General features: G+C 28.0%; 409 protein-coding genes, 8 pseudogenes, 2 riboswitches and 4 other annotated features (2 of these 423 running past the window's edge). Of the genes and pseudogenes, 86 read left to right on the top strand and 331 right to left on the bottom strand.

The window, feature by feature from the left end:
• The 14 genes from CLSA_RS08960 to yqeC form a co-directional block, all read right to left on the bottom strand.
• Window positions 1–144 carry the start of an MBL fold metallo-hydrolase gene (locus CLSA_RS08960; protein ID WP_022745612.1) on the bottom strand. 663 nt of this gene lie to the left of the window's left edge, so only the first 144 of its 807 coding nucleotides appear in the window; its start codon is at window positions 142–144; the stop codon falls past the left edge of the window.
• A 165-nt stretch (window positions 145–309) separates the two neighbouring features.
• The gene (locus CLSA_RS08955; RefSeq protein ID WP_022745609.1) at window positions 310–942 is read right to left on the bottom strand and encodes a CatB-related O-acetyltransferase; all 633 of its coding nucleotides are present in this window, start codon (window positions 940–942) and stop codon (window positions 310–312) included.
• A 179-nt stretch (window positions 943–1,121) separates the two neighbouring features.
• A complete protein-coding gene (locus CLSA_RS08950) occupies window positions 1,122–1,730 on the bottom strand; it encodes a hypothetical protein (RefSeq protein ID WP_041716216.1) in 609 nt (202 codons plus the stop codon).
• Window positions 1,731–2,331: 601 nt separating this feature from the next.
• On the bottom strand, window positions 2,332–3,375 hold the full coding sequence (locus CLSA_RS08945) for an XdhC family protein (RefSeq protein WP_022745604.1): 1,044 nt from the start codon (window positions 3,373–3,375) through the stop codon (window positions 2,332–2,334).
• Window positions 3,376–4,548: 1,173 nt separating this feature from the next.
• Window positions 4,549–6,825, bottom strand: a complete 2,277-nt coding sequence (locus CLSA_RS08940) for a xanthine dehydrogenase family protein molybdopterin-binding subunit (RefSeq protein ID WP_022745600.1) — start codon at window positions 6,823–6,825, stop codon at window positions 4,549–4,551.
• A gap of 3 nt (window positions 6,826–6,828) precedes the next feature.
• Window positions 6,829–7,287, bottom strand: a complete 459-nt coding sequence (locus CLSA_RS08935) for a (2Fe-2S)-binding protein (protein WP_022745597.1) — start codon at window positions 7,285–7,287, stop codon at window positions 6,829–6,831.
• Window positions 7,277–8,077, bottom strand: coding sequence for an FAD binding domain-containing protein (locus CLSA_RS08930; protein ID WP_022745594.1), 801 nt, complete (start codon window positions 8,075–8,077; stop codon window positions 7,277–7,279). The genes CLSA_RS08935 and CLSA_RS08930 overlap by 11 nt, the downstream gene beginning before the upstream one ends.
• A 446-nt stretch (window positions 8,078–8,523) precedes the next feature.
• Window positions 8,524–9,096, bottom strand: a complete 573-nt coding sequence (locus CLSA_RS08925) for a nucleotidyltransferase family protein (RefSeq protein ID WP_041716530.1) — start codon at window positions 9,094–9,096, stop codon at window positions 8,524–8,526.
• Between the two features lie 156 nt (window positions 9,097–9,252).
• Window positions 9,253–10,017 (bottom strand): acyl-CoA dehydratase activase, encoded by a 765-nt coding sequence (locus CLSA_RS08920; RefSeq protein ID WP_022745588.1) that lies wholly within the window; start codon window positions 10,015–10,017, stop codon window positions 9,253–9,255.
• A 125-nt stretch (window positions 10,018–10,142) separates the two neighbouring features.
• Window positions 10,143–11,294 carry a double-cubane-cluster-containing anaerobic reductase gene (locus CLSA_RS08915; RefSeq protein ID WP_022745585.1) on the bottom strand — a complete coding sequence of 384 codons (1,152 nt, stop codon included), beginning with the start codon at window positions 11,292–11,294 and terminating at the stop codon, window positions 10,143–10,145.
• A 290-nt stretch (window positions 11,295–11,584) separates the two neighbouring features.
• Window positions 11,585–12,622: a selenide, water dikinase SelD gene (selD, locus tag CLSA_RS08910; protein WP_022745582.1), complete on the bottom strand. Its 1,038-nt coding sequence runs from the start codon at window positions 12,620–12,622 to the stop codon at window positions 11,585–11,587.
• A 16-nt stretch (window positions 12,623–12,638) separates the two neighbouring features.
• Window positions 12,639–13,256 carry a sulfurtransferase-like selenium metabolism protein YedF gene (gene yedF / locus CLSA_RS08905; RefSeq protein ID WP_022745579.1) on the bottom strand — a complete coding sequence of 206 codons (618 nt, stop codon included), beginning with the start codon at window positions 13,254–13,256 and terminating at the stop codon, window positions 12,639–12,641.
• An 84-nt stretch (window positions 13,257–13,340) separates the two neighbouring features.
• The gene (gene yqeB / locus CLSA_RS08900; protein ID WP_022745576.1) at window positions 13,341–14,129 is read right to left on the bottom strand and encodes a selenium-dependent molybdenum cofactor biosynthesis protein YqeB; all 789 of its coding nucleotides are present in this window, start codon (window positions 14,127–14,129) and stop codon (window positions 13,341–13,343) included.
• Between the two features lie 30 nt (window positions 14,130–14,159).
• Window positions 14,160–14,987: a selenium cofactor biosynthesis protein YqeC gene (gene yqeC, locus CLSA_RS08895; protein WP_022745572.1), complete on the bottom strand. Its 828-nt coding sequence runs from the start codon at window positions 14,985–14,987 to the stop codon at window positions 14,160–14,162.
• Window positions 14,988–15,279: 292 nt separating this feature from the next.
• Between yqeC and CLSA_RS22000 the strand changes: the two genes are divergently transcribed.
• Window positions 15,280–16,023 carry a 4'-phosphopantetheinyl transferase family protein gene (locus tag CLSA_RS22000; protein ID WP_022745569.1) on the top strand — a complete coding sequence of 248 codons (744 nt, stop codon included), beginning with the start codon at window positions 15,280–15,282 and terminating at the stop codon, window positions 16,021–16,023.
• Window positions 16,024–16,320: 297 nt separating this feature from the next.
• Here the strand turns inward: CLSA_RS22000 and CLSA_RS08885 are convergent, their stop codons facing one another.
• From CLSA_RS08885 to CLSA_RS08870, 4 genes are all read right to left on the bottom strand, one after another.
• Window positions 16,321–18,090 (bottom strand): ABC transporter ATP-binding protein, encoded by a 1,770-nt coding sequence (locus CLSA_RS08885; protein ID WP_022745566.1) that lies wholly within the window; start codon window positions 18,088–18,090, stop codon window positions 16,321–16,323.
• Window position 18,091: 1 nt separating this feature from the next.
• Window positions 18,092–19,867 (bottom strand): ABC transporter ATP-binding protein, encoded by a 1,776-nt coding sequence (locus CLSA_RS08880; RefSeq protein ID WP_052334795.1) that lies wholly within the window; start codon window positions 19,865–19,867, stop codon window positions 18,092–18,094.
• A gap of 81 nt (window positions 19,868–19,948) precedes the next feature.
• The gene (locus tag CLSA_RS08875) at window positions 19,949–20,620 is read right to left on the bottom strand and encodes a condensation domain-containing protein (RefSeq protein ID WP_022745563.1); all 672 of its coding nucleotides are present in this window, start codon (window positions 20,618–20,620) and stop codon (window positions 19,949–19,951) included.
• A gap of 71 nt (window positions 20,621–20,691) precedes the next feature.
• The gene (locus tag CLSA_RS08870) at window positions 20,692–21,306 is read right to left on the bottom strand and encodes a CurL C-terminal domain-containing protein (protein ID WP_418235965.1); all 615 of its coding nucleotides are present in this window, start codon (window positions 21,304–21,306) and stop codon (window positions 20,692–20,694) included.
• Between the two features lie 444 nt (window positions 21,307–21,750).
• Between CLSA_RS08870 and CLSA_RS08865 the strand changes: the two genes are divergently transcribed.
• Entirely contained in the window at window positions 21,751–22,638 is an 888-nt protein-coding gene (locus tag CLSA_RS08865) for a helix-turn-helix domain-containing protein (RefSeq protein ID WP_022745559.1), read from the top strand.
• A gap of 107 nt (window positions 22,639–22,745) precedes the next feature.
• Window positions 22,746–23,084, top strand: coding sequence for a pyridoxamine 5'-phosphate oxidase family protein (locus CLSA_RS08860; protein ID WP_236903322.1), 339 nt, complete (start codon window positions 22,746–22,748; stop codon window positions 23,082–23,084).
• Between the two features lie 609 nt (window positions 23,085–23,693).
• Here CLSA_RS08860 and CLSA_RS08855 read toward each other — a convergent pair.
• Window positions 23,694–25,409: a methyl-accepting chemotaxis protein gene (locus CLSA_RS08855; RefSeq protein WP_022745554.1), complete on the bottom strand. Its 1,716-nt coding sequence runs from the start codon at window positions 25,407–25,409 to the stop codon at window positions 23,694–23,696.
• A 722-nt stretch (window positions 25,410–26,131) separates the two neighbouring features.
• On the opposite strand from CLSA_RS08855, the gene CLSA_RS08850 reads away from it, so the two are divergent.
• Together CLSA_RS08850 and CLSA_RS08845 are read left to right on the top strand one after the other, a co-directional pair.
• Window positions 26,132–26,881: an NADPH-dependent oxidoreductase gene (locus CLSA_RS08850; RefSeq protein WP_022745552.1), complete on the top strand. Its 750-nt coding sequence runs from the start codon at window positions 26,132–26,134 to the stop codon at window positions 26,879–26,881.
• Between the two features lie 492 nt (window positions 26,882–27,373).
• Window positions 27,374–29,101 (top strand): methyl-accepting chemotaxis protein, encoded by a 1,728-nt coding sequence (locus tag CLSA_RS08845; RefSeq protein ID WP_022745551.1) that lies wholly within the window; start codon window positions 27,374–27,376, stop codon window positions 29,099–29,101.
• Between the two features lie 152 nt (window positions 29,102–29,253).
• Here the strand turns inward: CLSA_RS08845 and CLSA_RS08840 are convergent, their stop codons facing one another.
• The 4 genes from CLSA_RS08840 to CLSA_RS08825 form a co-directional block, all read right to left on the bottom strand.
• Window positions 29,254–29,502 (bottom strand): CPF_0552 family protein, encoded by a 249-nt coding sequence (locus CLSA_RS08840; protein WP_022745550.1) that lies wholly within the window; start codon window positions 29,500–29,502, stop codon window positions 29,254–29,256.
• 236 nt (window positions 29,503–29,738) lie between these two features.
• Window positions 29,739–31,235: a glutamate/gamma-aminobutyrate family transporter YjeM gene (gene yjeM / locus CLSA_RS08835; RefSeq protein WP_022745549.1), complete on the bottom strand. Its 1,497-nt coding sequence runs from the start codon at window positions 31,233–31,235 to the stop codon at window positions 29,739–29,741.
• Between the two features lie 676 nt (window positions 31,236–31,911).
• On the bottom strand, window positions 31,912–32,889 hold the full coding sequence (locus CLSA_RS08830; RefSeq protein ID WP_022745548.1) for a sugar ABC transporter substrate-binding protein: 978 nt from the start codon (window positions 32,887–32,889) through the stop codon (window positions 31,912–31,914).
• Between the two features lie 21 nt (window positions 32,890–32,910).
• Window positions 32,911–34,902: a methyl-accepting chemotaxis protein gene (locus CLSA_RS08825; RefSeq protein WP_022745547.1), complete on the bottom strand. Its 1,992-nt coding sequence runs from the start codon at window positions 34,900–34,902 to the stop codon at window positions 32,911–32,913.
• Between the two features lie 556 nt (window positions 34,903–35,458).
• Between CLSA_RS08825 and CLSA_RS08820 the strand changes: the two genes are divergently transcribed.
• The gene (locus CLSA_RS08820; RefSeq protein WP_022745545.1) at window positions 35,459–36,091 is read left to right on the top strand and encodes a DUF975 family protein; all 633 of its coding nucleotides are present in this window, start codon (window positions 35,459–35,461) and stop codon (window positions 36,089–36,091) included.
• A gap of 288 nt (window positions 36,092–36,379) precedes the next feature.
• Here the strand turns inward: CLSA_RS08820 and CLSA_RS08815 are convergent, their stop codons facing one another.
• From CLSA_RS08815 to CLSA_RS22465, 14 genes are all read right to left on the bottom strand, one after another.
• Complete coding sequence (locus CLSA_RS08815; protein WP_022745541.1) at window positions 36,380–37,843, bottom strand: MDR family MFS transporter; 1,464 nt, start codon at window positions 37,841–37,843, stop codon at window positions 36,380–36,382.
• A gap of 341 nt (window positions 37,844–38,184) precedes the next feature.
• Window positions 38,185–39,228: a glycerol-3-phosphate dehydrogenase gene (locus CLSA_RS08810; protein WP_022745540.1), complete on the bottom strand. Its 1,044-nt coding sequence runs from the start codon at window positions 39,226–39,228 to the stop codon at window positions 38,185–38,187.
• Between the two features lie 140 nt (window positions 39,229–39,368).
• Complete coding sequence (locus tag CLSA_RS08805; protein WP_022745537.1) at window positions 39,369–40,169, bottom strand: HAD-IIA family hydrolase; 801 nt, start codon at window positions 40,167–40,169, stop codon at window positions 39,369–39,371.
• A 30-nt stretch (window positions 40,170–40,199) separates the two neighbouring features.
• Window positions 40,200–41,567 carry a sn-glycerol-1-phosphate dehydrogenase gene (locus CLSA_RS08800; RefSeq protein ID WP_022745536.1) on the bottom strand — a complete coding sequence of 456 codons (1,368 nt, stop codon included), beginning with the start codon at window positions 41,565–41,567 and terminating at the stop codon, window positions 40,200–40,202.
• Window positions 41,568–41,797: 230 nt separating this feature from the next.
• A complete protein-coding gene (locus CLSA_RS08795) occupies window positions 41,798–43,072 on the bottom strand; it encodes a PTS galactitol transporter subunit IIC (RefSeq protein ID WP_022745530.1) in 1,275 nt (424 codons plus the stop codon).
• A gap of 148 nt (window positions 43,073–43,220) precedes the next feature.
• Entirely contained in the window at window positions 43,221–43,505 is a 285-nt protein-coding gene (locus CLSA_RS08790) for a PTS sugar transporter subunit IIB (protein WP_022745525.1), read from the bottom strand.
• A gap of 117 nt (window positions 43,506–43,622) precedes the next feature.
• A complete protein-coding gene (locus CLSA_RS08785; protein WP_022745523.1) occupies window positions 43,623–44,099 on the bottom strand; it encodes a PTS sugar transporter subunit IIA in 477 nt (158 codons plus the stop codon).
• Between the two features lie 510 nt (window positions 44,100–44,609).
• A complete protein-coding gene (locus CLSA_RS08780) occupies window positions 44,610–47,576 on the bottom strand; it encodes a sigma 54-interacting transcriptional regulator (RefSeq protein WP_022745522.1) in 2,967 nt (988 codons plus the stop codon).
• 423 nt (window positions 47,577–47,999) lie between these two features.
• Window positions 48,000–49,163, bottom strand: a complete 1,164-nt coding sequence (locus CLSA_RS08775) for a class I SAM-dependent methyltransferase (protein ID WP_022745519.1) — start codon at window positions 49,161–49,163, stop codon at window positions 48,000–48,002.
• A 168-nt stretch (window positions 49,164–49,331) separates the two neighbouring features.
• Window positions 49,332–49,982, bottom strand: a complete 651-nt coding sequence (gene aat / locus CLSA_RS08770) for a leucyl/phenylalanyl-tRNA--protein transferase (protein ID WP_041716527.1) — start codon at window positions 49,980–49,982, stop codon at window positions 49,332–49,334.
• A 400-nt stretch (window positions 49,983–50,382) separates the two neighbouring features.
• Window positions 50,383–51,951 (bottom strand): coiled-coil domain-containing protein, encoded by a 1,569-nt coding sequence (locus tag CLSA_RS08765; protein ID WP_022745515.1) that lies wholly within the window; start codon window positions 51,949–51,951, stop codon window positions 50,383–50,385.
• Window positions 51,952–52,063: 112 nt separating this feature from the next.
• The gene (locus CLSA_RS08760) at window positions 52,064–52,717 is read right to left on the bottom strand and encodes an SGNH/GDSL hydrolase family protein (protein WP_022745513.1); all 654 of its coding nucleotides are present in this window, start codon (window positions 52,715–52,717) and stop codon (window positions 52,064–52,066) included.
• 364 nt (window positions 52,718–53,081) lie between these two features.
• Complete coding sequence (locus CLSA_RS08755) at window positions 53,082–53,522, bottom strand: ferric reductase-like transmembrane domain-containing protein (protein ID WP_335618170.1); 441 nt, start codon at window positions 53,520–53,522, stop codon at window positions 53,082–53,084.
• On the bottom strand, window positions 53,516–53,797 hold the full coding sequence (locus CLSA_RS22465; RefSeq protein ID WP_077393770.1) for a hypothetical protein: 282 nt from the start codon (window positions 53,795–53,797) through the stop codon (window positions 53,516–53,518). The genes CLSA_RS08755 and CLSA_RS22465 overlap by 7 nt, the downstream gene beginning before the upstream one ends.
• A 234-nt stretch (window positions 53,798–54,031) precedes the next feature.
• Here CLSA_RS22465 and CLSA_RS08750 point away from each other — a divergent pair, with 234 nt between their 5' ends.
• Both CLSA_RS08750 and CLSA_RS08745 read left to right on the top strand, forming a co-directional pair.
• The gene (locus tag CLSA_RS08750; RefSeq protein WP_022745511.1) at window positions 54,032–55,771 is read left to right on the top strand and encodes a 1-deoxy-D-xylulose-5-phosphate synthase; all 1,740 of its coding nucleotides are present in this window, start codon (window positions 54,032–54,034) and stop codon (window positions 55,769–55,771) included.
• A gap of 59 nt (window positions 55,772–55,830) precedes the next feature.
• The gene (locus tag CLSA_RS08745; RefSeq protein ID WP_022745510.1) at window positions 55,831–56,232 is read left to right on the top strand and encodes a MerR family transcriptional regulator; all 402 of its coding nucleotides are present in this window, start codon (window positions 55,831–55,833) and stop codon (window positions 56,230–56,232) included.
• A gap of 460 nt (window positions 56,233–56,692) precedes the next feature.
• Here the strand turns inward: CLSA_RS08745 and CLSA_RS23415 are convergent, their stop codons facing one another.
• From CLSA_RS23415 to CLSA_RS08715, 7 genes are all read right to left on the bottom strand, one after another.
• Complete coding sequence (locus CLSA_RS23415; protein ID WP_169729026.1) at window positions 56,693–56,854, bottom strand: hypothetical protein; 162 nt, start codon at window positions 56,852–56,854, stop codon at window positions 56,693–56,695.
• A gap of 167 nt (window positions 56,855–57,021) precedes the next feature.
• Window positions 57,022–57,228, bottom strand: coding sequence for an alpha/beta-type small acid-soluble spore protein (locus tag CLSA_RS08740; RefSeq protein WP_022745508.1), 207 nt, complete (start codon window positions 57,226–57,228; stop codon window positions 57,022–57,024).
• Window positions 57,229–57,481: 253 nt separating this feature from the next.
• Window positions 57,482–58,270, bottom strand: a complete 789-nt coding sequence (gene lgt, locus CLSA_RS08735; RefSeq protein WP_022745507.1) for a prolipoprotein diacylglyceryl transferase — start codon at window positions 58,268–58,270, stop codon at window positions 57,482–57,484.
• Window positions 58,271–58,274: 4 nt separating this feature from the next.
• On the bottom strand, window positions 58,275–59,423 hold the full coding sequence (locus tag CLSA_RS08730; protein WP_022745506.1) for an ROK family protein: 1,149 nt from the start codon (window positions 59,421–59,423) through the stop codon (window positions 58,275–58,277).
• A 396-nt stretch (window positions 59,424–59,819) separates the two neighbouring features.
• Window positions 59,820–61,841 (bottom strand): methyl-accepting chemotaxis protein, encoded by a 2,022-nt coding sequence (locus tag CLSA_RS08725; protein ID WP_022745503.1) that lies wholly within the window; start codon window positions 61,839–61,841, stop codon window positions 59,820–59,822.
• Between the two features lie 400 nt (window positions 61,842–62,241).
• Window positions 62,242–62,470 (bottom strand) — a binding site (T-box leader).
• A gap of 219 nt (window positions 62,471–62,689) precedes the next feature.
• Window positions 62,690–63,628, bottom strand: coding sequence for a TIGR03943 family putative permease subunit (locus tag CLSA_RS08720; RefSeq protein WP_022745500.1), 939 nt, complete (start codon window positions 63,626–63,628; stop codon window positions 62,690–62,692).
• A gap of 18 nt (window positions 63,629–63,646) precedes the next feature.
• Entirely contained in the window at window positions 63,647–64,750 is a 1,104-nt protein-coding gene (locus CLSA_RS08715) for a CobW family GTP-binding protein (protein WP_022745498.1), read from the bottom strand.
• Window positions 64,751–65,015: 265 nt separating this feature from the next.
• Here CLSA_RS08715 and CLSA_RS08710 point away from each other — a divergent pair, with 265 nt between their 5' ends.
• Window positions 65,016–65,696: a GntR family transcriptional regulator gene (locus CLSA_RS08710; RefSeq protein ID WP_022745495.1), complete on the top strand. Its 681-nt coding sequence runs from the start codon at window positions 65,016–65,018 to the stop codon at window positions 65,694–65,696.
• A 50-nt stretch (window positions 65,697–65,746) separates the two neighbouring features.
• Window positions 65,747–66,685 carry an AEC family transporter gene (locus tag CLSA_RS08705; RefSeq protein WP_022745493.1) on the top strand — a complete coding sequence of 313 codons (939 nt, stop codon included), beginning with the start codon at window positions 65,747–65,749 and terminating at the stop codon, window positions 66,683–66,685.
• A 197-nt stretch (window positions 66,686–66,882) separates the two neighbouring features.
• Here CLSA_RS08705 and CLSA_RS08700 read toward each other — a convergent pair whose 3' ends face one another.
• The 5 genes from CLSA_RS08700 to CLSA_RS08680 form a co-directional block, all read right to left on the bottom strand.
• Window positions 66,883–68,787 (bottom strand): beta-glucoside-specific PTS transporter subunit IIABC, encoded by a 1,905-nt coding sequence (locus tag CLSA_RS08700; RefSeq protein WP_022745490.1) that lies wholly within the window; start codon window positions 68,785–68,787, stop codon window positions 66,883–66,885.
• 215 nt (window positions 68,788–69,002) lie between these two features.
• Window positions 69,003–69,842, bottom strand: coding sequence for a BglG family transcription antiterminator LicT (gene licT, locus CLSA_RS08695; RefSeq protein ID WP_022745487.1), 840 nt, complete (start codon window positions 69,840–69,842; stop codon window positions 69,003–69,005).
• A 528-nt stretch (window positions 69,843–70,370) separates the two neighbouring features.
• On the bottom strand, window positions 70,371–71,312 hold the full coding sequence (locus tag CLSA_RS08690) for a 2-keto-3-deoxygluconate permease (protein WP_022745483.1): 942 nt from the start codon (window positions 71,310–71,312) through the stop codon (window positions 70,371–70,373).
• 14 nt (window positions 71,313–71,326) lie between these two features.
• The gene (locus CLSA_RS08685; RefSeq protein ID WP_022745480.1) at window positions 71,327–72,517 is read right to left on the bottom strand and encodes a pyridoxal phosphate-dependent aminotransferase; all 1,191 of its coding nucleotides are present in this window, start codon (window positions 72,515–72,517) and stop codon (window positions 71,327–71,329) included.
• 120 nt (window positions 72,518–72,637) lie between these two features.
• Entirely contained in the window at window positions 72,638–73,618 is a 981-nt protein-coding gene (locus CLSA_RS08680) for a D-isomer specific 2-hydroxyacid dehydrogenase family protein (RefSeq protein WP_022745478.1), read from the bottom strand.
• Between the two features lie 135 nt (window positions 73,619–73,753).
• Here CLSA_RS08680 and CLSA_RS08675 point away from each other — a divergent pair, with 135 nt between their 5' ends.
• The 3 genes from CLSA_RS08675 to CLSA_RS08665 all read left to right on the top strand — a co-directional run bounded on the left by CLSA_RS08675 (window position 73,754) and on the right by CLSA_RS08665 (window position 76,027).
• Window positions 73,754–74,362, top strand: coding sequence for a LysR family transcriptional regulator (locus CLSA_RS08675; RefSeq protein WP_022745474.1), 609 nt, complete (start codon window positions 73,754–73,756; stop codon window positions 74,360–74,362).
• A gap of 144 nt (window positions 74,363–74,506) precedes the next feature.
• A complete protein-coding gene (locus CLSA_RS08670) occupies window positions 74,507–75,319 on the top strand; it encodes an alpha/beta fold hydrolase (RefSeq protein ID WP_022745471.1) in 813 nt (270 codons plus the stop codon).
• A 153-nt stretch (window positions 75,320–75,472) separates the two neighbouring features.
• The gene (locus CLSA_RS08665) at window positions 75,473–76,027 is read left to right on the top strand and encodes a hypothetical protein (protein WP_022745467.1); all 555 of its coding nucleotides are present in this window, start codon (window positions 75,473–75,475) and stop codon (window positions 76,025–76,027) included.
• Window positions 76,028–76,221: 194 nt separating this feature from the next.
• Here CLSA_RS08665 and CLSA_RS08660 read toward each other — a convergent pair whose 3' ends face one another.
• Window positions 76,222–77,685: an MDR family MFS transporter gene (locus tag CLSA_RS08660; protein WP_022745464.1), complete on the bottom strand. Its 1,464-nt coding sequence runs from the start codon at window positions 77,683–77,685 to the stop codon at window positions 76,222–76,224.
• Between the two features lie 288 nt (window positions 77,686–77,973).
• Between CLSA_RS08660 and CLSA_RS08655 the strand changes: the two genes are divergently transcribed.
• The gene (locus tag CLSA_RS08655; RefSeq protein WP_022745460.1) at window positions 77,974–78,549 is read left to right on the top strand and encodes a PadR family transcriptional regulator; all 576 of its coding nucleotides are present in this window, start codon (window positions 77,974–77,976) and stop codon (window positions 78,547–78,549) included.
• Window positions 78,550–78,996: 447 nt separating this feature from the next.
• On the opposite strand, the gene CLSA_RS08650 is transcribed toward CLSA_RS08655, so the two are convergent.
• Both CLSA_RS08650 and CLSA_RS08645 read right to left on the bottom strand, forming a co-directional pair.
• Window positions 78,997–81,417: a heavy metal translocating P-type ATPase gene (locus CLSA_RS08650; protein WP_022745456.1), complete on the bottom strand. Its 2,421-nt coding sequence runs from the start codon at window positions 81,415–81,417 to the stop codon at window positions 78,997–78,999.
• A gap of 22 nt (window positions 81,418–81,439) precedes the next feature.
• Window positions 81,440–81,805 (bottom strand): ArsR/SmtB family transcription factor, encoded by a 366-nt coding sequence (locus CLSA_RS08645; protein ID WP_022745453.1) that lies wholly within the window; start codon window positions 81,803–81,805, stop codon window positions 81,440–81,442.
• Window positions 81,806–81,970: 165 nt separating this feature from the next.
• Between CLSA_RS08645 and CLSA_RS08640 the strand changes: the two genes are divergently transcribed.
• Window positions 81,971–82,177: an alpha/beta-type small acid-soluble spore protein gene (locus CLSA_RS08640; protein WP_022745450.1), complete on the top strand. Its 207-nt coding sequence runs from the start codon at window positions 81,971–81,973 to the stop codon at window positions 82,175–82,177.
• Window positions 82,178–82,369: 192 nt separating this feature from the next.
• On the opposite strand, the gene CLSA_RS08635 is transcribed toward CLSA_RS08640, so the two are convergent.
• The 11 genes from CLSA_RS08635 to CLSA_RS08590 form a co-directional block, all read right to left on the bottom strand.
• Window positions 82,370–83,779 (bottom strand): amino acid permease, encoded by a 1,410-nt coding sequence (locus tag CLSA_RS08635; protein WP_022745446.1) that lies wholly within the window; start codon window positions 83,777–83,779, stop codon window positions 82,370–82,372.
• A gap of 568 nt (window positions 83,780–84,347) precedes the next feature.
• The gene (locus CLSA_RS08630) at window positions 84,348–85,607 is read right to left on the bottom strand and encodes an NAD(P)-dependent oxidoreductase (protein ID WP_257788113.1); all 1,260 of its coding nucleotides are present in this window, start codon (window positions 85,605–85,607) and stop codon (window positions 84,348–84,350) included.
• Between the two features lie 199 nt (window positions 85,608–85,806).
• Complete coding sequence (locus CLSA_RS08625; RefSeq protein ID WP_022745437.1) at window positions 85,807–87,588, bottom strand: bifunctional homocysteine S-methyltransferase/methylenetetrahydrofolate reductase; 1,782 nt, start codon at window positions 87,586–87,588, stop codon at window positions 85,807–85,809.
• 232 nt (window positions 87,589–87,820) lie between these two features.
• Entirely contained in the window at window positions 87,821–89,035 is a 1,215-nt protein-coding gene (locus tag CLSA_RS08620; protein WP_022745434.1) for an anti-sigma-I factor RsgI family protein, read from the bottom strand.
• Window positions 89,036–89,044: 9 nt separating this feature from the next.
• On the bottom strand, window positions 89,045–89,710 hold the full coding sequence (gene sigI / locus CLSA_RS08615; RefSeq protein ID WP_022745430.1) for an RNA polymerase sigma factor SigI: 666 nt from the start codon (window positions 89,708–89,710) through the stop codon (window positions 89,045–89,047).
• A gap of 463 nt (window positions 89,711–90,173) precedes the next feature.
• Window positions 90,174–93,392 carry a DEAD/DEAH box helicase gene (locus tag CLSA_RS08610; protein ID WP_022745427.1) on the bottom strand — a complete coding sequence of 1,073 codons (3,219 nt, stop codon included), beginning with the start codon at window positions 93,390–93,392 and terminating at the stop codon, window positions 90,174–90,176.
• A 210-nt stretch (window positions 93,393–93,602) separates the two neighbouring features.
• Window positions 93,603–94,109 carry a J domain-containing protein gene (locus CLSA_RS08605; protein WP_022745424.1) on the bottom strand — a complete coding sequence of 169 codons (507 nt, stop codon included), beginning with the start codon at window positions 94,107–94,109 and terminating at the stop codon, window positions 93,603–93,605.
• 128 nt (window positions 94,110–94,237) lie between these two features.
• The gene (locus tag CLSA_RS23085) at window positions 94,238–94,417 is read right to left on the bottom strand and encodes a hypothetical protein (protein ID WP_022745421.1); all 180 of its coding nucleotides are present in this window, start codon (window positions 94,415–94,417) and stop codon (window positions 94,238–94,240) included.
• Between the two features lie 117 nt (window positions 94,418–94,534).
• Window positions 94,535–96,988, bottom strand: a complete 2,454-nt coding sequence (gene recQ / locus CLSA_RS08600; protein WP_022745418.1) for a DNA helicase RecQ — start codon at window positions 96,986–96,988, stop codon at window positions 94,535–94,537.
• Between the two features lie 726 nt (window positions 96,989–97,714).
• Window positions 97,715–98,584 carry a methionyl aminopeptidase gene (locus tag CLSA_RS08595; protein ID WP_022745415.1) on the bottom strand — a complete coding sequence of 290 codons (870 nt, stop codon included), beginning with the start codon at window positions 98,582–98,584 and terminating at the stop codon, window positions 97,715–97,717.
• 352 nt (window positions 98,585–98,936) lie between these two features.
• Complete coding sequence (locus tag CLSA_RS08590; protein ID WP_022745412.1) at window positions 98,937–100,379, bottom strand: DEAD/DEAH box helicase; 1,443 nt, start codon at window positions 100,377–100,379, stop codon at window positions 98,937–98,939.
• Between the two features lie 369 nt (window positions 100,380–100,748).
• On the opposite strand from CLSA_RS08590, the gene CLSA_RS08585 reads away from it, so the two are divergent.
• On the top strand, window positions 100,749–101,972 hold the full coding sequence (locus CLSA_RS08585) for a DEAD/DEAH box helicase (RefSeq protein ID WP_022745410.1): 1,224 nt from the start codon (window positions 100,749–100,751) through the stop codon (window positions 101,970–101,972).
• 149 nt (window positions 101,973–102,121) lie between these two features.
• Here the strand turns inward: CLSA_RS08585 and larB are convergent, their stop codons facing one another.
• The 9 genes and pseudogenes from larB to CLSA_RS08550 form a co-directional block, all read right to left on the bottom strand.
• Window positions 102,122–102,868, bottom strand: coding sequence for a nickel pincer cofactor biosynthesis protein LarB (larB, locus tag CLSA_RS08580; protein ID WP_022745408.1), 747 nt, complete (start codon window positions 102,866–102,868; stop codon window positions 102,122–102,124).
• A gap of 378 nt (window positions 102,869–103,246) precedes the next feature.
• Window positions 103,247–104,062 carry an ATP-dependent sacrificial sulfur transferase LarE gene (gene larE, locus CLSA_RS08575; RefSeq protein ID WP_022745407.1) on the bottom strand — a complete coding sequence of 272 codons (816 nt, stop codon included), beginning with the start codon at window positions 104,060–104,062 and terminating at the stop codon, window positions 103,247–103,249.
• Between the two features lie 44 nt (window positions 104,063–104,106).
• Window positions 104,107–105,426 carry a nickel pincer cofactor biosynthesis protein LarC gene (gene larC / locus CLSA_RS08570; RefSeq protein WP_022745406.1) on the bottom strand — a complete coding sequence of 440 codons (1,320 nt, stop codon included), beginning with the start codon at window positions 105,424–105,426 and terminating at the stop codon, window positions 104,107–104,109.
• Between the two features lie 137 nt (window positions 105,427–105,563).
• On the bottom strand, window positions 105,564–106,289 hold the full coding sequence (locus CLSA_RS08565) for an energy-coupling factor ABC transporter ATP-binding protein (protein WP_022745405.1): 726 nt from the start codon (window positions 106,287–106,289) through the stop codon (window positions 105,564–105,566).
• A gap of 143 nt (window positions 106,290–106,432) precedes the next feature.
• Window positions 106,433–107,221 carry an energy-coupling factor transporter transmembrane component T gene (locus tag CLSA_RS08560; RefSeq protein WP_022745402.1) on the bottom strand — a complete coding sequence of 263 codons (789 nt, stop codon included), beginning with the start codon at window positions 107,219–107,221 and terminating at the stop codon, window positions 106,433–106,435.
• Complete coding sequence (gene cbiM, locus CLSA_RS08555) at window positions 107,222–108,202, bottom strand: cobalt transporter CbiM (RefSeq protein ID WP_022745398.1); 981 nt, start codon at window positions 108,200–108,202, stop codon at window positions 107,222–107,224.
• Window positions 108,203–108,243: 41 nt separating this feature from the next.
• Window positions 108,244–108,373: pseudogene (locus CLSA_RS23620) on the bottom strand (aldo/keto reductase); the annotation flags it as partial.
• A 710-nt stretch (window positions 108,374–109,083) separates the two neighbouring features.
• Window positions 109,084–109,254: a hypothetical protein gene (locus CLSA_RS23080; RefSeq protein ID WP_022745392.1), complete on the bottom strand. Its 171-nt coding sequence runs from the start codon at window positions 109,252–109,254 to the stop codon at window positions 109,084–109,086.
• Window positions 109,255–109,395: 141 nt separating this feature from the next.
• Complete coding sequence (locus CLSA_RS08550; protein ID WP_041716210.1) at window positions 109,396–110,205, bottom strand: Cof-type HAD-IIB family hydrolase; 810 nt, start codon at window positions 110,203–110,205, stop codon at window positions 109,396–109,398.
• A gap of 375 nt (window positions 110,206–110,580) precedes the next feature.
• Between CLSA_RS08550 and CLSA_RS08545 the strand changes: the two genes are divergently transcribed.
• Window positions 110,581–111,510, top strand: coding sequence for a DMT family transporter (locus CLSA_RS08545; RefSeq protein WP_022745390.1), 930 nt, complete (start codon window positions 110,581–110,583; stop codon window positions 111,508–111,510).
• 392 nt (window positions 111,511–111,902) lie between these two features.
• Here CLSA_RS08545 and CLSA_RS08540 read toward each other — a convergent pair whose 3' ends face one another.
• The 6 genes from CLSA_RS08540 to CLSA_RS08515 all read right to left on the bottom strand — a co-directional run bounded on the left by CLSA_RS08540 (window position 111,903) and on the right by CLSA_RS08515 (window position 116,456).
• Window positions 111,903–112,322 (bottom strand): hypothetical protein, encoded by a 420-nt coding sequence (locus tag CLSA_RS08540; RefSeq protein WP_022745386.1) that lies wholly within the window; start codon window positions 112,320–112,322, stop codon window positions 111,903–111,905.
• A 416-nt stretch (window positions 112,323–112,738) separates the two neighbouring features.
• Window positions 112,739–113,152 (bottom strand): hypothetical protein, encoded by a 414-nt coding sequence (locus CLSA_RS08535; protein WP_022745382.1) that lies wholly within the window; start codon window positions 113,150–113,152, stop codon window positions 112,739–112,741.
• A 354-nt stretch (window positions 113,153–113,506) separates the two neighbouring features.
• The gene (locus CLSA_RS08530; protein ID WP_022745379.1) at window positions 113,507–113,995 is read right to left on the bottom strand and encodes a GDSL-type esterase/lipase family protein; all 489 of its coding nucleotides are present in this window, start codon (window positions 113,993–113,995) and stop codon (window positions 113,507–113,509) included.
• A gap of 18 nt (window positions 113,996–114,013) precedes the next feature.
• Entirely contained in the window at window positions 114,014–114,799 is a 786-nt protein-coding gene (locus CLSA_RS08525) for an amidohydrolase family protein (protein WP_022745375.1), read from the bottom strand.
• Window positions 114,800–114,856: 57 nt separating this feature from the next.
• A complete protein-coding gene (locus CLSA_RS08520) occupies window positions 114,857–115,288 on the bottom strand; it encodes a MarR family winged helix-turn-helix transcriptional regulator (RefSeq protein ID WP_022745371.1) in 432 nt (143 codons plus the stop codon).
• Between the two features lie 301 nt (window positions 115,289–115,589).
• The gene (locus CLSA_RS08515; protein ID WP_022745369.1) at window positions 115,590–116,456 is read right to left on the bottom strand and encodes an SDR family oxidoreductase; all 867 of its coding nucleotides are present in this window, start codon (window positions 116,454–116,456) and stop codon (window positions 115,590–115,592) included.
• 323 nt (window positions 116,457–116,779) lie between these two features.
• Here CLSA_RS08515 and CLSA_RS08510 point away from each other — a divergent pair, with 323 nt between their 5' ends.
• Window positions 116,780–117,409, top strand: coding sequence for a hypothetical protein (locus CLSA_RS08510; RefSeq protein ID WP_022745365.1), 630 nt, complete (start codon window positions 116,780–116,782; stop codon window positions 117,407–117,409).
• Between the two features lie 200 nt (window positions 117,410–117,609).
• Here the strand turns inward: CLSA_RS08510 and CLSA_RS08505 are convergent, their stop codons facing one another.
• From CLSA_RS08505 to CLSA_RS08490, 4 genes are all read right to left on the bottom strand, one after another.
• Entirely contained in the window at window positions 117,610–118,365 is a 756-nt protein-coding gene (locus tag CLSA_RS08505; protein WP_041716208.1) for a TIGR03943 family putative permease subunit, read from the bottom strand.
• A 40-nt stretch (window positions 118,366–118,405) separates the two neighbouring features.
• Window positions 118,406–119,407 (bottom strand): permease, encoded by a 1,002-nt coding sequence (locus tag CLSA_RS08500; protein ID WP_022745358.1) that lies wholly within the window; start codon window positions 119,405–119,407, stop codon window positions 118,406–118,408.
• Window positions 119,408–119,444: 37 nt separating this feature from the next.
• Window positions 119,445–120,074 carry a GTP-binding protein gene (locus tag CLSA_RS08495; RefSeq protein WP_022745355.1) on the bottom strand — a complete coding sequence of 210 codons (630 nt, stop codon included), beginning with the start codon at window positions 120,072–120,074 and terminating at the stop codon, window positions 119,445–119,447.
• Between the two features lie 166 nt (window positions 120,075–120,240).
• A complete protein-coding gene (locus CLSA_RS08490; protein WP_022745353.1) occupies window positions 120,241–121,182 on the bottom strand; it encodes a GTP-binding protein in 942 nt (313 codons plus the stop codon).
• Between the two features lie 454 nt (window positions 121,183–121,636).
• Between CLSA_RS08490 and CLSA_RS08485 the strand changes: the two genes are divergently transcribed.
• Window positions 121,637–122,026: a recombinase family protein gene (locus CLSA_RS08485; protein ID WP_041716206.1), complete on the top strand. Its 390-nt coding sequence runs from the start codon at window positions 121,637–121,639 to the stop codon at window positions 122,024–122,026.
• 129 nt (window positions 122,027–122,155) lie between these two features.
• On the opposite strand, the gene CLSA_RS08480 is transcribed toward CLSA_RS08485, so the two are convergent.
• Window positions 122,156–123,760: a leucine-rich repeat domain-containing protein gene (locus CLSA_RS08480; protein ID WP_022745352.1), complete on the bottom strand. Its 1,605-nt coding sequence runs from the start codon at window positions 123,758–123,760 to the stop codon at window positions 122,156–122,158.
• Between the two features lie 308 nt (window positions 123,761–124,068).
• Complete coding sequence (gene hisC, locus CLSA_RS08475) at window positions 124,069–125,133, bottom strand: histidinol-phosphate transaminase (protein ID WP_022745349.1); 1,065 nt, start codon at window positions 125,131–125,133, stop codon at window positions 124,069–124,071.
• A 293-nt stretch (window positions 125,134–125,426) separates the two neighbouring features.
• Here hisC and bglS point away from each other — a divergent pair, with 293 nt between their 5' ends.
• Window positions 125,427–126,167 carry a beta-glucanase gene (gene bglS, locus CLSA_RS08470; RefSeq protein ID WP_022745346.1) on the top strand — a complete coding sequence of 247 codons (741 nt, stop codon included), beginning with the start codon at window positions 125,427–125,429 and terminating at the stop codon, window positions 126,165–126,167.
• 257 nt (window positions 126,168–126,424) lie between these two features.
• On the opposite strand, the gene CLSA_RS08465 is transcribed toward bglS, so the two are convergent.
• A complete protein-coding gene (locus tag CLSA_RS08465) occupies window positions 126,425–128,155 on the bottom strand; it encodes a sensor histidine kinase (RefSeq protein ID WP_022745342.1) in 1,731 nt (576 codons plus the stop codon).
• A gap of 242 nt (window positions 128,156–128,397) precedes the next feature.
• The gene (gene leuA / locus CLSA_RS08460) at window positions 128,398–130,068 is read right to left on the bottom strand and encodes a 2-isopropylmalate synthase (RefSeq protein WP_022745339.1); all 1,671 of its coding nucleotides are present in this window, start codon (window positions 130,066–130,068) and stop codon (window positions 128,398–128,400) included.
• A 507-nt stretch (window positions 130,069–130,575) separates the two neighbouring features.
• Here leuA and CLSA_RS08455 point away from each other — a divergent pair.
• Window positions 130,576–131,199: a manganese efflux pump gene (locus tag CLSA_RS08455; RefSeq protein WP_022745336.1), complete on the top strand. Its 624-nt coding sequence runs from the start codon at window positions 130,576–130,578 to the stop codon at window positions 131,197–131,199.
• A 103-nt stretch (window positions 131,200–131,302) separates the two neighbouring features.
• Here CLSA_RS08455 and CLSA_RS08450 read toward each other — a convergent pair whose 3' ends face one another.
• The 4 genes from CLSA_RS08450 to CLSA_RS08435 all read right to left on the bottom strand — a co-directional run bounded on the left by CLSA_RS08450 (window position 131,303) and on the right by CLSA_RS08435 (window position 134,032).
• A complete protein-coding gene (locus CLSA_RS08450) occupies window positions 131,303–131,488 on the bottom strand; it encodes a hypothetical protein (RefSeq protein WP_041716204.1) in 186 nt (61 codons plus the stop codon).
• Window positions 131,489–131,580: 92 nt separating this feature from the next.
• A complete protein-coding gene (locus CLSA_RS08445; protein WP_022745330.1) occupies window positions 131,581–132,399 on the bottom strand; it encodes an SH3 domain-containing C40 family peptidase in 819 nt (272 codons plus the stop codon).
• Window positions 132,400–132,439: 40 nt separating this feature from the next.
• Complete coding sequence (locus tag CLSA_RS08440) at window positions 132,440–133,354, bottom strand: S66 peptidase family protein (RefSeq protein ID WP_022745328.1); 915 nt, start codon at window positions 133,352–133,354, stop codon at window positions 132,440–132,442.
• A 186-nt stretch (window positions 133,355–133,540) separates the two neighbouring features.
• Window positions 133,541–134,032, bottom strand: a complete 492-nt coding sequence (locus CLSA_RS08435) for a CarD family transcriptional regulator (protein WP_022745327.1) — start codon at window positions 134,030–134,032, stop codon at window positions 133,541–133,543.
• Between the two features lie 583 nt (window positions 134,033–134,615).
• Here CLSA_RS08435 and CLSA_RS08430 point away from each other — a divergent pair.
• A complete protein-coding gene (locus CLSA_RS08430) occupies window positions 134,616–134,849 on the top strand; it encodes a hypothetical protein (protein WP_041716201.1) in 234 nt (77 codons plus the stop codon).
• A gap of 589 nt (window positions 134,850–135,438) precedes the next feature.
• Here CLSA_RS08430 and CLSA_RS08425 read toward each other — a convergent pair.
• Window positions 135,439–135,843: a YmaF family protein gene (locus CLSA_RS08425; RefSeq protein WP_022745326.1), complete on the bottom strand. Its 405-nt coding sequence runs from the start codon at window positions 135,841–135,843 to the stop codon at window positions 135,439–135,441.
• A gap of 341 nt (window positions 135,844–136,184) precedes the next feature.
• Here CLSA_RS08425 and CLSA_RS08420 point away from each other — a divergent pair, with 341 nt between their 5' ends.
• The 3 genes from CLSA_RS08420 to CLSA_RS08410 all read left to right on the top strand — a co-directional run bounded on the left by CLSA_RS08420 (window position 136,185) and on the right by CLSA_RS08410 (window position 139,370).
• Entirely contained in the window at window positions 136,185–136,763 is a 579-nt protein-coding gene (locus CLSA_RS08420) for a serine/threonine protein kinase (RefSeq protein WP_022745323.1), read from the top strand.
• Window positions 136,764–136,984: 221 nt separating this feature from the next.
• Window positions 136,985–137,240: a binding site (T-box leader), on the top strand.
• A gap of 122 nt (window positions 137,241–137,362) precedes the next feature.
• Window positions 137,363–139,084: a biosynthetic-type acetolactate synthase large subunit gene (gene ilvB, locus CLSA_RS08415; protein WP_022745320.1), complete on the top strand. Its 1,722-nt coding sequence runs from the start codon at window positions 137,363–137,365 to the stop codon at window positions 139,082–139,084.
• On the top strand, window positions 139,077–139,370 hold the full coding sequence (locus CLSA_RS08410) for an ACT domain-containing protein (RefSeq protein WP_022745317.1): 294 nt from the start codon (window positions 139,077–139,079) through the stop codon (window positions 139,368–139,370). The genes ilvB and CLSA_RS08410 overlap by 8 nt, the downstream gene beginning before the upstream one ends.
• A gap of 150 nt (window positions 139,371–139,520) precedes the next feature.
• Here CLSA_RS08410 and CLSA_RS08405 read toward each other — a convergent pair whose 3' ends face one another.
• The 4 genes and pseudogenes from CLSA_RS08405 to CLSA_RS24545 form a co-directional block, all read right to left on the bottom strand.
• Window positions 139,521–139,709: a hypothetical protein gene (locus CLSA_RS08405; RefSeq protein ID WP_022745314.1), complete on the bottom strand. Its 189-nt coding sequence runs from the start codon at window positions 139,707–139,709 to the stop codon at window positions 139,521–139,523.
• Window positions 139,710–140,622: 913 nt separating this feature from the next.
• Window positions 140,623–141,183, bottom strand: coding sequence for a GNAT family N-acetyltransferase (locus CLSA_RS08400; protein WP_022745311.1), 561 nt, complete (start codon window positions 141,181–141,183; stop codon window positions 140,623–140,625).
• Window positions 141,184–141,381: 198 nt separating this feature from the next.
• Window positions 141,382–141,678, bottom strand: a complete 297-nt coding sequence (locus CLSA_RS08395) for a hypothetical protein (protein ID WP_022745308.1) — start codon at window positions 141,676–141,678, stop codon at window positions 141,382–141,384.
• A gap of 196 nt (window positions 141,679–141,874) precedes the next feature.
• A pseudogene (locus CLSA_RS24545) lies at window positions 141,875–141,964 on the bottom strand (N-acetylmuramoyl-L-alanine amidase); the annotation flags it as partial.
• 264 nt (window positions 141,965–142,228) lie between these two features.
• Between CLSA_RS24545 and CLSA_RS08390 the strand changes: the two are divergent.
• Together CLSA_RS08390 and CLSA_RS08385 are read left to right on the top strand one after the other, a co-directional pair.
• Window positions 142,229–142,816, top strand: a pseudogene (locus tag CLSA_RS08390) (sigma-70 family RNA polymerase sigma factor).
• A gap of 571 nt (window positions 142,817–143,387) precedes the next feature.
• Window positions 143,388–143,585 carry a YvrJ family protein gene (locus CLSA_RS08385; protein WP_022745297.1) on the top strand — a complete coding sequence of 66 codons (198 nt, stop codon included), beginning with the start codon at window positions 143,388–143,390 and terminating at the stop codon, window positions 143,583–143,585.
• Window positions 143,586–143,771: 186 nt separating this feature from the next.
• On the opposite strand, the gene CLSA_RS08380 is transcribed toward CLSA_RS08385, so the two are convergent.
• Entirely contained in the window at window positions 143,772–144,503 is a 732-nt protein-coding gene (locus tag CLSA_RS08380) for a ferritin-like domain-containing protein (RefSeq protein ID WP_022745293.1), read from the bottom strand.
• A gap of 155 nt (window positions 144,504–144,658) precedes the next feature.
• Between CLSA_RS08380 and CLSA_RS08375 the strand changes: the two genes are divergently transcribed.
• Window positions 144,659–144,979 (top strand): hypothetical protein, encoded by a 321-nt coding sequence (locus CLSA_RS08375; protein WP_022745291.1) that lies wholly within the window; start codon window positions 144,659–144,661, stop codon window positions 144,977–144,979.
• A gap of 316 nt (window positions 144,980–145,295) precedes the next feature.
• Here the strand turns inward: CLSA_RS08375 and CLSA_RS24440 are convergent, their stop codons facing one another.
• Entirely contained in the window at window positions 145,296–145,511 is a 216-nt protein-coding gene (locus tag CLSA_RS24440; RefSeq protein WP_052334793.1) for a hypothetical protein, read from the bottom strand.
• Between the two features lie 19 nt (window positions 145,512–145,530).
• Window positions 145,531–145,749 (bottom strand): protein kinase domain-containing protein, encoded by a 219-nt coding sequence (locus CLSA_RS24435; RefSeq protein WP_052334792.1) that lies wholly within the window; start codon window positions 145,747–145,749, stop codon window positions 145,531–145,533.
• A gap of 58 nt (window positions 145,750–145,807) precedes the next feature.
• Here CLSA_RS24435 and CLSA_RS08365 point away from each other — a divergent pair, with 58 nt between their 5' ends.
• Together CLSA_RS08365 and CLSA_RS08360 are read left to right on the top strand one after the other, a co-directional pair.
• Window positions 145,808–146,089, top strand: coding sequence for a hypothetical protein (locus tag CLSA_RS08365; RefSeq protein WP_022745290.1), 282 nt, complete (start codon window positions 145,808–145,810; stop codon window positions 146,087–146,089).
• Window positions 146,090–146,585: 496 nt separating this feature from the next.
• Window positions 146,586–146,945, top strand: coding sequence for a NifB/NifX family molybdenum-iron cluster-binding protein (locus tag CLSA_RS08360; RefSeq protein WP_022745289.1), 360 nt, complete (start codon window positions 146,586–146,588; stop codon window positions 146,943–146,945).
• A gap of 103 nt (window positions 146,946–147,048) precedes the next feature.
• Here CLSA_RS08360 and CLSA_RS08355 read toward each other — a convergent pair whose 3' ends face one another.
• Window positions 147,049–147,504 (bottom strand): DUF134 domain-containing protein, encoded by a 456-nt coding sequence (locus CLSA_RS08355; RefSeq protein WP_022745288.1) that lies wholly within the window; start codon window positions 147,502–147,504, stop codon window positions 147,049–147,051.
• Window positions 147,505–147,718: 214 nt separating this feature from the next.
• On the opposite strand from CLSA_RS08355, the gene CLSA_RS08350 reads away from it, so the two are divergent.
• A complete protein-coding gene (locus CLSA_RS08350) occupies window positions 147,719–148,612 on the top strand; it encodes a multicopper oxidase family protein (protein ID WP_041716199.1) in 894 nt (297 codons plus the stop codon).
• A 327-nt stretch (window positions 148,613–148,939) separates the two neighbouring features.
• Here CLSA_RS08350 and CLSA_RS08345 read toward each other — a convergent pair whose 3' ends face one another.
• The 7 genes from CLSA_RS08345 to CLSA_RS08315 form a co-directional block, all read right to left on the bottom strand.
• The gene (locus CLSA_RS08345) at window positions 148,940–150,670 is read right to left on the bottom strand and encodes an ABC transporter ATP-binding protein (protein WP_196774166.1); all 1,731 of its coding nucleotides are present in this window, start codon (window positions 150,668–150,670) and stop codon (window positions 148,940–148,942) included.
• A 7-nt stretch (window positions 150,671–150,677) separates the two neighbouring features.
• A complete protein-coding gene (locus tag CLSA_RS08340) occupies window positions 150,678–152,444 on the bottom strand; it encodes an ABC transporter ATP-binding protein (protein ID WP_022745280.1) in 1,767 nt (588 codons plus the stop codon).
• A 180-nt stretch (window positions 152,445–152,624) separates the two neighbouring features.
• Entirely contained in the window at window positions 152,625–153,584 is a 960-nt protein-coding gene (locus tag CLSA_RS08335; protein ID WP_022745276.1) for a helix-turn-helix domain-containing protein, read from the bottom strand.
• A 26-nt stretch (window positions 153,585–153,610) separates the two neighbouring features.
• The gene (locus tag CLSA_RS08330; RefSeq protein ID WP_022745272.1) at window positions 153,611–154,573 is read right to left on the bottom strand and encodes a ketopantoate reductase family protein; all 963 of its coding nucleotides are present in this window, start codon (window positions 154,571–154,573) and stop codon (window positions 153,611–153,613) included.
• 103 nt (window positions 154,574–154,676) lie between these two features.
• Entirely contained in the window at window positions 154,677–155,450 is a 774-nt protein-coding gene (locus CLSA_RS08325) for an alpha/beta fold hydrolase (RefSeq protein ID WP_022745268.1), read from the bottom strand.
• A gap of 124 nt (window positions 155,451–155,574) precedes the next feature.
• The gene (locus CLSA_RS08320; protein ID WP_022745264.1) at window positions 155,575–156,816 is read right to left on the bottom strand and encodes an Nramp family divalent metal transporter; all 1,242 of its coding nucleotides are present in this window, start codon (window positions 156,814–156,816) and stop codon (window positions 155,575–155,577) included.
• 258 nt (window positions 156,817–157,074) lie between these two features.
• On the bottom strand, window positions 157,075–157,365 hold the full coding sequence (locus CLSA_RS08315; protein ID WP_022745260.1) for a DUF2325 domain-containing protein: 291 nt from the start codon (window positions 157,363–157,365) through the stop codon (window positions 157,075–157,077).
• A gap of 572 nt (window positions 157,366–157,937) precedes the next feature.
• Here CLSA_RS08315 and CLSA_RS08310 point away from each other — a divergent pair.
• Complete coding sequence (locus CLSA_RS08310; protein WP_022745256.1) at window positions 157,938–158,321, top strand: metal-dependent transcriptional regulator; 384 nt, start codon at window positions 157,938–157,940, stop codon at window positions 158,319–158,321.
• A 325-nt stretch (window positions 158,322–158,646) separates the two neighbouring features.
• Here CLSA_RS08310 and CLSA_RS22455 read toward each other — a convergent pair.
• From CLSA_RS22455 to CLSA_RS08275, 8 genes and pseudogenes are all read right to left on the bottom strand, one after another.
• Window positions 158,647–158,816 (bottom strand): annotated as a pseudogene (locus CLSA_RS22455) (iron chelate uptake ABC transporter family permease subunit); the annotation flags it as partial.
• Window positions 158,817–159,012: 196 nt separating this feature from the next.
• Window positions 159,013–160,278 carry a methyl-accepting chemotaxis protein gene (locus CLSA_RS08305; RefSeq protein ID WP_022745254.1) on the bottom strand — a complete coding sequence of 422 codons (1,266 nt, stop codon included), beginning with the start codon at window positions 160,276–160,278 and terminating at the stop codon, window positions 159,013–159,015.
• A 287-nt stretch (window positions 160,279–160,565) separates the two neighbouring features.
• The gene (locus CLSA_RS08300) at window positions 160,566–161,021 is read right to left on the bottom strand and encodes a Fur family transcriptional regulator (RefSeq protein WP_041716522.1); all 456 of its coding nucleotides are present in this window, start codon (window positions 161,019–161,021) and stop codon (window positions 160,566–160,568) included.
• Between the two features lie 463 nt (window positions 161,022–161,484).
• On the bottom strand, window positions 161,485–163,233 hold the full coding sequence (locus CLSA_RS08295) for an ABC transporter ATP-binding protein (RefSeq protein WP_022745252.1): 1,749 nt from the start codon (window positions 163,231–163,233) through the stop codon (window positions 161,485–161,487).
• A gap of 12 nt (window positions 163,234–163,245) precedes the next feature.
• Window positions 163,246–164,991: an ABC transporter ATP-binding protein gene (locus CLSA_RS08290; protein ID WP_022745251.1), complete on the bottom strand. Its 1,746-nt coding sequence runs from the start codon at window positions 164,989–164,991 to the stop codon at window positions 163,246–163,248.
• A complete protein-coding gene (locus tag CLSA_RS08285; RefSeq protein WP_022745249.1) occupies window positions 164,988–166,454 on the bottom strand; it encodes an ABC transporter ATP-binding protein in 1,467 nt (488 codons plus the stop codon). The genes CLSA_RS08290 and CLSA_RS08285 overlap by 4 nt, the downstream gene beginning before the upstream one ends.
• Window positions 166,455–166,552: 98 nt before the next feature.
• Window positions 166,553–167,278, bottom strand: a complete 726-nt coding sequence (locus CLSA_RS08280) for an energy-coupling factor transporter transmembrane component T (RefSeq protein ID WP_022745246.1) — start codon at window positions 167,276–167,278, stop codon at window positions 166,553–166,555.
• Entirely contained in the window at window positions 167,279–167,863 is a 585-nt protein-coding gene (locus CLSA_RS08275; RefSeq protein ID WP_022745243.1) for an MptD family putative ECF transporter S component, read from the bottom strand.
• 369 nt (window positions 167,864–168,232) lie between these two features.
• Between CLSA_RS08275 and CLSA_RS08270 the strand changes: the two genes are divergently transcribed.
• Window positions 168,233–169,225, top strand: coding sequence for a helix-turn-helix domain-containing protein (locus tag CLSA_RS08270; protein ID WP_022745240.1), 993 nt, complete (start codon window positions 168,233–168,235; stop codon window positions 169,223–169,225).
• Window positions 169,226–169,312: 87 nt separating this feature from the next.
• Here the strand turns inward: CLSA_RS08270 and CLSA_RS08265 are convergent, their stop codons facing one another.
• The 9 genes from CLSA_RS08265 to CLSA_RS08225 form a co-directional block, all read right to left on the bottom strand.
• Window positions 169,313–170,773, bottom strand: coding sequence for a thioester reductase domain-containing protein (locus CLSA_RS08265; protein WP_022745237.1), 1,461 nt, complete (start codon window positions 170,771–170,773; stop codon window positions 169,313–169,315).
• Between the two features lie 2 nt (window positions 170,774–170,775).
• Window positions 170,776–171,855 carry a Gfo/Idh/MocA family oxidoreductase gene (locus CLSA_RS08260; RefSeq protein ID WP_022745233.1) on the bottom strand — a complete coding sequence of 360 codons (1,080 nt, stop codon included), beginning with the start codon at window positions 171,853–171,855 and terminating at the stop codon, window positions 170,776–170,778.
• Window positions 171,856–171,911: 56 nt separating this feature from the next.
• Window positions 171,912–177,347, bottom strand: coding sequence for a non-ribosomal peptide synthetase (locus CLSA_RS08255; RefSeq protein WP_022745230.1), 5,436 nt, complete (start codon window positions 177,345–177,347; stop codon window positions 171,912–171,914).
• Between the two features lie 25 nt (window positions 177,348–177,372).
• The gene (locus tag CLSA_RS08250; protein WP_022745227.1) at window positions 177,373–185,037 is read right to left on the bottom strand and encodes a non-ribosomal peptide synthetase; all 7,665 of its coding nucleotides are present in this window, start codon (window positions 185,035–185,037) and stop codon (window positions 177,373–177,375) included.
• Window positions 185,038–185,050: 13 nt separating this feature from the next.
• Window positions 185,051–186,649: a (2,3-dihydroxybenzoyl)adenylate synthase gene (locus tag CLSA_RS08245; RefSeq protein WP_022745225.1), complete on the bottom strand. Its 1,599-nt coding sequence runs from the start codon at window positions 186,647–186,649 to the stop codon at window positions 185,051–185,053.
• Between the two features lie 11 nt (window positions 186,650–186,660).
• Window positions 186,661–187,341 (bottom strand): 4'-phosphopantetheinyl transferase family protein, encoded by a 681-nt coding sequence (locus CLSA_RS08240; protein WP_022745222.1) that lies wholly within the window; start codon window positions 187,339–187,341, stop codon window positions 186,661–186,663.
• Window positions 187,342–187,357: 16 nt separating this feature from the next.
• Window positions 187,358–188,098, bottom strand: a complete 741-nt coding sequence (locus CLSA_RS08235; protein WP_022745218.1) for a thioesterase II family protein — start codon at window positions 188,096–188,098, stop codon at window positions 187,358–187,360.
• Between the two features lie 148 nt (window positions 188,099–188,246).
• Window positions 188,247–188,486, bottom strand: a complete 240-nt coding sequence (locus tag CLSA_RS08230) for a GHKL domain-containing protein (RefSeq protein ID WP_022745215.1) — start codon at window positions 188,484–188,486, stop codon at window positions 188,247–188,249.
• Between the two features lie 95 nt (window positions 188,487–188,581).
• Window positions 188,582–189,928 carry a salicylate synthase gene (locus CLSA_RS08225; protein WP_022745211.1) on the bottom strand — a complete coding sequence of 449 codons (1,347 nt, stop codon included), beginning with the start codon at window positions 189,926–189,928 and terminating at the stop codon, window positions 188,582–188,584.
• Window positions 189,929–190,217: 289 nt separating this feature from the next.
• On the opposite strand from CLSA_RS08225, the gene CLSA_RS08220 reads away from it, so the two are divergent.
• From CLSA_RS08220 to CLSA_RS08205, 4 genes are all read left to right on the top strand, one after another.
• Window positions 190,218–191,222, top strand: coding sequence for a helix-turn-helix domain-containing protein (locus tag CLSA_RS08220; protein WP_022745210.1), 1,005 nt, complete (start codon window positions 190,218–190,220; stop codon window positions 191,220–191,222).
• A 362-nt stretch (window positions 191,223–191,584) separates the two neighbouring features.
• Window positions 191,585–192,184, top strand: a complete 600-nt coding sequence (rpsD, locus tag CLSA_RS08215) for a 30S ribosomal protein S4 (protein ID WP_022745209.1) — start codon at window positions 191,585–191,587, stop codon at window positions 192,182–192,184.
• A 151-nt stretch (window positions 192,185–192,335) separates the two neighbouring features.
• Window positions 192,336–193,043 (top strand): hypothetical protein, encoded by a 708-nt coding sequence (locus tag CLSA_RS08210; protein ID WP_041716193.1) that lies wholly within the window; start codon window positions 192,336–192,338, stop codon window positions 193,041–193,043.
• 29 nt (window positions 193,044–193,072) lie between these two features.
• Window positions 193,073–193,660 (top strand): HD-GYP domain-containing protein, encoded by a 588-nt coding sequence (locus CLSA_RS08205; RefSeq protein ID WP_022745205.1) that lies wholly within the window; start codon window positions 193,073–193,075, stop codon window positions 193,658–193,660.
• Window positions 193,661–193,769: 109 nt separating this feature from the next.
• Here the strand turns inward: CLSA_RS08205 and CLSA_RS08200 are convergent, their stop codons facing one another.
• Entirely contained in the window at window positions 193,770–194,471 is a 702-nt protein-coding gene (locus CLSA_RS08200) for a GNAT family N-acetyltransferase (RefSeq protein ID WP_022745202.1), read from the bottom strand.
• 44 nt (window positions 194,472–194,515) lie between these two features.
• Window positions 194,516–194,875 (bottom strand): 4Fe-4S dicluster domain-containing protein, encoded by a 360-nt coding sequence (locus tag CLSA_RS08195; RefSeq protein WP_077393768.1) that lies wholly within the window; start codon window positions 194,873–194,875, stop codon window positions 194,516–194,518.
• A gap of 231 nt (window positions 194,876–195,106) precedes the next feature.
• Between CLSA_RS08195 and CLSA_RS08190 the strand changes: the two genes are divergently transcribed.
• Window positions 195,107–195,436 carry a class I SAM-dependent methyltransferase gene (locus tag CLSA_RS08190; RefSeq protein ID WP_022745195.1) on the top strand — a complete coding sequence of 110 codons (330 nt, stop codon included), beginning with the start codon at window positions 195,107–195,109 and terminating at the stop codon, window positions 195,434–195,436.
• Between the two features lie 128 nt (window positions 195,437–195,564).
• Here the strand turns inward: CLSA_RS08190 and CLSA_RS08185 are convergent, their stop codons facing one another.
• Window positions 195,565–197,028 (bottom strand): SulP family inorganic anion transporter, encoded by a 1,464-nt coding sequence (locus tag CLSA_RS08185; protein WP_022745191.1) that lies wholly within the window; start codon window positions 197,026–197,028, stop codon window positions 195,565–195,567.
• 167 nt (window positions 197,029–197,195) lie between these two features.
• Window positions 197,196–198,467 (bottom strand): Na+/H+ antiporter NhaA, encoded by a 1,272-nt coding sequence (gene nhaA / locus CLSA_RS08180; protein ID WP_022745188.1) that lies wholly within the window; start codon window positions 198,465–198,467, stop codon window positions 197,196–197,198.
• A gap of 186 nt (window positions 198,468–198,653) precedes the next feature.
• Window positions 198,654–198,709 (bottom strand) — a sequence feature (sodium ion sensor (DUF1646 type); this cis-regulatory element may regulate processes involved in with the transportation of sodium ions).
• Between the two features lie 285 nt (window positions 198,710–198,994).
• On the opposite strand from nhaA, the gene CLSA_RS08175 reads away from it, so the two are divergent.
• Genes CLSA_RS08175 through CLSA_RS08165 form a run of 4 tightly spaced genes read left to right on the top strand, consistent with a single transcriptional unit; the run spans window position 198,995 to window position 200,698 of the window.
• Window positions 198,995–199,489 carry a MarR family winged helix-turn-helix transcriptional regulator gene (locus CLSA_RS08175; RefSeq protein ID WP_022745184.1) on the top strand — a complete coding sequence of 165 codons (495 nt, stop codon included), beginning with the start codon at window positions 198,995–198,997 and terminating at the stop codon, window positions 199,487–199,489.
• Between the two features lie 23 nt (window positions 199,490–199,512).
• On the top strand, window positions 199,513–199,845 hold the full coding sequence (locus CLSA_RS23855; protein ID WP_236903317.1) for a class I SAM-dependent methyltransferase: 333 nt from the start codon (window positions 199,513–199,515) through the stop codon (window positions 199,843–199,845).
• The gene (locus CLSA_RS23850) at window positions 199,829–200,146 is read left to right on the top strand and encodes a class I SAM-dependent methyltransferase (protein WP_236903316.1); all 318 of its coding nucleotides are present in this window, start codon (window positions 199,829–199,831) and stop codon (window positions 200,144–200,146) included. Before CLSA_RS23855 ends, CLSA_RS23850 begins: the two co-directional genes overlap by 17 nt.
• Window positions 200,147–200,197: 51 nt before the next feature.
• The gene (locus CLSA_RS08165; protein ID WP_022745181.1) at window positions 200,198–200,698 is read left to right on the top strand and encodes a GNAT family N-acetyltransferase; all 501 of its coding nucleotides are present in this window, start codon (window positions 200,198–200,200) and stop codon (window positions 200,696–200,698) included.
• A gap of 182 nt (window positions 200,699–200,880) precedes the next feature.
• Here CLSA_RS08165 and arsB read toward each other — a convergent pair whose 3' ends face one another.
• From arsB to CLSA_RS08130, 7 genes are all read right to left on the bottom strand, one after another.
• Window positions 200,881–201,933: an ACR3 family arsenite efflux transporter gene (gene arsB / locus CLSA_RS08160; protein WP_022745177.1), complete on the bottom strand. Its 1,053-nt coding sequence runs from the start codon at window positions 201,931–201,933 to the stop codon at window positions 200,881–200,883.
• A gap of 25 nt (window positions 201,934–201,958) precedes the next feature.
• Window positions 201,959–202,372 (bottom strand): arsenate reductase ArsC, encoded by a 414-nt coding sequence (locus tag CLSA_RS08155; protein WP_022745174.1) that lies wholly within the window; start codon window positions 202,370–202,372, stop codon window positions 201,959–201,961.
• Between the two features lie 15 nt (window positions 202,373–202,387).
• Window positions 202,388–204,133 (bottom strand): arsenical pump-driving ATPase, encoded by a 1,746-nt coding sequence (gene arsA / locus CLSA_RS08150; RefSeq protein WP_022745170.1) that lies wholly within the window; start codon window positions 204,131–204,133, stop codon window positions 202,388–202,390.
• Window positions 204,134–204,193: 60 nt separating this feature from the next.
• Window positions 204,194–204,580, bottom strand: a complete 387-nt coding sequence (gene arsD, locus CLSA_RS08145) for an arsenite efflux transporter metallochaperone ArsD (RefSeq protein ID WP_022745167.1) — start codon at window positions 204,578–204,580, stop codon at window positions 204,194–204,196.
• Between the two features lie 46 nt (window positions 204,581–204,626).
• Window positions 204,627–204,950, bottom strand: a complete 324-nt coding sequence (locus CLSA_RS08140) for an ArsR/SmtB family transcription factor (RefSeq protein ID WP_022745165.1) — start codon at window positions 204,948–204,950, stop codon at window positions 204,627–204,629.
• Window positions 204,951–205,368: 418 nt separating this feature from the next.
• Entirely contained in the window at window positions 205,369–206,445 is a 1,077-nt protein-coding gene (locus CLSA_RS08135; protein WP_022745163.1) for a galactose ABC transporter substrate-binding protein, read from the bottom strand.
• A gap of 95 nt (window positions 206,446–206,540) precedes the next feature.
• Window positions 206,541–207,581, bottom strand: coding sequence for a galactose ABC transporter substrate-binding protein (locus tag CLSA_RS08130; protein WP_022745161.1), 1,041 nt, complete (start codon window positions 207,579–207,581; stop codon window positions 206,541–206,543).
• Between the two features lie 296 nt (window positions 207,582–207,877).
• On the opposite strand from CLSA_RS08130, the gene CLSA_RS08125 reads away from it, so the two are divergent.
• Both CLSA_RS08125 and CLSA_RS08120 read left to right on the top strand, forming a co-directional pair.
• On the top strand, window positions 207,878–208,102 hold the full coding sequence (locus CLSA_RS08125) for a DUF1659 domain-containing protein (RefSeq protein WP_022745159.1): 225 nt from the start codon (window positions 207,878–207,880) through the stop codon (window positions 208,100–208,102).
• Window positions 208,103–208,303: 201 nt separating this feature from the next.
• On the top strand, window positions 208,304–208,522 hold the full coding sequence (locus tag CLSA_RS08120) for a DUF2922 domain-containing protein (protein ID WP_022745158.1): 219 nt from the start codon (window positions 208,304–208,306) through the stop codon (window positions 208,520–208,522).
• A 132-nt stretch (window positions 208,523–208,654) separates the two neighbouring features.
• Here the strand turns inward: CLSA_RS08120 and CLSA_RS08115 are convergent, their stop codons facing one another.
• The 4 genes and pseudogenes from CLSA_RS08115 to CLSA_RS24255 all read right to left on the bottom strand — a co-directional run bounded on the left by CLSA_RS08115 (window position 208,655) and on the right by CLSA_RS24255 (window position 212,508).
• On the bottom strand, window positions 208,655–209,344 hold the full coding sequence (locus CLSA_RS08115; RefSeq protein WP_022745156.1) for a hypothetical protein: 690 nt from the start codon (window positions 209,342–209,344) through the stop codon (window positions 208,655–208,657).
• 481 nt (window positions 209,345–209,825) lie between these two features.
• A complete protein-coding gene (locus tag CLSA_RS08110; protein WP_022745154.1) occupies window positions 209,826–210,419 on the bottom strand; it encodes an FtsX-like permease family protein in 594 nt (197 codons plus the stop codon).
• A gap of 107 nt (window positions 210,420–210,526) precedes the next feature.
• On the bottom strand, window positions 210,527–211,369 hold the full coding sequence (locus CLSA_RS08105; protein WP_022745148.1) for an ABC transporter substrate-binding protein: 843 nt from the start codon (window positions 211,367–211,369) through the stop codon (window positions 210,527–210,529).
• Between the two features lie 387 nt (window positions 211,370–211,756).
• Window positions 211,757–212,508: pseudogene (locus CLSA_RS24255) on the bottom strand (phage antirepressor KilAC domain-containing protein).
• Window positions 212,509–212,715: 207 nt separating this feature from the next.
• Here CLSA_RS24255 and CLSA_RS08095 point away from each other — a divergent pair.
• The gene (locus CLSA_RS08095; protein ID WP_022745145.1) at window positions 212,716–213,042 is read left to right on the top strand and encodes a hypothetical protein; all 327 of its coding nucleotides are present in this window, start codon (window positions 212,716–212,718) and stop codon (window positions 213,040–213,042) included.
• 359 nt (window positions 213,043–213,401) lie between these two features.
• Here CLSA_RS08095 and CLSA_RS08090 read toward each other — a convergent pair whose 3' ends face one another.
• The 11 genes and pseudogenes from CLSA_RS08090 to CLSA_RS08045 all read right to left on the bottom strand — a co-directional run bounded on the left by CLSA_RS08090 (window position 213,402) and on the right by CLSA_RS08045 (window position 223,451).
• Window positions 213,402–213,656, bottom strand: coding sequence for a hypothetical protein (locus CLSA_RS08090; protein ID WP_022745142.1), 255 nt, complete (start codon window positions 213,654–213,656; stop codon window positions 213,402–213,404).
• A 742-nt stretch (window positions 213,657–214,398) separates the two neighbouring features.
• Window positions 214,399–215,981: pseudogene (locus tag CLSA_RS08085) on the bottom strand (P-loop NTPase family protein).
• Between the two features lie 388 nt (window positions 215,982–216,369).
• A complete protein-coding gene (locus CLSA_RS22450; protein ID WP_022745139.1) occupies window positions 216,370–216,516 on the bottom strand; it encodes a hypothetical protein in 147 nt (48 codons plus the stop codon).
• Between the two features lie 294 nt (window positions 216,517–216,810).
• On the bottom strand, window positions 216,811–217,053 hold the full coding sequence (locus CLSA_RS08080; protein WP_041716517.1) for a hypothetical protein: 243 nt from the start codon (window positions 217,051–217,053) through the stop codon (window positions 216,811–216,813).
• Between the two features lie 219 nt (window positions 217,054–217,272).
• Entirely contained in the window at window positions 217,273–218,940 is a 1,668-nt protein-coding gene (locus tag CLSA_RS08075; RefSeq protein WP_022745136.1) for a tannase/feruloyl esterase family alpha/beta hydrolase, read from the bottom strand.
• 595 nt (window positions 218,941–219,535) lie between these two features.
• Window positions 219,536–219,991, bottom strand: a complete 456-nt coding sequence (locus CLSA_RS08070) for an AraC family transcriptional regulator (protein ID WP_022745134.1) — start codon at window positions 219,989–219,991, stop codon at window positions 219,536–219,538.
• A 188-nt stretch (window positions 219,992–220,179) separates the two neighbouring features.
• A complete protein-coding gene (locus tag CLSA_RS08065) occupies window positions 220,180–220,824 on the bottom strand; it encodes a flavodoxin family protein (protein ID WP_041716187.1) in 645 nt (214 codons plus the stop codon).
• A gap of 85 nt (window positions 220,825–220,909) precedes the next feature.
• A complete protein-coding gene (locus tag CLSA_RS08060; protein ID WP_022745132.1) occupies window positions 220,910–221,305 on the bottom strand; it encodes a MerR family transcriptional regulator in 396 nt (131 codons plus the stop codon).
• A 149-nt stretch (window positions 221,306–221,454) separates the two neighbouring features.
• A complete protein-coding gene (locus CLSA_RS08055; RefSeq protein ID WP_022745130.1) occupies window positions 221,455–222,075 on the bottom strand; it encodes an HAD family hydrolase in 621 nt (206 codons plus the stop codon).
• A 33-nt stretch (window positions 222,076–222,108) separates the two neighbouring features.
• Complete coding sequence (locus tag CLSA_RS23075) at window positions 222,109–222,282, bottom strand: hypothetical protein (protein ID WP_022745128.1); 174 nt, start codon at window positions 222,280–222,282, stop codon at window positions 222,109–222,111.
• A gap of 338 nt (window positions 222,283–222,620) precedes the next feature.
• Window positions 222,621–223,451: an ABC transporter substrate-binding protein gene (locus CLSA_RS08045; RefSeq protein ID WP_022745125.1), complete on the bottom strand. Its 831-nt coding sequence runs from the start codon at window positions 223,449–223,451 to the stop codon at window positions 222,621–222,623.
• A gap of 324 nt (window positions 223,452–223,775) precedes the next feature.
• On the opposite strand from CLSA_RS08045, the gene CLSA_RS08040 reads away from it, so the two are divergent.
• Window positions 223,776–224,075 carry a hypothetical protein gene (locus CLSA_RS08040; protein WP_041716185.1) on the top strand — a complete coding sequence of 100 codons (300 nt, stop codon included), beginning with the start codon at window positions 223,776–223,778 and terminating at the stop codon, window positions 224,073–224,075.
• Window positions 224,076–224,258: 183 nt separating this feature from the next.
• Here CLSA_RS08040 and CLSA_RS08035 read toward each other — a convergent pair whose 3' ends face one another.
• The 3 genes from CLSA_RS08035 to CLSA_RS08025 all read right to left on the bottom strand — a co-directional run bounded on the left by CLSA_RS08035 (window position 224,259) and on the right by CLSA_RS08025 (window position 226,153).
• Window positions 224,259–224,870 carry a hypothetical protein gene (locus CLSA_RS08035; protein ID WP_022745122.1) on the bottom strand — a complete coding sequence of 204 codons (612 nt, stop codon included), beginning with the start codon at window positions 224,868–224,870 and terminating at the stop codon, window positions 224,259–224,261.
• 166 nt (window positions 224,871–225,036) lie between these two features.
• Window positions 225,037–225,414, bottom strand: a complete 378-nt coding sequence (locus CLSA_RS08030; RefSeq protein ID WP_022745119.1) for a DUF488 domain-containing protein — start codon at window positions 225,412–225,414, stop codon at window positions 225,037–225,039.
• A gap of 37 nt (window positions 225,415–225,451) precedes the next feature.
• On the bottom strand, window positions 225,452–226,153 hold the full coding sequence (locus tag CLSA_RS08025; protein ID WP_022745117.1) for an FprA family A-type flavoprotein: 702 nt from the start codon (window positions 226,151–226,153) through the stop codon (window positions 225,452–225,454).
• A gap of 127 nt (window positions 226,154–226,280) precedes the next feature.
• On the opposite strand from CLSA_RS08025, the gene CLSA_RS08020 reads away from it, so the two are divergent.
• The gene (locus CLSA_RS08020) at window positions 226,281–226,808 is read left to right on the top strand and encodes a flavodoxin family protein (protein ID WP_022745114.1); all 528 of its coding nucleotides are present in this window, start codon (window positions 226,281–226,283) and stop codon (window positions 226,806–226,808) included.
• A 120-nt stretch (window positions 226,809–226,928) separates the two neighbouring features.
• Here the strand turns inward: CLSA_RS08020 and CLSA_RS08015 are convergent, their stop codons facing one another.
• Window positions 226,929–227,612: a Crp/Fnr family transcriptional regulator gene (locus CLSA_RS08015; RefSeq protein WP_022745110.1), complete on the bottom strand. Its 684-nt coding sequence runs from the start codon at window positions 227,610–227,612 to the stop codon at window positions 226,929–226,931.
• Window positions 227,613–227,704: 92 nt separating this feature from the next.
• On the opposite strand from CLSA_RS08015, the gene CLSA_RS08010 reads away from it, so the two are divergent.
• From CLSA_RS08010 to pflA, 3 genes are all read left to right on the top strand, one after another.
• A complete protein-coding gene (locus tag CLSA_RS08010) occupies window positions 227,705–228,004 on the top strand; it encodes a TIGR04076 family protein (protein WP_335618191.1) in 300 nt (99 codons plus the stop codon).
• Window positions 228,005–228,347: 343 nt separating this feature from the next.
• Window positions 228,348–230,600 (top strand): formate C-acetyltransferase, encoded by a 2,253-nt coding sequence (gene pflB, locus CLSA_RS08005; protein WP_041716184.1) that lies wholly within the window; start codon window positions 228,348–228,350, stop codon window positions 230,598–230,600.
• Window positions 230,566–231,360, top strand: a complete 795-nt coding sequence (gene pflA / locus CLSA_RS08000; protein WP_022745099.1) for a pyruvate formate-lyase-activating protein — start codon at window positions 230,566–230,568, stop codon at window positions 231,358–231,360. Before pflB ends, pflA begins: the two co-directional genes overlap by 35 nt.
• Window positions 231,361–231,682: 322 nt before the next feature.
• Here pflA and CLSA_RS07995 read toward each other — a convergent pair whose 3' ends face one another.
• From CLSA_RS07995 to CLSA_RS07955, 9 genes are all read right to left on the bottom strand, one after another.
• Window positions 231,683–234,787, bottom strand: coding sequence for an efflux RND transporter permease subunit (locus CLSA_RS07995; protein ID WP_022745097.1), 3,105 nt, complete (start codon window positions 234,785–234,787; stop codon window positions 231,683–231,685).
• 13 nt (window positions 234,788–234,800) lie between these two features.
• Window positions 234,801–236,012 carry an efflux RND transporter periplasmic adaptor subunit gene (locus tag CLSA_RS07990; protein ID WP_022745094.1) on the bottom strand — a complete coding sequence of 404 codons (1,212 nt, stop codon included), beginning with the start codon at window positions 236,010–236,012 and terminating at the stop codon, window positions 234,801–234,803.
• Between the two features lie 635 nt (window positions 236,013–236,647).
• A complete protein-coding gene (locus CLSA_RS07985) occupies window positions 236,648–237,232 on the bottom strand; it encodes a TetR/AcrR family transcriptional regulator (RefSeq protein WP_022745091.1) in 585 nt (194 codons plus the stop codon).
• Window positions 237,233–237,667: 435 nt separating this feature from the next.
• Window positions 237,668–238,756, bottom strand: coding sequence for a HAMP domain-containing sensor histidine kinase (locus CLSA_RS07980; RefSeq protein WP_041716181.1), 1,089 nt, complete (start codon window positions 238,754–238,756; stop codon window positions 237,668–237,670).
• A 184-nt stretch (window positions 238,757–238,940) separates the two neighbouring features.
• Window positions 238,941–239,591, bottom strand: coding sequence for a TVP38/TMEM64 family protein (locus CLSA_RS07975; RefSeq protein ID WP_022745085.1), 651 nt, complete (start codon window positions 239,589–239,591; stop codon window positions 238,941–238,943).
• A gap of 274 nt (window positions 239,592–239,865) precedes the next feature.
• Window positions 239,866–240,936, bottom strand: coding sequence for a sensor histidine kinase (locus CLSA_RS07970; RefSeq protein WP_022745082.1), 1,071 nt, complete (start codon window positions 240,934–240,936; stop codon window positions 239,866–239,868).
• Entirely contained in the window at window positions 240,933–241,616 is a 684-nt protein-coding gene (locus tag CLSA_RS07965) for a response regulator transcription factor (protein ID WP_022745079.1), read from the bottom strand. The genes CLSA_RS07970 and CLSA_RS07965 overlap by 4 nt, the downstream gene beginning before the upstream one ends.
• Window positions 241,617–241,973: 357 nt before the next feature.
• The gene (locus tag CLSA_RS07960) at window positions 241,974–242,540 is read right to left on the bottom strand and encodes a phosphatase PAP2 family protein (protein WP_022745076.1); all 567 of its coding nucleotides are present in this window, start codon (window positions 242,538–242,540) and stop codon (window positions 241,974–241,976) included.
• Window positions 242,541–242,628: 88 nt separating this feature from the next.
• A complete protein-coding gene (locus CLSA_RS07955; RefSeq protein ID WP_022745073.1) occupies window positions 242,629–243,204 on the bottom strand; it encodes a class I SAM-dependent methyltransferase in 576 nt (191 codons plus the stop codon).
• A 279-nt stretch (window positions 243,205–243,483) separates the two neighbouring features.
• On the opposite strand from CLSA_RS07955, the gene CLSA_RS24250 reads away from it, so the two are divergent.
• Window positions 243,484–243,636 (top strand): YvrJ family protein, encoded by a 153-nt coding sequence (locus CLSA_RS24250; protein ID WP_430733269.1) that lies wholly within the window; start codon window positions 243,484–243,486, stop codon window positions 243,634–243,636.
• Window positions 243,637–243,811: 175 nt separating this feature from the next.
• Here CLSA_RS24250 and CLSA_RS07950 read toward each other — a convergent pair whose 3' ends face one another.
• The 5 genes from CLSA_RS07950 to CLSA_RS07930 all read right to left on the bottom strand — a co-directional run bounded on the left by CLSA_RS07950 (window position 243,812) and on the right by CLSA_RS07930 (window position 247,098).
• Window positions 243,812–244,276 (bottom strand): hypothetical protein, encoded by a 465-nt coding sequence (locus CLSA_RS07950; RefSeq protein ID WP_022745067.1) that lies wholly within the window; start codon window positions 244,274–244,276, stop codon window positions 243,812–243,814.
• A 132-nt stretch (window positions 244,277–244,408) separates the two neighbouring features.
• Window positions 244,409–244,609: a hypothetical protein gene (locus CLSA_RS07945; RefSeq protein WP_052334791.1), complete on the bottom strand. Its 201-nt coding sequence runs from the start codon at window positions 244,607–244,609 to the stop codon at window positions 244,409–244,411.
• 71 nt (window positions 244,610–244,680) lie between these two features.
• The gene (locus CLSA_RS07940) at window positions 244,681–245,241 is read right to left on the bottom strand and encodes a GNAT family N-acetyltransferase (protein WP_022745064.1); all 561 of its coding nucleotides are present in this window, start codon (window positions 245,239–245,241) and stop codon (window positions 244,681–244,683) included.
• Window positions 245,242–245,487: 246 nt separating this feature from the next.
• Window positions 245,488–246,603, bottom strand: coding sequence for an alpha/beta fold hydrolase (locus tag CLSA_RS07935; protein ID WP_022745062.1), 1,116 nt, complete (start codon window positions 246,601–246,603; stop codon window positions 245,488–245,490).
• A 150-nt stretch (window positions 246,604–246,753) separates the two neighbouring features.
• Window positions 246,754–247,098, bottom strand: a complete 345-nt coding sequence (locus CLSA_RS07930; protein WP_022745059.1) for a hypothetical protein — start codon at window positions 247,096–247,098, stop codon at window positions 246,754–246,756.
• A 172-nt stretch (window positions 247,099–247,270) separates the two neighbouring features.
• On the opposite strand from CLSA_RS07930, the gene CLSA_RS07925 reads away from it, so the two are divergent.
• On the top strand, window positions 247,271–247,909 hold the full coding sequence (locus CLSA_RS07925) for a hypothetical protein (protein WP_022745058.1): 639 nt from the start codon (window positions 247,271–247,273) through the stop codon (window positions 247,907–247,909).
• Between the two features lie 337 nt (window positions 247,910–248,246).
• Here the strand turns inward: CLSA_RS07925 and CLSA_RS07920 are convergent, their stop codons facing one another.
• The 15 genes from CLSA_RS07920 to fliB form a co-directional block, all read right to left on the bottom strand.
• On the bottom strand, window positions 248,247–248,426 hold the full coding sequence (locus CLSA_RS07920) for a hypothetical protein (protein WP_022745057.1): 180 nt from the start codon (window positions 248,424–248,426) through the stop codon (window positions 248,247–248,249).
• Window positions 248,427–248,526: 100 nt separating this feature from the next.
• The gene (locus CLSA_RS07915; protein ID WP_022745056.1) at window positions 248,527–249,222 is read right to left on the bottom strand and encodes a hypothetical protein; all 696 of its coding nucleotides are present in this window, start codon (window positions 249,220–249,222) and stop codon (window positions 248,527–248,529) included.
• A 437-nt stretch (window positions 249,223–249,659) separates the two neighbouring features.
• A complete protein-coding gene (locus CLSA_RS21985; RefSeq protein WP_022745055.1) occupies window positions 249,660–250,133 on the bottom strand; it encodes a transglutaminase domain-containing protein in 474 nt (157 codons plus the stop codon).
• A 203-nt stretch (window positions 250,134–250,336) separates the two neighbouring features.
• Window positions 250,337–251,104: a potassium channel family protein gene (locus CLSA_RS07905; RefSeq protein ID WP_022745054.1), complete on the bottom strand. Its 768-nt coding sequence runs from the start codon at window positions 251,102–251,104 to the stop codon at window positions 250,337–250,339.
• Window positions 251,105–251,508: 404 nt separating this feature from the next.
• Window positions 251,509–251,679 (bottom strand): hypothetical protein, encoded by a 171-nt coding sequence (locus CLSA_RS23410; protein WP_022745053.1) that lies wholly within the window; start codon window positions 251,677–251,679, stop codon window positions 251,509–251,511.
• A gap of 447 nt (window positions 251,680–252,126) precedes the next feature.
• Window positions 252,127–253,488 (bottom strand): adenosylmethionine--8-amino-7-oxononanoate transaminase, encoded by a 1,362-nt coding sequence (gene bioA, locus CLSA_RS07900; RefSeq protein WP_022745050.1) that lies wholly within the window; start codon window positions 253,486–253,488, stop codon window positions 252,127–252,129.
• Between the two features lie 23 nt (window positions 253,489–253,511).
• Window positions 253,512–254,264, bottom strand: coding sequence for a dethiobiotin synthase (bioD, locus tag CLSA_RS07895; RefSeq protein WP_022745047.1), 753 nt, complete (start codon window positions 254,262–254,264; stop codon window positions 253,512–253,514).
• Window positions 254,265–254,296: 32 nt separating this feature from the next.
• Window positions 254,297–254,851, bottom strand: coding sequence for a biotin transporter BioY (locus CLSA_RS07890; RefSeq protein WP_022745044.1), 555 nt, complete (start codon window positions 254,849–254,851; stop codon window positions 254,297–254,299).
• A gap of 344 nt (window positions 254,852–255,195) precedes the next feature.
• Window positions 255,196–256,587, bottom strand: coding sequence for an NADPH-dependent glutamate synthase (gene gltA / locus CLSA_RS07885; protein WP_022745041.1), 1,392 nt, complete (start codon window positions 256,585–256,587; stop codon window positions 255,196–255,198).
• Between the two features lie 2 nt (window positions 256,588–256,589).
• Window positions 256,590–257,480, bottom strand: a complete 891-nt coding sequence (locus CLSA_RS07880; protein ID WP_022745038.1) for a sulfide/dihydroorotate dehydrogenase-like FAD/NAD-binding protein — start codon at window positions 257,478–257,480, stop codon at window positions 256,590–256,592.
• Window positions 257,481–257,659: 179 nt separating this feature from the next.
• A complete protein-coding gene (locus CLSA_RS07875) occupies window positions 257,660–258,826 on the bottom strand; it encodes an iron-containing alcohol dehydrogenase (protein WP_022745035.1) in 1,167 nt (388 codons plus the stop codon).
• Window positions 258,827–259,037: 211 nt separating this feature from the next.
• Window positions 259,038–260,948 carry a sigma-54-dependent Fis family transcriptional regulator gene (locus CLSA_RS07870; protein WP_041716510.1) on the bottom strand — a complete coding sequence of 637 codons (1,911 nt, stop codon included), beginning with the start codon at window positions 260,946–260,948 and terminating at the stop codon, window positions 259,038–259,040.
• A gap of 682 nt (window positions 260,949–261,630) precedes the next feature.
• Window positions 261,631–261,786, bottom strand: coding sequence for a zinc-ribbon domain-containing protein (locus CLSA_RS07865; protein ID WP_022745029.1), 156 nt, complete (start codon window positions 261,784–261,786; stop codon window positions 261,631–261,633).
• A gap of 732 nt (window positions 261,787–262,518) precedes the next feature.
• Entirely contained in the window at window positions 262,519–264,147 is a 1,629-nt protein-coding gene (gene aspD, locus CLSA_RS07860; RefSeq protein WP_041716509.1) for an aspartate 4-decarboxylase, read from the bottom strand.
• Between the two features lie 607 nt (window positions 264,148–264,754).
• Entirely contained in the window at window positions 264,755–265,894 is a 1,140-nt protein-coding gene (gene fliB, locus CLSA_RS07855; RefSeq protein ID WP_022745023.1) for a flagellin lysine-N-methylase, read from the bottom strand.
• A gap of 1,036 nt (window positions 265,895–266,930) precedes the next feature.
• Here fliB and CLSA_RS23070 point away from each other — a divergent pair.
• Window positions 266,931–267,104: a hypothetical protein gene (locus CLSA_RS23070; protein WP_155738370.1), complete on the top strand. Its 174-nt coding sequence runs from the start codon at window positions 266,931–266,933 to the stop codon at window positions 267,102–267,104.
• A gap of 786 nt (window positions 267,105–267,890) precedes the next feature.
• Here CLSA_RS23070 and CLSA_RS23835 read toward each other — a convergent pair.
• The 25 genes and pseudogenes from CLSA_RS23835 to CLSA_RS24245 form a co-directional block, all read right to left on the bottom strand.
• Entirely contained in the window at window positions 267,891–268,139 is a 249-nt protein-coding gene (locus tag CLSA_RS23835; protein WP_236903309.1) for a Rossmann-fold NAD(P)-binding domain-containing protein, read from the bottom strand.
• Window positions 268,140–268,232: 93 nt separating this feature from the next.
• Window positions 268,233–268,694, bottom strand: a complete 462-nt coding sequence (locus tag CLSA_RS23830; protein WP_236903307.1) for an SDR family NAD(P)-dependent oxidoreductase — start codon at window positions 268,692–268,694, stop codon at window positions 268,233–268,235.
• Between the two features lie 65 nt (window positions 268,695–268,759).
• On the bottom strand, window positions 268,760–269,200 hold the full coding sequence (locus CLSA_RS07845) for a Crp/Fnr family transcriptional regulator (protein ID WP_236903368.1): 441 nt from the start codon (window positions 269,198–269,200) through the stop codon (window positions 268,760–268,762).
• Complete coding sequence (locus CLSA_RS23825; protein ID WP_236903305.1) at window positions 269,197–269,358, bottom strand: hypothetical protein; 162 nt, start codon at window positions 269,356–269,358, stop codon at window positions 269,197–269,199. The genes CLSA_RS07845 and CLSA_RS23825 overlap by 4 nt, the downstream gene beginning before the upstream one ends.
• Window positions 269,359–269,494: 136 nt before the next feature.
• Entirely contained in the window at window positions 269,495–269,977 is a 483-nt protein-coding gene (locus CLSA_RS07840; protein ID WP_041716176.1) for a GNAT family N-acetyltransferase, read from the bottom strand.
• 45 nt (window positions 269,978–270,022) lie between these two features.
• Window positions 270,023–270,433: a peptide deformylase gene (locus CLSA_RS07835; protein WP_022745009.1), complete on the bottom strand. Its 411-nt coding sequence runs from the start codon at window positions 270,431–270,433 to the stop codon at window positions 270,023–270,025.
• Between the two features lie 385 nt (window positions 270,434–270,818).
• Window positions 270,819–271,247, bottom strand: coding sequence for a GNAT family N-acetyltransferase (locus CLSA_RS07830; protein ID WP_022745006.1), 429 nt, complete (start codon window positions 271,245–271,247; stop codon window positions 270,819–270,821).
• Window positions 271,248–271,458: 211 nt separating this feature from the next.
• A complete protein-coding gene (locus CLSA_RS07825) occupies window positions 271,459–271,614 on the bottom strand; it encodes a zinc-ribbon domain-containing protein (protein ID WP_009169078.1) in 156 nt (51 codons plus the stop codon).
• A gap of 155 nt (window positions 271,615–271,769) precedes the next feature.
• Window positions 271,770–271,913 (bottom strand): annotated as a pseudogene (locus CLSA_RS23820) (VOC family protein); the annotation flags it as partial.
• Between the two features lie 255 nt (window positions 271,914–272,168).
• Window positions 272,169–273,332: an alpha/beta fold hydrolase gene (locus tag CLSA_RS07820; protein ID WP_022745001.1), complete on the bottom strand. Its 1,164-nt coding sequence runs from the start codon at window positions 273,330–273,332 to the stop codon at window positions 272,169–272,171.
• A 385-nt stretch (window positions 273,333–273,717) separates the two neighbouring features.
• Window positions 273,718–274,485, bottom strand: coding sequence for a helix-turn-helix domain-containing protein (locus CLSA_RS07815; RefSeq protein WP_022744998.1), 768 nt, complete (start codon window positions 274,483–274,485; stop codon window positions 273,718–273,720).
• A gap of 331 nt (window positions 274,486–274,816) precedes the next feature.
• A complete protein-coding gene (locus CLSA_RS07810) occupies window positions 274,817–275,812 on the bottom strand; it encodes a hypothetical protein (protein ID WP_022744994.1) in 996 nt (331 codons plus the stop codon).
• A 459-nt stretch (window positions 275,813–276,271) separates the two neighbouring features.
• The gene (locus CLSA_RS07805) at window positions 276,272–276,718 is read right to left on the bottom strand and encodes a hypothetical protein (RefSeq protein ID WP_022744991.1); all 447 of its coding nucleotides are present in this window, start codon (window positions 276,716–276,718) and stop codon (window positions 276,272–276,274) included.
• Between the two features lie 96 nt (window positions 276,719–276,814).
• Entirely contained in the window at window positions 276,815–277,195 is a 381-nt protein-coding gene (locus CLSA_RS07800) for a hypothetical protein (protein ID WP_022744987.1), read from the bottom strand.
• 48 nt (window positions 277,196–277,243) lie between these two features.
• Window positions 277,244–277,912 carry a hypothetical protein gene (locus CLSA_RS07795; protein WP_022744984.1) on the bottom strand — a complete coding sequence of 223 codons (669 nt, stop codon included), beginning with the start codon at window positions 277,910–277,912 and terminating at the stop codon, window positions 277,244–277,246.
• A 69-nt stretch (window positions 277,913–277,981) separates the two neighbouring features.
• On the bottom strand, window positions 277,982–279,760 hold the full coding sequence (locus tag CLSA_RS07790) for a hypothetical protein (RefSeq protein WP_022744983.1): 1,779 nt from the start codon (window positions 279,758–279,760) through the stop codon (window positions 277,982–277,984).
• 83 nt (window positions 279,761–279,843) lie between these two features.
• Window positions 279,844–281,013, bottom strand: coding sequence for a protein kinase domain-containing protein (locus CLSA_RS07785; protein ID WP_022744982.1), 1,170 nt, complete (start codon window positions 281,011–281,013; stop codon window positions 279,844–279,846).
• A 335-nt stretch (window positions 281,014–281,348) separates the two neighbouring features.
• Entirely contained in the window at window positions 281,349–281,744 is a 396-nt protein-coding gene (locus CLSA_RS07780; RefSeq protein ID WP_022744981.1) for a YmaF family protein, read from the bottom strand.
• Between the two features lie 800 nt (window positions 281,745–282,544).
• A complete protein-coding gene (locus CLSA_RS07775) occupies window positions 282,545–283,555 on the bottom strand; it encodes a LacI family DNA-binding transcriptional regulator (protein ID WP_022744979.1) in 1,011 nt (336 codons plus the stop codon).
• A 241-nt stretch (window positions 283,556–283,796) separates the two neighbouring features.
• Window positions 283,797–284,723, bottom strand: a complete 927-nt coding sequence (gene rbsB / locus CLSA_RS07770) for a ribose ABC transporter substrate-binding protein RbsB (protein ID WP_022744976.1) — start codon at window positions 284,721–284,723, stop codon at window positions 283,797–283,799.
• A gap of 18 nt (window positions 284,724–284,741) precedes the next feature.
• Window positions 284,742–285,677 carry an ABC transporter permease gene (locus CLSA_RS07765; protein WP_022744973.1) on the bottom strand — a complete coding sequence of 312 codons (936 nt, stop codon included), beginning with the start codon at window positions 285,675–285,677 and terminating at the stop codon, window positions 284,742–284,744.
• A 78-nt stretch (window positions 285,678–285,755) separates the two neighbouring features.
• Window positions 285,756–287,255: a sugar ABC transporter ATP-binding protein gene (locus tag CLSA_RS07760; protein WP_022744969.1), complete on the bottom strand. Its 1,500-nt coding sequence runs from the start codon at window positions 287,253–287,255 to the stop codon at window positions 285,756–285,758.
• 442 nt (window positions 287,256–287,697) lie between these two features.
• On the bottom strand, window positions 287,698–288,093 hold the full coding sequence (rbsD, locus tag CLSA_RS07755) for a D-ribose pyranase (RefSeq protein ID WP_022744966.1): 396 nt from the start codon (window positions 288,091–288,093) through the stop codon (window positions 287,698–287,700).
• Window positions 288,090–289,031 carry a ribokinase gene (rbsK, locus tag CLSA_RS07750; RefSeq protein ID WP_022744963.1) on the bottom strand — a complete coding sequence of 314 codons (942 nt, stop codon included), beginning with the start codon at window positions 289,029–289,031 and terminating at the stop codon, window positions 288,090–288,092. Before rbsK ends, rbsD begins: the two co-directional genes overlap by 4 nt.
• A gap of 321 nt (window positions 289,032–289,352) precedes the next feature.
• The gene (locus CLSA_RS24245; RefSeq protein WP_022744960.1) at window positions 289,353–289,481 is read right to left on the bottom strand and encodes a hypothetical protein; all 129 of its coding nucleotides are present in this window, start codon (window positions 289,479–289,481) and stop codon (window positions 289,353–289,355) included.
• Window positions 289,482–289,699: 218 nt separating this feature from the next.
• Here CLSA_RS24245 and CLSA_RS07745 point away from each other — a divergent pair, with 218 nt between their 5' ends.
• The gene (locus CLSA_RS07745) at window positions 289,700–290,128 is read left to right on the top strand and encodes a CBS domain-containing protein (RefSeq protein ID WP_022744957.1); all 429 of its coding nucleotides are present in this window, start codon (window positions 289,700–289,702) and stop codon (window positions 290,126–290,128) included.
• 72 nt (window positions 290,129–290,200) lie between these two features.
• Here the strand turns inward: CLSA_RS07745 and CLSA_RS07740 are convergent, their stop codons facing one another.
• The 8 genes from CLSA_RS07740 to CLSA_RS07705 form a co-directional block, all read right to left on the bottom strand.
• Window positions 290,201–291,454 carry an HD domain-containing phosphohydrolase gene (locus tag CLSA_RS07740; RefSeq protein ID WP_022744955.1) on the bottom strand — a complete coding sequence of 418 codons (1,254 nt, stop codon included), beginning with the start codon at window positions 291,452–291,454 and terminating at the stop codon, window positions 290,201–290,203.
• Between the two features lie 217 nt (window positions 291,455–291,671).
• Complete coding sequence (locus CLSA_RS07735; protein WP_022744952.1) at window positions 291,672–292,283, bottom strand: YdcF family protein; 612 nt, start codon at window positions 292,281–292,283, stop codon at window positions 291,672–291,674.
• Between the two features lie 49 nt (window positions 292,284–292,332).
• Window positions 292,333–293,133, bottom strand: a complete 801-nt coding sequence (gene hisJ, locus CLSA_RS07730) for a histidinol-phosphatase HisJ (protein ID WP_022744950.1) — start codon at window positions 293,131–293,133, stop codon at window positions 292,333–292,335.
• 170 nt (window positions 293,134–293,303) lie between these two features.
• Window positions 293,304–293,792: a GNAT family N-acetyltransferase gene (locus CLSA_RS07725; RefSeq protein WP_022744947.1), complete on the bottom strand. Its 489-nt coding sequence runs from the start codon at window positions 293,790–293,792 to the stop codon at window positions 293,304–293,306.
• Between the two features lie 326 nt (window positions 293,793–294,118).
• On the bottom strand, window positions 294,119–295,588 hold the full coding sequence (locus CLSA_RS07720; protein ID WP_022744946.1) for a nicotinate phosphoribosyltransferase: 1,470 nt from the start codon (window positions 295,586–295,588) through the stop codon (window positions 294,119–294,121).
• Window positions 295,589–295,663: 75 nt separating this feature from the next.
• Complete coding sequence (locus CLSA_RS07715; protein WP_022744943.1) at window positions 295,664–296,203, bottom strand: cysteine hydrolase family protein; 540 nt, start codon at window positions 296,201–296,203, stop codon at window positions 295,664–295,666.
• 160 nt (window positions 296,204–296,363) lie between these two features.
• The gene (locus CLSA_RS07710) at window positions 296,364–297,173 is read right to left on the bottom strand and encodes a ribose-phosphate diphosphokinase (RefSeq protein WP_022744941.1); all 810 of its coding nucleotides are present in this window, start codon (window positions 297,171–297,173) and stop codon (window positions 296,364–296,366) included.
• A 64-nt stretch (window positions 297,174–297,237) separates the two neighbouring features.
• Window positions 297,238–298,131, bottom strand: a complete 894-nt coding sequence (locus CLSA_RS07705) for an NUDIX hydrolase (protein WP_022744938.1) — start codon at window positions 298,129–298,131, stop codon at window positions 297,238–297,240.
• 331 nt (window positions 298,132–298,462) lie between these two features.
• On the opposite strand from CLSA_RS07705, the gene CLSA_RS07700 reads away from it, so the two are divergent.
• The 3 genes from CLSA_RS07700 to CLSA_RS07690 are packed head-to-tail and all read left to right on the top strand — an operon-like array spanning window position 298,463 to window position 299,560.
• Window positions 298,463–298,714: a spore coat associated protein CotJA gene (locus tag CLSA_RS07700; protein WP_022744934.1), complete on the top strand. Its 252-nt coding sequence runs from the start codon at window positions 298,463–298,465 to the stop codon at window positions 298,712–298,714.
• 12 nt (window positions 298,715–298,726) lie between these two features.
• Window positions 298,727–298,978, top strand: a complete 252-nt coding sequence (locus CLSA_RS07695) for a spore coat protein CotJB (protein WP_022744931.1) — start codon at window positions 298,727–298,729, stop codon at window positions 298,976–298,978.
• 15 nt (window positions 298,979–298,993) lie between these two features.
• Window positions 298,994–299,560, top strand: a complete 567-nt coding sequence (locus CLSA_RS07690; RefSeq protein ID WP_022744929.1) for a manganese catalase family protein — start codon at window positions 298,994–298,996, stop codon at window positions 299,558–299,560.
• A 158-nt stretch (window positions 299,561–299,718) separates the two neighbouring features.
• Here the strand turns inward: CLSA_RS07690 and CLSA_RS07685 are convergent, their stop codons facing one another.
• The 4 genes from CLSA_RS07685 to CLSA_RS07670 form a co-directional block, all read right to left on the bottom strand.
• Window positions 299,719–300,258, bottom strand: coding sequence for an NUDIX hydrolase (locus CLSA_RS07685; RefSeq protein WP_022744926.1), 540 nt, complete (start codon window positions 300,256–300,258; stop codon window positions 299,719–299,721).
• Between the two features lie 587 nt (window positions 300,259–300,845).
• Complete coding sequence (locus CLSA_RS07680) at window positions 300,846–301,466, bottom strand: DUF3793 family protein (RefSeq protein WP_022744923.1); 621 nt, start codon at window positions 301,464–301,466, stop codon at window positions 300,846–300,848.
• Between the two features lie 20 nt (window positions 301,467–301,486).
• A complete protein-coding gene (locus tag CLSA_RS07675) occupies window positions 301,487–301,897 on the bottom strand; it encodes a flavodoxin (protein WP_022744922.1) in 411 nt (136 codons plus the stop codon).
• A gap of 268 nt (window positions 301,898–302,165) precedes the next feature.
• Window positions 302,166–303,068: a DMT family transporter gene (locus CLSA_RS07670; protein WP_022744921.1), complete on the bottom strand. Its 903-nt coding sequence runs from the start codon at window positions 303,066–303,068 to the stop codon at window positions 302,166–302,168.
• 340 nt (window positions 303,069–303,408) lie between these two features.
• Between CLSA_RS07670 and CLSA_RS07665 the strand changes: the two genes are divergently transcribed.
• Entirely contained in the window at window positions 303,409–303,828 is a 420-nt protein-coding gene (locus CLSA_RS07665; RefSeq protein WP_022744920.1) for a hypothetical protein, read from the top strand.
• Between the two features lie 358 nt (window positions 303,829–304,186).
• On the opposite strand, the gene lexA is transcribed toward CLSA_RS07665, so the two are convergent.
• The 4 genes from lexA to CLSA_RS23615 all read right to left on the bottom strand — a co-directional run bounded on the left by lexA (window position 304,187) and on the right by CLSA_RS23615 (window position 307,090).
• Window positions 304,187–304,792, bottom strand: a complete 606-nt coding sequence (gene lexA, locus CLSA_RS07660) for a transcriptional repressor LexA (protein WP_022744919.1) — start codon at window positions 304,790–304,792, stop codon at window positions 304,187–304,189.
• Window positions 304,793–305,183: 391 nt separating this feature from the next.
• Window positions 305,184–305,708: a hypothetical protein gene (locus CLSA_RS07655; protein WP_052334790.1), complete on the bottom strand. Its 525-nt coding sequence runs from the start codon at window positions 305,706–305,708 to the stop codon at window positions 305,184–305,186.
• 180 nt (window positions 305,709–305,888) lie between these two features.
• Window positions 305,889–306,422 (bottom strand): hypothetical protein, encoded by a 534-nt coding sequence (locus CLSA_RS07650; protein ID WP_022744917.1) that lies wholly within the window; start codon window positions 306,420–306,422, stop codon window positions 305,889–305,891.
• 35 nt (window positions 306,423–306,457) lie between these two features.
• On the bottom strand, window positions 306,458–307,090 hold the full coding sequence (locus tag CLSA_RS23615) for a hypothetical protein (protein WP_022744916.1): 633 nt from the start codon (window positions 307,088–307,090) through the stop codon (window positions 306,458–306,460).
• A gap of 283 nt (window positions 307,091–307,373) precedes the next feature.
• On the opposite strand from CLSA_RS23615, the gene CLSA_RS07640 reads away from it, so the two are divergent.
• Window positions 307,374–307,829, top strand: a complete 456-nt coding sequence (locus tag CLSA_RS07640) for a cell wall-binding repeat protein (RefSeq protein WP_022744915.1) — start codon at window positions 307,374–307,376, stop codon at window positions 307,827–307,829.
• A gap of 234 nt (window positions 307,830–308,063) precedes the next feature.
• Here CLSA_RS07640 and queF read toward each other — a convergent pair whose 3' ends face one another.
• The 5 genes from queF to CLSA_RS07615 form a co-directional block, all read right to left on the bottom strand.
• Window positions 308,064–308,567, bottom strand: a complete 504-nt coding sequence (gene queF / locus CLSA_RS07635) for a preQ(1) synthase (RefSeq protein WP_022744914.1) — start codon at window positions 308,565–308,567, stop codon at window positions 308,064–308,066.
• 63 nt (window positions 308,568–308,630) lie between these two features.
• On the bottom strand, window positions 308,631–309,287 hold the full coding sequence (gene queC / locus CLSA_RS07630) for a 7-cyano-7-deazaguanine synthase QueC (protein ID WP_022744912.1): 657 nt from the start codon (window positions 309,285–309,287) through the stop codon (window positions 308,631–308,633).
• 84 nt (window positions 309,288–309,371) lie between these two features.
• Window positions 309,372–309,965: a GTP cyclohydrolase I FolE gene (folE, locus tag CLSA_RS07625; RefSeq protein ID WP_022744909.1), complete on the bottom strand. Its 594-nt coding sequence runs from the start codon at window positions 309,963–309,965 to the stop codon at window positions 309,372–309,374.
• Window positions 309,966–309,968: 3 nt separating this feature from the next.
• Entirely contained in the window at window positions 309,969–310,637 is a 669-nt protein-coding gene (gene queE / locus CLSA_RS07620; protein ID WP_022744907.1) for a putative 7-carboxy-7-deazaguanine synthase QueE, read from the bottom strand.
• Window positions 310,638–310,885: 248 nt separating this feature from the next.
• Window positions 310,886–311,314, bottom strand: a complete 429-nt coding sequence (locus CLSA_RS07615; RefSeq protein ID WP_022744899.1) for a 6-pyruvoyl trahydropterin synthase family protein — start codon at window positions 311,312–311,314, stop codon at window positions 310,886–310,888.
• A gap of 448 nt (window positions 311,315–311,762) precedes the next feature.
• Between CLSA_RS07615 and CLSA_RS07610 the strand changes: the two genes are divergently transcribed.
• A complete protein-coding gene (locus tag CLSA_RS07610) occupies window positions 311,763–312,560 on the top strand; it encodes a DUF1189 domain-containing protein (protein WP_022744897.1) in 798 nt (265 codons plus the stop codon).
• Between the two features lie 486 nt (window positions 312,561–313,046).
• Here the strand turns inward: CLSA_RS07610 and CLSA_RS07605 are convergent, their stop codons facing one another.
• The 5 genes and pseudogenes from CLSA_RS07605 to CLSA_RS07585 all read right to left on the bottom strand — a co-directional run bounded on the left by CLSA_RS07605 (window position 313,047) and on the right by CLSA_RS07585 (window position 317,882).
• Window positions 313,047–313,877, bottom strand: a complete 831-nt coding sequence (locus tag CLSA_RS07605; RefSeq protein ID WP_022744895.1) for a M48 family metallopeptidase — start codon at window positions 313,875–313,877, stop codon at window positions 313,047–313,049.
• 1,146 nt (window positions 313,878–315,023) lie between these two features.
• On the bottom strand, window positions 315,024–315,410 hold the full coding sequence (gene dhaM, locus CLSA_RS07600; protein WP_022744894.1) for a dihydroxyacetone kinase phosphoryl donor subunit DhaM: 387 nt from the start codon (window positions 315,408–315,410) through the stop codon (window positions 315,024–315,026).
• Between the two features lie 11 nt (window positions 315,411–315,421).
• Window positions 315,422–316,051 (bottom strand): dihydroxyacetone kinase subunit DhaL, encoded by a 630-nt coding sequence (dhaL, locus tag CLSA_RS07595; RefSeq protein WP_022744893.1) that lies wholly within the window; start codon window positions 316,049–316,051, stop codon window positions 315,422–315,424.
• Between the two features lie 26 nt (window positions 316,052–316,077).
• Window positions 316,078–317,073: pseudogene (gene dhaK, locus CLSA_RS07590) on the bottom strand (dihydroxyacetone kinase subunit DhaK).
• A gap of 104 nt (window positions 317,074–317,177) precedes the next feature.
• Window positions 317,178–317,882, bottom strand: a complete 705-nt coding sequence (locus CLSA_RS07585) for an MIP/aquaporin family protein (RefSeq protein WP_022744892.1) — start codon at window positions 317,880–317,882, stop codon at window positions 317,178–317,180.
• Window positions 317,883–318,700: 818 nt separating this feature from the next.
• Here CLSA_RS07585 and CLSA_RS07580 point away from each other — a divergent pair.
• Complete coding sequence (locus CLSA_RS07580; protein ID WP_022744891.1) at window positions 318,701–319,276, top strand: DNRLRE domain-containing protein; 576 nt, start codon at window positions 318,701–318,703, stop codon at window positions 319,274–319,276.
• Window positions 319,277–319,436: 160 nt separating this feature from the next.
• Here the strand turns inward: CLSA_RS07580 and CLSA_RS07575 are convergent, their stop codons facing one another.
• Window positions 319,437–321,611, bottom strand: a complete 2,175-nt coding sequence (locus CLSA_RS07575; protein ID WP_022744890.1) for an elongation factor G — start codon at window positions 321,609–321,611, stop codon at window positions 319,437–319,439.
• 319 nt (window positions 321,612–321,930) lie between these two features.
• Between CLSA_RS07575 and CLSA_RS07570 the strand changes: the two genes are divergently transcribed.
• A complete protein-coding gene (locus CLSA_RS07570) occupies window positions 321,931–323,199 on the top strand; it encodes an IS4 family transposase (RefSeq protein ID WP_022744888.1) in 1,269 nt (422 codons plus the stop codon).
• Window positions 323,200–323,402: 203 nt separating this feature from the next.
• Here the strand turns inward: CLSA_RS07570 and CLSA_RS07565 are convergent, their stop codons facing one another.
• From CLSA_RS07565 to CLSA_RS07555, 3 genes are all read right to left on the bottom strand, one after another.
• On the bottom strand, window positions 323,403–323,807 hold the full coding sequence (locus CLSA_RS07565) for a YmaF family protein (RefSeq protein WP_022744884.1): 405 nt from the start codon (window positions 323,805–323,807) through the stop codon (window positions 323,403–323,405).
• Window positions 323,808–323,993: 186 nt separating this feature from the next.
• Complete coding sequence (locus tag CLSA_RS07560) at window positions 323,994–324,443, bottom strand: DUF5673 domain-containing protein (protein WP_022744881.1); 450 nt, start codon at window positions 324,441–324,443, stop codon at window positions 323,994–323,996.
• A 343-nt stretch (window positions 324,444–324,786) separates the two neighbouring features.
• Complete coding sequence (locus tag CLSA_RS07555) at window positions 324,787–325,728, bottom strand: ribonuclease Z (protein WP_022744879.1); 942 nt, start codon at window positions 325,726–325,728, stop codon at window positions 324,787–324,789.
• Window positions 325,729–326,033: 305 nt separating this feature from the next.
• Here CLSA_RS07555 and CLSA_RS23405 point away from each other — a divergent pair, with 305 nt between their 5' ends.
• The gene (locus CLSA_RS23405) at window positions 326,034–326,189 is read left to right on the top strand and encodes a hypothetical protein (protein ID WP_022744877.1); all 156 of its coding nucleotides are present in this window, start codon (window positions 326,034–326,036) and stop codon (window positions 326,187–326,189) included.
• A gap of 333 nt (window positions 326,190–326,522) precedes the next feature.
• Here the strand turns inward: CLSA_RS23405 and CLSA_RS07550 are convergent, their stop codons facing one another.
• Window positions 326,523–326,756 carry a hypothetical protein gene (locus tag CLSA_RS07550; protein ID WP_022744874.1) on the bottom strand — a complete coding sequence of 78 codons (234 nt, stop codon included), beginning with the start codon at window positions 326,754–326,756 and terminating at the stop codon, window positions 326,523–326,525.
• Between the two features lie 181 nt (window positions 326,757–326,937).
• The gene (locus CLSA_RS07545) at window positions 326,938–327,453 is read right to left on the bottom strand and encodes a cysteine hydrolase family protein (protein ID WP_022744871.1); all 516 of its coding nucleotides are present in this window, start codon (window positions 327,451–327,453) and stop codon (window positions 326,938–326,940) included.
• A gap of 499 nt (window positions 327,454–327,952) precedes the next feature.
• Here CLSA_RS07545 and CLSA_RS07540 point away from each other — a divergent pair, with 499 nt between their 5' ends.
• Complete coding sequence (locus CLSA_RS07540; RefSeq protein ID WP_022744867.1) at window positions 327,953–328,441, top strand: DUF6803 family protein; 489 nt, start codon at window positions 327,953–327,955, stop codon at window positions 328,439–328,441.
• A 142-nt stretch (window positions 328,442–328,583) separates the two neighbouring features.
• Here the strand turns inward: CLSA_RS07540 and CLSA_RS07535 are convergent, their stop codons facing one another.
• The 4 genes from CLSA_RS07535 to CLSA_RS07520 all read right to left on the bottom strand — a co-directional run bounded on the left by CLSA_RS07535 (window position 328,584) and on the right by CLSA_RS07520 (window position 333,882).
• Window positions 328,584–329,342 (bottom strand): exodeoxyribonuclease III, encoded by a 759-nt coding sequence (locus tag CLSA_RS07535; protein ID WP_022744864.1) that lies wholly within the window; start codon window positions 329,340–329,342, stop codon window positions 328,584–328,586.
• Between the two features lie 156 nt (window positions 329,343–329,498).
• Window positions 329,499–330,590: an ATP-binding protein gene (locus CLSA_RS07530; RefSeq protein ID WP_022744861.1), complete on the bottom strand. Its 1,092-nt coding sequence runs from the start codon at window positions 330,588–330,590 to the stop codon at window positions 329,499–329,501.
• A 111-nt stretch (window positions 330,591–330,701) separates the two neighbouring features.
• A complete protein-coding gene (locus CLSA_RS07525; RefSeq protein ID WP_022744857.1) occupies window positions 330,702–331,619 on the bottom strand; it encodes an AEC family transporter in 918 nt (305 codons plus the stop codon).
• Between the two features lie 262 nt (window positions 331,620–331,881).
• On the bottom strand, window positions 331,882–333,882 hold the full coding sequence (locus tag CLSA_RS07520) for a YgiQ family radical SAM protein (protein ID WP_022744854.1): 2,001 nt from the start codon (window positions 333,880–333,882) through the stop codon (window positions 331,882–331,884).
• 916 nt (window positions 333,883–334,798) lie between these two features.
• Here CLSA_RS07520 and CLSA_RS07515 point away from each other — a divergent pair.
• Together CLSA_RS07515 and CLSA_RS07510 are read left to right on the top strand one after the other, a co-directional pair.
• Window positions 334,799–335,335: a sigma-70 family RNA polymerase sigma factor gene (locus CLSA_RS07515; RefSeq protein WP_022744850.1), complete on the top strand. Its 537-nt coding sequence runs from the start codon at window positions 334,799–334,801 to the stop codon at window positions 335,333–335,335.
• A 4-nt stretch (window positions 335,336–335,339) separates the two neighbouring features.
• On the top strand, window positions 335,340–336,656 hold the full coding sequence (locus CLSA_RS07510) for a DUF4179 domain-containing protein (RefSeq protein WP_022744847.1): 1,317 nt from the start codon (window positions 335,340–335,342) through the stop codon (window positions 336,654–336,656).
• A gap of 142 nt (window positions 336,657–336,798) precedes the next feature.
• Here the strand turns inward: CLSA_RS07510 and CLSA_RS07505 are convergent, their stop codons facing one another.
• Both CLSA_RS07505 and CLSA_RS07500 read right to left on the bottom strand, forming a co-directional pair.
• A complete protein-coding gene (locus CLSA_RS07505) occupies window positions 336,799–338,154 on the bottom strand; it encodes a PFL family protein (RefSeq protein ID WP_022744844.1) in 1,356 nt (451 codons plus the stop codon).
• Between the two features lie 14 nt (window positions 338,155–338,168).
• Window positions 338,169–338,438: an ACT domain-containing protein gene (locus CLSA_RS07500; protein WP_022744842.1), complete on the bottom strand. Its 270-nt coding sequence runs from the start codon at window positions 338,436–338,438 to the stop codon at window positions 338,169–338,171.
• Window positions 338,439–338,767: 329 nt separating this feature from the next.
• Between CLSA_RS07500 and CLSA_RS07495 the strand changes: the two genes are divergently transcribed.
• Window positions 338,768–339,235 (top strand): hypothetical protein, encoded by a 468-nt coding sequence (locus CLSA_RS07495; RefSeq protein WP_022744839.1) that lies wholly within the window; start codon window positions 338,768–338,770, stop codon window positions 339,233–339,235.
• A gap of 270 nt (window positions 339,236–339,505) precedes the next feature.
• On the opposite strand, the gene CLSA_RS07490 is transcribed toward CLSA_RS07495, so the two are convergent.
• The 3 genes from CLSA_RS07490 to CLSA_RS07480 form a co-directional block, all read right to left on the bottom strand.
• Window positions 339,506–340,390 carry a polysaccharide deacetylase family protein gene (locus tag CLSA_RS07490; protein ID WP_022744836.1) on the bottom strand — a complete coding sequence of 295 codons (885 nt, stop codon included), beginning with the start codon at window positions 340,388–340,390 and terminating at the stop codon, window positions 339,506–339,508.
• Window positions 340,391–340,651: 261 nt separating this feature from the next.
• Window positions 340,652–340,951 carry a hypothetical protein gene (locus CLSA_RS07485; RefSeq protein ID WP_022744834.1) on the bottom strand — a complete coding sequence of 100 codons (300 nt, stop codon included), beginning with the start codon at window positions 340,949–340,951 and terminating at the stop codon, window positions 340,652–340,654.
• A gap of 491 nt (window positions 340,952–341,442) precedes the next feature.
• Window positions 341,443–341,673 carry a hypothetical protein gene (locus CLSA_RS07480; protein ID WP_022744831.1) on the bottom strand — a complete coding sequence of 77 codons (231 nt, stop codon included), beginning with the start codon at window positions 341,671–341,673 and terminating at the stop codon, window positions 341,443–341,445.
• A 471-nt stretch (window positions 341,674–342,144) separates the two neighbouring features.
• On the opposite strand from CLSA_RS07480, the gene CLSA_RS07475 reads away from it, so the two are divergent.
• The gene (locus tag CLSA_RS07475) at window positions 342,145–342,870 is read left to right on the top strand and encodes a class I SAM-dependent methyltransferase (RefSeq protein WP_022744828.1); all 726 of its coding nucleotides are present in this window, start codon (window positions 342,145–342,147) and stop codon (window positions 342,868–342,870) included.
• Window positions 342,871–342,950: 80 nt separating this feature from the next.
• On the opposite strand, the gene CLSA_RS07470 is transcribed toward CLSA_RS07475, so the two are convergent.
• Window positions 342,951–343,403 carry an Lrp/AsnC family transcriptional regulator gene (locus tag CLSA_RS07470; protein ID WP_022744826.1) on the bottom strand — a complete coding sequence of 151 codons (453 nt, stop codon included), beginning with the start codon at window positions 343,401–343,403 and terminating at the stop codon, window positions 342,951–342,953.
• Between the two features lie 663 nt (window positions 343,404–344,066).
• Between CLSA_RS07470 and CLSA_RS07465 the strand changes: the two genes are divergently transcribed.
• The gene (locus tag CLSA_RS07465; RefSeq protein WP_022744823.1) at window positions 344,067–345,497 is read left to right on the top strand and encodes an aspartate ammonia-lyase; all 1,431 of its coding nucleotides are present in this window, start codon (window positions 344,067–344,069) and stop codon (window positions 345,495–345,497) included.
• A gap of 59 nt (window positions 345,498–345,556) precedes the next feature.
• Here CLSA_RS07465 and CLSA_RS07460 read toward each other — a convergent pair whose 3' ends face one another.
• The 4 genes from CLSA_RS07460 to CLSA_RS07445 form a co-directional block, all read right to left on the bottom strand.
• Window positions 345,557–346,033, bottom strand: coding sequence for a hypothetical protein (locus CLSA_RS07460; RefSeq protein ID WP_022744820.1), 477 nt, complete (start codon window positions 346,031–346,033; stop codon window positions 345,557–345,559).
• A gap of 317 nt (window positions 346,034–346,350) precedes the next feature.
• On the bottom strand, window positions 346,351–346,842 hold the full coding sequence (locus tag CLSA_RS07455; protein WP_022744817.1) for a DUF6304 family protein: 492 nt from the start codon (window positions 346,840–346,842) through the stop codon (window positions 346,351–346,353).
• A 410-nt stretch (window positions 346,843–347,252) separates the two neighbouring features.
• A complete protein-coding gene (locus CLSA_RS07450) occupies window positions 347,253–347,798 on the bottom strand; it encodes a phosphatase PAP2 family protein (protein ID WP_022744816.1) in 546 nt (181 codons plus the stop codon).
• Between the two features lie 38 nt (window positions 347,799–347,836).
• On the bottom strand, window positions 347,837–349,621 hold the full coding sequence (locus tag CLSA_RS07445) for a M3 family oligoendopeptidase (protein WP_022744813.1): 1,785 nt from the start codon (window positions 349,619–349,621) through the stop codon (window positions 347,837–347,839).
• 274 nt (window positions 349,622–349,895) lie between these two features.
• Between CLSA_RS07445 and CLSA_RS07440 the strand changes: the two genes are divergently transcribed.
• Entirely contained in the window at window positions 349,896–350,291 is a 396-nt protein-coding gene (locus CLSA_RS07440) for a bacteriohemerythrin (protein WP_022744810.1), read from the top strand.
• Window positions 350,292–350,485: 194 nt separating this feature from the next.
• Here CLSA_RS07440 and CLSA_RS07435 read toward each other — a convergent pair whose 3' ends face one another.
• The 8 genes from CLSA_RS07435 to CLSA_RS07400 form a co-directional block, all read right to left on the bottom strand.
• Complete coding sequence (locus CLSA_RS07435) at window positions 350,486–350,689, bottom strand: heavy-metal-associated domain-containing protein (RefSeq protein ID WP_022744808.1); 204 nt, start codon at window positions 350,687–350,689, stop codon at window positions 350,486–350,488.
• A 137-nt stretch (window positions 350,690–350,826) separates the two neighbouring features.
• Complete coding sequence (locus CLSA_RS07430) at window positions 350,827–352,227, bottom strand: aldehyde dehydrogenase (protein WP_022744805.1); 1,401 nt, start codon at window positions 352,225–352,227, stop codon at window positions 350,827–350,829.
• 148 nt (window positions 352,228–352,375) lie between these two features.
• Window positions 352,376–353,695, bottom strand: coding sequence for a peptidase U32 family protein (locus CLSA_RS07425; protein WP_022744804.1), 1,320 nt, complete (start codon window positions 353,693–353,695; stop codon window positions 352,376–352,378).
• 328 nt (window positions 353,696–354,023) lie between these two features.
• The gene (locus tag CLSA_RS07420; protein ID WP_022744801.1) at window positions 354,024–354,590 is read right to left on the bottom strand and encodes a nitroreductase family protein; all 567 of its coding nucleotides are present in this window, start codon (window positions 354,588–354,590) and stop codon (window positions 354,024–354,026) included.
• 171 nt (window positions 354,591–354,761) lie between these two features.
• Entirely contained in the window at window positions 354,762–355,358 is a 597-nt protein-coding gene (locus tag CLSA_RS07415; RefSeq protein ID WP_022744798.1) for a 3D domain-containing protein, read from the bottom strand.
• A 337-nt stretch (window positions 355,359–355,695) separates the two neighbouring features.
• Complete coding sequence (locus CLSA_RS07410; RefSeq protein WP_022744796.1) at window positions 355,696–356,433, bottom strand: SH3 domain-containing protein; 738 nt, start codon at window positions 356,431–356,433, stop codon at window positions 355,696–355,698.
• A 113-nt stretch (window positions 356,434–356,546) separates the two neighbouring features.
• Window positions 356,547–357,329, bottom strand: a complete 783-nt coding sequence (locus tag CLSA_RS07405) for an endonuclease/exonuclease/phosphatase family protein (RefSeq protein WP_022744795.1) — start codon at window positions 357,327–357,329, stop codon at window positions 356,547–356,549.
• 241 nt (window positions 357,330–357,570) lie between these two features.
• Complete coding sequence (locus tag CLSA_RS07400; protein WP_022744794.1) at window positions 357,571–359,565, bottom strand: oxidoreductase; 1,995 nt, start codon at window positions 359,563–359,565, stop codon at window positions 357,571–357,573.
• 157 nt (window positions 359,566–359,722) lie between these two features.
• Here CLSA_RS07400 and CLSA_RS07395 point away from each other — a divergent pair, with 157 nt between their 5' ends.
• The gene (locus CLSA_RS07395) at window positions 359,723–360,277 is read left to right on the top strand and encodes a PadR family transcriptional regulator (protein ID WP_022744793.1); all 555 of its coding nucleotides are present in this window, start codon (window positions 359,723–359,725) and stop codon (window positions 360,275–360,277) included.
• 530 nt (window positions 360,278–360,807) lie between these two features.
• Here the strand turns inward: CLSA_RS07395 and CLSA_RS07390 are convergent.
• Both CLSA_RS07390 and CLSA_RS07385 read right to left on the bottom strand, forming a co-directional pair.
• Window positions 360,808–361,998 carry a DegT/DnrJ/EryC1/StrS family aminotransferase gene (locus tag CLSA_RS07390; RefSeq protein WP_022744792.1) on the bottom strand — a complete coding sequence of 397 codons (1,191 nt, stop codon included), beginning with the start codon at window positions 361,996–361,998 and terminating at the stop codon, window positions 360,808–360,810.
• Between the two features lie 180 nt (window positions 361,999–362,178).
• Window positions 362,179–363,345 carry a MerR family transcriptional regulator gene (locus CLSA_RS07385; protein WP_022744791.1) on the bottom strand — a complete coding sequence of 389 codons (1,167 nt, stop codon included), beginning with the start codon at window positions 363,343–363,345 and terminating at the stop codon, window positions 362,179–362,181.
• Between the two features lie 288 nt (window positions 363,346–363,633).
• Here CLSA_RS07385 and CLSA_RS07380 point away from each other — a divergent pair, with 288 nt between their 5' ends.
• The 3 genes from CLSA_RS07380 to CLSA_RS07370 all read left to right on the top strand — a co-directional run bounded on the left by CLSA_RS07380 (window position 363,634) and on the right by CLSA_RS07370 (window position 366,043).
• Entirely contained in the window at window positions 363,634–364,581 is a 948-nt protein-coding gene (locus CLSA_RS07380; RefSeq protein WP_022744790.1) for a helix-turn-helix transcriptional regulator, read from the top strand.
• Window positions 364,556–365,206: a type 1 glutamine amidotransferase family protein gene (locus CLSA_RS07375; protein WP_022744789.1), complete on the top strand. Its 651-nt coding sequence runs from the start codon at window positions 364,556–364,558 to the stop codon at window positions 365,204–365,206. The genes CLSA_RS07380 and CLSA_RS07375 overlap by 26 nt, the downstream gene beginning before the upstream one ends.
• A gap of 213 nt (window positions 365,207–365,419) precedes the next feature.
• Window positions 365,420–366,043, top strand: a complete 624-nt coding sequence (locus tag CLSA_RS07370) for a GyrI-like domain-containing protein (protein ID WP_022744788.1) — start codon at window positions 365,420–365,422, stop codon at window positions 366,041–366,043.
• A 470-nt stretch (window positions 366,044–366,513) separates the two neighbouring features.
• Here the strand turns inward: CLSA_RS07370 and CLSA_RS07365 are convergent, their stop codons facing one another.
• A complete protein-coding gene (locus tag CLSA_RS07365) occupies window positions 366,514–367,689 on the bottom strand; it encodes a DegT/DnrJ/EryC1/StrS family aminotransferase (protein WP_041716503.1) in 1,176 nt (391 codons plus the stop codon).
• Between the two features lie 502 nt (window positions 367,690–368,191).
• On the opposite strand from CLSA_RS07365, the gene CLSA_RS07360 reads away from it, so the two are divergent.
• Complete coding sequence (locus CLSA_RS07360; RefSeq protein WP_022744786.1) at window positions 368,192–369,376, top strand: AI-2E family transporter; 1,185 nt, start codon at window positions 368,192–368,194, stop codon at window positions 369,374–369,376.
• A 158-nt stretch (window positions 369,377–369,534) separates the two neighbouring features.
• On the opposite strand, the gene CLSA_RS07355 is transcribed toward CLSA_RS07360, so the two are convergent.
• Both CLSA_RS07355 and tyrS read right to left on the bottom strand, forming a co-directional pair.
• Window positions 369,535–370,950, bottom strand: coding sequence for a glycoside hydrolase family 1 protein (locus CLSA_RS07355; RefSeq protein WP_022744785.1), 1,416 nt, complete (start codon window positions 370,948–370,950; stop codon window positions 369,535–369,537).
• 201 nt (window positions 370,951–371,151) lie between these two features.
• Complete coding sequence (gene tyrS / locus CLSA_RS07350; protein ID WP_022744784.1) at window positions 371,152–372,363, bottom strand: tyrosine--tRNA ligase; 1,212 nt, start codon at window positions 372,361–372,363, stop codon at window positions 371,152–371,154.
• 120 nt (window positions 372,364–372,483) lie between these two features.
• Window positions 372,484–372,788: a binding site (T-box leader), on the bottom strand.
• A 424-nt stretch (window positions 372,789–373,212) separates the two neighbouring features.
• On the opposite strand from tyrS, the gene CLSA_RS07345 reads away from it, so the two are divergent.
• Window positions 373,213–374,868, top strand: coding sequence for a rhamnogalacturonan lyase B N-terminal domain-containing protein (locus CLSA_RS07345; protein WP_022744783.1), 1,656 nt, complete (start codon window positions 373,213–373,215; stop codon window positions 374,866–374,868).
• A 279-nt stretch (window positions 374,869–375,147) separates the two neighbouring features.
• On the opposite strand, the gene CLSA_RS07340 is transcribed toward CLSA_RS07345, so the two are convergent.
• The 10 genes from CLSA_RS07340 to aroD all read right to left on the bottom strand — a co-directional run bounded on the left by CLSA_RS07340 (window position 375,148) and on the right by aroD (window position 390,764).
• The gene (locus tag CLSA_RS07340) at window positions 375,148–375,480 is read right to left on the bottom strand and encodes a winged helix-turn-helix transcriptional regulator (RefSeq protein WP_022744782.1); all 333 of its coding nucleotides are present in this window, start codon (window positions 375,478–375,480) and stop codon (window positions 375,148–375,150) included.
• Window positions 375,481–375,870: 390 nt separating this feature from the next.
• The gene (locus tag CLSA_RS07335) at window positions 375,871–376,158 is read right to left on the bottom strand and encodes a DUF503 domain-containing protein (protein ID WP_022744781.1); all 288 of its coding nucleotides are present in this window, start codon (window positions 376,156–376,158) and stop codon (window positions 375,871–375,873) included.
• Between the two features lie 97 nt (window positions 376,159–376,255).
• A complete protein-coding gene (locus tag CLSA_RS07330) occupies window positions 376,256–378,736 on the bottom strand; it encodes a CoA-disulfide reductase (protein ID WP_022744780.1) in 2,481 nt (826 codons plus the stop codon).
• A 559-nt stretch (window positions 378,737–379,295) separates the two neighbouring features.
• Window positions 379,296–379,847: an ATP-binding protein gene (locus tag CLSA_RS07325; protein WP_022744779.1), complete on the bottom strand. Its 552-nt coding sequence runs from the start codon at window positions 379,845–379,847 to the stop codon at window positions 379,296–379,298.
• 264 nt (window positions 379,848–380,111) lie between these two features.
• Entirely contained in the window at window positions 380,112–381,401 is a 1,290-nt protein-coding gene (locus CLSA_RS07320; protein ID WP_022744778.1) for a glycoside hydrolase family 16 protein, read from the bottom strand.
• Between the two features lie 500 nt (window positions 381,402–381,901).
• Window positions 381,902–382,750: a DegV family protein gene (locus CLSA_RS07315; RefSeq protein ID WP_022744777.1), complete on the bottom strand. Its 849-nt coding sequence runs from the start codon at window positions 382,748–382,750 to the stop codon at window positions 381,902–381,904.
• 189 nt (window positions 382,751–382,939) lie between these two features.
• Window positions 382,940–387,154 (bottom strand): acyl-CoA dehydratase activase-related protein, encoded by a 4,215-nt coding sequence (locus CLSA_RS07310; protein ID WP_022744776.1) that lies wholly within the window; start codon window positions 387,152–387,154, stop codon window positions 382,940–382,942.
• Window positions 387,155–387,668: 514 nt separating this feature from the next.
• On the bottom strand, window positions 387,669–388,571 hold the full coding sequence (locus CLSA_RS07305) for a 3'-5' exoribonuclease YhaM family protein (RefSeq protein ID WP_022744775.1): 903 nt from the start codon (window positions 388,569–388,571) through the stop codon (window positions 387,669–387,671).
• A gap of 314 nt (window positions 388,572–388,885) precedes the next feature.
• Window positions 388,886–389,788, bottom strand: a complete 903-nt coding sequence (locus CLSA_RS07300; protein ID WP_022744774.1) for a chemotaxis protein — start codon at window positions 389,786–389,788, stop codon at window positions 388,886–388,888.
• Window positions 389,789–390,002: 214 nt separating this feature from the next.
• Window positions 390,003–390,764, bottom strand: a complete 762-nt coding sequence (aroD, locus tag CLSA_RS07295) for a type I 3-dehydroquinate dehydratase (RefSeq protein WP_022744773.1) — start codon at window positions 390,762–390,764, stop codon at window positions 390,003–390,005.
• 319 nt (window positions 390,765–391,083) lie between these two features.
• Here aroD and CLSA_RS07290 point away from each other — a divergent pair, with 319 nt between their 5' ends.
• Window positions 391,084–391,965, top strand: a complete 882-nt coding sequence (locus CLSA_RS07290; protein WP_022744772.1) for a LysR family transcriptional regulator — start codon at window positions 391,084–391,086, stop codon at window positions 391,963–391,965.
• Between the two features lie 86 nt (window positions 391,966–392,051).
• Here CLSA_RS07290 and CLSA_RS23065 read toward each other — a convergent pair whose 3' ends face one another.
• From CLSA_RS23065 to CLSA_RS07275, 4 genes are all read right to left on the bottom strand, one after another.
• A complete protein-coding gene (locus CLSA_RS23065) occupies window positions 392,052–392,225 on the bottom strand; it encodes a hypothetical protein (RefSeq protein WP_022744771.1) in 174 nt (57 codons plus the stop codon).
• A 202-nt stretch (window positions 392,226–392,427) separates the two neighbouring features.
• On the bottom strand, window positions 392,428–393,264 hold the full coding sequence (locus CLSA_RS07285) for a deoxyribonuclease IV (protein ID WP_022744770.1): 837 nt from the start codon (window positions 393,262–393,264) through the stop codon (window positions 392,428–392,430).
• 583 nt (window positions 393,265–393,847) lie between these two features.
• Window positions 393,848–395,233, bottom strand: a complete 1,386-nt coding sequence (locus tag CLSA_RS07280) for a L,D-transpeptidase family protein (RefSeq protein WP_022744769.1) — start codon at window positions 395,231–395,233, stop codon at window positions 393,848–393,850.
• 400 nt (window positions 395,234–395,633) lie between these two features.
• Window positions 395,634–397,037, bottom strand: coding sequence for a L,D-transpeptidase family protein (locus CLSA_RS07275; RefSeq protein WP_022744768.1), 1,404 nt, complete (start codon window positions 397,035–397,037; stop codon window positions 395,634–395,636).
• 791 nt (window positions 397,038–397,828) lie between these two features.
• Here CLSA_RS07275 and CLSA_RS23400 point away from each other — a divergent pair.
• Window positions 397,829–397,978 carry a hypothetical protein gene (locus tag CLSA_RS23400; protein WP_022744767.1) on the top strand — a complete coding sequence of 50 codons (150 nt, stop codon included), beginning with the start codon at window positions 397,829–397,831 and terminating at the stop codon, window positions 397,976–397,978.
• A 59-nt stretch (window positions 397,979–398,037) separates the two neighbouring features.
• Here the strand turns inward: CLSA_RS23400 and CLSA_RS07270 are convergent, their stop codons facing one another.
• A complete protein-coding gene (locus CLSA_RS07270; RefSeq protein ID WP_022744766.1) occupies window positions 398,038–398,568 on the bottom strand; it encodes a PadR family transcriptional regulator in 531 nt (176 codons plus the stop codon).
• A gap of 279 nt (window positions 398,569–398,847) precedes the next feature.
• Here CLSA_RS07270 and CLSA_RS07265 point away from each other — a divergent pair, with 279 nt between their 5' ends.
• Window positions 398,848–399,603 carry a 3'-5' exonuclease gene (locus CLSA_RS07265; RefSeq protein ID WP_022744765.1) on the top strand — a complete coding sequence of 252 codons (756 nt, stop codon included), beginning with the start codon at window positions 398,848–398,850 and terminating at the stop codon, window positions 399,601–399,603.
• Between the two features lie 99 nt (window positions 399,604–399,702).
• On the opposite strand, the gene CLSA_RS23395 is transcribed toward CLSA_RS07265, so the two are convergent.
• Window positions 399,703–399,843, bottom strand: coding sequence for a hypothetical protein (locus CLSA_RS23395; RefSeq protein ID WP_022744764.1), 141 nt, complete (start codon window positions 399,841–399,843; stop codon window positions 399,703–399,705).
• 221 nt (window positions 399,844–400,064) lie between these two features.
• Between CLSA_RS23395 and CLSA_RS07260 the strand changes: the two genes are divergently transcribed.
• Entirely contained in the window at window positions 400,065–400,478 is a 414-nt protein-coding gene (locus tag CLSA_RS07260) for an RrF2 family transcriptional regulator (protein WP_022744763.1), read from the top strand.
• Window positions 400,479–400,594: 116 nt separating this feature from the next.
• A complete protein-coding gene (gene cooS, locus CLSA_RS07255) occupies window positions 400,595–402,469 on the top strand; it encodes an anaerobic carbon-monoxide dehydrogenase catalytic subunit (RefSeq protein ID WP_022744762.1) in 1,875 nt (624 codons plus the stop codon).
• A gap of 202 nt (window positions 402,470–402,671) precedes the next feature.
• Here cooS and CLSA_RS07250 read toward each other — a convergent pair whose 3' ends face one another.
• From CLSA_RS07250 to CLSA_RS07230, 5 genes are all read right to left on the bottom strand, one after another.
• Window positions 402,672–403,910: an IS256 family transposase gene (locus CLSA_RS07250; protein ID WP_022743471.1), complete on the bottom strand. Its 1,239-nt coding sequence runs from the start codon at window positions 403,908–403,910 to the stop codon at window positions 402,672–402,674.
• A gap of 164 nt (window positions 403,911–404,074) precedes the next feature.
• The gene (locus CLSA_RS07245; RefSeq protein ID WP_041716167.1) at window positions 404,075–405,136 is read right to left on the bottom strand and encodes an iron-containing alcohol dehydrogenase family protein; all 1,062 of its coding nucleotides are present in this window, start codon (window positions 405,134–405,136) and stop codon (window positions 404,075–404,077) included.
• A 138-nt stretch (window positions 405,137–405,274) separates the two neighbouring features.
• Window positions 405,275–405,586 carry a hypothetical protein gene (locus CLSA_RS07240; protein WP_022744760.1) on the bottom strand — a complete coding sequence of 104 codons (312 nt, stop codon included), beginning with the start codon at window positions 405,584–405,586 and terminating at the stop codon, window positions 405,275–405,277.
• Between the two features lie 265 nt (window positions 405,587–405,851).
• Window positions 405,852–406,475, bottom strand: coding sequence for an N-acetylmuramoyl-L-alanine amidase family protein (locus CLSA_RS07235; RefSeq protein ID WP_022744759.1), 624 nt, complete (start codon window positions 406,473–406,475; stop codon window positions 405,852–405,854).
• 351 nt (window positions 406,476–406,826) lie between these two features.
• Complete coding sequence (locus tag CLSA_RS07230) at window positions 406,827–407,960, bottom strand: hypothetical protein (RefSeq protein ID WP_022744758.1); 1,134 nt, start codon at window positions 407,958–407,960, stop codon at window positions 406,827–406,829.
• 332 nt (window positions 407,961–408,292) lie between these two features.
• Between CLSA_RS07230 and CLSA_RS07225 the strand changes: the two genes are divergently transcribed.
• Window positions 408,293–409,468: a glycosyl hydrolase family 8 gene (locus tag CLSA_RS07225; RefSeq protein WP_022744757.1), complete on the top strand. Its 1,176-nt coding sequence runs from the start codon at window positions 408,293–408,295 to the stop codon at window positions 409,466–409,468.
• A 257-nt stretch (window positions 409,469–409,725) separates the two neighbouring features.
• On the opposite strand, the gene CLSA_RS07220 is transcribed toward CLSA_RS07225, so the two are convergent.
• From CLSA_RS07220 to CLSA_RS07200, 5 genes are all read right to left on the bottom strand, one after another.
• Window positions 409,726–410,523: a tetratricopeptide repeat protein gene (locus tag CLSA_RS07220; protein WP_041716163.1), complete on the bottom strand. Its 798-nt coding sequence runs from the start codon at window positions 410,521–410,523 to the stop codon at window positions 409,726–409,728.
• Between the two features lie 535 nt (window positions 410,524–411,058).
• Window positions 411,059–413,407 (bottom strand): bifunctional glutamate--cysteine ligase GshA/glutathione synthetase GshB, encoded by a 2,349-nt coding sequence (gshAB, locus tag CLSA_RS07215; protein ID WP_022744755.1) that lies wholly within the window; start codon window positions 413,405–413,407, stop codon window positions 411,059–411,061.
• Window positions 413,408–413,835: 428 nt separating this feature from the next.
• Complete coding sequence (locus CLSA_RS07210) at window positions 413,836–414,909, bottom strand: transglutaminase domain-containing protein (RefSeq protein ID WP_022744754.1); 1,074 nt, start codon at window positions 414,907–414,909, stop codon at window positions 413,836–413,838.
• Between the two features lie 217 nt (window positions 414,910–415,126).
• Window positions 415,127–415,780 carry an HAD-IA family hydrolase gene (locus tag CLSA_RS07205; RefSeq protein WP_140395263.1) on the bottom strand — a complete coding sequence of 218 codons (654 nt, stop codon included), beginning with the start codon at window positions 415,778–415,780 and terminating at the stop codon, window positions 415,127–415,129.
• Between the two features lie 168 nt (window positions 415,781–415,948).
• Complete coding sequence (locus CLSA_RS07200; RefSeq protein WP_022744752.1) at window positions 415,949–416,488, bottom strand: nitroreductase family protein; 540 nt, start codon at window positions 416,486–416,488, stop codon at window positions 415,949–415,951.
• A gap of 269 nt (window positions 416,489–416,757) precedes the next feature.
• Here CLSA_RS07200 and CLSA_RS07195 point away from each other — a divergent pair, with 269 nt between their 5' ends.
• A complete protein-coding gene (locus CLSA_RS07195) occupies window positions 416,758–417,300 on the top strand; it encodes an NADH peroxidase (RefSeq protein ID WP_022744751.1) in 543 nt (180 codons plus the stop codon).
• Between the two features lie 36 nt (window positions 417,301–417,336).
• Window positions 417,337–417,663 (top strand): DUF1540 domain-containing protein, encoded by a 327-nt coding sequence (locus CLSA_RS07190; RefSeq protein ID WP_022744750.1) that lies wholly within the window; start codon window positions 417,337–417,339, stop codon window positions 417,661–417,663.
• 331 nt (window positions 417,664–417,994) lie between these two features.
• On the opposite strand, the gene CLSA_RS07185 is transcribed toward CLSA_RS07190, so the two are convergent.
• From CLSA_RS07185 to CLSA_RS07145, 9 genes are all read right to left on the bottom strand, one after another.
• On the bottom strand, window positions 417,995–419,569 hold the full coding sequence (locus CLSA_RS07185) for an ABC transporter permease/substrate-binding protein (RefSeq protein WP_022744749.1): 1,575 nt from the start codon (window positions 419,567–419,569) through the stop codon (window positions 417,995–417,997).
• 1 nt (window position 419,570) lies between these two features.
• Complete coding sequence (locus CLSA_RS07180; RefSeq protein ID WP_022744748.1) at window positions 419,571–420,698, bottom strand: ABC transporter ATP-binding protein; 1,128 nt, start codon at window positions 420,696–420,698, stop codon at window positions 419,571–419,573.
• 395 nt (window positions 420,699–421,093) lie between these two features.
• The gene (locus tag CLSA_RS07175) at window positions 421,094–421,720 is read right to left on the bottom strand and encodes a GntR family transcriptional regulator (protein WP_022744747.1); all 627 of its coding nucleotides are present in this window, start codon (window positions 421,718–421,720) and stop codon (window positions 421,094–421,096) included.
• Between the two features lie 177 nt (window positions 421,721–421,897).
• A complete protein-coding gene (locus CLSA_RS07170; protein ID WP_022744746.1) occupies window positions 421,898–422,101 on the bottom strand; it encodes a hypothetical protein in 204 nt (67 codons plus the stop codon).
• A 124-nt stretch (window positions 422,102–422,225) separates the two neighbouring features.
• Window positions 422,226–422,309: riboswitch (cyclic di-GMP riboswitch) on the bottom strand.
• A gap of 239 nt (window positions 422,310–422,548) precedes the next feature.
• The gene (gene ribH, locus CLSA_RS07165) at window positions 422,549–423,013 is read right to left on the bottom strand and encodes a 6,7-dimethyl-8-ribityllumazine synthase (protein ID WP_022744745.1); all 465 of its coding nucleotides are present in this window, start codon (window positions 423,011–423,013) and stop codon (window positions 422,549–422,551) included.
• 171 nt (window positions 423,014–423,184) lie between these two features.
• Entirely contained in the window at window positions 423,185–424,378 is a 1,194-nt protein-coding gene (locus CLSA_RS07160; protein ID WP_022744744.1) for a bifunctional 3,4-dihydroxy-2-butanone-4-phosphate synthase/GTP cyclohydrolase II, read from the bottom strand.
• Between the two features lie 137 nt (window positions 424,379–424,515).
• Complete coding sequence (locus CLSA_RS07155) at window positions 424,516–425,169, bottom strand: riboflavin synthase (RefSeq protein ID WP_041716160.1); 654 nt, start codon at window positions 425,167–425,169, stop codon at window positions 424,516–424,518.
• 87 nt (window positions 425,170–425,256) lie between these two features.
• Window positions 425,257–426,342 carry a bifunctional diaminohydroxyphosphoribosylaminopyrimidine deaminase/5-amino-6-(5-phosphoribosylamino)uracil reductase RibD gene (gene ribD, locus CLSA_RS07150; RefSeq protein WP_022744742.1) on the bottom strand — a complete coding sequence of 362 codons (1,086 nt, stop codon included), beginning with the start codon at window positions 426,340–426,342 and terminating at the stop codon, window positions 425,257–425,259.
• 482 nt (window positions 426,343–426,824) lie between these two features.
• A riboswitch (FMN riboswitch) is annotated at window positions 426,825–426,943 on the bottom strand.
• Between the two features lie 50 nt (window positions 426,944–426,993).
• Window positions 426,994–428,199, bottom strand: a complete 1,206-nt coding sequence (locus CLSA_RS07145; RefSeq protein WP_022744741.1) for a DUF6398 domain-containing protein — start codon at window positions 428,197–428,199, stop codon at window positions 426,994–426,996.
• A 655-nt stretch (window positions 428,200–428,854) separates the two neighbouring features.
• Between CLSA_RS07145 and CLSA_RS07140 the strand changes: the two genes are divergently transcribed.
• A complete protein-coding gene (locus CLSA_RS07140; protein ID WP_241393541.1) occupies window positions 428,855–429,691 on the top strand; it encodes an amidase domain-containing protein in 837 nt (278 codons plus the stop codon).
• A gap of 308 nt (window positions 429,692–429,999) precedes the next feature.
• Here CLSA_RS07140 and purB read toward each other — a convergent pair whose 3' ends face one another.
• Window positions 430,000–431,430 carry an adenylosuccinate lyase gene (gene purB / locus CLSA_RS07135; RefSeq protein ID WP_022744739.1) on the bottom strand — a complete coding sequence of 477 codons (1,431 nt, stop codon included), beginning with the start codon at window positions 431,428–431,430 and terminating at the stop codon, window positions 430,000–430,002.
• A 499-nt stretch (window positions 431,431–431,929) separates the two neighbouring features.
• Here purB and CLSA_RS07130 point away from each other — a divergent pair, with 499 nt between their 5' ends.
• Complete coding sequence (locus CLSA_RS07130; protein WP_041716158.1) at window positions 431,930–432,148, top strand: DUF378 domain-containing protein; 219 nt, start codon at window positions 431,930–431,932, stop codon at window positions 432,146–432,148.
• A gap of 183 nt (window positions 432,149–432,331) precedes the next feature.
• On the opposite strand, the gene CLSA_RS07125 is transcribed toward CLSA_RS07130, so the two are convergent.
• The 29 genes from CLSA_RS07125 to CLSA_RS21970 all read right to left on the bottom strand — a co-directional run.
• Window positions 432,332–432,592, bottom strand: a complete 261-nt coding sequence (locus CLSA_RS07125; protein WP_022744738.1) for an HPr family phosphocarrier protein — start codon at window positions 432,590–432,592, stop codon at window positions 432,332–432,334.
• A 123-nt stretch (window positions 432,593–432,715) separates the two neighbouring features.
• The gene (locus CLSA_RS07120) at window positions 432,716–432,976 is read right to left on the bottom strand and encodes a stage V sporulation protein S (RefSeq protein ID WP_022744737.1); all 261 of its coding nucleotides are present in this window, start codon (window positions 432,974–432,976) and stop codon (window positions 432,716–432,718) included.
• Between the two features lie 170 nt (window positions 432,977–433,146).
• A complete protein-coding gene (rny, locus tag CLSA_RS07115; RefSeq protein WP_022744736.1) occupies window positions 433,147–434,688 on the bottom strand; it encodes a ribonuclease Y in 1,542 nt (513 codons plus the stop codon).
• A gap of 254 nt (window positions 434,689–434,942) precedes the next feature.
• Complete coding sequence (gene recA, locus CLSA_RS07110) at window positions 434,943–436,019, bottom strand: recombinase RecA (RefSeq protein ID WP_022744735.1); 1,077 nt, start codon at window positions 436,017–436,019, stop codon at window positions 434,943–434,945.
• A 199-nt stretch (window positions 436,020–436,218) separates the two neighbouring features.
• The gene (gene pgsA, locus CLSA_RS07105) at window positions 436,219–436,809 is read right to left on the bottom strand and encodes a CDP-diacylglycerol--glycerol-3-phosphate 3-phosphatidyltransferase (RefSeq protein WP_022744734.1); all 591 of its coding nucleotides are present in this window, start codon (window positions 436,807–436,809) and stop codon (window positions 436,219–436,221) included.
• Entirely contained in the window at window positions 436,793–438,112 is a 1,320-nt protein-coding gene (gene rimO / locus CLSA_RS07100) for a 30S ribosomal protein S12 methylthiotransferase RimO (protein WP_171770629.1), read from the bottom strand. The genes pgsA and rimO overlap by 17 nt, the downstream gene beginning before the upstream one ends.
• A gap of 205 nt (window positions 438,113–438,317) precedes the next feature.
• Window positions 438,318–440,705, bottom strand: a complete 2,388-nt coding sequence (locus tag CLSA_RS07095) for a DNA translocase FtsK (protein ID WP_022744732.1) — start codon at window positions 440,703–440,705, stop codon at window positions 438,318–438,320.
• Between the two features lie 113 nt (window positions 440,706–440,818).
• On the bottom strand, window positions 440,819–441,526 hold the full coding sequence (locus CLSA_RS07090; RefSeq protein ID WP_022744731.1) for a ClpP family protease: 708 nt from the start codon (window positions 441,524–441,526) through the stop codon (window positions 440,819–440,821).
• A gap of 264 nt (window positions 441,527–441,790) precedes the next feature.
• Window positions 441,791–442,990: an aspartate kinase gene (gene dapG / locus CLSA_RS07085; RefSeq protein ID WP_022744730.1), complete on the bottom strand. Its 1,200-nt coding sequence runs from the start codon at window positions 442,988–442,990 to the stop codon at window positions 441,791–441,793.
• 15 nt (window positions 442,991–443,005) lie between these two features.
• On the bottom strand, window positions 443,006–443,287 hold the full coding sequence (locus tag CLSA_RS07080; RefSeq protein ID WP_022744729.1) for a YlmC/YmxH family sporulation protein: 282 nt from the start codon (window positions 443,285–443,287) through the stop codon (window positions 443,006–443,008).
• A 66-nt stretch (window positions 443,288–443,353) separates the two neighbouring features.
• Window positions 443,354–444,658: a M16 family metallopeptidase gene (locus CLSA_RS07075; RefSeq protein ID WP_022744728.1), complete on the bottom strand. Its 1,305-nt coding sequence runs from the start codon at window positions 444,656–444,658 to the stop codon at window positions 443,354–443,356.
• A 47-nt stretch (window positions 444,659–444,705) separates the two neighbouring features.
• Window positions 444,706–446,811, bottom strand: coding sequence for a polyribonucleotide nucleotidyltransferase (locus CLSA_RS07070; protein WP_022744727.1), 2,106 nt, complete (start codon window positions 446,809–446,811; stop codon window positions 444,706–444,708).
• 108 nt (window positions 446,812–446,919) lie between these two features.
• Window positions 446,920–447,183, bottom strand: coding sequence for a 30S ribosomal protein S15 (gene rpsO, locus CLSA_RS07065; RefSeq protein ID WP_041716156.1), 264 nt, complete (start codon window positions 447,181–447,183; stop codon window positions 446,920–446,922).
• A gap of 118 nt (window positions 447,184–447,301) precedes the next feature.
• The gene (locus CLSA_RS07060) at window positions 447,302–448,237 is read right to left on the bottom strand and encodes a bifunctional riboflavin kinase/FAD synthetase (RefSeq protein ID WP_022744725.1); all 936 of its coding nucleotides are present in this window, start codon (window positions 448,235–448,237) and stop codon (window positions 447,302–447,304) included.
• 15 nt (window positions 448,238–448,252) lie between these two features.
• Entirely contained in the window at window positions 448,253–449,128 is an 876-nt protein-coding gene (truB, locus tag CLSA_RS07055; protein WP_041716497.1) for a tRNA pseudouridine(55) synthase TruB, read from the bottom strand.
• Between the two features lie 50 nt (window positions 449,129–449,178).
• A complete protein-coding gene (locus tag CLSA_RS07050) occupies window positions 449,179–450,159 on the bottom strand; it encodes a DHH family phosphoesterase (protein ID WP_022744723.1) in 981 nt (326 codons plus the stop codon).
• On the bottom strand, window positions 450,160–450,510 hold the full coding sequence (gene rbfA, locus CLSA_RS07045) for a 30S ribosome-binding factor RbfA (RefSeq protein WP_022744722.1): 351 nt from the start codon (window positions 450,508–450,510) through the stop codon (window positions 450,160–450,162).
• A 14-nt stretch (window positions 450,511–450,524) separates the two neighbouring features.
• Window positions 450,525–452,609 (bottom strand): translation initiation factor IF-2, encoded by a 2,085-nt coding sequence (gene infB / locus CLSA_RS07040; protein ID WP_022744721.1) that lies wholly within the window; start codon window positions 452,607–452,609, stop codon window positions 450,525–450,527.
• Between the two features lie 22 nt (window positions 452,610–452,631).
• On the bottom strand, window positions 452,632–452,946 hold the full coding sequence (locus CLSA_RS07035) for a ribosomal L7Ae/L30e/S12e/Gadd45 family protein (protein ID WP_022744720.1): 315 nt from the start codon (window positions 452,944–452,946) through the stop codon (window positions 452,632–452,634).
• A complete protein-coding gene (gene rnpM / locus CLSA_RS07030; RefSeq protein WP_022744719.1) occupies window positions 452,939–453,205 on the bottom strand; it encodes an RNase P modulator RnpM in 267 nt (88 codons plus the stop codon). Before rnpM ends, CLSA_RS07035 begins: the two co-directional genes overlap by 8 nt.
• A 13-nt stretch (window positions 453,206–453,218) precedes the next feature.
• The gene (gene nusA / locus CLSA_RS07025) at window positions 453,219–454,373 is read right to left on the bottom strand and encodes a transcription termination factor NusA (RefSeq protein WP_022744718.1); all 1,155 of its coding nucleotides are present in this window, start codon (window positions 454,371–454,373) and stop codon (window positions 453,219–453,221) included.
• 17 nt (window positions 454,374–454,390) lie between these two features.
• A complete protein-coding gene (rimP, locus tag CLSA_RS07020; RefSeq protein ID WP_022744717.1) occupies window positions 454,391–454,852 on the bottom strand; it encodes a ribosome maturation factor RimP in 462 nt (153 codons plus the stop codon).
• Between the two features lie 270 nt (window positions 454,853–455,122).
• Window positions 455,123–456,172: a flavodoxin-dependent (E)-4-hydroxy-3-methylbut-2-enyl-diphosphate synthase gene (ispG, locus tag CLSA_RS07015; RefSeq protein ID WP_022744716.1), complete on the bottom strand. Its 1,050-nt coding sequence runs from the start codon at window positions 456,170–456,172 to the stop codon at window positions 455,123–455,125.
• 241 nt (window positions 456,173–456,413) lie between these two features.
• Window positions 456,414–457,427, bottom strand: coding sequence for a M50 family metallopeptidase (locus CLSA_RS07010; protein WP_022744715.1), 1,014 nt, complete (start codon window positions 457,425–457,427; stop codon window positions 456,414–456,416).
• Window positions 457,428–458,914: 1,487 nt separating this feature from the next.
• Window positions 458,915–459,097: a hypothetical protein gene (locus CLSA_RS07005; protein WP_022744713.1), complete on the bottom strand. Its 183-nt coding sequence runs from the start codon at window positions 459,095–459,097 to the stop codon at window positions 458,915–458,917.
• A 265-nt stretch (window positions 459,098–459,362) separates the two neighbouring features.
• Complete coding sequence (locus tag CLSA_RS24240; protein WP_022744712.1) at window positions 459,363–459,497, bottom strand: hypothetical protein; 135 nt, start codon at window positions 459,495–459,497, stop codon at window positions 459,363–459,365.
• A gap of 191 nt (window positions 459,498–459,688) precedes the next feature.
• Window positions 459,689–459,823, bottom strand: coding sequence for a hypothetical protein (locus tag CLSA_RS24235; protein WP_022744711.1), 135 nt, complete (start codon window positions 459,821–459,823; stop codon window positions 459,689–459,691).
• Between the two features lie 467 nt (window positions 459,824–460,290).
• On the bottom strand, window positions 460,291–460,704 hold the full coding sequence (locus CLSA_RS21975) for a hypothetical protein (protein ID WP_022744710.1): 414 nt from the start codon (window positions 460,702–460,704) through the stop codon (window positions 460,291–460,293).
• Window positions 460,705–461,131: 427 nt separating this feature from the next.
• Window positions 461,132–461,373, bottom strand: partial view of a reverse transcriptase family protein gene (locus tag CLSA_RS21970; RefSeq protein WP_022744709.1) — the 3' end only. Its footprint extends 397 nt past the window's final position; the window shows 242 of its 639 coding nt (coding positions 398–639); its start codon lies beyond the right edge, outside the window — the gene reads right to left on this strand; its stop codon occupies window positions 461,132–461,134.

The raw sequence follows: 461,373 nt of genomic DNA, 5'->3' as shown, positions 1-461,373 counted from the left end.
TGCATTTTTAATAAATAAATCTGAATATCCAACATCCAACAACAATTTGATATCTTCATCTTCGATATAATATGAAACAGCAGGTTCACCAAAATAATATTGATCAATGTATGTATTATTATCTACTAGAACTTTTAACTTCATAATTTATGTTTAGTGAAAGAATCTATAATAAAGCAATCTCCCACTAAAATTCACCTCTTTTCTTTTTGCAAATATCTATTCTAATAATATCCTTTATCGGATATCAATGCTTCCTTTAATCCAAGTCCATTAGTAGCAAATCTAATTTTTTTTACCTTATAGAAATCAAACTAATTTATCAATATTTCCTGATTGAATGTATTTAATATTTGCTTGGATTTTTTCATATGGCCAATTCCACCACTTAACTTTCAACAATTTTAAAATTATATCATCATGAAATCTTTTCTTTATAACTTTAGCGGGTATGCCTCCAACAATAGTGTAAGGTGGAACATCATTAGTAACTATTGCTCTAGTCCCGATAATTGCACCATCACCTATTTTCACCCCTGACATAATTACAGCATCATAGCCTATCCACACATCATTTCCAATTACAATATCGCCCTTATTGTCCCAAGCATCTGTTATATGGCTGATATCTAAACCCCATTCCTCATAAAATATTGGAAATGTATAATTAGATAATGATTTCATTGCGTGATTTCCACTCGTCATGAGAAACTTTGCTTTACATGCAATTGAGCAAAACCTTCCAATTATTAATCTATCATTATTTATCGGATATTGATATAGTACATTATTTTTTTCAAAATCCCTCGGATCATTATAAAAATCATTGTATATTGTATAATCTCCAACTTTTATATTATCTCTTGTAATTACATTCTTGAGATATATAGTTTGGTAATCATTATTTCTTGGATATATTTTATTTGAATTTGGAATAGTCATGTTTAAATCTCTCCTCTAATACTACGTTATTTTTTTGACTATCCCATTATTACAATGCATTTCTTCATAGAATCACTCCTTAAGCATTCTTCAATTTTTTAATTCATGGTTTACCCTTATATTTTCATTTAATAAGACACATTCAAAAAAATAACTAGTCCATCTACCAAGCCTATTTTTCACTTGTTATTTTCTTTAATGTGCCTAACATCATCAAGTTTTCTATGTTTTTTCAAAACATCAATATAATTTGCTACCAAATAATAGTTCTTTAGTTCATCATAATCAAGTCCTTGTATCATAGTAATTTCTTCTGAAAGTCGCTGACTTCCTTCTACAAAAATATATCCACTTTTTCTTTCCGCCCCAATAATAATAGGTATTGGTTCAAAGGAATATGATCTAAAATCCTTAATAGTTTTTTTCATTTTATCTATGAATTCAACATGTTCACTCACTTGATTTTCATACAATTGAACTGCATTATCTTGATTTTTCACTCTAAGAACAACTATACTTAACGTTTTATCAGTCTTTGGCAACCTTTTTCCATAATAATTATATAGTACGTTTTTTTCAACTATTGTTTTTGACTCAACCGATGTATCTTCTTCAACTGGATATTTTGATTTTATATATTCTAGAATTTCATCAACAGATTTACGATTAGGTTCAAGTAATGGTCTGTATTCATTATAAGTACTTTTCCACTCATTAATTATATCTTCATTAATAACTACTCTTTCTATACAAGATTTTTCATCAATTATTTCTTCTCTATTTTTCATATATATCCTCCTCATATCATATAAGCGCCCTTATTTATACAATTTTTACAATTACTTATTTCATTATACTTCTATAAGTATAAATTTCCAAATATTTAACACAACTATATGTTGAGAAATAAGTTAGGATTATACTCAAACAATAAATTTATGTAATAAGTATACATTCATATAAAAGTAATCTAAAATTATTGATAACATAGAAATAAAAGATAATATTTTCAAATTAATAATTTAATATTGATAATTCCAGTTCTAAATTTTAAGTACAAAATCATAATTAACCTTAGGCTATTTATTAAAGTTAAAAGGCTATGTTTCAATTTTAATATTCAAATGCAGCTTTAAATATTAAAATGTTGGTTGTTCATTTAATGCTTAATATAACGATAAGACAAAAAAAGCTGAAATAATATATAATTCTAAAATATTGAATTATATATTATTTCAGCTTTTTTTATGACTCTCTTTTGACCACGTATTTTCTATCATCCTAAGTTAGCAAATTAACCTAATATTCCTGCTATTAGGTCAATTCGCCCCCTTGCCTGATGCAAATATCCATGATAACTCTTCAACTTGTTGCTTATTTTCATGTGTTTTATTCTCCAATAAATTCAAAAAGCACTTTTACATTTCCACCACAAGCCATGCCAAGTTTTGCTGAGCTTGAATTTGATAGATTATATTCCTCTATAATTGTCCTTTTATCTTTAATAACCTCCAATGCTTTTTCATAGGTTGCATTTTCTACACTTCCACCTCCAACAGTTCCTATAAGCTTTTTATTTTCATAAACAAGCATTCTAGCTCCAATCCCCCTAGGAGATGAACCTTTTTTTTCTATTATAGTGGCTAAAGCCATTAAATCATTTTCTTCCTCTATTGATTTCAAAATATCTGTCTCTATGTTACTGCTATTTTTTTTATTTTTAACTTGAATAATTTCTCCAAAAATACTTACAGCTATTTCTTCTGGAGTTTGAGCTCCTATATTAAGTCCAATAGGTGCATGCACCTTTTCAATATCTTCTTTTTTATATCCATTATTAAGCATATTATTTATTACAAAATTTATCTTTCCTCTACTGCCAATCATTCCAACATAAGAAAAATCCTTTTTTAATATTATTTCTAAACATTTTCTATCATCTTTATGCCCTCTAGTTACTATGACATAATAAGTATTTTGACCATATCTTACTTCATTAAGTGCTTCATCAAAATCCTTGCATAAAATTAAATCAGCGTCTGGAAACCTTTCTTTATTGGCAAATTCGATTCTATCATCAATTATAGTTACATCTAAATCCAAAATTTTTGCAATCTTATATAAAGATAATGATATGTGTCCACCTCCACATATAATTAATCTAGGTTTATCTAAAATATATTCTACAAATACTTCTGTATTATCTTCTAAAATTGATGTATGTGTTCCTTTATTCAAATCAATTTTGTTTAAGATTTCATCCCAAAAATCTGAAATACTTTCATCTTCAATAAAAATAGTTTCTTTGCTTTTTATTAATTTTTCTCCTGTAACATTTTTTTCATTGTATTCGCCATTTATTATTGTGACAACATAAGCTTCTCCATTACATTTCAATAACTTTAACAACTTCTTATAAAAAATTCTTTTCATCTTTTTACCCCCTTTTATAATAACTTACTATAAATATCCAAACTATAATCTAGACTTATGTGATGACTAACCGAAATTACATACATTTTTGTTCCACAGGGCTATGAAATTTTCACTGAAAGTTTCTAAGTACAAGGTTGTGCCCATTTTTGCATGCTCCTAATATAAAATTAGGACAAGCAAGAAAATGGTACAACCTTGTACTAAGAACCTTCACAGTTCAATTTCAATGCCTGTTTCACAAAAATGTATGCAATTTCTAGTATAGAAATACATTCTAATTATAAGTCTGATTCTTAAATTGAATATCTATATAGAACGGTGTGATAAAGTCTATTTTATAGAATAAATTATGAAAAAACTGATTGCTTAATATGTTCTTCTATAGCGATTTGTCCTCTATAAAATTCTGTTTAATTACATCTTCCTATAAAACAACTTAAGTTTTAAACTTATGTAGTACTCTCAGAAAATAAGTGAATTTTTTCTAGCTTTGAATATATTTCAAAGTTTAAATCTAGTTTATGGTTCGTTTATCTATAGGAGATTGTAACTAAACAAATGAATCATTATAAATCCATATGTTAAGTAGTTATTTCTTATATAATTTGTTGCATAAAATAGACTTTTTCACACCATCTATATAAACAAATTTCAAACTTGATATATAGATGGAATAGACTTACATAGTTGATTAAGTTTTTTGTGTTTCTATACTAGAAATCATATACATATTTGTGAAAGGATTATTTGAAATTGGGCTGCTGAAGATTGTTAATGGGAGCTTGTTCAATTTACTTCTTGTCAAAATCAATATTTGGAACATACAGAAATGGGCACAAACTCATATTTAGAATCTTCCAGCGAAAATTTCATAAGTCAGATGGAACAAATATGCATATGATTTCGGTTAGCCAAACTACTAACTATCACTTATGCTTTTAAATGCATTCTAAACTAGAAAGAAATGGTGCTATTTTGTTGAGTGTTACATTGAGAAAAGGGCTGTAGGGTTTCTTCAGCAGAAGTTGTTCCATTCTTGCTTGTCATTAACTTGTTTAAGGAACATGCAAAAATGGATGCAACTTCTGCTGATTAGAAATCAACAGTCCTTTTCTCTAATAACTGAAACAACAGAGCATCATTTCTTTCTGCTAACCACACCACATAAGCCTATTTTTCAAGCATTCCCATTACTATTTTTTCTGCTGTTATTGGTAATGTTCTTATATTTACTTTTGTAGCATTATACACTGCATTAGCTAATGCTGGTGATGAAGTATTGATTACAATTTCGCCTATTGATTTAGCTCCAAATGGTCCTGTTGGCTCAAAACTGCTTTCAAATTCCACTCTTATATTTCCTACATCAAGACGTGTTGGAATCTTATATTGCAAGAACGAATCATTTCTCATTCTGCCATTCTTATCATAGCTAATGTCTTCATATAAAGCCATTCCTATACCTTGAGCAATTCCGCCTTCCACTTGAATTCGTGCAAGTTTTGGATTTATTACAGTTCCACAGTCAACTACTGCAACATAGTCAATAATATCAACTTTACCAGTTAACTTATCTATTTCAGTTTCAACAAGCCCAACCATAAATGGTGGTGGTGAAACTTTTGAGTAATGTGATTCAGTAGCACTTAACATTTGGCTTCCACCAACATAAGTAGCATTAGCTAAATCTCTTAAACTCATTTCTTTATCATCTTTAAACGAGAACACCTTTTGACCATCAAATTCCACATTTTCAACTGGACAGCCAAGTAACTTAGCTCCTTCTTCTACTATCTTCTTTCTTAGAGTTGCGCAAGTCTTTACTACAGCTCCTCCTGTTACATAAGTTGTACTTGATGCATAAGAACCTGTATCATATGGAGATTGATCGGTATCAACACCATGAACAACAATATTGTCTACATCACACTCTAAACAATCTGCTGCCATTTGAGCTAATATTGTATCACAGCCTGTTCCCATATCAGATGCTCCTATCATTAATGTATAGAATCCATCCTCATTTAATTTTATTTCAACTGCTGCAGTATCAACATTAGATATCCCTGAACCTTGCATTGCCATAGAAACTCCAACCGATCTAACCTTACCGTTACCCATATCTCTGCATGGATATTTTTTATCCCAATCTATCATTTCTTTAGCTCTGGCTAAACATTTGTCTAATGTACAACTATTAGCTGTTTCATTATAATAAGCCGGCATCACTTGTCCCTCTGCCACCATATTCATTTCTCTTATTTTAACAGGGTCCATATTTATTTTTGCTGCTAACTCATTTACTGCAGATTCTAAAGCAAATATTCCTTGAGTAGCTCCATATCCCCTATAAGCTCCTCCGCCCATAGTATTTGAATAAACAACATCATATTCAAATTTATAAGCATTTGCTCCGCTATATAGTGGCATTGATTTATGTCCTGATAGCCCTACTGTTGTTGGTCCATGTTCACCATAAGCTCCAGCATTAGATAATGTATACATATATATTGCTTTTATAATACCATTTTCATCAGCGCCTAAACGTACTTTAATTTCCATTTCATGTCTTGGACTTCCTGACGTCATGCTTTCCTTGCGAGTATAAATCATCTTAGCTGGCTTTCCAGTTTTTATTGTTACAATAGACGGGAAAACTTCAGCTACAACACTTTGCTTAGCTCCAAATCCTCCCCCTATTCGTGGTTTGATTACCCTGATCTTTGACTTAGGTATTTCAAGTGCATTGGATAAAATACGTCTTACATGGAATGGAACCTGAGTTGAACTTGTGACATTTAATCTTCCGTAAATATCAAGTTCAGTAAAAGTTCTGAATGTTTCCATCATAGCTTGACTATTTGCCTTAGTGTGATATGTACTATCTATTACATGTGCACATTTACTTAATTCCTCTTCAACATCACCAAATACAAATTCTCCCTTTGAGCAAAGATTTCTCTTAGCATCTGTTCCAACTTTGCATAATGTTTTAAAATTTTCTTCTGGATGAACTACAACTTTGTTATCCTTAGATTCCCTAAAATCTAGTATAGCTTCTAAAACTTCATATTTTACTTTTATTAACTTTAAAGCTTTATTAACACATTTTTCATCAATTCCTGCAACTATTGCAACCGGATCACCTACACATCTAAGCCTTTTATCTAAAATTAATCTATCGTAAGGACTTGGTTCTGGATAAGATTGTCCAGCCATAGTAAATCTAGATGTTGGAACATCCTTATATGTCAAAATACATTCAATACCTGGAACTTTGCTAGCAATATCTACATTAATATCTTCTATTAAGGCATGTGCATGAGGGCTTCTAAGTACTTTTACTATTAAACAATTGCTTGGTGCTATGTCATCTGTATATACTGGTTTACCTGTTAAAAGTGACATGGCATCTTTTTTTCTTATTCCTTGGTTAACTGATTTCATTACTTAGTCCTCCTTCTTGTATTGTAAATATTTCTCAATTGCTCTAAGCTGTCCCATATATCCTGTACAACGACATAAGTTTCCACTTAAATACTGCTTAATTTCAAGCTCTGTTGGATTAACCAATTCTTTCTTCATAGCTAATACATTCATAATAAATCCTGGACTGCAGAAACCACATTGTTCTGCACCTTCATCTGCCATAAATGCTCCAAATTCTTCAACTTCTTCTTTCATTCCTTCAAGCGTTGTTACATGAAATCCGTTTGCTTTCATTACAAGAGTACTACATGATAATATTGGCTTTCCCTCTAAGTGCACAGTACACAAACCGCAATTTGCAGTTTCACAACCTCTTTTTACACTATAGAATCCTTTACTTCTTAAATAATCAATTAACAATGTATCAACTTCTACGTCATCTTCAAATACTTTATTATTTATCCATAGCTTAATTTTCATGAGTACCTCCAATAACTTCTTCTATTCCTCTATTTATAAATACTCCGGCAAGAATTTGTCTATATTTTTTGCTTCCTCTCATATTGCTTCCGAATTTCACTTCTTGCATTATATGTTTCACTAAAAAATCGATTTCTTCTTTAGTTGGATTTTGACTTAAGATTTCTTCACATTTATTTACTAAAACTGCTCTTTGAGGTCTGGCTCCTAATACAATCTCCCATTTATCCTCTAATCTTGAAACTGCTACTGCAAGAGTTGGAATATCAGTAGCACTCATTCTATGTGTTAAATAAGATACTTTTCTATTATCCTTCTTGATTATTATTCTTACTAAAATATCATTATCATATGGCATGTCCTTAAAAATTGATAAAGGAATAATTCCACCATTATATAACTCTACATATGTATCTAGAGATAATAAACATGTTAAAATATCCGAAAAACCAAATCGAGAATAAATACTTCCTCCGATAGTTGCACAATTTCTAAATTGCACTCCAACTATATGTATCAATGATTTTGATATAGCTCCATCAAAATAAGAATTTAGCGACTCATTAACTTCCATATCTCGTAATGTACACATGCAACCTATTTTAAAAGAATCCTCATCTTCTTCAATCTTATCTAATCCTAATTTAGATAAATCAATAGCTGTTTGAATATTACGTTCTCCCATTTTAAGCCAAGCAATTCCACCTAAAATAACATTGTTCTTCTTTTGATTCAACTCATATGCTTGTGCTAAATCTTCTGCTACTACATAATTTTTAATTGTAAACAAGCTCTCTTACCTCCATTTTATTTCAATACATTAAAGCAAAATTTTAAAAATAATAAGCCCATCTGCCAGCCTATTTTCCATCATTCTGCGTTAGTAAAGTGCCATAATAGACCCACTATGATGGCACTTTACTTCCTTGACTGATGAAAAATAGCCATGGCAGCTTTGGACTTATTATTTATTTTCATGTGCCTAAAATATCCACTAAATCTTTAAATAAATCTTATGTAACTTAAATTTAGTGGATACATTTTTTATTTTTAATTAAATATCTATTTCATCTTATGATAAAAAAGAACATTAAAGTATATTTTCCTGCAAACATACGTCTTTTTCAAATTTAATTTTACCATATTTTATAATTATATTCTAGTTATTTTCTATTCTTCACTATAAGCAAAAAAGAGGCAGTTCAATTTCAATTATACTACCTGTCTTTTATTCAATTATATCATCAAATCATAAAATTCTTTTTTTGTATCAATATCTACTATTTCTAATTTATCATAAACTTTAATCGTCTCTAGATCATGTAAATTTCTATTTATTATGCATTTACCGCCTATATCTCCTTTTAAGTTCATCAAATCATTTACATATTTCTTAGAAAATATTGCTGGATTTCCAGTTAATCCATTATATTCTACACATACAATTTCCTTATTGCTGCTTATAAATTTATTAACCAATCTTTTAATTGTATCCGCTTTTATAAAAGGCTGATCACATACCATAAACATATAACCATCAGCATTAGTATCATTTTGTATACCAATAACTATAGAATGTGATATTCCCAAGTCACTATTTTTATTCATAACTACTTCTATGTTTTTTTCGGATAGCATTTCTTTGATTTTCTCATATTGTGTGACTAATATTATTTTATTAAAATCTAATTTTAATACTTCTTCCACTACATTCATAAACATTGGTTTATTATTTATAATAGACAATAACTTATTATCCTTAAACCTTCTGCTATTTCCTGATGCTAGTAAAATTAAATTTATTTTCATTGCTTTAACTCTATAAGTATACATTCAAGTATAAGTTCTATCTATCCTGTATAATTCCTTCCATCATTTTTTATTTAGGCACATTCAAAAAACTAACAAGTCCATCTGTCAAGCCTAATGCAAAATAATCATGACATTTTGGACTTGTTATTTTCTTTAGCGTGCCTTAATTTTTCTATATGCTATAGTGGCTGCACCAATTGCACCTGCAAACTGACATAAATCATTAGTTATTACTTTTCTATTAAGGTATACTTCAAGATTTGCTCTGAAAACTTCAGATAAAGCAAGTCCACCACTAAAAAATATATCTCCTTGTAAACTTAACCTTTGTGCAAAATTGGCTGTCCTTTTACATATTGAATGAATTATTCCAAGAGCAATATCACCTCTATGAACATCTTTTGCAAGAAGACTAATAATTTCACTTTCAGCAAAAACAGTACACATACTAGATATGGTTACTGGATTTCTGTCTTTCACAAAATCATCTATATTGCTCATATCTTCTTCTAAAGTTCTCATCATAACATCAACAAATCTTCCAGTTCCAGCTGCACATTTATCATTCATCAGAAAATCAATAACATTTAATGAATTGTCTAACAAAATAACTTTCGAATCTTGTCCACCTATATCTATAACTCCTCTAATAGTTGGATTAAGAAAAGCTGCACCTTGTGCATGACAGGTTATTTCAGTAACAGTTTTATTAGCTTCTTTTAATAAATTTCTGCCATAACCTGTAGCTATAGTATATCCTACATCATCTGAATAAAGTTCGTTATATATTTTATAAATACTTTCCTTTGGTTTTGCAGAAGTTTTTACAATCATCGTTTTAACAATATTTTTACCATCAAATAATACACCTTTTGTAGTTGTTGATCCTGAATCTATTCCCAAAGTATATTTATTCATAATTTACCACCTTATAATCTAAAAATTAAGTGACATGAAAATAAATAACAAATCCAATTTGCCATGTATATTTTTCATAAGGCAAGCAAGCTAACAGATGTATTTGTTATCTTTTTGGAATATGCCTAAAGCATTTCTATAAATGCAGCCATTCTTGTATTTAATTGCCCTATATCATTAGTGGAAAAATCAGTTTCTACACTCATATATGGTTTATTTTTTTCATTATTTACAAATCTTTTAATCGATAAGGTTTCAACGTTATATGTATGGCAAGCTGTTAATACTACATCAACTACAGCATCTACTTTATATTCATCAATCATTTTATTAAGTAGCTTAATTCTATTAAGATTAGGGGTCATGCAAGAACATCCAATTGATAAGTATTTACGAGAAAGAGCATCATAAACATCAGGATTTTCTTCATCCACTAATTCATCAACCGCCTTTGCAACACTGCAATTTTCAAAAGCAACTACATAAGCGCCATTATCTTCAATTGCCTTAATAACTTTTTCAGCTGCTCCCCCAATAGGACATCCAGTTATTAATATACGAGGCTTTAATTCATATTTCTTTTCTGATTCATATTCACAATCAATTTTTTCAATCAACTCATCCATTTGCTTCGGAATTGCTTCCTTATCAAAACTAAATGTTGTTCCATTTATAACCTTAAATATATCTTGCCCTAACATTGCAACTGGTTCTCTTTTACCTAATTCATAAAATTTCTTTAATGCTTTACGTTCGTTATTTTTTATTTTAATAGCTTTTCTTATATCATCTTCACTTATTTTTACATCAAACATTTCTTCTAAAGTTGATTTTAACTTAATTATTTCATTTTTCCATAACTTAAGTCCATCTTCACTTTGAGAATTTGGAAGTTCCATGACATGTACTGGTTTAAAATCTGAAAGATATTCATACATTTTCTTTTTACCATCACAAGTTGTTTCTCCAACAATTAAATCTGAAAAGAAAAAGAAAGGGCATTTGTCAGTTTTAGCAAAACCATAACTTGATTTAATTAATGGACATAAATTACGTGGAAGATCTTGTTCTGCATCTGCAATAGTTTCATCAGATGTTGCACAAAGTGAAACTGTAGCTGCCCCCATTGATAATGCTATTTCTTGTGGAAAGTAAGTACAAAACACGCCTATTAAAGGTATATCCTTATCTTTAAGTTCCTTAGCTTTAATAAAAGCATTTCTTCTTCCTTCTCCAAATTCCTCAAATATTTCTGGTAAATTCTTTTGTAATTTCATGATTATTTCCCCCAATTTGTATTATATTTTTAGGTTTTATTTTTCTAGATTTCACTTGATTTTCAAAATCAATTAACAGTTATTAATTACATATTTTTGTTTACATTATGTACAAATCAATAATTATCAATCATACATTTTTATCTAAGGCACATATCAAGTAATTTTTCTTAATATAAATTATTATCCTAATCAAAAATATTTGTTGGCTATTTTTAACCATGCTTTGATACTAAAACATATCTTGATGATATATTTACCAACTTTCGATTTTTATCTAGATTAATATATTATTTAATAATTATATGCTTATCACCTTTATCAAAAACCTGTCCAACAACTCTTGCATATGAAGTAAATGTTTCACTTCTTGATAAAAACTCTTTAACATTTCTTTCTGGAAGTGAAATAAGCAGTCCACCTGATGTTTGTGGATCTAATAGCACATCTTGTAGCTCCTGCTTAATATCTGAAGCTAAAGTAAACTTATCTTTTAAATAATCAAAATTATTATACATACCTTCAGGTATAATGCCCATTTTAGCATAATCTAGTGCTCCATCTATAATAGGTATACAATCACTAAAAATCTCTATTGTTTTACTGCTCCCACTTGCCATTTCATAGCTATGACCAATCAAGCTAAAGCCTGTTATATCAGTGCATGCATGTACATCAAGTCCTGACATACATTCTTTTGCATATTTATTTAACATAGACATTATGGCTGCAATTTCTTTAACTTTACTTTCAGTAAGTAACTCTGCTTTAGCTGCAGTATTCATTACTCCAATCCCCAATGGTTTTGTTAGTATAATTACATCTCCAGTTTTTGCATTACTATTTGAAAGAATTTCACTTGGATGTGCAAATCCACTTACACAAAGACCATATTTAGGCGTAGGATCTGCTATAGTATGTCCACCAGCAATTACTGCACCTGATTCCTTGACCTTATCATATCCTCCTGCAAGTATATCATGCATAATTGACATATCTAAGCAAGACGGAAAGCAAAGTAAGTTCATAGCTGTTGCAGGATTTCCGCCCATTGCATATATATCACTAAGAGCATTGGCAGCTGCAATTTGTCCAAAAGTATATGGATCATCAACCATTGGTGGAAAAAAATCCACAGTTTGAATTGCTACTGTATTATCATTAATTTTATATACACAGGCATCATCACTAGTATCAAATCCAACAAGCAAATTTGCATCTTCAAATTTAGGTAAACTACTCAAAACATTATGAAGAATACTAGGTCCTATCTTAGCAGCACACCCTGAAGTTTTAGTTAAATTCGTAAGTTTTATATTTCGTGACATATAGAACGTGTCCTCCTTAAAGCGTAATAACTTTTGATGATTCCTTCATAGAATTTGTTATATCATACATATTGCTTATTTTTCCTACTGTTAGCTTTTCTTGAAGTCCATAAAAATTAAGACATGTACCACAAACTAAAATTTCAACGCCTTTTTCTTCAAGGTCTTTTAAATGTTCTATAGCTTGTTCATTTAATGTAATCACCTTTACTCCATCATTCATAAATAAAATTGATTTTGGTAAATCATTTCCTTCTGATATTGTATAAAAATACATCTTCATTAATGACTTTCCAAGTTCTTCATTTCCATCTCCAATAATTTCTTTTCCTATAAATACAGACCAAGTACTTATTTGATTTTTATTATCTTCTATTTCAGATAATATTTCATTACATTCTATACATTCATCAGTTTGATTGTTATCATTTAAAAATATAACTTTAAATACCTCATTTTCTTCTTTTACACTTGATGATAATCCTTGACTATTAGCTAATCTTTGAAGATTTTGAACAGCAATTTTATTATCAACCTCAATTATAAAATTTTCATTTCCATTATCAATTTCTTTTTTTGCCATTATTACTGGAATAGGACAATTTTTCCCTTTAGCATCGATTAATTTATTCATATTATATTTGTGCTCCTTTATACTTTAATATTTTTATCTTTTTATAAGGCACATTCAAAAAAATAACAATCTCATCTACCAAGCCTACTTTTGATTATGCCTTAGGTATAAAATTGCTTCTAAAACGCCACCTGAAATCGATCTAGCTTTATCCGATATTGTAAAACAATGATCTTTTTCACACCTTGGATCTATATCTCCACTCTTCATTGTATTATATACATAGACTCCATCTTGAAGCATTCCACGTACTATTCCATTTAGCTCTGCAAAAATCGGAGTATCATTTACATAAGCAACAATATCACCTTTTTCTACATAATCTCCTATTTTAGATACAGGTTTTATTTTACCATCATCTGTTGCTCTTATTATTCTTTCATTAGTATACCCACCTATGTTTCCTGGAACCCCTGTATCAGGTATAGCATTTCCATTATATATTGATTTTCCCAAATAATGTCCCCTTTTTGTTTCAACAACACAATTGCAATCAACTCCAGCTGTAAATCCTGGTCCAAGTGCAATTACAATTTGTGCATCATCAATATGTGTTCCTAAATTTTTCTTTGCAATTATAGCATCAATTATTACATCTGGTTTAATTTCATCTACAATTTTAGCTTCTTCATCAACTAAGACTGCAATGTTTCCATTTGAAATTATATTATCAATATCGTCATTTTTAAGTGCCAATATTGCTTTTATGCCCTCAACTTCTACTTCTTTATCATATACTGCTTGTGAAAAAGCCACAGTTCTTCTTACTGTAGTAGGCTGTGCAATTTCTGTCATTACAATATCAAAACCACACTTTTTCAATCTATGAGCAACTCCTGTAGCTAAATCTCCAGCACCTTTTATTAATATCATGTTAAAGTTGTTCTCCTCTCTTATATGTAATCAATAATTATGTTTTTGAATGTGCCTAAATGCAGTTAATATTAAGTGATTATATCCTAATTTACAAAATTCACTTGAAATCCTCTTAGCATTTTCTAATCTTTCCTTATTATCAACTTTATTTATGATAACTTTATAATCACATTTTACATCTTTTTTTTGTCCTCTGTTACTTAATAATATCTTAGCAATATCGCTTTCATTAATAATATGATTTTCATGAACATTTAAAAAATCTGCGACTAAATTAGATCTATGACATGTTTCATTTATTGGTTTTCCAATTGAATCAATTCCACACACACCAATAACTAAATTGCTTCCATCTAATATTACTGGTTCGTGTTGTGCTGGTACTTTAAGTGGCATCCTTTTTGCCCCATCAGCTTCAACTAAAACAAAATGTGCCAATTCTATAAGACTTACAGATATATTTCTTGGTAATCCTTTTATTTTTTTTAATTTTCCTTGTTCAATCGTATCAAATGTTTTCCTGTTTTTCAATTGATTATGATTAAATTTTACATTTTTTTCATCACATAACATTCCAACTGTAATCATATTTTCACTACATAGTAATTTAACTATATCATCTTTTTTCCCAGAAAGTACAACATTGCTTTTTGGCATAAACATATGGGTAGTTGTAGTTACAATAACCTTTTTATCTAATTTACTTAATTCATTTGCCAATTCATATATAAGACTTGTTTTACCTCCACCACCAACAAATGAAATTATATTCTTTTTATTAATATCTATTTTTAATGTTTCTACTAATGACTTTTTTTCATTTATTTCTCCATTACTAAATTCGAAAACTTTCATACTGCCACCTTTATAAATTTAGGCACATGAAAATAAATAACAAGTCCAATTTGCCATAGATATTTTTCATCAGTCAATGATGTGGATTGTCTTCACAGGTTGACCTATCAGGTCAACCTGCTCATAATCAAAAATAATCTGACAAATGAACGTGTTATTTTTTGAATGTGCCTTATTCCATATTTTCTCTGCTTTCCTTATTAAAAATATATACTATAAAAGAATAATAAACAACTTTGCATGAATTAAAAGAAGAAAATCTTATATAATAAAGGAATATTTATGAATACTAATGTATAATAAAAAAGAAATAGTTATTTATAAAAGAAAGGATAATCTTATGAGCATAAATAATCCAACAGTCTTATACTTCGAAAATATTCAATCTATAACAGAAAAACAATTTGATACTTTTTTTAATTATCTTCCTAATTATAGAAAAGAAAAGATATTAAAATATAAATTCCAAAAAGATAAAAATACTTCTTTAATAGCGTTCCTTTTATTGCTTTATGGATTAAATATAACATGTCCAGAAAATATTCCTAATATGTGTTATAACTTTGGTAAACCATTTTTTAAAAACATTCCTGATCTTCATTTTAATTTTTCTCATAGTGATAATGAAGCTGCATGTATTATTTCTAAATATCCATGTGGTATAGATATACAAGCTATTTCTAATATAGATTACAATCTTCTTTCTTATGTATGTACACCTAAAGAAAAAGAATTGATCGAACATTCTTTATGTGATTTCAATGCTACTTTTACAAAACTATGGTCAATAAAAGAAAGCTATTTTAAATTTACTTCCACTGGATTAAATAATGACATTAACAAATTAGACTTTTCTTATATTCTTGATAAATCAGATTGCAGTATAGACACTTTATTAGACTTCAATAATTCATGTAAATTAAGTACAATCAGGTTATCTTCTTCTTATCTATCTATATGTTTACATAAAAATGATTTATCTAACATAAATATAAAAAATCTATATTTACATGATTTCACAACAAAATTTCAATAATATATATGTTTTAGATAACAGTATAAAATTGACAATAAAGGATTAAACCTTTGTAAAGTTTCTTTAATTTTAGTGTAGTATATTATTAGAGCACATTTGCCTAATTAATTTAGAAACTAACAAAAAAATAACAAATCCAAATTGGTAAAAAATGTTTTATAATTTCTTATACATAAAAAAGAAAATCTAGAAACTAATATTCATATGTTTCCAGATTTTCTCATTTTTAATTAGTTCTTAATATATAGGATTAATTAGTTTGCCTGAGTAATATAAATCTTATTTCTAATTGGCATTTTAAGAATTCTTAACTTGCCATACATTAGCATTTTGTCTTATATTCCAGAATACTTCGTAAATACCGCCTCTCTTAAGCAATTCTTCATGAGTTCCAATATCACTTATTTGTCCTTCATTCATTACTACTATTTGATCAGCATCTTTTATTGTATTAAGTCTATGAGCTATTACTATAAGTGTTTTATTTTCTACAAGCTGACTTATAGCTTCTTGAATATATACCTCATTTTCTGGATCAATATTAGCAGTTGCTTCATCAAGGAGAACTATTGGAGCATTTTTTAATATTGCTCTAGCAATAGATATTCTTTGTTTTTCACCACCTGATAAAGCAGCTCCACCTTCTCCAACTACAGTATTATATCCATCAGGAAGATTTTCAATAAATACATCACATCTAGCTTTTCTAACTGCTTCTTTCACTTCCTCTTCAGTTGCATTAGGGTTACCAAATTTAATATTATTCATAATTGTATCATTAAATAAGTATACATTTTGGAATACCATGCTTACATTTTCTAACAAACTATCACAAGTAAGTTTCTTAACATCTACTCCTCCAACTTTTACTTCTCCTTTAAGTACATCATAAAATCTTGCAATAAGTCTTGTCATAGTTGTTTTTCCACATCCTGAAGGACCTACAATTGCTGTCATGCTATTTTCTTTAACTTTAAATGAAACATTATTTATTGTTATATTCTTTTCATCACTATTATCTTGATTTTCATATGCAAAAGATGCATTATTAATTTCTATATCAAATTTATGAAGTTTTATATCTTTTCCATCAGCATCAATTCTTTCAAAATTCTTAATCGCTTTTACTCTATCTATTACTGTTTCCATTTGTCTTATCATTCCTGATGCTTTGCTTATGCTTTCAATTGGAGTAAATATGCTAAATGAAGCAACTATCATCATTGCAGCTATTGATAAAGACAATTCACCATTTAAAGCCATTAATGAAGCTGCTAATATTACAACAGCACGTGCAGCTTTTAATATAGCATAAAGTAATCCACCTAATGGTATTAGCTTATACTCACTCTTCTCACAGGCATCACTATATTCATCATATTCTTTCTTTAACTTAGCTGTATTTTGTCCCATCATTCTATACATTTTATATATAGTAATTCCTCTTATATATTCTATAGTTGAATTAGTCGCTATGGACTGAGCTTTCTTTTGATTTGCAATTTCAAAATCACCTTTATTTTCAATTACCCTAATAAGTAATAAAGCAATAATAAATACAATTAAAAATATAATTCCTATTTTAATATTAAAAATCATAAGAAAAATTGTTGATATTATTGATGATACTAATCCATTAATGATTAAATCTAAAAGTGTTGGCGCATTAGTTTCTATATGTTGAAGATCAGATGTAATTGACACAGCTATGTCACCCAAACTATTTTCTTTAAAGAAACTCATAGGTACACGGCGAAGATGATCTCCTATTGATATTCTCTCTTTAGCTGCCATGTAACATCCACAATAACCTTCATAATGATATGATAAATATTTAGTTATAATTCCACCGATAACTCCAACTAAAAATATTAAAATACTATTCCACACAGTACTCATGTCTAAGCTCTTAAAATCATTTTTTTCAAAAGCACAAAAGAAATAATAAACTGATAAAAGAGGTACACTTGAAAAAATCCCGTTAATAAAACTTACTATGATTCCCTTCTTTATATATTTTTTATATTCTCCTGAAAGCTCCATTATATCTTTTACAACTTTTATCATTTTATCTTACACCTTCTTTTACTCTATTAACATATTTGTGCATACTCCAATCTTTAGCTCCAACATGAGCTTCCCACATACTCTTATATTGTTTTGATTTTTCTAACAGTTCTTCATGAGTTCCTTGTGCATTAATTTCACCTTTATTCATTAATATAATGTTATCTGCATTTATTATTGTTGATAAACGGTGGGCAATTACTATAAGTGTTTTTCCTTTTGAAAGTTTATCAAGAGCATTTTGAATCTTACTTTCATTTTCTGGGTCAATTGATGCAGTAGCTTCATCAAGAATTACTATTGGTGCATTTTTAATTATAGCTCTTGCAATGGATACTCTTTGTCTTTCTCCACCAGATAACTTATCTCCAGCATCACCAACCATAGTATCATATCCTCGTTCAAATTTTTTAATAAATTCATTACATCCAGCTGCTTCTACCGCTCTTTCAAATTCAGTCTCAGTAGCATTTGGTTTTCCCATTAAAACATTATCTCTTAGTGAAAGGTTAGGTAAATAATTATCTTGTGATACATAAGATATTAAGTTAGAATAATCACCAAAAGGCATTTTCTTTATGTCTGTATCACCTATTTTAATTGAACCTTCTTGCACTTCATAGAATCTTGCAATAAGTTTTGCTATAGTAGATTTACCTGAACCAGATACCCCTACTAATGCTGTCATCTTTCCTTGTTTAGCTTCAAATGAAACACTATGAATTATTTCATTATTAGAATATCCAAACTTAATGTTTTCAACTTTAATTCCTGTATTATTAACATCTATTTTTTTATTTCCTACACTAAGTTCTGGCATACTTAGTATTTGTTTAAGCTTACTATAAACCATATTTATTTCATTAAAATGATCTGTAAATTTTACAAGTTTTTGTATAGGTTCTGATACTCCAAGGCAAACTACTATTGATAAAATCATACTTTCCATAGTCATTGCACCTGAAATATATGATATTGCAGTCACAGGAAGTACAAACGCAACACTTAAAGGTGCAATTACATTATTAATAGCTAAAAATGGATAACAGTGATTATACCATGCATTCATAACATCTCTGTAATTAGTTACTGAGCCTTCATATTTTTTCATAGAAGAAGCAGTTTGGTTAAATACCTTTATTACTTCCATACCATTTACATACTCTATAACAGTTGAATTCATTTTTGCACTGCCTTCTGTAAATACTTTAAAAATCTTTTGAGCACCACCAGCCATCATTATTGCCACAACAAATATTCCAATTATTGTTGAAATAAGTCCTGCTACTGCACTTCTCCAACTTATTGTAAACATATAAATAATAAGTAAAATTGGTGCAATACTATTTGATATCATTTCTGGTATTGCATGCGCTAATACAAATTCAAGGCTGTCTACATCATCAATTATTGTCTTTTTAAATTCTCCCAAGGATTGTCCATTTATATAACCTAAGGAAACTCTTTCAATCTTATCTATTATAGTTACTCTTATATTCCTTAAAGTTCTAAATGCAACTCCATGTGAAATATAAGTTGAAATTGAGCCAAAAAATTCTTTTAATAGAAATGCGACAAGGCATATTAATCCAAGTTTAATAGCATAATCTCTTGTTAGATTTCCATCTAATAATTGTTCTAATATCTTTGCGCCAAGCGAAAATGGAATTAAACCAAGTATAACGCTTATTACAGCAAAGATAGCTGATAAAATCAGCCTTTGTTTCCCATCTCTTGCATATGCAAAAATTTCAGAAACTGGATTTTCTTTTTTCATGTAAATCATCTCTTTCTTAATCATATATTTAAAATTAAATATATTCTTTTAATATTTGATCTGAATTGTCAACTATGTAGTTTAAAACCTGCATATATTCTCCGCCCAATTCATCCATAAATATACATAACTTATTAATGTTCTCTTAGCTATTAATAAGTTAAATGCATACAATGAAGGTGCACACATACTTACTTTTTCCTTTCTTATAAACTTGCATAGGTTTTTATAGAAATCTTCTTCAATAGTAAATCTAGTTTGTTCTCCAACATAATCTTCTTCTCTAATTTCTCTGTCTCCTGGAAAATCTATTTCTAATTGAATATCTTTTAATTGATTTTTCCAATGTTCATTTTGTTTTTTACTTTCTTCAGATTTCGCAAGTTTTTCTTTCCATAAATTGTGATCTATTTGTTGAAGCACTTCATTTTTATCTTCTTCTCCGTTATAATTATTTACTAATTCTTTAACGAATAAAACAAGCGAACTGCCATCACTTATTATGTGGCTTATGCTTATAAATAAAATACAATTTTCTTCTGCCACATAATATACTTCTACTTCAAATGGTAGTTTATCAACTGTTAATGTAGTATTGGCATGATTATTTAACATCTTCATACTAGCTTCATATCTTTCTTTTTCGGTTTCACCTCCAAGAGAATATTCTTTTATTTTATAATTATACTTATCTAAATTTTTTTGAATTAAAACATTATTTTCTTCATAAAATACACTTCTAAATAAATCCAAAATTTATTTTTATCAAATGCATAAGTAGGAGCACTTATTTTTCTAATTTCACATTCTTCATATACCCCCCTTCAATTAAATTGAATATCATTCTCATATAAGTCGCATATTCGATGTAAATAATAATCATTTTCAATATATATTGTCATTATACCACTTTTTTCATAATGCGAATAACTTCCAATGTGAATTATTACTAATTTATTATCCTTACTTAATTTATTAACAGCATTTAAGTATCCTTCATTATTCTGGTTGAATTTTAATGCTCTTATATCTTTCTCAGCCTTAATTTCATCAATATCTCGATTACAATATGAAATTATTATTTTACCAAATTCATCTGCTAAAATATAATCAAATTTTATATTTAAATCCTTTATATTTTTACAAATAGCTTCCTTTTCTACAAATTCAGCTTCAATGTCTTCTGTTTGATTTCTTAATACTAATACAACTTTTTTATCGTCTTTTTGTATTTTTTCATATTTGCAAGTTTCTAGTTTTCTTATTAATTCATCTTTATCTTTAAATACAAATCCTTGTCTATATCCATAATCATCTCTTTCGCAATTTAATGTATAGCATAAACTTTCAAAACTTCCATCATACCCCTTCAAGAAATCAAGAATATTAATCACATTATTATTAAATGCACTTTCTGTTTTAGCAGATACTTTTAATATGTGTTTCTTCTGAATATCTTCTTTAGATTTATGCTCTAAATAATTTTCAAGAACTATATGGACATTAGTTCCAGAATACCCAATAAAACTATCTATTCAAGATGTTTTCTGCCACAGTTTCAAGTGTAGACTTTTTATATTAATTTAACGCTTAAACTATAAATTTGCAAAACTAAACATTATTTTTCAAAAGAAAGTCCTTCTGAATTTGTTACTAACCAAGGATCCTTTAGATATTTTTTCTTATAATAGACATATCTAAATTTAAATAATACCCGATATCCAATTCTTAAAATCATTATTGTTTAAACGGGTACAGCAACTTTGTGCATTAAAAACTAGCACAACAAGTTAAATTACAATTATATAATAGCTAAATTTATGATAATATTTCAATTACAAGTAAAATATGTTTATTCTGTATTTAAGAAAGGAGGAAAATTCATGTTTATAACTGAAAAAGACATGAAAAACATAAGAAATCTTGTTGGAAATGATATAACAGCAGATAATTTAAAATATGTTGATGTATATGTATCCGATAAATTAGGCATTTTTATTCCTAGTATTGGATTTTGCGAATATGCCATTAAGCCTAATCATAGTCATCCTAGTTATTCTTTTGTAATATTTTTTTCCAATGAGCAAAAAATGTTAGATATTAAATTTCAAGTACCAGATAGTTATTATATAACAACAGCTATGTCTCCTAAAATATCTCATGAAGAAAAAAAAGATGATACTTTCAATCGCTATATCGCAATTTTCATAAATGCTGATTTTTTTAATGAACAATATATTTTATATGATTTTAATAAACCAAAAAACTATTTCTGGGATCAGTTTATTGTAAAAAAAGATATCATAAATTTTATAAAAAAATTTATTAGTGAATATGAAGGAAATACTTTAGGAAAAGATAAACTCTTAGATAGTTTATCACTGATAATTACACATGAGTTAATCCGAAGCATGTTAAAACTGGATAACATTAAAGATATAACATTAAAAAAGAATGAAATACAAATATCCATAGATTATATGAATCAACATTTTGAAGAAAAAATCACTCTAGATTCGTTATCTAACTTAACTAATATATCTAAATCTAACTTTAATAGAGTCTTTAAAAAAGAAACGGGAATTTCTCCTATTGAATACTTAATTAATATACGACTAGTAAAAGCAAAAAAATTTCTTAGGGAAAAAAATATTAATATTACAGAAATATCTGCAAAATGTGGATTTTATAGTTGCTCTCATTTTTCTGCATGCTTTACGAAACAGTTAGGTCTATCTCCTTCTGATTATCATAGTTATTTTAATAAGTAGTAATATTATATAAAAATGTGATAATATTTTGAAAGAATTCTTTTTATTCATTGAGTATACTTAATTATAATAAATAACTATTATTTATGCATTTGGAGGGATTAAAAATGAATAAAGAAGAAATTTATAAACTAATAAATAGTAATCCTGTCTTTTTCTTAGGTACTATAGATGAAGGACAGCCCAGCGTAAGAGGTATGTTACTATATAAAGCAGATGATAACGCTATTATCTTTCACACAGCTTCCTGCAAGGAATTGTACAAGCAAATATTAAAAAATTCAAAAGTTGAATTATGTTTTAATTGTAATGGAACTCAAATTAGAATAAATGGAAATCTAAATATTGTAGATGACAATAATTTAAAAAATGAAATTTATAATCATCCTACTCGTAAGTTTTTACATGTATGGAAAGAAAGTGGACAATTTAATGATTTTTTTTAAAGAGTTTATTGTATTTTCATTAAAGCATGGAACTGCTACTGAATGGACCATGACGGATAACTTTTCAAAAAAATCATATATTAATTTATAATTCTGTAAAAAAAGATTATGATGAAAAATTATTTCTGAAAATATTAATAATTTTTCTGAGATATTTGATTTTATAACAATTTCTATTGATTGGTCTGACTAGATGATTATATACAAGAAATTTATATAAGTTTGGATAACCTCCTATTCACAATCCACTAACAAAACCTTTGTTGAATAAAAAATTTATTTATATATTAAATTCAAATATTCCTATATTGTTTCAAAAAAAAATTGTAATTAATGACAAAAAAACAGAACTTGCTTTATCATAGCAAGTCCTATTTTCTATATGATTTTAATACCTAAATATATCTTTAGTAATAACTATCAATGATATATGTTAAAAATTGAATTATACATTAAAACTAAGTACCGTATCACTGGAGAATGAATAAATCATATTGCAACATATATGCAATTAATTAATTTATTTATATATAAAAGCGATCTCCTCCTATATTAACAAATATAAATTAAAACAATTTCTTAATATCAGGGTATAAAATATTTTCACTCTTATATCTTGAATTTTTGCACTATTTCATTTAATTTTTGAGCAAGTTCCGCCTGACTTTCAGCTGTTACTGCTATTTGCTCTATAGCTTGTGTAGTTTCATCCATACTTTCCTTTATTATTTCTGCTTCTTCACTAGATTTTAGTGATGACTCTGCCATACTTTGAACTGCTTCACTTACTTGTCCAACCGTAGCAGTGATTTCCTCAGACATAGCAGCAATTTCTTCAGACATTTTGCTTACAAAATCTGAATCATTAAAATATTGCTTACCTGTTTCACTATAATCATCAAATTGTTTATATACGTCTCTATTTATAAATTCTAAAATCTCATTTGCTGTATCAGTACTACTTTTAAATGCTTGTTGAACTTTAATAATAGTCTCTTGAATATTCACTACTGCTTGCTCTGATTGCTCTGAAAGTTTTCTCACCTCTTCTGCTACAACTGCAAATCCTTTTCCATATTCTCCTGCTCTAGCTGCCTCTATTGCAGCATTTAATGCTAATAAATCTGTTTGTTCTGCTATGTTTCCAATAGTATCTGCCATAACTTTTATACTATTAACTATTTTTCCATCTTCAATAGCTTTTTTCATTTTTATTTGCTTTTCAGAATATATTCTTAAGGTTTCATTCAAAGCTCTTTGACTATTATTTTTAACTGCTGTAGCTCTCTCTTTTCCCTCATTGGAATTATTAGTTCCTTCAACAGCTTTAGAAGAAAGTTCAATTATACTTGAATTTACTTCTTGAACAGATGAACTTATTTCTTCAGATGCTGAGCTTGACTCTTGCATATCATTAACAATAGAATTAACTGCTCTATCTACAATCAACGCTTTATGTGATACCGCTTGCATAGTTGCCGAAAGTTCTTCTGAAGCCGCACTTATGTCTTGAGAGTTTTCCATAATAACTTTAACTAATCTAGTTATATTTTCTTGTGCTATATTTAAAGCAATCCCTGTTTGTCCAAATTCATCCTTTCTTGTTATCTCAATTGAATTTGAAAAGTCGTATTCAGACAAGTTTTGTGCAAATTTTTTTATTTTATTTAATGGATTAATAATATTCTTACCTAATATATAACCAATAAAAACTATAATTAAAAATACTATAGATGTACAAAGTATAATATTTCTTACAATGCTATTGTATTGAATAGTACTATCTAAATTTGCTTTTTCAGCAGCTTGCTTATTTATCTCAATACACTTATCCAATTTTTCAAGCATAGATATTCTTAGTGGACTAACATCCGAATTATAAATGGTTACTGCCGCATCATAATCATTAGATTTCGCACGTTCAACTACCTTAGCTCTATAATCCCTATATTTTACCAAATCGTCTTTAAACTCATTATAATTTTTTTGTTCTTCTTCTATAGTAGCCAAATTATCGTATTCTTTCATTAATTCATTATCTTTATCACTATAGTTTTGCATAGTATTTATTTCTTCATCCAATTGTGATCTATCTCTTTCAAAAACAATTTTAAGCATATTAGCTTTAATATCATTTATATTCCCCTTAATTTCTTCTAAATTCCTAATTGATATTAAATTATTATTGTATATCTCTTGTGATGCGTCATTTATCTTAGCCGAACCTAATATCCCCTGAACTCCTATTAAAACTATAAAAATAGAAATAATAGAGAATGTCGAGACTAGCTTTTTGCTAACACTTAAATTGATAAAAAATTTCATTTTATTATTTCCCCCTATTTGCCATATGTTTTATTTTTTATTAAATTATTATTGTTCTAAAAAGTACGGTGATTCTTTCTTAAACTTTACTTATATTCCACATAAATTACTCAATATACACGTATCATTTAATTTACACAATTATTATCAATGTTTACTCTTTGGTTTATCCTTCATATCAACATTTGTCTTATCCCCCACTCATTTCACACACTTTTGATATCGTATTCACTTTTTGCAAAATATCATGAATTGTTCAATTATACAAATGTTATTAACGTAATATATGCATATAACAATTTATTAAATATATAGTTGCATTCTTCACGATAATTGTTTTATCGACAAAATAATTATACATTTTATCAATATTTCTGTCAATAAATTAACATTATTGCTATTATTTAAATTGTATTAAATTGAAATAATATCATTTTCCATATATGTTAAAAAAATAAACTATCTCAAAATAAAAATTAAAATTGTTATAAATTTAATTATTCTAGTTATAACCATAATAGAGTGACTAAAAAAGGAAATAACATATTATAATTTTAACCTGTACATTTCCTTAATAGATAAATAATATAATACAATAATTGCGAAAATTTATGTAAATACCTATTATGAGAAAATAGCATCCATCACATTATGAAATCATAATAATAATTTCAGGTATAATTACAAAATAAATATTAAGAATAATTATGAGGTGATGAATTATGAATAATACAATAGATACAATAAAAAATCATAGATCAATAAGACAATATTTAGATAAAGAGGTTTCAGATGAATTAATTAATGAAATTGTAAGAAGTGCTCAAGATATGCCTAATTCAATAAATGGGCAGCAAGTAACTGTTATAGTTATAAGAGATAAAGCCAAAAAAGAAAAATTAGCAGAACTTGCAGGTAATCAGGATTATATTGCAAAAGCTCCAGTATTTCTAGTTTTTGTAATGGATTTTTATAGAACTTATCTTGCTGGTGAAAAAACTGGTTTTAAACAAGTAATTCACGAAGATATAGAAGGTATTCTCGTAGGATCTGTAGATGCTGGAATAGCTTTAGGTGCTTCAGTAATTGCTGCTGAATCTCTTGGTCTTGGTACAGTGCCTATTGGTGGAGTCAGAAAAAATCCAGAAGAAGTTATAGAACTTCTAGGTTTACCTAAATATACTTTTCCAATGGTTGGATTAGTAGTTGGTTATCCAGCTAATAAGTCACATAAAAAACCGAGAGTTCCTTTTAATAGCTTTAAGCATGATGAATGCTACAATACAACATCTATCGAAAGATCTATAGATACTTATGATGAACAGATGAGCAAATACTTAAATGATATTGGAAGATCTGAACAAGAAACAAATTGGAGTACTTTCACTTCAAAAATTTATCAATCAGTTTATTATCCTAAAGTTAATGAAGTTATAAATAAACAAGGATTTAATGTGCATTCAAATAAATAATATCATACATAATTATAATTTGGAGTAAGATGCTCACTCAGCTCTAGTTCTATATATAAATTGTTCTACTTTAATATTTCATGCTAAATAAATCATATCATACTAAAGTATATACAATCATCTGTTTAAAATCTTCAGCAAAATTTATATATTCCTACATAGTAAAACATTATATGTTTGATTTATTTCTTAGTGGAAAATTTAATTAATCGTAAATAAAAAGCATTTTTTAATTTAAAAAATGCTTTTTATTTACAATTATTTTAAAAACAATTATTTTAGACAATTATTTTATTGAAAAACTTATGGAAAATGTATATATTTATTATAATTTTATAGTTTTACCACAAAGTTATAAATAATGGTAATCGAATATAAAATTATATATCACTTTTTATTAATAATATTATAATTGGATATATAGAACTTATAATCATTCAGTTTAATTTTTATAATTAATAAATATATACAAATGAGGGGAGCAATATACAAATGTTAAAAAATATAAAAATATTTCACAAAGTAACACTCTTATCAACTATACTATTAATTTTTACCTGCATTATAGGATTTATAGGTTACTCTTTTATTAGAAACTCAAATGATAATTTATCAGCAATGTATGATAATAATATAAAAGCTATAAATTTACTAGATGATATACGAATTCAATCAAGAACCTGCCAATATGACTTAGTAAACTTAGCTTTAAATAATGGAAATGAATCAAATCAACAAGATTATATTAAAGAAATGAATTCCAAAATAGAGGGTATTACTAATGATATTTCTCAATACAAACAATTAAAGTTAGATGATAATGAAAGAGATGAAATTAATAAACTAGAAAGCAACTTACCAAAATACAAAAATGTGTGCAACAAAATAAAAGATATGTCTTCTTCTGAAAACTTTAAAACTGAAGATATAAACGAATATTTAATTAGTAATAAAGATTTTATAGATGGTTTTCGTAGTATTTCAAATGCATTACTAAAATCTCATATAAAAAAAACTGATGATATATATTCACAAACACAAGTTGCTAATACTAAATCAATTACAATACTTTTAATACTTATTGCACTAGCAATATTCATTGGCATACTAGTTACATTTTTAATAGTAAAACCTATTACATCTGCACTATGTTCTGCTACAAATTGGTTTGAAGTACTTGCCACAGGTGATTTTACTAAAGAAATACCACCTCATTTACTAAATTCTAAGGATGAAATTGGTGTAATGCTTAAGACAACTGATAAAATGCAAAAATCTATTAAAAATCTTTTAGCATCAGTAATAAACGAATCTTCAAATATTAAAAATATGATTAGAAATACAAATGATAATATGTCAAAATTATCAAATGAAATGCAAGATGTCTTTGCAACTACTGAACAGCTTTCAGCTGGAATGCAAGAAACTGCCGCCTCTACAGAAAAAATGAATGCTATATCAACTGAAATACAAAATACAATTGAAACTATTGCTTTCAAATCAAAGGAAAGCGAAACAGTATCAGATAATATAAGCAATCGAGCAAATAAAATAAAATCTGATGCAATTTCTTCACAAAAAAATGCAGATGAAATTTATTCTTGTACTAATAAAAATTTAAGGGATGCCATAGAACAATCTAAGGCAGTTGAACAAATTAGAACACTATCAAATTCTATATTAGAAATCACTTCTCAAACAAATCTTCTTGCTTTAAATGCATCAATAGAAGCAGCTAGGGCTGGTGATGCCGGTAAAGGATTTGCTGTAGTAGCATCTGAAATAGGAAAACTTGCTGAAGATTCTGAAAGTACTGTAAATGAAATACAAAATGTAACACAAACAGTATTAAATTCAGTTGAAAATCTTGCTACAAGTTCTAATGAAATATTGGAATTTGTGGATAAACGTGTTAAGCAAGACTATAGTTCTATGGTAGCAACAGGTGAAACATATAACAACGATGCTCAAAATATTTATAAATTATCAAATGATTTTAGTGATGCAACTACACAAATACGTATCCTTATGCAAAATATTATCTCTTCACTAAAAGGAATAAATATATCAACAAATGAAGGTGCTGAAGGTACTTCTAATATAGCATCTAAAACTTCCAATGTAGTAGAAAATATTTCAGATATAAAAAATCAAACCAATTCAATTAAAGATAGCATAGACAACTTATCAAAATTTGTTTCTAAATTTAAGATATCATAATATATTCTATTATATTGTGTTTATTTGATAGTAGATAGTTTTGTGTAAAAAGCAAAACATCTACTATTTATATTATTTTTTATTAAATACATTTTATATAATCATATTTAATATTTGCAGTTGCATTTTTCCACGCAGAGAAAATATTTTAATTATAAAGTCATATATTTTACTTTAACACCTTCAACATCAAGCAACTCATTTTCAAATTCTTTTACTTCATCTATGTTAGAATGGATATGTAAAATTATCAATCCCTTCTCCGAACAAGAGTTTTTATTAGCTTCGTGAAGACCAAGTCTAGTTGTTATAATACATCCATACTTAGTTAAAATAGTTTGAACTTGTGGTGCATGTGCACTCCTGGGATCAATAGTTAATGCCATTATTATAGTTTCCATAAATTATGCCTCCTTATTTATATGGTTTAAATCAAATCATTTATTTATTATATCCAAATATGGTTAAATGAATACAATTAAGCCTGTAAAAGTTATGATTACTTGCTTAACAAGTAGTTTTCTTTTAACTCTAAAGAATAATAAAAAACCATAATAATCTAAACTTAATAAATTATTATGGCTTTATTGATAATCTTAATAATATAACTAAAATTTATATTATAATACTAAGCACATCACTTAATTTTCTTTTCATAGCTATTATACATTAACCATGCAATTACTGAAAAAATTATTGGTCCAGCTATACTCCAGATTGTTGTTTGCATATCACCTTCTATTGCTGGCTGTATTATGCTAAATAAATTGGCAAGTCCTACAGTTAGAATAACTATCCAAGTCCAAAAAATTGCACTTCCATGAGATTTAAAAACTATAAATGGCTTCTTGATTTCTGTTTTCTTCTTAAAATATGGAAATGCAAGAGTTATAAACAAATATGGTAATGTCATAGCCACATTAGTCATTGAAACAAGTATATTAAAAAATGTAGCCATTGAGCTTCCACCGAAAGCTACCAATGCTATCATTACACAAACTATAGTAGCTTGAATCCACATCGCATTTATAGGCAACCCATTTTTGGTTTCTCCAACTTTTCCAGGCCATAATTTAGTTGGTGTACCTTCAATAATCTGCTTTAATGGTGAATACATCAGTGTAAAGAATGCACCTGATAATGCAAGAAACATTGAAAGTCCAACAAATCTTGCAACTCCATGCCCTAAAGCTGTAGCTGTGGCCTCGCTTGCTCCAAATGCCGTACCAAGGGAATAACCCAAATTTGACATAACTATATAACTGGCATTTCCTAAATTAACATCCTTAATCCCCATTACATCTGCCCAGTTAGTGAATATTCCAATAAGTAATATTCCTAATGAATATCCTACTGATATTATAGCTGCTGAAATAAGAATTCCCTTTGGAAAAGTTTTTTCTGGATTTTCAGTTTCATCAACTAATCCACCCACAGCTTCTATACCGCCATAAGCAAATAAAGCATATACTACAAATGCTAAAGATGCAATTATATTTCCAGCATATTTAGGGTTTGGTGTTTGAGTAAATGATTTTATCCCTACAATCGGCTCTGCTAAACTCCCACTATTCCCCAAAAACACTGCTATAGCGCCAATCCAAAGGAATACATTCAACAATAAAACTGCTGTTCCTCCTAATGAAGTTACTTTTTTTATCTTATCCAAGCCTTTAGTTGACGTATAAGTTACTAGTAATATCCACAAAATCCCGAAAATCCCCAATACCTGTGGTCCTTGAAATCCAAATAAAGTCCAAGTTTGCGTAGTATCTTTTCCGAATATAGCATTTGACACCGGAACCCACATACCTGATGCAACATTAACCATCCATGTTATATAAGAAAAATACCACATGAATGTTCCTATAAATGCAAATCTTGGTCCAATTGATTTCTCCATCCATGAATAGATTCCACCTTTCTCCTCTTTGAATGCTGAACCAAATTCAGCTACCATCAATGCAAATGGAACAAAGAAGGTTATACCTGATAATATATACCAAGGAATAGCAGCATATCCCATCTTATAAAATGATCTTGGAATATTGTTAAAACCATAAACTGAAGTGAAAATCATTAATACTAAAGGTATCAACGTTAATTTTTTTGTTGTCTTTGAGGTTGTTGACATTTTTATTCCCCCTTTATCTTTATGTTTGTTTTTATTTGCTTAAATTGACTTAAAATATAAGGTTCTACTTTTAAGTATTACCTATATAGCTTTTTTCATAGAGTAATCATGTATGTATTCATATTTACTATGAAAATTATAACTTCTAATTATAAATGTATTTTCTGCATACTACATTGTTTTTATGTATAAACTCTACTCTAATCATTTTCCATGCTTAATATTCTTAAAAAGTCCTTCATCCATGATGTTTACTATAAATATTTATATATTTTCACATATTTAACGTATAAAATTTTTTGCATAACACTTATTCCCATATCGTATAAAACTATGCTTGCTAATAATTTGCTAAGCCTATATTGAAATACTGTAATTATTTGTAATGTAGATATATTAATGCGTTATATATAGATATATATGCTTACCGAACTTAAATGCATATATATCCTAGAAATCAAATACCTTTGTGTAAAGCAATCATCAGAAAATGAGCTGTTTACAGTTCTTAATGTAAGGTTGTTCTATTAACTGCTTGTCACAATGAATATTGTGAACATGCTTGAATAGACACAACTTACATTTAAAACCTTACAGTGAAATTTTCATAAGTCCTGTAGAACACAAAGGTATTTGACTTCCATTAACTATCGCATAATCCTAATTTACACCTTACTCAACTATATTTACTTACATTATTCTTATCTACTTTTTCAAATGGTACCCATATATGCTTACCATCTTGTGTTACATTTTCTACATTAGATAAAGTTCCTCCTGAACCTAATTGAATAGCTGCATCAACTGCACTCTTGCTTTGACCTTGTGCTGATTGAAAAACAGTAAATTTCATACTACCCTCACTAATAGCCTTGCACCCTTCCGCTGTTGCATCAATTCCCACAATGGGAACTGTTGATGGATCTATTTTATTTTCCTTTAATGCATCTATTACCCCTAAAGCCATTTCATCATTATTGCAAATTACACAATCAAATTTTCTATTTGTAGATAAAAATACATTAAACATGTCTTTTGTGCCTTGTCTACTCCAATCAGCATAATCTTCAAAAACATAATTTGCATTTATTCCTTTTTCTTTAAAAGCATCCTTTACTGATTTTGTACGCTCTTTTGTGGCTGAATTATTACTTTCTCCTTTAAATAAAACCACTTTAAGATCATTTTTATTTTTCAAATAATCTGTAATATATTCAGCTTGATACTTTCCAGATAATGATTCATCTGAAGCCACATAAATATATTTATCTTTTTCTAATAACTCCTCACTTGGCTTGCTATTCATAAAAATTATTGGAATTCCTTTGGCAGCCTTCTTAAGTTGAAGGGTTGTATCTGGATTTACCGGAGCACAGATTATCGCACTATATCCGCCTGAAGCTGCTTCTTTCATATGAGACACCTGCTCTTCTATAGAACCTGCTGCATCCATAACCTTTAATTCCACATTTTTGCCTTTAGCATAATCTTCTGCACTTTTCACAAGCATACCACGGTAACTATCTGCACTATTAGACATTGAGAATAAAATTTTTACATTTTTACTTGATGCCGTACCACTCTTTGAAGCACATCCTGAAATAGCAGCAAACATCATAATTATAGTTAATAGTATAACTATTTTCTTCTTCATAAATATAATCCCCCTTAAAGCTTATATCTTAAACATTTGAATCTGCTTACTAAGTTCTTCAGATGTATTTGATAATTCCTTTGCATCATTAGCTACTTTTTCACTGTTTTTAGTAATATTACTTGATTGAGTAACCATAACTTCTGAAGTTGCTAAAATTTCTTGTGAACTTGCAGCTTGTTCTTCTGATATAGCTGCTACTGTTGCTGCAACCTCATCTAAATGTCCAACTTTTTTAATCATATCTTGAATTAAATTATTTGTCCCATTAATCTTATTAAAAATATCATCAAACGTATCTACAGTGCCACTTATCAAATAACTGCTTTCATTTATATAATCTGCGCTTTCATGGGATTGCTTTACGGTATCAGAAACAAGTTTTTTTATTTGATTTACAAGCGCTGAAATATTTTTAACTGACTCAGAACTTGTATTAGCTAATTTGCCAATTTCATTTGCTACAACTGCAAAACCTCTCCCTGCTTCCCCTGCTCTTGCAGCTTCTATTGATGCATTTAATGATAATAAATTAGTCTGCTCTGAAATTTCTCCTATAACATTAACGATATTAGTAATTTCAGCTGAAGATTTTCCTACATTATTTATAGCCTCTTCAAGAGAACTTATTGAATTTCTTATATTCTCCATAGCTATATTTACTTTTTCCATGTCTTGTCGTCCTTTTTCTGAAATACTAATAGTTTCTTTCATCTTTTGATTTACATTACTTCCATCATCTTTTGTAGTACTAACAACAGTTGCTAAAGTTGTTGTACTTTCTGCTATTTCACTTACTGAACATGATAATTGATCTACTGTAACATTTAAATTTTTCATAGATTCAGATTCAAGTTTTGATGAATCATATAATTCTTTTGAAATCACAATACTTCCATCTGCCTGATCATTCATTTTACCTGATACTGCATTAATCTTATTTATCATATTGCGCATAACCGCTATAAATTCTTTTACACTTTTTAGCATAACAGAGATTTCATCATTTCCCTTTACTTCTACATCAACTGTGAAATCACCAGTTGTCATTGCCATAATTGTCTTAGTAAGTTCTTTAATTGGTTTTATAACTACATGTACCACTCTTTCTACTAAAACAGTTAAAAGAATTATTGATATAATAGCTATTGCAATCATAAAAGTACGAAGTTTAGTAAGTTCTGAGAAAATAGATTTTGTTGGAACATATGATACAAGAATCCAATTAGTTCCTTCTATTTCTTTAAAAACAACCATATTGTTTTCTAATTCGCAGGAATCATATTTTCCATTTTCAAGTTTCACTGCAACTTCCTTAAGAAATTTATCTTTATTGTTTGAATCCAATTTAGTTGAAATTAATGAGCTATCTCCATGTGATAATATTGTTTTATCACTATTATCAACTAAGAATGCTTCTGCATTATCCATTTCAATCATTGAATTCACTATTATTGATATTTTATCTAAATAAATATCTGTAGATAAAACCTTTGTTTTACCTGACTTATCATTTAATATAGCTGAAGCACTGATAGTATTTTTACCTTCTTCATTTTTATATGCTGAACCATATTCCATATTAAGTCTAGTTAATCCCTCTTTATACCATACTGAATCAATTACATTTTTATCAGATTTCTTAGAGCCATTAGCTTTTAACATATTTCCATCTTCATCACCTATATAAAAACCTTCTGGATAATTATCACTGTAATTATAATATTTATTTAAAAAATTTTGTAATTGATCGTTATTTAATTGTGTATTTTCTAAAGACGTTTTTACGGCCTTAAATGATGCTAAATTTTCATTTAACCATGCTTCAATTTGGTCAACTTGCTTTTTGCTTGAAGTTTCTAATAAATCATTAGCCGATTTAGTTATGATGCCTTTAGATTTATTATAAGAAACAGTAATGAGTAATGATATTATTACAATCATCATTGGAATAATAATTCCTATAAGCTTTGCTTTAATTGACCCCCTACCTTTTAGTTCTCTTATTTTCATAAGAATCCCCCTTTTATCTTACTTTATTTTTTAATTTTACTATATTACTCTACTTAATATATGATATATACAAAAAAGTAAGTAATTCTGTAATATATATTTTTACATCGTTTTTCAAATAAATATTATAAAAGTTAATACTACATATTCATCACGATATATCCAATTATACCAAACAAGATAACTTTTGTAATTGTTTTCCTTACTAATATTGTATTTTTTTTATCATTTTGAAAACATTTTTGTAATATTTTATTTATTATGACTGTTTTTTGCTTTAAATTATAGCTATAATTTTTTAATTCGTTAAACTAAAAAATTGTCTTTGATTAATGCAACCGCTACGATTAAAAATCCTGAGCCTAATTATTTATCAATGAAGGTAAATGACTCCCTTTTTTCAATTACTTACATAATAAATCTAATTACTAACCATACAATCTGTAACATATTTCTTAATTTCTTATGAAATATGATAATTAAAAATGGAAATATGGAATAATATTTAAAATTATTACATAAATATCAATGGTATTTTAATTTAAGGGGGATTTTTATGAATACTAGAGCAGAACTAAAAAGTCATGCTAAAAATCAATTGAAAGGAAAATGGGGACTAGCTGTTGGTGGATTTTTTGTTGCAGGTATTTTGATTCCATTTATTATAAACCTGATTTCAAGGTTAGTTAGTCATAGTGTAATATTAAGCATTATTATGTGTTTAATATCAATAATAATTGATGTAACAATAGGCGTTGGATTGTGTAGATTTTCATTAAATTATGCAGATGAAAATAAAGAACCAGAATTTGCTGATATATTTTCAGGATTTCAAATTGTTCTTAAAGCAGTAGGATTATACATTTTAATGATGATAATTGTTATGATAGGATTAATTGTGTTCATAGTTCCAGGTATTATATTAATATATATGTTTTCACAATCATTTTTTATTTTAGCTGATGATAATAGTAAATCAATTATTGAATGCTTAAAAGAAAGTGCGAACATGATGAAAGGACATAAGATTGAATATTTTATTCTATTATTAAGTTTTTTAGGTTGGATTATACTAGGAATTATTCCACTATGCATTGGATTATTATGGGTTATTCCTTACATGAATGTAACAATAGCTAACTATTATTTAGATGTCAAGGAAAAGTACAATCAATCTAAAGTTAGTTAGAATCAATAATATTTAAATATATGTAATAGTTAACCGAAATAGAGATCCAAACCTAGAAAGAAGCTGTATTCTTTTTCGGAGTGTTGCATTTATAAATTAGCTGTAGGTATTTCTTCAGCAGAAGTTATTCCGTTCTTGCTTGTCCTCAACTTGTTTGAGGAGCATGCAGGAATTGGGCAACTTCTGCTGATAGAAATCCACAGCTAATTTATATAGCAACCGAGAAAAAGAATATAGCTTCTTTCGGTTTGCCACCACATAAGTCTAAGTTAGTTAAAAGTTGTTTATCTATACTTCTGATGCTTTAGCATTACTTGCTATTTTAGGCATCACTATTGATAAAATTAAGGATATAATTGATATAGCTATAAGTATTATAAACAAAACATGCAAAGAACTGCTTAAAGAAAGCTTTATCTGCTCACTGGTAACCGCTGCATTATGTGTAGAAACGTTATATAAGTTACTTGGATCTACTCCGTTTATTCCAAGCTGAACAAAATATTTAACTATATATATATTAAATATACTTCCAAACGCACTTACACCTATTGTTTGACCTAATGTTCTAAGCAATGAATTAGCAGCCATTGCCGAACCTCTATTTTTATATTCTACAGATTCTTGAACAATTATAGTTAAAATAGTAAATGCTCCACCAAATCCTAAGCCCATTATGAAAACATAAATTAAAACTAACATTATCGAAGAATTTATTCCTAATGTAATCAATAATATTGCGCTAATAAGTACAACAATATTAGATATAACTATTATTGTTTTTCCACCAAGCTTTACCATAACTTTTCCTAAAAGTACAGAAGCTATAAGCCAAGCTACTGACATTGGAGCTAAAGCTAAGCCTGATACCTTAGCACTAAATCCAAGTACATTTTGTATATATATAGGCAGATAAACATCTGCACCTATCAATATAGCTGAAGCTAAAAAACTGATTAAATTTACAAGTGTACTTGTTTTAGTAAATATATCAAAAGGAAAAATTGGCTCTTTTGCTTTTCTTTCTATTTTATAGAATGCTCCAAGTAATACAATAGTTATAATTACTGATATTCCAATAAATATATTATGATTAAAACTTACATTTTCAGTTGATAAAAATATATTTAGAAATACACTCATTGCTATTGATAAAGTAATAATTCCAGCAAAATCTATATTGTGTTTTTTCTTCTCAAAGTTCTCATTTAAGTTTCTTTGGATAAGTATAACTGACAATATACCAAAAGGAATGTTTATGAAAAATATCCAATGCCAAGATAAAGTATCAATTAAAATTCCTCCCAAAAATGGACCTATAAGACTTGCAACGCCCCACACTGTACTTATGCTTCCTTGAACTTTTGGTCTTTCCTGTAATGTAAACACATCTCCAACAATTGTATATGTAACTGTAAATATTGCACCTGCTCCTACCCCTTGAATTGCACGTGATCCGATTAACATACACATATTCTGTGATAATCCACATAAAAAACTTCCAACTAAAAATATTATTATTCCTATTGAAAGCACATTTTTTCTCCCGTATAAATCTGATAATTTACCACATATAGGTGTAGAAATTGCACATGTTAATAAATATACTGAAAAAACTGAACTAATAATTTCAAATCCCTGCAAATCCTTTACTATAGTTGGAATAGCAGTAGTAACAACAGTTCCTTCAACTGCTCCTAAAAACATTGCCACCATTAATGCTACTAATATGTTTCTCTTTCTTGAATCCATTTTTAATCACTTCCTCATTAAATTCATTGGTTACATTATGTTAAGCAGACTTTTTAATTATATATATAGTATACAATTTACACAACCTAATAATTAACTTAGTTATCATTTTATTAATACAAAAATCTTTGTTTAAATAAAGAAACTGCTGATAAATCATATTTACCAACAGTTTCAGTACAATAAATACTTTTATAAATTAATTTCCAAAAGTATTTATTTTTTTGTGAAATATTTTATAAAACCCCATTTATATTCCCTAATTTAACAATGCAAAATCTCAAATTAAAAATCTAATTAATTTCTTTTGTAAGTCCATTAAATCAAATAAGATTTTATATTTATATTTTTTCTGACTCAAATGCTTTCCATGGAATATCAACTGAAGCACCTGAATTTATAATATCATCAATATGAATTATCATAGGGAAATCACTAAGTTTAACAATGCCTTTATATGCTAAGGAGCGTATATGCTTTGCAGCACGACTAGCAATAATTATTGATTCTAGAGTTACTCCCTTTAATTGTTCCATAGCTTCATCAAATGAAAATCCTTGACCTAATAAAGTTCCTATTCGACGAGTACGTCCACCAAAAACAGTTACGTATAAGTCGCCACCAAAATATATGATATTTTCTTCACCAGCACCAACTAATTTAAGAATGTGTTTTGCTTCCTTTATACTTTGTCCAAAAAGTGCAGCCTGAGAATTATAATGCTCTTTTCCAGAACCATCAGGTCCAATAGCTAATCCAATAGCTAATGACACACCTAAAGCATAAGCATTCTTTAATGCAACTGCACATTCAACACCTACAATATCTGTAGATAAGCTAATATGATAGTATGATGTTTCAAATAAACTCTTAAGATTCCTAAGTATGTTTATATCCTCTCCACAAAATACAACTTCAGAATTATCCTTATCAGCAAGTTCATAACTTGTACATGGTCCACCAACAGCATTGATAGAAAGTTTTTTATTACAAGGAAGTTTGCTTAAAAAGTATTGTGGATAATTAATCATTTCACCATCTTCTTTAGTAATCATTCCTTTTGTTATTGAAAGTAGAGGAATATCTTCAGGTATGATAGGTAATATGTTATCTGCGAACCAATCAACACCAAAACTGCTCACTCCACAAATTGCAACATCAGCTCCGTCTAATGCTTTATTTACATCTTCAATTTGATAGTACTCGATTCCTGTTTTAGGCAATTGACGTTTTAATGTAGAATGAAAACCTGTATCCTTTGCTGTATCAATAATGTTTCTATCTAGAGGAGTACCAACAAGTCTTACTTTATTGTTATTTCCTGTTGCTGGAAAAGATAATGCAGATGCCATCTGCCCTGCTCCGATAATTGTTATAATGCTCATAGTATTACCTCCCAATTTAAATATTAAATAATTTATATATATTAAAATTTAGACTGATTTTAATTTTTATTACACCTCATTAATTTTTAATAAATTTTTCCTACTTTTTTAATAAATATAAAGATTAAAACACGTTTCTTCTATAATTGTTTCAATACTTCACCAATATATTTTATTGATGAAAATACATAATCTGCATGTATATCAGATTTTTTATACATCTCTTCTGATGTCTCACCACTTAATACAAGAATGCTAGTTATTCCTCCATTTACTCCTGCTTTTATATCTGTATAAAGTCTATCTCCTACAATTGCTACTTCTTCTTTTTTAAGATCATACTTTTCCATAATAGCCTCAACTATATATCCATTTGGCTTACCAATAACCACAGGAGAAACACCAGTGGATGCTTCAAACATTTTTATCATAGATCCAGTATCCGGCATATATTTGTTATCTTCAATAGGACAATTAAAATCTGGATGAGTAGCTATAAATGGAACTCCATCCCTTATATAATCACATCCTGTCAATATTTTTTCATATGTTAAAGTAGTATCAAATCCAAGAACTACATAATCTGGCTTGTCATTCTTGTCCTTAACAAGGATAAATCCTGCATTTTCGAATTCTTTCATAAGTAGTTCTGTACCCATTAGATATATCCTATTACCTATGCAGTTTTTCTTGATATACCATATAGTAGCTTCACCAGATGTATAAACTTGTTCTTCATCAATGTTGCAGCCAAGTGATGAAAGTTTTTGCTTATAAGTTGATTTATTTTTAGAAGAGTTATTTGTCAAAAATATAAACTTCTTTTTCTGACTTTTTAAGATATCTAAAAATTCTAAAGCTCCATCAATAAGTCTATTTCCAAGATAAAAAGTCCCATCCATATCTAATAGAAAACATTTAATATCTTTTAACTGATTCATTTTTACCTCCACATAAAAACATATAACTGCTTACTCATCAGTGACTTTATATAATTTGTCAGCAATTAAATTAGCAGTTTTCTCTGTTAATCCAAGATCATCAATTAAATGCACAACACCATACCTTGTTCTTATATCCTTTGCAGCAATGAATGTTTTAATAAATAGATTTTTGTTAATTCCAAGTTCTGCAGGATGATATACACATCCACTATCTTTTAAGATTTTTTTAATATGCTCAGAACTTGGCACTGTAGTATTTGCAATATTAAGAATATCATTCCAGATTCTTGCTATTTTTTCTGCATTTTGCTGTCTCTTATCTGGATTTAACTCAATTGCATCCATCTTATAATTAATTACATTATTAGCAACCCTTCCAAACACACTTTCAATATTTTTTGCCCATTTATTCATATCATAATACCTAAATTTTCTCTCAGATATCACACTTTCAATATCTATATCTTTTAATGTTTCAAATACCATAGCCATAACCACTGTACCCACTCCAACAAAGTTTCCATGTACCCATTTTTCTCCACTATTCATTGTATGAAACATTATCTCCCATCCATGGGCAATATGATGTTCAGAACCCGATGCTGGTCGCGATGCTCCTGCCATCCCTATAGTTATTCCCGATAAAACTAATGCATCTGTTATATTTTTTACAACTTCAGAATTTCTTTCAGGAATCCTTGGCGCAGCTGCAACACATCTATCCACAGCAGCTTGAACCATTTCAGTAATTGTATTACAATAATATTCTCCTGTTAAAAGATTTGAAATTGACCAATCTGCCAATGCAATATATTTACCTAATACATCGCCAAGTCCTGAACAAAGTAAATACATTGGAGCATTCTTCATAATCTCAATATCTGCGTATATTCCATAAGGATATATAGCTTTATGAGATTCTTTAAATCCATCTGTGATTAAAGGAGATACTACCGATGCATAACCATCCATTGATGGTGCAGTACATACTATGGCATAAGGTATATGTACCTTATAAGCCACATATCTACAAATGTCATTTATAACCCCTGAACCTATGGCAAGTATAAGTGCTGTATCCTCTTCTGTCTCCATAAGCACTCTTCCAAGAGCATATACATCTGGCAACAAGTGTTCCTGTGGAAACACATATTTCTTTAAAGAAAATTCATTACTTAATATCCCTTCTACCTTTTTTCCAGCCACAACATATGTGTGAACATCTTCAACAATTAATATTTTTTTATTTTTAAATTCATTAAGTAACTCTGGAAGTTGCTCTATTATGTTGCTTCCTATCTTTATAGAATTAATTTCTACATTATGTGTTTTTCCGCATTCACAATCAAAATTCATTCCAACTAGTTCTTCCGCTTTTAAATTTGTCACATTCATTAACAAACATCATCCTTTCCTTATAGTATTTAACAATATGTCAGCTGAAAGTTCCTAATCCAAATACTCTACAAACATATATAAACAAGAGGTTCAATTTAAATTTACATCCTGTCTGTAATTACATAATTGCCTCTAAACTTTTTAACTAGCTTCCGCAATCTATATAAATATCTAATTAGGTTAAAGAGTACAATTAAGTACTCTCTAGCAATTCAAACTAATTAATTTTAAAAATTTCCTGTTAATACTTGGAATATCTTTATTACTATCCAATTTAAGAAATTACCACCCATATCCAAACTTGAAATAGTTGATGCTCCATCTGGCATTGTAAACTTAGCCATTGTCGCTATTTGAGTATGGAAACTAGCAATATTAGTTGCCATTAATAGTGCTAATGCCATAACCACTGTACCTGCTATAACTGAGTGAACTATATTACCTTTTGCTGCACCAACTATAAATGCAACATAAAAACATATTGTAGCTAAATCACCAAATGGTAAAACTTGATTTCCTGGTAATATTACTGCTAAAAATAATGTAATAGGAACTAATACAAGTGCAGTTGCAATAACTGCCGGATGTCCAACTGCAACTGCTGCATCTAATCCAATTGTAAGATTTCTATCCTTACCAAAGTTCTTCTTCTGCAAAAATTCTCTAACTGATTCTGAAACAGGAATTAAGCCTTCCATAAGTATTCTAACCATTCTAGGCATTAAGAACATAACACCAGCCATTGACACACCTATCTGTAAAATTTTATCTACACCATAACCAGCAAGAATTCCAAGTATAATACCAAGAACAAGTCCCATCATCATAGGCTCTCCAAAAACACCAAATCTTTTTTGAATTGTTTCAGGATCAGCCTTTAAACTTTTAATTCCAGGGATTTTTCTTACAACTTTAACAATAGGAATACCTATAAGACCGCAAGCTGCAGTTGAACCAGTTGGTAAAGCTACTCCCTCAAGCCCAAAAAAATCTTGAACCATAGGAGCTGTTTTATCAGCAATTTTAAGAACAGCAACTTCGTACAAAATACCAGCTAAAATAGCAAGTAACCAATTACCACTAGTTAATACATAAACAGTTGCACCAGCTGCAGTAAAGTGCCAATAATTCCATATATCAATATCAACTACATTTGTTGCCTTTAAGACTAACATTACTAAATTTACGAACATAGCTATTGGAATCATTATTGCTGCTATAGGAGACGCCCAGCTGATTGCAGCAGCCGCTGGCCAACCCACATCTATTATATTCAGATGTAATCCATATCTAGTAACCATTTGTTGTGCAGCTCCACCAAGGTTCGTTGTAAGTAATCCAATGACCAAATTTATACCAACAAATCCGATACCGATTGTAATACCTGACCTAAATGCTTTTTTAAATCCTTGTCCAAATATCATACCAATAATAGTAATTGTTAATGGCAGCATAACTGTAGGTCCTAAGTTTAAAATGTACTGTACTACATCTAATAACATTGTATTTCCCCCTCATAATATAAATTTTTATATACTTTCACAAATCTTAATTAACCTGTTGCCATCATAAGCTTAAAATATATATTTTTATAATAATTAATAGTCCAATTAACTTTTTATATAGGCCCTTTAAATAGGCCTATATTTTTCACTTCAAAGCTTCGATAATTGCTTGGTCAACTTTATCTGTATTAATGTTAGTTAAATAATTCACTGCTTTAATCACAGGAATTTTATAATTTCTAGATGAAATTGTAGTAGTCACTAACAGATCAGCTTGATCTTCATAACCTACTACCTCTGCAATCTTACATTGTATAATTCGAGCATTAATACCATGATCTGCAACTAACTTCTCCACCCTTTTACACACAACTGTTGATGTTGCTATTCCTGTTCCACAAGCTACTAATATTACTTTTTGTTTGTCCATTTTTTACCTCCTAACTAAAATTCTATAATCTTGTCATAATTCATAATCTTTTATTTAAAGACTTGCAAAAGCCTAAAAATCATTATCAATCAAACACTCCTGATAATTGCTCTATATTTATTCGCAATCATAGTTAAAATTCGAAACGATATCATACACTTCATCACTATCTTTTGCTTTAATCATATTTTCTAAGATTGATTCATTCTGAATTAAACACATTAATTGCTGCAACATCAATATCTGGCTGTGAGGTTCATTTAAGGCCATAGTAAATACTATATTAACATCCACATCACCATTTCCATCCATACAATTAAATTTCACTGGATTTTTTAGTGTTGTAATAGCTATAGCTGGTTTTTTAACATGAATAGCATCAGTATGAGGTATTGCAACATTATATTTTCCTAGTAATAAACCTGTAGGAAATTTATTTTCTCTCTTTACTAACCCATTTAAAAAGGAATCTTCTACAAAACCTGCCTCTAATAATATTGGAGATATTTTCTTAAATACATCTACAGCTGATTTAGCTTCAAGGTTATTTACTACTAAATCTCTTCTTAAAAATTCTTTAATACTTCTAATCATAAAACTTCCTCCTTTTTTGTAAATCTTTTATAAGTCTTAATCTATAATTACATCTTCATCATATTTTCAAAGCAATTTTCATGCCAAAACCATGTTGAAAAAGTAACAATATGCTTTCTAAAAATATATTCAGCTCATTTAGTCTCAATAGTAATTCATTGCTAAAATCTCTTCTAAAAATTATTTAAATTTTTAATTATAAAACTTCTATACATTTCCATCTGCCAATTACACTCTCGTAATATTAACATAGCAATTGTCATGCCAAAGCTATGTTGAAAAAGTATTAAGACACAATCAAAATAAAAAGGTAGAATCTTATTTTCTACCTTTTTAGGCACATGAAAGAAAATAACAAGTCCAAAATGCCATGATTATTTTTCATAAGGCAAGGAAGCAGATTTGTCTCATAGTGGACTATTAGAGGAATCTGCTAACGAAGCATGATGAAAAATAGGCTTGGCAGATGGATTTGTTATTTTTTTGAATGTGCCTTATTAATAATAGTAATTACATTTTTAACAATATATCTGAAATCTCTTTAGATGAATCTGCATGTTTTAATCTATCAATTACTTCTGCCCTTGATATAGTATCAAATAATTTTTCAACTATTTTTACATCACTCTCTTTTAATGCTAACATAATTACAACATCAACCTTACAATCATAGTCCCATAAAATAGGATTATTTAATTTAAAAATAGCTAATGATGGTTGCTCTACAAACTCTGACAAACCATGTGGTATACCAAAAATCCCCTCCAAAAGAGTTCCCCCCATCATTTCTCTCTTATATACACTCATTGTATAGCCTTCCTTAACTTTCCCTTTTGTAATCAACAATTTACACATTTCATCTATTAAATCACTTTTAACAAATATATCATCTCTAATCTGTATAAGTTCCTCATCAATTACACTTATCAAAGGATTTACACTTTCTACGCCCAGTAAATCTTTTAATCTTAATTTACCTGATTCTTTCAAAATATCTTGAAAAGATATAAAAGGAATAGTTTCTAATTCAGGATCAATTGTCCCAACAATTGCAGCTATATTATTTTCTTTACTTATATTAATTATTTCATTTTGAGCACTCTTTCTATTCATAATTCCAATTGGTATGATATTTAAACTCATATTTGAATTACTAAAAATATCTTCAAGATATTTTTTTATCTTTAAAGCAGTTCCTTCACCAGTTATGCATATTGTAATTATAGTTTTAATATATTTCTTTACACCTTGTACTTTTCCAACATAGACTTTATCACCATCAAGTGCTTTAGCAATTTCATAAAGATTACTATTTGCAATTAATGCCCTTCTCACAGCCTCAAGTACCATTACTGTGTCAACTCTGCCAATAACTCTTGTTGGAACTCCTGTTTCTTTAGTAATTATTTCTCCAAATGTAACTAAAGAACCCATGTCTACTAATAACAAGCATCCCTTACCTTCATGCACTTTCTTTACAACCTCTATGGTTCTTTTAAGTAGACTTCTAGGACTTTCATCAAGTGACATCTCTATCCCAACGGCAAGATTTGTACCTAACAGCGTATTAGCAACATCAGCCATACCACAGGCAACATGTCCATGACTTAATACAATAACAGCCACTCTTCTTACATTTTGATCCGTGCTTGAAAAAGTTTTTAAATACATAGCAATAAATCCTATTTCATCTTCGGGAAGTTCAATATTTAAACTTTTGTTTATTTCCTTAGTTAATAGTTTTGCGATTCTATACTCATTATAATATTGCTTTTTAATATAGTCTGATTCAGGATTCTTTATTATCCTTCCCTGTTTTAATCTTTCATAGGTTGAATTTAAGTGCATTGCTATACAATAATAAAAATTTTCTTGAATATTTTCTATATATTGTTTAGCAATATTAGTTACATTTTCAACCACATTTAATATTTTTTCATCTATTATATTTTTCAATTCTTCTTTAGGGAAAAATACGTTTGTTTCTATATTCTTTGCAAATTTATTTAAGTTAAACTCCATTTTGCTCCATATTATTTTATTAATTTGATCTTTACTTAGTCCTTGCTTTTCAAGTTTATAGTATTTTTCTTCTATATTATTATATATCCTATCAGGCAGCATATATCTGTCATCTTTTAATTCCTCAGTAACAGCATCATTAGGATTAATAACTAAATCTTCATTAATAATATCTTCTGAGACTCCCCCTCTATCCTCAACACTCAATATTCCTAATGGCACATGATCAGGTAAATCTTTAATATCAATAACAACATCACTTGAATTATGACTTAATGAATTAAAAAAGCCTCTTGCACACGCAACTTGTATATCACTTCTTAATTGTCCTATATTTCCTGGGCAATTGTATAATAATAATGATCTAATAACCTCATAACGCACAGTAATTTCTTTTCCAACTCTATATGATTCTTGTGAAAAGAAGTTTTTAATTAGTATATATCTTTCATTAATTGACCTATTATTAATAGATGGAAGTTCAATTATCATTGGTATTCTTCTTCTAAATGTTAACAATAAAGCCGATTTTGGATCTTCTGTAGTTGCTGCAATTATCATTACATTAGCTATTCTGCTATTTTCAGTTTCACCAAGTCTTCTGTACTTTCCCTTATCTAACAAGTAAAACAGTATTTCTTGTCCTTCACTTGGCAATCTATGGACTTCATCCAAAAATAATACTCCATTATTTGCTTTCTCCACCAAACCAACTTTGTCCGTATTAGCTCCAGTAAAAGCACCTTTACTATAGCCGAATAGTTGAGAAAGAAGTAATTGTGGATTTTCTGAGTAATCAGCACAGTTAAATATTATAAATGGTGCATTTTTTCCAAAATGTGAAGAACTAATTGCGAACTTGTACATAGATTCAGCAAAAAAACTTTTCCCAACACCTGATGGCCCGAGTAAAAGCGTATGAAGTCCATGTGGAGGATATAGCACTGCTGCCTCAGCTTGACTAATAGCATTTTTTAATGAGCCATGATATCCTATAATTTTTCTTAAGTAATTCTTCTTTTCATTATTTTCTTTATTAACTGGACTCACGATTTCTTTGTTTTTTATTTCTTTTACATTCTTATTTATCAAAGGTTTAACTTCTGTTAAATTTTCAGATGCACTTTCAACTGTCTCTACATTCATTGGGAACATTTTTTTAATTATATTTTTTTTAATCTGTGATGCAGAATATCGAGAAATATCATATCCAAGAAGAGATAATTTTTTACATAAATACCTATCTGAAATATTTTTATCCCCAATAATTAATTTCTTTATATCCTCATATAAAATTTTTTCTTTTCTTTGGCGAGAATTGTTTATATTCTTCTCTGTTCTAAATTGAGTAATATATTCTCTAGTTGTATTTACTAATTTAGCAATCTCACTATCAGTTAATGGATTTCTTTTGTCCTCATTTTCAATTAGTTTCAATATTTTATCTTCAAGCAAAATTCTTCCCCCTCATAATAATTGATTAATTCCATTTTTCTGCAGCCATCTAATTTACATGTATAATGATAAGCAATTTTATATTTTGCTATATATAAAAATAAATTAATCGTTTACTTAATTGTAATTTTTATTAATGAAACTACAATTATATTATAAAGCTTTTCCCTAAATTTTACATAACGTTAAATGATTTATTTTTCTAATATTTTCTTCATGTGTATAACATATCTCATTTATAAATAAACATATTTTTTCACTACCTTTCTTATAAATATAAATGTCAACAAAATAAAATAACCTACAACAATTTAAAATTTTGATTGTTGTAGGTTTAAAAATTAATTTCAGAAAAATTTGTACTTTTTTAGCTTAACTTTAAGCTATAATATAAACAGATAAACAGTAGTTAAACTGTATCCTTTATATTAATTTATCTTCTTTTAATAAATTATATAATGTTGGACTAAAATTAAATTGCTTCATTAAATCTTCAACTTCACATAAAGATTTCTCCCTTTTTTCCTTAGAGACCTTGAATTTTGATGCTCTGATCAATATATTTTTAGGCGAATGTGCTATATCTATAAATTCTAAAAGTTGAGTTTTATATCCTACGCTTTCTAAAAGATTTGCACGAACTGAATCTGTCATAAGAGCTGCGACTCTTTCTTGAATTATTCCATATCTTGTTAATATTGATAATGACTCTGCTTTCATTTGATGATTAAATTCATGTTGACAGCAAGGCACAGAGAAAATCATTTTAGTATTCCATTTTATTGCATTATATAAAGCATAATCTGTAGCAGTATCACATGCATGTAATGTTATTACCATATCAACTTTGTTATTATACTTAAATCCATTTATATCCCCAAGTTCAAATGATAAATTTTCATAATTATAGCGTTTAGCTATATCATTACATTTTTTTATAACATCAGCTTTAAGATCTAAGCCTATCATTTTTACATTGATTTTTTTAATTTCTACAAAATAATAATATAAAACAAATGTTAAATAAGATTTTCCACATCCAAAATCTAAAATCGTAAGTTCCTTGTAATCATTTTTCTTAATTTCATCATCAATAATTTCCACAAATCTATTTATCTGCTTATATTTATCATATTTTGAATTAACCACTTTACCTTCTTTTGTAAAAACTCCAAGGTCAATAAGAGGCTGAATAATCATACCTTCCTTTAAAATATAATTCTTTTCTTTATTGTGACTTTTATTAACAAGTTTTACATTATCACTTTTCTTCTTACTTAATAAAACCTTACCTTTTTTAGATATTTTCACATCAAAATTAGTTGCATTTGACCAAGCTGAAATCTGTTTATAGCTTGATGATACATACTCTAAAACTTTCTCTTCTAAAAGATTAACATCTATATTTTCATGAAACACTTGCTTATCTGTGTATTTTTCTATTTGATAATATTTTTTATTATTATTTTCTTTATATATAAATGTAATTTTATTATATTCAACATCTTTATTAATCTTATTGCTAATTACTAATTTTATAATATCTTCTTTTATTATTTCATCAATTGCTTTTCTTAAATCTTCCATCGTTCAACACACCTTACTAGTTATTTAAAAATTAATTGGGCATATACAATAATATCATTATATATACTAAATTAACAAGAATAAAACCATTTTCTTCAATAGTACAATTTATGTAATTTAAATTTATACATAAACAAATATAACATATTAAAGTTAAAATCTTACTTACTATTCTAGTCCTTTATTAAGTAAATTCTTAAAAACGTCCCATTCTACAAATTTTCCCCCCATACTTTCTAAATGATTTGTATGCATTTGGCAATCTATAAATATGAAACCTTCATCATTCAATTTTTGTGCTAATTTAATTAATGCTATTTTAGATGCATTACTTTCTTTAGAAAACATACTTTCTCCAAAAAAACTTTTTCCTATTTTAACTCCATATAATCCTCCAACTAGCTTTTCATCTAAATAGGTTTCAACACTCATCGCATATCCATTATTAAAGAGATTTATATATGCATCTTTCATGTCCTCATTGATCCAAGTTCCTTCATTATTAATTTCTCTTAGTAATTTACAATTACCTATTACACCTTCAAAATCATTATTAAAAGTCACTTTAAATTTTTCTTTTCTAATAATTTTTTTCATCGATTTAGAAATCTTAACTTCATTTGGTATCATAATAAATCTAGGTTTTGGACACCACCAAAGAATTGGATCTCCTTCACTATACCATGGAAATATACCATTACAATAAGCCAAAATAAGTCTTTCTAAAGACAAATCTCCACCAACAGCTAAAAGTCCATCTTCTTCCGAAAGTTCTGGATTTGGAAATATAATTTCTTTTGTTAACCTATATATTGCCAATATATTCACTTCCTTACCATAACTGTACTTAATCACTATAATAACACCAAATCGCATTAAAGAAAATGCTGAAATATTTGATTTCAATATTTCAGCAAAAGATTTGGATTCTATACGACACATTTTATTCTGTGGTCACCTTGGCTTAAATCCTGACAATATTAATTTTTAATTATGTAATTAAAGATGTCCTGTTAAATATTTATTCATGTGATAGGATATTCTCTATATAAGGGCACATTCAAATAAATAACGAGTCCCATCTGCCAGCCCATTTTCATTCATGCTACGTCGGCAAATTTTGCTAATACTCCCACTATGAAGGTAATTTACCTCCTTGTCTAATAAAAAATATCCATTACAAATTCGACTTGTTATTTATTTGCACGTGCCTAAATTTTTAAAAATCTTTTGTGATTTCTAATATATTAACTGTTTTTTCTTCATTATCTAGTACTTTATATTGTATTTCAATTTCAAAATCATCCGAAAAAGCTATATCAATATACTGACATTCATTCTTTTGTTCCTTATTTCCCTTATCCTCTATTACTCCCATACTCATAGCCATTGGATCTTTTATCAAATGTAATTCATATAAACATTCCTCAATATGAAGTAATTCTCTTACAGAAAAATTAATTATATTACTTAAATTATCAAATTCAAAAATAAACTTATTAAAAATCTTACTCCATCTTTCAAAAATATCAGTTATTTTTTGTTTTTCTTTATTATCTACCTCTTCTTTCTTTTTATTATAATTTTCTATTAAATTCTGAGCATCTGTTTTAACTTGTTGAAATTCAATACTAATTTCCTTTATATTTCTTTCTTTATTTGATATTAACTTAGTGTACTTTTTTATTAATTCATTTTTATATGAAATTTCTATATGAATATCCGAAAGCTTATTATTAATATCTGCTATATTAAATTTTACTTCTTTAAATTGTTCCATTAATAGATCTAATTTTTTTAATCCTGCATATCCCATGGCATCTTTAATTTCTTTTAATTTATTCTCCTCGGATTTCTTTAATTTTTCTAAATTGGAGTTGAATTTTTTTAGAATTATTATATCCTCATTTGATTCTTTTCTATCCTGAACTGCATTATTTAGCAAAGCATTTTGATCTTTTAACTTTTTCTCTATAGGATTTATTTTTTCTTTACATGATTCCATCTTATCTTTAGCTTCTAATAATTCTTCTTTTGATTTTTCTAGATTTTCTTGTAGTTTTATTATTCTATTCTCTTTTTCATCTTTTATAAAACTTGGAAGCATTTCTTCCATTGGTGTAAACCTACCTCCATAAGCTTTCACACTTAACCATACAAGTCTTGCAAAATGCTGTCTATTAACTTTTCTAAGCATATTTGTTAGTACTGGTTTTTCATCATCTACTGATTGTTCAAAATTTTTCTTTTCTTCATCATTCATGTTATAAAAAATTTCCTTTATATGCTTAGCTGTTTCTTGCAAATCAATCAAGCTGTGCTTATTTTCATAATCTTTATTTTTTTCACTAAGTATTTCTGAATATTTCATATAAATATTATCAGCTTTTTGACATGGTGTTGAATATATATCAAGTTTATATAACTTAGCAGCTTCTTCTATTACATCTATCGATATTTCGTCTTCTGTTAAATCTTCTATATCATTTTTAGATTTCCCAATAATAATATTTAATAGTCTTTCATCTAATTGATCCCTTGAAATTTTTTTTAGTTCAGCTTTCTTTTCATCTACCAAAGCCCATATTTCTTTTACTTCTGGCTCTTCAATTATACGATTCTTTCCAACTTTACTTCCTAAAAAATTAATTAAACTTATAGTTTTTTTCTTAGCTTTTTGTATAATTGGCTTTGATATATTAGCTATATTCATAGTCTCAATCAATGCAATTTGTTCTATTATATCGTCATCTGACATTTTTCTAAATCCATCAAAAATATTAGGCATATTTATCTCCTTAGTATATATTATCCATAAGTTGCTTTTAAAACCATACTCATTTAACAGTTTTAATATTTTTTGTATAAAATTACTTCTTTTTTTATATTATATCTCATATTTATTCATCAGCCAACATTTCAATACAACGTTTTGCAAAAGCTTCACCAAGAGCCTTGTGACCTTGTGCTGAAAGATGTAAAGCATCAATTTCTGATGGCTCAGTAATTAAAGCTGAATCCATAAATTCAATCCCTAGACTTTTTGCAACTTCCTCATATTTAGGAGCTAATTGTCGTGATAGTTCATATGATCTCATATAACCAAACTCTTCACCACAATTAGAATTTGTTATAGTTTTTCCAATATATAAAGGAGATACTAATAAAACTTTTGCTGAAGTATTTGTTGAACTTTTCTCTGCTGTGATATCAAGAACCATCTTTGCAAGAATACCAGCACCTTTTGCTATATCACATGCTGGTACATGATATCTTTCCTTCATATCATTAGAACCAAGCATTATAATAACCAAATCTAATGGATAATGAGATTTAATACATGGAGTTAAATATGTTTTTCCATTTTTTAAAATATCATAAGGATCATCCAATACTGTTGTTCTACTATTTAATCCTTCCTCAATAATACGATATTCTTCTCCAAGCAAGTTTTGCAAAATTCCTGTCCAACGTTCATTATAATCGTATCTTCCCCGATTTTCTGGATTAAATCCATGTGTATTAGAATCACCATAACAAAGTATATGTTTCATAAATTTTTCCTCCCTATTCATCATTTATTTCTTATTTTTACATAAAACATTTGCATTTTTATATCATACTTATTTTCCATTACATATATTAATTACAATTGACATATGTTTTTATTATTTATACAATCATCTTCTAAATTATTCTTAATTTTTGCGTTAATATTTATTATTATAAGTATATATTAACATAATTATATGGAATTATAATGCATTTCTAACTCCACACATACCTCTTATATTAAAATTCACCTTTACAATCCATTTATCTAATACCTTTATTATTAATGTGTATTTTATCAAAATAAAAAATGCCACAAATTCGTTTCTGAATAATGCGGCATTGATAACTTACCTCTAACTAATTTTAATTATTAGTATTACATATTACACGTAATCCTATTTTTTGCTTATTTTTATATTTAAATATTCTTAAAATCATATATCCAACAAAAATCATTGTATAAGTACTTAATCTCAACCAGTCTATCTTACTTTCATTTAATAGTATTAGTAAAATATGAACGTATGCTAATAAATAAAATAAATATGCCCATCTTTGCAGTCTTTTCCAGCTTCTCCCTTGCATCTTTCGTCTAACTTTCTTTATTGATGTTATAAATAATGGTATCATTACAATAAACCCTATAATACCTATGCCAATATAGCTAAAATATAATATTGGAAATTTGCCTTCAGTCATAATTTTAGGAAGTTTGAGTATTAAAAAACGAATAAAATATATAAACCCATGAGGCAACATCATAATGCATCCAATGATTGCTAATTCTGCTCTAATACTTAGCATTTTTTTGTGATTGTCCACTTTGAATTCAAAGCTCCGGCATACATTACCAATATAAAAAATGATATTGATATTAATCCCCTTATAGAAGTCTTTTCTAATGTAAGAATAACTCCCTCAAGCTTCATATTAGATGTTATTCTTAAGATTTCATATATAGATGTTAGTATTGCAATGACTCCTGATATAGAGTAATAAATATAATACTGTTTTTTGATAGATGATGTAAAAACTAATGACAATAATGTTACTAAAATTAATGTATAAATAAAAATCATGTTTGTTCTCCTCAAAATATAATACTGATGATAATGAATATCATTAACATTATATTTTATTATTTTTATTAAGTCAATATTTAATATGTTTGTATTTTTACTTGACCTAAAGTGCACTTTAGGTGCTATCATAAATACATCAAACATTTATAAATCACATTCAAAAAAATAAAAATTCTGTTTCTAAATTTTAAGCACATGAAACAGTTCTATTAGAGAAAGAAGGTAAAAATAATGAATAATATCTTAGATAAGATTTCAAATGCATCTGATATTAAAAATCTTAATTCAGATGAACTAAATTCTTTATGCTCTGAAATAAGAAATTGTATATTAACTAAAGTTAGTAAAGTTGGTGGACATCTTGGTCCTAATTTAGGAATTGTTGAACTAACTGTAGCTCTTCACTACGTTTTTAATTCTCCTAAAGATAAATTCGTATGGGATGTAAGTCACCAATCTTATGCTCATAAAATATTAACTGGAAGAAAAGAAGCATTTCAAATTGAAGAAAAATATAAAACTGTAACTGGTTTTACCTCTCCAACTGAAAGTGAACATGACTTTTTCACTATAGGCCATACTTCAACATCAGTCAGCTTAGCAAGTGGTTTAGCAAAAGCAAGAGATATTAAAGGCACTAAAGAAAACATAGTTGCAATAATTGGCGATGGTTCTTTAAGTGGTGGAGAAGCTTTTGAAGGATTGGATAATGTTGCTGAATTTAAATCTAATTTTATAACAATAGTCAATGATAATGAAATGTCTATAGCAGAAAATCATGGAGGAATTTATGGCAATCTTGCACTTCTTAGAAAAACAAATGGAACTGCTGAAATGAATATCTTTAAAGCTTTAGGTTTTAAGTATGTTTATATCGAAGAAGGAAATAATGTTAATGTATTAATAGAAGAATTAAAAAAAATAAAGGATATTGATGAGCCTATTGTTGTACATATACATACTTTAAAGGGTAATGGATATTCTTACGCATCAACTTATAAGGAAAATTTCCATTGGACACCACCATTTGACATTGAAACTGGAAAGCTTATTGGTGTTAATTCTAAGGAAACTTATAAGAAAACTGTTATAAATCACATAACTAAAAAAATTGATAATGACAATAGAATTGTTGTAATTAATGCAGCTGTTCCAGGTGCTTTAGATTTATGTGAATTTAGAGAAAGTCATCCTGAAAAATATTTTGATGTAGGAATTGCAGAAGAACACGCTATTGCCTTTTCTTCTGGATTAGCTTCTCAAGGAATGAAGCCTATTGCTTTCTTCCCTAGTACTTTTATTCAAAGAACTTATGACCAAATATCTCAAGATTTATGTATAAACAATAATCCTGCAGTAATTATTGTTGAAGGTGCTGGACTTTCAGGTAGTGATGTTACTCATTTAGGAATTTTTGATATACCAATGATGAGTAACATACCTAACCTAGTATATTTAGCACCAACTAATAAAGAAGAAGTGACAGCAATGATAGATTGGGCACTTGAACAAACTGATTTTCCTGTTGCTATTAGAATATCATCTTCTCAAATTAAAGAATTAAATCATAAACTTTCTTTAAAATATGAATTAAACAAATTTGAAAAAGTTGTTGAAGGTGAAAAAATTGCTATTATAGGACTTGGAAACTTCTTTAGCTTAGGTGAAGAAGTTGCAGAAGAATTAAAAAAGAAAGGAATAAATCCTACACTAATCAATCCAAGATTTATTACAGGTATTGATGAAGAAATGTTAACTTCATTGTTAGATAGCCATAATACTGTAATTACTCTTGAAGACGGTCTTTTAAATGGTGGATTTGGTGAAAAAATAGCTAGATTCTTTGGCCCTACAAATATGAAAGTTTTTAATTATGGTGCTAATAAGGAGTTTACTGATAGTGTACCTTTAAATGAATTATATAAAAGATATCACTTAACTGTTGATCAAATTATTAATGATATTTTATAGATAAATAATTGGAACTTTAGGTTTGTGCAGTAACTAAGCTAAGGAAACGAGGAATTTGTATGGTTTATACTATAAAGGAAGTTTCAGAAAAATTTCATTTAAATATTCCAACACTTCATTATTATGAAAAGGAAGGACTTTTACCGCCTATCAAACGTTTGCCTAATGGAAATAGAGAATATACAGACAAGGATTTAGAATGGTTAGCTTTAATATGCTGTTTTAGAAATACTGGAATGTCTATTTCAAATATAAAGCATTATTTTGAATTGTGTAAGCTTGGAAAAGAATCTGTTAATGAAAGACATAAAATGCTTTTAGATCAAAAAGAACATATTCAAAATGAAATTGAAGTTTTAAATGCATCTTTAATAACAATAAATAAAAAAATAAACTATTACGAAAAACAGCAAAAAGAAGACTCTGATGCTATAAATCCAATAAAAGGCATATTCAAATAAATAACAAGTCCATTTGCCTGATAAAAAATATCCATGGCAAATTGGACTTATTATTTATTTTCACGTGCCTAATAACCTGCCGAAATATTATATCGTATTTTCAATATAGAATCTATTTCGTAAATAGTATATTTTTTCTTTATTTGGATATAACATAATTATAGTAGATGTTTAATATCTATGGAGCAATATGTTCTAATTTAAAAATAAGGCATTGAAAAAGTATTTTGTTTCTTAAGAAATTAAGTTTAATTTTACTTTTTAGTGTCTTATTTCATTATTTCTTTATACATCAATTTTCTTGATTATAATCTGTGATTAAACTGTATCTTATTTTGAATCTTTGCTAATATCACAAATTTTAAAATAAAATAATTAAAATTCATCTATATTTTAAAATACAAAATGTAGCACTGCACTAAATAGTGTATGCTGCATTTTATTACTTCTACTAAATTGTTTAATAATCTTTTTTATAAGTTATATTTCTAATTTTTATTTTTTCAATATTCTTAGTATATTTTATTATTTCTATAATATAACATACTGCTGATAACGTAGTTACTATACATACTCCTAACAGAAATAAAGACAAATTATATAAAATACTAATATAAAACATTTCATTTCTCCTTTACTATAATTCATTATATATTAATATTTGCCTTATATTCTATTATTTAATCACTATATTCTTTATTTAAATTTATATTTCAAACAATTTAATTATCCAAAATATAAATGATAAATGCACTAAGCAAGCTTAGTGCATTTATCATTTCCTATTTTTTATAATTGTTGTTCATAGCTTTCTATCATATGTTTAACCATATAACCGCCAACGCTTCCGTTTTGTCTTGAAGTAAGGTTTCCCTTATCTTGGTTTTCATAATCGTTTAATCCAACTTCTGATGCAACCTCAGTTTTTAATCTGTTTAAACCTTGTTTTGCTTCTGGTACTAAAGTTCTGTTTCTTCCACTATTATTTGATGACATATATATCATCCTCCTTTAGTTATTAATTTATTGGACACTATTATATTAACCATTATATTAAAATATAATCTATTTAAATGTTTACAAAGGTACCATTAAAAAGTTTCATTAGATAACTTTAAATACTTTACCTTTTCAACTCAATTTTAATAAAAATTATATAAATAAGAACTTCTACTATAATTTTTTTATAGTAGAAGTCATTAATTTACAAAAATATTCTTAAAATAACATTCAATTTAATATAAAAATACTATGGTCTTTTCTTGGTTGAACCTCCTTTTAATTTACTCTTATAATAATTTAAAAATATAAATATTATCCAAATAACTACTCCACTTAAACTTACTAATTGGGCAATCCTAATGTTTCCAAGCATTAAGCTATCTGTTCTCATTCCCTCAATCACGAATCTTCCCATAGAGTATAAACCAATGTATGTAAAAAATACTATCCCATTTCTTTTACTTTTCCTTAATATAATCATTAATATTACAAAAACAGTTATATTCCAAATAGACTCATATAAAAAAGTTGGATTATAATATACTCCATTTATATTCATACCTTTTTGAATAAACATAGGAAAGTGCTTAATAAATTCATAACTCACGGCATCACCATGTGCTTCTTGATTGAAAAAATTTCCCCATCTTCCTAATGCTTGTGCAAAAATTATAGAAGGTGCTGCTACATCTGCAAATTTAATAAAATTAAGTTTTTTAACTTTGGTATATATTAATGCTGTTGTTATTGCAAAAATAAGTCCTCCATGTATAGCAAGTCCTCCATGCCTTATATTAAATGCTTCCATAATATTATTCTTATAGTTTTCAAATTCAAATGCTACATAATATAATCTAGCACCTATAATACCAATTGGAATAGAAAGAAGTACAATATTTAGCAAATTATCATAATCAACTTCTCTCCATTTACAATTATAGCTTGCCATTAACATTCCTATTACCATTCCAGTAGCAATTAATATACCATACCATCTTACATCAAGTCCTCCAATTGAAAATGCTGTTGGATTCATAATTTCATCTCCTTATTTTTTTATTTTGTAGTTCTTGTATAACCATAGCACAAGCTCCTACAGCTATAGATTTATCTTTATAATATCCTCCATTACTAAATTGAATATCATTATTCTTTATATGACATTTTTCATAAGCTATTTCTTTAGATGTATCATAAAATAACTTTGAATGTTGTATTAAAGGGCCACTTAATATTATTAATTCTGGATTAAATAATTTCATATAATTTGAAAGTCCTATTCCAAAATATAACGCTGAATTTTTTATTATATCCATTGCCACTTCATTTTTTGTTTCTGCTAAACTGCAAATATCCTTATAATCAATGCATTCTATTTTCTTGTTTATAGCAAATGTACTATCTTTTTTTATTTGATTAATAAACTTTTTTGTTATATTTGATATTGATGCATAACTTTCTATACATCCATAATTACCACATGAACATAATTCACCATCTGCATCAACAATCATATGTCCAAATACATCTTCTAAATTATTTATTGTACGAATTAAAATCCCTGATGATACAATTCCAGTTCTTATCCCTATTCCACAATTCACATAAGCAATATTCTTCTTACCTTTACCAATTCCAAAATTATACTCTCCTATAACTGCTGCATTAGCACCATTATCTATATGCATTGGTACACTTAATTCTTGCCTTAACGTATATTTCAAATATTCAACATTAAAACCACTAACTATCCCTATTCCTATCCCTATAATTGATGATTTTTGTATTTTTAAATTTCTACATAAACCCTTTATATAATTAGGTATACTTTTCTCTACAGTTTCAATCCTATATTCATCACTTAGCAACTTTTCTCCAAGTATTGTTAGTTTCAAATTGGTTATTATTATTCTAGTATATGTTCGTGAAATATCAATGCCAATTATATAAAAATCATTTGGATTTACATTATATAAACTTGGCTTTCTTCCACCTGTTGATTCACCTATATCTGTTTCTATAATTATTTTTTTATCAATCAAAATTTGAAGGTCTCTATTTAATGTTGTTAATTTTATTTTAGTAATATTAATTATCTCACTTTTAGATAAAGGACCATTTTTTTGTATAATATCAAATATGTATTTGCATCTATCATTCAATAAATAAAAACTTTCATATGACTCCAAAATTTCACTTCCCTTCTTAACATTAATAATATCACCTTTTAACCATTTTAGAAATAAGTTTTGTATTTATACTAGACACTTTTCATATATAATGCCTAAGAAGATCACCCTTTCAAAAAGAGCTTTAGTATTTGTAAAGATAAAAAAATATATAAACAAAAATTAGGACTAATTTAACCAAAATCCCCTCTTATTACTTACAAGCATATTACTCCAAATTAACCATTAAACAATAAAAAAAGAATGTAGTAGATTTGTTTTACACAAATCTAGCTACATCCACTTTACTTGTCATATTTCATTTAGACATAAAGTTTTATAAATTTCCTATTAAAAAATTAGTTTAATTTTCTAACAATCTCATAAAATTTTACGTGATATAATTTCTTCTCTAATTTAATATTTAAATTTGCTAGTTTCTTTACTTATTTCTTCAGCGACATCACTTAATTTTGAAGCAAATTTTGAAACTTCCTCAGAACTTGCTAGCAATTCTTCTGAAGATGCTGAAATTTCTTCTGATTCTGCTGTTGTTTCTTCTGATACAGCAGTAATGTTGTCTACCTTATCTGATACTGTATTTTTCACTCTTATTGTCTTTTCAATAGATGCATAAGTGTCTTCCACAAGTGGCGATATTTTAGCTACTGCATCTAACATATCATTGAATGAGTTCATAGTCTCCTTAACAATTCCAACTTGATTCATTATATAAGCTTTAACTTGATCAGATGTATCTATTACATTGATTGTCTCACCACTTATTGATTGAATTAACTTTTGTATTTGCTCAGTAGATTGCTTTGATTGTTCTGCAAGTGTTCTTACTTCTTCTGCAACTACAGCAAAACCTCTTCCTGCTTCTCCTGCTCTTGACGCCTCAATAGCTGCATTAAGTGCAAGTAAATTTGTTTGTTCTGATATTTCATTTATAACATAAGTTATTTGACCAACTTGTGATACACTTAAATTCAAATTATTAGTATGATTATCAACTACTTCAAATGCTTTCTTAATATCTTCAATGGATTTTAAAAGAACTTCCATCTGCTCCTTACCTATCTTTACTTTATCTTCTGTAAAGGCAGAACTTTCTTTTACATTTGAAATTTTATTTTCAATATTATTTACTTCATCAGCTAAATTTGAAATATGATCTGCAATTTCTAACAAGTCATTTGATTGCTTTGAAGCTCCTACACTTATTTCTTGTATAGAATTTGTAACTTCGCCAGTTGCAGCTGTCATTTGTTCAGCATTTGAGCTAAGACTTGAAGCCATATTATTTACAGTAGATATTTCATCTTTTATTTTTCTTATAGTACTTCTTAAGCTATCGCTCATGTAATTAAAACTTGATTGTAAAATACCTATTTCTCCAGTACTATTTATTGATACTTCATTATCAAATTCACCTTTAGATATTTTTTGTGAAATATTAACTAATTCAGATAATGGTTTAGTAATACCATTAGCTATTTTAAACATAATAACTGATATTACAATTATTGATGCTATAGCTATAACTAAAATTAATGCTATTATTCCATTAATAGTCTTATTTATACCTTCTGTTGAAATTCCCAGTTCAACTACTCCAACCTGTTCACCATTATTATCAACTGGAACCATTATATTATGTACTTGTATTTTCCCTTTATAATAATCCATTTTAGAATATACTTTTCCATTTAAAGCTGTCTTAATCCCTTCATTATCTTCGTTATTACCTATATTGTCTTTTTCACTATGAGCTACTATTTTTGAATTTTTATCTATAAATGCTACATAGACTACATTTTGACCATCAGTTAATTTTTCTATCAAAGTTTGCATTTCCAAGCTTGTACTTAAACTTTGTACTTTATTTGCCAAGATTCCCACTTGAACCATTCCACCATCATTTTTTCTTACATATCCATATTTATAATAGTTATTTGTTTCTCTGCTCTTTCTAATATTCTCCATAAATTCATTTTTATCACCTTTTAAAACAGGATAAGATATATGATCACTTCCAAATACAGAACCTATACTTGGCTGTAAATTTGAATAAATTATTTTACCTGTAGAATCTGTAAAATTTATTTCATCTACATTAAATTGTTTAGCTAATTGACTTAAATAATCATTATTGACTTTATCAGAGTTATTAGCAACAAAATTTGCAAGTGTTCTTATTCTTTCTTCAATGGATTCATTTAAAGAAGACATAGCAGCATTATTATTATCAGCTTGATTTGCTATTTGATTTGCTAACTCAATACCATCACTTTTCATTTTCTCCATAACCTTAGTTTTAACTACCCCTATAGTAATTATAGAAATTATTAGTATAGCAGTAAACATAACAGCTAAAGGTATGGTGAGAATTTTAAATTTTATACTCTCCCTCTTTTTTAATACTTTTTCATCCATAATACAACCCCTTCTCTCTAGTAATTTATAGATATCCAATTTAAGAATTAGACTTATAATTGGAATATGTTTCTATACTAGAAATTACATACATTTTTGTGAAACAGGCATTGAAATTGAACTGTGAAGGTTCTTAGTACAAGGCTGTACCATTTTCTTGCTTGCCTTAATTTTATATTAGGGCATGCAGAAATTGGTGCAACCTTGCACTTAGAACCTTCCAGTGAAAATTTCGTAGTCCTGTGGTGTGGAACAAAACTGTATGGAATTTCGGTAAATTATCGAATAAGTATGATTTATAATTTGGATATCTATAAAGTTTTATATTTATAATGTTTTTTTGTTTATCTTTTTCAAAATGTATACTTTTTCTTTCAATAAAAAACTGCCTCTGTTAAAAAACAGAGGCAGAAAATTTCCACGGTCCCACTCTGATTATTATGTTTAAAATTATAAACATAACATCTCTTTGTGCTATATCAGGCACACCTGCTAAGCCTAATAATATATTTCAGCTTAGTGCTCTAGGATGCATTCTATTAAATTCAATTTAGAATTCCTCTCAGCTATTTTAAGAACTCCTCTCTGAAAACTTCCATTAATATACTTGTTCCCTTCATCGCATTAACATAATATTAATCCATATATCACAAACTATACTAGTATTCATACTAATTTACTATAGTTTCTACAATATAATTATATTGTAGATGGCATAATTAGTCAATAATACTTTATATTTCACAATAAAAATATTATTTTGTTACATTTAAAAGCAGCAGTGAGTATCTGTTTCTCTAATTATTACCTAATATTTGAATTTTAAATTATTTATCTATTGTATAAAATTAAAAGTAAACTAATTCATCTTCAATTTTATCTATTGATCTATAATCGGTAACAACTAAAAATGGAATATCTCGTTGCTCATAATCTATAAACTTTTTATGAAGTACGCCCTCCACTTCAATCCATTCTTTATCCTTAAATTTAAATGGTTTATTAGTTTGGCATAAAATACCCAAGAATGAAATATCATCTTCACAGCAAGTCATAGCATTTCTTCCAAAAGCAAAAATATTTTTTGGATAATTAGGATTAATAGATGCAATTCCCTTCATTTTTATGCTCTTGCCTTCATATTTTGCTGGTGACTCTAGTGAATCTAAATACCATGCTCCAAAATCATAATCTTTAAACTCTATCACTTTAGAATTTATATCAAAAGGTAACTCTAATGGTCTGTCATCTATTTCACCGTTTTCTAATTCAAAAATCATGTTTGCTCTTGCATTAATAGCCTTTACACTATTTCTAAATTTCAATTTATTTGTATCATCTTTGCAACGATTAAATATGATTAAGTCTGAATCTTTAAATTGCTCTATTAATAAAGACTTCATGTTGTTCATGTAACTCTCAAAAGTAGAAGCATCAATAGGTGTTATAACTTGAGCTATTTCCCATCCTTTAGGCATATGTAAATTTTCTATAACATCATATTGCCACATACCATTGTATTCTAATACAACTTTACTTGGCTTGTGCTCTTCATTGTATTGATTTAAAAATGAATATGTTAAACCTTCCTTTTTATTAATATATACTATATCAATATTGTTCTTATTTAGAAAATCCTGTTCATATTCTTCTATACCACTTTCACAAACAATTAAAGTGATATTTTCTCCTTCTACAAATTCTGGATCATTAAATATCTCTTTAACAAAAGTAGTTTTGCCACCTTCTAAAAATCCGGTAACAAGAAAAACTGGTATATCCCTCATGATTTTATCCCTTCTTTCTTATATATGAAATAATTCTTGTATTTTATTTTTATTAATATTTGTGCCTATGACACATAATCTTCCTGTATAATCAGATACGCCTTCACGTACTTCATATTCACCTGGAACTAAATCAAAATTAATCCAACCACCTTCAGTACATGGTATTATTCCTTTTGCACGTAAAATGATACCACATTCTGAGGATTCTGATAAAATTCTTAATATATCATTTATTTCTGATTTAGAATATTTTTTAGGTGTTTCTACTCCCCAACTTGTGAATATTTCATCTGCATGATGATGATCGTGATTATGATCATTGCAACCACATCCTTCATGATGATGGTGGTGCTCATGGTCATGACAACCGCAGTTTTCATCATGACTATGATGATGCTCATGATCATGACATCCACAATTTTCATCATGATGATGTTCATGGTTATGGCAGCCACATTCTTCATCATGGTGGTGATGTTCATGGTGTTCTTTTACTTCTGTTAAAAGTTCTTTTTCAAGTGAATTTTCCCTTTCCATAGCTTCAAGGATTTGTTTTCCATTAATTTCATCCCAATTTGTAGTTATTATTGTTGCATTACTATTATGTTTTCTTATTTGCGATACACATGATTCTAATTTTTCTTCAGAAAGTTTTTGAGAACGGCTTAAAACAATAGTATTAGCATTTTCAATTTGATTATTAAAGAATTCTCCAAAGTTATCCATATACATTTTACACTTCATTGCATCAACAACTGCAACAAAACTGTTAAGTTTAATATTAACTTCATCTTTTATATTTTCAACTGCTTTAATTACATCTGATAATTTTCCTACTCCAGATGGTTCTATTATTATACGTTCTGGTGAATATTTAGCTAATGCTTCTTTAAGAGCAACTCCAAAGTCACCAACCAAAGAGCAACAAATACAACCAGAATTCATTTCGGTAATTTCAATTCCTGAATTATTTAAAAAACCTCCATCAATTCCTATTTCACCAAATTCATTTTCAATTAACATAAGCTTTTCACCTTCAAAAACTTCTGTTATTAATTTTTTAATTAGAGTAGTCTTCCCTGCTCCAAGAAATCCTGAAATAATATCTATTTTTGTCATATTAAAAATCCTTTCTATATGTAATTTATATTATTATCAATACAATTAGCTTTAATATTATTAATGGTATTATATTTAATAATATTTCTAACATCTATAATGTTACCACTTCTGCTTAATTTTTCAATAATAATCTGATAGCATATATTTGCAAAGTGAGATTATAGATATCCCATCAACTAATATATTGATTACATGGAATATAAAGGTTATAATAAAATTATAGTGTCGACAGTATACATTTTATTGATACAAGGAGATAGAAATGGATAATTACAAAATTGAAAAAGCGCCTTCTTACTATAGCCAAGCTTATAATTCAATAAAAGAAATGATTTTTAATGGAGTCTTAAAACCTGGTGATCGAATTTATGAATCAAAGCTTGCTAGTGAATTCCAAATAAGTAGAAGCCCAGTAAGAGAAGCTATACGTTCATTAGAAAAAGATGGATTACTTTTGATTGATAATAAGTCTAAAATTACAGTATATAAACCAACGCTAAAGGATATTGAGGATATTTACGAATGTCGCCAAGCTTTAGAGTCTCAAGCAGCAAGATTAACTACACGTAAAGCTTCTAATAAAGATTTAGAAAAAATTGAAAATATATTATTAGAAACTAACGAAAAAATAGAACATTTTGATGACACACTGATTCAAAACATTATTTCATTAAATACTCAATTTCATAATTTAATTTTAAGTTTCAGTCAAAATAGTCGCCTTCAAAATCAGAGCAGCCATTTAAATTTGCTTACTCATTTTTATAGAAGTATAGATATCTATGAGCACAACCGAAATATGGATATTTTCAACTATCATCTTAAAATATTTCATTTTATAAAAAAACGTGATGAAGAAAAAGCTGCCCAAACAATGTATAACCATATAAATAATGATTTACAACATTTAAAAGATATTATCTCTATGAATTATACAATTTAAAAATTAATTATTATTTTTTGAAATAGATTTAATAAAGGAGAGGATGTAAAATGGTTATTTTTAATGCTTTAGGAAGTGTATTCAGCATTGTTCTTATGATTTCTGCTGGATATTTCTTATCTCATAAAGGATGGTTTGATGAAAAGACTTCTAAACTTTTTTCAAAATTAGTATGTAATCTAGCAATTCCCTGTCTTATGATTTCTCAGTTTACTGAAAGCTTTGATAGAGATAAATTAACTAATTTAAGTGCAGGACTATTCGCTCCATTTACTTCTATGGCTATTGGTTATTTAATTGCTGTAGTAATTTCGAAAGTTATAAGAGTTAGAAAAGGACGAATTGGTACTTTTAGATCAATGTTTTTTGTATCTAATTCTATATTTATTGGACTTCCAGTAAATATGGCTCTATTTGGAGAAAAAAGTATTCCTAGTGTTCTATTATATTACATAGCTAATACAACTTTTTTTTGGACTCTTGGTGCATATGAAATAAGCAGAGATGGAGAATCTAAAAATGCTAATATCTTCTCTTTGGATACACTAAAAAGAATTATATCACCACCACTTATAGGTTTTGTGCTAGGAGTTATACTTGTAGTACTTAATATTCATCTACCAAAATTTATTTTAGACACATGCAAATACTTTGGTAATTTAACTACACCTCTAGCAATGTTATTTATAGGAATAACAATTCATTCTGTTGACTTAAAGCAATTTAAGTTCAGTATTGATATGCTGGCAATACTTTTAGGAAGATTTGTTGTTTCACCAATGCTAATTTTTATGTTATGTAATTTTTCAAACACACCATTACTTACCAAAGAAGTATTTGTTATTCAAGCTGCTATGCCTGTTATGACTAACACTTCAATTGTTTCAAAATGCTATAATGCTGACTACGAATATGCTACAGTTAATACAATTATAACAACAATTCTCAGCTTACTAGTTATTCCTATTTATATGTTAATATTGAGTTAATCAATGTTTCCACTAGTATCTTTTCTTTAACTCTAGAAACTCATCTTGTATAAAAATTTATAACTTTTAATATAGAACATTACACTAAAAAACTTATAGAAAAAGTAAGGAACTGGAATAATTTTTTTATCTTCTTTCAGTCCCTTACCTTTTATACAATTGCTTTAATATAATTTTCTATATTTATTAATTCTATTTTATCTTATTACTTTTATTAATTCGTCTTTTTCTTTTATATCTTTATCGATTAATGATAATATATCTCTATAGTCATTTACATTAGTAACAAGAACTGGAGTTATTACTTCATATCCTTCTTTTTTAATAGCCTCAATATCAAATTCAACTAATAAATCTCCTGCCTTTACTTTATCGCCACTCTTAACATGAGCTGTAAAGTGTTTTCCTCCTAATTTTACTGTATCTAAGCCTATGTGTATCAAAATTTCTACTCCATCATCAGATGTGATTCCTATAGCATGTTTTGTTTCAAACAATGCTGAAATTACTCCATTGACTGGCGATACTGCTTTACCTACACTTGGTATTATAGCTGCACCTTTTCCCATTATTTCTTCTGAGAATGTTATATCATTTACTTGACTTAATGATACTGATTTCCCTTGAATTGGAGCTAAAATTACTGCTTCACTTTTAGATTCCATTTTATCTAAAGCAGTTTCTTTAATTTCCATTATGTCTTCATTTAAAATCTCTTCGTTATCTTCATCTTCTTCATTAGCTGGATCATCAAATCCAATTATCCATGTTAATACAAACGAACCTACAATTGCAATAGCTGCTGTTATTAAAGCGTTAGTAAAGTTTGAGCTTCCATTTGGATCAATAAATTGAACTATAGCTATAAGTGATGGTGTTGCAAAAACATATACTTTTAAAGCTACAATTCCTGCATAAAGACCAGCTATACCACTTGCTATCATACTTGCTATTAAAGGCTTTTTATATTTTATTGTTACGCCATACATTGCTGGTTCTGTTACTCCTGCAAGTAAAGCTGAAATACTTGATGCACTTGCAACTTGTTTTAACTCTTTATTTCTAGACTTAAGTGATACTGCTAGTGATGACGCTCCTTGTGCTAAATTAGATGGAAGCATTGCAACTAATAATAATGTTTCATATCCTCCTGGATTTGCTAAAGCTGCTAATGCCATAGGTACAAATGCCCAATGCATTCCTGTCATAACTATAAGTGGCATAAACGCCGCCATTAATGGTAATGCTATCCAATTTGCTTTATCTTGAATTGTATACATTGCTGTTGATAAACCTTTACCTACTAAAAATCCAATTGGTCCAATAACTATTATTGCAATTGGCATAGCTATAAGTAATATTAACATTGGTTTTAAAAAGTTCTTTGTAACTGCTGGAGTTATTTTCTCTACAATTTCTTCTATATATTTCATTACCCATGCCATCAATATTACTGGAATAACTGAATATCCATAACTTGCTGGTGTAACTGGTACTCCTAAAAATGATACAGCATCCCCTGTCCCAAGCAACTTTACAAAATCCGGATATACCATAACACCTATTACTGCTGCAAATGTGTATGGATTAATATTAAACTTTTTAGAAGTTGACATTACAAGTATCATTGGCAAGAAATAAAATGTTGCATCTCCAAGTGCTGATAATATAGCACATGTTTGACTATCCTTTGATAAAACTCCTAGTGTTGTAAGTAATACAACTAAAACTTTTATCATACCAGCACCAATAATTGCTGGCATTGTAGCTGACATACTTCCTGATATCACATCTAATACTCTTGTAATTATACCTTGTTTTTCGCCTGAGCCTTCAGTTTTATTAGAACTGTCACTAAAATTACCAAGCTTCAATATCTCTTTATAACATTTAGAAACTTCATTTCCTATAATTATTTGATATTGACCACCCTTTTTCATGATACCCATGACACCTTTTATTTTTTTAACTTCTTCATCATTTACAATACTTTCATCTTTTAATACAAATCTAAGTCTTGTCATACAGTGCATAACACTATTTACATTACTTTCTCCACCTATTTTTTCTAATATTTTTTTCGCTACTATTGAATAATCCATAATACGAATCCTCCATTTAAAATAAATTTTTTAATAATTAATTTTAATGAAGTAAAGCCCATAATGCATTTTTTTGCATACGGTAACATTCTTGCATTTTAACATTTCTCATTTATTGTATATACTTTTTTATAAAAAATACCCAAGGAATGTAAAAGAGTGCTCATTCTACATTTCTTAGGTATAGCCTGCATTATCAGTAACAATCCCGCCTATTATTCAGTTTGTTTTGTAACTCTGTTTATATGTACCGCTAAATACATCATTTCTTCATCAGTAAGTTCAGCATTGAATTCACTTTTAATATATTTTTTAATTTTTTCAACACACTCATATTCTGACTTAAATTTCATTTTCATTATTTCAGAAAGACTTGCATCTTCATCTTTAATTTCCTTACCACTAAATATTCTTTGAGAGAAAAATTTTAAATGAGTAATAAATCTTTCATAATGAAGTGAATATTCATCTAATTCTAGTTTATAATGAAACTTTACTATATTTAAAATACTTTGAATCATATTAGTCATGCTCATAGTATCATCCATATTATTAGAATTCAATTGAGCATTAACAATATGTAACGCAATATTTGCCGCTTCATCTTCTGGTAAATCAACATTTAATTTTTTCTTGATTATTTCAAGAGCTTCTTTACCAATTAAAAACTCATGGTTATAAAATCTTTTTATCTCCCATAATAACGCATTTTTAAATTGTAAACCTTTTTCAACTCTTTCCATTGCAAAATTTATATGATCTGTTAATAGAATATAAATATTATCATTAAGTTTCTTTCCTAGAGAATACCTTGCATAAGATACTATCTCATTAGTTGTTTGGATAACTTCTAAAGGAATATCTGATAATAACTCTATTAACTTATTAGAATAATTTTTATTTTCAAGAGAATAAATCTTTTCTATCTTACTTTGATCAATAAGTTCTCCGACTTTTTTTCCAAATCCAAGCCCACATCCCATAATAAGAACTTCCTTGTTATTTTTATCAAAAGATTGAATTAAATTATTGTTTATTATCTTCTTTATTTTCATGATTGTTCCCCTCTAAGTATGTAATAAATAAACTAAACAAATATACTAATAAAGATATAGATATAGTATTTATTTCCAATACAAACCCTAAATTTTCATTTTAAAAATAAAATGTATATATCATATTATTGTGGTACAAAAAAAGACCATACCACAAATAATATTTTTAAATATCATTTATAAAGTGGTAAAGCCTGCATAACCAGTAACAACCCTTTTTCTTTATATGTAAATGATATCACAATCTTTTTTATATGTCAAATACTTTGTCCTTATATGTAATTCATCTCAACTAGAAAGAAGCTATATTCTTTTTCAAAGTGTTGCATTTATAATTAGGCTGTAGGTATTTCTTTAGTAGAAGTTGTTCCATTTCTGCTTGTCCAGATTGTTTGAGAATCATGCATGAATAGGTTCAATTTCTGCTGATAGAAATCCACAGTCCGATTATTTAGCAATCGCGAAAAAGAATACAGCTTCTTTCGGTGAGTTTCATCATAAGTCTAAGTTACAAGTTGATTGTCTATATTACGCTGTTTCTGTTTTGTTTATCATATTAACTAGAACAGGTGTAATTATTGCAGATATAAAAACTACAAATGATAATTGGGCAACTGCCATAGCAGTATTTGCTGAATAAGCTCCTGATACCCCTTCCATCAGTGCTGGCACTGTTAAAGACAATCCCGCTACACAGCAAATTGCAGTAGAACTATGTCCTCTCTGCTTCAAAATTTTTCTGTCAACCCAAAGTAATATTGGCCAGTTTAGTAACATATATGCTAAATACAAAAACATTCCATGATACCATGAGTGAACAACTGTTTTTAAATCAATACCACCACCTAGACAAAAACCTAGGAATGGTAACAAAAATTTAACTCCATCTTTTGTAAACTCCTTAATTTCCGAATCCAAGTATCCAATAAGCATTCCAAGAATAAAAGGTATGCATGTCGCCAAAAGGCTATTTATATCTAAACCGCCTCCTGATGCAAAACTTAAAATACATACTGGTATGAAAGGAAGTCCTACTATATTCATTAAAATAAATGTAGATTTATCAATCTTATCTCCACAATCCTGCATTAAAGCTATGTAAAGTCCAGGATTACAACTGGTAATACATGCTATCCAGGCTGTAGCAGATATACCTAAAAAGCCATCAATACCAAAGTATCTAATTATTGCAACACCAACAAAAACATTTAACACAAGTTTTAGTCCAAGTATCACGCCACCACGTTTCATCATGTTCTTTATTTGTGATAAATCAATTTGAATACCCATGCAGAATAACATAATGCCTATAATTGTCATGGTTCCTTTACTTGTAAACATAGCTGTCAAAGGGTTACCTATGTTTAAAACTTGTGGAAATATTGTATTTATTAATGCTGTAATAAACATAGGTATTAGCATCATGCCGCCTGGCACTTTCTGCATATTTTTTAAAATCTTAAATTTCATTTAAACACCTGCTGTTATTTATATAATTCTTTTAATTTTTGAAATGCATCAAAAGATCTGTTTATCATTTCCGGATCTACACAGTATGAAATTCTAACATATCCTGGGCAACCAAAATCATCTGATGGGACAATAAGAAGATTAAATTTCTTTGCATTTTCACAAAAGCTTACCGCATCTTCTTCTAATGCTTTCACAAATAAATAGAAAGCACCGTCTGGTTTTACACAGTCATATCCTATTTCAGTAAGCTTATCATATAACATCTTTCTATTTACATCATATAAATCTACATCTGAAGTTTTTCCCAAGCACTTTAAAACTACTTTTTGGAATAAGCTTGGAGCACAAACATAACCAAGTGAACGCCCTGCTCCACAAACTGCAATATAAACATCTTTAGAACTTTCTACTTCATCAGGAACCAGGATATAACCTATTCTTTCTCCTGGAAGAGAAAGTGATTTACTATATGAATAACATATAATTGTATTCTCATATAAAGCTGGAACATAAGGTGCCTTTATTCCATCATAAACTATTTCTCTGTATGGTTCATCAGATATAAGATACAAAGTTTTGTTATATTCTTTAGATTTTTTTCTTAATAAGTCTGATAGACATTTTAACGTTTCTTCAGAATAAACAACACCAGAAGGATTATTAGGAGAATTTATAATAATTCCTTTTGTATTTGAATTAATAGCTTTTTCTAATAAATCCATTTGAATTTGAAAATTATCTGTATCTGCTGATATTATTACATCTTTTGCACCTACACTTTTTATAAAAACACTATATTCTGGGAAAAAAGGTGCAATAATAATAAATTCATCACTTGAACTTGCAGTAAGTGCTTTAAGTGTAATACATAATGAAGCCGCTGCACCACATGTCATGTAAAAATTATCTGCTTTAAGCTGACAATTATATTCATTGTTCATATAATCAGCCAGGCCTTTTCTCACTTCAAAATCTCCTTGAGCTGAAGTATAACCATGAATTACATCTGATTTTTCATTTTCCAGCAATTCAATCATAGATTCTTTAACACACGCAGGTGCTGGAACAGTTGGATTTCCAATGCTAAAATCAAATACATTTTCCTTTCCAACAATTGCAGCTTGTTGTTTTCCATACTCGAATAATTCTCTGATAGTAGAACGTTTTGCTCCTAATTCATACATTTCTTTTGATATTGTCATTTTAATCACTCCTTATTGCTTATTGCTGTACAAATTAATACTTATAAATATCCTATAATCTCTTAGGTACATGAAAATAATTATAGTTTTTATATCTACGAGTATTATTTTTATTATAAACTATATACTTGTCTCACAAGTGCCCTTTTTTATAAAATCATGAACAGCTTCTACTGAACATTTTACCATACTTTCAACTGCAATATCAGTATAAAATGCCATATGCTGTGTCATTATAACATTTGGGAACTGACGAAGGTATGCCATTTTTTGATTGCTAATGATATCACTTCTCTTGTCTTCATGGTAAATACCATCCTCTCCTTCAATAACATCCAATGCTAATGCACCTATTTTTTTTAATTCAATTCCCTCAATCAATGAATCAATATCCATAAGTTCACCACGAGCACAATTTACTAATATTACTCCATCCTTCATATTAGTAATCTTCTCTTTATCAATAAGGTGATATGTACTTTCCAACAAAGGTGTATGAAGTGAAATAACATCGCAAGAACTTATAATTGTATCTAAATCTGTATATTCTGCATATTTTTTAACAATATCATTTTGATACATATCATAAGCAAGAATTTTGCAGCCAAAACCAGAAAGATTTTTAATAACACATTGACCTATCTTTCCTGTTCCAATTACTCCCACAGTCAATTCATGAAGTTCACGCCCCTGCAAACCATTTAGAGAATAATCATTCACATTTCCACGCCACATTGCCTGCTTATAATGTCTTAAAGACATTAATATTAACATTACTGTATAATCAGCTACACCTGTAGGTGGATAATTGGAATTTGCAATCTTTAAATCAATTTCATGAGCATGATTTACATCAATATGATTGTACCCTACTGTTCTTGTTACGCAACATTTAACTCCTAACTCTTTCAAACGATCTTCCACATCAGCTGTTATACAACATCTTCCTAAAATAGAAACTCCGTCATACCCATTTACTATTGATAGATTATCTTGAGTTAAAGCATATGGAACACAAGTTATCTCACATTGGTATTGTGACTCATATTTTTTAAAATACTCTTTTTCATCATCACGAACTTCAAACGCAATAATTTTCATAATAGCCCCCCCTAAATTTCAAATTAATAAAAAGTATAGCAAATAATATGAGTAATTGCTAATATCATTTCTTTCAGTTATAATAACTTAAAGTTATTACAACTATTAAGATAGTGACTCATATGGAGGAAAATCATGAATACTAGGCAATTGGAGTATTTCGTATCCTTAGCTGAAACACTAAGTTTTACTAAAACAGCTCAAAAGTTTTATATATCTCAGACTGCAGTAACAAAGCAAATTAAAACATTAGAACATAATTTAGATACTAAATTGTTTAATAGAAATAATCACCGTGTAGAATTGACACCAGAAGGTAATGTATTTTTATCACAAGCAAAAATTATTCTTCATAAAATTGAAGAAGCTACTGAAAGAGTTCGTTTAACCACTGTTGGTTTTGTTGGCTTATTGCGGATTGGATTTGTGCAAGGATATGAAAAGACATCTTTTTCTAATTTAATTTTTAAATTATATGATCAATATCCTAACATTTCAATCACATTTTTTAGGGGCACTGAAAAAGAATTATATGATAAAATCTTGAACTCAGAATTAGATATAATATTTAATACTTTGAACGAAAAAGAAATAACTTCATTTATGGACAAATGTTTAATTAAGAGATATTCATTGAATGTTGTTGTGCACCCAACACATACATTAGCAACACAAAAATCAATACTTCTTAAACAATTAACTGGAGAAAAGATTTTTAATTATAATGAATTTGAAGATATCTAATGATTAATCTCAAATATAATTCATGTAAAAAATGAATATGGAACACTTTATTTCATTTTTTATATGAATAAACTTTAATTATTCACGGATTTAACTTCAATGAATAACCTATTTAATAATAGTTATTTTTATTGGAGGTTATAGATGGAATATTATATTAAAGTAAAACCAAATGTAAAAATTTATGTAGAAGATCTTAATGAAGAATGTGAAAAAGTTATTTTATTTTTACACGGCTGGCCTGGAAGCCACAAGTTATTCGAATATCAATTTGATCAACTTCCTAAGATGGGATATAGATGTATTGGAATAGATATCAGAGGATTTGGAGATTCAGATAAACCTTATAGTGGCTATGATTATGATACATTATCAGACGATGTTAGGTATGTGATTGACACACTTAATTTATCAAATATTGTCTTAGCAGGTCATTCAACCGGAGGTTCAATAGCAATCAGATACATGGCTCGTCATAATGGCCATGGTGTATCAAAGTTAGCTCTCTTTGCCGCAGCAGCACCAAGTCTTATTAAGCGTCCTAATTTCCCATACGGTCTAGACAAAGAAACAGTTCTAGAAATTATTAATGGCACATATATAGATCGTCCAAATATGCTTCAAGGATTCGGCAATATATTTTTTCATAGATATATAACTAAAGCTTTTTCAGATTGGTTTTTCCAATTAGGATTGCAAGCTGCTGGATGGGCAACTGCAGCTATTGCGAATACTTGGATAAATGAAGTATTATTTTCAGATCTGCAAACAATAAAAGTTCCAACTTTAATTATTCATGGTATTCATGATAAAGTTGTACCATTTGAATTAGGTCAAATTCAAGAACAAAGCATTATAAATTCAAAACTTATACCATTTAAATATAGTGGTCACGCAACTTTTTATGATGAATGTGAAAAATTTAATCATGAATTAGTAAAATTTATTGAAGAATAAGTTAATCTTATTCCTAATAATACTAAAATAATTGAATAATAAATGGAATTTTAGGTTTTATTTTAATTTATTATTAGTTGTTTACTAAAAAAGTAACAGTTACAAAAAGAAAATTATATAATAAATGAGAGCACTTATAATTGAGGGGAAACTTTGGAATTCAACGGATGGAATAGCTTTGAGGATTTAGCTAAAGCTTGTGGATATACTACTTGTGATAATAATGATACAAATGAAAAAAGTAATGATAATGAAACAAATAAATCTTATAATATTGGATGCAATGATATACCTAATGGATTTCAATCTTTAAATCCTGAACTATTCATTATAATAGGCGAAATACTTGGAAATATAGTCGCTGGAAGCATTCCTTTTAATGTTCAAAATGCAATAGGCAATTGGCTTCAGCTAGTTGGACAAGCAATTTTAACATATAATGCTCAGCAACAATACTTTCAAGGAGGACCGGGAAGATATTTTAACCCCATATATTATAATGTAAATAATCCATTCTGTAGCACCGCATCCACAAATACTTCTCAAAATGCTAACTCAAATAATAATAATAATAATGAAAAAGATTCAAATTCTGATTCAAATATAAATTATACTCAAAATGAGGTTGATAAAATAAAATCTTTAGAATTTAGTATTAGTCAATTAAAAGCTGAAATTGAAGAAATAAAAAATACACTAAAAAAATAAAATATAAATTATAATAAAGTTTATATATGTTAAACTTTATTCTCTCCGTTATTTTTACGTAGGAATTCTATTTATATTTTCAATAGACTTTTAACTTTGTAGTAAATTAAGTAATAAAAAGAGCCCTATTTCTAGAGTTCTTTTTTCACTATTTGGAATTTATAATCAAACTATACTAGAATAGAATCATATAACTAGTTTGCCATTGATGTAATATCATTAGCCTGCGTTTCCTTAAAACCTACATGTTTCTTTAGCATAAAACTAAGTGGCAATCCAATTAAAACAATAATTGTAGATAAAAGATATATATCATTTATTCCCATTGTATATGATTTTTGCTGAATCAAATTATATGAAATGTTACTACTATCAAATAGGTTAGCATGATATTCTGTACGCGTTACTAATAATGAACTAAATATCCCTATAGCTAATGAACTTGATACTTGACGGAGCCAGTTGTTAATAGAAGAAGCATGTCCCGATAATTCTTTAGGTATAATAACCATTCCTGAATTTGTTATTGGCATAGTTGAAAATGAAATACCAATATATCTTATAGTCATCCAAAAAATTATGTAAGAATGAGATGTCATCAATGTTAAATTTGACATTTTGTATGATCCAAGTGCTATAAAGCAAATTCCTGTAATTATTAAAATTCTAGGATCAATACGATTGTATAAAGTTCCTACCATTGGCATCATAAGTGCCATTGCTAATGATGGTGGAAGTAAAATAATTCCTGTCTCTAAAGTTGATAACTGCTGTGAGTTTTGAAGAAACAATGGTGTTAATAATGTTCCGGCATATAGCGCAATTGTAACTATACTTACTGCAACTATACTTATACTATATTTCGTAAACTTAAATACTCTTATATTAAGCGCTGGTGAGTTGACTTTTAATTCTCTTTTTATAAAGATTCCTAAAGAAGCAATTGAAATTATAATAAGAGAAATTGTTTTAAAAGAACTCCATCCCCATACAGAACCTTCACTAAAAGCTACAAGTGTTGATAAACTTAAGATAATAACAGCTGCAAAACCAATAAAATCAAATGATTTAACTTTTGATAAATTATATTGAGGTATAAAACGAATTACTAAAACAATTCCTATAAGTCCTATAGGTATATTTACTACAAAAATTGATTTCCAACTATAATATTGAAGCAACCATCCACTTAATGTTGGACCAAGTGCAGGTGCAAGCATTGACGCCATACTCCACAAACTTATCGCAAAAGCATGTCTTTTTCTTGAAATAACTTGATATATAATAGTCATAGTTGATGGTATTATTAATCCACTAAATATACCTTGAATAACACGAAATGTTACAAGCATAGCTATATTTAATGAAAAAGCACATAACGCTGATGCTATAGTAAACCCACTAAGCGCAAACAAATATAATTTTTTATAGCTGAATTTTTCTCCTAGATAACCAGCTAATGGGCATGCTGTTCCTGTTGCCAGCATGAATCCTGTTAATATCCACTTTACAGAATCCAAATTCGTATTAAAACTTTTCATAAACATAGGTAACGCAATATTTACAGCGCTCATATTAAAAGTTCCCAAAAAAACTCCTAAAAATATTGCAAACATCACTGACCAAAAAGGTTCATTTTCTTCTTGTGTATTTTTCATTTATCTCATCCTCAATTCTTATTTATAATTTTAGGCACATGAAAATAAATAACAAGTCCATTTGCTAACCTATTTTCTATAATCCTGTATCCGCAAATTGACCTAATAGACACACTACGAGGGCAATTTTCCTCTTTGCCTGATAAAAAATATCCATGGCAACTTTGAACATGTTATTTATTTTCATGTGATTTAAAAAATTGATTATATGACAAAATAGACATATAATATCTATATGTTACTACTATAAAATTAATATGTCAATTTGTACATATAAGGAGCGATATTATGAATACATTATCTTATGGTCTTTTAGGATTCCTATCAAACGAATCCATGTCTGGTTATGATCTAATGTTAAAAATGAATTTATTTTGGCATACTAGACATAGCCATATATATCCTTTGCTAGCCAAATTAGAAGAAGATGGATATGTAGAATTTACATTAGTAAAACAAAATGGTAAACCTGATAAAAAAGTATACACACCAACAAAACTTGGAATCCAAGCTGTAAAGGAATGGCTTGAAAAAGTTACTCCTGAACCAGTTAATAAAGATGAGATGATGCTTAAAACATATTGTTTACATATACTAGGTAAAGACCAAGCAAAAAAATCGATTAAAGAAAGAGAAGAAATGTATCACAATAAATTTATTAGTCTTCAAAAGAGAATGGAAGATCTTAAAAAACAAGCTGATGGAATTCTTAATACTACTAATTCAAGTTATTTTGGTAGATTTATTATATTAAATAAACTTTTATCTGATGCAAAATCTGGTATAGAATGGTGTCAATGGGTTTATGGTCTTTATGATACTGACAATATAATCAATATTTTTGAACAAAGTCCCTTTCATTAAATTCTTAATTAAATTAGACTTTTAGCATCTGTAGTTTTTCTATATGTATGCGGTATAATTCTAATTTTTTAGCAAAATTAAACTTCTGTTATTCATATATGATATAAGGCACATTCAAAAAAATAGTAAGTCCATGTGCCTAACTTGTCTTTGCAACATAATATAGATATCCAATTTGTAAATAACACTTATGCTTTGAATATATATCCAAAAGTAGAAATAGAGGTCATGCATTTGTGTAGTGTTACCTTAAAAAATTTTGATAGCTATGCTTCTTAGACTGTAAGTTGTTCCACATGTGCTTGTTCACAGCGTGTCTGTGAAGCAAGCATTGTGGGTACAACTTGCAGTCTTAGAAGCATCTATCAAAATTTTCAGTAACCGAAACAAATGCATGACCTCTATTTCGGTTAGCTATTGCATAAGTCTAAGTCTTGATTTAGATATCTACAAATTTTCTACTTTCATAGCTCTCATTGCATTTAAAACAGCAAGTAATGCTACTCCAACATCGCCAAAAACAGCTTCCCACATAGTTCCAAGACCAAAAGCTACAAGAACTAATATAATAAGTTTAATTGTCAAAGCAAAAATTATATTTTGCATTACTATAGTTCTTGTCTTTTTTGCAATTTTTATAGCTGATGCTATTTTTGAAGGTTCATCTGTCATTATAACTACATCTGCTGCTTCAATTGCAGCATCTGAGCCAACACCGCCCATTGCTATCCCTATATCAGCTCTTGCTAAAACTGGAGCATCGTTTATTCCATCACCTACAAATATAATCTTCCCCTTAGGAGACTTTTCATTATATAATGCCTCTAACTTATCAACTTTTTGATCTGGTAATAATTCAGCATAGACTTCATCTACACCTAATTCTTTTGAGATTTTGCTTCCCACTGCTTTATTATCACCTGTAAGCATAACTGTCCTTTTAACACCAATTTCTTTTAAAGCTCTAATTGCACTTTTTGAATCACTTTTTACTTCATCAGATATAATAATATATCCTGCATATCTTTTATTTATAGAAACATGGACTACGGTCCCTATAGTTTCTACTGCATTATAAGATATATTTTCTTTATCCATCAATTTATAGTTACCAGCAAGAACCTCTTTTCCTTCAAGAAGAACTTTAACACCATAACCTGATATTTCTTCATAGCCTTTTATTTTATCTTTAATTATTTCTTCACCATAGGCTTTTAATATAGATGTTGCTATTGGATGATTAGAATAATTTTCTGCATAAGCAGCACAAGCTATGAGTTCATCTTTTGAAATATTGTTTTCTGGTTTTATTTCTGTTACCTTAAATACCCCTTTTGTAAGTGTCCCAGTTTTATCAAATACAACCATTTCAACATCATTTAATGCTTCAAGATAATTTCCACCCTTAACTAATATTCCATTCTTTGATGCCCCGCCTATTCCTCCAAAAAATCCAAGAGGTATAGATACAACTAAAGCACATGGACAAGATACAACTAAAAACGCTAAGGCTCTATAAATCCATGAAGAGAATGTTGCCCCATCTATAACAAGAGGTGGAATTATAGCTAATGCTAACGCTGCAAAAACAACGGCTGGTGTATAATATCTAGCAAATTTAGTTATAAAATTTTCTGTTGGCGACTTTTTACTACTTGCATTTTGAACTAAATCCAATATCTTTGCAATAGTAGAATCTCCAAATTCTTTTTCTACTTTTATTGTTAAAAGTCCATTCTTGTTAATAACTCCACCTAAAATGCTATCTCCAACTCCTACTTCTCTAGGAACTGATTCTCCAGTTAAAGCAGCAGTATCAACCATTGAATTTCCTTCAATTACTTTTCCATCTAGTGGAACTTTCTCTCCTGGTTTTACTATTATTACATCACCTATTCCTACTTCTTCTGGTGATACCTTTTTAATATCACCATTTATCTTCAAGCTTGCAAAATCAGGTCTAATATCCATAAGAGCCGAAATAGATTTTCTTGAACGATCAACAGCCATATCTTGGAATATCTCTCCTATTTGATAGAAAAGCATAACTGCTACACCTTCAGGATATTCACCTATTGCAAATGCTCCAATAGTAGCTATACCCATAAGAAAATTTTCATCAAACACTTGACCTCTGCTTATATTTTTTAAGGCTCTTAGAATAACTTCTCCTCCTACAAGTAAATAACTTACCAAATACATTATTAATTCTATTAAGTTAGAAAACTTCATAACAGTTGCTATTCCAAAAATTATTGCACCAATGCAAAGTCTAATTATTTCACTCTTATTATTTTCATTTTCTTCTTTATTTTGAACTTGATTATTTGAATTTTCGATTACTATAACATTAACATCTGGTTCAATTTTTTTTACTATTTTTTTAACATTTTCAATAATATCATTTTGTTTTGATGGATTATTTATCTCAATAATAAGCTTTGCTTTTATAAAATCTACTACTGCACATTTTACATCCTCTATTTTATTACATTCTCTTTCAATTTTTGCTGCACAATTGGCACAACATAATCCCTCAAGTAAAATCTCTTTCTTTAAAACTTTTTTTAATTCTTTTTCTTTAACTTTAACATGAGATTCAATATTAGTGACTATATTAGTTACAGATTTTATTAATTCTTCTACCTTATTAGTTTCTTTTATTTCTAATATTAAAGTTTTAGTAATAAAATTTACGTTAGCAGAATGAATTCCTTCCAATTCATTAATTTGCTGTTCCATTTTATTGGCACAATTTGCGCATCCAAGTCCTTCTAAAATAAATTCTTTCTTTATATTTTTAATATCATTTTTATTTGATAATTTTGCTTTTGTTGGACCCTTAACTATTTTTATATTGCTTGTCATAATATCACCCCCTATTTAAAACTCACTTTTTTTCTGATATATGAATTAACCCTTGATCAAAGATTCTTTTAACATGATCATCATCTAGTGAATAATAAACTACTTTACCTTCTCTTTTATACTTTACTAATCTTGCTTGTTTCAAAACTCTTAACTGATGAGAAATTGCTGATTGAGTCATTCCAAGTAATGCTGCTATATCGCAAACACACATTTCTGCTTGAAATAATGCACATAATACTTTAATTCTGGTTGAATCTCCAAGTACCTTAAACAAATCAGCTAAATCATAAAGAGTCTCCTCCTGTGGTATACATTCTCTAACTTTACTAATTATATCTTCATGAATCATTGTACAATTACAAGTATCGATATTATTATTTTCCAAATTCGCCACCCTCTTTTCTTGAACATATGAACATTTATTCATATGTTCATTATATACAATGCGACTTTATTTTGTCAATACAATTTGAGAATTATTTTCACTAATTTACCAGACATATTTTATTTAAAAATCATAAAACTAATATTGATATGGAGGTGTTTAATTATGACTAGAAGACCTTTGGTTCCAGAAGCAAAAAAGGGATTGGATAAATTAAAAAATGAATTTGAAAACGAATTTGGTATAGAAATTAATGATAGTTATAAGCGGAATAAAACATCAAGATTAAATGGACATATTGGAGGTTCAATTGGCGGGCTAATGACTAAGAAAATGATAGAATCTTATGAAAAGAGTCTAATTGATAAATAACTAAAAATCATAATGACACACAATATATAAATTTTATATTATTCTAAATATTAGAAAGGTACTATCCATAAGATGATTTTTAATCATCTTAGTGATAGTACCTTTTTACTAATCATATTGTCTAAATAAGTTTATTTAAACACATATTATAAAGTTAATTTATATAAAAAATCTATATTACATTAAACTAATTTATACAACTTCATCTTCTGGTTTATCTGGTGATTCTCCTTTTTGAAGTGTACTGTGCTTTCTTCCATAAAATGCGTACATTAAAAGTCCTATTGCAAGCCAAACTAAGAATCCCATCCAAGTTTTTGCATGCAATCTGCTTAATAAAATTACGCAGCATATTATAGATAATGCAGGAGTAACTGGAACTCCAGGAGCTCTAAATATTCTTTTGAAGTTTGGCATAGTTTTTCTAAGTACTATAACTGCAACAGATACTGAAATAAAGCTTAATAATGTTCCTATACTTAAAAATTGAACAATAATATCTAATGGTAAAAATCCAGCTATTATTGCTGCTATAGTACCAGTTATTAAAGTTGAGAAGTATGGTGTTTTGTGTTTAGGATGTACTTTTGAAAATATCTTTGGTAAAAGTCCATCTCTTGACATAACCATGAATATTCTAACTTGACCATAAAGTACTACCATAATAGTAGAAATCATTCCAAGTACTGCTCCTGTTCCTACTAAAGCTGCACCCCAATTTATACCTACTCTTGCTAACGCACCTGGTACTGCATTTTCAGAAATTATTTCTTGGAAAGGAACCATTCCTGTAAGTACAACTGCAACTGCAACATAAAGTACTGTAACTGCTATTAAACAAATTATAATTCCTAATGGAATATCTCTTTTAGGATTTTCAGCTTCTTCTGCAGCTGTTGATATTGCATCAAAACCTATAAATGAGAAGAATATAGCAGCTGTTGCCGCAAAAATTCCATTAAATCCAAATGGAGCGAAAGGTTTATAATTAGCTGGACTTATATGTGTTACTCCAAGTATTACAAATATAACGATTATAGAAATTTTTATACCTACAATTATGTTATTAACTTTTGCACTTTCCTTCATTCCATAATATAGAATATATGTTATTACCGCTATTATTAATATAGCTGGTAAATCTACTATTCCACCTTTAGCTGGTGATGTAATAAAAGCTGATGGCAATGTTATTCCAAATGAGTTTAATATTCCAACAAAAGTACCTGACCATCCTGATGCAACAGCACTACATGCAACTAAGTATTCCGCTGTAAGACACCATCCAATTATCATTGCAATTATTTCACCAAATACTATATATGAATAAGAATATGTACTTCCTGCTACTGGGAACATAGTTGAAAGTTCACAATAACATAATGCACAAAGACATGCTATTATACCTGCGATAATAAATGAAACTATTACTGCTGGTCCAGCTGCATGTGCCCCTTCTCCTGTTGCGACAAAGATACCAACACCTACAACTGCTCCAATACCAAATGCTGCTATATCTTTAGCTTTAAGATTTTTCTTTAAATCTGTCTTTTGTGCACCTTGCAACATCTGTTCTAATGATTTTTTCTTAAAAATGTTCATAAAAATCCTCCCTATTTGATTATTTAATCCATTCGTTAAAAATTCCGTTTTAATGTGCTAATGACATAGCATACTATTATATTTACCGAAAAATTTTAAAAACACAATAAACTCATTAATATATTATCATATTTTAATAATAATTAGCAAGATGTTAACAGTCTGATAAAGTAAAGAAATTATATTTAAAAGTATTTTAAGCCAAAAATTTGACTTTATTTATCTTTTTAGTATTTAATTGGTCCCTTATATAAAAATATTATCTAACGTTCTACATATTGCTTGTTATTTTTACATTTTTATAGTATATATTATGCCCAATGCTAATTAAATATAATAAAAATATTTTCTACACAATCATTTATAATAATCAATTTAATAGAAGTACAATATATAATAATGTAGTATATAAATAAAACCTAGAAGAATACACTTCTAGGTTTTATTATGAATACATTAATGCAAATATATTCATAATTTATCAAAAATTCAACACTTTTCTCGTAAAATATTTCTCTAACTAAAACTTTAATTTCGAACTTTTAGTTTATTCAATTTACGCAAATTCTTAATTATTTTTACAATATTCTTCTATAGTATTTGCTACAGTTTTAGCTTGAACTACTGCTTCAACAACTGTTTTGGCTCCTGTGACTACATCTCCAGATGCGAATGTACCTTTTCTAGTTGTATTTCCTTTTTCATCTGTAATAATTAATCCCCATTTATTAGTGTTAAGTTCTTTTGTATTAGATACTATATTTGTTTTAGGAGTTTGGCTTACAGCAATTATTATTGAATCACATTCAAAAAATTCCTCTTTTCCTTCAATAACCTTAGTTACTATCTTACCATTTTCATCTGTTACATTTTCTGTAGATGATAATCTAATACCTTTTTCTGTTATTTCAATAGGTGATTTGAATAAATTGAATATAACTCCATCTTCCTTAGCTTCCATTATTTCTTGTTTGGTCGCACTCATTTCATCAAAGCCTTTTCTATAAAGTACAGTTACTTCTTTAGCACCATTTCTCTTTGCACTTCTTGCTGCATCCATTGCAACATTTCCAGCTCCTATAACTGCAACTTTTTCTCCTAATCTATACGCTTCTGGAGACTTTAAATAATCTATAGCAAAATGTGCATTTCCTCTAGTTTCTCCCTTTATATTCAAAGTCTTAGGATTCCATACTCCAGTCCCAATAAATATAGCCTTATATCCATCCTCATACAATCTATCAAGAGTTATTACTGGCCCAATAAGAGTATTAGGTCTAATTTTAATTCCTAATTCAACAAGTCTATCTTCAATTGTATCTAGTATTTTTTTAGGCAATCTGTATTCTGGTATACCATATCTAAGTACTCCACCTATTTTCACGTGTGCATCAAAAATAGTAACATCATAACCTTTATTAGCTAATATGAATGCAATTGTTATTCCTGCCGGACCTCCACCAATTATTGCTATTCTATCTTTATCTTTTGGTAAATTTTCAAATCTCACCTCTTCTAAATACTTCATTGATATCTCATATTCTATATCATGAAATCTTATTGGTTCCCCTTTAATTCCCTTTATACAGTTACCTTTACATTGATCTTCATGAATACATACTAGTGAACAAACTGCTGAAAGTGGATTGTTATTAAATAAAATTTCTCCTGCTTCTCTTAATCTATTTTCTTTATAAAGAGATATAATCTCTGGAATAGATGTTTGTATTGGACAATTTTCCTTACATCTTGGTTTCTTGCACAATAAACATCTATCTGCTTCATCTAATAATTGTATGTCGTTACATGTCATCTTAAAATTCCTCATTTCTTTATATATATATAGTATACTAACTTAGTTCTTATTATTTTTCAATATTATCCTAAAAAAACAAATTGTCTTTTTTTTAACATATTTTTACCACATATATACACATACTCCTTATTTTTATATCAAAATAAAAATGTGGTTGATATGTTTAAAATCAACCACATTTTATGCACTTCTTTTAAATATAAAGAATATCTTATCCCTTTATCTTATTTATAATTTCTATAAGCATATTAACTCTATTAAATGGCGTTACAAAATACAATCCATCGCAAAGCCCCTTTAATTTTCTTCCTATTTCCACTGATATATCTATTCCAACTTGCTGTCCCTCTTCTTTAGTCATATCCTCTGAAAACATATTTATATATTTTTCCGGTATAGTAACACCAGGTAATTCGTTATTTAAAAACATTGCATTTCTATAACTCACAATTGGAAGCAATCCAGCAAGTATCTTCACGTTAGTTCTTTCTTTTATCTTTTTTAAGAATTCTATAGCATCATCATCATATATAGGTTGAGTTAAAAAGAAATTTGCTCCCTTTTCTATCTTTTTCATCATACGATTAAATTCTACTTCTTTATTTAATACATTTAAATTCAATGCTCCACCAATTAAAATATTATCATTATTAAAAACTTCACTATTCATATCATCTATAAGCTCTATTAATTTAAAAGAGTTTAAATTAAACACACTCTTTGTTTCAACTTTACTAGCATCTGATATAGGATCTCCTGTAATTGCAAGCACATTTCTTATATTTTCAATATGAGCACCTATCAAACCTGATCTTATAGCATTAATATTTTTATCTCTGCAACAAATATGAGGCATAGCTTCAATCCCTATTTCTCTTTTAATTTTTGCGGATATAATTGTAGATTCAGCTTTTACCCTTGACATCGGCGAATCTGGAATTGTAACCAAATCTATATTATTTTCTTTGCATAATTTAGCACCTTGCATAAGCTTTGATATATCAGTATTTGTTGGTGATGACAACTCAATTGCAATTACAAACTCATTATTATCCAACTTATTTTTAAAACTATTCTCTTGCTTGTTTTCAAATTTATTAGTTTCTTCCTCATTCTTCGTTAATGTATTAACAACATTAACATTCTTATTAACTAAATTAGCTAATTCTTTTATATAAACAGGATTTGTACCACAACATCCACCAATAATTGATGTTCCTAAAGATTTTATTTTGTTAACTTTTTGAGCAAAGTATACTGGATTATTAGGATATACAGTTCTTTCATGAATTATTTCTGGATATCCAGCATTAGGAAGAGCTGAAACTATATCACCATCTATATTAATTTTTTTAATTATATCATATATATGAGTTGGTCCAGATCCACAATTAAATCCATATGCATCAATTTGATTTATTCCCTTAACATTATTAATTATTTTAGTTACACTCAATCCATCTCTTGTAAAACCATCTGGTTTCACTGCGAACTGAGTTAATATGAAACTATTAGGATTTTTCAATTTAATATAGCCACATATTTCTTCTAAATAGTTGTAATTACTCAATGTTTCAAAAATAAAGATATCTATGTTGTTTTCTATAAAACAATCAACAATAAACTTATATTCATCTAAAATATCATTATCACATTCATCTATGCTTTCTTCTCTTATAGGGCCAATACTTGCTCCAATGAATACAGCTGTATTTTCTGTTACTTCTTTAGCAATATTTATACCTAAAGTTATTATGTCTTTAAGTTTATCAAATGAAATTCCTAAATCATATCTATTCGCTGAAAAAGTATTAGTCCTTATTAACTTAGCCCCTGCATTAATATATTCTTCATGAATTCTTTTGATAATATCTTTATTATTTATATTCCCAAATTCACAATAAGTTATATCATTACCTGTTAATTCTGAATAATATGTTCCCATTGCACCATCACATATTAATACATTATTTTTTAAATATTCTCTTATCATCTTGTATCTCCCCAATTTTAATAATTTAACTTCATTATAATTATTTTTAAATATACTTGATAGTAATTATACTATAACTTTTCAATATAGTCGTTACTTTTTTATTCATAATATAATGCTCCCTTTATAAAAACAGTTTTATTACTTTAACCGTTTCTATAAAGGGAGCATATAATTACACATAACTCTAGTTTTTATCTTGATCCTCTATATAGATATGAGTAAAACAAAATTATTTATTTGTTTTACTGCTATCTTTTGGTGTTGTATCTTGTTGGACTGAACTCTTATTCTGATCTTCGCCCTTGTTTTGATCTTCTACTTTACTTGAAGTAGTGTTATTCTCAATCACTCCATTGTTAGGAGCTATTGTAACAGTATTGTCAGCATCACTATTGTTAGATTTTTCAGTTTGCTTATTTTGTACTTTAGGTTCTGGTTGAACTTCAAGTACACCATTATCTGCATTGTTAGCAGTATTATTATTCTTATCTTGATCTGGTGTTGTAACTGTACCACTGTTTCCATTGTCAGAAGACTCTGTGGTTTTTGGTTTTTCTTGTATATTTTTATCGTTTGTTGATTTATCACTTTTTGATTTATTATTACTTGGTTGTTCTAAAGACTTATTCTTATCATTGTTATCACTATTTGTTACTGCTGAATTATCATTTTGAGCAGAATTATTATCCATTTTAGACTCTTCATCTTGAGCTTGCCACTGAATAACATTTTGTTTATCCTTTATTATTGAAGTAATATCTTTAACTGGTGCTTTATCTATTTTACTCTTTGTTTCTTCATCAGCATTAATAGCTACTTCATATCTACCTAAACTTATGCCCTCAGTCTTAGCTTGATCAACAGCATTTTTATCTGCTTTTACATATGTTATTTTCTCTGACTTAAATGTTGATTGAATAGCATCTTTTACTTCTTCTTCATAATTACTATTCCCATCATTTTGAACAAATGCAAAAGCAACCAATACTTCTTTATTATTGTCTAAATATTTTTTTTCAACTAGCTTCTCTTTTATTTTCTCAATTCCATCATCTATATTTTCACCTTTAACATCACTAAAATCTATACTTTTTCCATCAGCATTAATTCCATCAACTTTAATAATCTTTTGATTACTATCTGCTTCAATTTGAATACTTGGATTAATATCTAAGCTAACAACTGCATACACTTTATTGTTTGTCGCAGTGTTAAAGAAGAAGGTGAATACAATTAAAAACAATGCGGCAATTGATCCAAATATTTTCATAAAACTGCTATGACTATGAAGTTTTATAGTTGATTTGACAATATCATCTTCAAAGTAAAATATTTTTTGTCCAATTTTCATGTTTTCTTTGGATTGTATTTTTTCCATTACCCCTTGTTGATTTAGCACTACGGCATAATTTTTATTAATCTCCATTATTATTCCCTTATTCATTATTATCACCTACTTCCTGATCCAATTTTTCAAAGCAATAAGATTTTTATCAAGTATTATTACAACAGAAATTATGAATTTTTTACTTCTTTTAATTACCTTTTCCGTAACAGAGAATTTTAAAACAATTCTCTTAATAGGTAATCTTTTTTTCAAATACATAAAAGAAGTAAATTCTTCTTCGTTGCTTATTTTTTCTGATAAATTTATTGCATTTTGTCTCGTTGCCTGTTGTTTAGGAGCTTCATTCACTAAATCCTCTAATGTAAAACCAAAGGAGCTTATTTCAGATTTTAATCTATTTATCTCTTCCACCAGCAAGCTATTATCTTCTTTTTGCTCTAAATATTCATCTTTAATTTCTAAACCCTTGTCCAACAACTCTTCAAGTGATGAATGTTGATGTCTATTTTCTGCTTTTAGATAATTCTTAATTCTACTTCCTATAACAAGCTTAGCAAAGGACAAAAAGTGACCTTTTTCATTATCATATCTCTCAATAGCTTCACTAAATCCAAGCATTCCAACGCTTAATTCTTCATCATTTTCACAAGATACATACCTACCTGTGACGTCAGAAATACTTTTAATTATAAATGGCATATGATTTTCAATTAGTTCATTAACACTTGTGTGTTCATTAATATTTAAATCTACTAAAACACATTCGAGCATATCTGCGCTCCCTTCCGCGGTCATTATTATATACAAAAAAACTTATAATTTTTGGTACTGTTTTTAATAAATACATAATTAATTTATAGAAAAATTTTCTTAAACTTAACTTATGTATTCCACACATACATATATATTATCATAATTTGCTTAATAAAGTAACAAGACTTGGTGTAAAAAGAAGCATTGCTCCAATTTTATTCGATAATTATTGTTGTCCTGTTATATTATACTATAAGTAGCTATTATATATTCTTATAGTAATTTATCGTATTTAAAAATTAAAATATGGAGTATAGAATTTCTTTAATTTATAAAAAATTTTATACTCCATATTTTAATTATTATGTTTTATTTTTTATAATCTAACTTAACATAAATTTGATATTAGCCACATTCACAAAAATGACAAGTCCATCTGCCAAGATTATTTTGGACTAGCTGTTTTCTTTCATGTGCCTTATTAATTTAAAAGTAAATCTAACAATTCTTCACTTTTTAATGCACTTGTAATATTAATATCTTCAAGCTCTTCAGTTATTATATTATTTATAAGTATTTTTTTATCTTCCTGAAGAAGCATTATTTTTTCTTCAATTGTATCTTTAGCTATTAGCTTAATTACTTCAACTATATGCTTTTGTCCTATTCTATGTGCCCTATCAGTAGCTTGCTCTTCCACTGATGGATTCCACCAAGGATCAAAATGAATTACCATATCTGCGCTTGTTAAATTAAGTCCAGTCCCTCCAGCTTTTAGTGATATTAAAAACACTCTTTTTTGTTCATTTGTATTAAACTCATCTACAAATTTAATTCTATTTTTAGAGGAAGTACTTCCATCTATATAACAATAATCTATTTTTTCTTGTTTCAACTCTTTTTCCATTCTTTTTAATACTGTAGTAAATTGTGAGAATAATAAAATTTTGTGTCTAAATATATTTTTTATTATTAAGTCCTTTGCTACATTTAATTTCGCACTTTCCCCTAAGTAATCATCAATTATTATAGATGGATCTAAACAAATTTGACGAAGTCTTGTCAAATAAGAAAATATAGTCATATTATTTCCTCGTGTTTCTGGATTTTGTAATTTGCTTTGAACATCTTTTATAAAACTTCTATATAATTTCTTTTGTTCTAAGGATAATTCAACTAAAAATTTCTTCTCTATTTTATCTGGCAATTCTTTTATTACATCTTTTTTAAGTCTTCTTAATATATATGGTCTAATCAGAATTTTAAGATCATCTAAATTTTCCTTATCCTTTTTTATAAATTTATTTGAAAATTCTTCTTTACTATAAAGATATCCTGGCATTATAAAATCAAATAATGACCATAATTCTAATAAATTATTTTCTATAGGAGTTCCTGTTAATATAAATCTACTCTTTGAATTTATATTTTTTACTATCTTTGTAGTTTCAGCTTTAGGATTATTTATATTTTGACCTTCATCTAAAATACAGTAATCAAATTTAATATTCTCATATTCTAAACAATCATTTCTTAATGTTCCATAAGTGGTTAACAAACCATCATATTCCTCAATATTATCCAATACTTTTTTTCTTTCATTTTTATTTCCATGTACAATACCTACGCTTAAACTTGGAGCAAACTTATTGAACTCTTCTTTCCAATTATATATAAGAGAGGTTGGCGTTATAATTAGAGAATGTTTTCCTTGCTTAGATGCTAAAAATACAATAGTTTGAATTGTTTTTCCAAGCCCCATTTCATCGCCCAAGATTCCTCCAAGGCCTAAATAGCTTAAATTTTCAAACCAATTATACCCTTTTATCTGATATTCCCTTAGCCTACCATTAAATTTTTTAGGAATCTCACTATTGTTTTCATCAATTTCATTCAACTTTTCTAATGCATTTGATATTGTTTCTTTTGAATTTGCAATTTTCTTAATATCACCATTTAATTTTTCATTTAAATAATATATCTTTCCCAACTCTAATTCATATGTATCTTTTTTATCACTTACATCGATATTTAAAGATTCAATCATTCTTATAGTATCTATTATTGAAGCATCTCCAAGATTAATAAATGTATTATCATTAAGCTTAATATATGACTTTTTATTTTTATACGAATCAACTACATTATATAATTCTTCTTTACTTATACCTTCTAAGTTAAATGAAAAATTATATTTACCATCTTCATTTTCCTGTAAAAAAAACTCTGATATATTTCCATTTCTAAAACTAAAATATTTTTCATTGTCATTTATCTTTATGCTTCCAATCTTCTGTATTGATTCTTTTCCATGTTTTAAAAAATCATAATAATCATCATCATTTCCTAAAAAAACAAAAGTGTCATCTCTGTAAAAAAAACTATATTTATTTAGTTCACTTTCAATGATCCTAATTTTATTCCAATTACTTATAATATCATTATGTGACTTCAAAGCATCACAATATGATATTATTTCTTTATCATTAATAAAACTAACATCACAAATATATTTATCTGCTTGCTTTTTGAATTTAAAATCAATTTTGAAATTTTCTCTTAATTTTTCAATCACTGAAATATCTAATATCAAATTATCAGATATTAATTTTAATGACGAAATTATTTTATTAAGTTCTTCTACAGTTGTATCATTATAAAATGTAATCTTACCACTTTCTTTTAAGTGCTTATAAAATATTTTATATATTTCAATTTGACTTTTATTAGGAATAAAAAGTTTTCTATCAAAAAAGAAAACATTCATCTTTTCGTTTAATGGAATAGGAAATATTTTTTTTGTAGTTAAAATATAATTGTCATTAATTTGTTTCAATGTAAAAGACAAAGGTACATTTTCATCTTTGACCTCTGTAATGTATGTTTGATAATTATAATTTAATTTTATCTTCTTTTTTAAAAGTTTTTCTAAAAACCTTCTTAAAATTTCATTCGGTATTCTTATGATTCTTTCGTTGTTCTCATTATCCGAAAACAATGTATATTCGTATATATATTCTAAAAGTTCTTCATCTGCTTTAGAAAAGTAATACTTTTTAGGAGTATACACAAGTCCCTTTCCAATATAATACTCCTTTGAATTAATTATACTTTCAGCCCATTCCTTAATATTAGTAATAGAGTACATATTATTTGTTCCTACAAAAAAGCTAACATCAAAGCACTTACTATTATTTTCTTTAACTTCGCTTATTGAAACATTTATCTCTAACTTTTTTCTTTTATATTTCAAGCCACACTCTTCTTTTTCCGCTAAATTATTTGAATCTTTACATCTAAAAAAATCCAGTTCGTTTAATATATTTTTATCAATTCTAAATTTATCTTTATTGGTTGTTCTATTATTTAGTTTTTTCTTTACCTCTTCAACAAACCTTAATCCTGTTGAAATTAAATGTTCACATAAATATGTCTTATTTTGATAATTTATTTCTGAAAACATGCTACAATTGCATTTTGCAAAAATTATTTTTTCTTCTACAAAGTCTATTTTTAAGTGAGTATTACAAGTTTGTAGCTTGTTTTCACTTTTAAAATTTCCATATATATTATAAACATTGTCTATTTTACTAATATTAAACTTCAATAACTCCTTATTGTTTAATATATGCTTTGCTCTATTTAAATTAACTTTAGATGAATTATGTAATATTATTTGTTCCAATTTTGATATCTTCACTTGTTCCTCACCATCTTTCTTAATGTTCTAAGTCACACAAAAAAAATAATAGACTAAAATACTGGTCTATTATTTTTTTGATTGCGTCTAAATTATGAACAAAAAAGGAGCTTAGAGACCGGCGAAGGACACTCTAAGCTCCGTATAGCACTTTTGTGCCAACTGCTTATATAGAATAACACACTTTGTGTATAAGTTCAACTAAAATTTTTAACACATCCCTCCATTACCACTATTATTTCCACCACCACAAGCATTCATGTTATTAGAATTAGGATTAGAGCTTTGCTTAACATTTTGATATTTTGTTATATAATCTATGATTCTAGACTGTAACTTATTTAAGCTACTTAAATATTCAGTATTATCAGGTTCTAAATCTACAGCTGTTTTTATATAATTAAGCCCTGCTTCAAACCAACCTTTTTGAAGTGATACAAATCCTTGTAGATAATTCCATTCTGCACTATTCCTATCATTAACTATGTTTAATTTTGCTTCAGCACCTGTAAAATTCCTTTTATCAATTAAACTTCTAATTTCTTTATATACACGTCCATTAATAAGTTTATTGTAAGCTGTATTAAGAACTTGAATCTTAACTGGTGTAGTATCATCTTGATTTTTTGTATATTCAGCAAGTAAATTTATATATTTATTTTTTATTTCTTCTTCAGATGCACTTGTATCAATTCCTAAAACTTCATATGGATCCAATTTGATTACACCTCTCTATTATTTGTTTCGTATGTTTAGGCACATTTAAAAGTGTTATTTTCTTTCATGAGCCTTAATTCTTATTACTAAATATATTTATAATATTTTATAATATTCCTAAAGACCAATTATGATTTAAATTTATGTGGTAACTTACCAAAAGAAGCTGTATTCTTTTTCTTAATTGCTAGATAATTTGACTGTGGATTTCTAACAGCAGAAGCTGTGCTCATTCCTACATACTCCTTAAGTAAATTAAGGACAAGCAAGAATGGAACAACTTCTACTGAAGAAATAACTACAGACAACTTATCAATGCAACACTCAAAAAAGAATACAGCTTCTTTCTAGTTATGATATATTTCAAAGTTTAATTCTAGCTCAAAATTTGTTTATATTGTAAAACAAAAACTTTTATTTAAAATCTAGCTAACATATTTTTTTAATATTACTGCTCTTATACTTTCGTACTTGATATATGAAGGAAGTTCCTTTTTTAACACACTTATTTTATCATCGCCTAATTTTTCGCAAACATTTTGTATTAATTCTTCCTCTTCATCATTATAGAATTCATGTAAATTAATATCAAATACATTATCGCCAACTTCCTTAATATAGTCTGTTACATATCCCAAAATAGTAGATATTGAAAGTTCTATTTTTTCTGATACTTCATGAATATTTATACCTTCTTTAAGCATATCTATAGAAATTTGATTGCTTTCACGTGTTTCTCCATCAATAATTACTTTCTTTCTCTTTTTTTCACACCAATTAACTTGGATATTATTTTGAATTACATAATCATTTACTATTTCTATTATCTTTTCCCCATAAGAACTTATCTTTTTAGGTCCCATGCCACTAATATCTTTTAGCTGCTCTAAATTTATTGGATACCTTCCACTTATTTCTTTTAAAGTATTCATAGACATAATCATTTGAGGGAACATGCTTTTTTCTTTCTTTGCAAATTCACTTCTTGCTTTATATAACTTATCATATAATTCGCTGTCTGTTGTTACTTCTAATTTTAAATCATTATCTTTCTTATCATTCTCTTCATTTTTAGATTCAATTTCAATATCATTATTAATTACAATATTATGTTCCTCCACAAACTCTTTTATGGCATCTTCAAATGCTTCACCATATTTACTATACTTGACTTCTCCTACCCCTGTAATGTTAAGCATAGTTTCTTTATTAGTTGGATATTTTATAGCCATTTCTTTTAGGGTAACATCACCGAATATTATGTATGGAGGAACATTATTTTCTTTTGCTAACTCTTGTCTTATACCTCTAAGGATTTCATACAATTCATTATCTTCTCTAACTTTCTTTTCAACCTTAAATTCTTTCAATTGTACCTTTTCTTTAGAAACTAAGACATTTCTAGATCGTTCATTTAAAGTTAGAACTGGATAAGTACCTTCAATTACACTTATATAACCTTGAGAAATGAGCGTATTAATAAAATTTTTAAGATCTTCTGCTGAATAATCTTTCATTAATCCATAAGTCGAAAGCTCATTAAATTTGAATTGAAGAACTTTTTTATTCTTAGAACCTCTAAGAACATCTACAAGCATTCCAGTTCCAAATTTATGTTTCATTCTATATATACACGAAAGAACTTTTTGTGCTTCTATAGTCTTATCTACTACATCACCTTCACTTAGACAATTACTACAGTTATTACACTCTTTATCATATTCTTCTCCAAAGTAAGCTAAAATGTATTTTCTATAACACTCATTGCTATATACAAAATCCATCATTTGTTGAAGTTTTCTATATTGATTGATTTTTCTCTCTTCATTTTCTATAGAATGCTCTATTAAATATTTTTGAACTTGAACATCCTGTGGAGCAAATAATAATGTACATTCACTCTTTTCCCCATCTCTACCTGCTCTACCAATCTCTTGATAATAACTTTCTATGTTTCTAGGCATATTATAATGAATTACATATCTTATATTAGGTTTATCGATTCCCATACCAAAAGCATTGGTTGCTATCATTATAGTTGCTCTATCATATATAAATCCTTCTTGATTAGTTCTTCTTGCTTCTTCAGACAATCCTGCATGATAATGAGTTACATTATATCCTCTAGATGATAAATCTTCATATATATTATCAACTTCTTTTCTTGTTGCTGCATAAATTATCCCTGAAACATCTTTGTTATTTTCAATATAGTTATATAAATAGCTTTTCTTGCTTCCGCCTTTAATTACATTTATGGCCAAATTCTCTCTATCAAATCCTGTTACAAAAACCTTTGGATCCTTTAATCTAAGGAGATTTATTATATCTTCCCTTACTTCTTCTGATGCTGTTGCTGTAAATGCTGTTATTATTGGTCTATCTTTAAGTAAATCAATAAAATAAGATATCCTTTTGTAACTTGATCTAAAATCATGTCCCCATTGAGATATACAATGTGCTTCATCTACTGCAATTTGAGAAATATTGCATCTTGAAATAACATCTAAGAACCCCATTGATTCAAGTCTTTCTGGAGCTATATACAAAATTTTAATATTTCCATTTTCAATATTATTTATTACTTCATTTTCTTCCGATGCACTTAAAGTACTATTTATTAGTTCTCCTTTAATACCCATATCTTTCAAAGTATCAACTTGATCTTTCATAAGAGATATAAGAGGTGAAATTACTATAGTCATGCCTTCAAGCATTAAAGCAGGTATCTGGTAACAAATAGATTTACCTCCACCTGTTGGCATAATAGCTAGTACATCTTTTCCATCTATTATGCTATTAATTATACTCTCCTGCCCTCTTCTAAAAGACTTATATCCATAGTATTTTTCTAAAAAATCTATTGCTGAGTTACTCATCAATTATTACTCCTTAAATTAATATAATACAAACAATGGTATAGATATCCAAACTATAAATCATACTTATGTGGTGAATAACCGAAATTCCATACATTTTTGTTCCACAGGGCCATGAAATTTTCACTGAAAGGTTCTAAGTACAATGCCTGTTTCACAAAAATGTATGCAATTTCTAGTATGGAAGCATATTCTAATTATAAGTTTAAGTCTTGATTTGGATATCTATAATTTATTGGTTTACGATTTTCTTACTATAATATTATCATAAAAATATGTTAATGAATAATAGGCATTAAAATTTGAACTTTAATTTATCGAATAAAATCAAAATTCTATAGTATGCTGAATCAATTATTTTTATTATTGACATAATTTATTGAATTCTAATCACTTACTTATAATTATTTTTCTTTAAGCTAGTAATTGCATGAATCTAGATACATTGAAACATATTTCAAGCCAGAAAAAAATGGTACTTTTTTGTTGAGTGTTACATTGAGAAACCTGCTATAAAAGTATTGACTTTTATTAGCAGGTTTCTCTAGTAACCAAAACAAGCAGAGCACCATTTCTTTCGGTTAATTATATAACAACTCTGAGTTTAAAGTTGCTTAGGCACATTCAAAAAAGTAACAAGTCCATTTGCCAGCCTATTTACCTTCTTGCATGATGAAAAATATCCACGACAATTTGGACTGTTATTTATTTTCATGTGCCTTATCATTATTTAGCTAAAATTTCAACTCCAGTTTCAGTGATTAAAACTGTGTGTTCCCATTGAGCTGATAATTTATCATCAGCAGTATATATAGTCCATTCATTTACTTCATCAACAAATACATCGTATGTGCCTTCATTAACCATAGGCTCTACAGTTAACACCATTCCTGGAACTAACAACATTCCTGTTCCCTTCTTGCCTATATGAGCTACAAATGGATCTTCATGGAACTCATTTCCAACTCCATGACCACCTAATGCCCTAACAACGCTATATCCATTTTTATGAGCATGTTCTCCACAAGCTGCTCCTATATCCCCTAAGAATCCCCATGGTTTTATAGCTTCTATTCCTTTTATCATACATTCTCTAGCTACTGTTACTAATTTTTTAGCATCTTCACTAACTTCACCAATCATGAACATTCTTGATGCATCTGAATAATAGCCATCAAGGATTGTAGATACATCAACATTCACTATATCTCCATCTTGTAAGATAATACTTTCATCAGGTATTCCATGACATACTTCATTATTAATTGATGTACATACACTCTTTGGGAATCCTTCATAATTAAGTGGAGCTGGAATTGCACCATGTTCTGTAGTGTAATCATACACAAGCTTATCTATATCCGCAGTACTCATTCCTGCTTTTATTTTACTTGCAACTAAATCTAAAACTCCATTATTAATTTCTCCACTTTTTCTTATTCCTTCAATATCCTGTGGGCTTTTTATAAGATCTCTACTTGGAACTTCATGTCCTTTTAATCTATAACTTTCTATCTTTTCATCAAATTCTAAGTGGCATTTTTTATATTTTAAACCACTTCCACACCAACATTTTTCGTTTCTATTTGAAAACATCTTAATGATACACCTCTTTAAATTTTATTATTTATATTTTTAGAATTTAATTTTTATTTATATTTCCTTAAAAATCCCAAAAATTCTTATATATTAATATATGTTGTAAAAAATTTATTATATAATTTACTCTACCATTTTAATGATAAAAATAATCTCATTTCATAAATCATAAATATATTAGTTACAACTTATATATTTTGTTATTTTATTCCTTAGCGTATTAATTATAGCTTAAAATGCAATTAATAATCAAATTTTTTAAATAAAATATTCTTCTTCAATACATAATTATTTTCTAAAATTAGTTTTTCTAAATTGATTTTAAGATTTTATTCTTTTACTTATGTCACTATTTTCTTGCCTTCTCTACATTAAGTTTCTTCCCTTTTATAGTCATATTTTTTAATGCATCTATTACTCTTTTTCCTTTTCCATTTAATATATCTACATAAGATACATTATCTTCTACATTAATTATTCCAATATCATCACCGCTTACACCGTCAATTTTAGTGATAGCTCCTACTATATCCCCTGCACGAATTTTCTTTTTCTTTCCACCATTTATATATATTTTAGTTATGTTTTGATTTATAATCTTAGCCTTATCGCTCTTTCTCTTTGGCTTTGATTTAAGAAACTCGACTCCTTGTTTAATTTCTTTTTGAACTTCTTCTCTATTTGGGAGCTTGTGAACAGGTATTTCAAAACCTATAAGTTCTTGTATGTCCTCCAAAAATTTATCTCCCTCTTTAACACAAAAACTTATTGCCTTTCCTTTTGCTCCAGCACGTCCGCTTCTTCCTATTCTATGTACATACGCTTCCTTTTCAACTGGTAAATCAAAGTTTATTACATGAGTAATTCCTTCAATATCAATCCCTCTTGAAGCTAAATCTGTAGCTACGAGAATTCTAAAATCGCCTTTTCTAAAGTTCTCCATAACACTAAGTCTTTCTTTTTGAAGCATTCCTCCATGAATTTTATTAGTTGAATACCCTTTCGATTTTAAATATTCATATACTTTATCAACATTTTCCTTTGTTCTACAAAAGATAACTCCTGTTTCAGGTTTTTCACATATTAATAAATCATTTAAATTTTCTAATTTCCTTTCATATTCTACATAGTATAAATTATGCTCTATATTTTCAGTTATTAGTTTTTGCTTTTTTATTGAAATATCAAGTGGTCTATCCATGTGCTTTTCACATAATTCTCTTATTTCTTCTGGTATAGTAGCTGAAAATAGCATAGTAACCTTTTTCTTAGGAAGTCTTCGAATCACGCCTTCAACCTGACCTATAAAACCCATATTAAGCATTTCATCCGCTTCATCTATTACAAAATATTTAACCTTTGATACATTTAAACTTCCCCTATCAATGTGATCTAAAATTCTTCCTGGCGTTCCTACAACAACATGAGTTTTTTGCTTTAAAGTTCTCACTTGTTCAGTTATAGGCTGTTTACCAAAGACTGCTGCACATTTTATCCTTTTAAATCTTCCTATATTAGAGATATCTTCACTAACTTGAACTGCAAGCTCTCTAGTTGGACTTAAAACCAAAACTTGTGGACTGTTTTCCTCCCAATCTATTCTTTCACATAATGGTATACCAAAAGCTGCAGTCTTACCACTTCCTGTTTGTGATTTAACTATTACATCTTTATTTAACAATATTTCTGGAATTACCTTTTCTTGAACTTCTGATGGCTTTTTATATCCTAGACCTTCAATAGATTTTAAAATTTCTTCACTTATTTTAAATTTACTAAATTCACTATTCATATTTTAATTTCTCCTCACCTTTGTTAATTGAGAATTTACAATGTGTTATTCAACAAATTACTTTGTTATTTCTAAAATTATATTTTCTCACAAATTTCTCATGTGAAATTTGGACTTATATTCTACATTTTAAATCCTACATTTTAATTGTTAAACCTATATTATTAAATTTTCCTTATAAAATATTGATTATGCCTTAACTTTACCAATAAAATTTAATATATATTTGTTAGTTCTAAATGATTATATACCATAAATGTAAGTTTAACTAGAAAAATGAACATAATAAGGATATAATTAATTGACTATGAACAATTTATAGTAGCAAAGTAATTGTTCATTTTAAATAACATTGTAAGGGAGATATTAATGAACAAAACTTTTAATGACTTAAACTTAAATTTAAATATAATAGAGGGCCTAAAAAAACAAGGGATAACTGACCCAACTTTAATACAAGCAGAATCTATTATTCCTGCCCTTGAAAACAAAGATATTATTGGAGAAGCATTTACTGGTAGTGGTAAAACATTAGCTTATTTACTTCCTATATTTCACAAAATTGATACTTCAAAAAGAGAAATGCAAGCAATAGTATTAGCTCCAACACATGAACTTGCACTTCAAATAGAAGCACAAATTAAACTTCTTGCTAATAATTCTAGCGTTCCTGTAACTTCTTTATGTATTATTGGCGATGTTAATATAAATAATCAAATAAAAAAACTTAAAGAAGTTAAACCTCATATAATTGTTGGTTCTACTGGAAGAATACTTGATCTTATCAGAAAGAAAAAAGTAACTGCTCATACAATAAAGACAATAGTTATAGATGAAGCTGATAATTTATTAGATCCTAAAAGAGCTGCAATAACTAAAGACATAATTAAAACAACAATGAGAGATAGACAGCTTATGGTATTCTCTGCTTCTATAAAACTTGAAACTTTAGAAACTGCTAAAGAATTAATGAAAGATCCCGTTATAATAAAATCTGAAGATAAGCCAGCTATGAACCCAAATATTGAACATATGCTATTTGTTTGCGATAGACGAGATAAATTTGAAACTTTAAGAAAAATACTTGTTGCTGTTAAACCTGAAAAAGCTATAATTTTTGTTAATGATCATGAAGATATTGAATTAACAACAGTTAAGCTTAACTACCATAGTAAAGATTGTTTTGCCATGACTGGTAAAATATCTAAAGAAGATAGAAAGCTTGCTATTGAAAGTTTTAGAAATGGTAAAATTAAAATTTTAGTTTCATCTGATGTTACTGCAAGAGGACTTGATGTTGAAGGTGTAACTCATATATTCCATTTAGATTTACCATTAAAAATAAATGAATACTTACATAGAGCTGGTAGAACTGCAAGAGGTAATGCTCATGGTACTTCTATCTGCATAGCTACTGTTAAACAACTAAACATAATCAAAAAGTATGAAAAAGATTTTAATATTAAATTCCATGAAAAGAAGGTATTTGGCGGAGCTATAGAAGATTCTAATTATCATTCTGAACAAAAGCAAGAAAAAGCTAAAAGTAAATCCTACAATAATAAATTTGATAAATCTAAATTTCATAATTAATAATAAGGAGTATATAGTTTTGTATAAAATACAAAACTATATACTGTCCCTATAAATCAGATGATTTTTTTTGTTTAAATCTTATCCATTAATGTACTATCTAACTCAATTAAAGTAACATATCAATCAATTTCTTAATTATATTTAAATTATAACTTGTTAATTATGCTAGCATTATAAGCAGCACCAAATCCATTATCGATGTTTACTACACTAACCCCACTAGCACAACTGTTTAACATTGAAAGCAGTGCTGAAATTCCTCCAAAATTTGCTCCATATCCTACACTAGTTGGTACTGCTATTACAGGCTTATCTACTAAACCTCCTATAACACTAGCCAAAGCCCCTTCCATTCCTGCAATCACTATAACAACTTTTGCTCCTCTAATATCATCTAATCTTGAAAAAAGTCTGTGAATGCCAGCAACACCAACATCAATTATTCTTTCAACTCTGTTTCCAAGTATTTTAGCTGTTTCATATGCCTCTTCAACAACTGGTAAATCAGAAGTTCCTGCTGCAACAATAGCTATATAGCTATCTGTAAGAAGCTGTTCCTTTTTCTTAATTGTTATTGTTCGTCCAAGTTTGTTGTACTCTGCTTCTTCACATATTTCCTTCACAGCATTATACATTTCCTCAGTAGCTCTAGTACCTAGTATATTATTATTTTTTGTAATCATAAATTTAACAATATCTCTAACTTGATCTACTGTCTTTCCTTCACAATATATTACTTCAGGATAACCAACTCTAATTTCCCTATGATTATCTATTTTGGCAAAACCCAAATCTTTAAAAGGTAAATCTTCTAGTTTCTCAAGAGCTTCTTCTATATTTACCTTATTATTTTTAACACATTCTAATAAATTTTTAATTTCATCTTTATTCATTAAATTTCTCCTACCTTTATCAGGTTAATATTGATTAACTTTTATATTTCATTATTTACTAGATAGATACCTACTTCTTAAATGAGGTCGCTGAAAAAGTTCCAGTATTTTTTACATAAGTCGTTATGAAATATCTATAAACACTTACTAAACTTTAAGATGGTGATTATACTAGAAATCAGAAATATTTTTATGAAGAAAGCATTTGAAAATGAGCTGTTAAAGGTTCTTAGCTATAGGTTGTTCCAATTTAGCTTGTCATACTGAAAGTGGGAACATGCTAAATTGGGCACAACCTATGGCTTAGAACCTTAAGCGACATTTTCATAGCCTTTCGGAATAAAAATATTTCTAATTTCGGTTGATCAACACATAATTCTAAATCCCTGGTTGTATATCTATAGTTTCATTGAAGCTTCCTACTCTATAACCTTGAAGATCTAAAGATACATATTTAAATCCACATTCTTTTATGTTTTTAGCAATTGTGTCTAAAAGTTCTTCATTAAATAACTTACTTCTATCATCTCTATTTACTTCAATTCTAGCTAAATCTCCATGACATCTAACTCTAATGGCTCTAAATCCTATGCTCATCATATATTTTTCTGCATTTTCTATCTTTACAAAATCTTCTTCCTTTAATTCATTGCCATATGGTATTCTTGTTAATAGACAAGCATATGGTGGCTTGTCCCAAGTATTAAGTCCTAATTCTTTAGAAAAAGCTCTTATTTCAGCTTTAGTTATTTTACATTCTAAAAGTGGACTTTTTACTGATAGTTCTTTCAATGCCTTTAAACCTGGTCTATAATCACTTATATCATCGAAGTTTGTGCCATCAATAACGCAATCATAACCTTGCTTTTTAGCTAAATCCAATATCATATTAAATACTGCTGTTTTGCAAAGATAACATCTATCTTCTGGATTGTACCTAATTGAATCAATGATTGGAGCTTTTATAATTTCATGTTCCACTCCTAGTTCTTTGACAAGTTCCTCTGCTTCTGCAATTTCCCATTTTGGAATATATGGCGACATTATTGTTACCGCTTTTAAATTATCTCCAAGAGCTTCCTTACCTACTTTAAGTAAAAAAGTACTATCTACTCCACCTGAAAATGCTAAAACTACTTTTCCTAAACCTTTAAGATATTTTATTAATTCAGTATACTTTTCATTTTTTATCATCTATGTCTCCACCTCTCACACATAACTTTATTTTTGATTGTGCCTTAATTTATATCTTGTCTATAAACTGATTTATATACTGTATCTATAGATATATTTTTTTCTTTTGCTATAGATTTACATTCTTCATATTCTGGTTTATATTTCACCAATTTTCCTTTATGATAAGATTTCTTTATTGTAATATCTCCGTACTCTGTTTCTACTTTTGAAAATTCTCTATCTAGCATTATTTTTTCAATCATATATTTTCTAACACCTATTGAAGTAGTTTCTTCAAAAATAACCTTTAAAACTTCCTGTTCAATTTTTTCATTAATTAACATACTTAATTTTATCGCTGGTCTTCCCTTTTTCATAATTATAGGTGTTTTAAATACATCTAAAGCTCCTGCTTCAAAGAGCTTTTCTTCTATATATCCATAAATCTCAGGATTCATATCATCTATATTAGTTTCAAGTATATACTGGTTTTCTAATTTTTCTGTTTTTTCACTTTCACCTAAATATACTCTTAATACATTTGGAATTTCTAAATCTCTATGGCCTATCCCATATGCTATTTTCTTAATTGAAAAATCAATCTTTGAAGTGAATTCTTTGACGTTGGATGCAAGTATTGCTGCACCAGTAGGAGTGGTTGTTTCAAATTGTACAATTCCAGTATTCATAGGAATATTCTTTAAAATTTCTACTGTTGCAGGTGCTGGTACTGGCATAATCCCATGAGCACATTTAACAAATCCTCCTCCAACTTGAACTGGAGATGCAATAATTTTATCAACTTTTAAATAATCTAAACAAATAGCTGCCCCTACCATATCTACAATTGAATCAATAGCTCCTACCTCATGAAAATGCACTTCATATATAGTTTTTCCATGAACTTTTGCTTCTGCTTCTGCAACTCTCATAAACATATCTAAACTAATTTTTTTAACTTTATCACTTAAATCACTTGAATTTATTATTTCCTCTATGTCCCTTAAGTTCCTGTGATGATGTTCATGATTGTGAGTATGTTCTTCATGACTATGACCATGCTCATGGTTATTTTCGTCATGATGAAGTTCACTATCACAATGAGAATGATTATGAACATGTTCCTCATAATTATGTTCATGTAAATCTTTATCTTGGATATGTGCATTATTACTTAATTCATTATTTAATATAACATCTACCCTTGTTCCTGTTATTCCAAGTTTCGCAGACTTTTCAATTTTTATTTCATATTCAGAATTTAAATTAAGTTTTGAAAGTTCCTTAATTAAATATTCTTTAGGAACTCCTAAATCTATAAGTGCTGCTAAATTCATATCACCACTTATTCCACAGAAACAATCATAATATAAAATCTTCATGTTTATCACTCCTCTTAACTTTTGAAATTTTAATATAGAGTTCCGCAATGAGAATTTAATATATCTAATTTCGGCTAGGATTCACCTACGCTCTATTCTCATTGCGGGACTTTGTAATAGCTTGTCTAATATTAAATTTATATAATATTATATTTTCTTAAAAAATCTTTATCCTCTAGTACATTTTCATATTTATCATCTCTTATTATTTTATGGTCTTCTGAAAAGACTATAGCCCTATTAAAAACACCTTCTATATATTCAAAATCATGAGTTGCACAAATTATGGTTTTGCCGCTTTTATTTAGACCTATTAATAATTCTTTCAAAAATCTTTTTCCCTTTGGATCTATACCATTCATAGGTTCATCTAAAGTCATTACTTCTGGATTCATAGCTAAAACACTAGCAATTGCAACTCTCTTCTTTTCTCCTCCACTTAAATTATATGGATGTTCATCTTTTAATTTTTCTATGCTTAGAAGATTAAGGCAATCATCCACTCTTTTATTTACTTCTTCATGTGGCAGCTCCATTTGCATAAGTCCAAATGCTACTTCTTCAAAGACAGTAGAACAAAAAAGCTGAGCATCAGAATTTTGAAATACGAATCCTAATCTTTTATGAAATAGTTTTAAGTACTTAGTATCCTTTAATCTATGTTCATTTATTTCGGTATTATCAAATATATACTTGCCATTGCTTGAAAAAACAATTGCATTTAAAACTTTTAAAAATGTAGACTTTCCACTTCCATTTGGACCTATAATAGCTATAGCTTCCCCTTCTTCTATTTGGACATTTACATTATCAAGAGCTGTTTTATTCTTGTATGTAAATGAAATGTTTTGCAGTTTTATCATCTTGAATAATTCTCCTTAATTTTTAGTAAGACTGATTTATTGTCTTTATGCTTAGGAATATTAAAGAAAATAACAAGTCCAAAATGCCATGATGAAAAATAGGCTTGGCAGATGGGCTTGTTATTTTTTTGAATATGCCTTAATTATAAGTACACAAATAAAATAATTAACATTATGTTTATTGCGCAATATATATAATCAATTTTATTAAGTTTAAAATTAATTTTTGCGGTATATTCTCCTATAAAGCCTCTACATTCCATAGCATTGAACATCTCTTCACTCATTTTATAAGATTTTATGAATAAATTTCCCATTATTCCTGTTAGAGAATTATATTTATTAGACGTTATACCAATTGACCTAAGTTTTAGTGCATATAGCAAGTTAATAGAATATTCTCCTAATAGAACAATGTATTTTATGGTTATATCCATAATCCATATAAATATATCTGGTATTTTTAATAATTTAAGTGATTTACTAATTTCGCTCCATTTAGTATTATGAGATAACAAATTCATAATTAATATAGTTATAATTAATTTTTGAAAAAGCATTAAACTATTATATATATTTCCATACAGTATAGATGGTATTAATGCTATTAAAGTCATAACTGGAAATATCAAACTTCTTAAAAATATTCTTTTTCTAGATTTCTTTTCCATGAGAAAAAGATTAAGCAAAACATATATATCAATTAATAATAAGTAAATAAAACTTCTTGAAATAGATACACATAATACCATTATTATACTACTTATAACCTTTAAGGTTGGGTTTATTAGATAAATTAATTTATTTTCATTTTTATTTTGTCTTATTATAGAAATTATCCTAATGAAAGAAAAAATACTCTTTTCTATATATAAACTTTTTTCTTCCTTTGGAATGTAATCATCTTTTTCTGAAAGCCATTCTGGAATCATTTAATCTCCTTTTATCTTTCTCTTCAAATTTATTTTTCCTAAAATCTTGAAAATAATTAGAATTATTATTACACCAACTAAAGCAGATACAATATAACCAAGATACTCATTTGAAATTCCTCCACTATAATCTGGCATTGGAGAATTAAATTGAAATCCATTTTCTATTCCTTTAGGTACAAATCCTATAAGATTCTTTATTTCTTCTGCTCCCCATTCTCCCCATGCAGTTCCACTTGCTAAAAGTCCTAACGGAGTAGCTAATATAAGAATTCCTATTACAATGTAGAAAATTTTTAATTTATTTGTTTTTCCTTTGTATATTACATCTGGTGATGATTTTTTTATATAGCTGTACGCTCCAACAGTTATTACTCCTTCTAAAATTCCAACTACTAATAAATGAGGTATCATCATAGCTGGAATAGATATACCTAAACCATAAGGACTATATAATGGTAATCCTGAAGCATCCTTGAAAAGCAATGGTTGAATGCCAAACTCAACTGATGCACATAAAGCTGCTACATTAACAGAAATATAACCACCTAAAAAAGCTGCAATATATTCCCCATTTTTATTTTTAAATATTTTTTTTATGATTTTGAATAAATAAAATGCTGTAAATGGCATTACAAAAGCCATATTAAAACAATTTACTCCTAATGCTAAAATTCCTCCATCACCAAAAAACAATGCTTGAATTACAAGCGCTATAGTAACTGAAAAAACAGCAGAATACGGTCCAAGCAAAATAGCAACAAGAGCACCTCCAATAGCATGTCCTGTAGTTCCTCCTGGAAGAGGTAAATTAAACATCATAATTAGAAATGAAAATGCGGCTGATACACCAAGAAGAGGCATTTTCTGCCTTGTTATTTCTTTCTTTACCTTTAAACTTGCTCTTCTCCATATTGGCAGCATAACAGCTCCAAAAGTCGCACAAGTTGAGGGACTTAAATAATTGTCAGGTATATGCATAAAATTATTCCTCCTTATTTTTTAAAATTCTCCTAAACACCTTTATTTAAAGCATGTAGTAAATAAAATCTATTTTATCTGTTTGCAGACGTTCTAATTGCTCATTTAAACACTTGTCCATATCTTTTCTTTTCTAGTCTTAATTAACCAGCTAGGAAGCTTTGTAGCTAAATTTGAAACCTTTTCATTTGTCTTTCCTAATGTTCTGTATAACATATTAATCCTCCTTTAAAAACCTTCAAATTTTTACCACCCTATATTTAGTATTATAATCCCTGGAGATAACTCCAAGTCAAGTATTTCTTGTAAAAATATTTCAATTGTTATTTTATAACTATAATAGTTCATTTTCACTTAAATAATTTTACTGTTGAATAAAAAATAGATTGTTAGGCTATTTTTAATAACTCAAAATTTCCTTCTATCAACATACCGCTTGCGGCAACTTCATAAATATATTACTTTAGATTTCTCTAAATCTCTCTTAGCAGCTTTATATTCAGTATTAAAGTGATTAGAATCATTAAAGTATATTTTGCAATAAGTATAATTTAAAAATTCTATAATTTCGTATACATAAAAAAAAGAGCTCATATCTCTATAAGCTCTAAAATTTTATTTTGGATATTCTGTTTTACAAACACTACATCTAACTCTTAAACAACTTCCACCAGATATTACTGTGCTTGTTTTTGTACTTCCACAGTTTGGACATGATTTCTTATCTGCCATAGTAACCTTCCCCTCTCCTTTTATTATCCTTAGTAAATTTTTTTACCATATCAAGTATATAATATTGTTGAAATATCGTAAATATTTTCTTGAAAAATTAATATAATGAAAGAGCCTACATTGTCTACAGAGCCTTATCTAAATAAACATTATTTCTTGGACTCTAAATTTCTAAGTTCAGATAAACATTCTGAATATAGAATTTGTAAAAGTTCGAAATTAATTCCATTATAAAAATAACCTCTTACTATTATACTAAAATAATATTGTGTAGGAACTGCTACCATATCTGTATATTCATTAGGTATAATATAAACCATAGCTGTTTTAACTTCATCATTTACTGTAACTTCAACTCATTTCTTTATATAAAAATTAGGACAGTAGGTAGTTTATGCATTATATAAAACTATCTACTGTCCCAATTTAAATTTTATTCATATATAGGGATTACCTGCTCATCATACATTCCCATTTTCTTCTATCCATTTTACTATGTGGTATACTACATGATTTTCGTTATCTACTGTTATGTAATCTGCATATTCTTTTACTTCCTTTGATGCATTTTCTGGACAAAATGCAATTGTAGCTGCCTCCAAAAGTTCTGCATCATTCATGTTATCACCAACAGCTATTACCTTATGTTTATCTAAATTATAAATTTCAATCAAATCCCTAAGCGCCTGCCCCTTAGAAGTATTTACAGGTAGTATTTCACAACAAAAATTTGCACTTCTAATTGCTTCAATACCGTATTGACTTCTAAAGTTCTTCTCTAGATCATTTATTTCTTCTATTTTTCCTATAAGTATTACTTTGTTCCAATTTATTTGTAATAAATCACTTGGCATATCATAAATTACATCAAGCATACTTGTCGCGGGTCTATTTGACATTCCTGAATCATTGTATACATAAACTTTTCTTCCACAATATATCTCTATACCTATATTAGGATAATCACGTTTTATTGCACTTAATAATTGTTTCTGCTTATCATTTATTAAATTTTCTCTTATTACCTTTTTCTCATTATAGTCATAAATCATTCCGCCATTATATACAATTGTTGGCAAGTCGAGCTTAACATCTTTGATATATTGCTCACTAGCTTCAATTGCTCTCCCTGTAGCTATAGAAAATTTGCCTCCATTTTCTATAAAATATTCTATAGCTCTTTTATTTTCATCTGAAACATTTTTATTTTTATCCAATAATGTACCATCTAAATCACTTAAAATAACATATCCATCAAATTTCTTACTCACTGTACTTGTCCCTCCACTATATTGAGTTTCTGAGTCCACTTATTAAAATAGTATATAAACATTATACATTATAAATTTCCAACATAATACTATAAATGCAATTTTCAATTGTTCACATAATATTTTAATATTCTAATCATTATTATGTGGTATATACATAAAGTATAATTTTTAATATTAAGATATACTTTTTATTTACAATGTTTTCTTTCTTATTTTCCTTTTAAAATATTCTCCAATTTGAATCATTAACTAAAAATTTTATAATTAAAATTAATTTCTTTCTTTTAAACAACTCATTTAATTTATATATTTTTATAACAAACTATTGTATACTATAAAATAGAAAAAAAATATACAAAGGGGCATAAATCAATGAAACACAACAATTTATTTTTAAACATCGCAGCTTTTGTAACTGTAGCAATTTGGGCAACTACTTTTATATCAAGCAAAATTTTACTAAATACATTTACTCCTCTTGAAGTTATGTTTTTTAGATTTGTAATAGCGTATTTTATTTTATTACTTATTCATCCTAAATTTCATAGAGCAGATTCAATTAAGGAAGAAATTTTATTTGCAACTTGTGGCATTACAGGTGGTTCACTTTATTTTCTAACAGAAAATAATGCAGTAAAGATTTCGCTTGTATCAAATGTTAGTCTAATTCTTGCAACTGCTCCAATACTAACTGCTTTTTTAGCTCATTTTTTCACTAAAACTGAAAAACTTAATAAAAATCTTATTCTTGGATTTTTCATTGCAATTTTGGGAGTTTTTCTAGTTATATTTAATGGAAACTTTATATTAAAACTAAATCCTACTGGAGATATCTTAGCGTTAGGTGCATCATTATGCTGGGCTATATATTCAGTATCAACTAAAAAATTTGGTAAAAAATATAATACACTCTACTTAACAAGGAAAATATTTTTCTACGCAATAATAACAATGATACCTTTTTTATTTACATCTGAATTTAATTTTTCACTTTCAAGATTAATGAATTTTAATGTTATGCTTAATTTATTATTCTTAGGAATCATTGCTTCTAGTACTTGCTATGTAGTTTGGAACTTTACTGTTGAGAATCTTGGTGTTATAAAAACTAACAACTATCTATATTTTCTTCCAGTAATTACTTTAGTATTATCTATTGTAATTCTTCATGAAAAAATGACAGCCTTCTCAATAACAGGTGCAATACTTATTTTATTTGGAGTTTATGTTTCTGAAAAAGGCTTTAATTTAAATTTACTTTCAAATAATAAAAATAAGATAGATAAACAACTTGAACTTTAAATGTATGCTATATTTTACCCAAAGTAAGGGGATTCTTTTGCTCGATTGCTATAGAATATAACTATGGATTTCTAACAGTAAAAGTCGTTCTATTTCTGCATGCTCCTCAGATAAAACTGAGGACAAGCAAAAATAGAACAACTTTTACTTAAGAAATACCTATAGCCATATTCTAAATGCAATTCTCCGCAAAAGAGTCCCCTTACTTTCTAGTTTTGAATATATTTCAGAATTTAAATCTAGTTCAATAGTTTGCTTATCTATATGAAATTGCTAACTTCCTGCATGCTCCTTAAACAAGTTAAGGACAAGCAATAATGTAACAATCTCTTGTTAATAAACTTCACAACTCATTATAAAATATTATGATTATATATATTTTGTTATCTTTATTAAATTTCACCTAATTCCTTCTTCAAATCTGAAATATACATACACTGCATTTTCTTCAAATCCATAAATACATAAGACAAAACTCGAATAATCGGATTTTTAATATATATATTTTCTTTAAAAATTATTTTTGTACCACCCTTGTGAGTTTCTAAAAAATTTCCTGTCCAATATCCTTTAAACATCTTATTTTGCATCTTAAATTCATATTGGCTATATTTTTTCTTTTTAGTTATTATAAATTTCGTAGCATTTCCATTATGACTATATTCAATAAATTCTCTTCCATCTTTAATAATTTCAATTTTATCAATATCACTACGCCATTTATAATTACTATTATCAGTAACCACATCCCAAACAGATTTTATATTAGAATTAAAATATACAGCTACCTCTGATACTCTTACTTTCCCCAAAACATTCACCTCACAAAATCGCTAAAACTAATTAGAATATATATATATATACGTTATTTATTTGATTGTGCCTTAATAAATCCTAATATACACTCAAACATACATTATTACATTTAATATTTTAGCAGACACTTAATTTATATTTTTATTATACATTTATTGTACCATAATTTACAATATACTGATTTAATTGCATAAGCTACATAAATAAAATGTAATGCGATTTTAATGATATATAAGTTCTAATTAATAAAAATCCATAAATAATAAATATTGTTATGCACTTCTTTTGCTGAGACTTAAAATTTATGAATAAAATTTTTTAGAACTTATATATCTGGTAACATTTATTTAGAGACAAAAAAATACTTGTCTTAATTTAAACTTTAAAGACAAGTATTTTAATTATGTTTTAATTAAACTTTTTTAACATCTTGTTCAGTAACTGTTTGATCAATGGCTTGTGCATTTTCTCCAGCAACAACATCATTTTTAGAAGTCTTTTCTTCAATATTATCATTATCAACATCATCTTTAGTTAATAATGTTAAACATTTTGAAACTTTTTTATTAACAATACCTATTCCTACTAAAATAAATGCTATTCCTCCATACATAGCTATTATTTCACATATTTGTGGAAGGAATTGCGCTGGAATTAATTTTTTAAGAACAGTATCAGCAGGATATCCCTTAGCTGTATATTGAGTAACAACATCTTTAAATGACAGACTACTATTAATTAATAATATAATTCCTAGAATTGCTATAATTGCAGCAACAACATACAAAACAATTGAAATAGTTGACTTTTTTGATTTAAGTTTCATAATAATTTTTCTCCCTTTCTGCCATTAAAGGCTATATCATAAAATTTAAGCTAATATATAGCAATATATTAAAACTTATTTTTTATTACTTGTGTAGCAAAATATTCCGTTATTGATTTATGCTACCAATCTATATTAATTGATAATTGTTACATTTGTGTGTCAATATTAACATTTGCGCTTATTTCTAATCCCAATAATTAATCTCTGTTACATTAGGGAAACCACTAAATTCTCTTTTTCATTTGCTTTATTACAATAAAATTTATAGCTTCACTAAAATATTAAATTATAGATTATTTCAGCAATTTCACTATGAATATCTTTTGACACATGTATTCCATCTTCTAAAAACTAATCGATTATTTTTCCTTCTTCTAATAAAAGAGCTCCTAAATCTATACATTTAATATTTTTTTCTTCTCCATAATTAATTAGAAAACTGCTTAATTCAGCTAAGCTCTTATTAACTTTCTTATAATCCATATCTTCAAACCATGTCTTTACTTGGATATTATCTTTAACTGGTAGTGGTGTTAAAATTATAGGAATGATATTGTTTATTTCACACATTTGAACCATTGTATTTATATTATTTAAAATATCATCTATTCTAAAATTTAAAAATACATCATTTGTTCCACCCATAATTAGAACTTTACATGGCTTATGGTTGACAACATCTTCTATAAATCTTTCTTTCATTTCAGTTGTTGTATTACCTGGTATACCTTTATTAATTAGATTTTCTTTTATTTTTGTAGATAATATACTACCCCAGTTATCTGATTCTTTAACTCCATAGCCAAACGTTAAGCTATCTCCAATGCATACAATACTCATTTTTCTCACCTTTCTATATCAAAGATTCAAAAGCTTTTCTACATTTCCACCCATGACTTGCTCTAATACTGCCTTGTCTTTACAAACACGCTCTATTGAAAACTTAGATACCATTAAATCTCCATATGGGATATCTGCACTAAACAAACATTTTTCAGGTAGTTCTTTAATTGTCATCCCTAAAGCTACTGTAGTATAAAAAGCTGATAAATCAATATATATATTTTTAGTTTCCTTTGCCATCTTAATTACTTCAAGCCAGTTAACTCCGCCTAAATGTCCTATTATTACAGGGACATCAGGATATTTTTTTGCTAAATTAAATATTTCTTTTATATCATTCAAGTCTAAAGGCCAAAATGCATGAATCCAAACTGGTAAATTTGAAAAATCATGTGACACCTTAAATACAGTTTCTAAGCTTTTCACTTGACCTGTAGATACTGAAAATTCTCCAAGTCCAATAAATTTATTTTTGACAATATACTCCTCTATCCATGAAGCAGTTTTCTCATAATCTAATCCTACTGGTACACTGCCAAATCCACAAAATCTTGAAGGATATTTATTTATAATCTCACTTTGTTCCTTAATTGATGCGATTCTTGTTTCTATAGGATTTCTTTTACCAGAAATGATTTCATATAGCTTATTCAGTTCCTTTTCAAATTCATCTAAAGTTTTTGTAATCTCTGGATGCATTGAAGTAGAAAACAATATTGTTTTCTCAATTCCTGCTTCATCCATTAATTCAATATGTTTTTCTACTGGTAATATAACATGTGCATGACTATCTATTATCATTTAATATCACTCCTTAAATTTATTTCATATATGAAGTATTTTATTAAAAGAAAAACCTTATTTTACATTAAGGCTTTCTTCTATCTTTGCAAGTAAACAAAATAATGTTTTCTGCTCTTCTTCTTCCAAAACGCCATACATATCAACTAAAAACTTTTGATATGCAACCTCCATAGTCCCTCTAACATCAATTCCTTTTTGAGTTACAGACACCAGCGTCTGTCTTTTATCTTCTGGATTCTTAAATGTGCTTACAAGCTCTTGTTTTTCCATTCTTCTTATTATTGTTGTCATATTACTCGCAACGCATTTTACTTTATCAGTTAATTCAGACATAGTAATACTGCTCTCAGTTGGAATATTCCTTAGAACACCAAACTGCACCCCCGTAGCACTATATCCAGAAGTTGAACCAACAAAGTTTTCAACTGAAACATCATTAATATGACGGATTTTCATGTAAATATCACGTAATAATTCTTTTGACATCTTATACCTCTATTTTACTTCATATATGAATTAATTTTATAATAGTCCTTTTTCTATATTTTGTCAAGAATAATTTTCCCCCTCTTTTGCTCTTGCTAAATCCACTAATAGTCTTGATTTATTACTATTTCTTTTCAGCTTTGTCTCTTTCCTTTAATCTGATTTTTGGATAGAAAAAAAGAGCTGGGAGTTAAATCCCAACTCTGAGTTTATTGATTTAGTTTTTTGTTTAATTGAATTCTGATTCGAATGGCGGTTTTACAAGGGCTTAGTAGGAATTTGCACGGATTAGTGAGTTTATTCAACCATTTACAATATGTCCTCCATTTACATGTATTGTCTGGCCTGTAATATAGGAAGCATTTTCTGAAGCCAAAAATACATATGCTCCAGCACATTCAACTGGCTGTCCCGCTCTTCCCATTGGAGTATCTGATCCAAATTGTGATATCTTTTGCCCCTTAAAGCTTGCAGGAATAAGTGGTGTCCAAATTGGCCCTGGTGCTACCGCATTAACTCGTATGCCTGTTTTTCCCTTTGAAAGTGCCATAGATAATGATCTTGTAAATGCTACTATAGCTCCTTTAGTCATTGAATAATCTATTAAAGTTTCATTACCTTTGTAAGCTACTATAGATGCTGTATTTATTATACAGCTTCCAGGTTTTAAGTGTTTCATTGCTGCTTTTGTCATATAAAATGTCCCATAAACATTAATCTTAAATGTCTTATCAAATTGCTCATCTGGCAATTGTTTTATATCTGTACATTCATATTGAACTGCTGCATTATTAACTAATATATCTAATCTTCCATACTCACTCATAGTTTTTTCTACAACACTATTACAAAAACTAGCTATGCTTATGTCACCTGCTATAAGAGTACACTTTCTTCCAATTCCATCTATTAACTTTTTAGTTTCTTCTGCATCTTTATTTTCATTATTATATACAATTACAATATCAGCTCCCTGATTTGCATATGCTATCGCAACTGCTCTTCCTATTCCACTATCACCACCCGTAATTATAGCTACTTTATTATTTAATGCATCACCCTTTTTATTATATTTAGGATCATCAAAAATTGGTGATGGTTTCATTTCATATTCAAGCCCTGGCTGCTCATCTTGATGTTGGCTAGGAAAAGATGTTGGAAAATCCATTTTAATTCCTCCTCGTATACTTTATTATGTTTATATTAATTAGCTTTTCCTAGATGTATAATAAATATTTATCTATGTTAAAATTACACTTCTCTCTTTACTTTAAATTATAATTTTAATCTTAATATTCATTTCTTAATTTTTATTAAAATTAAAAATTTCTTAAAAATTTATGAAATAAATCTACATTTCAACTAAATGATGATATAATATTTAAATGTTGGAGCATTGAAATTAATAAGTAAATTTAAAATGAATATTAAATTTCAAGTTTATTTCATATGTGCTCTATTATGTTTTCATAAAATTGGAGGAAATTATTTATGAATAAAAAAATTCTTAGTTTAATATTAGTTGCAATGGTTAGTTCAACTGCTTTGATATCTTGTGGTACAAAGGCTAATAAAGATACATCTTCAACTGAATCTACAGCCTCAACTGAATCTACAGAATCAAATCAGCAAACACCTTCTGGAGATCCAGCTGCTTCACCTGCTGGAGGAAATTCAGCAAGTTCAGAAAATAAATCTAACAATTCTAGTGTATTAGGGGAAAATAGTGCCCCAACAGTTGAAGTTACACAAGTAGCAACTGTTGCTGATTTTAAAGATAAAGATGCAACTGCTATACAAGCTTTACTTGGAGATCCTACTTCACAAAACGGAAATACTTCAACTTACGAAAAAGATAACTATACATTTGATGTTACTTACTATGATTCAATATGTGGACAAGTTAAGATAACTCCTAAAACAGAAATGAAATATCCAGCTGATGCTAATAATGTTCTTAAAGTTCTAGGCATTAATGCAGTTGATTCTGATTCAGTATCTCCTAGTGAGTTTTCATGGAATAATAAATTTGACACTTATAAAATAAGTGTTGTTCCTAACGCTTCTGCTGGAGATAAACTTGGATATGTTCAAGTTATTTTAGCTGAACAATATAAATAAAAAATTAATACATTATAACAAAACTTTATATAAATCAATGGCAGCTACAAAACTTTAATTTTGTAGCTGCTAATTTTTTACAAAAATAAAATAAGAGTTCACTTTTACACAAACTTTTATTTATAAAAACATTATTTCATTAGATATTATGCAACACCAATAATTGCTCTAAAAATCATCATATTGTTTTTTTATATATTTTAATCTTCAGTTTCTAATTTATATATTTTTATGATTGGAACTTTATGTTCTACTCCATCATTATCATTTATAGTTGAATAATTAATTTTTCCTTTTACACTAACTAATTGATTTTCTCTTAAATCAATGCTATTTTCATATTCACCTATTATACCAACAACTTCAGAATCAGCAGCACAGCAATTCATTATAACTCTTCCTATAACAAACTGATTTTTATTTAAGTAACTTTCTTTACATACAAATCCATGAATCTCTAAATTTCTTCCTATATATTTTTGTGAATTTGCAACTATATCCTTGAGAATTAGTGGATTTTGTTCATTTATTATTAAAAAACCATCTTTAGTGTTTTTATTTAAATCGCTCTCACTTATATAAGAGTTTGTATTTTTTAGATTATCATCATGATTATGTTTAAGATTAATTTGTGAATCACTTTCTTTAACTTCTTTATCCAGTTCAATATGTTTAAATGTACCTTGTCCGCAAACTGATATAACACCAATTATTAGTGTTAATATTATAGGCAACATTTTTATTTTGAAATCGCCACTGCTCTTAGGAGTAAATATATTACTTATTTGAAAAATTGAAATAATACTTATTACAGCTATAGTAACGTAAATATATATAATCATTTTTTTTCCTATATAAAATTCTATTTTTCCTGTAACAACCAAATAAATTAGACATATATCTAATAATGTTATTATTATAAACCACAAAAATTCATCAAAATTAAATCTTTTCAAATTTCTTATTTTTCTCCCCTTATTATTTATTTTTATGTGTCTAAATTCCACAAATCATAAAAATGTAAGCTATTATAAACACTATACTTAATGTTGATAATATCAATTTAAAAATAAATGTCTTTCTAAATCCTCCAGCAAGCATAATTAGATTCTTTAAATCCAACATTGGTCCTAAAATTAAGAAAGCAGCTACTCCACTAAATGAATATTGAGTTAAAAAACTTCTTGCTACAAAGGCATCAGCCTCTGAACAAAGAGATAATGCAAAAGCAAGAAACATCATGAATATAATTACTAAAGTTTTATTTTCTGATATAAATGTAAATCCTCCATGAGATACTACTACTTGAAATATACTTGATATAAATGCTCCAAATATTAAATATCTGGCTATATCTAAAAATTCTCTGTTTGTATGTTCTATAATTGCTCTAAATTTATTTTTATCTCCTATATAAGCATTACATCCACAATTACAGTAGTTATCACTTTCCAATGAATCTAAAAGTAAGCAGTCTTTATCACCTTGAAGCACACTTACAATAATCCCTATTAATATAGCTCCTACGAATCCACCTGCAGTTCTTAAAATTACCATAGTTTGTTTATCATAAAATGCATAGTATGTAGACATTATTACAACTGGATTAATTATTGGTACTGAAAGCATAAAAGTTACTCCAAATCCCACTGGTAATCCTTTTTTTATAAGTCTTCTTGTTATAGGAATAATTGCACATTCACATATTGGAAATATAATTCCTATAAGAGCTGCTTCAAAATATCCAAGTATACTTCCTTCCTTTGGTATAAACTTTGCTATAGTTTCTTCTGAAACATATATTTGAATTATTGCAGATATAAATGATCCTAAAATAATAAAAGGGATTGCATCAAGAATTATACTTGTAAAAATTGTTGCAAAGTCTTCTATTTCTTCTCTATTTAAATTTGCTCCATATTTTTTATAGATTATATATCCTAATAAAATTATTAAACTTATTAAAGCAAAAGATCCTATTGTTCCTTTTCTCTTCATAAGTTCCCCCCATTCCCACTTTAGATATTATCTTTTCCTATCTTTTATAGTTTTCTAATTTAACTTTTAATTTTTTGAAATATCCATTATCTAAAACTTTAGTTTCTCTTAGAGCTGATTTTAAAACATATTTATTATTCACTTTTAAAATATAAGCTTTTGGATTAAGTTGCTTTAACCTTTTAACCCCTGCTTCTAAAATGTCTTTGTTGCAATTTTCTATATTATTAACGACAATCATATTAGAAGATTTTATAAATGGAACTATAAGATTTCCTATATTTTCTACATGTTGTTTAATTTTTTTACCATTAGTCACAAAAAATATTGTTGAGATTTTACTACATTTTTTATAAACTTTTTTATTTAATATATCAATTAATTCCTTTAGATTGGCGGTTCCATTATATTCAATTATTATTCTATTAGGATTGTATTTTCTTATTGAATAAATCATTGCTTCATTTAATTCGCTGACTTCATTTATTGGAACTAATTTTATTGGATAATTTACATCACTAGAATGTGTAATTCTGCTTGTTCCACACTCTAATTGAAAAATCAAAACCTTTTCGCCTTCAACTTGACTTTCACTTAAAAGGGAATTTATAAATGATGTTTTTCCAGAGCCTAAAAAGCCAGTTACAATTTCAATATCTATCTTCATTTTTCTCTATTCCTCCACTTACAGTAATAACTTTAAAACTGAACCACTTAAGTTCACTACTTTTTTAGCTCTCTGTTTACTTAAAACACCTGAAAATAAGGTACATGAAAAAATAACAATTTTAAAGTTGTCATGTATATTTTTCATCAGATAAAGAGTTTAATTATTATCTAAATAATTGTTTGAGCTCTTTTTTATTTAATTTACTTCCTATTATTGAAACTACATTTTTATTAGACCATTTAATTTTTCTAGCTTTAAATTCATTTGGAACATAATCAAATTGATAATATCCTCCATCTATACTTTCAATAACACCTTTTGCCCTTATTATTTCACCAAACTTATTGCTATTAGCTATAAATTGAAACTTCTTTTTAAGTTCTTCCGTACTTGTACTATTAATTAAATCTATAGGATAACTTTCAAAAACATCATTAGCTTTATGATTTATTTCTTTCCTAAAAGTTTTAATAGCACTAGATTTAATCATAGATATCTCTTTTTTCTGCTCTATGTTGTTGTTCTTCATAAATTCTTTTCCATCTAGCATACTCCAAGGCTTATATATTATTTCCGCTTTAGCATTTAATTTTTTTAAAGATGATACTGTACTTTCAATTTTTTCATCATTTACAAATTGAGTTCTACTTAATACAATCTTATTAGCTTTTCTTATTTGATTTTCATAAAACTCCTTAAAATTCTTTATATACATATCAAAATTTTGAATATCTATCAACGTAAATATATTTCTGACTTCAATTTTATGTTGAAACTTTATTCCTTCTAATATGCTTAATACTTCAGTTAACTTTGCAACACCTGAAGGCTCAATTATTATATTTTCCGGATTATATTTTCTACTAACCTCAAGTATCGCATCACCAAAACTTCCTGATACTTGGCAACATATACATCCTGAATTTATTTCCCTTACTGTTATATTACTTTGTTTTAATATCTCACCATCTATTCCAACTTCGCCAAACTCATTTTCTATAATAACTGTGCTTTTTCCATAAACATTATCATTTAAAAGCTTTTTTATAAGCATTGTTTTACCAGCACCTAAAAAACCTGAAAATATATCAACAGTAGTCTTCATAACAACTGTTCCTCCTCATATAATAATTTTCATATTTATATGTATACTATATTTGTATCCTATATATGCAAAATATTGTTACTCATATAATTTTTATATTTATTCATATATTCCAAAGAATAATTTATATAAAACTATGTCCAAATAACTTAATCTATTTAAGCATAAAAATTATAATATATATTTTTTATAAAACTGCAAAGTATTTGGAAATATTTTTATATTTTAAAAATATTTCCAAATACTATTTCATAAATATATATTAAGGTTTAAAATATATTTATAAATATCAATTTTTTGTGTAATGAATTTTAAACTATATTAATTAAAATAAAAAAATCTTATCTATTAAATTAATATTTGCACAAAGTAATTTAACAGATATGCTTAAATGTAATATAATTGTGAAATTATCCTTATAAAATCAAATAAATTATTATAGAGAGGTGTTAATATGAAAGTTGCAATATACGCAAATAATTCTTTAACAATGAATTGTGATGAACAATTAAAATTATGTAAGGAATATATTAATTCTTACTACAATGAAAACTACATTGATAAGGTTTTCATTTATGAAGAGAAGTCTACTCCTACTAACAACAACTTTGTTTTTAGTAAATTAATGGCCGATGCTGCCTCAAAAAACTTTGATATTTTAATATGTTATAATCTTAAATCTCTTTTTAAAAACCTTAAGAATTTTCAAAATACCTATACTCTTCTAAATCACTATGGTATTGATCTTATTAGCGTTTCTGAAAAGCTTAATACCAATACGAATCCATATGAGAAACCTCTAATAAGCTTAATCTTAAACGCTTTTTTGAACTTAGAGTGTTGAATTTGAAATATTAATTAGTATTGTGCATCTAATATCAAAATCAATAATCTTCTCATGAAAAAGAGGTTCTTCCCTCTTGGGTGAACCTCTTTAATTCTATAATTAAAATAACTTGTCAATATTTTTTTATTAATTTGGATAATAGAAGAAATGTGTTGCTCTATCTGTCATTTCTGTATCTTCTACTATTTTTCTTCTGTGAAGCGTACCACCATATAAAGATCCTTGATTATCCACAATGTATGCATAACCATCAGTATCCCAACACATGAATATGTAAACATGAGTATATCCATTTGTAAATACTACATCACCTGGTTTTATTTGTGAAAAATCATAAGATGCTACAAATCCAATACTTTGTAATTGACTCTCAAGTTGATAAGTATTGGCAGTGCTTCTTGGAACTCCAACACCAATTCTTCTTAACGCTTCTGATGTGAAATAAACACAGTTATTACTAGTTATTCCTCCATGTAATAATACTGCTGTACTATCAACACTTGCTTCATTATTTTCATCAGTCATATATTTAAACAGTTGATAATTTGTATTTGAATGAGAGTAATTTGAATAAGTATTTACTACATCTCCATTTGGTTGAACATATGTATAAGTGTCTAACCAAACATTTTTTATTATTGAACCATCATTATCGAATCTATATGATTTACCATCAATAGTTTTTGTTTCATTAGCCGCCATAGCTCCTGTTGTTGCATCTAAATAATAACTTTTTCCGTTTGATGTTATCCAGCCATATTGCATGCCACCTGAATTAGAAAAAGAATACCATTTTCCCCATATTAACTTCCAACCTGTTACCATTGTTCCATTATCATCTAAAAAGTATTTTACACCTTTAATGTTTTGTAATCCTTTTTGCATTACACCTTCTTCATTAAAGTAATACCATTTACCATCAATTAATTTCCAATCACTTTTAGCCATGCCACTTGCTTTATCATAATAATAACGCTTACCATCTACAGTTTCCCAACCAAATTTTATAGTCCCATCATCAGAAAACTCATATTTCTTACCATCTATTGTTTGAGATCCAGTAAGTTTGTCACCTTTGCTATCAATATAGCACCACTTTCCTTTTAAGAAATACCAACCTTCATCAAGTGAAAAATCATTCATTTCAATATCACAATAGCTATAACTTCCACTAGCAATTTTTTGTTTAATCTTATCTGGTATTCCTTTAATTTTATTGTTACCTAAATCTAAATAAGTTAATTTAGATAAACTTCCCATAGCTTCTGGAACTTCATCATATAGTCTACAATCATTTAAATTTAAATACTCTAAATTAGTTAATAATCCAATTTCTTCTGGTATACTTCCATCTATTCTTGTATCATGTAAATCAAGTTTTTTAATGCTTAACAAATCCTGTTGTGTAAGATCATCTACATCTTTATTTAATTCATTAGCTATTTCTTTAGTCAACCAATTTGATTTAAGATCAAGCTTAGCGTCTCCCTTAGTTTCAGCTTGTCCTTTTAAATCATTTTCTTTAATAGTTTGTACACTTTCGTAATTAGCAGCTTGGTAACTGTTTTCCTGTGAAGCTTGATAGTTACTTGGCTGTGCAAGTTGCTTACTTGTTACCTGTGCAGTTTGAACTTTTGCACTATTATCATCTGCATGAGCAATTACAGGTATACTATTAATACATAAAATTGTAGCTATTATAGCTAGTCCTTTTATTTTATTATATCCCATCTTCTAAGAATCCCCCTTAATTTCAATACATAAAATTGTAGCAATTATTAATAATATTTTTATTTTGCTATATCTTATTTTAATGCTTTCCCTTAACTTCAATACATTATATTATACCATTTTTCCATATTAATATCAATTTATTATTATTTTAACTTATAAAAACAAAAATTCCGATAAATGATTATACTGTAAATACGACAAAAAGCAAAAACTAAAATAAACGTCAGATTAGTCGATGGTCATAATTGACTAACCTAGCGTTCATTTTAAATCTTATAATCACACTCTAAATTATAATTTTGATATTATAAATTTTCTAATATAGTTTTAATTTTCTCAATTAAAACATCCATTTCATTATCAGTTCCTATTGTTATTCTTAAATAGTTATCAATCCTATCCTTATTAAAGTATCTTACTAATATACCATTATCTTTTAAAGATTCATAAAGGAATTTTCCATTTGCTTTTTCATGAGTTACAAATATAAAATTCGCTTTTGATTCTAAAACCTTAAAACCTAATTCTCTTAATTGATTAGTTGAATTCTCTCTTGTATTAATTATCTTTTTCGTTATTTCATTAAAATATTCATTATCATTTATAGCAGCTTTAGCACCAGCTAGTGCAACCCTATCTATTGTATAAGAATTCATACTATTTTTTATTCTATTTAATCCTTCAATTAAATCTCTATGTCCTAAAGCAAATCCAACTCTCATGCCGGCTAATGAACGTGACTTAGATAAAGTTTGCACGACAAGAAGGTTCTGGTAGTCCTTAATAAATTTAACCATGGATTCGCCTCCAAAGTCTACATAAGCTTCATCTATAATAACTACACTTTCTTTATTTACTTCTATTAAATTTCTTAAATTTTCAGTATCTATATATTTTCCTGTAGGTGCATTAGGATTAGGTATTATTATTCCACCATTAGACTTCTTAAACTCATCTAGTGGTATATTAAAATCATCATCTAATTTGACTAATTCATAATTTAATTTAAATAATTCAGAGTACACTTTATAAAAAGTGTAACTTATGTCTGGAAATAAAATTCTCTTTTCTCTAGAAAAAAAAGTCATAAATGAAAATGCTAAAACCTCATCAGATCCATTTCCTACAAATACTTCATCTTCATCCACACCATATTTCACTGCTATTTCACTTATTAGTTCACTGCAAGTTGGATCTGGATAAAGCTTTAAATCATCATTAATCACATTTTCCATTGCCTCTATAGCTTTTTTAGATGGCGGATATGGATTTTCGTTAGTATTTAGTTTTATGTATTTCTTATCTTTAGGTTGTTCCCCTGGAATATACGGTTCTATATTATTTACAGTTTCATTCCAATATTTACTCATTTTCTTGCCCCCATTTTTGCTTTTGCTTTTTTTATTTATAATACTATTATACAATAAAACTATATAATAAATTAATTTTACTAAAAATTTAAAGCGATAAAATAAAGCTGTTGCATTAACGGATTAAAATCCGTTATCAATAACATTTTTTTATTTTTTATAAAATATTTTCCAAATAAGATATTGGATAATTATTAATTTTTCAAAAATAAGACACTTTAATAAAGCTCTTTACAAAATGGAAACATATACATATAATAAAATTGTAAACATTTTTATTAGGAGGTAAATATATGAACATAAAGAAAATTAAAACTGCAATATTAGGAACACTAGTAAGTACTTTCTTGGTAGGAGCTTTAATACCAACACAAGCTTTTGCATTGACTACAAAACACTTTAGTGACGGATTTAATTATTTTAATACAAGTGCTTGGTCAAAATCAAATGGATGGTCTAACGGGAACATGTTTAACTGTACTTGGAGAGATAGTAATGTTAAGTTTAACAATGGAGCTATGAATCTTAATATCAGTAAAGATACTCAAGGTGGAGCTTTACCATATGCGGGTGGAGAATATCGCACAAATGATACTTACAGATATGGACTCTACCAAGTAAATATGAAACCAGCAAAAAATACTGGTATAGTTTCTTCATTTTTTACTTATACAGGACCATCAGATAATACTCCTTGGGATGAAATAGATATAGAGTTTTTAGGCAAAGATACTACAAAGGTACAATTCAATTATTATACAAACGGTGTAGGTAATCATGAGTATCTTTATAATTTAGGATTTGATGCTTCAAAAAGTTACCATACTTATGCCTTTAATTGGCAACCAACTTATATTGCATGGTTGGTAGATGGAGTGGAAGTGCATAGAGCATACAATAATATTCCATCACATGCTGGTAAAATTATTATGAATTTATGGCCTGGAACAGGTGTAGATTCATGGTTAAATGCTTATGATGGTAAAACTCCACTTAACGCATCTTACGATTGGATGTCTTATGATCCACAGTAATGAATGTACACTAATTCACATGTAAGACTTGAAAAACAATCAAATAAATATATCATTTATTTGGGTCTAACATTATAATAAAAAAGTAAAGATTATTGAAAATATAAATTATTCAAAAATAATAAAGCAAAATATTTTTATAATATGCAATTTAGGACAAGTTGTTAGTATAAAAAATAAATCTCAGATTAGTAGAATCTGAGATTTATTTTTATGCTAAAAGAGCTGTGCACTAAAATTAGTGCACAGCCCTATAACTATATTGAATATATCTCTGAAAACTCAATAGTGCATTTTTCTATTTTCGAGCTTATATTTTTGGATTGTATATTATCTTCGCACTCATTTCCTACTGTTTTTATTGGAATTAAGAATATAAATTCAGCACCTTTTGCAAGTTCTGTATTAACCCATATACATCCCCCATGTAGCTCTATAAGTGACTTGACAAGTGCTAATCCTATACCACTGCCTTCACATCTTCTCTCTAAAAGTTTCTCAGACTGCTTAAATCTATAAAATATCTTATCACAATCTTCCTTTGGTATTAGCTCTCCATCATTTTTTACATGCACAATTACATTTTTCTTCTCTTCATCTGTTTCTATATTTATTTCAATAACTCCATTTTCATTTGTATATTTTAAAGCATTTGATAATAGATTAAGTATTATTCTCTCTATTTTTTCCGGATCACAAGCAACTAAAATTTCTTCTTCAGTTGTATCAAAAATAATTTTTCTCTTTTTATTATTCATATAGTCTACAACTGATAATGTTATATCCTCAATTACACTTACTATATTATAGTTTCCAAGCTTAAGCTTATAGTATCCTCTGTCTATTTTTGTAATATCAATTATATTATTCACAAGTCTTAATAACCTATATGAATTTTGTTTAACACCATTTAAATGTCTAACCATTTTTTTATAATGTTCACTTAAATCTTCATTTTCGAAATTAGCAAGCATTACTTGTACAGAAGTCAATATTATATTTAATGGTGTCTTTAAATCATGAGACATATTTGTAAAATATTCAGTTCTGAACTTTTCTAAATCAACTATCTCTTCTAGCTTTTTTTTATCTTCGATTAATTTCAACTGTTCTGTTTTATCTTTTCCAATGAAAACAATTATCTTTCCTTTAGATAAATATCTCCAATTCCATTCTATAATTTTATACTGATTATTTTTACATTTATGCCTTATAATTAAATTTTCCCCAAATCCAGTTTTAAGTGCTTTATCAATTTCTAAATTAAATTTTTCTAAATCATCTGGATGTATTAAATTATTTAATCGCATATCATTAAGTTCTTTTTCATCCCAATCTAAAACTTGCTTCCATCTCTTACTGGACTTAACTAATTTAACGCAATCATTTTTCTTAATAATTATTCCGCCTAAATCAGTCGAAGTTTGTAGGAACATTTCTAATTCATTTTCTATTTCAATTCTTTTTTCAACTTCTCTACTTAGCTCCAATGACAATTTCCTATTTTTTACCATAAGTGCAATCTTGTCAAAAAAGCAGTCTTGTATATATTCAGATATATAATATTTTTTATCTCCATAAATATTTATAATTCCCAAAAATTCATCATCATATGTTATAGCATAAGAAAAAACATAATAATTTCGTAATTCTGTATATTTGTTATTTATATTATCTTTTATGACATTTATTCTTAAACCATCTTTATTTTCAATTACTCTTGCTCTTATATTTTTATATAAATTCAAATCATATTCACGTTCAACTACTTTTGTTTTTTCTGTTTTTACATATAATTCTAGCGTATTATTTTCTTCATCATATAAAAATATACTTACTCCATTACAATTTAGTTTACATTCTAACTTTTTTAGTATTTCAGTTAATTTTTTAGAATGTTTTGCTAAATCTTCACTCAAATGCTTATTGGAATCTTTCTTCTCAATTAATGTATATTTTGTTTTTTCCGTGTGCACTTTATCTGACATATTTTATACCCCATTTATTAAAAATAATATTTTTATGATATGTTTCCTTAACCAACTCATAAATTACTTTGATATTATTATAACATTTTTGTATACATTTTCCTAATCTTTTTACGCTTTCCCTTTATTTTTTATATTTAAAAATAAAAAAGTTATTACAAATAAGATTACACTTCCTTGTAATAACTTTTATATATCACTGCATGATAATTCATTTAAAGCTCTAATAAATCATTAAAGTTTTATTTTGCATATAGTCTGTTAATTGCACTCATCATTGATCTTATTGATGCTCTTGTAATATTGCTATCAACCCCTACACCATAAGTTTTATTATCAGTATCATTTCTCTTCATATATACATATGAAGCAGCTTTTGCTTCAGAACCAGTACTTAAAGCATGTTCTGTATAATCTATAATTGTAACATTTATTAGACTACTCTCAGCTAAAGTTCTCTTAAATGAATCTATAGGCCCATTTCCTATACCTTCAAGATTTCTCTTTTCACCATTATAAATTATTTCTATACTTGCTTTCGTATCCCCATATTCATTATTTTCAGATATATCAGAGAATGTAGATTTAACTAACTTAAATGGTGTTTCTAAATCTAGATACTCTTTACTAAATGCATCCATTACTTCACTTGGAGAAATTTCGCCTTTTACTTCAGACATTTTTTGAATCACATCAGCAAATTCTTTTTGCATTGTCTTAGGAATCTTGAATCCATAACAATGATCCATAACAAATGCAACTCCACCTTTTCCTGATTGAGAATTTATTCTAACTAATGCTTCATATTCTCTTCCTAAATCACTTGGATCTATAGGTAAATACGGTACTTGCCATATATTATCATGTCTTTCTTGATACTTCTTCATTCCTTTATTTATAGCATCTTGATGCGAACCCGAGAATGCTGTAAACACAAGATTTCCTCCATATGGATGTCTTACATGTACCGGTATTTTTACACATCTTTCATATACTTCAATAATTTCATTTATGTTTTCAAGATTTAATTCAGGATTAACTCCATGAGAGAACATATTATACGCAATATTTAATACATCTACATTTCCAGTTCTTTCCCCATTACCAAATAAAGTCCCTTCAACTCTGTCAGCTCCTGCAAGTAATGCAAGCTCTGCATCAGCAACTCCAGTTCCTCTATCATTATGAGGATGCACACTTAATATTACTCTTTCTCTATCTTTAAAATTTCTACACATCCATTCAATTTGATCAGCAAACACATTAGGTGTATCCATTTCTACAGTTGCTGGAAGATTTATTATAACTTTATTATCCTTATTAGCTTCCCATGCATCAAGTACTGCATCACAAATTTCCAATGCATATTCAACTTCGGTTCCAGTAAAACTTTCTGGTGAATATTCAAGTAAAATTTCTCCATCAAACTTTTCTGCATATTCTTTAACCAATTTTGTTCCTTCAATTGCAATTTCTTTTATTTCTTCCTTTGTCATATTAAATACAACATCTCTTTGAAGTACCGATGTTGAATTGTATATATGAACAATTGCTTTTTTTACGTTCTTTAAACTTTCAAATGTTTTCTTGATTAGGTGTGGTCTAGCTTGTGTTAAAACTTGTACTATTACATCATCTGGAATAAGATTTTCATCTACTAATTTTCTTAAAAAATCATATTCAATTTGTGATGCAGAAGGAAATCCCACTTCAATTTCCTTGAATCCAAGTTTAACTAATAAATTAAAAAATTCTATTTTTTCCTCTACTGTCATAGGATTTATTAAAGATTGATTACCATCTCTTAAATCTACACTACACCAAATTGGAGCTTTTTCTATCTCTTTATCTGGCCAAGTTCTATCCTTTAATTTTATTGTTTCGAATTTTTTATATTTTTTATAATTTAACATTTAATTGCCCCCCGAAATATATATTTATTACAAATTCTATTTTTAAATACTTTCTACATTTCCAGGTATAATCCCTCAACTACACCTCGAATCTTCATAATAAATATAATTTTCTTATCTACTTTCTTATTAACCCCACTTATTATCACCTCTTTAATCCTTAGAACATTAAAAGTATTTTACCACATCTTTCATAGCGTGTAAATAATTTAATCATTTTTAACAGCTTTTATTAAACATTTGTTTGTTTTAATTATGTTTTTATTGATAATTTATCAATAATTATAACCATGTCCAGTTATTAATATCTATACTTATTATTGTGGTTATTAATTATGCTTAATGAAACTCATGAGCATTAAAATACATATTCTATATAAAAATTCATCCGATACTCATAAATTTTAAAAATTCTACAATAGTTTTACTACATTTTATAATAAATATTCGTTCCCCTTTTATTAATTACAGAATATATTGTAATATAGTAATTTTTAGGAGTAGGATATGAATTATTTATCATCACTATTATTAACACTTTCTTCTAATTTTGATACTATTTCAGTTTCGTTGTCCTTTGGAATGAAAAAAATACACATAAATAAAACCAGCACCCTACTCACTGCAATCTTTACTTCTCTTGGTACATTTATTTCCATGTATCTTGGGAAAGTATTATTACATTTTATTGATCCTAATTTAAGTAATCAATTTGGTGGTACACTCTTGAGCTTTATTGGAGTTTATTTTATTATTGAGTATATAAGGCTAAAAAAGAAAAATAACGGTTATGACACATCTCATTACATTGGTGATGACTCACACTACAAAAATATTTTAGAAGATCCAATCATATTGGATGTTAATAAATCTAATCATATAGATTTATTAGAAGCTTTAATTCTTTCTACTGCACTTACAATTAATAATTTAATTATAGGTATTGGTGCCGGTATTGCTGGTATAAGTATATCAATAAGTGTGTTCCTAAATTTTATAGTTACGATTTTAAGTATTTATTGTGGAAATTTTATATGCAGCACTTACCTTTCAAGCTTGTTAAAAAAATATAATAATTTAATTTCTGGAACTATTTTAATAATAGTTGGAATCCTTAAGTTTATTATTTAAAAGTAATTAATATAATAACTAACTAATTTAATAAATAACTAGAGGCAGGAAAATCCTGCCTCTAGTTATTTATACTATACCTCTATAAAATTTATTTCATCTTTTATTGTAATTTGTCCATTTTATCTTTAGTGAGTTCTGTTATTTCCATAATTAAATCTATGCTTTGCCCCTTTTTTAAGAGTTTTCTTGCTATTGATATTCTTTCCTTTTCAATTCCCTTCTTAATACCTTTAGCTTCTGCATCATCAATTATTTCAGCTAATAACCCTGCACTACTAGCAACCATTTTTTCATCCTCCCTTTTATTACCTTCTAACATTATATCATTTTACCATAAATTGTAAATAACCATTTTTAATTTTCTTATGTTCTTTTATCTTAAAAAATAGTTCCAACCATTTTTAACTTTCCATCTAAATACTCATAATAATCTTCATCATTTTTGTTAAAACTGTTTACCCTAACCACATCATTATTATTAGATGCATGAATATACTTGTCATTTCCTAAGTACATAGCCACATGTCCAGGGAAAAAGAGCAAATCTCCTTTTTTCATTTTATCAATCGGAATTCTTTTTATAGGAAATCCTTCTTTTATCTTTGCATCTCTATAAATTATTATTCCATTTAACATATAAGCCATAGAACAAAGTCCTGAACAATCTATACCTAAAGGGGATTTTCCTCCCCACCTGTATTGAGTTCCTATATAGCTAAAAGCCGATCTTACTAATGACTCTCTTAAGTTATCTTCATCTTTAATATCATAGGTAGTTTTTAATTCTTCTAAAAATTCTTTTCTAACCCAGCCAAACTTTCCATTTGGAAGCTCTACTTTGACAAACTTTTTTTTGCTGCAAAGCACATTAGTTGAAATTAACTGAGCCCCTCTAGTGAAACTTGCAATTTGATGTCCTTCTGCTTTTGGCATATCAAGTACATCTCCAAGCCCTTGAATTGCAACTACATTTTTGCACTTTTGCCATCGCTTTGATATACTATCATCTATCAACAATTCTTCTCCATTTATATATCCTTGATAATTATAATGAGTTCTTATATAATACCAATTATTGTTGACTTTTTTGATGATTTTCACATTCATTCCCAATAATACTTCATCTGAATTCTCACTATTATTTTGTGGAATACTTTGTATATGACCTATCTCTTTAATAACAACCCCATATTTCATTGTTCTTCCTCCAGAACATAAATTCTTATTAAATATTATTTTAAAAAACTATTTCGCTTTTATCTCCATCAATAAAAACCTCTTCACCAAGTGGCAAACTCATAGTCGGAACACAATGTCCACAACTTACATTATAAATAGTCGGCTTGTTTTCCGAAGCAATAAGTTGATTAAATATCTCTATTAAGCTTAAGCTACTACATCCTTCACTTGCTTCGCAGTTTGTCCATTTACCTAGAATAATACCTGAAGCATCTCTAAACTTTCCACTTTGTTTTAACTGCAATAACATTCTATCAATTTTATATGGAATTTCATCAACATCTTCTAAAAATAAAATTTTCCCCTTTGTATTAAGCTCATATGGAGTAGACAACAATGAAACTACAAGTGAAAGATTTCCTCCAACTAATCGCCCTTTAGCCTTACCACCTACTAAGGATTTCATATCTCCACCACTTAGAGCATTTTCTAAACGCCCAATGTGTTTATTACTAAAAATGTTTTTCTTAAAATATTCCATAGTATATTCATCTACACCATTATAAAATTCAGTTGCTGGCATTGGCGTATGAAATGTTATTAGTTTGCATTTTTGATTAAACGCAATGTGTAGCGCTGTTACATCACTATATCCAGCAAAAATCTTTGGATTTTTTTTAATATTTTCATAATCTATCATATTTAGCAATCTAGCACAACCATACCCTCCTCTTATAGCAAAAATCCCCTTAATAGTCTCATCTTTAAACATCATATTTATGTCATTTGCCCTAAGTTCATCACTACCAGATAAAAAACCATAAGAGGACTTACAACTCTCCCCTAAGACTACATTAAGTCCTAATCTTTCCATAGCTTCAATAGCTGGTTTAATACGTTCTTTAGGAGTTGGACTTGAAGTCCCTATTAATCCTACATTATCACCTTTTTTTAATGGTCTTGGTCTTATCATATTTTAAGCCCCCATTTCAAATCACAACATAACCATACATCTAAACTTTTAAAAAAATTATTAGAATCTTTAGGCACATGAAAATATCTAATATATTCAACACTTATTTTTATGATGATTTTAATATAATAATGCCCAGTAATTTAAAACTAAAACTACTGGGCATTATTAATAAAGTTGGATAAATTAAAATCCAATAGATACATCTAGTAGGTTACTTGCTTCATCATTAGATAAATTTTTAGCTTGTGATATCTCTTCTATTACAAGTTTCTTAGCATTACGAAGTATATGTTTTTCAGTTGAATTCAATGAATGATTTTTTTTAAGTTGAGTAAGATTACAAATCACCTCTAAGTAGTTATCTAAGGTTCCCTGTTTTATTTTTCCTAAATAAATTGCATTTCTTTCTTTATAATTAATTCTAGCTAATGTTTCTACTTCATGTATAAATTTATTTATATGTTTTAAAGTATTATCTAAAGTTTTAGAATCACTTATCAATCTCATATGTGATGTTTCCACCATGCTGCAAGGTATTGATACTTTCATAGTATTATTTAATAAATGCATTTTATAATAACTCTGCTTTTCTCCCTTAAATTCTTTTTCCTCTATAAAATCTATTATTCCTATTCCTTGATTTGGATAAACGATCTTATCTCCTATCTTAAACAAAACTTTTCACTTCCTTAATTTTATAACATATTTAATTCTTAAATAATTGAACTCAGAAAAAACATAGTAATAAATTTATTTATAATTGTAATAAAATAAATAACTTATATATATTTTGCACAAAAATCCATTATTTAATGTAAAAAATTTAAATTATTTTAATTTTATTGAATCAATAAATCATTAGCTATTATTTAATTCTAACCAATTTTTCCTATGAAATACCAAATAATTCATAAATTTAATAATATCTTACATTTAGGCAAGTAGATAATTTTTATAATACCTCGCTTCATAGTTACATAAATAACTTTATTAATAATTATAGGAATTCACTTTAATTTTCCATATGTTCGCAAATAAAAATTTTTGTTATAAATACCCATATTAGCAAAACGTATAATCTAATGAAGCATATTTATTACGTTCTTGATTCATTTATTTAAATTGTCTAAAAATACTATATTTTCTTACTTTTTATTTCTTTCTATATTCCTTTTATAACTATTTTTTTCTTTTTAATTCCCTTATTATTTCTTTTAATTAGAAATATAGTAAAATTATATTGAAAGGAGTTAGTATTATGGAAAATAGCGTTTATATTTCTTTAAAATCAGGCAAAGAAATTGAAATAAAAGATTTTCAATATGTTACATACCCTAGTCCTACTAATAAGAAAGACATCACTATAGTAAAAGCATTTGAAAATTTCTATTTGTATAACAAACATTTTACTTTTGTTGGTAAACACGTCACCTTATCTTTAAATTCAAACGAAATAGAATTTGTTAAATTTCTTAGAACATCTAACAATTAAGTTTTCTTGCCAAGCTTATAATTTATAACAATCATTTAATAGATATTATTCTAATTACTTTCTTTAAAAATACTTTTGTAGTTACATCTCAGTCAATATATGCTCTGATTTTCAGTGCTAAAAAATTCTATAATTTTCTCGTACTATGAAATAAGAGCCCTATTTCTAAAACTTTTATATTTTATTACTTAATTATTTTATTCCTTGATAAATACCATGATTTGATGTTCTTACAATTTTGCTTACGTTATAAATCTCATTTTTTAAATATTGGCATTTCCAAAGCTTTAAATATATAATACTAAAAGCAATATTTTGAAGTGATAAAATGAGATACATCTTAGATATAAATTATCGTAACATAATATTTAACTAAATAGGCTTGGTAATGCATTGTATTTAAAGAACTTTAGTATTTTAATTCTCATTACCAAAACAAGTCGTCAAAATTATTTTTAACGTCAAAAGAGAGGCTAGGATTAAATCCCAGCCTCAATTTTATAAATATATTTATACTTTATGCTGTTTTTAATTTTATATCTTCCATACCCAAACCTCTATGACTTAGAATAAAAAACATATTATATTTTTAGCATTTTCTATCTTCTGGTACGTTAGTAGGATCTTGAATTAAAGTAGTAAAAAAATAATCATGTGTGTGTCCATCCGCTTCCTCTGTTGTACCCTTGATTAAATGAATGTGCTTTCCATCTCCAATATAAATAGCTGGACCAGTAGTATCACAAATTTCATGAAAATGATCATCAAAGGTATCTGTTAACACGTGTATTTTGTGAATATGGGATTTGCCACATTTTATTGGAGGACCACTTACGCCAGCAATACGATGATTGTGTTCTACTCCCTCATCATCTTCTTCATAATCTGTGCTTGATTCAAATTCATGATTATGATTTTTTATTCTATAATAATTTTCTGCATATTGATTATTCTCATTAGAATAACTATTATCTTTTTTATAATTACATCTCATCAAAATTTCCTCCTTAGTAATTCAATATAGTATATATTATGTTTATCCATATAGTTATGTGAATTAAAAAAATAAAGGTAAACTAAGCATTTCTACCTAATCTACCTCTTTTGGCTATTTGTGCAATTTAGCCTTAAACATTATAATATATTAAACATTTCCTGTATAGTCTACATTTAAGAATAATGCAGTTTCTGAAGTTTTTCTTCTGCAATTATTTTTGACGAAACTTTTGACGTTTACATAATTTCTACTAAGTGATAAACTTCACTCTTTAAAAACTATAACATTTTCAGCACTTTAAACATATAATACTAAAAGCAATATTTTGAAGTGGTAAAATGAGATACATCTTAGATATAAAGGAATGTAAATTTTTAGGCAAGGGTCATGAAGGTAGCGTTTATTTAACTCCAGAAGGTTATGCATTAAAAATATTCTATAAAAAAAGAAAAGCTGAAGATGAAGTTGAAATTCTAGAACAAGTTAAAGATAGCAAATTCTTTCCAAAAGTATTATTTATAGCTAAAAATATGGTTTTAAGAGATTATGTAGAAGGATTAAATTTATCTCAATATATAAAAGAACATGGTTTATCATACAAACTTTCTTGTGAAATTATAGATTTAATTGAGGATTTCAAAATATTAAAATTTAAAAGACTTAATATTAGAAATGCTCATATATTCGTAGATAAAAATGAAAATATTAAAGTTATAGATCCCAGAAAAATATTTAGTAAAAATACACCTTATCCTAAGGATATAATAAAAATCTTAGTTAACCTAAACTCTTTTGATCAATTTTTAAAATACCTTTTAGATTATAAACCTAATCTTCTTCCATATTGGACAAAAGGATATGATTATTATATATATATGTCAAAGAAAACTTTGTGCATCAAAATGTCTGCAAGCTAGATATTTCTAACTTTAAAATCTTATAAATAAACAATTCCAAGCTTAAACTTATGTGGTAATTAACTGAAATAAGGGGATTCTTTAGCTTAGTTGCTACGTTATAAATGAAATGCTACACAAAAGAATTTCCCTATTTCTATATAGACTATTTCTTTAATTTTAACCACAAATCATAATTTATTACTTATACAACCTTTATAATACATATTAAATATTAATAATCAAAAGCATTGATGAGGAGGAGTACATATATTATCGAATCAAAGAGAGATAATGGCTGCTGTAAATTCTCATGATATATATATGGAATATAGCCTCGGAATTTTTAATGGAAATCTTTTGAGATAGTAGAATTAAACGAATGAGATTACCGTTAAAAGAGCAATGACATCAATAATTTATCTGTGTTATATTGAGTGTGTATTTATAATAATACAAATTTAGGTGGTATCGCAATTATTCCTCTTCGTCCTATTGTTTTTTATGGGCTGAAGAGTTTTTTAATTTGCAAAACCATATTTAAAAATATTATGATATATTTCTTATTTTTTAATCTATATATAATGTAAGGAAAATTATTTTATGTTAGGAGTGATTTTTTGAAATGTAGTGGTGCTGAAATAATTATTAGATTATTGGAAAACGAAGGTGTTGAATTTATTTCTGGTATTCCTGGCGGATTTAATCTACCAATGTACGATGCTTTATATAATAGCAAAATTAAACATATTTTAGCTCGTCATGAGCAAGGTGCAGCATTTATTGCACAAGGTATTTCAAGAACTACTGATAAAGTTGGTGTATGTTTTGCAACTTCTGGTCCCGGTGCAACTAATCTACTTACTGCTATTGCTGATGCTAAACTTGATTCTATTCCTCTAATTGTAATAACTGGGCAAGTACCTCTATCCGCTATAGGTACAGATGCTTTCCAAGAAGTAGATGCTTATGGTTTAACAATTCCTATTACTAAGCATAATTTTTTAATTAGAAATATACATGATCTTTTTACTATAATACCAGAAGCATTTAGAATTGCAACTGAAGGCAGACCTGGTCCTGTACTTATTGATATACCCAAAAATATTCAAACAGAAATAATTGAATTAGAATTCTTCCCTAATGATGACACTTTATCTAATTCATTAGAGTCTAATATTAGTAATGTTATTGAGGAAAAAACTATTTCATCAAGGACTTTCTTAAAAAGTTCTACAATTGAATGTATTGCTGAACTTATAAATAATTCAAGAAAGCCTATAATATATGCTGGAGGTGGGATAATTAGTTCCAATGCTTCTAGTAATTTGTATGAATTAGCTAAAAAAAATAATATTCCTGTGGCCTTGAGCCTCATGGGACTTGGTGCATTTCCTTGTGATGATGATTTAAGTCTTGGGATGCTTGGAATGCATGCAGCCCCTTACACAAACTATTTGCTTAATGAAGCAGATTTAATTTTAGCTTTTGGAATAAGATTTGATGATAGAGCTACTGGCAACATAGATAAATTTTGTCCTAATGCTTCAATTATTCACGTAGACATTGATCCTTCTGAATTAAATAAAGTTAAAACATGCAGTCTTTCAATGGCTGCTGATATAAAAGAATTCCTAGATGCTATTATTCCATATGTTGATGTTAAATCTAGAAATTCTTGGGTCAAGAGAGTTAAATGCTTTAAAGAAAAATACCCACTTCCTTCTTATGAAAATACTATGCATCCAGCTAACTTAATTCCATTTATAGCTTCTAAGGTAGGAAGTGATGCAATAATAGCTATCGATGTTGGAGAACATCAAATGTGGACTGCTCAAAGATATCCATTTAAAAAGCCAAAAACTTTATTAACATCTGGTGGTCTTGGGACAATGGGATTTGGACTTCCTGTATCTATTGGTGCTGCTTTAGTTAATCCTGATAAAAACGTACTTTGCTTTAGTGGAGATGGTTCCATCTTGATGAATATTCAAGAACTAGCTACACTTGCAGATTTTAATCTCAATGTAAAAGTTATTATACTAACCAACCATCATTTAGGATTAGTTAGACAACAACAAGAATTATTTTATAATAAACATTATATTGCATCTAGTTTTATATCTAATCCTAATTTTAAAGTAGTAGCTGAAGGATTTGGAATGAAAGGTTATGATTTAGGTGATGAACAATACCCTTTAGAGAAACTTGAAAACATCTTGAATGAAGAAGGTCCGTGCGTAATTAATGTCCCTATAGATGAATGTGAAAATATATTTCCTATGGTTGCTCCTGGAAAATCAAATTTAGAAATGATAGGTGGTGAAAAGTTTAATGATTAATACTAATTTTTATCTTATTGAACTTCTTGTTAGAAATCACTGTGGAGTAATGAGTCATATAACTGGACTTTTCGCACGTCGTGCATTTAATCTTGAAGGAATACTCTGTGCTAGAGTTGGAGATGGGAGTACTAGTAAAATGTTTTTGCTTGTAAAAAATGATTTTGTTTTAAATCAAATCATAAAGCAATTGGAAAAACTTTATGATGTATTAGAAGTGTCTCTTCATCAAGATTATGATCAATCTGTTTTCGAAAACCTTGATAAGGTACTTAAACTTAAGTAATTAACGCAATAATAAAATTCTGTTATTTTATATTAATCCGCTTTGAATTACGTATATAAAAATAAGGTGAGAATATATTCTCACCTTAAGTAAGTAAACATTGTATTTTTTAATTCAAATATACAATGTTTATTTTTTTATATTTGAAGTCTATTTTTTGCCTTCAGATTTCTTATCTATACCACATGACACCCATGGATAATCTGGATTACTTGGATCACATGGTTTTGATGAATCTGCTTTAACTTTTTCTTCTTCTAAAGCTACTTCATATTTATCAACATGCTTGCTATTACAACCACATTCTTTTTCTTTGTTTAAATTATTGCTATTTCCCATAATAATTCTCTCCTATCTAATTATATTTTATATCTCTATTATATAATAATTATTATTAATTAACAACAGTTTTTATCTGATTCTATTTTATTTTTCATCAAATATAATATATTTACTTTTATAAAAATAAATATATTAGACAATAGGATACTATGTAATAAACTGATTTTTAAAATGTTTTCTAAATCGTTGAGAATTTAATTTTTGTAGTTCTTCATTTATTATGTTAACAACTATTGCAAATAATATACCAATATTTCATATATTATTTATCCTTAATTTTTAATTCCTTTTTAAACTACACAAATAAAAATTTTGCTAATTATCATATACATTAAAATAAAAAGTGCCACTTATAATTATAGATGGCACTTTTTATTTTAAGTAATTAATTTATATATTGTTAATTTATTTTTTAATTTTTAATTTTTCTTCGTTAACATCTGCTTTTCCTTCAATTTCATCTTCTTCATAAAAAACATTACAAGCAATTAATATAAAACTAATAAAAATAACTAATCCTAGCATATTTATTCCCCCTAATATATATAATTGATTATATATTAATTATATCACATTTTATGTAAACGTTATACATAAGAGGATATTTTTTATACATTAATCAAATATATTATCTTATTTCTAAGTTATGTATTTTTTAAATACCATCAGCAATAGAAATTAAAAAGTATTCTTGTTTTTTAATAAATATAGTCAGGACTACTTAGACAACCTACTGCAATTTTATAGAATTAAGAATCTTTTTTATTAATAACTGTAATATTTCACAATCACAATTCTAAATGAAAAAAACTCGCCTCTATCCACAGTCAATAGAGACGAGTTAATATTCCGTGGTATTATCATAATTAACTTCTACAATCTAAATACGGAAAATCAAAAATTGCACTAATTATCTCTTTAACTTTTTCATTAGTACATATCTTCTTAATCCACCATATTTTAATTTGTCCGCTACAATATTGTATCCAAGATTTTTAAATGTATTTAAACTAAACTTATTATATGGTGCAACAGTTGCACTAATGATTTTCATTTTATTATTTATTGCCATCTCTTCAAGAGCTTCACACATAATTTTTTGAAGCTTATTTCCCCTATAATCATTTAAAACTATAGTTGATTCAATTTGTGCAACTTTTAAAAGTTCGTCACCATCAATACCAAAATCATACCCATAATTATGTTCTCTATATCCATATTCAACATATGCACCAATTGCTACTAACTCATCATTTTCTAAATTAACACACCCTACTATAGCTCCATCTCCATTAAGCTTTTCTTCATACTCTTCTCTAGATGAACACGAATAAAATTCTTTATTTTCTAACCCATTGTAAATTTTTTGCTCCAATTTTATTATTTTATCAATATATGAAATATCTAAAATCTTTAATTCTGCTTGTACTTCATTATCATCTTTTTTCTTTAATATTATTTCTTTTCTCATAGTTTTATTTGGACAAAATAATATAGTTCCTGAAAACTAAACTATTCCTTCTCCAAAACTCCTCTCTTTGTAAGTTTTATATAAATTTAGTCTATGTTTTAATACGATGTTGAAATATAAACTAAAAAAATTATAGGTAGGATTGTCCTTATATAATACTCACCATAAGAAATAAGTTCTTTCCTGTACTATTATTTTTTAAAAAGGATTTACAATTCCAAAAGGCAACCAACCATTTGACCGTGAAAGTTTATCCATCCTTTGCAATAGTTTATAAGCGCTATCTCCAACAGTAACTTTTTCAATAAAAACTACCCGATAAATTGCAACGACTACATGTTTCAAAACAACTTGAGGAATTTCACCTTTGCTCAAGTTATTTTGTTCCTTCAATATAATCTCATCAATAATTTTATTTTTAGGTTCATACATTTCTTTAAACTCATTTAATAAAAGTTCTGCCTGTTCCTCTATACTTATCTTTTCCCTTTTCATTAAATAATCACCTTACTCTATTTAAAATAATACTCTAAATTATTCTTGTTACGTAATATTAGTTACTATTGTTCATTAGATTATAGTAACTAATAATGCTTATTATAACATAATTTTCAAAATATCATACATATTACACATATTACACATACATTGGCTCTCTATTCTTTAAATCTTTTACTTTGATATATTAATGTGTTACATTGCTTTCATCTAAGCTATCAATAATTCCACCTTCAATATTTCCACTTGCAGTATTGCCAACAGCAATTATAAAATTACTCATTTCTATACCTCTTCTCTGTAATATTTAATTTACTTATTTACCTCTAAGTTATATATTTCTGAAAAAGTAGCTATGCTACAATTAAGAACTTTCAACATTAAAGATCCTATATAACAATGCAAATTTAATTAATTTTCTATTTCTATATAAGTTATATACACTTTAACCATATATACTATATATACGGATAAATTTATGTGAAAATGCAATGCATGTAAATTAATTAGTGTAATTCACAATTCTTCATTAAATAAGAAGGTTTATATGGATTTTAATTATATTGAAGATTTAGTTATCAAATGCAAAAATAATGATGAATAAGCAAAAGAAAAATTAGCCACAGAATTTAGACCCTTAATCTATAATATTTCTAAAAAAACTTTTATTGATGGATATAGTGTTGACGATATTATACAAGAATGTTATCATTCCCTTTTTAAATCTGTTTCCATGTACAATTTAGAAAAACATAGATTTGTAGCTTATGCTACTAATGCAATAAAAAATAATATGAATGATTTAATAAAAAGAATTAAAACCAGAAGCTCTACTGAAGGTAATAATGCTTTAAGCTTGGATGATAATTTTGAAATAGACATTCCTTCTGAGGAAATCTCTACTGAAACTTCATTATGTGAAATGTGTAATTATGAAGATTTAAGACTAGCTCTAAAAAATTTAAATAAAGATGAAAAAGAGCTTATAGATTTTGTATTCTTTAGAAATAATACAGTTAAAGATTATGCTTATCAAAAAAATATGTGCTACTCTACTGCTATTGTAAAAAAGAAAAACATTCTAACGAAAATGTTTAATAATATTTCTATTAATTATAAAAGTTTACAAGCTTAATAGCACCAAGGCTAATCCCTTCCTTGGTGCTGTTATTTTTACTATAATGATTTATTTTTTCATTTATTCAAAACGTTCTCTAATATAACATTAAAGTAAATATTGAATAATTTCTTATTTTTTGAACATAATAATATTGAATCAATTAATAATAATGTCCATTTTATATAAATAAAAATTTTTATTTTCCCCCCCTAATTGGGGGTTTTTTAGTTTAATTTTATAACTCTTAATACAATGTAAAAAATAAACATACCATTACTTTTCAAATTCATTTTTAAGTGAGACTTATATGAATTTGAAAAGTATAATTTATGACAAAAATTTACTTTTAAAAAGATAATAAAGTTTATTATATCTTTCAAAATAAAAAGTCAGTAGAACTTATATAGAAATTCTGCTGACCTCTATTAAGCTCCTAATAAAATTAGAGCTTTGTAAAAAAATAATATTTTTAACCTTTTGTTATCTCTAAGAATCTTGCCATATTTATTGTAAACCATATATATTCTTTACAATATTAGAATATATTCAATTTAATCATATATCTCTTATGGGAGGTAATGAATTTATGGAAATAAATGATTTAATTAATTTAATAGTAAATAATGGTTTTCCTGTTGCTGTGTCAGCTTATTTGCTCATTCGCTTGGAAAAACAAATTGTTAGCTTATCAAGTTCAATTAACAAACTAAATACCATAATATCAGCAAAGCTTGGAATTGCTCTTGATGTAGATTCTAGCGATAATTCTCATAAAACTGCTTAAATAAAGACTATAAACATTAGAATAAAATGTTTATAGCCTTTAAAATTATTTATATTTTAATATGTATACCGATAAAACTAAATAGATAAATATATCTTTTAATGCAAAAAGGGATATTAGATAGTTTTGTATAAAAAACAAAACTATCTACTGTCCCCAGTTAAATATTTTTTTACTATAAATTAATTATATATCTTGCAAATAATTAAAATGTCTGCTCATCTTACTTTTTGCTAGTAACTTAGAAGTTCCTGTTTTCTCCCAATCTTCAACCTGCTCAATAGCTTCTTGAGGCTGTTTTCCTAAACCAACAAGTACACCTGATAAAATAAATTCTTGATATAAATGTTCAGGATTAATACCTTCCTTAGATTCTGCTAGAGCACGATCAACCAATGGTGTAATATAACTAACCCAATCATCTGGAGTAAAATTAGATGTATCTTTTCCCATTTCACCAGTATTAGTAACACTATTTAGTGTAAATAAATAATTATATTTTGAAGCATGTTTTAACTCATCTGTAATAATATCAAATAATATATCTCTATAAAAAACTCCCCTAGGAAGTCCTCTTCTAATTGCTCTATATCTTTCTACTGCCGCTAACTCTCCAAACAATGCTTTTTTAATGCCATCTATATATGATTCAGGCACTTCAAATTTTTCTTCTTCATCACTCCTTGGAATTTCTATACCAGTAAAGTCTTGATAAATTCTTCTAAACAATCTATTATGCCTACGTTCATCATCTCTAATAGCTGTTATTATCTGCTTTTGTTCGTCTGTTGGAGCTTCACTAATAAGATAGTCATAGAATAATTCATCTTCTCTTTCTCCTTGAACAGCTTTCCTTACCCCTTCAATTGACATCTGTAACATTTCATTATTACTCATTTGATTATTTTTATATTCCATAAATAATTTCGATTCTCCTTGAAATAATTAACTCACTTTTATTGTATTAATCTAATATAAATTTGTGAATTTTTCATTTGTATAAATACTTTTCTCTTACACATAATAAAAATATCTTTAAGTATATAAAAATAATTTTTAAGGTGGTTAATTTAATGAAACGATTTATTTCTATGCTTTTTATTTTTTTGTTCCTAGTTTTAAACATGAATACAATAGTCACATTTGCACAAAACCCTGTATCTCTCACTCAAGGATTCTATAAATCAAGAGATACAGGTTTAGTACCTAATGTTTATTATAAAGTTAAAAATAGTTCTCCTTCTAATCGAGTTCTTATTGAAATATTTGATGAGATGCAGGAAATGCAACAATTTATAAGAGTAGAACCTAATTCTTCTGAATACTATCTTAAACCTCTAGGTTACGATTCTATAATTGTAATTATTGGTAATGGTACTCTTGTATTTTCTTAAAAGATATATAGGTTTCCTCGTTGAAATTCAAACTTATGAAATTAAAAATTGTATATTTCTGAAATTATAATAAGTTATATGTCTTGTTATCAATATAAACTTCTATAATTACAATATCTTTTTTGCTAAATCATTATAAAATTTTTATTATACATCTTTGCCTCAATTCATAATAATTGCCACTTAGCTACCAGGCGCTATCAATGTACTAGCTTTTTTGACTGTATTTTTTAGGTATGCGTGTTATTAAAGTGAAAGAAATCGTATAATTAAAAATAATTTGCTTGTAATATAAACTTTATTATTAATGACATTCTTAATTATTTAGCAGTGTTTTTAATTCAATAAAATCTCTTTCTAAATCATAGATACTGTTGTATTCATCATTTAGACCTAATAACTTCTTCAAAAACTTTAATTCACTCATAGTTAAATCAAGTTCATCATACCAAGGTTTTGATTTTTTATTAGTCTTTTCAAAAGAAGAGTAATATAAATGTAATAATAAATGACCTAAATATAAAAATTCCACATTAGGAAGATATCTTTCATTAATTTATTATTCTCACAAGTCCAAAATCAATAAGATACACATCTTCTTCATTAATAATTATATTTGGTACTCTTATATCTCTATGCACAATATTTATTTCGTGTAGATATTTTATTATCTTAGTTGCTACTTTATAAATTTCAGCACGAGTAAATATATAATTATCCAATTCACTTTTTTGATATATATTAAAAAGTTTCTTCTTATTATTATTCATATTAACAAAATAACTATAATACTAATTACTATATGTTATTTACACGAGGTGTTTAATAATGATCAATTTAAATAATTTAAGCCCTGAGGATTTATTAATTTTAACTAATATACTCGCCGTTTCATTTTCAGAAGGCAAAACTGCTATTGAAATGGATGTTTTGGGGAATTTTTTTGTAGGAATAGGCTGTTTAATGTTAACAATGGCCGCTCAAAAAGAATATCTGAATACATTACAAGAAGCTAATAATAATAATAATAATAATAATAACAACAATGATAATAACTCTACACAACCTGATGCTAACAATTCTATTGGTGAAGATGATATTATTGGATAGCTTTTAATCTAACAGTACTATTCTGTGTTTTTATAAATCTCACATTTAACATTATTAACTTTTTAATTTTATCTTTTCTATATTTCACTACATATTTTGATAAATAAAAATAAATGAAGTTCTAAATCATTTTCCCATTTTATAGTCTAAATCTAAGCTATTAATTTTTGTAATACTATAATTATATTACGACTTAATGTAGCTAAAGCCTTCCATTTGTTTATTTATCACTACTAATTTTACTTTATTAAGATTTTCATCGTATACAACAAAATCCTTCTCCATTTTTTATCTTGTTCAGTAGAATTATTAACTACTACTTTTTCTTGATATGTATCTTTACTACTATATAAATAATTTATTTAAGTTAATAATAACTAAAAGAAAACATTATTGACATACTTTTTTCATAAGTTTATCATAATATATAAAGGCATATGCCAATAACCTTTTTTGTTACATATGCTATCTTAATATATTTTTGGAGGTTTATTTTATGAAAATTGCATTACCATCACGTAATAATAATATTGATGATCATTTTGGACACTGTGAATATTACACAATTTTTACGGTTGATACGAAAACTAAAGAAATAATAGATTCTGAAACTCTTCCTTCACCAACTGGCTGTGGCTGCAAATCAAATATTGCATCAACTCTTTCTGATATGGGTGTGAAAGTTTTACTTGCAGGTAATATGGGTGAAGGAGCTGTAAGAGTGCTAAGTAATGCAGGAATAGAAGTATTGCGTGGCTGCTCTGGAGATGTAAAGACTGTAGCTCTAAACTGGCTTAATGGTTCTCTTGTAGATTCTGGTGATTTATGTGATCATCATGATTGTCATAATAAATAATTAAGAGATTTCAAAACAAAAAATAATAATAGAGCCAATATCTATGTATACTGGCTCTATTATTATTTTTTATTTTCGTACATATAAACTTGATGACTTTGATTTATTCAATAGCATCTGTATTATTGCATCTACACCAATTTTTACAAAATCCAGCTTTTTTGCTACACATCACTTTCTTAGAGCCACAACTTGGGCATACTGCTCTGTCTTGGTCATAGTTTATTTCATAAATTGTTCCACATTCAAAACATTTATATTTGCAAAGCTTTGTAGTGTAATGACCACCACTTATTCTTATGGCCTTACCTTCTGTTAACGCAGTAGCTATTTTTTTTCTTGCACTATCTATGATATTTTGAAAAGTTTGTCTAGATACTTGCATTTTCTCAGCACATTTCTCTTGATTTAGATCTTCAATATCTTTTAATCTCATTGCTTCAAGTTCTTCTACTTTTAAGCCTATTTCTTCAATTTGGCATTTTGGTTTTCCCCACGGTACAAAATAGTCATCTTCTGGAAAAAACTCAACTCTTCTAAATTTTGTTGGTCTTGCCATTACTTTTCCTCCTTAGATTACTATATATTCAACATTATCATAATTCTTAAATCTGTTCTAAATACTTAATTTATTTAATTATACTAAATTTAATAAACTGCTTCAAATTTGTATATACAGTAACAAAGTTGATTGGTATCATAATAAAATATCTCTGAATATAATATATCATTCTTTATTATTTAAATAATCTATAATTTAAAGAGGTGTTTTTATTGTCATTACGCCAGATATTCCCATACTTAAGTATAATATCAGAAATGGCATTAAATGTTTCAAATTAGTAGCCGAACCTGTAAATCAAGAAATACTTCCAGGTGTCTTCATCAAAGGTTGGGGATACAACGGAAGTATACCAGGACCGACAATTCAAGTTTATCCTGGAGATTATGTCAATATAAGAATAATTAACCATCTCCCTGAAGCTACAAGTATTCATTGGCATGGACTTGACGTTCCTAATGTGATGGATGGTGTACCAGATGTAGAACCTTCACCTAAAATTGAACCAGGATATTATTTTGATTATCACTTTAGAATTACTAATCCACCCGGAACCCATATGTATCATTCTCACGTTAATGTAGCAAAGCAAGATATGTTAGGGTTATTGGGCGGCTTTGTAATTCTAAATCCACATGAAAAAAATGTTAATAAAGATTATCTGCTGCTAATGCAAGAATGGAGTCTCGTTGGTTTAGAAAAAGGTAAAAAAGTAGAACCTGGTCAATACAATCTTAAGCCTTTTTCAATGGATTTTAATATGTTTACTATAAACGGTAAGAGTTTTCCATCTACTACCCCTATGCCAGTTGAATATGATGATATTGTGCGTTTAAGATTAGGAACCATACAGATTAATCATCATCCAATGCATATTCATGGACATCAATTTTTAGTTGAAAAAGCTGATGGAAATCTTATAGCTGATAATGATAGAATTTTTAAAAATACAATACTAGTTGCTGCTGGTGAAACTTGGGATGTCTTATTTAAAGCAAATAATCCAGGCATATGGCCTTTTCACTGCCATATTTCACATCATGTTTCAAATAATTTTACTGATGGAACTGGTGGTATGTTCACCACCTTAGTTTACAAACCATAAAAAATTATAAATTACTTTATTGGTATTTTATATTCATTGGTTTAGCCAATATTTTACAACACTTTAAAAATTGGTGTTATTCAATCACTTCGATATTTATACTAAGATTTAAATAACGTAATTAAAAGATATAATTAATATTGCAAAGCTAAATAGATACATCAATCTTTCTCCACACATCAAAAAACCCTATTAAATTAGAATAAAGATTTAATAGGGTTTCTTCATTTATCTTTATACAATAAAAGTCGCTATTAAGAACAAGATTGAAACTATAATAATTTAACCAATGCTATATGGCAAGATCTACTTTAGTTAGAGTATACTTTAAAACTGCCAAGAAGCAGCTTCTAGTTGCATTTCAACCATATGCTTATATATTTTACCTTCTTTAGCTAATTTATTAGGTTTTCCTTGTTCAGCAACACTCCCATCCTTTAATACTACAATTTTATCAGCACCCGCTACTGTTCTCATTCTATGTGCAATAATAAGTACTGTTTTATTTTTAATAATCTTTGATAATGATTCCTGTATCATAGTTTCATTTTCAACATCCAGTGAAGCTGTTGCTTCATCTAACAATATAATTGGTGAATCTTTCAAAAATGCCCTCGCAATAGATATTCTTTGGCGCTCGCCACCTGAAAGTTCAGAACCATTTTCACCTATCATTGTATTCCATCCTTTTGGCAATTTTTCTACAAATTCATCACAATGCGCAAGCTTTGCAGCATGTATAACTTCTTTATCTGTTGCACTTTTTCGTCCAGTACGAATATTTTCCATAATAGTATTATTAAATAAAGTAACATCTTGAAAAACAATTGAATATAAAGACATTAGATTTTCAGGATCAATCTTTGAAATATCCATACCTCCAACAGTAATTTCTCCTTTGCTAATGTCAAAGAACCGTGCTGCTAATCTTGATACAGTAGTCTTCCCTCCACCAGATGGGCCTATTAGTGCTGTCACTTCTCCTTGTTTAGCAGTAAAGGATACATCTTTTAACACAGTTTCCTTATTGTCATAAGCAAATCCAACATGATTAAATGTAATATCATGTCCCTTATTTGTGAGTCGTTCTTCCCCTGTCTGAATCTCAGACCTAAAAATTTCATTCATACGTTCACACTGAATATCAGCTGCAATGATAGCTGCAAGATTCTGTAATGACATCTGCATTGGATCATATAGTCTTGATACCAAAAGCAAGAACATAAAGAAAGTTAAAATATCTAAACTTCCATCAATAAGAAATATTCCACCAGCTAGTGCAACTGTAACAATTCCAAGTTTTAAAATCATCTGTGCAGATGTAACAAAAACTGCAGTTCCAAGTTCTGTAATAATTGCACGCTTTTCAACATTTTTAATCTTTGAATCTAGTTCTTTCATATAAGCTGCTTCTGCATTGTTTGCTTTTAAATCTCTTACGCATTCTAAACACTCTTGTATTCCATCTGCACAAGCCATCTTTACATTCATCTGCTTTGTTCCTAATGTATGTTGAACCTTTGAGGAAAGCAGTACAATTATAAAAGAAACCGGTAGTACCCATAATGCTGCAATTGCCATACGCCAGTCAAAGAAGAATAAACTAACTGCAACGATAAAAGTTGAAATAATTGAACCAATAAGCTCTGGTATCCAATGAGAAGATGCTGTTTCTAACGTAGAACAATCTTCCATAATAGTACTTGTTAGATCCGATAAATCCTTTTTTCCAAAAAAGGAAAGCGGAAGTTTTCGAAGTTTCTCAGCAAGTGCTATTCTCCTAACACCGCTCTCTACATATGTTACAAAAAAGGTTGCATTATACTGAAAATATGTTGTGATAAATATAAGCACAAGACATACTGCAATTCCAATTACATAAAAGGAAACATAATTTTCAGAAGCATTGTTATGCATTAAATCTTCAACCAGATAATAAAGAAGACCTACAGGCATCATTAACACAATATTCGATAGTGTGCAAGCTATAAATGCTTTTATCATATCCTTTGCACCTTTTTCTGAAAGGGCATATTTATGTTGCAGTTTTTCAATCAATTTCATTTTAAGCACCAACCTTCCATTTTGCAGCACTATTATATTCATGCCACATATGCGAATATAACCCATTTCGCTTTGTCAATTCAGAATGACTTCCAGCTTCACATATCTCTCCACCTTTTAGTACATAAATACAGTCTGCTCCTGTTACAGTAGATAGTCTGTGTGCTATCATAATTACTGTTTTTCCTTTTGATAAAGTAGAAAAGGCAGCTTGTACCTTTGATTCATTGTCAGGATCAGCAAATGCAGTTGCTTCATCTAGTATAAGAATTGGTGCATTTTTAAGCATAGCTCTGGCAATAGAAATACGCTGCGCTTCACCACCTGACAGATAATTTCCTTTTGTACCAATTATGGTATCAATTCCGTCTGTCAGCTTTTCTATAATATCCTCACACTGAGCTTCCTTTAATGCTTTTGATACTTCTTCTCTTGTTGCATCCGGTTTTGCAAGACGAATATTTTCAAATATTGAAGTTTTTAAAAGTTTACTATCTTGAAATACAAATGAAACATTATTCATTAATTCTTCTTTTGAAATATCCTTGACATTTACGTTGCCTATTCTAACTTCACCACTATCTGCATCCCAAAAACGAGCTATTACACTAGCTAAAGTTGTTTTTCCTCCACCAGATGGACCTACGAAAGCCACATGCTCACCTGAATTAATTTCAAGTGAAATGTGATTTAACGCGTTTTCCTTGGCATCTTTATAACAAAATGATACATCTTTAAGTACCACTGAGTTATCCTTAGGATACTTAGGTGCTTTTGTTTCACTTAATGGTTTTATACGCATTATGCTATCAATTCTCTCTAATGCATCTTGAACAATCATCATATTTTCGCTGGAATACATAATTTTATTTAATGTAACTGTTATAATTGGTGTAATAATGATGTAGAACAAAAGATTTAATAGAAACTCATTTGTAACTTCATTTCTTGTAAAAAATAAACCTGCTCCTATTAATACAGCAAAAACGGCATTAATAGCTGTAGTGAAAAACATCATTGGCATACGTAAGTCTTTAGTATAAGAGGTCACCCACTTTTCATAGTTATCAATAGATGCTTTAAATCTTTTAAAAGAAAAAACAGATTGACCAAAAGTTTTCACTACAGGTATTCCACGTACATATTCTATTGCCTCATTTGACATTTGCTCTAATGAATTCTGATACTCTTTCATTTTCTCCTGCATTCTGTTTCCAGTCATTGATGACATAATCCCAAATGCAACAACAACTGGTATTAAGCTTAAAAGTCCTAGACGATAGTCAAACACCAAAAGCATTGCTAAAAGACCAATAGGTGTTGCTAATGCACCTGCACGATCTGGCAACTGATGTGCTAAATAAGTTTCTGTTGCTGCACTAGACTCATTTACAATTTTTCTTATCTTTCCACTTCCAATACCATCCACAAATCCTAATGGCAATGTAACGATATGATGCATAGCCTTTGATCTTATATTGGCCTGAACACGAAATGCAGCTATATGAGAGCAGAGTAAAGCTCCTATATAAATAGCCATTGACAAGATAGAAAAAAGTACTGCCATCCAGCCATAATGTGTTAGATTCCTTGCGCCACTAAAGTTTGGCGAGACATTCAAAACCTCTTTAATAATTTTCCATATAAAAACAAATGGTATCAATGCCATAAGCGCACTTGCTGCAGATAACACCCACGAAGTTATTGTCAAATATTTAAATTTTCCTGCATATCTAAATAATTTTGATATACTTGATTCTTTTTTCATTTCAAATCCTCTCCTTACATTTTTCCTCTCCCTTCACTTGAAACCGGCATCTATATATCTCCTCCATCCAGTTAGTTTTAGCTAACCACCATACATTTTTTTGTGCCATTTTTAGGCACTGAATTAATTCTAATATATTACATTTAATTTCTCTACTCTATTTTGTTATCAATGCTCCATTTAGACATTTTTTCTATATAGACTTGGATTTAATCCTATAACTTTTTTAAATGCTTCTGAAAATTTACTTGCATTATCATACCCAAGACTTCCAGCAATCACATTAATATCTTCATTAGTATTCTTTAAAAGCTCTGCTGCTTTCTGCATCTTGTAAGTTCTTATAAATGAATAAATACTGTCTCCGTATATTTCTTTGAATACAATTTTCATTGTTGTAAGAGGAATTTGAAATTGTACTGACAGTTGATCTAAAGTTATTTTTTCAGACAGATGAATTATTAAATATTCCTTTATAGCTTTTATGATATCAACCTGTGTTTTTGGATAATATTTCTTACTCTGTACTAGATCCTCCTGTTCTAGACTGCTTAAAAAAAGAAACAATTCCAACATTTTTACTTTATGGTATCCTTTTCTTATTTTTTCAGATACCGAATATAGTTCTGAGAAAATATGTTCAATGCTCTGGTTTTCTCTTATTACTAAGAAACCCTTACTATTTTCGCAAAATTTGTTTTTTAACTCTAACAAATTAACTGAAACATCTTCTAAAACACTAGATTGCCAATTGGGTATTTTATCAAGATCTACAGCCACTGTAATTCCGTGAAAATGGTTTAAAGGAAAATTACAACTATTTTTCATGTTATACTTTTGATTTATAGCTAAATTTCCTTTTGAAATATAAAGATACTCTCCCTTTCTATTCTCACATTCAATTATCCCTTCTTTACAATGATTAATTTCCAAAATATTTTTGGGTTGTTCTCCATCAATGCTTACCCACTGGGTATGAACATCATTATAGATTAATTCAATTCCTGGAAACACAGAATAGCTTGTTATAACAGCATCACCTTTTGAATTATTAATCCTATAAATTGTACAATCATCATCTCTTCTGACAATTTCTACTTCATTACCATATAATTGCTTATCTCTGTTTGTTGCCTCCATTACATATCCCTTCCAAATAATACTCCCTACTGAATATTCTTTTGATTTACATACTTAATCAAATATTCTCTAAGCTTATTTATATTTGGTGTTTGTAATTTTGATTTTTTAGTCAATTCTACTAATGTTTTATCTAGGTATTTCATTTCATTACATGCTGCTTTGCAATGATCGCTTATCGCCAGCCTTCCCACCGGGGTTGCTACACATAACTTTAATCCAAAATAAACTATTTTTCTATAATTTTTTAAAAAATTTAAGCTGATCTCCGGATCAATTTTATATCCTAACTTAACCAGTACATCACATCCTTCTACTATGGCATCAATAGCAGCATTTAATGCTTTTTTATTACTTGCTATTTTTCTCAAATCACAATTAGACATATAGGCTAAATATGCTAGTGGCATAATAAATGCAATATGAGTTTTAAAAAAATCATCCATATTTATGTGATACTTTATTTTAAATCTTGTTGCCTTGAATATTTTTTCTAAAATAGATTTATAGTCATCCTTACCCTCTAAATTTCCAATATCAAAATCCGGATGCTTTGTATGCACGCTGATTACTTTACCATCTTCACGTCTTCCACCAATACTAAAAAATCCAAAGAGTATCCTTGGATTACTTATAGATGTATTTTTAATTTCATCAGCTATTTCTTTTGCCTTATCTTCATTGCCAACAAACACAAATAATGGACATCTAACATTTGCACTAATATCCGGTAATACAGCTTTAACTTGTGAACTTTGCATAACTATAAAGGTTACATCGTATTGATCCTCTGGAAGTAATTCTTTCACTATATTTATTTTATCTACTGTTGTTCTTCTTTGCAGCCAATGCCTAATTACCAATCCTTTTTCTTTCAGTTCTTCATATCTTTTACCCCTAGCTAAAATAGTAACTTCATGACCTACTCTCTTTAATTCATAAGTCGCATAAGAGCCTAAAACACCTGCTCCATATATTAATATTTTCATAAAGCTTCCTCCCATTAATGAATAATTTCTATAGAATTATTTATTATAAAAAATTAAAATTACAAGCTTGTTCTTATTTTATAAACACTTTAATATTCACTTTTTATAATATGCAGCTCTTAATATTCTCTACCCATTCCTTAGGATTACACACAAGAAGTTCTTCATGTAATAAATTATGTTCAATAATATGCGGTCTCCTAAAATGCTGCTCATATCTACTTTTATATTTTTTTCCCATCTTGGCAGCATAAAAACAGTGAATTGTTGTTCCAGGCACTTGAATATTATTCTCTAATTTTGTTATAAGATCAGTATAAAATTGATTTTTCATACTTTTCTTAGTAACAAAGGACATATCAACGCCACCTATTCCCATCATACGAAGTCCATTTATTGTAAATTCTTCTCCTCCCTTTTTTAACATCCGTTTTCTAATAAATCTTGGAACTTTTCCTATATGTAACATTTTATAAAAAAATGAAATCATAAGTTTTGTCTTTACTGCAGCAATCTGCTTTGTAGCTTGATCCAAATCTGAACTGCCTAAAATTCCATGATTCATGTAAATTTTTCTTCTCTGTACCATTAATCCTACAAAAGAACCACCGAGAGAACAACCATATACAGCATGTATCTTTCCATTAAATCTCTGCCTAATATAATCTTCAATTTTTGCTACTTCAGTAAGCATATCTGGGAATTCTATGTTTTCTGTTTCATCAAATCCATCATATGATACGCATACAACAAAAAAATCTTCAGTTAATAAATCTATTACCTTAGAAAAATTATTTTTCCAATGACAGCACGTCCCTGGCAATAGCATAATAGATGGCTTTTCTTCATTTCCAAATTCATATACTTTCAAATGCATCACCTTCTCCATTATTTATATCTTATATTTACAAAAACAATCTTTATAGATAGATGTATACTTATTCCCTTGCCTTACATACATAAAGTCTATCAATAAATTAACTGCGTTGATGACTTTTCAACTAAGAATTTATAGTATTAATTAACAGCATAATATTAAGAACTGTTACAACTATTCCAATAATAACGAGAAGAATTTTGTTTCCTATAGAATTAGCATACTTATTCATTACTTTTTTAGAAGACGTTAAGTATACTTGCAGAAAAATAGATACAGGCAGCTGAATACTTAAGAGCATCTGTGAATATATCAAGCCTTGAAATGGATTATTAATAAAGAAAATAATAATTGTAGCTAATACTAAAGTTATAATTATTCCAACTTTTGTGTGAGAACCTTTAATATCATAAGGTTCCTTATATATTCCAGCAAAAATGCTTCCACCAGCCATTCCAGCAGTTATTGAAGAAGAAATACCTGCAAACAAAAGTGCCATAGCAAACAATATAGACGCTGCATTTCCAAGCAATGGCTTTAACATCTGCTGTGATTGTTCTAACTCAGTAACATTTACTCTATTTGAAAAGAATATTGCAGCCGAAACAATAATCATTGCACTGTTAATAGCCCATCCAATCAGCATAGAAATTAATGTATCCATAAACTCATATTTTAACTGTTTTTGAATGACTTCCTCTTTTTCCAGATTCCACTGACGGGTTTGAATTACTTCTGAATGTAAAAATAGATTATGTGGCATTACAACAGCTCCTAAAACACTCATAATAACTGGTATAGAACCATATGGAAATTTAGGTGTCACAAAATTTACAGCAACTTCCTTCCAAGGTACATGCACCATGCTCACTTCAATCAGAAATGAGATACCAATTAAAGATACAAATCCCATAATAATTTTTTCAAGCTTTATATAAGAATTTGTAAATAAAATAAATAAAACAAACACTAAAATCAATAAAGCACCTAATTTCAATGGAATGTTAAAAAGCATATTTAATGCTATTGCACTGCCTAGTATCTCGGCCATTGCTGTTGAAACTGCTGCTATCATAGCAGAATTTAGAATTATTCTGCTAAGCCAAGGTTTTAAAAACATACTTGCACATTCTGATAAACAATATCCAGTAGCAATTCCTAAATGTGCTGCATTATGCTGTAATATAATCAGCATAAACGTAGATAAAGTTACCATCCACAAAAGCTGATATCCATATTGAGATCCTGCCGCCACATTTGCTGCCCAATTTCCTGGATCAATGAAGCCAACGGTTACAAGAATTCCTGGTCCAATATATTTTAAAAAATTCAATTTGGGATTATGCTGTCTTCCTATATTTTTCATGTTCTTACCTCCCCATAAGGCACATTCAAAAAAATAACAAGTCCATCTGCCAAGCCTATTTCGCATCATGCTGCGTCAGTGGATTCCTCTAATAGCCCGCTATGAGACAAATCCACTTCCTTGCCTGATGCAAAATAATCACGGCATTTTGGACTTGTTATTTTCTTTCATGTGCCTAATATAAAAATTTATCAACTGTTACCATTTAGTACACTGGTGTTTCTATCAACAGCATCACAGTTACTTTAGTTAATATGATTAATGCATTTTACAGCATCTACAGTCTAATATTTTTTTTAATGCACTTCCACTGCTATTATGACATCTTATTAATTCAGCTTCATTTACATCTAATTTTGATAAAGCACACTTTATCATCTTATGTGATACAGTGTTTGTAAATAACACAAGTAAATCAGGTTTGCCAATTTGTTTACTTAATTCACCAGACATTTGAGTAAAAATTTTAGCTTTACAATTATAATTTTTACATATTCTTTTATATTCACATACCATTCGATCATGCCCACCAATTATAACAATACTCATTTTTCTTTTCCCCTTTCATATATCTGTCCTTAAAATAATAATATGTTTTTAGTGTTTTATTTATTTTTTTCTACATCTAAGGCACAATCAAATAAATTAAACACTCCTAAGTTAGTATAAACTAACTTAATTTTATATTTATATAATGCCATTATTTTTACTAGCATATTCATAAAAATAATAATAGAATAACTATATCAGTAATATAAAACAATTTTTTTATATACTTTATGTCTAAAAATAGTATTAGTTAGTCTAAACTAACTAATACTATTTTAATACATTTTTTACAAGCTGTCTAGTATACTAGCATATATGAATTATTTAAAAAGATTATTTTTATGATAATAACTTATCTATTCTAATATTTTCAACTAACATCATTTGATTCAGCATCTTTTAAGCATATTCTTCAGAATATGTATGGTAATATGATTTAGAATATATATTCCTATATTAAGAATGGTGTACGAAAACATCTTATATATTTGATGTTCATTATTCATTATGATATACTTACTTCATTAAGAATTTAACATAACTATATATAATTTATAGGGAGAAGATTTTATATGACTATAAATGAATCTGTTGAAAATTATTTAGAAACTATTTTAATATTAAGCCACAAATCATCTATAGTTCGTTCTATTGATGTCGCTACTGAGCTTAATTTTAAAAAACCTAGTGTAAGTGTTGCTATGAAAAATCTACGTGAAAAAGAATATATAACTATGACAACTGAAGGATATATTCACCTTACTGAAGCAGGTAAAAAAATAGCAGCCATGGTTTATGAAAAACATACTTTTCTTTCTGGCTGGTTAGAAAATCTAGGAGTAGATGCTAAAACTGCTGCTGAGGATGCATGCAGAATTGAACATGTCATAAGTAATGAAAGCTTTGAAGCTATAAAAAAATATGTTAATAAAAATACTCGTAATATTAACTTATAAACTTAATAAAAATAAATTTTAGGGCTATATTTCAACATTCCATTAAAATATAGCCCTAAAATTATATCTTGAATTTAAATTTCACTTTTTTATTATTAGTTACTTGTTATCTATCTTACATTTGCTACACAAACCAATTAACATAATATTTACATCATTCACTTCTTAATTGTTCCATTGACTTAATTTTATTTCTCATGTTATCCTTTCATAAGTTCATATTCTACACAAATTTGATATTCACCATTTTCACTTAATTGTAATTTAACATCTATTCCGTAGATTTTTCTTAAGTTATAAGTTTTTTTACACTAATACCTTTCATCTAATTCTCCTTCATCATTAAGTAAATAAAATATGGCACTCCAAAAATTGAAATTGTAATTGCTACAGGTATTTCAATTGGAGAAAATAAATTTCTTGAAACTGCATCTGCAAGTAAAATTACTACTTTCTTATAATTGCAGATATTACAAGAAATTTCTTATGATAAGGTCGATTTGATATCTGCCTTTCAGAATTTATATTAAATACCTTCTTAATAAGCCAATTGTATATGATATTCATTCTCACTATAATGTTCACACTTAAATTAAAGATACAAATCCCATAATAACTTTTTCAAGCTTTATATAAGAATTTGTAAATACAATACATAAAACAAACGCTAAGATGAATAATGCTCCTAATTTTAAGCTTTAATTAATTTCTTCATATTATTTACTGATTTATTTAGATTACTTGCTGCTCCTGTCACTTCATCTCCCATTAAATTTAATTCTTTTGCTATATTGGAAACCTCTTCTGTAGTTACTCCTATTTCCTGTGACATTGATGATATTTCCTCAATACCTATCAATATATTTTCTTTTTGAGTATTTACATTATTAAACGCATCTACTATTTCATGTACTTTTGGTATTATAATATCGATTGCTTTTGATATATCATTAAATACATTTATAGTATTATCAACAGCATAATTTTGTTCCACTATACTACTTTCAATTAATAATGTCTTTTCATCTATTGTAGAAATATTTTTTGAAATATTATTAACAATATTGTATATTTTATTTGATGAACTCTGACTCATTTCAGCTAGTTTTCTTATTTCAGTTGCAACTACACTAAACCCCTTGCCTGCTTCCCCTGCATTTGCCGCCTCAATTGCAGCATTTAAAGCTAAAAGGTTTGTCCTTTCAGAAATGCTATTTATTAAATGCGTCATTTCATTTACACTTTTTATATCTTCCATCATCATATGTAAAGATTGACTAAAATCATTAAAATTATTATTAAGATTTACAATAACCCCTGCTAATTCTTTTAAATCCACATTTGTATTTTCAGACTTTTTGCCAATTTCGCTTGCTAAAGTATCTATGCATATGATACTTTCACTTACTTCGTTAATATAATCACCAAATTGAAATACTTTTTCTACTATGCCTGATATATTTTGAGTTTGAATTCCAGTAGTATTTGAAACAATTTCTGTAGATTTAGCTATATCTGAAGTTAGATCTAACATATCTTCTGAAATATATGTTAATCCTACCGCTTGAGCTTCTATATCTTCTGAATCTCTCTTAATTTCTTTTATCCATTTACTTATTTCAATCACAATAGAATTTAATAGCCTGCTTATTACCCCAACTTCTGTTTTATCTTTTAAATATTTTTCTTCTATCTCTATAAAATTTCCTTTTTTCACCTCTATAATAGCTTTCTTTAATCTTTCTAGTTCTTTTGCCCTTTTTAATTTAACACCGACAATTAAGATACAAAGTGCTAACAAAATAATTATATTTATGGTAATTTTAAGCTCTTCAAAAAAAGATATAAAATTAATTATACTAAATATACTAATTGTTAAAATTAAAATAATAAATTCATTTTTTATAAAATTTCCTTTTTTATCATTCTTTAATCTCATATCCGCTTCATTAGTCATTACTTTTATCTCCTCTTCACTGTATATATTTGATAATGATTATCACTTTCGTATATGCTACCATAATTTTTATCATGCTGTCAAATTAATCATTAATTTCCAAACTATATTAAACATAATTGACAATGAATTTCATTTATGTTTCATTCATGATGTACTATATTATTCTTAAGATTAATTTCATCGTAACAAATTTCTATATGGATTTGATTCGCATCAGATATCTTTGGTTTTATAAAAAATAGAAAACATATTATATTTTACTTTTATAATAATAAAAATTTTTATTATTCTTGATACTTCTTATCCATCTTACATGTACTACACAAACCAATAAACATAATATCTATATCATTCACTTCTACATTATTCTCTTTTTCAACTTTTTTATTTAATTTAATGTATTCTAAGTTTAAATTTTTATCATCAATATCTATTACATTATTACATTTAGAGCATTTAAAATGAATATGCAGAGACTTAGAACTAAAAATTTTCATTTCATAATAACTAATATTATTTATGCTAATTTCTTTTGTTATATCTAGTTCATTAAAAAGTTTTAAACTTCTATATACAGTTGCAAATCCAACATTATTTTTCTTAACTCTTTCATAAATTTCTTTTACAGATAAATGTATATTAGAATTTATTATTTCTAAAAGAATCATTTGCTTTTGCATAGTGAACTTATATCCATTTTTCTTAAATAGTTTTTCGTAATAACTTAAATCTTTATCTATTGAATCATTTCTTTTGACAGGTGTAATATTTCTCTCTTTTTTATTATTTCCAACTGGTATTAATCTACTCATAAAATTCCTTTCTTGTTGTTAATTTAGTTTCCTACACTATAGGAAAGAATACATCTTTATTGTATCCTTTACAGCCATACAATATCATCTCCTTTTTATTTATCAATGAATTTCATTATCAATTGTATGCTAAAAATAAAAAAGTAAGATACAACTTACAAATTAGTGATAACTAACCCAATTAAATTATATCCTACTTGTATTTATGTTTCTACTCCATTTATTCATTTTTCACTCTAAAATTGGAGCTTATTTAACTTGAAAAGTAATTTACTCATCATATTGATTGTATCGCTAACATATTCTTTTCGTAAATTCCATCTTTACTATTATGACTGTCCAAAGAAATTTTCCTTCACTTGCTTAGCAAGTGGTTTACTTTGTTACACAATTAAACAGCTTCAGTTCCAGAAAGCTGCCATCCAACTGCTTCTTTTCTTGCACTGATAAAGTCTGCATATAGACCTTTCTCCTTAATAAGCTCATCATGTGTTCCTCTTTGTATAATATGGCTATTCTTTAATACAAGTATCTGATCAGCATTACGTACAGTCTTTAGACGATGTGCAATCATGATAATAGTCTTATTATAGGTAAGTGCTTCGATTGCATTTTGTAATTCTTCTTCATTTTCTGGATCAACACTCGATGTAGCCTCATCAAGAATTATAACAGGAGCATCTTTTAGTATAGCACGTGCAATAGAAATTCTCTGTTTTTCTCCACCTGATAAAGTTCCTCCACCTTCACCTATAACAGTATTATATCCATTAGGAAGTTTCATAATAAAATCATGGCAGCATGCTTTTTTAGCAGCTTCAACCACATCTTGATGACTAGCATTTGGTTTTCCAAACTTAATATTATTTTCAATAGAATCCGCAAATAAATAAACATTTTGGAATACTATACTTATATTTTTCATTAAACTATCCAGCTTAAAATCACGTATATCATATCCTCCCACAGTGATCTTTCCACCTTGAATATCCCAGAATCTAGCAAGCAGATTACACATTGTACTTTTTCCACTTCCAGATGGTCCTATTATGGCAGTAGTAGTCTTTGCTGGAATTGAAATATTTACTTTATCTAATATCTTACGATCTGCATAAGAAAAATCTACATTGTCAAATACAATATCGGCAGATTCTATCTTAATATCTTTTCCATCAGTATCCATAATTGGAGTATCATCAATAGTATTAGATGTATCCATTGATGCACCAAGCATCTGTAATAAAGATGCCATATTACCTGCATTCTCTAAATCGCTGAATATCATAAAAGAAGCAATTATAAATATTAAACTATATCCAATAGAAAGAGTTCCATTTATATAAAGATAAATAGAATATACTAATAATGCAGTGCTGAATATACGAAGTACAAATTCTTTGAGTGCATCATATGGTACACTTGAACATGTTAACTTAATGTTATTTTTGCAGCTCTTCTTGATCGTACTAAGTATTGACTGTGAACTTTCATTCTCCATGCCAAATGCTTTAACAACATTCATGCCTTGTATATATTCCAATACTGATTCCACAAGCTCTTCCTGACCATTTTGACGTTTAGCACTTAACTTTGATGATTTTCTTTGTGAAAGCTCAGTAACTAACAAATAACACAAAATACCTATAAAAGCAAGAATGCCAATATTAAAATTAAAATAGAAAATTGCTAATGTTAATGCTATAGAATTTAAAACTCCTCCCATTACTGATACCAGAACCCTAGCCGCTGTATTTTCAACATCTCCTAAAGTTGTTGTAACAATAGCAGTAATGTTTCCTATACTGTTTCTATTGAAGTATCCCATTGGAATATAACGTAATCTATCACCAATATGAATACGCTTATCTGCCACCATACAATATCCAGTCTCAGTCTGATCCATTGTAGAAAAGTAAGTTGTAACTATTCTTCCAATTACAGATACCAGCATTATTCCAAATGACATCCATATTATTCTGCTGTCTTTATTATCTGCTAAAAGTGCATCAAAAACTAAATATAATGCTGCAAACTGCAATGATGCAAATATTCCACATAAAAAAGAAAATAATAATGATTTTTTAAGAAGTCTTTTCCTGTCACCTGCAAATTGAAATATTTTCTTTAATGTTCCGTACATATCTATTCCCCCCTATTCTTGATCTTTTACGCCAATATGTTTTTCCCACATATTCTTGTAAAGACTACAATTAGCAAGAAGTTCTTTATGTGTTCCTTCTGCTTCAATAGTTCCTCTATTTATAACAACAATCTTATCTGCGCCTACAATGGTAGAAAGGCGATGAGCTATTACTATTAATGTTTTACTTGCAGTAAGAGCTGAAATTGCTTTTTGAACTAACACTTCATTTTCTGCATCAATATAAGCAGTTGCTTCATCCAAAATAACAATAGGTGCATTTTTTAACATTGCACGAGCTATTGCAATTCTTTGACGCTCACCACCTGATAAATGAGAACCGCCACTTCCAACAACTGTATCATATCCATTATCCAAATTTCTTATAAAAGAATCGCATCCACTATTTTTAGCAGCAATTTCTACTTCTTCATCAGTTGCTGCTGGATTTCCCATTCTTATATTTTCACGAATACTTCTATTAAATAAATAGTTATCTTGTGAAACATAAGAAATCTTATCTGATAACTGAGAAAGCGGAATATCTTTTAGTTTATGTCCACCTAAACTTATATTTCCAGAAGTAACATCAAAGTACCCAGCAATTAATTTTGCAATAGTTGATTTACCTGAGCCAGATGGCCCTACAAAAGCAGTCATGGTTTCTGGTTTAATCTTAAGATTAATTTCATGAAGAATTTCTTTATCTTCTTCATATGAAAATGAAACATCCTGTAACTTAATATAATCATCCTCAAATTTCACATATTCTTCTTTATGATTTAATTCTTTTGAATTTAAAAGATCATTTATTTCTTCAACATTAGTTTGTAATATTGCAAGATCATCTGTGAAAGTAAAAGCAGACATAATAGGGCTTATTAAACCTAATGAGAAAATTATAATTGCAATAAATGTAGTCATATCTAAACTTCCAAACATCCAAAATAAAAATCCAAAAGGTAAAATACAGATAAGAACAGATGGTAAAATTCCATTGTATGCACTCATAGTCTTTTGATTATCACGCATCCAATCTACATAATAGTTACCATTATACTTTACTGCATTAGAATATTTTTTATATGATCCAGCTGATTGACTGAAGGCTTTAACTACTTCTATTCCTCCGATATATTCAACTATAGCATCAGTCATATTCTTACCAGCCTGTACAGCTCCTTCCCATTTTACTGGATAACTTCTCATTCCTAATGACATTACTACAAGTCCAATTATAAGTGTAACAATAGATAAAAGTGCCATGCGCCAGTCTAATATAATTAGATATACAATAATAAATATAGGTACTAGTATATTAGCTGTCATCTGTGGAATCACATGAGCAAATGTTGGTTCCATTCCTTCTACTCTATCTACAATTGTGTTTTTATATTGTCCTGATGGAGTATTTATAATTGTTCCCATAGGAACTTTTGCTAATTTTCGTATACTATTTTCTCTTAAATCTCTTAATGTGTAATATGTTGCAGTATGAGAAATGGCTGTTGAAATATTATCAAAAGCAACCTTTCCTAAATAGCTCAAAAATACCACTATGCAGACTGTTAAGTAAGAAGATAGTGTTTTTTCCTTACTTATTATTTTAGTAGCGATATCAACAGCGCAAAAATAAGGAATCATATGGCATACAACACCTAGAATAGCTAAAATAATACTAGCTATAAATTTCCCATGATAGGGCTTTGCCCATCCCCATAAAATTTTTATTGCCGAATCTTTCTTCTCTTCATTCATATTAAAGATTCCTCCTTTATAAAATATTTTTCAATTTTTAATAATCCATCTTTATCAATTGGATATTGGTCAACAATCCTTCCATTTTCCAAATGTATAACATCTGTACAGCAATCTGCAATTAATTCTAAATCATGTGTAATTACATATACTGTTTCACCTTTTTCCTTAAGTTCTTTTAATAAAGAAGCTACTTCTTTCATATGTTTAAAATCCAATCCACTAGTAGGTTCATCAAAAACTAAAATTGATCTCTTAGATGCCACTGCAGATGCAATGGCAACTCTTTGTTTTTGTCCTCCTGAAAGTGACATAGGATGACTATCTCTATATGAAATAAGATCTAGCCTTTCTAAAATTTCTTTTTGTAAATTTTCATCATCATGCTCCATGCTTATCTTTATCTCATCCGAAATACTTTCAGTAAATAATTGATGATTTACTTCCTGCATAACCATATAACATGTATTTAGTCTCTCTTTAGGTTTCATCGATCGTCCATTATATATAATCCTTCCACAATTTTTTTCCAAACCACAAAAACATCTTGCAAAGGTAGATTTACCTGCTCCATTATTGCCAATAATAGCTGTAACTCTTTCAGCCGGTATATCACGTTCTTCAATATGTAATGTTTCTGGTTGATTTTTATGAGAAAAATAAAAATCCCTTAATTTCAGCATTTTTGTTGGTGGATATATTTTTCTTTCAAGATTAATTTCATCTAAGGAATAAATTCTTAATCCCATAGCCATTCGTTCTTCTCTATCTAGATTTTCAAAGCCTTTACTGCTATATTCATGTTCAATTATTCCATCACGTACATATATAAAACGATCTGCCAGACCTCTTAGATAAAATAATCTATGTTCTGATATAACTATTGTCTTCCCTTGTCTCTTCCACAAAGAAAGAATCTTACGTAATTCCATAATTGATGACAAATCCAAATTAGATGATGGCTCATCCATAACAAAAATTTCTGGTTCCATAGCATATACAGATGCACATGCTATTTTCTGTTTTTCTCCACCTGAAAGATGAAAAATATTCCTATCTAATAAATTTTTCATATTAAAATTATTTACGGTTCGTTCAATTCGTTTTTTAATTTCCTGCCTTGGCATACCAAAATTTTCACAGCCAAATGCAATTTCACTTGTCGTATCTACATTAAAAAATTGTGATCTGGGATTTTGAAACACACTTCCAACCATTTTTGCTGTCTCATATAAAGGCTTCCTAGCAATTAACTGTCCATTAATAGATACTTCACCACTAAGTTTTCCTTCGTAAAAATGTGGAATAAGTCCATTTATAAGTCTTGTAATTGTAGTTTTCCCACATCCACTTTCGCCGCATAAAACAATAAATTCTCCTTTTGGAATACTAAGGTTGATGTTATTAACTCCACCTCTATTTTCTCCTGCGTATGTAAAAGAAACATTTTCTAGATTTATCAAACCTATTACCTCCTAAGAATTTATTTATTTGATAGTTCTTTAGGCTCATGAAAAATAGGCTGGCAAATGGACCTGCCATTTATTTGATTGAACCTTATCTAATTCTGCATAAAAAATATAATAAAACAGCTTATGCAAATCATCATCATAAGAATATCCTGTATATGAAATCCTATTTTACATACATTAGTTCTTTTTACTGGTGCTCCCAATCCCCTTGTTATTGCAGCTGCTGATAATTCATCTCCTATCTTAATCACTGAAAATATAAGCGGAATTAACCTATACTCTATAATTAATAATGGATTTTTATCTCCAAACCTTATTCCTCTCATCTTCATTGCATCATTAATAGCCTGATATTCCTGTTTTATAGTAGGAAAAAATCGAAATATAACTGATAACGGAATAACAATTTTCTCTGGCATATGAATTTTCTCCATAGCTGCAATGAATTCACTTACTGATGTTGATTTTAATAAAAATGTGCCCATCATAATACCTGGTGCAAATCTTGTCATGATAGAGCATACACCAAGTAATATAAAAGAGATAATTCCTCCTATTGAGGAAAGTGCTATGCGTTCAACCATAAAGCACACTCCATATAAGATAAAATATTTACCTGCTGTTTTAAATTGCTTTTCAGTAAGTAAAAGTAAAAATGGTATTAGACTTAAAACAGGTTTTATTATATTCATAACTCCTTTATTACCAGTGCTTAATAATAAAGTGGTTATTGTTATCATCATTAACAGCTTAGTTCTAGGATCAAGCACTATCCCTGCTTTTATTCTTTCTGCACTATAAACTGAAGATTCCATTTATATAATACCTGCTTTTTCAAAGTGCTTTCTAAGGATTCTCTTTCCTATTAGCCCTCCAAGTAATGCACATATAAAACATCCTAGTATAACTAAAGCAATACTCCACATTGGCATAACCTGCATTACACGTGTTGCATATTCTTCACCAAAGCTGCTGGCAAAATCAGCATATGCTGCATCAACCATAAAATACATTGGAATATATGTTCCAATGATCCATAAGCTAAAAACTGAATATCCTAAAATATTTTTCTTAACGCTTCTATAATTTCCTGATTTCATAATCAAGTCACCTATAAAACCAAAAACAATACCCATAGGTATTCCCCAAAATCCCATTCCTGTAAGCGCCATAAGTAGTCCACTTAAAATTCCCATGATTGTAACCATTCCGAATTTTTTAACTTTAGTTGAGAATATCATAAATGGTATTCCTGTAATAAGTGTCCAAAGTGCACCAAGAATAGGCAATAAGATTGGTACAAAGCCTATTGGAATAGCTACAGCGCAACCGATTATAAAATAAAGAGCCGTAAATAAACCAATATTGATTAAGTCTTTTGCTTGTAATTTATTTTCCATAATACTCCTCCATTTTGGCTATCAGCACTACAAATATTAATGAAAGAGTGCCGATTTTTAGCCAGTTTATTTTTTAAATTCCCCCCTATTTAGGGCTTTTGTTGTGTTATAAATAATTAAAAATAATCTTTCACACTAACGCCTCTATACTCGATAATTAAAATCAATTGATTTTTACTATCATTAACTATATCACACTATGGATATATCTTCTATAATCAATCATCTTTTTAACTCCAAATAGCATCAAGTATTTTTATTGACTGTATCTGAAGTGATAATTATAATAAGATCAACTGATAAGGCACACTCAAAGAAATAACAAGTCCATGTGCCTAATAATTTTCATAAATTCGGAGGTGAATATTTGTGAATACAAATATTATTATAAAAAAATGTATAGAAATTCCTGGCATTTCTTTAAAAAATAATCCAACCAACATTGAACTTTGCATGGAACAAGATGATGGTAGAGGCTCCATGACTTTCTTTTCAATCTTTCCTGGCATTTCTATAGCATATATATTTATCAATTCTCCAACATGGCCCATACCAAATTTACCAGATCAGGATGATTCTTCAAATAGACCATTGCTCTTAAATTATTGTGTCACAGGTCGTTGTGAATTATTTTTAGATAATAATTCATTTGTTTATCTAAAAAATGGTGAATTTTCTATTAGTAAAAAATCTGCACAAAAACAATATGCTTATCCTTTGAGAATTTATGAAGGGCTTGAATTTTTCATTGAAATAGATACTATTTCTGCACTGGCTCCATATATTAATGATGTTTTTAATATTAATGTAGATAAAATTACAGACTTATATTCTTTATTAGATAAAACCTACATTTCTCAATGCAGCAAGGACCTCAAACACATTCTGACAAAAATATGGGCATTATATGATGAAGATGCTGCCCATGCTATATTTATGATGAAAGTTTATACACTGCAATTATTAGAGCTGCTACTATGTAGAAAACATATTCCACAGCCAAAATCCTTAACTTTTTTTACTGCTACTCAAGTTGAAATAGCCCAAAAAACAGAACGTATTATTACAGCAGATTTAAAACAACATCATCCAGCATGGAAGATAGCAAAGCTTTTCTCTATAAGTGAGACAAGCTTAAAAAATTATTTTCGTGGAATTTATGGGCAGAATATTTCTGTATACCTTAGAGAAGTGCGCATGAATGAAGCAGCAAAAATGCTTGAGATAACCAAAATGCCTATTTCTAAAATTTCTGAGCAGGTAGGTTACATGAATCAAAGCAAATTCGCCTCTGTATTTAGACTACAATATAATATGTCTCCGCTAGAATATAGACGTAAAAAGGTTCTTAAAGACATTTAATATTTAGTACAAAAGGCAGTAATCCATTTTGATTACTGCCTTTTAATTAAACACTCGTATTCTAATTCATTAAATATAAATGTCTGCTTAGATTGTACCTACTGTATAAAGATCTATTTCTTCTAATTCACCTTTATTCTTTAAGTAGTTATAATGTCTTTCAATTATAGTATCAGAAATTGCCTGAATAGATATATCCTGCTCGGCCAAAGCTCTCTTAGTATTTTCTACAGAAAATTCTAAATCTTTATATACATCCCATAAATTATCACCAAAAAATTGTATAAATGGTAAAATCGTAGAGACCTTTTCCAGCTTTTCAATTTCTTTTACCCATTTATTTTTTGGAAGTGGCTGAAGAAGTATATTCTTATTCTCTGCCCACTTAACCATATCATTAAAATATACTGGTTGTGGATTTATTAAATGATATGCCTGACCTAAGTTATTTTGTTTCTTCGATATGGCTACGATGGTTTTTGCTACATCATCAACTGTTATAGGCTCAAGCTTACCATCAATGTCAGGATATGCATGTACATCTAAAACACTCTTTATAATTCTAAATACAAAATCATCTGAATGGCATTCCCCTGTAACAGAATCTCCTATTACATGTCCAATTCTAAATACCATTACTGGTAGTCCTTTTTCTTTTGCTTTCCATACAAGTGCTTCTGCTACCCATTTACTTTGAGTATATCCTATAGGAAGTATTCCTGAATCTTCAATACCTTCATTTTCTAAAACTTGAGAATTGCTCTTTGCAAATTTAGAAAATATAGATATTGTAGAAACATAAAATACTGCTTTAATTTTATTAAAGACTGCAAATTTGAGTATTTCTTTAGTTCCTTCTACATTGCTTTGCTTAAGCTCTTCATAGCTATATAAAAAATGTACTAAAGCTCCATTATGATATATACAGTCTATTTTATTAGACAATTCTTCATATTCTTTCTCTGACATACCCATATTCTTATGTCCGAAATCTCCCAAAACAATATGTATTCTTTTTACCTCTTCATTTGAAACTTTAAATTTGTCTAAATTTTTCTTAATCTTTTTTTCTGCATCTTCATAAGATTTTCCTCTTACAAGACAATAAATCTGCATATTAGTCTGTTTAAGTAATTCTCTTAGAATATAACCGCCCAAATATCCACTGCTTCCAGTTAATAAACAATTCTCTAAAGCATATTTACTATTATAATTAACATGTGGTAAATCTATCTTAACCTCATCTTTTAATTGTTTTGCTGTAATATTAATTGCCTTTTTACCAAACTCATCTAAATTAAATATTTGATCTACTAGTTTTTCTATAGTTGGAAAAGAAAATATATACGTTAAAGGAATTTCTTTATCATATCCAATAGCTTCTTTTATTTTTCTCAATATTTTAATTGCCGTAAGGCTATTGCCTCCTATTAGAAAATAGTTATCTTTATATTCAATACTATCTTTTTCCAATACCTCTTCCCATATAGCTTTAATTTTTTCCTTCATATCTTTTTTTAATTTTTCTAAATATAATTCTTTATTCATAATTAAATTCCTTTCTTAATGTCTTCTGCTTTTAAGAAAACTATTTCTGGTTTTTCAATAATTTGAATAGTACCTAAAGCATTACCAATTTCATTCCAGAATTTGCATATATTAAGATTATACTGCATATTCTTTTTGTTTAATGGTTCATCCATTGTTGATATGAAATCTTTTAAAGCATTAGCGATACCCACTGGCCATGTTTTTTCATATATGTCTTTATAGACATTATTTAAATCTTCTTCATTAAGTATCTCAGTAACTGGCATCTTAGAATATTGATTATCTCCATAAAAATCTAATCTTCCATCTTCAGTATGAGAAACATAATATCTTGGTTCCCATAACACCATACCAATAGAATTGTCTAATATTAATTGACCACTTTCAGTATATAATGTAATTTTATGAAACAACAAAGCATAATTATCAGGATCTTCTACAACCATTCTATTTTCACCTTTTATTATTAAAGGTATATTACAAACTTTTCCTTCAAGAACTGTCATCACATCATTTTTTTCACTTATCTTCCTAATTTCATATGGTGAAACACCACCTAAAAGTTTGCCTAATAAATCTACTAGTGGATATGAAACCTGTACACTGCTTGACGCATCTATAAATATAGCTTTACTCTTTTTAAGAAGTTTTCTGCCGTACTCTATAAATGTTTTTCCTGCATTAACATTTGAATAGAATCCATTAACTGCATAATGACAATCATTTTTGATAGCCGTTTTATAGCACTTCCATACATCATCATAATGTACAGGCTGCTCTTGAAATACACTTATTCCCTTTTCTAAACATTTAAGTGCAATATCTGTCCCCTTCCCTCCTGTAACTGAAGATTTAACGGCAATACAGACTATATCTACCATACTTTTATCCAGCTCATCAACGCTTGTATAAAGAGGTACATCATTTTCATTAGCACATGCTTGTGACTGACTGCTTCCTCCAGATAGTACTCCTACTAATTTCCCGCTTTCTCCAAGTATATTTACTCCTTCTAAATACATTCTTCCGAAATTTGTTCCACAAACAATTATTTTTATGCTTTTTTTACTTTTATCCATAATTTCTCCTTCTAAACAGATATATTATTTGCAACCGTTCATGAAAAAAACATTTATCATTTAATTAATTCTGCTACACTTTTAACATTAGGTTCCTTTAAGCAGTCCCCATGATCCCCTGGAATATAATCTATTTTCAGATCTCCAAGAACAATACCATTCCATAAGTCTTTATTACTAATATTTTTAACTGGGAAGAAATGTTTTGTATCATCTTCAACAAAAAGAGCATGAACATCTCCTACATATCCTGATGGTTTATAACGCATAACTCCTCTAAAGCTATGGCTGAATAATTGATATAATAATTCAAACATCTCTATATTGCCACCATTATCTTCGCTATTAGACAATGTTTCATAAATGCACTTTAATCTATCACGCTGTTTCATCTTACTCAACGTCTCAAATCCTACTCCTATTTCTTTATATTCTCCTGATAAATTACATAATTGTTCAGTTGTAATTCCTCTCTCTTCATGATTTGCTTTTATTACACTTAGTACTTCCTGAATATCTTTATTACTTCCTCCATATCCTGCACGTTTTACATCCGCACCAATAGATATTCCAAATGCTCTTTCAAGAAGCAGATCATTATCAAAATTATGACCGCATAAGCTAGAACTTATAATTGTAACTTTACTTACGTCAATTCCTTTTTCCACCAATATAGTAGCTGTTTCCAGAGCAATCCATCCTCCTACACAGTATCCTATAAGCTCAAATTTCTGACTTTCCTGCTCCATAAGAATATCTGCATATGATTTTGCAGAATCTATAAGCAAAGTATCAATAGATCTCTTAAGGTAATCTTCAGCATTACCAAAATTAAATCCTAGTAAGGCTTCATTCTCAGTGCACTGTTGTGCTAAATAAGGAAGTAATTCCTTATATGAACTCAAAGTACCTGTTCCAGCATGGAATAATACTCTTGTAACTTCTGGTATTCCTTCTGCTTCCTTAAATTTAACCAAAGGTGATACATTAGAATTTGTTTGAACAGACTCAGTTTTTTTGTCTTTATTATTTCTTAAAGATGAAGCAATTCCACTAATAGTACCATTTTTCATTAGCTCAACCATCAGTCTATCCCATTCCCATCCTTCTGCTTCCTTTATTTTCTGTAGCATTTTGCTGGTAACTTGAGATACTAATAACGAATCCCCACCTACAGCATAGAAATCATCATCTTTTCTAATGTTTTTACAGCCGATAACTTCACACCATATATTTTTAATCTGTAATTCCAGACTATCTAATTCTTCATGAACTGTATTTTCCTCAACTTGATCATCATAGTAAGATAATGAATTCTTTAGAATCCTTCTATCTATTTTTCCGTTATTTGTCATTGGGAACTCATTTAAGAATATTATCTTTCCCGGAACCATATATTCTGGTAATTGATTTTTTAAATACTCTTGTATATTCTCATCTTTTAATTTACGTCCTTCATTAAACTTTACTACCATTAATTCTTGTCCAGAAGGACATAATTTATCATTCCTTCGTGGATAAGTTAATACTATATCTCCATTTAATTCATTAACTTTATTTTTCCATTCTTCATGTGGAATAAATATTGTGTTTAAACTATCTCTTCCATCTTCATATGTTTGTGCTGCTTCTGCAAATTCAAATTCCACGGATGTTAATAATGCATATCTTTCGTTTACTTCTTCTATAATAAGAATTTCTCCATCTATATAGAGCATATCTTTTAAATTTTTTAAAGTTCTTCCTAATTCAGAGGCATTATGTAATACATTTGCGCATAATATAACATCAAATTCTTCATTTTCAAATCCTTGTTCCCAATTTGCTTTATTAATATCATATAGCTTATATACTACCCAAGGATAATCTTTTAAATTTTCTATAGCTTCATTAAAGAAGAAGTTAGACACATCAGTAAAATAATATTCTACATCATATTCTTTAAGGTTCTTTATAAGTTCTAGGCTTACTCCTCCAACTCCGGCTCCAACTTCTAATATTCTTATCTTATCTTTTTTCTTTTGAACATTCTTTATTTGATTTATAATTTCTATTTGAATAGCTTTATTTATACTGCTGTTAACAACATTATCTTTATATATAGCATATGCTATATCCAATTTTCCTTTTGGAAATAATAAGTTATGTGGATGTATCTCTCCACATAAAATTTCTTTTAAAAGAGAAGCAGAATCATGCATATATTTCATCATAACATCACTATAATGAATCTTTCTGTCAACTCTTCTCCACTTTTCTTCTTGTACTTCTGCTATATCTACTGAATAAAATTTTTCAGTGTAATATAAGTTTCCATCACTTTTTATAAACCCATTCTTAATTAATGCATTTAACCATCGATGTAATAATTGAGTATACTTAGGTTTAATATCTAAAGCTCTGCCAATCTCGCCAAAAGAATATCTATGCCTAGTATCTTTAAAAATTCCTGCTTGTAATAAAGTTTTTATAATATAACTTAATGATGTCTTATCTGCTTCTTCTATCCATTCTTTAAGATCGCCTTGTGAAAAATCAATGTCTAGTTCTTTACTTTCATCAATAGTTCTTTCTTCTAATTTACCTGCTACATCAGTATTTTCTACTGTTTTTACATATCCAACAAGATTTGTATCACTTTCTTTTAAGACAACAGCATTTTCAATTTTTATGTGTTTCTTTAAGGCATTTTCCACTTCACCTAATTCAACTCTATATCCATTGATCTTAACCTGAGTATCTTTTCTTCCTATAAACTCTATGACCCCATCAGCTCTATATCTTCCTAAATCTCCAGTTCTATATATTCTTTCACCTGCTGACAATACAAATTCAAATTTTTGTTTAGTTAAAATCTCATCATTTAAGTAACCTTTTGCAAGGCTATCTCCACCAATGCATATTTCACCTATAACATAATCAGGACAACAATTATCATTCTCATCTAAGATATAAAATTTCTGATTAGATAATGGTATTCCATATGGCACATTTTTATCTGTTGATTTTAATTTTTCTGTTTCATAATATATAGACCATATTCCAGCTTCTGTTGCTCCACCAAGAGCTATGCACTGTGTATTTAAAAATCTTGAATGTATTTTTTTTATTAAATTTAATGATATCCAATCTCCAGACAATAGCACTAAACGTAAAGCATTATCTAAATTTTTATCATTAGCTTCAATATACGCATTGTACATCTCCATTTGAGCTGGAACCATATTTAATATAGTAACATTATTTTCATGACATAATGCTGCCCAGTAAGAAACTTCTTTTTTTCTAATTTCTAATGGTACTACTAATGTAGCTCCTACAGATAGAGCTGCAAATACATCAAATACGGATAAATCAAAATATAAATTAGAAAGACCTAAAAAAGTATCATTAGATGTGATTTTAAATTTCTCACACATATCAGTTATAGTATTCATTGCAGCTACATGTGACATTTCTACTCCCTTAGGTGTCCCAGTACTTCCTGATGTAAAAATAACATATGCCGACATCTCTGTATCTATTTCTTTATATTTAAATTCTCTAGTAGAAGATATAGGCTCTTCTTTTGAAATTAAAATATTATTTGTATTTTTAGCATTTATCTCTTCTTTAACAATATTTATTTTTATGCCTGCTTGATCAATTATCTTTTCCTGTCTGCTCCATGGCTGCTCAATATCTATTGGTATATATACTCCCCCCATTGATAATACTGCAATAACAGCTGCTATCTGCCATATGCCTTTTTCAAGTAAAATTCCTACTCTATCTCCTGGCTTAAGTCTATTCTTTTCTAATTCGGCTTGAATAAGAGCAGCATATGCTTGTACTTCTTCATAAGAATAACTACGTCCATCAAATATAACTGCACTCTTCTTTGGATAAATTCTAAAAGAGTTATATATTCCTGAAAGTAAATTTTCCTTTGGATAATCTTTTTCTGTTGCATTTACTTTTTTACGTGTTAGTTGTGTTCTTTCTGGCAGATTTAAATTTATCTCCTTCTCCCAGTTTGTATCATCTTTTAAGCAATTAGTTAATGTATTTTTAAATACTCCAAACATATCATCAATAACTTCATTTAAAAATACACCTTCCCTAATATCCCAGTTAATCATCACACCTTCAATTTGTCTGCTTATCTGACAGTCAATAAGAACTTGTGGTGTCTGACTTATTTTATATAACAGCTTAACTTTGCTTAAAGATGATTCTTCTAAATCTGCTCCAATAGTACTTGTAAATACATATGGAGCAATGCTTCCTTTATTCTTTCTATTTAATTCTCTAAGTACACTTACACCATTAAATAAATTATGTTCTAAATCTTCAAATAGTTGTTCTTGTACAGTTTTAACTTGATCAATAAATGATAAAACTTTAGAATTTTTTGCTTCAAACAATGTAGTAGTTGTAAAATCTCCAATAATATCATTTATCTGATTATGAATAGCTGGACGGTTAAGTGTTGTAATATTAATTAGAAAATCTTTATTTTTTGACCATCTTGAAATTACTGAAGAATAAGTTGCTAATATAACTGAAGTTGGTGTAACACCATATTTTCTGGATAATGTTTCGATTTTCTGCCATTCTTCATTATATATAAGATATTCTTTATGATAAAATTTTCCTCTTTCAATAATTTCTTGCTGTTCATTCTTTGGCAGCTCTGGCTCTGCTAGCATTGTATCTATTCTATTTAACCAGTAATTTTTATCATTTTCATACATACTGCGAAATTCAATAGTTTTCTTTTCTTTATTTTTGTACATTATAAAATCTCTAAAAGTTATAGTTAAAGGTGTTAATTTTTCTCCTTTATATAACTTTTCCAAATCTTTTACAATTATATCTATGCTTACAAAATCCCCAATAAGCATATCTAATGATAAATATAACATTCCTTCAGTATCATTTAATATACATAAACCAATATCAAATAAAACATCCTTTTGTGTATCATATTGTTTAAATTTAAACTTATTTCTAATCTCTGTTGTTATATTATCTTTTTCCTCCTTAGATTCATCAGATAAATCATAAACACATACAGGCTTTTCTATTAACTGTTTTAAATAACTCTGATTTCCTTCTTTACTTATATGAATTCGTAACATTTCATGACGTTCTATAAGTTTATTTACAGCTTCTAAAAATCTATCACGATCTGTAAATTTAGTCATAAATTCTGAATATATTTTACATCCAATTCCACCATATAAATAAGCTTTATTTCGTCCTACTAAATATGCTGACTGAATATCAGTTATTGGAAAATCATCATATTTTTCCTCTTCCATACTCTGTATTTTATTTTTTTTCTGTTCTTCTAAATAATTAATGATTTCTGGTTTTAATTCTTTTAAATTTTCTTTTAACTGTTTGTCTAATGCACCTGCTGGACTTTTAAAATGTAATCTTCCATCTTCTGTCCATAATTGTATTCCTCTTTTTATACATTCTTCGATAATTTCAATTATATCCATAACTTCTCCTTATATATAGCCTTATTTATAAGGTACCTTCCTCAAAATCTTCCTGTTTTTCATCTATAAATTCTGCTAATTTTTCAACTGTTGAATATTTGTATACTTCTCTTAATGAAACTTCATAATTCAATTCTTCTTTTAGTAAATTAACTAATCTTATCCCTTTAAGTGAATCGCCTCCACTTGTAAAAAATCCTTTTTCAATTCCTATATTAGTGCATAATACTTTTTCAAAAGCTGATAGAATATTTTTTTCTGTTTCAGTTCTAGGTAATACTATCTCTTCATCTATCTCCTCTTTCTTTTGTTTCTGCCATATCTCATTTAATGCTTTCCTATCAATCTTGCCATTATTAGATAATGGTAATTTTTCAAGTTTAATAATATTCTTTGGGATTTCATATTCTGGGATCAACATCCTTAACTGCTCTTTAAATGACTTAGTATCTATTTCATTTTCATTCTCTATAAAAGCAGCTATACTTACCATTCCTGCATCAGATATTGGCATTACTGCCACCTTACTAATGCCAGCTGCCTTAATTATTGCATTTTCAATTTCTCCTAATTCTACTCTATATCCATTAATTTTTATTTGATTATCTATTCTTCCCAAAAATTCAATATTTCCATAATTGCAGTATCGTCCCATATCACCTGTACAATATAATCTTTCTCCAATTTGTGGATGATATATAAATTTATCCGCTGTTTTTTCTTTATCATTTAAGTAGCCTTCTGCTAGACCTGCACCACTAATATAAAGTATTCCCGGAACATAATCTGGACAATTTTCTAAACCTGAATCTAATATATAATATTTTTGATTACATAATGGCTTCCCATATGGAATACTATTCCATTCTGATGGAATATTCTTAGGAATCTCAAATATATTTGACCATATACTTGCCTCTGTTGCACCTCCCATAGAAATAAGTTTTATATCATCAAAAATATTCCTTATCTTCTTAGGAAGTGAAATTGCTATCCAATCACCACTCATCATTATTAATCTAAGATCCTTTCTAACTAGTTTATTTTGATGAGCTTCATATTCTATAAGCATTTCAACGAAAGTAGGTACACTGTTCCATATAGTAATGTGTTCTCTATTCATCAATTCTATCCAATACTGAGGGTCTTTGGCTTTCTCACTATCTGGAATCACTAATTTCGCGCCACTTCCAAGCATTCCAAAAACATCATATACAGAAAGATCAAAATGTAGATTAGATACTGCAATTGCTACATCTTTTTCATTTATATTAAATCTCGAATTAATATCTTGGATTGTATTAACAGCACCTTTATGTGATATCATAACCCCTTTAGGCATACCAGTACTTCCTGAAGTATATATAGTGTATGCTAAAGTATTTGTATTTTTCTTAGCAATAATTGAAGTATCTTTTTCCAAGCCTTCTCCATCTACAACAATACATGTCCATTTTTTTAACCATTTATTTTTTTCTAAAAATTCTTTCTTTACTAAAACATTTTTTGTTTTACTATCAATTAAAATATTCTCCAAACGCTCTCTTGGATTTTCAATATCTAATGGCAGATATGCTGCACCTGCAAATAATATTCCCATAACCGATATAATCTGATGCCAGCTTTTTTCCATTAGAACAGCTGTTAATTCTTCACTTTCTACCTTAGCTTCTTGTAATTGTCTGCATATATATAATGACTTTTCTTTAACTTCTCTATAAGTTAATCTAAATTCTTTATTTACAACTGCTATCTTCTCTGGAAATTTATGTTCCATTTCTAAGAATAATTCATCCAAACACTTGTCTTCAAAATTCTTTTCTGTTTTATTTGCATTTTTACGTGCTTCTGATATAGGAACATTAATTAAACTTCTCGATTTTTCTATAAATTTATCCTGATGAGCTGATAAGTCTTTTAAAAGTTTTGTATATGCTTTAAACATTTCATCAATCATTCCTGGATAGAATAATTCATCAACACTATCCCAGAAAAGCCCTAATCCACCATCACGTTCTACTACCTGATGATCTAACCACACCTGTGGTGTCTGACTAATATTATATACTAATTTTCCTACCCATTTACCTTCTTCCCACTGATCAACACCTAGTCCACTGGTAAATACTATTGGCATAATTGAACCTGTTGTATTACTATTTTTTCTTTTTAATTCTCTTTCAACTTCTATGGCACTATAAAAAGTATGCTCCAAATCTTCCATAAGCTGATTTTGAACTACCTCTGCTCGTTTTATAAAATTTTCTTCTTTACTATTTTTAACTTCTAAAAGTGTCAATGTAGTAAAATCTCCTACCAAATCATTAACTTGTGAATGAATCGGTTTTCTATCAAATTGTGTTAAATTAAGAGTAAACTCTGGATTAGTGCTCCATCTTCTTAATGTTTCTGTATAAGCTGTAATTAATAATACAGCTGGTGTAATGCCATATTTCTTAGCTGAATTTTTTAAGCTCTGCCACTCTTCTCTATTAAGATAAGCAGTTCTTCTGGTAAATTCCTGCTTAATAATTTCACTTTCATTTTTATATAAAGGTAATTCTGGTGCTGATAAAAAATTATCAATTCTACGTAACCAATACCCTTTATCTTTATCATATGCACCTAAATCTTTTATTTTTTCTAACCCTAAAACATAATCTCTGAAAGAAAGTTCTAATTTAGGTATTTGACCAATTTCTCCACGATACCTCTTTGCCCATTCATCTAATAAATGAAACATACTCCATCCATCAAAAATTAAATTATCAAAACTTACATGTATTCTGATTTTTCTATCTTTCATTACAGTTGCTTTTACATCAAATAATGGCCATGTTTCAGTTGCAATTACCTGATGAGACATTTCCATACGGACTTTTTCTAATTCATTTTTAATAGACTCTTCTTTTAACTCTGATAAATCCATTGTATTTATCTTATATTCAGGAACACTTTTTAATATTTGCTGCTGACCATTTTCAAGTATAATTACACGCATCATTCCATGTTGTTTAATCATGTCATTCCAAGCAGACTGTAATTTTATAATATTAATATCTTCCCCATCTAATTCAAAATAGCAATGAGTTGAAACTTGTCCTAAATCATACAATCCACTTCTACCAATCCAATAAGCCTGTTGTACTTCTGTCAATGTAAATGGTTTATTTTCATGTTCTTTATCTGGAATAATTGTTGGAAGTCCCTGTTCTTCAACTCTGGAATCATTTTCTAAAAGTTCATCAATATGTTTCGCCTGTTCTTTAATAGTCTTTAGTGTCATAAGATCTTTAATTGAAAATGTTACTTTAAATTTTTCCTTAATCTTAGTGATCATTCTAGTTGCAATTAAAGAATCTCCTGCAAGTAAATAGTAATTATCTAAAATTCCTATCTTATCTAACTTAAAAATTTCCTTCCATATGTCACAAAGCTTTTTTTCACTTTTTGTAGTAGGTTCTTCTTTTATAGATACCTCTTGAGTTTTTGCACTTAATACTCTTAGCGCTTTTCTATTTATTTTTCCATTTTTGCTTAATGGTATCTTTTCTAAAGAATGATATACGTTAGGAATCATATATTCTGGAAGTTTTTCTTTTATCAAATCTGTTATATATTCATTATTCAAAATATATGCGGATTCCTCTGACATAGATATAAATACATTTCTACCACTTAACGTTGAATTTTCTGGATATGCAGAAATTTTAAGAAATCCTTTGGTTTCTAAAATATTTTTCCACTGTTCATAGTTTAATATTAAAGAATTTCTTACGCTTTCTTTCCCTGACTCAAGAATAGATGCAGTAATACCTTGTAAATAAGTCTTTATTGTTAGCTCAAGTATTATAAATACTCCATCAGAAGACAATAATTTCTTTATATTGTCCAGAACATAATCTAAATTATTCATCCTATGAATTGAATTTACTGCAATTATGCAATCATATTTATTTTCATCTTCTAAACAAAACTGTTCTTTTTCTAAATCTAATACTTGAAATTTTGTAATCGGATATTCAGCTTCTAATTGTTTTGCTTCATTTACAAAAAATGCGGAAGAATCTGCATATACATACTCAGCATTCTTATCCTTTAATGCATCTAAAATCATTTTTGTTATTTTTATATCTCTGGTTCCTACTTCCAATATTCTGAGCTTTTCTTGTGAATTATCCATTAACTTTTCTATCATATTAATTAAGACATTAGCAATATCTTCTGTTCCTGGAAGTTGATTTAATAAATTATTAGGTGACAATTTTTCATTATGCGCATAATAAACTTCCAAAGGACTTTTTGTTCCCTGCATCAATTCTGGAAGATGTTGTTTTAATCCATCAATATATAAATCTATTTTTTTTAAATCTTCCTTCATTTCTATATGTATTTCAGTTGCACCTTCTGATATATAATATCTACCTTTATTTTCATTGATGAAACCATATTGAACTAAAGCTTTTAACCACAAGTTAAGAGTTTTCTTTTGCACCTTAGAAATTTTCCCCTTATCCATAATTTCATCAATTAAATATCCTTTTCCATATTTAAAACTTCCCAATATCTGCAGAGTCTCTAACATAGCCTGACAAGCCTTCCATTCACCATATTTCAAAGCATTATCAAATTCTTTCTTATCGTATAACTGAGCATCTAAATCCGATATTTCATTCCACTTTTTATTTATCTTCTGCAACATAATCTCATCTTTTAAATAAAGAGGAGCTTCCTTTTTATTCTCTGTCTGCAGATACGCAATTAAATGTTTATCTCCGATACTTCCATCTGAAGATTCTACTACAGCTTTATTAATGCCACTGACAGATTTCAATGCTGCTTCTATTTCTCCTAATTCAATTCTGTGTCCACGTATTTTTACTTGAAAGTCCTCACGTCCAAGAAATTCTATTGTTCCATCATTCCAAAAGCGTCCTTTATCTCCAGTTCTATACCATATTCCATATGAATCCTTTATAAATTTCCTTTTAACTAATTCATCATCACCACAGTATGTTCCTACACCTGCTCCCCCAATCAAAAGCTCTCCTTCAACTAAAAATGGTACATCCATGCCCTCTTCGTCCACAATTCTATATGACTGATGTGCTAGTGGCCTTCCATATGGAATGGAAGTCCAACTTTTAGGAATAGGAAGTTTAACCTCCATATAATTTGACCATATACTTGCTTCTGTTGCTCCTCCCATAGCAATAAATCTACAATTATCGCTTACTCTTGCAACGCGTTCTGGAAGATCAATGCTTATCCAATCACCTGAAAGTATAACTCTTCTTAATGGCAGCTTTTTATTCTCAGCTTCTGCTTGAATTAATAACATATCTAATAGTACTGGTACTGAATTCCATATGGTTATATCATATTTAATAACCTGCTGTAGCCAGAACTTTGCATCTCTATTTTTTTCTTCTGGAATCATAATCAGAGTTCCGCCACTGCTTAATGTTCCAAATAAATCATATACAGATAAATCAAAATCCATAGATGAAACGCCCAACACTTTATCTTCTTTAGTAATATCAAATCTTTTGTTTATATCTGTAATTGTATTACTTGCTCCTCTATGGCATATTTCTGCACCTTTAGGAAGGCCAGTAGTTCCAGATGTCATGATGATATACGCAGAATCTTCTGGCGATATCTTTGGTATCTCACATAATACCTCTTCTTTTATAAGTTCTTCAAATTTGAAAATTTCACTATCTTGTGGCCATTCAACAGACTCAAAATTATTTTCATCAGTAATCGCATAATATATTTCTGTTTGTTCATGAATTAATTTTCTTCTTTCTTTTGGCTGATTTAAACTGACAGGAACATATAAATTTCCAGATAATAATATTCCTAAAGCTGCTGCTGCCTGTCTATATCCTCTTGTGAGTGAAATCGCAATTGCTTTTTTACTTATATTATTCTTTGCAATAAATGCAGCAATAGATAAAGCATATTTTTCAAGTTCTGCATAAGAACATTCTATATTCTCACCTGTATCAATAATTGCAGTCTTATATGGATCTTCTCTTACATTTTTAAGAAAATCCTCATATAAGCACTTTTCTTCTTTTAATGGTATAATGTCCTTTTGTCTATATATAAACTCTTTTTGATATTGTGGCATGACATCAAAATATTGATCCCAATTTTCTGTACTTAGCTTATGCAGGAATTCTTCAAAACTATTAAACATATCATCTATCATATCTTCTTTGAAAAGTTCATCTACTGTATCCCAAGTCAGCATTAATCCATTTTCTTCTTCGTATACTTGGAAATCCATGCATACTCCTGGTGTTTGCGAAATCATATAGGAAAGTTCACCAAAATTATTCTTAAAATCTTTAGTTAATAATTGATTTCCTAAATTGCATGCAAATACAATAGGGGCTATGTTTTGATTTTCACCATATACTTGTGCAATGTCTCTTTGAACCTGTACTCCTGAATATGCTGTGTATTTCATATCCTTATGTATTTGTTTTTGAATTGTATCTAAGAGTTCTAGAAATGTCTGTTTTTTTCTCATATCCACTTCTAATAACAGCAAAGTAGTAAAATCAGCAACCACATCTTCTAATCCTTCATATTCTGTTTTTCTATTAAACAGTGGAATATTAATTAAAAAATGTTTTGTTTTAGCCCAACGCTCTAAAACTATTGCGTAAGCAGAAAGCAAAAGCATCGCAGGTGTCGCATGTTTTTCCGTAGCTTTTTGCTGTAAAATATCCCATTCATCTTTTTTTATCTTAATAATTCTTCTATTAAATCTGACGTTTTCGATTTTCGCAGGTTCTTTTGCTATTGGAATCTCTGGACCAAATGGTAAGTTTTTAACTCTATCTTTCCAATACTTCTCTGATTTTTCTTTTTCATATTCGGCTTCTTTACTTTGTGTTTCTAAATATCCTGCAAAGCTCCAATCTTTAGATTCCTTAGGAAGACTCTTTCCCATATATGCTAAAGATAAATCTCTCAATAATATCTGCAAACTCTGAACATCTGCTACTAATAAATCTAAATCAAAATGAATTCTTGTTTTTCCATTTGGAAGCAGGCTAAGTGTAAGTCCAGCAACCTGTCCTCCTTCTACTTTCAATTTCCTATGAGATAATGAATCTCTTATTTCTATTAGTTCCTTTTCAAAGTTCAAACTCTCTCGTAAATCTTTAATTACAATATGTTCATCATATGGTTTATCCATAATCTCTTGTGTACCATCTTCTAAAAATCTTGCTCTAAGCATCGCATGATGATATTGAAGAATATTCCATGCTTTTTCCAACATTAAAGGATCAACATTTTCTCCTGAAAATTCTAAATATGCATGACAACCAACTCCGCCAAGTTCCTGTGCATCCGATCTTCCTATTTTATAAGCATATTGAACATCTGTTAATGGAAATGGTTTAAATATTTCCAAATGATGTTGTACTTCTTTTATTGTTTCTACTTTTTCTGATTTTGTTACAATAATGTTCCACCAATTATTTAATGTAGGATTTTCCATGAGCTCTCCATAAGAAACTCGAATCCCTTTTCTTCTCCACTGATTTACTAATCTCATTACTTTTAGTGAATTTAAACCCAATTTCAAAAGATTTTCATTCTCATTAAAGTTTTGTGGAATAGCTAATTTTTTCTTTATCTCTTCTTCAAGTTCTATATATTCCATAAATATCAACCATTTATCTTTCTATAATCATTTTAGCTAATGCTTTTTTATCAATTTTGCCTATTTTAGTTAAAGGCCAGCTCTCTATATTTTCTAACTGATCTGGATATTTATATTGGGCAACTCCTAATTTTCTTAGAAAGTTATGAATATCATTTAAATTTATATCTTTATCCTCTTCTGTCATAATAAATGCACAGCTTCTGTTTCCAAGCTCTTCATCTGGGATTCCTACTATTGCTACTTCACCGATATCTTCATGCCTACAAAGATATGCTTCTATTTCTGTAGGCATTATTTTTTCTCCTGCTCTATTAATCTGTTCTTTAAGTCTTCCTCCCATACGCAGATTACCTTCTTTGGTTATCATTGCTCTATCACCAGTACGATAAAATCCATCATTAGTAAAACTTTTAATGTTTGCTTCTTCTGCCATAAAATAACCATCTATTGTATAAGGTCCTCTAGAAATTAATTCTCCATATTCTCCGTTTTCAACATCAATATCATTTTCATCTACAATTCTCATCTCATCTACAGGAGATATTGGTTTGCCCTGACATCTAGCTATAATTTCATCGGGGTCATCTAAACTTGTAAAACATATTAATCCTTCTGCGGTTCCAAATACCTGCATCAACTTACATGGCCATTCTCTAATAATTTTATCTGCCATTGTATCTTCTAGCATTGCTCCACCAATTTGTAAAATTTTCAAACTTGAAATATCATATTCATCATCAAAATTCAACATTTCCATACATACAGAAGTCATAACTGGTACTAACCCTGTAATAGTAACTTTTTTCTCTGTAATTGATTTAAGAATCTCATCTGGACTTGTATTTTTACAAAGTACTGCAGTTGCTCCTTTATCTAAAGTTCCTAGTAATCCTGGGCAACTCAATGCAAAATTATGCATAACTGGAAGTGATGCTAAATAAACACTTTCTTCATTTAGATTACATCTTTCTGCGCACATACGTGCATTATATATATAATCAGCATGGGTTCTTGGAATTAATTTAGGAATTCCTGTTGTGCCCCCACTAAGAAGAAGAATAGCAGTGCTATATGCATCTACTTTTGGAAGTTCTCTTTCTATCGCCTTAACATCTTCTATTTTTAAATTTCCTGCTGCTTTTCCATCAACAATTACATGCTTTAAACAGCTATAGTTATTCTTTAACATTTCTGCCATTGGAATATAATCATATCCAAGATATTTATCTGCAACAATATATGCAGATGGTTCTGCCAGTTTTATAATGTTTGTTAGCTCTGCTTCTCTATATGCCGGTAAAACTAAAATTGGAATAGCTCCTATTTTTGCCAAAGCAAATAATGTTGTAACAAATGAAATACTATTTGGAATTTGAACTACTACAGTATCTCCCTTTTGAATTCCTAAATCTAAAAATCCATATGCCATTTCAGAAGATTTTTGATGAAGTTCAGCATAAGTAACTTCTTCTTCACCAACAATAATTGCAGTTTTATCGCCATAACTTTCAGCCCATTCTTTTAAATGTTCACCTAATGTTTTCTTTTCCCATCCTTCTAAATTTTCATAACTAGATAAATCTTTGATATATCTTTTTTTATAATTCATACCCTTCCTCCTTATCTATTACTTACAACAAGTGCAGCTGTATATAAATAAGCTACTCTAAAAATAAATATATTATAACAATCTAATTTACTATCATCTTTATAAATTCCATCATCTCTAATACAAAAACTATTTAACTTGATCTGCAAGCCTTGTCCTACAGCTTTTACATATGCTTCTTTAGCTGTCCAGAACTTATAAAAAATATGAATATCATTAGTTTTATATATATGCTCATATTCTTCTTTATGAAATTCCCTTGAAAGTTCTTTATATTCATGAATCCATTTTTCTTCTTCTACATCAATGCCTATTTCTCCATCATAAGTGAAAGCCAATAGAACATAATCTCCAGAATGAGATATATTATAATATATTTTCTTTTTATCACTTACTATAAGAGGCTTGCCATGTGAATTGTATTTAATATGTATTCCTTTATTCTCTAGAAGTAAATAATGTGCTGATAAATTTTTTGTTAAAATCCTTCCCGTCATATATCGCATTTTATCTTGTAAAAAATAAAATTTTTCTGCCTTCTTAAGTTCTTTCTCATTAAGAACATTTTTGTTACTGTTAATCCAATAAGCAATATCTTTCCAGCAAATTATCCATACATGATTTTCTTGTTCTTGTAATTGTATTTGAGATAACTGAAATAAATCCTTATTCGTAAAAAATTTCAATTTCATTCTATTTCCCCTCATTTTAAAAACTTTTTATTTGATGTAAAATTATATTAAGAATTTCTGCTTCTTTATCTCTTATAAAAAAATGCTTTCCCTCAAACATAAAAATTTTAAAATGTGACTTTGTATACTCCTGCCATTTATTCATTGCTTCTTCATCTGCTTCTTTATCTGAAATCCCTCCAAAAGCAGTAATTGGGCATGACAGCTTAACAACTTCAGTTGTATGATATTTTTCATCCATGGTAAAATCTGCTTTTAACATAGGCAAGAAGAATTTCAATAATTCCTTATTATCAAGAATCTCTTTAGGTATTCCATCAAAGCGTACTATAGCTTTTGCAAATTGTTCATCTGGCAAATTATAAATAGGATTAGATTCTAGAATATGCGGTACTCTGCTTCCTGATACAATAAGCATTTTTACCATCCTTCCACTAGCTTCCATACTTCTTGCAACTTCATATGCAATTTTCGCTCCCATACTATGACCAAACAAATAAATTGCATTATTACTGCACAGACATAGCTCCTCTGTAATATCTTCAACCAGTTTTCTCATGTCCTTATATGGTTCTTCCATAATCCTATCTTCCCGCCCTGGCAGCTGAACCGAATATACATTCGCAACTTCATCAAGCGATCTTTTCCACCCGTTATATGTAGATGCTCCTCCGCCAGCAAATGGAAAACAGACTAATATTTTGCCATTTGCTTTTATACCAGCTGTTCCTTTAATAAGTTGTTTTGTGTGTTGCATGAATATATTCCCTCCTGTTCTATCACACAATAGTTTAACGTCATTCTTGCAGTTATTTATTTGTCAATGCGTCCTTTTGTATTAGATTCAGTTGATTTCGTAATAAAAGTATTGCTTCCAAGTAACATTTGTATATACTATCACCGTCTTACCATACTTCAAATCTATTCCCATATGTTTTGGCATTTCTTAATACTTGAAATATAATACTTGCCACAAATTCATTTGAATCTATATCAATCTTTAATTTTCCACTAAATTTCTGTACCACCTTTTCAACTATATGAATACTTGTGCCATGATTTTCCTTACACCTTTTACTGATTATAAAACCATTCTTTACCAATACCGGTTCATATTCAAAATTATTTTTCACTTCCAATATCACGTAATCTTTTCCAACTTATTTCATAAATGTTAAAGAAATGACTTATTTATTCTTTAGCAAATTTTGCTTATCTAACAACGTATTAAAATATACTACTATTCTTTCTTAATTAACTGCTTAGAAACACTACTCAATTTTTCACAGGTTTCTTCAAATTCTCGTTTCGGTTTCGACATCTCTATAATACCAGCTCCGGCTCGAATCCAAGTTTCCTTTGAATTTTGAAAAATTGTACGCAATACTAATGCAGCATCCAAGGCGCCATTAGAATCATAAATCAATACACTACCACTGTATAAATCTCTTGCATCTTTTTCTAATCTGCCAATAGCATCTATAGATTCCTTTTTAGGAATTCCTGAAGCAGTAACTGCTGGGAAAAGTTTATTAAATGCATACCAAGAATTATATTCATCCTTTATGGTTCCTCTAAGTCTCGATCCAATATGTTGCACTGTCCCTCTCTCCATGATAGACATAAATTCTGTAACTACTACAGTATCCATCTTGCAAACCTGCTGTAATTCTTCATCTGCTAATTTTACTGAAACTGCATGCTCAGCAATCTCTTTTGTATCATCTAATAATTCACGTCTTAATTTATCACTTTTTTCTCTGTCTTCAAAAAACGCTCGAGTACCTGCTAAAGGAAATGTGTAAACATTTCTTTCTCTATCAATCTCTGCCACTGTTTCTGGACTAAAACCAAATGCCTGTAAATCATCAAACTTTAGTATATAGGATCTAGCCGGAGTATTTGCCCTTCGTCCTACTAAATAACTTAACTCCATATCCAAGTTTTCTTTAATCGGAATTTTTCTAGAAAGAATAACCTTCTTATAAGTTTTATTTTTTATTTCCGCAACACCTTTAGAAACTATATCCTTATAATACTCTTGGTCATAAGAGAAAATTTCTTGTATCTCTAATTTATTTTTCATATCTATAGTATTCTTTACATTGTCAATATCTTCAATAAGTAATTTTAACTTTTCAGATATACCATTTAATTCTTTCTCCTGTAAAGCACGAACTTTTAAACTTTCATCGGTGATTTGATACTCTATCTCTGGAATAAATAGCTTCAAAAGTTTATTACTTTCATTATTTAATGGGAGGCCATAATTAAATTTGGCAAGTCCAAAGTTTGCAATACCATATGCACGCCACTCTTCTAATTGGATTTCAGAAAATGCAATCTCTAAATCTATATTAAGATCTTTTATATCCCACTGTTTAACTGATGATTGAGTTTCTAATACTATAGTATCTTCTGTTACCTGAATGCTACTATATTCCCCTATTCCTACATAAATCACATCATCAGATTCATAAAGCATATGATTTACATTCTTCTTTTCACTACAAATTTTTGTTGCAAGTATATATTTATCAAAATTATCCTTTAAGTCTATATTCATTTGAAATTCATTATATTTCATAATTTCCACTCTCCTCCTCTATTTAATCCTTTTTAATATAATTATCATGTATATCTATGTACACATTTTTTAATAATTACTAATAAAAATTATTTTCACTACATTCTGGATATTTTATTTCTATTTATATTTAAATATGCTATAATTTTATAGGTTAGTTAGTTGTTACTAACTGATTGTTTTTATTAAACACTTTAATTTTTTATAAGTCAATTGTTAATAAAGATTTAAGGATATATCCCGAAATTCAGCGGATATATCCCGAAATTTAATTAAAGGAGATTTTTAAATGAACAGTTTTTTTGAAAAATTACTCTTACCACAATTAACTCAAATGGAAATGAACTTAGATGAAAGAATAAGACATTGTAATAACAATGTAGAATTAAAATATTCTTGTAATCCTAAATTAGGTGATGGTAGTATTTATGCTAATTGTTTTAAAGATTTATTTATTATTTACATTTATGATATTACTCCAAAAATAACTTTTAATATAAATTATGCTTCTCCTGAATATTATCAAATTTCAACTCTTAACAATAATACTGCTCAATACATCTATCCTTATTCTAAATATTCATACCCTAATAATAATGTTAAAAATATAATCAGCTATTATTCTCCTAAAGGTATATTTAATAACTTAATAGAAAAGAACTTTCACTTTAAAAGTTTTAATATTACACTGTCCAAACCTTTTATTAAAACTTTAGATATAGATGAAAATACATTATTAAATAAATGTTTTAATGGACAATCTATAGAATTTCCTTATATTAAGTCAGTACTAACTCAAATTTTTAAGACACCAGTTGATTCTTCTTGTGCCGCTCTTTATTATCGCGGAAAAATTCTTGAATTATTATCATTAATCATTCAACATAATAAAAATTCTTCGTTAAATCAAGTTGTTCTCTCTAAAGAAGATCATGAACTTCTGCTTAATGTAGCTAACTATCTTGAAAAAAATTATCGCAACTCCATAGACATTAAAACTCTTGAACAATTATTTTACATAGGCAGAAGCAAATTATCACAAATTTTCAAAGCTAAATTCAATATGTCGATAACTGAATATTTAAGAAACATTCGACTTAATCACGCCAGAAACTTCCTTGAAAATACGTCACTATCAATCCTTGATATTGCTAAATTAGTAGGATATAAAAATCAAGGTAGTTTTGCTGAATTTTTCAAAATAGAAACTGGTTTTACCCCAACTCAGTTTAGACGTAAAACCTTGGAGATTTTTAAACCATCGAAAAATAATACAAATTCACTATATGATTAATATTTTTCATTATGATAAAAAACAGATTCTCCACTTAGTTATCCTTTTAATTTATATAATGCACAATAAAATCTGTTATACTATAATATCATTATTTACTCGTTCTATTGATTGTATCTTTAACATACTCTTTTTTAACTTAATGCTAAAAATAATCCCATATAAATTGTTTGGAATCCAAAAACCGGAAAGACTATACTATAAGCTCTTAAAGTTTTAATCCCTATTTCAATAACTTTGGATTCATTTCTCTCTTGTTTTTATTGATAATGAATTTCATTTACATTTGATTTATGATGTGCTATATTATTCTCAGGCTTAATTTTATCGCGGCAAATTTCTATATGGAGATGATAATTATTATGGCAAAAATGAGAACACCAAGATTTAAATTATGTAGAAGATTAGGATTAAATGTAATTGGTCATCCTAATGCAATGAAAAGAACTGATAACGGCAGTGCTAGAAATGCTAGAAAGCTTTCTGCTTACGGAATTCAGTTGTTAGAAAAACAAAGATTAAGATCATATTACGGAGTTATGGAAAAACAATTCTCTACTTATGTAAAAAAATCTCTAAAAGATAAAGAACAAACTGGGTATTCTTTAATTAAGAGATTAGAATGCAGACTTGACAATATTGTTTACAGGTTAGGATTTGCGAATTCTGTAGCAGGGGCACGTCAGATGGTAGTACATGGTCATTTCTTAGTAAATGACAGTAAAGTAAATATTCCATCATTTAATGTAAATATAGGCGATGTAATTACTTTAAGAGAAAAATCACAAAAAAATGAAACTTTTAAAAATAATTTTCTATCTAATATTCTTAATACTTACCCATATTTAGATAAAAATGAAAATGAATTTTCAGGTACTCTTCTAAGATATCCTCTTAGAAATGAAGTTCCTATTGAAATTAATGATTCATTAGTTGTAGAATTCTATTCAAAATTAAGTTAATAATTTAGTTTAAACTGGAGATAACTAAGTATTTAATTTTCAAATATTTAGTTATCCCTGTATTCAGTACAACAAAAAAATATATAGTTCATATTGGACTTGTTGTTTATTTTAATGTGCCTAATCAAAATTTGAAAGGAGGCAATTTACATTGAAAGTTAATCCACAATTAAAAACTATTTGTAGAAATCCATACAAACATCATTATTTTTGGGAACATATGATTATTAATCATGCTAATTTATGGGAAGGTTACTTTGAAAATGCAAATATAACTCAAGATTCCAGAATAATATATACTGGAATACTTGATAATGAAAAGAACATCTTTCACTATGGTTTTGCTGTCTATCCATCTACCTATAAACTTTTAGGTTTTTTACAAAATGTTTTCCTTCCTACAGCTTTTTTCACTTGGTTTGATGATAATTGTAATGATTTTTATATGCCATTAGCATCATACCCAACAGTTGTTAATGAAGTAATCGACTGTACTAAAGATATTGATTTAAATTCAGTTGATTCTATGAATAATTCTTATTCTTTTCTAAATAATCTATGGTTATTTGATGAATCACTACTAAATATTGCTTTAAAATCTTTTTGCGAAAAATTTAATAATGACTGGGATAAAGATTCTAATAAAAAGATATTTTTACAAATGTTTGATTCTCCATCAGATGTCTTTAATTTTATAAAAAACTCTGTTGGATGGTCTGATTGTGATGAATTTATAGAAGAAGAAATATCCATGAGTTTAGATAAACTTAAATTCACTTGTGATAATGTACTAACAGAGCCTTTATTAAATAAGAAATTCATTGATATTTTAAACATAAATATTCCTGTCTTATTTTGATATATTTTTTTGCAAAGGATAATGATAAAATGATAAATTTTGAAATGTACCATGATATTATAGAAGCACTAACTGCAGCATTAGATGCAAAAGATGTTTATACAGCAGGTCATTCTACTCGAGTAGGTAATATGGCATATGATTTAGGTAAAAAATTAAGTCTAGATAATTCTAATTTACAAATTCTTCATATTGCTGGACATTTACATGATATTGGGAAAATAGGCGTATCAGATAATGTATTAAATAAAAAAGGTAAACTTGATTTAAATGAATGGGAACAAATGAAAATGCATCCTGAAATAGGATATAACATATTAAAAAAGACAAAAAGTTTAAAAGAAATTTCACATATAGTTTTGCATCATCATGAAAGATGGGATGGATCTGGATACCCATCTAAATTATCTAAAGAACAAATTCCTTTAGGATCTCGGATAATAGCTATTTGTGATTCTATAGATGCTATGAGAAGCAACAGACCTTATAAACAATTAATAAGTAATATTGAGTGCTATAATGAAATATTACAAAATAGTGGAATAATGTATGACCCTAAAATAGCTGATTGTATAATTGAAAATTGGAATACAATTGTAGTGCCATATTATTTATGAAACAATTATATATTATCTAACAAAAGGAAGTTGTGTTATAATACTACTTCCTTTTTGCAGTATCATTTTTCTTTAGGCACATTCAAAAAAATTATTGAATCACTATCATCTAAAAAGTATTATACATGTTGATTGCCTTATCATTTAAACTATGAACCTGTAAATAAGCCTTATCAACATTATTTTCTATACCAAACTTTAAAATAGCCTTACAAATATTTAATCCAATTCCCCTTCTTCTGTATTTCTTATCAACATGGATATCATATAAACCAATAAATCCATTATCAATAATTCCCAGACCGCATCCTACAACTAGTCCATTTTCTTTGGCTTTCACACATACAAGGCTACTCGCAATGTTTTTCAGCATTTTACACTGTATTTCTTGTAAATCAATTCTTTTTATTTCACTCAGACTAATAGATGCATCTAGCCATTCATCATCAATATGATTACTAATCTCAACCCCTTCTATATTGCCAATTGACATTGCTTCAATTGAACGATACATAAGATTGACAGTCTTAACTTTTCTATAACCCTTATTCTCTAAAGTTCTATCTAGTTCATTATCTGTATTACTAGTAATTTTAAAAATTGATGGTAGTCCTCTACTTATATATTTATTTTCACAAAAATGTAGCTTGTCTAAAATGTTATTTTCTGAAGAATAAATTGGACATATACAATTTGCTCTATAAGTATATACATTTGAAAAACGTAATATCCATCCATCATATATTTCTGTTTGTAATGCAGGAAATGCATTTATTGTAAGTTCCTCTATTGTTCTTATTTCTGTATTCATTATCTTTTACTCCTTCTTTAAATTCTATTGAAGGATATTTACATCTAAATATATATTTGTGGTATCTTTGCATTTTTATTTTTTATAGTCAATATTTTAGAAACCAAAAATTTTGGCTTATAAACAATTTTCCTAGCCTTTTTAGGACATCTCTTTACACAACTAAAACAACGAATACACTTATCCTCATTTATATCTAATGTATCTTTATTTATTGCTTTCATTGGACATAATTTTATACACACACCACACTTATTACATATTTTCATATCTGCAAAAGGTGTTTTAGTAAATATCCTAGCACTATTCTTAGGTAAAATCTTTGCCATTAACGGCAGCTTTCCTTTTGGAATTTGTATAATTAAATCATTTAAATTATTTGTTTTGAAAATATTCTCTATCATTTTTTATTATATATTATATCGTAGATAAATTTACCATAAACATAAAATTATATAAAAAATAAATTTCCAATCGAAGCTTTATTTTATATATCACATTTATCAAAATACAATTAATTTTTCAGTTATTAAATCACATTTGATTTTTCTTATTATGTATTATTATAAATTAAGATTATACTTAAGTTATATAATATATAATGAAAACAAATTTTATGAGGTGCATTTTAAAAAATGGCACATAAATTTGATGCAAAGAATAAACATAAACTTGATAATGAAAAAAGAAGAGAGCTGTTACCACCAGAACAAACTCTTATTGATCTTGGATTACATGAAGGTGATGAAAAAGAAAACTTTTTAAGTGAAGTAAAAAGAATTATAAAGCCTAATGGAAAAATTGCTATTGTTGAATGGAAAAAAGTTGATAGTGAATTTGGGCCGCCTATTGACCATAGACTAGATAGAATAATCTTAATGAAAATTCTAGATAAACTTGGATTTTCAAATATAGAATTTATAAACATTAGTGATAATTTTTATGGCATAATAGCTGAAATTTAATTTACTTTATATAAAATCAGAATATCTTGAATTTTATATATGATTAGAATAAATGCTTTGGATTTTTATATGTGCATATTCTGAAGAATATATATTGTAATATTCTTCAGAATACATATGTTTTAAATTTAATGTTTTCCATATAGCTCTAATCCACCTGGTTTATTATGGACAGCCATTCTATCAACTAGTTCTAAGCATTTATTACTCATTCCTATCAAGTTAGCTTTAACTCCATTTTTATGAAATTTAAGTACAACTTTATCTATAGCATCAACTGCTGATTCATCCCAAATTTTCACCTTAGATAAATCTATATTTACAAATTGAATCTTTTCTGTAAAATCAAAACTATTAACAAATTTTAGTGTAGATGCAAAGAATAACTGACCATTAACTACATATATAGTTTTTGTATCTTCTTTGATTTTCTTAACTTTGATTTCAGATATCTTAGATGCAAAAAATAGTGCACTTAATATTATCCCAAGAATAACTCCATAAGCTAAGTTATGAGTTAATAAAACTACTATAACTGTTGAAATCATTACAATTGTATCTGTTTTTGGTACTTTTGTTATTCTCTTTATTGATGCCCAATTGAATGTAGTTATTGATACAACTACCATAACAGAACCTAAAGCAACTACTGGAATTTGTACAACAAATTTATTTAATACTATTACTGAAATCAGCATGGCTGTTCCTGCTGTAAGAGTTGATAATCGCCCTCTTCCACCATAATTATGATTTATAAGTGTTTGTCCGATCATTCCACACCCTGCTATTCCACCAAAAAATCCACATGTTATATTAGCCAATCCTTGACCAACACATTCTCTATTCTTATCACTTGGAGTATCTGTTAAATCATCAATTAACTGAGCTGTTAATAACGATTCTACAAGACCAACTAATGAAAGTGACATAGAATATGGTAATATTATTTTTAATGTTTCCATATTAAATGGTATGTTAGGTATTAAAAATTTTGGTAAATCACTATTTATTTTTCCCATATCCCCTAAAGTAGTTACATCGATCTTAAATATAACAACTATTAATGTAACAATTATTATTGATATTATTGGAGATGGTACTGCTCTTGTTAATTTAGGAAATAAATAAATTATTGAAATACCTATTGCGCCTAAAATTATCAAAATGAATGATCCTTTAAAGTAAGATAATTGTGACTTAAACATCATTATTCCTAGTGCATTTACAAATCCTATCATAACTGGCCTAGGTATAAACTTTAATAAATTTCCTATCTTTAAAAATCCTAATGTAACTTGGAATACTCCTGTAAGTATTGTTGCTAGAAACATATACTCTATTCCATGTTCTTTTACTAAACTTGCTAAAACTAATGCCATTGCACCAGCTGTAGCCGAAATCATTCCTGTTCTTCCACCAAAAATTGATATAATTAATGACATACAAAAAGATGCATATACTCCAATCATAGGATCAACTCCAGCTACTATAGAAAATCCTATTGCCTCTGGTATTAATGCCATACATACAACTATTCCTGCCAGCAGATCTCCTTTAATATTTCCAAACCACTCTTTTCTAATTTCTTTCATCTAATTCCTTCTTTCTTCTTTTATTACTGAAAATCTTTCTAATATATAAATAAACAGTTTTTTATTCCAATTAAGGCTTCATAATGTTATCATGAATACTATCATACAGTCAATTAACATTGATTAATCACAGCGACAAAGATTATGTGTTTATTTTAAAGTGATTTTTACACTGTTTGTATATATTTTACTAGATTTTCTAGTCCTTTTTCAGATTCAATAATGTTTTTGATATCTTTAGTATTTTTTTTACTTTTAGATTTTATAAATTTAAAAACTATTGTGCCATATACTGCAGCTAAAATTGAAGCAATCATAATACACAATTTTGCCAAAGACAATATACTTGGATCTGTAAATGATAATGATGAAACAAATATTGACATGGTAAATCCAATCCCTCCAAGAACACTTGCACCATATAAATGCCTTTTGGTTACACCAGATGGGAATTTAGCAATTTTTAATTTTACTAGAATATATGAAGTTCCAAATATGCCTATTTGTTTGCCAATAAAAAGACCAAATATAATTCCTAAACAAGCTGGCGAAAATATATTACTTGAAAAACCTTCTGCATTAATTGTTATACCTGCATTTGCAAAAGCAAAGATTGGCATAATCCCATAACTAGACCAAGGTGTTAAAACATGTTCAAACTTATATAAAATTGAAGATTTAAATTTATGAATATTTTCTCCAATTGGTAATGAAATTCCAAGTAAAACTCCAGCAATTGTTGCATGTATACCTGATTTTAGAAGACAAAGCCATAAAATTACTCCCAAGATAATATAAACAGATGTATATTTAACTTTAAATTTATTAGCTAATAAAAGCGCAATAAATACTATTAATCCTATTAAAAGTGCTATCCATGAAATTTGGCTATTATAAAATATTGCTATTACTATAATAGCTCCTAAATCATCAACTATAGCCAATGCCGTAAGAAAAACCACTATACCCTTAGGTGCATTTTTAGCAACTAAAGAAAGTACTCCAAGTGCAAAAGCAATATCTGTTGCCATCGGTATTCCCCATCCTGTAATTGTTGGCTGATTATAGTTAAATAATGAATAAATAATTGCTGGAACAATCATTCCTCCCATAGCTGCTGATATTGGAAGTATTGTCTTTTTAAATGATTTAAGTTCCCCAAATACCACTTCTCTCTTTATTTCCATTCCAACTACTAAGAAAAATACAGCCATTAATCCATCGTTAATCCAATGAATAACTGACATTGATAGAGAGAACTCCCCATATCCAATAGTTAAATATGTATGAAGTATATTTTCATACACTGAAGCAAAATTAGAATTAGCAATTATTATTGCAGTTATAGCACAAATTAAAAGTATTATGCCACTAGAAGATTCACTTCTAAAGAAGTGTAGAAATGGACTTAAAACTTTATTTTTAATCTTATTTTTCATATTTTCTCCTCATCTTTCTATAATATTATTTATAACCAAAGGCTCAATTGTAATACAATGTAAGGCACGTTCAAAAGAATAACAGGTGCATCTGCCATGATTATGTTCTTTCATGTGCCTGATATGTAAAACTACCTTTAGAATATTTATTTTTTAACGCAAAAAAGGCGGGAACACTCAAAATAGAGTTTCCCACCCCAGAAACTAATTGCTTGAAAGCAAATAATGTAATTTGCCCAACCGTATCTAATTATATTCATTTATATCAATAGTATCAATTATATTATATATTACTATTCTAATCAACATTTATCTGATGATTGAAAATGGTAGTTATTTCCAATCATATATATTTATTTATCAGTAGTTTCATCAGTAAACATATTTCTGTAAAAATAATGAGTTTGAGGAAGACGAATAATAATATAACTTACATATTACCTAATATAATTTCAAAATTACTTTCTAAACACAATAGTTGTATCTTACAATTAAATATGCTATTATTTTCCTAAGGAGTGATATTTTTGAATGACGTTAATAGCAAAAATTTTAGAGAATTGATAAGAATACTAGATCGAAAACTTGGATTATTAAATAAGCAAGACAGCTGTTGCTTGGAGGTTACTTTAGCTCAATGTCATGCATTAGTCGAAATAGGACGTGCAGAAAATATTTCACTAAAAGACTTAGCTAATTTAATTGACCTGGATATTAGTACTATGAGCAGAACTGTAGACAGCCTTGTAAAAAAAGAATTTGTATTTAGAACTCCATCAAAAACAGATAGACGAAGTGTAGATATTAAATTAACAGAAAAAGGATTAAAACTTTTCACAGATATTGAAAGCAATATGGATAATAAATTCAAAAATATTTTTAATCAAATCTCGTTAGAAAACCAATTAATTGTTTTTAATGGATTAAATATTATTATTGAAGCTTTGGCTAAAAATGAAAGCATGTCTACTTGTTGTAATAAAGATATAAATAATAAGTGCAATAAAACAAATAAAAATTAATAAATATATTGGGGGTTATTAAAATGAAACAAAGTAAAGAATATTTTGATGAAGTTGCATCTAATTGGGACAATATGAGAAATAACTTTTTTTCAGATGACGTAAGAAAAGCAGCTTATAAAACTGCACATGTTGAAGAAGGAAAAATTGCTGCTGATATTGGGGCTGGAACTGGCTTTATCACAGAAGGATTAATTAAAAGAAATATAAAAGTCATTGCCGTTGACCAGTCATTTGAAATGCTTAATTTATTAAAAGATAAGTTTTCTCACTATAAAAATCTTAAGTGTGTTCAAGGAGTAGGTGAAAACATACCTATCGAGGATAATTCAGTAGATTATGTATTTATTTGCTAATATATTCTTACATCATGTTGAAAATCCAAGTATAGTAATAAAAGAAATGTACAGAATCTTAAAATTAGGCGGAAAGCTTATAATTACTGATTTAGATGAACATAACTTTGAATTTTTAAAAACTGAACAATATGATGTTTGGATGGGGTTTAACAGAAAAGATATTTCCAAATGGTTCGAAAGTTCTGGTCTTAAAAATATAACTGTAGACTGTGCAGGAAGCAATTGCTGTGCTGATTCTAAATGTGGCTACGGTAAAGCTAGTATAAGTATTTTCGTTGCATATGGAGAAAAGATTTAAAAATAATCAATATATATTTTTTAATTGTATTAATAAAGGAGTTACTAAGTTATGAATTACAAAATTGAAGAAATGAAAGAATCCGACTGGGATGAAGTTTCAAAAATATATCTTGAAGGTATTAACACTGGTATTGCTACTTTTCAAAATTCAATACCAACTTTTGAAGAATGGAATAATGGCCATATAAAGTCTTGTAGATTAGTTGCTAAATCCGAAGGAAAAGTTCTAGGTTTTGCTGTGTTAAGTCCTACATCAAGTAGAACTGTTTATTCTGGCGTAGCTGAAGTCAGCATTTATATAGGAGAAAATTACAGAGGTTTAGGAATAGGGCAATCTCTTATGACTAACTTAGTTAAGCTATCAGAAGAAAATAATTTCTGGACATTACAATCTGGAATAATAAGAGAAAATACTTCTAGCATAGAACTACATAAGAAATGTGGTTTTAGAGAAATAGGTATAAGGGAAAAAGTTGCTAAGATGGATAACGGCGTATGGCATGATACAGTTTTAATGGAACGTAGAAGCAAATTAGTTGGAGTTTATTAAAAAACTTATAGAATGTACTGGCATAATCGATTGTATTCTAAATAGAAAAAGCTATAACAGTGCAATTTATTTTGAACTGCTAGCTTTTAATACATTTTTCAACTCTCTATAGCTTTTTTAAACACTACTGATTCGCGATCTAAAGATTCAGGTACATTCCCCAATCCTGTATATGGCTTTTTTTACTCATGCTTTAATCCAAAATATTTTCTTCCCCAATATAATGCTACATTTACTAAAGCAATCATTACTGGAACTTCTATTAACGGACCTATTACTGCAGCAAATGCCACCCTTGATTGAATTCCGAATACTGCTACTGCAACAGCTATTGCGAGTTCAAAGTTATTACTTGCTGCTGTAAATGATAAAGTAGTAGTTTGATGATAATTTATACCTGATTTATAGCTTATATAGAATGAAACAGAAAACATTACTATAAAATATATTACAAGCGGTATTGCTACTTTAATAACATCCACAGGTAACTCTACAATATACTTTCCTTTAAACATAAACATTACTACAATTGTAAATAATAAAGCAATTAACGCTAATGGACTGATCTTAGGAACAAATTTTTTCACATACCATTCTGTTCCCTTCATAGGTTCTAATATAAGCCTAGTAAGCATTCCTAATAAGAAAGGAATACCAAGATAAATTGCAACAGACGTTGCTACTTCTCCCATGGAAATATGAACTTCATATCCTGTAAGTCCAAATACAGGTGGTAATACTGTAATAAAGAAATAAGCAAATACTGAATAAAATACTACTTGAAATATAGAATTAAAAGCTACTAAGGCTGCTGCATATTCGCTATCTCCATCTGCTAAACTGTTCCAAAGAATTACCATAGCTATGCATCTAGCTAGTCCTATAAGAATAAGTCCTGTCATTAATTCTGAATCAGACTTTAAAAATACAAAAGCAAGTACGAACATCAAGATTGGTCCAATAAACCAATTTTGAACTAATGATAAACCAAGAACTTTTGGATTTTTAAATACTTTTCCTAGTTCCTTGTAATTTACTTTTGCAAGTGGTGGATACATCATTACTATTAGCCCTATAGCTATTGGTATTGATGTTGTTCCAACAGATAAACTTGCAAGTCCTGCTGATAATGATGGCACTCCCCATCCAAGTAATATTCCAAGTGCCATTGCTGCAAATATCCAAAGAGTTAGATATCTGTCTAAGAATGATAATCTTGATGATTTATTACTCAATTTTAACTCCCCCTATTATTATTTATTAATCTAAATTAATTTCATTATTCTTAATTCTCTTTGCTAAATCTTTTATTTTTTCTTCTATAGTCTTAGCTGTCTCTATAAATCTTTCATCACTTTTGTCTGTTGGATCATCTAATCCCCAATCTTCTCTATATTTGCAAGGTAAAAATGGACACTCTACATTACACCCCATAGTTATCACAATATCAACATTAGGAATCTTAGCCAAAAGTTTAGATTTTTGTGTTTCATTCATATCAATATCGTATAAATCTTTTATAATTCTTACTGAATCTTGATTTATTTGAGGTTTTGTTTCTGTTCCTGCTGAGTAACTTTCAAATATATCAATTCCATATAATTTTCCTAGTGCCTCTGCCATCTGTGACCTACAAGAATTGTGAACACATATAAATGCTACTTTGGGTTTCATATCTTTATCTCTCCTCTAAATTAAGTTATTTAAATTTTTTCCTCTTACGTTTTCAGCTTTCCATTCGATAATAGCAAAATTTCCATTTGAAATTTCATCGACTTTATTAATCCATTGAATTTCATTACTTGCTTTTGCCTTTAAAACTTCATTAGTTGTATTAGTTGCATAAAGGCTTGAATTTATTATCCACCATTTGCTATGAATTTTTGCTCTTTCTAAATCTTTTTGAAGTCTCATAGCCTCATATACTGGAGTAGTTTCAGCTAAAGTTACTATAACAACCTCTGTTTCTTTTTCATTTCTTAATCTAGGCAATAACTTTATAACTGATTCTGGTATATCCCCTTCTGATCTAGAAATTTCTTTATTGTAGCTTTCTGTTGAATCTAAAAGTAATAAAGTATGTCCTGTTGGTGCTGTATCTATTACTACTATTTCATTTTCTGATTTTTTAACTATTTCTGCAAAAGCTCTAAATACTGCTATTTCCTGAGTACAAGGTGATCTTAAATCTTCTTCAATATATTCAATGTCTTCATCACTCATATTGTTTTCTCTTGCCTTGGCTAATACTTCTTGTCTATACTTTTCAAGTTCTTGTTTTTCATCAATGTTACTTAAAGAAATACCGCAACTCTCATCAAGTACAAACTTCAAATGTGCTGCTGGGTCAGTGGTTGTCAAGTGAACCTTCTTACCTTTTTTAGCTAAACCTAATGCTATAGCTGAAGCTATAGTTGTCTTTCCTACTCCACCTTTACCCATTGTAAAAATAACTTTTTTATTGCTATTATAAAGATCTTCTATGACATTTTTTAGTTTTGGTATATGAGCAGTATTTAAAGAATCTTGACTAATTTTAATATTATTTTCTTTTAGCAAAGCTCTTACATTTTCAAGTCCTGTTATATTATAAGGTCTTAGAGGAATTTCAAATGTTTCTATATTCTTAAATTTAGCTGGCATATTTTGAAGCGCCTTTTGTTGCTTTTCATAAATAGCAGTTGAAAGTTCATCATCATGATTTTGAAGTACGCCGTTTATAACTAGTATCTGATTTTTTACTCCTATTTCTTGAAGCTCATTTGAAGCCCTTTCTGCTTCTTTTAGTGGAGAATCTTCAGGACGTGTAACAAGTATAAGTGTTGTTTTATTCTTATCTGCTAAAGTATCTACGGCATTTTTATACATTTCCTTCTTATCTTCAAGCCCTGCAAGCTGACCTAAACATGATGCTCCATGAGTACTTTCACTAATAAAATTGCTCCATGCAGAAGGCAATTGCAACATCCTTAAAGTATGACCTGTTGGGGCTGTATCAAAAATAATATGATCATATTCATTAAACACTTTTTCATCAGTTATCATCCCAGAAAATTCATTAAAAGCAGCAATCTCTACAGTGCATGAACCCGATAATTGCTCTTCCATATTATCTATTACTGATTGCGGTAACTTTCCTCTATAAGGCCCAATTACACTTTCCCTATATTCAGCTGCGGCAGCTTCTGGTTCAAAGTTTGCAACAGTTAATCTTGGAACTTCCTTTATTTGAATACCTTTATTGTTTAATTCGGTATTAAATACATCTTGAAGGTTAGAAGCCGGATCAGTACTTACAAGCATTATCCTTTTTCCTTCATCAGCTAAATTTAAAGCTACAGCACAAGCAGTTGAAGTTTTACCTACTCCACCCTTTCCAGTAAAAAATAAATACTTAGTCAAGTTTATTTCTTTTATATTAAATGCTTTAAACATAATTTTCTCTTCCCTTCTACGTAAACATATTTATTTTTTCTAGTAAACCTATGCATCTTCTTAGCAGCATCCACCTTTACAGCCACAGCTTTTAGCTGATTTCTTTACACTGGCTTTCTTAATAGTAAGTTTTAAAGTATCCGATGGTATTCCTAATAATTTGCAAAATTCTTCATTAGTAGGGTAGCTGCCTGCCTTAACTACAACTCCATCTACCATAATCACAGGTAAAGCTTCTACACCTTTAGTATTTAAAATTTGATTTATAACTCTATTAGTTACAAATATTTGAGGATTGTTTGTTAAATTGTATCTTTCAACTAGTATTCCTTTATTCTTTAAAGTATTCAGAACAGTTGCAACTCTTAATAATTCCTTATTCACTGATGGCCCACAAACACCAGTTGAACAACACATAGCAGGGTCAAATATTATCATTTTTTTCATTTTCATTAACTCCTTTACACCAGTAATTTATTAATATAGAAAATTTTTATTTACAAGTACAATTAGATTTATTTTTACAAATACAATCTTTTGTTTCTGTTACAAGATTCATCATAAACAATGTCAGCTTGTTACAATTATTAATATCTAAACTATAATAATTCCAAAGTCCCTCTTTTCTTACCTCTACAAGACCACAATCACTTAATACTTTCATATGATGTGAAAGTGTTGGTTGAGTAAAATCAAAATATTCTAGAATATCACATGCACACTTTTCACCACATGATAATATATCAATTATTTTTAATCTACTCGAATCAGATAAAGCCTTAAAAATTTTTGCATTTTGTTCATAATCCATTTTCATTCATGCCCTTCCCATATAGATATATGTCTATATACTCAATATAGAACATTATCTATATATTGTCAATACAGCTCATTTATTTAATCCATTTTTAACACAACTAAATATATAACAATCTATATAGTTATATTATTCAGGAACTAAATTACTGTTACAAAATAATATTTGAATTTTTTATAATGATTATAAACTAAATTAATTTCCTTATTTAGACTCACTTTATGCATTAAGGCAGCAAAGTAAATAAACACCTTACTGCCTTAATAAATATTATTTTTCTTCTACTTTTACTATTTATTATTTAAACTTTATAAAAATTAACCCAACGTATTGTACCAAAGTATCTATGATATTTGTCTATTTCAAATTTAACTATTTATGTTTCTATATTACTATTATATCATCACCCAAAATCAAATTAATTAGCTGCATATCGCTTATAAGGAATTCGAATTGTAGCTCCAATTTCATCAAATTTATAATTTGTTCCCTCAAGTGGTTTTTTCCCTTCAACTAAGTTCATTCCAGTAATATAAGCAGCTTCTGCCATAGCTTGAGCATCTTGAATAACAGTTCCTGCCATAAATCCTTTTTTAATTAACTCTATCACTTCTGGTATCCCATCAACACCAACAACTGGGATTGTTTTTTCTTTATCTCCATTGTTATATCCCATAGCTTGAAGTGCTTCAATTGCACCTATTGCCATATTATCATTGGTTGCAATTATAACTTCAATATTATTATTACTACACTGTAACAATAATGCTGCCATTCTTTTTTTAGCTTCGTCTTTAGTGCTCCAATCGCAAAATATTGATGCAATGTTCTTCGTCTCTATTCCTGCATCATTAATTGTTAAAACTGAATATTTTGCTCTTGCAATTGCTTCTAAATTATCACTTGGTCCATTAAAGATAATATATTGCATTATATTATCTTTATTTTTATCAATAAGATATTTATTTTTATTCCATTTATCAACAAGAAATTCTCCTTCAAGCACACCAGCTTGCTCTAAATCAGTTCCTATAAAGATAGACTTTCCATATGATTTAATGCTATCTTTATTAGATGCTTCTCTGCTAATTAAAATTATTGGAACATTATATTCTTTTGCTCTATCAATCACTTCTTGCGGATTATTTAAATCAACCAATTCCACGATTAAAAGTTTAACTTCCTTATTTTGTAGTTTTGTATCAATAATCTCATTCTGTACAGATTGATCTTTATTAGAAGAATAGAACTCAAATTCAACTTTTCCTTCATTTTTATTTTGAATATCTTTTAAATTATTAATAACTTGAGATATATAAGCACCTGTAGTATCATATACTACTACTGCCACCTTAACAGGTTTTATTATAGTATCATTTGTATTAATTGTTTCTCCTAGTGCATTCCCTCCAGTCATAAATACAATTATAATGCTTATAATAATTGTTAGTTTCCTTCCCATTCTTCTCATATCACTCTCACTTCTCGTCTTCATAAGTATAACTTTACTATTTTGAGCGCTTCCTATATTTAAATATACCTTTTAATTTTAATATATACTTTAATAAAAATTTTATACCTTTTACGCTTTTAACCTTTAATATATTTCCTTGGATTTGTACCAATAATAATTACACCATCTTCAGATTTTAAGTTTGTATTTTCTGTAGGATTTGCATTATTAATTAAGTTATTTCCGATAGCGTATAAGTCCTCTGCTACTTTTTTTATATCTACAATAATAGTTCCAGACATAAGTCCTTTATCAATTAAACTTATAGCTTCAGGAGTTCCACTAATTCCAAAAACCGGTATATATTTTAATTCATCTCCTGTGTTATATCCATATTCTTGAAGACCTTTGACAGCCCCTACTGATAAATCATCATCATTAGCAATTATTGCCTCAATTTTGTCCCCATATGTTAGAAATATATTTTCAATATAACTTTTAGCTACTTCTTCAGTCCAATTTGTAGCAAATGATTGAAGTAATTCTGTTTTTATACCAGAACTTTTAAGTGTTGAAGTAATCCCTTGAGTTCTTTTATCTGCTATTACGTCCTCTTTAGGTCCTCTCACAAGGACATATTGTAAAATATTATCACCATTTTTGTCTATAATACTTTTATTGTTCCAAAGATTTCTAACAATTTCACCTTGCATCTCACCTGTTTTATCAGAAGCAGGTATTGCAAAAGCAACTCTGTTATAATCTTTTAAGACTTTTGTCACGACATCTGGCGGAATATTAAACATTACCAAAGGAGTATTATAAGGTTTAACTCTTTCAATAAAATTTCTCACAGCATTTTCTTTTGTATCTGCTGGCATAGCTATAATCAAATCTATTTTATTTTTAAGTAGAGAATCTAACATTTCATCTTGCACACTCAAATTATTCTGAGGATTAAAGACAGAAACTTTGACTGGATATTCATTTTGAAGATTATCAAACTCTTTTTTAAGTTGTGCTGCAGCAGAATTATCTAAACTAAATAATATTATTCCAACGTTAATTGGTTTTCTGCTAATGGGACTAGAAAATGTTTGTATTTCGGTAGTAATTATTAATGTGAAAATTATTAACATAACTAAAATTGACCTAATTGTTTGCCTTAATACTTTCATTTTTATGTACAACCTCACTTTAAATGATATACATCAGTATTAGGTTACGGATAAATGTAAAAATTATTCTCTTAGCGGCACATTTTTCTATTCTATCTTATATACATTTTGACAATGAAATGTCGCTATTACAGCTTATTGTGTTCATAATTTGTAATCATCCAAAATCTTTTTATCCTAATACTTACCTCATTTTAAAAAAATTAATTAACTAAAAATATTTTTATATTTATTATGTAATCACTAAAACTTATCCATATATCCTCTATGAAAACAAATTAAAGGAGGGAAAATACATGGCTGTTACTAAATCAATTCAAACTACTTCATTAAGTATTGAAGTTCAAAGTGGTACTGATAAAGCAGGTCTTCCTATTTACACTAAGAAAACTTTTTCTAATGTAAAAACAGATGCTGCTGCTCAAAATGTCTATGATGTTGCTGAAGCAATCAAAGGCGTTATGTCAGCTAAAACTAGAGATTATTTTATCAATGAATCTTCTAGCTTAGTAAATGCTTAGGCACATTCAAATAAATAATAGCCCAAAGATTCGTAGAATATTTCGTGTCAAACAAGGATACGAATTCTGCTCATAGCAGGTCTATTAGTAGAATTTGTCGACGCAGTATGGCGCGAAATATCCACGTATACTGGTCTATTATTTTTTGATTGTGCCTTAGTCAAGATCATAATTAAATTTTTAGGATTGCAGGTAATTTAAATGGAATATACTTTAGCTATGAATTTTTTAACTGAATCTGGTTTAAAGACTACTTTAAGTGTTAGTGGTGTTAAAACTTCTCTTACAAAAGATGAAGTCAATGCTCTTATGGACATTGTTATATCTAAAAATATCTTTGAAACTAATTCTGGTGACTTAGTTAAAAAAGCTGGTGCTCAATTAACGCAAAGACAAGTTACTAAATTTGATGTAGCTTAGCTTTAATTAAAAAATGGAGGTTTGTCCTTGTTGAAAGGATAAATCTCCATTTTTTATATCTATTTTTTGAATAATGCGATTTTACAATATTTTTCTACCATAATGGAAGTATATCATAGTGCCACAGTCCCTTTAGCTAAAGAAATTCAATATATTATTATCAATATTATAATTTATTAAATCATTATATTTATAATCTGTTTTCATAAAAAAATTTACTTTTTGAAACACATCAAATTTTTTGCTATTATAAATGTCATATCTAGATGAATTTCCATTTAGAAAATTATCTGAGAAAGATCTATTAATAAAAATGTCTAAATTATAGTCAATACCATCGTCTATTAAACCTTCATGTTTTAGTTCACTTCTCAAACTTTGCAATTCTATCGGAGTAGCATTATTTAAAGATATTCCGCATTTCTCTGCAATTTTATTAATATTAATTTTCCCACTATTATCATAGTAATTCTGTTTATTGTTTTTGATTTCCAAATCGAGTATTTTTTCCATTGTCTTTGTATTTACTTTTGGCATACAAAGATTTGGATCATATATTCCATTATCATATTCTTTTTGCATTTCATGTATTTCTGATCTTCTTTTTTCAATTTCTTCTTTTGAATAATTCAGAGATATATTATTATTTATATTTTTTAGAGTTTCTTGTTTTGAATACATATATGTAACTTTATATTTGCTTTTATTAAGCTCTATACTATCCTTTAATTGGTTGAAAAAAGAAGAATTTGTGTTTGAATTTCTATTTTTATTACATTGATATTCTATATTTATATTATTAGTTTCTGTTCTTAATAACATATAACCACTCCTTGTATAAATTAGTATTCATTAGTTTTTCGTATACAATCTTAATTTTTTAACATTTAAATTAATGTTTTCAAATTCAAGATATATTTACCAATAAATATTAATAAAAATATTACTAATAATCAAAAAACCTTAACGATACCAAATGAATTTACTCGAATCAGCGTATACGTATCCACGGTTTTAAAAAATTAGCCTACACGTTAAATATAGTATTTTCTGCAAATAAAAAAGAATGATCTATTATTGTGTAATAAATCATTCTTAATACGTGTTAATAATTATTTAAGGGGATAAATAATATTTCAACTACTTTATGTAATATATATTACATCTTTATTATGTCAGTATTATGACAAATTATAATTTACTTAATATGCACTTAATTGTAGTATTGCACAACAAAAAATCGCATATCGTCAGTCTAAATAATGCGAAATTTCAATGTTATTATTTACTTTTATCAATTTATTTAATTTTCCCAAACTACACATTTAAGAATTTTTTTCAAAGCTATAATGCTTGCTACAGGTCCTATAAATGCACCAACTATTGTAAATGGCAAAAGCATTGTATTGGTTATAAAAGCAGGTTGTACGAGGCTTAATTCTGGCGTAAACTCCATTACTTTAGTGTAGATGAAGCTATATATAAAAAATAACGATAAATTTCCTCCAAAGGCTCCTACAATTCCTATAACTACTCCTTCAATAATAAATGGCCAGCGGATAAACCAATTAGTGGCTCCAACAAGCTTCATTATATTTATTTCTTTCCTCCTTGGAAACATAGCCATCTTAAATGCATTTACAATTAAAAATAATGAAATAATTGGTAGTATTATAAAAACTGCAATTTCAAGCCATCTAAAAATTATGATCATTCCTTTATTGTTAATAAAAATAGTTGCAGAATTTTTATTAACTGATAACAAATATATTAAAAATAATCCAACAATAAAAATAGTTGCTGATACAGTAAATACTGAAAAAATTGTTAGTGTTCCATTTCGTTTTAAATTCTTTAGCGCATCTAAAAAGAAATATTTAAATGTATCAATCTTCATATTTCACCTTCCAAAATAATTTCAGCAAACATTTTTAAATATTTACAATTATATGTTCATTATATCATATTATGTAAACTTAGCATTATTCAATTTTAAAAGATTAACTAGTTTTGAATCATATTATTTTTATTCAATCCATTTTTTACAAGAATAGCATATAGTGTACCATCTGCTCTCATATCATTAATTGTTTTATTTAATGCATTTAATAAGGAAATTTCATCTTTTCTGACTGCTATTCCTATAGATCCAGATATTTCAGGAGTATACTCTTCTAGCGTTCTTACTGAAAGGTTTTTATTCTTTAATAATAAGTAGTTTACAACAACAGAATCAGATATACCTGCATCAACTTTTCCGTTATTTATAGCGTTCAATAATTCAGATGAATTTTCAAAAATCACTATATCCTTTATTAAGTTATTTTCCTTCCACCTTTTTGCTAAATATTCAAATGCTGTTCCTTTTTCTACTCCAACTACTGCATTTTTTAAATCACTCATAAAATTAATTTTAGAAAATTTTTGAACAATAACGGCTTCTGTTTCTTTATACAAAGGCTGTGTAAATGCCACAATCTTTTCACGCTCGGGAGTTATATATATTCCACTAGCTGCAATATCTATACTGTCATCAGTATTTAGTTTGTCTAATAACTCTGAAAATTGCACTTTCTTGGCTTCAATTTTTTTAATTCCAAGTCGCTTTGCAATTTCATTTACGATATCAGCATCAATTCCACTTATCTGATTTGTTTTAGAATCTATATAAAAAAATGGAACACCGTATCCTGAAGCAACAGTTATTACTCCTTTTTCTGTTATTGTTTGCAATTTATCTTTTTCTATTGCTTGATTTTCTATTGTAGCTCCCATAGCACTTGCACCGCAACCAATTATTATTCCAATAAGATTTATAATAACAATTAAAGTGAATTTTTTTTTCATAAATAGAACTCTCCTTTAAAATGACAACTATTTTTATAGTTATTATCTGTGATTGAAATAAAATTATCCACGTTTGAAAAAAGCTCAAACTTTAAAGAATAATACTTTGCCTTTTATACTAACCTTTAAAGCTGCTTCAATGAGAACAATAATCACTACACTACACATTATTCAATTTTAAAAGATCATTTTCTAAATTTACTGCGTGAAATCAATAATTAAATGAAAGATTTTCAAATGCAGAGAAAATTTTTACTGATTACGTAATTCACTATTAATTTAATTAATTTTTTAAAAAACTACCTCATTTAATTTTGAGGTAGTTCATATAAATTCAACTTTTAAATTAGCAATTGAATATAATTATTATACTTTTAAGTCAATTTACTACTCTCTAATCTTTCTCATGATAAAATCTACCCCTTTTTGAAATACCATTGTTTTTACATTTATCCTAATTTGTCCATTTGATACTGTGTACTTTTGCTACAACACTCGAAAATAGCCACAGTCTACAAACTGCTGATAAGGAATATTGTTTTTGTCTAAGATTTTTTTATCTCTTAGTAATAAAAATAGTCTATTCCTTCCCATTCCTTTAATTCCAAGAACTTTTGCAACATGACCCATTTCAATAGAGTCTTTAGATCCTGCAACATCATCATAAAATTGTACTTTTGGTTCTAGTAGCTTTACTTTCTTTTCAATTTTTAATCTTGCTTCCCTTTCTTCTTTTAACTTTGTAACTTCAGTAATAAGTAAATCAAGATTATTTAATAATTCATCTGCTGCATACATTCCTGTTTTTCTTATTCCGGTAATACCTCATCAAAAATCCATGATTCAAATTTTTCTGCTCCTGGTAATTCTGATTTTGACACCAATCGATATATATCACCTTCTGGAATCACACTCATTTCTATATTTTGAATAGCATCAGTTCCATTTTTTCTCTTTCTAGTAACCACCCCCATGTCGTGCTTCACGACACCCCTGCAATGTCTTGAAATTGCATCTCTCGCATTTTTATATCCTAATGCTTTAGCAATATCAATTCCCACTGCATAATCTTTATTATTAACTTTTACCCATCTTATTTCTCCAAATCTTTCATTTTTGAAAATTCTCAAATCCTCCATTTGTTAATCTCCTTTCTACAAATTTTATATATCTCAATTCCAAATTATTAATAGTTAACTTTCTATGCATAAATTTATTCTTAACTTTTTTGTAGTTTTACGCTATATGCCAGTATTGTGAAATAAAAGATTATTGATACTTTAATTATCAATAGAGTGTATATTCTAATTTTGAAAACAAAATACTAATAAAATGGAGGTGCTGCTATGAAAATAAAGAAGTTTTTAATATTTTTTTTAATATCTATATTTACATTTGTTAAAATCCCACAAGCACAAGCACAACCACTTCCTATTGCAACAACTTATACACAAGGCATCTATAATATGACTCAATATACTGGAAATTATATTACAGGTAAACTGATAACTGCCAACAAGCCTCTTACTGTAATAGTAATTGATTCTAATGGTAATCAAAAAACATTTTTACAATTTAATACCCCCAATGAAATTGTAAAACTTGGTCCTGTTGGAGAAGGGGATATTCTAATACTGGTTGGTACTGGCGAAATATCTTTTTCTCCTCTTTAAAAATTTACTAATATAGTGTTTAGTGCAATTCTAAACACTATATTAAGTATATTCACTTTCTTACTTTATAAAATTTCTTGTATTACTATTTTCCAATATCTACACATTCTGAATAATTACTTTAAAATTTAATACAGCTAATTTACTTCTTTCATTCCTTGCTTAAAGCCTTTTTACACAATTTAAGACATGCAGCTTTAATTAAACTGCATGTCTTAAATTATAATATATTTCAAACTCACTACTTTGTCACAATATTTTAACAATAGTAAAAAATTTTTGAAGAGCATCATTATTTCAAAATTTATATTTTATTTAATGCTTGTATTAATTGTTCATTTGCTAAATCAGGTATGTCACTACAATTTATCTTTATACATTCCAAAAAAATCATCATATGCATAATCACCTATGTCACTATTTTTGATACCACTTGCAGATATATCAAAAATCAAAAAATAATCGTTACTACTAATCTCATTTTTTAGTTTTCCAAATTGACTCAATATTAAAACAAACAATGGATTACTTTTATATGATACAAATATCTCAGAATCCGGAATAATAATAATCTCTTCTTTATTAAATTTATCCAAAATATTTTTATTATACATTCTCCATACCTCATTATTAATTTTCTAAAACATATATTTTATTATCATCATTAACAATTAAACTTCTATTTTTCAATGCTTATCCCCTAAAACTTTCTTTGGAATATATGTATGGGGAAATTTTTAACATTATAGCTAAGCAACATATTTTTTCCCTCCTTTTTTCCATTATAGAATAGCATTAGATAATATATAAAAATAGGAAGAAGTACTTGTTTTAAACATTTGTTCCTATTTTGGTTTTATTATAAATTATATTTTATTATAATTTATTTTCCTTTTTCACTTAATGGAAAGTTAATCTAATCCTCTCTACTATATAAAATACTATTTAAAAATTAAAATTCCTGAGGTTTTTTCAAGCGCAAAAGATTTACTACATTAGTCTTTATTAAGTGATTCTTTATATTATGATAAATTATTAAGTATATAAGATATCTTATTCTTATTAATTTCCCTAATTGCTTTTATAATTTCTTCCATAGTCCATAATTCAATCCATCCAACCTTTTCTCCTCTTCCAATTAGACATACGAACGCTCATGTATTTATATTCCATATTCTTAAGAAGCTCTACTACATTGACTTAATAATATTCCTCTAAATATGAATTATCCACACTTATTCTCCCTAGATTCGTCTATTGTAATATAGTTAGGTAAAACATTCATATATAAATTTGAATAAAAATAATAGGATGCTTGCAAATAATTTTTAAAATCTTTGCAAGCATCCTTTTTTACTAACAATACACTTCTGTTATCTTTTTACTATTCCCATTAATTTCAACATCAATTACATTCATTTCTCCAGATACATTTTTAGTTTTTCTAAAATCAAATATTAGAAGATAGCCTTTACTTAAACTATACTGCTGCAAATATTCTCCAAGCTGTATTAGACCTTTTTTATGATACTCTTCCCCCCTCCATATTTTAAGTTCTATAATATACATCTTTTTATTGTATGTTATTACTATATCAAATCTTTTTTCATCTCCGCCTTTTACTTCTTTAAACGCAAAACCCGTTCCGTTGATTATAGGACTTATAAAAGCTAGAAATACTAATCTTCCATCATCCTCTAAAAAAACTTCTCTTTTTTCTGAATACTCATGCTTCATAAATTCCTTAAATTTTATAAGTATTTTCTTTATATCTAGATCGCCATTTGCATTTATGAATTTTGATCTTTCATTATAAAATCCTAAGTTGCTTGTAGTTTCTATTAGTGAGCTCATATAATTATATATTCTTTGCTCATATATTCTGTTATGAATCTTGACTCTTCCATTGTTATTTTTGAATATTCCATACATAATTGCCATAGTTATAATAAAATTATCTTCATTATAACTAATTTCATAGCCATCTAAAATTATCCTTTTTACCAATTCCTTCAAGTCTTTATTATTCTCTATATTTTTAATCAGACTATCAAAATTAGTATTCTTTTCTTTTAGCAATTCCTTTACAGCCATATCCATATATACTTTTTCTCATTTCAATTCATTTTCATTCATTATCTTTTCGTCTATTATTTTACATAGTTTGCTTACTAAAAATGGATATCCAGAAGTATAAAAATAAAGCCTTTGTGAGAAATAGCTTTTATCTAAATTTACTCCTTTATTTGAAATATAATCATCAAGCATTGTACCTATCTCTTCAACTGAGAAGTTCATATACACATCAAAATCAGAAGCTATATTCCAAAGACTGTTGCATTTATGCTCATCATCTGGTCTTATTTTTATCTTTAAACTTTTAACATCGTGAACACCTGCTAATATTACGCTATGAAAAGTAATATCTTCTTCCTCATTTCTTAGTAAATACTTATTTCTAAGCATCCCTAAAAAACTCAAAAATAATTGATTATTACTGCTTTTATCTACTTCATCTATCATAAGTACAACCTTTTTATTGGCTTTAATAATTAGTTTTGTAATTGCACTAGATAAATCCTTTAATTTTTTAACCTTGTTTATTTCTTCTTCTAAAAATAGGGCTAACTTTTCATCCTTTAATAATAAATTTTCTGATACTATCTCTAAAAATGCTTTTGAGAAACTTTCTTCGTCTTCAAAGACTACATCTCCTATGCCTTCAAAACTATTTTTATAGGTAAGTAATCTTTACTATTTTTTAATTGTTTATTTAATAAATAAAATATTGTAGTTTTCCCATACTGTCTTGGTCTATTTATAATGAAATATCTTCCTTTATCTATGAGTTTCATAGTTTCTTTTAATTTATCAGATATGTCTACCATATAATGCATTTGTGGAATACACGTACCTGTTATATTAAACTCTTTCTCCAAAATTTCTCACCATACTCTATGTTGCTATTTTATCATATCTATATTTAATTTAACCATTAAAACAAATTAAAGCATAAGGAGCTACTTAAAAAATCTAATCCCAATAATCCGTTGACTTTTTCATTATATACCCATTCTAATTCGAATATGTTTAATTTTCCCTATAGCAATGCTTTCATTTTCTGTACTATATACCAGTTTTCTATTTTCTCGAAAAGTGTACATTCCAACATAAAACTCTATAAATTTAAGATGAAAACTTAAAATTTTCCACCACCTTTTGTCCAAATAAACACTGAAAGCCACTGAAATCAGTGGCTTTACATTGTATTAAAATTCTAGTTCTTATTTGAGATGATTAGGCTAAATTTTTGATACAATTTAGCTATTATAATTCTATTATCTTTTTTATCCAATCTGGCAACTTTTCATCACTCCAAATTACTCTACCATTTCTTATACACACAATTAACTTAAATATATTAGTATTATCATAGATATTAATTTCACCATATAAATAAATTAACTCCTGCAAGTATTGTATATGTTGCCATATTACTTACCTATAACATTTGGGCTTCTCTTTTAAGTACTAAATTAGAAAGCATAACATAAAAATCTTGTTCTTCTTTAGTTTTAGCTTTTCTAAACAAATCCATTATAAGTCATTATAAAAATATTCTCAAAAAACTCCTTAATAATATTCCCTATACTATAAAACATCAAACGCTTAACAGCTCCAAGGTTATTTTTTTATCCTTGGAGCTGTTGTTATATATATAATTATGAATAAATGTTTTGGATCTTTATATTTGTATGTTTCATTTACTTATTCAAAACTAAAATTATTTATAACTTCTGTAGTTTTGTCAACATAATCATCAACTACTTGATCAATTCCATCACAAATATATTTCAAACTACACCCTACACATTTATCTAATATTCCATCATCAAGTAAAGAGCACCTAAGCTCATCATTAAAAGTAGAATTTTTAATAGCAAGAGCTATCTGCTTTTTATCAAAGATTTCTCCTTGTTCTGATTTAATTTTAATTTCATCCTTAATCATCCCCAACACACTCCATAATTTATTTTCAGCTTTTAAAAATTTATCTGCTGCTATTATTGATATATGTTCTGTGCTGTAAAACAACATTAAAAACAAATAATACTTTTTAACATTACTATCCAACTCCGCATTTTTGGAGCATATTCTGAAGAATATTTATGGCAAGAAGAAAACAAAATGCAATTCCTAAATATAATAAAATAAGCTCTTTCCATTTCATTAAGGGGTAACGCTAATAAAACTTTCAGCGGAATTTACATCTCCGCTTCCTTTGTACTCTGGATAAGCAGGATATTCTAAAAGCGGACGTGTGCGGCCTGCAGTCTTTTCAGACCCATCTGTTACAATCAAATTTTCAGGAGATTTATTATTTACTACCCATTGATCCAATGCGCCTAATATGTCGGATTGCATATTCCAGGTTTCTGAGTTATAATGGCCATTTCCTGGAACCATATAGAATTTTACAAACTTACCAAGAGGATCTTTACCAAACTTGTCAGTCAATTGATTATAGTAGTCAATTGTGCCTTGGAAGGTAACAATTTGATCTGCTGCTCCATGAATAAGAATCAATTTTCCTCCGTTATCTTTAAAAGCTGAGATATCTGGATTTGTAGCATCAAGTAATTCTGAAGCTTTTACAACTTTATCATGCCATTTATCTGGATCAAAATTTTCAGGATTAAAATTATCATCTCGAACTATCATATTTTTAATAACAGCATCCCCAGCTTCTGCCATTACACCATCCCTTGCAGTTGGTGCTGTACCATATTGGCTTAGAAACCTATCGGCTAAAGGAGCTCCCTTAAAAACAGGATATCCTGGCATAGTGGTTAATCCATTGGCAAGAGGATAATTAAATTTCATAGGTGAAGCAAATGTTTCTAATGTTTTTATCTGCGCATCTGATAATATATTTTTTAAAGCTTTTAAAACTTCATCCTTATTTTTTTCAGCTCCGTAAATGTTGCTTATTATGCCATCCTTAACGCCGTCTAGTCCATCATCTATTCCAAGGATGGTTTGATTAACAAGCTTATACTGTTCAGGGCTGATCCAACCTGCTCCATTATTAGCTTTTACATCATCTCCATTCCTGCTATCTGCAATTGCCTTAGGTACCCAGTTTAATACAGGAAAATAGCAAATAACGCCGTTATATTCTGCTGGGAAACGTTGCACAACCTTCAACGCTTCTCGTCCGCCATTAGAGCCACCAACAAAATATACCTGAGACGGCTTGGATTTATAAAAAGCCTGTACTATTTCTAGTACGGTATCTTTTGTTTTCTTTAACTGGTCAGAGGCAAAATTATTCAAGGCTTCATCATTAAGCGCCCATTTACTATCCCAATATGAAGAATTTACATGACCACTATCACTACCAAATGTCACATACCCTTGAGCCAAAGGTGTTGGATCTGAAACCATTTGCCCGTAATATCCATTATCAGCACTAACCAGAGCACCATCAAATCCACCGCCACCATATTGTAATATTTTACTGTTCCATTTTACAGGAAGGTTAACCTGAAAGTTAATATCTGGCGCAGTTTTATCTACTGGATGGATTGCACCTAATACCTTGCAGTATTCTCCATTCAGATTATCCTTTTCATCAGATTTCACTATAGTTGCTGAACTGATCGTAGCGCCTGATGTAGGCAATTCTATTTTCGATGCATCAATTTCTGCTGGTATCGTAAAATTGCTTGATGTATCAGAAATTTTAAAATCTTTTGGATTAGTGTATGATGGTGTAGCAAAAGCCATAAAATCGTTTGCATTAGCAGCTGATACTGCGCTACCTCCATTAAACATGAACATACAACTAGTAGCAAAAGCACCTACTGTGGTCCAACTTTTCTTTGAAATTTTCATTATTTCGTCACTCCTTACTTTTGACTGGTACTGTCAGAGTTTTATTTGATGTCTAACCACTGTAACACTCCCTCCTATATTAATATAAGATTAATAAAATCATAAATTATCAAATTTTTATTTATACTTAATGTAAACCTTAGCATACTTTTCTATATGCAAACATATTATACTAATTTTGACTAATATTCAATAAGTTTTATAATAATTTTTTTATAAAAACTCGTTATGTTTTTAATTTTAGGTAAATCAATTTTAATTTCTTTTAATTATGCTCCATCATCAAACTTAGAAAGAGATTATTTTAATTTATCTATAAATTTCATAGTTTCTTCTTTAAGTAAATAAAATATATAACAACCTATACCTCTTAGTTAAGATGTTCCATTAAATTTGTAAAAAAGGCTTTAAACATCCAGTTTCATAATTCTATCGATGATTCTGATAAAACAGCTTCAATAAAGGCGATAAACATTTTATTTTAAGTGTTTATCGCCTTTAAAGTCTTTATAAATTAATATTAAAACTAAATAGTTAAATTTTATATTATAATCATTTTTCAATTACATAAATTGAAATTTATCTCAATATTTTTTTATAATATTGGTACACAAATTTCACAGAAATGCTTGTTTATCATCTGTATTTCATAGCGTTCAAGGATAGGTCTTCTATCATCAATTTCGTAATTTCTTTTTGATAACTCCGAAAATATCTCCATCCATGCTTTTTGTATAGCATCTACCGTATGATTTATCTTAAATACACAGTATTTTCCACCAATAATTTTTCCCACATTAATATACTCAGTATCAACCTCAAATTCATCTGAAACAACTAAACATGTATCATAACGACAATTTTTAGGTTCTGTGAATTTAGGGTTATCTTTAACTATTCCTAATATGATTGAACTTTCATTAAATAAGTTTTTTTCTCTAGCCCAACTTTTTAATTGTTCCATTATTGACACATTCTCTAAACCGTAAGGCCCTGTTCTTCGTATATAAGCAATTTTATATGATGGTATCATTTCAATATTAATAATCATAATTTACCTTCTTTATTTTAATAAAGTACATCGATGCCTAAATTCATCATATAATCCTTTAAAATGTATTTCAACATATTTTTTAAAATTTCCAAATTACTATTTAGTGTTTAATAGGTTGTAACATTTTTTAACTTTTATATTTAATAACTCCAAAAAGATCTGAAACTTAACTTATAATTATTTTTTTACATCTGAACTAATCTTTTTCCCAGCTCAAATGCCTTTTTGCAATCTTGTGGAAACACTTCTTTCCTACGTTTTAATTTTTTGTTAGCGTCAAAAGCTGTTGAAACATATTTTGAATAATCATCAAATTGATATGTATCAGTTACAAAAATTGATTCTGCTTTTCCCAAAAATCTTTCTATTAAAAATTCATTATATTTAAGAGGTTCTTTCCATTTTGTTTGTTCCAATTTTTGTTCATCAACTCCAAATGTATAGATTAATCCTACTGAAATTCTTTTAGGAAAGAGCGAAGAATAATTTTCATCATAAACTAGATAAGGAAAAATTAATCGTTCCATAAAAGATTTCATTTCACCTGTAATTAATCCCAAATAAATTGGTGAACCAAGAATTATAGCATCTACATTCTTAATTTTATTTAAAATGGAACTTATTTCATCGTTAATACAACATTGCCCATAACTATTACCATTTGTTAATTTACACATAAAACAACTTCTACATCCTTTATAGTTAAAGTCATATAAATTGATCATTTCTACTTCTGCTCCATTTGAAGCTGCTCCCTCAAGAGCTTTATTTAGCAAAATTGCTGTATTATCTTTTTTTCTTGGACTTCCATTAATAGCAATTACATTCATGTGTATAACCCCATTTCCTATTTTATAAAAGTTAATTATGAAATCATCTTTATTAATAGTGTAATGGTTGTAGTATAGAACAATGTCAATCATTATTTACTAAAGATTTAAAAAAGTCACATTCACCTAAATGCTTATTTTCCTTTACTCCATTTAATAATTCTATCAATTGATACAACTCTTTAATTTGATTTTCAACTTCAATTATTTTATTATCTATATAATTTATTAGACTATCTTGATGAGCGCATTTCTCATTACTAACACTTTTAATTAAGTCAGATATTTGCCTTAAGCTAAATCCATATTTTTTCATTCGAACAATAAATTTGATTCTTAATAAATCTTCCTCAGTATAAACTCTATAACCATTTTCATTCCTAGTTGGATTAGGTAATAAATTTATATTTTCATAATATCGCAAAGTTTCTTTTCCTATGTTAAATAATTCTGCTAAATCTTTTCTGGTGTATTTATTCAAATTTCTTCTCCTTTATATAGCATTATTCAATCTTCATAAAATCATTTTTTATATATTTTTTTCAATTTAATCCTCAATCTATCATTGCATTATTTAAGAAATTTATTAATTATTTTGTTTAATAACACTTGTCTTACTATTAATAAAAGCTAATCTAATTTTATAGAATATAAATTCTTAAATTCTTCAACAAGCTTTTCATAATTTCTTTTTTCATGATCAAAATAAATAACGTTCATTCCAATTTTCTTAGGAATTATAAGATTTTTTTCTTGATTATCAATAAACAAGCACTCATTTGCATCTACATTCATCAAATTTATAGTTTTCTCAAAAATTGTATTAAATTCTTTTCCAGAACCAATTTCTGCTGATATTGCAATTGCATCAAATACCTTGTCCCAATTATAATACTGAACAATGCTATGTATGCGATCTTTTTTATTATCAGTAACCATGCCTACTTTATAATTCTGCTTTTTTAGCCCATCTATAAGTTTCATCATTTGGTTATCTATAGGTGTATTTATAAATGATTCATATAAGATATTCATGTCAATTTGGGTGTTTAGTCCTTCACATAAATTTTTCCAAATTTCTTCATGAGTAGTTTTTCCATATAAAAGATCATCATTATATTTGAAATACTCTTTTTCAAATATTTTTATATTCAATCCAGTTTTCATACAAATATAATTACATATCGATTCTGAACCAGTTGCATCCGTAGTTAGTACCCCATCAAAATCAAATAATATTGCTTTAATCATATTAATTCACTTCCTATAATAAATTTAAAGATTCTAATCCACATTACGCTGTACGTATTCTACAACAATTCCATCTTTATGTTTTACAGTCATATTCCACCCTGTTGCTACTTTTTGAATATCTTTAATCATAGTTGCGCCAATATTTAGTAAAACTTCTTTATATTCTTCCAAAGAATCAACAGTTAATATTTTATTAATTTGCATTTTTCCCTCTCCTTAAATATGCCACTAATAAATTACAATCTATCCTTTGGCTAATTATAACATATTATGTAAATATAATATTGTTGGATTTTTAATAAGTCTAAATTTGCCATCTCTATGACACAATGTCATATTATAATAATCTTATAAAACCACTAATGATCTTTTTTCATAAATATTTACCCTATAAATATAGGAAAGCAACATATCATACCCCTATGAAATGTTGCTTTCTATTTATATTCTATAAGTTTAAATTATTACATTTCTTAATAAAAAGAAGATATTAATATACTTCAAGCAAAAGAAAATCTACATTTTAAACAATTCCATTAGTTTTAAATTATATTATTTCTATCCAATCCATTATTTACAAGAATGGCATACAATGTACCATCTGCTTTCATCTCATTAATTTTTTCATTTAGAGCATTTAATAATGTAACATCACTCTTTTTAACTGCTATTCCTGCAGTTCCATGTATTTCAGGATTATAGCCTTGTAATGTCTTTAAAAAAAAATCCTGATTTTTCAAAAGATATTTTACCAAAGTAGAATCAGATACGCCTGCATCAATTTCTCCCTTACTTATAGCATCCAATAATTTGTTAGTGTCTTCGAAAAACATCACATCTTTTACTAAGTTATTTTTCTTCCAATCTTCTATCAAATCTGCAAATTTTGTACCTCTTTCAGCTCCAACCACCGCATTTTTCAAATCATCCTTAAAATTAATTTTTGAAACTTTTGGAACAATAACAGCTTCTGATTCCCTATATAGTGGTTGAGTAAATGATACTATTTCTTCACGTTCAGGAGTTATATATATACCATCTGTTGCTAGATCTATACTATCATCAGCATTTAATTTTGTTAATAGATCTGCAAATGATATTTCCTTTTGTTCAATTCTATTAATTCCAAGTCTCTTTGCAATTTCAGCTATTATATCAGCGTCAATTCCACTTAGCTTATTTGTTTTAGGATCTATATAGACAAAAGGTTTGTCATTTGGCGAAGCAATAGTTAATACTCCTTTTTCTCTTATTGTTTGTAACCTATCCTCTACTGGTACAATATTTGCTGTTGTAATTTTACTACTACCTGAATCACATCCAATTATTATAATAAGAGCTATAATAACAATTAAAGTGAATATTTTTTTCATAAATAAAAATCTCCTTAAAAACGTTAATCCTTTTTTATAGTTAGTGTTTGGAATCTAAATATAACTTATTCGCATTTTAAAAAACATTTTTATTGATTGTTACTTCAAATCTACAGATTATGTATTTTATAATTAATTTTGTTCAACTCAGTTTGAGCTAGTTAATTACTTAGAATAATAAAAAATGATTTGAATTATTGAGAAATTTTTTTATATGTTTTAATGTTATCTAAGCAAAAATAACAAGTTTTTTATTTCAAGTATGAATATGCCATGCAAATCTATTCATATACTTAAGTAACATCATTATATTTGAGGAGTTAAATGGATAATAGACAATTAACATTTTATCATTTGTTATACGGAAAGATAAAAAAAAGTCATAAGTATTATGCAAATAAAATCTTAGATCATCTCTACCCATATAATTCATTAAATCAACTTGATATACTTTCAAAGTTTGCAAATAAACATTCAAAGATAGTAAAAGCGTCTATTAAAGATCTTGAAGAATGTCATTTTATTGTAAACGTCAACAATTTAAAATCAATACGAAGTGAAAAAAAATATATACTTACCAAACACGGTAAGCAGCTCGTTGAAGAAGCTAGCAATTTACTGTAATATAAAAAGGCTAGAAAATCACTAGCCTTTTTAAAATAATCTTTTTTTATAATGTTACCATAATAATAATTTCAATATATTACTATACCCATATGTGAAAACAGTTACTCCCTTTGGAGCACCTGTTCTACTTATTCCTAAAATATGTTATTGCTCTTCCACTAACAAATCTATACCATGCATCTATTCTTCTTTTCTAAGCTCAAACGTCTGCTCACCAATTTGATTATATACAATTCCACTATTCCCTATAATCCCCACAATCAAACTTTTCCTAATCGCATAATAATAATCAACATTTCCATGAATCATATCCCAATAAGACTTATGGATATCTACTGTTTGATTCCAAGCAATGCTGTTCTCATCTTCATTTGTAACCTCATTAACTCTATCGCATGGCATTCCATTCAGTAGTAAATTGTCTAAGTAACCATATGCCTCTTTTATAGAAATTCCTTTTTGTACAGAATGTTCTTTTCCAAATTCATATACGGCATCATTGATATCTATAATTCTTTCTGGATGCTCATCTGTAACAATTGTAACAAGAAATGCAAGCTGGTTTTCTACAACTGTAATTCTTTCCTGTAACCATCCATGAATATTATTTTCATCAATAATATCTGCAAGTTCTCCCTTTTCTAATGTTCCATATCTATGATCGAGCTGCGAAAGTAGCTCATCCTCATATCCTTTTTGTGACACAACATTCCTTATTATTTTTACTAGTTCATCCTGGAATTTTATTTTGTTATATAGCCAGGTATGAATAGGTCCTAAAAATGCGCTCATATATTCCTCCTTGTTAAATCCTTATTTATTTATTCAATATCTTCAGCATATTCTCGATTATCAGTCTCTGATTAAAATCAAGCTTCTTAAGATTTTCAAGAACCAAATCATTTACATACAGTACAACATGATGTCTGTTCACACTGAAAACAAAGTATTTCTGTTGTTATAACAAAATATTATTAATATTTCTAAAAACCCATCTTTTTAAAACAGCAGCATTATTTTCATTGAGAGATTTCGCTGCAAACACGAATGTTATATTATCTAACAGTAATAACTCTTCACATTCATCTTTAAACAAATATGATTCTCTGTTCACTCTCAGTTCTTCTTCATACTTCTCTACAAACTCTGGAAATCTTTCACTATTGTGTCCAAACCAGCATCGTAGTTCTGTCGATGGTGCTATTTCCTTTTTCCAACTGTATATTTTTGCTTTTTCTTTTGTTAATCCTCTCGGCCAGATACGGTCTACTAATATACGATATCCATCGGATAAAACTGTTTGTTCATAGATTCTTTTTATCTTTATTTCATTCATATAAAATCCTCAATAGGTTCTTACTTTTCTGTCACATCTATACTGTCAGAACCTTCTGATAAAAATTCAAAGTAGGTTGTAACATCTTTTCTATCAACACTCCGTGACCAGGTGCTATCATGCGAATTGAATAATTTAAAAGACAAATGGCATTTTCCTTCTGTTCACTAGTTGCTTCCGAGAACACTCTTGTATAGTAAGCATCAAGCGCCCTTATAAAAACATCCTCCGTGCATCCACTATCAAGTGGAGGTTCACTTGCAAGCAGTTGTCCAAATAAATCATTAGAAAATAAAATTTCTTCTTTTTCAAAATAAGTAACCATGTTATCATTCCAATGTAATCCAGATGTTTTAATAAAACGAAAAACATGATCTCCCAGCACAGCTCTTTCTCCTGAAGTCACAATATGACACTCCATTTCTGTTAACTGTTCTGAAATTCTTTCCTGACACTCATTTGTACAATAGATCACCATTTCTGGATACTCTCTTTTCATAGTCAAAAGAGCTCCGCTGTGATCTTCCTCTGAATGATTCAGAATCAAAAAATCCAGTCTTTCATTTTTCAACAATTTTTTCACTTCTTGACACAGCAATTCTGCAGAACGTAATGGTAATGTGTCAATCAACACATTCACCTTCCCCTTAATCAGATACGCCATAAATGAAAATTGTTTATCTGGCTTAATAATAGTCTTTCCTATTGCAAATATATTTTCTGCTATCTGATAAACCATAACAATCCCCCTTCCTTTTCTTCATCATATAATAAAAAAAGTACCTGTTATGTTGCGTATGCAACGTGATAGATACTTCTTTTTCATAAAATAAATATGAACATTGATTAAAAAGGAGACATTAATTATGAAAGATATTGCTATATTTGTATCTTCTCTTACTGGAAATACTCAGAAAATTGCTGATGCTATAAAAATGGATTTAGAACAGAAAGATTATTCCGTCGTCATGCAGGATTCTTGTATGATAATGAAAACTCTTACTAATGCACAATTTTATATTCTTTGCTTTTGGTGCAGGCGCGCCTCTCTAGATGATGACAGTAAAAAACTGTTAGCTCAATACAAAAATATACCCTTCCTTGCTATTGGTACATGTGGTCATTACCCAGATTCCGATTATGGGTATAAAATAAAAAAAAATATTACCGAATATATCAATGAAGAAAACTTGTGTATAGATGTTTTTCTAAGTCAGGGCGCTGTATTTCCATTTAGCACGGAACATCGAAGAAACCTTCCTGCTCATCACCCACATCATTTAGATGATGATGGATATGCAAGACATATAGAATCACAAAATCATCCAAATGAAACTGATATTAAAAACGCTATTGATTTTTTAAACTCATACTTACAAGATTCTAACGATTAGGCACAATCAAATAAATAACAAGTCTATTTGTTTTAGAGCATTATAACTAGTCAATAATTTCTTTTATAATTCCAATAAAATATGTACTGATATAGCTTCTAACTATATCAGTGCATATTTTTATTCCAAACTTTTCAAAATATGAAACGAGTTCTTATCATAGTCAATCAATCCTTCATTACGCATCGTATTTAATTCTCTTGTCAATGCGCTTCGATTTGCACAAAGGTATTCTGCTAATTGTACACGACCTAAAGTAATATCAAAATAAGGATTATTCTGTTTCCCCGCTTCTTGTAATAAGTAGGTTGAGATTTTTTCGCGTAAAGTTTTCTTCGATAATATATCTACCTTATCCATTAACGCCACATTTTTTTTTGCAATTAGCGTTACCATATTTTCTATTAATCTATGATGAAATTTGCATGCCATAGAGCAAGATTGCATAATTCGACTAAATGACAAATACAAAATTTTTGAGTCAATAGAAGTCCAAAATGATACTGTTGCATTTCTAACAGCTCCACAAGAAAAACTCTCGCCAAATAGTTCTCCTTTTCCCATGGATACCAATAATGTTCTATTACCCCATAAATCTTCTCGAATCATATGAACTTTTCCTGATAATATAATTCCTACAAAATCTACATTATCTTCACATAGAATAACACATTGATCCTTTTTACACTCTTTTATATATGCTCCAAGACAATTAAGCATTGACTCCATTTCTTTATCATCTATGCCATGGAACAAATACATTGACTGTAAATCTGGAATATATTCTTTACACAAATTTTGCATAACTTAGAACCTCCGAAATTTATTCTACTCAAAAGCGTTTATTTCTATTTTAACATCCTATTAGTATGTTGCAAGTGCAACATATTTATTTTATGTATAAAGTAAACTATATAAAAAGAGAGGTGCATATAATGAAAAAACCAAAAATTAAAATTACTTTAGTAGATAAAATAGGCTCTGGAACATGTCATAGAGGGCATAAAATAGGTGAAAGCTTTGATTATGACACAGACCGCGGAAAGATTTGTCCAATGGCAATGCATGTTGCCTTCCCTTATGTAGATATTCTCAGATATGGTGGAACGCTACCATGCACATCAAATGGTGAATTCCGTTTTTGCTGTCCTGATGTCGACATTATCAATGTATTTCGTTTGGAAATTGTTGAATAAAGAAGGCAACTATGAATTCTATATATAATTTTTCTATAGCCCCTGCTATTCTTTGAAATTTACTTAAAAAATATAAAATATATCATTGACAATATATATTCAATGATATAAAATTTCACTTGAGAATTATTTTCAAATAAATTCTTGTATAAAGATCATATTAGATCATGTATGCATTAAAAAACAGTCAGGGAAAAATAACCAAAGAACATAGTAAGCATTTAGAATTTATTGGTATTGTGATGTTTATTGCAATATTGATACGAAAAAATTATGTTTAGCTAATACCAAATTAATAATATAAATTGTAAAAAATATGTATAATGCACAAGGAGGAATGGACATGTTAGAAAATGAACAATGGGCTGGTTTTGAAGGAAGAATATGGAGAGAAGAAATCAATGTTAGAGACTTCATTCAAAAAAACTATACACTATATGATGGTGATGCAGGTTTCTTAGCAGATCCAACAGATGCTACAAATAAACTTTGGGGCAGATTACAAGAATTACAAAAAGAAGAAAGAGCTAAAGGTGGAGTCCTTGATATGGAAACAGAAGTTGTTTCTGGACTTACAGCTTATGGTCCTGGATATATTGATGAATCTTTGAAAAGTCTTGAAAAAGTTGTAGGTCTTCAAACAGACAAGCCACTTAAAAGAGCTTTCATGCCATACGGTGGTATTAAAATGGCTGAACAATCTTGTGAAAATTACGGATATAAACCAAATTCAGAATTACACAAGGTGTTTACTGAATACCATAAGACACATAATCAAGGAGTCTTCGATGCTTATACACCAGAAATGAGAAAAGCTCGTAGCAGCCATATCATTACAGGACTTCCTGATACTTATGGACGTGGACGTATCGTAGGTGATTACAGAAGAGTTGCACTTTATGGTATTGATTATCTTATGGAAGAAAAAGCAAAAGACCTTGCTAACTGTGGCGATGGAACTATGACAGATGAAGTTATCCGTCTAAGAGAAGAAATTACAGAACAGCATAGAGCACTTGCTACTATGAAAAAAATGGCTGAAAGCTATGGCTGTGATATTTCAAAACCAGCAAAGAATGCTCAAGAAGCAATTCAATGGTTATACTTTGGATACCTTGCAGCAATAAAGACACAAAATGGTGCTGCCATGTCAATAGGACGTGTGTCTACTTTTCTTGATATCTATATCCAAAGAGATATTGATAATGGAGTTCTTACTGAAGAAGAAGCTCAAGAATTAATTGATCATTTAACAATGAAATGCAGAATGGTTAAATTTGCAAGAATAACTTCTTACAATGAATTATTCTCAGGAGATCCTTCATGGGTTACTATTGGATTAGGTGGTATAGGTGTTGATGGACGCCACATGGTAACAAAAAATGATTATCGTTTCCTTCATACATTAGAAAACATGGGACCTTCACCTGAACCAAACCTTACTGTATTTTACTCTTCTGCCCTTCCTGAAAACTTCAAGAAGTATGCAGCAAAGATTTCAGTAAAGACAAGCTCTATACAATATGAAAATGATGATGTTATGAAACCAGAATGGGGTGATGATTATTCAATATGCTGTTGTGTATCTGCTACTCAAACTGGTAAGGAAATGCAGTTCTTTGGAGCTAGAGCGAACCTTGCTAAATGTTTGCTTTATGCAATAAATGGTGGTGTTGATGAAAAATCAGGTAAACAAGTTGGACCTGAATACAAGGGAATTATATCAGAATACCTTGATTATAATGAAGTAATTGAAAAATACGAAAGAATGAGTGACTGGTTAGCTGGTCTTTATGTAAATATATTAAATCTTATTCAATATATGCATGATAAATACTATTATGAAGCAGCAGAAATGGCTCTTATCGATACAGATGTAAGACGTACATTTGCAACAGGTATTGCAGGTTTCTCACATGTAATTGATTCACTTTCTGCAATTAAGTATGCAAAAGTTAAAACAATTCGTAATGAAGCAGGTATTGTTACAGATTACGAAATCGAAGGAGATTTCCCAAGATACGGTAATGATGATGAGAGAGCTGATGAAATTGGTATATATGTTCTTAAATCATTCCTTGATAAGATCAAGAAGAGACACACATACAGAAATTCTGAACCAACTACATCTATCCTTACTATTACATCAAATGTGGTATATGGTAAGTATACAGGTAATATGCCAGATGGACGTGAAGCTTGGACTCCACTTGCACCAGGAGCTAGTCCATCTTATGGAGCAGAAAAGAATGGATTACTTGCTTCATTAAACTCTGTAGCTAAACTTCCTTATGAATGGGCGTTAGATGGTATTTCAAATACACAAACAATTAACCCAACTGCATTAGGACAGGATGAAGATGAACAAGTTGATAAACTTGTACAAGTATTAGATGGTTACTTTGACCAAGGACCACATCACTTAAATGTTAATATATTCGGTATTGAAAAATTAAAAGACGCTATGGAACATCCTGAAAAAGAAGAATATGCTAACTTCACTATCCGTGTATCAGGTTACGCAGTTAAGTTTATAGATTTAACAAGAGAACAACAACTTGATGTTATCTCTAGAACATGCCATGAAAGAATATAATTTAGATAAAAATATTGGAAGAATTCATTCAATAGAGAGTTTTGGATCTGTTGATGGACCTGGACTTCGTTTTGTTACTTTTTTAAAAGGCTGTTATATGAGATGTCAATTTTGCCATAACCCGGATACATGGGATATGGATGGCGGTGAAACAAAAACTGCAGATGAACTTTTATCTCAAGCTCTTAAATACAAAACTTATTGGAAAAAGGGAGGTGGAATCACCGTAAGTGGTGGTGAGCCCCTTCTTCAAATTGATTTTCTAATTGAATTTTTTACAAAAGCTAAAGCAAAAGGCGTTCATGTCACGCTTGATACATCTGGAAATCCATTTACAAGAGAGGAACCTTTTTTTAGTAAATTTAATGAGCTTATGAAAGTAACAGATCTTGTAATGTTGGACATTAAACAGATAGATGAAGCTAATCATAAAATACTCACAGGATGGAGTAATTCAAATATTCTTGATATGGCAAGATACTTATCCGATATTAATAAACCTGTATGGATTCGTCATGTACTTGTACCAGGTGGAAGTGACAATGATGAGCAACTTACAAAACTTGATGAATTTATCAAGACTTTAACCAATGTAGATCGTGTCGAAGTGCTTCCATATCATATTCTTGGAACTTTCAAATGGGAACAGCTTGGTATTGATTATCCTTTAAAGGGTGTTGAACCTCCTACTAAGGAGAGAATAGAAAATGCTAGAAAGCTTCTTCATACAAGTGAATATAATGGATATTTATCACGATAATTTAGAGACATGAAAATAAATAACAAGTCCAAAGTTGCCATGAATATTTTTCATCAAACAAGGAGGCAAATGGACTTGTTATTTATTTGATTGTGCCTTATACAAATTAAATCTTTAATCTACACCATAAAATCCATCATAGAAATATTATGGATTTTTTTATCTATAGTAATAAATGATGATTTTTATTGTAACAAGTAGAGATAGTCAAGTGAATGAATTAAAACTTATTATTTTATGATACATTACATCATTTATTCTCTTATTCAAATTCTACATCTATGTTCTTTACTTAATAATAATTATAGAACTATATTCAATCTTATTTTTTCCAAAATGCTAATGATTTAAAATTTAATTTAGCTATCTTTGATTTAATATTTAGTTTATCTATGTTTATTGGTTTCTCTTCTAATCTAGTATTAACTAGTGAATATACTACTGGAACAACTACAAAAGTAAGAAAAGTTGCTGATGCAAGTCCAAATATTATTGCTACAGACATAGGACCAAATAAAGCACTTTTAGAAAATGCAAGTGGTATAAGCCCTGTAATTGTTGCAGTTGAACTCAATATTATAGGTCTAAACCTTTGACTTACAGCATGTAAGCACGCTTCATCTATAGAAAGTCCCTCTTTTCTACCATCAATTATATATTCTACAAGCAAAATTGCATTTCTTATAACTACTCCAATCAAACTTATTATTCCCATTACAGCAGTTAATGATATAGACATTCTAAACACTAAAAGTCCTATTGATACTCCCATTAATGATAGTGGAAGTGAACACATTATAACAAACGGTTGTATAAAAGATTTAAATTGAACAAATAAAATTACGTAGATTATCACTATACAAAGAACTCCTGCTACACCAAGGCTTGTAAAGTTTGTTTCTATTTGATGTTTTTCTCCATCATAAATCACATTTACTCCATTTAAATCCATTTTACTTATTTCCTGATTCAATTCATCTTCGATTTTAACAGAGTTACAGCCTGCTTTAACATCACTATATATTGTTACAGTTTTATCTTTCTTATAATGCTTTATCTGATCTAACTGTGAATTTAAATCTATAGACGCTACTTCTGATAACAATACCTTATTATCTCCAAGGCTTGATTTTATCTGTAGATTTTTCAAATCTTCTACTGATGCAATATTAGTTTTAACTAATATATCATAATCATTACCATTCTTTCTATATACAGAACTGCTGTATCCTTTTAAGGCAATATTTATCTGTTTTAAAATATCAGATTTTAACAGTCCATGCTGCATAGCTTTAGTGCTATCTATATTTACTTCATATTCATAAGTCTTTTTCGCTGCATCATCTCTTATATTTAATGTTCCTGGTATATTTCTTAATTTTTCTTGTATTTGGTCTGAAGCAGCATAAATTTTATCTAAATCATCTCCTGTAAGTCTCAAACGAATTGGGGCTCCTATTGGCTGTGCTTGTTCCAAAAGTTTTACCGTTGCAGTTCCTCCAGAGATCGTGCTATCTATTTGACTTTGTAAATATTCAGCTAATTTTTCTCTTGTATCAAACTTCTTAGTTTTTTTTATGTCTACTTTCACCATAATCTGCGCTGTACTTTTAGATGGTGGAGTATCAGGAAGTGTCATATAAAACTTAGGCATACCACCACCTATAGCTGAAGTAACCCCTGTAACTTCCTGCTTAGATTTTAAGACATCTTCTATTTGTTTTACTAAATTAGATGTACTATCAATATCTTCAACTTTTTCATTAGAAACATCTATATAAAGAATATCTTTATCTGCATGAGGGAAAAACTCCATTCCTAATAATTTCATTAATCCCATAGATACTATAAACACACATATAGCTGCTATAACAATTTTTATTTTATGTTTAAGTCCATAAGTTAAGAGTTTATGAAACATTTTTCGAATTTTACTTTCCTTCTCTGCTTTGCTCTTTGTAAAAAACATTGATGACATGGCAGGAGTAATAAAAAGTGCTGAAATATATGAGCAAATTATACATATCATTACTACTTGAGGTAAAGTTCTTAAAAAATCTCCAACTGCTCCTGGTATTTTTAAAAGCGGTGAAAAAGCACCAACAATAATTAGTGTAGAAGTAAATACAGGTACAAATAATTTTTTTATACCATGAAATGCTGCTTCATCTCCTGGCATCCCATTATCAATTCCAACCTGCACTACATCTCCAATTACAATTGCATCATCTACCAATATTCCAAGAGCTATTATAAGTGCCGTTGTAGACATTTGTTGCACTTTTATTCCAAGAGCATCCATAATAATAAATGACATAGCCATAGATATTGGAATTACTGCTGAAACTACCATTGCATTTCTAAATCCCATTCCTATAAGAACAGTTATTACTACAAGAATCACACCATCTCTAAGGTTGTCCATAAAGAATGAAACTGATTCATTTACATCTTTAGGCTGGAATGAAACTTCATCTATTTTTAAATCCTGTGGCAATTGCGTTTTTATCTCATCCAATTTTTTCTTTACATCATCACCTATTAAAACTATATTTTTATTATCTTGAAAATAACCTGCAAGCAGTACTGCATTTTCTCCATTATTAGTATATTTATAATTAGAATCATCATCATAATCCATTTGGACATTTGCTATCTCTTTAATCTTTATAGTTTGCCCAGTATCTTTTGAAACATTCACAATTGTATTTTCTATATCTTTAAGCGATGTAAAACTACCAGGGGTCTGGACTTTTATTTTTCCTGTGCTCAAGTCTAAATTTCCAGATGGAATTTCTATATTTTGCGCTTGTAATACTCTACAAACATCTTCAAGAGAAATAGAATTTTTATTTATTTTGCTTAAATCTACATTTACTTTTACTTGTTTATCTTGTTTACCTTCTATGTCAAATCTAGAAACACCACTGACATTACTTAGCTGTTTCTTTATCTCATCTGCATAATTTCCTAACTGTTCATAAGAATAACTATCTCCAGATACACTTAAGATCATTCCTGCGCTTTCTGTAAGCTTTGTATTTATCTGACTATCCTGACATCCATCTGGAAGTTCAGATTTTAAATCTTTTATTTTATCTCTTAAATCACGCCATGCTTTATCTTTGTCTGCATCATTATTTAAGTAAAGAATAACTATAGATGCACTATTTTCAGAATAAGATTCACAATAATCATAACCATCTATTTCTTCAACTTTTTCTTCAATCTTTTTTGTGACTAAACTTTCTATATCACTAGGAGATCCACCTGGATAAATTGTTGTAATCATGGCAGCTGGAGATGAAACATCTGGACTCTCCTGCTTTGGAAGAATATGATAACAGTAGAAACCACTTATAATAGCTATAACCACTAGAAATAATACTATTTTTTTATTTTTTATAGCTGCATTAATCAATCCCATAACTCATTCTCCTTTATTCTACTGAAACCTGATATCCAGCTTTTATATTTTTCATACCTTCATTTACAAGATTATCTCCAACCTCTAGTCCCTCTACACACACTTGATCTTCATTGGTTTGTCCAATTGTTATGTTTTTCCTTACAGCACGACTATCTTCCACTGCATAGACGTAATCTTGCCCATCATTTAAAATACTGCTAATAGGAATCCATATTCCATTCTTTTCACCATCGTCAATATAAACTTTTACTGATTGACCTATATAAAATTTATTATTATCTATTTGATTGGTAATCTTAATTTCTGCACTATATGTTCCACTTTGAGTATCAGCTGATTGAACTATATTCATAATTTCTCCATCAACGGTATCATCATCTATTTTAATTTTAGCTTTCTCTCCTATTTGTACTTTTTTGACATCATCGTCAGATAATCCTACTGTTACAACTTGATTTTCATTTCTAAACAATATAACTGGATAACCAGCCGCTTGCATTTCATTTTCTTTACAAAGAATATCTACTACATAACCATCTTCTGGTGCTTTAAGAGAAGCATCTTCAACCAGATTAACTTTAGAATCATAATTAGCTTTTGTAGTATTTAATGCTGCTAATGCTGCTTGTTTATCTTCTTCTCTTGTTCCATTTTGAAGTTGTGTTAAAGTTTCATTTGCACTATTTAGAGCACTCTCACTGTCATCTAGTTTTATCTTAGCATCGTCAAGCTGTTGTTTTGGAATTGCCTTTGCCTGATATAAAGTAACATTTTTATCATATAAATCCTTGCAATAATTATAATTATCCTGAGCATTTTTTACTGCTATCTGAGCTTTATTTATATCCTCAGTTTGAGCACCATTTACAGCTTTATTATATTGTGCTGAAGCTGAGTCCATTTGAGCTTTTGCTGCATCCATTGCAAAATTCAAATCTGATTTATCTAAATCAACAAGATTATCTCCTTTTTTTACATGCTGACCCTTTGAAACATATATTTTTGCAACTTTAGCTGCACTTTTAAAAGAAAGTTTTTTCACTTCACTCCCCCCTGTTAAACCTTCATATTCTAATGAAACAGGATAGCTTTTATCTTGTAATTCTATAGTTTTTACTGGATAAGTTTTTACATCTGCTTTTGAATCAGACTCACTACTGCATCCACTTAATATAAATAAATTTAAAAATACTAAACAAGTAACTAATATTCTCTTATTCATATATCCTCCTTAAATCTGCCATATCATATGTAAATAATATATATTTTCTTTATTTCACCTTACATTTTTTTGTTCATTAAAAAATGTATTTATCACTTAGTATCCATGTTTTTAATATGCTATCTCTTAAATTATTATGGATATTAACAAGTTTTTTTGCTGCTATTTCATCTTGTAATGATTTTAATTCAATCTCAGCATCAGTAACTTGATTATCCTTTTATTTCATTAACATTCACCCCTTTATTTTTAATTTAATCTTGGAAGATAACACATGTACTTCATGCATTAATATGTATTTTAATATATTTAAAATCTTGTTATCATTACATTAATAAATAAATATTTATTCATTAATATTGAAAAAATTTTGGTTTCTTATATATTTAAACTATTTATCTACTTCACGTTGCAATAACATTGTCATGTCCAATTCATATACTTCCAGTTTTTAATAATATCCTACTCTTTTCATGCAAACTCTTCTATTTATAAATAATATTTTGTGTCCTCCATGTATCCTACATTAACTAATTACTAATGAAGTATTAATTATAAGTTTTTGAGAAAATTAGAACATACTCATTCTAATTTCTATTAATAAACAACCCCTTATTAATTAATACTTCAAAAAATTATTTTACTGCATTTATACATATTTGTGCTACTCTTTTAATTTCATCTTCTGTAAACATTTTATTTTTATCAAGCTCTATTGAAAATAATAAATATCTAAACGGAATCGTAAAAGAAACGACTAACATTTCTAGTGGTGTTATATTGGAATTAGTTTCACCTGTTTTTTTACCTAGCTCAATGCATTTTTCTGCTAGTTCTATAACCATTTTAAAATTATCTTTTTTTTCTTCTGCTGGTATTTTAAAATCCATAACAACTGAAGCTGCAAACCTTGCAGCCATAGGCTCCACATTTGCCCTCATAAATAATCTCCTTATTGTTTTACCACCAGCTTCATATAATGTATTAGATGACTCTATATCTAATATAAACTTTTTAATTATTGCTTGCATCTCAGTGTCTACTAGTTCCTGTACTAGTTCTTCCTTACTTTTATAATATCTATACAAATACCCTGGAGACACCCCTGCTTTTTCACAGATTAAAGCCGTTGATACTCCTGCATATCCATATTCTATTACACATTCCATTACTGCTCTCTTAATGTTTTCCATCTTTTCAGGATCTGCAATTCTTGCCATCTTATATTACCTCAAATAAAAAATTAATAAATGAATTTTCATTTATTAATTTTATTATATCTTTATATTTTTCACCCGTCAATACTAATATGACTATATGCTCATATATATATTATTTTCACACACAGTATTTTTTTACGAACTCCATAGGGAAATTGTTAAAAAAAAAACTTAAAGTGTGCAGAAACATTACAAAAACTCCCTTATATTTAATTCGAAATGTACTAAGATAATTCATAAACATAAATGTAATTTGCATTGTAACTCTACGAAATTATTGTTAGCCTATATTAAAACACTTTAAATTCAAATTATAATTGTCCATAAATTATAGTTAACAACAAAACCTTTTAGATATTTCATTTTAATAAATTCTAATATTCTTATGATATTTTTTGTATTTCATAATACCTCCCAAAATAAAACCTCTATTTTTTAAACATCTTTTTGACTGATTGGCAATTTAATATATATTGTTCTTATAGTTCCATGTCCATCAGCCCAAATACTTCCATGATGAAGTTCTATTACTTTTTTTGAAATACCTAAACTAAGTTCTGACTCTTCAAAATCCATTGATTTTGAAGTATCAATTCTATTAAGGCTTTCAAACATAACATTTAATTTATCATCTTCTAAATATTTACCTTTATTAGATATAACAATATGAGCTGTACTAGCTTTGTTTTCTACCTTAATAATTAAATCCGATAGCAAATCACCATATTTTTCAATTTCACTTAAAATATTATTAAATGCTTTTATTATTTTTTCATAATCTATTTTAACAAGAATTTCTTCATCAATATTCACTCTAATCCTTACGCCCATTTCCTCAAGTCTTGGTGTATACTCCTCTAATATTTTAATAAGCATAAAACCTAAATCTACTTCTCCAAGTTTTAGTTCCATATTTCTACTTGAAAGTTTTGTATACTCAAATAACTCATTTATAAGTTTTTTTAATTTTATAGACAGATTATATGCTACACTTAAATGTTCCTGCTCCTCCTCTTTACTTTTATATCTTTTATTTTCTAAAATATATAAATATTCTGTTATGGCAGTAATAGGAGCTCTTAAGTCATGTGAAATACTTGTAATCAGTTCACTCTTTTCATTTTCTATCCGTCTTTTGTGTTCAAAACTCTCCTTCATTTCCATAGACATACAATTAATATTTTCACATAATTCTGCTATTTCATCATTTCCTACAACATTCAAATTCACCCCTAAATCCTCTTTAGTAATTTTATTTACTTGCTCAGAAATGTATTTAATATATCTTACCTTTTTTCTTACTAAAAGTAGAAACGTAATTATAAAAATAACTATAGGAACTATGAAAACTATTGAAAAAGCCGCATAAGAGAAAAGTGAACTTATATTTCCTTCATTATCCATCGAATATATCTTCAAATTACTTAGCACCCCAAGAAACGTTCCCATAGAGACTAAACAACTCAAGGCAATAGTAGCTATAAGTTGAACACTTAATTTTCTAAATACTACGAACTTTTTCATATTTTCTATCCAACTCCTCATACTATTTTAATATATATTGTGTTTTTAAGTTTCTCTTCTATTTTTTTCTTAATCCCCTCTCTATACTCATTTCTTTTTCCTACCATACCAAAACTTTACTATATAAAAAGTACTTATACTTATTGTCAACACCACAAAAGGAATACTATAATTAAACTCCATATTATCTTCCCTCCACATCTTTATTTAAATTGATTTTACTATTCCATCTTCTGTAATTTATATAGCTCACTAAAATTATAATAATAAGTGTAGCAATAAATACATATACGGAATATTTTGTGCTTATCCCTAAAAAAGTATATAGAAGAATAACAGGTGTATCAGCTATAAATATAGTTAAAGCATACTTACTAAAAGACATTCCAGTTAAAGCAGAAAAGAAACATACTACATCTGATGGTACTACAGGAGATGAAACCCCTAAAGCTAGAATCTTAACACTATTATTTTGAATTAATGAGTATATTTTAGGATATTTATTAATTATATTTTCTTGATATCCCATACCAATTGTGACTTTAACAAATAAAAACAAAAGAATTTCACTCAATAAATTTGCTATAGTAACTAAAATAAATGCTTTTACAGGATCAAATAATATTCCAGAAACTATAATGAAAACAGTACATGGAACAAAAGTAAAAATTCTAAATGAAGCAATTATTAAAAATAACAATGCACTGTACTTAGGATATGATTCCAAAAATCCAGTAATTTTACCTACTCCATCAATATACAATTGGTATTTAAAAAATACAGCTATTATTGCCATCCAAAATAAAAAAACTATAACCTTAAATAAATTATTCATTATTCAGACTCCTATTTTCAAAGTAATTTTTGTGTTTAGAAATTTAAACTTACGCCTTATCTAACCACAAGATTTATTCTACATGATATTTATTAAATAAATTTCGAGAAAAACATTAAGAATTCTTAAGATTTTTTCTTAGATAATTAATCTTTTCTTAGTTAAGCTTGGAAAAGTATTTTGGCAAAAATCACAAGAGTCCTCAGTGCTTTCTTTAGCTCTAAGAACTCCTTATTTTATAGGTACAATACCATATTATGAAATTTTCTAATAATTATTCTTCGCTTACTTTGGGTAATTCAATATTAAAATTAATTTTATTCTTATTACATTCTGCCCAAATTCTTCCCTCATGAAGTTCTATGATTTTCTTTGAAATAGCAAGACCAAGGCCAGACCCTTCAATTTCAACATTTCTTGATTTGTCAATTCTATACATTTCATCGAATATTTTAAGCAAATCGTCTTTACTAATATTATCACCTTCATTAATAAACGAAAGTTTAATATTCTTATCCTCTTCCCACATTCTAATTTTAAATGTAGAGTTTCTATAACTATACTTTTCAACATTTTTCACTAAATTTTCAATAACTCTAATAAACTTTTGTATATCAATCTCACAAAGCAATTCATTTTCATTACATTCAATTTCAACCTTAATATTCTTTTCAGATAAAAATAAAACATGCTCTCCCACTATTTGATTTACTAAAACAGCTATATTAAATGGAACTTTATCTAGTTTCACATAGTCATTTGAAAGTTTAGTATATTCAAAAAGTTCCTCAATTAATTTCTTTAAATTCTCACTTTTTTCATAGGCTACTTTTAAAAACTCTTGCTGCTCTTTTGAAAAAGTTTCTTTATCCTTATTAAGAAGTTCCAAATATCCAATTATAGATGTTAATGGAGTTTTTAAGTCATGTGAAACAGCAACAATCAACTCGTTTTTAGTTTCTTCCTGTCTTTTTTCTTTTTCATAATTTTCTTTAAGTCTCTCAGACATTGTATTTATATCTTCAGCTAACTGCGAAATCTCATCATTGCCTTTTATCTCTATATGATTTAAATATTGCTGTGTCTTTATATTAGTGACACTTTTACTAATATACTTTAAATATTTAATCCTTCCATTAATCGCAATCAAAAAAATTACTAACTCCAATACAAAACTTCCCATAACTAGAAAAGCTCCATATTTCTGATAAAGCTCAATATTGTTGCCAAATTTTTTAGCAGTCATAATACAAATAAACCAAAAAATCGAGAAACTTATTATCATATCTATAGGAATTAATATTAATAACTTTATTCCTACCTTATTAATTATTTTCTTCTTCATATTTTATAACCAACTCCCCAAACTGTTTTAATATATTTAGGGTTTTTAGGATCTAATTCAATTTTTTGTCTAAGATTAGTAATATGAACTACAATAGAAGTGTCCGATACTGCAAATTTATCATTCCAAATAGTTTCATATAATTTCTGTACTGAAAATACCACACCTTTGTTTTTAGCTAAACATTCTAATATATCAAACTCCTTTGGCGTAAGCTTAATTTTATCACCACTTACTGTAACTTCATGAGTATCAAAATTAATAGTTAAATCCTCAATAGTAACAATACTGTTATTTTGAGGTTCTGCATTAAACTTTTTATATCTTCTAAGTTGAGCCTTTACTCTAGCTATAAGCTCCATGGAACCAAAAGGTTTAGCAATATAATCGTCAGCGCCTACTGTTAAACCTTCTATCTTATGAATTTCTTCATCTTTTGCTGATAAAAATATTATAGGCATAGTATAGCTTTCTCTAATTTTCATACAAGCACTTATACCATCTAAAACCGGCATCATTACATCTAAAATAACTAAATCAAAATTATTTTCATTAATCATAATTAAAGCTTCAGCTCCATTAGACGCTTCCACAATATTATATCCCTCATTTTCAAGATAAACTTTAATTAAATTACGAATACTCTTATCATCATCTACAACTAAAATATTTGTCTTCATACATACATTCCCTTTCTACACAAAACTAAATATTACTCTATCATTTATAATATATCTCTACAGAAGTTTTACTATAATAAAATTTTATGGATAATTCAAATATCTCCATGATTTAAATTTTATTATTTTCATTCTTATTGTTTCTATTATCAAATATTTCAGTGAATTTGTAAAACATATTCTTCTAAGCCAGTTGTTTAAATTATATGCTAGTCCCTGTTTTTTGAAGTATATTAGTATTTAAAATAAATGATTAATTATTATGAAACGAATTTGCACGTATCATCTTATCAGAAATTTCTAATGACTTTTTATAAACTTCTTTTTCTTTATCTGCAAGTATAAATATCTACTCACCTATCTTAAATATATTTCACTGAGTAAATGAATTTTAGTTATATCTCCCACTTGTAATACCATTAATATTAATTTTGAGCATAATATGCCCAAAATAATACCTGCAATAATATCGGTTGGGTAATGTACATACAAATACATCCTTGATAAAGCTATTAACATAAAAATAAATCTATATTGAGGATAACTTATAGATAACATTTCTGAAGCGGCAAAAGAAGATAAGGCATGTCCCGAAGGAAATGAATACGATAGAGGCCTTGAAATCAAAAGACTAACATTATTGTGCTTATTACAGGGTCTAACTCGCCTTACTATATTTTTTACTATCCCTTCTCCTAAAATTGTGCCTATAATTAATGTAAATATTGTTATATACCCGATTAACTTATGAGTATTGCCTAATAATATAATGGACGCTATTATAATCCAAATTGAACCAACATTTCCCATATATGTTATTATTGGCATTAATATATCCAAATATTTATTATGTACATACTTCTTAATGAAGCATAGAATATAATTATCAAATTTATTTATTTCTTTCAAAGCATTTAAATACACCTAATTCCTCCACTGAGCTTGTGCTGAATATTACTATTCTAGATTACTCTTCAAATGTTTAATTGAATTTTCTAAAGTGATCCTACTACTATTTTGTGTTTTGATTTAAATTTTTACACATCAAAACATAAGTTGGTGGCAAGTTTAACAGCACCTTTTTTCTTTTAATTTTATTGAAATACATTTTAAAGAGCTTCATTTTAAATAAAGTATATTGAAAGGTTATAAATTCACCCTTATCCTTTAGTATTTCTTTTGTAATTGATAATATTTTTTTGCTCATAGCATCAGGTAAGCTTGCAAATGGAAGACCTGAAACTATATAGTCAACCTTGTCAATATTATATTTTGTTAAATATTCCTTTAAGTTCTCTGCGGAATCATTTATAAGTATGAAGTTAGTCTCACCTTTAAACTTGTCCTTTAAGATTTTATAAAAATCCGGATTATATTCTATTGCTATAAATATAGTTTCATCTTTCTTTTTATTTAATATTTTTTCTGTAAAAATTCCTGTCCCTGGCCCATATTCTACAATACAGGAAGCATTAAAAAAATTAATATCCTCAACCATTTTATATGCTAATTTCTCTGAGCTTGGTGCTATAGCACCTACTGTTTTGGGATTTTTTATATATTGTTTTATAAAATTACTAATTTCCATTTCATCCTGCCTCCTAAGTTAATATAAAAACAGTATAAGATACAACTATTAAGCTTTTACTAAAAAAAGTATTAAGAATTATTAAGATTTTTTTGATCTCATTCCATATATAAAAGATATAATGTGGTATAAAAGTAATTACAATAATCTCAATAAATTTTAATTTAATATATTTTTATATGTGTCTGTCAAGCAATAGCCTTTTTTTATAATTGAATCAATTTTAATATTGTATTCTTCTAATTCATTATTAATTTCTAAGTTAACAATGGCCTCACTATAGCTGTTGCTGCATGTTTGCTAATACCCTTAGAAAAACAAATTGCAAACTTATCATTATCAATTAGTAAATTAAATACCATAATATCAACTAAACTTGGAGTAGCTATTGATACTGATAGCTCTAATGATGATTCTCGCAAGATAGCTTAAAAAAAAGGCGATAAACATTTTATTTTAAGTGTTTATCGCCTTTAAATTTATTTATATTTTTGATTTCACTACTCAATTATTGCTATATATACTATTAAAACTAAAATACTATATATATAAAACTATTATAGGCATAGTCGCTAATAGAATATCTTCATATATATTGCAATCATATCTATGCTGTTGTTTCCCACGAAAATCCATAAAATGATTCTTTTGTCTCTGCAATTATAAATATTTCATTCCATTCTTCAAAAAGTATATATGCTTTTATAATTTCCTCTTTTTCAACTTTTATGGGAAGTTGCTTTTTAAGCCCACTACTATAATTAACAAAAGTTTTATAAAAATCTTCTGTTCTCATATTCTGAGGATTATATAATTTTTTTCTTTTTTGCCACGTATATTCAGGTGCCATATAAGGCCTGTCCAATAAATATTCAACATATAAACTCTCAACTGCAAATTTCATTAATGATAAATTTACATAATCCTGTTTGTGAGAAACAAAAATTATTATTCTTTCCTCACTATCTGGTACAATGAAATCAAATTGATTAAATGTATAATACTTTATATATGGATAATCAAATGTATTAACTTCTTCAATTACTTTATTCCAAATTTCAATATTTTTCATAATATCACCATCTTATTACTTAATATAATTGATATTTAATATAACATTTCCCGTTGCTAAAAATCGGTATTTCTCATTCTAGTTGTTCAATTATTTATTCAAAATAATGCTAATATTACATAGTATTAAAAGTTACTTATTCCATATCTTTTTTAAAATCATATAAATTATAAAATAGACTATACACCACACGCCTAAATCAAGTAATGCCTTAAAATTAAATAAACCTTGTTCAAAACCATAATAAAATCCAGTTACTTTATATATAATATGTGTAATTATATATGTCATTACAAATGCAATAGGCACAATAAGTTTATCATTCTTTTTCAAATACTAATCCCCCTTTGTACGTAATAATTACTATTACGTTTGATAAGAATATTGTACATTAATTTTTATAATTATAAGTACAAGTCCATCAGTATTTCATCATCAAAAATACCACTTACACAAAAGAAATTCTTATGCACGCCAACCTTTATAAATCCAAATTTCTCATACATCTTAATCGCATTAAAATTACTTGCCTTAACACCAAGACTTATATTTTTTATTGTCCCTTGTTTCTTGGAAAATCCTATTAATTCCTCCATCATAACACTTCCAATTCCATTTCTCCAATATTCCTTTTTAACTGAAATAGCAATTTCGCTGTTATGATCAATCCTTTTTCTGCTATTACCGCTAATTTGTGCAACACTAACAATATTATTATCTATAATTCCTAAAATCATTAATGTATTGGTAGCATTATTTATATTTTTGATGTACTTCATTTCCTGCTCAACAGTAAGATGAAATTCATCTTTTCCAAATAATAAGTTATCACTCTCACCACCAACAGTATTAAGATATTCAATCATTTTTTCAGCGTCATCTACCATAGGTTTTCTTAATATTAAATTCTGACCATTTTTAATTTGTATTTCTTTTAAAATATAAGTTGATAAAAATTCATTCATATATGCTCTCCCAAATAATTCATTATATAATGCTACTTTAAATCAATTATAACATAAACTGTAAATCCAGAAATCTGCTACTAAAAAGGTATCCTCTTTATTGTCTTTAAAATAAAAAATAGCCAGTGGAAGAATAGTGAAAGTTTTACACTCACTAGTTTCCAACGTAGCTATTTTACTGATACGAGATAAGCCATAAGCTTAGCTCTGCTTTCCTAATATGTCATACAACAATTATAATGCATTTTAAATTTCATTTGTACTATTAAAAAAATCTACGACTTCTTCTAAATAAGGTTTTTGAATTTCATCTCTTTCCCTATATATTTCATGTCTAGAATTTTCTATTCTCTTGATTTTACAATTATCAGCGTTTTGTGCGAATTTGTTTTGCCCACCTGATTTCACATAGGTATCTTGTCCAGCTTGAAATAATAATACAGGTATTGTTACTTTCTCTGCATTTTCTTTTTTAGTTATTTCTTCCGTTACTTTAAATGATTCATTTGCCCAATTATATGATGCTTCTCCTTTTTGAAAAACCTCATTGTTAACTATAATATCATGTAAATAATTATACCTGTTAAGAGATGTTGTCCCTATATTTTTAACATTATATTCAGGAGTATAACTATGTTTGCCAATTACATATTCTCCACCACGTCCCAAAGCCACTTCAGATTTAGCAATTATTTTAGCTAAAAAACTAGGTATATTACCAGTATTGACTTCAAGCATTGGTGCGCTTAAAACAGCTGAATCAAAATATTTTGGATAATTTTCTAAAAACTCAGCTCCAATAGCTCCCCCCATTGAATGAGCATATAAAAAAGTCTTTTTACCTTCTGTATTTGGTACAACAATTTCATCCATAAAACCTTTAAAATCTATAACATACTGCTCAAATGATTTTACATGTATTTGAGTTTTATCTGCTATTCCAAGAGGCGTTGATCTTCCATGTCCCCTATGTTCAATCCCAAAAACATTATATCCACTCTTCATAAAATAATAAATCAATTCATGATATTTCTCTAATGATTCTCCATAGCCATGAGATATTACGATATTTCCAACAGGATTATCTATCAAATATTTTTCATAATATAACTTAACGTCCTCGTCTCCATCAATATACCCATATTGCAATTTATTATTGATATATGGTTCTACAATATTTTTCATATTATCACTATAATTCTCTTCAGAAACATATATGTTATTTAAGTTATCACTTGCTTCTGACGCATTGGCAATCTTACTTAAAATATCATAACCTCCAAATAGTTGTCCAATTATTATAGACATTACTAATAATATTCTCAATATATATAATAATCTTTTTCTTCTATTTTTGTTCATAACTATTATTCACCTCTTTTTCTTATCATAGTTAAATTCAAACAACCAAAACAAAAATAAGGAGCATACTTGTCTCAATAAACTCAATGTATGCTCCTTATTAGGATGAGTTATATTATAAATACTCTAATATTAATTAGTTATACTTAATTATTCCTCAAGCAATGAAATTGACCATTTCCCACAAGCAGTACATTTATGAACTGTTATAACAAATAAATCAAATTTCTTACCAGCTGCTGCAAGTCCAAGTGCATCTCTCTCTTCTTTTGTTATAAAATCATCACTTTCATCAATATAACCGATTATCTCTACCAACATATTCTTTTTAGTTTTATCGCAACAAAGATTATCTCCTGCAATCTCTATCATTTCATATTCTAAATCTGGACTTAATTCTTCTATTATAGGTATTAAATCTTCATATTCCGTTATATCACCTAAATAATCTTCTTTATAAAATATTAGATCCTTAACTTGAAACAATTTTTTCATGTATTTCTCCTTTTCTTGCTTTTTACTATCATTTTTTGAAATATAGATATTAACTATTATATTATTTATGTCTTATTTTATCAATTATCTTATCTTAAGAACAACCTCTTAAAGCATACTCCTGAAATTATTGGATAAAATAAAAAAGATTTTTAAAAGGGAGTGTGAACTTATGAAAAAATTTTTTTCAACTTTATTACTATCTACAATATTATTTACTACATTATTAATTCCTGCTAAGGCATACGCAAATGATAATTTAGCACAATTAAATAATCCCGCAGTAAAATTGCAGCTAGCTGAGCAAAAGCTCTGGATTGATCATGTTTCTTGGACTAGAAACTTTATAGTTAGCGACTTATCTTCTCTTGGCGATAAAGATGCTGTATTACAGAGATTACTAAAAAATCAAGATGAGATTGGTTCATCAATAAAACCTTATTACGGTGAAGAAGCTGGCAATAAACTATCAAAACTTTTAAGAGAACATATTGCAATTGGAGGTCAAGTAGTAGATGCTGCTAAAAATAATAACAAAGATGATTTAGATAAATATAATAAATCATGGTATAAAAATGTAGATGAAATTGCTGATTTCTTAGCCAATGCAAATCCTAATTGGTCAGATTCACAATTAAAAGACATGTTACATAAACACTTAGAATTTGTTACAGATCAAGTTATTGCTAGAATAAAAAAAGATTGGTCAGCAGATGTTGAATCATATGATAAAGGTGAAGAACATATGATTAAATTTGCAAATACAATAAGAGAAGGAATTATAAAACAATATCCAGATAAGTTTAAATAAAAAACTTTTCTCTTTTAAATATATTCCATTTTAGTTTGTCATACTTAATACTTGCATTATCATTACTTTTGGTAAACTACAAAAATATGTCTAATTTAAAATAAAAGAGTACTTTTTGTTAAATGTTATACTTACAAACAAAGAGTACTCTTTCCTTCTATTAATTATCATATAATTTTAGGCACAATACAAAAAATAACAAGTCCATTTGTAGCCTATCTTCCATCATACTGCATAAGCAAAATGTCATAATAGGCGCACTATTATAAAATCTTACTTCCTTATCTGATAAAAAATATCCATCGCAACTTTGGATTTGTTCTTTTCTTTAATGTGCCTAATTTTCTTCTATAAGTTTTTTAAGTTTATTTTGTACTAACCATAGCTTCTTTTGTTTTCTATTATAAGCTACCATTCTATTTTTATTATTTTTATTTTCATCAATTAATTTTATATATTTTTCATCTGCAATTTTTAAAGCATCCTCAATTACTAAAAGCTCCTCCTTAGTAAACATGACTATCTCCTCCTAATAACTTAACATTCTAAAGACACATTATTTTCTTATATGTCTTAGTTATAACTATTATAACATAATTATATATTATCATAATATTTTACTCTTTAGGAATGGCATAAACAAATGTAACATTTTCAATCTGATTAAATTTAACACTCTTATCATTGATTTCATTTCTAAAAAATCTTTCCATACTAAATTCTGAAAATCGATTTCTTACTTGATATTCATCTGCGCCATAGACATTAGTTACAGCTATATCACCATAGCTATTAAAATTTACAACCATATACCAATTATAGATATTCTTTAATTTTTCAATATCATTATCATTTTTTTTATTTATATCCGTTAATGTTTTCAAATTATTATCAGTATTTGTCTTAATTATATTTCCATCTTTATCCAATACTAAATAATTTAAACTTTTAAACTTATTATTAAATTTTTCTTGCCACGATTCTAATGAATTGTTCAAAATATCTGCTACCTTATCATTATTATTTTTAGCATCAGATTTTAAATATACTTCTCCAAAAGTTAAACTTTTCCCTTGTTGTTGTTCTAAAACATTTTTATAAAGAACATAACTATCTTTATGGATATCATTTAAAAATTCTGTATCTTCATAATAATCTTCCAAATTTGATGTTTTTATTTCTTTCATTTTGAAATGCATACTAATTAATCCAATAGAAACTGTTACAACAACTAAGAATGCTAAGATACTTATTACATAAGTCTTACTATGCTTATGCTTTTTATCTATACTTTTATTAATATTTTTGCCCATGAACGCCTCCTCATTTTTATTATTTTTAAACTTTGTATCATTACTTAACTATAGATATCTAAATGTAAACTTAGACTTATGCGATAATTTACCGAAAGGACAGGTACTCTGTTGTTTCGGTTACTGGGAATAAGTTGAGGCTTTCTAACATCAAAAGTTGCACCATTTCAGCATGCTACCGACACAAGCCAAAACGGAACAACTTTTGATGAAGAAATGCCCGCAACATATTCTCTAATGTAACACTTAACAAAAGAGCACCTATCCTTTCTGATATAGTATATATCAGAAAGTAGAACTATACTTATTTGTTGTTAATATCTCCACTAGAAATCATATATATATTTGTGAAAATTTCATAAGTCCGATGGAACAAATATATATATGATTTCGGTGAGTTACCACATAAGCTCCATTTTCATTGCGGAACCCCATACTTACAATGCTACCTTATCTACTTTATTTTCATTAAAATCATATACATCTAATGTATTCATTCCTACATACTTTACTTGCAAATCATTATCCCACGTATATAGACATGGTTCACTATTAATTACTTTTAAATTTGATAAATCTCCTACATCATTGCATATCTTTCCTGATTCACAGCGAACTTTACCATTTATTAATATATCTTCTCTTTTAAATTTGGCTGAATCTGTCCATTCTCCATTAGAATTTAAATAATATCCATCATACATCCATGCATTTTGAATCAAATATCCATTATATTTAAAATAATACCATTTAGAATCAATAAATTTCCATCCTGTAGCCCAAGAACTCCCCTCTGTATACCACCAGCCATAATTATCTTTTTTCCATTCCGCATTTGCTCGTATTGGGTTCATAAATGTTATTACTATAAACGATAACATTACTAAAGAAATTCTTTTTAGTTTTTTCAATTCTTTCACCTTCAATTTCTTGTATTCTAGTTTTACATGATAAAAAACTTAAGTACATTAAAATAAATAACAGGTGTAATTTTCCATGGATATTTTTCATCATGTGAGGACGTCCATCTTAGTGGATCTATTAGGTCAATTTGCTCATGCAGCATTATGGAAAATTGACTATCAAATTGACTTGCTATTTATTTGAATGTGCCTCAATCCTTTTCTTTTAAACTTAGTAACACAGCATGCATGTCCTCTAAATCTTCTTTACTAAGTGAATCAAAATTATTTAATTTTTCTTGAATTGTTTCGATAACCTCACCTTTATATGATTGATCTTTATTATTTTTATTTAAAAAATAAGTTGATATAGTACCAGTTAACATTCCTACAAATCCTATCCCAACTAACATTAATATGGATGCTATAATTCTTCCCGCATTGGTTGCTGGACTTATATCTCCATATCCAACAGTTGTTGTAGTCACAAAACTCCACCAAAGGGAATCAGCAAAATTCTTATTTTCTACCACTGAAATTCCAAATGCTCCAAAAAATACTGTTAATATTGTTATTATTAATATATATCCAAAATTATTCGTTTTTAAAAATTTATCTGCTCTATGTTTAAATTTATATAGTAATACTGTAAATCGTAATAGTCTAGACAATTTTGTTAACTGTAATACTCTAGCAAATCTAAATATTCTTAATGACTGCAATAGAGTTCCAAATGGTATTATAGATATTAAATCTATTTTATTATTTTTAATAAATTCAAGTTTATTTTCACTAAAAATTAATCTTACTATATAATCTATTACAAATATAACCCATATAACATTATCCCAACAATCTAATATATAAGTACTTTCTTTTGACAAGTTTAATGTCAATTGAGCTAAAATTATTGTACAAACTATAAGAGACAATATAGAAATAAATATTTCATAATATAATTTCTTATTAATTTTTCCCACAAGTACGTCCCCCATTAATGTTTATATCATAATTGTATATTATTTATGTTGTTTGTCAATTTCTTCATAGAATTTAATACTCGGATTTATAACAATAAAAACATAGCACTTCTTATAAATAATCAATGAATCAAACCTAATATTTCATGATAAACGAATACAAAAAGAAAATATATATCTATATGCTATATGTTTAATACTCTTCGATCTATGCTTGATAACCAATATTAAGAATAATTTATTTTCTTAATTATATGTGTATGTTGAAAGTTGAATTCTAAATTAAAATTATGTACAGTATCACTATGGAATGAATAAATCATATTTCAGCATATATATAAAATGATATAAAACGTCAAAAGAGGTAGGTTAAATGTAAAATTGTAACCTACCTCTAAAAATATTTATTGAGCTCGTAAGAATTTCTCATAATTTTCTATTCTATCCTCTCTATTTGTCTTTTCTAACCAAATATTATACGCCGAAATAACCTTCTCTATATTTTCTAATTTCAAATTTTTCTTCTTACCTTTTTTAATTTCTGAATACATATTAATTTTAATTAAATTTCCCATTATTAATCCCTCCTTTATAAAAATAAAAATCTATTAACTTTCTATTTCTATTTTAACATATAAGTTCTAATTAATAAAATTTATAAATAATAAATATTGCTCTATACTTCTTCTGCTGAGACTTAGAATTTATTAATAAAATCTTTTACGACCTATATATTATTACTTTCTATATTAATAATATATACTATTTAATAATAATTATCAAGTAGTTTTTATAAAAATAACAAAAGCTAAAAATATTCTTTCTTGATTTCTCTTCAACAATTGCAATATTTTGAAGCATATTAAAGTAAGTAAAAAACATTCACTTTTATTAAAATCACATACTTTTTATTATAACTAATTATTATTTTATATACATTAAATAAAATAACAAGTCCAAAATGTCATGATGAAAAATAACCTTTGCATATGGACTTATTATTTTTTGAATGTGCCTATTTATTACATAATATCAACTGTTCTTTTATAGTATTCTTCTATACTTTCAAAGCACGTATTTACCATAAATTTTATATCATCTTCATTAATCACATATGGTGGAATAAAATACAATACATTCCCCATTGGTCTTAACAATAATCCTTTTTTAAGAGCAATTCTATAAATTTCATAGCCCACCCTCATTTGCCAAGGATAAGTTTCCTTTGTTTTTTTATCTTTTACTAATTCAATCGCTGTTATCATTCCTATGCTTCTTACATCACCTACATGCTTCGAAGCTTCTGCTTTTTCTAATGTAAGTTTCTTTATAAGCTCACCCTTTTTTATATTATTTTTTATAATATTATCTTCTTCAAATATCTTCAGATTTTCTACTCCAATAGCACAAGCCATAGCATTACCCGTATAAGTATGACTATGTATAAATGTTTTTAGTTCTTTATAATCTCCATAGAAACAATTATATATTTTATCTGTAGTCATAACTGCTGACATAGGCATATATCCAGCAGAAATTCCTTTTGAAAGACACATAAAATCTGGACTTATTTCAGCATGATTACATGCAAACATCTTTCCTGTTCTACCAAATCCCATTGCAATTTCATCCGCAATAAGATGTATATTGTATTTATCACAAAGCTCTCGAAGCTTTTTTAGATATATTGGAGAATAAATTCTCATTCCTGCTGCACCTTGAACCATAGGCTCAACTATCACTGCACTTATCTCCTCATTGTTTTCTGTCAAGCATTTCTCCATGTTTTCAAAACACTCCGCATTACAAACTTCCCTTTGAAGGCCGTATTTACATCTATAACAATCTGGCCCTTCAACTCTTAAAGTTTCTAAAAGAAGAGGTTTATAAACTTCATTATATTTATCAATATCACATACAGATAATGCCCCTAAAGTTTCTCCATGATATGCTCCACTTAGTGTTACAAATCTCTTTTTTCTTGGATTTCCCATTTGCATATTATAATGAAAACTCATTTTTAAAGCTATTTCTACCGCTGAAGATCCATTATCAGAGAAAAATATTTTTGTAAGCTTGTCCGGTGTTATTTCCACAAGCTTTTCAGCTAACTCTATAGCTGGCTTATTTGAAAAATCCGCAAATATAACATGTTCAACATTGTCAACTTGTCTTTTTATTGCTTCATTAATTCTCTTGTTACTATGCCCTAAAGTATTAGTCCACCAAGATGATATACAATCTAAATACCTATTTCCATCTATATCATAAAGCCAAACACCTTCACCTTTTTCAATTACTATTGGTTTAAAATCATCATAATCTTTCGCTTGTGCACAAGGATGCCATATATACTTTAAATCTTTTTTTACATAATCATTCATATAAATATACCTCAACTTTCACTTTATAGTTCGTCCATACATTCTTCTAGAGTAGAAACATTAAAAGACTTTTCAGCATATGTCCTTATAGCGCTAACCATAGAATCATTTATATTCTCAACATTTTCAATACCTTCAATGTTTTTAATATTTTCAAGCTTACCTATTATAGGTAACTTGGTAATCTTTTGTATCATTTCAATGTTATTATTATGAAGAAGATTACCTATATAATTGTTTATTATAATTCCTTTAATATTAATTCCTAATGATTCCATATATCTTACAGTCAATACTGTATGATTGATTGTTCCTAGTCCAGCTCTTGCAACAAGAATAACACTCATATTCAAATCTTTAATAAGATTCTCAAGTCCATATATTCCATTTTCATCATCTATTAATGGACATAATATTCCGCCACTGCCTTCCATAATTATATAATCATATTTTTCCTTTAAATAATTGAATTTTTCTTTTATGACATTTATATTGATAGGTTTCTCTTCAATTTTTGATGCAAGATGTGGTGATACTGCAGTCTTATAAACATATGGTGTTATGTTTTCATAATCCTCATGTAAATTACCCATTTCACTAACAATCTTTGTATCACCAGGGATAATATCATTACCTACCTCAATAGCTCCACTCAATGCTGCTTTGAAATAAGTCGCATTATATCCATTACTCCTCATAACATGCATAAGTCCTGACGTTACAATAGTTTTACCTGCATCAGTATCTGTTCCAACTATAAATATTCCCTTTGTCATTTTTCTCCCTCACTTTTAATCATGTAATATTCTTACTCTATATATCCATATCTATCTAATATAGGTAGTACTTTAACTGAAATATATGCCGAAAATATTGTTAGTATCAAATCTCCAGCTACGCAAACCACAAAACCATAAAAAAATGCAAAATAAAAAGAAATTTTTTGACCTAAATATAAATTATAGCTAATGTATATATACACTACTCCAAATAGGTATATAAAAAACAAACCTAAAAGTAATATTAATACTGCTTTTAGAAAAGTTAATTTTTTTACTTTTTCTCTTATCTTTCCTATAACATATGCCGCTATTATAAAACCAATAAGGTAACCAAATGTCGGCTTAAATATATAATTAATTCCACCTCCTTCTGTAAATACAGGTATCCCAATAAGTCCAATTGTCACATAAACTATTTGTGATAATGCTCCTAATTTTGATCCCAAAATCATACCCGATAATGCACAAAACAGATATTGAAGAGTAAATGGTACAAATGGAATTGGTATTTTTATAAAAGCTCCAATTGCTGTTAATGCTGCAAACATGGATACCAAAATTAAGCTTCTCGTACTTTTCATAATTATTCCTCCTAACCATAATATTCACATATAAGGATAGTCCAACGTTTTTATATCGTCAACTTATATTTTGTTTATAGTTAACAATCTATCTGTACTATAGCGGTCGCAATAAGAATAGAACTTATGTTAATCCCAGCCGAAATTAGATACATATTTCTCTGTTTGTAATATATTAAATTCTCAATGAGGAAACCTATATGTTCTTAATTTTGGGCAAAAATCTTGCGATTGATAAAATATTTAGGTACATTTTCAGCTTCATAAGTTAAGACAGTTTTATAAAAAAATAAAGAGCACTCTTTTGTGAAATGTCACAAAAGAGTGCTCTTTATTTTTATTTCTTATTTATTATTTAAATATTCATCTATAGCGCTAGCAGCTTTCTTTCCTGCTCCCATTGCTAGGATAACAGTAGCAGCTCCTGTAACTGCATCTCCACCAGCATAAACGCCTTCTTTAGTAGTTAATCCATTTTCATCTGCAACTAAGCATTTCCACTTATTAACTTCTAAGCCTTCAGTTGTTGAAGATATTAATGGGTTTGGTGATGTACCAAGTGACATTATTACTGTATCAACATCTAGAACAAATTCTGAATTTTCTTTAACCATAGGCTTTCTTCTACCTGAAGCATCTGGTTCTCCAAGTTCCATTTTAACGCACTTCATTCCCTTAACCCATCCATTTTCATCTGTTAAGATTTCTGTTGGATTTGTTAAAACGTCAAATATTACGCCTTCTTCTTTAGCGTGATGTACTTCTTCAGCTCTTGCTGGTAATTCATCTTGACCTCTTCTGTAAACTATATGAGCTTCTGCTCCAAGTCTTAATGCAGTTCTTGCAGCATCCATAGCTACGTTACCTCCACCAACTATAGCAACTTTCTTTCCTGCTTTAACTGGTGTATGATAATCATCTTTAAATGCTTTCATTAAGTTTACTCTTGTTAAGAATTCGTTAGCTGAGAATACTCCGTTTGCATTTTCTCCTTCAATTCCCATGAATTTTGGAAGACCTGCTCCTGATCCTATAAATACAGCATCAAATTTTTCATCTTCTATTAATTCATCTATAGTTATTGTTCTTCCTATAATAACGTTAGTTTCGATTTTTACGCCTAATTTCTTTATGTTTTCAATTTCAGCTTTAACAACATCTTCTTTAGGTAATCTGAATTCAGGTATTCCGTAAACTAAAACTCCGCCTGCTTCATGTAAAGCTTCAAATATAGTTACATCATAACCTTTTTTAGCTAAATCTCCTGCACAAGTTAATCCTGCTGGACCACTTCCTATAACAGCTACTTTCTTGCCATTTGCTGAATCAGTTGCTGCTAAATCTACATTATTCTTTCTTGCCCAGTCAGCTGTAAATTTTTCTAATTTACCTATAGCTACTGCTTCACCTTTTATTCCAAGTACACAATTACCTTCACATTGGCTTTCTTGTGGACATACTCTACCACAAACTGCTGGTAATGCACTATATTTTGCTATTTCTTTAGCAGCACCTTCAAAATCTCCTTCTTTAGCTTTGCTAATAAATCCTGGAATGTTAATTGATACTGGACATCCTTCAACACACTTAGGATTCTTACAATTTAAACATCTATTAGCTTCTTTTACAGCATTTTGTTCGTCATATCCTAAACAAACTTCTTTAAAGTTTTTAGCTCTTACTTCTGGAGCTTGTTCAGTAACAGGTGTTCTTTTCATTCTATCTTGCATATTCATTACTACTTGTCCCCCTTGCATCCACAACCACCGTGGTTATGAGTGTTACCTTCTTCTAATTTTAATTGTGCTCTTCCTTCTTCTGATTTGTACATTGTTTGTCTTCTCATTGATTCGTCAAAATCAACTAAATGTCCATCAAATTCTGGTCCATCAACACATGCAAACTTAACTTCGTTACCAACAGTTACTCTACAAGCACCACACATACCTGTACCATCAACCATTATTGGATTTAAGCTTACTGTAGTTGGGATTTCTAATTCTTTAGTTAACATAGCCATAAACTTCATCATGATCATAGGTCCAATTACAACTGCATGATCATATTTTCTACCTTGATTTTTAACTAAGTCAGTTAAACAATCAGTAACTCTACCATTAAATCCATATGATCCATCATCAGTAGCAACATAAAGGTTTCCTGCTACAGCTTTCATTTCTTCTTCTAATATTAATAATTCTTTGTTTCTGCTACCTACTATAACATCACATTGAATTCCATTTTCATGCATCCATTTAACCTGTGGATATACTGGTGCTGCACCTACTCCACCAGCTATGAAAATTATGTTTTGTTTCTTTAAGTCTTCTACATTTTCAAGAACAAATTCACTTGGTTGTCCTAATGGTCCAACAAAATCACAAACATAATCTCCTTCATTAAAAGTAGCTAATTGTTGAGTTCCAGCTCCAACTGTTTGGAATACTATAGTTACTGTTCCTCTTTCTTTATCATAATCTGCTATTGTTAAAGGTATTCTTTCACCTTTTTCATCATTCTTTATTATTATAAATTGACCTGGTTTTGCAGATTTTGCAACTCTTGGTGCTTCTATATCCATTAAGAATATATTACCTGTAAGTTCTCTTTTACTAACTATTTTGTACATCCTTAGTACCTCCTGTATTTTTCATATTAATTTTTTGTATTTTAAATTACTTTTATTTTTCATTTTTTACACATTATACCTAATTGTCATTTTACTAACAAAAGCTCTCTAAAGCGAGAGCTAGTGTGTATTGAACAATATTATAAATACTAATATATATTAAGTCAATTACTTTTTATTTAGAAGTTAACCTTAGTTCCATAGTATGTGCATTCTAATAATTTTTCCATTGTAGCATCATCTATTTCTCTAGGACTTGATCCTGTACATGCATCTAAAACTGCATTCTTAGCAATAAATGAAACTTCTGCCTTAAATTCAGCTTCGTCAACTCCATATTCTTTCATTGAGTGAGGAATATTTAATTGATCATTGAATTTATTGATTACTTCAATTAAAGAATCAGTTAATTCTGCATCTGTGTTTCCTTCTAATTTTAATGTTCTAGCTATATCAGCATATCTGTCTTCACATTTTACTCTATTATATTCAATTACATATGGTAAAAATATTGCATTAGCACATCCGTGAGGTATATGGAATACAGCTCCTACTTTATGAGCCATTGAATGAACTATTCCAAGTAAAGCATTTGAGAATGACATTCCTGCTAAACATTGAGCTTCGTGCATTAAGTCTCTAGCTTCTTTATCACCTTCATATGATTTAACTAAACTTTCTTGTACCATTTCAATTGCTTTAAGAGCTAATGGATCTGAAAAGTTTGATCTTAATGACGCAGTATACGCTTCTATTGCATGAGTTAATGCGTCCATTCCAGTATGTGCAACTAATTTAGCTGGCATAGTTTGAGCTAATGCTGGATCAACTATAGCTATATCTGGAGTTATATTAAAATCAGCTAATGGATATTTTATTTTTTCTGTATAATTTGTTATTACTGAGAAAGCTGTAACTTCTGTAGCAGTACCACTTGTTGATGGAATAGCTACAAATTTAGCCTTTTGTCTAAGATCTGGTAATCCAAATGGAACAACTGCTTGTTCAAAAGTGAAATCTGGGTATTCATAGAATATCCACATTGCTTTTGCAGCATCTATTGGTGATCCTCCACCCATTGCAACTATCCAATCTGGGTTGAAGTTTCTCATTGCCTCTGCACCCTTCATTACTGTTTCTACTGATGGATCTGGCTCTACACCTTCAAACAATTCTACTTCCATTCCTGCTTCTTTTAAATAATCTTCAACTTGCTTAAGAAAACCAAATCTTTTCATTGACCCACCGCCAACTACTACGAAAGCTCTCTTACCTTTTAAAGTTTTAAGTGCTTCTAATGCTCCTTCTCCATGATATAGATCTCTTGGTAACGTAAAACGTGCCATAAATAATTCCTCCTAAAAATCTAGTCGTGTTCTGTTTATTTTTTAACAAATATATTATATAGCAATTTCCGTGCCAAGTTGTTATTGTTTTATCAATCTTTCTATTTAAGCCACTTTTTGATAAATGTTTTTTTCTTATAAAACAAAACAATGTACTAAAACAAGACACTTATTATAAAATACACGTCCTATTTTAGGACACTGTCCTATTTTAGTACATTTCTATTTGATATTTTTTTATTTTTAAATATAATGTATTTCTGCTAATTCCTAGTGCTTTAGCTACTTTTGTCATATTATTATTATAATATTTTATAGCTTCTTCAATAGTTTTCATCTCCAATTCTTGTAAATTGAAATTATCTTTGTTAACTTCTTCACTTTTATCACTGATATTTCCTATAATTTCTTCAATTATCACTTGATTTTTTTTGTCATCCTCTTCTTCCCATAAATCAAATGATAAATTTCCATCTAAATTAACTATATTTTCTATATAATTTTCTAACTGTCTTATATTTCCTGGCCAACTATACGATAATAAACTATTATACAAATCTTCTTTAATCTCCAGCATATGTTTATTTAACTTAAAAGATTTCACTCTCAAAAAATATTCTATAAGATTTTCTAAATCACCTTTTCTTTCCCTTAATGGCGGCAATGTTATTGGAATTACACATAATCTATAATATAAATCTTCTCTAAAGTTTCCCTTTTTAATTTCTTTTTTTAAGTTCTTATTCGTAGCTGCAATCACCCTCACATCTACATTAATTTCTTTACTGCCTCCAAGCCTTGTTACTCTGCCTTCTTGAAGTACTCTTAATAAGTTAACCTGCATATCCAGTGGCATTTCTCCAATTTCATCTAAAAACAAAGTTCCACCATTTGCAATTTCAAACTTTCCTGGCTTTCCACCTTTTTTCCCCCCAGTAAAAGTCCCATCTTCATATCCAAATAATTCACTTTCAATCATATTATCTGGTATTGCTCCGCAATTTATTGCTACAAATTTGTTTCTTCTTCTTAAGCTGTAATTATGCATAGCTTGTGCTAAAACTTCTTTTCCCGTTCCACTTTCCCCTTGAATTAGTACCGTGGAAGGGCTATTAGAAATAATCTTACAATTGGTTATAACATTAATAATTGCAGCACTTTCACCTATGATATCATTAAATGTCAAAAAAGCACCTGTTGTATCTTTCACATCTACTTCTTCTTTTTCATTACTCATTGTTACAACCATTCCAATTGTTTTTTCTTTATGTTTAATTCCCTTAAAAACTAATTTAGTCTTATATGTACTTGTATGTTTAAGTTTGACTTCTTTAATAATAGTGCTTTTATTTTCATCTAATTTAGGTAATATATTTTCTAAATTAGGAAGAATATAATTTATATGTTCTTTTAATAAAGCATCTTTATCCTTATTAAATATTTCTGCTCCAAACTTATTAATATTAACTATTTTCCCTTCCTTATCAACAATTATAATACCCTTATCTAAATTTTCTATAACACTCTCCATATAGTTATAAGTTTGTGTTAATATATCATTTATCTTTTTCTTATCCAATTCATTTTCAATTGCCTTAACCCCAAAGACTACCAGTCCAAGTGTATGTGGATGTTTCATACTACTTCTACAAGTTAAATTTAACGTTCCTATAATATCTCCACCAGTATTATGAATAGGTGCTGCTGAACAAGTTAATCCCTTAAACCCTTCAATATAATGTTCGCTAGCTGTTATTTGAACACATTTATCTTCATTAATTGCAGTTCCCATAGCATTGGTTCCTATATTTCTCTCATCCATGTAAGCTCCAACTTTAATATTTATACAGTCTAACTTATCATTACTACACTCTGTTTCTTTCATGTATAAAATGCATCCATTATTATCTGTTAACACCATAATAAAGTCATCATCCATTACTGCAGAAAAAACCATATCAATATATATTTCAGATACTTCTATCAATTCTTTGTTTATAATTAATATTTTCTCTAGTTCTTCCCCCAAAAGAATTTTCTTTGAATAATTTGATTTTTTCTCAATTCCATAACCTTCACTTCTCTTATGTGAATTTTCAATTAATATTTTCCTATTTTCCATAAGACATCCCCATTCTTTTTTAGCTTTAGTTACTGTTAAACCGCTTGTACACTGATCAATTTTATTTATTTTGTACATAATATATTTTCTATTTTTAATTATCCATACTTTATTTTACCATTAATTTTATAATAATAGTAAATTAGGTACAAACAAAAAAATAACAATTCCATCTGTCAAACCTATTTTTCATCATGACATTTTGGACTTGTTATTTTCTTTCATGTATCTAATATAAAAACCTAAAATAGAAATATATTTTAAATAAATTTCTACTTTAGGTTAAAATATTTACAAACTCTAATTTTTATCAGCATTTAATCGAAATTTTTATTTGCCTAAATAATGCTTTCTAAATATAAACAAACGAATATCTGTATTGTAATGTTAATAATAATATATTAATTATTATTGCTTTGGAAAGCAGCTTTCAGGGATTAACTACTTAGGAACCCACACCTTATTAAAACTTTTATAAAAATAAAGTGTTTTAAATATCTATCATTTCTATCACCTATTTTACACTCTTTGTATTCTTAAATAATATAATCAAGAAAATCTGCTTCGCAGACTATGTGTTTCTGACACTTCAAAAATCATCCACAAATTTCAATTCATTATAATTTCGTAAAGAATAAAAAAGAGTTATAAGAAAACCTTATAACTCTTAAAACAACCAAAACTATCTTCTGTTATTTTGTTGTTTTCTAGCTCTTCTACAATCTGGACATCTTACAGGTTCGTTATCGAATCCTTTTTCTTTGTAGAATTCTTGTTCTCCAGTTGTGAAAACAAATTCTTTTCCACAATCTTTACATACTAAAGTCTTATCTTCCATATTAAAATTCCTCCTTCTAAAATCAAAGATTAATATCGATCAATATAATTCTCTAAAAGGAGAAATGCACATCTCTATATAAAAACCTTCTTTATTACAAGGTTTATTATAACAGCTTTTATTTTAAATAGCAACCTTTTTTTATTATATTTATTTAATCCTTTAAAATTTTAAATTTATGAATGATTAAATTATTAAAAAAATTTGTAAGATAATTCTTAATATAATACATCATAAATGTTATTTTAAACATTCATAAATTTATTGTATTATACACTATATTTCATCTAAAGTATACATGTATATATTACCATAATTAATTAGATTACCCAAAATATACTTACAGCTACAAAAATCCATTAAAATATAGAGATTAATTTTTCTTTTAGGCATATAAATTAATCTTAATATCAATCTTTTTATATATCTTTTTAATTAATGACATAATTATTTTCTTTCCTTTTCTGATTTTCTTGCATAAAATCAATACTGTTTTTTCTCATAACAGCTATTCATATTTAAAAGAAAGAATTTAATTATAATATCACACTAGTATTTTATTCAATAAAACAATTATAATACCATGAAATTAATAGTAAAAATGAAAAATTTCCTTGTCTAAAAATTGAAACTCAACTCTAAATTTACTTTAAGTATTTTCATTACATTCAACATAAACAATTAAATGTAATAAACTAAATTCTTTCTATATGTATTATACAATCTTTATTATTAATTTAATTGTTTCCACGACTCAACATATTCTTCTAATATTTTGTGAAGCGCTTCTCCAATTTTTGAATAAGCATCATCCTTTAGATTTGCTAAAGATATTCTAATAGACCATTCAGGTCCTTGGAATCCACCGCCACTTAACAATACAATAGAAGATTCCTCTGCTAATCTATATAAAATATCTACAGGTTTATATTGTTTTTGTAAATACTCACCAAATTCTTTTCCATAATAACAAGTAGCCCATTCTAGCAAATCAAATTCTGTATAATATGCGGCATCATATGGATCTTTTCTTAGATCTAAACCTAACCCATCAAATAAAAGCTTTTGTCTTCGTCTACAAATTTCCTTTGTTTGATTCTTATATTTATTTTCCTTATCAAGCAAAGCAAAAGCACAAAAGAAAGCCATTTGAACCTGCTGAGGTGTTGATAATCCTGCAGTATGATTTAACGCAACTTGTCGACTATCTGCTACTATTCTATCTATGAATGATATTTCATCAGGACTAGTAGAAAGTGCTCCATAACGCTGCCTCAACTCAACTTTTTTATCTTCTTGTAGTTCTTTTAATAATTTATCAAAAACATTTTTTTCATAAAGCACAATTGTTCCTAAACGCCAGCCAGTTACTCCAAAATATTTTGAAAATGAATAAACTCCTATTGTGTTATAAGGCAAATCAGCCATAAGTGATCGAAAATTATTTACAAAAGTACTATATACATCATCTGAAATAATCATTAAATCAGGGTTATCATTTTGTACTATATCCACTAATTTTTGAACGCATTCAGGCTTCATTGCAACAGAAGGAGGATTACTAGGATTAACAACAAACAATGCTTTTATACTTGAATCCTTAAGCTTGTTAATCTCACTTTCAGGATATTGCCAAGTATGTGTTCCATCTTCTGTTAACTCTGCTGCATTAATATGTACAACCTCAAAGTTATAACGAGGTAGATGTGGTATTTCAAGATAAGGGGTAAAAACAGGAACCATTAGTGCTATTTTATCCCCTCTTGCTAATAATTCATTAGCTATTAAACTATCAAATACATAACACATTGCTGCTGTAGCTCCTTCAACAGCAAAAATATTAAATCTACCTACCGGTGGCTTGTTATAACATAATTCTTGAACAAGATATTCATGGACAATTCTTTCAATATGAGTAAGCATCCTATCAGGTACAGGATAATTATCTCCAATAATCGCATCAGTAAGTTCAAATACCCACTTGTCAGGATCAAAACCTTCACGTTTAATTCCATAATCAATTATATCTTTTATAAGTGTTACTCCTGGCATCTCTTTATGACTTTCTAAATAATCATAGAGCCTTTCTGCAATACCATCTTTTCTTGGCATACCAGCTAAATCACCATCATTCCACGTTCTCCTTGTTTCCTCTACCGCAAAAATACCAAAGGCAAAAAAAGCTTCTCTTGGTGTTGCTGCAGTCCAATTTGGATTCCCCCTTCCTGCGTCTAGTAATGTATGAGCACTCTTTACCCTCTGACCTTCTGCAAGTTTAATCAATTTATCTTTAAATTCAAAAGGACTTATCTTACCATAAATATTTTCTATTTCTTCACGTTGAACATTACGAATATCAATAAATAACATCTCCTTATCTTAAATAATTTATATAAAACAATATTTATAATCTCAAAACGCATTCAAATAAATAACAATTCCAGTTGTATTGCACTTGTTATTTATTTTCACGTGATTTACGTCATTTTTAACTATAAATCCTATAGTATATATTGTTAGATAAGTTTTAATAATTTATTCTTATTCAATAATATTCAAAGAAATAGTTTAACTTATGGATAAATAACTTAAATTTAAAATTCTGTGGTAACTTACAAAAAGAAATGGTGTTCTTTTTATTTCGGTTATTAGATAAAATGATTGTGGATTTCTAATATCAAAAGTTGTTTCTATTCCTGCATGCTTCTTAAGCAAGTTAAGTACATTCAAGAATAAGATAATTTTTGATGAAGAAATCCTACAATCATTTTATCAATGTAACGCTCAACAAAAGGACACCATTTCTTTCTAATACAGTTTAGAATATATTTTTAATTATGAATCTAATTAATAGTTTGTTTATATGTAGATATCCAAACTATTAATCATACTTATGCCATAGTTAACCAAAATTCGATACAGCCTATTTTATACACAAATTATGAAATAACTGACTACTTAATAATATTTATTTTTCTAGCAACTCATTAAAAACTTTATTATGCTCTATGTCTTTACTTAAAGATTGAATAACTCTTATAATGTACATTTCTGTTATTTCTTCTTCAGAGTTAATTGCAATTCCTATTATATATGCTTTTATTATCCTATAGCTATTAATAAGTACATTAATACTTTTTATAAAACTTTCTCCTTTATTAAAAGGAATTAAGTCCTTAAAAATTTGATTTACTAAATAATTTTCAAAAACATAAGAATAACATTCTAATTGGCTGAAATACTTAGATTTTTCTATATGATCACATAAATCAATTTGATTTAAAATTCCTTGTTTATATTCATTTACACATGCTTGTAATCTTAAACTTCTTATATTTTTCACAAGTTTGTCTTCTACAATACTCATATAAAATTCATCATTTTCCTTAAATGCTGACCCTTTTAAAGTATCATAGTCTACTAATCCATCATTGAATTCCTCTAAAAGTTCTTCTATACAGTCAAAGTCATTAGATTTATGTGCACTTTCAATTTGTTCATAGAAACTTCTAAGGATGTTAAGTCTCTCTTCTATAGTATAGTTTCTATCTTGAATGATATTTATTGAAATCACTCTTATATCCCAGAAATATTGAAGAAGACTGTCTGTTCCTTCAAAAGCCTCACTATCTATAATTCTTCTTATTTCAGTATTTTTTTCATCAAGTTCACATTCACGCTCAACAAATTCCATTTTCTCCTTATTTAAAAATGCTCTAATACATATTTCCTCACAAGAAGGCAATCCACTTTTTTCATATACATTATCTACAATATTAAAAACTCTAGGATAACTCTTGCAAGTTATGCATAGGTTCTCTTCTCCAACTCCTCCATGTATATCACAAAGCATATTTGAATTTAAAAACGGACATCTGTTTTCATCTTTTAGTATCATAAACCCATGATTAAAGAAATCATGTTCATCTTTATTTTCTAAAAACTTTCCATCTAATAATTTTTTCATTTCTCCAGTACTATTAATGTACTTGTTATATGTATCTTCATCTATATTTATATCCCATCCTGCACAACAAGTATCAGTGCAGCTTGAGCTTACACATTTAAACTCCTCCATATATTTAGGTAAAAAAACATTAACTTTCATAATTAACTCCAATCTCTTTAATGATAATTCAACTCTAACTTATGCATGTAATTTACCGAAAGAAGTGATACTATTTTGCTCGATTGCTAGATAGTATCGCTTATTTCTAGTGTTTAAGGCACATAAAAAAATAATAAGTCTATTAAATGACCTAGTCTCATCATTCTACATAGACAAATTCTCCTAATAGGTCAACTATGAAGGTAATTCGTCTCCTTGCCTGATGAAAAATATCCAAACTCATTATTTATTTTCATGTGCCTAAATATATTTCAAATTTTAAATTTAATCTATAGTTTATTTATATATACGACGCTCATATGATAGCATAACATATTTATGAATTAAAATCCTAATTATTCACATTTTACATACTAAGTCACAACAATTCATTAACAATATATGCCACAATAGATAATCTAAATTATAGTTTATTTTATCATTAATTTCACAATAATCATAAAAAGCCTGGAGTAAAAATTTATTTTTAATATAATTTCTACTTCAGGCTAAAATATTAATGATTCATGTTTTTAGGCAAATGTACTTGTTATTTTTTGATTGTGCCTTAATATTAATCTTTTTTATGTGTCTTTTTACTATGTTTAACCCCACAGTTATTTGCTTTCTTTTCTTTTTCTTGTTGACTTGCACAAGAACAATCCTTTTTTTCACTCATAGCATTTTTACCTCCTAAATTAAGATTTTATTATGCACATGAAAATAGATAATAACTCCAAAACTGCCATGACTATTTTTCATTAGACAAGGGAGTAAAATACCATCATAGCGGGCCTATTATATCATTTTACCGATGAGCAGAGAGCCCAAATCTATGATTTGGTGTGAATCGCTTACTCAGTGAGCGTATGCGAGTCGAGCTTCCTCTATGGAAAATAGGCTGGCAGATGGGCTTATTATTTTTTTGATTGTGCCTTATTATATGCCACTACTATTTTCTTCACTATGTAAATTATAATACTATGAAATTAATAGTAAAAAATACAGTTAGTACGTTGAAATTTAAAGTTGTGTAGTGACTAACCCAAAGAAATGTTGCTGTTTTGTTTCGGTTACTAGCGAAAAAGACTATGAATTTCTAACAACAGAAGTTGTTCCATTCCTGCATGTTCCTCAGACAAGCTGGAGGACAAGCAAAAATGTTATAACTTCTAATGAAGAAATATCTACAGCACAATTATCAATTTAACACTCCGAAAAAGAAGATAGCTCCTTTCTAGTTTAGATATACTTCAAAATTTGAATTTATTTTTATAATCTGTATCTATAACTAATTGCACAATCAAAATGTGCCTGAAATTATATTTTTTATTTATTGTACTATTATGAATAACATAAACTTTTTCCGTGAATAATAAAAAATAAGGCACATGAAAATAAATAACAAGTCCAATTTGCCATGGATATTTTTTTATCAGGCAAGGAGACAAAGTGCCATCATAGCAGGCCTATTATGGTATTTTGCCGATGAGCAGGGAACCCAAATCTATGATTTGGTGTGAATCGCTTACTCAGTGAGCGAATGCAAGTCGAGCTTCCTCTGATAGAAAATAGACTAACAAATGGACTTGTTATTTATTTGATTGTGCCTAAAGTAAGGTGGTGATAATTAAATGGGTGCTTCTCAATATAACAAGAATAAAAATAATAAGAGTAATGTTGACCAAAATGAAAATAAAAATAATAGAAATAAAGGTAATAATAAAGTTAGCAGCGTAAATCAAGGTTAGTTTTTTCTTAATATAAACACTTAGTACTTCTATACCATGACAGGAAATTTAATCATATCAAAATAAATAACAGGTCCAATTTACCCAAGCAACATGATAAAAAACATGCTGGCAGATTGACTTGTTATTTATTTGAATGTGCCTTAACACCCCTAATGTTTTTATATTCATTGCAGCATTAGGGGTGTTTTATATAGATGATTATGTATTGCGTTATAACTTCATAGGATATGAATAATTTATATCTATTTACGTTTTTTCATAATATATTCTCTTAGAAAATCTGGTAAATGTGCAACTATGTTATACGTGAATGGAACCGCAACTTTATAACGAGCATTAAGCCTTTTTTTCAAAATTATATTAGCAATTGTTTCTGCTGCTTCTTTAGAACTTGTTAAATTTTGCTTTTTTCTATATCTAGAATCAAATTCATAAAATCTTGAATAATACGAATTTGAATTGCTCATAAGATCATTTGAGTTCGCAGCCATAGTTTTTAAAAAATTAGTTTTTATTGGTCCAGGTTCAATAACGGTTGTTTGAATATTACATTTATGTAATTCTAAACGTAATGTATCACTTAATTATTCAACTGCAAATTTCGATGCACAATATGCTCCATTAATCGCTCGAACAAATTTTCCAGAAATCGAGCCGATATTTATAATCTTACCAGCTCCTTTCTTACGCATTATAGGAACAACATCTTGAATCATATTAATTATGCCAAACACATTCACATCAAACATATTTTTTGCACTCTCTACATTAATCTCTTCCAAAGCTCCTCTAATTGAGTAACCTGCATTATTTACCAGGATATCAATTCTTTGAAATCTCGATATAACTTCATTTATTGCATGCGAAATAGATTCTTTTTTAGTAACATCTAACGACAACTTTAATGATACAGGCAAATCTTTCAAGTTTTCCACATTTCTAGCTGTTGCAACTACTATATATCCTCTATCAGATAAAATCTTACATAGTTCTCGTCCAATCCCTGTAGAACATCCTGTAATTAAAATAACTGTTTCATTTTTCATTATAAATCATCCTCCATTCATAAAACTTATCTAAATAATAAGTCACTTAGAGGTTGATTGCATTATCATTTGTTAATATTGGATTTTTTTCTTATTCTGCTAAGTGATACAGGGGTTATTCCTAAATATGAAGCAATATGACATTGCTTAAGACGCTTTTCCAACTCTGGATATGAATTAATAAATTGCTTATAGCGTTCCGTGCTATCTAATAATTTAAAACTACTTGCATGTTCTTCTTTTATAACAAGAACATTATCAATCATTTTTTTATAAAATAAAAGTAATTGATAATTTCCTTCAACTATTTTCTCAAAGTCAGAAATCTTAGCTACAAAAATTTCACTATCTTCTAATGCTTGTATATAATACATAGATTCATTTTTACATAGATGTGCCAAATAAGAAAATAATACTCCACCCTCCTCATAAAAGTATTTTGTTATGTCATTACCTGTTTTATCAATATAATAAGAACGAAAAACCCCATTAACAACAAGCCCTATTTCAGTAGATTTTTCACCTTCTTGTAAAAAGAATGTGTCTTTTTTAACAACTTTGGCTTAAAAATATTCTGCAATAAAGCTATATTTTCATTATCAAGAGAAATCGCCTTGCTTTTTAAAAGTTTCATCCATAAACCATCATATACATTCTTATTCACCTAAAAACCTCATTTCTTTGGTGGGATTGAAACATATTCATTAGTATTTTCTACTTCTTGGCTATTAGTGAGTTATTTGGCTACAACTAAGAATCAAACAAATATTTATAGTTATATCTACTTAATGTCTATCACATTAAAAAGTCAAGCGCATATCATACCAAACTACTCCTCCGTGTGTTGATTCTGAAACACCTTCATTTTTAAAGCCAAATTTCGCATAATAATGCAACAGTTTTTCTTTGCAAGTAAGCACTAATCCCTTGCGTCCTTGCTTTTTGGCATCATAAATTACTTTATTGATTATTTTTTCTGCACAACCTTTTCTACGATATTCAGGTATAGTGTTTACACCGAAAATCATTTGCCACTCACCATTTTCGTTATGTAAATTAGCATCTTTAAACATCTCATCACTTAATATTGATTCATTTGTCACCATTCCATTTACAAAACCAACTAGTTTTCCCTCATCCTCTAAAAGCCAGAAATGATTAGGATATACAGTTAATCTCTTTTTAAAATCACTTTCTGAAGCAGCTTCTGCTGCTGGAAAGCATCTTGATTCAACAGCAGTAATCGCTTGTAAATCTTCAATGGTTGCATTTCTTATATTCATGTACATTAACTCCCTTTACTGATAAATACTGTTTTAATTATTCAATTAGATTATTATACCTTCAAAATGATCCATTTCATGCTGAATTATTTGTGCTGTAAATCCATTAAACACTTGCTTTTGCTTCTTAAAATTTCTATCAAGATACTCCACCTCTATCATTTCATATCTCTTTGTTTTTCTAAAGCCAATTAAAGATAAACAACTCTCTTCTGTTTCATAAAGCTTTTCCTTCTTTAATATAACTGGATTTATCATAGGCACAATAAGGTTGCCTACAGCAAATACCAATATACGTTTTTTTACTCCAATCATATTACCAGCCAATCCAACACAATGCTCTAGGTTTGCTCTTAATGTATCTATTAAATCATCAATTACTACTATATCATTTTTAGTTGCCTCTTCTGATTTTTGTCCTAAAAACAATATATCTTTTACAATTGGTTTTATCATAATTTATACCTCTTTTTCAGTTATATTCTTTATAAAAAATAAGATATGATTTTAAAATATATCTCATAACCTAACTTTATTAAATAAATTTGCTTGACTATATCCTTTCCTATAATAACTATAAGTTCTTCACTTAATACACATCATTAACTCAAAAAAATTATAACATAAACCAATGACACTTTTAATATCATTGGCTTATGTTTTAATATTTAATCATATTCTATTTATTTTGGTTGTCCATGTATACATTTCACCGTTAATTATCCTAAACCTTATTTAGTATTTAAGTATCTTTTATCTAGTTGCATCAAATTACCATTATAAACACAACATATTCCAATTTACTTCTTAATTTTATCCTTAAATCCTCCATCAAAATAAATTAATTACCTAAATTAAGTTCGTTAGGAATTACAACCCACCCTATAGAATTGAAATTTGCATCCATTTCATGATTGTTGCTTTTCGTAAATATGAAACCTGTTTTAATTCCAACTTCTTTTAATTTTAATAAAGAACGATCCAACATCCTTTTTTCAATTTCATTAACTCTATATTCATTATATATAGCAATATGATATATATATCCTCTAACGCCATCGCTTCCGCATAATAGAGCCCCTATTACTTTCCCATCATCTGTACACGCTACAGAACTAGCATCTGGATTTTTCTTCAAATATGTTATTAAATCACTTTTTGTAACAGAACTTTCTAAAAATAATGTTGTACCAAAAATATCATTCCATAAATTTAGTACTTGCTCTATATCTGACTCTTTCATAGCTTGAATTACTATTTTATCACTCATTTGCCACACCTCACCCAATCTAATTTACAAGTAATAATCACCATTATTCTATAATCCTATATTAACACTGTATTATTTAATTTACAGTTACAAGATATTCTTTATACCATTGTTTATTTTATCATCTATTTTTTATATGCTTTAATATTTTCAGATTATATGCTAAAAAAGAGTTATAAGAAAAATCTTATAACTCTTAAAATAACCATAACTATCTTCTATTATTTTGTTGTTTTCTAGCTCTTCTACAATCAGGACATCTTACTGGTTCATTATCAAATCCTTTTTCTTTGTAGAATTCTTGTTCTCCAGTTGTGAAAACAAATTCATTTCCACAGTCTTTACATACTAAAGTCTTATCTTCCATATTTAATTCCTCCTTTTAAATTAAAGATTAATATCGATCCATATAATTCTCTAAAAGGAGAAATGCATACTATCTATAAAAAACCTTTTTTATTACAATATTTATTATAACAGCATTTCTTTTAATTATCAAGCTTTTATTTTTATTAATATTTATATTTTTCTCATTTCATTATAATCACGCCAAAAATCATCAGTTTCTAAGAAAAGAAAAACTCTTCCTCCTGCTTGGTTTCCTATAAAAGCCTCTTGTTCAAGCTAAGATGCTCTTGCAAGTAATATTGTTTTTCCCCCTATTCCATTAAAATTAATACGCTGATTAACATACAGATAAATTACTATTTATATTGTTCAATCTTAAATTGTAATTTAGCGATACTTACGATAATATAAGTAGCTCTCACTTATAATATTAGATTGTATGTGTCCAATTGTAGTTGTTATACTGTCTTACTTGCTCTGTTGAAATATATATTTGAAAATTAGTTTTCTCAAATGCTTCTGTCAAATTACATATAACTTTCTTTAAAGAAATTGTCCCAGTACCCATATATGCTATAATTTAATTAATTTAATCCAATTAATCATAGTATCAAGTACTAACTTTGTATTTCCCATATTACAATGATTTGAAGCACATTCCTTATCTGTAAAAAGACGAAATGTAAGAGAATGTACATTATTTAAAGCATCTAATTCCTCCTTAAACAATTTATAATCAATAAAGTGATCTTTATTTGCCCCAATTACTAATACATCTTGATCTATTAAATGTCCAACATTTATCATTTGAAATTTCTTAAGTTTTATTACATACTCATAAGGTGATTTTGCATTATAAGCATACATTCCATGTTTGATTCCCCAATCTATTGTAAAATCTTTTTTAGCTTTCTTTCTAAAAGCAAAATTTAATATAAATGATAAATGAAGCTTAATTAAAATTTTTATTGCTATTTTAAATGATGGTGGAATCATACCTAATAAAACAGAATAAAAGCTTGGAAAGACTGACCATGCAATAACTCTTTTAATTCTCTTTTCATAAGCAGCAGCTCTTGGCGCTAACATTCCGCCAAGGGATGCTCCTATAATTGTGACATTATCTAATTTAAAATAATCCAATATAACTGTGACAGGCTTTTCCCATTGATAATTAAAATGTTTTCCTTGAATTCTCATGACGCTACCTTGTCCAGGCCCTTCAAAAAGATATACATCAAAACCATGCTCTGAAAAATAAAGCATTGGAAAAAATAACTCTTCCATGTATGAATCATTTCCTCCATGAAGCAAAATAATATCCTTCCTCTCACCTACTGCTTTTGCATATAATACTGGAAGATTTACATTATCATATGGGACTTCATATCGTTTTACAGTTCCATCTTCAAAATAATCCTTATAATAATCATAAAATATATCTGTTGCCAATTTATAATACTTAACCTTATCCTCATCTCCGTCATACATAAAAAATTCACTCATTCTATAATAAGCAATAGCTTCTTTTATTCTTCCTTCATTTTTTGCCATATTGCCTATTCTAATAAGCTCTCCCTTCCATGTTTCACTATCATTAATTTTACTAGCAATGCTCTCAATATCTTCAACATCACCATCATTCCACATTATTATACGATTTAATTGATAATTAATATTAGGTTGCTTATTTAATTTAAATAAGCCCTTTTTAAAGGTAATTTTAACTTTCTTCATTTTATCTTCTCTCCTAACATAAAACATGCAAAAAAGCATAATAAGCAAGTATACTTTTTTCACTGTTTCCAATATAAAAAGACATAGTCATCTACTGCATTTGACTATGCCTTTATTATAATAATGTTATAAAAATAAAACTTCTAAATAAACGCTAAGGCACATTCAAAAAAATAACAAATCCATCTGCCAAGCCTATTTTGCATCAAAGGAAACTCGACTCACATACGCTCACTGAGTAAGCGATTCACACCAAATCATAGATTTGGGTTCTCTGCTCATCAGCAAATTCCTCTAATAGCCCACTATGAGACAAATCCACTTCTTTGCCTGAATCAAAATAATCAGGGCATTTTGGACTTGTTATTTTCTTTCATGTGCCTAATTATATTTGCATTATCCTTGCGCATTTTTTTATTTCATTCGCACTAATTCCAAGCAGACGCTTGTTGGTTGTTGCAAAATGCGAAGAGCTATTAAATCCTGCTTGTATTGATGCTTCTGTGATACTCTTTCCTTCTAGTATATATTGATATGCTTTTACAATTTTCATCATTACTAAAAAGCTATTAAGTGGTATACTCGTTTGTTCTTTAAATAAATGAGAAAATCTACTTTGCGATAAAAATACCATTTCAGCTAATTCTTCTATTACACCTTCATTAATTTCTTTTCTATTCCAAAGTGATAACAATGCTTCTTTAATTCTATCATCATCAATATACAATCTTGTAACATCTAATTTAATTATTTCTAAGATTTTTTTATGTGTTTTTAGATAAATATCTTTTATATTCTTGAGTTCATTTAAGTTTAACATGCTTTCATTCCAGATTTTTTTAATTTTCTGTACTTTACTTAAATTGATAACTTTATATTTAGATTTTTTCAAATACGTTTCCTCAATTTTTTTTGCTACATCTGTAGTTTCATCAAATAAATATACTAAGACTGTTCCCTTACTTTCAATAGTATGAAATACATTTGATGAAAGCATTATGCCTTCACATTCCACCTTTTGACCTTCTATAATACAATTCATTTTTCCATTTAAACTAATAAATATATGCTTTGCCCAATGCTTGTGCACTTGTGGATCACTATAATCAGCATATAATAGAATATGATCTATAGCACAAAAAATATCTGTCATTAATTTCACCTATCTATCTTATCATTCTTACATTATTTATAAGTTTAATATAATGCAAATAAATATTCTTCTTTTATTTCACTATTTTCAAGTTTAATTGCTTTTCAGTATGCTTTTTATGGTTAAATCATTTTCCTAGTTATATGAATAATAGAAATTTGTATTCTATTTATGATAGTTCATCGTATCAATAGCAATTGATAACACTTATAACTTACTCTACGAAATTGGAATTTGTTGTTATTTACCTTTAATATCAAACAATTTATTAACAAAATTTTTACATTGTAAAATAAAACCATTTTAAATATAAGTGTTAGTCTAATTTATTTCATAAATTCCCCAATTCAAGTAATTTTGTTGTTGTTACTGTTTTATATTGTTGATCTAATTTGTAGTATTGTATTCTATCAATCCAGTAATTTTCTCCAATCACAATATCACAATATGGAACAGCTACACGCAAAAAAGCTAAATCAAAAAAATCGTGTTTGTGTACTTTTTTGCACTGATTAGAGAACAATTCATATACTAATCTATTGTGTATATTAAATCCTGGCAATGATTCCAACAATTTAATGGTTTTTTCTTTATTTTGAGTATTACAATCAAAAATCAATTTAATTTTATGTTTATCTGCTGGAGATAATCCACTAATTATTTTTCCATATTCCTCAAAGAAAGTTTTAATTAAGTATGCAGGATATACATGTTTTTCTTTATATTCATCTAATTTCTTTATTTGTTCCTTCCAAATCATAAAACTCTTACGTGCTATCTCAAAACAATTATAATAAAAATCTTCATCTTCATTCAAAGGAGAACATTGTCCACAAATACATTCGAATATTTCTTTGTCACAAGAATGTTTAACTATAAAGTCTTTAACAAACTTGATTTTTTCATTTGAAATATCTGTATCTCCATTAATTTTAACAATAGCGTCAGTAGTTGACAGCCCAATGATTTTAACTAAATCATTGGAAATTATTTTATTCTGTATCTGTTTGTAGTCAACCATGCCATTACTAACCCAGTAATTAAATTCTATAATATTTGCAGTTGTATAATCAGATATTGAACAGCCCTTTGATAAAGAGTACATTAAGTTTAATAAGTTTTTTCTTGATTCTTCGTCTTTCCTTTTCATACTTTCGGCAATATGAATAATTGATAGTGGGAACGCCCAAATATTAGATTCTACATTACACTTCATCTCTTTGTATAAAGTTTCATACTTGCTTTCCTTATTTTTTATTCCTTTTGCTAATTCTATCCATTTGTTTTGGTCAAGATAAATATATATAGGCATATTAGTATTGTTCATAAAAACATCCTCTCAAATTCAAATTTATACACTTCATTGGTTATATTTTCTTCATAATTTAATAATAAATTAACAACTCGATAAATTACAATTTATCTTTCAGTTAATCCTAGCATATTTTACAAATATCGTACTGTCCAATTATTAAAGAACAATTTTTATTTGCCGTCCCCAATCCCAGCTTCGTATTATTAGCCTAATGAGAATGTGCATAATATGGAGTTGATTTATATTAAGCCATAATAATTATGATAATATATTTAGTTTCTTTCCAACTATATCAATTAATTATACTCTTCACTATTATGATCATATCCTGCTTCTAACCATCTAATTTGATCATAATTATACCCCATCATATATGGAATTACGTAGTTAAGTACCAATATTTAAACCTTCCATCTATATTAGTATCATAATTGAAATTCCTTATTAAAAAAATGTCTGAATTTTCCGATTCTACATTTTTTTAGGTACATAACTTAATACCTCGTTAATGTCTATGTTATCACAACAGATAATTAGTTTATCTATTCCAAAGTATCTTTCATCAAAGTAATATTTTTTAATTGCTTCAAAAGTAAATTTACTTAACGCATCTTTTGATTTACTATTTAGTGTTTCATGAATTTTGCAATTATTATAACTACAAATCCAGTCATATATAGAAAAATCATTTATAATACAAGGATCATTTTTATCTTTAATAATATAAAAACCATACTTTTCAAAATTACTTGAAGCTATATTGCTAAAGCAGGTAGTTATTAATGATTCAAGATTCAAATTTTTAAGATTTATTTGTGCAAAGTTATACTCATTGTATTTTTCAAGTATTGTATCAAATAAATATCTATAATCTATAATAACAATATTATGTTGCTCATAAATATTGTTATCCATCATATATATAAATTCATCAATCCCATTATATTCAACATCTAAAGCTCTTAAATCACAATCATATTCTACTTCTATATCATCAACATCATCTATAGTAAATTATCCTACGTAATCTTCTGTTGGACTAAAATGTTCCTTTGTACATATAATATTGTATAATTTTACATCTTCATTTATGTCATCAATAAACTCTTTCAATATTTCATAGTAATATGAAAATGCAAATGCGTATTTAGTATTATCTTCGTTTCTTTTCAGCCATATTTTTAAAAAAGTATTATATGGCCATTTATTAATTTTGTTTACAATTATACTGCTGCTGGACTTATTATATAATATGACATAGTCTGAGAAACTTTCTACCAATGATTTATATATGCTTTTTTGTAAGTATTTATTTTCTACAATCTCTCCATATTCGCTTATATCATTAGAATAACACCTAAAGATTCTATTATAATCAGAGTATGAAAACACCATGCTAATCTTTCATTAATTGACACAGTTCTAAAACTACTAAGACTATCATCATAAATATAATAAATCTCTACACCACTTAATTTCATTTTCAATATATAATCCAAAAAATAACCCATCCGCTCCATTTTCTATTAGATTATCACTCAATGATAAAGTTTGTATATATGCTAACACATCTACTAAATGTTCTTTTGCATCAAAATCATAATTTCTTCTCAGTGATAAATCGTCCCTATTTAGTTCAATTAACTTATTTGGACTGTTTATATAATAACTTATGTTTTTTGAAAAATATTCCTTATCTTTTCCTGAGCCGATGTCAACAAAATCATTAATTTCTTTTACTTTTAGTCCATTAAAATGGTATATGCAATTTTTCTCTTCACAGCTAATAATAATAAGTTCAAAATCACTATTTTCATTTGATTCTTCCAATTTTTTTAATGATTTTTCTATACTATTAAATTCAATATTGATTGAAAAAGAGTTGATTGCTTCTTTAGCATTCTTTACAATTCCAGAAAAAGCAATTGCTATTTTGTCATTAACTTTTACTATTTTTATTTTTGATTCTTTTACTGAATGATTATCATAAATGCCAAAGCGCTCTCCAAATGAACCAATATCATATTCAGATTCCTTCTTTTCATTAGATATCGCAGTATCTGAAATTAAAAATACTTTACCTTCTTTTTTCCATGCTGCACAATATGTCATATATTGCTCCCCATATTTATAAATCAATATTCCCCATTCACATTATATGTAATTCTATATTGTATGATATTAATCTTCGTCTATCTTCTGCTTACAATAACCGCAGAAAAAATCATCACCATCTTCACTTTCATTATATAACTCTCCACATATACCGCACTCTTTTAAATTATTATCCTCACCACAGTTAATGCATTTTCCATATGGATATACATCGTCATCTATACTAATATATTCGCAACCACAATTCCAACAAGCCAAATCCGCAACTGGTAAGTTTCCGCCATCTTTTAAAATTGAATATCTTGAATCATCAATCTCTTTTTTTAAAGTATTCATTTCATTTTCAACATACTCAATTAAATTTGCACTCAAATCATCTAACACTTCAATGTTAATCATAGAATCCCTTTCTGGCATATAACAAGATTGTTCTGCATCATAGATAACTTCTCCATTTGTATATTCAATTTCAGCTTTCATAAAAATATTATCTTTACATTTAATATTTATAAGCAATTTGCTTGTTTCACCTTCTCCTTCTGTTATATCAATCTTTCCATAAACACAAAGTGTATCTTCTTTATTGACATTATTACAAATTTTAAATACTTCAACTTCTTTATCTTGTACTTTTATATTTATAAACTCAGTTAATAGTACCTCTGCACTAAAGTAAAATTTATCATGTATAATTGAATAAAATTTTTCTAATACATCTCCTAAGTATTCAAATATTTCCTTTTCTGTTCTTATATCAACCCCTGTATCTGATTTCTTTAATGATAAAATAAATTCATTTTCATCTCTTTCCTGTTCATCAATAGTTCCTAACGTCTCTAAATATTCCTTTGACATTTCAATATCATTAGTTTTAGTTATCGCACTTTCTATAATTTCACGCATTCTTGTTATATTGTCCTCAATTTTTTTGCTTGCATAAAAATCTACTAATTTATTATGTGCTATATGATTTCTATTTTTTATGAAATCAGTAATTATAGTCTCAACATCACTAGGAAAAAGATTTTTAAAAAAATCTTCCCAAAGATTATACTTTTTATTATATAACTCCCTCAAAATCTGTAGAACAGATCCATTTTTATCATTATCAAATAATTTTAGCTTAATATCACTTTTCTTTTGTATTAGTTCATTTAACTCTACATTCTGGTCATAGATTATAGTTTTCATTATCTCAAATAAAGTATCTGTAGTTATTGATATTAATGAATCATCAACATTTTTAAAATTATCTACTGTTCTTTTAAAATCTAAAGATCTTAATTTATATTGTTTATTCACTTTATGAAATTCTGGCATATGAATCCAATCTACTCCTAATACTTTTATCAAAACATTATTAACAAGTTCCCTAATCAAGTTTTCAACAAAATATATTTTATTGTATAATTGAGATGCAAGTGCTTCAGATTGCTCATCTATTAACCAAATGCATCTATTCCAATCTTTTATTAATAGACTTTTTAGTCCAAATTTTAATTTTTCTAAATTATTTTCTAGATTATACATTTCATTATAATCAATTGTTACTGTTAATTGATTACAATGTTCGAATGAATCAACTGTAAAAAACATGTTATACAAGTTGTCTCGAATTACAACCTCATATGCTTCATTAGCAATCCTTTCTAAGCAACCCTTATACTTATACTTTGTAATTATTCCCGTACTAATTAAATCATTAATTATGCTATCATAATATGAAACAGCAACATACTCTTCAGTCGTAACTCTAGTCTCTTCTCCTAAAAAATTATTACTGCTATATTTTTCTTTATAAATTTTTGAAATATCTTTTACATTAATAAATGAAAATTTTATCATTTTCTCTCTCCTTCTATTATTAGAATATCTACACTTTTTAGGTACATATAACATATAAATAAATACATTTCCAAATATTATTCTTATAGCTTCATGAATGCTACCTTTAATTCATAAATACTCTGATATCTATTATTTAAATCTTTATCAAGGCCTTTTAATACAAATTCTTTCATAGCCATATTATTAAATTTTTCAGCCTTTACTCTTCCTGTCATAACAAAATATATTACTCTTGTTAATGCATAGGTTTCATGAGTTGCACCATAATTTTTAAATCCGTAAACATCCAAATCCGGATCATTTAATGATCCCTTTAATTCCGTATTAATACTTGTTAGATTGCTATTTTGTGTTTTGACTAGTCCAAAATCTGATATTTTAACTACATTTAAATTCTCATACTTCTTTATTAAAATATTTGTTAAACTGATATCTCTATGTAATAAGTTTTGATTGTGAATATATTCAAATGCCTTCAATATTTGCAAAACAATATTTTTTCGTTCACCTTTAGTTAACTTGTTATTATTTGTGCTTACATATTTATATAATGTCTCATCAACGTATTCCATTATATATTCACGTTTATCATCATCAAATCTATATACCTCAACTACATACGGTGAATTAAGCTTTTTCATTTCCTCGTATTCTATCTTAAATCTTTGATACTCTTTTTCAGTTAAATTGCTACTTGCACGCTTAATAACGAAGTATTTATTATAATAATCATCTTTATATTTAAACACTTGTCCATATGATCCTTTGCCTATTAATGTGATTGGATACAAAGCTGTGACTTTTCCTGTTATAACTTTAGTCGTATTTGGAATTATAAAAATTGGTTCTATCAAAATTAATGTTACTTTCTTAAACTCTGATGGTATTGGACTTCCTCCTGATTCGCATAAAAACTCATTACACTTCGTAAAAATATCCTGGTAATATGAATTTATAGAAAATTCTAAATCTGTTCTTTTTAAATTACTTTGAATTTCATATATTTCATCAATCCATTTAATAAGTTCTCTACTTTCAGCAGCCGTATAATGAGATGTCCCTAATCTTTGATTCAGATACTTAAATAAAGAATTTATTTCAAAATGCATTTTAGCAAAAATAATTTTTAATCTACTATTTGTTATATTATCATATAGATCAATAAAATGATTTACATTATCTTCCCCATATTCCTGCTTTTTGTTTTCTAAATAATTATATATATAATAAAATATTTCTATTCTAATCATTGAAAACTATCAATTCAAACTGCCGATTATAGACATAATGATTATTACAATCATCTCCATAAATAATCTATTCCAATCATATCACATTTCTTCATTATTTCCCTCATTATACCATTAAATGATTTTATTTGATAATATATCTTTACTAAAAAATAACACAGATTAATATAGAAAACCACTCCTATAAATTACTCAAAAAAAGACAACAAACATTTTCAATTAATGTTTATTGCCCTTAACTTATTCTTCTAAATCTATATACAAATAAAAAACTAATACTTAGAATTCAATATCCTTTTAATCATTTCCAAAAGAGCCATCCCCTAAAAACTTCTTTAATACTTACTCTCTTCTGGTATATTAGCTGGATCTTCTACTAGAGTAATAAAATAATAATCATGAGTATGTCCATCATCATAGCTTGTTGTTCCCCTTATTAAATGAACATGTTTCTTATCATTTAAATAAAGAGCTGGACCAGTAGTGTCACTTATTTCATGATAATGATCACCTGATGTATCTACATATGCACGCACCCTATGAATATGAGATTGCTCATATCTAATTGAAGGACCAGTTATACCAGCAATATGATGCGTATGTTCCATTCCTTCATTATCTTTTTCATAATCTGTCATTGATTGAAATTCATGATTATGGCTTTTTCTTTCATATGCTTGTTTTTGATTTTGATCATAATAATCACCGTAATTATTATAATTATTTTCCATTCAAAATGCCTCCAAATAATTTTAAATACCATATATTATATTCATTGCCTTTTTAATAGTGAATTAATATATACTCTATTCAACATTAAAAAAATCAAATACATTTTTTGAAACAATCATAAAAAAATAAATTGTGAAGTTCAATAGTACTTCTAAATAAAAACATTTCTGGTTTCTAGAGAAAATTCCTACTTAAACATTCAATAAATTCGTAAAAATACTTATCTAATAAATAAATTTTATAGTTTGAAACATATTCAATACTCGAAATAATGGAAATTCTTTTGTGTAGCATTACATTGATAATCTGGCTATAGGCATTTCTTCAACAGAAGTTGTTCCACTTTACTCTGCCACACTGAATAATGGTAACATGCTAAAATGGTATCTATACTAGAAATGAAATACTTTTTTGAAATAATCATTAAAAAATAAATTGTGATGTTTAATAGTACTTCTAAATAAAAATATTTTTGGTTTCTAGTGAAAATTCCTACTTAAACATTCAATAAATTCGTAAAAATATTTATCTAATAAATAAATTTTATAGTTTGATACATATTCAATACTAGAAATAAGGGTAATTCTTTTGTGTAGCATTGCATTGATAATATGGCTGTAGGTATTTCTTCAGTAGAAGTTGTTCCATTTTAGCATGTCCTTAACTTGCTTAAGGAGCATGCTGGAATGGGTACAACTTCTGCTGATAGAAATCCACAGTAAGATTATCTAGCAATGGAACAAAAGAATTACCCTTATTTCGGTTAGTCATCACATAACTTCAAGTTGCAATTTATTTATTATTCTGTTTTCATTTTAACACTGTTTCTTTGAATTAGATTAGTATCTAATTCAATTATTCTATCTTCGCAATTCTTTTCAATTATATCTATTAGAAGTTCACAAGAAGTTTTTCCTATTTCGTATATAGGTTGTGCTACAGTTGTAAGCTCTGGTTCAAATAAAGCTGATATATTTATATTATCAAATCCTAATACTGATATATCATCTGGAATTTTATATCCATGTCGTATTAAATATTTCATTCCACCAAGTGCCATTACATCACTGCTGTAAAATATAGCATCAATATCTTTAGTTATAGATAATAAATTTTCAGTAGCTCTCATTCCACCTTCAATTGAAAAGTCAGCTTCTACCATTAAATCTTTATTATATACACCTAATTCTTTACTAATTTCTACATAGCTTTCATTTCTCATTTTAGCTAATTTTACTTTGCAGCTTCCACCAACAAAAGCAATGTTTCTATGATTTAAATCATAAAGATATCTAACGCCCCTTTTCACACCTTCAATGTTTTTTGAAAATACTCCACTATATTTATAAGTGCTATCTATATATCTATCAACAACAACAAAAGGCACTTTATTGCTTCTTAATACATTTAAGCTTTCTTTGCTGTTTCCACCTGATCCATAAATTACTCCATCAACTAATTTACTTATTAAGAGTCTTATATATTTATCTTCCTTTTCTTCGTTATTGTATGAATTGCATAAAATAACATTATATCCTCTGTTCTCAGCCATTTCTTCAATTGTTTTAGCCATAGCTGCAAAAAAAGGATTTTCAATATCAGGTAGTATTATTCCTATGGTATTAGTTCTTCTTGTTGTTAAACTCCTTGCTACTCCATTTGGAATATAATTAAGTCTTTTAGCAATATTCAATATATTTTGTCTTGTGGAATCACTAACATTTATTTCTCTATTATTAAGAACTTTAGATACTGTTGTTTTGGAAACCTTTGCTTCCTGTGCAATATCACTCATAGTTACACTTCTCATTATTACACCTCTATATTTGTTCTTCATTAATTACTGTAAAAATACTTTAATATATTATAACATATACTGCTATTATCTTACTTTATAGACATTAAAGAAAATAATATTCCAAAGATTCGACGTGCATTTTGTGTCAGACAGCGAGATAAGTTTTGTCCATAGTAAGCTATTATGCGAAATTAACAACCCAACATATCACAAAATATAAAAACATACTGCTCTATCATTTATTTTCATGTGCCTAATTGTTCTTTAAATCATCTTTGGTAAGAATTTTAGTTGAAGCTGCTATATCTTTATCTATTTTTTCACCATTATCTATTTTCTTTGATATATCAACTCCAATAGCTCCGATTTCCTCTGGCTGTTGAGCTACTGTTGCTGTCATAGTTCCTCCAAGTATTGCATCTTCCGCATCTAGATTACCATCAAATCCTATTACTACAACATCTTTCTTAGCTGTTTTTAATGCCTTTGCTGCTCCTAGTGCCATCTCATCATTTTGTGAAAATACAACATCAAAGTCTGGTACCGCTTGTATGATATTTTCCATAACTTTAAGACCTTTTTCTCTATCAAAATCTGCTGATTGACTTGATACTATAGCAACCCTGCTGTCTTTTGTGATATCTTCGTCAAAACCTTTACCTCTATCTCTTGTTGCTGATGCACCTGGTGTTCCTTGTAACTCTACAACTTTTATTTTATCCTTATCTTTTAATTTACTTAATGCAAATTCCGCTGCTGAAGCTCCACCTGCTACATTATCTGATGCAATATGAGCTGCAACCTTTCCTTCATTAGCTTTTCTATCCAAAGTTACTACTGGAACATTCTTTTGATTTGCAACTTTTATTGATGAGGATACAGCATCACTATCTGTTGGATTAATTAATAATGCAACAACACCAACTTGAATCAAATCCTCTACATTAGATCTTTCTTTAGCTGGATCATTTTCAGAATTTAAAACAATTAAATTATATCCTAACTCCTTTGCCCTAGTTTCTGCACCATTTTTAATTGAAACAAAGAATGGATTATCTAAAGTAGATAAAACTAATCCTATTGTCTTTTTATCATTTCTACTTGAACATCCTGAAAACAAACACATTACTAATATACAAAACATAGATAATGCTAGAGCTTTTAAACTCTTTCTTTTCATGTTTATCCCTCCTATGGACTAGTTATTTTTTTGTTTCTTATCTAATAGAACAGCTATTAATATTACTAAACCCTTTACAATTGATTGATAGAAAGGGGATACATTCATTAAATTTAGTCCATTGCTAATTACACCAATAATTAATGCACCTATTATTGTTCCTGATATTTTACCTTCTCCACCTGAAAGACTTGTACCACCAATAACAACTGCTGCTATTGCATCTAGTTCATATCCTGTTCCTGCGTTAGGTGAAGCTGATCCAATTCTACTTGTTAATATAATTCCTCCAATTGCTGACGCAATCCCTGCTACCATGTATACTAATGTTTTTATTTTATTCGTATTAATTCCTGAAAGCCTTGATGAATCTTCATTACCTCCAACTGCATATATATATCTTCCTAGTTTTGTTTGAGACAAAGCATATATTGCTATTACTGCAACTATTATTGTTATTAAAATTGGAACTGGTAAAAATCCTAAAGATCCATTTCCTAAAACCATAAAACTTTCTGGTAATTTTGAAATTGGATTACCTTGTGTAAATACAAGTGTTTCACCTCTGAATATTGTCATTGTTGCTAAGGTTGCTATAAATGCTTGCAATTTTCCTTTAGAAACTAAAACACCATTAATCAAACCAATAACTGCCCCTACAATTATTGCTGCTATAATTGCAAGTGGAATACTTCCTGTAGATAATACTACTGAAGCTGCTACTGCACCACTTAATGCTACTGTCGATCCAACTGATAAATCTATTCCCCCTGTCAATATAACAAAACTCATTCCTACTGCAATTATCGCATTTACTGCAATTTGTGTTAAAACATTAGTTATATTTGAAAGTGTTAAAAATCTTGGAGTTGCAATTGCTATTATCACACATAACAAAAATAATCCTATAAGTGATCTATATTTCTTTAAATTTGATTTTACATTTTCGTTCATTTGAAATCCCCCTACATTCTTATTTACAATTTGAAATAAAATAATAATGAGTATAATAGTAGTTTGCTTTTACTATAATTAAACTCCTACTGCAAGTTTCATAATCTTTTCTTGAGTTGCTTCTTCTCTAGAAACTTCTCCTGAAATCTTTCCTTCATTCATTACAAGAATTCTATCGGTTGTTCCAAGCAATTCTGGCAAATCTGATGAAATCATAATTATTGCTTTTCCCATAGATTTTAATTCATTAAGCAATTCATAAATTTCCTTCTTAGCACCTACATCTATTCCTCTTGTTGGTTCATCTATAATTAAAACTTTTGGAGATAACATTAACCATTTAGCTAAAACAACCTTTTGCTGATTTCCTCCACTTAAATTTTTAATTAATTGATCTTTGCTAGGTGTCTTTATATTAATCTTTCTAATATATTCATTAATATCATTTACTTCTTTTTTCTTATCTAAGGATTTATTCTTTCTTTCATATGAATCTAGATTGCATAAAGTCATATTGTCACCAACTGACATTCCAAGTATGCAGCCTTCACTTTTCCTATCCTCTGAAACATAACAAATTCCATTATTCATAGCATCTCTAGAATTGTTTATCTCTAATGTTTTTCCTTCTATTGATATACTTCCTGATGTTTTTTTAAATTCACCAAAAATTGTTTTTGCCATCTCTGTTCTTCCTGATCCCATAAGACCAGCTATTCCTACCATTTCGCCTGCTCTAACTTGTAAATTAACATTTTTAACTTTATTTTTATAATTTAAATCCTTTACATCGAGTATGACTTTACCAATCTCAGTTTTCCTATAAGGAAATTGGTCTTCTATTTTTCTACCTACCATCATTGCAATTAGCTTATCATTATCAATATCTTTTACAAGCGCTTCACCTACATATTTTCCGTCCCTTATAACTTCAACTCTCTCACAAATTTCAAAAATTTCTTCTAATCTATGAGATATATAAATAATTGCAATTCCTTTTTTCTCTAAATTTTTTATAACTTTAAATAATTCCTTTGTTTCGACTTCTGTAAGTGCAGTAGTTGGTTCATCCATTATTATAATTCCTGCATTTTTGGTAAGTGCTTTTGCTATTTCAACCATTTGTCTTTGCCCAACATCAATATCTTGAACTAGCATATTAGGATCTAAATTTGATCCAATTTGCTCTAAAAATATTCTGCTTCTTTCAACTAGCAGCTTTTTATTAATTCTTCTAGAAAACTTACTATACTTCTCATTTCCTAAAAACATATTTTCAGCTATTGTTAAATTAGGAATTACGCTTAACTCTTGATGAATTATTGTTATTCCATGCTCCTCTGCATCTTTAATTCCCTTTAATTTCACTTCTTCACCTTGAACAAAAATTTGTCCTTCATCTTTTTGATATACACCACTCAATATCTTCATCAATGTAGACTTTCCAGCTCCATTTTCACCTAAAAGAGCTGTAACTTCTCCACCATAAGCTGTTATATTAACTTTATCTAGGGCTTTAACGCCAGGAAAACTTTTACTTACATTAACCATCTTTAGCATTGGTTTTCTTGTATCCATTTAATCTCCTCCCCTTAAACTCAAAATATAACTTTATATTTAAAATCCTAATTATAGATATCCAATTTATAAATCACACTTATGCTTTGAATATATATCCAAAAGTAGAAATAGAGGTCATGCATTTGTGTAGTGTTGCCTCTAAAAATTTTAATAGCTATGCTTCTTAAGTGAAATTCCAAATCTATGATTTGGCTAATTGAACTTACTCAGCGAACGAATGTGAGTCGAGTTTCCTTTGCAATATTGTTCCGTGCATGCTTGTTCACAGCGTGTCTATGAACCAAGCATTGCGGGTACAACTTGCAGTCTTAGAAGCATCTATTAAAATTTTCAGTAACCGAAACAAATGCATGACCTCTATTTCGGTTAGCTATCACATAAGTCTAAAATCTAATTATAATATCTATATTAAATTAAATATCACCCTTAATTTATCCCCTTAAAATACAACTCCTGATCTTAGAATTATATTTGCATAAGGAGTTTGTTCACCTGTTCTTACAACTGCTTTACAATCTTTTAATAAAGCTTTCAATTCCTCATGTGAAATCACTGTTATCTTAACATTTTCTATTTCTTTTTTTATTTGTTCATATAAACTTAAATTTTCATTTTCTAGTTCTGATGCTATAATAACTTCTTCAATTTGAAGTTCCAATAATACAACTTTTAAAGTATCAATAAATCTCGGAATATTTTTTATTAATGCTAAATCTATTCTTTTAGTACACTCTGGTATTGGTAATCCACAGTCCCCTATTGCTAATAAATCTGTATGTCCCATTTTTGAAATTACTGATGATAAATCACTATTTAATAAAGCTGTTTTTTTCATTTTAACTCCTCCTTATCCTTATACACTTCTAATACATCATTTAAATATGGAATTGAAATTTGAGCTCCTTCTTTTTGAACTGCTAATGATGAAACCATATTCCCAAATCTGATTGATTTGAGTAAACTTTCAAATGAAAATTCATTAACATCAATTTTACAACTTATTCCCCCAATAAAACTATCACCTGCTGCTGTAGTATCCACTGCATTAACTTTAAATGCTTGTACTATTTCTGCTCTATCCTTTGAAATAAGCGCTGCTCCTTTTTCGCCTAAAGTTATAATTACATACTTAATACCTTTTTCTATTAATAATTGACCTGCGTTTTTTGCACTTTCTAAATCAAAAACTTTTACACCAGTAATTACTTCAACTTCTGTTTCATTAGGAACTATTATATCTGTATATTTTAATAATTCATCTTCTATTTTTTTGGCTGGTGCTGGATTTAATATAGTTATCTTATTTAACTCCTTAGCTCTTTTAAATGCTTCAATTGCAGATTGATCTGGAGTTTCAAATTGAGAAATTATAATATCACTATTAATAATTGCCTCATCTGCATTTTTGATATCATTATTATCTATATTCATGTTAGCACCAGCTTCAACAACTATGGAGTTATTCCCTTGACTATTAACCATTATAATTGCCATTCCTGTTGGTTCATTCGGATCAATTGAAATATACTTTGTATTTATACCGTCATTTTCTAATCCTTCAACCATAGTTCTTCCATTATCATCATTTCCAATCTTACCTATCATATAAACACTGGCTCCAGATCTTTTTGCCGCTACTGCCTGATTAGCGCCCTTTCCCCCTGGATTTTTATCGAATTGTTTTGATAATATAGTTTCGCCCTCTTTAGGCATATTTTCAATTTGAAAAACTAAATCCATATTTATGCTTCCCAAAACACAAACTTTGTTCATATTACACCTCCAATTATAGGTTAACCGATTAACTAAATAATACACCTTCTTGTATACATTTACAATGATTATTTTAAATTCATATAAATTTCCAAAAAGCAAAAAATAAATTTGAATATTTCTATAGGACCATGTTTTCATTGCTCACAAATCCTATAATTTCTTGCACAATAAAAAAGACTATCTAAATTATATAGATAGCCTAAATGCTCCATATTTATCGTATCCCAAAAAAATTTTATTTTTTATTATAAACATTTACTCATACCTAAATCATTTTTCATCGAATGATAATTAATATCCCTTCTTTAAAAGTAAACTTTACAGTTTCTTTACCTTCTTTTTTACTTCTGATTCTATAGTGTCATCTTTTTCTTGAGTCTCGTCAGTATTATAAATAATATTAAAACCAATTAATACAGCACAAAGAAAAATAACTACTAACACCATAATATCTACCCCTTTTAATATATAATTCCTTATAGTAATATATATTAATTATGAATTGTATTCGTGCATGTAAACGTTGTATTTGTTATTTATTTTTACTTTTATCGGTTATTTAAAGTAATATTATTTTTGAAAATATAATTCTACATAATAAATTTAATATTTAATATTAATAAAAAACATATTCATAGGGAAATATATTTAAGGAGGTGAACATTATGGTTATAAAAGATATAATGTCAAAAGATGTAGTAAGTTTAAATTCTCAAGATTCCATTGAAAGAGCTGCACAAATTATGGAACAGTTTGATGTAGGATCAGTACCTGTATGTAATAATGAGAAGTTAGTTGGAATAGTTACAGACAGAGATATTGCCTTAAGATGTGTAGCAGGAGGTAATAATGCAAATAACCAAAAGATAAGCGATGTCATGACTTCAAATCCTGTTACTGGAACCCCTGATATGAATATTCATGATGCTGCACAAATAATGAGTAAAGAGCAAATAAGAAGATTACCTATCGTTCAAAATGATAATCTTGTTGGTATAGTTTCTTTAGGAGATATTTCAGTAGAACCTACTTTACAGGACAATGCAGAAGAAGCTCTAAAAAACATATCTGAACCAACAAAAAACCAAATGTAATTTACCCATAATATTATAAGAGTAGTCGTTATTGACTACTCTTATAATAATTTAATAACATTCAAATAATATTTAACTAAAATATTTTAACGTTTCTTTATATTCATTTTGTATATTTAAATATTTATCCATTAAATCAGCACACTGTTTCTTTGCTTCATCAACTATATAATCATAATTTTGTATAAATAAATGTGTTATTGTTGAATCTATCTTATTATTATCTGACATCTCTTTTAATATTTTTATTATTTTTTCCTTATTGAAACCTTCTTTATAGCTTCTCACTCCAACTAATGCACTAACAATATCAGATATTGCTACTATTCTCATTTCAACAGAAATTTGTTCTGCTTTGAGCCCAAAAGGATATCCATTTCCATCTAACTTTTCATGATGTAGCGTCCCTATATCTCTTATATCATCTATATTTACTCCACTTAATATATCATATCCAATCTTTGCATGACTTTTCATAATTTCAAATTCTTCTTGAGTAAGTTTTCCTGGTTTTTCTAATATTTCTACTGGAATTGCTATTTTACCGATATCATGAAGAGTTGCTGCCACTTTAATTAATTCCACTTTTTCATCATCCAAGCCATATATTTTAGCTATTTGTTCACTTATAGCTTCTACTGTTATAGTATGAATTACTGTAGCTTCACTTCTGAAATCAATGCAATAAGCTAACATTTTACTGTATGCAACAACTTTTTCTCTAGTAAAATATCTTTTTTCGAAGAATCTATCTAATTCAGTTATATATGTACCATCTATCAATTTTTCTATAAATTGATATTTTTTATCAGCTTCTATAAATAAGTTAATATGTTCTTTTAGATAATGTTTTTTTTGTTTTTCTTCATGTAGCTTTTCAATTACTTGCTTATTTAAATATATCCTATCTAAATAATCGGCAAAGTTTAACAATAATCCCTCTTTAGATACAATTTCCATATGTCTATCTTTATAATATTTAACCGTGAAATGATGAGTTAATACTATCTTGTATAAATCTCCAAGTGGAGAAAAATATTTTATAAACAACGCTCCATAAATAGCATGATTAAAAGGAGTTATTATATCTACAGCTGTAAGCTTGTCCCTTTCAGTAACCTTGTATGCTCCTATATCATGAAGAATTGATACAAAGCAAATTTTCAAAATTTCTTCTTCACTATAAGAACCATCTGCTTTCAATAAATTTAACATAATATATGCTACACGCTGTCCATGATTCAAAAGTCTTTTATCTACTGCATTAATAGCTTTGTGTATGATGGATATCATTTTATTTGAAGTAACGCCTAAATTATTATTCATAAATCACCTTGCCTATTCTTAAATTAATTCATATTTAATACATATTAAATGTTACGCACATGAAAAAAATAACAAGTTCATTTTCCGGTCTATTTTTCATTATAGGAAGCTCTACTCGCATACGCTAACTGACTACTCACAAAGCAAGCGACCATCATCAAATCATAGATTTGACATGCCTGCTTAACCAATTCATATCAAATCATTTTTATATGCCTTATTTCTTACGCCATATCGGTATGGCCTTTTTAAACTGACCTCCACAACGTGATAATTCCCCCATTACATTATCAATTCCGTTTTCAGTTTCAAACCAATTTTCTTTATTTATATTTTCTATATCCACTGGACATATAATAAACTTTGTTTCAGGATATGCAAAACTATAAAACATAAGAGCACGTTTAGAATGAAAAGATTTGCAACAAATAATTGCTTTTTTTATTTCTAAATCTAATTCATCCGTAACTTTTCGCGAATTAAAAGCATTTTCCTTTGTCCATGTTGCATTATCTTCCTTAAGTATTGCCTTTTCATCAACACCATAAGATAATCCTACATCTTTCATAAATTCATATTCCGTATCATACTTTTTATTATATTTTTCTGATTTTGTTGCAGGTTTTGTGAAACAATTATTTTTTAATGTATATTTTCCTGACGGTAAAATATACTGTGCATATCCATTTAACCAAAGCTCAGATGCCTTTTCCATTGGCTCTGGCCATAATCCTCCTGGAACAAAAATAATATCTGCTTTTTCAGGCTTATCTTCAATAAAAATAAATGATGTAATTTCCTTTATAAAATTATTTCGCTTTAATTCCATAAATATCTCCCCAATTTATAAAATAATACCCTTTTTTAATCTTTAATGATTATTCTTTATCAAAATCTCTTCCAACATCACTTGCTGTATGTGAATCTGATCCGTATACTTTTTTAACTCCATATTCTTCTATTAATTCTTTGAAAATATCACTTACATAAATTTCGTTACAATATGGTTTTCTAAGACCTGCAGTATTAACATCTACTTCATAGTCCCCATTTTTTATTTCCTTCACAATCTCTTGTAAAAGCTCTTTATTTTTATATTCTATAGGATACAATTTATTAAAAATTCTAATCAAATTAGGATGTCCTATACGTTTTGGTTTAAATTCTCCTAAATCAGCTCTTACAGCTTTTAAAAGTGTTTCGTAATATTTATCATATATTCGTTCAACTGTTCCAAGTTTCTCCAAAGCCTCTTCAAATCCTGGTCTCCAATCAATAGCTATATATTCATCATTTACTTTTATAAAATGAACTGATAATATACTATCTTCTAATTTAGGTCCATAAATATTTAAAAAATCTTTTGTTTCATTCTCATATCCATCTATAAAATCTACTTCTAACCCCGTATTTATCTTTATTTTATCTTTATATTTTGGTTTTAATTTTCCTAAATCATGAAAATATTTTTCTATAATTTCCTTTGATGGAGAACATTCATCTAAAAATTTTTTATCATCAGTAAAATATCTTGTAAATGGCATATGTTCAGTAAAACTCATTTCATCTAATCCACATCTTATCGCTTGTTCAATGTATAATTCAAAAGGATCATTAGTTCCATGAGGACAATATGGTGAATGAATGTGTCCATCTTTTAATATTTTTTCACTTTTCATAATTTTTTTAGTTAGGGATTAAGACACATCAAATAAATAACAAATCTATCTGCCAGCCTGTTTTCACGTGTCTAAATCAATCTTCCCTACTAAAATTCACTTCCTTTCTATATTTACATCACTTATTGCTTATTATTTGCATTCACATACTTAAAATTCTATACATTTTTTTATCTATTTACTTCATATTCATACATATGATAATTACATTCATACATACCTAATGATTTATATGTGGTTTTAGCATTTAAATTTTCTTTTTCTACATATAGTCTTATTCCAGCTATATTTATATCATCATCACAAATCTGCTTCACATAATTGTATAATTTTTTAAATATGCCTTTTCTTCTATACTTAGCATCTACATATACACTTTGAACCCAAAGAAACATTCCATTTCTCCAATCGCTCCATTCATATGTATGCATTATTTGTCCTATAACTTCATCATTTATTGTGCAAACATAATACTGACCTTTACTTTTATCTGATAATATAGCTTTAACACCTTTAGTTAAAACTTCTAAATTTAAGTCTTTATTTTCAGTTTCCTTTGCTAAATTATAGTTAAACCTCACTATTGATTCTAAGTCTTCCAGTTTGGCCTTTCTTATTTCATATAGTCCTTTATTTTCACAATTAGCATCATTAATCATTAATTTCCTCCTAATGATTTATTATCTATATTTTATCATTTTAATCATATGTTATATAGTATTTTATATAAGTATTTTTCATAATATCTTATAAACTATATATCACTAATAAAAACAATAATGAAAAATATTCATGATAGATTGGACTTGTTATTTTCTTTCATGTGACTTAAATTATAAAAACTGCAGATAATTTCTCTGTACAAAAAATTATCTGCAGCTATATTAGGCACATTCAAATAAATAACAAGTAGATTTGCCTTCTTTCCTGATGAAAAATATCCATATCAAATTGGACTTATTATTTATTTTCACGTGCCTTAAATTTAAAACTTCCCATAAAGTTTATTTCTAATTTCTTTCAATGAATAATCTTTAATCAATTTTCCATCTTTAAATACAATTTCTAATAAATTATCTTTATATTCTTCTGCTTCTTTGATAGTGAGTTCATCTTTATATACAATGTCATCGCCATTCTTATATACATAGCACATTCCTTTTTGAGATTTTTTAAACTTTCCTATATCAGTCTTAGGATCTTTAAATATAAACTTTTCTTCTCCATTTATTATTGCATGAGTAGCTTTTAATGCAAATCCAAAAGTATCTCGAGTATTATATTGATACGTGTATGAACCTATTCCAAATGTGCAATTACTTACTGCAAATCCTTTTTGCATTAGTTTATTGCAAATCTCCTCGCACCTTTCTACAGTAATACTGTCTCCATAAATTGCTCCTATATGAGAATTTAAAACTTTGTAGCCCTTAGAATTAATTTGACCACCAAAAATCTCCCACAAAAGCTCTACTGTTCCCTTATAAGCTGGACTATTTTGAGGTGCTCCACTATCTCCACATATTATCTTAATTGGATCTCCACTGTCTCCTCTTATTATTATCTTTCCATCTCGATTTAATATATCTTGTTTTAATATTGGAAGTATATTGGTAATAATATTCCAATAATCATAAGTATCTGAAACTATACTCAATATTCCACTTGGAAACACTTCATTAATTAATCTTTTATAAGCTTTAAGTTCATCAGTTCCATAGCTACACATTACACTATGCTCTGTTGATGGAGTTCCAATACCTACAACTTCATTTTCAATATTGCAGTTATAATACTTTTCTAAATAAAGTATTGATGAGATTGTTGCAGTTCCAGTAAATGAAAGTAAATGTCCTGCACTACTAACTTGTGCACTTTCAATTGAACTGAATCCTCTCATACTAAAATCCCCACATGATTTAGTTACATCACCATTTTCTACAGTAAGATCAAAATATCTTTCCATGATCTCCCTGTATCTATATGCAATTGTTGCACTTGCCATAGGCTGCCATATATTGCAACTCATAAATGTCTCTAAATAATTTACAAGCCAAGCAAAATCATCATGAGTATTGGTAATCTCGATCATGGGTGTTTTTATATTAACCCGTGTCCCCTCCTGAACTGCTTTAATTTGTATAGGAAGATATCCTAAATCATGCAGCTTTTCTATATGAAAAGTATCTGCTGCAATATCACCCATAGTATTACATATAACTCTCTTATACTCTTTAATAATTTCTTTCTTTGAAACATTAAAGAAATTTTCATTAAAATATTCTATTAAATATTTTTTTATAAAAGATTGTAATCCAAACATAACAACTTTATTCATATTTTCTTTTCTAGACATTCTAGGCGTCCAATAGCTTACAAGTTTTGTAAGACCTTCTACATAACACTTATGATGTATTGTTTTATAAAAATCAGTTAACAATAATGGATCTATCATTTCTTCACCTCTATACATTCCTTGCAATATTAATTTATAAAAAATTTAATTATGAAATTTCCTCAATTGTTAGTTCTATCTTATAACTTTTACAGTTAATGATTCTATTACATCTAAGGCTTTTTCATGTAAGCTTTCATTAAAACTTGCACAAAGAGTTCCATCAACAATTAAATTTGTGTTTATATACTGTGACTGAAATGTTACTACATTACTTATTACGCATATATTTGTTACAACACCAACTAACTCTATTTCGTCTAAATCTTCACCAATTTCCTTAGATAAACTAATTATATCCTTAGGTGCTATACCAAAAGATTCTTTATTATAATGAAATGTATTTTTTGAATCCTTAAATTCCATTAACTTCCCATATAAATTGTGACCTTCAGTATTTATAATACAATGAGGAACTGGTAAGCTTTTTCCTTCTCTAGTTTCTAAATAATTCTCATAATGAGTATCATAAGTAAATAAAACTTTATCCCCATTATTTAAATAACTTTTTACTTTATTATAAATTCCTTCTTCTAAAGTTTCCGCCTTTTTAAATCCTAACGCTCCATCTACAAAATCCTTTTGATAATCAACAACTACTAATAATTTTTTCATTTTTATCCTCCATTTAATATGTCATTTAAAATAAATTATTTATTAAAACTAAATTAATACTGTTTTTTTATTAAAGTTTTCTCAATATATACTGTATATAGTCTATATTTTTTTATATAACATAAACACATTTTATCCTTAAACCTTTGCGTTTTTTTATTTATATAATCTTAGTTATTTCAATCTTCTCATGCTTCCTACTTAATATACTGTTTGTTGTATATACTTTTTTGATTAAATCTGTCTTTAAAATATCACCTTTAAATATTGTTTCTTCACAATGAGTTACTACCAAATAAATCTCACTTGCTCCCATTTTTTTTAATTTAGCTGCAGTCAATATAAAAGTTCCACCTTTTGAACATAAGTCATCTACGATAATTGCCTTAAAACTTTCACTGTCTACGGTTCCATTAATGTCAAGTTTCTTTATATACCCTGTTTTAAAATCTCTTTCTTTGCTTGCACTTAATACCTTATCATACTCAATTTGTTTGCTATATCTTTTTTCAGCACCTGCATCTGGATAAACCAAATAAACTTGTTCTTCACATTTTTCTTCTCTAAGAAATTTCTCTAATACCTTTTTAGCAATATTTGAAGAAGTATTTATTATACTAACTCTATCTAACAAGGCTACGGATACATCAGAATGTGGCTCATAAATATATACCTTATCAAAATTCATAGAATTAATTAACTTACATAAATATTTAAGAGTAAACACTGTTTTTCCTTCTGTTCTATCCATCCTGCTATAAGGCATATAGAGAATTTCAAGGATACATTCACAATTTAATTCATCTAAATGTCCTTTTAAAAATATTAAATGTGTAATATCCTCATCACTTTCAAATTTTAATTTAATAATATTAGTTTCTTCATTAACTTTTAAATCTTCACTATTTATTAAGGATTCACCATTCGGAAATTTTTTCACATTTACTTTCTTTTCATTTAAATAAATCATTATTATTATCTCCATTTCAAAATTATTACAAATTAATTAATTTCTCTAATTTACACTATTGATATTAAAATTTGTGTTCAAACTCTTCATTGAACTTAAACATCTTAGCTGGTCTAAAAGGCCTTCCTTCAATTTTTTCATCGGTTTCTATAATCATGTCATCCATCTTTCTTCTAAAATTTAATATTTCTCTTCCCATTATTGCTTCGTAAACATATTGAAGTTCTTTTACTGTAAATAATCTAGGAAGCAAATTTAAAGCAATTGGTGTATACTCAATTTTATTTCTAATTCTATCTAATGCGTAATCTATTATTTTATAATGGTCAAAAGCTAGTTTATCATTACTAGATTCCAACAGCGTATAAGTTTTTTCTTGTTTTCTTAATATACTTTTTTCTGTAATTTCTAATATTTCATATTTAATTTCAATTTCTTCATCTTCACTTTTTAAACTTAAATTATATTTATTTATAATACGTCCTTCACAACTTTCACTGTTTATTAATTTCTTATTTATCCAAAACCATTTTGTTTCTTTAGGCTTTATATTTTTATTAAAATTAATATTTTCTTTAGCAATTAAGGCCATATTCCCAATGCTTATAACTCTTGTTCTTGGATCTCTATTTATATCTCCAAAGCTATATAACTGTTCTATATAAACATTATCTATGCCTGTTTCTTCTTTTAACTTTCTAATTGCACCTTCTTCTAAACTTTCATTAAGATTTACAAAACCACCTGGTATCGCCCATTTGTATTTTTCAGGAAATTCATTTCTCTTTATTAACAAAACCTGCATTCCCTTCCTTGGTACTTTTCTAGAATTATCTTCTTTTAAATCACTAGTTGTAAATATTATTACATCATTTGTCACACTAGGTCTTTCGTACTCATTAGGATTATATTGATCTAAAAATTCTTTTTCTTCTTTTAATAAAATTTCTTTCTTCATCTAATCATCCCTAACCTTTAACTATATGAGTTGCGATAATGAACTTATATTACAGTAACTTACATGAATATAAACACCCAATATACAATGTATACTCTTTAATGCAACTTATATATATTTTTTTAACTTCCGTACAACACATTAATTCAAATTAGTTTACATCTTTTAGATAATATCAATTTGATACTATATATTTATAATACATTATACTGCTTAATTTGTAAATAGTTACTAATTATTTATTTTATTTTTTTAATTCAAATTATCACATCAACTCATCAATTGCATAAGATATTTATTAAGTAAGTAAGAAACGAAGGGACGAAAATTTATGTACAGACATGATGACTGTATGTGTAAACAAAAAGAATACGATCAAATGCACGGTATGGAATATGGTAAAGAATATGTTAAAAAACCTGGCGTAGAATATAGTAAAGAACATGGTGTAGAATATGCCAAAGCATATATATTGCCTCAAAAATATGAAAACTTGTTTTCCTGTAAAGAAAGTTTTAATAAAGGAACTATTTTTGAAGACCTTTATAAACCTTATATGGAATGCAAAAAGAAAAAATATTAGAGGTGATTTATTATGTATGGAAGAGAAATTTTAGATAAAATATTAACTTATCAGTTTTGTGCTGTGGAACTTAATTTATTCCTAGATAATTTTCCTGATTCTAAAAATGCCAAAGATGATTACGAAAAAGTATCTGCTAAATTAACTAGTCTAGTTCATGAATATGAAAAAGATTATGGCCCACTTACAAATTTCGGTTCATCTTTTGTAGAAAATCCACGAGCTTGGGTTGATCAACCTTGGCCTTGGGAAAATTATGAATAGGAGGGTTTTGAACTTATGTGGCATTATGTAAAAACATTAGAATATCCAATAAATTTAAAATGTAAAGATTTAAAAATGGCAAAATATTTAATAACTCAATATGGTGGTCCTGATGGAGAATTAAGCGCTGCTCTTAGATATTTAAATCAGCGTTATACAATGCCAACTGGCAAATCTAAAGGATTATTAACTGATATTGGAACAGAAGAAATGGCTCATGTTGAAATGATTGCAACTATGGTTTATCAACTTATGGAAAATGCAACTGTTAAAGAGATAGAAGCTGCTGGACTTGCTGGTAGTTATGCAGATCATAGAAAAGCTTTATTTTATGTAGATGCTACTGGTAATCCATGGACTGCAACTTATATTCAAGCTAAAGGCGATGTAATTGCTGATTTACATGAAGACATGGCAGCTGAGCAAAAAGCTAGAGCAACTTATGAGAATTTAATTAATTTAACTGATGAACAAGATATTAAAGACGTATTAAAGTGGTTAAGAGAAAGAGAAGTTGTCCACTATCAAAGATTTGGTGAAGCTTTGCAACATGTTCAAGATCATATGTGCATGAAAAAATAGCTATTTGATAAATACTTTGAATTAACTTCATTTTTTAATAGATTGCAGACGCGTTGTGATTTATTATTAAACAGGGGCTATCGCATTTTTTAGTGCGATAGCCCCTGTTTGTTTTATGTTCTTCAGCCACTTTCTATTTAAATTACCAATAAAAAGCTTCAAACCTTTTTATTATAATTTCTTTTATTTATATATGCATTAATTTTATTTAATGCATATGTTTCTCTATTAATCCAATTTGCAATTGGTTCCATTCCCGAATTTATTATTGTTTCATTATTATTTATAGCTTCTTCAAGCGGAATCCATATTGGTTTAAATTCTAACATTGCTTCATAGGCATCTAATTTTTGCTCTTTTTTTACATCTGAAACTTCTGCAAAATAATAATAAGATATCATCTTAAAAATTCTATTATTTACATACTTATCTTTACTTTTTTCAGTTATGATTCCAATTTGATTGCTTACTTTTGTACAAATATAACCTGTCTCTTCTTCAATTTCTCTCTTTAAAGCCTCTATTGGATCTTCGTTTTTTTTAATTCCCCCACCTGGAAATTTATAATCTCTATTTTTAGAATGTACCATTAAAATTTTATTATCCTTAATAATAACAGCTCTTACTGCTTCTCTAAAGTTAACATTTCCTATAGAATCACTTACTTTATCAATTTCAATCAACTTATTAAATAACATAACTATTTTCTCACTTCCTTTTTCTCTTAAATTTCAACCCCAATTAATTATAATATCTAATTTACATTCTAATTTTTTAAAAAGTATATTTACTTATAGTCTTTCACACTTTAGATATTGTATAACATAAATTATACTTCAGTTATTAGTTTTTGTAAAAATCCTATCTAATTTCAGTTATTTATATATAAATTTAAACCCGTAAGGCGTGTGTGGAACCTTACGGGTTTTATATTAATTTTACAGAATGTATCTACTTTTATTTATATTTAATGATGTATAATTCGTTTGTGTGTGTAGCGAGTAGAATTTTTTAGTTGTGTGGTACTAAAAAATTCTTTGGTTAATTACTCATTATTATTAAAGTGTATATGGCATTTAATTTTAAAGCTATCCATATAATTAAAATTTACTAAATAGCATTTATTAAGTTTACTCATATCTTAGATTTATGCCTAATCAAGATACATCTATTTAAAATTCTAACAAAAACTATATTTTATATGATTATCTGTTAGTGCTCTAAATAAAGAACTGGAGCATTACTGTATTTAGAGCTTTCAATAGAGAGATTTGTATTATTTGAATTATGCACTAAAGGACTTTTTTATATTAAAAACGAGGTCTTGCGATAGATTTCCTTTAAGCATACTCTTCATTGTATATTCTTTAACTTTATTGTATTGATTAAAAATAATTTTTGCTTGTCCACTATTATTGTATACCTTCCAATATCCACATAGTAAACATTTCTTAGTAGTACATTCCATAAAATCTTTAACATCTTCAAAAGGTATTCCAAGGAATAATCCTAATTCATGTGGGCAATGATATTTTTCATATCTAGACTTTAATGTATTTATATAATCTTCAATTTTAGCTTCAGATGAATATCCGAGATTAATTAAAAATTTCATATTGTCTTTACTTAAAACTTCTTTTTTAAGAATCTCTTCATCATAAATCATTAATATTATAGAATCATCACTTTCTCTTAATTCAATAGATTTTAATTTTATATTATCTATAAAATCTTTCCCGAATTTATTCCAATTATCATAAATCTTTTTATTATTCTTCTTAATTGTTATGGTTACAGCTGGTTTAACTCCTGCTATAACTAATGACATATTGTAAACCAAAAAGTTTTCTATATATTCTTTATTTTTCATTGAATCTAATTTATTATAAAAATCTAGATACTTCATATCATCACACCACTTTCATTTTATAAAAGAGCTATCTTCTTTCCAAACTCTATGCATTGATTTTCATCTGGTTCATTTTGGACTATTAAACATTCTTCTGGGATTACGCATCCATACCCAAGCATTCTTTCTTCCCAATCTCTCATCCATTGACCATCTCCCCAACCATATGAGCCAAATAGTACAACTTTTTTACCAGATACCTTAGTTGAAATTTCATCTATGAATGGTTCGAATTCTCCTTCTTCTAGGACTTCATCTCCCATTGCTGGACATCCTAAAACAAGAACTTCTTCCTTTAGTAATTCATCTACATTTACATCTGATACACTTATTGCTTTGGCTTCTTTACCACCTTCTGCAATTCCTTTTGCAATTAATTCAGCCATATTTTCTGTATTTCCTGTTCCTGACCAATAAACTATTTTCATTTTATCTACCTCCTAATTTTCCTCAGTTAATTTTGAAAATCATTCTCAACTACATAATAAGATATCGGGGTATATTTGTCAAGTTTTTTTCTTATATTTTTTAATATTGTTTTTTTATACCTTTATTGTTCCTTGAATTATGTTCTTCACAATTCTCGCTTTCACTAAATTATCTTATCTAATCTAATTGATAAAAAATTAAAATGAGGTTATTTTAAAAACTCTTTAAAATAACCTCATAATTAGAACTTGCATTCATTAATAAATATTATCTTTCAATTTCTTTTATCTTTATAAACTCTTCTTTATCCAGCTTCTTATTAAATAAAAACATGTAAAAAGATGCTCCAAAGATGATTAAATACCCTATAACACTTAAGTAATCTGGAAGTACTCCAAATAAACATAAACTAATTATTGCTGAAAAAAGTATATTTGTATAATCAAATATAGATATTTCTTTAGCTGGAGCATATTTATATGCTAATGTTATTCCAAATTGCCCTAGACTTGCAAATACTCCTGCTAAAATTAAATAAGTTAATTGTATTGTTGACATCTGCTTATATGAGAACATCATTAGTGGAAATGTAACAACACTTGAAAAAAAAGAAAAATAAAATACAATTGTATTTGGTTTTTCCTTTCCACTTAAAGCTCTAACACAAGTATAAGCTGCTGCTGCACATATGCCTCCTAGTGTTCCTACAAGTGCTGGTATCACTTCAAAAGTAAATGATGGCTTAATTATAAATAATGCTCCAACAAATGCAATCATAACTGCTATGAACTGCTTATTTTTTATCTTTTCTCGCAGAAATAAAGCTGAAAAAATAATTACAAAAAATGGACTAAGTTTATTAAGCATATTAGCATCTGATAAAACTAATCTATCAATTGAATAATAATTAAAAATTACTCCTAATGTTCCAAACGTTGATCTAAGCAATAGTGTTTTTTGGTTTTTCCTTCTACCAAAAAAGCTTTCTTTATGCTTAAGTATAAGAATAAATGCTATAACAACAGCTACTATATTTCTAAAAAATGTTTTTTGAAATGATGGCAAATCTCCTGATAACTTTATAAATGCAGCCATCATTGCAAATCCAAAAGCAGACATTATTATAAATAATATTCCTTTATTTCTAGTACTTAATTTGCTTAAATTCATATTACTCTCCCTTCTTTACTTTAGTTTATCAATATATTACAATTTAGTAATAATCTAAATTTCTCTTGTTTATTATAATCTATTAATTGTCAATTAATCAATATTAACCAAGTTGTTTATTCTTTTAATAAATTTCTTAATCTTTATTTTTACAACACTTTAAATACATAATTTAAAAATTTAAATCTATGCTTAAATTATGTACTGTATAAGTAAATCAATTAGTAAATAATATTACAACATGTATATTATAAAACACTATTTTTATTTTCCAAGTCATAATCTACCTAATAATTTAATATTCTTTATTAATTAGATTATTAATTTGGAGGTATATTAAATGAATGACAACATCCGCAATGAAGATTTCTATAAAAATCTTAGTGAACTTGTAAAATCTAGAATTGATAATTTTTACAATTCATGTATTCATTATGAATTTATTACAAAACTCTGCATAATTTTATATTGTATTGTAACTGCAACATTCTTTTATAAATTTAAGTATGTGTTCTTTACTAATGCTAATATATATGATCTTTCATCAATAATCTATATTTCAAAAAATATAATCATTCTTTCTGCTGCTATTTTTATTATCAACCAAATTCCTAAAGAATCTAAAGCTAACCTTGACAAAGCTTTTATAAATTTAAAACAATGTTTACTAATGGATATGTGTACATGTACAGAAAAATGTACTTGCAGAAATTCCTTAATATCTTATTTTAAAAAACAAGGATATAATTTATTAAAATAATTCTAAACTTCTAAACTATTTTATTTATATAAATCTTCAAATAAATATATTAACTTATCAAGATCATTAATAATATATCATTTACCCTTTTTTATAATCTTTTGTTTACATAGTTATAAGAATAAATATATTTTTAAGCAAGATAGAAGATATCCTAGTCATAAAATTAATACTCAACAATTTTACTCATGTATTAATTTAATACTTTATTAAAATAATATAATATAAAATTCATACTAAAATTAAGCATTACTTTGATACCTGTTTTAAGGTGAAAAGTATAAATAGAACTTACTGTAAATTTCAGATTTAGAACAAAAAAATAAAGCCAAGAATTTAATCTCAGCTTTTCTACTTCTTAAAATGATCTAAATATTCCAACAAGCTTACCTAATATTTTGCACTCACTTAATATGATAGAATCCATAGTATCATTTTCAGATTGAAGTCTAATATAATTATTTTCTTTAAAGAATCTTTTTATAGTTGTTTCACCATCAATTAGTGCTGCTATTATATCTCTATTACTTGCAGTTTCTACACGCTCTATAATAGCCAAATCATTATTTATAATTCCTACATTAATCATACTTTTATCTGATACCCGCAAGATAAAAAGTTCTTTATTATGCTTTATAAAATCTAATGGCAATGAAAAGGTATCTTCTATATTTTCACGTGAAAATAGTGGATAACCTTCTTTTATTTCCCTTATGATAGGAATCTCAATCATTTCTCTTTGTGGTGTTGAAAGCTCTGCTATCTCTAAAGCTCTTGGCTTAGATGGATCTCTTTTAATTAGTCCCTTTTTCTCTAATCTTTTTAAATGACCATGAACAGTTGAGGTTGAAGCTAAAGATACAGCTTGACAAATTTCTCTTACTGAAGGTGGATATCCTTTATTTTCTGTATACTTTTTTAAAAATTCATATATTTCTGATTGTTTATTAACTTCTTTTTCCATTTTCAGCTCCTCATTATACGAACAAACGTTTGATTTTATAATACCACTTTTGGACTATTTTGTAAATATAAAAAGCTAGGATAAAATCCTAGCCTTAAACTTTTATAAAACAATTGTATATTATCTGATTATTTTGTCAAATCAAGATCTAGACTTATGTAGTGAATAACCGAAATCAGAAATAAGTTTAATTCTTAAATTGGATATCTATATATTAATTACTTCCTTATTGTATATTCTTCAAAATTCTAGTTAATAATTTTAATATAGTATAATAATTGAGACATAAAAAAGAGATAACGTTTTTAAATCACCCACGCTATCTCTTTTTATATCTACCAATTTTACTAATGTATTAGCCACTTTCTTCCAATAGACTTACCAAAATTAACTATACTCTTGTATACTGTGCTCCTCCTGAATACGAGTTAGTGCATTCATTATACAAATATATCATCATAGTTCCGTTGTCATAAGGCTTAAACATATATCTATAAGTATCACTACCTTCCTTAATCTCAATTATTACTCTATCTGAATCCTCTTCAATGATTGTATAAGGCTTTCCTCCAATTGTATTTCCATCAATTATAAGATTATTTCCTGAAGATTCATAACGTTCTTTCCATGTACCTTGTATTTTTTGACTAACTGGTTTATCATTTGTCCATACACCACTATTGTTTAGATAATAACCATCAATAGTAGTATTTCTAGCTATATAACCATCTGAATAAAAATAATACCAATTTCCATCAATTAATTTCCATCCTATATAGCATATACCACCATCTGAATACCACCAACCAGTGGAATTATTTTTCCATTCTGCATTAACTCCTATTGGATTAAACGCTAATACTGATGTAATAACTATCCCCCAGGCTATGATTTTTTTTAAATGTTTTTTAATCATTATTCCATCCCCTATTTTATTGTACGGCAATATTTTACATTTCATTTATACTTTATGCAATGTTATATAAAATTCCATTTGTAAAAAAAGATAGTATATATAATTATTTAATTGTATTTTTTACATAAAAATAGATTTCTCCCTAATCTACCTCTATTAAGTATATTTAACTTTATCTCATTATTCCCAAATACCATCCGAATTAACCCAATAACCATCAGGGGTATAAGTATTTCTTAGTATTTTTCCGTCTGCTCCAGAATAATACCAAGCTAAACCCAATCCTCTTAGAGCGTATGTTTTAAACCAAGTATTTGTCACCATTGCACCATCTGCTCCTAGATAGTAATCGCCATTAAATTCATTGGTTCGTATAGCATAATAATCTGATGAATGGTCCTCATCTCCATAATACCATTTCCCATCTACTTGAAACCATCCCTCTTTGTCAATACAGTCATCTCCGAAATAATTCCAAATATCGTAGTGCCCCCATACTATATTACTTCCTTTTTCATGAATCCATTCGTTTCTGGCGTATGTTCCATCTTCTTTTAAAAACTCAATTCTGTTATTATTAACAAATTTCTTTCTATTAGCATCTATCTCAGTATATATCTTTGTATCTGCATGCACTCTTATTGGATTTAATGCTGATATTGATATAACAACTATTCCTAAAGTTATGATTTTGTTTAAATATTTCCTTATCATAATATCATCCCCTATTTTTTATTGTATATTAAATATTAATAATCCCATGCTCCACTTGAATTTAAATGATATCCATCGATTATTGTATCATGTGCCATATCTCCATTGCTATAACAATAATACCAATTACCACCATTGCGAATCAAACCAGTCTGAACTATTCCATCTTTAAAGTATCTCCAAGCATTAGCTACTTCTTTATCCCAACCATTATTTCCAATCCATCCATGTGTTGTGGTATATTTATTTGTATTCTTAAAAAAATATGCATATATGTTTTCATCTTTAAATATGGTTACATCTTGCATGTCATGACCAACAATTTGCATATAAATACATTTTGATGTTAATCCATAATAAAAGGAAATCGTCGCATATTTGTTATAACTGAAATGATATAATTTTTCATCTGCAAGATTAACATTAGTATAATTAGTATCTTCATAATAAAATTCTTTTTTTACTGTTGTCTCTCCTTGAAATTCAAGTTCATCTTTAGATACATTAATACCAAATACCTGATTAGGATTAACCTGTTTTAATATTTCTGATTTTATTTGTTGAATATTCACATTATCTTCTGCTTTTACACAAATTGGATTAGCTGCTGTTGAAGAAATCACCAAAGTTGTTAAAGATATTGCTTTTATTAGATAATTTTTAATCATATTATTATCCCCCTATTTTCGTAATACAGGAATATTCTACATTGTATTAACATTTTAGACAATCTTTATATAGAATTATATTTTTAGTAAAGATGTAGAAATTATTCCTAAAGTCATAATTCTGTTTAAATGTTTTTTAATCATTATTTTATCTCCCTAAACTTTTAGATACTAAAGTTACATATTACATGATGCCTCTGTAAAACTATTATTAAGAATGCAAACATAGCCATTCAGATTTTGTGGTATAATTTGTATATAAAATTATAGGAGGAATAAATTTATGAACAGATTTATTAAATCATTAAGTGTAATATTTATACTGTTTAGTTTATTTAGCATTGGTGCTAGTGCAAATGAATATAGTGGTTGGCGATCAAATACTGTATTTTACTCTGGGGATCCAATGATTGTTTATGCTGATTCTTCTCAATGGGATAGAATATATGATTCTAATACAAATTCATATTATTGGATGTGTGAAACTCCTGATTTTTATCAAGGATATACTAATGCATGGATTTATACTAATGGCAAATGGTACTATGTTAGAGATGATGGCCAAATGGAATATGGTGTTTTAGTTGGAGATAAGCACAAAAGAGAAAGATATCTATTAGATGATAATGGAGCTATGGTTATTAATCAATATTGGGATCAATTTGGTTCTTCAAATTATATAGATACTAATGGATTGGTACATTTACCAGATGTATATTATCAAATGATGCCGAACTAAAAATAAAGCAGTAGTCAGATTAATCCTGGCTACTGCTAAAAGAATATAAGTACTAAATAATATTTCTACTGTCTACAACCTATGGCTTGTATGAATTGTTTATAATTTAAAAATGAAGCACGAAAAATTATTGACAATATTTTTTGACTAATTTTTGACCAATGTATTTTTTAAATAATAATCAAATTAATAAAGCTAGTAATTTCAAGGCTTCACGTATTTTCATTTCCTTAATTATCTATTATCTACTTTTTCCGGATACATATCATGATTCATCATTCTATAGTTAGCCATTTCCTCATATTTTGTTCCTGGAATTCCATAATTACAATATGGATCTATGCTTATTCCACCTCTTGGAGTGAATTTTCCCCAAACCTCAATGTATTTTGGATCCATAAGCTTAATTAAATCTTTCATTATTATATTCATGCAATCTTCATGAAAATCACCATGATTTCTAAAACTAAATAAATATAATTTTAATGATTTGCTTTCAACCATCTTTTTACCTGGCATATAACTTATATATATCGTTGCAAAATCTGGTTGTCCTGTAATAGGGCAAAGACTTGTAAATTCAGGGCAGTTAAATTTTACAAAATAATCATTTCCAGGATGTTTATTATCGAATACTTCTAAAACCTCTGGATTATATCCATAATCATACTTTGTTCCTTGATTTCCTAAAAGGCTTAATCCTTCAAGTTCCTTTGATTTTCTTCCACTTTCACTCATTATTTTTCTCCTATCTATAAATACTTATTTTCAACACATTCTGTTTGTTTTGTGCTAGAGTGCTTATTTTGCTTTACTAGCTAAATAATTTTCTAGTCCTCTTTTTCTAAGTTTACAAGCTGGACATTCTCCACATCCATCTCCAATTATTCCATTATAACAAGTAAGAGTTTTTTCTCTAATATAATCTAACTTACCAAAGCTGTCTGCCATTTTCCAAGTTTCAGCTTTATCTATCCACATTAATGGAGTATGAACTACGAAATTGTAATCCATAGCTAAATTTAATGTGACATTTAATGATTTTATAAACACATCTCTACAATCAGGATATCCACTAAAATCTGTTTCGCAAACACCTGTTACTATATGATTTGCACCTTTAACTTTAGCAAGTACACCTGCAAAAGTTAAAAATAACATATTTCTTCCTTCTACAAATGTTGAAGGTAATTCACCGTTTTCTCCTGCTTTAATTTCTATATCATCTCTTGTAAGAGCATTAGGTGCTAGTTGATTTAATAAATCCATATTTAAAATATGATGTTCAACACCTAATTCCTTTGCTATAGATGTTGCACATTCTATTTCTTTCTTATGCTTTTGATTATAATCAAAAGTAACTGCTATAACCTCATCAAACTTCTCAAGTGCCCAAAATAAACATGTGGTAGAATCTTGACCACCACTAAATACAACTACTGCTTTTTTCTTATCCATATTAAATTCCTCCTAAATAAGTTACATTCAAAAAATAACAAGTTTATGTGTCTAAGACTACAATTTATTTTTTTAATCTAATCTTTATTTCATAATTAATAATGCTTCTTGTCTTAATAAATCATTTTCTTCAAACTCACCAGTAAAAGTCGTTGTTGTAGTCAATGTTCCTGGTTTTTTTACTCCTCTTGATGTCATACAGCTATGTTCTCCTGTAATTAAAACTCCTACATCCTTTGTTTCAGTAACCATAGATACTATCTCTGCGATATCTTTACCAATACGCTCTTGAAGTTGAAGCCTTCTTCCAACCATATCCGCAATTCTCGCAATTTTACTAAGACCTATTATTTTATCTTTTGGCTTATAAATTACTGTAACTTTCATATTGTACATAAGTGCTAAATGATGTTCACAATAACTATGTATTGGTATGTCTTTTACAACTACCATATTTTTATAATTTTCTGAAGTACAATCTTCTTCTTCAAATGTTGTTCCAAACATTTCTGCTATTTCTTCATTTGAATGAGTCATTCCTTCAAAAACCTCTTCATACATCTTTGCAACTCTCTTTGGCGTATCTATCAATCCTTCTCTATTTGGGTCATCACCTAATGCAATCAATATCTCTTTTATACATTCTTGAATCTTTTCAGTATCAATTTTCTTTTTCATTAATCAAACCCCTCTTTCGCTCTTATCCCAAATAACTTTATGAAGTTGAACTTGCAATCTAACTTTATTTAATTTTTTCTCCTTCATAAATTCAACAATATCTTTCATTTCTATATTTCCACAAACAGGACTTAGATAAACCAAACATTTAGAAGTTAAATCATATTTTTTTATTATATCGTATGCCATATTTAAGTCTTCGCTGCTACCCACAACAAATTTATAAACATCACTAGATTCAACTAGCTTTAAATTATTCATATCCATTGAATTGGTCATATTACTACTTGGAAGCTTAAAATCAACTATATAACTTATATTTCCACCCTTATGTTTCTCTTTAAATGCCCCTATGTTTACAGCGCCATTTGTTTCTATATGAACCATTAAGTTCTCATCTTTATTTAAAATATTTAATAGTTCATCTATATTTTCCTGGATAAGTGGCTCACCACCTGTTAAAGTAACATTTGTGGCCCCATTTTCTTTTATATATTGATAAATTTCATTAGCACTCAATTTTTCATTAGTACTTTCTTTACCCCATGAGTAAACTGTATCACACCAAGAACATCTTAAATTGCATCCTTGAAATCTTATAAATGTAGCAATTTCACCCGAAGTTGGTCCTTCTCCATCTATTGATAAAAATTTTTCTACTATATTAAACATTTTACCCCTCCTAGTATTCAAATAAGACACGTGAAAATAAATAACAAGTTCAATTTTCCGATGAGCAGATAAGTGAAAGTCCAAATCTATGATTTGGTTTCTTGAACTTAGTTAACTCATTTATGAGTTAACCTCATATAAAAATGATTTTGTGTGAATTGCTTACTCAGTGAGCAAATGCGAGTCAAGCTTCCTCTGATTGGAAATAGACTAACAAAGAGACCTGTTATTTATTTGAATATGACTAATTAGTCTTCCGTATATATACAACTATTATTAGGTGTTTCGAATAATTCGACTTCACATACTGATAATCCCTTAGCTTTTAACATATTAAAAATATCTCTAGACATTTCTTCTGCTGTTGGCCTATAATTCACAAAATAGATATCAAAATTATTTGGTAAATCTTCTAATTTCCTAGCCAAAGCTTTTCCTTCATCATTATTTTCAATAACTAACTTATGATCAAAAATCTCTTCTATTTCTTTTAATGCACCTTTAAAGTTTGAAAAATCATCTACCATTCCTCTAAGTTGACCATCTTCATGTAATGTTTCTGATTTTAATTTAGCAATTAATCTATATCTATGCCCATGAATATTTGAACATTTTCCTTTATATCCACTTAAATAATGTGCTGTATCAAATTGTATTTCACTTTTTATCTTAAACATATTTTTCCCCTTAATTTATATATATTTTTAATTTTTATATTACATTATTTTATATATCTAAAATACACTTATAGAATCATAATCTATATATTGAAATTTTAAACAAAAAAGGTTTATTTTATCACAATTTACACCATCATAATAAAATAAACCTTAAATTCATAATCAATTTAAACTTTAATTTTGCCTAGTTTTATTTAGAGACAGGATGGTCTAACGAACTGTCTAAGATTTATACTCAAATATAAATCTACAAATATTCTATTTTAATTGAATTTATATATTCATAATACAATAAATAATTATAACTCTATAACTTAAATAAATCAAAGTTAAAATTATCCAAAATTTATTTTAGCCATATTTCAACCCCATTTGCCATTTGTACACAATATGTTATAATTAGCAATATCGTTTGATTATATATTAAATTTGAGGAGGTTTTTCTTTGGAAACTAAAATGGGATTTAGGCATAAACTGGCATATAGCTTTTTCAATCTTACTGCCTATAAAGAATTTTTAAGACAAGGAGTTGGTAAATCTATATTTTATATTTTTCTTGTCACTATAATATTTTCTACTATAGTTAATATTATTACCCTGAGCTCATTTAACTCTGACATATCGAAAGTGCAAGCAAAATTTATAAATGAAGCGCCAAATTTCACTCTCGAAAATGGTGTATTATCTATAGATTCCACTCAACCTATTTACTATAAACATGACGGTCAAACTCTTATTGTAGATACAAGTGGAGCAACAACTTTATCCGCTTTAAGTCCATATAACAATGGTGTATACATAGATGCAAATTCTATAACATTTAGACAAAACTATCATACACTAAAAACTTTAAAATTTAGTGACTTTGCTAACATAGGTGCAAATAATAATACATTTCGAGAAGCATTGTCAGTTTTTAAATTTATGTATAATGTAACATTGTTATTTATTGATCCTATGCTTTCTTTTTTAGAAAATTTATTTTCTGTATTTTTAATTTTAGGTCCTGGAACCTTAATTATTAGTTCTATTATTGGCTTTAAATTAAATTACTCAAAGTCTTGTACCTTAAGCTTTTATGCAATGACTTCATCAATATTAATAGAAGCTTTATTAAATGTTGCGCAAATAGATATACCTGAATTTTACATATTATACTACATAATTGCTTTAATTTATTGTGTACTTGCAATTAAAAAAATTAAAAATATTGATAATTCTAATTTAAACGTTACGAAATAATAAATAAACAACTTAGAATTTAGAATCATGTGGTAACTTTACCGAAATCAAATACATTTTTGTTCCGCATGACTATAAAAGCTCTAGAAGTTTCTAAATGAGACATTGCACCATTACTGAATACTCCTTAAGCAATTTAAGGACAAGCAATAATGGAACAATCTCTCATTAAATTTAGTAAACATTTATATATATTTTAATTATAAATAACACTTATGTTTTAAATATATATTCAAAATTAGAAATAGAGTTAATGCTTTTGAGTAGTAGTAACCGAAACAAATACACTATCTCTATTTCAATTAACTATCGCATAAGTTGTTTAGGCACATGAAAGAAAGTAATAGACCAAAGATGCGATACATATTTGGTGTCAGACAAGGAAGTAAGTTTTGGTAATAGCAAGCCTATTGGCAAAACTTACTGACGCAGTATGACGCAAAATATGTAAGCATACTGGTCTATTATTTTTTAATTGTGCCTTATCTATATATATAAATTCATTCCGTTTAATTTAAGCCATTCATGTTTTTCTTTATAATCTGGCATTACTTCCTTTACCCTATTCCAAAACTCTCTCGAATGATTTCTATGATCCATATGACACATTTCATGAACTACAATATAATCAATTACATCAAGGCTAGCCATACTAATCCTCCAATTAAATAGAATTTCATTTTTTCCTGTACAACTTGCCCATCTCCGTTTTTGTTCCTTAACTTTAACCTCACTTACTTTATCTTTAAAATTTCCCGTATAATATTGTATCCTTTCCTTTACAATTTCCATAGTTCTTTGTCTATACCATTTCTCTAATGCTAATTTTATTTTTTCTTCATCTCTTGTATTAGTATGTATAATAAATTTATTTGCTAATTGTTCTTTACTTATAAAAACATTTTTACATTCTTCTAATGTATTAATTGATGATGTAATATAAGTTTTATCTATAAATAATCTATTAGACTTTGATTTATTAAAATTCTCATTATTTAATTCTACAATTATATTTTTTCTCATACCGTCAAAAACCAAATGTAAAGGATACTCCTTACCTAAATACATAAATGTACTTCCTTCAATAGCTTTTCTATCTACCTTTTTTATGTTCCTTTTACGTATTTCGTCTTGCTTTTCAACTATCCATCTAACCTTATCTTTAACTGCTTTTATTATAGTTTCTTCTGATACTCTAAAAGGAGCACTTACTATTATTTTACAATTTTCATCTATCTTTATTCCTAAAGTTTTTCTTTTACTACGTACAATAGTAAATTCTATAATTTTATTTTCATATTCAAAACTAATTTTCATATTTACCTCATTAAAATTAATATACAGATTTGCTATATATCCAAACTTGAGTGACGGTTAACCAAAACTCCATACATTTTTGTTCCACAGGGCTATGAAATTTTCACTGAAAGGTTCTAAATACAAGGGCGTGCCCATTTTTGCATGCTCCTAATATAAAATTATGACAAGCCAAAATGGTACAACCTCGTACTAAGAACCTTCACAGTTCAATTTCAAATGCCTGTTTCACAAAAATGTATGGAATTTCTAGCATGGAAACATATTCTAATTATAAATTTAATTGTTAAATTGAATACATACATAGGGTTCCGCAATGAGGATTCCTATATAATTTATGTAATAATATATTTTAACATATATTATTACATAAATTATAAGTAAACAAGAAATTTGCACTCTTTTCTTTCCTAGACATTAAAAGGATCATCTCTTTTTTCATTGAGATGATCCTAACTATAGGAGGATGTGATAAAGTCTATTTTATAGAATAAATTATCGAAAAGCTAATCGCTTAATATGTTGTTTTATAACGATTTTCCGACTGTAAAACTTTGTTCAATCACATCCTCCTATAGATAAACAAACTACGAACTAGATTTAAACTTTAAAATATATTCCAAAGCATAAATTAAGGGTACTCTTTTGCGAGCATTGCATTTAGAATATGGCTATAGGTATTTCTTCAATAAAAGTTGTTCAATTTTTGCTTGTCCTTAACTTGTTTGAGGAGTATTCATAACTGGTGACAACCTCTATTGCTAGGAATCCGCAGCACAATCATATAACAACCGAGAAAAAGAATATATCTTCTTTCAGCTAATTACATCCTAAGTCTAAACTCTAAGCTGTATATATATATATCCAACTTAAGAATTACACTTATGCTTTGAATATATATCCCAAAGTAGAAATAGAGGTTATGTATTTGTGTAGTGTTACTTTAAAAATTTTGATAGCTATGCTTCTTAGATTGTAAGTTGTTCCACATGTGCTTGCTCACAACATGTTTGTGAAGCAAGCACTGTGGGTGCAACTTGCAGTCTTAGAAGCATCTATCAAAATTTTCAGTAACCGAAACAAATGCATAATCTCTATTTCGGTTAGCTATTACATAAGTCTAAGTTAAAAGTTGTTTATCTATATTTAAATTTTATTTAATGACATTCCTGTTAATGACATATTAACTTTTTCCATACTCTTATTCATGCTACATTCAACTGCTGCCACTACTACACCTTCAATTAAAGGAGCATCTACAATTTGAATTTTTTCCTTCATAGAGTCATTTAAAAATTCAACTGCCATTTCTGCATTCATAAACGCACTTCCCAAGTCGAAAAATATCATTACTCCATCTTCACTATAAACCTTTTTTATAGCCTCAGTTATTTTATTAATGTCAGTTCCAAGTCTATTATCTCCTGTTCCTCCAGCGGCCTCAATCTTTGCCTCTGGTGCCATTTGAAGCGCAATTTCTTTAGCTCCATTAGCAACTAACTCACTATGGGATACTACCACAATTCCAACCATCTCATGTCACCTCAAAACTTTAATTCTTCTGCTATAGTACAGAGTATTATATACATTGAAGTAGCTCCTGGGTCTTGATGTCCCAAACTTCTTTCTCCCACATAGCTTGCTCTACCTTTTGTTGCAATTATATTTTTAGTATTCTCCATTCCTTTTTTAGCTGCATCTATAATTGCAATTAAAACATCGTTTTGAGATTTGTTTTCATCTAAGGCTTTCCTACCAGCTTCTATAGATGGCGATAAAGTATCAATTATAGTTTTTTCTCCTTCTATGGATTTTCCCCTCATTTTTATTCCATCTAAAGAAACTTGTAATATTTCAATAAAATCATTTATATCCATAGAACTTTTATTTGCAACTACACTTGCTGACTTCATAAAAGCTGTTCCGTATAACGGTCCAGATGCCCCACCAACATTACTTACCAGTGCCATGCCACAACTTTTTAATATATTTCCTAAATCATCTTCTGGAAGATCCTTTACTTTTTCTACAACTGCTTTAAATCCTTTACTCATGTTAAGGCCATGATCCCCATCTCCAATTGCAGCATCTAGTTCACTTAAATATAGTTTATTTTTCTCTATAGCAATGTTAATTTTATTTAAAATTTCCTTTAATTGAGTACCATTAATCATTTCTAACCTCCTTGTATAATATACTTTTAAAATACTTTAAAACCTGGAGTATTAGATTTCGCGTCAAGTAACTCCTTTAATTCATCATCAAGCTTTAATATGGATATAGAGCATCCTGCCATTTCTAAAGATGTCATAAACTCTCCAATGAATGTTTTATGGATCTTTATTCCTTTTTTATTTAGAATTTCATTAACCTTTTTATTTACTATATACAATTCCATATTTGGCGTCGATCCTAAACCGTTTACAAGAACTGCAACTTCATCTCCACTATTTATTGTTATATCATCTAATATTTTATTAGTTAAATGCTCTGCAATTTCATTTGCACTAGAAATTTTTTCTCTGTGAGTACCTGGTTCACCATGTATACCCATTCCAATTTCAATTTCATCTTCACCTAACTCAAAATTAGCTTTGCCTGCTGCAGGTACTATACAGGATGACAAAGACATTCCCATACTTCTAACATTCTCTATAGTTTTTTCTGCAACTCTCTTTACTTCTTCTAAACTGCTTCCAGTTTCAGCCTTAGCACCAGATATCTTATGGACAAAAACTGTTCCAGCAATTCCTCTTCTTCCAGCTGTATATAAACTATTTTCTACAGCTACATCATCATTCACAATAACTTCTTCAACTTTTATACCGTCCATTTCAGCCATTTCCTTTGCCATTTCAAAGTTCATAACATCTCCGGTATAATTTTTTATTACAAGTAAAACTCCTTGTCCATTATTAGTGGCTTTAATTGCTTAATATACTTGATCAGGAGTTGGAGATGTAAATACTTCACCACATACTGCAGCATCTAACATTCCATATCCAACATATCCAGCATGTGCAGGTTCATGTCCACTTCCTCCACCACTTATTACAACCACCTTATCTTTTGAACTATGTGTTCTAACTACTACATTAGCACTATCTAACTTTCTTAAGTATTCTGGATAAGCAGCTGTAAGTCCATCTAACATATCCTTTAAAACATCATCTGCATTATTTATTAATTTTTTCATTGTTAGTGCCTCCTAAATAATTATACTCTACTTGTACATATTATTGCTTTAACTGCTCTACTCATAATTTGTGATTTTATATTATAAACTTTAACCTTTTAAATTTATACTATTGCTTGATAGAAAAATGCGGCTACTAAACCTCCAACTATTGGTGCAACAACTGGAATCCAAGCATATCCCCAATTAGAATCACCCTTTTTAGGAATAGGTAAAATAGCATGTGCAATTCTAGGAGATAAATCTCTACATGGATTAATAGCATATCCAGTAGGTCCACCTAAACTTAAACCAATTGCAAAAATTAGTCCACCAACTACTATTGTATTGATTCCAGGTGCCATTTGATTTGCACCTAGTCCTAAAATACCAAATACTAATACAAATGTTCCTATTGCTTCTGTTAAAAAATTATATAATGTGCTTTTTACTGCTGGCCCTGTAGCAAAAACACCTAATTTTGTTCCTGGATCTTCTGTTGCTTCAAATTGACCATGATACATAATAAATACTAATACAGCCCCTACAAATGCTCCTAAAAATTCCCCTGCAAAATATTGTGGAACTGTTGCCCAAGATATCTTTCCAATTGCTGCAAGTGCAATAGTTAATGCTGGATTAAAATGAGCTCCACTGTAATTACCAAATATAAGTGCTGGAATTGCAACTGCTAATGCCCAACCAGTTGTTATAACTATCCATCCGCCACCATTACCATTTGATTTTTTCAATGCAACATTAGCACATACTCCACAACCTAAAAGTATAAGTAGCATTGATCCTAGAAATTCTGACATAAAAATTGACATAATAATACCTCCCCTTTTTCTGCATTATATATTAATTAATGTTTTAATTAATAATCATTATTGTTAACGTTACATTGTTGCCATTTTATTAATATAAGTTTATATAGTCCTTTATGAATAAATTATTGTAAAAAATAACTACATAAAGCACAACTCACATTAATCTTATTAAAATGAATGCTGCTTTATGTAGTTACCTACTCTCATACTCTTCAAACTACATATTCTAACTTTATTTAATTCAACTGTAATCCTTTACTTAACAAGGTAATTATTACATATTTATATTTCAAAGTCAATATATTTTATACTACTTTCCTCTTATAATATTTATATTTTAGCTATTAAACCAATAAAAAAATATAAAATGTTAAAATTTAAAAAACATTTAAGTGTAGAAATGTGGTATACTCTAATAAAGCTTTAGATTTTTAAGATTCTAAGATGTGAATTAATATTCAACAATGGGGAAACTTTTAAAACAATTAAGGCCACTTTAACATTATTTTTTTACATATTCACTTTTAAATCTTAAATTAACCTAAGCTCTAAATGTAGTTAAACTATGTTTACATTTTAAATTTTACAATGAAAAACCTAGGTTTGTTTGATAAAACAAATAATTATCTTCAGATAATTGTATGTTTTATGAAACTAACCTAGGTTTTTCTTTTTATCGACTGTAAAAAATAATAAGTAAAATTATATGTAATATTTACCAAAATTCCATGAATATTATCAGTTTCTACATATATATTTAGAGTAAGAGAATTAATTTTGTAGCATATGCTTAAACATATAAAAGGAGTTGATTATTATTGGATTCTATTTTTAAATTTAAATGTAATGGTACAAATTATGTAGATAGCGGTAATGCTAATAAAAACTTTTATGACTGTAAAAACTTATTTGCTGGAAGTGTTCATAAAACTTCCTCACATTCTACCATGTTCAAATCTTTGATTACTTTCGATTTGTCTAACTTACAACCATATCCAATTTCATCTGCTTATTTATGCTTGTTTGTAAAGGATATCAACTCTGATACTAGCTACTATAGTAATGATACTCTTTCACTTTATAAAAATACTTGTGATTTTGATGTAAAATCTGTTACTTGGAATACTCTGCCACCAACAGACTCTCATATGCATCTAAGTATAACTCCAAATGATGTCGGAAAATATATTAAAATTAATATAACTTATATTGTGAACAGTTGGATTCAAGATGACAAAAACTATGGTATAACATTGGAAGCTAATAATTTTTATTCATCACTGGTAAAATTAGCTTCTGCTAATTCTTCAAATCCACCTTGGCTTCTTATAAAATACAAAAATCATAAAGATATTTCTGATTATAATTCAAACTTAAAAACCGTCTATCAATAATTAAAACATCATATAAACTCTAAATGTAATGCTGAATTCACTTTAAATCAATAGGCATATTTAAATAAATAAATTATAAAAAACGTTTTTTATTAAATATGCCTAAACATTTAGTTAAATTATCATATATTATAATTTATTAACATAACGATATTTTTAATTATTCTAATTCACAATGCATTGATTTGTCTGCCTCATCCCACTCTACTATATAACCTTGACCATGTGAACAAAAAATTGAACTTGACGTATATTCAATATCCGCATTTTTATTATAATCTCTTTTTTGAATTACTTCTTCACTATTATGACAATTATCATAACCATCATAAATTAAATTTATATGTCCTTTACCTTTAGTAAAAGCAATAACTTCCATAGGATAATCCATAAATCTTGCAACTGGTCCACGGCCATTTACTATCATTTTATCTTTTGCAATTTCTGGTGCATCAAAAGTTCCATCCATTTTTTGAATATCACTTAATACTCTTCCAATAAAATCTTGTTCGACTTCTATTGTAAACTTATAATAAGGTTCTAAAAGTATATTTTCCACCTTTTCTAAACCTTGTCTTAACGCTCTAAATGTTGCTTCTCTAAAATCTCCACCAGAAGTATGCTTTAAATGAGCACGGCCTGTTAAAAGAGTTATTTTTATATCAGTTAATGGAGATCCTGTTAAAATTCCATGATGTTCTCTTTCAAAAATATGTGTTTTAATTAAATTTTGATTTCCAATAGTCAAATGATCCGAATGACATTTATTATCAAAAATAATTCCACTATTTCTTGGTAAAGGCTCAATCTTTAAATGCACTTCTGCATAATGTCTTAATGGCTCAAAATGACCACTTCCTATAGCTGTTTCTAAAATGCTCTCTTTATAGAGAATTTCACAAGGCCCAAACTCAACGCTTAAATTGAATCTCTCTTCAACAATTTCTTTAAGAACCTCCAATTGAATTTTCCCCATTATATGTACATGCATTTCTTGAATAGCTTCACTCCATATTACATTTAATGCTGGATCTTCTGCTTCTAAAAGTTTAAAATATCCTAAAACTTCTTTTATATTATAGAAAGCATCAAAAATAACTTTAGACATTAACGTAGGAACCATTTCATAATTTGTTTTTAATCTTAGCTCTCCAATTCCTTCACCAGGTAAAACATTTGTTAATCCTGTAACTCCAAACACATCCCCTGCTTTTACATTATCAACTGCTTTAAATTTATTTCCATTATAAATTCTTATACTACTCACTTTTTCCTTAATTTCATTCCCATATTCAAAACTTAATTGTAATTTGCTGTTATCACTTTTCTCCATTTCATTTGAATAATTATTAGCTTTTATTTCACCTCCATGGATAATTTCATCCCTAACCTTTAATTCTCCTTTTAAGCACTTTATAAATGTTATTCTATTTCCAGTTGCTTCATGACGAACCTTATAAACATATCCAGCAAATTTATTAGTAGTATTTAAAATATTATCTCTAAACATAGGCATTAAACTACTATTATCATTACAATCCGCTATGTTTAAATCCTCATAATTTGTAAATGTTAATTCATCTAATCCATATATAAATTCTAATATTCCTTCATCTTGAAGTGCAGATCCTGCAAAGCATGGAAAAACCTTATTTTCCTTTATCAAATTTCTAAATACATTTTTCCATAGCTTTTCATCATATTCTCCATCCAAATATTTTTCTAAAAGTACTTCATCATATTCGCTTATAAATTCAATGATTTCATCATTTAAATCTAAATAATTATTTTGTACATTTTGAGTATTACTATTATTAACTTTACTCTCATAATTAAATTCTTTATCAGCTTTAAACTTTATAGAACTTTTATCAATATAACATATATCCTTAGTTAAATTCTTTTTTATTTCCTCAATTACTTTATCCTTATCTGCTCCAACTCTATCTAATTTATTTATAAAAAAGAATGTTGGAATTTTATATTTTTCAAGTAATCTCCATACAGTCTTCGTATGCCCTTGTACTCCTTCTACAGCACTTATAATTATTATTGCATAATCCATAATTCCAATGGACCTTTCCATTTCAGTAGAAAAATCTACATGGCCAGGTGTATCGATTAAATAATATGTAGAATCACTAAATTTAAAAACAGCCTGATCAGAGAACACTGTAATGCCTCTTTTTCTCTCAATGCTATGACTGTCTAGAAAAGCATCCTTATGATCTACCCTTCCTCTGCTCCTTATACTATTTGTATGATAAAGTACCTGTTCTGAAAATGTAGTTTTACCCGCATCAACATGAGCTAGTACACCTATTGTTTTCTTCATAAAATCATCCTTTTGCTAACTTAATTATTATATTATAAATTTAAACTAATCTAATATAAAATACAAATGTATATTATCATATATTTAACCGCACCTCATATTAAAATAAGATGCGATTATTCTATATAAACTTTAAAGTACATTCAAAAAACAACAATTCCATTTGCTGGCCTATTTTTCATCAGAGGAAGCTCGACTCACATACGCTCAATGTCGTCAACTTAAAGAAATATATAAAATTAATAAAAAAACACTTGACAATAATTAGAAAAAATGAAGCCTCATTATAGATATTAAATTTATAGCGAGGTTTGATTTTATGAAAAATATTAAATTATTATCCCAAATTTTAAAGAAAACAAATAAATTAATTATTTCCAATGAGTTTAAAGAAGCGTATAGCTTAGGTAATTCATTTTCAAGAAAAAGAAAATTATCTTTTTCTAATGCAGTACATTTTATTTGCTCCGCATTACGAAAATCTATGGCTACAGAAATAAGTAATTTCATTGAAGAGCATACATATTTAGATTTTCCTTGTATATCAAAACAAGCATTTTCTAAAGCAAGACAAAATATTTCCCCTGAAGCATTTAAAGAATTATGCAGATTATTTGTTGATTCTTTTTATAGCTCAACAAACAATTTAAAAAAGTGGAATGGATTTAATGTTCTTGCTGTCGATGGAACCTCTTTGCAAGTTCCTGATACAATTGAATGTGGTGAATATTTTGGATTAAGTAAAAATCAAAATAAAGTACAAACTGCTATTGCGTCGGCGTCAGCCTTATATGATGTATTAAATGATATAATAATTGATGCGTCTGTAACTAAATTTAGAACTAGTGAAAGAGAAATGGCCAAACAACATATAAATACACTTAATAATGAAAAATTACTCAATAATAGCATTGTAATTTTTGATAGGGGCTATCCTTCTTATGATATGTTTGATTATTTAAACGATAGAAATTTATTTTTCTTAATGAGAATATCATCTTCATTTAAGATAATACAATCTATTTCTTCTGAAGATTGTATTTTTGAATATAAATCAAAAGGAGAATTGAAAAAAGTAAGAGTTATAAAAATAAAACTTTCTGCTGACACCACAGAAATATTAGTAACTAATATATTTGATGAAATTATTACTCCTAATCAATTTAAAGAATTGTATTTTCTTAGATGGGGAGTTGAATGCAAATATAAAGAACTTAAAAGTAGTATTGAAATAGAAGAATTTTCTGGAACTAAGCCAATTGCAATTGAACAAGATTTTTATGCATCTATTTATATATCTATGGTTGCAGCACTTATAAAGAAAGATGCCGACGCTGCAATAGCAAATAAAAATAAAGATAAAAATTTAAAATCAGAATATCAAGCAAATAGAAATTTTATATTATGTGACGTTTTGAAGAAGATAATAGTTATGATGGTAAAGCCTATTTCAGGAAAAAGAATATTAGAACATATATTAGAAAAAGCTAAAAAAATACGCTCACAAATACGTCCAAACCGTAATTGTGAGCGAAAAAACAAGCACCCATGGAAAAAGCATCATTCTCAAAGGAAATCTTGCATATAAGTTTGTAAAAACTAAATATTTCCAAAATCCTACTTTTGCCAGTAGGTTTATTAATTATACCATTTTTTAAGAAATATAGCATACGCTATTCGAAATTTGTAGTAATTTTTTCATTACTATTTTACTAAGTTGACGACATTGCACATACGCTCACTAAGTAAGCGATTCACAACAAATTGGACTTGTTATTTATTTTCATGTGCCTAACATCTTCTGCCTTCTGGTACGCTAGAAGGATTTTCAATTAATGTTGTAAAATAAAAATTATGCTGATGTCCATCATTACGGCTTGTTACACCTCTTACTAAATGGATATGCTTTCCACCTGGAAGATTAATCGCCCTACCTGTAGTATAACGGATAACATGAAAATGATCATCAAAAGTATCAGTGAGAACCTCTACTATATGAATATGAGATTCACGATATCTAATTGGTGGACTTGTTACACCTGCAATTCTATGATTATGAACATCCCCATTATCATCTCTTGCATAATCTGTGCTTGATAAAAATTCATGATTATGATTTATTATTCTATTACAATTTTGATTATATTTGTCACTTTCTTCAAAAGAAGAATCAGAACTGCTGCAACTATCTGACATTGAAAGTTCCTCCTTAGTAATTTAATATATTACATATTATGTTCATTTACATATTTATGTGAATAAAATAAAAAATAAGGTTAACATCCAATACTAAATGTTAACCTTATTTTCACTTAGGCACATGAAAGAAAATAGCAATTTCAAATATTCTGCGAGATTGATATATTATTTTTTTAATGTGTTTTATCTTCTGTAGTGCTTATAATTTATTGCACGTGATAAATATTTTCTAACTTCTTCTATATTTTCTTTTTTAAAATATATTCTTCTTACTCCTGCATTCGTTTTATATAAAAGAACATATCTACTAGCCTCTTCATCCAGAGAATAGCTTTCTATCTTTTGCCAAATTGCTACATATGAATTTAATAATATTCCTTTTTCTGTTAAGCCACTTTTATTTCCAAGAACTGCAATTGGCAATATTGCAATTAATAATATAATGTTATAAGCATTAAGAACAAAACTTTTAGATGCTATTGTTACAACTATAAATACTGCTACCATTACTGGCACTATAATTCCATATTTATTTCTTCCCCTAAAAATAATTTTATTTCTTCTATCTATAACAAAAAGTATCACATCCATTGCTACTATAAATAGAATTGGTAATATTGTTGATATTTCCATTCTTGTCCCTACTCTCTTTCAATTCTTTCTTTTCCATAATGTAATTTTTACCCATGTTATTTTTTATGCTATTTATATGTTTGCCTAATTCAATCTCTTCTTCCTTTTTATTAATCTTTATTAAGAACTTTTGTTTAAGTAATAAAGTATCTATATCTTGTCCAACCTATTCCATGTGTGAAATTCTACTTCATCACCTGCTTTATTTAAATAAAATGACAACTTTTACATGAACTTATTATAACATATTTCATAAAAATTTTCTTAATGTTATTGGTAAAATATATATTATGTTTATCATTTTCTTATTTATTCAATTAAATTAACATTTTCACTTATAAATTTAATTTTCATTATTTTTATCATCTTCAAAATTTAGAGTAATATTATATCTATCATATCCAATTATTGTATCTTCAAAAATTTCTTTTGCATTATTAATATAAATATCAGGCTCTGCAATCGCAGTACTAAAATGCGTTAATAAAAGTTTTTTTACATCAGCATTTTTAGATAAAGTGGCTGCTTCTCTAAATGTCATATGCTTATTTTTAATTGCTTTTTCTATATCACTATCATCTCCATATGTTCCTTCACAAATAAAATAATCACTTTTTTTCACAAATTCCACAATATCTTCGATTGGTCTTGTATCAGTAGTCATACTAATTTTTATTCCTTTTCTATTTTCGCCCATAACCATTTCAGGGTTATATTCTATACCTTCAAAATATATGCTCTCTTGACTTTTTTGAAGCTTACTCCAAATAGTTTTAGGAACATTATTCATAGCAGCTTTTTTAGGATCAAATTTTGGTTTTCTTTTCAAATAAAAGCTATATCCAATACAAGGAGCTGAATGATCAAGCTCTAATGTTGATATCTCTATATCTTTATTTATGTAATTGTTATCTACATAAATAATATCTCTTGGATTCTCTATTACATTAATTTCATAAGGTAACCAACTTGCAATGACTCTAAGTCCATTTACAGCTTCTGTTATTCCTTTCGGTCCAATGATTGTAATTGGCTCTTTTCTTCCACTGTTTCCTATAGTTCCAAGTAATCCTGGAAGGCCAACTATATGATCTCCATGAATATGTGTAATACATATAACATCTATGCTTTTAAATCCTGCATTACACATTCGCATAGATACTTGAGTTCCTTCTCCACAATCTATAAGTATTTTTCTTCCTCTATAACTAATTAAAAGAGATGATAAAAATCTATTTGGCATAGGCATTCCGCCACCGCATCCTAATAAAATTAGATCAATCATAATTATTCACCCTTTCTTTGGTATAATATCATCTTTATTATATATTATCACAATTAATTTTAAATAATTCTTTATTCATGTTTTATAACTATAATTTCTTAGTCAAATGAAAGAAAATAGCAAGTCCAATCTAACATGAAAATATGCTAGCAGATGAACTTGTTATTTTTTTATATGACTTAATTACATGTATTAATAAATTAAAATAAAAATATAGAAATCTTATTTTTTTAATATTAACATTAGTAATTTATATTAATATTAGACATACTATATATGTACAAAATAAATAAGGAGATGATACTATGCAAAACAATAACAAAAAAGATTATTCAAAAAGTAATTACCTAAGGAACGGTAATAAAACACAAGACCAGTATGGCAAGAGCAGTTTTAATACAACTATAGAAAAGCCTGGAATCAACGAAAGTGGAGTTGAGGCAAAAAAAAGAGGTTTTTAGATAAACCTAACTAACTCATGCTAAAAAATAAATTGTTTGAACATCCTAGATTTAAACCTCATCTTATAAATAAATTTATTTATAAGATGAGGTTTTAAGTCATATGGAATAAAATAACAGACTAAAATTTTCCCTATACTTTTACACTAATTAAAAAATTTATATTTTTTATATTAGCTATGAACTAAACATATTTATTAAACATTATATTAAATAAACATGCATACTTATTGATTACTTTTTTGATTATAATTATAATGTAACTGCTATTCAAAAAGTATGAAATTAATAATTAGTGTGTAATAATTCATTCGATATTTTATAAATATTTAACTAACTATTTAAAAGTTTTAATAATTCTTCAACAGAGTGCTTAGCTTCTTGTGGCAATCTGTCAAGAGCATGTTGTCTTTCTGCTTCATTATTAATTTGTGCTATTTTTAGAACCTGTTGTTGAAGACCAGGTATTCTATTCAAATTGGCTACCGCTTGATTAAATTTATTTGCAAAATTCTGATCCTGTTGCATTTTTTGCTGAATCTTCATTATTAATTGATAACCATTCATTTTTATATTATCCTCCTATTAAATCCCTCTTTGCTTCATATTCTATAATATTCATATTGATTATAAATGTTCATTCAAAATATGATGCTTTTATATAAAAATATATAAATAAAATATAAGACGTACCTAAATAAAAAAACTACCTCAAAATCATTTAACAAATTTTGAGATAGTTTTACAACTATATATATGCTACGCCAAAGCTTTTCAATTTTGTGCTTATTTTAAGAAGTTTCTCTATATTTCTTGTTCCTACAGCATCATTAGAAATAGTAACTTTAAGTCCAATATGTACTGCTCCTTTAGCTGTTCCAGCAATACATCCAGTTCCATCAACACCAATAAGCTCAACTTCATCTATTTTATTATCTTTGATAAATTTTATTAAATTATTATTTTTGAAAGCATTAGCAAATTGTTTTTCAAAATAATTTTCTGATACAATTTTTATTCTTTTATCAATTTTGGCTCCAAAACTTCCTGCTATTCCATATCCGAAAATTTTCTTATTAAAGAAGCTACTAGTCAAAACATGTGCTATATAAATTACTTCATCTTTATTTTTTTCATAAATTCTAATCTTATTATTCATATTTCTCACAAGTTCATCTACTTCTTCATAATTGAATCTTTTCTTATTCCGCTGCTCCCCAATAAAGTCTTCTTGAGCATCAATGACTAAAAGTGCCTTTTTCATTTACCATCCTCATCTTCCATAATTCTCTAAATACATTATTTATATGTTGCAAAATAATATTTATGTTAGAAATCATAACCATTATTTCAATAATTACCATTGCAACATATTTTAAAATCAAATTTTTTTACTCTGCTTTAATTTTATATTAGTTTGAAATTTTGTCAATACAACTAAGGCACAATCAAATAAATAACAAGTGTATTTGCCTGCCTATTTTCCATCATCTTTCTTCGGAAAATTGACCTAATAGCTCACTATGAGGTCAATTTTCCTCCTTGCCTGATGAAAAATATTCATGGCAACTTTGAACTCGTTATTTATTTTCATGTGCCTAAAAATAAATCTTCTTAAAATTAATAATACATGAAATAAAAATCATCTTCATAAAATCTTCATAAGAATTTTGTAAAATAAATTATGATATTAAAGAGAGTAATAAATCATTATTATAATTTATTATTTTTTAAACATCACATAAATCAAGGAGGTACTAATTATGAACATGACTCATTACATGTCTTTGCTTGCAGATAATCAGCCTTGGAATTTAATAATTTTCATGGCAATACCAGTAATTTGCGCAGAGGCTCTTACAATCTCAGAATTCTTTATTATATTTAACAAATCAAAAAATGGAGGTTTAAGAAGTTTTAATAAAGTTATAGGAATATTTGACGGACTATATTTTACAGGAATTTTCATTTATCTATTCTCTACAGCTGTTATTCCATTAACTCAATCTGGTGGATGGCATGGCATTATAGATATATTAGCTGTAGGTTTCTATCTATCAGGATTTATCTTCCTACTTCCTATTGCATTGATGGAGCTAGGAATAATATTTAAAAATAAAACTTTTGATGAAAAAATGAAAATTCATTTTCTTCTTCTGGGAGGATTTTTAGTTGTTGCACATATTGCAATGATATTTGGTATGGTAAATCCATCGCTTGTATCTAATATGTCAAATATGCCAAATATGTAGTAAGTATTTTTTCTATAACTAATGCTAATTTAAGATTATTGAATAATTAACTTAAGAAGGATATTATTTATGTCATGTTGCATCATAAAGTGAAGCAATATTACACCAAATAGTATCCTTCTTTGTGATTTTAAATTACTTATTATATATTAATTGTTAATTCTACTGGACAATGATCTGATCCCATTACTTCTGCATGAATTTTAGCATCATTTAACTTATTTTTTAAGCTTTCTGAAATTAAGAAATAGTCAATTCTCCATCCAGCATTATTAGCTCTTGCATTGAATCTATATGACCACCAAGAATATTCGCCTTCTTTTTCTGGATAAAAATATCTATATGTATCTATAAATCCTGAATCTAAAAGCTCTCCTATTTTACTTCTTTCTTGATCACTAAATCCAGCATTTTGCCTATTACTTTTCGGATTTTTAAGATCTATTTCGTTATGTGCAACATTTAAATCACCGCATACTATAACTGGTTTCATATTTTCTAGACCTTTTAAATATTCTCTAAATACATCTTCCCAAACCATTCTATAATCAATTCTCTCCAATCCCTGTTTTGAATTTGGAGTGTAGACATTTACTATATAGAACTCACTAAATTCTAAAGTTATTACTCTTCCTTCTTTATCATGTTCTTCTATGCCCATACCTATTTTTACACTTAAAGGCTTTTCTTTAGTAAAAATAGCTGTACCTGAATATCCTTTTTTTTCAGCATAATTCCAATAATCATAATAACCATCTAATTCTAAATCTATTTGACCTTCTTGAAGCTTAGTTTCTTGAATGCAAAAAATATCTGCATCTGATTCTTTTAAATATTCTAAAAAGCCCTTTTTAACACAAGCTCTTAATCCATTAACATTCCATGAAATTAATTTCTTCATAAAATCCTCCTATGTATATTTACAAAATTTTATTTTCTTCTAATTATTATTTGATAATAATTATTATAAATTACTTTTAAAATATAATCTATATTTTCTTATATTTTTCTAAAAAAGATGGTCTTAACAATATATTAAGTACCATCTCTCATCTTTCTATGCTTCCTTATATCTATTCTTAATATCCTTATATGATACTTTGAAATCTTCCATACTAACTATTTCAGAATCTCTTTCTAAAGCTGTTATTGCTGCCATAAAAATTATATCTTTTATATCTGCTCCTGATACATTATCAAACTCTTTTGCTAACTTGCTTATATTAACGTCATCATCTAATGGTAATTTTTCTGGAATATGAGTTTTAAATATAGTTTTTCTTCCTTCTTCATCTGGCAATTTAAATTCTACACTAGCAAGAATTCTTCTCTTAAATGCTTCATCATAATTTGAAAGTAAATTTGTAGTAAAAATAACTACTCCATCAAATTTTTCTAATTCTAGAAGCATTACACTTCTAGTAATATTTACACCATAATCTGCTGACTGAGTAATATTAGTTAGTCGCTTTCCTAAAAATGAATCTGCTTCTTCAAATACTAAAACTGCATTATCCATCTTAGCTTTTTCAAATGCTTTTTTTATGTTCTTAGGTGTTTGTCCTACATACTTAGATTCTAACTCAGCATAATTTATAGAGTATATCTTTTTATCTAAATAACTTCCAATAGCTTCTGCTGCCATACTCTTTCCTGTTCCAGGTGCTCCAAAGAAATTAAATACCAAAGCTCTATTTTGGCTATCTATTTCATTGAACCCCCATTCCTTATAAATTTTATCTTCATGCTTTTTTATATTTAATGCTGTAATAATTTGTTTTTTCTCTTCTTCGCATAAATATACTTGATCCATTGTATATCTAGGTGAATATATATCAATAAATTCTTCCTTAAACACAGTTGTTTTAAGCTCTTCATTATTATTTTTATTTAGAAGATTTTCAATAATTTCTTCTTCATTTGCAATAATGATTCTCTTTGTACTTGGATTGTATCTTGAACTATTGCTCTCAATAGCTTTATTTACATCCATAAACATTTTATTTACTTGTTCTTCATCTAGTATCACTTCTTTATTGTCCACTTTTTTAAACTTTGCATCTAAAATTGTTATTCTGGCATTCTTGTACTTTCTAGTAATGCTTCTTTTAATTGTTGTATCTTTTCCCAAATTTTTTATTCCAAACATTGTCTATCTTCCCTACCCTCTTTATGTATTTATAGTATGATACGTTAATCTTATTATGTCATACAAATATTACTTAATTCAATAGGAATAATAAATTCTATTATTATTATCTTACCCTATCTGCCAAAAAAACAATATTGATGTTATTATAATAATACTTATAGGAATGCATATAGAATTAATCACTCCTGCTAACCCCTCATCACTGCCACATCGTCCAGTAAATACAGGTGAAAGAACTGAAACTGGTCCAAATACTAATATTACTAAAATATGCTTTATCTCAATTGAAAAAGGAATAAAATAATAAATTATAACAGCAAATAAAACCGCAAATAAATAACGTATACACAAAAGTGAACCTACCTTAAATAATTGGTCCTTATGAAACTTACATTCAAATACCATACCAATCATAAGCATTGATAAAAATGCGTTTCCTGCACTTAAATTGGATGTAATGTTATATATAACGTCTGGCAATTTAATTCCAGTTACTGTAATAATAAACATAATTAAATATGTATCAAAAGGCACAGATGATAAAATTTTCCTAATAAATCCTCTTATGCTTTGCTTATCACCTTCACCTGCAATTCCAGCTGCAATAGCATAAGTACCGCCTGTACACATAATTGAATTTCCAATATCAAAAAGACTTGTAATTCCAACTCCGCTTGCACCTAAAAAGCTTTGTACATATGGAAGAGTAAAACATCCTATATTGTATCCCGCAAGATTTAAAACATTAAAAGCTTTTTCTTTTCCATCTTTTTTTCGTGCTAACATATATCCAATAGATGACATTATAATGTTACATAAAAATCCTAATAAAACAATAAATAACATTGACGTATCCATTTTAAAATTAGCAAATCCAGTAATAAGCGCACATGGAAGTGTAATATTCATAATTATTTTAGTTACAATTTTATAATCTGTAGCTCCAAATACTTTTAATTTTTTCAAAACATATCCTATTATAATAATAAGTACAAAACTAAATGCCTTTATTAAAATTGCCCCCATCTTAAACTTCCTTTCTTTTTACTAAAAAATAATACTACAATTTATTATTCATTTAATAAATTGATTAAACATTCATATACAATTTGTAGTAAACTTATTGTTTTCTATATTAATTTCAAACAATTAAATATTTAATAATTTCTATGTTAAAATAGAGATAACAATTCTGTTATCTCCATTTTTATTATATCAGGTTAAACTATAAAATTCCATTTATTATAATTTTTTCACAATTCTAATCATACTTAACATATATAACTTACTAATTTCTTGAACGTTTCTTGCTCTTAGTCTTACTTCTGAAATCTGATTTTTCTTTTCCGTTTGTCTTATTTTTTCTCTTGATTTCTTGAAATTTCTCCTTACCTTTTTTATCTCTACTTCCATTATTAGAATTACTTTTGCTATTTTCTACTTTTTTACTTCCCTTATATTTGCTATATGTTGAACTTTTTGAAACATGATTTTTATCTCTTATAAGACATTTTGGATCATTTCCAATTAAATCAGTTCTACCAGCCTCCGTTAATGCGTCATATACTAATGTATAATACTTTGGATTTCTATATTGTAGTAATGCTCTTTGCATTGCCTTTTCGTGCTTAGTCTTTGGAACATACACTTCTTTCATTGTCATTGGATCAAGTCCAGTGTAATACATCGTTGTGGCTAATGTTCCTGGCGTTGGATAAAAATCTTGTACTTGCTCTGGTTGATAATTAATGTCTCTTAAATATTCTGCAAGTTCTATAGCACACTCTAATGTACTTCCAGGATGAGAAGACATTAAATATGGAATTATGTATTGTTTCTTACCAAGCTTTTTAGTTATCTTTTCAAACTTAGCTACAAATTTATCATAAGTTTCTCCTGCTGGCTTACCCATATACTTTAGAACTTGTTTTGAAACATGTTCTGGCGCTACTTTTAACTTCCCGCTAACATGATGTTCTACTAATTCCTTAAAGAAAGTATCATCCTTATCTGCCATTATATAATCATATCTAAGACCTGAACGAACAAATGCCTTTTTTACTTTTGGTACTTTTCTTATCGCTCTAAGTAAATCTAAATATTCGCTATGATCCACATCCATGTTTTTGCAAACCCCTGGAGATAAACATTCTTTTCCCTTACATGCTCCAAAAGCTAATTGTTTAGAACATGCAGGTTTTCTAAAGTTTGCTGTTGGTCCTCCAACATCATGTATATATCCTTTAAAGTCTGGAAGCTGTGTTATTTCTTCAACTTCCTTCAGTATAGATTCCTTACTCCTGCTTTGCACAACTCTGCCTTGATGAAGCGTAATTGCACAGAATTTACAATCTCCAAAACATCCTCTTGAACTTACTGTACTAAATTTTACTTCTTCAATTGCGGCTATTCCACCTTTTCCTTCATACACTGGATGGTAATTTTTCATATATGGAAGATCATAAACTTTATCTAGTTCTTCCCTGCTTAAAGGTGTTTCAGGTTTATTCTGAATTAAATATTTATTTCCATGCTTTTGCACTATTATACGTCCTCGTACCGAATCTTGCTCTTCATACTCAATTCTGCTAGCTTCAGCATATTTATATCTATCTACACAAACTTCCTTATAAGATGGTATTTCAACATAATCTTGAACATCATCCAAATTCTCAGCAACATAACAGGTCCCATTTACATAATTAATATTCTTTGCTGCCACACCATTTTTCAAACCTTCTGCAATAGCTACTATTGGTTTTTCACCCATACCATAAATTAAAAGATCTGCTGTACTATCAATAAGCATCGATTTTCTAACTTTATTTTCCCAATAATCATAATGTGCAAATCTTCTTAGACTTGCTTCTACTCCACCTATTACAATATCAACATCCTTATACGCTTCTCTTATTTTATTACAATAAACAATAGTTGCTCTATCTGGTCTAAGCCCCATCTTCCCACCTGGTGAATAAAGATCTTTTTCCCTCAACCTTTTACTTACAGTATAATGATTAACCATAGAATCCATGTTTCCACCATTAACTAAGAATGCATACTTTGGTTTCCCTAACTTTTGAAATTCATATATAGTCTTCCAATCTGGTTGTGCTATAATTCCAACTTTATATCCATGTGCTTCTAGAACTCTTGAAATAATTGCAGTTCCAAAACTATGATGATCTATATATGCATCTGCTGTAACAATTATGAAATCACATTGTTCCCAGCCTCTTTCTGCCATATCTTTTTTATTTATTGGTAAAAATCTTTTTTCCGTTACCATTTTTCCACCTACTTATTTTTCCTAAGGATATAAAAAATCAGATGCACTACAATTGACATATTATTATTTTAATATCCCTGTTTGTTAATTTCTCTTTGGTATTATAACATAAAGCAACTTAATTCTGTATCTTTTATTACATAAGCAAACAGCTAAAAATTTAAACTTATATTCTAGCCATATAAAACAATGGAATTACTCTTCTTTCAATTATTTCATATATAATTAAACATTCTAGTTTATCCATGTGTAACATTTTTTAATTATGTGAATATATTATTACTATAACAAATGATTAAATATACAAAGGAGAAATGCATTATGAGTAGATGTTGTAGACGCCGCTGCCATAATCGTTGTATGAATTGTTGTAATAATCGTCGCATTAATTGTTGCAATAATCGTTGCATGAATTGCTGTAATAATTGCTGTAATAATGGTTGCGGATTTTTTCCTTGGAATTGGCTCCTTCTATTATTTTTCTTATAATCGTAATAGATATTAATACTATTCCAAGAAATTTTTATATGAAATATACTAATGATAAAAGTACTATATAGCTTATGTACTTGAAATCCTTATTAACAATAGATATAAGTCATATTAAAATAAATAACAAGTCAGTATGTTAGTCTATTTTGTGTAATACTTCGTCATCAATATTAGCTAATAGCAAAAACAGCTATGAACTAACATTGATTCCTCGTCTTACACAAAATATACGTTGCATCTTTGACTTGTTATTTTGTTTAATATGCCCGTGTTAACTCACCGAAAAAGTTGTAATATTTAAAGATATAAGTTCAATTATTAATGACTTATATTTTATTAATATCATTTTAAGCGAAAGATTTATTGGAAATATTACGACTTAATTAATGAATGTACTTTCAATCAAACATAAAGAGGTAAAATAATGAAGCAAAAAAACTTTTTAAAAGAACTGCGAAATCATAATCCTAAAGCTTTAGATTATGTCTTTGACACATATGGAAATCTAATTTTCAAAGTAGCATATTCTGTACTTAATAGTAGGGAACTTAGTGAAGAATGTGTAAATGATTCATTACTAAAAATTTGGAACAACATAGATTCATTTAAAAATGATGATAACAAATTTAAAGGTTGGATTATAATTCTTACAAAATACACTGCTATAGATATGATTAGAAAAGAAAGTAAGCACAGCAATGTAACCAATTTAGATTTCTATAATAATGAAGATATACGATTTGAAGATGGTCTAATGCAAAAGGAAACTAAAGAAGAAATCTTAAAAGAAATTAGTAAGTTTGATAAAGATAATAAGGAAATTTTCATTAAAAGATTCTTCCTTGACTACTCTATAAAAGATATAAGCAAATCTACTGGTATAAGTGAAAATGCCATTAGTAATAGATTACGACGTTGTAAATTGAAGCTTATTGAATCACTAAAAGAGGAGGTACTTTAAAGTTATGAATGAAAAAGAAATTATGAATATGTTAGATAAAATAGATATCAATGAAAATGAATTTGATTATATAGATGTTGAACTTACTGATATTGAAAAAAAGAGAATAAGAAAAAACTTTAGAAAAGCTATTAATAAAAAAGATTCTATTGTAAAAAAGGTCTGCATCGCTTGTGCAGTAATTATAGCCATTGGTGTTACGCCTATAATCGCATCTCCAGTTATGGCAAGTAATATCCCCATTTTAAGTAATATATACGAATCCTTGGGTATATATAATGAATATAAAGATTACACAACGTATATTGGTCAAAGCATAACAACTTCTAAATATACTTATACACTTGATAACATAATGGTTACTCCAAATCAATCTCTAATGGCTATTAAAATTACAAGTACGGGGCCTATCCCTGATGATCATGAAGGATTTATAATAACTCCAAGTATAGGTGGTGTTCCTTGCAATTCTGGTTCTTCTAAAAACTATAGGATAGACGATCACAATATAGTTATTACTTTTGAACATGACTATGTAAATAAAGTTCCTAAAAAATCAACCATAAAAATTGATATTGAGTCTCTTGATTCTAGGGATATGGATTCCAATTCTCATGGTACATTTGAATTTAAAGCTGATTTTGATAGAAGTTATACTGAATTTACATCTATTCCTATAAAAAATGTAAACATAGATAAATTTGGAGTAAAAGTTAAAGAAATAAATTCAAACATAATGCAAACAAAAATCATTAGTGAAGGCTATGAAGACGATAAATTGGAGTTTCTCCTAAATATTGATGGTAAACTTTATGGTGGCCTTAAATCTTCATCATCTGGTAAAATGACTACTAGATTTGAAGGACTAGATGTAAATACAATTAATAATTCTAAAAACATAAGTTTATTAATATATGAAGCAAAGTATTCTGAAGATGAATGTCGTGATTTTATAGAATCATTAAATAAAATAGAACAACCTAATCGTATCGAAGAAAAAAATGTATCATTTTTTCCATACTATAACTTTTCAGATAAGCATAAGGGAGAATTTTATAATTTAGAAAGAAATGAAAATACAATAAAATTTCATTATAAAGGTAAACCAAGTGATGTTATTGCTTTAAGCGACATGTGCGCATGGTATAAGGGTAATATAAAATTGACTATTTCTAAAGTTATACCTAATACTAATGATGAAAACAATTTTACAATAGAATTTAATAATCTCCCTAAAGATAAAAAAATAGAACTTTCTTTTCTTAAGATTGCTGATATTTATAATGATTTTACTCTTTTAAATACAATTAAAGTTAAATAACACACATGAAAATAAATAACAAGTCCAAAGTAGGCTGGCAAATGGACTTGTTATTTATTTGATTGTGCCTAATTTAAAAAAGACCCAAAAAGATACTTAATCTTATGGGTCTCTTATGTATGTTTATTATAAATAATTCAAACTAATTCTTAAATGAATGTATAGGAGCTGGAATTCTTCCGCCTCTTTGTGCAAATAATTCTGATGATTTTCCATTTACCTTCATTACAGGTGCTGAACCTAAAAGTCCACCAAATTCAACAGTATCTCCTATATTGCATCCTGGAGCTGGTATTATTCTAACAGCTGTAGTCTTATTATTAATTACTCCAATTGCAGCTTCATCAGCAATCATACCTGCAATTGTTGAAGTAGGTGTATCTCCTGGAATTGCTATCATATCAAGACCAACTGAACATACACATGTCATACCTTCTAATTTTTCTAAATTTAAGCATCCACTATTAACTGCATCTATCATTCCTGCATCTTCTGATACTGGTATGAAAGCACCACTTAATCCACCAACATGACTACATGCCATAACTCCACCTTTTTTAACTGCATCATTAAGCATAGCGAGTGCAGCTATAGTACCGTGAGTTCCAACTTGTTCAAGACCTATTTCTTCTAAAATTTCTGCAACAGAATCTCCAACCGCAGGTGTTGGTGCTAAAGATAAATCAACTATACCAAAAGGTACATCTAATCTTCTTGATGCTTCTTTTGCAACTAATTCTCCCATTCTAGTAACTTTAAATGCAGTTTGCTTAATTGTTTCAGCAACAACATCAAAAGATTCTCCTCTTACCTTCTCAAGTGCTCTCTTAACAACACCTGGTCCACTTACTCCAACATTTATAATTCTTTCAGCTTCTCCCACTCCATGGAATGCTCCTGCCATGAATGGATTATCTTCAACTGCATTTGCAAACACAACTAATTTAGCACATCCAAAACCTTTTGCATCTTTAGTAAGTTCTGCTGTTTTCTTTATTACTTCCGCCATATCTCTTACAGCATTCATATTTATTCCTGATTTAGTACATCCAACGTTAACTGATGCACAAACTTTTTTAGTTACAGCTAATGCTTCTGGAATTGATTTAATTAAAATCTTATCTCCCTTAGTGCAGCCTTTTTGAACTAATGCTGAAAATCCACCTAAGAAATCTATTCCTAAAGTTTGTGCTGCTCTATCTAAAGTTCTTGCAAATTCAACATAATCAGTTTCATTAGTAGCTCCCCCAATTATTGACATTGGTGTTATCGAAACTCTTTTATTTACTATTGGAATTCCAAATTCTGATTCTATTTGTCTACCAACTTCAACTAAATGTTCTGCTGATTTTGTAATCTTATCATATATTTTAATTCTAGCTTTATCTCCATCTGGATCTATGCAATCAAGCAAGGATATTCCCATTGTTATAGTTCTTACATCTAGTTTTTCTTCTTCAATCATTCTTATTGTTTCAAGTATATTATTAGTATTCATAAGTTCCTCCTATATTATAATGTATGCATTGATTTAAATATTTCTTCTCTTTGAATCTTTATATCTACCCCAAGTCTTTTTCCTTCATCAGCTAAAGCCTTATGTATATCTTCAAAGCTACCTTTCATATCTTTACAATCCAATACCATCATCATAGTAAAAAACTCCTGCATTATAGTTTGGTTAACATCTAAAATATTTATGTTAAACTCCAACATTTTTTGACTAACTCCTGCTATAATACCAACTTTATCTTGCCCAATTACTGTTAATATTGCCTTCATTGCTTATCGTCTCCATTCATATTTTTATTAAGATATTAAAATATTTTTTTGTATTTTTATTTTATCTTATTCTATAATTTATAAAAGCTTTTGTCAATTTTTACAGAATATTTTATGCTTTTTATACAGCTTTCATTCGTACTAGCATTTATTATTTCCACAAAATTATATTATATATTCGTCTCAATATAAAAATCTCTGTTTTTTATATTATTTGGCATAATATAATATATATACTTTTTTAGTTTATCTATTATAATTATATTATGTAATAATTTTTATGATATTTACATAAATTAAAATACATATGAAAAAGTAACTTAAAAATTATGATTATTTTTAGAGGAGATGGTATTTTGACATTTGATGATAATAATGAGTTATTTGACTTGATGAATAAAATATCATCAGAAATTAATAATAAGTTTGATGGAATACATTTTGAAATAACAACCATGAAATGCGCTATTTCAAATTTAAATAATAAAATTGAAAAAAATAATACCATTCTAGAACAAATTAGCAAAGATTTAAGTTTGTTTACAGAACATAAAAAATTATTAACTGAGGAACTCATAAAAAATAAACAAAATAGCGATACAACTATTCTTAATGATAAATTAAATAACCTAGAAAATGAGCTTACTAACTTATCTACAGCTATATCTAATTTAAGTGTTGATTCATCACATAAAATGACAACTCTTTCAAATGACTTAAATTTTATAACACATAAGATGCAGCAAGCAGAAAAAGAATTATTTAATATCAAAAATGAATTGAAAATTATAGATTAATTTTGTTGTAATACTTAAAATAAAAATAGCTATAATAATGAATTTTTTTCATTATTATAGCTATTTTTAGCACATGAAAATAAATAACAATTCCAAAGTTGCCATGGATATTTTTCATCAGGCAAGGATGAAAATTGTCCTTATAGCTGGCTATTAGGTCAATTTACCGAAGAAGAATGATTGAAAATAGGCTGGCAAATAGACTTGCTATTTATTTGATTGCGCCTTGTTTATTAAACTAACTAATCAAAAACATTTAGTTATTACAAATTACTTACGCAAATTTTCTAAAACTTTTTTAATATCAGAAGGTTTATATGTATAATCTATACAGATTCTATTTAGCAGAACACGACTATCATCTTTATCTGCATATCCTCTCTCTATAGTAAATCCCATAGAATATCCTGCTTCAACAACAGCTTTTTTTGTATCATCATTATACTTTCCTTCTGGATACGCAATTGCAGTCACAGGTTTGCCAATAAGTTTTTCTAATGAATCTTTTGAATCTTTCAATTCCTTATATTGTTCATCATAAGATAATGTAGAAAGTTGCTTATGATCAAATGTATGAGATTCTATATCAATTCCATAATTACTTAACTCTTTTACTTCATCAGGTGTCATATAAACTTGCCCATCTAAATAACTTGATATAACAAAAATTGTTGCATTCATATTTAATTCCTTTAATATAGGAAACGCATTTGTATAATTATCCTTATATCCATCATCAAAACTTATAATAACACTTTTTTTAGGAATAGGCTTGTTATTAAACAAATAATCATTTAATTGAGCTATTGTTAAAGTTGTATAACCATAGTCTTTAACAGCTTGAAGGTCTTGTTTAAATTTATCTTTTGGAATAACAATTGAACTTTTTGCTTTTGGATCATCACTTATGGAATGAAAGCAAAGCACTGGTACTCCCTTATTATCATTTGCAGCTGTTACTTCATTACTTTGATTATCACTATCTGATGATTGTCCATTGGCTACATCATTTGAATAAACAACTTTATCTTTATTTATTCTATATTGATTAAAGCCAATAATAATACCTACAACTAAAATTATTCCAATCATTATTTGACTTATTCTAATAAACTTTTTATTGCTTCTTCTTTTTTTCCGTCTTCGTTTTCTCATTATATATATCTCCTTTTTATTTGCACTTCTATGTTGTCTTAAATATAATCAATTAAATCAAACTAATTTATTTATTAGGCTCATCTAATTTATTATATTTTTATTAGTATACATTACAGATATTATTTTATCACATTTTAATAAAATCACTACTTAAATAAAGCTTAATGTTATCATAAATTATTGGTATATAATCTAAATATATTACAAATACAATAAAAGCAGTAAGTAAGTTTTTCCTACATACTGCTTTAAATTTTATTACTTTTTACTCTTTTCGCTTATTTTTGTAGCACTTATATGTTCTGCTGATATTCTATCTTTTTGTTTAGCTGTAACATAATCTTTTGAAAAGTATATTCTTAAACTTTCATTATTGTTCTCTGCATTTACTACATACATTACACTTTGTACATATCCGTGAATGAAATCATCCTTGCTAAAAAATAAATTTATTTCTGTTCCTATTTTAGTAATGATATTTATTACATCTTTTAAATCCTTAGACTCTTTTGTAAATACAATATCTCCACTACTCACAAGACAAAATTCAACTTTCATAGCATTCATCCCTTTCATTATATAATGTAATTATATAAATATGTGACTTTTATTTCAAACTTTAAAATTCTTATTTAATCTTTGTTTAATCTTAGATTTTGATATTTAACTAAGAAAATTCTTTTAATCTTAATAATTTTTTCGATTTCTTATATTAACTACTACAAATCTATTTTCCGCTGTAATTACAGCATTCAAGGCTAAAAAATTTGTTTGCGTTGCAATACTTAAAATGTTCCTCATTATTTAATATAATTTATATATAAAGAAATTCAATATTGTATTTTTATTAATTAATAAATTAAAGGTTTATACGCATGACATAAGATTGTATATACATATATATGCCAAACTATAAACCTTCTTGTAACAACTGTTTGAATATTATATCATATAATTTAATGATACTTTTATTATATTTTTAAAATTTAAATATTTTTTATTTATTATATCTCTGTTTATGTAAGAGATACAAGACACTTTTTATATCTTTAATCCCATTCTATAGTTAAAATCTCTAGTTCTCCTTCTTTAAGTGATACCTTATATCCATCAGTTATTAGCCATATTGCCAAATCTGTAACCATACTTTTACGAAATTCATCTCGTTTACTTATTGCAAAAACAGCAGAAACTTTATTAACACCGGCTTGTTTACCTTGCTCTATGTTCCTAAGAATTATATTCTTATTTTCATTCAGCTTATCATCGTATTCACTCAAAATATATCCTCCTTATTATTAAAAATTGCTCTGCTAGAATAATTAAGCTATTATTCCCTTTAGAAGATGCGAATAACCAAAGTTTCACACTAGATAATCCCTAATAAATTCATATTCTTAGTGATTATTTATAATCATAAAATATACTTAATCACATTCTCCTTTATTTATACTTACTTAATTTTATGATTTAAAAATTTAAAATATTACATTGTTTTAAGTAATTACTTAGAACTAGTATTTAATAACTTGAGTATATGTGTTAAAAATTATTGTTTGTGTTATAATATTTTTACTATTTACTAGGGAAACTATTTCTTGCAAATAGTTATTTAAGCTTTTATGTTTTAAAGTACTAGAATATCAATTAAGGCACATTCAAAAATTTAAACTTATTATTTATTTTCATGTACCTAAAATGTACTTGTATTTATTTCTTAAAATTAATAAAAAGCATGAGAGGATGATCCTATGGAATTTTACAATGAACTATCAAAATATTATAATGATATATTTCCCCCTAATACAACTACACTAACTTTTCTTTTAAATCACCTAAAAAATAGAGATTCAATACTAGATGTAGCTTGTGGCAGTGGTGAATATACTATACAGCTAACACAAAATAATTATAACGTTATTGGTGTAGATTTGGAAAAAGAAATGATAAAAAAGGCTAAAGATAAAGCCAAAAGAATGCATTTAAATATAAATTTCCAAGTAGCTAATATGCTTTCTTTAAAAGAAAATTTCAAAGAAAATGATTTTTCAGGAATATTTTGCATAGGCAATTCACTAGTTCATTTAAAAAATATAGATGAGATATATGTTTCGCTTAAAGATATGTATAATTTATTGAAACATAATGGTAACCTAATTATTCAAATCATAAATTACGATAGAATATTAAATCATGATATTAAAGAACTGCCTACTATAAAGAATGATGAAGCAGGAATCGAGTTTATTAGACAATATGAAAAAGAAAATAATAGAATTTTATTCAATACGATTTTAAAAACCAGGGATAATCAAGAATTTAAAAATACAGTTTCTCTTCTACCACTAACTAGCTCTAATTTGATTTCTATAATCCGTAAATGTGGATTTAGAGATGTGCATCTTTATGGAAGATTTAATGGTTGTGCATTTAATAAAGATAAATCTTTACCTATAATTTTAGTTTGTAAAAAATAATATTAGGAAGCTTAAACTTTAATTGCTTGTACTTAATGCATGCAAAAGTTATAAGCTCCCTAATTTTATTTCAATATTATTTACTTACGTGATTCCTCAGATGTCACATCAATTCCCCTATGCTCTACAGCTGTAGAAAATACTATTTGGGTTTCTGTATGTCCAAATTTTTGCAATTCCCCAATAAATGCATCCAATTCTAATGTAGTATGATAAGCTACTTTAATAAGCATTGAATACTTTCCTGTTACACAATTACATTCAAGTACATTGGGGCATGCTGCTATAAAAGGATAGAATTCAGGTTTTTGTTTTGGCGACACTTCTAAATTAATGAATGCTTTAATATTATATCCGAGTTTTAACGGATCTACATGAGCTGAATATCCTGTAATAACACCCGCTTCTTCTAACTTTTCAATACGTGCAGAAACAGCAGGAGTTGATAGAAATACTTGTTCTGCTAAATGCTTTAATGGGTATCTTGCATTTTTCTGTAAAAGTTCAATAATCTTAAAATCAATTTTATCCATAAATAAACACTCCTATTTATTATATAAACAATGCAATAATAAAAAAAACATATCAAATAATTTAAAATTATCGATACGCTTCTTTGCGTTATTTTATTAATTTATTTATATATATTTTCTAAATTCACTTCTATATTTATATAATAAAGTTTTTTATCAAATTTGACAATAGTTTTTTACTGCTTTAGTTAAAAATATTAATTCTTATTGATACAATATTTTTTATTCTCTTATATTAAAATTATAAATCTAGAATTACATCGCTAATTTAGGATTTTCAATTATAACTTACAGAATAATTCTATTAATTTCTAAGCTTTTCTCGAACTATATCTGTATTTTTTTTAAAATAATTCGTATTTCTCTTAGAATAATTCCCTTTATAAAATTAAGTGAATTTATATATTCATTAATTTAAATTAAGTATACCCTAATCATTTTTAATTTTTATTCACAATTATTGTTTTAATATTTACTTTGATTTTAAAGGGTGTTAATCTTCAATTGTCAACAAAATAAATTTGAAATTATAAATCTAAATACTAATTATATAAAATTTACCTAAAGCTTATTTATTTAGATTTATAACAATTATTATTATAAAAGAAATTTATATTATTTGTTAATCATAAATAACAAAATGATGGAAGCGAGGAATTTTAAATGGAAACAAGAATAGAATTTGATTCAATAGGAAGTATGAGTGTACCTGCCAATGCATATTATGGAGTCCAATCTTTAAGAGCTAAGCAAAATTTTAATATTACTAAAAAAGCAATTCATCCAGAACTAATCATAAGTCTTGCTGAGGTAAAAAAAGCTGCTGCTATTACTAATAAAAATGCTAATCTTTTACCTCCTACAATTGCTAATGCAATTATTAATGCTTGCGATGAAATTATTTGTGGCAAACTCCACGATGAATTCATAGTCGATGCTATTCAAGGAGGCGCTGGAACTTCTGCTAATATGAATGCAAATGAAGTTATCGCAAATCGTGCTATTGAATTACTTGGAGGAAATAAAGGCGATTATAGCATAGTTCATCCAAATGATCATGTAAACATGGCTCAATCTACTAATGATGTTTTTCCTACTGCTGGAAAACTTACAATTTTAAAATTACTTCCAAAAGCAATTAATGAACTTCAACGTTTGTGCAATGTACTTGAACTAAAATCGCTAGAATTCAATAATATTATAAAAATGGGACGTACCCAACTTCAAGATGCTGTTCCTATTAGACTCGGACAATCATTTCATGCATTTGCATCAATGATAAAACGTGATGTAACACGTTTAAAAAAAGTTCAGGAGGAAATGCTGACAGTAAATATTGGAGCTACAGCTATTGGTACTTCCATCAATGTTAGTCCAGAATATTTATGCAATATAGCTGATAATATTCAAAAAGTAACTGGACTTAAAGTAGTTCAATCAAAAGATTTAATCGATGCTACTCAAAATCTTGATGGATTTGTTTGTGTTTCAGGAATTTTAAAAACATGTGCTGTTAACCTTTCTAAAATGGCTAATGATTTACGATTATTATCAAGTGGACCTAAAACTGGTTTGAATGAAATTAATTTACCATCTATGCAAAACGGATCATCAATTATGCCAGGTAAGGTAAATCCAGTTATTCCCGAAGTAGTTTCACAAGTTGCTTTTAACATTATTGGGAATGACTTCACTATAACAATGGCTGCAGAAGCTGGCCAATTAGAACTTAATGCTTTTGAGCCTGTGTTATTCTATAATTTATTTGAATCTATAGAAACACTTCAAAATGCTACTAAAACTTTAACTGATAATTGTATTTCAGGAATCACAGCTAATGAAGATAGATGTAAAGAACTTTTAGAAAGTAGTGTTGGAATTTCAACAGCTCTTTGCCCTTATATTGGTTATAAAAAAGCTGCTGAAATTGCAAAAAAAGCGTTAAAATCTAGAAAATCAGTTAAAGAACTTGTATTAAGCGAAAAAATCTTAAGTGCTGATGAACTAGAACAAATCTTAAACCCTATTTCAATGACAGAAATTGATCGTTCTTCATTTGAAAAATCAAAATTAAATATTATTAAAGCAATATAAAAAAGATTTATGAACTGTAATTAAAATAATTAACTACAGTTCATAAATCTTTTTTATATTTAATGAATATATTGTATAGTTTTTTCAAGTGTATCTATTTGTTTACTTACAACTTCAATTATCTTTGATAATACTTCATACGTCTTTGTATTCTTATTTTTAGTATTGTTAAATAATCTACCTTGGATATCAATAAATAATGAATACTTATCCCTAGCTAACTCAAGTGAAAATAATATGTATTCCTTTGGATTTTTTGCTTCTGTTATATAAATTTTCTTATTAAATTCATTTATTAGAAAAGATATTTTATCATATGTCATAAAATCAATGTCTTCAAGATCTTTATTCTTTGTTTCTTCCTTTATCTTTTCATAGTAATTAATTCTTTTATCTCCTTGATCTACTAATATTTTGGATATTAATCTTATATTAGGATAATTACTATCTTTTCTCATAGCATTCATAATTATATTTTTTCTTTGTTGCTCAATCTTTATCGCTTTATCTATTAAATCTATTACATTATATCCCATGTTTTTATCACCACTAACAGTTAACTATTAACTCTTGACTATTATCTGACTAAGCTTATTATATAGATTTTTCACATAAATTATACACTTAAATTTAATTACTAATTCTAATTTAACATAAATTCTTTTACTATGTAATATATATTTTTGCTAAAATTATATATTTTAATATTTATTGTTGAATATTTTTTGTATTTTGAGCAATAATAATAAATGATTATGAACTTCTAAATTGCGTTAATTAACCATAAAAGTTGTTTTAGCTTTTTAATGAAATCTAAAACAACTTTTTTCTTATAACTTTATTTTTAATTTAGTCAGAGAACTGATTCTTGAAATATATTATCAAATCTATTATTTTCTTCTTTATTGTCAAATATAGATAAAAGATAACTTTTTATATTATATCCCTTTGGTAATTCTCTTTTCATTTTTAAAAATAGTTCTTCTAGATCATATCCTTTAACACTATAATTTCTATCTTTTGATAAAAAAGATAGAGTATTTTTATAATGATTTCTATGTCTTTCTACACTTAATAAAAACTTTTCTGAATATTCCGCATTACTATGCGTCAAAATCAATGGTATTTTTATATCTAGAACATAATCTATTAATTCATTATCTTTCATATAGAAAAGATTTTTTGCTTCGTTTGAAGATTTAGCTACAAAATCAAAATCTAAGTATTCGTTTTCAAAACTACAACCTCTTATTTCTAACTGAAGTCCTTTTTTAGAAAAGTATACTACTGCCTTCTCACATCCTAAATTATCCGTATATAAAGCATTATATTTTATATTGACCATATTTTATCCTCCTTTTAAACGCTACCCTTGTTTATGTCTTTTGATATTCTTATCTTTTATAAAGTTTAAAAAACTTTATAAATTAAATTCTCATATTTATCCCACATAATATATTACCATATATTTGAATTTTGTAAATTATTTCTTATATTTAAAATTACTCATATTGCAACAAAATATTTCTCGAATAGTCTTTTTTAAATAAAAATAGCAAGTTAAAATATTACATGTATTTAACTTGCATATATGTTATGCAATGAGAGTATAGCTTATGTGAATTCCAACCGACATTAGATACATATTTGTTCCATGGACCTATGAAACAAATATGTATTATCTAACTTCTCTATTTGTGATATATTAAATTCTCAACGAGAAACACTATAGATATAATTTTTCTACTTATTTAATTACAACTTTTTTATCTGTCTTGATACAAATTTATAAAATATTATTGAAAGACATCCCATTAAAATTCCAATAATTATTCCACCTAAAACATCAGATGGGTAATGTACATATAAATATAATCTTGAAAATGCAATAAGTATGCTTAAAATAAATGCCAAAGTTCCTAATCTTTTATTCATATAATATATTACAAAAGAAGATGCAAAAGATGCCATTGTATGTCCTGATGGAAATGAAAAGTCTTTGGGCGGAGATATAAGCAAAGGTTGCAATAATGGTTCAACATCAAATGGACGTGATCTTGCAATCCACGGCTTTAGTGTTAAATTCCCTATAATACCACACAATATTAATGCAAATATGAGCATATATCCATATTTTCTATACTTCTTTATTGCTATAAGTAATATGCCAATAATAATCCAAAGTATTCCTTTGTTTCCCATCTGTGTTATGATTGGCATCGTATTATCTAATAATACGCTATGCATATGCTTTTCTATAAAATCTAAAATTTTAAAATCAACATTCTGAATTTGTTGCATTTTTTCACCTCATGTTTATTTTCATGTACCTAATTACCTTAGAATGTTTTATTTTCACTAAGTTTCATGAATTCTTCAATATCTTCTTCAATTATTTTCAATGAGTTTCTCCAAAATTCTTTATCATGAATATCTATTCCTATTGTTTGAGTTACATCTGCAATATTATTTTTACCAGTAATTGATAGAAGCTTTTCATATTCATCTGCAAATTCTGTTTTGTTCTTTAGGTACTCAGCATAAAGTCCTTTTGCAAATAATAAGCCAAAAGCATAAGGAAAATTATAATAATTACTATTAGCATAATAATAATGTGGTTTCCAAGTCCACATATATGGATGTAAAAAACTTGGATCTAATCCATCACCATAAGCTTTTCTTTGTGTATCCAACATCAGATTTTTTATTTCTTCAACACTTAATGCACTTTCTTTTCTAGCTTCAAAAAATGATTTCTCGAATAAAAATCTAGAATATATATCGACAATTACTTGAGTACAATCACAAATTTCAGTTTCAAGAATAGCTAATGCTTCTTCCTTACTTGCATTCTTTATAGCAGCCTTTTTTATAATTGTTTCACAAAATGTAGAAGCTGTTTCAGCAATTGGCATTGGATAATCTGAATTTAATGTTGTTTCATCATTTAGACATTCACCATGAAAACCATGACCTAATTCGTGAGCAAGAGTTATTACATCTCCGAAATTACCTCCATAATTTAATAAAAATCTACTTTCCCCAATAAAATGGAGATTTTCACAAAATGCTCCTCCAACTTTTCCTTCTCTTGGCATAACATCTATCCACTTATTATCTATTGCTTTTTTTGCAAAATCTCCTAAATGATCACTAAAAGTTCTAAAATTCTTTTCTACAAATTCAGCAGCTTCCTCGTATGTAAATTTCATCTCTGCATTACATACAGGAGCATACAAATCATAAAAAGGAAGGCCATTCTTGTGACCCAGCATTTTTGCTTTTCTTTTTAAATATTCTCTAAACATTGGAAGATTTTCTTTCATTGCTTCAAGCATAGCATTTAACGTTTCTTCATCCATTCTTGAATCTTTAAGTGTCATATCTAATGGAGATTTATATCCTCTAAAATCACAAATACTTAAAACTTCACCTTTTATTCCATTAAGTGCTGATGCCACACCCTCTTCAACTTTCACATAAGAAGCAATTTCAGCTTCATACGCTTTTTTTCTAACACTACTATCACTATCATATGCCATGTTTAATACTACAGTAAGAGGTAATTCCTTGACTTGCCCATTTTCTTCAATTTCTACTTTTAATGTAGAAATTAAGTTATCTTTTAATTTAAGCCAAGCATTAGATCCTGTGTTTTGCATATTAGCAATTATTTTTTCTTCTTTATCACTAAGTAAATACTTACTTTTTTCTACTATTTCTTTTAAAATAAATTCATGCTCTTTAAGTAATTCAGATTTACCAATAATATCATTTAGATTCGCTATTTGACTTATATACCTTGTAATTTTAGTAGAACTTTCAACTAAATAAGTTAATTTTTTTTCTAAAATATCACTATATTTTAATGCCGTTTTATCCCTCGTGTCTACACTTAATTTAAGATTTGTAAACATTGATAGTTTGTTAGATAACTTTTCAAATTCAGAGAATTTCTTCACATATTCCTCCAATTTTTGTAACAAATTCTCCCTATCTACTACTGAATTATCAACCCATTTATTAATATTTTCTATAATTTCATCAAATGATTTAATATCATCTTTAAATTCTTTACAATCAAATGATTTATATATTTCTTCTAAACTCCAGTTTATGTCCAAAATAATTCCTCCTTTATCTATTAATATTGAGAATAAATACTGTAAAATTTATCTTACAATATTTATTATTCTATCATATGACAAATTTTATTTCACTTTAAATTAAAAGTATGTTGATCATATGTTTAATTATGCTTACTCTAATATAATCATAATTCTATCCAATATATAACAGTGAATTTTATTATTAACATAGTAGTAATTTTTTAAAATTGAAGTTATAATTTATATTGATTATATAAGAAGAATACTTAAGAAAGAGACGTGATTTATAATGTATAAAATGAAAGATGAGTTTAAAACCGGCATTGATTTTATTGACGCGCAGCACAAAAAACTTTTTGATATAGCTGATGATGCCTATAACTTATTAAAAAATGAATTTACAATTGATAAATATGACAAAGTAGTTCAATTAATCAATGAATTAAAAGAATATACTGCATTTCATTTTAAATGTGAAGAAGAATATATGGAAAGCATAAACTATAAAAGGATGTTTACTCAAAAAATAGAACACGATGCGTTTATTAAAAAACTTGATGACATTGATTTTAAGACTATAGATGAAAATCCTGATAAGTATGTATTTGAGATGCTCGAATTCCTAAACAATTGGTTAACAGGTCATATACTTCATAATGATAAACTTATTGGTGAAAAAAAATAATTTAGACAACCTTATTTCTTATTAATACATATTTATAAGGTGAAAAGAGTTTCTTATTAGAATATTTCTCATTTCACCTTATAAAAGAAATGTTTATTAGAATTAAAATTAGTAAAAATTTATTTAAAAGCTACTTTTTATTTTACACTTTTAAATGCAATTGTCAATTACTACCATGAAATTATTTGATAATACTATTGAATATGATGACCTGTATTTTCAATACAATTTCTTATTTCTTCAGTTGTAGCTGGATTATTATAAATAACCTCAACACTTCCACGTGCAAGATCTACACAAACTTGATTTACTCCTTCAATTTTTTCAAGAGCATTTTTCACTTGAGTTTTCATGTTCTCATTTGCCAATCCTTCAACCATATAATGTTCTCTTTCCATACTATAGTCTCCTTCCATTAAAAGTTTTATAATTTAAAACTTTGTTAATTATCTTATGGATTCTTAAATGAATCACACAATTATAGTATGTACTAAAGTCAATATATTAGTCTGCATTTTTAAAGCTACAAAAGATATTACTTCATAATTTTTTTTATTAGCTTTAATTTCTTTTTGTCATATGGTGGAAACAAAATAGTAAGATTAATTTTATTTGTCTTCTTTAAAACACTTTTTTTATGTGAAAATGTTATAAAACTCTGTTCTCCATGATAAGAACCTATTCCTGCATTCCCAACTCCACCAAAAGGTAAATTAGGATTTGCTACATGAGTTATTGTATCATTAATGCACACGCCTCCAGATGATATTTCCCTTAAAATCTTTTGTTCTATTTTTTTGTTAGAAGTAAATAAATATAAAGCTAATGGCTTTGGTAGATTTCTAATTTTATTTATTGCTTTATCTAAATCAGTATAAGTAAGTATTGGAAAAATTGGTCCAAAAATTTCTTCTGACATACATGCGCAATTCCAAGATGAAACTTCAATAAGTGTTAGTTCTATATATTTTTCATTTTTATTAGTATATCCTCCATAAACAATTCCTTCTTTATCTTTTTCAATTATTGACTTTATCCTATTAAAATGTCTTTCATTTATAATCCGTCCAAAATCCTTACTTTTTCTTAAATCTTCTCGAAAAAATTCTTTAATGACTTTTTTCATTTCTTCTATAAGAGTATTTTTAATGGATTCATGAACTATGAGATAATCTGGAGCTACACACGTTTGTCCTGCATTTATCATCTTTCCCCAAATGATACGTTGTGCTGCAACTTTAATATTTGCTGTTTCATCAACTATTACTGGACTTTTCCCACCAAGTTCCAAAGTCACTGGAATTAAGTTCTTTGCTGCCGCTTCCATTACAACCTTACCAACACCAACACTACCTGTAAAAAATATATAATCAAATTTACTATTAATAAGAGACGTGTTAGTTTCTATTGTTCCTTCAACGCATCTAATATATTTTTTGTCAAATATATCTGATATCATTCTTTTTATAATTGCAGTAACATTTTGAGATATTTCCGAAGGTTTAAGTACTGCACAATTACCAGCTGAAATTGCTCCTATTAATGGTTCTATCAAAAGCTGAAACGGATAATTATAAGGTCCAATTATTAATACAGTTCCATAAGGCTCACTCATAATAAATCCTTTAGCTGGAAATAGATATACTGGTGTTTTAACTTTTTTTATCTTAGTCCATTTCTTAAGATTCTTAATCGCTTCTTTAATACTCATCAATACAAAACCAATTTCTGTTGTATATGATTCAAACTCATGTTTTCCTAAATCATTCCTAAGTGCTTCAGTAATCTCAATTTCATATTTTTTTATGCCTTCTCTTAGCTTATTTAATTGTTCAATACGAAAATCTATACTTAATGTCTTTCCAGTATAAAAAAAATTGTTATGTTCTTCAAGAATTTTCTGTACATCTTGCAACTCTAACTCTGAATTAATCATTATGTTATTCACTCCTATATAACTAATAAATTAATTAAAATGTTCACATACACTAGTATTTATAAGTAATAATCTTATATATTACTTTACATTACGATTTACAAATAAAATAAGCTAATAAAAATAATTAGCTTAAGTTATTATTTCATTATTTTATACTCTTAATAAGTATGTCACCTTTTTTAAGTTCATAATCACATTTTGCAGTAAAAATCATTTGCGGAACATTTGCGCTTTCTATACTTTCTCCATTTTTCTTTTTCATATCATCAAGTTTTGTTACTTTATTATCTCCCTCTACTTCTAAAACCTCAACATAAGCTCCATTTAACACCTTATTTTTTTGCTGTATAGTTGCTATCTTACTTTCTTTATCATAATCTCTTACAACTCCCACAATATCATAACTTCTAATATATGTGGCACTTCCATAAGTTTGTTTAACTTCTTCTCCAAAATAAAAGCCTGTTGTAAATGGTCTATGACTTGGTTTCACAAGATAATCAATCCACTCTGGATTAAATTTATAATTTTGTGGATCTTTCATGTATTCATCAATTGCTTGTCTATATGCTTTTACAACAGATGCTACATAATAAAGACTTTTCATTCTTCCTTCTATTTTAAAAGAATCAATTCCACATTCCATAAGTTCAGGAATATGTTCTATCATACATAAATCCTTTGAATTCATTAGATAAATTCCCTGCTCGCTACCAATATTCTCATCTACTATATTAATATTTCCCGAAACTTTATTGCCATAATGACTAGATGTTCCACAAGATTCATTACAATCTCCAATATCAAAGTTTTTTATAACTTCATGGTATTCTCCATCTTCAGTTTGTTCAACTAAATGATATTTATATCTGCATGGTTGGGCACATGCACCTCTGTTAGAATCCCTTCCTATAAGATAATTTGATAATGTACATTTACCTGAAAAAGCCATGCACATTGCTCCATGAACAAAGGCTTCTATCTCACATGTATCTGGAAGTTCTCTTCTTAATTCCTTAAATTCTTCAAAAGTCATTTCTCTAGCTGTTACAACTCTCTTAACACCAACACTATGCCAAAATTTAGCTGCTTCATAATTTAAACAATTAGCCTGAGTACTTAAATGTATTTCAAGACCTGGTACTACTTCCTTTGCTATTGCCATAACTCCTGGATCCGCTATAAGGACTGCATCAACTCCAATTTCATATAATTCCTTAAGATAATCTTCTATTCCAACTAAATCACTATCGTGAGGAATTATATTTACTGTAACATATACTTTTCTTCCTCTAGCATGTGCAAACTCAAGCCCTTCTTTTAATTCTTCAGTTGAGAAATTATCTGCAAATGCTCTCAAATTTAGTTTACCGCCTCCAAGGTATACCGCATCTGCTCCAAAAGTTATAGCTGTTTTAAGCTTTTCTAAGTTCCCTGCTGGAGCCAATAATTCTGGTTTATTCATATGTAAATTCTCCTTAATATTTAATATTGAATACATACATAGCTTTATATATGTAAATTTGTTTATTATTTTAATATGTTTTTACACATTAATGTTTTTGTTTACAACTAAAGTATATATTAATAATATTTAAAAGTAAATTATCTTAATTACACACTTGAAAGAAATTAACAAATCCAAAATTCCATGATTATTTTTTATCACACAAAGAAAAAGATTCTTCTTATATCTATCCTATTATTTATAATTTTAAAAAAACACAGAGACTGTTATTCCTCTATGTTTTTATTTAATAATTACGTATATAAGCTCATTTAAGCTTTGCCATTTATAATATTAGATCATCTAAACTTCTTTTTGGTACATGGTGAACTTTATTTTCATCTCTCCAATATTTAAAATCACCATTATCATCCATATCTTCAATCACAACTTCTTCCTTAGGATAGCCTAACGCTAATACAATAGCAATTTCATATTTATGTGCTAAATTAAGTGATTTAGTTAAATCTTTTCTATTTATATTTCCTATTATGCATCCTCCTAACCCCTGTTCAACTGCTCCAAGCAAAATACTTTGAGCTGAAATTCCTTCATCCTGTTGTGCTATTGCACCAAGAGTTATATCTTTTACTATTACTATATAAGCACTTGGCTTTTCTCCTTCTTCTGGGCCTGCCCAATCTTTATAGTATCCTGCCCAAAATACATTTTCAAATATTTTATCATTTTGTTCTTTAGTATTTGATAAAACATATCTTAACCCTTGTATATTACGACCCGAAGGTGATAGTCTCGCTAAATTAACTAATTCCCTTAAAGTCTCCATTTTAATAGTTTTATCTTCATAAAATCTTCTATATGATCTATTTTTTAATATAAGTTCTTTAATCATTTCATCACCTCATTATTATTTTAGCATTTTTTACTTGTTATTAAATAGTGTTATTATCAACTTTGAACTTGTTATTTATTTTCATGTGATTAAAACAAAAAATCCTCTGAACATACATGTTCTTGAGGATTTTATTCTAATTATATGAACAAAAATAATATACATTCTAAATTAAGCAGCTATGTATACCGTAGTTGTTTTTCTTCCAAACTGTACTGCCTCTTCATAAGTAGGCATCCAAACATCTATTATATATGTTCCATCTTTCTTCATCTTGATAGCTCCACCTCTATCTTCAACATCAAATATACCATCTTCTTTATAATTTTTAAGTTCTGGAATATATAACTTACTCCCAAGCGGAATATTCTTAGGTGCTGCCACAACTCCTACTCTAGTTTCTGTTCCCATAGCAGTTTGTGAATTCCAATTATCTGAACATCTCTTATCATTTGAATAAGCAGTCAATTCTACTTTAATTGATTTGCGTGAATTATTATTATCTGAAACACTACCTTCACTTTTAATAGATGTAGCTATATTTTTAGAAATCTCCTTTTCAGTAGATGTATCTATACTTTCAAGATTTTCTTTATCCGCAGTCTCCAGACTATCTTGATCCTCTGAATTCTTTTTTAAATTTCCTAATAATAACTCTTGGTTTTGAATATCGTTAGATTCAACCTTGAAATTTTGTACTTTAATTAATGCTAAAAATATGCCTAAAATAGCACATACCTTAAACATATTTTTCTTTACTCTCATCATAAAAATCACTCCTAGTTCTTTTTCAGTAACTTTAATATATGATGTATATTTAAAGTCACCTTAATTTCCTATGGGGTAAAACCAATTATAGAGTATTAATTATTTTATTTCAAAGTCATTCTTTTCTACTTATGTATAAAATTTAAATTATGGATAATTTTTATGATTTTATATATGAATTTCTTAACATACTTTTCCCGGCCAGGGAATAAATTAACAGAAAAAAATACTTGAAAAAATCTTAATTCAGTGACTAGGTGCAATCAAAAAAATAACAAGTCCATATGTCAAAATTATTTTCTTTCATTTACATTAAACTAAAATATTTATACTTCAATTATTGTATTAAATAAACAGTTGCTTTTTTTCTTCCAAAAGCAATAACCTGATCATGAGACGGTAACCAAACATCTATTATATAAGTTCCATCATCTTTTAAAACTACAGCTCCGCCTCTATCTTCTACATCAAAAATACAATCATCTTTATAATCTTTTAACTCAGGAATATATATTTTACTTTTTAATGGTATTTCTTTAGGTGCTGCGATAACTCCAACTCTAGTATGTGTTTGCATTGCAGTTTCCGCTCCCCATGCCTCTGAACATATACTACAATTGCAGTAAGCTGTTAATTCTACCTTAATTGGTTTTGGAACTTTCAAAGTATTTTTGAATATTGGATTATCCTGTATATCACTATATATTGGATGTGGAGGCTCTTGATCATATTCCTCTACATATTCTGAATTCACGTATCCAGTAACATTTTCATATTTTATTTTATACCAATTATCGCTTTTATCTAAAATATCGAAAATCATTCCATTATATAAATAATCACCTATATTGCTTTCTGAATTTGGTTCTTGTCTAATGCACAAATTAGTACTAGTATTAATTACTTGTCCATGTTTTTTATAATAATTGCTAGAAGAACTACCCTCTTGCTTACCAGCCATTAAAGTATTGGAATTAACATCAATCCATGTAACTTTAAAGTAAGCTGCAAATCCCCCCAATACAATTGCTATACATATGTACAATGCACATACATATTTCTCCAGTCTCGACAATAAATCATTCCCTTCAATTTCTTTTCGATTTATCTCAATATAAAAAATTCACTAATCATGATATAATATGGAAATATGACATTATTTTTTATTATATTACATAATTTAATCCTTTAAAAGGATTTTATTTTAACATCTGCTATCAAAGGGTAATGATCTGAAGGATATTTTCCATCAACATTATATTTTACTATTTCTGCATTTATTATCTCTATTTCTTCTGATACAAATATATAATCAATATGAACTCCATTTTCTTTTCCTTTGAAATTCCCCATTGTTCCGTGATTATATAGTTCTTTATTAATATCTTGAACTGCAACTAATCTTTTATTTGAAAATTTACCTTGTGAAAAATCTTTTATCAATTTACTATTTGGAGTAGCATTAAAATCTCCCATTAATATTATAGGAAGTTGTTCCTTTTTTTCATCTTCAGTTATAGTTTGCATTATCTTCCTTAATCCATATTCTCGTGCCTGAGGTAAAAGACAATCTAAATGAGAATTAAATACTCTAATTGTCTGGTTATTTTCAAGTTTCACAATTGCAGTTGTACAAATTCGTGGAAAAAGTGAATACCATTTCATAGTCCCAATTTTATCAGGATTATCTGACAACCAAAAAGTTCTATTCTCCTTTATAAAATGTTTTTTTAGAACTAAAATATCATTTTTCTCTACAAAGAATCTTTTGCTTCTAGGGCTACCAACAATATTATAATTATCAATATTATCTTGTATATCCTTAAACATCTTATTTGTACATTCTTGAATTCCAATAATATCACAATTATAATTTTTCATTATATTATAAATCATTTCTTTTCTAGAATTCCACCTGTTACCAAAATCCAAAGGAAAATCACACCTTAAATTAAATGTCATTATTCTCATTTATACTTCTCCCCTTTTAGCTATAATTAATACTATGTACTAATATTATTAATTATATTTTAACCATATAGTTAAGTTTAATCAAAAAATAATAGACCAATATACTCGCCTATTTTAAATCATCAAGTTATCGTAATAAGCTTGCTATAAGCATAACTAACTTTCTTGTTTGATTAAAATATACGTAGCATATTTGGTCTATTATTTCTTTTCATGTGCCTAAATCTAAAAATCTAATTATCTATATATGATTTGCCACTTCATAAGCATCCCATATACCATACATTATATTAAAAACTTTACGTGCATCACCTAATATATATATTTCAGGAATTTCAAATTCTAATTCTTTGTATAAAGAATTTTCTTCTTTATACCCTACAGCAAGAATTACTGAGTCACATTTAATTTTTTCTATTCCATTATTAGTTTCCATTTCAAGGATTCCATCACTGAATTTCTTAACCTTTGAATTTGTCTTTACATCTATGTTGTTAAATGGAATTAACTTTTGAAGCATTTCACTATTTGCAGAACATAATGGTCCATTTAAGGCAAGTAACTTATCTAATGCTTCCACTATAGTTACTTTCTTTCCTTTTTTAGCAAGATCAAGAGCAGTCTCACATCCTACTAATCCTCCACCTATAACAACTGTTTCATCTCCACAATCTTTCTTTTGTGTTAAAACATCAGCAGCTGTATATACTTTTTCATCATCTCCAAGAGAGAATACTTTTGGTGTAGATCCTGTTGCAATTATTACTGTATCTGCTTTACTACTTAAAATTAAATCTTTTGTAACTATACTATTTAATTTTACTTCTACATTTAAGTCTTTTAATGTATTTGCATACCAGTCAGCTAAGGCAATATCATCTTCCTTAAAGTCTGGTGCTCCACCTGGAATAAGATTTCCTCCAAGTCTGTCACTTTTTTCATATAAAACTGCTTCATGTCCTCTTAAAGCTAAAACTCTTGCTGCTTCACATCCAGCAACTCCGCCACCAACTATTAAAACTTTTTTCTTTTTTATTATAGGAGTAAGTGCGTTATCTTTTTCTCTACATGCTTGTGGATTTACTGCACAGTTTAACATTGAATAATGTTGAACTCTACCCATACATCCTTCTTGACATGATATACAAGGTCTAATTGACTTACAATTGTTACTTCTTAATTTGTTTACATAATCCGGTTCAGCAAGTAATGGTCTTCCAAGACTTATCATATCGCATGTTCCATTTTCAACTGCTTCAAGAGCCATATCTGGATCATCCATTCTTCCTGCACAAATAACAGGCACATCTACAGTTTCTTTCATTAATTTAGCGTAAGGTCTGTATAGTCCTTTTTCTTGATACATTGGAGGATGACTCCACCACCATGAATCATATGATCCAACGTCTGTATCTAAAGCATCATATCCATATTCTACTAATAGCTTAGCTGCTTTAACCCCTTCATCTAAATCTCTACCTTTTTCAACGAATTCTTCACCTGGTAGAGCTCCATCTCTTAAATCTTTAATAAAACTCTTAGGCGAATATCTTAAAGTAACAGGGAAATCTTGTCCACATCTTTTCTTTATTTCTTCAACTATTTCACGTGCAAAACGAAGTCTATTTTCTAAAGATCCACCATATTCATCAGTTCTATGGTTAAATAAACTAATTGCAAACTGATCTATTAGATACCCTTCATGAACTGCATGAATTTGAACTCCATCAAATCCAGCTCTTTTTGCATTAAATGCTCCATCTCCGAATTTTTCAACAATAGATTTAATTTCTTCTACTGTAAGTTCACGACAAGTTTTATCAAGCCATCTATGTTGAATAGGTGATGGTGCAACTGGTGGGAATTCACCAAGATTAGTTGGAATAGTAACTCTACCAAATCCACCTGACATTTGTAAGAATACTTTTGAATTATAGGCATGAATTCTTTCAGTCATTTCTCTACCTGTTCTAACAAATTGAACAGGGTTATGTGTAGGGCATGGACAATTTGGCATTCCATGTTCTTCTACTTCATTATCAACAAAAGTAACTCCTGTAATAATTAAGCCTGTACCCCCTTTAGCTCTTTCAGTATAATAATCGATTCCCCTTTGATTAAATCCACCTTCACTATCTGCAAGACCTAATGGTCCCATTGGTGCTAAAGCAAAACGATTTTTTATTTCACAATTTCCTATTTTAATCGGTTCAAATAACTTTTTATATTTGTTCATTAATATTCCTCCTATGCACAATTTTGTTAATATTTTCACGTTTATTATATTCTCAAATTCCAAACATGTCAATATTGACATGTTTATATGTAATAATTTGTTTTTACTTTTTATAAAATAATGTTAAAATAAAATTCAATAGAATGAGGTGTTAAAAATGAGAACTTTAAAATATGCAATCTTAGGATTGATTAATAGAGAACCTTTAACAGGTTATGATATAACAAAACAATTTAATGAAGGATTAGTTAATTTTTGGTACGCAAAACATAGCCAAATTTACCCTGAATTGAAAAAATTAACAGATGAAGGACTTATAACTTATAAAACAATAATTCAAGGCGAAAAGTTAGAAAAAAAGTTATATAGTATAACGGAACAAGGTAAGTCCTGTTTACAAAAATGGCTTACCAAAGATCAGCCATTAGAGCCAACCCCTAAGGATATTTTTAGGCTTAAAGCATATTTTTGTGATGAAATAGATGCCTCTACATTATTAAAACAATTTGAAAGTCAATTAGAAAAACATAAAGAAAAATTATCAAGCTTAGAAAAATCTATGGAAGAACTTTTGAAAAACAAAGAGATTTCAAAAGTTAATTCACCTGGATTTGGAGATTATATAGTATTAAATGGTGCTATTATAAGAGAAAAATCATATATAGATTGGATTAACGACTGTATAAACAAAATACTTACTATAGATAAATAATCATGTATTCTAAATTTATGTGGTGGGGCCAACCGAAAGAAATGGTGCTCTTTTTGTTCTGGTTACTAGAAAAAAGGATTGTGGATTTCTAACAACAGAAGTTGTAATCATTCCAGCATGCTCCTTAAGCAAGTTAATGACATGCAAGAATGGAGCAATTTCTGTTGAAGAAATCCTACAATCCTTTTTTAAATGCAACACTCCACAAAAGAGCACCATTTCTTTCTAGTTTAGAATACATTTCAAAGTATAACATTAGTTCGTAAGTTATTTATTAATATATATCATGTTTGAATAATATATATTACACACTTACTAAACTTTAGGATAGTGATTATACCAGAAATTAGAAATATTTTTATATAGAAAGCATTTGAAAACAAGCTGTTAAAGGTTCTTAATTGTAGGGTGTCCAATTTAGCTTGTCACTACTTTTAGTGGTAACATGCTGAATTGGGTACAGCCTGCAGCTTAGAACCTTCAGCGACATTTTCATAGTCTTTCGGAATAAAAATATTTCTAATTTCGGTTTATCTACAAATACTAACTATGTTATTAACTATATAATCCTTTTGTTCTTGTGTTAACTCTGGATATATTGGTATTGCAAAAGTTCTATGAGATAAGTATTCAGATACTGGCAAATCTCCTTCTTTATAACCGAGGTCTTTATAAACTTTTTGAAGATGCATTGGAACTGGATAATAAATTCCTGTACTAATTCCTCTTTCTTTAAGTTGATTTACTACTTCTTCTCTATTTTCAGATTGTACCACATACATATTGTATACTGATTTAACTTCACCTATTACTACAGGTAATGTTAAAGATGAGCTTTTTAATTTTTCATTATACATTTTGGCGTTAACTCTTCTCTTTTCATTCCATTCATCTATATAAGGCAATTTAACTCTTAATAATGCAGCTTGTACTGTATCTAATCTTGTGTTAAATCCAATCAAATAATTATAGTATTTAAGTGGATTATATACTGTATCATCATGATCCTCTGAAGTTTTTACATCTTCACTTATATTATTTAATAAATTATATGCCCTTTGACCATTTTCTCCACTTCCATGAGTTCTTAGTGCTCTAACAATAGTTGCTATATCATCATTAGATGTAGTTATCATCCCACCATCACCAGCACATCCAAGATTTTTAGTTGGGAAGAATGAAAAGCATCCTACGTCTCCTATTGCGCCACATTTTTTATCTTTATATTCTGAGCCAACAGCTTGTGCCACATCTTCTATAACCTTTAAATTATACTTCTTAGCTATTTTATTTATTTCATCCATTTTAGCAGGCTGCCCAAATATATGAACTGGCATAATTGCCTTTGTTTCTTTAGTGATTTTCTCTTCTATCTTTGTCACATCTATATTGTATGTGTCCACTTCAACATCTACAAAAACAGGGGTAGCTCCAACAGCTGAAATACTTTCTGCTGTAGAAAAGAAAGTAAAAGGTGTAGTTATAACTTCATCTCCTTTTCCTATTCCACAAGCCATAAGTGCAACAACTAAAGCATCTGTTCCATTTCCTACTGAAATAGCATGTTTAACACCTATATATTCTGCAAATTCCTTTTCAAATTCAGTTACGTCTTTTCCCATAATATAACTCGCAGATGAAAGTACATCATTAACTTTTCTTTCTGCTTCTTTCTCAATAGATTTATATTGAGTTTTTAAATCAACCAATGAAATATTCATTTTTTTACTCTCCTTTAAATATATAATGTAGCATAACTTACTAAACTACACTTATTTTTTATTCAAAATTACAATTAAATAAGATACAATCAAAAAATTACTAATCTAATAAAATTATTGTTTTATATAATTTCTTGAGCACATTTATTGTATTCCCTGCCCTTAGGACAGAGTCAATAGTTATTTTTTTGAATGAGCCTTAAACATACATGTTTTTGTAGTAATTGAAATGTTACCATTTTTATTAATATAATCCTCTAAATACTTAGTAAACTTCTCTTTCTTTTCTTCATCCAGTATTAAACTTCCTTGAATCGTAGAAGCCTTATAAGAAACCACTGGTTTTGGATTATCGACTATTATTTTTCCATTTAAAATTTCAACACTTACATTATCAAAATACTTTTCTAACATTGGTTTTCCTTTCTCCAAATCAAATCTAGCTGAAAAACCATTGTTACTTAATCCAGCATTAGGTTCAAAAGCTTCTGATAACTCATTTAATTCAGCCATAGACTCACAAGAATTAGCTGTTACATAAAACATTCCACCTGGTTTTAATACTCGATTTACTTCACTTAATGCTTTTTCTATATTAGGAACAAAATAAATCATGTGTTGTGCTATTACAACATCAAAACTTTCATCTTCATAAGGAATCTCTTCAGCATTTATCTCTTTATATTCAAATTTGTGATTAACATTCTTTAATTTTTCTTTTGCAATTTTTAACATGTTTCTAGAAAAATCTGATAATATTATATTTAAATTTTTATCTATATTATCTTTGTTCTTACGCCAAAGCTTTCCCGGACCACATCCAAGTTCTAATACTTTTGCATTTTTAGGGAACTTAATTTGATTAAAACACCATATATCCCAATCTACCTTATTAGTATTATAGCTATGTAAATTACTTCTTAGATTAAGATTTCTATCACTTTTATATTGTTCTTTTACACTTCTCTCCATATTGGTCATCTTTATTATATTAATCAAATTTTTTGCATCTAAAAATCCATTTTCCTTAGCTTTACTCTCAGCTTTATTAAAAACACTTATTACCGATTCAATATGTTTCTTCTTTTCTTCTAGAGCTTTCTTTTGAATACTAATCATATTCTCTAAATTTTCTCCACTTTCATCAAGAATATGACTTATTTCACTAAGGGATAATCCTATAAATTTTAAAGTTGTAATTTGTTGAAGCTTTAAAAAATCTTCTTCACAATAAATTCTGTACCCACAATCAGTTTTCTCACTTGGCTTAAGTAGGCCTATTTTATCATAATGAAGCAATGCTTTAACAGTTACTCCTGATCTTTTAGCAAATTCACCAATTTTCAATATCTTCACTCCCCTATTATGTATATTTTACTACCTTACCTAAGGGTAGAGTCAATATATAATATATTAGACTTATGCTATAATTTACTAAGTAAAATACTTCTCAAAAAAGTGCTACTTATTCCTACTGTAGAATATATTTTGATATAATATATCGCACATGATTTATTTGTAAATTATGCTACAAAATAAGTATAATTTAAAATATAATTTAATTGATAATGGTTAATTATGATGAGGAAATAACTACGCTATATTGTTACTTAGAAATGGAGAAAGAATGTTATAATGAAAATTGATAGATTACTAGGAATTTTAAATGTCCTTGCAAATGTAGATAGAATTACAATACAAGAATTAGCAGAAAGATTTGAAGTTTCTAAACGTACAATTTTTCGAGATTTGGAGACTCTAAACGAGTCTGGAGTTCCTATTGTTACATATTCAGGCATTGGTGGCGGAGTATCAATTATTGAGGGATATAAAATAAAAAATAATATTCTTTCTAAGAAAGATAAAAAAAATATTTTTACTGCTCTTAATGGCCTCATGAGTATTGATGAAAGCAGTGATTTAACAAATCTAATAGCGAAATTAATTCCTGAAGAAATAAGTATGGTATTTTCAGAAAGCGATTATGTAATTGATTTATCATCATGGTTTCAAGACAGTATTACACAAGAAAAGGTATCAATTTTACATGAGGCGATTAAAAATAGAAATTGCATTTATCTAGAATATATCTCCCAAAGTTCACATTCATCAAGAATCATTCACCCCCATAAACTTGTTTTTAAACAATCATACTGGTATTTATATGCTTTTTGTGAGAACAAGCGGGAGTTCCGTTTGTTTAAAATCAATCGAATTGTTGATATTAAAGTTACGGATGTAAGTTTCAATTGTAAGTCGATTGAAAAAATAGATTTTAGAAAAAACTTTAGTACTGATTTATTTTATTCACAAGACAAATCATCATTGTTTGAAGTTATACTAGAATATGATGTTACTAATGAATTCTTCTTAACAGATACGATAGATGCTAAATTTTTTCATAGGATTAGCAGTGCAGAAGAAAAGGGGCAGATTATATTTCCTGTTTCTAACTTACAGTGGGCTGCCAATTTAGTTTTCAACCTACAAGATAAAGTTAAAGTTATAGCACCTATTGAATTAAAAGAAGCAATAAAAACCAGAATAAAAAAAATAAATGAACTTTATAAAGATGACATATAGGTGTCATCTTTTTCGTTGTACAATACTTAAGGAAGGAAGTGTTACAATGAAAAAAGAAATACTTGTGTTTATTTTTGATGGATATGCAGATTGGGAAAGTGCTTATATTTGTTCAGAACTCAATGGTGCAGAAACGGATTATATTGTAAAAACTTTAAGTCTGGACAAAGAACCTAAAATTTCTATGGGAGGTTTTCGAATCATGCCTGATTATTCTGTAAGTGATTACCCAAATGATTTTGCTATGTTGTTACTAATTGGCGGCTATGCATGGATGGAACAGAAAAACAATGATATTCAACCTGTGGTAGAGTATGCAGTTAAGCATCATATTCCAGTAGCAGCAATCTGCAATGCTTCTAATTTTATGGCGGAAAACGGATATTTAGATAATATCGAGCATTCAGGCAACACATTGGATTATATGGAATCACAAGCCCCTCACTACAAGGGTAATAGCAATTTCATTGAAAAACAAGCGGTGGAATGTTCAGGTATTATAACTGCAAATGGTACGGCTTCATTGGAATTCGCTAAGGAAATTATGCTGTATTTGAATGTTAAGCCTGTAGAAAAAATTAATGAATGGTATAAATTTAACAAGTTAGGTTTGTATCAACAGTAGAGCAATTATGCAGTATTTAAATGATGTAGTGAGTAATATTATGTCGTATAAATTAAACCGAATAAAAATAAGAACGAATAATTACAAAAAAGGAATTAAAAGTATTAATCACATTTGGAAAGATATCGCAAGTGGAAAATTACCTATTCTTTATGCTAGTTGAAAGAAAGACTTTCATCACATTTTATCCCTAAAGAAAGGAATAGATATAATTTGAAATTCGAATGGAAAAAGCAAGAAAAAAATTTATACTTACCAAAAGAGAAACCAAATTTGATAACAGTACCACAACAAAATTTTTTTATGATAAGTGGAAAAGGAAATCCAAACGATGAAGAATTCTCAGAAAAAATAGGCATATTATATTCTTTAGCCTATGCTGTTAGAATGATGCCAAAACAAGGATACACACCAGATGGTTATTTTGAATATACTGTTTATCCACTTGAGGGTATATGGAATTTAACAGAAGAAGGTAAACAATCTAATACATTAAATAAAGAAGAATTACTATATACCATAATGATTAGACAACCTGATTTTGTGACGCAAGAAGTAGTTAATAACGCGTTTGAAAATGTTAGGAAGAAAAAGAACCATCCTTTATTAGATTATGTAAATTTTGAAACTATGGAAGAGGGTTTATCTGTTCAAATGATGCATATTGGCTCATATGATGATGAACCACAAAGTTTTGAACAAATGAAAAAATTTATAGAAGAAAATAATCTTAAAAGAACAACTCTAAAACATAGGGAAATTTATCTTTCAGATGCAAGAAAAACTGAAGAATCCAAATTGAAAACAGTTTTACGATATATGGTTTTCTACAGATAATGAGAATAAATTTAGTGATATAGAGTTCTAAATATTCTTAAATTGTATAGCGGCAATAAATCATTTCCAATTATATTTCAATACTATTTGAGAACATATCCATTTATTGAAGTTTAGTTACGGCACTACATTAAAATAAAAGCGTATGTAAAAAATATAACTATCCATTTAGTACTTTTACCTATAATATATTTATACTAACTAGACTTATACTTTGAAATATATTCTAAATTAGAAAGAAATGGTGCTCTTTTGTAAAGTGTTACATTGAGAAAAGGAATGTAGACTTTCTTCAACAGAAGTTGTTCCATTCTTACATATCCTTAACTTGCTTAAGGAATATGCGGGAATAAGCGCAATTTCTGTTGGTAAAAATTCACATTCCTTTTCTCTAGTAACCGAAACAACAGATCACCATTTCTCTCGGCGAATTACCATATAAATCTAAGTTATAAGTTGTTTATCTATAATTATAGTAATTCTTTAATTACTTTTACAGTTTCTTCTGCTATATATGCAGCATCTTCAAGCGATAATTTAGTATACACTGGAAGTGTAATCTCATTTTCGTATTGTGCATAAGTATTAGGATAATCTTTAATATCATATCCTAAGTTCTTATAAAGTGTTAGCATTGGAAGTGGCTTATAATGAACATTAGTTGCTATTCCTTTTTCAGCTAACATTTGAATTGCTTTATTTCTCTTTTCTTCATTAAATCCTTTTATTCTATAAAGGTATAAATGGTATGATGTTTCTGTTCCATTATCATCTTTAGTGAATGGAATTATTGAGAAATCTTCCTTTGATAATATATCAGTATATGTCTTAAAAATTTGTCTTCTCTTTTCTAACATATCATCATATCTCTTAAGTTGAACTACTCCTATTGCAGCTGCTATATCTGTTAAGTTGCACTTCATTCCATCATTTATAATATCATATTCCCATGCACCAGCCTTAAGTTTACTTAAAGCATCTTTTGATTGTCCATGCATAGCTGTAAATCTCATATATTTAAGTAAGTCTTCATGTCCTCTAAAATTGTTATCATTAAAAGTGACAGCTCCACCTTCTCCTGTAGTTAAATTCTTAACTGCATGAAATGAGAATGAATGAAAATCACATTGTGAACCAACTGGATTTCCTTTATATTTAGCACCAAAAGAATGAGCTGAATCACAAACTATCATTATGTCTTCTCTATTTATATCTTTTAATACTTTTTTTAATGCATCATAATCAAATGGTACACCAGCAATATCTACTGGGATTATAACCTTTGTTTTGTCTGTAACTTTTTCAGCTACTTTATCTATGTCCATCATAAATGTATCTTTCTTAACATCTACATATACAGGTTTAGCTCCTCTATGTATAGCTGCACTTGAAGTTGCAGTATAAGTATAAGGAGTAGTTATAACTTCATCTCCTTCTTTTAAATCAAATACTTTAAGTACTAATTCTTCAGCTGCAGTTGCACTATTTAATGCTAATGCCTTATTAACCTTACAATAATTTTGTATTCCTTCTTCAAATTCAGTAAGCTTAGGACCTGATGTAATCCATCCTGATCTTAAAACTTCACATACTGCTTGTATTTCCTCTTCACTTATATCTGGTGGTGAAAATGGTATTTTTTTCATATTAGTCATATTATCTATTCCTTTCTTAATTAAGAGATTAAGCACATGAAAGAAAATAACAATAAAATGTGCTTTAATGTAAAATACTTATATTATTTTCCTTGACCTTGATTATATTTTACTCTCTCCCCTTAGGGTGGAGTCAATATTAATTTGTAATAATTTTTCTTCACAATCTATATTATTATTAAATTCTACCATCTGCAAGTTTAATATGTTAATTTTCAAATAAAAGTATCTTAATTTATATTCTTGGTTATATCATATTAAACTTTCATTAATATTGCTTACTAACTATTGACTTTATACTTATACTATATTTTACTTATAATATAAGGCACGTTCAAAAAATAAAAAGCTAGTATGTTTACTAATATCGAGCTACGAGGCAAACATACCTCCTTGTCTGATGCAAAATATATATCACATCTTAGACTTATTATTTTCTTTCACGTACCTACCGCATACTCAAAAAGTACATATATCGAAAGGTGATTAACAAATGAAAATTGAATTTGATAAAAAACTAATTAAATATGCAATATATATTAGTATTACAGCTATTATAATATATATTGCATTTTTAATCATTGTAAATATCGGTACTCTGTTTGGTTCAATTATTTCTATTATAGGTAACTTAATCAGTTTAATTAACCCATTATTAATAGGCATTGTAATTGCTTATTTATTGCATCCAGTTACTAAACTTATTGAAAGATTCTTTGAAACAAATAGAATATATAAGATTAAGAAAGCTTCAAACAGACGTGTTTTAGCTATTTTCTTATCCTATTTAGCAGTAGTTATGCTACTTATAGGATTAATTGGTGGAATTTATTATATGATTGGTGGACAATTATCAAATAATACTACAATAATAAATATATTTGATTATATTTCAGTTTACTTAAGAAATAATTCCCTTACAACAGCATCCATAAAAGAAACTCTTGAAAATACAAATTTGCCTTTTATGAATAGTATACAACCACATATAATTAATACAGTTACTTCAATTCAAAATTATCTTGAAAGTAACCTTGGAAATTTAACTTCTTATATTATGTCAATTGGAAGTAGCATAGCATCTTTCTTTATTGCAATTGTAATTAGTATATATCTTCTAAAAGATTCAGAATATTTTATAAATCTATGGAAAAAACTTTATTTCATAGTTTTTAAAAAAAGTGTCCTTGGAGAAAAAATCACCTATACCTTTGCAATTATTCATGAAGTCTTTGGCAGATATCTTCGTGGACAATTATTAGAAGCATTTTTTGTTGGAGTATTGTCAGCTATTTCTCTTGAAATTGTTGGTATAAAATATTCCTTTGTTATTGGTATTATATCAGGAATATGTAATATGATTCCTTATGTTGGACCAATTGTTGGTACCATATTAGCTGCTATAATGGGATTGCTTAGTGGTAATCCTCTAAATATTCTTTATGCAATTATTGCTATGTTAGTTGTACAACAAATAGACAACCATATTTTAGCTCCTAAGATTGTTGGAGATAGCGTAGGTCTTCATGCTGTATTTACAATGATGGCAATCTTAATCGGAGGTAGTGTTGGTGGATTACTTGGAATGCTTTTAGCAGTTCCAATTACCGCTTCAGTTAGAGTTATATTTAATGATTGGTATGATGGTTACATAAAAAAGCAAAATCAACCAAAATAATAAATTTAAAAATAACTCTTGCAAAGAAATATTTTTAAAACTTTCAAAAATCAAGACCATACATATAAAAGGATTTAAATTCCTATTTATGCATGGTCTTTTGTTTTTATATAAATCTACTATTTATATTTTAAATCAATGTTAATATTATATTCTACTTATTTTTTTAAGCTTGCTCCATTTGTAGCAATAACTTCTTTGTACCAATTAAAACTCTTTTTCTTATATCTTTCTAAAGTTCCACTTCCATCATCATGTCTATCTACATATATAAAACCATATCTCTTTTTAAGTTCAGCAGTTGATGCACTAACTAAGTCTATGCATCCCCATGTAGTATATCCCATAAGTTCAACGCCATCTTCTATAGCTTCTGCTACTTGAACTAAATGATCATTTAAATAGTTAATTCTATAATCATCATTTACAGTTTTATTCCCATGTTCATCAGTTATTAATTCATCAACAGCTCCTAAACCATTTTCAACAATAAATAATGGTTTTTGATATCTATCATAGAATTGATTTAATATATATCTTAGACCTTCCGGATCTATTTGCCATCCCCAGTCTGAAGCTTTTAAATATGGATTTGCAACTCCACCAATAAGATTTCCTTTTCCCTTTAAATCTTTTTCTGGATCTGCAGTTGCACATGAACTCATATAATAGCTAAATGACACAAAATCTACTGTATTTTTTAATATTTCTTTATCATCAGGCTCCATTTTTATTTCTATATTATTTTCCTTAAAGAATCTATTCATATATCTTGGATATTCTCCTCTTGCGTGAACATCACCAAAGAAAAGATTTTGTCTGTCTGATTCCATAGCTTTAAGTACATCGCTTGGTTTTGGTGTTAAAGGATAGTTTGGCACTCCAAGAATCATACATCCAATTTTAAATTTTGGATTTATCTCATGACCAATTTTTACAGCTAATGCACTTGCAACTAATTCATGATGCATAGCTTGATATAAATCCTGCTTACTTAATTTTTCCTTTGGAGTCCATATACCTGCACTCATATAAGGAAAATGAGTTGCTGAGTTTATTTCATTAAAAGTTAACCAATATTTTACTTTATCTTTATATCTAGTAAATATTGTTCTTACATAGTTTTCAAAAAATCCTATAACCTTTCTATTAACCCATCCATCATAATTCTTAGCTAGCGCAAGTGGAGTTTCATAGTGCGAAATTGTAACTAATGGTTCTATTGCATACTTAGCTAATTCATCAAACACATTATCATAAAATTGTAACCCCTTCTCATTTGGCTCTTTGTCATCACCATTTGGGAATATTCTTGACCAAGCAATTGATAATCTAAAAACTTTAAATCCCATTTCTGCAAAAAGTTTAATATCTTCTTTATATCTATGATAAAAATCAATACCTATAAGCTTCATATTATCTTCTGTTGGCTCATCAGTTAAAGGCCCCATAACTCCTTTTGGAGCTATATCTTGAGTTGATAATCCTTTACCATCTTCATTATATGCACCTTCAAATTGGTTAGCAGCTGTAGCTCCTCCCCATAAAAATCCTTCTGGAAATCTAATTGACATAATCATTCCTCCTAAACTATATAAATTAATACAAAAAAGGCCTTACCACAAATAATATTTTAAGATATTATTTATAACGCGGTAAAGCCTGCATAACCAGTAACATTCCTTTTTTCTATATGAAAATGATATCATATAATTTTTAGTATGTCAAACCTCTTAAATTTATGTCTAAAATAAGTAACTTTAATAATTACTACATTATTTCATTATTTTTACAAACTTCTTTTTTCCAATTTTAATAATATCACCATTGAAAATACACGCATTATCCAAATCATCTATTCTTTTTTGATTTATTTGAACTCCACCTTGATCTACAAGTCTTCTAAATTCTTTATTAGAATTAACATAATTATCCTTTACAAGTAACGATATTATTTCTTTTAACATATTGCATTCTACTGGAATGGCCAGTTCTGGCACTATCTCTGGTAACTTTCCTTTTTTAAACACATCATCAAAGTAGTCAATAGCAATTTTAGTTTCTTCCTCTGTATGGTATAAACTTGTGATAATCTTTGCAAGCTCCAATTTAATATCCCTTGGATTTTTACCTTCTTCTAATTGCTTTTTTATTGTTTCAATTTTATCTGGATGCTCATCTGTCACTAATTCAAAATATTTTATTATAAGATTATCTGGAATTTCCATCACCTTTTTAAACATTATCGTTACATCCTCATCTATTCCAATATAGTTTCCAAGACTTTTACTCATCTTTTCTACTCCATCTAATCCTTCTAGAATTGGCATTAGTATTGCTATTTGTTGTTCCATTTCCATATGCTTTTGAAGTGTTCTCCCCATAAGAATATTAAACGTTTGATCTGTCCCTCCTAATTCCACATCAGATTTTAATGCAACCGAATCGTATCCTTGCATTAATGGGTAGAAAAATTCATGAATTCCTATAGGAGTATTGTTATTGTAACGATTTTTAAAATCCTCCCTCTCTAACATTCTAGCAACTGTGGTATTAGTCGCTAATTTTAATACTTCTTCAAAATTAAGTTTTGACAACCATTCACTATTAAATCTAATTTCAGTTTTTTCCTTATCCAATATCTTTAAAATTTGTTTCTTATACGTTATTGCATTTTCTAAAACCTGTTCTTTACTTAGTGGTTTTCTAGTTTTAGATTTTCCTGTGGGATCACCAATTTTTCCTGTAAAATCTCCTATTACTATCACAGCCTGATGTCCTAAATCTTGCATTTGTTTAATTTTTCTTAAAACCACTGCGTGCCCTAAATGAATATCTGGTGCACTTGGATCTAGTCCTAATTTAATTATTAATGACTTATTCTGTTCTTGACATTTAATTAATTTTTCTTTTAACTCACTAAGACTAATAATCTCAGCTGCTCCTTTTCCTATAATTTTAATTTGTTCATCAATTGTTCTTTTCATTTTTTATAACTCCTTACATCTAATTTTTTCTAATATAAGCAAGTTCTATAAGACTCAATTTGCAATAAAAAGCTGATGTTAGTTTTAATATACAAAAAAACTCTCGTCCTTCACAACATTGTAAAGGACGAGAGTATATCTCCCGTGTTACCACCTTAATTTTATTAACTGCTCACACAATTAACCTCTTCAAGTACGTCATAAAATTATAGCCTAATCTATTAATTTGTAATTAACTATAAAAATTTGGTTATACTTTAGCACTATAACGGGTGCAGGGATCCGTCATCACCTACTTGGAATTGTCTTCCTTTCAGCTTGAAGCTCTAAGATGTATTCAAAATTAGTTTCTATGCACCTCTCATCATCCGGTAACTTTCTGTTTAGCTCATCTAATTTTTACTTATTCTTTTCATTGCCTTTATTGAAAATCTCATACTCCAAAATATAATAAATTATTCTAATAATAATATCTTTTAAATATTAAAGTTTAATAAATTATAAATCTTCATTATGCGAAATATATTAAATTAGTATAAGTTTAGTACAGTAGCTTACCTTTGTCAAGGAATTCATAATTGACAAATTCAAAAATTCTCTGTCGTAAAATGAAAAAAAATATCTTTTTCAATGTATTATTGTAATAATATACTAAATATGGTATTATTGCAATAATACTTGATGGAAATAATATACTATTAATCCAATAATTAAAACAGACGATGATAACTCTTGATTTAATCTAATTTTAGAGTTATCAATTTAATTATGCCAACTAATAAATGTTAAACTTTAGAAAATTTAAGCCTTATAAGCCAAAAAACAAGATTTATGACTGGAGGAAATAAAATGAAAATTAAAATACACAACACTTCGCTAAAAACGGCAATTAGTGTTATGCTAGCGATAGCTATTATTATTGTTACCACTTTTACTGAAGGAATTAATGCTTATGCTGCTTCACTTAACGTAAAAGATAATGGCTCCACAATTGTTGTAGATACTGGATCAGGTCTAGTTTACACAATTAACAAAGCTAATGGTGATATGACATCATGTAAACTTAATGGTACTGAACTTAATGCTAAGAATAAAGCATCACAAATTTCATCAGGTTTAGGATCAGCTCATGTCACTTGGTCAACATTTTCGTCTGGTTCACAAGTTTTAATAACTTGTTCAACCAATACACTTACACAATATTATGCCTCAAAATATGGTGATAACACAATTTATATGTCAACATATATAACTGCTGAACCTTCAGTAAATGAATTACGTTATGTTTTTAGGGGAGATATGAATGTTTTAAAAAATGTTCCTACATACTCAGACATTAGAGGCAATAATGGAGCTATTGAAAGTACTGATGTATATGGTTTTTCTGATGGACATACTGCTTCTAAGTACTATGGAAATGATCAAGCTAAAGATCTAACTATTAAAGGTGCAACTGGTAATAATGTAGGTGTTTTTATGGCTTATGGTAATCGTGAAACCAGTTCTGGTGGATCATTCCAACGTGATATTCAATTTCAAACTGCCTATCCAGATAATATGAATACAGAAATCACTAACTATATGAATTCTACACATGCAAAAACAGAAAACTTCCGCAGCGGATTATTCGGACCATATGCTTTATGTTTTACTAACGGATCAACACCAAGCTTACCTGATTATAAATGGATGGCTACCTTAGGATTAAAAGGTTATGTTGCAGATTCTAATCGTGGTAAAGTAACTTTAAATGGATTGTCTGGAATGGATACACGCTATACATATACTATTGGATTTGCTAATTCAACTGCACAGTACTGGGCTAAAGCTTCTTCAACTGGCGCAGCAACATGTTCAGGTATGAAAGCTGGTAAATATACTATGACTGTATATAAAGGAGAATTAGGTGTTTATACAGAAAGCGTAACAGTAACTGCTAGAGGTACAACAACTATCCCTACACGTACAATTACCGCTGATCCAAGCAAAACACCAACTATATGGCGTATCGGTAACTGGGATGGTACACCTTTAGAGTTTTTAAATGGATCAAATATTCAATACCGTCATCCATCTGATAAACGTAATGCTAGTTGGGGACCAACAACTTTTTCAGTAGGAAGTGCAGATAACAAATTTCCAGCAGCACAATTCCGTGGAGCTAACAGTCCTACAACAGTAACTTTTAACCTTACTCATGGCCAAGCAGCTGCAGGTCACACCCTTAAAATTGGTATTACTACTGCTTACAATAATGGAAGACCTAGTGTTACTATTAATGGACATGCTTTGCCTAATCTAAGTGCTCCAATAGAACCCGGTCAACGCACACTAACTGTTGGCACTTACAGGGGAAACAATGCAACACTTGCTTGGAACATTCCATCATCTTACTTTGTAGCTGGATCAAACACAATAACTATTAAACCTGTTAGTGGTTCAAGTGATATTAGTGCTTACCTTAGCGCTTCTTATGCTTACGATTGCTTAGAACTTGACAATTAGTAATATAATGTAGAATTTAATCATAATTCAACAATAAGAACCACCCGTAAAAAAACGGGTGGTTTATTGTTATTACTGTCTGTGTTACTCTCACACTAAGCCAAAATATAATCCTCCATTAACCAACATCTTCTAAATTTAAATTCCTTAAAAAGTCATTTTCTCATTGATGTTTCCTACAAATATTTATATATTTTGATAGGAAAATATTAACATATTTTTTATAAAAATATTTTCGCAAAGTTTTAAGGATATTATCCATAAATAGATATATGTAAATTAATCATTGCTGTGAGCATGACCCCATTCACAAATATCCTGCATAATTTTTGAAAGCGATAATCCTCGTTCTGATAATGAATATTCTACTTTAGGTGGTACTTGAGGATATTCTTTTCTAATTATTAGTTTATTACCTTCTAACTCCTTTAATTTTTGACTAAGCATTTTGTGAGTAATTCCTGTTAAAGTTCTTTTTAACTCACTATATCTCATTACAGAATTACGCTTAAGTTGATGTAGAATTATTAAATTCCATTTACCTCCTATCATTGATATTGTATATCCAAATGGAGTTTCTAGCGGATTGTCAATTTTACACATGCATTTCATTTCTAACTCTCCTTTTAGGTAGTATCATACTTTTAAGTGCGTTCTACCATTTATACTTACATTGTTGTATATTAATAATATCAATTTATTAATCCATATACAATAAAGCGCTATCAAAAAAATAACAAGTCAGTATGATAGTCTATTTTGTGCATACTGCGTCAGTAATATTAGCTAATAATCCACTATAAGCTAACATCTCTTCCTTGTCTGACACAAAATGTACTTGGTATCTTTGGCCTGTTATTTTCTTTCTAGTGCCTAAAACGAGATGTAAAGTTAATTTTTACTAATTTAAAAATAATATTAATTGAGAATCTAGAAATATTAAATAGAGGAAAAAACTATATTTGTATAATTTCTTCCTCTATATTTTAATTTATTATTTAATTATAATACATCTTCTTCCGCCTGAATATCTATTATCTCCGCATCTGTATTACATTCTATAAATGTTATTATATTCTCAATTGTTGAGTCCATTTGAGATGAACTTCCACATATTCCTGTGATTCCTATAACTATTGTTTGATGCATATCCTGACATTCTACTTCACATACTGATATATTAAATTTATTTCTAAGCCTCTGTACTATGCTTTTTACAATCATTCTTTTTTCTTTTAATGAATGTACCCATGAAGCTCTTAATTTAACTTTCATAAGTAATATTTTCATAACTATCCTCCGCTTCTATTTATCAAATTATATAATAAAAGAAAATAATAAGTCAAAGATATGATTTATAATTCACCTCATACTGACTTAGGCACAATCAAATAAATAAGTTTAACCCTGAATCTTCAGTAGCTCCTAAATATGAAGCAACTCCCCCAATTTCAACTCCATCAATAAATTCTTCCTTCTTTATTCCCATTAAGTCCATACTCATAGAACATGCAACGACCTTAACTCCCATCTTAATTGCATTTGTTATTAATGTTTCTAAATCATCAACATTATGCTTTTTCATTATTTGTTTTATCATTGTTGGTCCCATTCCCATCATATTCATTTGAGATAGTGGTAATTTCCCTGCATGTCCTGGTAACATAATATCAAACATTTTTTCCATAGAATCCTTATTAACTTTAGGTTTATTCTTTTGCTTTAATATATTAAGGCCCCAAAATGTGAAGAACATAGTAACTTCTTTTCCCATGGATGCAGCTCCTGTTGCTATTATAAATGATGCTATTGCTTTATCAAAGTCTCCACTAAATACTACTAAAGTCGCACCATTCTTTTCTGCTGTTAAAGCTGTAGAACTTTCTTGTTTTTTATTAGTACCTTTTTGTATATAAGCTACGAAAGCTTTTTCATCTTTATTAAATTCTGATTTCAATAAGGTATTGTTCGTTTTTTCACACCATGACTTTATATCTTTACTAAAACCTGGATCACTCGCTTTCACTTCTAAAATTTCTTCATCTTCCATTTTACTTATTTCTTCAAATACCTTTCTTATTGGTCCTGGACATTGAAGTCCACATGCATTTAAAGTTACCTTAGCGTTTATTTCTGTTATATCTAAGTCTTCTAAACTCATTACTGCTACCTCTTCTTTTATATCTTTATTTCTTTCATGTTGATCTCTGATGCTTTTTTCTGCATTCTTTACATAAAAATATGTCTTTATTCCGCCGTCAATGTTAGTACATTTAATTCCATGCTGTTCTAATAACCTACAGCCAACATATCCTCTTAACCCTACTTGACATGTAACATAGATATCTTTATCTTTTGGTATTTCATTCAACCTATTTCTTAATTCTCCAAGTGGAATATGCATATAATTATCAAATGTTCCTGTTGCTAACTCAAATTCTTCTCTAACATCTAATATTATTGAATTTTTCTTATCTAATTTATCTATTTGATCCCATTCAATTATATCTACTATACCATCTATAATATTCGAAGCATAATATCCTAGCATATTAACTGGATCTTTTGCTGAATTATATGGTGGTGCATAACAAACCTCAACATCTTGTAAATCAAAAACATTAAGATTTCCTTTAATGGCTGTTGCAATTATATCTATGCGCTTTTCAACACCATCCATCCCAACACCTTGAGCTCCAAATATTGTTCCATTTTTGGGATCAAATAACATTTTAAATGCTATAGGAAAAGCCCCTGGATAATATCCAGCATGAGACCCTGGATGTATATGAATAGCCTTATATTCTATCCCCAATCTTTTTAATGTTTTCTCATTATTCCCAGTAGTAGCTACTGTATAATCAAATACCTTTGCTACTGATGAGCCAAGTGATCCTTTATATTCTACATTTTTTCCACATATATTATCTGCTACTATTCTACCTTGACGATTTGCAGGCCAAGCTAATGGAATCATTGTAGGTTTTTTATTTACAAAATCCATTATTTCAACAGCATCACCTAACGCATAAATATTAGGATCAGAAGTTTTCATATTCTTATCAACTACAATAGCACATTTTTCATTTATCTTAATATTAGCATCCTTAGCTATCGCTGTTTCTGGCTTAACTCCAATTGATAATATTATCATATCCGCATCAATTTCTTTTCCACTACTTAATATTATTTTTTTGCCTTTATTATCAAAAGATTTTACTCCATCATTCAATATTAGTTGTATATTTTTATCTATTAAATGTTCATGAATTATGCTTACCATTTCTATATCAAGAGCTGCCATAACTTGGTTGCTTGCTTCTACTAACGTAATATTTATTCCTCTTTCATGAAGATTTTCAGCCATTTCAAGACCTATAAATCCTCCACCTACTATGACTGCATTTTTAATTTTTTTATTATCTACATATGACTTGATTTTATCAGTATCAGGTATATTCCTAAGAGTAAACAGATTATCGCATTCTTCAATCCCTGGTATTGGTGGTTTTAATGGATTAGCTCCTGGTGATAAAACTAATACATCATAACCTTCTTCATAAATCTCTCCATTTTTCTTATTTCCAATTTTTATCTTTTTATTATCTTTATCTATCCTTATAACTTCGCTTAAGTTTCGTATGTCCAAATTAAACTTAGCGCTCATTTCTTCTACTGTTTGAACAATCAATTTTTCTCTTTCGTTAATAGTTCCTCCTATATAGTATGGAAGACCACAGTTAGCAAAAGATATATATTCACCTTTTTCTATCATGATTATTTCTGCATTTTCATCTAATCTTCTAAGCCTTGCTGCAGTTGATGCTCCCCCTGCAACTCCACCTACAATAATAACTTTTTTAGCCATATTATCTCTCCTCATAATTATTAAAATTTATAAATAATAATTTATTTGATTGTGACTTATTAATATATTTTGTTTAAAAAACAAACTTTATTCAATCATTCCCATTTAGAAATCATAGGATTTTTATTTTTTAGATTCTTGATTTCTTTTCTTAAGTTTATATCATAAACTTATACTTATCTGTGATTTTGTCACACAGAATTTTTCAATCTATTCGAATATGTATAAATAGTCAAAATAATAGACACTCTTTTGCGTAGTACTGCTAGACAATTCAGCAGCTCACTACAAAAGAGTGTCTTCTATTTCTAATTTCGGATAAATATTAAAAGCAAAGTGTGATTTATAAATTATTAAAGAACTAATCAATTAACATATTATTTTATAACAACTTGCTAGCTGTAAAACTTTTATGCTCATGAGCAGATCTCCCTAATAGACTTGCTATAAGACCGATCTTATTCCTTGCCTAACGAAAAATAATCTTTACATTTTGAGATTGTTATTTTATTTCGTGTGCCTAAGTCTAAATTCTAAGTTGTTTATCTATACATAATTCTTATTTCATTCTTGATATTACTAATCCAGCTTTATATCCAATAAATTCACTATAATTAAATTTAATTATTTTGTCTCCATTAATCAATACTTCATCACTTGCTAATGTAGAAGTATCAACCCCTATATGCTTCGAAAAACTCCTTGTAGTTCCTAATGCTATAACATTTGTAAATTGAGTAACACTAATATCATTAGCATTCTTCGATGCTATTATAGCTCTATATTTATTTGTAGCAAGAAATTTTTTTATATAACTTTTAACACTAGAAGACAACATTCCATAAGCATCTATAATTAGAGTATCACCATTATTCATATCTGATACAAACTGTTTCACCTTTACTACATTGCTAGATACAAACAATGATTTAACATTATCATATTTGTCAAATACCTTAGATAATTCATATTCAGCATCTATAAAATAAATATTCTCGCCTTTATCTATACAGTTCTCCATCAAAGTAGCTAAAATTGATGTCTTTCCTTTATTAACTCCGCCAGTTATGAATACGTTACCATAGTTGAATTGATCAAATACTCTTTCCATATTATCCCCCACTAACTTTTCTCAATATTTTATTATATTTTTGTAATTTAAGCACCAAATAAAGATTATATAATCTTTTTCCTTATTAAAATTATATACTCTCTATTTTTATTATATGCAGATACACATATAAAATTATTCATTCAAATACATTTAAGTTAATGTAATAAAGTACATGATTTTTTACAGAATAAAGACTGCCGATTTCTCGACAGCCTTATGTTATAAAAACTAAATTAGTTTTTATAACATAATTTCTATATATTATGGAGTTACCAATTTAGTTGAAAAATCATTTGTATTATAACACATTACAGCATCTGCTCCAGATACCTTATGTATTTTTACTCTTAATCTTTGGTTAGCAAGTGAAACCTGACCTAAATTATATGAATATACAGTTGGATGATTTCCACCACCAGTTTTTGATACATCTACAGTTTGAGAGCCAAGTAATGTTTCACCTGTTCCATCATTATTAACCTTATAAAGATCAACTGCTATATTAGAAGTTCCTGGATTATTTGTCCATAGGGTAAAATTCCACTTACCTGCATTATAAGTTCCATTAATTGTTGGAGTAGTCCATAAGTTGTAGCCTGCATTTACATTTTTTGTAGGTTGCCATCCACTAACACCAGCCTTGCCAATTTGCATATCCTGACTTGAAGCTCCTACTCCAGTTACAGATTGATTAAATAGATACCATGTATTACTTGGTAATTTTGAACTTGTAGGTTGTGTTTGCGACCCACCGTTTCCTTGATACACACGTACGTAGTCAACATACATTTTAGCTGGGAATGCAGTTGATCCATCAGGATTTTTAGGCCATTCTCCACCTACTGCTAAATTGAAAAGAATAAAGAATGGCTTATGGAATTCATCAGTACCATTAATATTGTTTGATATATTTGCTTCTAAATATTTAGTTCCATCTACAAACCATTTTATTGCATCTTTATCCCATTCAACTGAATAAACATGATATTGAGTAACATCAATATTAGGTGATGTAGTTCCATAAGATTGATGTCCATTATAATCCCAGTGAATAGTACCATGAGTGCTTGATTCATTATTTACATGTTCCATAATATCAATTTCACCACATGCTGGCCAATTTACTTGTGGAATATTTTTTCCTAACATCCAAAATGCAGGCCATATTCCCTGTCCAGCTGGAAGTTTCATTCTTGCTTCTACTTTTCCATATGTGAAATTTTGTAATTCTTGTGTTTTCATACGAGCTGAAGTATATCCCATTCCTCCATAAGATTCTTTTCTAGCTTCAATCACAAGATTTCCATTTTCTACTCTAGCATTTTCAGGACGATTAGTATAATATTCTAATTCATTATTTCCCCATCCACCGGAACCGGTTCCAATATCATAAGTCCAATTGTTAGTATTTATTGTACTGCCATTAAATTCATCTCCCCAAACAAGATTCCATGAATTATCTGCTGCTTTCGCTTCCTTGCCAGGAACAAAGCATCCAAGTGCAAGAGTAACAGCCATAGTTGACACAATTAATAATTTTCTTTTAAACATAAAATTTTCCCCCAAACTAATTTTTAATATTAACATATTAGGCATTATCAAAAAATAACAGTACAATTGTTTCCTTATTATTTTATTTCATATGCCTTAACAAATTATAATTAGTAAAAATTTATATAACCCACTAGCTCAATATATGTTTTCACCTCCATTCTTTTTTAATTAGTATTGCTAATTTTTACTAACTAAATTTGAATGTTCATTTAATAATTACTTGTAGTTATTTTATATAAATTTTACTTTACATGAAATAGATATTTCTCCAAACGCATATAATAAGGAATTAAACGTAAACATTTCTAATTACTTTCAAGTAATTAGAAATTATACAATTCTTTGCATTTTTTTCTTTGCACACTATGTGTTTCTACTACTTTCAAAAGTTATCCAGAGATTTAACTTCCTTATAATTGCCTCTAAAGAATAACAAAAATAACTTCTGAAATTTATATTTTTTAAATTTCAGAAGTTATATTTTTAGTGTTGAAAATTTAATCTACTTTTTCTATCACAATCCCTACAGATCCAGATCCTGTATTAACTCCAAGCGCTGGCCCTGTTATTCCTGCAACATTACATTCTACTAAATTAGGTAAATCTTTTATATTATCCATTAACCATTGAACCTTATCTGCTGCATTTCCATTTACAATCCAAACACTATGCTTACCTTTATCTAAATATCCTTTTAATATGCTGATTAATTTAGAAAGAGCTTGCTTTGATCCTCTGACCTTACCAATTCCCATAAAAGTTCCATCATCTGCTACAGTTATTATAGGTTTAAGATTCAAAAATTCACCGACAGTTCCAGCAACTGCCCCTATTCTACCACCTTTTTTTAAATATTCTAATGTATCCAATGCAAAATATGAATCTATCTTATCTCTAAATGTAGGTAAAACCTCGGTTATTTCTTTAAATGATTTTCCACTTCTTATCATTTCTGCCGTTTTAAGAACCATTATGCCTTGTGCCGCTGATAAAGTCTTCGTATCAAATACGAATGTTTCAATATCTTTAAAATCCTCACATACAATTCTTGCAGCATTATTAGTTCCTGAAAAAGCAGATGATATTGTTATTATAATCGCATGTGTACAGCCCTCTTCAACTGCCTGTTGCAGCGCATTTGTCATTTTTTCAATACTCGGTAATGATGTTTTAGGTATTTCATTTTCTAACCTTTCATACATCATATGTGGAGTTATTTCTATTCTATCATCATATTCTTTATCCTTATAAATAATTTTAAAAGGCAATAATTTAATATTATTTTTCTGCAATAATTCCATACTTATATCTGATGCACTATCCGTTAATAATGCTATTTTTTCCACATTAGTTCCTCCTTAAATAAGGCACATAAAAATAATAGCCCAAATATGCAACATGTATTTTGTGTAAGACAAGTAGACAATTTCATCTAAGAATTTCTATTAACCGAAATTATCAACGGAACATATCGCAAAATAAGCAAGCATATTGGTCTATTATTTTCTTGATTATGCCTAAATCTTATCTTCTAGTTATATCTTGTTAAAAGCACTGGCAAGCATAAGTTTAATTCTATTAGTTTGATTTACTTCACTTGAACCTGGATCATATTCTATTGTTACAATGTTTAAATTTTCATTTTGTTTCTTTAAAGCTTTAATTGTTCCTCTTGCAACAGCATGAGATGGTAAACATCCAAAAGGCTGCATGCAAACTACATTATCAACACCCCAACTACATAACTCCATGATTTCCCCAGGCAATTTCCATCCTTCGCCTGACTGATTACCAAGAGATAAGATTTTGCTAGCGTTATTAGCCAATTCATCTATTGTTTCGGTAACATAAAAAATTCCACTTTTCTTAAGTGCATCCAAATATACCTTTTGATATTTTTCAATAAAGCTTATAGTAAGCTGTCCTTTTATTTTATTTATATATTTGCCATCCAAATGCTTATGATTAAATATTTGATTTTTAGCACTAGCTAAAAATAATGATAATAAATCATTATGAACAACTTCAACGCCTTCTCCTTCTAGCATGTGTACTATATTATTATTAGCAATTGGATTGAACTTAACAAGTAGTTCTCCAACCAATCCAACTTTAGGTTTGTCCATCTCTATTCTTGGTAAATTTTCAAATTCCTTAATAATTCTAATAATTATATTTCTAAAATTTTTCTTAATAGGTTCTTTGAATGATTCTCTACAAATTTCGGACCACTTTTTATAAAGTTCATCTGCACTTCCCTTTACTTTTTCATATGGTCTAACCCTATGAAGAACTTTACTTAATAAATCTCCATAAATAACTCCAACTATGGATTTCTTCAATAAATCAAAATTCATTCCCTCTAATCCATTAGCTTTCTTTAATCCAGCAAGACTTAAAGATAAAACTGGTATATTATTGAATCCAGCTTCCTTTAATCCCTTTTCTAACACCTTAACATAATTTGTAAATCTGCATTGTCCCTCTGTCTGCGCTAACAATATACTGGTATTATTCAAATCATATTCCCCAGATTTTAACGCATCTATAAGTTGACCTATAACTACTATTGCTGGATAACAAATATCATTATTAACATATTTTAAACCTTCCTCAATAGCATTATTATCATTTTGTAGAATAACAAGATTATACCCACTTTCGTTAAATACAGCTTCTAACATATTAAAATGTATTGGTGAAAATTGTGGTACTATTATAGTTCCTTTTTTACCTGGATTTATATAGTTATTGCTTTCTTCCAATTCTTTTCTAACTCTTACGAAATTATTGTTTTCTCTTTCTTGAATAGCTGCTTTTAGTGATCTTAATCTTATTCTTGCAGCTCCTAAATTACTTCCTTCATCTATTTTAATATTAGTATATATTTTTGAAGCACTATGTAATATTTCCGAAACCTGATCTGTAGTTATTGAGTCTAGTCCACAACCAAATGACGTTAATTGCACTAGTTCTATATCATCTCTATCTAATATGTAACTTGATGCTCTATACAATCTTGAATGATATGCCCATTGGTCAACTATATTAAGTTCCCCTTGTACTTTTCCTAAATGAGCTATGGAATCCTCTGTAAAAACTGCCATTCCTAAACTGTTAATAAGTTTTGGCATACCATGATTTATCTCTGGATCTACATGATATGGTCTCCCGCTAAGCAATATTCCTTTAATGTTATGTTGCTTTATATAATTCAAAGTTTCTATACCTTTATTTCTTATATCATTTTTAAATTCTTCTTGAACTTCCCAAGCCTTATCTATACCATTATTAATTTCCTTTTGTGAAATTCCAAACCCGCCTAACACTTCTTTTAATCTCTTTTTAAGCTTTGATTTATCTGCTATAGGCAAAAATGGATTCATAAAATTTACATTATTTGATTTTATAGATTCTAAATTATTTTTTATAACTTCTGCATAAGAAGTAACTACAGGACAATTAAAAGTATTTGTAACATTTTCAAATTCCATTTTTTCATTAAGTATACATGGATAAAAGATATTTTTAATTCCCTTCTCAATTAAATCTTCAACATGTCCATGAACCATTTTAGCAGGATAACATGCTGTTTCTGATACTATTGATGTTAATCCTTTTTCATATATTTTCTTAGAAGATTTAGATGATAATTCTACTCTAAAACCTAATTCAGTAAACAATGTAAACCATAACGGATAATTTTCATATATATTTAATACTCTTGGTATCCCGATTATCCCTCTTTTAGCTTCCTTTTCTTTTAAAGGTACATAACTAAATAATCTATTATATTTATATTCATAAAGATTTGGAATTTCCTCTTTATTTTTGTCCATACCAAGTGGTGCATCACACTTATTTCCAGCAATAAATCGGTTTCCATTCTCAAATTTATTAACTGTTAACAAACAATTATTTGAGCATTTTCCACACCTAACTGTTGTAGATTTCATTTGAACTTTATCTACATTTTCTTTTTTAACTAAAGAAGTTTGATAACCTTCTTCATATCTTTCTTTAGCCAAAAGTGCAGCACCAAAAGCGCCCATAAGCCCTGATATATTGGGTCTAACAACTTGACGTTTTGACAATAATTCAAAACTTCTAAGTACTGCTTCATTATAAAATGTTCCACCTTGAACAACTATATTATTTCCAAGTTCATCTGGATTTCTAAGTTTTATAACTTTATATAATGAATTTTTAACAACAGAATACGCAAGACCTGCTGCTATGTCATCTACTTCAAAACCTTCCTTCTGAGCTTGTTTTACCTTTGAATTCATAAAAACAGTACACTTCGATCCAAGATCTACTGGTGATTTTGCAAATATAGCTTTCTTTGCAAAATCCTTTATATCAAGACCTAAAGATTTTGCAAAAGTTTGTAAAAATGATCCACATCCTGCTGAACAAGCTTCATTAAGAGTAATACTTTGAATAGTTCCATCCTCTATTCTCAAGCATTTCATATCCTGCCCACCTATATCTAATATAAAATCAACATCATTACAAAAGAATTTTGCTGCTTTGTAATGAGCTACTGTTTCTATTTCACCTATATCTATTCCAAATGCTTCTTTTAATAAAGCTTCTCCATATCCTGTTACACCAGAATTGATAATTTTGGTATCTTTAGGCAACTTTTCATAAATTTCTTTTAAAATTTCTACTGCTGTATTTACTGGATTTCCTTTATTACTAGCGTAATACGAATAAAGTATTTCTCCTTGTTCATTTATAAGTGTAGCCTTAGTTGTTGTTGATCCAGCATCAATTCCCAAAAAGCAATTTCCTTTAGCATCTTCAATATTTGCTTCTTTAACCACACTCTTACCATGTCTACTTTTAAATTCCTCATATTCTTGTGCATTTTTAAAAAGTGGATCTAGACTATTAGCCTTTTCTTCTTCCCTATTCTTAGCTTCTTCCAATTTTTCTAAAATGTTTTCATAGTTTGTACTCTTCTTAGTATCACAACTTAAAGCTGCACCTAAGGCAACATAAAGTTCTGAATCCTCTGGAAAAATAACTTCTTCCTCTTTTAATTCAAGCACTTCTATAAATCTTTTTCTAAGCTCTGAAAGAAAAGTTAATGGTCCTCCTAAAAATGCTACTTTTCCTAATATAGGCCTTCCACACGCTAAAACACTTATAGTTTGTACCACTACTGCATGAAATATAGACATTGCTATATCTGCTTTCTTAGCACCTTCATTAATAAGAGGTTGCACATCTGTCTTAGCAAATACCCCACATCTAGCTGCTATTGGATATATATTCTCATATTCCTTTGCTACTTCATTTAGTCTGCTAGCATCCATATTTAAAAGTGCTGCCATTTGGTCTATAAAAGCACCAGTTCCACCAGCACATGTTCCATTCATTCTTTGTTCAACGCCGCCGTTTAAATAAGTTATCTTTGCGTCCTCTCCCCCTAATTCTATAACTACATCAGTATCAGGATTTTGCTTTTGTATAGCCTTAGTACTTGCTATGACTTCTTGTATAAACTCTACATTTAACTTTTCTGCTAAGCTCAATCCTCCCGAACCTGATATTGAAACAGCTAATTTGCTATCTTTTACAAATTCTTTTGCATCCTCTAAACAACCTTTAAAAGCATTTCTTATATCTGCTAAATGCCTTCTATATGTTTTATATATTATGTTTTCCTGTCCACCCACAACAACCATTTTTATAGTTGTTGAGCCAATGTCTATTCCTACTCTTAATAATTTGTTCATATATCTCTCCCATAAGTAAAGTAATCTTAAAAATTAAATTTTTTCTTTTGTTTATAATTAGTTAACTTAGGCACAATCAAATAAATAACAAGTCGATGTGGCAAAAATGTTCTTGTATGCAGCATAGCTGCTTTTCTTTAATGTGCATATTTTCCATCATCATACGTCGGCAAAATGCAATAATAGACTCACTATGTTGACACTTTACCTCCTTGTCTGATGAAAAATATTCATGACAGCTTTGGACTTGTTATTTATTTTCATATGCCTTAAGAGAATTATTTTATTAACTATAAAGCATTATACCATATATTATATATACTTAATCAAAAGTATTTAAGTTTTTGCTAAACATTTTTACTACTTTTTGATCAGTCACAAAAAACAGATATAATAAAAATCTATAATATAAAATTCATTTAATGCTTAATCATGATATTGCTATTCAAATTTATCAATTATTAAGGAATAATAAAAAAGCAAAGGAAATAATCCTTTGTTTTTTTATTAATTGTTATAAATATAATTTACTTTCAATTGTCCTATCATATTCTGACCATGTCCCTATCTCTGTCTTATCCTTTAATCTAGAGATTTTATTCATAGTCGCATCTATTGAATCAGCATAATTAAGTATAAATGCTTCTTCCATTTTCATTTCTCTTGGGGATCCATATTCAAGCTTTCCATGATGTTGTACAATGCAACCTTTTATTCTTGTAACAAAATCTTCAGAATAAAATGATGGATTTTTTCTAATGGCTTCATCTAACATCTCAACCCCTATAACAATATGCCCTTCCATTTCTCCCCTAAGAGTATACTTAAACGGACCATTATAATATAATTCATAAATCTTACCAATATCATGGAGCTTTGCTGCAAGTATTGTTGTTTCTGTTCTTCTACATTCATATCGTTTACAAAGAATAGCGGCTAAATACATAACATTTAAAGTATGTTCTGCAAGACCTCCTATATAATTATGATGCATGGATACTCCACCTATACCCTTTTTAAATTTTTCTAAAAATTCTTCATTTTTAAAGAAATAATCATTTAGTGCTTTGGCTTCTCTTGAAATTATATATTTGTTTGTATATAATTCAATTTCATCCATAATCTCTTCGATCGGCCTGTTTACAGTTCTAAGATAATCTTCTATTTGATATTCTGAAATAAATTCATATTTCTGTACTTCTAAATTTCCATCTTTAATTCCTTCAATTTCTAAAACCCGCCCTTCTACAATATCTCCTTTTTTATTTGGTATATTGGCTTTTATTTCTCCACTCTTATCTCCTAAAATACATACAATCTTACTAAGATCCTTAAATATTATTTTCATCACCATTAACGATATTTTTATAGTTTTTCCACTTTTTAAATCACATAAAAATGTTACTTTTTTACTCATATTTCCCTCCAAATAAAATTTAATTTACAAACATATTATGTGTAAAAACTACTTATAAAATAATAATTCAACTTATCTTTATAATATAAAAAATTTATGTGCCATTCTTCATTATCAATTTTTTAACTTTTCAGAATTAATTTATATACATCAATAGTATTAAGCCTAGATAAAATCAGATTTTCATTTATTAAAAATATTACAATTTCTTCATATTAGAATAAAGCAAAAAATAAGTCACTTTAAAATTACTATATAACAATTTTAAAGTGACTTATTTTTTATACATGTATTATTATTTGATTATTAATTATCTACATATTTAATAACTTATCTATGGTATCAACAAGCTCTTCTACCTCTGGCTTGCTTAATTGTGCATCAGCCTTAACAGATTCGCCTTTATGCCTTAATTCATTTGTAATTAATGATGAAAATATTACAACTGGTAACTTTTTCAATATAGGATCTTCTTTTATCTTTCTTGTAAGTGTAAGCCCATCCATTTGTGGCATTTCTATATCTGTTATTAGCATTTGTGCATCTTGATCAAAATCTTCGCCTTTTGATTCCTTTAATTCATTCAGAAAATCTAATGCTTGTTGCCCATTATCAAAAATTCTTAAGTTTTTAAATCCAGCTTTTGTAAGAGTTTCTTTTAGAAGTCTTCTGATTAAAGCAGAATCATCGGCTAAAACTAACTTTATATTTGATCTATCTTTATACTCTACTTTTACAAGTCTATCTTCACTTATTCCAGCACTTGGACAAATATCTGTGACAATCTTTTCAAAATCAAGCATAATTAGTACTTTACCGCCTAAAAGTATATTTCCGACAGATAATGAATTATCTGATAAATCATCTGGCTTTCTTATTTCATTCCATTTAATACGATGAACTCCTACTACATCATCAATGCTAAATGCAACTTTAACTTTATTAAATTCACAAATTATAACTTTAGAACCTACATTTCCTCTCATTTGTTTTGTTATAATATATTTTAAATCAACTAGTGTAAGAATCTCATCTCTGCATAATATAAGTCCAGCTATTTCAGGCTTAGGATCTGGTAATTTAGTTACCCCATTAGTTGGCATTCCTATTATTTCCTTCACCTTTACTACGTTAATTGCATAATGATTTCCATTTACAACAAACTCAATTATTTCTAATTCTCCAGTACCTGATTCTAATAATATATTATCATTCATAATATCTACCCCTTACTTAAAGTTTATATAATACAATTAATATAGTATTCTAACATATTAATTCATTTTTCCTTAAAATAATTCCACTTTTTCACCATATTTTTTTATAAAATTCCCACTAAGAACACTTAGTGGGTTTTAATAACATTTTTTATCAATTATATTATAACTTTTAAATAAGCAAATGTATAGTAATTTATCCTTTTTTATCAGATTATTTACTTCTATGTAATAATTGAAGTACAGAATATAAATCTTCTACTCCTATTTGTCCTGGCGCAGATGCTTTTTTAGCTGCTCCAAATGTTAATACAGATCCAAAAAATTCTCCAGCTAGTCTACTTATAACACCCATTCCTGCCATTGACATAGTTATTATAGGCTTCTCTGGATACTTTTGCTTCATTTCATTTGTAGCACATAATAAAGTTAAAACATCAGCTTCATTTTGTGGCATTACTGCTATTTTAGGTAAATCTGCATTTAATTCAGTCATTTTACTTAATCTAGAAACAATCTCTTCTTTAGCTGGTGTCTTAAAGAAATCATGATTTGACATTACAACTTTAACTCCATTATTATGAGCAGTTTCTACTACTTCATTAACAAATTCATTTCCTGTGAATAATTCAACATCAACTAAATCTATTAATTTAGTCTTAGCTATTTCGCAATTTAATTTAACATAATATTCAGTAGATACTTCTCTTTCTCCTCCTTCTTTTTTACTTCTAAATGTAAATAATACAGGAGTGTTTCCAAGAACTTCAACTAATTCCTTAAGTATTTCTTTTACTTTTTCTATATCTTCAACATTTTCGTAAAAGTCTACACGCCATTCTACTAGATCTAATTTAATTCCTTTTAAACTTTTTGCTTCTTCTATTAACTCTGCGTTTGTTCCCCCAACTATTGGTACACAAATCTTAGGTATTCCTTCTCCGATTTTTATGCCTTTAACTTCTACTACGTTCATGTTATATCCCTCCACTAAATGTTTTGAAAAATTTATTTATTATATAACTTTTCGTTAAATATATAACAAATAACTTTATAATAAATAACAATTCTTTTATGTTTTTATTATAAATGCCAATACAGAAATAATCTAATAAATATTTTATATATTATTAATAGAATTATTGTATGAGTTATTTAAATAATATTGATGTATTATAATATTGTTTAAATAATATTCACAATATTTCAAATATAATTATCATTTGTTATTTTTTATACATTCTAATATCTAAACATTTATGTTATTATATTTTACATGTAAGGAGGCTTATAGTATGAATTTAAATCAACTTTATTACTTCAAAACTGTGGCCAAGCTTGAACATTACGGCAAAGCATCAGAAGTACTTAATATCTCTCAGCCTAGTTTGAGCTATGCAATATCTTCATTAGAAGATGAATTAGGTACATATTTATTTGAAAAGCAAGGAAGAAATATAGTTATAACTAAATACGGAAAAGTTTTTCTAAAATATGTAGAGGATTCTCTTGAACAGTTAGAACTTGGAAAAAAAAAGATAAAGCAATTAACTAATGCTGCTTATGGACAAATTGATATTTCATTTATATATACCTTAGCACCAGATTTCATTCCAAAAACTGTGAGAAATTTTTTAAATGTAAGTGAAAATAAAGATATTACATTTACATTTAATCAAGGTATTACTTCAGAAATTATTACTGGATTAAAAGAAGAAAAGTATGATGTTGGATTTTGCTCATATGTAAAAGATGAATCCGATATTGAATTTATACCTATTATAGAACAAGAATTGGTTGCAATTGTTCCAACTGATCATGAATTAGTAAATCGTACCTCTATTGATCTATCAGAAATTGCAAACTTTCCTATTATTACATATAGCCGAAATACTGGATTGGGGCAAGTAACTCTAGATCTATTCGAAAGAATTAATGTTAGTCCAAATATAGTTTATGAAGCAGAAGAAGAAAGTGCAATTGCAGGTCTTGTTTCTCACAACTTCGGAATTGCTATAGTAGAAAATATTCCATTAATTAAGCAATTTGATGTAAAGTCTATTCCTATTTCAAATCCAAAATATAAAAGACATATTTATCTTGCATATGTAAAAAATAAGTTTTTACCACCAGCTGTGCGTAAATTTATTAATTTTTTTCACCCTATACATTTCTAATTCATTTTAGGCATATAAAAGAAAATAACATGTAAACTAGTATTCTTATTTGTTACTTTTTTAATATGCCTAAAGAAATATTTTTTTTAATATATTGACAGCATAGAAATTCCATCACAAACACATTTAAGTCCACATTCATCACAACTTCTAATAATCCCTTCTTCTTTTAATGAGCATTTCTTCTTATCCTCTAATATAGAATCTGTTTTTACTAAATCAATATAATTTTTGTCACAACTCCTTGTTTCTACATTCATTCTACATCAACTCCTAATTGTTCCTTATTAATAAAATATATCCAATTCTATTAATATAATTCATTAAGAATAGATGTCTTTTTTGTTAATTTATATTTAATTATTTTTTAGAAATTAGCCATTAAATTATTTTATAGATAAAAACCTTATAACTTAAACTTATGCTATGGTTAACAGAAATAAAGATCATTTATTTCTGTTACTAAAAATTTTGATACATAGTTCTCAATAACTCAATTTCTTTTGCATGCCCCTCAAGTTCATTAGGTGTCTCAATAAAAAATGGTAACTCCCTCAAACTTGGATGATTTATAATTCTGGAAATAGCCTCAATCCCAATAAACCCTTCTCCAATAGTTTCGTGCCTATCTTTATGACTTTCAAATGGATTCTTACTATCATTTAAATGTATTGCACGTAACTTTTCAATTCCAATTATTTTATCAAATTCCTCTAATACACCATCTAAATTGCTTACAATATCATATCCTGCATCATAAACATGACATGTATCAAGACATACTCCCATATGCTCCTTTAAATCAACTCTTCTAAGAATTTCTGCTAATTCTTCAAAGTTTCTACCTACTTCAGTACCTTTACCTGACATAGTTTCTAATAAAACTGTTGTTGTTTGTTCAGGTTTTAGAATAGTGTTTAATGCTTCTACAATATAATTAATTCCAATTTCAACTCCTTGTTTTACGTGGCTTCCTGGATGAAAATTATATAAATTATTTGGAACATACTCCATTCGATTTAAATCATCGCTCATTATTTCTATTGCAAAATTCCTATTTTTCTCATCTGCTGAACAAGCATTCAATGTATATGGCGCATGAGCAAGTATACGTCCAAAATTATTCTGTTTTGCTAATTTTAAAAAAGCTTTGACATCTTCTTTATCTATATCTTTAGCTTTGCTTCCTCTTGGATTACGGGTAAAAAATTGAAAAGTATTAGCATCAATTTTAAGTGCATCCATTCCCATATTTTCAAATCCCTTAGAAGATGATAAATGACATCCTATAGTTAACATATGTATTTCCTCCATTCTTATATTAGGCACATTCAAAAAAATAACGTGTCCATTTGCCAGCCTATTTACCATAATGATACGTCGGCAAATTTACCTAATAGGCTGCTCCTATTTACCTGATGAAAAATATTCACGGCAAATTAGACTTATTATTTATTTTCGCGTGCCTTAATACTCTTATTATTAGCATATTTTATATAATACATCAATTAATAAATACTATTAATTAATAACTCAAACTTCTTTTTCTTCAATATCAACATATTTTATAATCAAATTCACTTAATTTTCTTTCAAATTAAAATATATTAGTTTCTTGTTAAGTTTAATTTAACACCACTAAAGGATTATCATTTATCAACGTTAATTTAATGTTCCTAATTTTTAATACATATCCAAAAAAATAGAAATAGAGATCATGCTTTTCAGTAACTGAATAAATGCATGATCTCTGTTTAGGTTAACTATCGCATAACTTTAAGTTATAAGTTATTTATCTATATCAATGTACTAATTTTGTATTTTTAAGTAACCACTTTTAAATATATTTTTATAAATCATTAATTAAATTATATAGATAGTATTATTCATAATAACAAACTATTGGAGTTCCTTCATCAATACTCTGATATACTGATTGTGCTAAAGAATATGGTGAATTTACGCATCCATGAGAACCGCTTGTCCTATAAATATTTCCTCCAAATACTGAACGCCAATTTGCATCATGTATTCCTATTCCTCCATTAAATGGCATCCAATAACTTACTGGAGAACTATAGCCTTGTCCTTTTAATGTAGCATTTCTTTCCTTATAATTCAACTTATAAACGCCTGCTGGTGTTCCACAACCTCCGCTTACATTACCTGTAACAACTGGTCCATCTGTAACAAGAGATCCATTTTTGTAAAACCACAAATGTTGTCTAGTCATATTAATTTCTACATAAGTATTTCCTATATCATTCAGATCATGAGATATTCCTTTTTGAGAATATATTGGCTCTTTTGTTGTAGATTTTTTGTCTTTTATGAGCGAAATTAAATCTTTTACTTCCTCAGATTTGTTTATTTCCCAACCATAAGTTCCTCCACTAACTTTTATTTTTAATCCTGCTGTTGTAACAAAATCTCTTGGCTTACCAACTGTATTATAATTACTAGCCAATGTATCTACATACTTTTTAACTTCCTTTTCATCAAATGTAACTCCAAGATCATCATCCACTTGAAGCCAGTTATTTATTGTAGCTCCATTTAGAACTTCTGTTTTGTCACCAAAATTATAAGTAATTGTTGTATTAACATAATCATTAAGAAGATTTTTAGTATCAATAGCTTCCTTAGATTTTGATGTATACTTAGGATTTTCATAACAATTAGCCGACTCTAAATTTATAGCCTTCTCTCCATTACTAATTGCATTTTTAATACTCTGATATAAAGCATCCTTATTGATTTTATTTCCATAAACTTCATCCACAATTTCATAACCTTTATCTGTGTATTTAAAACTAACATTTTTAGGTTCAACTGTATTATTATCAAGACAAGAAAGTTTATCTACAGATTTTTTTAGTAAGTTCTCATTATAATTAACTATATCAGATGATTTAGAATCTTTAGATGTAAAAATTCCTGGAATCCATGCAAAAGGCTTCTGCTTATCTTTAAAAGATTGGATTTTCCCATCTAAGTTATATTTTAGATCAATGTCATTTCCATTAATTTGTTCTGCCTCTCCCCCCCTTTCTTCTAATTTTAAGGAATACGAATCTATTTCTGATGATATTTGTTCATCTGCCTGCTCCACTGTTCTTCCTGAAACATTAAAACAATTAATTGTAGAGCCAAAGTAAAAATGATTGATAAAAAATATTGATATCCAAAAATATATACCAATCAAAGTACAAAGTGAAATGATAATGCCTACTAATAGCTTGCTACATTGATTTTTTGATATTTCCATAATAATTGTTATCCCCCTATATTAGAACTAAGATTTAATAAAACACATACTTTTCAAAAACAAGCAATATAATCTATATTCTTATATTATATATTTTTTTGAATTTTTTTCCAATTGTTTTTTGCTCTATATTATAAAAAGTTATTTAAAAATTTATTTTTGCTTTAAAAGAACTTTGTTACCAAACTTAAGTTTTATTGATACTGCCAGTTTTCGTTTTGTTAAAAAGTAAAGTTTACGATAAAAATATTTTTTTAAGTTCTAATCACCGCTAACCACCTGAATAGCATGTAATTTTTGGGGCTAAAGCACAAAAAACCTCTATAATACTTAATTCTAAGTATTATAGAGGTCAAAACTAATAAATATAAATTTTTAAGATACGAGATGTTTAATTTTATTACTCATTATAGCAAACTACTGGAGTTCCTGCTTCAATATTATCAAATATCTTATGTGCTAATTCAACTGGTAAATTTACACAACCATGAGAACCACTTGTTAGATAAGTGCTTCCTCCGAACTCGTTTGGACTTCTCCAACTTGCATCATGAAGACCAACATTCCCATTAAAAGGCATCCAATAAGTAACCGGTGAACTATAGTCTTCACCCTTTAATGTAGCATTTTTCTCTTTATAATTCAATGCATATGTCCCTGGTGGAGTAGCTAATTTTAAACTTACATTTCCTGAAACACATGGTCCATCTGTAACTAATGATCCATTTTTATAAAACCATACATGCTGTTTTGTAAAATTAACTTCTACATACGTATTTCCAATATCATTCTTATCACTAGATACTGCTTTTTGAGCATATATTGGTTCTTTTGTAGTAGATTGTCCACTTTTTATAGTTTCAATTAAATCCTTTGTTTCTTTAGTTGAATCAATCAACCATCCATAGTCACCACCACTAACCTTAACTTTACTTCCAGATGTTGTAGTGAAATCTCTTGTCTTTCCAAATGTATTAAACGTACTACCTAATTTAGTAGATACATATTTCTTGACTTTCTTTTCATCAAACGCAACTTGCATATCATCATCAACACTAAGCCAATTATGTATTGCCGATCCATCTACAACCTCCTTATTGTTTCCAGAAGCATAAGTAATTGTTACATTTGTATATTTATCAAGGGTGTTTTTAGCATCAGTAACTTCTTGAGAATCTGCAGTATATTTAGGCTTTTTATAACAATCACTTGAATCTAAGTCTAATGTAGTATCTTCCTTTACAATCGCGTCTGATACCTTTTGCTTTAACACTTCTTTATCTATTTTATTTCCATAAACTTCGTTTACTATCTTATAACCACCATCTCCATATTCAAAGCTAGCGTCTTTAGATTCAACTACGTTTTTACTATTAATACCTGGTAAACCATTTAAAACCTTATTTAATAATTGCTCATCATAACTAATTAATTCAGTAGTTTCATTGTTCTTTTTACCAAATACTCCTGAAATCCATCCTAAAGGATTTTGATTATCCTTTAAACTTTTAATTTTACTTTCTCCATCCTGACTATATTTCACGTCAATATCCGAACCTTTAATCTGTTCTTTTACATCACCTTTTTCTTGTAATTCCAATGAATAATTTTGAATTTCAGATGACATTTTTTCATTTACTTCTTCTACTGTTTTTCCTGAAACATTCATGGAATTAATTGTAGAACCAAGATAAAAATGTTTAATAAAATATGCTGATATACCTAAATATATGGCAGCCAAACAACAAAGAAACATTATAATTCCTAATGCAACTTTACTGCGCTTGCTTTTGTGTCCTTCCATAAAAATTACTCCCCTCCTGTATTATTATACATACTATTTTTGTGTAATTTGTAACTATATTATATATTGTATATCATCTAATGGTATTTAGTATTTAAACATTAACCACATTGTTGTTTGTAGAATTGACTGGAGAAAATTAATATAATATCATCAAATATTAAGACTAACAGCTTTATTATCATTAACTGCTAGTCTTCATAGTTATAGGAACAATGTACTATTTATTAATTTCTAAATTCATTAATGAAAATTTAGTGTTTTTTAAATACATAGTTTTTTATTTTTAGATTCCTTATTAATGTCCTAGTCAAGTATTTATTAAATATTTTCACTTACTAATAATCATCATAACTAATTATAACAACTAATTCATATTAATTAAATAATATCTTAATTATTTCTTCACCATATTCCGTACAATATTATAATACCATGTATTATAATATCAAAAATTCCTAACTTTTGCCACACAATATTACATATTTTTTTATATACCTATCCATAATAAATAATAAAAAATGTATACAATATTTGTAACAATTCAACCTTAATTTTAAATGCTCTGTGTCTTAATATTTGCAATAATTATTTATTATTAATATCTTTGATAATACAAAGAGTATGTATTATATATTTTATCTAAAAATTTCATATATATTTTTGCGTAAATAAATTTTTCCTATTGAAAAATTCATTAATATTTATTATAGATTATAACATGAATAGTTTTATTTTTTAATGGCAAAATACTATTGACTAATATAAACATTAATTAGGAGGAGATTTCTATGAATGAAAATCAAAACATTTCTTCACATGATGTTGCAAAAAAAATGATTATTGAAGGTGAATCTTTAGATAAAATTAGAGAAGTAACCCATTTAAGGTTAAAAGATTTGAAAAGGATTCAAAAAAATGAAATAAATCCTCATTTTTAATAATGTGTAAAAACAGTAGGTGAAATTAATCTCCTACTGTTTTTACTTGACCATAATATTTATTTATAGTTAATATTTGAATTTTGTTTAATGCATTTATCTAACCATAAGATATCCGTTTCTAAAAAAGCTATGGTTCTTTCAAATAGAGCTTTTCTTTCTTCTGATCTTACAACATTAAGTTGTTCATTATTTAAATTTTCTTTTCTTTCAATTAAACTTTCTTTATGTTTTGTTAATGCTTCAGTCAACTCATCTTTACTTAATAGATAAGAAAAGATGAATCCTATTTTAAAATCATTTGGATTGGATTTGTATTCACTTATCATCTTTTTTATATTTTCTTTAACAATTTTTTTTGATTCATCTTTAATTGAATAAACTCTCTTGCTTGATGATCCATTACCTTTTTCAAGTCTTGAAACAATATAATCACAATGTTCCAATTTATTCAATGCATTATATATAGATGAAAATCCTATATGTGTCCACATCCTCATTTTTTCTTTTTCAATTATTTGTTCAAATTCATAACCGTGACAATCCTTGTCATATAGTAAAGCTAAAAGTATAATTTCAATCTGAGTCATCCCTTACTCCTTTGTTTTAATATTTATAGTTTTAATTATATATGCCTATAATATTATCTATCGTTATTAATTATACTTTCTTAACTTATGTATATAAAATAATCATATTTATTGTTTATGTAATCTAATTGATTGATTTATTTATTGATCTATGATAATTTTATATATAGATTATAAAGCAGAATATTTTTAAGATCATGTCAGTTATATTAAAAATCTATTCTAATAATTAGCTAACATAATCTTAATATACCTATATCTTTTAAAGCAGGTGACGCTATGAACTACATAATATATGATCTAGAATTCAACCAAAGACCTTCAGTTCTTACAAATATTGATAGTAATAATATTTCTAAATTGCCTTTTGAAATTATTCAAATTGGAGCTTTAAAGCTTAATAAAAATCTTGATACAATTTCTACATTTAATGCTCTAATTAAACCAACATTATATAAAACTATTCATCCCTTTGTGGAAGATCTTACTAAAATAACAACTGAGCAAGTAAATTCATGCGATACTTTTCCTGAAGTTTATAAAAACTTTCTTAATTTTATTGGTAGTGAAGAAATAACATTCTGTATTTGGGGTTCAGCAGATATTAAAGAACTCATAAAAAATATTAAATTTCATAATTTATCCACCTCATCAATATCAAAAAAATATATTGATGTTCAAAATTACGTTTCTAAGCATTTTAATGCTCCAAATGGAACTAAAATAGGCTTAAAAAATGCAGTTGAACTTTTTAATATAGCAACTAAAACTGAATTTCATGATGCTTTTAATGATGCTTTTTACACTGCAGAAGTTTTCAAGAAAATTTATAATCATAACATAGTTTCCAAAACTTATGAGTCTTTTCCATCCAGGAGACTTCACCAACCTAAAGAAAAAATTGATACAAATGCTTTAATTTTTCAATTTGAAAAAATGTATAATCGCAAAATGACAAAAGATGAAATATCCATAATAAAAACTGCTTATATGATGGGTAAAACTAAACAATTTATAAAAAATGAGAGTGAATAATAAACAAACTTTATTATTTACTCTCATTTTTATATTTTATAATTAAAACAATTTAATATATAATTAAATAACTTTAACTTAATTCTAAGATTGATCTATTCACTTTCTTTTTGCTTTTGTTACATTTTCTTCACTAAGATGTGTTTCTTCTAATATCTCTCCCATTCCGCACCCTTTATCAAGCATACTCTTTGCTTTTTCCATAGCCTTTTCATGCTCACCTTTTTTTAATTTCTCCATTAAAATCTCCTCCTTTAACTTATACTAAATTCTAAAATTTAGTATTTCACAAAGCACAATTTTTATTCATTTATTGGAGTAAAAGAGTTTACTAATCTTTGTATTTTTCAATATAGATATAATAAACTTTTTACGGAAACATACACAAATTATTGACAAAATTTCTAAATTATATTATCATATTTTATACCAAGCAGGTATACTTTAAGGAGTAAAAAATTATGAATATAAATCAAGAATCCGATTACGCATTTAGAATAATACTTATGCTTTCAAAAGAAGGTTTAGATAATAAATTAGATGCTAAATCATTAGCAGAGCAAGGAAATATTCCTCTTAGATTTTTATTAAAGCTAACACGAAAGCTCACTCAAGCAGGAATAGTAAAATCATATAGAGGCGTTAATGGTGGATATGCTATAACAAAAGAACCTAAGGATATAACTTTAAAAGATGTGGTTGAAGCTATACAAGGTCCTATTATAGTGAATCGATGTATCTATGACAAAGAAGCTTGCAGCGCTAACAAAGCAAGTCATTGCTCGATACATAAAGCCTTATGTAATGTTCAAAATACATTGTTAGATGAATTAAAAAAAGTAACCTTTGAGCAGCTAAAAAATGATCCTTGGTAATCTTTTAGATTAATTACAATATAATAGGCGAAAGCCTTTTATATTTGCCCAATAGTATACCAAAATAGTATAGTTAAAAATTAATATACAACTTTAAATATAAGGAGAAGATTAATATGTCAATGTGTACATCAGCAGATTGTAAATTATGCGAATTTTTATCATCAAAAGAGGAAATTGAAACATCTTTTAATAGAGTTGATACCCAAAAAGCAAAATGTAAGTTTGGAAAAGAAGGAGTTTGCTGCAAACTTTGCTCAAATGGTCCTTGTAAAATAACGCCTAAGTCACCAAGAGGAATTTGTGGTGCAGATGCAGATACTATAGTATCAAGAAACTTTTTAAGAGCTATAGCAGCTGGTTCTGCATGCTATCTTCATGTAGTAGAAAATACAGCTAGAAACTTAAAAAACATTGGAGAAGGAAAAGGTAATGTTAAAATAAAAAGCCCACAAACATTAAATCAATTAGCAGAAATTTTTGATATTACAGAATCAGATATAAACCAAAAAGCGATAAAAGTAGCAGATGCAGTTTTAGCTGATTTATATAAACCACGATTTGAAAAAATGGAATTAGTAAAAAAATTAGCTTATGCTCCAAGATATAAAAGATGGGAAGAATTAAATATACTACCTGGTGGTGCTAAATCAGAAGTTTTTGATGCTATAGTAAAAACATCAACAAATCTAAATAGCGATCCTGTAGACATGCTATTTAATGCATTGGGACTTGGAGTTGCTACAGGAATATATGGCTTAATGCTTACTAACCTATTAAATGATGTTATTCTTGGTGTACCAACGATTAGACAAGCAAGAGTAGGTTTCAGAGTAATAGATGAAGACTACATAAACATAATGATAACTGGACATCAACATTCTCATATTTCACATCTTCAAGATAGATTAATCGATGAAGATGTAAAGAAAAAAGCAATTAATGCTGGTGCAAAAGGTTTTAGATTAGTCGGATGTACATGTGTTGGTCAAGATTTACAATTAAGAGGTGAACATTACACTGAAGTGTTCTCTGGACATGCTGGAAATAACTATACAAGTGAAGCTGTTCTTGCAACAGGTGGTATAGATTTGATAGTATCAGAATTTAACTGTACAATACCAGGTCTTGAGCCAATAGCAGAACAATTTAAAGTAAAAACAATTTGTATAGATGATGTAGCTAAGAAAAAAAATGCTAAATATATAAATTTTGATATGGACAATGCAGAGGAAATAAGTGAAAAAATTATATCTGAAGCATTAGAAAGTTATAAAAATAGAAGAAATGATATTACTATAGATATTCCTAAAGACCATGGTTATGATGATGTTGTAACAGGAGTTAGCGAAGGATCGTTAAAAGAATTCCTAGGTGGTAATTGGAAAGGTCTTATCGATTTGATAGCTCAAGGAAAAATTAAAGGAATAGCTGGTGTAGTTGGCTGTTCTAACTTAACTGCAAAGGGTCATGACGTATTTACTGTAGAACTTACTAAAGAATTAATAAAAAGAAATATCTTAGTTCTTTCAGCTGGTTGTTCTTCAGGAGGTCTTGAAAATGTAGGACTTATGTCTCCTGGTGCTGCTGAACTTGCAGGTGATAACTTAAAAGAAGTATGTAAAGCATTAGGAATACCACCAGTGTTAAATTTTGGTCCTTGTCTTGCAATTGGAAGATTAGAAATGGTTGCAACTGAACTTGCAGAAAATTTAGGTATAGATATACCTCAACTTCCACTTGTATTATCAGCTCCTCAATGGCTTGAAGAACAAGCATTAGCTGATGCTGCTTTTGGATTATCACTTGGTCTACCATTACACGTTGCTATATCCCCATTTATAGATGGAAGTCCGGTTGTAACTAAAGTCTTAAAAGAAGATTTAGTGGATATAACAGGTGGTAAACTTATAGTTGAAGATGATGTAATTAAAGCTGCTGATGAATTAGAAAAAATTATTGCAAACAGAAGAGCTGAAATGAATATCTAAAAATATATCAATTCAAAAAGATAAGGGACTCTAGATAATTTTGTGTTATTAGTATATTTGTTATTTAAATATTACTGGAAATTTTATGGTCCAGTAATATTTTTTTATTTTTAGTAAATGCTAAAAATATGTTTTATATCCATTTATAGTATTAGTGAAAAATCAGATATTATACATAAAGTTTAGCAAAAAGTACAAGCTATTAAGCTAATTCATCATTTAATTGTTCTTCAAATACTATTGATAATTCTGCTAAAGTACGACCCCAATTTGGTGTTGGTTGAGTCCACTTTTCTATAATTTCCATAGTAGCTAGATAAACACATTTACTTAAAGATTCATCGGTTGGAAATACAGTTCTTGATTTAGTATACTTACGTATTTGTCTGTTAAATCCTTCAAGCGTATTAGTTGTATATATCATTTTTCTTATTTCAGGAGAGAAAGTGAAGAATGTTGATAGGTGACTCCAATTGTTATACCACGAATCTATTACAATAGCATATTTATCTCCCCACTTATCCTTTAAATTATCGAGCTGCGCTAGCGCAAGTTCCTCAGTTGAAGCCTTATAAACACATTTTAAATCTTTAATAAATTCTTTCTTATCTTTTGATGCTATATACTTAACTGAGTTTCTTATTTGGTGAACAATACATGTTTGAATGTTAACTGATGGAAATACAGTTTTAATGGCTTCTGGTAACCCCTTTAATCCGTCCATACATGCTATAAGGATTTCTCGTACGCCTCTATTTTTAAGATCAGTGCATATCTTTAACCAAAACTTAGCACCCTCAGCTTCATCTACCCAACTTCCTAAAATTTCTTTGTATCCTTGCATGTTGTATCCTAAGCATATATAAACAGCTTTATTCATAATCTTTCCATTGCTTCGCACCTTGAAATACATAGCATCCAAATACACTATTGGATAAACTTTATCTAGTGATCTATTTTGCCACTCAACAGCACTTTCCATAACTTTATCTGTAATTCTAGATACCATAGAAGGTGATATTGTTATTCCATATAAGTCCTCTATTTCTGCTTGAATATCACTTGTGGTCATTCCTTTTGCGTAAAGAGAAATCACCTTTTTATCTAATTCTGTACACACAGTTTCGTATTTCTTTATAATTTGTGGCTCAAATTCAGCATTCCTATCTCTTGGTACGTCTAAATCGACGTCACCGAAGGAACTTCTAAGATTTTTGGTACTATATCCATTTCGATAATTCTTTTTTGTAGAATCATTAGTTTCTGCTCTTTGATATTTATTTCTTCCAAGGTGTTCTTCCATTTCACCTTCTAAAATATTTTCTAACACATCTTTAACTAATCTTTGAATTAAACCATTTTTACCCATGACATCATCGATAGTCTTACATTTCTTTACCTCAGCTTTGTAATCAAAGTCATCATCAATTGGTTTTGACATACATATTCCTCCTTTATTCTTTATGTATATTATTCCAAAACTACCAACTGATTATGTAAAAAAACAGTAGATAGTTTTGTTTTTTACACAAAACTATCTACTGTCCCAAAGATAACCATTATAAATTCTTAGTGGTTATCTTTTAATTTCTTTACAAGTTATTTTTATACTAATATATAATTTAAAATTTCATCTTCATCAATAATTTTTTTAGCAAGAATTCTATTTTCTTCAACATGAATATAAGTATATCTATTAGGTTTTATTGAAGGTGCAATATCTATAGCCTTTTTGAAATCCTCTTTTCTCATTTTTAGAGTTTTAACATACTCAAAAAAGCCAGTTTCTCTTAATACTTTTGAAATTCTTTCAACTCTATGATTTTGTACCTTAGACATAATATAAGTTGCTATTCCAACTTGTATACCATGAAGCTCTGGTTTTTCAAGAAATTTATCCAAAGCATGCGAAATTAAATGTTCAGAACCTGATGCTGGTGAACTATCCCCTGCTATTTCCATAGATATACCATTTAACGTTAGTGAATCCACTAGTTCTTTTAGAAACAAATCATCTTTTATTGTTTTAAATTCAGTTCTTACAAAGCTATTCACTGATTTTTTTGAAATCATTTTTGCAAAATCATCAATAATTATCTTCCCATGTTCCTCTTCAAAATTCCAATCATGTAATGCAGTTATATTTGATATTAAATCTCCAACTCCTGAAAATATAAATTTCTCAGGAGCTCCTTTAATGACATCAATATCTATGATTATGCCATGTGGTGTTTTAGCTGGAAGAGACATACGTCTGCCACTTACTAAAAGAGATGCACCTGGACTTGAAAACCCATCATTAGAAGTTGAAGTTGGGATACTAATAAATGGCAGCTTTTTTAAAAAACTCATATATTTTACTGCATCTATAGCTTTTCCGCCACCAACTCCAATTAAAGCCTCTACATCATTTGATATTTCAAACGCTTTTATGCTTATTTCTTCAAAGTTTATATCTTTTATAATTTCTGTTTTTGAAATTTCAATAACAGCTTCTTTTAATGAATTTTCTATAGAATCTCCAAATAATTCTTTTATGCCTTCTCCAAAGCATATTAAAACTTTTTTAAAATTAGACTTTTTAATTAAATTTCCTACATTATTAATATTTCCTTTTCCCACCTCTAGAATTGATGGAATCGCTATTCTATGAATCAAAGTTTTCATGTTATCACTCCCCGTATATATTAATGCCGTCTTAATCTCTGTTATATTTTTATAAAATAAAAAGATTACATAATTATTTTTCAACTTTCTAGCTGTAATTATGTAATCTTTACTCATTTTAATCTTATGAAATATGTATCATTTTAAATCATTAACAACTTTATTTATTTTATCAGCCTTATTCAAAGCATCAGTCCATAATTCTTTTGAAGGAATTATTTTTTCTATCGTGGCATAAGTTTCTTTTATCACAGGCACGTTAATAAGATTTGTACTTTGAATAGACATTAACGCAAAATAGCAAACACCTAAAATCGCAATTATTTTTACTATTCCCTCTATTGCTTTCATTACAATATAAAAAGCAACAATAGCTACTACTATCAAAATAATAGTGTTTGTTGTTAAATGAATTGGATTTTTGCTTATTAAATCATTTACTTTTTCCATTTGTTTTCCTCCCTATTAGAACATAACTTACTGTAATAAAGATAATTTACAATCCTATTTCTTAACTAAATTCTTTTTCTCAATGTTAAGCACGTTCAAAAAAACAACATAATCCATTACCTTTATTATAGCCTATAAATTCTTTATATAAAACATATATTAGATATGTTTTATATAAAGAATTATGCTAAATGGTGGTGGAATCATTTATAGTTAAATAAAAATTAAAAAGACTCGGAATTGATTTCCAAGTCTTTAATACTTTTTATCTATTAAAAAATTTCCAAAATTTATGTTCTTGTTTTTCTACTCTTCTATCATTTTTCTTATCTTGCTTATCTAATAACTTCTCTATTTTTTCTTTGTTATCTTTCTTTGAACAACTTCCGTCATCATTAAAATTATCACGTGGTATCATTACAGCTGCACTCGTAGTACTTGTAGTATTAATATTATCAATTGGAACTACTACAGCTGCACCAGTGGTACTTATAGTGTTTATATTAGTTTCATCATTTATCCACGTACCATCTGAACTTAGTCTATAACCATTAATGATTATATCATGTGCCATATCTCCGTTTGCATTTAAGAAATACCACTTGTCCTCATCTTTAATCCAACCCGTTTTCATATATCCATTTGAATTTAAGAAATACCATTTGTCTCCATCTTTAACCCAACCTGTTTTCATATATCCATCTCTGTCAAAATAGAACCAATTATCTCCAATTTGTTCCCAACCAACTGAGTAACCGTTTCCATTCGAGTTCCACCAACCGTTATTATTTTGCCTCCATTTTGCTGAAGCCCCTACTGTAGGCATCCCTATAACTGTAATTGTTGTAATTGCTAAAGCCATTATTTTTTTACTTAATTTAGTTGTCATTTTCTCCACACTCCCATTATATTCATATTTTATCGCATATTTCATATATCGTATATTGTCGAAAAAACTTTAATTGTAAACTATTTTTATCTAAAATGATTGACTATAAATCTACTTCACATACTATTTATTTCTCTTCCTGTTAGGGTTAGCCACACATTTTGACATATAATAATTTCCTTGTATTAGAATAAAAAATGTAAATCTAAAATAAACATATATTTCTTCATAAAATTCTGCCTCAAGTTTATTTATATTGAATGAAAAACAATCTAGGAAATTTTATTATTCCCTAGATTGTTACTTTACATATTTTATTTTAATAGTTTTATTAAGCTTAAAATTATCATACTAGTTTATAGGTACTACATATACATTAGTATTTCTATCCATTTGTGCAAATCCGTTATCTTTTGAGGATAAAGTGTATACTCCTGTATATTGATCATATCTATAATTGCTATTCATAAAATTCTTTATTTCTGAATCGCTAGATGCTGCTGATGGACCATTTCCTGCTATCTTGCTATATTTCTTATATCCATCTCTATTATATAAAGCAGGTGCTGGTGATGAATATGATGTGAAATAAATGCTAACAGCTGCATTATGCTTTCCTGCTATATCAAAACTATTTTTAAACCAAGCGTTAAGATGTACAAATGCCGTTTGATCTAATTCACCTTTATTGTTATCTCCAGCTGGAGTTTCATCTATATACGTTGATCTATATAATTCTATAGCTGTCCCTTTAGATTTTAAATCCTTAACATATTCTCTGCAGGCTTCTCCTGTCCATTTGTTATTCAAATAGCTCTTTCCTCCATTAGACCAATATGGATCTAAAAGTGCTAGTCTGCTTGGTTTTAAGTTTTTAGATATTTGACCAGCATCTGCTGCATCATATACCCTCTTTGTTAAATAAGTTGCCATTTGATTTCCTAATGAGTGGCCTGCTATTCTTATATTATTTCCTTTGTAATTTTTCATAGCTTGTACATATGTATCATAAAAAAGTTCTCCTGCATTTTTATAATCACTATAATGATAGTTTCCGCTATGATCTCTCCATCTCATTTTTTGAGGTCCATTATTACTCCATATCTTTGCTTCTGCATCTGTTACGCTAAATTCATCTGAAAACATGTCCCAATAAAAGATACCTATATTCCATCCCTTATCAATCCATGCATCAGCTCCATTCACTACATTTCCATTTTCATCTTTAAAATTAAAACTTTCTCTCTTATTATTAGGTTGTGAATCTTTTTGCCATCCATGAACATAAATTATTGTAGGTTTAGTAGGATCAAAGTATCTATTAGATTGACCTGGTACAAATTTTTCTGACACATTGCCCTTTCCATACCAATATATTCCGTAGTCAGGTGTTAAATCTGCTGCTTTAGCTTGAATACCATTAATTAAGAAAATAGAAAAACAAGCTATAAAAAAAACACAAATTTTACATACTTTAGTTTTCATAAAACTCCCCCTAAATTTATAATAAATTTTATTTTTATATGCTTGATATTAATAAGTTCATAATCTGCATATAAATAATACTATAGGCAATATACACCATACTTGGCAGCAATTCAATATTATTGTAACTAAAGGTTCATATAAGGGAATAAAAGTGAATATACTCTTAAAATAAAGTAAATTTGTAATTCTTTTTACAATTTATAGTTATTCATATTTATCGAAGTATGTATAAATTTTATATGAAAACATATCCTTCATCGAAATTTGTGAATTTGATAAATTCCAATATTTTCAAATGTCCCTTTTGTTAAAAAACTTTTATTAATAAGGTGGTGATTACATTTTATAATCATTTATTAATTAATTATTATTCACAAACTAACTTAAATTCATCGCTTTTATCTTTTTATAATGATTGGAAATTTCGTTATTTAAGATCTATAAAAGGCTCTTATCCATTAAAAGAATATCTGCTTTATACTCTAGATCAGCCTACAGCTAATAATGCAATTACTACTTCAGAAGCAATGGGCTATGGAATGATAATATTTCCTATTATGAGTAAATTTGATCCTACAGCTAAAGTACATTTTACCGCATTATATAATTATATGAAATCTTATCCAAGCATTTATAATAATAATCTAATGGCATGGCAACAGATTAAAGATTCTAATGGCAATATTGTTAATAGTGAGCCTGAGCCATCTTCTGCAACTGATGGAGATATGACCATTAGTTACGGGTTAATTCTTGCTTATAAACTTTGGGGAGAAAATGATACTATTAATTATAAAGCTGAAGCAATTAAAAGAATTAATACTTTAATGAATAGTTGCGTAAACAAAAATGATTATATTTTAACTTTAGGAGATTGGGTTAAAGCAATACCGTATAATAATTTCAAATATGTTACTAGAAGCTCGGACTTTATGAGTTATTATATACGAAAATTTATTGAATTTGATATCAATAATAGTACTGAGTGGAAGTTAGTACTAAAAAGATTTCATTCTATTATTTCGAAACAAATGAGAAGAGAAAGTAAGTATAATGGTTTGATGCCTGATTTTTTTATAAAACATAACGATGAATATATTGCTCCAACTTTTAAAGTTCTTGAAAGCATTCATGATGGTGATTATTATTATAATAGCTGCAGAATTCCATGGCGTTATTCTATGGATATTCTTTTAAATAAAGTTCCAGTAACATTACAACTTCATACTTTAAATAATTGGATAAAAAGAGAAACTTTATCTAATCCTAAAAACATAAAATCTGGCTATTATATAGCAAATGGTTTTCCTGGAGAACCATTTGGTCATACTGATGATTTATCGTTTATAGCTCCATTTTTAATCAGCTCTCTAATTGAAAAAGGAAACGATAATTGGACTATTTCACTTTGGGAAACTCTATTAAATAAACCAATAACTAAATGTACTTTCTATGAAAATACTCTTAAACTTATATCAATGATAGTTGCCACAGGAGGTTATTAATTTTAATTATTAGGATTCAGATTGAATACTATCTGAATCCTAATAATTTGTTTCACTGCCATTGACAAAACTATACCTGTTTCATAACAATATAAAAGTATTTCCGATATTTTAGATTCAAAATAAAAAACAGATCATATTAAAATCTCATTCAATATGATCTGATATTCTTCATATATTATTTATATTGTTTTTTTGCAAGCTTTATAAACTCTTTTGTCGCTTGAGAAATATATACTGAATGTTCTTTTATTTACCTAAAACTTCTCACTTAATGCTTTTTGGGCTTTTTCAAGACCATGCTCTGCTGACCTTTCATACCAAGCATATGCTATTCGTAAATTTTGTTCTACACCTTTTCCTGTATAATACATTCCACCTAAATTATATTCTGCATATGGATACTCTTGATATGCTGCTTCTTCATACCACTTTAATGCATTTTCATAACTTCTAAGTGTTCCTTTACCTTCTTCATATAAATATCCTAAAGTATTTTGTGCTTTCATATATCCCTGTTTTGCACTTTTTTCATGCAATTGAAATGCCTTTTGATAGTTTTGAGCTACACCCTTACCATACATGTACATATTTCCAAGATTATATTGAGCATAAAAATCGTCTTGTTCTGATGCTTTCACATACCATTTAATAGCCTCTTCATAATCCGTTTTCGTTCCATCGCCTTCTTCATACATACAACCTAAATTACATGCTGCTTCTATATTTCCCTTATTGGCTGCTTTTTTAAACAATTCAATAGCCTTTATATAGTTTTTTTCAATACCAAAACCACAATAATACATATCACCTAAATTATATTGTGCAACATTATATCCTTCATCTGCAGCTTTTTTATACCATCTAAAAGCTTCTTCATAATTTTTTTCTACGCCATCTCCAATATAGTATCTATCACCTATAGTATTTTGAGCCCTTAAATTTCCTCTTAATGCATATTTCTTTAATTTCTTTAATTCCATATTTTCAAAGTTAATATCTGCTTCTTGGTAACTTTCCACGATCTTGTCCATGTATACTAAAACACCACTCAAATAATCATTCTCCCATCACACTTTTAGTTATATTGATTTATTCCGATTACTTATTTCTTAAATTTATTCATATATCTTATGTTAACTTTATACCATAAAACTAAATACTTATCTACTTAAAATTATTTCTTTTAATACAATTTAATTTAGTTATAAAGTTATTTAATTCTATCTAATGAAGTCATCTATCTATTTAGAAAATATAAGCCACCTAACAAATCAGTCTGGCCATTTTAATTATTATTTTTCACTTTTTTAGACCACATATATTAACTTATATGGCATATGCATACAAAGTATTCCTAAAATTATAGATAGGCAACTTGCAACTTAAAACTATATGATAATAAACTAAAGCTAAACATGAACTTTTTAATCAGCATGTAAGTTTTATATATTTTCCCAAATTGTACAAAAATATAACATAAAAAAATTATGCTTGCCAAACATACTATTTGGCGCATAACTTTTTCTTTGAATTTTTAGCATATTTGAAAATCAATCATTATTCATAATATTAATAATAAAATTCTAATTAAATAAAACCTAAAACTCTTAATACATCTTCACCAATTTTTCTTTCAGTCCCCTTAAAAGGATAGCAATGAATATGAATAGCTGGATTAAAGTTAAGTTCAATTATTGCATAGTTAGTATTTTCATCACGATAATTTTCTAATATCATATCAACACCACAAATCTTAGCTCCAGCTGCCCTAGCTGATTTAACTGCAATTTCCTTAAATTTTTCTGGAATGCACTCTGTATAATCTATACTGTCTCCACCTGTACTTATATTAGAATTTTCTCTTAGGTATACTATTTCATCTTTCTTAGGTATGTAATTAAAATCTTTATTTTGTTGCTTCAAAAATAATGCTGCATTTTCATCCAAATTTATCTTTTCAAGAGGTGTTACATAATGATATCCCCTTAACGAATCTTGATTTTTAATCTCTACAAGTTCTTTTATAGTTTTTTTACCATCACCTTTGACATTAGCAGGAATTCTACAAAGTATACCTGCGACCTTATCATCTGTAACTAAAAAACGATATTCTTTTCCTTTTATAAATTCTTCAATCAGCACTGTGTTATCATATTTAAATGCAATTTTAAATGCTTGGATTATACTATCTTCATCAGCACCTTCTGAAAATATACTTATACCAGTCCCAAAATTTGTTGATTTTGGTTTAATAACTATTGGCTTATGCACAAAATCTTTAATTATATTTGAAACTTCATATAATGAATTAACTTCTATTCCATTTGGAACTATAATATTGTTATCTTTAAGAATCTTTTTAGTAACACTCTTATTTTCCATTATTAAGATCGTAATATAATTATCCTTTGAAGTCTTAGTTGCTTGTTTCACGTATTCTACTTTGTCATCTTTTTTAAGACAAATGAAATTTTCTGCTTTGTCTACAACTTCAACACTTATTCCTCTTTTAATTGCTTCCTTCATTAAGATTTGTGTAGATAATTCTAATTCTTCATATCCTTCTAACTTAAATCGATTATTATAAGCATTTTCCTTATATTTTTTTGCTAAATTTAAGTGAGCATTAATATATCCTTGTTCTTTTACAATCTTTTCTATTCTATAAGCGTAAGTTAATTTATAGTTATTAACTTTTTTAATCATAGTATCTATAATATCTTCTTTTTCTAAATTAAGCTCATTATTTATCCTTTTAATATTTTGCAATATTTCTAAAGCCCATTCTTCCTTTGAAATAGATTTTCCATCTTTCTTTAACATAACTGACTTTTGACCAAATTTAGAAATTATATTTTGATTTTCTGTAGCATCTTCCTGCCATCTTTCATAGTCACTTTCTTCGTCAATAAGTAAAAATAAATTAAATACTTGAAGAAAATATAAGTCTTCTAAACTTATACCACCCTTTTCAAAAGGATTAATATCAATACTTCTATATTCTAAATATTTAATTCCATCTTTAAGAAGTGAATCTGAAAAATCTTTTACATCTGCTGGCTTTAATCTTACAGAACTATAGAGTTCCTTATGACTATTTATAACTTCATCATTTATAAATTTTTTTAAACTTTCAACATATTCTTCCACAGAGTTATAACTTGGAAATAAATCTACTTTATTTTTATATCCGCACTCACTATTTCTATAAGATAATGCTCCTTCATTTGTAAAACTACTTTTTGCAATTTCTTCAACAGAACTTTTACAACCACATTTATAGCTTTCATGTACAATACCACTAGCCCCCATTAAATATATAATGAGCCATCTATAACGAAGATAATTTCTTGAAACTTTTAAATAAATATTATTTTTAAAAGTTTTATATTCTAAATCTTTTTCATCTTGATCTATACATTTATTATGTAAAAATTCACTTTTAAATATTTCATTTCTATATAATTTTTCAATAAACTCCTCACTAAACGAAAAATTATAATGTATTCCACATATAAGCTGCTTTTTTCCACCATATTTTTTAATTAACTTTTCTCTATAAATTCTTGCATCTTTTCCTTGATTGTCATCTTCATATTCTGCAATTGGAATCTTGCTATCTTCAGGTACTATACTTGGCATAGATTGTGGCCATAAATATTCATCTCCAATTTCCATTGAAACAATATCATAAAGTGCATTTGTAAAACTAAAAACTTCTTCCACTTTTTTAAATGGAGGTGTTATTACTTCTATTTGACTTTCAGAAAAGTCTGTAGTTATGGACGGATTTTTAATTTTATCACCAAAAACAGTTGGATGTGAATTTAATGATATTTCTCCATCTTTATTTACTCTTAATGATTCCCTTTCTATTCCATAATTACCCCTTAATAATTCATAAGCAGTAAATACTTTTTTTAGCTTATTTAACACAATATTCTCCTCCTTTTATAACAATTATCTATAATATAATTCTTTAGTTTATCTTTAACTTTAAATGTATAAATATAATCTTTATTATTGTACCTATTACACTTATTTTGAATGCACTCTTATTATCTCCCAAACTCCTTATTATCCTTACATAAAATGCAATAAAAAATCAAAAAATATAGTAATACTATTTAATTCATATTCTGATTGCATTTTTATCCACTATATAGATGAACATCTATACTATACCATATTAATATAGTATAGACGTTCATCTATATTTAGTCAACTATTATAACCTTTAGTATTAAATATAAAAAAAATAACAGATAAACATATCTTATATTTAATCTGTTATTTTTTAATTTATAAACTTACTTATTTTTTTAATTATATAGAATTTCTTATTGAAGATTGAGGCAACCCGACTATGCTATCCAAACTCCATTTGTATCAACTACATATCCATTAATACTAGTATTAGTAGCCATTGCTCCAGTCGTTGGATAACAATAATACCATTTACTATCAGAATATATCCAGCCGTTCTGCATAATTCCATTATCACTTAGATAGTACCAATTATTATCTATAAGTTTCCACCCTATAGCATAATCCCCGTCATTTTTTAAGAAATACCAAAACCCATTTACAAGACACCACTTTCCATCTACAGATGATCTATATGTATAGATTGTTTGTCCATTGTTATTTAAATCATAATCTTCTTTACTTGTTACATTATTAGCACTTTCATTTACTTTATTAGATTGTAGAGTTTCTTGATAATTACTATCACACTTAGGATAATCACTGCAATTCCAACTAAATCCATCTTTTTTTAAATAATCGTCACTCTTAAGAAAGTATTTATCTATACTTACAGCATCATCATTCGTAACATCTAATTGGTACCACTTTCCACCAAGCTTTACCAAATTCCAGCCATGAGGTGTTCCACTTAAAGTTCCAATAACAATTCTATTTTCTATCCCTGCTAAATTAAGCATCTTATAAGCACTCATCGCATATCCTTGACATGTAGTTTTTCCTGTTGTCAAAGCAGAATACACATTATTAGATTGAAGTGCATAATCATATTCATATCTGTCTACTAAATATTTATTTATAGTTTTAACTTTATCAAAATCATTCATATTAGGAGTAATTATAGAATTTATTACTTTTTTAAGTTCTTCATCAATATATTCTTCTTGCTCTTTTGTCGTCCTATAAGCTACAATTAATGTCGCCTTATTTTCCTCTTTTTTATAACATAATTGACTTATTGATCTACTTAAATAATCGTCTTTTTTAGCAATATTTTGTACAACATCTATTACATCATCATTATAATAAGGAATTTCAAATTCTGTATCCCAATTTTTTAGATGATTATATATATAATTATCTAAGTTCTGATCAGATGCAAATACAGGTTGTACATATCCGGTACACATTAATATTAATATTACTACAATCCCTTTTATAATTTTCTTCATTCCTAAGCCTCACTTTCTATAAGGCACATGAAAGAAAATAACAAATCCCAAATGTCATGATTATTCTTCATCAGGCAAGAAATCTGATTTGTCCCACAGCAAGCTGTTAGCTGAATCTGCTAACGCAACATGATGGAAAATAAACTTAGCAGATGGACTTGTTATTTTTGAATGTGCTTAATAACTTATAATCTGCTAATCCTTTCTTAATTAGCATTTATAAAAGAATCTCTAATAAATCTTTTGGTTCTTTAGCTATATAATCTACTCTTGCTTGCGTTAACTCAACTACATCTCCATATCCATATAATACGCCCACAGATTTTAAATTATTTTCCTTTGCTCCAATAATGTCATGTTCTCGATCCCCAACCATAATTGCTTTTGATAAATCTGTGATTTTAGCTTCTTCTAATGCATATTTTATAACATCACCTTTTTTTACTCTTGTTTCTTTAAAATCAGCTCCACATATAAAATCGAAATATTTATCAATCTTAAAATGATTAAGAACTATCTTTGCATGTTCTTCTGGTTTTGAAGTTGCAACTATAATCTTTTTATTACTTTTTTGTAATTTTTCTAAAACTTCAGATATTCCACTGTACATCTTATTTTCATAAATACCTTTTTCAATATAATATTCTCTAAATTTCACAAGACCAAGATCTGCTTTTTCATCATCAAATCCATAAAAATTTTTATAAGATTCCTTTAAAGGCGGTCCCACAAATTTGCGTAAATCATCAAGATTACTAACCTCTATTCCAAAATATTTTAATGCATACTGAACAGCTTTAGTTATTCCTTCACCCGAATCTGTAAGAGTTCCATCTAAATCAAATAAAATATATTCAAAATTCTTTTTCAAAATAAATACCTCCATCAATTTTATAAATAACATTATACCATCAATCCATTGGTACTGCATTTTTAATATATAAGCTTCTCTAATAATTAATATATCTTATTTAATGTTTTTAGATTATAATTTCATCTATTTTTAACATTGCAATTTATTAATTTTCTTTCATGTGTCTTACCACTTCTCATAATGCACTATGTCTTCAAGTTTTTTTCTTGGTCTAGGATTTGGAACTTCATCAGGATATCCTATAGTCAAAACACAAAGTACATATTTATCATCAGGTATATTTAATACAGGTCTAAATTCAGCTTGAGTAAACCATGCAACCCAACAACTACCTAGTCCTAATTCTGTAGCTGTAAGCGACATGTGTTCCACAGCTATAGAAGTATCTCTAATTATTTGCTTTACTTCTTCCTCCTTACTATTTTCATCTAATGAAATATCTATATTTTCATCTATTCTACATCGTATATCTGCTACACATACAATTTGTATTGGAGCAGTAGTCATCCATTTTTGATTGTGCGAAACTTTTGCTACCTTTTCCTTGTTTTTTTGTGGTCTTATCACTATAAATTGCCATGGTTGAGTATTACTTCCTGATGGTGCAAGTCTACCACTCTCAAGTATTTCTAATAACTTATCTTCTTCTACTTCTTTATTCATATATTTTCTTATACTTCTTCGATTTTTTATAACTTCAATCATAATGTTTACCTCCTATTTATTAGAAATTATAGCATAACTATAAGTAAGTAACTATTAAATAATAATTTTTTAGAATTCTCCTAGCACTTCTGAAATTCATATTAAATCTAAATTGTTATTTAATAAGAAAATAATCTACTTTCACACTACTTCATCTATTTCATTTAAAAATACTTCTTATATAAATAATTTACATATATAATAGCCATAATATAATTATGGTTTCATTATACCTAATAAAAATATAATAAATTTATGGAGGAATTGTAATGAAAAAATTTATTTGTACAGTATGTGGTTATATCCATGAAGGTGATACACCACCTGAAGTTTGCCCTATCTGTAAAGTTGGAGCTGACAAATTCAAAGAAATGAAAGATGACTTAAATTTTGCTGATGAACATAGAATTGGTATACCAGACAATCTTGATGATGAAATCCTAGAAGGTTTAAGAGCAAACTTTATTGGCGAATGCACTGAAGTTGGTATGTACTTAGCTATGTCTCGTCAAGCTGACCGTGAAGGTTACCCTGAAGTTGGTGAAGCTTATAAAAGAATTGCATTTGAAGAAGCTGAACATGCAGCTAAATTTGCTGAAATTTTAGGTGAAGTTGTAGTTCCTAGTACAAAATCTAATCTTAGTGCCAGAGTTGAAGCTGAGTACGGTGCTTGCGAAGGCAAGAAGAAGCTTGCTACCTTAGCTAAACAAAATAATTTAGATGCAATTCATGACACAGTTCATGAAATGTGTAAAGATGAGGCTAGACATGGTAAAGCATTTAAAGGTCTGCTAGACCGATACTTTAAATAATTGTATTAATACGTAATTAAAAGGAGTGTAGTTTTTATGCAAAAAATTAATTGTGAAGTAACCAATTGCTCACATAACAAAAGTGGTGTCTGCTATTCTAATAGAGTAGATATTGGTGGAATAAATGCTTGTAGTGAAAGTGGAACTTGTTGCGGCTCATTTTTAAATGAAGCTCATTATGGTGATTTAACTTCTAATACTAATTCTAATTCTCATAGTCACTGTGATTGCCTTATTTGTAAAGTTGAAAGTTGCACTCATAATCAAAATACACTTTGCGATTTGAATTCAATAAATGTTTGTGGTTCATCAAATTCTCAAATATATTATGAAACTGAATGTGGAAGTTTTGAGGCTAAATAAACATTTTTTATTGTAACTTCATACAAATATCAAAGAAAAAAGTTATCGCTAAATTATTTTAGTTACGATAACTTTTTTCTTTTCTTTAAAACATAAATTGATAATCTAAATTTTCTTAATATAATTATTAAACTAAATGTATATATTAAATTTTAGCACTATACTAATTTTTTATGAATGTTTATTATGTCATGAAATTTCATAATTAAATCATTTACAAAATTATATTAATATTAGGTATATGTATATGGTTATAAAATACACTATAACGTAATTAATTGTTGTAGATTTGAATTATAAAAATTCCTTATATATTTTTTTATTTTTATATTTATATTAATTTATTTTTTTGTAAAAATTCAATTGCTACGTCTTTGGGATCCTTTTTTAATTCATCAACATCATAGTTCAATTCAATCATTACATCATTGGTTATTAAACTTCCAGCTTCTTCAACTAATGGTTTTATTTCTGGATATTTTTCTAGTACTTCAGAACGTACAACAGGAATCGCATAATATGGTGGAAAAAACTTCTTGTCATCCTTTAAAACAGTCAGATTATATTTTTTTAATAATCCATCAGTTGAAAATGCATCTATCACATCACTTTCATTATTCATTAAAGCTGAATATCTTGGAGTTCCATCAATTCCAACAGTATTATTAAAATTAAAGTTATATTTATTTGTTAATCCAAGTAATCCATCTTCTCTATTTAGGAACTCTAATGTTGTAGTTGCATTGAGTTTATTTCCTACTTTAGCAATGTCACTTATTGTTTTTAAATTATATTTTTCAGCAGTTCCTTTTGTAACAGCCAAAGTATATGTATTGTTGAAATTCATTTGTTTTAATACTTCTATATTGAATTTATCTTTGTAATCTTTTTTCACTGTATCATAAACATTTTCTACATCAGATATTGGTGAATATTTTAATATATCACCATAAGCTGTTCCACTATAACTTACATACATATCAACATCACCTCTTTGCAATGCTGAAAATATAACCTGAGTACCTCCCAATGCAAATTTACGATTTACAGAAATATCAGTTTTTCTTTCAATAAGCTCTGATAATATATTTCCTAGTACTTCTTGTTCAGTAAAATCCTTACTACCTATTGTAATTTCTTTTTTATTATTAATCTTTTTTGATACACCAGTAAACACAAATATTACCATTAACAAGCAAGCTGTAGCACATAAAATTCCTTTTTGAAATCTTCTAATTTTAATTTTAGCTAGACTACTTTTATTGTTATTTTTTTGCAAATTAATAGGTGTAACTAACATTTCAACTATTGCAAATATTCCATCCACTAATAAGGCTAATATACAAGAGGGAATTGCTCCTGCCAGAATCTGATAATTATTAACTGTTCTTATTCCGGAAAAGACCAAATATCCTAGTCCTCCCCCTCCAATAAATGCCGCCATTGTCATAAGCCCTACTGCTGTAACCGCTGAAATCCTTATTCCGGACATAATAGTTGGCAATGCTAACGGAATTTGTATTTTAAATAAAATTTGAAATCTAGTAAGTCCTATACCTTTTGCAGCCTCTACCACTTGAGTATTTATTCCATTTATACCTGTGGTTGTATTCTTTATAATTGGCAAAAGCGAATATAAAACAACCATTACTATTGCAGGTGTTGTGCCTATTCCTAAGAAAGGTATTGCAAATCCTAACAGAGCCATGCTCGGAATAGCTTGTACGATACTAGCCACTCCTAGAACAGGCTTATTTAATTTTTTAACATAACTTATAAGTATTCCTAATGGCATTCCAATTAGAATAGCTATTCCTACTGATAAAGCTGTAAGTCTAATATGTTCAAATAATAATGTAATTATTTGAGCTTTTGCTCCAAATAAATAATTAAATAATTCGTTCATGTTATTGCACCTCCTCAGTATCCAAAAATTGTCCACTTAATGTAGTAACTAAACTACTTTTTGTAATTATTCCTTTTAACATACCATTCCCACTAACAACTGGAATTTGTGCTATCTTATTTTCTTTTACAAGTTGAAGAATATCAATTATTGTGTCATCAGGATTTGTCTTTATAAAATTATTATTCATTATATCTTCAACTAGTATATTTCTATCTAATTTATTTTGAATTTGCTTTGCTGTAACAGTTCCTAAAAGATAATTTAATTTATCAACTACCATCAAACTATCAACTTTTGAACTTCTCATTTTTTTCATACATCTCAATAATGATGTATTCTTAAAGCAAGTAATTGGATTTTCAATCATAATATCTTTAGCTCGTATAAATTCTGGTGAAGACCATATTCTATTTTTGCCTATAAATTCACTTACAAAATCATTGCATGGATTCTTTAGAATATTTTCTGGAGTATCATATTGAATAACATTTCCACTATGCATTATACATATCTTATCTGCTATTTTTATTGCTTCATCCATATCATGAGTTACAAATACAATAGTCCTCTTCAATTTCTCTTGCAACTCAATTAACTCATCTTGAAGTTGTATACGTGTTATAGGATCAAGTGCACTAAAAGGTTCATCCATTAAAATTATTTCAGGATTTGTTGCGAACGCCCTTGCTACTCCAATTCTCTGCTGCTGTCCTCCACTTAATTCAGTTGGATAACGATCCAAATATTCTTCACTATTTAAACCCACCATCTCCATAAGTTCATAAGTTCTTTTCTTTATATTCTTTTCGTTCATTTTTTTTACATGAGGAATTATTTCAATATTTTCTCTGACTGTCATATGTGGAAATAAACCTGTCTGCTGAATTACATAACCAATATTTCTCCTTAATTCTATAATATCCTTATATTTAATATCCTCTCCATCAATTAAAATTTGACCTGAAGATGGATTTATAAGACGATTTATCATTTTTAGAGTAGTGGTCTTTCCACACCCACTTCCACCTATTATAGCAACTAATTCTCCTCTAGCTATATTAAAAGATATATCATTTAATATAGTTTTATTATTAAATTGTTTTCGTACATTCTTAAATTCTATCATTTAAGATACCTCCCTTAATAAAAATTCATCTAATAACTCACATCAATAATATTAGATGCACATTCTATTTCGTATTGTGACAACTTCATATTTTTTTAAGATTGTCACTTAGTAACAACTCAAGTATATCATTAAGTTGTTAATTTTGTCAAATAACACTTAATAAACAGTATTTACAAATAGTAAAATTTAATATATTTTTCCTCAATTTCTATAATTTAATTTGTATGCAAAAATAATCTTCACTCTAGACTAGATATACTTTAAACTATAAACAATTCTGTAATTTTATTTATAAAAATAAAAGATAATATATATTTAAAATAACAAAAGTCTATTGTTATTTTAAGTATATATTACCTTCTAATATCTTTCTAAAACTATTTATCAATTAATTATGGATATAAAAATTTATTCACTCGTTCATAACAGTTTTCATCTCCTACAAAATAAAAAACATCATTTTCTTTTAAAACTGCATATGGACCTGGTGACATTTCAAGACATTCATTTCTTTTAATACAAATAATCGTTGCCGATGTATTATGCCAAAAATTAATTTCAGCCACTGTCTTTTCTATATATGGCGTTTCTTTTGATATCCGTATTTCAAATGGCATAAATGGATTTATAGATTTAAATCTATCAGTCTTATCTATTAATTCAAACAATTGATTTCTTAAGTGATCATTCTCCTTCTTCTGACGTTCCAAACTACTTAATATATCATTTCTTAAATCAGTGACAGTTTTAATATCATCATACTGCTTTACAAACTTAATTGCATTTTCACTAGACTTTATAACTACCCCACTACCTCTAGCTGTATCAACAATATCCATATCCGACAATATAGAAATGGCTCTTCTTGCAGTTTCTGCTGAAACTCCATATTGACTGGCCAGTACTGAACGTGCATATATTTTTTCTCCTACTTCATAATGCCCATTTGCTATTTTTGAAGCAATATCAGCAGCAATTTGTTGATAAACTGGACCTACTATTTTTGTTTTTTTCTCCATATTAACTTCTATCCTTTTATCAAAATTATGTGTTTAGAACTAAAAATACATATATTTTTAACTTTCCAAACGTATTTTATCATAAAATTCCTGTTTCTACTATAACTATTTTATAATATGTTTTGATCAAATGACTAATATTCTCTTATTTAAATTAGGTTATATGAGTATAATTATTTAACATGAATAATTAATCTTTATGTAAGTATTATCTATTATTTGATAATTAAATTTCTCTTTTATACTATTAATAGTAGATATTTTCTCAATATAATATATATCGGCTAAAGTTAAATCTCCCAACTCTGCAATAAATTCAAACTCTGAATTTGTTGCTAAATTATCATTTATAACTTTTATAATTTTATTATTTATATTCATAGCGTATCTACCTTTCCTATATACAATTTTACAAATTGTATATTTCACTTATTTATTTTTATTATTTTATATTTAATTTATAAATAAAAAACCAACCAAAACTAATTAAAATAAAAATTAATTAGTTTTGATTGGTGGGTTGCATCATTAACTCAAAATTCTCAAGATGCCCAAATAGAGAGAATTCTTCACAGTTCCCAATCCTTGTATATTCATGTTACTTTATGTCTTTATATGTATATATTATCATATTTATGTAAACCAATCAATATTTGATGCAAAGTTTACCAATAATTAATCCCAAATATACTTTCCTATTATTTACTGTCTTATTTATTTTTATTTTAATTCATCTTTCCAGACGTAAAAAAACACACGTCATACTAAATAGAATCTCTTCTAGACAATACAAAGTGTGCTTTCCATATTGCATAATATTGAATTTTATTATTTAATTTCCTTTAATAAGTTAGCCATTTCAATAGCTGAAACTGCACATTCATAACCTTTATTTCCAGCTTTAGTTCCTGCTCTTTCAATCGCTTGCTCTATATTATTTGTTGTAAGTATTCCAAACATAACTGGTTTTTCAGTTTCTAAAGATACACTTGCAATTCCCTTAGAAACTTCTGCACATACATAATCATAATGTGAAGTTGAACCTTTAATTACTGCTCCTAAACAAATTACTCCATCATATTTAGGACTTTTAGCCATTTTCTTTGCTATTAATGGAACTTCAAATGCTCCTGGTACCCATGCAATATCTATATCTTCTTCTTTAACTCCATGTCTTTTAAGTGCATCTAAGGCACCATCTAAAAGCTTGCCTCCAATAAACTCGTTAAATCTTCCTACTATTATTCCAAACTTTAATCCTTCTGCAATTAACTTTCCTTCAAATGTATTCATTTATTTTTTCCTCCTAAATTTAAATATTATTTTATTTTTAATAATTTATATATAATTATAATGATCTATTATTTTTTGATTGTTCCTAACAGTCAGCTAGAATGTATTGTCTTTTATAAGAATATACATATAACCCTATATTGGTATAATTTAATTATGAAATTTCCTCATTTATATATTTAATAAGTGATTCATTCTTTCTTTTTTAGTCCTTAAATATAATTCATCATTTTCATTTAAAGGCATTTCTATTGGCACTCTCTCTACAACTTCAATATTACTATTTGTTAAACCCTCTATTTTACTTGGATTATTAGTGATCAATCTAACCTTATTTACACCAAGTATTCTTAACATATCGCCACTTGCTTTATAGTCCCTAGCGTCTTCCTCAAGCCCTAATGCTAAGTTGGCATCTACTGTATCAAGGCCCTTATCTTGAAGCGCATAAGCTTTAAGTTTATTTAAAAGACCTATGCCTCTACCTTCCTGTCTCATATATAGAAGCATACCTCTGCCTTCCTTCGCTATCATTTCCATAGATGCTGCATACTGTTCTCCACAGTCACATTTTCTCGAACCCAGAGCGTCTCCAGTCAGACATTCTGAATGAATTCTTGTAAGAACAGGTTCATCAGTAGTAATATCCCCTTTAACTAATGCCACATGACATTTATTTGTGCCTCTTTCTTCAAATCCTATAATTTTAAAATCTCCATATTTAGTTGGAAGTTTAGCTTCTATTTCCTTAGAGACACTTACTTCATTCTCTAATCTATATTGAATAAGATCTGATATAGTTAAGATTTTCAAATTATGTTCTCTAGCAAAAATCATTAAATCATCTCTTCTTGCCATATTTCCATCATCATTAACTATTTCGCATATTGTAGCAGCACCTTTAAATCCCGCAAGTTTAGCTAAATCTACAGAAGCTTCTGTATGTCCTATTCTTTCTAAAACACCTTTTTTCTTAGCAATTAATGGAAAAATGTGTCCTGGTCTTCTAAAATCCATTGGTTCATTTGAAGAAACAAGTTTGTTTATTGTATAAGCTCTTTCAAAAGCTGATATTCCAGTTGTTGTATCTTTATGATCTACTGCTACAGTAAAAGCTGTTTCATGATTATCTGTATTTCTTTCTACCATAGGATTTAACCCTAATTTTATTGCAATTTCCTCTTCTATAGGTGCACAAACAAGACCTCTTGCATACTTAATCATAAAATTAATATTTTCTCCTGTAGCCATTTCTGCTGGAATAACTAAATCCCCTTCATTTTCTCTGTCTTCATTGTCTACAACTATAATCATTTTTCCTTCTTTAAGATCTTTTATACCTTCTTCAATACTACTAAATTTCATTTTTCGCATCCCCTTTATATTTAAGCTTTTCTAATTTAACTCATACATTAATTAAATCTATTCATCTTAATAATATAATTAATTTGTCTACTGAATTATTTTTTGTTATTGCAGATTTATAACTGTATTTTCATATATCAAAATCCATTTTCCATTAAAAATTCCATTGTAATATTGCTTTTTTTCTCTTCTTCTACTTCGTCTTTTTTGCCACATAATTTTTCTACATATTTTCCTATTAAATCACATTCTAAGTTTACCTTAGAATTAATTTTTTTATTTATTAAAATAGTATTTTCTAAAGTATGAGGTATAACTGAAACTTTGAAAATTTCATTATCTACATAAGCTACAGTTAAACTTATTCCATCAATTCCAATGGAACCTTTATATATAATATATTTTAAAACATCTTTTGAAGCACTTATTGTAAACCATGTGCCATCTGCTTCTTTCTTAATTGAAACTATCCGTCCAATTCCATCTATATGTCCACTTACAATATGCCCCCCTAGTCTATCACTAGCTTTTAATGCTCTTTCTAGATTTAATTTATCACCACTACGTAAATCTCCTAGACTGCTTTTTTCTAACGTTTCTCCCATTACATCTGCTTTAAAAGAATCACTATTTTTTTCTTTAACTGTCAAACATACTCCATTTGTTGCTATGCTATCTCCTATCTTTGTATCTTCTAAAACTTTGCTGCATTGAACTTCTATTACTCCAAATTCGCTTCCTTTTGTAATTTCCTTTAATATACCAACCTCTTCAACAATTCCAGTAAACACACACTCACCTTCCTTTTCTAAGAACACCTTGTATTTATTATTTGTTTTGCATCAATTGTATATTCATTAATGTTACTCGTAACATTTTCAACTTTTTGTATATCCTTCAACTACTAGTTCATCCCCTATTTGTCTATAAGTAACATTATTTAACTTCACTGCTTCTTCAAGTTGTGAAAAACCAATTCCTGCTATAGCACTTTTGCTATTTTCCCCACCTAAAATTTTAGGTGCTATATAAAATCTCACTTTATCAACTATTCCTTCTTTTAATGCTGAAAAGTTTAATGTTCCTCCTCCTTCAATTAAAATTGAATCCAAGGACTCTTGACCGAGTTTAACCATAAGCTCCTTCAAATCAACTCTAGATTCTTTTTCGGAAACTTCTATAATCTTAACTCCAAGATTTATTAAATTTTTCTTTTTTGTTTCATCAGCTCTTTTAGTAGTAGCTATTATAGTTCGTCCATCATTATTTTTAACAACCTTAGACTCTAGTGGTATTCTAAGATTTGTATCTACAACAATTCTTATTGGATTTCTTCCATTTTTCACTCTGCATGTAAGTTCTGGATCATCTGATATTATAGTATTTACACCAACCATAATTCCTGATAATCCGTTTCTTAAAAAGTGTCCATCTTCTCTAGACTCTTTAGATGTAATCCATTTTGATTCTCCACTTACAGTTGCTATTTTACCATCAAGAGAAATTCCACTTTTTAAAACTACAAAAGGAATCTTTTCAGTTATATATTTTAAAAATACTTCATTTATCTTTTTACACTCTTCTTCCATTATTCCTACTATAACATCGATTCCATTATTCTTTAGCTTCTCAATACTTTTCCCAGCAACTAATGGATTAGGATCAAGCATTCCTACTACGACCTTTTTAAACTTTTTTTCAATTATTAAATCTACACATGGTGGTGTTTTTCCATAGTGTGCACATGGTTCTAATGTGACATAAATTGTACTTCCTTCTACATCCTCAACTGCATTTTTTACTGCATTTCTTTCTGCATGTGCTTCTCCATAACATTCATGATAACCTTCTCCTATTATTTCACCGTTTTTTACTATAACAGCACCAACTAATGGATTTGGATTAACTTTTCCAATCCCATTTTTAGCTAACTCTAATGCTCTCCTCATATATATTTCATTCATTAATTCCCTCTCCTTTCTACATCTATGTAGGTTATACTAAATTAAATGAATGTATGTATGTTTGTTTTATTAAATACGTAACCATTCTAAAACGAATAGTTGTTAAAAATCCTATCATTTTTTTAATCTCTTAGTTTTTTTAGTTAATATTAAATCTTCTAAGGAAAAAATCTGCTCCACAGACTATGTGCTTCTGTGCTCTTTAAAAGTTATTCACAAATTTTAATTTATTATAATTTCATAGAAACAAAAAACTCTAAAGATAAATCTTCAGAGTTTAAAATCATAAAAATAATTATTTTATTCATATTAATATTTCTTATAATATATATACAATGATATTAAATTTAAGACTATAGTTAATTATATATGAAATAATAAACTATATTTAATATAAAAAAACCCTGAACTATAAAAGTTCAGGGCCTAAATAGAACAAATTAAATAATATCAAAAAAATATTCTAATATGATTTATGTAATTACTTTCTTCTTTCATCCAGACTATACTGTTGGCTTCGGAATTTAACCGAATCTGCTTAAATAAAAGCTCGCGGGCTATAACCGCCAGTAGGGAATCAAACCCTGCCCTGAAGATACGTTATTAAATTTATATTTAAATATTACCACTTATTTTTATATTTGTAAAGTGTTACTTAAAATTTATTATATCGAAATCTCTTTTCATTTCCTTAAGCCAATGTATCATTTGAGAATCATTCCATACTTGTAATCCCAAATTTGCATATACCATAGCTTCTGCTTCATCTCCTATTTTAGGAATGCTTGGTATCACATTTGGCACTCTCTTTTGTTTTAATAAATATTCAATTACAAAAGGGTTTCTCTTATAAGCTCTTCTTAGCGCGCCTTCAGCTTCCTTAAGCTTGCCAGTCTTATAAAATAATGCAACTCTATTATAATTTATATGTGCTAAATAGTCAGTTTCATATTTTTCTAAAAGATCTTTTGCTTGATCATATTTTTCTTCAATCAATAACCAGCTAGATAATATTCCTCTAACTAATAAATTATCTTTTTTATCATACTTAACTACATCAAAGGCATTTTGTATTGCCTCTTCTCTTTGATTCATTCTCCATAAGTGCATAGCTAAAGTATATTTAGCTCCAAAAAATGGTTCTGATACTTTTAAACTTAAAACCTTAAAATCTGCATTTTCTAAATTCTCTATTTTCAACATATGCTGACCAGCTTTAACTGCTTTTTCTAATAGTTCTTTCTTTTCATTATCATTCAATTTAGAATCTTTTGATAAAATGATATATGCATCTGGACAATTTTCATATATTTTTAAAGCTTCCTTTGCAAATTTGGCTTTATTTTTATAGTTCTTTTCATGCCATGCATAATTTATTATTCTCTGCGCAATTACAAAGTTTTTATCAATTATAACTTTAAGGGGCTGATCTTTAAATTCTGCATTTACTGCCTCAGTTGTTACAGCAACTTCTTTACTTGACACATTTCCTTCTGCATCTATAATCCATCGCATATTTTCCTTTGATAAATTTAACAGCTTTTTTACCTCTTTTGACTTATTAGTAGCTGTACTATTACTAACTCCAAATTCCTTATATAAATCCAAAGCCTTAATATAAGGTTGTTCTTTTGCATCAAATAAATTGTTTACGGTTCCTATTGCATGTACAATTCCTGCTGCCCATGAAAAACTTTTTCCTTTTTTTATTACTTCTTCATTATTTAAGCATAGTGTTTCAGCTGCTGCTACACAAATATTTTTATATTCTTCATTAAGATATTCATCTGAAAAACTTTTAATCTTTTCAATTATTTCTTCATACTTGCCAGCTATTACGTTAGATAATTCTTGCATTGCTTTTGATAGCTCCTTTATAAAAATCTTTCATAAATTTGATTTTATCCTACAATAAGTACTATTTGCAAGTAAATTCACCAAATTCATATTTTTTATTTCAAATTACATATAACTCTACATAAAAATGCATATGTTATTATAAGCTACATCCAAAAAATAACAACTCAATTGGCCTGCCTATTTTCCATCATGCTACGTCATTAAATTGACCTAATAGACTTGCTATGATAGCACTTTGCCTCCTTGCCTGATACAAAATATCAACATCAAATTGGACTTGTTATTTATTTTCATGTGCCTAAATCAAATTCACTTTGTAATTATAGCACATTAATTATAATTATATCCACCCATTAAATAAAATAACCTTTTTTAATTCGCCCATAAATCTCTTAGCTCATATTTAATGTAATACTTTAAAATATATCTTTTCATTAAAATATAACATATATTTTATCTATGCATTCATAAATATATACTAGAAAATAATTTTTATTAGGAATTTTATATGTTATATGAAAACTTATACAAATTGTCTTATTTACTCTCTACTCCTTATGATAAATTGCATTTTGTTTTACAAGATATAGACTCTTTCTTAAATCAAGATATAACAGAAGAGATTTTATTAAAAAAGCTACTAAATTTTGAATTGAGGAAAAAATTCAATTATTCTATAGAAAATATAAAATTTAAATACAAATATAAAATCTTACATCAGAATAATATATTTTTAAAATTGAAATTTACTTTAGAACAATCATTTTTAATAAAACCTTTTTTAAATGATGTGATTTCTGCGAGTGTTAAAGAATATATACTTATTATAGAAAATTCAAATAATAAAATCAAAGTGCAATTTTTAATCGAAAAGGAAGAAAATCCAATTCTATATGATTATATATTAAATATTGATTTAGATAACATACGACGATTACCTTCCATTAATTATAATAACATTTATGCTAAAGAACTTACTTATATAAGGTCATTATATAAACAATTCAATGTAGTTACCGATAAATTAGAAAACAGTAAAAGAAATTCCATTTTTAACATTGCAGATGCTTGTGCTTACGCTCAACAATTTGCTTTAAATCCAAATCCAAATTATAAATATTTTGATGATAATATAGGCGGTGATTGTAGTAATTTCGCCTCTCAAATCATTAATGCTGGAGGTATTAATAAAACTAATACATGGAAACCATATACTTACCCTTGGATAAGAGTTGAAAATTTATATTCTTACTTAATTTCTAATAACATAGGATATAAAATTCCTGAAAATAATACCTTATCTCAAGGATGTTTAATACAATTTTATTCTCCTAAAACAGATAGGTTTAGTCACACAGGCTTCATTACTTATGAACTAACAAACGGTGATTATTTATATTGCTGTCATAGTTATAATAAACTAAATTATCCACTTAGTGCTGTTTTTCCGATAATTTATCACAAACTTAGAGCTGTCAAATTCTATTAAATTGTTATTAATCAACTTTTACTATTATAGTTTTTAAGATATCAACCTAAAAAACAAAAAATTAATACTTTGCTAACATATCATTATATATAACACTAAATAAATAAGCTTTCTTAACAGAGATACTATAGGTAAACTTTTCATCATTGGTTAAGGCACATTCAAAAAAATAACAAGTCCATTTACCAACCTATTTCTATTTCCATAGCAAATTTGGACTTATTATTTATTTTCATGTGCCTAATATATATGTACTATCTTTTAGCTTGTTATATTTTCTATATACTTGATATTATTTAAATTAAAAATTAAACAGTTATTTCACTTTCAATTTTTAATGCTTCTTCATTATTTTTAATGATAGGATTTACATATTCATCTATAAATTCAACAACTTGGCTTGGTGCTCTACCAACAAATTTGATTGGATCAATAACTGATAAGATTTCTTCTTTAGTAAGACCAAATGACTCATCATTTATTATTCTATCTATTAAATCATTATCTAACCCTTCACCTTTTACTCTTTGGGCAGCTGCCATTGAATGAACTCTAATTTTTTCATGTAACTCTTGTCTATCTTTTCCTCTCTTTACAGCTTCCATCATTATATTTTCAGTAGCCATAAATGGTAATTCCCTTTGAACATGAGATGCTATTACTTTGTTATATACAACCATATTTTCTGCAATATTTATGTAAAGATTTAATACTCCATCTAATGCTAAAAATCCTTCTGCAACTGACAATCTCTTATTTGCTGAATCATCTAATGTTCTTTCAAACCATTGAGTTCCTGCTGTTATCGCTGGGTTTAATGCATCAACTATAACATATCTAGCTAAAGCACTTATTCTTTCACTTCTCATAGGATTTCTCTTATATGCCATAGCTGATGAACCTATTTGATTCTTTTCAAATGGTTCTTCCATTTCTTTCATATTTTGAAGTAATCTTAAATCATTACTAAACTTATAAGCACTTTGAGCAACTTCTGATAAAGTATTTAAAACTATTGAATCAAGTTTTCTTGGATAAGTTTGCCCTGTAACTCCATAGCTCTTATCAAATCCCATTTTCTTTGCTACTATATGGTCTAATTCTTTTACTTTACTCTCATCTCCATCAAAAAGTTCCATGAAACTAGCTTGAGTTCCTGTAGTACCTTTAACTCCTCTAAGTTTTAAAGTTGATAATAAGAAATCAATATTTTCCACATCCATAACTAAATCTTGCATCCAAAGAGTTGCTCTCTTACCTACTGTAGTTAACTGAGCTGGTTGGAAATGTGTAAATCCTAATGTCGGCATATCCTTATATTCTATTGCGAAATTCTTTAAATGATTTAAAACTGTAACAATTTTATTTTTAATTAAATTTAAAGCATCTCTCATTATTATAACATCTGTATTGTCACCAACATAACAAGATGTGGCTCCTAAATGTATTATTCCTTTAGCAGATGGGCATTGAAGACCGTATGCATATACATGACTCATTACATCATGTCTTACTTCCTTTTCTCTTTTTGCAGCTTCTTCATAATTCACATCATTTATATGATCTTTAAGTTCTTTGATTTGCTCTTCAGTAATATTTAATCCTAATTCTTTTTCACCTTCTGCAAGTGCTACCCATAATTTTCTCCATGTTGTGAATTTCATATCGTCTGAAAAAATGAAACTCATCTCCTTAGATGCATATCTTGAATTTAAAGGTGTGCTATATAAATTTCTCATTAAAAAACCTCCACACGAATATATTTTATTTTTTTTATTTCATCATTCGTATTATAACATATTTTTTTCATTTTTGCTCATGGAATTTTATAATTTTACAATAATATATATTATACTTTGTACTTCTCGCACATAATTTATACTTTACATTAACAATTAGAATTCTATAATTAATATTTTTTATTTAAATTAAACTTTTTGTTATTATTGTAATCAAAAATCATATATATATATTAGACATTATATTTAAGATATATATGTTAAATATTGAATTGTACATTGAAATTATGTACAGCATCACTAGGGAATAAATAAATCACATTGCAACATATATATTAAACATAATTACAAATAAAAACATTTACTTATTTTATATTTTTATGCCTAGATTTATATACTATCTAAAGTATACCTTCTAAGATTAATCTAATTGTTAAAATTATAACCTTTATATATTATCTTTAATTTTTCAGTTTTTTAAAGATTGGAGTGAAATTTTATGTACAAGTTGAATTTCTTTGATAAATTATCTTTACTATTAGTTTTAATGGGTTCTATAAATTGGGGATTAATTGGATTATTTGATTTTAATTTAATCGATATATTACTTAGAGAGGCTCCACTAATTGAACGACTTGTTTATGTAGTTATTTTGGTGAGTGCCATAAACCTATCTACATTAGTATTCAAATGTAACTATATAGATAGTGATGATTAAATAACTCTTAAATTATAATTATATTAAAAGCATATTTAATCAATATATAAGTTATTAAATTATTAAACAAAAGGCTAATTCAAATCTTTATCACTAATTATTGTTGTAGCTTTTTTGCTTATATATTTGTAATTTATAATAGAAAAGGTTCCATATTTAAAATATGGAACCTAGCATTGTATATTAGTCTTCTAAATTTTCAACTAATTTAACAATTTCTTCAACTGCTAAAGCTTCGTCATCTCCTGAAGCTACAACTTTAATTGTTGCATCTTTAGTTACTGCTAAAGATAAAACTCCAATTAAGCTCTTTACATTTGCTTTCTTACCGTTATATTCTATACTAACGTCAGATTTAAATGATGAAGCTTTCTTAACTAATAATGTTGCTGGTCTAGCATGAAGACCTGATCCGTTTTTTACAACAGCTTCTTTTGCTATCATTAATATACACCTCTTTACAAAAAAATTAATAAATATAGCATTTAACTATTATAGTATAAACGTTTTTATAAATAATTTCAACTTAAAAATTAATTGTTGTTGCTTGAATTAACGCTAATTTTGTTATCTAGGCTGTACAATTAATTTTATAGCTGTTCTTTCCTCTCCATCTATTTGTATATCTGTAAAAGCTGGTATACAAACAATATCTTTCCCACTTGGGGCAATAAAGCCTCTTGCTATGGCAATAGCTTTTACAGCTTGATTAATTGCACCTGCTCCCACAGCTTGAATTTCAGCTATATTCTTCTCTTTTATAATCGCTGCAAGGGCTCCTGCTACAGAATTTGGATTTGATTTTGTTGATACTTTTAATACTTCCATTTTTATTATTCCTCCTACAATCTATTATGCAAATCGTTTACATTATAATATATTCTATATAATTTTGGAAATTCCTTTTAAAAAATAAAAAATATTAAATTTTATTTTTTATTTTCATAAATAAAAAATAAAGTATATTTTGTTATTAAACAAAACATACTTTATTGTAACTATTTAGCAAAATCCACTGCTCTAGTCTCTCTTATAACATTAATTTTAATTTGTCCTGGATATTCAAGTTGCTCTTCAACACTCTTAACTAAATTATGTGCTAGTTCAATTGTGCCAATATCATCAACTTTTTCTGGTTTAACCATAATTCTAATCTCTCTACCAGCTTGAATGGCATATGACTTTTCTACACCTTCATACGAATTTGCAATTTCCTCTAACTTTTCCAATCTCTTAATGTATGCTTCTAATGTTTCTCTCCTTGCACCAGGTCTAGCTGCTGATATTGCATCTGCTGCTTGAACCAATACTGCTTCTAGAGATTGCATTTCTACATCTGAATGATGGGCTGCTATTGCATTTATTACTAATGGTGATTCATGATATTTCTTAGCAAGATCCCCACCAATTAAAGCATGAGGTCCTTCTTGTTCCTGATCAACCGCTTTACCAATATCATGCAGCAATCCTGCTCTTTTAGCTAGAGTAACATCTAAACCTAGCTCTGAAGCCATTAAACCAGCTAAGTATGAAACTTCTATAGAATGTTTTAAAACATTTTGACCATAACTAGTTCTATACTTTAATCTACCAAGAAGTCTTATAATTTCTGGATGTAATCCATGTACGCTAGTTTCAAGGGCCGCTTGTTCCCCTTCTTCTTTTATACTATTTTCTACGTCCTTAGTTGCTCTTTCAACCATCTCTTCGATTCTTGCTGGATGTATTCTGCCATCCACTATTAACTTTTCAAGTGCCATTCTTGCGACTTCACGTCTTATTGGATCGAAGCTAGAAAGAATGACTGCTTCCGGAGTATCATCTATAATTAAATCTACTCCTGTTAAAGTTTCTAAGGTTCTAATGTTTCTTCCTTCTCTACCTATTATTCTACCCTTCATCTCATCATTCGGTAGTGCAACAACGTGTACAGTTGATTCTGACACATGATCAGCAGCGCATCTTTGAATTGCAGTTGTAATTATTTCTCTTGCTCTTTTATCTGCTTCTTCCTTTGCTTTACCTTCAATGTCTTTTATCATTAAAGCTGTATCATGTGTAATTTCTTTTCTAATTTCATCTAAAAGAATTTGACGAGCTTCTTCACTAGAAAGAGCTGAAATTCTTTCTAATTCTGCTCTTCTTTCGTCATAAAGCTCCTGTACCTTTGCTTCTACTTGATCTACTTCAAGCATTCTCTGATTGATTGTTTCGTCTTTTTTCTCAAGAATCTCACCTTTTTTATCAAGTGCTTCTTCTCTCTGAATTACTCTTCTTTCAAGCCTCTGAATCTCATTTCTTCTCTCACGAGATTCCTTATCAAAATCATTTCTTAATTTGTGAAGTTCTTCTTTTGCTTCAAGGATTGATTCTTTTTTAGTAGATTCAGCATCTCTTTTAGCTCTTTCTAGAACTTCTTCCGCTTCTTTTTCAAGCGATTCTATTTTATTTTTTGTTGTATTTTGAATTGTTTTATAAACCACTATTCCTAATATTAATAAGACAACTAAATCTATTAATATCATTACCGCTAGTTCCACATAAACACCTCCTAATTTATTAATTTCTCATTTATACTAACAAGAAAGTAAGTAGGTGTCATACTCTTCTCACTGCATTATGAATAATGATAAACCAGTATTCCTTTTCATTCTATATTAAAAATAAAATTATGTCAAGTTTGCCCATATATTGATTATATCCTTCATTATACTGATTTATACTTGAATATTCTAAATATAGCTACAGATATTAATTAACATACCTGTAGCTATATTTTGTAATTTTTAATATTTTATTTTTCGGTATTTTTTGTATCTGACTTGCTATCATTATTATCTTCTTTTGCTGAATCTTCTTTAAATAATTCTGCTTTTGGAAGATTATATTTTTCTCTAATTTTATTTTCTATTTCTAATGCTACTTCAGGATTCTCTTTCAAGTATATCTTAGCATTTTCTCTTCCTTGACCTAATCTTATATCACCATATGAAAACCAAGCTCCACTTTTTTGAACTATCTCTTCTTTAACTCCAACATCAACAATATTACCTGTTCGTGAAATACCTTCATTATACATAATATCGAATTCAGCTTGTTTGAATGGTGGTGCCACCTTATTCTTCATGACTTTTACTCTTGTTCTATTGCCAATAATAGTATCTCCTTGTTTTATAGAATCTATTCTTCTAATATCAAGTCTTACTGATGCATAGAACTTTAGCGCTCTTCCTCCTGTTGTTGTTTCTGGAGAACCAAACATAACTCCAACTTTTTCTCTTAATTGATTTATAAATATAGCAACACAATTAGTCTTGTTTAATGTTCCTGCTAATTTTCTTAATGCTTGTGACATAAGTCTAGCTTGAAGACCAATATGTGAATCTCCCATTTCGCCTTCAATTTCTGCTTTAGGTACCAATGCTGCAACAGAGTCAATTACTAAAACATCAATTGCACCTGAACGTACTAAAGCTTCTGCAATTTCAAGACCTTGCTCTCCTGTATCTGGTTGAGATATTATTAAGCTATCAACATCTACTCCAAGTTTTTGAGCATAACTAGGATCTAATGCATGCTCTGCATCTATATATCCTACTGCTCCACCTTTCTTTTGTGATTCTGCAGCTATATGTAATGCAACTGTAGTTTTACCTGAACTTTCAGGTCCATAAATTTCAATAATTCTTCCTTTAGGTACTCCACCTATTCCTAAACATATATCTAAATCTAAGCATCCTGTTGAAATAGCATCCATATTAGAAATATTATGGTCTCCTAATTTCATTACTGCACCTTTTCCAAATTGCTTTTCTATATGACTCATTGCGCTTTCAATGGCTTTTAATTTTTCCGCATCTATAATTCCCATAATACAACCTTCCTCTCATCGAACTTATGTTCTTATTTGATTATAAATTAATTATATACTATAGTCAATAATTAATTCTAAGAAAAGCCCCTTCTTTATATACAAAAGAAGGAACCATCTAAAGTTATATCCATATTTAATATTTCTAAACATATTTTTTTCAACTTTATTTTAATTAATATTCTTAAATATATAATTCTTACTTATCTATAGCTACAGCATCTTTGTTCTTTTTAAAATAGTCGTAACCAGAAACTAAAGTTATAGCAACTGCCACCATAAGCATTACATATGGTACTATGTTAAAAAATTCTTTAAAGTAATAATTGCTAGCTACTAATTGTTTAACATAACGTATATCATGTATATTTACCTTTAATAGCATTAAAATTATTGCTATTATCTGTATTACAGTTTTAATTTTTCCCCACCAGCTGGCAGCAATAACTTTTCCTTGTGCTGCGGCTATTGAGCGCAAACCTGATACAGCAAATTCACGTGCAATTATAACAACTGCCGCCCATGCAGGTACTATATGTAATTCAACCAAAGATATTAACGCTGCAGTAACTAATAATTTATCTGCTAATGGATCCATAAATTTCCCAAAATTAGTTATTTGATTTCTACTTCTAGCAATATATCCGTCTAATTTGTCTGTTATTGAAGCTAATACAAATATGAAAGTTGCAATTGCACTTCCATAGGGTATTTGTTTAGTTGCTATAAATATTAAAAATATAGGAACTAAAACTATTCTAATTAAAGTTAATTTATTTGCAAGGTTCATCAACAACAACTCCTACTAAATCATAATCCATATTTTTTGTTATTTTCACTCTAATAAATGTGCCAATTTCTATGCTGTCTAATGATTTAAAGAATACATTCGCATCAATATCTGGTGCCATCTCATAACTTCTTCCCATATAACATTCTCCATCATATCCTTCAACAAGAATATCATATAACTTTCCAATTTTCAATTTATTTAACTCTTCTGATATATCTTTTTGTAATAACATTAATGTTTCTTCTCTATTTTTCTTTACTTCTTCGGATATTTGTCCATCCATTTTAGAAGCTGGAGTATCTTCTTCTTGTGAATAAGTGAACACCCCTACTTTATCAAGTTTGTATTCTTTTAGAAAATCCTTAATTTCATTGAAGTCCTCTTGAGTTTCTTGAGGAAAACCAACAATAAAAGTAGTTCTTATTATCATTCCTGGAATTCTTTGTCTAAGCTTATCTATTTTACCTAATATAGTCTGCTTAGTAGTTTTTCTTCCCATAAGTTTTAAAATATGATCACTTATATGTTGTATTGGTAAATCTAAGTATTTTACAACTTTATCATTGTTTGCAATTTCATCTATAAGTTCATCATAAATTTCTTCAGGATAGCAATAGAGTACTCTTATCCACTTTATTCCTTCAACTTTAGATAATTCCTGTAATAATATATGAAGACTCTTTTTATTATATATATCACTACCATATAAAGTTGTATCTTGAGCTATAAGAATTAATTCTTTAACTCCAGCATTACTTAGTTCTTTGGCTTCATTTATTATATTTTCAATTCTTCTACTTCTAAATTTCCCTCTAATTTTAGGAATTATACAATATGTACAAAAATTGTTACATCCTTCTGCAATTCTAATATAAGCAGTCTCTTTTTGTGTTGTAAGAATTCTCTTTCCTTCATTTATATTTTCATCAGAATAACCCAAAAGTTCTTCTGCCATTTTATTTCCTTGTATAAATTGTGTTATAAACTCATTTATTTTATTATAATCATTAACACCAAGCATTAAATCTATTTCAGGTATTAATTGACCTAATTCTTCGCCATACCTTTGTGTAAGGCATCCTGTAGCTATAAGCAATTTACATTTATAAGAATTTTTATATTCTGCCATTTCTAGTATTGTATCTATAGATTCTTGTTTAGCACTTTCTATAAATCCACATGTATTTACTATAATTATATCTGCATTTTTAGGATTATTAGTTATCTCATATTCAGTACTCATGTTACCTAGTATTATTTCTGAATCCACTCTATTTTTATCGCATCCTAAACTTACCATTCCCACTTTATATTTATCATGATTAGCCTTAACTCTTATTTGATCTTTTACAATTTCTATATTATTTCCGTTCAAGTCTTTAAATCCTCCTGTTTTCTAGTAGCTTTAATTATAGCAAATTAACACTATAATTTACAAGTCACTAGTATTACATATCTTATTGTACTAAACAAATATACTAATTAAATTTTATATTTGAATGTTCCTAATTGCTATTCTCGTCGCTGTTTTCATCCTGAAGTTGCTGCTTTGTAACTAATACTTGCCTTGGTCTACTTCCATCTTTTTCAGAGATAATTCCCCTTTCTTCTAGTTGGTCCATAATTCTAGATGCTCGATTAAAACCAATTCTGAGCTTTCTTTGAAGAAACGAAGTCGATGCTTGTTCATACTCAACCACTACATTTATTGCCTCACTCAAAAGTTCATCTACATCATCATTTCCTTCTCCTGCTGCTAAGCCTTTTGAATCTGCAGTATTATTAATATGATCAATTATATCTTCTTCATAATTTATAACACCTTGTTCACTCTTAATAAATGATATAACCTGCTCAACCTCTTCCTCTGATATAAAGCAACCTTGAACTCTTAAAGGCTTACTTTCTCCTACTGGATAGTAAAGCATATCTCCTTTTCCAAGAAGTTTTTCAGCTCCTGAACTATCCAAGATTGTTCTTGAATCTATTTGTGAAGAAACAGCAAACGATATTCTTGATGGTATATTAGCTTTAATTACTCCTGTTATAACATCTACAGATGGCCTTTGTGTTGCAATAACCAAATGCATTCCAGCTGCTCTAGCCATTTGAGCTAGTCTTCCAATATAATCTTCCACATCATTTGGACACACCATCATTAAATCTGCAAGCTCATCTACAATAATAACTATATATGGAAGCTTTTTATCTATAATCCCTTTATTAAATAATTCATTATAAGATTCCATATTTCTAACTCCCATATCTGCAAATAATTTATATCTGGTTGTCATTTCATTAACTGCCCAGTTTAAAGCAGCTGCAGCCTTTTTAGGATCAGTAACAACTGGAATTAAAAGATGTGGTATTCCATTATATACATTTAATTCAACAACTTTAGGATCAACCATAAGAAGCTTAACTTCATTCGGGTTATACTTGTATAATAAACTTATTATAAGCGAGTTTATGCATACACTCTTACCAGAACCTGTGGCCCCTGCTATTAATGTATGTGGCATCTTACTTAAATCACCTACAACACACTTACCTGAAATATCCTTACCTAACGCAAATGCTAACTTCTTCTTTGACTCTATGAACTCATCATTTTCCAACACTTCTCTTAAAAATACTGCTGTTTGTTTAGTATTTGGTACTTCTATACCAACTGCTGCCTTTCCTGGAATCGGCGCTTCTATTCTTATTCCTGATGCAGCTAATCCTAAAGCTATATCATCTGATAAATTCACTATCTTACTAACTTTAACACCTGGACTTGGTTGAAGTTCAAATCTAGTAACGGATGGTCCCTTAGTTACTTGGGTAACCTTTGCATCAACACCAAAATTAGATAGTATTTCTTCAAGCTTATTAGCATTCTCTATTAATTCTTTTTTATCTGAACTTTTTAGTTTTGTATTGCCATTTAATTTCAATAATTCTAAGCTAGGATGTCTATATTCTACTTCTTCTTTAGATTCAGAAATTTGTTCTTGTATTTCTTTATTAACTACATCTTTGACATCATTATCTAGCTTTTGTTTTTTACGAGTATGTTTTTCTTCAACGTTATCTAAAAAATTATCTATTTGAATATCTGATAATGCTTCAGCCTTAGGCTCATCTATTTGATTTTCCACCGAATCTTTCATAAAATCAAGAATTTTTATTTTCTTATCAACTCCGGATAAAAATGCTTCTTTCTCTTTCGAACCAGTAGGAACATTTTCATCTTTTTCTACTATATTTATAAAAGTAGTATGCCCCTTTTCTAATTTGTTACTTTCCTTTTTCCATTCTTTCTGCTTTCTATTATTTCTTAACTTCTCTTTTTGGTTATAAGCCTTTAATCCTATATCATATAAAGTGATATCGAAAATTAAAATAATAGCTATTATAGAAAAAGCAAACAATATAATATATGTGCCTAGAATTCCTACTAATCTATAAAGTGGATAACATATAAAATATGATATTATCCCTCCATGTATTGTATCTGTTGTATTACTAACTATTGCTTTAAGATTCTCAACAAAATTATTAGGTTCATCCAAGCTTTGAATATTTATTATTCCACAAGTCAACATAATAACAATCACTAGAATTGTCATTCCCCAAAAATTTTTATTTAAATTTATATTTCCTCTTGTTTTTATATATTGAAAGCCAAAATATATCAAGTAAATAGGTAACACATTTGAACCTATTCCCATTACTGCACCTGATACTGTTTGTGCAAGAGATGATAATGCCCCTGCTAAAGCAGTATAAATTGCTACTGCAAGTATTAGTCCTGTTGTAATATATATTATTCCAACTATATCTGGATTCATTGTAGTATCATTTTTAGTGTTTTTAGCAGTATTATTTTTGCCTTTAGTCCTTCCCAACTTTAATCACCTCACTTATTTTATTTCTACACAAAACAATTATTCTCCTTTAATAAGATAACACTAAAAATAAAAATCGGCTATAGATTTTTTCTATAACCGCATAAATTTCATTATTTATTTATAAGCTCTCTTAGTTTTTCTAATGCTTCATGTATTCCACCAACTTCATCTATCAATCCACATTCTACTGCTTGCTTGCCAATTAGCATTGTTCCAACATCATTTAATAAATCATCAGTTTTAAGCATAAATTCCTGTAATGTTTTAGGCTTTATATTAGATGTCCTAACAATAAAGTCATTTATTCTTTCTTGCATTTTCTTAAAATATTCAAAAGTTTGAGCTATTCCAATTACAAATCCATTCATTCTTACTGGATGAACTATCATTGTTGCAGATGGAGTTATAAATGAAAAATTTGAAGATGTCGCAAGAGGTACCCCTATAGAATGTCCTCCCCCAATAACTATTGATACTGTTGGTTTTGACATACTTCGAATCATTTCTGCTATTGCAAGTCCCGCCTCCACATCACCACCTACTGTATTTAAAACTATAAGAACCCCCTTAACCTTTTCATTTTGTTCAATATCTATTAACTGAGGTATAATATGTTCATATTTTGTTGTCTTAGTTTGTGGCGAAAGAACTGAATGACCTTCTATTTGACCAATTATTGATAATACTTGTATATCTCTGTCTTTCTCAGCTAAATTTGTATTTCCAAACTCTTTTACCGAATCCATTTTATCTTGTGATTCTGATTTATTCGTAGTTTCTTTTTCTGTATTTTCACTATTTAAAATATATCTATTCATAAAATAATTCCTCCTGTACTTTTTTATTTTGTACAGGAGGAATTATTTTATACATATTCTCTTTAAGCACACTCAAAAGTAATAACAAGTTCATCTAGAAGAAATGTTGTTATATGCAGCATAGCCATTCTTCTTTAATGTATATATTTTTCATCATTCTTCATCGGCAGATTTGACTAATAGACCCGCTATGAGACCAATCTATCTCCTTGCCTGATGAAAAATATTCATAACAAATTGAACTTATTATTTTCTTTCATGTGCCTATGCCAACTTAAAAGTTTTATGTAATACATTTATTGCTTCCTTAACATTTTTTGAATGAACCAAGCACCAGATTGTCATATGTGAATCTGCTGTTTGCAAAACTTCTATATTATTATCACTTAATGCTTTTATTATTTTAGCCATAACACCAGGTATGCCTTTCATTCTAGAACCAATAACAGCTACTGTACTACAATCTTCTATTAAATTATATTTTAACTTAGCATTACTTAATACGTTATTTAAAATGTCTTTATCTTTTTGTTTTATGGTAAATATTTGTTCACCAGGAAATATATTTATTAAATCTAAACTAATATTATTTGCAGCAACCAAATCTAAAATATCTTTATATTTTGAATTTCCTTTGTTCTCACAAGATTTAATTGAAACTTGAACTCTATCTTTCTGACTTGTAATTCCAGTCATAATTCTATCATTATCTCTATCTCCAAAATTATTAATCAAAGTTCCCTTACTATCAGACATTGTATTCTTGATTAACAAAGGAATATTAGCTTCCATAGCAATTTCTACAGCCTTTGGATGGATTACTTTAGCTCCTTGATCAGCTAATTGGAACACTTCATTATAACTTATTACATCGATTAAACTTGCATCTTCAACTACTCTTGGATCTGCAGTCATTATACCATCAACATCTGTATATATTTCTATTGCTGAAGCTTTAAGCGATACTCCTATTATAGATGCTGATGTATCACTTCCACCCCTGCCTAAAGTAGTTAAATATCCATTCTCAGTCATACCTTGGAAGCCAGTTATTACAGGAACTCTTCCTTGTGATATTAAATCTAAGATTTTCTTAGGCTTAACATCAATACACTTTGCATCCGTAAAATTACTATCTGTCAAAATTCCGGCCTGCCCTCCAGTAAGTGGTACCGCATCAATCCCTGCATTGTATAAATCATTACTTACAACAACCGAACTTATTGTTTCTCCACAACACATAAGTAAATCTTGTGCAAGCCTATTGGAACTTTTAAAATTATCCCCTACCAATGATAGCAGCGTATCTGTAGCATAAGGTGCTCCTTTTCTTCCCATAGCTGATACCACTAAAACTGGACTATACCCATCTTTTATTGCAGCCTTAACTTTTTCTATAACTTTTTTTCTTGTTTCTTCTGTTGAAACTGAAGTTCCTCCAAACTTTTGTACAACTATTTTCATTAATTTTCCTCCTAATTACAGCTTAACTTTTTTAACTATATCATCATCTGCATCTAATATTATAGTCCTTGCTCCAATTTTTTTTACACAATTCCATGGAATTTCTAAAAAATCTTTACTACTAAAAAAGTTAAATTTACCGCCATTTAAATTAACTATTAAATATTTAAAGTTCCCCTCATCATCTATTATTAAATCATTATTCAATAGATAATCATATTTTTCTCCATCATTAATATTTATTAATTCATATCTTTCTATATCGCTTAAATATTTTATGCTATTTTCTTCACCCATTATAAATACCTCCTTTTATACTCATAACATGATATGAAAAAAGGAGGTATATTATTACAGTATTATTTATAAATTATGCTTATTAGAATTCGGACTATAATAAGCTTTAGAATTTTTTAGAATTATAGAATCTAACTTATTATATTCTACCTCTTGACCAACATATGCTGCATTTAGAACTCCATTTTTAAAGCATTTATCTAGTACATATTGTATACTATCTCTATCTATTTCATCAATCTTTTTTATCACATGTTCTTGAGTCTTTACCTTATTGCTAAACAAATAACTTTTTGCATTTGCAAACATTCTTGAACTAGTACTTTCCAAGCCTAGTATATAAGTTGCCTTTATCTTTTCTTTATTTATTTCAATTTGCCTATCTGTTATTCCATTCTTACTAAATATTGCAAGCTCTCTATCTATTACTTCCAATGCTTTATCAACATAATTTTTATTTAAAGCTGCATATATATTTAATGTTCCAATTTCTTGAAGTGGTTGTAAATAAGAATATATTGAATAGCATAATCCAAGCTCTTCACGAACTTTTTGAAAAAGAATTGATGATGCTCCGTTTCCAAATACATTATTAAGCAATACCAATGAATAATTATCTTCATCTCCATATGGCATACCTTGTAACCCCAAAGAAATGTGAAGTTGTTCTCTTTCTTTTTTAGTATATCCAGAATCAATTTGTATTATTGTATTGCCATAGTTTGGGTTATATTCTTTTTTACTTTTCCATGAGCCAAAATACTTTTCAAGTAAATCCTTTAATTCTTGTTCATCGAAGTTACCACAAATCGATATTACAGAATTATATGGTGTATATTTTTCATTAATATAATCTAATATTTTCTCTCTAGTAAATGATTTAACTAATTGTATTGTACCCAAAATTGGATTTCCCAATGGGTTTTTTCCAAAGGTCACTTTAGAATGTAAATCATCTAATACATCCTCTGGCGAATCTTGACTCATATTTATTTCTTCAATTACTACACCCTTTTCTTTTTCTATTTCATCTGGATCAAATTTTGCATTTAACAGTATATCTGAAAGCACATCTAACGATAAATTCAGATGAGTATTTAATGCTTTAATATAATAACAAGTAGCTTCCTTACTTGTAAATGCATTAATTTGGCCACCTACATTTTCAATATCCTCCATTACTTCCTTCGATGTTCTCTTATTAGTTCCTTTAAAAAACATATGCTCAATAAAATGAGAGATTCCATTAACATCATTAGTTTCATTTCTAGAACCATTTTGAACCATAACTCCAACACTAATGGAATTTAAATGTTCTATTTTTTCTGTTACTACTCTTAATCCATTTTTAAGGGTATATGTATTATACATTAAACATTTGCCTCCTTATTATAAAAAAAAGGCAATTAAATTGCCCTTTATTTTTCTTCTTTATTTTCTTCGTCTTGTATAGCATCTTTTCTTGAAAGATTTATTCTGCCTTGATTATCAATTTCTGTAACTTTAACCAGAATTTCATCCCCAACAGAAACTGCATCTTCTACCTTATTTATTCTTTCTTTTGCTAACTTAGAAATATGAACTAATCCTTCTTTATTAGGTAAAATTTCCACAAAAGCTCCAAACGCAGCTATTTTAGTAACCTTCCCTAAATAAACTTCTCCAGCTTTAACTTCTTTAGTTAAGCCTTCAATTATCTTCATCGCATCCTTAACACCTTGATGATCTGCTGAACTTACAAATACAGTTCCATCTTCTTTTATGTCAATTTTAACGCCTGTATCTTGGATTATTTTATTTATAACTTTACCACCAGCTCCAATTACATCTCTAATTTTATCTGGATTTATGCTCATTGTTTCAGTTTTTGGTGCATATAACGAAACGTCTTCTCTAGCTGCTGATATACATTCATTTATCTTATCAATTATAGTTAATCTAGCTTTTCTAGCGTCTCTAATAGCGTTTTCTACTACGTTAAAGCTAAATCCTTGAAGCTTTGTATCAACTTGAATTGATGTTATTCCTTCCGTTGTACCTGCTACCTTAAAATCCATATCTCCAAAGAAATCTTCTATTCCTTGAATATCAGTTATTACTTGTTCCTTAGATAAATCTTCTGATGTAATTAATCCCATTGCAATACCTGCAGCTGGTCTCTTAATTGGAACTCCTGCATCTAATAGTGCAAGTGTTGATCCACAAACTGATGCTTGTGAAGTTGATCCATTTGAACTTAATACTTCTGATACTAATCTAATTGTATATGGGAATTCTTCTTCAGATGGGATTAATGGTTCAAGTGCTCTTTCAGCTAATGCTCCATGACCAATTTCTCTTCTTCCTGGTCCTCTTAAAGGTTTTACCTCTCCAACACTATATCCTGGGAAGTTATAGTGGTGCATATATCTCTTAGATTGTGTTTCATCTATACCATCTAAGATTTGAATTTCACTAATAGATCCTAAAGTTGCAACAGTCATTACTTGAGTTAATCCTCTTGTAAATAATCCAGTTCCATGAGTTCTTGGTAAAAGTCCCACTTCACATCCAAGTGGTCTTATTTCATCAAATGCTCTTCCATCAGGTCTTCTCTTTTCATTTAAAAGCATGTTTCTTACAACTTTTTTTTGCATAGTATAAAGAACTTCTTTTATATCTCCTAGTTTGTCAGCATATTTTTCTGAAAATTCTTCGTTAACTTTTTCATTTACTGCATCTATAGCTGCATTTCTCTCATCTTTATCCATTATATACATGGCATCTTTAACCATATCATGAGCAAACTCTTTAACTTCTTTTTCTAATTCTGCATCAATAGTATATAATACTGGTTCATCTTTTTTCTTTCCAAATTTAGCCATAGCTTCTTCTTGGAATGCTATAATCTTTTGACACTCATCAAAACCATATTTAATTGCATCTATCATAGTATCTTCTGGTATTTCATTTCCACCAGCTTCAATCATCATTACCTTTTCCTTAGTTGCACATACTGTTAAATGAAGAATACTTGCTTCTCTTCCTGCTGCGTCTGGATTTGTAACAAATTTACCATCAATTATTCCAACTTGAACTGCAGCTATTGGAATTGTATATGGAATGCTTGATAAACATAATGCAAGCGATGCTGCATTAATAGCTAATATTTCTGGTAAAATATCCTTTTCTACTGATACTACTGTAGTAACTACTTGAACATCATTTCTATATCCTTTTGGAAATAAAGGTCTTATAGTTCTATCTACCGCTCTACCATTTAATATAGCTTTTTCTGATGGTCTTCCTTCCCTTTTAATGAATCCACCTGGAATTTTACCTACTGCATATAATCTTTCTTCATATTCTACGCTAAGTGGAAAGAAATCTATTCCTACTCTTGGTTCTGGTGATGCATTAACATTAGTTAGTATGACTGTATCTCCATAACTAGTAAATGTTGCTGCGTTTGATAACATACCTACTTTTCCGAATTCAACTTTTAGTTCTCTTCCAGCGATTTCAGTTGTTAGAACGTTATTCATAATTTGTGACCTCCCTTCAGGCTCATCTTATTATCCATAATTTTGTATACTTTTTTTTACAATTTGTATGTTTTTAAAATAATAGAGCGGAAAACTCCGCTCTAAAAATTATCTTCTTAAACCTAATTCTTTGATTAAAGTTCTGTATCTTTCGATATCTTGATCTGCTAAGTAGTTTAAAAGACCTCTTCTTTGACCAACCATTTTTAATAATCCTCTTCTTGAGTGGTGATCTTTCTTGTGAACTTTAAAATGTTCTTGTAATGTATTAATTCTTTCAGTTAATAAAGCTACTTGAACTTCTGGTGAACCAGTATCTCCTTCGCTTCTTCCAAATTTCTTAATTAATTCTAATTTTCTTGCCTTATCCATTATAAGTGCACCTCCGTGTATTATATAAATATCCCCTGATTCCAAGTAAAAAGATGGCACCTTTAAACTTAGGATTAGGTTCATGTGTTATTATATCAAAAGTAAAGATTATTGTAAACTATATTCTCAAAGTCGACATATAACTCTCATTAATTGCAAAAGATCTATCTTTTCCAAGTTGAAGTTTTAGTTCTTCTACTCCATTAAACTTTTTTTCATCTCGTATTTTTTTTATAAAACTTACTTCTATTGTTTCACCATATATATCTTTATCAAAGTCTAAAATGTATGTTTCAACAGTTAGATTTTTTCCTTCTACTGTTGGATTATTCCCTACAGAAGTAATTCCCTTATATATACTATTATTAACCTTTATATTAGTATAATATACACCAACTTTAGGCAATATAAAATTTTTGTTGTATTTTAAGTTTGCCGTAGGAAACCCAATCGTTCTTCCAATCTTACGACCATGAACGACTTCCCCACTTAATGTATATGGCGAATCTAGCATTTTACAAGCATCTAAAACCTCTCCATCTTCTAAAGACTTTCTTATTCTAGTACTACTTATAACTGCATTGTTATAAGTACATGGCTTCATTATATAAAGCTCATATCCATATTCCTTCTGCAGTTCTCTTAATAATTCTATATTTCCTAAATTCTTATATCCAAACTTATAATTAAACCCCACAACAAGTCCTTTTGCATTATATTCAACTACTAAAAATTTCACAAATTCTTTAGGTGTCATTTTCATAAATTCCAGATCAAATTCTTTAAAACATACCATATCTACACCATGTTTTTTTAACACTTCAGCTTTTTGAGCATTATCCATCAAAAGTTTAGGAACATTATCCTTACTTATAAGGGTTTTAGGATGATTCTTAAATGTAAAAACCATACTTTTACCTTTATTTTTTTTTGCTACTTCTACAACCTTGTATATTAATGATAGATGCCCTAAATGAAGTCCATCAAAACTTCCAATAGCTATGTAATTTTCAGATTTTTGTACGTTTTGTGAATCCTTATCTATAATAATCATGGTTTCACTCCTAAATTACAGCAATAATTTCTCAATTTTAAAACCTTCATCATCTTGTTTTCCAAGTCCTATAAAGGTTTCTTCTGTATCATAAACTCTATATAAAACATTTTTTTCTCTTTTCTCACTACTTAACCTTTTATCAAATACCTTTACGCCGTTTACTAAAAGTTTGGTAAATGAACTTTTTACTGTGAGTTTTGGATAAAATGCAAGAGCCTCCTCAATAGTTATTATATAATCCTTTATGTTTTCTTTTGTTAACTCTTCTATATTTACACTTTCCTCTTGTTTAAATATAGATGTTTCACATCTATTTAAATCTACCATTGTTGCTCCAACATTTAGCTTTTCCCCAATATCATAACATAAACTTCTTATATATGTCCCTTTAGAACAAACTACTTTCATTGATACATACGGTAAATTTATTTCCAAATTAGATATGTCAAATATATTAATTCTTCTAGCTTCTCTTTCTACCTCAATACCTTGTCTTGCTAAATCATATAGTCTTACGCCATTCTTTTTAAGGGCAGAGTACATTGGTGGAACTTGATCATATTCTCCAACAAAAGATAAAGTTACATTAAATACTTCCTCATCTCTAAGATGAGATGTTTCTTTCTGTTCTATAATTTCACCCTCAAGATCATATGTAGTCGTCTTAGTACCAAGTAAAAATTTAACTTCATACACTTTTCTTGAATTCATTATATAATCTATAATTTTTGTAGCTTTTCCAATACAAACCAGAAGAACTCCAGTAGCTTCTGGATCTAAAGTTCCAGTATGACCCACCTTTTTTTCATTAGCTAAAAATTTTATTTTTCTAACTACATCAAAAGAAGACATTCCCTTATTTTTGAATACATTTAATATTCCATTTATATTCGAAGTTTTTATTTCTTTTTTCATAAGTGAAATCTCTATTCCCTTCTTCATAGATGTATATCTTCTTTAATTATTTTGAGCAAATTATTTTTTGCCGCTTCTATATTAATATTCTTTTGCATAACACCAGCGGCTTTTATATGTCCACCACCGCCATATACTTCTGCCACTTTTCTTACATCAACATCATTTTTAGATCTTAAACTTGTCTTAACACCTTCTTCAACTTCCTTCAAAAGCATTGAAACTTCTACTCCTTTAATTCCAAGACCAATTGAAATTATATCTGAAGTATCAGCATTTTGTAAGTTAAGTTCCTCTAGCATTCCTTTTGGTATTTGAAGAACTGCTACCTTGTTATCTAAAACAAGCTCTATATTTGATAAAACACAACCCATTAATTTCACTTTGTTAAAAGGCTTATTATCAAAAAGATTGCTATGAACCATACTATTCTTCACACCTAACTCTATAAGCTCACCTGCTATAGTATGTGTTCTTTTTGTAACATTAGAATGCCTAAAAGAACCTGTATCTGTTACAAGTCCAGTATAAATTGCATTTCCTATTGCTATTTTTTTATCATTTTTTTCATTAAAATCAATTCCAAGTTCTTTTATTAGTAAATAAGACAGCTCACATGTAGCACTTGCGTTTGAATCTATATAATTAATAAATCCATAGTTTTCATTAGAAATATGATGATCTATATTAATTACATTTCCCTTATAACTTGTTAAATCAGCTGATATTCTCTCTACATTGCCACAATCTAATACTATAACCAAGTCTGTATCTAAATCTGGTTGTAGTGTGTTTCCATCAATTTCTTCACTAAAAGAAAGGAAAGAGAAGTTATCTGAAATAACATCTCTTGATATAATATACGAATCCTTTCCTAAAAGCCTTAATGCATTTAATAATGATAATGAGCTACCTATAGCATCTCCATCTGGAGATGTATGAAATGATATTCCAATCTTTTTGGCCTTTAATATTTGTTCACTTATTTCTTTTAAATTACACATTTAATTTTTACTTATTTTTTGAATTAATTCATCCATATGCATACCATAATTTATAGAATCATCTAATTCAATAATTATTTCTGGGGTGTGTCTTAAGTTGATTTTTTGGCCTACTGTTTTTCTTATAAATCCACTTGCACTCTTTAAAGCTGCAAGATTATTTTTCTTTTCTTCTTCATCTGTACAGAATATACTTACATAAACCTTAGCATATCTTAAATCCTTAGTAACCTTAACATCAGTAACTGAAATCATAGCTGTAAGTCTTGGATCTTTAATTTCGTTTTGAATTAAGTTACTGATTTCTCTCTTAAATTCTTCGTTAATTCTTCCACCTCTATAATTTGCCATGTTTATCTCACCTCTTAAAGTTCTTTTCTCTTAATAGCCTCCATCATAAAGCATTCAACGATGTCGCCTTCTTTAATATTGTTAAACTTATCTACAGTCAGACCACATTCATATCCAGCATTGACTTCTTTAGCATCATCTTTAAATCTCTTTAATGATGATAATGTTGATTCAAAAATTACTATTCCATCTCTTATAACTCTTGTTTCGGCATTTCTTTGAAGTTTACCATTCAATACATAACACCCTGCAATAGTTCCAACATTTGAGATCTTGTAAGTTTCTCTTACTTCTGCTGAACCTAATACAACTTCCTTATATTCTGGTTCAAGCATTCCGATCATAGCTGATTTAACATCTTCAATTGCATCATATATAATTCTGTAAGTCTTAATATCAACGCCTTCTTTGTCAGCTTGAGCTACAGCATTGTTATCTGGCCTTACATTAAATCCTATAACTATTGCATTAGATGCATTTGCAAGAGTTACATCTGTTTCAGTTATAGCTCCAACTCCACCATGGATAACTCTTACTTTTACATCATCAGTAGAAAGCTTTTCTAAAGATCCTTTAATCGCTTGAACAGAACCTTGAACATCCGCTTTTACTATTATAGATAATTCTTTAACTTTTCCTTCTTTAATTTGATTATATAAGTCTTCAAGTGATACTTTATGACTAGCAAGTAAAGTTTCTGCTTTTAATTTTTCTTTTCTAGTTTCAGCCATATTTCTAGCAGTCTTTTCATCTTTCACTTGATTAAATCTATCACCAGCTTCTGGTACTTCTGAAAGTCCTAATACTTCTACTGGAATAGATGGTCCTGCAGATTTAATCTTTTTACCAGTATCATCAAACATTGCTCTTACTCTACCATATGTTGAACCAACTAAAATTGAATCACCAACATGTAAAGTTCCGTTTTGAACTAATAAACTAGCAACTGATCCTCTACCCTTATCAAGCTTAGCTTCAATTACAGTTCCAACAGCTCTTCTGTTTGCATTTGCTTTAAGTTCAAGCATTTCAGCACTTAAAAGAACCATTTCAAGTAATTTATCAATATTTAAATTCTGTTTTGCAGATACTTCTTCACTTATTACATCTCCACCCCAAGATTCTACAAGTAATCCTTGGTCTGCTAATTCTTGTTTAACTCTATCTGGATTTGCTCCTGGTTTATCTATTTTATTAATTGCAACTATTATAGGCACTCCTGCTGCTTTACAGTGGTCAATAGCTTCTTTAGTTTGAGGCATTATTCCATCATCTGCTGCAACAACTAATATAACTATATCTGTTATCTGTGCTCCTCTAGCTCTCATAGCTGTAAAAGCTTCATGACCTGGAGTATCTAAAAATGTAATTTCTTCACCATTTAACTTAATAGTGTAAGCACCAATATGTTGTGTAATTCCACCTGCTTCTGAATCAGTAACTTTTGCCTTTCTTATACAGTCAAGTAAAGATGTCTTACCATGATCAACGTGACCCATAACTGTTACAATTGGTGGTCTCTTTTTAAGATTTTCTTCATCATCTTCTTCTATTTCTAGCACTTCTAATTCGTCATTTTCTTCTTGTTTTTCAACAATAACTTCATATTCAGCACATACTTTTTCTGCTGTTTCAAAATCAATTTCTGCGTTTATCGCTGCCATAACTCCTTGGAAAATTAATGTTCTTATTACATCGTTTGAAGGTTTATTTAACTTTTCAGCTAATTCCTTAACAGTTATACTTTCTCCGATTTGTATTATTTGAGTTTCTTCCATATTTTCGTTACCCTCATCCTTCAAAGATTCTTCTTTTTTAGTTTTTTTCTTTTTCTTTTTTCCTTTATTAAGTTCGTCAGCTAGTTTATCTTCATACTCATCTACAATGCTTTTTGATTCTTCTTTACCTTCAACGCTTGCTTCTGATTTTGCAGCTGAATTTCCTAATACTAATTCCTTTATTAATTCTGCATCTTCATCTTCGATTGTACTCATGTGATTTTTAACTTCCACATTAAACTCTTCCATTAATAAAGTAATTAATTCCTTTGAACTTATATTTAGTTCCTTCGCTAATTCATGCACTCTTATTTTTGACATGCGGTCACCCCCGTATTATTATCTACTCATATATTTTTTCCTCCTCGTATAACGCCAACATTTTTTTTGCTATATCGTTATCCAAAATCCCAAGTAGCATAACTTCTTTACGCCCAAGTGGCGCTCCTAATTGATCTTTTGAGAAATCCTCAATATATGGTATATCTTTTTCATTACAATGTTTTTTAAATTTACTTTTAGACTTATCTGATAAATCATTAGATATTATAAATAGATAAATTTTAGTATTATTTCTATAGTCATCACACTTGCTGTATCCTTCAAGTAAATTGCCTGATTTTTTTGCAATACTTAAAAAATTAAAAAATCTATTCATTATCAATTTCTTCCTTTAGTTTTTCATAAATTTCTTCACTTATAGGTATCTCAAGATTTCTACTAAGTCTCTTAGCTTTGTATGCTTTTTCAAAGCATTCTATATTTTTGCAAATATATGCGCCTCTTCCTGATTTCTTACCAGTCAAATCAACGCAAACTTCTCCTTCTGGAGTTTTTACTATTCTAATCAACTCTTTTTTTGGTTTCATTTCCATGCAACCAGTGCACATTCTTAAAGGAATCTTCTTAACCTTCATGAAAAGCACCTCACTATTCTTGTATTTCTTCAATTGAAGTTTCTATATCATTTAAATCAGTAACTTCTTCATTATCTATTTCAACTTCAGTATTTAAAATTCTTTCTTCTTCTGCATCTAATGCTTCTTGTTGAGATTTACTCTTTATATCTATTTTCCAATTTGTAAGCTTAGCTGCAAGTCTTACATTTTGACCTTCTTTACCAATTGCTAAAGAAAGTTGATTATCGTCAACAATAACCTTAGCGCTCTTGTTTTCTTCATTAACTTCAACCGTTAAAACTTTAGCTGGGCTTAAAGAATTAGCTATGAATTCTTCTGGATTCTTACTCCACTTTATTATATCAATTTTTTCGTTTTTAAGTTCATTAACTATACTTTGTACTCTTACACCTTTAGGGCCTACACAAGCTCCCATTGGATCTACTTCTTCATCATTTGAATGTACAGCTATTTTGCTTCTTGATCCCGCTTCTCTCGAGATACTCTTTATCTCAACCACTCCATTGAAGATTTCTGGAACTTCAAGCTCAAATAATCTTTTAACTAATCCTGGATGAGTTCTTGAAACATGAATTTGAGGTCCTTTACTTCCATTTTTAACTTCAACTATATATAGTTTTAACTTTTCATTGAATTTATATTCCTCATTTGGAATTTGTTCATTAGGTCCAATAACACCTTCCAATTTTCCTAAGTTAACAAAAACCATGCCTTTGTCTTTTCTTAAAATAGTTCCGGTAATTATATCAAATTCCTTTTCTTTGTATTCATCATATATTATACTTCTTTCAGCTTCTTTGATTCTTTGAGTAACTACTTGTTTTGCAAGCTGTGCTGCAACTCTTCCAAAATTCTTAGGAGTTACTTCTAAATCTACAACATCATCAACTTCATTTTTAGGACTTAACTCTTTTGCTTCTTCTAATGATATTTCAGTTACATCATCATATACTTCATCAACTACTATTTTTTGAGCATATACATGAATTTCGCCTGTTTCCCTATCTATATTTACCTTTACATTTTGAGCATTTGTGTTAAGATTTGCATAATTTTTCTTATATGCTGCAACTAAGGCATCTTGTATTGTTGTAAAAAGCAAATCCTCACAAATACCTTTTTCCTTTACTAATTCCTTCAGAGCACCTACAAACTCTTCATTCATTTTTATCCCCTCCTTAATTATATTTCCCCTTCTAAATTTGCACTTTTAATTTTATCTCTTGGAATTTTAACTTCATTTTCATCTTCAACTATTACGAATTCTTCTTCTGAAGCTTTCAAAATTCCTTTTATGCTTTTCATTCCGTTAAATGAGCTAGTAAATCTTATTAACACTTCTTTTCCAATGAATTTTTTAAAATGTTCTTCTGTATATAGCCCTCTATTAAGACCTGGTGAAGATACTTCCAAATAGTATGCACCTTCAATTGGATCTTCCTTATCTAAAATATCACTAACTCTTCTTGAAACTGCTTCACAATCATTTAGTGATATTCTACCTTCTTCTTTATCTATATATATTCTTAAATAAAAATCTCCATTTTCCTTTATGTATTCTACATAATATAATTCATATGATAATTCTGAAGTAATAGGTCTAACTAGTTCTTCTATTTTTTGAATTAATACATCTTTTTTCATTTTTTCCCCTCACTTTCATCCTTATAAAACTACATGACTTATAATTATTCTATGCAATTTTAAAATTTGTAATCAAAAACGCAACTATCTTATAGTAGTTGCGTTACAAACAGAAAGAGCGGGTAATTTTCCCACTCCTTTTTTCTAGCTATTAGAATTAAATCTATTTATAGCATATCACATTTTTTTCTTAAATACAAGTCTTATAAAATAATTTGAATACTTGTTATAAATATTAGATTTAATTAATTAATTTTATAAAATTGAATCTTATAATTTTTCTATTTCTTCCATTAAAGCATCAACTAGTTCTTCTTCCTTAACTTTTTTAATCACTTTTCCCTTTTTGAAAATTATCCCTTCACCTTTTCCACCAGCAATTCCTATATCAGACTCTCTTGCTTCTCCAGGACCATTAACAACACATCCCATAACAGCTACTTTAATATCCTTATTATAATTTTCTAATTTTTTTTCAACTTCTTCAGCAATCTTTATTAAATTTATTTGAGTTCTTCCGCAAGTAGGACAAGATACGAATTCGACACCTTTTTTTCTTATACCTAAAGATTTAAGTATTTCAATACCGACTTTTATCTCTTCAATAGGATCACTTGTTAAAGAGACTCTTATAGTATCCCCTATCCCTTCTGCAAGTAATGTTCCTATTCCTATACTTGATTTAATTGTTCCCCTTTGTACAGTTCCAGCTTCTGTCACTCCTAAATGAAGAGGGTAATCACATTTTTCTGCGATTAATCTATAACATGATATCATCATAGGAACATTAGAAGATTTTATTGATATTACTATATCATGAAAGTCTAAATCTTCCAAAATTTTAACATGTCTTAAAGCACTTTCAACCAATGCTTCATCAGTTACTTTACCATACTTCTCTAAAATGTCTTTTTCTAAAGATCCTGAATTAACACCAATTCTTATAGGTATTTTCTTTTCAGAACAGCCTTCTGCAACTGCCTTAATTCTATCTAAGCTTCCAATATTTCCAGGATTTATTCTAAGAGCTGAAACTCCATTTTCAATTGCTTTTAACGCTAATCTATAATCAAAATGTATATCTGCAACTATTGGAATTGGTGATTTTTTAGTTATTTCTTTCAAACTTTCTGCATCTTCCATATCTAGTACAGCACATCTTACAATATCACATCCTGCTTTATATAATCTTTCTATTTGATTTAGCGTATCTTCTATATTTTTAGTATGAGCAGTAGTCATTGACTGTATTGTAATAGGAGCATCTCCTCCTACATATACATTACCTACTTTTACTTTTCTTGAAATTCTTCTTTTCATACTTTCTCCCCTAACTACTTAAAGGTATTATTTTCTTAGTGTTTTTAATATTATTATCATTTCCAATATGCATGAAAAATTTAACCATAAATAAATATTAAATTTCAAACAAAAAACTTTCAATTTATCTATACATACGTAATTATATATCTTTAAATATATAATTGTAAACTTGTAATTATATATATTGTAAATAAAGCTCACTCATATAAAAATTTCATACAAGTAAGCTTTATTAGCTTTAGAAATTAATTGGATATATCAGATCTTTTAAAGTTACTAATATCATAAGCCCTATAAGTATCGCAAATCCAAAATAGTTTAAAACTCCAACTATCTTATCTGGTACTTTTCTTCTAGCTATTAACTCTATTAATAAAATTACACACCAGCCTCCATCTAATGCTGGAAAAGGTAACAAATTAAATACTGCTAAATTAACACTTAAAAATGCAATAAAAGAAAGCAATGGCCAGATTCCTGCTTCCGCTGTTTTTGTTGACATCTTAATTATTGTAACAGGTCCACCTACATCAGTTTTCAGGTTTGCCTTTCCTGTAAATATCATTTTCAATCCTTTAAAAGTTTGCGAAACTAGCGATGCTGTCTCCTTAAAGCTTTGCTTGAAACTTTGCACTAGACTTGGATTTTCTATATTAGAAAAGCTAACACCTATAAGTAATTGATTTTTATCGTTTTTTTCTGGAGTTACTGTTATTTCTTTCTTTTGACCATCTCTCTCTATAATAATATTTATAGGTTTTCCATATGACAAAGCTACTCCTGCATAAATATCATTATAAGTAAAAACTTTCAAATCATTTACTTCTAGAAATTTATCTCCTTGTAAAATCCCACTTTGATAAGCTGGTGATCCATCATTTATTCCATCTGCAAATGTATTTGTAATTAAGCCCGAATGATATGTAGTTCCTGTAAATATGCAGATAGCTAATATATAATTCATTACCACTCCTGCAATTATAATACTTATTCTTCTAAGAGGAGATTTAGCCGAAAAACTTCTCACATCATCAACTACTTCTTCCTCTCCCATCATGCTTACATATCCTCCAATTGGAAGTAAACCAATAGAATATATTGTTTCCTTTCCTTTAAAAGAAAAAATAGAAGGTCCCATTCCTATAGAAAACTTATCTACTTTGACTCCATTTATCTTTGCTAATGTAAAATGTCCTAATTCATGAATAAATATCAAAACGCCAAAAGCCAATATTGCTAAAATAATATACATAAAAATTTTCCTTCCTCTCTATACTTTAATTTTCTTTTATTCTTAGAATATCCTCATTGCAAAAATAAGTTACATATATATTCACTTCCATGTCTCACAATATCTATATCCTAAATTCCTTCATTCATTCTATCAAATATACATATATCAACATATGCTCTCCTTGACCCATTTTATGACATAATGAAATTTTCAAATTTGACTAATCCAAAATTCTTTCTTTAAAACTCAGCCTCGAAATACAAAAGTTTTATTAGTTTTGCACAATTATTAGCTGAAGAACCAGTTTTGAGGTATTATAGATTATTTTAACTATATCTTAAATAGATATAGTTTATCGACAAGTAATTTATGTTACCCTAGGTAATATATCAAATCCAGTGCATTATTATAAAAAATATTTTTATAAACTTCCAACATAATAAAATTAAAGATTACTTTTTTCATTAAAATATCTTTCTTTATGTTTGTAATGTATTCACAAATCATCTTAACCTCATTATTTTTAGCTACTAAGGATATTATCACCCCAAGTCAAGACCACCCGTAAAACGGGTGGCTTGCTCTGCGCCTATAAGGCTAAAAAATATATAGAACAGTCTTTTCTAGCTGTTAGACTTACTATCTATTTTTTAATTGTGTGGTTATTCTATATTTTAAATGCAATTTTGAAACCTTAGTTTTATAATAACTTATAATTTTACATTACCAGTATTTAGTTTAGTAACAACACAAATTTGTGATAAAAATAATTTTTCTAAGAATACTCATAGTTTTTTAACGGCATGATCGACTGCCCACCACTCGCATATCAAGTGATTTCTTTTAATGCTAAAGCCATAATAAGAGTTTTCTAAACCTTCCTCCGCCTCCTTTGCTTATAATCGTTTTACCTCTACGCTTTTCCCAATTATTTTCAATTAAATTTAAACCTGCAAACTTTTAAATCCGGCTTAGATAAGTAAATATTTTTATATCAGCAATCTCAAAAACAAAACAAGTAGTAGTTATTATTCCTACACCTTTAATAGTTAACATTTCATTAACACCTAGCATTTGCAATACTTTTTTCTCTATTTCTTCAATTATTCATATTAGTATATAGATTATACTTCTCTAAATTAGCGTCAAATCCTTTTAAATCCATTCTAATTCAATCTATAAGTTTCTAGAAATCTTATCACTCTATTAAAGCAGGCATAAACTTTAGCCAACATTTTCTATGTTTCACCTGTTTGCTGCCCCCCGTCGATAAAACTTTTTTAAATCTTTGAAACTCAGTTAAAGATATTAATGCTGTTTTACCTTCTCAATTAGTAAAAACATTATTAAATTCAGAAAAGTATTTGTCTAATCAATGCACCACTTTTTTTTATTATCTTCAAGTTCTTGCTTAAACATTATTCAATATTCATAACTATTATTAAATAACTATACATCCCTTCAGTAATATAAACCAACACTTATAGTATTCTTTTGCTTTTTTCTCAACTACAAAATTCAGCTAATTCATTGAATATTTCAAATATCTTAGAAGTATTTTCAAAAAGTTGCACATTATTAACTTCTATATCTCTGTAATCAAATACTCTCGCATATTGAACTTTATCTATTTTTATAACTAAAGTTTTTATGTAATTGAGATTTTTTTCATTCCGTGCATAAATCATCTTGAACACCTCTGCTAATAATTATTAATCTGAAATAATATTTTGAACTCATTATACCATGTGTTTTTTATACAAATGAATTTCTAATAATAATTAACTATTTTTCAAGTAACATTTATCACTTTAGATTTTATTACTATACCAATATAATCGTAATTAACACACTTATATTATCATACTAAACAAAAAAAATCTAGAGACCTACTATTCTCAATCAGGACAAACTCATGAAAATTTATAACTACATAAGTAAAATCACTTTATATTAAACTTCTATAATTTCACTTATATAGTTAATTAGATTTGAGCATATTGCGAATCTTTTTAATTTTAAACTCATCTTTTTCCCCGCATGTAAAAGCTTTAATATTGATAAATCCCATTTACTAATAATATTCATGTTTTTATTAACTGTTTCTTCAATGATTTCATTATGATCTTCTTTGAAAGTTACGTCTAAATGCTAATGCATTATCTCAATCTTTCAATGTTCTCTTACTGCTTTTGAAAAATAATTCTATATCAAACAATAGTTTACTTATATAACAACGTATTTCTTTTGTTTCTTTAATCGTCTTTTTTTATGTTTTTTTATATAATTCCTATGCTTTTTAAGTTTTTCCATTTATTTTTGTTTGCTAACCATTTTATATCATCTGTTTGATAATATTCTCTTATTTCAATTTGATCATGACTTTTTTTCAATAGTCTTTTTGTAATTTTCATTCTGTTCAGTGTTTTTTTAATCATTTTCATTAAAATAATCTATTAAGTCATTATGTAGATTTTCTTGATTTCCTTTTACCGCTAACATTTAGTCAGCTTTTTTCTGTACTATTTTTTCATAAATCTTAACTTGAGTTCCCATTGCATCTATATTAACAACATATGCATTTATCTGTAATGTATCTAATAATTGAGGATTTCCTACTATTTCATTTTCTTTTTCATCAACTACATTTTGTCCTAGACAAAAACCATCTTCATCACAATACGCCTATACTACGTGTAACGTTTTTTTATCTTCAGTTCTACTACCTCTCATGGTTTTTCCATCAATGTTTAAAATTTTCTTTAATAGGAATAGGTAAGGACTTGATATTATCTCTTTCTTTTCCCCTCCTCCACACCGGACGTACTACTTTCACCGCATCCGGCGTTCCATCAGTGTTTTATTAAGTTTAATATTTATTTTAAATCATAGAATTTCCAACAAGTTTGAGAAGTTTATTAATTTTATTTAAGGCTTTTATATTGAGTTTTATCCTTTCTCTGTATTCATTAATTTTAACCTTGTCAGTTTCATCTATGAAACTGCTTATTTCTTTATTAACTAATACGGGATTGTGATATTTATCAGTTCCACCTTTTTCTTTAGGAACTATATTCCTTATTTCCATGTCGGTTATATCTAAATTTTCTTTGCTGACATGACATAATCCTCTTTGTGCTACAAAAAGTGATATTCTGTTATCATTTTTTTGTATGCTTTCATTTTTCAAAGCATTTTCTATAAGAAATTTTATGCTATCCTTAAATTCATCATCAAGGTCTTTATGGATATGAAATCTGCCTAATGTTGTGTGTCTGCTTGCTGTCATTTTCATTAGCCTTGGTATTTTAATTTTACTCCTGCCAATGGATATATAGTAACTTTACATATACTTATAGGGTTGAAGTTATAATTTCCATAACTCCTTTTATAGGTCTTATTCTCGTATAATGTATCACTTCGTATACTTCTTGTTCGATTAAAAAACCTTTTTCTAACTAAGAAATTTATTTCGCTGAAATCTAAATTAACATGGGTAGCTATGTTATAATAATTATGCCATCCCAAAATCATTGAGTTTAGTTTTTCAACGTTATATGTTTTAGGGTTATTTTTTATTTTTTCAATTTAATTTCTATAATTTTTAATGATTTTGGTTTTGGCTTTATCTGATATCATGCTTTTAACAACGTATTTCTTTTTCTTTTTAACAGCTTTTAATTTAAAGCCAAGAAAGTTTGAGTAATTCTTCCCCAAATTTATTACCATTGATTTTTCAGCACAATATTCGATAGTAGTGTTGATACTATACCTCCTTGCGGGACACCTTTTGTAGGAGTTCCAATCCCTTCAATCTCTGCTTTCAGCATTTCTGATATTATAGATATTAATTTCATTACTTTTGCTATTGCATTTTCGGCACTTTTATCTGGTCTGAAACCATAACTTCCGTGATAGAATTTAGCTTCTGCAATTGGTTCTAAAACTTGTTTTATGCACTGTT

This window comes from Clostridium saccharobutylicum DSM 13864, assembly GCF_000473995.1.
Lineage (GTDB): Bacteria > Bacillota > Clostridia > Clostridiales > Clostridiaceae > Clostridium > Clostridium saccharobutylicum.
Note: the sequence above shows the minus strand (reverse complement) of the source record. Positions and strands in the feature narration are given on the sequence as shown.

Bases quoted from the DNA above. Each gene is read 5' to 3' on its own strand.
- CLSA_RS07840 (WP_041716176.1), bottom strand. From the start codon at position 269,977: ATGAATATAAGAAATGCAACCATTGAAGATTTACAAGCGATTACTGCT.
- infB (WP_022744721.1), bottom strand. From the start codon at position 452,609: ATGTCAAAAATAAGAGTGCATGAATTAGCGAAGGAACTAAATATAAGT.
- CLSA_RS08510 (WP_022745365.1), top strand. From the start codon at position 116,780: ATGAATAAAAAAATTCTTAGTTTAATATTAGTTGCAATGGTTAGTTCA.
- CLSA_RS08380 (WP_022745293.1), bottom strand. From the start codon at position 144,503: ATGGAATATAAAAATAATCAAATGAGTAATAATGAAATGTTACAGATG.
- CLSA_RS08715 (WP_022745498.1), bottom strand. From the start codon at position 64,750: ATGACAAAAATAGATATTATTTCAGGATTTCTTGGAGCAGGGAAGACT.
- CLSA_RS08815 (WP_022745541.1), bottom strand. From the start codon at position 37,843: ATGGATTCAAGAAAGAGAAACATATTAGTAGCATTAATGGTGGCAATG.
- CLSA_RS08655 (WP_022745460.1), top strand. From the start codon at position 77,974: ATGAATACATTATCTTATGGTCTTTTAGGATTCCTATCAAACGAATCC.
- CLSA_RS07430 (WP_022744805.1), bottom strand. From the start codon at position 352,227: ATGATTAATTCAGAGTTAGAGTTGCAAGATGTACAGAAAATTCTTGAA.
- purB (WP_022744739.1), bottom strand. From the start codon at position 431,430: ATGAGAAATTTATATAGCACACCTTTAAATTCAAGATATGCATCTAAG.
- CLSA_RS07245 (WP_041716167.1), bottom strand. From the start codon at position 405,136: ATGAAAACTTTGATTCATAGAATAGCGATTCCATCAATTCTAGAGGTG.
- CLSA_RS08290 (WP_022745251.1), bottom strand. From the start codon at position 164,991: ATGAATGAAGAGAAGAAAGATTCGGCAATAAAAATTTTATGGGGATGG.
- CLSA_RS08325 (WP_022745268.1), bottom strand. From the start codon at position 155,450: ATGCATTTGAAAGTATATGAATTTGGAAATGAAGAAAAGCCATCTATT.
- CLSA_RS08400 (WP_022745311.1), bottom strand. From the start codon at position 141,183: ATGAGAAAAGAAATAATATTAAAGAAAAAAGATGATAATGAAGTACAA.
- CLSA_RS08450 (WP_041716204.1), bottom strand. From the start codon at position 131,488: ATGGTTGCTAGTAGTGCAGGGTTATTAGCTGAAATAATTGATGATGCA.
- rimO (WP_171770629.1), bottom strand. From the start codon at position 438,112: ATGGTAAGTTTAGGATGCGATAAAAATAGAGTGGATTCAGAAATAATA.
- CLSA_RS08590 (WP_022745412.1), bottom strand. From the start codon at position 100,379: ATGAATAGTGAATTTAGTAAATTTAAAATAAGTGAAGAAATTTTAAAA.
- CLSA_RS07010 (WP_022744715.1), bottom strand. From the start codon at position 457,427: ATGTATATTATTTTAGCAATATTGGCTTTTGGCGTTTTGATATTTATT.
- CLSA_RS08760 (WP_022745513.1), bottom strand. From the start codon at position 52,717: ATGAAACATATACTTTGTTATGGTGATTCTAATACACATGGATTTAAT.
- selD (WP_022745582.1), bottom strand. From the start codon at position 12,622: ATGTCACGAAATATAAAACTTACGAATTTAACTAAAACTTCAGGGTGT.
- lexA (WP_022744919.1), bottom strand. From the start codon at position 304,792: ATGGAAAAAGAAGTTAATAAACAATCAGAAATATATGAATTTTTAAAA.
- nusA (WP_022744718.1), bottom strand. From the start codon at position 454,373: ATGAATGAAGAGTTTGTAGGTGCTCTGAAGGAATTAGTAAAGGAAAAA.
- CLSA_RS08140 (WP_022745165.1), bottom strand. From the start codon at position 204,950: ATGAAAATGGATTATGAACAAAATGCAAAAATTTTTAAGGCTTTATCT.
- CLSA_RS08765 (WP_022745515.1), bottom strand. From the start codon at position 51,951: ATGCCTAATATTTTTGATGGATTTAGAAAAATGTCAGATGACGATATA.
- CLSA_RS07230 (WP_022744758.1), bottom strand. From the start codon at position 407,960: ATGAAAACTAAAGTATGTAAAATTTGTGTTTTTTTTATAGCTTGTTTT.
- CLSA_RS08945 (WP_022745604.1), bottom strand. From the start codon at position 3,375: ATGAAAAGAATTTTTTATAAGAAGTTGTTAAAGTTATTGAAATGTAAT.
- CLSA_RS23415 (WP_169729026.1), bottom strand. From the start codon at position 56,854: ATGTTTTATATTAGTATTTTATATAATTTGTCTTTATTTCTGTTAGGA.
- CLSA_RS08310 (WP_022745256.1), top strand. From the start codon at position 157,938: ATGACTATAAATGAATCTGTTGAAAATTATTTAGAAACTATTTTAATA.
- CLSA_RS08750 (WP_022745511.1), top strand. From the start codon at position 54,032: ATGAATAATATCTTAGATAAGATTTCAAATGCATCTGATATTAAAAAT.
- CLSA_RS07500 (WP_022744842.1), bottom strand. From the start codon at position 338,438: ATGAAGGCAATATTAACAGTAATTGGGCAAGATAAAGTTGGTATTATA.
- CLSA_RS07270 (WP_022744766.1), bottom strand. From the start codon at position 398,568: ATGACTCAGATTGAAATTATACTTTTAGCTTTACTATATGACAAGGAT.
- CLSA_RS07970 (WP_022745082.1), bottom strand. From the start codon at position 240,936: ATGAAGAAGAAAATAATTAATAAGGTAGGAATAAAGTTATTAATATTA.
- CLSA_RS08885 (WP_022745566.1), bottom strand. From the start codon at position 18,090: ATGATAAAAGTTGTAAAAGATATAATGGAGCTTTCAGGAGAATATAAA.
- CLSA_RS07765 (WP_022744973.1), bottom strand. From the start codon at position 285,677: ATGAACGAAAATGTAAAATCAAATTTAAAGAAATATAGATCACTTATA.
- CLSA_RS07080 (WP_022744729.1), bottom strand. From the start codon at position 443,287: ATGGGTGAAGAAAATAGCATAAAATATTTAAGCGATATAGAAAGATAT.
- CLSA_RS21975 (WP_022744710.1), bottom strand. From the start codon at position 460,704: ATGAAAATGACAGCAAGCAGACACACAACATTAGGCAGATTTCATATC.
- CLSA_RS07680 (WP_022744923.1), bottom strand. From the start codon at position 301,466: ATGAAGTATCTAGATTTTTATAATAAATTAGATTCAATGAAAAATAAA.
- CLSA_RS08330 (WP_022745272.1), bottom strand. From the start codon at position 154,573: ATGAAAATATTAATATATGGAGCAGGTGTTTTAGGCTCTTATGCGACT.
- CLSA_RS07535 (WP_022744864.1), bottom strand. From the start codon at position 329,342: ATGAAGAAATTAATTTCATGGAATGTTAATGGATTAAGAGCTTGTGTT.
- CLSA_RS08675 (WP_022745474.1), top strand. From the start codon at position 73,754: ATGAATACTAGGCAATTGGAGTATTTCGTATCCTTAGCTGAAACACTA.
- CLSA_RS08700 (WP_022745490.1), bottom strand. From the start codon at position 68,787: ATGGATTATTCAATAGTAGCGAAAAAAATATTAGAAAAAATAGGTGGA.
- larE (WP_022745407.1), bottom strand. From the start codon at position 104,062: ATGATAAAAAATGAAAAGTATACTGAATTAATAAAATATCTTAAAGGT.
- CLSA_RS07260 (WP_022744763.1), top strand. From the start codon at position 400,065: ATGAATATAAATCAAGAATCCGATTACGCATTTAGAATAATACTTATG.
- CLSA_RS08185 (WP_022745191.1), bottom strand. From the start codon at position 197,028: ATGAAAGAAATTAGAAAAGAGTGGTTTGGAAATATTAAAGGAGATCTG.
- CLSA_RS08775 (WP_022745519.1), bottom strand. From the start codon at position 49,163: ATGGAAGATTTAAGAAAAGCAATTGATGAAATAATAAAAGAAGATATT.
- CLSA_RS08045 (WP_022745125.1), bottom strand. From the start codon at position 223,451: ATGAAAAAAATATTCACTTTAATTGTTATTATAGCTCTTATTATAATA.
- CLSA_RS08455 (WP_022745336.1), top strand. From the start codon at position 130,576: ATGAATTATTTATCATCACTATTATTAACACTTTCTTCTAATTTTGAT.
- CLSA_RS23850 (WP_236903316.1), top strand. From the start codon at position 199,829: ATGTATTTATTTGCTAATATATTCTTACATCATGTTGAAAATCCAAGT.
- CLSA_RS08020 (WP_022745114.1), top strand. From the start codon at position 226,281: ATGAAAGATATTGCTATATTTGTATCTTCTCTTACTGGAAATACTCAG.
- CLSA_RS07920 (WP_022745057.1), bottom strand. From the start codon at position 248,426: ATGTTTACTAAGGAGGAGCTTTTAGTAATTGAGGATGCTTTAAAAATT.
- CLSA_RS08595 (WP_022745415.1), bottom strand. From the start codon at position 98,584: ATGTTTTCAAATAGAAACGAAAAATGTTGGTGTGGAAGTGGTTTAAAA.
- CLSA_RS08315 (WP_022745260.1), bottom strand. From the start codon at position 157,365: ATGAGTATTGTTATAATTGGTGGGCATGATCGAATGGTATGTGAATAT.
- CLSA_RS07780 (WP_022744981.1), bottom strand. From the start codon at position 281,744: ATGGAAAATAATTATAATAATTACGGTGATTATTATGATCAAAATCAA.
- CLSA_RS08365 (WP_022745290.1), top strand. From the start codon at position 145,808: ATGATCAATTTAAATAATTTAAGCCCTGAGGATTTATTAATTTTAACT.
- ribH (WP_022744745.1), bottom strand. From the start codon at position 423,013: ATGAATACATTTGAAGGAAAGTTAATTGCAGAAGGATTAAAGTTTGGA.
- CLSA_RS08035 (WP_022745122.1), bottom strand. From the start codon at position 224,870: ATGAGCGCATTTTTAGGACCTATTCATACCTGGCTATATAACAAAATA.
- CLSA_RS08880 (WP_052334795.1), bottom strand. From the start codon at position 19,867: ATGAAAAAAGAAAATCCAGTTTCTGAAATTTTTGCATATGCAAGAGAT.
- CLSA_RS07875 (WP_022745035.1), bottom strand. From the start codon at position 258,826: ATGGCACGTTTTACGTTACCAAGAGATCTATATCATGGAGAAGGAGCA.
- CLSA_RS08065 (WP_041716187.1), bottom strand. From the start codon at position 220,824: ATGAATGTAATTGCTATTAATGGAAGTCCAAGAAAAAAAGATAATACA.
- pgsA (WP_022744734.1), bottom strand. From the start codon at position 436,809: ATGAACCTTGCAAATAAATTAACTTTAATTAGAATAGTTTTAGTTCCT.
- CLSA_RS07825 (WP_009169078.1), bottom strand. From the start codon at position 271,614: ATGGAAGATAAGACTTTAGTATGTAAAGACTGTGGAAATGAATTTGTT.
- CLSA_RS07655 (WP_052334790.1), bottom strand. From the start codon at position 305,708: ATGATTAAAAAACATTTAAAAAAAATCATAGCCTGGGGGATAGTTATT.
- yqeB (WP_022745576.1), bottom strand. From the start codon at position 14,129: ATGATATTAATAAAAGGTGCTGGAGATTTAGCTACAGGAGTTGCTCAT.
- CLSA_RS07525 (WP_022744857.1), bottom strand. From the start codon at position 331,619: ATGGGGGCAATTTTAATAAAGGCATTTAGTTTTGTACTTATTATTATA.
- CLSA_RS08660 (WP_022745464.1), bottom strand. From the start codon at position 77,685: ATGAAAAATACACAAGAAGAAAATGAACCTTTTTGGTCAGTGATGTTT.
- CLSA_RS07320 (WP_022744778.1), bottom strand. From the start codon at position 381,401: ATGTTTAAAAGAAAATTATTAATTGTGTCAACTATGGCTGTTACTCTT.
- CLSA_RS08255 (WP_022745230.1), bottom strand. From the start codon at position 177,347: ATGGATATAATTGAAATTATCGAAGAATGTATAAAAAGAGGAATACAA.
- rpsO (WP_041716156.1), bottom strand. From the start codon at position 447,183: ATGGATAAGGCAAGAAAATTAGAATTAATTAAGAAATTTGGAAGAAGC.
- CLSA_RS07805 (WP_022744991.1), bottom strand. From the start codon at position 276,718: ATGATGGATAACAATATTTATGAGCAACATAATATTGTTATTATAGAT.
- CLSA_RS07890 (WP_022745044.1), bottom strand. From the start codon at position 254,851: ATGAAAAGTACGAGAAGCTTAATTTTGGTATCCATGTTTGCAGCATTA.
- CLSA_RS08495 (WP_022745355.1), bottom strand. From the start codon at position 120,074: ATGAAGATAGATATTGAAATTGTAACTGGCTTTTTAGGCTCTGGAAAA.
- CLSA_RS08095 (WP_022745145.1), top strand. From the start codon at position 212,716: ATGAAAATAAAGAAGTTTTTAATATTTTTTTTAATATCTATATTTACA.
- CLSA_RS07585 (WP_022744892.1), bottom strand. From the start codon at position 317,882: ATGTCAATTTTTATGTCAGAATTTCTAGGATCAATGCTACTTATACTT.
- CLSA_RS08340 (WP_022745280.1), bottom strand. From the start codon at position 152,444: ATGAAAAAAGAATCAAGTATATCAAAATTATTTAGATATGCAGGAAAA.
- tyrS (WP_022744784.1), bottom strand. From the start codon at position 372,363: ATGAAAAGAACAATTGATGAACAAATTAAAATTATAGGAAAAGGAGCA.
- CLSA_RS07670 (WP_022744921.1), bottom strand. From the start codon at position 303,068: ATGAATTTAAGCAAATTAAGTACTAGAAATAAAGGAATATTATTTATA.
- CLSA_RS08690 (WP_022745483.1), bottom strand. From the start codon at position 71,312: ATGAAATTTAAGATTTTAAAAAATATGCAGAAAGTGCCAGGCGGCATG.
- CLSA_RS07120 (WP_022744737.1), bottom strand. From the start codon at position 432,976: ATGGAAGTATTAAAAGTATCAACAAAATCAAATCCAAATTCTGTAGCA.
- CLSA_RS07395 (WP_022744793.1), top strand. From the start codon at position 359,723: ATGAGAACTTTAAAATATGCAATCTTAGGATTGATTAATAGAGAACCT.
- CLSA_RS08710 (WP_022745495.1), top strand. From the start codon at position 65,016: ATGGATAATTACAAAATTGAAAAAGCGCCTTCTTACTATAGCCAAGCT.
- nhaA (WP_022745188.1), bottom strand. From the start codon at position 198,467: ATGAAAAATAAGATTAAAAATAAAGTTTTAAGTCCATTTCTACACTTC.
- CLSA_RS08850 (WP_022745552.1), top strand. From the start codon at position 26,132: ATGAATAATACAATAGATACAATAAAAAATCATAGATCAATAAGACAA.
- CLSA_RS08355 (WP_022745288.1), bottom strand. From the start codon at position 147,504: ATGGCAAGACCAACAAAATTTAGAAGAGTTGAGTTTTTTCCAGAAGAT.
- CLSA_RS08240 (WP_022745222.1), bottom strand. From the start codon at position 187,341: ATGAAATTGAAATTTTTTACGAATAAGGATTTATTTCAGTTATCTCAA.
- CLSA_RS08635 (WP_022745446.1), bottom strand. From the start codon at position 83,779: ATGAACATTTTTAAGAAAAAATCATTAGAACAGATGTTGCAAGGTGCA.
- CLSA_RS07695 (WP_022744931.1), top strand. From the start codon at position 298,727: ATGTATGGAAGAGAAATTTTAGATAAAATATTAACTTATCAGTTTTGT.
- CLSA_RS08955 (WP_022745609.1), bottom strand. From the start codon at position 942: ATGACTATTCCAAATTCAAATAAAATATATCCAAGAAATAATGATTAC.
- licT (WP_022745487.1), bottom strand. From the start codon at position 69,842: ATGAAAATAAAGAAGATAATAAACAATAATTTAATTCAATCTTTTGAT.
- rbsD (WP_022744966.1), bottom strand. From the start codon at position 288,093: ATGAAAAAAACAGCTTTATTAAATAGTGATTTATCATCAGTAATTTCA.
- larB (WP_022745408.1), bottom strand. From the start codon at position 102,868: ATGAATAAAGATGAAATTAAAAATTTATTAGAATGTGTTAAAAATAAT.
- fliB (WP_022745023.1), bottom strand. From the start codon at position 265,894: ATGAAAGTTAATGTTTTTTTACCTAAATATATGGAGGAGTTTAAATGT.
- bioD (WP_022745047.1), bottom strand. From the start codon at position 254,264: ATGACAAAGGGAATATTTATAGTTGGAACAGATACTGATGCAGGTAAA.
- CLSA_RS07475 (WP_022744828.1), top strand. From the start codon at position 342,145: ATGGAATTTTACAATGAACTATCAAAATATTATAATGATATATTTCCC.
- CLSA_RS08395 (WP_022745308.1), bottom strand. From the start codon at position 141,678: ATGAAAAGGGAAAAGATAAGTATAGAGGAACAGGCAGAACTTTTATTA.
- CLSA_RS07240 (WP_022744760.1), bottom strand. From the start codon at position 405,586: ATGGAAAAAGTAAATGATTTAATAAGCAAAAATCCAATTCATTTAACA.
- CLSA_RS07955 (WP_022745073.1), bottom strand. From the start codon at position 243,204: ATGGAAATTAGTAATTTTATAAAACAATATATAAAAAATCCCAAAACA.
- CLSA_RS07325 (WP_022744779.1), bottom strand. From the start codon at position 379,847: ATGGAAAGAGTATTTGATCAATTCAACTATGGTAACGTATTCATAACT.
- CLSA_RS23410 (WP_022745053.1), bottom strand. From the start codon at position 251,679: ATGGGAAATTTAATTAAAATTAATATGTATTCAGAAATTAAAAAAGGT.
- CLSA_RS07280 (WP_022744769.1), bottom strand. From the start codon at position 395,233: ATGGAAATATCAAAAAATCAATGTAGCAAGCTATTAGTAGGCATTATC.
- bglS (WP_022745346.1), top strand. From the start codon at position 125,427: ATGAACATAAAGAAAATTAAAACTGCAATATTAGGAACACTAGTAAGT.
- CLSA_RS07540 (WP_022744867.1), top strand. From the start codon at position 327,953: ATGAACATGACTCATTACATGTCTTTGCTTGCAGATAATCAGCCTTGG.
- CLSA_RS22465 (WP_077393770.1), bottom strand. From the start codon at position 53,797: ATGATTTTTATTTATACATTAATTTTAGTAACATTATTGTCATTAGTT.
- CLSA_RS07870 (WP_041716510.1), bottom strand. From the start codon at position 260,948: ATGGAAAATAGGAAAATATTAATTGAAAATTCACATAAGAGAAGTGAA.
- CLSA_RS08830 (WP_022745548.1), bottom strand. From the start codon at position 32,889: ATGAAGAAGAAAATAGTTATACTATTAACTATAATTATGATGTTTGCT.
- recA (WP_022744735.1), bottom strand. From the start codon at position 436,019: ATGGGAATTATAGATGCGGAAAAATTAAAAGCCATTGAAAGCGCAATG.
- CLSA_RS08630 (WP_257788113.1), bottom strand. From the start codon at position 85,607: ATGAGGAATTTTAAGATGACATGTAACGACATACAATTATTAGATGAA.
- CLSA_RS08445 (WP_022745330.1), bottom strand. From the start codon at position 132,399: ATGAAATATGGGGTTGTTATTAAAGAGATAGGTCATATACAAAGTATT.
- CLSA_RS07575 (WP_022744890.1), bottom strand. From the start codon at position 321,611: ATGAAGAAAACAATAGGTGTACTAGCTCATGTTGATGCGGGTAAAACT.
- CLSA_RS07075 (WP_022744728.1), bottom strand. From the start codon at position 444,658: ATGTATAATACATATACCCTTAAAAATGGATTAAGAGTAGTAACAGAA.
- CLSA_RS24245 (WP_022744960.1), bottom strand. From the start codon at position 289,481: ATGGTGTTAGTAGTTATTTTTCTTTGTGCTGTATTAATTGGTTTTAAT.
- CLSA_RS08485 (WP_041716206.1), top strand. From the start codon at position 121,637: ATGAAAGTTGCAATATACGCAAATAATTCTTTAACAATGAATTGTGAT.
- CLSA_RS07775 (WP_022744979.1), bottom strand. From the start codon at position 283,555: ATGAGAAGTGTAACTATGAGTGATATTGCACAGGAAGCAAAGGTTTCC.
- CLSA_RS07265 (WP_022744765.1), top strand. From the start codon at position 398,848: ATGAACTACATAATATATGATCTAGAATTCAACCAAAGACCTTCAGTT.
- CLSA_RS07690 (WP_022744929.1), top strand. From the start codon at position 298,994: ATGTGGCATTATGTAAAAACATTAGAATATCCAATAAATTTAAAATGT.
- CLSA_RS08250 (WP_022745227.1), bottom strand. From the start codon at position 185,037: ATGGAATATATAGAACTTGAAGAAGAGATAAAGAAAAAATTAGCTATT.
- CLSA_RS07835 (WP_022745009.1), bottom strand. From the start codon at position 270,433: ATGATAAAACCAATTGTAAAAGATATATTGTTTTTAGGACAAAAATCA.
- CLSA_RS07450 (WP_022744816.1), bottom strand. From the start codon at position 347,798: ATGCAACAAATTCAGAATGTTGATTTTAAAATTTTAGATTTTATAGAA.
- CLSA_RS07405 (WP_022744795.1), bottom strand. From the start codon at position 357,329: ATGAGAATAATGACATTTAATTTAAGGTGTGATTTTCCTTTGGATTTT.
- CLSA_RS08280 (WP_022745246.1), bottom strand. From the start codon at position 167,278: ATGGAATCTTCAGTTTATAGTGCAGAAAGAATAAAAGCAGGGATAGTG.
- recQ (WP_022745418.1), bottom strand. From the start codon at position 96,988: ATGAGTAACTCAGCAATAGATTTTTTAGAAAAATACTATGGATATAAG.
- CLSA_RS08680 (WP_022745478.1), bottom strand. From the start codon at position 73,618: ATGAAAATTATTGCGTTTGAAGTTCGTGATGATGAAAAAGAGTATTTT.
- dhaM (WP_022744894.1), bottom strand. From the start codon at position 315,410: ATGGTTGGAATTGTGGTAGTATCCCATAGTGAGTTAGTTGCTAATGGA.
- CLSA_RS08425 (WP_022745326.1), bottom strand. From the start codon at position 135,843: ATGAGATGTAATTATAAAAAAGATAATAGTTATTCTAATGAGAATAAT.
- CLSA_RS08740 (WP_022745508.1), bottom strand. From the start codon at position 57,228: ATGTCATCAAATAATAGTGGAAGAAACAGAACTTTAGTACCAGAAGCA.
- CLSA_RS08825 (WP_022745547.1), bottom strand. From the start codon at position 34,902: ATGAAAATAAGAGAACTAAAAGGTAGGGGGTCAATTAAAGCAAAGCTT.
- CLSA_RS07285 (WP_022744770.1), bottom strand. From the start codon at position 393,264: ATGTTAACTATAGGATGTCATTTATCATCTTCTAAGGGATTTGAAAAT.
- CLSA_RS07425 (WP_022744804.1), bottom strand. From the start codon at position 353,695: ATGAATAAACCAGAATTATTGGCTCCAGCAGGGAACTTAGAAAAGCTT.
- CLSA_RS08520 (WP_022745371.1), bottom strand. From the start codon at position 115,288: ATGTCAAAAGAATTATTACGTGATATTTACATGAAAATCCGTCATATT.
- CLSA_RS08105 (WP_022745148.1), bottom strand. From the start codon at position 211,369: ATGAAAAAAAAATTCACTTTAATTGTTATTATAAATCTTATTGGAATA.
- CLSA_RS07650 (WP_022744917.1), bottom strand. From the start codon at position 306,422: ATGATAAGGAAATATTTAAACAAAATCATAACTTTAGGAATAGTTGTT.
- CLSA_RS08515 (WP_022745369.1), bottom strand. From the start codon at position 116,456: ATGGATTTTCCAACATCTTTTCCTAGCCAACATCAAGATGAGCAGCCA.
- CLSA_RS08755 (WP_335618170.1), bottom strand. From the start codon at position 53,522: ATGCTAAGTATTAGAGCAGAATTAGCAATCATTGGATGCATTATGATG.
- CLSA_RS07495 (WP_022744839.1), top strand. From the start codon at position 338,768: ATGATTATTTTTAGAGGAGATGGTATTTTGACATTTGATGATAATAAT.
- CLSA_RS08950 (WP_041716216.1), bottom strand. From the start codon at position 1,730: ATGAAAAATAGAGAAGAAATAATTGATGAAAAATCTTGTATAGAAAGA.
- CLSA_RS08190 (WP_022745195.1), top strand. From the start codon at position 195,107: ATGGCACATAAATTTGATGCAAAGAATAAACATAAACTTGATAATGAA.
- CLSA_RS08015 (WP_022745110.1), bottom strand. From the start codon at position 227,612: ATGCAAAATTTGTGTAAAGAATATATTCCAGATTTACAGTCAATGTAT.
- CLSA_RS23080 (WP_022745392.1), bottom strand. From the start codon at position 109,254: ATGGTTTATATTATACCTAATGAATATACAGATATGGTAGCAGTTCCT.
- CLSA_RS07250 (WP_022743471.1), bottom strand. From the start codon at position 403,910: ATGTCAAAACCAATTGATGATGACTTTGATTACAAAGCTGAGGTAAAG.
- ispG (WP_022744716.1), bottom strand. From the start codon at position 456,172: ATGAAAAGAAGAATTTCAAGAAAAGTAAAAGTAGGTAATGTATATGTA.
- cooS (WP_022744762.1), top strand. From the start codon at position 400,595: ATGTCAATGTGTACATCAGCAGATTGTAAATTATGCGAATTTTTATCA.
- bioA (WP_022745050.1), bottom strand. From the start codon at position 253,488: ATGAATGATTATGTAAAAAAAGATTTAAAGTATATATGGCATCCTTGT.
- CLSA_RS24435 (WP_052334792.1), bottom strand. From the start codon at position 145,749: ATGAATAATAATAAGAAGAAACTTTTTAATATATATCAAAAAAGTGAA.
- CLSA_RS08855 (WP_022745554.1), bottom strand. From the start codon at position 25,409: ATGAAATTTTTTATCAATTTAAGTGTTAGCAAAAAGCTAGTCTCGACA.
- CLSA_RS07710 (WP_022744941.1), bottom strand. From the start codon at position 297,173: ATGATTTATTTAAATGAAAAGAAAGTAAATGTGAAAAAATTTCCGAAT.
- CLSA_RS07275 (WP_022744768.1), bottom strand. From the start codon at position 397,037: ATGGAAGGACACAAAAGCAAGCGCAGTAAAGTTGCATTAGGAATTATA.
- CLSA_RS08805 (WP_022745537.1), bottom strand. From the start codon at position 40,169: ATGAATCAGTTAAAAGATATTAAATGTTTTCTATTAGATATGGATGGG.
- CLSA_RS07360 (WP_022744786.1), top strand. From the start codon at position 368,192: ATGAAAATTGAATTTGATAAAAAACTAATTAAATATGCAATATATATT.
- CLSA_RS07435 (WP_022744808.1), bottom strand. From the start codon at position 350,689: ATGGAAAGAGAACATTATATGGTTGAAGGATTGGCAAATGAGAACATG.
- CLSA_RS08810 (WP_022745540.1), bottom strand. From the start codon at position 39,228: ATGAGCATTATAACAATTATCGGAGCAGGGCAGATGGCATCTGCATTA.
- rpsD (WP_022745209.1), top strand. From the start codon at position 191,585: ATGGCAAAAATGAGAACACCAAGATTTAAATTATGTAGAAGATTAGGA.
- arsA (WP_022745170.1), bottom strand. From the start codon at position 204,133: ATGTTTAAAGCATTTAATATAAAAGAAATAAACTTGACTAAGTATTTA.
- CLSA_RS08025 (WP_022745117.1), bottom strand. From the start codon at position 226,153: ATGGTTTATCAGATAGCAGAAAATATATTTGCAATAGGAAAGACTATT.
- CLSA_RS08720 (WP_022745500.1), bottom strand. From the start codon at position 63,628: ATGAGGGATATACCAGTTTTTCTTGTTACCGGATTTTTAGAAGGTGGC.
- CLSA_RS07335 (WP_022744781.1), bottom strand. From the start codon at position 376,158: ATGAAAATATTACTTATGAAAGTTAAATTAAGAGCTTCATGGGTACAT.
- CLSA_RS07570 (WP_022744888.1), top strand. From the start codon at position 321,931: ATGAAAAATATTAAATTATTATCCCAAATTTTAAAGAAAACAAATAAA.
- CLSA_RS08650 (WP_022745456.1), bottom strand. From the start codon at position 81,417: ATGACAAGCAATATAAAAATAGTTAAGGGTCCAACAAAAGCAAAATTA.
- CLSA_RS07180 (WP_022744748.1), bottom strand. From the start codon at position 420,698: ATGATAGAATTTAAGAATGTACGAAAACAATTTAATAATAAAACTATA.
- CLSA_RS08625 (WP_022745437.1), bottom strand. From the start codon at position 87,588: ATGATAAGAGAATATTTAAAAAATAATGTATTAATATGTGATGGTGCA.
- CLSA_RS08010 (WP_335618191.1), top strand. From the start codon at position 227,705: ATGTATAAAGTAAACTATATAAAAAGAGAGGTGCATATAATGAAAAAA.
- CLSA_RS08055 (WP_022745130.1), bottom strand. From the start codon at position 222,075: ATGATTAAAGCAATATTATTTGATTTTGATGGGGTACTAACTACGGAT.
- CLSA_RS08135 (WP_022745163.1), bottom strand. From the start codon at position 206,445: ATGAAGACGAGAAGTGAGAGTGATATGAGAAGAATGGGAAGGAAACTA.
- CLSA_RS07515 (WP_022744850.1), top strand. From the start codon at position 334,799: ATGAAGCAAAAAAACTTTTTAAAAGAACTGCGAAATCATAATCCTAAA.
- CLSA_RS07800 (WP_022744987.1), bottom strand. From the start codon at position 277,195: ATGGTGTTTTCATACTCTGATTATAATAGAATCTTTAGGTGTTATTCT.
- CLSA_RS07090 (WP_022744731.1), bottom strand. From the start codon at position 441,526: ATGAATAGATATATTTTAAATAGTGAAAATACAGAAAAAGAAACTACG.
- CLSA_RS07810 (WP_022744994.1), bottom strand. From the start codon at position 275,812: ATGAACAATACTAATATGCCTATATATATTTATCTTGACCAAAACAAA.
- CLSA_RS07340 (WP_022744782.1), bottom strand. From the start codon at position 375,480: ATGAAATGCATGTGTAAAATTGACAATCCGCTAGAAACTCCATTTGGA.
- CLSA_RS07175 (WP_022744747.1), bottom strand. From the start codon at position 421,720: ATGGAGAAAAAAACAAAAATAGTAGGTCCAGTTTATCAACAAATTGCT.
- CLSA_RS08075 (WP_022745136.1), bottom strand. From the start codon at position 218,940: ATGAAAATTTCAAAGAAAAGTTGGACCACAGTAGGTGCTTTTGCTACT.
- CLSA_RS07725 (WP_022744947.1), bottom strand. From the start codon at position 293,792: ATGATTAATGATGCTAATTGTGAAAATAAAGGACTATATGAAATAAGA.
- CLSA_RS08585 (WP_022745410.1), top strand. From the start codon at position 100,749: ATGAACAAAACTTTTAATGACTTAAACTTAAATTTAAATATAATAGAG.
- CLSA_RS07940 (WP_022745064.1), bottom strand. From the start codon at position 245,241: ATGAATGAATTTTTATCAACTTATATTTTAAAAGAAATACAAATTAAA.
- lgt (WP_022745507.1), bottom strand. From the start codon at position 58,270: ATGAATCCAACAGCATTTTCAATTGGAGGACTTGATGTAAGATGGTAT.
- CLSA_RS08800 (WP_022745536.1), bottom strand. From the start codon at position 41,567: ATGAATGTGACAAATTTAAAAGCGGAAGAACTAGTTGGAATGAATTTT.
- CLSA_RS07640 (WP_022744915.1), top strand. From the start codon at position 307,374: ATGAACAGATTTATTAAATCATTAAGTGTAATATTTATACTGTTTAGT.
- CLSA_RS07200 (WP_022744752.1), bottom strand. From the start codon at position 416,488: ATGATTGAAGTTATAAAAAATCGAAGAAGTATAAGAAAATATATGAAT.
- CLSA_RS07455 (WP_022744817.1), bottom strand. From the start codon at position 346,842: ATGGTCAATATAAAATATAATGCTTTATATACGGATAATTTAGGATGT.
- CLSA_RS07685 (WP_022744926.1), bottom strand. From the start codon at position 300,258: ATGTTATTTAATAAGTTGATTGAAATTGATAAAGTAAGTGATTCTATA.
- CLSA_RS07545 (WP_022744871.1), bottom strand. From the start codon at position 327,453: ATGAAAAAGGCACTTTTAGTCATTGATGCTCAAGAAGACTTTATTGGG.
- CLSA_RS07060 (WP_022744725.1), bottom strand. From the start codon at position 448,237: ATGATTATTATAGATAAGGATTCACAAAACGTACAAAAATCTGAAAAT.
- CLSA_RS08620 (WP_022745434.1), bottom strand. From the start codon at position 89,035: ATGAATAAGGGAATAATAATGGAGATTAATAAAAATTATGCCGTAGTG.
- aroD (WP_022744773.1), bottom strand. From the start codon at position 390,764: ATGAACGTAGTAGAAGTTAAAGGCATAAAAATCGGAGAAGGAATACCT.
- CLSA_RS08920 (WP_022745588.1), bottom strand. From the start codon at position 10,017: ATGAATAAATATACTTTGGGAATAGATTCAGGATCAACAACTACAAAA.
- CLSA_RS08235 (WP_022745218.1), bottom strand. From the start codon at position 188,098: ATGCAACACACAAAACAACTTATTAAAGGAACAGCTGGTATAAAAGCA.
- CLSA_RS08405 (WP_022745314.1), bottom strand. From the start codon at position 139,709: ATGGGAAATAGCAATAATTTAAACAAAGAAAAAGAATGTGGTTGTAAT.
- CLSA_RS08535 (WP_022745382.1), bottom strand. From the start codon at position 113,152: ATGAAACTTAAATCAAAAAAGTCAACTATTTCAATTGTTTTGTATGTT.
- CLSA_RS07615 (WP_022744899.1), bottom strand. From the start codon at position 311,314: ATGTTTAAGATAAAAAGTGAAATACAATTTGATACAGCACATTATTTA.
- CLSA_RS07815 (WP_022744998.1), bottom strand. From the start codon at position 274,485: ATGACAGATATTTTTTGTGCTATAGATCATATTCTATTATATGCTGAT.
- CLSA_RS07930 (WP_022745059.1), bottom strand. From the start codon at position 247,098: ATGAAAAAATTGTTTCAAGTTAAGGATCTAATATTTTATAAAGAAGAT.
- CLSA_RS07440 (WP_022744810.1), top strand. From the start codon at position 349,896: ATGTATAAAATGAAAGATGAGTTTAAAACCGGCATTGATTTTATTGAC.
- ribD (WP_022744742.1), bottom strand. From the start codon at position 426,342: ATGAATGAAATATATATGAGGAGAGCATTAGAGTTAGCTAAAAATGGG.
- CLSA_RS07705 (WP_022744938.1), bottom strand. From the start codon at position 298,131: ATGAAGAAAGAAATTTTATTAAAAGAAGAAAAAGAATTTTTAGATCAA.
- rimP (WP_022744717.1), bottom strand. From the start codon at position 454,852: ATGAAAAAAGATGTATTAATTCAAAAAATAGAAGAACTAGTTAGACCT.
- CLSA_RS08845 (WP_022745551.1), top strand. From the start codon at position 27,374: ATGTTAAAAAATATAAAAATATTTCACAAAGTAACACTCTTATCAACT.
- CLSA_RS08545 (WP_022745390.1), top strand. From the start codon at position 110,581: ATGAAACACAACAATTTATTTTTAAACATCGCAGCTTTTGTAACTGTA.
- CLSA_RS07170 (WP_022744746.1), bottom strand. From the start codon at position 422,101: ATGAATATAAATAATAAAATTATAAAAGTTATAAATGATAATTTAGCA.
- CLSA_RS23075 (WP_022745128.1), bottom strand. From the start codon at position 222,282: ATGCAAATTAATAAAATATTAACTGTTGATTCTTTGGAAGAATATAAA.
- CLSA_RS08785 (WP_022745523.1), bottom strand. From the start codon at position 44,099: ATGATTAGAAGTATTAAAGAATTTTTAAGAAGAGATTTAGTAGTAAAT.
- pflA (WP_022745099.1), top strand. From the start codon at position 230,566: ATGTTATCTCTAGAACATGCCATGAAAGAATATAATTTAGATAAAAAT.
- CLSA_RS08640 (WP_022745450.1), top strand. From the start codon at position 81,971: ATGACTAGAAGACCTTTGGTTCCAGAAGCAAAAAAGGGATTGGATAAA.
- CLSA_RS08925 (WP_041716530.1), bottom strand. From the start codon at position 9,096: ATGAAAATAAATTTAATTTTACTAGCATCAGGAAATAGCAGAAGGTTT.
- CLSA_RS08220 (WP_022745210.1), top strand. From the start codon at position 190,218: ATGAACAGTTTTTTTGAAAAATTACTCTTACCACAATTAACTCAAATG.
- CLSA_RS07305 (WP_022744775.1), bottom strand. From the start codon at position 388,571: ATGAGTAAAAAAGTAACATTTTTATGTGATTTAAAAAGTGGAAAAACT.
- CLSA_RS08320 (WP_022745264.1), bottom strand. From the start codon at position 156,816: ATGAAAAATATAGGAAGACAGCATAATCCCAAATTGAATTTTTTAAAA.
- CLSA_RS08420 (WP_022745323.1), top strand. From the start codon at position 136,185: ATGAGATACATCTTAGATATAAAGGAATGTAAATTTTTAGGCAAGGGT.
- CLSA_RS08130 (WP_022745161.1), bottom strand. From the start codon at position 207,581: ATGAAAGTATTAAGGCAAACAATTAGGTCAATTTTAGTTATGTTAATA.
- larC (WP_022745406.1), bottom strand. From the start codon at position 105,426: ATGAAGATTTTATATTATGATTGTTTCTGTGGAATAAGTGGTGATATG.
- CLSA_RS08115 (WP_022745156.1), bottom strand. From the start codon at position 209,344: ATGTTATTAAGAACAGAAACTAATAATATAAATATAGAATATCAATGT.
- CLSA_RS08480 (WP_022745352.1), bottom strand. From the start codon at position 123,760: ATGGGATATAATAAAATAAAAGGACTAGCTATAATAGCTACAATTTTA.
- CLSA_RS08430 (WP_041716201.1), top strand. From the start codon at position 134,616: ATGGAAAATAGCGTTTATATTTCTTTAAAATCAGGCAAAGAAATTGAA.
- rbsK (WP_022744963.1), bottom strand. From the start codon at position 289,031: ATGAACAAAGTTTGTGTTTTGGGAAGCATAAATATGGATTTAGTTTTT.
- CLSA_RS08860 (WP_236903322.1), top strand. From the start codon at position 22,746: ATGAATAAAGAAGAAATTTATAAACTAATAAATAGTAATCCTGTCTTT.
- CLSA_RS07470 (WP_022744826.1), bottom strand. From the start codon at position 343,403: ATGGATAAAATTGATTTTAAGATTATTGAACTTTTACAGAAAAATGCA.
- CLSA_RS07390 (WP_022744792.1), bottom strand. From the start codon at position 361,998: ATGAATATTTCATTGGTTGATTTAAAAACTCAATATAAATCTATTGAG.
- CLSA_RS08705 (WP_022745493.1), top strand. From the start codon at position 65,747: ATGGTTATTTTTAATGCTTTAGGAAGTGTATTCAGCATTGTTCTTATG.
- CLSA_RS07420 (WP_022744801.1), bottom strand. From the start codon at position 354,590: ATGATTAAAGAACTTATATTAAAAAATAGATCATATAGAAGATTTTAT.
- pflB (WP_041716184.1), top strand. From the start codon at position 228,348: ATGTTAGAAAATGAACAATGGGCTGGTTTTGAAGGAAGAATATGGAGA.
- CLSA_RS07195 (WP_022744751.1), top strand. From the start codon at position 416,758: ATGAAAAAATTTATTTGTACAGTATGTGGTTATATCCATGAAGGTGAT.
- CLSA_RS07290 (WP_022744772.1), top strand. From the start codon at position 391,084: ATGAATTTAAATCAACTTTATTACTTCAAAACTGTGGCCAAGCTTGAA.
- CLSA_RS07820 (WP_022745001.1), bottom strand. From the start codon at position 273,332: ATGAAGAAAGTTAAAATTACCTTTAAAAAGGGCTTATTTAAATTAAAT.
- CLSA_RS07950 (WP_022745067.1), bottom strand. From the start codon at position 244,276: ATGAAAAATATTGAAATTTGGAATAAAGTAATTGAAGAAGTTAATACA.
- CLSA_RS07355 (WP_022744785.1), bottom strand. From the start codon at position 370,950: ATGTCAATTAGATTTCCAGAAGGATTTTTATGGGGAGGAGCTACAGCT.
- CLSA_RS23855 (WP_236903317.1), top strand. From the start codon at position 199,513: ATGAAACAAAGTAAAGAATATTTTGATGAAGTTGCATCTAATTGGGAC.
- CLSA_RS08685 (WP_022745480.1), bottom strand. From the start codon at position 72,517: ATGACAATATCAAAAGAAATGTATGAATTAGGAGCAAAACGTTCTACT.
- CLSA_RS07965 (WP_022745079.1), bottom strand. From the start codon at position 241,616: ATGAAGACAAATATTTTAGTTGTAGATGATGATAAGAGTATTCGTAAT.
- CLSA_RS07795 (WP_022744984.1), bottom strand. From the start codon at position 277,912: ATGACATATTGTGCAGCATGGAAAAAAGAAGGTAAAGTATTTTTAATT.
- queC (WP_022744912.1), bottom strand. From the start codon at position 309,287: ATGGATAAGAAAAAAGCAGTAGTTGTATTTAGTGGTGGTCAAGATTCT.
- CLSA_RS07145 (WP_022744741.1), bottom strand. From the start codon at position 428,199: ATGCAAGAATTATCTAACGTAATAGCTGGCAAGTATGAAGAAATAATT.
- CLSA_RS07760 (WP_022744969.1), bottom strand. From the start codon at position 287,255: ATGGATACAAGAAAACCAATGCTAAAGATGGTTAATGTAAGTAAAAGT.
- CLSA_RS07745 (WP_022744957.1), top strand. From the start codon at position 289,700: ATGGTTATAAAAGATATAATGTCAAAAGATGTAGTAAGTTTAAATTCT.
- CLSA_RS08295 (WP_022745252.1), bottom strand. From the start codon at position 163,233: ATGTACGGAACATTAAAGAAAATATTTCAATTTGCAGGTGACAGGAAA.
- CLSA_RS08940 (WP_022745600.1), bottom strand. From the start codon at position 6,825: ATGAAATCAGTTAACCAAGGAATAAGAAAAAAAGATGCCATGTCACTT.
- CLSA_RS07210 (WP_022744754.1), bottom strand. From the start codon at position 414,909: ATGAAGAAAATTATAAAAGGGATTGTAGTAATATTAATATTAATGTGT.
- CLSA_RS08745 (WP_022745510.1), top strand. From the start codon at position 55,831: ATGGTTTATACTATAAAGGAAGTTTCAGAAAAATTTCATTTAAATATT.
- CLSA_RS08260 (WP_022745233.1), bottom strand. From the start codon at position 171,855: ATGGATAAAAGTAAAAAAAGCATAAAAATAATTGTTTGTGGAACAAAT.
- CLSA_RS08915 (WP_022745585.1), bottom strand. From the start codon at position 11,294: ATGAAATTACAAAAGAATTTACCAGAAATATTTGAGGAATTTGGAGAA.
- CLSA_RS08090 (WP_022745142.1), bottom strand. From the start codon at position 213,656: ATGTATAATAAAAATATTTTGGATAAATTTAATAAAGAAGAGATTATT.
- CLSA_RS08385 (WP_022745297.1), top strand. From the start codon at position 143,388: ATGGAAATAAATGATTTAATTAATTTAATAGTAAATAATGGTTTTCCT.
- CLSA_RS08275 (WP_022745243.1), bottom strand. From the start codon at position 167,863: ATGGAAAATAAATTACAAGCAAAAGACTTAATCAATATTGGTTTATTT.
- CLSA_RS07985 (WP_022745091.1), bottom strand. From the start codon at position 237,232: ATGGCAAGAATTGCAGATCCTGAAAAGATGGAAAACATTAAGAGAGCA.
- CLSA_RS08440 (WP_022745328.1), bottom strand. From the start codon at position 133,354: ATGATAAGACCAAGACCATTAAAAAAAGGTGATAATGTAGGATTAATA.
- CLSA_RS07465 (WP_022744823.1), top strand. From the start codon at position 344,067: ATGGAAACAAGAATAGAATTTGATTCAATAGGAAGTATGAGTGTACCT.
- CLSA_RS07070 (WP_022744727.1), bottom strand. From the start codon at position 446,811: ATGAATAACGTTCTAACAACTGAAATCGCTGGAAGAGAACTAAAAGTT.
- CLSA_RS07550 (WP_022744874.1), bottom strand. From the start codon at position 326,756: ATGAATGGTTATCAATTAATAATGAAGATTCAGCAAAAAATGCAACAG.
- hisC (WP_022745349.1), bottom strand. From the start codon at position 125,133: ATGAGTAAATATTGGAATGAAACTGTAAATAATATAGAACCGTATATT.
- CLSA_RS07560 (WP_022744881.1), bottom strand. From the start codon at position 324,443: ATGGAAATATCAACAATATTACCAATTCTATTTATAGTAGCAATGGAT.
- CLSA_RS23835 (WP_236903309.1), bottom strand. From the start codon at position 268,139: ATGGCTGCGAACTCAAATGATCTTATGAGCAATTCAAATTCGTATTAT.
- CLSA_RS07050 (WP_022744723.1), bottom strand. From the start codon at position 450,159: ATGTGTAATTTAAAAGAAATAAGTGAACAAATATTAAAGGCCAAAAAG.
- CLSA_RS08195 (WP_077393768.1), bottom strand. From the start codon at position 194,875: ATGATAGAGAATATTTTCAAAACAAATAATTTAAATGATTTAATTATA.
- CLSA_RS07380 (WP_022744790.1), top strand. From the start codon at position 363,634: ATGAAAATTGATAGATTACTAGGAATTTTAAATGTCCTTGCAAATGTA.
- dapG (WP_022744730.1), bottom strand. From the start codon at position 442,990: ATGAAAATAGTTGTACAAAAGTTTGGAGGAACTTCAGTTTCAACAGAA.
- rbsB (WP_022744976.1), bottom strand. From the start codon at position 284,723: ATGAAAAGAAAGAGTTTAAAAGCTCTAGCATTATCTATGTTTTGTATA.
- CLSA_RS08155 (WP_022745174.1), bottom strand. From the start codon at position 202,372: ATGAAACCCAAAGTAGCATTTATATGTGTTCACAATTCTTGTAGGTCA.
- CLSA_RS07300 (WP_022744774.1), bottom strand. From the start codon at position 389,788: ATGAATGATAATATATTATTAGAATCAGGTACTGGAGAATTAGAAATA.
- CLSA_RS08030 (WP_022745119.1), bottom strand. From the start codon at position 225,414: ATGAATGAAATAAAGATAAAAAGAATCTATGAACAAACAGTTTTATCC.
- CLSA_RS07520 (WP_022744854.1), bottom strand. From the start codon at position 333,882: ATGGTAACGGAAAAAAGATTTTTACCAATAAATAAAAAAGATATGGCA.
- queE (WP_022744907.1), bottom strand. From the start codon at position 310,637: ATGTTTAATATAGTAGAAAAATTTTTATCAATAGATGGAGAAGGACCA.
- CLSA_RS24240 (WP_022744712.1), bottom strand. From the start codon at position 459,497: ATGAATATTATTAGTAAATGGGATTTATCAATATTAAAGCTTTTACAT.
- CLSA_RS08465 (WP_022745342.1), bottom strand. From the start codon at position 128,155: ATGTCAGATAAAGTGCACACGGAAAAAACAAAATATACATTAATTGAG.
- CLSA_RS08040 (WP_041716185.1), top strand. From the start codon at position 223,776: ATGGATAATAGACAATTAACATTTTATCATTTGTTATACGGAAAGATA.
- CLSA_RS08245 (WP_022745225.1), bottom strand. From the start codon at position 186,649: ATGAATTATAAAAAAAGATATATCAAAGATTTATCTAGTTATGAAAAT.
- CLSA_RS07505 (WP_022744844.1), bottom strand. From the start codon at position 338,154: ATGAATACTAATAATATACTTGAAACAATAAGAATGATTGAAGAAGAA.
- CLSA_RS07880 (WP_022745038.1), bottom strand. From the start codon at position 257,480: ATGTACAAAATAGTTAGTAAAAGAGAACTTACAGGTAATATATTCTTA.
- yedF (WP_022745579.1), bottom strand. From the start codon at position 13,256: ATGAATAAATTAATCGATGCTAAAGGGAAAAATTGTCCTATTCCAGTA.
- CLSA_RS23405 (WP_022744877.1), top strand. From the start codon at position 326,034: ATGCAAAACAATAACAAAAAAGATTATTCAAAAAGTAATTACCTAAGG.
- rbfA (WP_022744722.1), bottom strand. From the start codon at position 450,510: ATGGCAAATTATAGAGGTGGAAGAATTAACGAAGAATTTAAGAGAGAA.
- CLSA_RS23400 (WP_022744767.1), top strand. From the start codon at position 397,829: ATGAATGAAAATCAAAACATTTCTTCACATGATGTTGCAAAAAAAATG.
- CLSA_RS08795 (WP_022745530.1), bottom strand. From the start codon at position 43,072: ATGTTATTAGATGTAGTACAGTACATTTTAAACTTAGGACCTACAGTT.
- CLSA_RS07310 (WP_022744776.1), bottom strand. From the start codon at position 387,154: ATGAACAAATTATTAAGAGTAGGAATAGACATTGGCTCAACAACTATA.
- CLSA_RS08165 (WP_022745181.1), top strand. From the start codon at position 200,198: ATGAATTACAAAATTGAAGAAATGAAAGAATCCGACTGGGATGAAGTT.
- folE (WP_022744909.1), bottom strand. From the start codon at position 309,965: ATGAAAAAGAAAATTGATACTGAAAAGATTCAAGAATGTATAAAAGAG.
- CLSA_RS08725 (WP_022745503.1), bottom strand. From the start codon at position 61,841: ATGGATGAAAAAGTATTAAAAAAGAGGGAGAGTATAAAATTTAAAATT.
- CLSA_RS07365 (WP_041716503.1), bottom strand. From the start codon at position 367,689: ATGAAAAAAATACCATTTTCACCACCAGATATAAGTGAAGAGGAAATA.
- CLSA_RS08790 (WP_022745525.1), bottom strand. From the start codon at position 43,505: ATGGACAAACAAAAAGTAATATTAGTAGCTTGTGGAACAGGAATAGCA.
- yjeM (WP_022745549.1), bottom strand. From the start codon at position 31,235: ATGTCAACAACCTCAAAGACAACAAAAAAATTAACGTTGATACCTTTA.
- CLSA_RS07460 (WP_022744820.1), bottom strand. From the start codon at position 346,033: ATGGGATATAATGTAATAGATTTAATAGATAAAGCGATAAAGATTGAG.
- CLSA_RS07740 (WP_022744955.1), bottom strand. From the start codon at position 291,454: ATGAATAATAATTTAGGCGTTACTTCAAATAAAATGATATCCATCATA.
- hisJ (WP_022744950.1), bottom strand. From the start codon at position 293,133: ATGAAAAGTGAAAAAATATTAAAAGATGGACACATTCATTCACCATAT.
- CLSA_RS07235 (WP_022744759.1), bottom strand. From the start codon at position 406,475: ATGACAACTAAATTAAGTAAAAAAATAATGGCTTTAGCAATTACAACA.
- CLSA_RS07715 (WP_022744943.1), bottom strand. From the start codon at position 296,203: ATGAAAAAATTATTAGTAGTTGTTGATTATCAAAAGGATTTTGTAGAT.
- CLSA_RS07865 (WP_022745029.1), bottom strand. From the start codon at position 261,786: ATGGAAGATAAGACTTTAGTATGTAAAGATTGTGGAAAAGAATTTGTT.
- CLSA_RS07510 (WP_022744847.1), top strand. From the start codon at position 335,340: ATGAATGAAAAAGAAATTATGAATATGTTAGATAAAATAGATATCAAT.
- CLSA_RS07160 (WP_022744744.1), bottom strand. From the start codon at position 424,378: ATGAAATTTAGTAGTATTGAAGAAGGTATAAAAGATCTTAAAGAAGGA.
- CLSA_RS23615 (WP_022744916.1), bottom strand. From the start codon at position 307,090: ATGATTAAAAATTATCTAATAAAAGCAATATCTTTAACAACTTTGGTG.
- CLSA_RS08820 (WP_022745545.1), top strand. From the start codon at position 35,459: ATGAATACTAGAGCAGAACTAAAAAGTCATGCTAAAAATCAATTGAAA.
- CLSA_RS07130 (WP_041716158.1), top strand. From the start codon at position 431,930: ATGTACAAGTTGAATTTCTTTGATAAATTATCTTTACTATTAGTTTTA.
- CLSA_RS07700 (WP_022744934.1), top strand. From the start codon at position 298,463: ATGTACAGACATGATGACTGTATGTGTAAACAAAAAGAATACGATCAA.
- CLSA_RS08125 (WP_022745159.1), top strand. From the start codon at position 207,878: ATGGCTGTTACTAAATCAATTCAAACTACTTCATTAAGTATTGAAGTT.
- CLSA_RS08500 (WP_022745358.1), bottom strand. From the start codon at position 119,407: ATGAAGAGAAAAGGAACAATAGGATCTTTTGCTTTAATAAGTTTAATA.
- CLSA_RS08265 (WP_022745237.1), bottom strand. From the start codon at position 170,773: ATGAATAAAGAATTATATTTAGAAAAATTAAAAAAAGATATGAAGGAA.
- CLSA_RS07995 (WP_022745097.1), bottom strand. From the start codon at position 234,787: ATGGGATTGATTAATGCAGCTATAAAAAATAAAAAAATAGTATTATTT.
- CLSA_RS07125 (WP_022744738.1), bottom strand. From the start codon at position 432,592: ATGATAGCAAAAGAAGCTGTTGTAAAAAACGGATCAGGTCTTCATGCT.
- leuA (WP_022745339.1), bottom strand. From the start codon at position 130,068: ATGTTAAATTATAAAAAATATAAAAAATTCGAAACAATAAAATTAAAG.
- CLSA_RS08080 (WP_041716517.1), bottom strand. From the start codon at position 217,053: ATGATTAAGGATGAAATTAAAATTAAATCAGAACAAGGAGAAATCTTT.
- CLSA_RS23830 (WP_236903307.1), bottom strand. From the start codon at position 268,694: ATGAAAAATGAAACAGTTATTTTAATTACAGGATGTTCTACAGGGATT.
- arsD (WP_022745167.1), bottom strand. From the start codon at position 204,580: ATGAAAAAAATGATAATATTTGACCCTGCTATGTGTTGTTCAACTGGT.
- CLSA_RS08490 (WP_022745353.1), bottom strand. From the start codon at position 121,182: ATGAAGACTACTGTTGATATATTTTCAGGTTTTTTAGGTGCTGGTAAA.
- CLSA_RS07555 (WP_022744879.1), bottom strand. From the start codon at position 325,728: ATGATTGATCTAATTTTATTAGGATGCGGTGGCGGAATGCCTATGCCA.
- CLSA_RS08375 (WP_022745291.1), top strand. From the start codon at position 144,659: ATGAAACGATTTATTTCTATGCTTTTTATTTTTTTGTTCCTAGTTTTA.
- gltA (WP_022745041.1), bottom strand. From the start codon at position 256,587: ATGAATATGCAAGATAGAATGAAAAGAACACCTGTTACTGAACAAGCT.
- CLSA_RS07005 (WP_022744713.1), bottom strand. From the start codon at position 459,097: ATGATTTATGCACGGAATGAAAAAAATCTCAATTACATAAAAACTTTA.
- CLSA_RS08205 (WP_022745205.1), top strand. From the start codon at position 193,073: ATGATAAATTTTGAAATGTACCATGATATTATAGAAGCACTAACTGCA.
- CLSA_RS07485 (WP_022744834.1), bottom strand. From the start codon at position 340,951: ATGAAAGTTGAATTTTGTCTTGTGAGTAGTGGAGATATTGTATTTACA.
- CLSA_RS07915 (WP_022745056.1), bottom strand. From the start codon at position 249,222: ATGGGCAAAAATATTAATAAAAGTATAGATAAAAAGCATAAGCATAGT.
- CLSA_RS08200 (WP_022745202.1), bottom strand. From the start codon at position 194,471: ATGAATACAGAAATAAGAACAATAGAGGAACTTACAATAAATGCATTT.
- rnpM (WP_022744719.1), bottom strand. From the start codon at position 453,205: ATGAAGGTTAAGAAGATTCCTTTAAGAATGTGCACTGGTTGCATGGAA.
- CLSA_RS07665 (WP_022744920.1), top strand. From the start codon at position 303,409: ATGAATGACAACATCCGCAATGAAGATTTCTATAAAAATCTTAGTGAA.
- CLSA_RS07790 (WP_022744983.1), bottom strand. From the start codon at position 279,760: ATGATAAAATTTTCATTTATTAATGTAAAAGATATTTCAAAAATTTAT.
- CLSA_RS07035 (WP_022744720.1), bottom strand. From the start codon at position 452,946: ATGAATAGATTTTTTAATTTTTTAAGTATTGCAAAAAAATCAGGCAAT.
- CLSA_RS07785 (WP_022744982.1), bottom strand. From the start codon at position 281,013: ATGATTAGAATAGAAATATTTTATTATATATATAATTATTTAGAAAAC.
- CLSA_RS08525 (WP_022745375.1), bottom strand. From the start codon at position 114,799: ATGATAATAGATAGTCATGCACATGTTATATTACCAGTAGAAAAACAT.
- CLSA_RS08120 (WP_022745158.1), top strand. From the start codon at position 208,304: ATGGAATATACTTTAGCTATGAATTTTTTAACTGAATCTGGTTTAAAG.
- CLSA_RS08360 (WP_022745289.1), top strand. From the start codon at position 146,586: ATGAAAATTGCATTACCATCACGTAATAATAATATTGATGATCATTTT.
- CLSA_RS07720 (WP_022744946.1), bottom strand. From the start codon at position 295,588: ATGATAGATCCATTATTGTTAACTGATTTTTATAAAACAATACATCAT.
- CLSA_RS08070 (WP_022745134.1), bottom strand. From the start codon at position 219,991: ATGATTATTAATATTGAAATGATACCATCATATAAAATTGCTTATATA.
- CLSA_RS07185 (WP_022744749.1), bottom strand. From the start codon at position 419,569: ATGAACGAATTATTTAATTATTTATTTGGAGCAAAAGCTCAAATAATT.
- CLSA_RS23065 (WP_022744771.1), bottom strand. From the start codon at position 392,225: ATGAATGTAGAAACAAGGAGTTGTGACAAAAATTATATTGATTTAGTA.
- CLSA_RS07975 (WP_022745085.1), bottom strand. From the start codon at position 239,591: ATGAATAATTTATTTAAGGTTATAGTTTTTTTATTTTGGATGGCAATA.
- CLSA_RS07990 (WP_022745094.1), bottom strand. From the start codon at position 236,012: ATGAATAAGAGAATATTAGTTACTTGTTTAGTATTTTTAAATTTATTT.
- cbiM (WP_022745398.1), bottom strand. From the start codon at position 108,202: ATGCATATACCTGACAATTATTTAAGTCCCTCAACTTGTGCGACTTTT.
- CLSA_RS08560 (WP_022745402.1), bottom strand. From the start codon at position 107,221: ATGATTCCAGAATGGCTTTCAGAAAAAGATGATTACATTCCAAAGGAA.
- CLSA_RS07530 (WP_022744861.1), bottom strand. From the start codon at position 330,590: ATGTTTGGAATAAAAAATTTGGGAAAAGATACAACAATTAAAAGAAGC.
- CLSA_RS08110 (WP_022745154.1), bottom strand. From the start codon at position 210,419: ATGAAGATTGATACATTTAAATATTTCTTTTTAGATGCGCTAAAGAAT.
- dhaL (WP_022744893.1), bottom strand. From the start codon at position 316,051: ATGATTAATGGTACTCAATTAAAGGAAATTTTAAATAAAATTAACATT.
- CLSA_RS08225 (WP_022745211.1), bottom strand. From the start codon at position 189,928: ATGAAATATAATGAATTTCAAATGAATATAGACTTAAAGGATAATTTT.
- CLSA_RS07925 (WP_022745058.1), top strand. From the start codon at position 247,271: ATGAAAAAATTTTTTTCAACTTTATTACTATCTACAATATTATTTACT.
- CLSA_RS07675 (WP_022744922.1), bottom strand. From the start codon at position 301,897: ATGAAAATAGTTTATTGGTCAGGAACAGGAAATACAGAAAATATGGCT.
- CLSA_RS07400 (WP_022744794.1), bottom strand. From the start codon at position 359,565: ATGAACAAATATAAAAAGTTATTTGAACCGATTAAAATAGGAAATTGT.
- CLSA_RS07490 (WP_022744836.1), bottom strand. From the start codon at position 340,390: ATGAGAAAACGAAGACGGAAAAAAAGAAGAAGCAATAAAAAGTTTATT.
- CLSA_RS07565 (WP_022744884.1), bottom strand. From the start codon at position 323,807: ATGTCAGATAGTTGCAGCAGTTCTGATTCTTCTTTTGAAGAAAGTGAC.
- CLSA_RS08935 (WP_022745597.1), bottom strand. From the start codon at position 7,287: ATGAAAATTAAGCTATGGATAAATAATAAAGTATTTGAAGATGACGTA.
- CLSA_RS24235 (WP_022744711.1), bottom strand. From the start codon at position 459,823: ATGAAAATTACAAAAAGACTATTGAAAAAAAGTCATGATCAAATTGAA.
- CLSA_RS07375 (WP_022744789.1), top strand. From the start codon at position 364,556: ATGAACTTTATAAAGATGACATATAGGTGTCATCTTTTTCGTTGTACA.
- CLSA_RS07345 (WP_022744783.1), top strand. From the start codon at position 373,213: ATGAAAATTAAAATACACAACACTTCGCTAAAAACGGCAATTAGTGTT.
- CLSA_RS08530 (WP_022745379.1), bottom strand. From the start codon at position 113,995: ATGAGTATTGTATGCATTGGAGATAGCTTAACGTTTGGCTATGGAGTT.
- CLSA_RS08840 (WP_022745550.1), bottom strand. From the start codon at position 29,502: ATGGAAACTATAATAATGGCATTAACTATTGATCCCAGGAGTGCACAT.
- CLSA_RS07190 (WP_022744750.1), top strand. From the start codon at position 417,337: ATGCAAAAAATTAATTGTGAAGTAACCAATTGCTCACATAACAAAAGT.
- CLSA_RS08410 (WP_022745317.1), top strand. From the start codon at position 139,077: ATGATTAATACTAATTTTTATCTTATTGAACTTCTTGTTAGAAATCAC.
- CLSA_RS08565 (WP_022745405.1), bottom strand. From the start codon at position 106,289: ATGATAAAACTGCAAAACATTTCATTTACATACAAGAATAAAACAGCT.
- CLSA_RS08335 (WP_022745276.1), bottom strand. From the start codon at position 153,584: ATGGAGGCAACAAACAGAGATAAGCAATTATATGGTAATGAAGTAGAA.
- CLSA_RS07330 (WP_022744780.1), bottom strand. From the start codon at position 378,736: ATGGCTAAAAAAGTTATTATTGTAGGTGGAGTTGCAGGGGGAGCATCA.
- CLSA_RS07605 (WP_022744895.1), bottom strand. From the start codon at position 313,877: ATGAAAATTAGTTTTGAATATGAAAATAAAATTATAGAATTTACTATT.
- CLSA_RS08670 (WP_022745471.1), top strand. From the start codon at position 74,507: ATGGAATATTATATTAAAGTAAAACCAAATGTAAAAATTTATGTAGAA.
- CLSA_RS07935 (WP_022745062.1), bottom strand. From the start codon at position 246,603: ATGAACAAAAATAGAAGAAAAAGATTATTATATATATTGAGAATATTA.
- CLSA_RS07830 (WP_022745006.1), bottom strand. From the start codon at position 271,247: ATGAGTGATAAAATAGTAATTCAAGCTATGAAAGAGTCAGATATAGAG.
- CLSA_RS07735 (WP_022744952.1), bottom strand. From the start codon at position 292,283: ATGGAATTAAAGCGAAATAATTTTATAAAGGAAATTACATCATTTATT.
- CLSA_RS08305 (WP_022745254.1), bottom strand. From the start codon at position 160,278: ATGACTAATGAAGCGGATATGAGATTAAAGAATGATAAAAAAGGAAAT.
- CLSA_RS07415 (WP_022744798.1), bottom strand. From the start codon at position 355,358: ATGATGAGAGTAAAGAAAAATATGTTTAAGGTATGTGCTATTTTAGGC.
- CLSA_RS23395 (WP_022744764.1), bottom strand. From the start codon at position 399,843: ATGGAGAAATTAAAAAAAGGTGAGCATGAAAAGGCTATGGAAAAAGCA.
- CLSA_RS07980 (WP_041716181.1), bottom strand. From the start codon at position 238,756: ATGAAAAAGTTCGTAGTATTTAGAAAATTAAGTGTTCAACTTATAGCT.
- yqeC (WP_022745572.1), bottom strand. From the start codon at position 14,987: ATGAAAGTTTTCGAATTTAGTAATGGAGAAATAAATGAAAAAAAGTCA.
- sigI (WP_022745430.1), bottom strand. From the start codon at position 89,710: ATGCTCGAATGTGTTTTAGTAGATTTAAATATTAATGAACACACAAGT.
- CLSA_RS08865 (WP_022745559.1), top strand. From the start codon at position 21,751: ATGTTTATAACTGAAAAAGACATGAAAAACATAAGAAATCTTGTTGGA.
- CLSA_RS22000 (WP_022745569.1), top strand. From the start codon at position 15,280: ATGTATAATAAAAAAGAAATAGTTATTTATAAAAGAAAGGATAATCTT.
- queF (WP_022744914.1), bottom strand. From the start codon at position 308,567: ATGAGTGAAAGTGGAAGAAAATCAAAGGAACTTGAAGGATTAAGCCTT.